The following is a 461,373-nucleotide window of genomic DNA, read 5'->3' on the forward strand; positions in this document are numbered from 1 at the left end:
CAGGTCGTCCAGGAGCGGGATACCAGCATTGATCAACACCTCTGGGCCGAGGTTCGGGTAACGACCCGACACCGACGGCTTGGCGTTCAGCACCGCGGCCACCCCGACGGCGACCAACGAATCCGCCGCGACCCGGTCCAGATCGACATGGTCGATCACGGCGATGTCACCCGGGCGAAGCCGACCAACAAGGCGTTTGGTACGGCGGTCGAGGCGCGCGGTACCGACGAGAGTGCCGGGCGTAGCGCTGCGGTTCCGACGCAGGGCCGGTAGGCGACGCAAGGTGGGTAGACGCATCGTAACCATCCTGGCATGTGAGGCAGGGTTTTCTGTCGCGACATGCCTTGAGCAGGGCCGCCACCCCACGGAAGCACGTTCACCCTACCCGGACACGGCAACGGTTACATCATCCGGTTCACGAGCGTCGCTCCCGGGCCGCCACGGCCAGGAGTTCTTCCGCATGGGCGATACCCAGATCCGAGTCCGGCAAACCCGCCAGCATCCGGGCCAACTCCCGCGCCCGCTCGGTGTCCTCCACCACCCGTACCCCGCTCGTGGTCACCGCACCACCGGTGTCCTTCGCCACCACGAGATGCCGGTCGGCGAACGCCGCGACCTGCGGCAGATGGGTCACCACCAGCACCTGGTGGGTACGCGCCAACCGGGCCAGTCGGCGTCCGATCTCCACCGCCGCCTGCCCGCCGACACCCGAGTCGACCTCGTCGAACACCAGCGTGGGCGGCCCACCGGAACCGGCGAACACCACCTCGATGGCGAGCATCACCCGGGACAGCTCACCGCCGGACGCCCCGCGCTGCAACGGCAGTGCCGGCGCACCCGGGTGTGCCAGTAGCCGCAACTCCACTTCGTCGGCACCGTCCGGCCCCACCCCGCACTCGGCACCGTTGACCCGGAGCGTCGGCTCGGATCGTCCGGCCGTCCGGGGCAGCACCGTCACCTCGATGCGGGCATGCGGCATGGCCAACCCGGCCAACTCCACACTGACCTGCTCGGCGAACCGGCCCGCCGCCTCCCGCCGCGCCGCAGACAACGACTCGGCCAACTCGGCCACCTCGCCGGCCAGTCGCTCCCGTTCCCGCTCCAGTTCGTCCAGCAACTCGTCAGAGGTGTCCAACTCGGACAGCCGTAGCCGGGCCCGGTCCGCCCAGGCGATCACGCCGTCGACGTCGTCGGCGTACTTGCGGGTCAGTGCCCGCAGCGCGGCCCGCCGCTCGTACACCGTCTCCAGCCGGGCCGGATCGGCGTCGAGCGCGGCGAGGTAGGCCGACAGTTCCGCACCGACATCCCCGACCAGGGTCGCCACCTCCTCCAGCCGGGCCGCCAGGTCACCGAGCATCCGGTCCACCCCGGCCTGCGCCTCCAGCGCCCGGCGGGCCGCACCCAGCAGCATCGTCACGTCCGGGGTGTCGTCGGTCGGCTCCCCCGCACCAGCAACGCACTGCTGGGCGGTCTGCGCCGCGGTACGCAACCCCTCGGCATGCTCCAACCGCTGCGCCTCGGCCTTGAGCTCGTCATCCTCGCCCGGCTGCGGATCGACCCGGGTGATCTCATCCAGCCCCAGCCGCAACAGGTCGGCCTCCTGATGGCGTTCTCGGGCATTACGCCGTCGGTCCGCCAGGTCGTCGGCGACCTGCCGCCACTGTCCGTACGTCTCCCGAAGCGCCGCCAGAAGTTTCTCGTGCTCGGGACCAGCGAAGCGGTCCAGCGCGGCACGCTGCTCGGCGGGACGTAGCAACCGCAACTGGTCGGACTGCCCGTGCACCGCCACCACCTGCTCGCCGACCTCACCCAACATCGACACCGGCATGCCCCGGCCGCCGACGTGCGCCCGCGACCGGCCCTCCAGGGTGACCGTACGACTGAGCAGCACCGCACCGTCGTCGTCGGTCTCCCCACCCGCGTCGGCGATGCGGGTGTGCACCGTGGTGGCCGTGGCTCCGGTCAGCCGCAGCCGGCCCTCGACCAGCGCACGCCCCGGCTGAGCCCGCACTCGGCCGGCGTCGGCCCGACCGCCGAAGAGCAGCCCGAGACCAGTCACCACCATCGTCTTACCGGCCCCGGTCTCGCCGGTGATGACATTCATTCCGCTGGTCAGCGGCAGTGTCGTGTCCTCGATGACGCCCAGACCGGTGATGCGCAGCTCTTCAAGCACAGCCAACGACAGTAGTAGCGAGGCCTGACACTTGACCACCCGACGGGTGAGGAAGGCCCCCTTATTATCGCTTTCTGCCATGGCAGGGGGCCTCCTAACACCTCAGAAGCACGGTGCCTCAGCGGCGGCTACCCCGCCAGCCGTGCACCGGCAGCCCGAACTTGGCCACCAACCGGTCGGTGAACGGCCGAGGCCGCAGCCGGACCACACGGACTGGCAGGTCTCCCCGTCGGACGCTGACCCGCGCCCCCGGTGGCAGGTCGTAGACCCGCCGACCGTCACAGCACAGCACCGCCAACGTGGTAAACGGGTCCACCGTGATCGAGAAGGTGGAGGTGGGGGCGGTCACCAACGGCCGGCTGAACAGCGCGTGCGCGCTGATCGGCACCAGCAGCAACGCCTCCACCTCCGGCCAGACGACCGGACCGCCAGCCGAGAAGGCATAGGCGGTCGAGCCGGTCGGGGTGGCGCAGACCACACCATCACAGCCGTACCGGGACAGCGGCCGCCCGTCCACGTCGACGAGCAGTTCCAGCATCTGGGCGCGCTCGCCCTTCTCGACGCTGACCTCGTTCAGCGCCCACGACTCGATCGCCGGCCCGCCGTCGAAGTCGGCCGTCACGTCAAGGGTGAGCCGCTCATCCACTGTGTAGTTACGGCTCACCACGTCCCGGACCGCCAGGTCCAGGTCGTCGATCTCCGCTTCAGCGAGAAACCCGACCTTGCCGAGATTGATCCCCAGCAGCGGCGCCTTGGCCGGCCGAGCCAGGTCGGCCGCGCGCAGGAACGTACCGTCACCGCCGAGGGCGATCACGATCTCCGCACCCTCGGCGGCGGTCGGCCCGCTCACCGGGAGCACCCCGGGCAGATGCAGATCGTCGGCCTCCTCAGCCACGACCCGCACCTCGAAACCAGCCGTGATCAGATCCGCCGCCACGGTCCGGGCATGCTCGGTGCTACGCCGCCGTCCGGTGTGCGTCACCAACAGCGCGGTACGGCTCATCGGCTCGCCTCCCCCACCGGCGGTGCGCCGGTCACCGACCCCCCGGCATGTGGCTGCTCCGACAGCAGATGGACCGGACCGGCCTCGACAACATCCCGTACCCGCTGCTCGTCGACGGCTGGGGCACCGCGCCGCAACCACACGAAGAACTCCACATTGCCGCTCGGTCCGGGTAACGGGCTGGCCGCCACCCCGGCCAGACCAAGCCCGAGGTCGAAGGCCGCAGCCGCGACGTCGAGCACTGCCTCCGCCCGCAGCCCCGGGTCGCGTACCACCCCACCCGCACCGACCCGCTCCTTGCCGACCTCGAACTGCGGCTTGACCATGAGCACCAGGTCGCCATCCGGCTCGGTACAGCCGGCCAGCGCCGGCAGCACCAGGCGTAGCGAGATGAACGACAGGTCGGCCACGGTAAGCGCGACCGGGCCGCCGACGGCCTCCGGCGTCAGGGTACGTACGTTGGTGCGCTCGAAGACCCGTACCCGCTCGTCACTGCGCAGCGACCAGGCGAGCTGGCCGTACCCCACATCGACCGCCACCACTTCGCACACCCCGGACCGGAGCAGCACGTCGGTGAACCCCCCGGTCGAGGCGCCTGCATCGAGGCAGCGCCGCTGGGCAACCCGCAACCCGTCAGGTACGAAGACGGCCAGCGCGCCGGCGAGCTTGTGCCCGCCTCGGGAGACGTACTCCTGGGTCGGATCCTCCCCGACCACCCGGACCGCGTCGGCGGGATCCACCATGGCCGCCACCTTGCGGGCCGTCACCCCGCGCACTTGGACCCGGCCGGCCTCCACCAGCGCGGCGGCCTGCTCACGTGATCGGGCCAGGCCGCGACGGACTAGTTCGGCATCAAGCCGGGTACGACGTGCCATGGGGCGGTTCTCCGAAGATCGGTGCTGGTCAGTTCTGGTCGATGGTGGCGAGGGTTTCCCGCAACGTCTGGTGCGCGGCCTCGTACTGGGCGATTTGATCCGCCGGGGAGAGGTTGGCGGCGTTGACAAGGGCCTGGATCGCCGCGTCGACGGCCGGATGCCCGGATCCTGAACCATCCACCGGCGCCACAGATGGCGGAGGCACCGAGGATGGGCCTGGTCGGGCCCCGCCGGGCGGGGCCGGTACACCCCGGAACGGGCCGGGTACGGGCGCGCTCATGCGGAACCCCCACGATGACGAATCACGCCGCACCAGTCCCCGGCGGCAGCTTGCGGGGCGAGTTCGACTCGATGGCCGGCGGTGGTCCGGCCTTCTTGGCGGTTACCTGCGTCGCCACAGTCTTCTTCGCGACCGTCTTCTTGGCAACGGCCTTCTTCGCCACCTGCTTGGCCGCCACCTTCTTGACAGCAGCCTTCTTCGCAACCGCCGACTTGGCTGCCGTCTTCTTCGCGGCCGTCTGCTTGGCCGGTGAAAACCCGGAAGCTGCCCCCGCTGCACCTGCCGCGAGCCTTCCGGTAGGCGCGGCGGGGGCGCTGGTCGCGGCCGAGACCGCGGTCTTGGCCTCCTGCAACTCGCTCTCCAGCTGGCGGACCCGATTCGTGAGCTCGGCCACCTCGTCGGCCGTAGCCAGGCCCACGACGCCCAACGCCCGGTCGACCTCGAAACGGATGATCTTCGTCAACGCCTCCCGGTTGGCCAGCCCGGTGGAGACCAGCTCCTCAGCCAGCGCCTGCAGCTGGGCAGCGGTAGCGCCACTGGAGCCCACCAGCTTCCGAGCGACCGTCTGCGCCCGCTTCCTCGACGCCTCCGTCAACCCCAGGGCCAGCTCCAGATAGGCCCGCCATGCATCCTGCATGCCCATATCCTTCCGCACTGCCGACTGTTCGCTGTCACGCTACCGGTCATCCCTTCGTGACCGGTGCGGTACGGTGCCGGGGAACAGGCGCGTCATGCGCAACGAGGCGTCGTGTGTGACGAGGAGGCGACGGTGGCCAGCGTGGACGAGTGCCGGCAGGCGTTACAGGAGCTGGCGAGCCGGCTGGAAGCCAACGCCGAGCGCAACGGAATGGTCAACCTCGACCGCACACTGGCCTGTCGACTCACCGACCTCGGCACCGCGTTCCACGGCCGGATCAGCGGTGGACGACTGATCGGTCTGGAGGACGGCGACGACCCGAAGGCGAAGATCGCTCTCAGTACGACGAGCGATGATCTGATCACCCTGGTCCAGGGACGGCTCGACCTGCCGAAGGCGCTCGCCGCACGACGGGTGTCGATCAGCGCAAGCCCGTTCGACCTGCTCAAGCTGCGCAAGCTGATCTGACTCCGCCAACCACCAGTAGGCCGGACGCACCCGACCCAGGGCAACCGTCCAGGCAATGCATGGACGGCCACCACCGACTCCCCGCCCCGTACTGACCGGCTCCGTAGGAAACCCGATCAGTACGGGAGCCCGAACTCCCGGAGAACCTCGCGAGCGGCCTCGCCGCCCCCACGCACCGGCTCGCCTCCGCCCCACGCCTCCGCACACAACAATGCAAGGGCGTCGAGAGCTGATCCTTCCCCGGTCAGTTGCCGCGCCCCATCCCCACCGGCAATCCGCCACCCGTTCGTATACCTCTCGGCGGAGTACTCCGGTGAGCTGGGCAGTCGCACCACGCCCGCCAGGTCGAACAGCCCGCCCAGATCATGCGCCACATAGGTGGGTCGGGTCGTCGACGCGGCGGCGAGCAGATCCGCCGCCGTACTCACCCCGGTCAGCACCAGCAGGCTGTCCATTCCAGCCTGGACCGCCCCCTCGATGTCGGTATCGAGTCGATCACCGACCACCAGTGGGCGACTGGCCCCGACCCGATGCGCGGCCGTGTGGAACAGCGTCGGCTCGGGCTTACCCACCACCAGGTCCGGATCCCGGTCCAGGGCGGTACGCAGCACCGCCAGCAGCGAGCCGTTGCCGGGGAGCGGACCGCGAGGGCTGGGCAGAGTACGGTCGGCGTTGGTAGCGATCCAGAGGGCCCCGGCGCGTACCGCCACCGAGGCTTCGGCCAACTCGGTCCAACCGACCTGAGGCCCGTACCCCTGCACGACCGCTTCTGGGGCATCATCGGCCCGGCCGACCGGCACCAGACCGGCGGCAGTCACCTCGGCACGCAGGGCCTCCGCGCCCACCACCAACACCGGTGTGCCGGGAGCCAGCCGCTCGGCCAACACCTCCGCCGTCGCCGCGGCCGAGGTGAGCACCTCTTCGGTACGGGCTACGATCCCCATCCCGGTGAGAAGCGCGGCCACCTCCGACGATCGACGCGAGGCGTTGTTCGTCGCGTAGGCCAACTTTCGCCCCTCGGCGTGCAGTTGAGAGATCGCCTCGACCGCACCGGGAATCGGCCGGTCGATCAGGTAGACCACGCCATCCAGATCGAAGATGAGAAGGTCGTACCCGTCGACCAGCCGCTCCCGGGAAACGCTACTCACGACAGATCCGACCCCGGGCGCTCTGGGGACTGCTCTGGCTGAGCTGCCGCAACGTCGGCATCGGTGCCGCTGGGGTCGACGGCCGTGACCGACCGCTCCTGATCAGCTACGGCAGCCGGCGCCGGAGCCGCAGCCACGTCGGCGTCCTTGTCCTCCACCGAGAGCTGGTCGGACTCCGCCTCTGCTTCCGCGGTCAGCTCGTCCTCGGCCTCGTCCTCGTCCTCGTCGTCACCTTCCAGGACCACACCGTCGAGCTCCAGCAGCCGCTCTGCCGCGTCAGTGGCGGCGTCCTGGTCCGCGTCCGCCGCCCGAGCAAACCACTCCCGGGCCTCCTCCCGACGGCCGACGGACAGCAGCGAGTCGGCGTATGCGTAACGCAAGCGGGCCGTCCACGGCTCGGCCGGCTCACTGGTCAGCTCACGTACCTGGAGCATCGCCACCGCCGCGTCGCCCTGGCCCATGTCGGAGCGGGCCCCGGCAGCGACGATCAGCAGTTCGATCGCGCCTGCCTGGTCGAGTGCCTCCCGGTCAGCCCCTCGGTAGAGGTCGACCGCTCGTTCCGGACGCCCCAACGCGCGCTCACAGTCAGCTAGGACGGCAAGGTGGCTCTGTCGACCGCTCATCCTGTGGTACGTCCGCAACTCGGAGATCGCCGTCTGCCACTCGCCCGCGTGGTACGCGGCCAGCCCGACCGCCTCCCGTACCACAGCGATACGCGAGGCAAGTCGACGCGCGGCCAGCGCATGGGCCAGTGCTTCCTGCGGCACCTCGTCGATCAACTGTCCGGTTGCCACCAGGTGCCGCGCCACCGTCTCCGCGACCGGCTTGCTCAGCGACAGCAGTTCGGCCCGTACGGTGCTGTCCAGGTCGGTCGCAACGATCTCGTCGGGCAGTACGGGGGCCGCTCCGGCCTCCCGACCACCTTCACGCGCCGGCTGCTCAGTCCGGTCACGCCGGTCTCGGGAACCCCGATCATCGCCGTCCCGACCTCGATAACCGCCCTCGCGCCGCCGATCCTCGAAGCCGTGCCGGTCGTCGCGCCGCGGCCGCTCGTCCCGGTCCCCGGTCGACCTCGACCTGTCCTGGTCACGCCGGAAGTCCCCGCCACGCGAGCCGCGGTCGCCGGTGGACCGGAAGCCGCCCTCACGGCGATCGCCACCCCGGAAACCACCCTCGCCACGATCGTCCCGACGGAAACCACCCTCACGACGATCATCCCGACGGAAATCACCACGCGATTCACTGTCACCGCGATAGCCACCACCAGCACGAGAGGCACCACGAGAATCGCCATCGCGACGGAAACCACCCTCACGGCGGTCCCCACCCCGGAAACCACCCTCGCCACGATCATCGCGACGGAAACCACCCGCAGACCGGTCCCCACCCTCACGACGATCGTCCCGACGGAAACCACCCTCACGGCGATCCCCACCCCGGAAACCACCCTCGGACCGATCCCCACCCCGGAAACCACCACGCGATTCACCGTCACCGCGATAGCCACCACCAGCACGAGAGGCACCACGAGAATCGCCATCGCGACGGAAACCACCCGCAGACCGGTCCCCACCCTCACGACGATCGTCCCGACGGAAACCACCCTCACGGCGATCCCCACCCCGGAAACCACCCTCGGACCGATCCCCACCCCGGAAACCACCACGCGATTCACCGTCACCGCGATAGCCACCACCAGCACGAGAGGCACCACGAGAATCGCCATCGCGACGGAAACCACCCGCAGACCGGTCCCCACCCTCACGACGATCATCGCGACGGAAACCACCCTCACGGCGATCCCCACCCCGGAAACCACCCTCGGACCGATCCCCACCCCGGAAACCACCACGCGATTCACCGTCACCGCGATAGCCACCACCAGCACGAGAGGCACCACGAGAATCGCCATCGCGACGGAAACCACCCGCAGACCGGTCCCCACCCTCACGACGATCATCGCGACGGAAACCACCCTCACGGCGATCCCCACCCCGGAAACCACCCTCGGACCGATCCCCACCCCGGAAACCACCACGCGATTCACCGTCACCGCGATAGCCACCACCAGCACGAGAGGCACCACGAGAATCGCCATCGCGACGGAAACCACCCGCAGACCGGTCCCCACCCTCACGACGATCGTCCCGACGGAAACCACCCTCACGGCGATCCCCACCCCGGAAACCACCCTCGGACCGATCCCCACCCCGGAAACCACCGCCATCCCGACGGGGTCCGCGGAAGCCGCCGTCTGAGCGGTCGTCGCGGCGGAAGCTGCCGCCATCGCGACCCGGCTGACGGTCACGGTCACCAGTAGGGCGTGGGCCTCCGCTGCGGTAGGAGCCTCGATCTGCCGATCCACCGCGGGGGTCACGGTCACCCCGCTCCGACTGGCCACGATCCTGACGTGGAGCCCAGCTCCGGCCGTCGTCACGGCGGGGCCGATCGTCGTAACGACGCGGACGATCTCCGTCCTGCGGTCCTGAACTCACGGGTACATCCTTCCTGATAGCGCCACTATCGGCGCAACGCAGTGGCGCAACGCAGTTGAGGGCCACCCTATACGGGTGGCCCTCAACTAGAAGAAGTCCGGCGGTGTCCTACTCTCCCACACCCTCCCGAGTGCAGTACCATCGGCGCTGGAGGGCTTAGCTTCCGGGTTCGGAATGTAACCGGGCGTTTCCCCTCCGCCATGACCGCCGTAACACTATCAACATATCAAAACACCACACACAAGGGTGTTTCGTTTGCTGTGAATCACACAGTGGACGCGTAGCAACTTAGTAGTCAAGCCCTCGGCCTATTAGTACCGGTCAACTGAACCCGTTACCGGGCTTACATTTCCGGCCTATCAACCCAGTCGTCTAGCTGGGGGCCTTACCCCATCAAGTGGGTGGGACACCTAATCTTGAAGCGAGCTTCCCGCTTAGATGCTTTCAGCGGTTATCCCTTCCGAACGTAGCCAACCAGCCGTGCCCCTGGCGGGACAACTGGCACACCAGAGGTTCGTCCGTCCCGGTCCTCTCGTACTAGGGACAGCCCTTCTCAAGTATCCAACGCGCACGGCGGATAGGGACCGAACTGTCTCACGACGTTCTAAACCCAGCTCGCGTACCGCTTTAATGGGCGAACAGCCCAACCCTTGGGACCTGCTACAGCCCCAGGATGCGACGAGCCGACATCGAGGTGCCAAACCATCCCGTCGATATGGACTCTTGGGGAAGATCAGCCTGTTATCCCCGGGGTACCTTTTATCCGTTGAGCGACACCGCTTCCACTCGCAAGTGCCGGATCACTAGTCCCGACTTTCGTCCCTGCTCGACCTGTCAGTCTCACAGTCAAGCTCCCTTGTGCACTTACACTCAACACCTGATTGCCAACCAGGCTGAGGGAACCTTTGGGCGCCTCCGTTACCCTTTAGGAGGCAACCGCCCCAGTTAAACTACCCACCAGACACTGTCCCTGAACCGGATCACGGTCCGAAGTTAGATACCCAAATCAACCAGAGTGGTATTTCAAGCTTGCCTCCACCCATACTGGCGTATGGACTTCACCGGCTCCCACCTATCCTACACAAGCTAATTCGAGTACCAATGTCAAGCTATAGTAAAGGTCCCGGGGTCTTTCCGTCCTGCCGCGCGTAACGAGCATCTTTACTCGTAATGCAATTTCGCCGGGCCTGTGGTTGAGACAGTAGGGAAGTCGTTACGCCATTCGTGCAGGTCGGAACTTACCCGACAAGGAATTTCGCTACCTTAGGATGGTTATAGTTACCACCGCCGTTTACTGGCGCTTAAGTTCTCAGCTTCGCCCCGAAAGACTAACCGGTCCCCTTAACGTTCCAGCACCGGGCAGGCGTCAGTCCATATACATCGAATTACTTCTTCGCATGGACCTGTGTTTTTAGTAAACAGTCGCTTCCCCCTGGTCTCTGCGGCCATACAACGCTCCACCCGCAAGGGGCTTCACGTCTCCGGCCCCCCTTCTCCCTAAGTTACGGGGGTAATTTGCCGAGTTCCTTAACCACAGTTCACCCGATCGCCTCGGTATTCTCTACCTGACCACCTGTGTCGGTTTGGGGTACGGGCCGCTCGGAACTCGCTAGAGGCTTTTCTCGGCAGCATAGGATCACTGACTTCACCTGAATCGGCTCGGCATCACGTCTCACCCACATGCACCACGGATTTGCCTATGGTGCGGGCTACACGCTTACCCCGGCACAACCACCGGCCGGGATCAGCTACCTTCCTGCGTCACCCCATCGCTTGACTACTACCCGCCAGGTTCCCACGCTCCCCGAGCTTGGTCCGAAGACCTCCCACGGTTCGGGTGGTTAGCACAACGAGGTTCATCATGGGCGTTCCTTCGCGGGTACGGGAATATCAACCCGTTGTCCATCGACTACGCCTCTCGGCCTCGCCTTAGGTCCCGACTCACCCAGGGCGGATTAACCTGGCCCTGGAACCCTTGGTCATCCGGCGGAAGGGTTTCTCACCCTTCTTTCGCTACTCATGCCTGCATTCTCACTCGTGCCGCGTCCACAGCTGGGTCACCCCGCTGCTTCACCCCCGGCACGACGCTCCCCTACCCATCCACACACCTGGACACCCACCCAAAGGAAGATGCCGAGTAAAAATGTGAATGCCACAGCTTCGGCGGTGTACTTGAGCCCCGCTACATTGTCGGCGCGGAACCACTTGACCAGTGAGCTATTACGCACTCTTTAAAGGGTGGCTGCTTCTAAGCCAACCTCCTGGTTGTCTATGCGACCCCACATCCTTTTCCACTTAGCACACGCTTAGGGGCCTTAGCTGGTGATCTGGGCTGTTTCCCTCTCGACTACGAAGCTTATCCCCCGCAGTCTCACTGCCGCGCTCTCACTTACCGGCATTCGGAGTTTAGCTGATTTCGGTAAGCTTGTAGGCCCCCTAGACCATCCAGTGCTCTACCTCCGGCAAGAAACACGCGACGCTGCACCTAAATGCATTTCGGGGAGAACCAGCTATCACGGAGTTTGATTGGCCTTTCACCCCTAACCACAGGTCATCCCCCAACTTTTCAACGTTGGTGGGTTCGGCCCTCCACGCGGTCTTACCCGCGCTTCAGCCTGCCCATGGCTAGATCACTCCGCTTCGGGTCTAGGACACGCGACTGAACGCCCTGTTCAGACTCGCTTTCGCTACGGCTCCCCCACACGGGTTAACCTCGCCACATGCCACTAACTCGCAGGCTCATTCTTCAAAAGGCACGCCGTCACCCCTAAAGGCTCCGACGGATTGTAGGCGAACGGTTTCAGGTACTATTTCACTCCCCTCCCGGGGTACTTTTCACCATTCCCTCACGGTACTCGTCCGCTATCGGTCACCAGGAAGTATTCAGGCTTACCAGGTGGTCCTGGCAGATTCACGGCAGATTTCAGGGGTCCGCCGCTACTCGGGAACATCCACAGAAGACCAGCCACTTTCGCCTACCGGACTATCACCGACTACGGTTGGCTTTTCCACACCATTCGGCTAGCAACTGGCTTTGTAACTTCTCGGACAGGTGTCAGCCCATCCAGCAGAGTCCCACAACCCCGACCACGCAACCCCTGACAGGTATCACACGCAGCCGGTTTAGCCTAAATCCGCTTTCGCTCGCCACTACTCACGGAATCACTATTGTTTTCTCTTCCTGCGGGTACTGAGATGTTTCACTTCCCCGCGTTCCCTCCACACACCCTATGTGTTCAGGTGTGGGTGACACCACATGACTGGTGCCAGGTTTCCCCATTCGGACACCCTGGGATCACAGCTTGGTTGACAGCTCCCCCAGGCCTATCGCGGCCTCCCACGTCCTTCATCGGCTCCTGGTGCCAAGGCATCCACCGTTCGCCCTTGACAACTTGACCACAAAGATGCTCGCGTCCACTGTGTAATTCTCAACAAACGACCAACCCACAACCCCACACCACCACACCTAAACCCCAACAGATCCGGTTTGCGGCAGCAGGCCATGCCTGGCAGAAAAAACAAACACCCAACAGAATGCTTGTTCCCTCAGGACCCAACAGGATGCTCTACACCCACCACCAGCCGCACCAACCCACATCGTTCCCACCACCACAGTGGCTGTACTAAACGAGGCCGGCCGTTGCCAGCAGCAGACTCACCAGTGTCTCCGCCAATTGAGCACCCCAACCCGACACTCGCGGGCTGCGGGCTCCATACCGTCCTTCGACGGATGGTGCTCCTTAGAAAGGAGGTGATCCAGCCGCACCTTCCGGTACGGCTACCTTGTTACGACTTCGTCCCAATCGCCAGCCCCACCTTCGACGGCTCCCTCCCACAAGGGGTTGGGCCACCGGCTTCGGGTGTTGCCGACTTTCGTGACGTGACGGGCGGTGTGTACAAGGCCCGGGAACGTATTCACCGCAGCGTTGCTGATCTGCGATTACTAGCGACTCCGACTTCACGGGGTCGAGTTGCAGACCCCGATCCGAACTGAGACCGGCTTTTTGGGATTCGCTCCACCTCACGGTATCGCAGCCCATTGTACCGGCCATTGTAGCATGCGTGAAGCCCTGGACATAAGGGGCATGATGACTTGACGTCATCCCCACCTTCCTCCGAGTTGACCCCGGCAGTCTTCGATGAGTCCCCGCCATAACGCGCTGGCAACATCGAACGAGGGTTGCGCTCGTTGCGGGACTTAACCCAACATCTCACGACACGAGCTGACGACAGCCATGCACCACCTGTGAACGGCCCCGAAGGACCCGACATCTCTGCCGGATTTCCGCCCATGTCAAACCCAGGTAAGGTTCTTCGCGTTGCATCGAATTAATCCGCATGCTCCGCCGCTTGTGCGGGCCCCCGTCAATTCCTTTGAGTTTTAGCCTTGCGGCCGTACTCCCCAGGCGGGGCGCTTAATGCGTTAGCTGCGGCACAGAGAACCGGAGAGGTCCCCCACACCTAGCGCCCAACGTTTACAGCGTGGACTACCAGGGTATCTAATCCTGTTCGCTCCCCACGCTTTCGCTCCTCAGCGTCAGTATCGGCCCAGAGACCCGCCTTCGCCACCGGTGTTCCTCCTGATATCTGCGCATTCCACCGCTACACCAGGAATTCCAGTCTCCCCTACCGAACTCTAGCCTGCCCGTATCGACTGCAGGCCCGCAGTTGAGCTGCGGGTTTTCACAGTCGACGCGACAAGCCGCCTACGAGCTCTTTACGCCCAATAAATCCGGACAACGCTCGCGCCCTACGTCTTACCGCGGCTGCTGGCACGTAGTTGGCCGGCGCTTCTTCTGCAGGTACCGTCACTTACGCTTCGTCCCTGCTGAAAGAGGTTTACAACCCGAAGGCCGTCATCCCTCACGCGGCGTCGCTGCATCAGGCTTTCGCCCATTGTGCAATATTCCCCACTGCTGCCTCCCGTAGGAGTCTGGGCCGTGTCTCAGTCCCAGTGTGGCCGGTCGCCCTCTCAGGCCGGCTACCCGTCGTCGCCTTGGTAGGCCATTACCCCACCAACAAGCTGATAGGCCGCGAGTCCATCCCAAGCCGAAAAACTTTCCACCCCCCGCCATGCGGCAGGAAGTCATATCCGGTATTAGCCCCCGTTTCCGAGGGTTATCCCAAAGCCTAGGGCAGGTTACTCACGTGTTACTCACCCGTTCGCCGCTCGAGTACCCCGAAGGGCCTTTCCGCTCGACTTGCATGTGTTAAGCACGCCGCCAGCGTTCGTCCTGAGCCAGGATCAAACTCTCCAACAAAAATCTTTGGAAAATCATCCCGGCAACATAGTTGCCAAAGGAATCACCAACCAACCAATCACAAAGGATCAGCCGGCCGGGGTTCAAACATAACTTGGCACTGGCTTATCAAGCACCCTGTTGAGTTCTCAAAGAACAAACACACACCAGAACACCGACCCGAATCTCAAGCCTGCCCTCTGGGGCTTCAGTTGTTTTCCGCTCCCGCCGTTTCCGCCGGGCGCTTTCAGTACTTTACCTTACCGCTTTCGTCTGTCAAATCCGGTCTCACCGGATCCTTCTCGCTAGAGCGGTTCGGTCATTCCGCAGATCAGCACGGCGGATTCTCGCCGTTGCTGATTCCTTGGAATTCGCAGGCCGTTCTCTCGGCGGTCCAACTGAACCGCTCGCTCGCCCGGTGCCCTGCCGACCGTCAACCATACATGGTCGGTCTCGCAACTCCAAATCGACCCGCAATCCAGATCGATTGGCGTTGCCCCGCCCACCCAGCCCTGCCTGCGGTCACCCGCTCAGGTCTGAAGGTCGTCCCTCAGGCCGGCCTTCTCAGCGTCTTCGCGCTGTTTCGTCCGTATCCCTGCGGGCAGAGAGAAAGTTACGCGGCGGACGGAATGATCGTCAAATCCGTCCGCCGCGTTCCGCGTCACATCAGCGACTTCCGACTATCCCACCAGCTCGACGCCTGCGAAGGTGCGCTTTCCGCGCCGGAGAACGAGGAACCGACCATGCAGGAGCGCCGCCGGCGTCACCACCGCGTCGACGTCCGACACCCGCTCGTTGTTGACGTAGGCGCCACCCTCGGTGATCGCCCGCCGGGCCTCGTTCTGGCTGGCCACCAGCCCCGCCTCCTTGAGCAGGGTCGCCACCGGAGCCAGCTCGGTCAACTGCACCAACCCGGCCTCGGACAACGCTGCCCGCAGCGTCTCCGGGGCCAGCTCGTCCAACGAGCCCCGCCCGAACAGGGCCTGACTCGCCGCCACCGCCTGCAGGGTCTCCGCCTCGCCATGCACCAGCGTGGTCAGCTCCTCGGCCAACGCCCGCTGGGCGATCCGAGCCGCCGGTCGATCCGCCGTCGCCTTCTCCAACTCCTCGATCTCTTCTCGCGACCGGAAGCTGAAGTAGCGCAGGTACCGGGCCACATCCCGGTCGTCGGCGTTGATCCAGAACTGGTAGAAGGCGTACGGGCTGGTCATCTCCGGATCCAGCCACACCGCCCCACCCTCGGTCTTGCCGAACTTGGTGCCGTCGGCCTTGGTCACCAACGGAGTCACGAAGGCCTGGACCGGGCCGGCCCCACGCCGCCGGACGTAGTCGACCCCAGCGGTGATGTTGCCCCACTGGTCGGAACCGCCGAACTGCACGGTGCACCCGTGCCGACGATGCAGCTCGAAGAAGTCGTTGGCCTGGAGCAGTTGGTAGCTGAACTCGGTGAAGCTGATGCCGGCGTCCAGCCGGGCCTTGACCACCTCGCGGGCGAGCATCCGGTTGACCGGAAAGTGTTTGCCGACGTCGCGGAGGAATTCCACCACCGACATCTCGCCCGTCCAGTCCAGGTTGTTGACCAGCGTGGCAGCGTTCGCCCCGGTGTACGACATGAACGGCGACAGCTGCTCGCGAATCCGATCCACCCAGCCGGCGACCACCTCGGGCGGGTTGAGCACCCGCTCGCCCGCCTCCTTGGGGTCACCGATCTGTCCAGTCGCGCCACCGACCAGCAGCAGCGGTCGGTGGCCGGCGCGCTGCAGTCGACGGGCGGTCAGCACCTGCATCAGGTGGCCGACGTGCAGGCTGGGCGCGGTCGGGTCGAAGCCGACATAGAACGTCACCGCGCCCCTGGCGAACTGCTCGCGCAGCTCGTCGAGGTCGGTGGAGTCCTGGATCAGGCCCCGCCACCGGAGGTCTTCGATCAGTTGATCCCCACCGGCAGGCCCGGCAGGAGTAAGGCTGCTATCGGTCACGCTGAGGATTCTCCCCCATCCGGCCGGTCCGGCCGTACCCGGTTTGGCAGGTCAGGCCGGTGCGCCACCTGGCACGCCCGGCTAACCCCGGAGGCCGGCCCGGTTGGCCAGTAGCGCCACCTGGACCCGGTCGGCCACGCCGAGCTTGGCGATGATGATCGAGATCTGGTTACGTACCGTCTTCTCGCTGAGCACCAGGGCCGCAGCGATCTCCCGGTTGCTCCGACCATCGGCCAGCATCGTCACCAGCCGGAGTTCGCGCGGGGTGAGCCCGGCGAAGGGTGCCGGCACCCGACGCGGCTCAGGGCCGGCGAGTCCGCTGTCATCGACCTTCGGACCCAGCACGCGGCCGCCGACAGCCGCTGTCTGGACGGCGGCGACCAGCATCTCCGGCGCGGTGTCCTTGAGCAGGTAGCCACGAGCCCCCGCCCGCAGCGCGGCGAGGACGGTCTGCGGGTCGTTGGCCATGGTCACCACCACGACGGTGCAGGCCGGCGCAATGGTCAGCAGATCACGGATGAGGTCCAGCCCGGTCTCCGCGCCGTCGCCGAGGATCAGATCGACGATGGCGATGTCGGGCCGGTCCAGCGTTGCCAGCCGCCGAGCGTCGTCCGCCGTACCGGCCTCGATCAGGGTCGTGGTCTCCGGTTCGACGGCGAACATCGCCAGCATGCCCCGCCGGACCACGGGATGATCGTCGACGACGAGGATGGTGCGATTCGTATCGCCACCCTGTAACACAGTCGTGAATCGTACTGTGTCATTGCCGTGAACAGAACGGCTCCGCATGATGCGCGTATGCAGTCAACTGACCTGGTCCGTGTCGTGTCCATAGTGGACGCTCCTGACGACGTACAACAGTGGGTGGACGCCCTGGTGGAGGCCGCCCGCGTGGGTGAGGGGGACTTCCCGCACCCGCACCCGGACCCGCCGTCGCGAGTGCTCACCCTGGCCGATCTGCTGCACGCGATCGAGCGGGCGTACTCGGTCGGCGGCGTGCCCTGGTCGATCGTCGAGCGAGGCTTCCCGCCGATCGACGGAATGGCGGCGACCGACGTTACGGTAGTGATCGAGAGGACGGCGGCCCCGGCGACAATCAAGCACGACGACGATCCCGTACGGCCCAACTCAGGCACCTCCGCACACAACCTGCTGCACAGCATGCTCGGCGACTTCCACTAGTCGGCCACTCGTACCGTGACCGACCCGTCGCTCCGGGACAACCCGCCGTGGTGGCCCCGACCAGCCTGGCCGACCCAGCTGGCCTGGGCCATCGCGGCGTTGTCCATGCTCACGCTGGCCGTCGGGATGATCACGGAGCTCACCGACAGCCGGGCCGGGATACCGGCGGACACCCGGGACTGGTTACTCGCCGGACTCTGTGCCCCGATCGGTGCCCGGATCGCCGCGCACACCGCGCGCAACGCCTGCGGCTGGCTGATCCTCGCCGTCGGCCTGTTGTCGGCCATCACCATCCTCAGCTCGCTGCCGGCCGGCGATCCGGCAGCGTGGCTACGGCAGTGGTCCTTGTGGCCGGGATACGGGTTGTTGTTCCTGGTCGTGCTGCTCTTTCCGAACGGGCGCCCGCTGACCCGTCGATGGCGCTGGGTCGCCATCGTCCTTGCCATCACCACCGGCCTGAGCACCGTGGCCCTGGCCAGCCTGACCGCGCGCGAGTCGGGCAACCTGGTCAGCGGGGACCGGATCGCCGCCGCCGGCTGGGAAGTGCCCCTCTTCCTCGCCACGGCCGCACTGACCCTGGCCGGTGGGGGCCTGGCGGTGCTCGCCCTCGTACTGCGGATCCGGCGTACGCCACGACCGAGGCGCGGACCGTTGCTCTGGGCCGGGGCCAACGCCGTACTACTGCTGGTGGCGGTGGTCCTCGAAGTCTTCGAGGGTGTGCCCGTCGTCTGGCTCGCCGCCACCCTCGCCATCCCCATCACCGCAGCCATCGGGGTGCTGCGCTACGGGCTGTACGACATCGGCCTGCTCGTCCACCGGTCGCTGCTGAACGGCCTGGTCACCGCAGCCATCATCGTCGTCTACGCGGGCGCGGTCGCCCTGGCCACCCGGACCGTGCCGCAGGCGGCCGGGCCGGTGGCCGCCGCCGTGACGGTCCTGGCGCTCTTCCCCCTACGACAGGCGGTACAGGCGGCGTTGGGTCGTGGCCTACACGGCCTGGGTGCCCGGCCGTACGAGATGCTCACCCACCTCAGCCGGCGCATCGGGGTGGCGCAGACCCCCGAGGAGGTGCTCGTCACCGCGATGGCCGCGATCGGCGACGGCCTGAAGATCCCTTTCGCCGCCGTACACCTCGGCGACCGGATGAAGGCGGAGGCGGTACACGGTCGTCAACGGCCCTGGCCGGTCGTCTCGCTGCGCCTGTCCTACCGGGGACGGACGATCGGGCGACTGGTCGTACAACAACGCAGCCCCGACGAGCCGTGGTCGCGGCGGGAGCGGACCCTGTTGAACAACCTCGCCGAGCAGCTCGGACCCCCCGCCGCGTCGGTAGCCCTGACCCGGGACCTGCAAACCGCCCGGGAACGGCTGGTGCAGGCCCGGGAGGAGGAGTTGCGCCGCCTGCAACGCGAGCTACACGACGGCATCGGACCCGCGCTGGTCGGAACCCGAATGCTCGCCCAGGTCGCCCGTACCCACCCCGGAACCCCGGTCGGCCAGGACGCGCTGGCCAGCCTGGAAAGTGACCTCGCCGGGGCAACCGTCGAACTACGTCGGATCATCGACAATCTGCGGCCCCCGGCCCTTGACGGCGGGCTGGCGGCGGCCCTCGACACGGCGGCCCGGCGACACCGTGGTCCGGAGCTGGACGTGACCGTGACCGTGACCGAGGCGCTGGACGATCTTCCGGCCGCGGTGGAGGTCGCGTCGTACCGCATCGTCGACGAGGCGCTGACCAATGTCGCCAAGCATGCCCGGGCCAGCCGGGCCACGGTGGCCCTCGTCCGGCAGCCCGCCGAGGTCACGATCACTGTCGAGGATGACGGCGTCGGGTTGCGGGGCCAGCAGACCGACGGGGTGGGCCTGTCCTCGATGGCGGAACGGTGCCAGGAACTCGGCGGCACACTGCGGGTCGTACCGCTGGCTGAGGGCACCCGGATCATCGCGGCCATCCCCCTCGGGTGACAGCCGGACGTGGGTGCTGGCCCCGGAACGAGGTTCCGGGGCCAGCACCTCAGTGGGTCCGGCGTACCAGCGGGAATCGATTGCGGTGGAACGCCCAGGCGAGCAGTACAGCAAGCACCGGGGGGAGCACGACTACCGCGAAGAGGGCCCGCCACGGGGTATGCCAGTCGATCTCGGTGCTGTAGGCGACGTAACCGGCGGCCGGACCGATCCCGGCCAACAACCCGAGCGGGGCCCCGAAGCCGACCACCACAGCGGCCTGCGCGGCGGCGATGCGCCGGCGTATCCGGGGTGTGGCACCGACCGCGGTCATGGTGGACAGGTCGCCGCGTAGCTCCGAGGCGGCCAGACCGACCGCGACGATGCTCGCCGTCACCGTGATCACCATGCTGATCGCGGCGAGCACATAGAACATCGCGTTCGTCTCGTCGGTCCGGACCCGCCCGGCGGCCAACTTGACCTCGACCGGTGCGCCCGGAACCGGGGTGGCGTCGAGCTGTGCCCGCAGCAGCACGGTGGTCGCCCTGGCGAGTTCGTCCGGGCGGGCCACTCGCGTGGTCTCCACCACCAGGTTGCCCGGTGTCACGGTGTATCCGAGCCGGCCGGCTGTGGTCTCGGAGATGAGCGCACCGGGCAGGCTGGTGAAGTACTCGCCCCGGGAGGCCACCATCGCTGGTAGCCGGTCCTGGCGACCGTTTGTGGCCAGGCTGACCTGGCTGTCCTGGGACATAAGGGTGTCGTTGAAGAGCACCAAACCGCCCTGGCGCAGCAGGCCCAGCTCCGCACCGGTGGCCTCCCGTCCGGTGACCATCCGAATGGTTTCGGCGTCACCGACCGCGATCCCACGTTGCTCCATGGCGTTCATCGCAGCAGGGGTCTCGGCCGTTTCCGGATCGTCGAACAGGTCGTGGAGCATCGGGATGAAGACCTCCCCGTCCGGGGAGCCGGCGACCAGTCGAAGTTGGGTTGTCGCCCGGGTCGGCAGGGCTTGCGCCAGCCGTCGTACCCCGTCCGGACCGAGCAGATCGCTGGCTTGCGCGGGTAGCAGGATCTGTCCCGGGCGGGCCTCGGAGCGTACCGGCGGGGTTTCGCCCTGAGCAGCGCCGACCAGGGTCAGCGCCACACTGCCGGCGACCGCGGCGGTGACGGCCGCCACGGCCGCTCCGGTCCGCAACTGGTTCCGGGCCGCGTGGCGCAGGGCGAGCCGGCCAGCCAGGGGTAGGTTCGCCGCGAACCGACCGCAGCCTCGGATCAGGGTGGGTCCACAGCCGACGACGCCGAGCAGTTGGGCGACCGTACCCGCCGCGATCAGCTCGACTCGCCCGTTCGGGGTGGCCGCGACGACCAGCGCCACCGTGCCGACAGCGACAAGGACGAGTCCCACGACCAGCCCTTGCAGGCCGCTGCGGGACCCGCCGCGGGGCCCGCCCAGTTCGGCACGGACCGGTCGGCGGCCGACGCTGCGGGCCGGCAGCAGAGCGGCGAGCAGGCCGATCGCCACGGTCAGCGCTGCCACAACCGTCACCTGCCACCACGGGATCGCGACGTCAACCAGCGGATGGTCGGCGACCCGTTCGATCGTCGGCCCGGCCAGTTCGAAGGTGAGCAGACCCACGATCGCACCGGCAATGGCGGCACCTGCGCCGAGCACCAGTCCACCGGCCAGCACGATCCGACCCACCTGCCGGCCGGTCGCACCCACCGAGGCGACCGTTGCCAACTCCCGGCGCTGCCGTCGGGCACCGACCATGAACGCCGCACCGGCGAGCAGCACCACCTGGGCCCCGGCGAAGGCGGTCACCAGCGTGGCGGCGGCGACCTCCAGCGCCCGCTGCTCCACGCTCGGCCCCGCCCCGGCCCGGCTCATGGAACCCACCATGAGGGAGTCAGGGCCGGTGGGTTCGGGCGGTGTCCAGGTCGAGGCGCTGTCGGGAAGGTCGACCATCAGGTGCCGCCGGGCGCCGGTGGACAACGGGGCGTCGGCGGGCACGACCAACGCGGGCAAACTCAGTGACCGGCTCACGTCGATGATCCCGGCCACGGTCATCCGACGCTGGGGCATCCCGGCGTTCACGTGGTCACCGAGCCCGATTCCGAGGTCGTCGGCCAGCGCCCGGCTCACCGCGACCTCGCCTGTTCCGTGGGGCGCGGTTCCGGCCCTCGTCACGTACTTTCTCGTGGTCAGCGGGTCCGTGACATCGACCGCCTCGTACTCGTAGCTGGCCAGGCCGTCGACGGTGTCGACCACGGTCCGGCCGGTGGCCAACGGCAGTGTGCGGCTGCCCGACGGCAGGCTGGCGAGCACCCCGTCGACGTCGTCGACGATCAGGTCGGCGCGGCCCATGTTGAAGTCCGCCTCCTGTGCGGAGGTGCCGCTCAGGTTGGCCCAAGACGCGACCAGGATGGTGGCCGCGCAGGCGGGCAGGAAGAGCATCAGCAGGATCAACGTGCTGCGTCCCTTGTTACGCCACGCCGATCGGCGGGCGATCCGGATCGCCGTACGCCAGGAGCCGGCGTATTCCGCCGCCCGACCGGTCACGCGTCACTTCCCAACAGGTGCTCCGGCACGGTCCGGGGACCGGTGGAGTCGACCAGTCGACCGTCGCGCAGGAAGATCGTCCGGTCGGCCCAACTGGCGTACCGGGGTTCGTGGGTGACCATCACGCCGGCCGCGCCAGCCGCCACCCGGTCGCGCAGCACCTCCAGCACCGCCTCGCTGGTGTGGGAGTCCAGGGCACCGGTGGGCTCGTCGGCGAGTACCAGTCGCCGTTGGCCGATGAGGGCACGGGCGATGGCGACGCGTTGCTGCTGCCCGCCGGAGAGCTGGTCCGGGAAGCGGTGGGCCAGATCGTCCATGCCGACCTCGGCCAACGCGGCCTGTGCTTCCCGCCGGGCCGCCCGGCTGCCCACGCCAGCCAACTCCCGGGGCAGCGCGACGTTCTCGGCGACGGTCAGGTCGGTGACCAGGTTGTAGTCCTGGAAGACGTAGCCGATCTGGTCCCGACGCAGCCGGGCCAGCGCAGTCGGGTTGAGTCCACCCAACTCGATCGCCTCAACCGAGACCGAGCCGGAGGTGGGTGAGTCGAGGCCGCCGGCGAGGGCGAGCAGGGTGGACTTGCCGGAGCCGGACGGTCCCATCACCGCGACCATTTCCCCTGCTGCCACCTCGAAACTCACCGCGTCGAGTGCCCGCACCACGCCGTCACCGGACCGGTATTCGCGGCTGACCCTGGCGAACCGTAGGACGATGTCGCTCACCTGGCTGCCCCCGCCGACCGTTGCGTTTCTTGTGCCTCGGGGAGGTCCGGGGCGGCAGCCACCTCGGGTCGGTCTGATGTGGTGGCACCCTCGGGCCGGGTCTGCCGGGCATGGCGCAGCACCGTGGCCTCCACATGGTCAAGCCACCGAATCTCACCTTCGAGGGTGAACACCAGGTGGTCGAGGAGCAGTAACCAGGTCAGATCGCCAGCATCCCGGTTGGCCTGCCGGCGCAGGTCGGTGTAGTCGCGCATCTGCCGCATGGACTCGGTGCGCTGGGCCTGGACGACCGCCGCCACGTCCACGTCGGGGACGGTCGCGGCCATCGCCAGTTTGATCGCCAACTCGCTGCGGGGTCGGTCGGTCTCGGTCATCGGGGTGGCGAACCAATTGGTCAGGGCGGCTCGGCCCGCGACCGTGATGGCGTACATCGTGCGGCCCTCGTCGTTGGTGCCCGTGGCGGTGACCAGGCCGTCTCGGTCGAGTCGTTCCAGTGTCGTGTAGATCTGTCCGACGTTGATCGACCAGGTTCCCCCGGTACGGGTGTCCAGGTCGGTTCGGAGTTGATAGCCGTACTTCGGCCCGTCGGCGAAGAGCGCCAACAGCCCCCAGCGCACCGCGTTTCGTTGCATGATCGGGAACTTACTTGGTAAGTACTTACTGAGCAAGTAGCGACAACCGGATCTGGCAAGACCGGGGCCGATGTGTGGCGACAGCGGGGACACCGCTGTGCGACGGAGCCGGTGCCGATCGACGCCGGCCGGGCGCTACCCGGCGCTGGATAGCCCGGCGTGGAGCAGCGCGAACGCCTGGTCGGCGTCGCGGACCGCCTGCGGGTGGACGTCGGCGGCGCTGCGCCCGTCGGCGAGCCAGTGCCAGTTGCGTCGGGCGAGGATGCGTTGCCCGGACACCACCTGGCCGGCCATCAGGCGCGCCACGAGGTCGGTCAGGCCCGCCTCGACGAGTGCCTCAGCCAGGACAAACTCGTCCTGCTCGGCATGCTGCCCGATCCTGGTCACCAGGCCGGGGGTGGCGAAGACCATCCGATGGAAGGCCAGCACTTCGGGATCGTCGTTGAGGCCGGTCACCGGATCCCGACGATCGAGCCCGTCACGGAAGTGCCGGTGCAGCGCGACCAGCGGGGTCACGCCGGCCTCCCGGCCTCGCACCACTCGGGCGGCCTCTCCCCGGTGATCAGCGATCCGATGTAGGACCAGGTCCTCCTTCGTCTCGAAGTACTTGAAGAGCGTGGGCTTGGACACCTCCGCGGCAGCCGCCACCTCCGCTACCGAGACCCGGTCGAAACCCCGCGTCAGGAACAGCGAGATCGCCGCCGCCGAGATCGCCTGATGGGTGCGCTCCCGCTTGCGCTCACGAAGCCCGGCCGGTGTCTGCACGCCAGAAACCGTAACACCTGGTAGACGGGGTTAATAACTTTGCGCGGTAAGTTTCTTAACCGAGTAAAGTTTCTGCGGCCGAGTCCGCCCACCGAAAGGCCCGCCATGACTCCTCCCGACACCCGCCACCGGCACCGCACGCCTGATCCGGCCGCCCCAGACCACGACCATCAACTCGACCACCAACTCGCCGACGAACGGCGGTATCTGTCCGCCGCACGGGCGGCGCTGGACCTGCTACTGGACACCACCCGGATGCGGGTCGCCACCGGGGCGGACATCGCTGGCGACGGCTACACGGCCGAAACCCTCGGCCGGATGTTGCGTGGTCAGGCGAAGGCACTGGCCGAGGAGCCAGACAGCCCGCTCTATTTCGGCCGACTCGACTTCGGCAGTACCCGGGAAGCTGGCGAGCACGACGGACAGCGCTACTACATCGGTCGACGACACCTGGCCGACCCGACCGGCACGCCGCTGGTGCTCGACTGGCGGGCCCCCGTCTCTCGGGCGTTCTACCAGGCCAGCACGACCGATCCGCAGGGCGTACGGACCCGCCGCCGATTCGGCTGGACCACCCGGAGGAACCTCCCGGCGGAGCTGACCGGATTCGAGGACGAGCACCTGGACCGACCGGCGGAGCATCTCCCCGCAGAGGACGAACTCAGCGGGCTGGTAGCGGCCGAGATCGAGCGTCCCCGGATCGGTCCGATGCGGGACATCGTGGCGACCATCCAACCGGAGCAGGACCGGTTGGTGCGTAGCGGGCTGGAGGAGTCACTGTGCGTGCAGGGTGCACCGGGCACCGGCAAGACGGCGGTGGGGCTGCACCGAGCGGCGTACCTGCTCTACACCTATCCGCGCCGACTGAACCGCACGGGGGTGCTCGTCCTCGGGCCGAACACCGCCTTCATCCGCTACGTCTCGGGCGTGCTGCCGGCCCTCGGTGAGGTCGACATCAGGCAGTCCACCCTGGACGAGCTGCTGGCCCGGCAGCCGGCCCGGCAGCCGGCCCGAGCGATCGACAACGCGTCGGCGGCGGAGGTCAAACACGACGTACGGATGGCAACCGTCATGCACCGCGCGCTCTACGCCCACCTGACCGAACCGACCGGACCACTGACCGTGCCGGACGGGTCGTACCGCTGGCGGGTCTCCACGGAGGCGCTGCGCCGGCTGACCGCCGAGGTACGCCGGGAAGGGCTCCCCTACAGCCTGGGACGGGAACGGCTACGCGCCCGTACGGTGGCCCTGCTGCAACGACACGCCGAAACCCGGGAAACCCCCGGTGCCGCCTGGGTACGCCGGATGAGTCGCTGCCGTCCGGTCACCGCGTTCCTCGACGCGGTGTGGCCCGCCGTACGCCCCGAGGAACTGGTCGCGTCGCTCCTCGGTGAGCCGGCGGTGCTCACCCGGGCCGCCGACGGCGTGTTGACCGCCGACGAGCAGGCCACGATCTGCCGGCGGCGACCGGTCAAGGCGCGCAGCGCGGTGTGGACCAGTGCGGACCTGGTGCTGATCGACGAGGCCGCCGGACTGATCGAGCACCCGGAGGGGTTCGGGCATATCGTCGTCGACGAGGCGCAGGACCTCTCCCCGATGCAGTGCCGGGCGATCGCCCGACGTAGCGAACACGGTTCGCTCACCGTGCTCGGGGACCTGGCCCAGGCGACCACCCCGTGGGCGGCCCGGACCTGGCCGGACCAACTCGTCCACCTCGGCAAGCCGAAGGCGCCGGTGCTGCCGCTGACCACCGGTTTCCGGGTTCCCGCCGTCGTGGTCGGGTTGGCGAACCGGCTCCTCGCCGTACTCGACGTGGACGTGCCACCGTCCCGCTCGCTACGTACCGACGGACAGTTGCGCATCGAGCGGGTCGCCGACCTGCCGGCGGCCACGGTGGCGGCCGTACGCGTCGCGCTGGAGCAGCCGGGTTCGGTCGCCGTGATCGCTACCGACCGGGAGCTGCCGGCGCTGACCGAAGCACTGCACACGGCCGGGGTCGACACCACGACCGCCGACCAGGCGGACGGTTCCGCCCGGGTGACCGTGTTGCCGGCGGCCCTGGCCAAGGGCCTGGAGTACGACCATGTCGTCGTCGTGGAGCCCGCCGCCATCGTGGCGGCCGAACCACGCGGGGCACACCGGCTCTACGTGGTGTTGACCCGGGCCGTCTCCCGGCTCGACATCCTGCACGCCCGACCGCTGCCCGCTCCGTTGGAAGGCTGACCGAGCGACGACCCGGATTCGGTTCGGCGCGGTGGACATGAAGAAAACTGGCACCCCTTGTAGAGATCGCGGCAGTTAACTACATTGCTGCCACGGTCCGGCGTCGCCGGGTCACCGCCGGTACGGCGGATGGTTCGCAGGTGGTAGAGGGAGACGGTATGGCAGTACGCACACGCATCGTCGCTGGGGCAGTCGCGGCCCTGGCCGCCGGGGCATTCGCCGCCCTGGTCCCCGGACCGGCCTCGGCAGCCTCGCTGGTCGAATGCGAGAGCGAGACGGGCTACTGGGACTGCTACCTCCCCAGCGGACTCAGCAGCCAGCGCTGGTACTACGACGGCGTACTGCTGCCCGGCGCCAACGACCACTCCTCCGCTGGCGGCACCTGCACCCCGGGGACGAGCCACAGCGTACGGGTGACCTTCTCCGGCGGCCGGTCGTCAACGAACTTCACCTGTCAGTGACGCACTCCGTCGCCGGTCGTCCCACCGGCACTGACAACCGGCGCGGCCGACCGGCGACGGGTGTGAGATCGGGCCGCCATCGCCGGAGTCGTCAGTCCAGGACCGTCTCGCCCCCGGGGTATGCGAACGACGACCGAGGCGAGTAGAAGCCCCAGGTGATCTCCAACGGATTTGCCGGCCGGAGCGCGTAGACCGGGTGGTCAGGGGCCAGGAACTCCACCGACTCGATCTCGAAGGGATCCACCGGCTCAGCCACGAACGGGTAGTTGCCGCTGATCTTCTGCCCGTCGAGTTCCGTCAGGTAGCGCAACTGGCCGCGATTGACCGCATGACCAGTCCGTCCCACCCGGGCCACCGTACGGATCAACGGCGTCCCCGCCACCTCGGTCACGGCAACCAACCGGTCGCCCTTGGCCTTGATCCTGGTCGTCCCCACGCTCACCGGCACGCCCCTGGCGGCGGCGTAGTCGCGCACCACCGGGCTGGAATTGAAGTAGTGGGTCCACCACCGCCCCGGCGTCACACCGTCGGGAGCATCGACACCGGCGAGATCCGGTCCCAGGTACGTCAGCGAATAGGCACCGAATCCCGAAGTCTGTCCAGCGTCGTCGACCACGTACTGGTTCATGAAGACCTGATGGTTGGCCATCGGCACGAGCCCGGCGGGCACCAGCGCGGCGACCGCGGCCGGATCGGCCGGCAACCAGCCGAAATAGAGCATTCGACTGTTGACGACGAGTTGCGGGGCGACGAGACGATCCACGATGCCTCCGTACAGTGGACGCGACGTAGCCGAGACGCTACGTCCCGTTCACGTTGGTGACAACGACGGAAAGCTGACACCTCGCTGCGGCCACCCCGGCGCCGCAGCTCCTCCGCCAGCAAACTCCCCGACTACTTCGACACTCGGCCACCTCTCTGTGTAACGCGAGATCATCTCGCCCGAATGTCGGACTTGTTCAATAAAGTGAACTATCCGCATCGTACTTTCGGCTAGACTTTGGCGGGACGATCAGGTTATGGTTTGCCCCTGAACGGCTTAGCGAGCGATGCGTACGCATTCCTTTTCCGTGGACGGGGTGCAGGGAGGACCAACATGACCACACCAACGACGACCGAGCGGGCCACCACCACCCGGACCAGCGATGCGAACGTCGACCTCGACCCGAACGCACTTACCGACAGCGCCAGTGACCTGCTGCACGCCATGGCCGCACTTCCGGCACAGCATCCGTCCCGCGCCGGCCTGCGAGACCGGGCGATCCAGGCATGGCTGCCGCTGGCCCAGCATCTGGCCAACCGCTACAGCGGACGGGGCGAGCCCACCGACGACCTCATTCAGACCGCCGCGATCGGTCTGATCAAGGCCATCGACAAGTTCGACCCCAGCCGGGGCGTCGACTTCGCCGGCTACGCGATTCCCACGATCATCGGTGAACTCAAACGCCACTTTCGGGACCGTACCTGGGACATCCGGGTACCACGCCGCCTCCAGGAGTTGCGGCTTAGCATCTCCGAGGCCAACAGCTCCCTGCTCCAGACGCTCGGTCGCTCGCCGACGGTCGCCGACATCGCCGCCCACCTCAACCTCACCGAGGAAGAGGTACTGGAAGGGCTGGAAGGAGCCCGCGCCTACAACGCGGTCTCCCTCTCCACCCCCACCGGCGACGGGGAACGCGCAACCGAACTCGGCGACATGCTGGGCGGCGAGGACAGCGAGTTCGAACTGGCCGAGCTGCGGGTGGCACTCGGGCCGGCGCTGGCCACCCTGGACGAGCGTGAGCAGCGCATCCTCACCCTGCGCTTCTACGGCAACCTGACCCAGTCGCAGATCGCCGAGCAGATCGGCGTGTCCCAGATGCACGTCTCCCGACTGCTCGCCCGAGCCCTGACCAAGCTGCGGGGGCAGCTCAGCGAGGCGTACTGATCCACCCCACACCTCGCGGCCGGTCAACCGGCCCCTGATCCACCCACATCGTGACCGGGTGGCCGGCTCTGGGGGGAGCCGGCCACCCGGTCCTTTCGTGTCCTGATGCCGCCCGGTGCGACACTGGCCGGATGCTCGCCGATGCCTCGACCGACCTGCCTGTCCGTCAGGTACTACCGGCAGTGACCTCGGCGCTGCGGGACAGCGGGGCCGCCGTACTGATCGCACCGCCCGGCACGGGCAAGACGACGCTGGTACCGCCGGCCCTCGCCGAACGGTTCGCGGGGCGCATCGTGGTCGCCCAGCCCCGGCGGGTCGCCGCCCGGGCCGCCGCGCGGCGGATGGCCGCACTCCTCGGCGAGCCGGTCGGCGCCACCGTCGGGTACGCGGTACGTGGAGACCGGCGTACCGGACCGGACACCCGGATCGAGGTGGTCACCACCGGTCTGCTCGTCCAGCGGCTGCAACACGACCCCGACCTGGGTGACACCGACGTCATCCTGCTCGACGAGTGTCATGAGCGGCACCTCGACTCCGACCTCGCGCTCGCCTTCATCACCGACGTACGCGCCGCCCTCCGGCCGGACCTGCGCCTGCTCGCGGCATCAGCGACCGTCGAGGCCGACCGGCTCGCCATGATCCTCGGCACCCCGCAACAGCCGGTACCGGTAATCCGCGCCGAGTCAGTCGGGCATCCGGTCGCGATCGTCTGGGCCCCACCCGGTCCGGTCGACCCGCCGTACGGCCTGCGGGTGGACCCTCGGCTGCTCGACCACGTGGCCGCGACCGTACGCCGCGCGCTGCGGGAAGCCGACGGCGATCTGCTCGTCTTCCTGCCCGGCGGCGGTGAGATCGATTCGGTGTGCCGACGCCTGGCCGACCTGCGCGACCGCCTCGACCTGTTGCCTCTGCACGGACGGCAGTCGAGTCGGGACCAGGACGCCGCGCTGCGTCCCGGGGCCCGCCGCCGAGTGGTGCTCGCCACCGCAGTGGCGGAGAGCAGCCTGACCGTCCCCGGTGTACGGGTGGTGGTCGACGCGGGACTGAGCCGGACCGCCCGCACCGATCTGGGGCGTGGTCTCGGTGCCCTGGTGACCGTGCCGGCGTCCCAGGCATCGGCCACCCAACGGGCCGGCCGAGCCGGCCGGGAGGGACCGGGGGTGGTCTACCGGTGCTGGTCCGCACCCGCACATGACCGACTTGCGCCGTACCCGGAGCCGGAGATCGCAGTCGCCGACCTGACCTCGTTCGCGCTGCAGCTCGCCTGCTGGGGTCATCCCGACGCGACCGGACTGGCCCTGCCGGACCCACCACCGGCGGCGGCGCTGCGGGTGGCCCGGACGACCCTCCTGGCGCTCGGCGCGGTCGACCAGGACGGTCGGGTCACCCCGCGCGGCCGGGCCATCGCCGCAGTCGGGGCGCACCCACGGCTGGCCCGCGCGTTACTGGATGGCGCCGAGCGGGTGGGCACACACCGGGCTGCCGAGGTCGTCGCCCTGCTCTCCGACGAGGTCGGGATCGGTGGCGGTGACGACCTGGTGGCGAACTGGCGACGGCTACGGTCCGGCGTCGATGTCGCCGCCACCGACCGGTGGCGGGCCGAGGCCCGTCGCCTCCGGAGTGCGGCCGAGGCGGCAGCGCAGGTCGTCGACCGGTCGCCCCGGCAGGGCCCGTCGGCCCGGCAGATTGGCCCCGCCGAGGCGGCGCTACCCGACGACCTCGCCGCTGGACTACTGGTCGGCCTCGCCTATCCGGAGCGGCTCGCTCTGGTCCGTCAGCCGGGCGGTACGTCCTACCTGATGGCCGGCGGAACGGCGGCGGAGCTACGGCCCGGCTCAGCACTCATCGGGGCGAGGTGGCTCGCGATCGCCGTTGCCGACCGCGCCCCCGGTCGCAGTGGTGCCCAGATCCGCCTGGCCACGGTGATCGACGAGGACACCGCCCGGACCGCGGGTGCCGCCCTGCTCCACTCCGAGCAGGAGGTCGCCTGGTCCGGCGACGACGTGGTGGCCCGTGACCTGGAACGGCTCGGCGCGCTGATCCTGGCAGACCGGCCACCAGCGCGACCCGAGCGGGAGCGGATCGTCGACGCGCTGCTCGACGGACTGAACCGGGTCGGACTCTCCCTGCTGTCCTGGTCGACATCAGCGCATTCGCTGCGCGCCCGGCTGGCCTTCTGCCGACAGGCGTACGACGATCCGTGGCCCGAGGTGACCGACGAGGCGCTGTTGGCCGCCGCCCGGCGGTGGCTGGCCCCGGAACTGGCCACCGCCCGGCGGCGGGCCGACCTGAGCCGTGTCGACGTGGCGGCGGCATTACGCCGGCTACTGCCCTGGCCACAGGCCGCCCGGCTCGATGAACTCGCGCCCGAGCGGATCGGTGTGCCGAGCGGATCGCAGCTACGGGTGGACTACAGCGACCCCGAGGCACCGGTCCTGGCGGTGAAACTCCAGGAAACCTTCGGCTGGCGCACCGCACCCCGGCTCGCCGAGGGCCGGGTACCGGTGGTGCTGCACCTGCTGTCGCCGGCCGGGCGGCCAGTGGCGGTCACCAGCGACCTCGAATCGTTCTGGCGTACCGGCTATGCGCAGGTCCGGGCGGAGCTACGGGGTCGGTACCCGCGCCACCCGTGGCCGGCGGATCCGACTACCGCCGTACCGACCCGCCGGGTCCAGCCGCGCCGCCGGTGACCTTCCGAGGAGTCGACAACGATCGCTCGGCCCGGGACGGAATCAACCAGCTGGTCGAGGGACCGGTCCGGCGGCGTCGGCGGTGACGTCACCCACCACGACGGTGATGTTGTCCGGCCCGCCAGCCCGCAAGGCAAGATCCACGAGCCGCTGGGCACATGCCTGACGGTCCGGGTAGGAGATGAGGGCCTCGGCGAGAGTGTCCGCCCGCACCACGTTGGACAGGCCATCGCTGCACAGCAGCCACCGGTCCCCCACACTGGGCACCATCGTCGAGTAGGTGGGAGCGACGTCCTCACCCTGCAGTGCCTGGGTGACCACCGCGCGACGGGGATGGCTGCTCGCCTCCTCGATGCTGATCAGCCCCTCGTCGACCAGCATCTGGACGAAGGTGTCGTCCCGGGTGATCTGTTTCAGCACACCGTCGCGCAACAGGTAGGCCCGGGAGTCGCCGATGTGCGCCAGGGCCAGGCAACTCCCGGTACGGGCGAACAGCAGTGCGGTCAGGGTGGTCCCCATCCCCTGGCGCTCCGCGTCCTCTGCCACGGCTGCCCGGATTCGGGCGCTCGCGGTCTGGACCGCCTGCTGCAACCGCGCCACCAGAGCGTCCTCGGGTGTCTCCACGTCCAGTGGTGAAACCGCCTCGATCGCGATCGTACTGGCCAGATCTCCAGCGGCCATGCCGCCCATCCCGTCGGCGACAGCGAGGAGCCACGGTCCGGCGTGCACCGAATCTTGGTTTCCGCTTCGGATCAGGCCACGGTGGCTCACCGCCGCGGAACGCAGCTTCAGGGTCATGGCACGCAGCCTGCCAAACGGAACGCGAGATGTCTCTAGCAGATCACCGTGGCGTGACATTGACCAAACAAAAATCACGATGAGCTACTAGATGATTACATGTCACGATTCGCCCCCTAGCTCGACCGTCGTTGCGGATACTCAGGCTTACAGCGGGGGCGACGAGAGAAGCGATCATGAATCGGGCAGGGAACATCGCGCTGGCGATGGGCGTCGGGTACCTACTCGGACGCCGACGCAAACTGAGGACGGCGCTCGTCCTGGGGGTGGCGGCGGCCACCGGACGACTCGGCAAAGGTCCGGTCGCGCGCCTCCTGGACGGCGGCAAGGCCGAGAACACGCCGACCGAGAAGACGACGGACGCGGGCGGCCCGCTGAACCGGCTGGGTAACGCGGGCAAGGCCGCCGCCCGTACCGCCATCGGCAAACCCGTGGACCTGCTCACCGAGCGGCTCAACGCCAGCGCCGAGGCGCTGCGCGAAGGCGGAAAGCCGAAGCGGGAAGAACGGCAGCCACAGGGTGACGAGCAGGCTGGCAGGACGGGGGAATCCGGATGAACCAGCGGTCCGACCCACCGACCGGGGATTCGCCCACCGAGAAGCTCCTCGACGGGCTGCACAACCTGATCAGCGCGGCGGGCGAACGCACCGCCTCGATACTCAACGACCGAATCGGCACGGTCGCCAATCGGTTGACCGACTACGCCGGGGCTGGTGACGGTGCGGGTAAGACCGCAGCCGCAACCGGAGCACAGAAGCTGAAGGAAGGCGGATCACCGGTCAACGCGGCACTGAACGCCGGGCTGGCGGGCGGACGGGAACAACTCCACCGGACGTTCGGCCGCGACCACCAGGATCACCAGAAGAAGCACCGGACCACCAGGGTCACCGACATCATCGAGTCGATCGACGTGGGAGTTCCGGTCCGGGTCGCCTACGACCAGTGGACGCAGTTCGAGGACTTCCCCAGCTTCATGAAGAAGGTCGAAGGCGTCGAGCAGGAGTCCGACGAGCGGCTCACCTGGCAGGCGAAGGTGTTCTGGTCCCGCCGCAAGTGGGACTCCACCATCCTCGAACAGGTGCCGGACGAACGCATCGTGTGGCGCTCCCACGGAGACAAGGGTTCCGTCGACGGCACCGTGAGCTTTCACGAGGTCACCCCGGACCTGACCCGCATCCTGGTCGTTCTGGAATACCATCCGCGCGGACTCCTCGAACGCACCGGCAACCTGTGGCGGGCGCAGGGCCGACGGGTCCGCCTCGAACTCAAACGCTTCGTCCGACATGTGATGACAGAGACCCTGCTCCGGCCCGACCAGGTGCAGGGCTGGCGCGGTGAGATCCGCAACAGTCAGGTCGTCCAGGACGACGACGCCGCGCGACGCCAGGAGCGTGCCGAGGCCGAATGCGCCGACGCTTCGGCACCGGACCAGTCGGCGGACAACCCGTCTCAGTAGTCTGGCGATCATGGCCGACTGGGAGATCCGACAAGCCTCGGTGGCAGATGTCGAGGAGATGGCCGAGTTGCGGGCCGTCGTGCTGCGGGCGGATCTGGAACGGCTCGGGCGGTACGACGAGCGCCGGGTACGGCAGCGCCTGCGGGACCGCTTCGTGCCGGCGCACACCTGGGTGATCGAAGTGGGCGGCGCGTTCGCCGGCTGCGTGTCGCTGCGGCCGGCCGAGGACGCTCATTGGTTGGAGAACCTTTACCTAGCCCCCCATCTGCAGGGCAGAGGCATCGGTACGGCCGTGCTGCGCGGGCTGCTGGAGCAGTGCGACCGCGATGACACCTCGGTCCGGCTGCAGGTGCTGCAGGGCAGCCCGGCCCGGCGGCTGTACGAGCGACACGGGTTCACCCTCGAGTCCGAGGACCCGGTGGACGTGTTCATGGTGCGCAAGCCGACGTTGGCCCGATACAACGGTTGATCAGATAGAGGCCGGGAGACCGCGTCTGCCCGCCCTACCGTCGTCACCAGCGCCGACGGGCCCTCCGGGGCAGTCCCTGATACCGCCAGCGCTCCCCGGCCTGGTCCCGTATGGAGGTCGGTCCCTCCTGCCGCTGCGCCGCGTCGTCCCGTCGTCGGCTCTCTAAGTCGACCGTCGCACACGCCTCGATCGACCGCCTGCCGCCATCTTGCCCCTCGTGGCGTTCTTCCTGCTGCGATTCCTGGCCTTCCGGCGCTTGCTCCTGCTGTCGACCGCCTTGCTGCTGCCCCTGACCACCCTGGCCACCCTGGCCCTGGCCTTGCTGTGGCTGGCCCTGACCGCCCTGGCCCTGCTGTGGCTGGCCCTGGCCTTGCTGCTGGCCTTGCTGCTGGCCTTGCTGCCCCTGACCGTCCTGGCCCTGGCCCCCCTGGCCCTGCGGTGGCTGGCCCTGGCCTCCCTGGCCTTGCTGCTGGTCTTGCTGCCCCTGACCGCCCTGGCCCTGGCCCCCCTGGCCGCCCTGGCCGCCCTGGCCGCCCTGGCCACCGCTCCGGGTCAACGGCTCGACGATCTCGGGATGCGATTCGATGGTCGTCAACACCCGATTGAGAATCTCCGCAATGTGGTCCAGCCGGACCTTCAGTAGGGCCTGAGCCTGCACCCCGCGTACGTCCAACCGGACCTGACCGAGCGACGCGTCGACGCCAACGTTGAGCCGGACCAGGTTGAGCACCTCGGCATGGAGCGAAACCCGCAACCGGATGTCGCTTCCCTCCAGGTCGAGCGCGTCGACGTTGAGGGACGGTACGTCGAGCAGCACGTCCTCCCCTCCCGTCGACTGGTCGCCGGAGGTCTGCCAGGCGTGCTCACGCTGTGGCGCGGTATCGGTTCCCACGGCCTCAGGATCCCAGCTCCGCATCCCCGGCGTGGCCGGTTCCGATTGTTCGGCTGACCAGCTCGACCGGTCCGTCCGTTCGAGGGCTGACCGCAGCCGGTTCTTGCCACAATCGACCGATGACGGACTCGTCCGGTGCGCGCCAGCGATGCGGCACCATGCCGGTGCACCGCCGACTGCTCGACACCCTCCCCGGGTACGCGACGAGCCGTGCTGAGGTCGAGGACTTCACCTTCCGGGAGTGCCGCCACCGACCCGAAGGCCGGATCGAGGTGGTGCATATCCCCACCGTGGTACACGTCGTCTGGTCCGACCCGGCGCAGAACATCACTGACGAACAGGTACAGAGCCAACTCGCCGTACTCAATGCGGACTTCCGGCGGACAAATCCCGACGTGACGGCCGTACCCCCGGTGTGGCAGTCGGCACCCGCGGACGCCCGCATCGAGTTCGCGCTCGCCACCACCGACCCGGCGGGAAGCCCCACCACCGGCATCACCCGGACCAGGACGGCGACCGCCGGCTTCGACACCGACGACGCGGTGAAGTCCAGTACAACCGGCGGTGCCGACCCATGGCCGACCAGCAGCTACCTGAACATCTGGGTCTGCCAGCTCAACGGTGGCGTACTCGGCTACGCCCAGTTTCCCGGCGGGCCGGAACCGACCGACGGGGTGGTCGTCCTGCACTCCTGCTTCGGCACCACCGGCACCGCCACCGCTCCCTTCGACGGAGGCCGGACCGCCACCCACGAGGTGGGTCACTGGCTCAACCTGCGTCACATCTGGGGCGACGACGGCGAGGGCTGTAATGGCGACGACTTCGTGGCGGACACCCCCAACCAGGGCGGCCCGAACTACGGTAAGCCCAACTGGCCCACGGTGAGCTGTGACAACGGCCCCGACGGCGACATGTTCATGAACTTCATGGACTACGTCGACGACAACGCGATGGTGATGTTCACCAGTGGGCAGACGGCTCGGATGGCCGCCTGCCTGGCCGGTCCCCGGGCCAGCCTGGTCGCCGATGTGGCACCCTCGCCGGCATGACCCCGCCCGACCTGCCGATACGCCCCCTGCCGGAGGCGCTGTTCCGGCGCTGGGTGCACGTACGTGAGGAGGACACCCCGGAGATGCGCGTCTACCGGCCCGCCGACCGGCCGCTGCCGCCCGCCCGGGGCCGCGACGGTATCGAATTCCGCCCAGACGGCACCTTCGTGGACCACCGCCCCGGCCCAGCCGACGCCACGACCCGCTCCCCCGGCCAATGGCGAGCAGACGAAGCCGGGCACTGCCTCGAACTGACCTATCCGAACGGGAACAGTGGAGGCCGGTTCGCGATCGTCGCCGTGGACACCGACGTACTGTGCCTACGCCCCCAGGGTTGACGAAAGGAAGGGGCCGTTAGCCGATCTCCTCGTCCACGTAGCACCACCGCCACGACTCGCCCGGCTGGACCGATCGCATCACCGGATGACCGGTGCGGTGGAAGTGGCCGGTGGCGTGCCGATACGCCGACGAGTCACAGCAGCCCACCTGGCCACAGGTCAGACACTCGCGCAGATGCACCCACTCCCGGGAGCCGATCTCCAGGCACTCCTGGCAGCCCTCGGCGGTGCGCGACAGAGGCGAACTTGCCTCGACGAGATGTACGCAACTCATCCGGCGCTCCCCCGGCGGAGCAGCGACTCCTCCAAGTCCAGGTCGCGGTAGGCCCGCACGAGCACCTCCTCGGGTATGCGCCCCTCGTCGCGGGCGCTACGGAACACCTGACGTTCCACGTCGATCATCTCCTGCCGGAGCCGGCCGTACGCCTCGGACGGGGTTTCCTGTTCGTCACCCCCGAGCCGCTCCCAGGCCGAGTTGTTGCGCTGGTCGATCAGCTCCCGGAGACGCTCGACCACCGCCGGTGGGGCGGTGTCGGCAAGCCTGTCCAGGTGTTCCCGGGCGGCGCGGCCGGCCTGCTGCTGCACCCCGGCGGCGGAGAGCGCGTCCTGCACCGGGTCGTCCGGGGGAAGCCTCAGCCGCCGGGCCAGCCACGGCAGGGTGGCCCCCTGGAGCACCAGACTCGCCACGATCACCGCGAACGCAAGCCAGACGAAGAGCTCCCTCGGGTAGGACATTCCGTCGGCCAGGGTCATCGGTAGGGCGAGCACAGCGGCGAGGGTCACCACGCCCCGCATACCCGCCCAGGAGATCACGATCGGAAACCCGGATGGCGGCAACGGGTCCCGTCGCCGGGCGGAGGGCACCAGTCGAGCGAGATAGGTGGCTGGAAAGACCCAGAGGAAACGGGTGAAGAAGACGGTGGCCAGCACCACGGCGGTGACTCCGACGAGGATCGGACCCGGGGTGTCCAAGCCGGTGACGACCTCCCGCAGTTGCAGCCCGACGAGCAGGAAGACCAGCCCTTCCAGCAGGAACTTGGCCAACCGCCAGAACGCGTTCATCTGTAGCCGGGAGGCGGCGGACATCAGCACCGGCATGCGGTGACCCAGCGCGAGCCCGGTCACCACGACCGCGACGATGCCGGAGGTGTGTAGCGCCTCGGCCAGCAGCACCACCGCGAACGGAGTGATCAGCGACAGGGCGTTGTCCAGGATCGGATCCCGGACGCGCCGGTGCAGGCACCCGAAGACGGCGATCCCGACCACACCGACGACGATGCCACCGCCGGCCGACACCAGGATTTCGGTGCCGACGTCGCCGATTCCGACGGCGGAGCCGACGGCCGCCGCGGTGGCCACCCGGAGCAGGACCAGCGCGGTGGCGTCGTTGATCAGGCTCTCCCCCTCCAGGATGGTCACCACCCGCCGGGGCAGGCCGATTCGCCGGGCCACCGCGGTGGCGGCCACCGCGTCCGGTGGGGCGACGACCGCGCCGAGGGCCAGGCACACCGCCAGCGGTACGCCGGGCAGCAGCGCGTACACCACCAGCCCCACCACCATCGCTGTGAAGATCACCAGGCCGACGGCGAGCAGCAGGATGGACCGCAGGTTGTAGCGGAACGCCGGCACCGAGGTCTCCAGCGCGGCGACGTACAGCAACGGCGGCAGGATGCCGGTCAACACCAGTTCCGGGTCGAGTCTCACCTGCGGGAAGCCTGGCACGAACGAGAGCACCAGGCCGATGACCACGAGCAGGATCGGCGAGAGCACACCGAGCCGACGGGCCAGGGCAGCGCCCAGTATCGCGATGGCCAGGAAGAGGACGACCTCGAACAGTGCATCCACGTGGTGAGCCTAAGCTTCCTCGGGGCCGGATCTGGTCAGGTGACCTGCAAGGCAGGCAGCACGGTCAGCCGCCTTGCAGCACGGGCAGCACGGTCAGGTGACCTTCAGCGCGGGCAGGACGTCGGCGCCGAACGCGTCGAGGAACTCTCGTTGCCGCTGGCCGACATGGTGCAGGTAGATCTCGTCGAAGCCCAGTTCGGCGTACTCGTGCAGCCAGGCGGTGTGCCGGCCCAGGTCGGCGGAGACGTTGACCACCTCGGCCACCCGTTGCGCCGGTACGTCCGCGGAGACGACGTCGAAGTGGTCGGTCATCTCCAGGTCCCAGCAGACCGGCGGCGCGAAGACGTTGCTGCGCCACTGCTCGTACGCCAACCGGGCCGCCTCGGCCTCGTCGGGTGCCCAGCTCAGGTGCACCTGGAGGAAGATCCGCCCCTGCCCACCGGCGTCCCGATAGGCGTCGACCAGCCGGCGCAGCCGATCCACCGGGGCGTTGACGGTGATCAGACCGTCGGCCCATTCGGCGCACCAGCGGGCGGTCGCCTCGCTGACCGCCGCACCGACCAGGGCGGGCGGCTGCTCCGGGCGGGTCCACAACCGGGCCCGGTCGACCGTGACCAGTCCGTCGTGGCTGACCTCCTCGCCGTCCAGCAGGGCCCGGATCACCGTCACGCACTCGCGCAGTCGGGCGGTGCGTACGTCCTTGCGGGGCCAACCGGTCCCGGTGATGTGCTCGTTGCTGGCCTCACCGGTGCCCAACGCCGCCCAGAACCGTCCCGGGTACATCGCCGCCAGCGTGCCGATGGCTTGGGCCACGATGGCCGGGTGGTACCGCTGCCCCGGGGCGTTGACCACCCCGAACGGCAGCGAGGTGGCCTGGAGCGCCGCCCCCAGCCAGGACCAGGCGAAGCCGGACTGCCCCTGGCGGGCGCTCCACGGCGAGAAGTGGTCGGAGGACATGGCGGCGGCGAACCCGACCTGCTCGGCATGCTGCACGGCGGTCAGCAGCTCGGCGGGGTGGATCTGTTCGTGGGAGGCGTGGAAGCCGTACGTCGTCATGCCGGGGATCCCTACCCGGCGCAGCCGCCCGTTACGCCGGCCCGACCGCGATCGACCGTCAGCGGCCGCGCGGTCCGGCTATTCGCTGTGCGCGCCTGCGCCGGCCGAGGCCGTACCCGAGCCCACCCAGACCGTCTTGATGTTGCAGAACTCCCGGATACCCAGCGCCGACAGCTCCCGACCGTGCCCGGAGTTCTTCACCCCGCCGAATGGCAGCTCAGGAAAGGAGGTGGTCATTCCGTTGACGAAGACGCTGCCCGCGTCCAGGTCGGTGGCGAACCGCTCCTGTTCCTCGGGGTCCCGGGTCCAGGCGTTGGAGCCCAGGCCGAAGCTGGTGCCGTTGGCCACCTCGATCGCCTCCTCGTACGACGACACCCGGTAGAGGCCGGCGACCGGACCGAACACCTCCTCCGACCACATCCGCATCTGCGGGGTGAGTTCGGTGACCACGGTCGGCGGATACCACCAACCGGCCTCGTCAGGCTGCTGCCCACCGCAAGGCACCCACGCCCCCTGGGCGACCGCGTCGGCCACCAACTCCTCGACGTCGGCCCGCCCCTGTTCGGTGGCGAGCGGCCCGACGTCGGTGTCGGCGGCCATCGGGTCCCCCACGCGTAACGCCGACATCCGGGCCACGAACGCCTCGGCGAACGCGTCGTAGACGTCGGTGTGCACGATGAACCGCTTCGCCGCGATACAGGACTGGCCGTTGTTCTGGCAGCGGGCGGTGGTCGCCGTCTCGGCGGCCCGGTCCAGGTCCGCCGAGGGCATCACCACGAACGGGTCGCTGCCGCCCAGTTCCAGTACGACCTTCTTCAGCTCCTGTCCGGCGGTACGCCCCACCGCCCGACCCGCTCCCTCGCTGCCGGTCAACGTGGCGGCGCGTACCCGGGGGTCGGTCAGGATCCGGTCGACGGTCTTCGAGCCGATCAGCAGGGTCTGGAACGAGCCGGCCGGGAAGCCCGCCCGGCGGAACAGTTCGTCGAGGTAGAGCGCGGTCTGTGGCACGTTCGACGCGTGTTTGAGCAGCCCGACGTTGCCGGCCATCAGGGCCGGGGCGGCGAACCGCAGCACCTGCCACAGCGGGAAGTTCCACGGCATCACCGCCAGGACCGGCCCGAGCGGCTGGTAGCGGACGTACGCCTTGGTGGCGCCCACCGCCGCCGCGTCGGCCGGCTCGTCGGCGAGGAAGCGTTCGGCGTTGGCCGCGTAGAACCGGCAGGCGGCGGCGCACTTGGCCGCCTCCGCCTTCGCCGAGGCGTACGTCTTGCCCATCTCGGTGGTCATCAGCCGGCCGATGTCGTCGCGCTCGGCGTCGAGCAGGTCGGCAGCTCGCGTCAGCCACCCGGCCCGCTGCGCGAAGGTGGTCCGCCGCAGCGCCGCGAAGCCGTCCACCGCGCGGGCGATGGCGGCGTCGACCTGGTTGTCGGGCAGCGGGTCGAAGGACTTGAGCAGTTGCCCGGTGGCAGGGTTGATGGTGGCGATCGACATGTGTCGTACTCCTGTCACTCGAAGAGCGAGTGCCGCGTTCCCGGCGGCTCCTCCCGCCGGCGGGCACGCCGGCGGAGTTGCACCACCACCAGGTCCACGGCGGCCACCGCGGCGAGCACGAACAGGATCACGCCCAGCACCGTGTAGTCGGCCCGCACCGCGAGCACACCGAGCACCACGCAGACCACCAGACCGAACGACGCCAGCACCAGACGCAGATTCAGTGCGCTGTACGGGTGTCCTACCGTCCCTTTCGCCCCTCGGGGCTGCTGCTTCGCGGCCATCTGGCCGAACTACCCAGCCTGGGGTCCGGTTAACCTGGGCTGCTGGCCTGGTCGAAATGAGCACGGCTACTCATCCCCGGCCGCCCCTCCCCTCGGAAAGCTGAAGGCATGATCCCTCCGTCCCCGCCCCACCCTGCCGAGTCCTCGGTGGGTATCACCTCGGTCGGGGTGAGTCTGCCCGAACGGGTCATCGACAGTGCCGAGCTCCAGGCCCGGGTGGCGCGGGCCAGCGGTTTCGAGCTGCCCGCCAATCTGCTCACCCGAATGACCGGAATCGACCACCGGCGGATGGCCGGCGACGACGAGTACGCCTCGACCCTGGCCGTTCGCGCCGCCCGGCAGGCCCTGGCCGCCGCCGACCTGACCCCCACCGATGTCGACCTGCTGTTGTTCGCGTCCGCCACCCGGGACATGGTCGAGCCGGCCACCGCGCACATCGTGCAGGCCGAACTGGGCGGTCGGGCACACGCACTGGACGTCACCAACGCCTGCAACAGCTTCCTCAACGGCATCGACGTCGCCCGGTCGTCGATCCTGGCCGGCCGGGCCCGCCGGGCACTGGTGGTGACCGGGGAGACGCCGACCCGGGCGATGCGCTGGCAGTTGAGCGACCCGGCTCAGGCACGCACGGCCTTCGCTGGCTACACCTTCGGCGACGCCGGTGCGGCCGTGGTAATCGAGCCGGTGGCGAGCGGCGGCATCCTGGACGTGGACACCGAGACCTGGTCGGAGCACTGGACGGTGGGCGGCATCCCGGGCGGCGGTTCCCGCCACCCACGCGGTGACGAGCACACCTACTTCCACGGTGACGGGCACGTCCTGCGGGGCGTCTTCGAGCAGATCGGTGCCGACATCCTGGACCGGGTACGGCAGCGCACCGGCCTGGGCTGGGCCGACTACGCCAAGGTGCTGGTGCACCAGGTGACCCTGCCCTACCTGGAGCGCTTCGTCGAGGTGACCGGGGTGCCCAAGGAGAAGCTGGAGATCACCGTCACCGACCTGGGCAACATGGCCAGCGCCACGCTCGGCGTCCAACTGGCCCGCATCGAGCCGGCGTTACGCCCCGGCGACCGGGTGCTCTTCGTCGGGCTCGGCGGTGGGGTCAGCCTGATGACCATGGTCTGGGAGAAGTCGTGACTGAGCTGTGGTTCGTTCCGGGCGGGAAGACATCATGACCGAACTGTGGCTCGTCCTGCGTGGGGAGACGTCGTGACCGACCTGTGGGTGATCGTGCCCGCCTTCGACGAGGCCGACCGGCTCGACAGCACGCTGGCCGCCCTGGCCGCCCAGACCGACCTCGACTTCACCCTCCTGGTGGTGGACAACGGCTCCACCGACGACACCGCCGAGGTGGCACGCCGATTCGCGGCGCAGGCGCCGATGCCGGTCCAGGTCATCCGGGAACCGGAGAAGGGGGTCGGTTGCGCGGTGGACACCGGATTCCGGCACGCCATCACGCACGGAGCCCGGCTGCTCGCCCGTACCGACGCCGACTGTCTGCCCCGACCCGGGTGGGTGGCCGCCGCGCGTCGGGCGTTCACCGGGGGCGCGGGCATGGTCTGTGGCCGGTTGACCGCCCGGCGGGACGAGCACGGTCCGCTGGGCCGGCTCGGGTTCCGGTTGGTGGTGGGGATCGCATCGGTCTTCGGCCGGCTGCGCCCCGCCCACCGGGACCCGGCCTACCGGGTGCCCTACCGGATGCACGCCGGCAACAACATGGCCATCACCGCCACCCTCTACCTGGCCAGCGGCGGGATGCCGCGTCGCCCCTCCCCCACCGACCGGACCTTCCTCAACCGGGTCCGCCGGGTGACGACGGCGATCAGGCACGAGCGGACGATGGTGGTGGAGAACTCGACCCGCCGGCTGCGGGCGTACGGGCTGCGCCGCACCGCCGGCTGGTATCTCGACCGGGGCTGCGGCCCCCTCACCCCGGACCCACGCTGATGCTGGACGAACTGGACGCCACGCTGCGTCGTCATCCCGACCGGCCGGCGCTGCTGACCGCGAGCCGGTCCGGCCGTACCCGGGTCGTCGCCACCCGAGGCGAACTCGTCGACCTCGCCGACGGCTACGCCGCCGCACTGCACCACCACGGGCTGACCGCCGGGGACACCCTCGGGCTGGCGGTACGCCCCGGTGCCCGGTCACTGTCACTCATGCTGGCCGCGTACCGGCTCGGCCTGCGGGTGGCCGTACTCGATCCGTCCGCCGGACCGGACGTGCTGCACGCGCGGCTGGCGCTGGCCCGCCCGGCGCTGGTGGTCGCCGACGCCGCGGCACAGGCCGTTGCCGGCTGGGCCCGACCGTTGGCCCGCCGGGCCCACCTGGAGCTACCGGACCTGGCCAGCCTCGGCCCGGTGCGGACCGCCGGCCGGCGACTGCCCGGCTGCGCTCCCGCCCTGCGACCACACCCTACCGGTGGACCACTGCCGGGCCGCCGCACCGACGACGGCGACGCGGTGGTCATCTTCACCTCGGGCACCACCAGCCGGCCCCGGGCGGTGGTGCACCGCCGGTCCGGGCTGGCCGCCGCGATGCGGGCCGTCACCGAACTGGTCCACCCGAATCCCGACCAACCGGTGCTCGGTGGCACCTTCTTCGTCCTCGTTCCGTCCCTGGCCAGCGGCGCACCGGTCGCCCTGCCGGCCCGGTCGGCCCGGGTGCTGGCCCGCCAGATCCGCCGGCTCCAACCCCAGGCCAGCTACCTCACGCCGCCGCAGCTACGCGCACTGCTGGCCGAGTCGCCCCGACTCTGCGGCGCCTTCTACAGCGGGTCCGCGCCGGTCAGCGCCAACCTGCTGGCCCGGACCCGGCGGGCCGGAGCCAGTCAGGCCTGGGGCGTGTACGCGCTCACCGAGATGTTCCCGGCCGCCGCCGTCGAGGCCACCGAGAAGGCTGCTTTCACCGGAGACGGTGACCTCGTCGGCACCCCGCTACCCGGGGTACGCACCCGACTCGACGACGACGATCAACTGCTGCTCACCGGACCGGGCAGTTCCGACCGTTACCTCGGCGAGGAACCGCACGAGTGGGTGGCCACCGGGGACGTCGCCCGGATGGACGGTGACCGGGTCGTACTGGCCGGCCGGTGCAAGGACATGATCCTGCGCGAGGCGGAGAACATCTATCCCGGCCTGTACGAGCCGGCGCTGCACGTACCCGGGGTGAACCTGGCCGTGCTGGTGGGCGTACCGGCCGGCGACGGGGACGAGCGGCTCGTCGCGGTCGTGGAACCCGAACCGGGCGCCGATCCGGGGCAACTCCGCCTGGCCCTGGCACCCGTACTGGCCCGGATGGGGGCGGCCCGGCCCGACGCGGTGCACTTCTGCGTCGTACCGACCTCGGGACGGTCCCGGAAGCCGGACCGTACCGCCACCGCGGCACTGGCGGCGGCGATGGAGGCAGGTTGGCGGCCGCCCCGTGGCTAAGGTGTTGGCTTCGGTGTCAGGAAGGTCCCGTTCCGCTACGGAAAACACCAAGAAGAGGCCCTTCCTTACCGCGCGGCGGCGGGATCGGCGGGTCTACCTGCGTAGCCATCCGGTGCTGTTCGCGCTGCTGTCGGTCACCCGACGATGGCCGGTGCTGCGGTGGGGGCGCACCGTTCTGGTGCACGACCGGCAGGCGTACCTTGACGGGCTGACCCGGGTGCCGTTGGACCGGGTGGCGGCCGGCACCACCGGGGGCACCGCCCGGCGACTGGAGGCCGAGGGCCTGCTCTTCGACCAGGAGGGTACGGCGCACCGGGGCACCCGCCGGAGCGTCCACGAGGGACTCGGCGCGGCCGGGGTGGATCGGCTGCGTCCGGTCTGGCTGGAGGTGCTGGACCGACGGCTCGCTCCACTGGCGCAGGGCGGGCACGTCGACCTCGTGCCGCTGGCGATGGAGCTGGCCGGGGCAACCACAGCAGCCCTGCTCGACCTCGACGTCGATCCGCTGGTGCTGGCGCAGGCGGCCCGGGTCGCCGCAGCGGCCACCGCCCACGAGCAGCTTCCCGGGCTTCGCTGGCCAGGGCGGGACCGGGCGGCCCGGCTCGCCGCCGCCCGCCTGACCGACCTGATCGCGACCGCCACCACAGCCACCGATTCCGCCGACGGATCCGGGCTGGCCGGCATGCTGGCCGTGGCAGCCATCAACACGACCGTGGCCGCACTGCCCCGGGCGGTTGCCTGGTGTGCCGACGACAGGTTGTGGGACTGGGCCGCCGATCCGGCCACCCGTGGGGTGCTGGTCGCCGAACTGCTCCGGGTCACCGCGCCGAGCCCACTGCTGCCCCGGGTGGCGGCCAGCTCCGGGACCGTCGGTGGCTGCCCGGTCCGGGCCGGTGACCGGCTCGTCCTGGTGGCGAGGCACGCCGTCGACGCGCACCGGTCCGGACCGGACTGTGCCGACCCGGCCCCCGCCCGGGTCGCCCAACTGGTCTTCGGGGCCGGGTCCCACGCCTGCCCCGGTGCCCGACTGGCGCGGGCGCAACTGTCCGACACGCTGGCCGCGCTGGCCGCGTACCGGCCGGTGGTGGTCCGGGCCCGCGCCGACCGACGGGCTGCCCTGCCCAGCTGGGCGAGTCTGGTGATCCAGGCGGGCCGCCGATGAACCTGACCGGGGTACGGGTGGCGGTCACCGGCGCCAGCGGCTTCTGCGGGGCGGCGGTGGCCCGAGCCGCTGCTGCGGCCGGTGCCGAGGTGCTCTGCCTGGGCCGGCGTCCCGGGCCGGTGGGCCGGCACGTGTTCTGGGACGCCACGCAGGCCGCGCCTGACCTCGCCGGTGCCGATCTGGTGGTGCACCTGGCCGCCGCCGTCGGCGATCCGGCCCCCGGTCGGGCCGCCGAACGGGCGTTTCGGGCCGTCAACGTGGACGGGACGGCCCGGTTGCTGACCGCCGCCGGGGACCGCCCGGTGGTCTGGGTGAGCAGCGCGAGCGTCTACCACCCCGGGGTACGAGGTGACCGGATCACCGAGGACCATCCGGTCGACGCCCAGTTGACCGCGTACGGACGCACCAAGGCGGCCGGCGAGCGGTTGGCGCTGGCGGCGGGGGCGGTGGTGTTGCGCCCCCGGGCGGTGTACGGGCCGGGTGACCCCCACCTGTTACCCCGGCTGTTGGGGGCGGTCCGTGGTCGGTACCTGCTCCTGCCCGGGCCCGACGTTTCGCTGTCGCTGACCGCGGTGGAGAACCTGGCCGACGCGTGTCTGGCCGCGTCGCGCTGGCCGGCCGGGGCGTACAACATCACCGACGGACGGGCGTACTCTCGGGACGCCGTGGCGGTGGCGGCGCTGGCCGCGCTCGGCCGGCCGGCGCGGGTGGTGCACGTGCCGGTCTGGTTGGCCGGCGTGGCGGCGGCGCTGGCGACGGCGCGGGCCCGACTGCCCTGGTCGGGTCCTCCGGCACTGACCCGGTACGCGGTGGCACAGCTCGCCCACGGCGTGGTCCTGGACATCTCCCGGGCCCGGGCCCAGGGTTGGCGACCGCGCCGCTGTTTCGACGACTTCCTCGGCGCGACTCGTTGACGAGGACGCGGCGGTTTGACGCTTCTCGATGATGCCGGTTGCCGCTACGCCGCCGACTGCGGAGGTGTCTCGGTCAGCGGGTTCGTGCTCCCCGCCTTGCTGATCGGGGCGACCAGCATCCCGGCGATGGCGTCGGCCAGGAAGTCGCCCACCGAGTGCCAACGCGGGTCCTTCCCGTCCCGCTCGGCGCGTGCCTCGACCTCGGCGAAGGCTGTCGCGGCGATCCGGGTGATCAGGCTCGCCCGGCCGGCCACCACACCGGGGTCCAGATGGGCGAGCCGGGCCGCCAGTGAACGGGCGATGAGCCTCGCGGCCGGGGTGGACTCCGCTGCCTGGCGCATCAGCCCCGTCGTGGCTGGGTCGGCCAGGGCCTGGGCGATGAATCGGGCCCGCCAGCTCGGGCGCGGCAACTGGGCCAGCGCTTCCGTGGCCGGTACCACGAGGCTGCGCACGTCGCCGAGGACCGAGTCGGAATGCTCGAACATCGCCCGGCGGGGCTCCTCTTGCGGAACCGTCTGCCGCTCGATCAGTGCCCGCAACAGGCCCTCGCGGCCGCCGAAGTAGTAGTGCACGGCGGAGTGGTTGGTGTTACCTGCCGCTTCGGCCACCTTCCGGTCGGAAACCTGCGCGATGCCCGATTCGGCGAACAGGCGTTCCGCCGCGTCGAGCAGTGCGATCCGAGCCGCCTCTGACCGGGCCATCCGCAGCTTCCTCCTCGTGGATCGGCGCGCTTGTGATCGAGGTCAAGGTACCCGATTGCAATTTCGTAAGCCACGTGACTTACACTTGGGCCAACCAGATCCCGCTACCGACCGTCGGTCCGCATGGCGTAGCCGGATGAGGTTCATCGCGCACTTCGGCGCCCGTCGACAACATGCAGGAGTATGCCTATGCCGTCCTCGACCGCTCCCCCGTCCACCAGCACCCCCGGAGGTGGTCCACCGGAAGAGGATCGGAAGATCCGGATCGCCCGGTACGTCGCCCTCTTCGTGATGCCGTTCGTCATCGTCTCGATGATGTTCGCCACCTACGTAAGCACCATGCACTCGCCGCACCCGCGCGAGATGCCGGTCGCCGTCGTGGGAACGGGCTCCGGGGCGCAGGCGATCGTCGACGCCTTGAACACCGCGCCGGGCAACGCCATGGACGCGCGGCTGGTCGAGTCCAAGGACGACGCGGTGGAACTGCTGAAGGACCGCGAGATCGCGGGTGCGCTGGCGATACCCACCGAAAGGTCGGCCCCGGCGACGATCTACACCACGATGGCAGCCGGCGCATCGCAGGCGACGACGGCCCAGCAACTTCTCGCCCCGGTCGCCATCGGGCAGAACTGGACGACGGCGATCGAGGATGTCGCTCCGCTTCCCGACGGTGACATGGCGGGCATCGCGGTCCTGTTCGCCGCCATGGGCATGATGCTCGCCGGGTACGTGCCACTGAGCCTGCTGCTGATGGCCTGCCCCCATCTGCTGTCGCTGCGGCGCTTCCTGCCGATCGTGGCCGGTTGGTCGGCGGCCACCAGCACCATCATCTGGTTGATCCTCGGGCCAATCGTGGGTGCCGTCGACGGCCACTACCTGACGTTCCTCGGCGTCGGAATGCTGGCGACCGGAGCTGTCGCCCTCACCCAGTTGCTGCTCACCAAGTTGATGGGTCCGCTCGCGGTCGTGCTCGGCATGCTGCTCTGGGTCGTGTTCGGTATGCCGTCGTCGAACCTGGCGCTGTCGGTCGACATGATGCCCGGCTTCTTCAACTTCCTGCACGGCGTGCTCCCACTGCCGGCCGCCGGCGAGGCACTACGCTCGATCCTCTACTTCGACGGGCGCGGAGCCGGTGGGCACCTGCTGGTGCTGGCCGCCTGGGCGGTGGCCGCCCTGCTGTTGTCCTGGCTCAAGGAACGCACCAGCGGGCTCGCGATCCCCGGAGCACCGCAGGTCGACCACCCTGACACGCCACTGCCGGCATTCTCCGGCGGCCCGCTGAGGTCCAAGCGGTTCCGTTACCTGGCGGTGCCGGCCTTCCCGCTCGCCATCCTGGTGATGGTGGTGGGCCTGATGGGCTTCTCCATGCACAAGCCAGCCGTCCACGATCTCCCGGTCGCGGTGGTCGGTGCGACGCCTGAACAGGCCCAACAGATGGCCGCCGGCCTGGAGTCGAAGCTCGGCGACATGCTCGACGTCAAGGTGCTCGCCTCGGCGGACGAGGGCATCGACCGCATCCTCGACCAGGACATCGTCGCCACGTACGTCCTGCCGACCGCCCAGGGTGCCGAGGCGACGCTCTACACCTCCTCGGGTGCCGGGGTCAGCCAGCAGAGTGCGGCGAAGGCGATGTTCCAGGGGATCTCCGCCCAGCAGCAGATCCCGTTGGCGATGACCGACGTGGCGCCGCTAAGCGACACGGACACCATGGGTAGCAACAGCCTGTACGTCGGCATGTCGTGGATCATGTCCGGGTTCCTGATGCTCGCCGTGTTGCGTGGTGGGGCACCGGAGCTGAAGCGGCTGCGCCAGTTCCTTCCCCTGCTCGGCGGCTGGGCGATCGGGATGGCCGTATGGCTGTGGCTGCTCTTCGACGTCATCATCGGCGCGGTCAACGGGCACGCCTGGGAGATGATCGGCTTCGGTGCCGTCACCATCTTCGCGGTGTCGCTGGTGACCGGGGTGTTCACCCGTACCATCGGTCTGCCCGCGATCGTCCCGGTGATGGTCGTGATGATGCTCGCGGGTGTCCCCGCCTCCGGCGGTGGGCTCTCGATCTACATGGTGCCCGAGTTCTTCCGGAGCCTTCAGGGCATCCTGCCGCTGCCGGCCGCGGTCGACACGGCCCGCTCACTGGTCTACTTCAACAGCCAGGGGGTCGGCAGAAACCTTCTGGTCATCGGAGTCTGGGCTGTCATCGGCCTCGCGCTGCACCTCCTCGTCGACCAGTGGCAGAAGCGCCGGGACGCTCGGGCCCGGACCACCGTCCCGGGCGGACTTCCACCGGCCCCCGACCTCGACGACGACGTCATCTCCATCGACGACATCGGTGAGCTGGAAGTGGCCGCAGCACGCTGAGGCCACACAACGACCGGGCCGGCATCGAGCCTCCATTCGTCGAGGCATCGGGTCGGCCCGGTTCGTCGTTCCGAAGGTGACCTGATCGGCTGCTGCCACCCCCCACCCAGGCAGCGTAGAGTCTCGATACGACGACTCTCCGCAGCCACAGGGGGACGCATGAGCCACCGCTGGGCAGTTGCCGTCACCGCGGCCCTCGCCGTGTTCGCCCTGGCCTGCGAGGGATCCGGCGAACCCGGCAAACCCACTCCACCCCCCGACTCGCCCCGGCCCGGCCTTCCGTCGTCGATGACGGCGCTCGGTGACTCGATCACCGCCGGCTTCGGCTCCTGCGTGGTGCTGGCCACCTGCCAACGCAACTCCTGGTCCACAGGAGACGGGCAACGGGTGGACAGCCACTACCGGCGGCTGCGGGAGGCCAACCCGGCGATTCGCGGCAAGGCCCTGAACAAGGCGACCCCGGGGGCTCGCGCGGCGGCCCTGCCCGGTCAGGCAGGCGCTGCCGTAAGCGCCAAGGCGGACTACATGACCGTCCTGATCGGAGCCAACGATGCCTGCCGCAGCCGGATCGACGCGATGACCGGCGTCGCCGAGTTCCGTGCCGACGTGGATCAGGCGCTGGCCGTACTGAAGAAGGGCCGCCCGCAGGCTCGGATACTGGTGGTGAGCATCCCCGACCTGTACCGACTCTGGGAGATCGGGCATACCGAGCAGCGGGTGACCCGGGCCTGGGGACGGGGAATCTGCTCCGCCCTCCTGGCCAACCCCACCTCGACCGCCGAGGCCGACGTCCGGCGTCGGGCGGCCTTCCGGAAACGGATCGCCGCCTACAACGACCAACTCGCCGCCGCCTGCCGGGCGTACGGATCCCGGTGCCGCTACGACGGCGGCGCGGTGCATCGGATCCGGTTCACCCTGGACATGCTCAACACGCTCGACTACTTCCATCCGAACGCGGCCGGGCAGCAGAAGCTCGCCGAGGTCACCTGGACCGCGTCCGGCTACGCGGGTCGGGCCCGTTGAACCGGCTACGCGGGTGGTCCCCGCCGAACCGGCTACGCGGGTGGTCCCCGCCGAACGGCCGACACGGAAGCACGACCGGTGAACTGCCGCCTCGAGCTAGGACCGAGGTGCTTCCACCGGACCAGCGGTGATCGCCTGGGGCCGGTAGAGGGCATGCGCCCGATCGGCCAGCTCCTTGGTAGCCGACGAGTTCGCCCAGGTGCCCAGGATGATCGCGGCCCCTGGCACAACCTTGGCGAAGGCACGCTTGGCGGCCCGTACCCCCGCCATCCGGGCGAGCCGCACACCCAGCCGGAGCATCGCCTGTTGCAGCGGCGTGCTGGACCGGCGGAACAACTCCGCCGCCCGGGTCCGCCCCGCCGCCACCCCGAGCGCCAGGCGGGCGCTCTCGGCGACCTTGTGCACCTTCTGCAGCACCAGCAGATCGGTCGCTCGGTCAGGGTGCGCCGGGTCGTGTCCATAGGCGGCGGCGACGTGGAGCACCATCCGGGCCTGGGTCCAGGCCAGGACACCGACGTCGACGACCGCGCCCGGCAGGCCGGCAGCACCGGACACCGCGCCGGAGAGACGGGCGCGAGTGACGAACCTGCGCACCGCGATCTGCGCCAGCACCTCCGGGTGGATCCCCGGATACCGGGCCCGGGTGCGCTCGACCCAGGTAGCGGCCTCCGGCCCGAGGCGCCGGACCGCCTCCAGGGCAAGGTACTCCGGCGCGTACTGCGGGTCCTCCCGCATCTGATCCCAGAGCCGGACCGGTGGGGCGGCTGCGGGATCGTCGTCCGGCCGTTCCGGACCGTCATCCACGGCCGCCCCTGCCGCCACGGACGGGGTTTCCGGGATGGTTGCGGCAACATCGCCGCCGGGAGAAACCGGTACGGCATCGCCGCCGGACGGGACGGGGTCGCTCATGGGATGCTCCGATGGGTGACGTTGCCAGGGGTACGCGCGGCGGTTGACGTCTTGACGTCGGCCGCGCCCGTCCATTCTGGCCGGAGAGATCAACCCTCGGTCAGCGTGGCATCCCGGTCACTGCCAACCCGGCACGATGGCGTCGACGACGATGGTCGCCCGCCCCTCGTGCTTGGCGTAGTGCTCCGGGAACGCCGAGACCTGCACCGCCTGCGCCGCTTCGGTCAACCGCATCCACTGCCAGCCCGGTACCCGCATGAGGGCCTCGAGAAACCGTGCGGTCGCGTACGCCGGATCCATCAGCTTGCCCACCGGCCCCCAGCCGGTGCTGCTGCGCTGCTGGAACAGGCCGACCGAGTCGTGGTCCCAGCCGACACCCTGGTTCGAGTAGTTCATCGACTCCGGCAGTACGCCGCTGGCCAGGTTGAGCAGATTGCTCTCCTGCATCGCGGTGGCCACCGCGATGATCAGGGCACGGCGGGGCATCTGCATGTCGCGTCCGGTCCGGACGATCGCCTTGGCGTTGTTCATCTGTGCGTGGGTCAGGCCGGCGACCGGATCCGGGTCGACCGGTGGGGCGGGCTGCTCCGTCGGTGGAGTCGTTTCGGCGGGTGGAGTGGACTGCTCCGGCGCCGGTTGCTCCTGGACGTCCGGGTCAGCGGTTTCGGTCGGAGCGGGTTCGCTCCGGGTGGCCCGGGAGGCTGCCTGGTCGGCCAGCGCCCGGTCAGCCAGGACGGCTACCCGGTCGATCTGGACGGCGGGCTCGGCGGCACCGGTGGGCACCTCCGCGAACATGGCCAGGCTCAGGCAGGAGACGACGCTGGCGGCCACGGTCAGTCGGGCGGTGGCACCCCGTCGCCCGAGCAACTCTCCGATCCGGGACCGGACCTGCCGAACGCGATCCCGTGTCTCGGCTGAGGCGACATCATCCGTTCGGACAGGGGGGATAGGGGCGGCGTACTCGTCGTCAAAACCGTCGTCGTTACGCATTCGACGAGGCTAAACAGCAGGAGCGCCAATTACATAGAGTCATTTAGTGGCCCTCGCCACAATTGCTGACTGATCAATCGGTCAGCAGGTCACAGGCGCAAAGCCCGGCACCCAACCCCCGCAAGCCTGACAAGTCGGCAATAGGGGATAGCGCGGATTATGCAGGCATTTACTTTCGAACTCGTCGGGATTTTGATCACCAAGCGTGACCTCATCCGTTCGACCCATACCACTTGCCCCGCTCGGCCGCACCCTCCGGCCGAGCGGCCCAACCTCGCGATGATCTTCACCCCCCGGGGACGACAGACGCTGCCGGTGGAATGCGGAAGGATGGTGGGTGCGTTTGCCACATCAAGGCGTGGTCCGTCCCGGCCCCGCCTCGGTGTACCCATTGAGGAGGTCCTGACCGGTGCTCGATCCGCACGAGCTCTACCAGCTCACCGACGACCTGCCCGAGCTCGGACAGCCGGTGTTGATCCAGGCGCTGACCGGCTTCGTCGATGCCGGAAGCGCCACCCGGCTGGCCCGGGAGCACCTGCTCGCCACACTCGAAGGACGGACGATCGCGACCTTCGACGTCGACCAGCTACTCGACTACCGGTCCCGGCGTCCGATCATGACCTTCGTCGAGGACCACTGGGAACGGTACGACGAGCCCCGGCTGGAGCTGCATCTCCTGCACGACGACGCCGGGACGCCGTTCCTGCTGCTGGCCGGACCGGAACCAGACCTACAGTGGGAACGCTTCACCGCCGCGCTCATCGCCCTGGTGGACCGCCTCGACGTACGTGTCACCGCCGGACTGAACGCCATCCCGATGGCCGTTCCACACACCCGGCCGACCGGGGCCACCGCCCACGCCACCCGGCCCGAACTGATCACCGGTAACGAGCCGTGGCTGCACCACGTCCAAGTACCGGGCAGCGCCGGACACCTGCTGGAATACCGGCTCGGCGAACGGGGACACGACGCACTGGGCTTCGCCGTACACGTGCCGCACTACGTCGCGCAGAGCGAGTACCCGGCGGCGGCAGAGGTGCTACTCACCTCGATCTCCCGCAGTACCGGCCTGCTCCTACCCACCGAGGAACTGCGCACCTCGGCGGAACGGGTCCGTAGCGACATCGACCGTCAAGTGGCCCAGACCGACGAGGCCACCGCCCTCGTCCGCGCCCTTGAGGAGCAGTACGACGCCTTCACCCGGGGTCGGGGCGAGCCGAACCTACTCGCCGGCCAGACCGGACCGCTGCCCACCGCGGACGAACTCGGCGCCGAACTGGAGCGCTTCCTCGCCGAACAGGGCCGTCCCGGAGAACCACCGATCCGGTGACGGGGGTGCTCGCAGCGGCAGGTCGGGCACAACCCGTTCCGGTACGGCAGGCTGTGCTCATGCGCCTTGCCACCTGGAACGTCAACTCGGTGAAGGCCCGGCTGCCCCGGCTGCTGGACTGGCTCGCCGAGGTCCGACCCGACGTGCTCTGCCTGCAGGAGACGAAGTGCCCGGATGGCTCCTTCCCGGTCACCGAGGTGGGCGAACTGGGATATTCGGTTGCCAGCCACAGCGACGGCCGATGGAACGGGGTCGCGATCCTGTCCCGGATCGGGCTCACCGACGTCGTGGTGGGTTTCCCGGGCGAACCGGGCTTTCCAGCTCCCGAGGCCCGAGCCATCACCGCCACCTGCGGCGGGCTGCGCGTCTGGTCGGTGTACGTGCCCAACGGCCGGTCCCTGGACTCCCCCCACTACGAGTACAAGCTCGCCTGGCTGGCGGCGCTGCGCGAGGCGGTCCGGGACGACCTACGGTCGGGAGCGCCGCTGGTGGTGTGCGGTGACTTCAACGTCGCCCCCACCGACGCCGACGTGTGGGACCCGACCCTGTTCATCGGTTCGACGCACGTCACCGACGCCGAACGGCGGGCACTGGCCGCGCTGCGGGAACTCGGGCTGCACGACGTGGTGCCAACCCCGATGAAGGGGCCGCATCCGTTTACCTACTGGGACTATCGGGCCGGGATGTTCCACCAGAACAAGGGGATGCGGATCGACCTGGTCTACGCCACCGACGCGTTCACCGCCGGAGTCCGCTCGGCGTACGTCGACCGGGAGGCACGCAAGGGCAAGGGACCCTCCGACCACGCCCCGATCGTGGTCGACAGCGACCTGCCCGATGCCAGCGACTCGTTCACGCACACGGACACTCCCCTGGACACCGACACTCCCCTGGACATCGATGACGACTGAGGAGTCCTGGCAGTCCGTTTCGCCATCCCGGCTCACCTGGCCCGAGGTCGATCCCGCGCGACATCCGTTCGACGCGACAGCCGCGTACGACGTGGTGCGTGCTGTCGCCGCGCCGGCGCCGGCCAGTCCAAGATGGGTCGATGCCCGGCTCGTCGGCGAGGATGAGGCGGAGCGGTGGCGTGCGGCGGTGAGCCACGCCCTCGTGGACCGGTACGGGCGCTGGGCCGGTGGCTGGTGTTGGTCGGTTGGCGAGGGGGACTACGACGGTGGGCCGGTCGACGGGTGGTGCTGTGCCGCCCATTCCATTACCACCGAGCAGGAGACCCTTACTCTCATCGCCGACTCGCTGATCGAATGGCGGCACTGGTTGGAGAACCTGGCCGAGCGTTTCGATCGTCTCCGGCCCCTGCCGGATGCCCGGGAATCGCCAGGTGACCTCGCCATCGCCTGGGAGGTCGCCGTCGCCCAACTCGTGAACATGACGGTGGATCGCACCCGCAGCGACAGCGGCTGGTACGGCCATTGCCGTCAGGTCCTCGCCTGGTTCCTCACCGCTGCCGGGGTTCCCGAGTCACGCCACCGCACGCTGATCGGCGACGCGATCGGCGGACGGTTTCGGAGTTGGGTGGAGCCGACCGTCGCAGAGGTCACCGAGGTAGCGGAGCGGCTGGCGCATCGGATCGTCGGGCTGCCGGCATCCGAGGACGCAGCCCAGTCGGCTCGTGGGACTGCCGGTTGGCCCGACACCTGGCCGCAGGGGTGGCCGCCGCGTGACAGAACAGTCCCGTCGGTCTCGGCTCGTCCACGCGACCGAACTCAGAACAGGCGACCTGACGATCTTGAAGCGTGGCAGGCGGCCAGGGCGCGAGTCGACTGGAGCACCGCCGCCAGGGACGTGCCCGGTCCCGCCCGTACGAGCCGGGACGCGATCGTCGACCACGTCGCCCAGCGCCCGGAAGGCAGCCAGCAACTGTCTGCCGCGCTCGCCCAGGTACGTCGGGCCGCCGCCGAAGGCGGTCCGCTCACCTTCGCGCAGCTTGCGCAGTGGCAGCGCACCGTACTCGGGGTGCCCGACGTAGGGTTCCGCGCCGGCCCTGCCTGGGCCAAAGGCGGGCGCGAGCGCTACCACTGGCACCCGGATCTGTCCGCGCTGTTCGAGAAATGTCTGACCGAGGCGATCGACGACGACCTGCCGCTACCGTCCAGAGCGGCCCGGGTCTACCTCGACGTGGCGTTCTTCCATCCGTTTGACGACGGCAACGCCCGGTCGGCCATGCTGGCGCTCTACTACGTGCTCGCCCGAGAAGATGTGGTCCTCGACCGCGCCGCGCCACTACTCGTGACCGTCCGACAGGCACACGACAAGTTCGGCGCCGCTGGCCTCGCGAAGCTGATAGAACTGCTGATCGACGCTACGCGAGCACGCATGCGATCCTGACCCGGTGGTGACCGAGCGGGAGTCACGCACTCGACCTCTCCGCCCGGTGCCATCTCGACGGGCCGACACTGCGAGAATCCGGCAAATGTCGATACAGCTTCGACCGGTCGATCGGCCGGATGTCACGCGACTTGCCGTACTCCTGGATCAGCTCGGCTACCCCACCGATCCGGCCGCCGCCGACGAACGCCTCGACTACTGGTTGGGCGATCCGGCGAGCTTCCTGCTCGGTGCCGCTGTCGAAGACGAACTGGTCGGCGTCGCAGCGCTACACGTCTGCCCGATCCTAGAGGTAACCGGCAGGTTCGGACGGTTGGTGGCCTTGGTGGTGGACGACCGTCATCGGGGCCGGGGCGTCGGGCGGGCACTGGTGGGCGCGGTCGAACAGCGGGCCCGGGAGGCTGGCTGCCTCTTCATGGAGGTCACCAGCAGTCGTCGGCGAGACCGGGCCCACCGGTTCTACCGGGACCTGGGATACGCGGACACCTGCGGCCAGAAGGCCCGGTTCACCAAACCGCTGGTAGCGGCGGCACCAAGTGCGGTCGACCGGGTCGATGGGGCCTCGCAGGGGCAGTCGGACAGCGGCGACAGCCGGGCCGGCTAGGGTGGGAGACATGGCAGTCGTGAAGATCAACGCGATCGACGTCCCACCCGGTGCCGGCGAGGAACTGGAGCGCCGGTTCGCCGCCCGGCAGGGCGCGGTCGAGGGCCAACCCGGGTTCCTCGGGTTCGAGTTGCTGCGTCCGGTCGCCGGCGAGAGCCGCTACTTCATCTACACGAGGTGGGAGAGCGACGAGGCGTACCGGGCATGGGCGCAGGGGCCGGCCCGCGGAATGCACGGCGGTGACGGGCCGCACGGCGGTGGCGAGCGACCGAAGCCGGTCGCCACCGGCGCGAACCTGCTGGAGTTCGAGGTCGTCCCACTCCCCGACCCCGCCACGCGGTAGTCCGTCGAACCACCCCCCGCCACGCCGTCAGCCCGCCCAGCACCGAGGCGGTGGCAGCCCGTACGGCCCACGCGGTGGCTCGGTGACTCGCCGAGCCGCCGAGCCGGCTGGTCACGTGTTACGGGAACCGATCAGCGACGCGAACGCGATGACGTTGTCCTGGTAGCCGATGCTGCCACCGACCCACTGACCACCACAGGTGATCAACCGGAGGCCGGGGCGCTCGAAGTCGCCGTAGACCCGCTCGACGGGCAGCCCCGACTTGTCGAACCGTTCCACCGAGTTGACCTCGAAGATCGCCACCGACCGGTCGGCCCGGGTCACCTCGACCCGGGCACCGGGCCGGAGCTTGCCGAGGTCGTGGAAGACCGACGGGCCGGTACGGGTGTCCGCGTGGCCGACGATGATCGCCGGACCGAACTGTCCCGGGGTGGGGCCGCGGTCGTACCAGCCGGTCTCGTTGTGCTGGTCCAGGGCGGGCACCGCGATGGTCCCGTCGGAGGCGAGCCCCACCTGGTGCACCGGGGCGGTGACCCCGATCGACTTGATCACGAGCCGGACCGGCCGGCTCGGCTCCAGCACCGGAAACTCCTTGGGTGGTGGCCGGTTACCCGCCATCAGCCAGTTCAGCGGCGAATGCCCGGCCTGTCCTAGCCCGGCGCCCGTGGCGAACACCCCTGCCAGCACCAGCATGACCGCGAGCACGCCACGCCACCGATGCGGTGACGGTGGGCGGATACCGCGTCTCGGCGTACGCGGTGGGGCGGTCCGTGTGGGTCGGCCCACGGGCACCGGCTGCTGCCGGCTGACCCACCGCGCGTGGGCGGCGGGCGTCAGACGCTGCGGCGCCGGACGGTGTCCGGCCGACGGGCGGGCCATCGCCGTACGGTCAGCCGCCGGCCCGGCCGCGCACCGGTCGGGTACGGACGCTGCGGCGGCGCAGGGCGAACAGCCCGACCGCGACCCCGAGTACGGTGCTGCCGAGCCCCCCGGCGAGCAGCAGGTTACCGGCGTCCAGCCCGGCGGTACCCCCGAAGCCGGTGGCCGGGCCCCGCTTCGGATGGTCGGCGGCGACCACGATCAACTGGGTGCTGGCACTACGGCCGTCCGGGCAGCTCAGTCGCACCCGGTAGCCGTCGGCGGCGGTGTTACCGGGCACCCGGGCGGTGGCCTCCAGGAACCCGGCGTTCGGGTGCACGGTGATCGAACCGAACGCCGGTGACTCGACAGTCGCCGGCGCGTTGTTCTCCCGGCAGCTGGCCCGGATGTCCACGGTCCGACCGGCCTGCACCGTGCTCGGAATGAGATCGACGAAGACGTCGGCCGCCGCAGCGGGCGCGGCACCGAGCAGCACACTCGCGATCGCAGCCGCGACGGTGAGGAGTCCCGCCGTACGACGATGTCCGGACATCACGAGCCCCCTCCTGGCATTGCCGACCGGTGCCGGCTGCCGACGCTTTCGGCTTCGCCGGTCGTACCCGCTCCGGCCGAGTGCCGGGTGGCCGGTCCGGCCGACCGTCGGGTGGGCGGCCCAGCCGAGTGCCGGATCACAGGTGGCCTTCCTCGGCCGTCGCGTAGGCTCACGTTCCTGTGACCTCCAGCCACCAGGACCAGGACCTCGCCGTGCCATCCCGGCACGCCGCCCGGGTCCGCACCTTCCACCCGCGTCGGGGTCGGCTCAGCGGGCGGCATCACGACGCGCTCGAACGCATCTGGCCCGCCTACGGCCTTCTCGTCCCGGACGCGCCCACCGTGCCGGTAGATCTGGCTACCCTGTTCGGACGCCGAGCACCGGTGGTGCTGGAGATCGGCTCCGGGATGGGCGACGCCACCGCCGCGATGGCATCCGCCGACCCTGGCCGAGACTATCTCGCGGTTGAGGTGCATACGCCCGGAATCGCCAACCTCCTCGCCCTCGTCGAGCGACTCGGCCTGACCAACGTCCGGGTCGCCCAGGGAGACGCGGTCACCCTGGTCCAGCACATGCTCCCGGCGGACTGCCTGGACGCCGTACACGCGTTCTTTCCCGATCCGTGGCCGAAGGTGCGGCACCACAAGCGGCGGCTGATCCAGCCCGCGCACGTCGCGCTGCTGCGGTCCCGACTGGTCCCCGGCGGTAGGTTGCACTGCGCCACGGACTGGGCGGAGTACGCCGAGGCGATGCGGGACACCCTCACCGGTGACCCGGAGTTGGTCGACGTCTTCGAGGGGTACGCCCCTCGACCGGAGCACCGGCCGATGACCAAGTTCGAGCGGCGCGGGATCGCCGCCGGCCGGCGGATCTTCGACCTGATCTTCGAGCGTCGTCGGCCCACTCTCGGATAGCTGTCGCCAGCCCTCCCGCGAACGGCTGTCGCCAGCCCTCCCTCGGCAGATCTTGATTCGGGCTGGCGCTGACGCGATCATCCAGGCACCATGGACCAGCCATGACGCTCACTGACCAGCTGCCGCGCAGCGCCGACCCCGACACCCTCTACGACGCGTTCACCAGTTGGGCGACCGAGCAGGGAACCACCCTCTATCCCCACCAGGACGAGGCGCTGATCGAGATCGTCTCCGGCGCCAATGTGATCATGAATACGCCCACCGGCTCCGGTAAGAGCCTGGTGGCCGTCGCGGCACACTTCGCCGCCCTCGCCGACGAACGCACCACCTTCTACACCGCGCCGATCAAGGCCCTGGTCTCGGAAAAGTTCTTCGCCCTCTGCAAGATCTTCGGCCCGGCCAACGTCGGCATGCTCACCGGCGACGCCAGCGTCAACGAGGACGCCCCGATCATCTGCTGCACCGCCGAGATCCTGGCCAACATCGCGCTGCGTGAGGGGTCGCGCGCCGACGTCGGCCAGGTCGTCATGGACGAGTTCCACTTCTACGCCGAGCCGGACCGGGGCTGGGCCTGGCAGGTGCCGCTGATCGAGCTGCCCCAGGCGCAGTTCGTCCTGATGTCGGCCACGCTGGGGGACGTCACCCGGTTCGTCGACGACCTGACCCGCCGCACCGACCGGGCCACCGCTGTCGTACGGTCCGCCGAGCGGCCGGTGCCGCTGATGTTCTCGTACGTCACCACGCCGCTGCACGAAACCCTGGAGGAGCTGCTCACCACCCACCAGGCCCCGGTCTACGTGGTGCACTTCACCCAGGCCGCCGCCCTGGAACGTGCCCAGGCCCTGATGAGCGTCAACGTGTGCAGTCGAGCCGAGAAGGACGCCATCGCCAAGGCGATCGGCAACTTCCGGTTCACCTCCGGCTTCGGGCGTACCCTGTCCCGGCTGGTCCGGCACGGCATCGGCGTACACCACGCCGGCATGCTGCCGAAATACCGCCGGCTGGTGGAGACCCTGGCTCAGGCCGGCCTGTTGAAGGTCATCTGCGGCACCGACACCCTCGGCGTCGGCATCAACGTGCCGATCCGGACCGTGCTGTTCACCGCGCTGTCGAAGTACGACGGGGTGAAGACCCGGCTACTCAAGGCCCGCGAGTTCCACCAGATCGCCGGACGGGCGGGCCGGGCCGGGTTCGACACCATCGGCCGGGTGGTGGTGCAGGCCCCCGACCACGTCATCGAGAACGAGAAGGCGCTGGCCAAGGCGGGTGACGACCCGAAGAAGCGACGCAAGGTGGTGCGCAAGAAGCCACCCGAGGGGTCGATCGGCTGGGGCAAGCCGACCTTCGAGCGCCTGATCGAGGCCGAGCCGGAACCACTCACCTCCAGCTTCCAGGTCAGCCACTCGATGCTGCTCAACGTGATCGGCCGGCCCGGCGACGCGTTCGCCGCCATGCGGCACCTGCTCACCGACAACCACGAGGACCGGCCGGCGCAGCGCCGGCACATCCGCCGGGCCATCGCCATCTACCGGGCCCTGCTCGCCGGAGGCGTGGTGGAGCAACTGCCCGAGCCGGACGAGACCGGTCGCCGGGTACGCCTCACCGTCGACCTCCAGCTCGACTTCGCGCTCAACCAGCCGCTGTCGCCGTTCGCGCTGGCCGCCATCGAACTGCTCGACCGGGAGTCGCCGACCTATCCGTTGGACGCGCTGTCGGTCATCGAGTCCACCCTGGACGACCCGCGCCAGGTGCTCTCCGCGCAGCAGTTCAAGGCGCGCGGCGAGGCGGTGGCGCAGATGAAGGCCGACGGCATCGAGTACGAGGCCCGCCTCGAACTGCTCGACAACGTCACCCACCCCAAGCCGCTGGCCGAACTGCTGGACGCCGCCTACGAGATGTACCGGCAGGGACACCCGTGGGTCGCCGACCACCAGCTCTCGCCGAAGTCCGTGGTCCGCGACATGTACGAGCGGGCGATGACCTTCACCGAGTACGTCAACTTCTACGGCCTGTCCCGCTCGGAAGGACTGGTCCTGCGCTACCTGGCCGACGCGTACAAGGCGGTTCGGCAGACCGTCCCGGAGGACGCCAAGACCGAGGACCTGGTCGACCTGATCGAGTGGCTGGGGGAACTGGTCCGGCAGGTCGACTCCAGCCTGATCGACGAGTGGGAGCGGCTGCGTAACCCGGTCGACTCCGACGAGGTCGTGATCGACGATCGGCCACCGGCGGTGACCAGGAACGTCCGCGCCTTCCGGGTGCTGGTCCGCAACGCGCTGTTCCGCCGGGTAGAGCTTGCCGCGCTACGCCGCTGGGACGAGCTGGGCACGCTGGACGCCGAGTCCGGTTGGGACGCCGACGCCTGGGCGGACGCGCTGGAGCCCTACTTCGAGGCGTACGACGAGATCGGCACCGGGCCGGCGGCACGTGGACCGGCGCTGTTGATGATCGACCAGCAACGGGACCGGTGGACGGTCCGGCAGATCTTCGACGATCCGGACGAGGACCACGACTGGGGCATCAGCGCCGAGGTGGACCTGGCCGCCTCCGACGAGGCCGGCGCGGCGGTGCTGCGGATCACCGACGTGGGGCAGCTCTAGCGACCGGAACCTGCCCCTCCTGCGCGGCTGCGACGCGGTGTGTCCCGGTGGGTGACGATGGTGCCGCCGGTTGCATTGCCCCCGTACCGTCGTGGGAGCCAAAGTTGCCCCAGGCGCGCGTGCAGCCAACCGCCGGGGCCAGCGGCGAATCCGGGCCATCCTCCCCAGAAAGCCAGGAGGAATTATGATCATCTACCGGGACATCGAGACCGCTCGGCGGTTTCTCGCCGAGGCCTTCGACTTTCGCGAGACGACGGTCCACACCGATACGACCGGCAGTGTCCAACGTATCGATCTGACCCGCGGCACCAACCGCATCACCATCGGCCAGGCAGGTGTTGACGCCGACGGCCCCGTACCATCCGGCGACGCGCACCTCAAGTTCACGATCGGCAACAACCACTGGGAGATCGGCACGCTCCTGGAACGGGCGACTGCGGCTGGTGCCCGGATCCTGAGGGTCGAGGATGACGACATCTTTGGCGACTGCATGTTCACAGCGGAAGACCCGGAAGGAAACCGCTGGACCTTCACCGGCATCGTCGCGCTCACCGGGTGACGCCAGTGCCGGTTCACAGGGGCAGGAATCGACTACCGATGCTGGGCTGAGGCAGGGGCCTGGAAACCCGCCGGCCGGTCGGGTGGGAGGCTAGCGGCTGGCTGCTCGGACACAGCCCGCGTTCGGTGGCGCGGCAACGTCTGCTGAACGTCACTGGACGACGACCCAGATCGGGTCGTCGCCCAGTTCTCGCCCTCCAACGACACGTTCCGGCGGGGGCGCAGAATCCCGGTCGGTCGGACCAGGGATCTGGGCAGCAGTCGAAAACGGTGACCTCAGACGAGCACGGTTACCGAGGAGTGCGCACCGGCGGTGCCGTACACGCCGCCCTGGTAGGGGGTTGGCCGGTTGGGGTCACCGACCAGTCGGGCCGCCACGTAGTCCACCCCGGAAGCCAGATACAGCGACCACATCATGCCCTTCGCCGGAATCCACGAACCGCCCCCACCGGCACGCTGATACGACGCGCCCTCGATGTTGACGGCGGAACTGGCGACGTAGAAGCCGGCGGAGTACCGGTCGGTTCCGGGGTCGCCGATGCCCGTCGAGTCGGCGGTACAGCCGGAGAGCGTGCTGCCCCGGCCGTGCACCTCGAAGCCACACCCCCGGGTGTCCTGCGCCTCACAGCCCACCACGGTCGCCCGGGCGCTGCCGATCCGGAACCCAGGGCCGGGGGTATCACCCGAGCCCGAGCCGTAGACCTTGCTTCCCCAGATCTTGATGTTGCCACCGGCCAGGTTGTAGCCGCCCAGCGCACCGCCCTGGGCTGAGCAGCCACTGACGAAGCCATCCGAGGAGTCGAAGCGGTACGCCCATCCGCCCGCGTTCTCCACCCGGCAGTCGGTCACCTTGAACTCCCGCTGACCGCCCGAGTAGGCACCGCCGAGATAGATCCCGTCGCCGGTGGTCTGCGCCACGAAGACCCGCGACAGCCAGGGGGCCGGGTCCGGGCCGTACGCGGTGGGTTTGGCGCTGATCTGCAGGTTGATGCCATTGGCGACCCGCTTCGCACCGTCGAGCCCGATGTCCCGAATGGACATGCGGGAGCCGGTGAAGGTTCCGGCCGGTGTCTGGACCATGGCGGTGCCGGTGAATCCGGTGGCGGCCTTCAACAGGGTGGAGAGCGGTCCGGCACCGACCAGGCTCTGTTGGTCACCGAGCACGATCGGGGCCTTCACCGGGTAGGTGCCGCCCGCGACGAACACGGCACCCTGCCCGACAGCGGCAAGCGCGGCGTTGATCGCCTGTTGGGCACCGACAGCCGGATCGACCTCGAACGGTGCGCCGGAGCCGGCCGGCCCCACCCAGGGAATGCCCTGCACCACCGCCGCGTACGCCGGAGACGCCGCCCCCGCCACGATCGGCACCGCGGTCGCCGCACCGAGCGCGGTCGCCGCGACCCGCAACAGTGAACGTCGACTGTTTCCGGCGGCATTCTGATCAGTCGGGGACTCTGTCATACCGTTTCCTCCGCGATCGGCCGGGTGTCGTCTTAGGACATCCAGGGTGGAGAGAATCATTCCAGCCGATACTCATCGTTTCAATAGAACTAGGCCACTCTCCACGGCATGCCTGGCTCTACCCGGTAGTCGACTTCGACCGCCCGCTCGGCTGCCGCGAAGCGAGATCGGCGTTGAAGTTCCTGGTCCGGCACCAGGTACGCGGTCTCCCAGAACCCAGCTCACGAGAACGTAATCGGTCGACATGCGGCACGGTCCCCGCCTGCCGCAGGCGGGGACCGTGCCGCGGACCGCGAATCGCGACTGCCGCGCCGGGTCGGGCCGTTTCATCGCTCTGCGGTCAGTCGATGACCGCGGTGGCCTCGACCTCCACCAGGAGATCTGGGCCGGCGAGCGCGCTGACGCCCAGCCCCGTCAGCGGCGGGACCGGGGTGACTCCCAGCTTGGCGGCTGCCCGGTTGATCCCCTCGACCAGCAGGGACATCTTGTCAGGAGTCCAGTCGACGACGTAGGCGGTCAGTTTCGCCACGTCGTCGAAGGATCCGCCCACCGCGGCCAGGGCGGTGGCGATATTGAGGTAGCACTGTTCGACCTGAGCGGGGAGGTCGCCCACGCCGACCGTGGTTCCATCAGCGTCGACGGCGACCTGACCTGCGAGGAAGACCAATTTCGATCCGGTGGCGACCGACACCTGCCGGTAGATGTCGACCTTCGGCAGACCTTCGGGGTTCACCAGGGTGATGGCCATGCTGACTCCTTGTCATTTGGGGCCGGACGCAGGTCCAGACCCGGAAACTATAGCAAAGCTATGCTATGTAATGTAGCAGCATGGCGAGGACGAAGGATCCGGCGGTCCGCACCCTGCTCATCGAACGCGCCGCACACATGCTCCGCACCCGGGAACCGGTGACTCTGCGTTCGCTGGTGGCTGGTACTGGCGTGTCGACGATGGCCGTATACACCTACTTCGGCGGCATGGACGGCATGTGGAAGGCCCTCCGCCAGGAGGGCTTCACCCGCCTGGCGACCAGGTTTGCGACGACCCCCACGTCCCAGGACCCAGTCCAGGACCTGGCCGCCCTGATCGCCGCCTACCTCGGCAACGCCCTGGACCATCCCGATCTCTACCGGGTCATGTTCGACGCCAACTTCGACCTCGAAGACCTCAAGGCAGCGGATGCCACCCTGGAGCATCTGGTCCAGGCCGCCCAACGGGGCAGGGAGGTCGGCCGCTTCCGCGCCGAGATCGACCCCCTGGAACTGGCGATCCAGAGTTGGGCCATCGGCCACGGGCTGGTCTCCCTGGTCGCCAACGGTCCCCTGCCCCGCCAGACGCTCGACCACGGTGCTCCCATGCTCACCGCACTGTTCGTCAGCATGGGAGATGACCCCGGCAGGTGTCGCCAATCGGTGATGAGCGGCTGGAAGCAGCCGCACCTACCTGGCAAATAGCGGCGGCGCAACGCCGCGAGATGTTGGTCGGCACCCCGCCAACTCCTCATCGATTGTCTATTTCGACGGCCTCGCTTACGGTCCCGGCCATGCTCCGTCGGGAAGAACGTGCGGATGACCGCCAGACGGTGCGCTCGATCCACCGGCGCGCCTTCGGCGACAGACACGGCGGCATCGTGCGTCGAGGTTGCCTCTCTGAGCCCGCTCGCCGTTGTCCCGCAGTGGCAGCGTCGTGGTATCGGCACCGCGCTGGTTCGCCGTGGCCTGCGGGAACTCGACAATCGGAGGGTGCCGCTGGTGTTCCTTGAGGGGGGACCCTGGGTGCTACTCCCGTGTTGGCTCGGTCCTGCGGGCGAACACGGCTTCCGTAAGCCGTCGCTGCGTATTCCCGACGGGGCCTTCCAGGTAGTCCGGCTGCCCGCATACGAGCCTTGGACGACCGGCACGTTCGTCTACTCCGACGCGTTCTGGAAACACGACTGCGTCGGCCTTCGCGACACGCGCTTCTGAACCTCGCGGAGTCGACCGCCCACCCACCCACAGGCGGGTGGCCCGCGAGGTTGCTGCTCGCACTAGTTCAAGAGGTTGGGTCAGGGTTGGTTCCCATGCCCGGGCCAGCGGCGGCTGGATATCTGTTGGCACCTGCGATCGGACTGGCCAACCATCAGCGGATTGACGTTCAGTGTCCGGTCCGCAGGTAGCTGGCCAGCAGTCGTGGTGTCGACCAGGACTGCAACAACTCGGCCCGGACGGCTCCCGTTCGTCCGTCCGGTTTTAGTTGGCCGTTTCCTCGCTGGGTTTGCCCAACGGGGGCCGCTTCCAGAACTGCCGTGCTGCGAACCCTTCGCGCCGAAGCCAGTGCTCGGTGTAGACGATCCGGTCCGGCTCGATCACCACGAGGGTGTCGCTTGGCGGTTCGCCGAGTGAACGGCCCCGTTCGGCGTGCTCGTTCTCCCAGCGGAATGCGTCCCAGTAGTGGTCCCGTTCGGGATGCTCGGGAGGCAGCACTCGAGCTTCGCCCAACAGCTGTGCTCCGCGGCTGCTGGCCAGCCCGACCAGCGGGGCGAAGATGCCCACGGAGACCCGCGGATCAGCGGCGATGTTGCGCAACTTCGGGGACCGCGGCGCGGCAGTGAACATGACCGCGAAGTCGAGCGAGTAGTAGCGCACCGGTGTGGCCAGCGGGCCTTCTGGCCCGGCGGTGGCGAGCACACACATGTTCTGCGAGGACAACAGGTTGAGGATGCGTTCATCAAGTCGTTGCTGCGGCAATCGGTGAGCTGGTGTGGGTTCGGCGAGCCACGGATTCGTCAACGGCATTCGAGCTTCATCCTCACGTCTTGATCCTACTCAGCGTTCGCAGATGACAACCGGTCGGAGTCCGGCCGCGACAGGCCGAGAAGCGCGGCCAGGGCCGGCTCGGAGGCTTGCGCGAGTGGCTGCGGGATGTCGGGTGTCCGGATCTCGCGAACGTTGAGGGGTGGGAGGTTCCAAGCGGCAACGAGCAGCCGCCAATCGCGATCACCGGCGGTCTCAAGGCGGCCGTGGCACGCCAAGGGGCTAGGTGTCGAAGGATGTGCCGCCCCGGTCCGGGTCCTCTGCTGCGGACTTTTCGCCCGCCGGATCTCGCGTCAGGAGAACGACCCAATCCCGTAGTCGTTTCTTGAAGTCAAATTTTGGCGCCAGGAAGGCGATGCCGAGGCCGACGACCCCTCCCCCGATGCCGATGATTGCTGTGCCGAGTAGGAGTGGTAGTGACTCGTCGTCGACCAGGAGCGCGATGCCGAAGCCGACGACCCCTCCCCCGATGCCGATGATTGCTGTGCCGCGTAGGAGTCTGCTGTCGACCAGGACCGAGATGCCGAAGCCGACTACCCCTCCCCCGATGCCGATGATTGCTGTGCTGTTTAGGAGTGGCTCGCGGCCCAGGAGCGCGATGCCGAAGCCGACGACCCCTCCCCCGATGCCGATGATTGCTGTGCCGCGTAGGAGTCTGCTGTCGGCCAGGACCGAGATGCCGAAGCCGATGCTCGCTACGCCGATGCCGATGGTTGCTGTGCCGCGTAGGAGTCTGTTGTCGGCTAGGGCCGCGATGCCGAAGCCGATGCTCGCTACGCCGATGCCGATGGTTGCTGTGCCGCGTAGGAGTCTGTTGTCGGCCAGGACCGCGATGCCGAGGCCGATGACCGCTACCCCGAGGCCGATGTTTGCTACTTCGCCGACGATGGTTGCTGTGTCGCGCACGCTTCTGCTGTCGGCCAGGTACTCGATGCTGTTGCCGATGTTCGCTACGCCGATGCCGATGGTTGCTGTGCCGCGTAGGAGTCTGTTGTCGGCCAGGACCGCGATGCCGAGGCCGATGACCGCTACCCAGAAGCCGATGTTTGCTACTTCGCCGACGATGGTTGCTGTGTCGCGCACGGTTCTGCTGTCGGCCAGGTACTCGATGCTGGTGCCGATGATCGCTATGCCGATGCCGATGATCGCTGCTCCCGCCATCAGGATGCTGGCGGCGTGGGTATCGTTGGAGGTGAGAACAGCGGTGGTCACCAAGGCCGCTGCCGCCAGGATGGCGTACGCGCCCCATGACACCGGGCCGAGAGCGGCCACGGCAGCCCCGGCCAGGGCCAGGGTGAGCAGGATCCGGGTCGCATAGCGGACCAGGGGAGCCCGGGGCGGCAGCCGACGTAGCCAGGAGGCCACCAAGGGAACCACGCCGGCCGCCGTCGCGGCGGCCACACCCCGGTATCCGACGTCGTTGCTCAGAAGGTTGATGCCCATGCCGCTGGCCGCGCCAAGGAACACCCCTGAGAGCCGTCCGGGCCAGTCCAACCGAGTGCGCTGCCCGTTCGCCTTATCGCTGGTGGTCACTCCAACAGCATGACGTAAACAATCGAGCCCTATCACACCTGTCCGATCCACCTGGAGGTGGCACCGGCTGTCGTCTGCGACCTGCGTTGGTGTCAGGTAGCCCGGACGGTCAGGCGCCGTCTTGTCCGGGCCTACCTGGCACTTTCTGTAGCCCTCGAACTCGCGGCGCCATCGAATGTCGGTGCCAACTTCGTCCGGACGGGACAACACCCGCGTTTGTCCGGTCCGCTCAAAGTTGGCCACTGCTTATGGCGTCGACCTTGGGGTGGCCAAGTCGGCCCGGACCCGCAGTCCGAGAGTGGTCCGGGCCAACCTGGCCTATTCCGTTGGGCCGTCGTCTTCGCGGTCGGTGTTGTGACGCGTGGACCTGCTTGCTGGCCAGCTTCGCGCGGACGCTGGCCACGTAGTGGCCAACTTCAGCCGGACGCGGCCACCTTCATCCGGACGGCACATCCAGAACGTCCCTTTTGGGCTGGGCGAAGCGGCGCCAGTCGATTAGAATGTGTGTACTAATCTAGCTCCTGAACTGGGAGGACAGCCGTGACCGCGCCCGTCTCCGCCGCCCCAACCTCCCCCACCCCGCTGCCCTACGCCACCCTGCTCGGCTTCACCCGTTACGTCGACCGCACCGGCCCCGCCAAGGCCAACTTCGTCGGAGGGCTGCGCAAACAGCGAGCGAGCCGCTCCGGCTTCAACCCGCACGGCCAGTTCGTCAAGGCACTGAAGACCGACATCGCCTTCCATACCGGTGGCACCCACCTCTCCGACGTGGTCAACATCGTCAAGCCGCGCTGGCGTCCGCTCTACGCATCGCTGGTGCCCGGCGCGCTGCGCTATCTGGAGTCACTCGGCGATCCGGCAGCGATCCAGCTCACCCAGACCCGAGACACGCTCGGCCTGCTCGGCGGCCTACCGGTGAAGGTCAACCCACACTTCGGGGTGCGCTACGAGGACGGCCACGCCGAGGCCGTACGACTGCACTTCGACGAGTCCACCCCGAGTGACGAGACAGTGCTGGCCACCCTGCACCTGATGGGCCGGCACATGGACCAGGTACTCCCGCACGCCGAGCCGGTCCTGGTCGACCTGCGGCGGGGCGTGACCCACCGTCGCGATCCCGGCGTCAAGCCCGAGCAGGTGGAGAGTTGGCTGGCCGGTGAGGCCGCCGCCTTCTCCGCCATCTGGTCCACCGCCGCCTGACCCAGCCGGCTTCGCCGAAGCACCCGCCTACGGAGGATGGGTGACTGTCCACCGATGGGCAGCCGCCCGTCCTCCGCGTTTGTGCAGGTGTGACCGCACGCACCACCCCATGTACTCCAGCGAGAAGGCGTGGAGACCGGTAGTAAATTTGCTAGATTCTGAAAATGATAAATCTGGGTCGGGCCCTCGAACGCGCCGGGAGCAAGCTTCACTACGAGGACTCCGGCGGTGAGCGCTGGCCGATCGTGTTCACCCACGGGGCCGGCATGGATCATCGAATGTTCGACGCGCAGGCCACCGCGCTGCATGCGGCCGGGTATCGGGTGGTGCGCTGGGATCTGCGCGGACACGGCGTCTCCACGCTCGCCCCAGGGGTACGGTTCGACGCGACGGCGGCCATGGACGACCTCGCGGCGCTCCTCGACCACCTCGCGCTCGACCGTCCGGTCCTCGTCGGTCACTCCCTCGGCGGGAACATCTCGCAGGCGCTGGTCCGCCGACTGCCCGGTCGCGTGGGCGCGCTCATCGTCGTCGGCTCGACCTGGAACGCCGGCCCGCTCACCAGGCTGGAACGGTTTCTCCTCGGTCTCGCGGCCCCGTCGCTCGCCCTCATCCCGGCATCCCGGCTACCGGGGCTGATGGCACGCGCATCCGCCGTCACCCCGGTCGGCATCGCCGAGGCGGAGGCAACGTTCGGCCGGATGCCCAAGGCGCTCTTCCTCGACGTCTGGCGGGCGACCGCGTCGCTCGTCGCGCCCGAGCCTGGCTATCGCACCCCCGTACCGCTCGGGCTCATCCGGGGTGGGCGCGACCGCACCGGTAACATCGCGACGGCGATGCCACGCTGGGCCGTCGCCGAGGGAACGACCGAGCGGGTCATCCCCGACGCCGGACACCTGGTCACCCTGGACGCGCCGGACACGACGACGCACACCATCCGCGCTCTTCTCGACGGCTGGGAGCGGGACACTGGGGGGATTGGGGGCGGGTCGACCAGATGACCACCGACGACGACCGGACAGCCTTCATCACGGCCATGGGCGACCTACTCGCGTCCTGGAACCTCTCGCGGACCACCGGGCGGATCTACGGCCACCTGCTGCTGCACTCCGCGCCGACCTCGCTGGACACTCTCGGCTCAGCACTCGGACTGAGCAAGGGCACCGTGAGCACCTCCGTCCGCGAACTGACCGCGTGGGGGCTGGCGCGCACCATCCCCCAGCCGGGCAGTCGGCGCCTGCTCGTCGAGGCCACCGGCGGCTTCGAGCAACTGCTCGCCGCCAGTCACGAACGGTCCAGAGCCCTCATCCGGATCCTCCGCGAGGGTGGTGACCTCGCCGAGGACGAGCGGGCCCGCGACCGGCTGACCGACGTCACCGAACTCTTCGAATCCTACGTATCCGCTGGTGACGAGATGCTGCGTCGGGCCCGGGGCGGGACCGGTGGACGACGCATCTGACGGCGTACGAGACACGGGTGTGCGAAGCGTCGGTGGCCCGCCCTGGAACCCCACCAGCCCGCCCAACTCGGAATGGGTGGCCGTTCCGTGAGGAACAACCACCCATTCCGGGAGAACACGGGCTCTTGCGAAGCGGTCACGCCGCGGTCAGGTACTTCTCCAGATCGTCGAGGATCTTGCCGGCGGCGGTGACACCGATACCCGTCATCCAGATCTCGTCCGGCACCACGTGCGACTTGCCGGCCTTCACCGCGGACAGGTTCTTCCACAGGGTGCCGCCGGTGACCTTCGCCTGCTCGGCAGCGGCCTTCTCGCCGTACGCGGCGACGAAGATGATGTCGCCGTCGACCTCGGCGATCCGCTCCGGGCTGACCTTGTCCATCCGCTTGTCCTCCTTGTCGGCCAGCAGCTGACGCTCCGGACGACCGAGGCCGACGTCACCCACGACGATGCCGGAGAACGAGTCCGGCCCGTACACCCGGATCTCGGCCGGCATGAAGCGGACGATGGAGATCTTCCGCGCCGTCGGGTCGCCGAGCTTCGCGCCCAGGTCCTTGGCCCGCTTCTCGTACGCGGCCAGCAGGTCACGAGCCTGCTGGTCCTTGCCCAGCGCCTTACCGTCGAGGAGGAAGTTCTCCTTCCAGGTGATGCCCACCTTCTCGGTGAAGACGGTCGGGGCGATCTTGGACAGCTCGTCGTAGAACTTCTCCTGGCGGAACTTGCTGCCCAGGATCAGGTCCGGCTTGAGTGCGGTGATCGCCTCCAGGTCGGGCTCGGTGAGGACACCGACCTCCTTGATCGGGGTGAGCTGGTCTCCGAAGTAGGTCGGCCAGCCCTTGGCCTCACCGGCCCGGGCCGCGCCCACCGGCACGACGCCCAGCGACAGCGCAGTATCGATCTTGTCGGTGTCGAGCACCACGACCCGCTTGGGGTTGACCGGCACCGACGTGGCGCCCATGGCGTGCGTGATCGAATGGGTTTCCGCCGTGTCGGACCCGGCGACCGGATCGCTCTCGGCGCATCCGGTCAGGCCGACACCGACCGCGACGACCGCGGCGATGGCGGTGGCGAGACGGCGCATGATGTTCCTAATGAGTTCTGGGAGTGAGCCATCCGGCAAACTCCTGGTGGGTAGGTAGCCGCCAGTTGGTGAGCACTCGTCGTTCCTGGACATCGAGTCCTGATGAAAGATCGTGCCCTGGCTGGTCGGTGTGGAGAGTTGATCGCTGATGGGATGTCGTGCCCGTCCGGTTGCGGCGTGAGCACTGCTTCATTAGGTCGCTGATGGTTCTCCTCCTGGCTACCGGAGGTGATCGATTCGACAGGTGGGAGACGTGTTGCTGTTCGTGGGAGATGACTGGGCGGAGGACCACCACGACGTCGAGCTGATGGATGCTTCCGGCCGCCGGTTGGCCAAGGCTCGGCTGCCCGAGGGCGTCACGGGGATCACCCGGCTGCACGCGATGATCGGCCAATGGTTCGGCGACGACCCCGCCGACACCGCCGACATTGCCGCGCGGGTGAAGATCGGTATCGAGACCGACCGGGGGCCGTGGGTCCAGGCGCTGGTCGCCGCCGGATACACGGTGTACGCGGTCAATCCGTTGCAGGCGGCCCGCTATCGGGAACGGCTCGGCGTGTCCGGTGCCAAGAGCGACACGGCCGACGCGCACATGCTGGCCGACATGGTGCGCACCGACTCGCACCAACTGCGCCCGGTCGCCGGGGACAGCGCCGAGGCCGAGGCGGTCAAGGTCGTTACCCGGACACACAAGACGCTGATCTGGGAACGCACCCGGGCCGGGCAGCGGCTGCGGCACGCGTTGCGGGAGTACTTCCCCGCCGCCCTCGCAGCGTTCGAGGACCTCGACGCCGCCGACACCCTGGAACTGCTTGCGAAGGCACCCGACCCGGCGAGCGCCGCGAGGCTGAGTATCAGCCAGATCAGCGCGGCCCTCAAACGCGCCCGCCGCCGTGACATCCCGACGAAGGCTGCCGCGATCCAGGCCGTCCTGCGCGCCGAGCACCTCGGCCAGCCGGCCCTGGTCACCGCCGCGTACGCCGTGTCGGTGCGTGCCCTGGTCGCGCTGCTGGCCACCCTCAACGAGCAGGTCAAGACCCTGCAAGGGCAGGTCGAGGCCCATTTTGGCCAGCACCCGGATGCTGAGATCATCCTGTCCCAGCCCGGACTCGGTGTCGTCCTCGGCGCCCGGGTGCTCGCTGAGTTCGGTGACGACCACGACCGGTACGCCTCGGCCAAGGCCCGCAAGAACTACGCCGCGACCAGCCCGATCACCCGTGCGTCCGGCAAGAAGAAGACCGTCGCTGCCCGGTTTGTCCACAACGACCGGCTCATCGACGCGCTGATGACCCAGGCGTTCACCGCACTGACGACCTCGCCGGGTGCCCGCGCCTACTACGACCGGCAACGCGCCCGCGGCACTAGCTACAACGCCGCGCTGCGGCAACTCGCCAACCGGCTCGTCGGCATCCTGCACGGATGCCTCAAAACCGGCAGCCTCTACGACGAGGCGACCGCCTGGTCGCATCACCTCACCAAGGCCGCTGCTTGACATTCAAGCTCCTGGGATGTCTTTCATCAGGGATGGTGTGGTGAGCGTGGGGACGACCATCGGCGCCCCGGTCACCGGGCAGGGCACGACCACACAGTCGAGCCCGAAGACGTCACGGACCAGGTCCGCGGTAAGGATCTCGCGGGGCGCACCGGCCGCGACCACCACACCGCCGCGCATGGCGATCAGGTGGTCGGCGTAGCGGGCCGCCTGGTTGAGGTCGTGCAGGACGGCCACCACGGTACGGCCGCGGTCGACCCGCAACTGGTGCAGCAGATCCAGGATCTCCACCTGGTGGGCCAGGTCGAGGAAGGTGGTCGGCTCGTCGAGCAGCAACGCCTCGGTCTCCTGGGCCAGGGTCATCGCGATCCAGACCCGTTGCCGCTGTCCGCCGGAGAGGGTGTCCACCGGCCGGTCGGCGAGGCCGTCGACGTTGGCCAGGGCCATCGCCTCGGCCACCGCCGCCCCGTCCTGGGCCGACCACTGCCGCCACCACCGCTGGTAGGGCTGCCGGCCGCGGCCGACCAGGTCGGCAACGGTGACTCCCTCCGGCACGAGCGGACTCTGCGGCAGGACGCCCAGCCGCCGGGCCACCTCCCTGGTCGGCAGTTCCCGGATCGCCGTACCGTCCAACAGCACGGTGCCCTGACTCGGGGTGAGTAGCCGGGCCATGGTGCGGAGCAGGGTGGACTTGCCGCAGGCGTTGGGACCGACGATGACGGTGAAGGCGCCCGACGGCAGTTCGACGTCGAGTCCGTCGATGACGATCCGATCGTCGTAACCGACGACGAGGTCGCGCGTGGAGAGCTTCACGGGTTCCTCCGGACGGTGACGGGACTCATCAGGTGACCTTCCAGCAGCGCCATCAGGCGACCTTCCGTCGCCCACATCAGGCAGCCCTCCGTCGGCCACGGACCAGCAGGAAGATCAGGTATGGGCCCCCGATGGCTGCGGTGAGCACCCCGGCCGGCAGTTGGGTCGGGGCGAACAGCCGCCGACCGGCGAGGTCGGCCAGCACGACCAGCACCGCGCCGACCAGTGCGGCGCAGACCAGTGGGGGGCGTTCCGCCCGGACCAGCCGCCGAGCGACCTGGGGGGCCACCAGGGCCACGAAATCCACCGCGCCGACCTGGGCGGTGACCGACGCGGCGGCAAGGACACCGGTGGTGGCCAGGCCGACCCGCCGGGCGGTGGGCCGCAGGCCGAGGCCGCGGGCCGTGTCGTCGTCGAGCGCGCTGCTGTTCAACGCCCAGCCGGCCCAGAGCAGCACCGGCAGCAGCACCACGAGGGTGATCGCGATGTACGTCGCCTCGGTCCACCCTTTGCCGGCGAGGGTGCCGACAAGCCAGATCTGCGCCCGCATCCCGTCGATCGGGTCGGCGGAGAGGAGCACCACCTCGGTCAGTGCGCGCAGCGCCATCGCGACGGCGACCCCGGCCAGGACGAACCGCTGGGCGGCCAGACCGTGTTTGGAGCCCAGCGCCAGCAGTGCGGCGGCGGCGAACAGGCCACCGGCCAGGGCGGCGGGTGCGACCAGGGCGGCGGCGACTCCGGTGGTCAGCGCGATGGTGGCGGCCAGGCCGGCGCCCTGGGTGATGCCGATGATGTCCGGGCTGGCCAGCGCGTTGCGGGAAACGCTCTGGATCAGGGTGCCGGCAATGCCGAAGGCGGCCCCGGCCACGACCGCGAGGACGATGCGGGGCAGCCGCAGGTCGAGCACGACCAGGTCGTACGGGGTGCCGGCACCGGAGAGCGAGCGTAGTACGTCGACCGGAGCGACGTACGGGGTGCCCAGGGACAGACTCAGCACCATGGCGGCGAAGAGTACGACCAGCAGTCCGACCGCCACGAACACGGATCGGCGGCGAACGAGCAGGCTGGCCCGGCCGAGCCGGAGCAGGGTTCGGTTTCCGGGCCGCGTGGTCGATGCCGTCGTGACGGCCAAAGCCCGGTCGGCGGTACGTTCGCGAAGTGTGGTCATGAGGTCACCACGCGGGCTCGACGGACCATGATCACCAACAGGGGCGCTCCGATCAGGGCGGTGACGATGCCGGCCGGGATCTCGCCGGGCGGGGCGATCAGCCGCCCGATGATGTCGGCGGCGAGCAGCAGCACCGGCCCGAGCAGGCCGGAGACGAGCAGGGTCCATCGGTGGTCGGTGCCGACCAGGGCACGGGCGAGGTGCGGCACGGCGAGCCCGACGAAGGCGATCGGACCGGCCGCCGCGACCCCCGCCCCGATGAGCAGCACGGCGGCGGCACCGCCGCTGAGGCGTACCAGCCCGACCCGGTGTCCCAGTCCCCGGGCGACGTCGTCGCCGAGGGCCAGGGCGTCCAGGCCCCGGGCGGCCACGGCGGCAAGCATCAGCCCGACCAAAGCGAAGGGGACGACCTGAGCGGCGACGGTGGCGTCCCGGCCGGCGATTCCACCGACCACCCAGAACCGGTATTCCTCGAAGGTGCGGGCATCGATGCTGAGCAGGGCGACCACGATCGCGCCGAAGCTCGCGTCCATGGCGACGCCGACCAGGGCGAGGGTCACCGGATTGGCACCGTCGCGGGTCCGGTTGGCGATACCGAAGACGAGCAGGCCGGCAACGAGGGCACCGGCGATACCGAACCAGACGTACCCGGCGAGAGTTCCGACGCCGAAGACCGCGATGGCGACGACCACGCCGAGTGAGGCACCGGCGCTGATGCCCATGATCCGGGGTTCCGCGAGTGGGTTACGGGTCAGGGCCTGCAACAGCACACCGGAGACCGCCAGCGCCGCCCCGACGACGAGCCCGATGGCCGTACGGGGCATGCGTAGTTCCCAGATGATGATGCTGGCCTCGCTGCCGTCCGCCGCGACGAGGGCGTGCCAGACCTGCGCCGGGGAGAGCGGCTTGCTGCCGATGGCGAAGCTCGCCAGTACCGCCAGCCCGAGCAACGCCAGCGCCCCGACCGCGACGGCCAGTCGGCGGCGGTCACGCCGGGGCGGACTTGTCTCCAGCCCGGCCGACTGGACCGCAACGGTGGTCACTTGATCTCGCCCTCTCGCATTAGGTTCGGCTAACCTTATGACCTGGTCAGCCCGCTGGTTAGCCGGGGATGGCCGAAGTCACGATGGTCGACGTGCCAGCCAACCGGGAAGGGACCGGATGTGATCGCGGCCCTGCAATGCGTGGTACTGGACTGTTCCGACGTCGCCAAACTGGCGCACTTCTACCGGTCCCTGCTCGGCGGTACGGTCAACCAGCCCGACCGGCGGTGGAGCCTGGACGACGACTGGGCCACGCTGCACACCGGCGCCGGCCTGGTGCTGGCGTTCCAACGGGTGGCGGAACACCGGCCGCCCCGGTGGCCCGACCCCACCCGTCCCCAACAGTTCCACCTCGACCTGGGCGTACCCGACCTGGACGCGGCCGAGCGGGAGGTGCTCGCGGCCGGGGCCACCTTGCTCGATGCGGGGGACCCCGCCCGGGGATGGCGGGTCTACGCCGACCCGGCCGGGCACCCGTTCTGTTTCGTCCGCGAATGATGTTCGGCCTGCTCCGGCTCACCGGCGGTACGCCGGGCGGGTAGGCCGGATGTCGGGCAAGCTGTCGGGGTGGCGGTCGACATCGTCTTCGAGCCTCCCGCACCGACCACCGACGAGGAGGCCGGTCGGATCAGCGGCTGGCGTTCGGGGGTGCTCTCCGCGTACGGCCGTAGTCGTGCCCGGCAACTCGGTGAGCGGCACCGGGCCGACGGCATCACCGGGGTGTTCTGTTCCGACCTGGACAGCGTGGTGCAGACCGTGGAGATCGCCTTTCCGCACCGGGGCATCCCGGTCCACCGGGACACCCGGTTGCGCGAGTGTGACTACGGAGACTTCGACGGTATGCCGGTGGCCGAGTTCGCCCCCCTCCGGTCACGCCACCTCGACCAGCCATTCCCGCGTGGGCAGAGCTACCGTCAGGTGGTCGACCAGACCCGGGGGTTCCTGCGCGATCTGGCGGCGGCGTGGGATGGGCGACGGGTGCTGGTGGTCGCCCACACCGCCAACCGGTGGGCATTCGACCACCTGCTCACCGGTGTGCCGCTGGAGAATCTGCTCGACGCGCCGCTGCACTGGCCGGAACGCGGGCAGTACCGCCTGCCAACGGGTGGCATAGAACACCGGCATTGACCGGCTATGCCGCCCTCGCCTCGGAGCCTTCGGTGTCAGGTGGAACGCCCGGCGGGCAGGCGGGGGTGGTCACGTCGATCCACTCGCCGCGACCACCACCGCAGCCGGGGTGGAGAAGTCGGTTCAGCAGGTGCCGATACCGGACCGGTAGGTGCAGGTGCAGGTGTACTTGTTGCCGCTGGAGTCGCACACGCACCGGGTGTAGTAGGGCCGCTCACCCGAGCAGTAACAGTAGGAGCCCCACCACCACGAGTTGGGGGTGCAGGTGGCCGCCGACGCGGTCACCCTCGGGACGATCAGGCCCAGAATCCGGTCGCTGATGGCTCCGACGAGTCGAACCATGTCTTCCTCCGCTCTCAGGACATCGTCAAGGGATCCATTTACGCTAGACGATCTATCCGACCTCTACGACTCGACCTTAATCGATAGTTATCGAATCTTGATGGTCGACTCGGCCCGGGTCGGACGCCGGATCCGAATCGAGCTGATAGCCGGCGGCCTGGAGACGGAACAGGCGGGCGTAGGCCCCCTCCGCCGCCAGCAGTACCTCGTGCCCGCCCTGTTCGACGACGGTCCCGTCGGCGACCACCACTATCCGGTCCGCCGCCCGGATCGCACCGAGCCGATGCGAGACGAGCACGCTGGTACGGCCTTCCCGGTGCTGGCGCAGCCGGGTGTGCAGTTCGTGCTCGGCCTCCGCGTCCAGTCCCGCGCTCGGCTCGTCGAGGATCATCAGGTCACCTCGGTCGCGCAGAAAGGCCCGGGCCAGCGCCACCCGCTGCCACTGACCGCCGGAGAGACGAATCCCGGTTTCCGGGTCGCCCTGGTCGGACTCGCCGAAGAACAGTCGGGTCAACAGGGTGTCGTAACCGCGCGGCAGCGAACTGAGCAGATCGTGGACTCCGGCCCGGCGGGCGGCGGTGTGCAGACGTTCCGGGTCGTCGAGCACCGACAGGTCCCCCAGGGCGACGTTCTCCCGGGCGGTGAGGTCGTACTCCATGAAGTCCTGGAAGACCGCACCGATACGCTGACGCAGCTGGGCGGCATCGACCGTACGAAGATCGACACCGTCCCAGGTGATCGCCCCCCGCGTGGGGTCGTAGAAGCGGCAGAGCAGTTTCACGATGGTGCTCTTACCCGCCCCGTTGAGCCCGACCATGCCGGTCGCCATCCCCGCTGGAATGCGCAGGTTGAGGCCGCGCAGCACCCAGGGATGCTCGTCGCCGTAGCGGAACCACACATCGTGGAACTCGATGCCGTCGCGCAGCAGCGGCAACTCGACCGGTCGGGCCGGCACCGGAAGATCCGGTTCGGCGTCGACCACCGAGACGTAGTGGTCGAACAACAGCAACTGCTCGTGCGCCTGCGCCACCGCGTTGACCAGGGCATTTATCCCGCTCTGCACCCCGGCGACGGCGGCGATCACCATCGACACGTCACCCACGCTGAGTTGGTTCGACCGCGCCGCCTGGATGGCCCAGATCAGGGCGGCACCCGACACCACTGCCCCGAGCCCCGCCAACCCGCCCTGAACCACCAGCACCCGCTGATCGACCCGGCGCCGGGCCCGATTGGCGGTACGCCGTTCGGAGAGCATCCGCCCCCGAAGGAAACCCCCCACCCCGAACAGCCTGATCTCCTTGGCCGCGTGGACGCTGTCCAACAGGCCCCGGTAGAACATCTCCCGGCGTTCGGTCGGACCGATCTGCCACAGCACCCCGGCCCGCCGCCGAGCCAGCGCCAGCTCGGCGGCCAGCACGGGTACGGCGGTCAACAGCACCAACAACGTGATCATCGGACTCAACAGGCTCAACGAGCCGACGAAACCGACGAGCGTGACCGCGCCCCGCAGCAGACCAAAGCCGGCCTCCACCACCTGGGCAGGGGTCGCCGCCCCCTGTTGGGCCAGCCGCAGCCGGTCCAGGAAGACCGGATCCTCGAACTTGACCAGCCCGACGAACCGCTCCACCGCCCCGTACAACCGGTCCTCGGCGACCAGCGCGACGGCCCGATCGATCTCCGCGCGCAGATAGTCGCCGAGCCGGGGCAGCATCGCCATCGTCACTCCGGCCAACGCCAGCAGCACCGCCAGACCGGACAGTCCGGCGCCCCCGGCGGTTAGCCGGTCGATGACCAGCTTCAACAGCCAGGCGGTCGCGACCGGGACACCGGCCGCCGCCAGCGCGACCAGCCCGTACGCGAGGGTGGCCAGGGGCGCGGCCTGCCAGGTGAGACGGGCGGCTGTGGTCGCCGCGACCAGCGACTTCCGACCTCCGAGACGGGTCGTGACCGGTGCGCTGCCGTCCATGATCACCAGTTCAGGCGACAACGGTCGACGGCAGCTCGTCCAGGGTGGATCCGCTGGCCAGCACCGTGCCCCGCTCGTCGACCAGGCAGAGGGCGGGGAAACCGTTGATCGCGAACGCCCGGGAGACCGCTCCGCCATCGGGCTCCACCACGACCTGGGCCACCGGGGTGAGCGCGGTGACCGCTTCGACGGCATCCGCCGGCGTACCGACCACGACCGCCAGCACCTGTGACCGACCGCCGGGCGCGGTGCCCGCGTACTCGATGAACTCCGGCATCCGCTCCCGGCAGGGGGCGCAGTGCGGAGAGAAGAACGAGACCACCGTACGACCGGCCAACCCGTCGCGGGAGACCCGTATACCGTCGATGGTGTCGGCCGTGAACTCGCCGACCGTGGCTCCGGCCGGCAGGATGATGTCAGAGCCGTGGCGCAACTCGGAAAGCTGCTCGGTGTGCTCCCGCAGCCGGCGGATCACCCCGAAGGTCAGCAACAGGTTGAGCAGGCCAATGAGTCCGACGACGACCATTCCCACCCACACGTACGACATGAAACCGCTCCTCACGTGAACTCGGCTTGCTCTTGGTTGCCGACGGACCGGTCCGGCCGGACAGACCCGAAGCGGTGCCGGACGGACCGAAGTTGTAGCGGTCGTGGCTGCCGGCGAAGCCGACCGACAACCATGGACATCACTGGATCAGGCTAAAGAAGATCTATATGTTCGCGCTACCCACGATCCACTTCGTCAGCCACCCGGCTCACGGAACCTCACGAAACCTCACCTGGGCGGCTTGGTCGAGGGGATAACTCGAAGGCAGTCGGAGATCGGTTGTGCCTATCCTTGGCGACGACATGCAGACGCCGCCAGACTCCCGTGCCCGTGCCGACCTCGCCGAACTTCGCTCCCGGCTGACCGAGCTGACCATCCGGGACCAGCGCCGTACCCAGCGCCGGCTCGACGGGGTCCGCAAGATCCGCGACCCCCAGCGACGCGAGTCGGCCCTGGCCGAGATCGAGGCGGAGGTGACCGCTGCCGAGGAGCGGCTGGCCAGTCGCCGGGCCGGCGTGCCGGTAGTCACCTATCCGGCCGGGTTACCGGTCAGCGAGAAGAAGGACGAGATCCTCGCCGCGATCCGCGACCACCAGGTGGTGATCGTCGCTGGCGAGACGGGCTCAGGAAAGACGACCCAGCTGCCGAAGATCTGCCTGGAGCTGGGACGGGGCGTACGCGGCATGATCGGGCACACCCAGCCGCGCCGGCTGGCCGCCCGTACGGTGGCGAACCGGATCGCCGAGGAGTTGGGCACCGAGCTGGGTCAGACGGTCGGCTACAAGGTGCGCTTCACCGACCAGGTCAGCGACGGCACCATGGTCAAGCTGATGACCGACGGCATCCTGCTCGCCGAGTTGCAACAGGACCGGATGCTGAGCCGGTACGACACGTTGATCATCGACGAGGCCCACGAGCGCAGCCTCAACATCGACTTCATCCTCGGTTACCTGAAGCAGCTACTCCCCCGCCGACCCGACCTCAAGGTGATCATCACCTCGGCCACCATCGACCCGCAGCGCTTCTCCCGGCACTTCGGTGGGACACCGAACGACCAGCCCAGCCGTGGTATACCGAACGACCAGCCCAGCGGTGGGACACCAAACGACCAGCCCAGCGGGGATGCACCGATCATCGAGGTGTCCGGACGGACGTACCCGGTGGAGGTGCGCTACCGGCCCCTCGTGCTCGACCTCGACGAGGACGGCGAGGAGGACGGCGAGAACGTCCGGGACCAGGTGCAGGCGATCAGCGACGCGGTCGAGGAGCTGGTCGCCGAGGGGCCCGGTGACATCCTGGTCTTCCTCAGCGGGGAACGAGAAATCCGGGACACCGCCGACGCGCTCGGCAAACTGGTCCAGTCCCGCCCCGCGCTACGCGGCACCGAGATCCTGCCGCTGTACGCCCGGCTCTCCAGCGCCGAACAGCACCGGATCTTCCAGGCGCACAGCACGCGACGGGTGGTGCTGGCCACCAACGTCGCCGAGACCTCGCTGACCGTCCCCGGCATCAAGTACGTCGTCGACCCCGGCACCGCCCGGATCTCCCGGTACAGCCACCGGTTGAAGGTGCAGCGGCTGCCGATCGAGGCGATCTCCCAGGCCTCGGCCAACCAGCGCAAGGGCCGGTGCGGTCGCACCTCGGACGGCATCTGCATCCGCCTCTACGACGAGCGGGACTTCCTGTCCCGGCCGGAGTTCACCGACCCGGAGATCCTGCGTACCAATCTCGCCTCGGTCATCCTCCAGATGACCGCGATCGGGCTGGGCGACATCGCTGCCTTCCCGTTCATCGACCCGCCGGACCGCCGCAACATCGCCGACGGGGTGAACCTGCTGCACGAGCTGGGTGCGTTGGAGCCGGTGGCCGGCGAGAGCGCCCAGCGGCTGACCCAACTGGGGCACCGGTTGGCCCAACTGCCGGTCGATCCCCGTCTGGCCCGAATGGTGCTGGAGGGCGAGCGCAACGGCTGCGCCACCGAGGTGGCGGTGATCGCCGCCGCGCTTTCGATCCAGGATCCACGGGAACGTCCGGCGGACAAGCAGGCCCAGGCCGACCAGGCACACGCCCGATTCGCCGACAAGGAGTCGGACTTCGCCGCGCTGCTCAACCTGTGGCGCTATCTACGGGAACAGCAGAAGGCGCTCTCCTCCAGCGCGTTCCGTCGCATGTGCAAAGCGGAGTACCTCAACTACCTGCGGGTACGCGAGTGGCAGGACATCTTCAGTCAGCTGCGCCAGGTGCTGCGTACCCTCGACAACGGACCGCGGCGGGGTTCGGAGGGCCGAGCAGAGCGGGGTTCCGACGGTGGAACGCCCCGGGGTGACAGCAGGGCCAAGCGGCTGGACGCGGACCAGGCCGGTGACGATGGCGAGATCGACACGCAGCGGATCCACCAGTCGCTGCTGGCCGGGCTCCTCTCCCATGTCGGGCTCAAGGACGCGCAGAAGCACGAGTACCTCGGTGCCCGGGGAGCCCGGTTCGCGCTCTTCCCCGGCTCGGCGCTGTTCAAGAAGCCACCGCGCTGGGTGATGGCCGCCGAGCTGGTGGAGACCTCCCGACTCTGGGGACGGGTCGCCGCCCGGGTGGAGCCGGAGTGGGTCGAGGCGCTCGCCGGTCACCTGGTCAAACGCAGCTACAGCGAGCCGCACTGGGAGAAGAAACAGGCCGCCGTGATGGCGTACGAGCGGGTCACCCTGTACGGCATCCCGCTGGCCACCGGCCGGAAGGTGAACTTCGGTCGGATCGACCCGGCGCTCTCCCGGGAGTTGTTCCTGCGGCACGCGCTGGTCGAGGGCGACTGGCAGACCCATCACCAGTTCTTCCAGGCCAACCGAGCACTGCTGGACGAGGTGGGCGAGTTGGAGAACCGGGCCCGCCGGCGCGACATCCTGGTCGACGACGAAACCCTGTTCGAGTTCTACGACCAGCGGGTGCCGGCCGATGTGGTCTCCGGGCGGCACTTCGACAGTTGGTGGAAGAAGACCCGCCGCGAGCAGCCCGACCTGCTCACCTTCGACCGGGAGATGCTGGTCAACCAGGGCAAGGGCGGGGTGGCTGCGACCGACTACCCGAACACCTGGCACTCCGAGGGGATGGCGCTTCCGCTGACCTACCGGTTCGAGCCGGGGGCCGACACCGACGGGATCACCGTCGACATCCCGCTGCCGATGCTCAACCAGGTACCGGCGGAGAGCTTCGACTGGCAGGTACCGGGGCTACGCGAGGAGCTGGTCGTCGCACTGATCCGGTCGCTACCCAAGGCCGTACGTCGGAACTTCGTCCCGGTGCCGGACTATGCGCGAGCGGTGCTGGCCCGGCTGCGGCCGGGCGCGGAACCGCTGCTCGACGCGCTGGCGCGGGAGCTGCGCCGGATGACCGGGGTGACCATTCCCCACGGTGCCTGGGATCTCGACCGGTTGCCGGCCCACCTGCGGCTCAACTTCCGGGTGGTCGACGAGGAGCAGAAGCCGGTCGCCGAGGGCCGTGATCTCACCGCCCTCCAGCAGCAGCTCAAGACGGAGGTACGCCGGGTCGTGGCCGCTGCCGCACCGGACGTCCAGCGCACCGGCCTGCGGGAGTGGAGCATCGGCACGCTGCCCCGCTCGGTGGAGCAGAACCGGGCCGGTTATCTGGTCACCGCCTATCCGGCGCTGGTGGACGAGGGCGACAGTGTCGGGGTCCGTGCCTTCGAGACCGAGGCCGAGCAGCAGGCGGCGATGTGGGCGGGCATCCGTCGACTGCTCCGGCTGACCATCCCCTCCCCGGCGAAGTTCCTCCAGGGTCGGCTCTCCAACGAGGCGAAGCTGGCGTTGAGTCGTAACCCGCACCGCAACGTGGTCGACCTGCTTGACGACGCGGCCGGCGCGGCCATCGACAAGCTGGTCTCGGACGCGGGTGGGCCAGCCTGGGACGCGGAGGGCTTCGCCGCCCTGCGCGACCGGGTCCGGGCCGATCTGGTGGACACTGTGGTCGAGGTGGTCGACCGGGTACGCCGGGTGCTGACCACGGCGTACGCGGTCGAGCAGCGGTTGGGGCGGACCAACAGCCTGACCATGGTGGCGGCGCTGGCGGACATCCGGGCGCAGCTCACCGGTCTGGTGCACCGGGGGTTCGTCACCGAGACCGGCTGGGCCCGGCTGGCCGATGTTCCCCGCTATCTGGCAGGCATCGAGCGCCGACTGGACAAGTTGCCGCAGAACCCGCAACGGGACCGGGAGCAGCAGTCCCGGATCGAGCAGGTGCAGAAGGAGTACCAGGAGATGTTGGCCGCCCTGCCGCCGAGCCGGCGCGACGACGACGCGGTACGGCAGATCCGCTGGATGATCGAGGAGTTGCGGGTGAACGTCTTCGCCCAGGCGCTCGGTACGCCGTACCCGGTCTCCGAGCAGCGAATCTACCGGGCGATGGACCTGGCCGAGGGGCGCTGACCGGTTTCCGGCGGTCCCGTCTTGCTCGCTTTCGAGCAGTGCGAGTGGTCAGACCGTGCCGGCCGGGATGTGTCGGACCCGGGCAAGCTGCCCAAAGCTGTGGCTTCCGCCGTACCACGTGCCGAACCCAGTGCCGGCGACGGTGCCGTAGGCACTGGTCGTCAGGTACCGCGTACCGGCCTCGTCCGTCCATTCCGAATGCTCTGGGTTCCCGACGGAGGTCCAGGTCACCCGAAGGGTGGTCGTCCTGCTGTCCTCCTGCTCGGTGCAGGTCTCGCTCTCGTCCTCGCCAAGGTGATAGGTGCAGGTGCGTCGCAGTTCCTGATAGGGCAGCTCAGCCGTGACCGCAGCGGCCTCCAGGGTGAAGTGGAAGTGGGTCACGGGAACGTCGTACGCGTTACGGAAGATCCAGTTGCAGACGCGGATGGTGTCAGTGGTCTCACACGAGTCATCGGCCCATTCGGCGTTGATCTTTACGATGCCGTTGATCCGGGAGACGTCCACATCCAGCGAGACGCTGCTGTCGTTGCTACGGAAGCCGGCGTGCGCGTGCTCGCTGGTCGAGTCTGCGGCGGCTGGCATCGCCGGTACAAGGGTGGCAGCTACGGCAAGGCCAGCAACGGTCAAGGCATGACGGAACTTCACGGAACCACTCCTCAGAGGACGCTCATGACGGCCTTGATATTAGATCAGGTTCGATGCCATCGTCCCAGCACGATCCGACGCTGACGCTCTTGCGTACGTCACCGTCGCCCGGCTCTCGTCACGCGTCACGGTGCCAGCCAGCACCGGCCTAGCATGGCCGCCATGCAGCATGGAACTGGCCCTGGAACTGGAACTGGCCCTGGTAAACGCTCATCCTGGCGACGCCACCTCATTCCCGTCGTTCTCCTGACCGCGCTGCTCGGGGTCTTCTGTGCCATTCCCATGGGCAACGCGGTGGGGCTGGTCACCGGAGAAGCGGTGACGGCGCAGGTCGAGGGCTGCGCCAAGGAGGGCAAGTACAACGTCTGCCGGGGCTCCTGGGTGTTCAGCGACGGAAGCAGCGGCACCGGACCCATCAATGGCGTCGGCGGTGACGACGTCGGCCGTGCGGTCGACGTCTGGGCGGTCCACGACCAGGCCACCACCAGCCGGCTCGCCTGGGCGACGACCCCCGCACTCTTCGGTGCGATCCTGATGGCCCTGGTCATCGCCGTTGGCGTCTCCCGGCGGGCGCGGACGCGCTTTTGACGGCACACGCAGTACGAGTCCGGTTGGTACGGCTGCTACATGACCGTGTCGACAAGTAGCCTCTGACAACGGACGGCCTCGACGATCCGGCCAGCGGGGCGGGCCAGGCGCTGCCCGGGGGCGGGTGGGGGCACTATCGTTCTGGCGTGCACATCCGTTTTGACATCCCAGCCGATCCCGCCTACCCAGGCCGTGTGGCTGCTGCGCTCAGCACTGTTCGGCTGCGCAAGTACGGTTATGTCGGCGCGGTGCTGGCGGTGGTCGGGGCGATCGGTTTCGCCGTCTCGCGGGGGTTCGCGTGGGGCGACTGGATCGCACCGCTGTGCACAGCGCTGGTCATGGGTGGCCTGCTGTCGATGCTGTACCCGCCGTGGGTGCGGTTACGTGCCCGGCGCCGCTCCAGTCGCTACGCTGTCGAGGGCGCCTACGACATCACCGACGACAACATCATGATGCGCAGCGGCTCGGAGTCCGGCGGCATCGCCTGGGACGGGGTCGCCCAGGTAAGGGACACCCCCGAGTTCTGGATCGTGTACGTCGGCCGGATGCCGGCGACCGTGATCCCACGCCGCTTGATGTCCGCCGAGGATGCCGAGACGCTGCGAGTCTTCATGGCCAGCCGTGGGCTGCTCCAGCTTCGGTGATCCCGTTTGCCGCGATGCGCGCGGCGGCTCGGACACCAATACCGTCACTCCCACGTTCGGGCGTACCCGGTTGGGCACCAAGAGGTCCGGGGACGCCACAAAACAGGCGACGATGCCAGGTCGTACTCTTCGGTCGCAGGTTGTCGGCGACCTCGACGCAGTCACCCGTGTTACCGCTACTCTTGCTGGACTTCCGCCAGACCGCGCCGGTACCCACGCATCCCGCGCTGATCTACGGACGGTTCGTCGGATGGGTACCGGGGAGATCTTGGCCGCTGTGTCCTGAGCGGCTGCCCCGCCGCGCCCGGCCGTAGGGGCGGGCGGAGCAGCCGTCAGTTCTCCGGGTAGGGGGTGACCCGGAGACCGGTGGCGATCTCCGGCCGGATGCGCAACACGCAGTCGGCCGGGTCGTCCGCACCGCAATCCAGCAGCGCTTCGTAGCGTGCCCGGTCCAGCGGGTCCCGTACCGGCTGGGCGACACCGGTGACGACCACGCTCCATCCGGTACGGGTGTCCGCGTCGATCTCGTCGGCCTCGTAGGCGACCACCGGGTCGGACTGCTCCGTCGTGCCGACGATCGGGGTGGTAAGGCTGGTCCGGATGATGACGTCACCTTCGTCGAGGATGTGGGGCACCGGGGGGATCGCCGGCAACGTCCGCTGGGTGAAGACCACCCGGCCCATGGTGACGCTGGCCAGTAGCCGTAGGGCCTCCTGTCGAGGCAGCTCCTCCAGCATCCGTCGGTTGTCCATCGTCCTCCTCCACCACCCGCCGCCACCACCGCACGCCGTCCATAGAGGACCTAACGGGAAAGCCATCGAGTCGGTCCCAGCCTGCCCGCACGCAGCGGCCTCGAACAAGGCCGGACGGCCCGAGCGGAAGGACCAAAGGTCCCGTGGGTGTACATGGGTCGTATCTCAGGACCTTGGGCCCGGCAATGATGCCCCCGGTTCCTCTTTCGGGTGGCGATCCGACCGCCCAGGGTGGAGATGTGGCGCTGACACCAAACCGGGGCACCCACGCCCGTGATGTCCGGATACCGAAGCAGGACGCCGCCGACCGGCCGTTCATCGTGATCTGGGAGGCGACGCAGGCGTGCCCGCTGGCCTGCCTACACTGCCGGGCCTCGGCACGTCCCAATCGTGACCCCCTCGAGCTGTCCACCGAAGAGGCGATCGACCTCATGGCGCAGGTGGCCGAGTTCGGCCGCCCGTCGCCCCTGTTCGTCATCACCGGGGGCGATCCCTTCCAACGTCCCGACCTGACCACGCTGGTCCGCCGAGGCACCGAACTCGGGCTGGCCATGTCGGTCTCCCCGTCCGGTACGCCCACCCTCACCCGGCAGGCGCTCGCCGACCTGCACGAGGCCGGTGCCCGGGCCATCTCGCTGAGCCTGGACGCGGCCGGCGCACAGGCACACGACGGCTTCCGCGGTGTCGAAGGCGTGTACGGACTGACCGTCCGGGCCTGGGAGGATGCCGTCGACCTGGGGCTGAGGGTCCAGATCAACACGACGGTGACCCGTAACAACGTCGGGGACCTGCCGGAAATCGCCGCCCAGGTGCGCGACCGGGGTGCCCTGCTGTGGAGTGTGTTCTTCCTGGTTCCCACCGGGCGGGGACGCGCGCTGCTGGGTCTCGACGCGGCCGAGACCGAGGACGTGCTCAACGTCCTGTACGACCTGGGCGAGACGGTGCCGGTCAAGACCACCGAGGCACACCACTTCCGGCGGGTCTGTCTGCAACGTGGTGTGCTGGCCCGCCATGACGTACCCGCGGCTGAGGCCCTCGGCCTGGGCCCGCTGTACCACCAACTGCGGAATCGACTCGAGGAGCTGGGGCTCACCGAGCAACATCGTCGTACCCGACGTCCGCCGCTGCGGGTCAGCGCCGGCAACGGCTTCGTCTTCATCTCCCACCACGGTGACGTCCACCCCAGCGGGTTCCTCCCGGTGCCCGGCGGCAACGTACGGCAGCAGCGTCTGCCCGACATCTATCGCACCTCGGAGCTCTTCACCGGACTGCGGGACGTCACCCGGCTACAGGGTCGGTGCGGAGACTGCGAGTTCCGGTCCGTGTGCGGCGGCTCCCGGGCCCGCGCCTACGCGGTCACCGGCGACCTGTACGCCGAGGAGCCGGTCTGCGGATACCAGCCCGGCTCGTTCCCGTACGCCGCGGACCTGGCGGAGTTGCTGTCGTGACCGTCGACGATCTACCGACCGAAGGCACGGGTCCTGCCCCCCGGAAGGAAACCGGCCGGGGCACCCGGCCGGGCGGTGACAAGCCACTGGTCTATTCCTGCTCGGGGTGTTCCAGCGCCGCGCAACTGGCCAACACCCTGGCGATCCGGCTGGATCGGCTGGGGGTGGCGGAGATGTCCTGCATCGCCGGCCTGGGCGGGGACGTGCCGTCCCTCGTACGCCTCGCCCGGTCCGGTCGACCGATCCTGGCCCTGGACGGCTGTCCGCTCGTCTGTGTCCAGGCGACCCTGCGCCGGCACGACATCACACCCGACGGCCATGTCGTCCTCAGCCGCTACGGCGTCCGTAAGCGTCGGCACGCCGACTTTGACGAAGAGGATGCGCAGCGGCTGTTGCCGGTGGCGACGACCGCCGTCGCCGCCCTTACCGCGGCGACGGCCGCCGCCCCTAACGCGTCGACGGATGACGAGGGGGCAGGGACGGAGCCGGCGAGCGGGGCGCAGAAGTCGTCACGACAGGACCTGTGACCATGCCGATCCCGGGACGTCGGGCTCTGCCCCGGGCACCCGGGCTAGTTGGACCCTCGACGATATGGATTTGATTCTTCTCGGTGTCACCGGCGTGCTGTTCTTCGTGGCCGGTCCCGTCATGGCGGTTCGTGGTCTCATCGGCCGTAAGGCCATCACCCAGGAGTTGGTTCAGCAGAGGATCGCCTTCCCGGCCGGCGGGAACCTCCCCGCCGGGTTGTCCCGGTACGCCGGCGTGCAGGTGCGCACCGGCGAGCAGGCGAAGGCCTACTCGGACCTTATCGGCAGTCACGTGGCCAAGGCGACCGGGGGGCGCACCTACGCGGAGATCTCCACTGAGTTGCAGGCGGGCGGGCGGACCGACGAGAAACTCGTGCGGTTGCGGGAGATGGCGTTCATGGGGCAGACCCTGCGCGGCGCGCTGCTCGGCGCCTACCAGGCCTCGCAGGTCACCCTCCTGGTGATCGGACTGGGCGCGCTCTTCACCGCTCTGGGGTTGACGTTCCTGGCGCTGGCCCTGATCGGGTCGTGACAGCACCGGACCCGCTCACCGTCGGCAGCGCACGGAGTGGCGTCACCGGGCGCGGTGACGGGTGAGGGTCGGGCCGACCCGAAGGACATCCGACGACGGGACCTATGACTCTGCCGCACAGAGCGGGCGGGCCAGCAGGCTGCACCTGACGGGTGTGCGGCCCTGCGGGGAGCGCAGCGCGGACATGGTGGTCGCGTCCTGCGACGCGGCGGCGGGAGGGGACGAGGATGGCGGATGGCGCGGCAGTTGTGGCGATGCCCGGCCGTACCGGAGGAGTGCTGGCGGATGTGTGGGGCCGATCTGTCACACGCGACGCGGTCCTCGTCGTCGGCGCTGCCGCCCTGGTGGGCGGCGCAGCGCAGATCGCACTCCCGGTGCCCGGCTCGCCGGTACCGGTAACCGGGCAGACCTTCGCCGTGCTGGTCACCGCAGCAGCGCTGGGCCCGGCCCGCGGGGCGGCCGGCATGCTGCTGTACGTCGTGGTCGGTGGTCTCGGGATACCGTGGTTCGCCAACGGCACCTCGGGACTGAGTGGTGCCACCGTTGGCTACCTGCTGGGCTTCGTGCTCGCCGCCGCGCTGGTCGGACGGCTGGCGGCAGCCGGTGCCGACCGGCGGCCGTGGCGCACCCTCGGGCTGATGGCAGCGGGCAACGCGGTGATCTACCTGGTCGGCGTGTCCTGGCTGGCCGTGGTGACCGGTACGGATCTAGCCGGGGCGATGGCGGCGGGCCTCGTCCCGTTCCTGATCGGCGACGTGCTCAAGGCGCTGCTGGCCGCCGGCCTGCTGCCCTCGGCGTGGCGGCTGCGGCACCGGCTCTCCACGCGCGCCACCGATGATCGGGGGAACCGCTGATGTCCGCGGTCGAGATGGGGACGACAGTCGCACCACCGGCCGTCATCCAGGGCGGCATGGGTGTCGGCGTCTCGGGCTGGCGGCTCGCCCGGGCGGTGGCCGCTACCGGGCAACTCGGTGTCGTCTCCGGCGTCGCCCTCGACGTGCTGCTCGTACGCCGCCTACAGAGCGGTGACGAGGATGGCCACCTGCGGCGAGCCCTGGCTCACTTCCCGGTTCCCGCCCTGGCGCAGCACATCCTCGACCGGTACTTCGTACCCGGCGGGGTGCCGGACGACCAGCCCTTCCCGCCGGTGCCGAAGCTCGGACTGCGTCCCCGACGCCGCCAGGAGGAGTTGGCGGTGGTCGCCAACTTCGTCGAGGTCTTCCTGGCCAAGGAGGGCCATGGTGGGCCGGTCGGGGTGAACTACCTGGAGAAGATCCAGCTGGCCACCCCGGCCGCGCTGTACGGCGCCATGCTGGCCGGGGTGGACTACGTTCTCATGGGCGCGGGCCTGCCCACCGAGATTCCGCAACTGTTGGACGCCCTGGCCGAGCACCGTCCGGCCCGGCTCTCCGTGGCGGTGCACGCGGCCGAGCCCGACGAGCGACACCACGTCTCCATCGACCCGCCGGATCTGCTCGGCGAGGTGCCCGCCGTCCTGCGGCGGCCACGGCTGCTGGCCATCGTCTCCTCCGCTGTGCTCGCCACCTATCTGGCCCGCGACACGACCACCCGTCCGGACGGTTTCGTCCTGGAAGGTCCGGTTGCCGGCGGGCACAGCGCCCGCCCTCGGGGACCGTTGACCCTCGACGCCGACGGGGAGCCGGTGTACGGGCCCAAGGACCGTCTCGACCTGGCGAAGGTGGCCAAGCTGGGGCTGCCGTTCTGGCTGGCCGGTGGGCAGACCGGTCCGGAGCGGCTGGCCGAGGCCCGGGCCGCGGGGGCCGCCGGGGTGCAGGTGGGTACGGCGTTCGCGCTGTGCCGGGAGTCGGGGCTGGCTCCGGTCCTACGCCAGCGGATGCTGCACGACGCGGCCCAGGGCTCGTTGATCGTGCGCAACGATGTCCAGGCCTCCCCGACCGGCTTCCCGTTCAAGGTGGCCCAGCTCAGCGGCACCACCGCCGAACCAGCCGTCTACGCCGAACGGCCACGCAACTGCGACCTGGGCTACCTGCGTACGCCGTTCCGCCGCGCCAACGGCCGGGTCGGCTTCCGCTGCCCGGCGGAGCCGGTGGACGACTACGTGCGAAAGGGCGGATCGGTGGCGGACACGGTGGGTAGCCAGTGCCTGTGTAACGGCCTCGTCGCCACGGTCGGGTTCGGCCAGCGGCGAGCCGATGGCTATGTCGAACCTCCCCTGGTGACCCTCGGTCAGGATCTCGCCTTCCTACCCCATCTGACCCACGAGGGCGACGACTACACGGCCGCCGACGTCGTCGCGTACCTGCTCGGCGAGGTCCAGCCATGACCCCGGCCGCGGTGACCCGACCGGCCGGGGTGCCGGTGCCCTGGCGACTGCCCGTGCTGGCCGCCGCTGGCGTCGCGCTGCTGACCGGGCTGTACGCGGCACTGTTGCTGCTCAGCGTGCCGGTGCCGACGGTTCCCCGGCCGGTGGAGCAGGTGCACGGCCCGCTCATGGTCCTGGGCTTCGTCGGCACCCTGATCGCCCTGGAACGGGCGGTCGCCCTCGGTGCCCGCTGGGCGCTGCTGGCGCCGGCCTGCTCGGGCCTCGGGGGTCTCGTCCTGGTGGTGACCGGGGCCAGCCTGGCCGGCAAGATCCTGCTGATGGTCGCCTCGGTGGTCCTGCTCGGCATCTACCGGGCCCTGTGGCACCGTCAGCAGAGTGTGGCGTTGCTGGCCCAGGCCACCGGTGCGCTCGCCTGGTACGTGGCGACAATGCTGTGGTCGGCAGGCTTCTCCATCGCCGAACTCGTGCCGTGGCTGGCCACGTTCGTGGTGGCGACGATCGCGGGAGAGCGGCTCGAACTGGCCCACGTCGCGCTGCGGAGCCGGCATGCCCAGCCCCTCTTCCTGGCTGCCCTGGGCACGCTGGTGACCGGTGCGACGGCCGCCACCGTGTGGCCCTCGGCCGGGGTCCAGGTCTTCGGCGCGGGGCTACTGGCCGTGGTGGCGTGGCTCGCTGTCTTCGACGTCGCCCGGCACACCGTACGGGCCACCGGCCTGCCCCGCTACGTGGCCGTCGGCCTGTTGGCCGGGTACGCCTGGCTGGCGCTGGCCGGCCTGCTCTGGGCCGGTGCGGGTGCCGCCGTCGACGGGCACCGCTACGACGCCACCCTGCACGCGGTCTTCCTCGGCTTCACCATGTCGATGATCTTCGTACACGCGCCGGTCATCCTGCCGGCGGTGCTCCGCCGTCCCCTGCCCTACCACCGACTGCTCTACGGTCCGCTGGTCCTGTTGCACGTCTCGCTGCTGGCCCGCGTCGGGATCGGCGACGCGCTCGGCCTGGAACCTGTCTGGCGGTGGGCGGGGGTGGTGAACGTGGCCTCGGTGCTGACCTTCGTCGGGTGCGCCGTCGCGCTCTCCGTGGTGCACCGACGGGGAGCGCGACGTTCCCCCGGCGTCGTGGCTCCCACCACCGCCCGCTGAACGTCGGTGGTTCACGACCGTACGCCGGCGGCCCGTCTCACCGCCGCCGGCCACGGGCTGGATCAACTCGGTGACAGGGTCTCCACTCCTGCCGGCAGGTTGCCCCGTTCCGCCGGGGTACGGACGTAGTCGAGCAGAATCCGGCGCAGCGCTCGGGCCGCGTTGGTGGGCTCGGCCTCCCGCCGTCGGGCCACCGCGATGGTGCGCTGCACCCCCGGCGGTGCGAGGCGGGTCACCTGGATGGCCGGCCGGCGGGCGACCACGATGCCGGGTACCAGGGCCACCCCGAGTCCGGCCTCGACGAAGCTGAGCACGGCGTCCATCTCGCCGCCCTCGACCGCCAGGGTCGGCTCGAACCCGGCCCGGCGGCACGCCTGAAGGGTGACGTCACGCAGGTCGTATCCGGCCCGGAACATGACCAGTGGCTGGTCCCGTAGATCCGCCAGGCGTACGGTGCCGGTGGGACCGACCGTCGGCAGTTGGTGGACCGAGGCGACCACCAGGCTCTCCCGCAGGATCGGCTCGACCCGTAGGGCGGGGTCCAGACCGTGTGCGGGCAGGATGATCAGCGCCAGGTCGAGTTCGCCGCGGAGTAGGTCACGAACGAGATCCTGGGAGCCACTCTCCTCCACCCGGAGGTCCACGTTGGGATGGCTGTCCCGGAACCGGCGCAGCACCGCCGGTGCCAGGGAGGTACACAGGCTGGGCGTCGCGCCGAGGCGTACCCGCCCTCGCCGCAGGCCGACGAGTTCCTGTACCTCCCGGCGGGCGGTTTCCACGTCGGCCAGGATCCGTTTGGCGAGCGGCAGGAGTACCTCGCCGGCGGCGGTGAGGGTGATGTTGCCGCGTACCCGTTCGAAGAGCGGGGCGCCGAGGTCCGCTTCGAGGGCGTGAATTTGCTTACTCAATGAGGGCTGGGTGATGCCCACAACATCGGCGGCATGGGTGAAATGTCGTACTTCTGCGACGGCTACGAAGTATTTCAGTTGATGGAGCTGCACCTCGATAGCTTACAGCTATCGGAACTGCGCTGATGATGCATTGGACGACTGATGCCTGCGCTTCTAGCGTCACATGAGTGGTAATCATGTCCCGTTCGCCGCTCCGCTCCTCGATCGGTCTCAAGATCGTCATGGCGGTAACCGGCATCCTTCTGGTGTTCTTCCTCATCGCGCACATGCTGGGCAACCTGAAGGTCTTCGCCGGTCAGGCCTCCTTCGAGCACTATGCCCACTGGCTGCGTGAGTTCGGCGCACCCATCCTGCCCGGCACCTGGTTCCTGTGGATCCAACGGGTGCTACTGCTGGTCGCGGTGATCGGTCACATCGCGTCGGCCGCCGTACTCGCGAAGCGCGCCCGGGCGGCCCAGCCAGTTCGTTACGCCCACCGCCGGCCGGTCCGTACCGGCTACGCGGCCCGGACCATGCGCTGGGGCGGCGTGATCATCCTGCTCTTCGTGATCTACCACATTCTCGACCTGACCACCGGGACGCTGAACCCGGTTGGCGACCCGCATTCGCCGTTCGCCAACGTCGTCGCCGACTTCGCCCCGAGCCGTTGGTACGTGACCCTCTTCTACACGCTGGCGGTCGTCGCCCTCGGCTTCCACCTGCGGCACGGCGTCTACAGCGCACTGCGCACCCTGGGTCAGCAGACCCCCCGCGGGCAGCGCAACGTCAAGGCGATCGCGCTGGTCTTCTCCGTCCTGCTCTGCGCCGGGTTCCTGGCGGTTCCGTTCGCCGTTCTCTTCGGATTGGTGCGCTGATCATGAGTCTCTACACCGAGGGCGACCCGATCGCCGACACCAAGGCACCGGATGGGCCAATCGAGAACCGGTGGGGCAACCGTCGGTTCGGCGTCAAGCTGGTCAACCCGGCCAACCGCCGCAAGCTGACCGTCATCGTGGTCGGCACCGGCCTGGCCGGCGGCTCGGCCGCCGCGACCCTGGGCGAGCTGGGCTACCACGTGAAGTCCTACTGCTACCAGGACAGCCCACGCCGGGCCCACTCGATCGCCGCCCAGGGTGGCATCAACGCCGCCAAGAACTACCGCAACGACGGCGACTCCATCCACCGCCTCTTCTACGACACCGTCAAGGGCGGCGACTTCCGGGCCCGGGAGTCGAACGTGCACCGGCTGGCCGAGATCTCGGTGGAGATCATCGACCAGTGCGTGGCGCAGGGGGTGCCGTTCGCCCGCGAGTACGGCGGCCTGCTGGACACCCGCTCCTTCGGTGGCGCGCAGGTACAGCGGACCTTCTACGCCCGGGGGCAAACCGGACAGCAGCTGCTGCTCGGGGCGTACCAGGCGCTGGAGCGGCAGATCGCCCGGGGCACCGTGGAGATGAACTCCCGCCACGAGATGCTGGAGCTGATCGTGGTCGACGGCCGGGCCCGGGGCATCGTCGTCCGGGACATGGTCACCGGCGAGATCACCACCGACTTCGCCGACGCGGTCGTGCTCGCCTCCGGCGGCTACGGCAACGTCTTCTACCTCTCCACCAACGCCAAGGGCTGCAACGTCACCGCCACCTGGCGGGCACACCGCAAGGGCGCGCTCTTCGCCAACCCCTGCTACACCCAGATCCACCCGACCTGCATCCCGGTCTCCGGCGACCACCAGTCGAAGCTGACCCTGATGAGCGAGTCGCTGCGCAACGACGGCCGGGTATGGGTGCCGAAGCAGGCCGGGGACAAGCGCTCCCCGAAGGACATCCCGGAGAGCGAGCGCGACTACTACCTGGAGCGGATCTACCCCGCCTTTGGCAACCTGGTCCCCCGGGACATCGCCTCCCGGGCCGCCAAGAAGGTCTGCGACGACGGGCGCGGCGTCGGACAGACCGGCCTCGGCGTCTACCTCGACTTCGCCGACGCGATCAACCGGCTCGGCCGGTCGGTCGTGGCCGAGCGGTACGGCAACCTGTTCGACATGTACCAGCGGATCACCGGTGAGAACCCGTACGAGGTGCCGATGCGGATCTACCCCGCGGTGCACTACACGATGGGTGGCCTCTGGGTCGACTACGACCTCCAATCGACCATTCCGGGGCTGTACGTGGTCGGTGAGGCCAACTTCTCCGACCACGGTGCCAACCGGCTCGGTGCCTCCGCGCTGATGCAGGGCCTGGCCGACGGCTACTTCGTGCTGCCGAACACCATCGCCGACTACCTCTCCGCCGGGCCGCTCCCGGCGATCGACGAGAACACCCCCGAGGTGGCACAGGCCCGGGCCGACGTGGAGGACCGGGTCGCCCGGCTGCTCGCCGTCGACGGCGACCGCACGGTCGACTCGTTCCACCGCGAGCTGGGCCGCATCATGTGGGAACACTGCGGCATGGAGCGTACCGACGCCGGGCTGCGCAAGGCGCTGGACGAGATCCGCGCGCTGCGGGAGCAGTTCTGGCAGCGGGTCAAGGTGCCCGGCACCGGCGAGGGCCTCAACCAGGCGCTGGAGAAGGCTGGCCGGGTGGCCGACTTCTTCGAGCTGGCCGAGCTGATGTGCATCGACGCGCTACACCGTACCGAGTCCTGCGGTGGTCACTTCCGGGGAGAGAGCCAGACCCCCGAGGGCGAGGCGCAGCGCGACGACGCCCACTTCAGCTATGTCGCCGCCTGGGAGTTCACCGGTGCGGACCAGCCTCCCGTGCTGCACAAGGAAGACCTGGTCTTCGAATACGTCCACCCCACCCAGCGGAGCTACAAGTGAACCTGACCCTTCGTATCTGGCGACAGGCCGGCCCCGAGGACCGGGGTCAGATGGTCACCTACCAGCTCGCGGACGTCTCCCCGGACATGTCGTTCCTGGAGATGCTCGACGTCCTCAACGAGCGCCTGACCCTGGACGGCGATGAGCCGGTCGCCTTCGACCACGACTGCCGCGAGGGCATCTGTGGTGCCTGCAGCCTGGTCATCAACGGTGAGGCGCACGGCCCGGAACGGGCCACCACCGCCTGCCAACTGCACATGCGGCACTTCCGCGACGGCGAGACGATCGACATCGAGCCGTGGCGGGCCAAGGCGTTTCCCGTGATCAAGGACCTGGTCGTCGACCGGGAGGCGCTCGACCGGATCATCGCGGCCGGTGGCTATATCACCGCCCCGACCGGCAGCGCGCCGGAGGCACACGCGCAGCCGGTGGCGAAGGCCAACGCAGACGCGGCGTTCGAGAACGCCGCCTGCATCGGCTGTGGTGCCTGTGTCGCCGCCTGCCCGAACGGCTCCGGCATGCTGTTCACCGCCGCCAAGGTCAGCCAGTTGGGTCTGCTGCCGCAGGGCCAGCCGGAGCGGTACACCCGGGTCATCGGCATGATGGCCGAACACGACGCCTCCGGCTTCGGCGGCTGCACCAACATCGGCGAGTGCGCGGTCGCCTGCCCGAAGGAGATCCCGCTGACCAGCATCGGCCGGCTCAACCGGGACTTCATGAAGGCGACGGCCATCCGCAACGACACGCCGGGAACGTAGCCCGGCCCGATACCGTCCACATAGCTCCAAACTGGCCGTACCGGCCAGCCGATGGCCGATGGCCGCCCTTTCCAGGCGGACATCGGCCATCATTTCGCCTAGCGTCATCCACGCAGCATGTTCACGGGGCACACCACCCCTTCCCGGAACGGGAGTGGCGCCTTGGCAACCAGCATCAACCGCAGGGCAGCGTTGGGCGTCGGAACGGCAGCGACTGCGGGCGTCGTGTTCGGCAGCACCTCGGCGGCCTCGGCGTCACCAGACTCCCCACCCGAGCAGGAGGTCACCGAGACACCCGCACAGCGGGTACGGGCCGCCTACCGACAGGCAGCGAACCGGGCCGGCGGACGGTGGCGAACCTACATCAGCGTCGCCGGTACGGCCGGTGGCGTTACGCCGGTGGTGGCGAAGGACCCGGACGAGCCGGTCCAGGCGTATAGCGTGAACAAGATCGCGGTCGCCGCCGCGGTGCTGGACAAGGTCGACCGGGGACTGATCACGCTCGACCAGCGGATCGACGTGACCTCGACGCTGGTCATCCCGGGTGGCGACGGCATATTCAGTCTCGACGGGGCCTACCCCAGCTCGGTAACGCTCGGCCACGGGCTCGCCGCGCTGCTGACCGTCTCGGACGACACCGCCGTCCGGATCTGTGGCCTGGTCTGCCCGACCCTGGAGATCAACCAGATCCTGACGGACAAGGGCTTCCCCCAAACCCAGGTCCAGCCCGGCTCCAGCCCCAACCGGTTCTTCCTCGGCACCACCACACCCCGGGAGACCCACGACCTGTTGCAGGCGCTGGTCAACGGCACCCTGGTGTCGCCGGCGTCGACCCACTTCCTACTGACCGCGCTGCGCTCCCCCATCGCGTTCACCGACGGCATCCGCCACAACATGTCGTCCGACGAACGGCTGCGGGTCGCCACCAAGGCCGGCTGGTACGCCGACGGCCGTAACGAGGCGGGCCTCATCTTCAACCCTGCCGGCGCGGCGGTGCTGACCTACGCGATGTTCGCCGACGGGCAGGCCGAGCCGGACAACTACGGTGCCACCCACCCGGTCCGGCAGGCCACTGCCGCGATGGGACGCCGGTTCGTCGACGCCGTCACGGATCCTCCCGCATCGGTCAGCGTGCCGCGTCAGACACCGGCGTACCGGCCCAGCAACGGCGGCTGACCGGACGGTTGGCCGGTGTCGTACGCCGACGACGGCACCGGCCAGCCACCCGGTTGACTACCGTGGTCAGGACAGAAAGGTGGCGGGACATGCGCAGCGGCAGCGGCAGGGCAGGAAGGCGGCACCGCCGCACCCGCCGGCTGCTGGCCCTGGCCGTACTCGCCGCAGCCGCCTGGGCGGTGCGCGACGTCCCGGCCGCGCTCGGTGGCAAACCCCGCGGTCCCCGCGCAGCCCGGGTCCACCGCTCCCCGCAGTTCCGGGGCGGGACCTTCCAGAACCCGATCACCACCCGGATCGTCCTGGCCGACACCGGGCGCAACACCCTGCGCGAACTCCTCTTCGCCGACCACCGCCGGCGTCCCGCCAGCACCGTGCCGATCCGTACCCCGACCACCACCGCCCCCACGTCGGCCAGTGCCAGCGAACTGAACATCCTCTGGTACGGCCACGCGAGCACCCTGATCGAGATCGAGGGGCGGCGGGTGCTGGTCGACCCGGTCTGGAGTGAGCGCTGCTCCCCGTCCCGGCTGGTTGGCCCGCGCCGCCTGCACCCACCGCCGGTACCTGTCGAGCAACTCCCCGGGGTCGACGCGATCCTGATCTCCCACGACCACTACGACCACCTCGACATGGCCACGGTGAAGACGTTGTGCCGTACCCAGTCCGCACCGTTCCTGGTGCCACTCGGCGTGGGCGCACACCTCGACCGGTGGGGCGTACCGGAACGGCGGATCATCGAGCTGGACTGGGAGGAGAGCGTCACCCTGGCCGGGCTGAGGTTGACCGCCACGGCGGCCCGACACTTCTCCGGCCGGGGCCTGGCCCGGGACCGTACGCTGTGGGGCTCCTGGGTGGTCGCCGGCCCGACCCGGCGGGTCTTCTACACCGGGGACTCCGGCTACTTCGAGGGTTACACCGCCATCGGTACGACCCACGGCCCGTTCGACGCGACGCTGATGCAGGTTGGTGCCTACGACCCGGCCTGGCCCAACGTCCACATGTTTCCCGAGGATGCCGTCTCCGCCCACCTCGACCTGCGGGGCGGCCTGCTCATCCCGGTGCACTGGGCCACCTTCGACCTCGCCGCGCACTCCTGGGCCGACCCGGTCGAGCGGCTGTGGCAGGAGGCGACGGCCCGCGACGTGCGGCTGGCCGTACCCCGACCGGGTGAACGGGTCGCGGTCGACGACCCGCCACCGGTCGACGGCTGGTGGCAGGCCGTCGCCTGACTGTCTCAGCGGTCCCGCAGACCGGCTACCCGGTCGATCCGGTTGGTCCAGACGACGCCGGAGTAGCCCTCCGGAAGCCGGGACCACGCCTCGGCATCATCGAACCCTTCCGAGAAGTCGCCCGAGCCGGCCACGATCACGACCCGGGTGTCCGCCTCCCGCATCCGGTCGAGAAACCGGTGGGGCCAGCCCCAGAGATAGGGGACGTACGACTCCGGAATATGCAGCTGCCGATGCGCGCAGGACTCCGGCACGTACCCGGTCCAGCCGAGGCCGACGTAGCTGAACAGGCAGTCCTTGATGATCGCCTTCGACATCACCCGAAGCTGGGGCAGCCGCGCCGACACGGCCGCGACCAGCTCGTCACCGCCGTACACGGTGAGCGTGGCCAGCCGCTGCGGTGGCAACGTGGCCAGGTACGCAGCCAGACGTTCCCCTTCGGCCGGATTCGCGTTCTTGGGGTGGATCAACAGTTCTCGGCCGGGGAAGGCAGCGATCACCTCTTCGATGGTGGGCATCAGGCCGCGCCCCTTGCCCCGCAGCGGAAAACTGGCACCCCCGTCGGCGGTGTACCGGTGACCCACGTCGAGGCGACGTAGCTCGGCCATGGTGTGGTCGCGTACCAGCCCGGTGCCGTTGGTGCGGCACTCCAGGGTGGCGTCGTGGAAGACCGCGAGCTGGTCATCCTTCGTCACCTGTACGTCGAACTCCACGATGTCCGCTCCCGCGTCGAAGGCGGCGCGCATCGAGTCGAGGGTGTTCTCCAGGTACGGGTGTTCCGGCGGGTGGATCCGCTCCGCCGTACAGGTGTCGTTGGTCATCCCCTCGAAGCCGAAGGTCTGCGCCAGCCCTCGGTGCGCCAGGAGCAACGGCCGCCGACCGTCCGTACCGGCCAGCCAGGAGCTGTTGTTGACGTAGACGAAGCCGGCCAGGACCAAGACGCTGACGAGCAGGATGTACCAGAAGCGCCTCCATCGGGAGATCGGCCGACGACGGACGGGGGTGGGTGGAACCACGTAACGGCGCTCCTCGCTGAGGATCGGATCGGGCGGGACCATCAGCATCACCGGCGGAGCGTGGACGGCGGAACCGGCGAAGGACGTAGCCGCTCTACGTCTTTCGGGCAACCTGCCGCAGCAATCGAAGGCCATGGAATTTACCAAGTAGCGCGGATAGGATTTCGGCGCATGGACGCCCTTGCATTGATCTCCACGTTGGCGACTGTGCTCGGCGTCGCGATCGCTGTTGCGGCTTGGCATTGGCCGCGACCGCCGATGCCGTGGAAAGATCCACAAACCGGTGCTCCGACAATCGTCGGCGACCAGCCGGTCGAGGTCCCCGGCATGAGTACGGTCCTCACCGCCGATCGCCGCCGCCTACACGTCTTCGCCTGGTGTTTCCTCCTGGTCTTCCCCGGCCCCATCCTGGCGCTCGGCTACGTAGCCGGTTTCCTCCTCCGCGAAGCGTCCTTCGACATCGGCATGTGGGTTCTGGCGATCACCGTGGGACTCACCTCCTACGTGGTCGTCAGACAGGCGATCCTGTTGACCCAGCCACTCGACCTGATGCTGGATCAGCACGGAATCGTCCTACGGATGGCCGGGCGTACGTGGGCGGTTCCGTGGCATCTCACCTGGCACGCAGCGGTCCGGTCACATTGGTTCATGCCCACACTGTTCCTATGGGTCAACGCACCACGCGCCTCGGGTCTCTTCCCAGACGAGGCGAGGGTGCGACGATTTCCGGGCTATCCGGGATACGTGAAGCGGCACAAGGCGATCGCGCTGGCACCCGCCGTGCTGTTCGTCGGGGGCAGCATGGCCGTCCTCGATGCCATTCGCAGACATGCCAGGTTCACCAGTCCGACTCTTCCCTCCGACGCGGACGAGCAACTCAAACGCGCGTTGACGGCACTCGCATGGGTAGCCGCCGTGGGGATCATCATCTTCCTCATTCTCTACAAGCAGGACCAGGACCGGACATTTTTCGACGAGTTGTTCGACAGCTACTGAGCTATATGGTCGTGAGACCTTCCAAACCTCGAATCCGCCGGTTCACTGCCGCCAACGGCAAGCACCACTCATCCTCGGCGTCTGACTGCGCACCACGCTGAACGCACGGCGGACGGGACTCAGCCCACGCCGGACAGGTCCCGGGCGAGCAGAGCTGCCTGTGTCCGGCTGGTCACCCCGAGTTTGGCCAGCACGCTGCTGACGTGGGTCTTCACCGTGCGCTCGGCGAGGTGGAGATCTCGGGCGATCTCCTGGTTGGCCAGTCCTCGGGCGAGGCGGTCGAGGATCTCGCGTTCCCGGGGGGTCAGCGAGGCGACCCGACCAGCCGGCGAGTCGAGCGGGTCGGTCTCCGACCCGGGCCGGTTTCCGGCCGCCCCGTTTCGTCGCCCCGGCCACAGCGCCTCCGCCGCTGAAGTGCTCAACGTGGTGACCCCACCGTGGACCCCCCGGACCGCCGAGGCCAACTCGTCACCGGTGGCGTCCTTGAGCACGAATCCGTCGGCCCCGGCGGCAAGTGCGCGCTGGATCTCTGCGGCTCGGCCGATCGTGGTCAGCATCAGCACCCGGGCCCGGACCTGTGGGAACTGGCGACGAAGCCGCTCCAGGGTCTGTACCCCGTCGGCTCCAGGCAGATAGAGGTCCAGCAGGACGACCTCGACGGCATCCGGCTGCCGGTCCACGAAATCGAGCAGGGCCGGGCCGTCCGGTAGGGCCGCGACCACGTCGATGTCCGACTGTGCGGCAAGGATGAGGGACAGCCCTTCCCGGACCAGTGCCTGGTCGTCCACGATGACGAGTCGAATCACGGCCCGATGCTATGCCGGTGCGCCGGCGGGTCTTCGACATGCTGACGCGACAGCCGACCGGGGAGCGAAGAATTGGCGACGAGACAGCAGGTGACCGGCTGGTTACGGACCCGCTGGCAACTGGTGGCAGACCTCGCTATGCAGGGCCTGCTGGTCGGTCTGTTCCTGGTCAGCGGGGCGGTACCGGAAACCGGTGGACTTCTCGGGGTGCTACTGGCCGCGGCCCAGATCCTCCCGCTGCTGGTCCGCCGCCAGGCCCCCGGTGCCGTGCTCGCCGTGGTGGCACTGGCCACCTCGGCACAGATGCTGCTCGGCATGTCCCGCACCGTCGGCTATCTGCCCGCGCTGCTGGCCATCTACTCGGCGGCGGGCAGCCGATCGTCATCGGTGCGCTGGGGGGTGTGCACCGGAGCAACGGTGTCGGTGGCGGGGGCCAGCCTGCCCGGCCGGGGCCCGGTCGAGGGCTTCCTGCTGGCCGTGGTCGCGTTCACCCTGGCCTGGTTGGCCGGTGCCGAACGGGGGCAGCAGCTACGCCGACGTACCGCGCTGGTCGCCGAACGCACCCGACTGCGCCTGGAACAGCGGATCGCCGAGGAGAGCCGCGTCGCGGCCGAGGATCGGGAGCTGCTGGCCCGGCGGCTGCACGACACGCTCGCCCACACCCTCACCGTCATGGTGGTGCAGACCGAGGCGCTGCGGTGCACCGGCGAGTTGTCGCCCGCGCAACGGGACCGCGTCGACCGGGTGCTCGGCGCGGGACGGGCGGCTCTCACGGAGATCCGGCACGCCATCGCCGAACTGGACCGCCGGGCGACGTCAACCGTCGGTGACAACCTGCCGGAACGACTCGACGAACTCCGGGCCGCCGGTCTCGACCTGCCGGTCGACGTACCGATGCTGCTGGCCGATCTGCCCGGTCGACTCCGGCCGGTGCTGCACCGGCTCATCGGCGAGGTGGCCACCAACGCGCTGCGGCACGACGGGCCGGGCAGCCGGCTGGAGATCACGGTACGCCCGGAGCCGGACCAGATCCGGGTGGCCACGGTGAGCCACCCCGCCACCCCGCCACGAAGCCCCACGCCGTCCGGAACCCAGGGGTACGGCCTGCGCAGTCTCGGCGCGGACGTCGCGCTCGCCGGCGGCGTGCTCAGTTACGGCCCGGTCCCCCGGAATGGCTGGCGGGTGGTCGCCACCTTCCCGGATGACGGTCACCGTTCCAGCACCACCAGCCCGACTCCCGCCGCCTGATGCGACAAACGGGTCCGGCCCCCGGCAGAATGCAGGGCGGAACCAACCGAGAAGGCGGATCAGGATCGTGACGACCTCTGTTCACCAGCGGATTGCCGACGAACTCGGCGTGGCCGAGCGACAGGTGCGCGCTGCTGTCGACCTGCTCGACGGCGGGGCCACCGTGCCCTTCATCGCCCGCTACCGCAAGGAAGCCACCGGCATGCTCGACGACGCACAGTTGCGCGCCCTGGAGGAGCGGCTGCGTTACCTGCGCGAGTTGGACGAACGGCGGGCCGCCGTACTGGAGTCGATCAGGAGCCAGGGCAAGCTGGACGAGGCGCTGGAAGCACAGATCATGGCGGCCGACTCGAAGGCTCGGCTGGAGGACATCTACCTGCCGTACAAGCCCAAGCGCCGGACCCGGGCCCAGATCGCGCGGGAGGCCGGGCTGGAGCCGTTGGCCGACCAGTTGCTGGCCGACCCGACGCTCGATCCGCGAGCCACGGCCGCCGGGTTCGTGGCCGAGGACCGGGGCGTGGCCGACCCGACAGCGGCCCTGGACGGGGCGCGGGCGATCCTGGTCGAGCGGTTCGCCGAGGACGCCGACCTGATCGGCTCGCTGCGCGAGCAGATGTGGACCCGGGGCCGGCTGGTGGCCCGGGTACGCGACGGTCAGGAGCAGGCCGGGGCGAAGTTCGCCGACTACTTCGACTTCTCCGAGCCGTACACGAAGCTCCCCTCGCACCGGATCCTGGCGATGTTCCGGGGCGAGAAGGAGGGCATGCTCGACCTCACCCTCGACCCGGAGGAGGCACCCGTCGAGGAGGGCGGTCCGGTCGGACCGACCCGGTACGAGACGGAGATCGCCGCCCGGTTCGACGTCGCCGACCAGGGGCGGCCGGCCGACCGTTGGCTGAGCGACACGGTGCGCTGGGCCTGGCGTACCCGGATTCTGATCCATCTCGCCGCCGACCTGCGGATGCGGTTGTGGCAGGCGGCCGAGGAGGAGGCGGTACGGGTCTTCGCCGCCAACCTGCGCGACCTGCTGCTCGCCGCCCCGGCCGGCACCCGCCCGACCATGGGCTTGGACCCGGGGCTGCGGACCGGGGTGAAGGTGGCCGTGGTCGACGCCACCGGCAAGGTGGTGGCGACCGAGACGATCTATCCACACGAGCCCCGCCGACAGTGGGACCAGTCCGTCGACACCCTTGCCCGGCTGGCCCGCGTCCACGGCGTCGAACTGGTCGCGATCGGCAACGGCACCGCCTCCCGGGAGACCGACAAGCTCGCGGTGGACCTGATCCGGCTGCACCCGGACCTGAACCTGACCAAGGTGATGGTCTCCGAGGCCGGGGCCTCGGTCTACTCCGCGTCGGCCTACGCCTCCCAGGAGCTGCCCGGCCTGGACGTGTCGCTGCGGGGTGCGGTCTCCATCGCCCGACGGCTCCAGGATCCACTCGCCGAGCTGGTCAAGATCGACCCGAGGTCGATCGGGGTCGGCCAGTACCAGCACGACCTAGCCGAGAACAAGCTGTCCCGCTCGCTGGACGCGGTGGTCGAGGACTGCGTCAACGCGGTCGGGGTCGACGTCAACACCGCCTCGGCCCCGCTGCTGACCCGGGTCTCCGGCATCAGCGCCGGCCTGGCCGAGAACATCGTCCTGCACCGGGACGCCAACGGCCCGTTCCGCTCCCGGCGGGCGCTCAAGGACGTCCCCCGGCTGGGGCCGAAGGCGTTCGAGCAGTGCGCCGGCTTCCTGCGGATTCCCGGCGGGGACGACCCGCTGGACGCCTCCAGCGTGCACCCCGAGGCGTACCCGGTGGTGCGGCGGATCCTCGCCTCGACCGGGGGCGAGCTGTCCGGGCTGATCGGCAAGAGCACGCTGCTGAAGGCGCTGCGGCCGACCGACTTCGTCGACGACACGTTCGGGCTGCCGACCGTCACCGACATCATCGGTGAGCTGGAGAAGCCGGGGCGGGACCCGCGACCGGCGTTCCGGACCGCGGCCTTCGCCGACGGGGTAGAGAAGATCAGCGACCTGACGCCGGGCATGCTGCTGGAGGGCGTCGTCACCAACGTCGCCGCGTTCGGCGCGTTCGTCGACGTCGGCGTGCACCAGGACGGCCTGGTACACGTGTCGGCGATGTCGAAGACGTTTGTCAAGGACCCCCGCGACGTGGTCAAGCCCGGTGACGTCGTACGCGTCAAGGTGCTGGACGTGGACGTCCCGCGCAAGCGGATCTCGCTGACCCTACGGCTGGACGACGAGGCCGACGCCCGACCGCAGCGGGGCGACGGCGGCGCGGGCCGGGCCGCCGGTGGCGGTAGTGGTGGCGGCGGACGTGGTGACCGTGGCGACGCGGATCGGCGCACCTCCCGGGGCGGTCAGCCCAGGCAGGGCCGGGGTGGCTCGGGTACGGCGGCCCCGACCGGGGCGATGGCCGACGCACTACGCCGGGCCGGCCTCGACAAGGGGCTCGGTGGGCGGTAGGCCATCGGGACGGACTACGGTCAGCGCATGAGTGTCGACGAGCGGACGGCCTGGCGAACAGCTCACCGCCAGGCCGTCGAGCTTCGCACGGCGGCTGAGGAGCGGCGCAGGTCGGAGGAGACCGAGCGGGCTCGGAAACTCGTCGCCTGGTTCACCCGCGAGGCACAGCAGTGCGGTATTCGCCCCACCGTCCTGACCGCCGTCGGCTACAACGGGCGCACCCGATACCGCACCGCTCTGACCGGCTGGTACGTGGATGTAGCCCACTCCCGGGCGGTCAGTGTGGCCGGGGACTACTACCTGCTCACCGTGGCCGGCGGGCTACGGGCCCGGCTACTCGGGGCGAGTATCCAGCCGCAGGATCCGCGACTGGTCGTCGGCGAGGGTGGCCGTGACGGGCAGTCGGTGCCCCTGCGTGACCTGCTTCAGCGGCGGCTGGCGGCAGGTGACGACTGGCCCTGACCCGGCATGGGTTGGCCCTGACCCGGTGCTGACTGACCCTGACCCGGCATAGGCTGGCCGGGTGGACGACCGGCCAGTGCATACCGGCCGATCCACCAGCCCGCGGCGTCGGGTCGGGTCGGGGACCGCCGTCGGGGTGGCGCGACACGTCGCCACCAGAAGCGCTGCACGAGCAGGGTCAGTACCCCGGCCATCACGATCGCGCAGACGTTGACCAGCAACTGGATGGCCGAGCCGAACGCCTCGTCGTACACCGCGTAGGCGAGCGCGACCGCCACGTTCGCCGCAGCCGGCACCGTCGTGACGGAGATCAGGACCCCGACCAGCGGACCGGCGTTGTTCGACGTCAGCGACAGCATGCCGGCCACTCCGGCGAGCAACCCCACCACCCAGGACAGCGCGTCGGGTCGCCAGATGAAATCGGTCAGTGGCCGCTCGGCCAGCAGCATCGACCGGTCGACCAGCCCGAAGGCGGTCAGCAACCAGGTGCTGAGCATGGTCACGGCCATCGCTACGAGGAAGCCGACCGTCAGCGTCGCCGCCGATCTGGCGACCACCGCCGAACGTCGGCGGACCACCGCCACGCAGAGCGCGGCCAGCGGCCCGAACTCGGGGCCGACCACCATCGCGCCGACGATCAGGATGGGCTGGTCGAGCAGGACCCCGATGCCCGCGAGAATGGTGGCCACCGTGATCAACAACAGGTACGTCACGGACAGGCGGGTCTGTTCCCCGGTCTTGTGCGCTATCTCGTCCCAGACCACCGCGTCCGCGCCGAGTCCCGGCGTGTCCGCCGTGGCCCGGTCCGCCTCCCGGGACAGGGTGATGTCCACCCCGTCGACCGAGACGGCTCCGGTCTCGTCGATGTCGAGCGCCTGGAGCGACCGCAGCACCTCGTCCGCGCCCTCCCGGGCGACGTCGCACAGGACCACGTCACCGGCGGGTTTCCGGGCAGCACCGGGCAGTACGGCGAGGTGGGTGACCGCCGGATCGGCGGTGAGCAGGTCGATCACCGCCGCAGCACGCTCGGTCGGCACGATGATCCGCAGGTGCAGCATCCGTTCCCGTTCCTCTCCTACTCCACCGAGCCTCCCCGGACCCCGGTCACTGTGGACCTGTGATCTGTGACCGGCGACCGGCGACCGGCGACCGGCGACCGGCGTGAACTCTACTGTGGCGCGACCGCCGACGGGTGCTCCCGTCCCTGCCCCGGGTCGGCCTCCGCCAGAAGTTCGGAGACCGTCACGAACTCGAATCCCTGGGCCCGCAGGCCATGGATCATCTGAGCCAGGCCATCGATGGCAACCGGTCACCCGGGTACGGGACGGAAAACGGCGTTGGCTTCGCCAGTGCCGGACGTTTTTCCCGAGCACATTTCATAGATATTCCGCCCAATCAAGCAGGTTAACCACCTGAATACCGCTGTGTCCCGAGTATGACCAACACGACCTAAAAACACTGTTGTCCCATCCTCAATCTGATACAACCCTTTTGGTCGTTTAGTTGGCTCTAGCTCGGAGGCCCCACACCCGATGACCAGCCGGATCTACCTTTCGCCTCCCGACGTCGGCCCCCTGGAAGACGCATACGTCCGCGCCGCCCTCCGCTCCGGCTGGGTCGCCCCGGTCGGCCCGGAACTCGACGCGTTCGAGCGCGAGATCGCCGACCGGGTGGGCACCGGGTACGCCGTCGGGGTGAGTTCGGGCACCGCCGCCCTGCACCTGGCCCTACTGAGCCTGGGCGTCGGGCCCGGTCAGGTGGTGGTCGTACCGACCCTGACCTTCGTGGCCACCGCCAACGCGGTCGGCTATGCCGGTGCCCGGCCGGTGCTCGTCGACGTCGACCCGGCGACCGGCAACATCGACGTCGGACTGCTGGCCGAGTTGTTGGGTCGGCTCCGCCGCGCCGGGGAGCACATCGGTGCGGTCATGCCGGTGGACATGTTCGGCACCTGCGCGGACTACGCCGCCCTCCTGCCCATCTGCGAGGCCGCCGGCATTCCGGTGGTGGAGGACGCGGCCCAGGCGCTCGGGGCCACCTACCAGGGGCGGCCGGCCGCCTCGTTCGGCCGGATCGCGGCACTGTCCTTCAACGGAAACAAGATCATCACCACTTCCGGCGGCGGCATGCTGGTCTCCGACGACGCGGGGCTCATCGACCGCTGCCGGCACCTGGCGACGCAGGCCCGCGAGCCGGTGGCGCACTACGAACACACCGAGGTCGGCTACAACTACCGGCTCAGCAACGTACTCGCCGCCCTCGGCCGGGCGCAGTTGCGCCGGCTGGAGGAAATGCTCGCGCGTCGCCGGTTCCTGCGCGAGCACTACGCGAAACTCTTCGCCGCCCTACCGGGCGTGCGCCTGCTCGCCGACGGTGACCCCGGCTCGAACTGCTGGCTCACCTCGATCATCGTCGACCCGGAGCAGGCCGGCTGGCGGGCCGACGAACTCGGCGACCACCTCGGCCGGCACGACATCGAGACCCGGCCGATGTGGAAACCCATGCACCAGCAGCCGGTCTTCGCCGGCACCGAGTCCGTCCTCACCGGGGCGGCGGATCTGCTGTTCGCCAACGGGCTCCAACTGCCCAGCGGTTCGGCGTTGACCGAGACGCAGATCCAGCGGGTGCTCGACACCATCGACGAGTTCCTGGCGGCCTACCGGTGAGGCCCGCACCCCGCCGGTACGACCGGACCAAACGCGCCCTGGACATCGCCGTCGCCGCCGTACTCCTGGTGCTGACCTCCCCCCTGATGGCTGCCGTGGCGGTGGCGATCGCGGCGACCGACGGTCGGCCCGTGCTCTTCCGCCAACACCGCCCCGGGCGGCACGGCCGACTCTTCGAACTGGTCAAGTTCCGCAGCATGCGACCGGTGGACGCGGCGACCGGGCGGGCCGACGACGGCGATCGACTCACCCGGCTGGGCACCTGGCTGCGCGCCACCAGCCTGGACGAACTACCGACGCTGTGGAACGTGCTGCGCGGCGACATGAGCCTGGTCGGGCCCCGCCCGCTGCTGGTGCGTTACCTGGACCGCTACACCCCGACCCAGGCCCGGCGGCACGAGGTCCGCCCCGGCATCACCGGACTGGCGCAGGTACGCGGCCGCAACGCGCTGAACTGGGAGGACAAGTTCAATCACGACGTGTGGTACGTCGACCACCGCAGTCTCCGGCTGGACCTGCGGATCCTCGTCGCGACCGCCGGCATCGTGCTGCGCCGCGACGGCATCTCAGCACACGGCAGCCCGACCGCGCACGAGTTTCTCGGCAGCCCCGAACTGACCGTCCGGATCGACGCCGGCACCGGCCGCGCGGCGGCCCGGATGACCAGGGGCGTCGGCGGCACGACACAACAGACAGGCAGGTCGATGACATGAGTCTGGACATCGCGATCGTGGGCTGCGGCGGACACGGCCGGGAACTGTTCGAAATCATCCGGGCGATCAACGAGGCGACGCCGACCGGACCACGGTGGCGGGTGATGGGTTTCGTCGACGACCGCCCCTCCGAGGTCAATCTCAAGCGGGTGCAACGGCTGGACGCGTCGTACCTCGGGCCGATCGACTGGCTGCGTGAAGCCTGGCCCAGCACGCACGTCGTGATCGGCCTGGGCGACCCACGGATACGCCGTACCGTCGCGCAGCGGGTAGAGGCGTACGGGCTGCCGGTGCCGAGCCTGGTGCACCCGGCCGCGACCCTGGCACCCGACCTCGTCTCCGGTGAGGGGCTGGTGGCCTTCGCGGGCGCCCGGGTGACCACCAACGTGGCCTTCGGCCGGCACGTCCACCTGAACCAGAACGCCACCGTCGCGCACGACTGTGTGCTGGCCGACCACATCTCGGTCAACCCGCTGGCCGCCGTCTCCGGTGACTGCCGGGTGGAGAGCGGGGTACTGATCGGCACCACCGCCGCGGTGTTGCAGGGGCTGCACATCGGCGCGGACGCGACGGTGGGTGCCGGTGCCTGCGTCGTCCGGGACGTGCCCGCCGCGACCGTGGTGAAGGGGGTGCCGGCCAAGTGACCGGTGACCGTACCGCCGGAGGTCACCGGAAACTCCGGGTAGCCGTACTGTTGAAGACCAACGACGGGGGTCGCTGGATCCTCCCCCAGGTCGCCGAGCTGCGGCGACGTGGCCACGAGGTCGTCGTGGTCCTCCCCTCCGGGACGGGTCGGCTGACCGCCGAACTCACCGCCCGGGGTGTGCCGGTGCGTAACTCCCCCTTCGACTTCCGGCTCCGACCGACCCTCGGCACGCTGCGCGGGCTGTGGCGGCTACGCAGGCTCATCCGTGCGCTTCGGCCGGATGTCCTGAACTACCACCTGTACGCCTCGGCGCTCGCCGCCCGACTCAGCACGGTGGGCCTCGCGGTACGCCGCGCGCACATGGTCGCCGGGCCGCTCTACCTCGAATCCCCGGTGATCCGTCCGGTCGAGCGTCGACTGTGGCGGCTGGACCATGTGACCATCTGCGGCACCGACTACACGGCCCGGCTCTACGGCGAACTCGGCTGTCCGCCGGACCGCCGGCCGGTGGCCACCTGCGGGGTCGACACCGACCACTTCGATCCGGTCCCGCCGAGCGGTACCGCCACCAGGCCGGTCCCGCCGAACGGTCCGCTCCCGCCCAGCGTTCCCCGACCTCGCGCGACCGACCTACGGGCCAAGGCACGCGCCGAACTCGGCATCGCGCAGGACGCCTTCGTGGCCATCATGGTGGCGTACGTCTATCCACCGAAACGCCTGGCCTACCAGGGCCGGGGCATCAAGGGCCACGACGTGCTGTTGACCGCCTGGCGCTCCTTCCAGGCCCGCACCCCCCGGGCGCACCTGCTCCTGGTCGGCGGCGGCTGGACCGAGAACGGGGAGACCCACCGGCAGGAACTGATCGACCGGTTCGGCGTACGCGACGACCCGAGTGTCACCTGGGTCGAGTCGGTACCCGACGTCCGGCCCTGCTACCAGGCCGCCGACGTGAGCATCAGCCCGTCCCTGTCGGAGGGGCACGGCGCCTCCGTCGAGGCGGGCTCGATGGGCGTCCCGAGCATCGTCAGCGACGCCGGTGGGCTGCCCGAGACCGTCGACGGCGCCTGCGGCTGGGTGGTTCCCCGGGGCGACGCGACCGCGCTGGCGGAAGCCCTGACCTCGGCCTACCGGGAGTTCGAGGGCGGGAAGCTGGCGAACCGGGGTGACCTCGCGCGGCAGCGCGTCGTCCGGCTCTTCGACAACCGGGTGGCCGCCCAGCGGGTCGCCGACGTCATCGAGCAGATCGCGGACGGGGTACGCCGGCAATGAGGGTGGTAGTGACGGCCGAGACCCGGTTCGTCCAGACCCCCGATGGCACCGTGTGGACCTCGACCGCACCGAGTTACCGGTTCTGGACCCGCTACCTGTCGGTCTTCGACACCGTCCGGGTGGTCGCCCGGGTACAGGCGGTCGCCGCCGTACCGGAGGGGGCCCACCAGGTCGACGGACCGGGGGTCGAGGTGTGGCCGGTGCCGTACTACCTGGGGCCCCGGCAGTACCTGTTGCGCCGGGCCGCCGTCGGCCGAGCCGTGACCGCCTCGGCCGACCCCGGGGACGCCGTCATCCTGCGGGTGCCCTCGGCCATCGGTTCACTGCTGGCCCAGACCCGGGACCGGCTGCACCTGCCGTACGCCCTGGAGGTGGTCGGCGACCCGTACGACGTGTTCGCCCCCGGCGTCGTACAGCACCCGCTGCGCCCCATGCTGCGGCACTGGTTCGCGACGAAGCTGCGCCGGCAGTGCCGCTCCGCGAGCGCCGTCGCCTACGTGACAGAGCGGTCGTTACAGGCCCGCTACCCGGCTACCCGAGTGGCACCGACCACCGCCTGCTCCAGCGTCGACCTGCCAGCGGAGGCGTTCCTGCCGCAGGCACGGTCCCCCGAACGGTGCACCCAGACCAACACCGTGATCTCGGTCGGTTCGCTGGACCAGCTCTACAAGGGCGTCGACACGCTGATCGAAGCGCTCGCCTGGCTGATCGCGGCCGGGCTGCCGGTGCGGCTGGTGCACGTCGGCGACGGGCGGTTTCGCCACCAACTCGAACAGCTCGCCGTCCGGCTGGGCATGGCCGACCGAGTCGAGTTCACCGGCGCGCTGCCCGCCGGAGAGGCGATACGCCGGCAACTGGACGCCGCCGACCTGTTCGTCATGCCATCACGTACCGAAGGGCTGCCCCGCGCCCTCATCGAGGCCATGGCCCGCGCCCTGCCCGCCATCGGCACCACCGCCGGCGGCATCCCCGAACTCCTCCCCGCCACCGACCTCGTCCCCCCCGACGATCCCGCCACCCTCGCCGTCGCCATCTACAACATGCTCACCAACCCCCACCGCATGGCCAGCGCCTCCATCCGGAACCTCTACCGCGCCCACGACTTCTCCGCCGACACCCTCACCCCTCGCCGAAACGCCTACTACCACGCCGTACGCGACGCCACGGAACGTCGGATGTCAGTGAGGAGTCAGGTTTGTTGAGTTCGGTTCAGCGCAGGAGCACCATCGCGGCACCCCCGTCCCCACCGGCCCACCCACATCCCGTCCGGGTCGCCCACGTCATCGGCAGCCTGGACCGGGGCGGAGCCGAGACCGTCTCCCTGGACATCTGTCGGGCGGTGCCGGCGACCGAGGTGGAGCAGACCTTCATCACGCTGGCCGGTCGGGAAGGGAGCCTGGCCGGGGAGTTCCGCGCCACCGGGGCGCTGATCCAGCAGTGTCCGCTGCGCCCGGTCAGTTCGTTCCCCGTCCGGCTGCTACGCCTGTTCCAGTCGCTACGGCCCGATGTCGTGGTCTCCCACATCAGCCTGGCCAGCGCGGTGGTGCTGCTGGCCGCTCGGATCGCCAAGATCCCGGTCCGGGTGGCCCGGCTGCAGAGCGCGGAAGATGGGCGGCGGACCACCCCGGCCCGGCGAGCCCGCCGTTGGCTGCTGCGTCACCTGCTCCGCCACACCGCGACCGACGTACTGGGGGTAACCGGGGCGGCACTCAACTTCGCCAGACCGCCGGCCGGGGACACCCGATACCGGGTGCTCTACAACAGTGTGGCCACCGCCCGGGTGGCGGGCTGGGACCGACCGACCGCGCGCCGACACTGGAAGATCCCGGAGGACGCCCACGTCATAGTGCACATCGGGCGGGCCGCGCCGGAAAAGAACCGGCCGTTCCTGATCGACGTGCACGCCGCGGTGCGGGAACTCTGGCCGGACACCGTGCTGCTCTCCGTCGGCCCCGGCGGGACCGACGACCTCACCTCGGCCCGGCCGGAGATCGTGGACGATCCGCTGGTGCTGCTCGCCGGCGAGGCCGAGGAGATCGCCTCGGTGCTGGCCGCCGCCGACGTGCTGCTGCTGCCCTCCCGATGGGAGGGGCTACCCGGGGTGATCCTGGAGGCCCTCGCCGCCGGGGTTCCGGTCGTCGCCACGGATCTGCCCTGTCTGCGGGAACTCTCCACCCAGGTACGCGGAATCACCCTGCTGCCGTTGGCCGAGGGCCCGCTGCGCTGGGCCGACGCCACGATGTGCCAGGCCCAGACGAGTTCCCTCCGGCGGCAGGAGATCCGGCAGAGCCTGCGCTCCTCCCCGTTCCTCCTCGACCACGCGGTACGGCAGTGGCGGACCCTGTGGCAGGCTGGTCAGCGGTGACCTCGGGCCGGCGCTCCGCCCTGGCCTTCCTGACTGGAAACAGCCTCGCCCAGGCCGCCAGCTACGCGTCGAGCGCAATGCTGTCCACCACACTGCTCGGCCCACACGGCCGGGGACTGATGGTGCTGGGGGTCTCCATCGCCAGCGTCACCCCGCTACTGGCCGGCATGGGCACCGGCTCCGAACTGCGCGCACGACTACCCAACGTGGGGAACGGGGCGGCTCGGCAACGGCTGCTCTCGTCGTACACCTGGTGGTCGGTGCTGGCGGTGGGCGGGGCCGGCGGCCTGGCGGTGCTGGTCACCGCCGGTTCGGCACCCCTGATCGACCCGGGGCTCGCCGACCCTGCCTTCCTGCTCGCCGTGCTGGTGGTGGCGGCGGGCTACACCGCCCTGACGCAGTTCCCCGACGCCTGGTACGCCGCCGGACTCTTCCGGACCGGTAGCGCGTGGGCGGCGGCGGTCGCGTCCGGGGGGCTGCTCGGCATGCTCGTCGGGGCGCTGCTGGAGCGCACCGCCTGGATGCTGCTGCTGGCTCAGGGCACCGGGATGGTGGCGGTCGCCGTCCTCCAGGCGACCCGGCTGCGCGCCGCCGGTCTCCTGCCGGTACGTGGCCCCGGCCGGTGGGAGTTGTCCCAGCTGCTCCGGGCCGGCATTCGGGCACTCGGCCTCACCGTGGGGCTGGCCCTGACCCTGCGGGCCGACCGCTACCTGCTCGGTGCGGTGGCCGGTGCAGCGGCCGTCGGCGTCTACTCACTGGCCGCCACGCTGAGCGAGGCGCCCCGCGTGATCCCCACCGCACTGGGCCAACTCGTCAACCGGGACGTCGCCCTGGGCGCGGATCTCGCCCGGGTCCAACACTCCCGGCGGTTGGCGCTCCTGGCGTCGACCGCGATGAGTCTGTTGGTGGCGGCAGGCGGTTGGTGGCTGATCGTGCCCGTCTTCGGTGCCGAGTTCGCCGAGGCGCGGCCGCTGCTGCTGGTACTGCTGGTGGCCGAGATCGTCTTCGCGCCGTACGCGGTGGCGAGCCGAGGTCTGCTGGGTGGGGGCTGGATGGGCACGGCCGGCACGCTCGGCCTGCTGGGTAGCGTCGCCGCCACCACGATCTACGGGCTGGCCATCCCGGTCTGGGGCACGTACGGGGCGGCCCTGGCCTCGGTGACGGTCTACGGCGGACTGTCCTGGGCCTCGTGGGCGTTGCTCCGACACCGTCTGGATCGTTCCCCCATCCGGACCCCGAACACGGCGGGTGTGCTGGTAGCCCCTACCGGGACCGACGGCCGCCAGCCCGGAGGACGGCACCGATGGAGCACCTGACCAGCCCCGGTAGCAGTGCTCCGGCGGCCCGGGAGAAGGCGGTCACCCGGGAGAAGGCGGTCGCCCGGGAGAAGGCGGTCGCCCGAGAGGAAGCGGTCGCTCGGGCCCAAAGGAAACCGGTGACTCCGATCCGGGGGGAATCAGGCACTCGCCCCCGGAAGAAACGTCGCCATCGACTCGCTGGCCTCGACGGGTCGGTGGGGTGGACCGGCAGGATCCGGGCGGTGGGGCTGGCCGTCGCCGTCGTGCTCTTCACCGTGGTCGCGGTGAAGGCCGATGCGCTCGGCTCCTCCCCCCGGCTAGCTGCCGGTGTCGCCACCACCGTCGCTTGTCTCGGCATCGCCGTCCTGACGCTGTCCCTTCCGGGTCGGCGGATCACCCTCGGCTCGGTCTACTTTCTGGTCTTCGCCCTGTTCCACACCGGACTGTGCCCGTACATCGCCTTCGGTCAGGTGCCGAGGCTGCTGGTCGAGGCATCCCCGGTGAACTCCGCCTGGTATCACAGCCCGATGCTCGCGCCCGCGTTGACCGCGGTCATCCTCGGGATGCTCGCCCTCCTGATCGGCTACCTCGGGATCGTCTCCCTCGTGGGATGGCGGCACACCATCGTCGCGCGGTCCGGCGTCACGGACCGCGCCGGCCAGCCCGGCCTGGAAATCGTCGGATTCAGCATGATCACGACCGGGGTGCTGCTCTGGTTCGTGTTCGCCGCCACCCAGGACTCGACCTTCTTCCTGACACAGAGCTACGAGTCCTTCCGTACGGCGACCGTCGGCCAGCCGATCCCCTACCTCTACCTGCTCATCGGACTGGGCATGGGCCTACTGGGACTCAGCCAGTGGACCCGCCTGCACCGGTGGGGTCTCGTGATCTTCGCCAGCTTCGCCCTCTCCGCCGGCATCATCGGCATCCGCAACATGGTGTTCATCCCGCTGGCCGCCTGGCTGGTGGCGGCCGGTAGTCGGCGGACGATCCGACTCCGGCCATGGCTGGTGCCGGCGCTGCTGGTGGGACTCACGGTGGGATCACTCGCCCGTCAGGTCCGACAGACCGGGCTCTCCGCGACTCAGAGAGACAGTGTCACCATCAATCCGCTGGACGGTGTTGCGGAGCTCGGCACGACCCTGCGCACCATGGTCGTCACCCACCAGTGGCACGCCGAGTGGAACGAACCCTTCGTCGGCTGGGGCACCTACTGGGCACCGCTGGAGCGGATCGTGGTCGGCCGGCTGTTCGGGGAGACTGTCACCACCACCTCGGCGGACATCCGGGTCTTCTCAGCGACGATCCTGGACCGGGTCGGTGCGATCGGCGGCTCGCCCGCCGCAGAGGCGTACCGAGCCGCCGGGCTCGTCGGCGTGGTAACCGTGATGTTGCTGATCGGGGCACTGATCGCATGGATCGACCTCCGTCCGGCCGACTCGATCCTGGGCTCGGCAACCGGGATGATCGGCTACATCCTGCTGGTCTGGATCCGCAACGACTTCACCCCCGTCGTCGTACAGACGCTTGCCTGTTTCACCACGGTCGCCCTGGTGGCGTTGGTCAACCGGTACCGGGCGGCCTCGTCCGCGCGGGCATCCTCGCCTCCGCCAGCGACTCTCGCGGCCCGGCATCAGGTGCCGGCAGCGGCACCGTTCTCCGTCGAACGCAAGGAGATCCGCCCGCTCACCTGACGGGAGGTCCGCGCGGTCGGGGAGTGGTTGGCAGATCTCGCCGCCGGATGGACCGAGCGGTGTCCTCTCCCAGGAGTGCTGCCCAGGTGCCGCCTACCGGCCCGGGCGAGAGGCGTAGACGTAGTAACGGACCCAGGGCCGGCTGTCGTGTGGCCGGGTACGGACAGTGAAGCCAGCATCGCGCAGCAACGCGGTGACCGAGCCGAAGGTACGACGCCAGTCCCGCTCGGAGCCACGCCAGTCCGCTGACTCGTCATCGGAGTGCGTCGGCCTCGCCGACGCTCGCGCCAGCATCGCCCGTTCGGCGAGGAAGTCGTGACAGGAGACCGCCAGGTGGTCCACCGACTTGAGCGCGTCGAAGGACCCCTCTAGTACGGCCAACTCGGCACCTTCGATGTTCATCTTCAGCAGATCGACGTGGTCGATGCCGAGCGATTCCATGATCTCGTCCAGGCGCCGGCCGGCGACCGCGACGCCGTTGGTCGAGTCGTTGGTCAGGCCGTTGCCGATGTGCCGGACCGGGTCGTCCTCCAGATAGACCGGTCCGGCGGTACCGACGACGGCGCACTCCACCGGCGTCACGTTGCGCAGACGGTTCAGCTCTACCGTGCGACGCAGGCACTCGAACGTCGTCGGGTGGGCCTCGATGCTCACCACCCGGCCGTGCTCCCCCACCAGCCGGGAGAAGAGCCGGACCTCGCCGCCCACCCCGGCCCCCACGTCGACGACGGTGTCCCCGGGGTGCGGCTGGTAGTCGTAGAGGAAGACGTCCTGGGCCGCCTGGTCCTGCACTTCGGGCGAGAGACCACCGAGCCTGGTGTTGACCAGCACGCCCTGCGGATACCGGTGGATCCACTGACCATCGTCGTAGCGGACCGAACACCGGGACCGGGATCGGGCCGAAAGGTACACCGAACCCAGGTGTGCCACGGCGTGCGGGGACAACCGGCCGTCCAGCGCGTGCAGCAGTCGGTTCTTGAGCGTCGTCGTCATGGTCGTCCCCTCACACGGCCCGGTCGGCGCGGTATCGGCTCAGGTTGCCCGGATCGAGGAACCACTCGACCGTCGTCTTGAGCCCGTCGTCCAGCGACGAGAGTGGCTGCCAGCCGGTGTGTCGGCGCAACCGGGTGCTGTCGCCGAGGAGCCGTTCGACCTCGGAGTTGCTCGGACGCAACCGCTGCTCGGTCACCACGATCTCCGGCGTGACGCCGAAGATTCCGGCGATCCGCCGGACCAGCTCACCCACCGAGGTCTCCTGGCCGGTGGCGGCCTGGAACACCTGGCCGAGGACGGCCTCGGCCGGGGCGGTGCCAGCGGCGATGAAGGCCGCCGCCGTATCCGCCACGAAGAGCAGGTCCCGGGTGGGTTTGGTGGCCCCCAACTCGATCCGGCCGGTGCCAGCGGCGAGCTGACTGATGATCGTGGGGATCACCGCCCGGGTCGACTGCCGGGGTCCGTAGGTGTTGAACGGGCGCAGGGTGACCACCGGCAGCCCGAAGCTCAGGTGGTAGCTCTCGGCGAGCTTGTCCGCGCCGATCTTGGAAGCCGAGTACGGCGACTGTCCGCGCAGCCGGTGCGCCTCCGTCATCGGTACGGTGACGGCGGTGCCATAGACCTCGCTGGTGGAGGTGACCACGACGCGCGGTGTGCCCACCGTCCGGGCGCTCTCCAGCACGTTGAGGGTGCCGACGACGTTGGTCTCCACGTACGACTGTGGCGCCAGGTACGAGTACGGAATGCCGACCAGCGCGGCCAGGTGATAGACCACGGAGGCGTCCTCGACGAGTCGCTGGACCGTCCCCCGGTCCCGGATGTCACCGGAGTGCACGTCGATGGCGGCGAGCTGGTCGGCGGAGAAGGTGTCCAGCCAACCGTGTGTGCCGCGTCCGGTGTAGTGGACCAGTGCCTTGACCCGGTGCCCCCGGGCGAGGAGCGCCTCGACCAGGTGGGATCCGATGAAGCCCCCGGCCCCGGTCACCGCCACCACGTCCGGCTTCACCGGTGCGTCTCCACCGACCATCGCCGCGCCGATCCGCAGCTCACTCCTCGCGCCGTTGTTCATCTCGTCCTCTCTCATCGGTCACGTGCGGGTGTCTCGCGGTGCCCGGGACGATCCGTCGGGCTGTCCCGGCTGGGGCGGTCTCCGTCCCGGACCGGGAGTCGGGCGCGGGCTCGGTGCGCCAGGCCGGTCGGTCCGGATGTCGCCCCCGGACCAGAGCGCCTTCACCGAGTCCGCGAGGTCGTGGGCGGGGACCCAGCCGAGCGCCGAGGCGGCCCGCCGGATGTCGCCGCACATCCAGTCCACCGCCGCCGAACGCTCCGGCGCACGACCGTCCTCCCGGATCTCGCCGGTGAATCCGGCCGTCTCGGCGAGCAGTCGTACCGCCGTCCGGGCGGGGACGGCCCGACCACTGGCGATGTTGTAGATCCGGTCGGGCACCGTGGGAACGGCGAGCACGGCGGCCACCGCGCTCGCCACGTCCCGGGCGTCGACGAAGTCCCGGTACGCGCCGAGCGCTCCCATCGAGATGTACGCCGTCTGCTGGCTCGTTGCCCGGCGCAGTAGGTTCACCGCCCGGCCGAGCACGTTCGCCTCGGGCAGCCCCGGGCCGATCGGGTTGAACACCCGCAGCACCACGCCGTCGACGCGACCGGCGCCGGTGGCGAGTTCGAGCAGCCGGGTGGCGGCGAGCTGGCTCACGCCGTACTCCCCGACCGGTATCGCCGGGTCGTGTTCGTTGACGGCGTGGCCGGGCGGCACCGGGCCGTACTCGGCCGCCGAGCCGAGCCGGACGAGCCGGGCGGCCGGCGCGTGTGCCGCGACCGCGTCGACGAGCCGGGCGGTCACGAGGGTGTTGGCCCGGATCAGGTCCGCGCCGCCGCCGGTCACGCCGCCGGCGCAGTTGACCACCGCGTCCGGGCGTACGGTGCACAGCAGGCTGGCCAGTTCGTCGTCCGTACAGTGGGTCAGGTCGCACTCGGCGCGGGTCGGGCAGGTGAGTTCGACCTCCGGGGCAAGGGCCCGGCGTACGTGTCCGCCGAGGAAGCCGTACGCCCCGAACAAGAGCACCCTGGTCATACCGGCTCCGGGATCGGCGTGGGCAGCAGGATCGGCTTGAGCGACTCGAACCGGCGGTTCGCCTCGTCGTAGTCCTCGGGACGGCCGATGTCCAGCCAGTAGCCGTCGAAGTCGTAGCTGGCCGGCGGGTTTCCCTGGTCGAGTAGGTCGAGCACCAGGTGGTCGAAGCCGAACACCAACCCCTCCGGGTAGGCGGCGACGGTCTTCGCGGAGAGCCCGTAGACCCCCATGCTGACCCGGTAGTCGAGCGTGGGCTTCTCCTGGAACTCGACGATCCGCTCGTTCTCGACCGCCAACACCCCAAAATCGATCTTCACGTTGCGCTGAAAGGTGGCCACTGTCATCGGGGCACCGGATTCGGCGTGGGTGTGGAGCAGGTCGGCGTAGTTCAGGTCGGTGAGAATGTCGCCGTTCATCACGAGGAAGTGCTCGGGCAACCGGTCCCGCATTCCGAAGAGCGGGCCGATGGTCGACAGCGGTACGTGCTCCTCCAGGTAGTCGACGCGCAGTCCGAACCGCGCGCCGTCACCGACGAAGGCCCGGATCAGCGAGCCCAGGTGGTTGATGGCCAGCGTGACGTGGGTGAACCCATGGGCTGCCAACTGGTGCAGGACGATCTCCAGGATCGCGTAGCTGTCCCCGATGGGCACCAACGGTTTCGGCAGCGTGCTGGTGTACGGACGCAGCCGTACCCCCTTGCCGCCGGCCATGATGACCACGTGCATCTCGTCCTCCTGTCTGCTGCCGGAGCGGGATCGGATGGCACTGCCCGACCCGTGGTCGGGTCTGCTGTCCGAGCGGGTTCGGGCGGGTCACCGGGCCGGTGTGCTCTCCTGCGCCGCGAGGTGGGCTTCCAGCCACCGCACGGTGGCCCGCAGCCCGTCGGTCAGGGACGCGGCCTTCACCCCGGGGAAGAGTTCGGACAGCAGTTGGTTGTCGGCTGCGGAGTGCCGGATGTCGCCGGCGCGGGGCGGGGTGTTCCGCCGGTCGATGGGGCGCTCCAGGATCTGCTCCAGCTCTGCCACCACGGTGTGCAGGGTGGTGCGGGTGCCGAAGGCCAGGTTCACCGGTTGCGGGTGCTGCACCCGGCGACGTAGACCGTCCAGCAGCACCTCGCACACCGTCTCCACGTAGGTGAAGTCGCGGGTCTGCCGCCCGTCGCCGTGGAAGGCGACCGGTTCTCCCCGGAGCGCCGCGTACACGAACTTCGGGATGACCGCGGCGTACGGGTGGTCGTGCCGCTGCCCCGGGCCGTACACGTTGAAGAACCGGAACGCGAGGGTGGGCAGCCCGTACGACGACTGGTAGGCCAGGGCGTACGCCTCGGTGGCCAGCTTACTGGCGGCGTACGGGCTCATCGGCCGGGTCCAGGCCAGCTCGTCCTTGGGCAGGGCGGGGTTGGCGCCGTACACCGAGGACGACGACGCGACCACGACGTGGTCGAGCCGGTGGCGACGGGCGGCCTCCAGCACGCAGAGCGTGCCGGTGGCATTGGCCTGGTGGAACGCGACCGGCTCCCGGATGGACCGGGGCACGCTGGGCAGCGCGGCGAGGTGCACCACGGCGTCCCGCCCGGCCATTGCCCGGTCCAGCGCGTCGTCGTCGAGGATGGAGCCGGTCACGACGTCGACGTCGAGGCCGGTCAGGTTGGCAATGCTGCCGGTGGACAGGTCGTCGATGACCCGTACGTCGGTGATCGACGGGTCTTCCAGGGCGGCCCGGGTCAGATTGGCACCGATGAACCCGGCGCCGCCGGTGACCAACAGTCGCATGTGTTCGATACCCCTTACTCCGGCATGGTTGCGGACGACCGCTCGGGCGGTCGCGCGCAGGGCTTGGCGTCGTGTCCGGTTGCGACACTTCGGTCAACGACAGGATAACCGTCAAGTCACGCAAAGAAGATGAGTCGGACTAAAAAGCACCAAAACACGTGCCGGACGTCAGGAAAGGACCGCTGCTACACCGAAAAGCGATCGGAAGGGCCCTCCCCTCCCCCATACGTAACGGGCGACGAGAACCGGACGACCCGCTCATTGACGGATCCGATCTGGCACAGGAAGCTCGGGCACAGACGTTCATCAATCAAGGGGGCGCGATGAGGAGAACCGGGCTGGCCATCGCCAGCGTGTTCACTCTGGTCGGCGCGATGGCGCTGACCGCACCGGCCGGCGCGCGACCACCGTCCGAACCGGGCGGCCGCGACGGCCTGGAGGTGTACGTCGGCTCGCTGAACCCGAAACAACTCGACGAGTTGCGCGGTGTCGGCGTCGACCTGACCGGGGCGACCGGTGCCCGGGACGCCGCCGGGAACACCGAGGTCGAGGCGGTGCTCAGCGGGTCGCAGGCTGCCAAGCTGGCCGAGCGGGGCGTCAAACTGACCGTCAAGAAGGTACGCGGCAAGGACGCCTCACGGACGTTACGGGAGCAGTCGGCCACCGGCTGGTCGGCGTTCCGGTCGTACAGCGAGCCGGGCGGCATCCGCGACGAGCTGACGGCGACGGCGGCCCGGTTCCCGAAGCTGGCCAAGCTGCAGAGCATCGGCACCACCACCCAGGGCAAGCCGATCCTCGCGGTCAAGGTCACCAAGAACGCCACCCGGGTCAGGGACGGCCAGCGCCCCGCGGTGCTCTACGCCAGCAGCCAGCACGCCCGGGAGTGGATCACGCCGGAGATGACCCGCCGGCTGCTGGACCACGTGCTGGACAGCTACGGCACCGACCCGGCGATCACCCGGCTGGTCGACACCACCGAGCTGTGGTTCGTCCCGGTGCTCAACCCCGACGGCTACGACTTCACCTTCACCGACGGCAACCGGTTGTGGCGCAAGAACCTGCGGGACAACAACGGTGACGGGCGGATCACCAACGGCGACGGCGTCGACCTGAACCGCAACTTCGACTACCAGTGGGGTTACGACAACGAGGGTTCCTCACCGGACCCGGCCAGCGAGACCTACCGGGGACCGGGTCCGAACTCGGAACCGGAGACGAAGGCGCTGGACAAGCTGCTGCGCCGAGTCGGCTTCGAGTTCTTCATCAACTACCACTCGGCCGCCGAACTCCTGCTCTACGGTGTCGGCTGGCAGGTCAGCACCCCGACCCCGGACGACGCGATCTACCAGGCGATGGTCGGTGACGACGCCAACCCGGCCATCCCCGGCTACGACCCGGATCTCTCCGCCGAGCTGTACACCACCAACGGTGACACCGACTCGTACGCCACCGTCCGGTACGGCACGCTCGGCTTCACCCCGGAGATGTCCACCTGCGAGTCGGCCTCGGCCTCGGACCCCAACGACCAGTGGCACCCGGAGGACTGCGTCAGCGGTTTCATCTTCCCCGACGACGAGAAGCTGATCTCCGCCGAGGTGGCCAAGAACATCCCGTTCGCGCTGTCGGTGGCGAAGTCGGCGGCCGACCCGGCGAACCCGGTGTCGGTGGTCGGCCGTAGCACCCCCGACTTCGTGGTGGACGCCTTCGACGTCTCCTACGGCTCGACCCAGCAGGTCGCCACGATCGCGCGTAAGTCGTTGAAGAACGTACGGATGCACTACACGATCAACGGCGGCCGTCCGAAGGCCGTCTCGGTCAAGCAGTGGCGCGGTGGCGAACGGTACGGCGACACGCACAGCGACTACTACGCCGAGTTGCGCGGCAAGGTCACCGGTGCCCGACCGGGTGACCGGGTCGAGGTGTGGTTCACCGGCACCAAGGCACGGTCGGGGGTGGTGGCAAGCGACCACTTCACCTACCGGGTGCACGACGACATCGGCGGTGAGGTGCTGGTGCTCGCCGTCGAGGACGTCACCGGGTTGAGCCCGGCGCAGACCGGCACCACCGCGAAGTACGCCGACGAGATCACCGCCGCCCTGACCGCCGCCCGGCGGACCAGCGACGTCTACGACTTCGACGCGATGGGCCGAAAGGCACCGCACCCGCTCGGCGTGCTGTCGCACTACCGGGCGGTGGTCTGGGAGACCGGCGACGACACCATCCTGCGCGCCCCCGGTCAGGTGCCCGGCACCACGGCCAAGGCGGCACTGGATGTCGAACTGGCCGTCCGGGACTACCTCAACGAGGGCGGCAAACTCCTGGTCAGCGGCAAGAACGCGCTCCTCGCGCAGGCATCGGACGGCAGTTACACCTACCATCCGGACGCGCCGCCGGAATGCACCTCCGCCGACGACCCGGCCTGTCTGCCGATCCTCAACGACTTCCAGCAGTACTACCTGGGCGCGTACACCTATGTCAGCGGCGGCGGCACCGGGCCGGACGGTACGGCGTACCCGGTGCGCGGCGAGACCGGAAGATTCGACGGCTTCACCGGCACGCTGAACGCCCCCGGGTCGGCTGGCAACCAGGACCACACCGCGTCGTTCCTGACCACCTCCGGGTTCCTGCCAACGGACCAGTTCCCGCAGTTCACCAGCACCCCGGCACTGGGCTGGGTACGCCCAGGCGCGGCACCGTTCGACCCGCGCACCGGTGACTGGTACCTGTTCAGCGGGCAGTCCGACCAGTCGTACAAGCGGTTGTCCCGGACCGTGGATCTGACCGGGGCGACCAGCGGCCAGTTGCAGTTCGCGGCGTCGTACGACATCGAACGCAACTGGGACTTCATGATCGTCGAGGCGCGCGAGGCGGGCACCGACAACTGGACGACGTTGCCGGACGCCAATGGCCACACCGGCACCGTGACCGGGGAGAGCTGCCGTTCGGGTTGGGTCGACCGGCTACACCCGTTCCTCGCCCACTACCAGGGCCCGGACTGCTCCCCCACCGGCACCACGGGTTCGTGGCACGCGGCCACCGGCCCGTCGAACGGCTGGCAGGACTGGTCGGTGGACCTGTCGACGTACGCCGGCAAGCAGGTCGAGGTCTCCGTCACGTACGTGACGGACTGGAGCACCCAGGGCCTGGGGCTCTTCCTCGACGACGTACGGGTGGTCGTGGGCGGCACGACGGTGGCGGAGACCTCGTTCGAGACCGATCTGGGTGGCTGGACGGTGGCCGGACCGCCGGCCGGCTCCCCGACCGGTGCCAACGACTGGTCGCGCAGCCAGCAGGCGTTCGAGGAGGGGGCGGCGGTGCTCACCCCGGACACCGTCTATCTGGGTTTCGGTCTGGAGGGTCTGGCCCCGGCGGCCCGCGACGACCTGGTCGCCCGGTCGATGCGGCACCTGCTGGGCACCGGCCGGAATCGGCCCTAACGAGAGAGCAAGCGGGACCGGGCCTGGCGGGAAAGCCAGCGAGCGGCCCTAGTGGGGAGAAACGAACGGCGGGGCGGTCGGCACACCACAGCCGACCGCCCCGCACCAGAAAAACAGGAGTCGCCCCCCAGTAGCATCGCCGGAGACCCTGGGGAGGATCCATGACCGTCGTGCTGCGCCCGATGACCGAGCAGGAATTCGCCGAACGGAACACCGTACTGGTCGACCGGTATGCCGACAACCTACGGGAATCGGGCCGGGTGTCGGCCGCGGAGGCCCACGACGAGTCGGTACGGCAGAACAGTGGCTTCCTGCCGCAGGGCCTCGACACCCCAGGGATGCTGCTCTTCATGGCCGAGGCCGATGACCAGCCCGTCGGCTGGCTCTGGGTCGGCCCCACCATCAAAGCGGACCTTCCCGAGCAGGCCTGGATCTACAACATCGAGGTCGACGAGGAACACCGAGGCAAGGGGTACGGCCGGGCCATGCTCAAGGCGGTCGAGCGCGAACTCGGCAACCATGGCTACACCAAGCTCGGCCTGAACGTCTTCGGTAGCAACACCGTGGCGATCCGCCTCTACGAGAGCCTTGGCTTCGAAGTCACCGCACAGCAGATGGCCAAGCCACTCACCCCGACCAGCGCAGCCTGAGGCCGGGCACGATTCCGAGGAGACGCGAGACCTCGTCACGTGCCCTGGAGCACCACGGTCACCAGATCACGGGCCTCCTGCTGGATCCGGGCCAGGTGCTCCGGCCCCCGGAACGACTCAGCGTAGATCTTGTAGACGTCCTCGGTACCCGACGGCCGGGCGGCGAACCAGCCCGAGTCGGTGCACACCTTCAGGCCACCGACCGACGCACCGTTACCGGGTGCCGAGGTCAGCTTGGCGGTGATCGGCTCGCCCGCCAGACTCGTGGCGGTGACCTGGTCCGGGGACAACTTGCCCAGCGCCGCCTTCTCCTCCCGGCTGGCCGGGGCGTCCACCCGGGCGTACACCGGCTCGCCGAACCGCGCGACGAGGTCGGCGTAGTGCTCGCTCGGCGACCGGCCGGTGGTGGCGATGATCTCGGCGGCGAGCAGGCAGAGCAGCAGCCCGTCCTTGTCGGTGGTCCAGGTGGTGCCGTCCTGCCGCAGGAAGGATGCCCCAGCGCTCTCCTCGCCGCCGAAGCCGATCGTCCCGTCCAGCAGGCCGGGGACGAACCACTTGAAGCCCACCGGCACCTCGACCAGGGTGCGACCGAGGTCGGCGGCCACCCGGTCGATCATCGACGACGACACGAGCGTCTTGCCCACCGCTGCCTCAGGTGACCAGGTCGGCCGGTTGCGGTAGAGGTAGGAGATCGCCACCGCCAGGTAGTGGTTGGGGTTCATCAGGCCGGTGTCCGGGGTGACGATGCCGTGCCGGTCGGCGTCCGCGTCGTTGCCGGTCGCCACCTGGTAGTCGGAGCGGGCGGCAATCAGCGACGCCATCGCGTTCGGCGACGAGCAGTCCATCCGGATCTTCCCGTCCGAGTCCAGGGTCATGAACCGCCAGGTCGGGTCGACCGTCGGGTTGACCACGGTCAGGTCCAGCCCGTGCCGCTGGGCGATCTCCCCCCAGTAGGCCACGCTCGCGCCGCCCAACGGGTCGGCACCGATGCGCACTCCCGCCGACCGGATCGCCCCGAGGTCCACCACGGAGGGCAGGTCGTCGACATAGCCGGCGAGGAAGTCGTACCGGCCGGTGGTGTCGGCGGTCCGGGCCCGGGTGTACGGGATCCGGCGTACCCCGGTCAGGCCGGCGGTCAGCAGCTCGTTGGCCCGGTCCTGGATCCACCGGGTCACGTCGGTGTCGGCTGGTCCACCGTTGGTGGGGTTGTACTTGAACCCGCCGTCGGCGGGCGGGTTGTGCGACGGGGTGATCACCACCCCGTCGGCGAGTCCGTCGCCGCGGCCCCGGTTGTGGGTCAGGATCGCGTGGGACACCGCCGGGGTCGGGGTGTAGCCGTCCCGGCTGTCGACCAGCACGGTCACCCCGTTGGCCGCCAGCACCTCCAGCGTGGTGACCATCGCCGGCTCCGACAACGCGTGGGTGTCCCGGGCCAGGAACAGTGGTCCGTCAACCCCATTGGCCTGGCGATAGTCGCAGAGGGCCTGGGTGACGGCGAGGATGTGGTGCTCGTTGAAGGCACCACGCAGGCTCGACCCGCGATGCCCGGAGGTGCCGAAGGAGACCTGCTGTGCCGGGTCCGTCGGATCGGGATGCTCGGTGTAGTAGGCGGTGACGAGGTGTGGCACGTCGACCAGGTCCTGCGGCTCGGCGGGTTGACCGGCACGGGCGTGGATCGACATCGACAGCCTCCTACAGCGGGTTGGTCGCCCTCGTTCGTGGTGCGGGGCTCGTTGATCGATAATGCCCCAGCTCGCCGTTGCCCGAACCTGGATCGACGGACACACCGGTCGGCCGGGTGGCTACCCGGTGCGTAGAATTCGCGGGCGTGCAGCTGGAACCGCGTGACGATGACGACCGAATCCGGGTGTCCGACCGGGAACGAGAGCACATCATCGAGTTGCTCGGGACTGCTACCGGCGAGGGCCGGCTGACCCTGGACGAGTACGAGGATCGGGTCACCCTGGCGCATGCGGCGCGTACCCGGGGTGAACTGGCCCGGCTCACCCACGACCTGCCGGTCACCGCCACCGGCCCCGCCGTCGTCCAGCCCACCAGCCTCAGCCCGGTGGAGCCCGTGGAGAAGTTGACGGCCGTCTTCGGGGAGGAGACCCGCAAGGGCCGCTGGCGGGTGCCGGGGCTGTTGCGGACCCTGTCGGTCTTCGGCTCCTGCCGGGTCGACCTGCACGAGGCGGAACTCCAGCAGCCGGTGACGGTGATCGAGGCGACCACGGTCTTCGGTGATCTGACCGTGGTCGTACCGGAGGGAACCGACGTCCGGCTCACCGGCAGCGCGATCTTCGGTTCGAAGACGTCCAAGATGCGGGAGCCGGTCCGGCCGGGCGCACCCGTGGTCGAGGTACGCACCCGGGTGGTCTTCGGTGAGGTGACCGTCCGTCCGCCGCGAAAGCCCTGGCTGAAACAGCTCCTCAACGACATCAGCTAGACGAGGTCCGCCTCCCGGAGCAGATGCCAGAGGCCGGCACCGTCGGGCGCGGAGAGGACCTTCTGCCCCTCCGGCCCGGTGGAGCGGGCACCGCCTCCCGGCGCCGGCAGATGCCCCGCCAGCACGGCCTGGGTGGGTGAGAGCCGCCGGATCGCCACGGCGGCGACGTTCTCCGGGTGGGCGGCGGCGAACTCCGCGTAGATCTCCGGGTCGTGCTGGCCATCGTCACCGACCAGCAGCCACCGGACGTCCGGAAACTCCTCGGCCAGCCGGAGCAGCATGGCACGCTTGTGCGCCCGGCCGCTGCGGAACCACCGGTCGGCGGTCGGCCCCCAGTCGGTGAGCAGTAGCGGTCCCGCCGGGTAGAGGTGCCGGGACAGGAACCTGGTCAACGCGGGGGCGACGTTGAAGGCCCCGGTGGAGAGGTAGAGGACCGGCGCACCCGGGTACGCGTTGACCAGCCGCTCGTAGAGCACCGCCATTCCCGGTACGGCCGCCCGGGCGTGCTCGTCGAGCACGAAGGTGTTCCACGCGGCGAGCAGTGGTCGGGGCAGCGTGGTGACCATGACCGTGTCGTCGATGTCCGACAGGATGCCGAAGCGTACCGCCGGGTCGACGATCCGCACCGGGGCCTCGACCGGCTCCGCGTCCGGGCTGGTCAATCGGACTGTTCCCCAGCCGGGTGGCAGGTCGGCGGGCACCACGACGTCGACGAAGCCGCTGCGGTCGGCGTGCGTCTCGTGTCGGCCGTCACCGGCCTCGATGATCACCGTCGCCCCCTTGGCGGGGATGGTGGCGAAGCTACGCCAGCCGCGTAGTTTGGCGGGCCGATGGCGGGGGCGCTCCAGCCTGCCGAGCAGCACCCGGCCCATCACCCGTACCCAACCGGGCGCACCGTACCCGGGATAGGCGATCATCGTCACGTCCCAGCCCCGCCGCCGCAGTCTGCGGGCAAGGAAGTGATGGATCGCGTCCTCGATCCGCGCCGCCCGGTGGAGTTGGGGTATGGCCACCTCATTGGGGGAAGTTGGGGACACGGCTGCAACCCTGCCATACGCCGCCGACACGCCTTACTCCGCCAGCCCATCCCCACAGCGCGGACATCAACCCAGAACACGGACATTCTGCCCGCGTATCGTGCGAGACTCCCGACAGGACGACGACGGGGGCGTTGGTCGTGTCGGTGACGGCGCAACACGGCAGGCGGCGGGCCCGGCTCCGGCTCGACCGACCGGCCCGGGTGGCGCTCGCCCTCGGCCTGGCCGGTCTCGGTTACCGACTGGCCCTGCTACTGCTCACCGTCCCCGGCTCGAACAGCGACGAAGCCACCTTCGGCCTGGTCGCCATGCACATCGCCGCTGGCCGGGGCTGGCCGGTCTTCCTGTACGGCCAGCACTACATGGGGACGTTCGAGTCCTACCTCGCCGCGCCGCTGTTCCTGTTCTTCGAGCCGAGTTGGCCGCTGCTCCGGGTCCCGCTGCTCTTCCTCTACGCGGCCTTCGTCCTGCTGATGTACCTGCTCACCCGACGGCTCTACTCCCCCTGGCTGGCCACCTTCACGGTCGGCCTGCTCGCCCTCGGTTCCGAGCGGGTGGTCCGGGACCAACTCACCACCGTCGGCGGACGACCAGAGGTCAAGCCCGCCGTCGTACTGCTCCTGCTGCTCGCGGTGGCCCTCGGGCAGCACCGGTCACGCCACCGCCGGCTGACCTGCGCCGTCTTCGGACTCGTCGCCGGGCTCGCCCTGTGGAACGACTGGCTGGTGCTGCCGTACCTCGCCGTGGTCGGGGTGGTGCTGCTGGTCGGGTGTTGGCGGGACCTGCTCGGCTGGTCCGGTCTGCTGCTGCTCGGCGGCTTCCTGATCGGCCTGCTTCCGTTGATCGTGGACAACCTGACCGCCCCGCCAGGACAGGACTCGCTCTCCGTACTCCGGCAGCTCAGCGACGGTGAGAGCGAACCGGCGACACCATCGGAGCGGCTGCGGGGCGCGATCCTGACCGGCCTGCCCCTGGCCACCGGGCTGTGCCCGTCGACCGGGTGCGCCCCGTGGCAGGCCTGGTGGGGGCCGCTCTACCTGGCGTTGCTGCTCGGCGCGGCCGTACTGGCGGTGGTCGGCCTGCGGCGCGCGGGCGGCGACCGGATCCGCTACCTGGCACAGCTCGCCCTGCTGCTCGGTGCGGCCCTGACCGTGCTCAGCTATGCCCGCAACACCCTGGCCGCCACCGCACCGCTGGCGACCGCCCGCTACCTGTCGGTGCTCCAGATCTCGCTGCCGGCGGTGCTGTGGCCACTCTGGCTACTCGCCCGTCGGACCTGGCGGCGCGGACTTGCGCAACCGGTCGGGGCGATGGCCACCCTGGTCCTGGCCTGGGTCACCGCACTGATGATCTACGCCACGGCGGTGTTCATCGGCGACTTGGACACGATCCGGGGCGAGGAACGGGATGCGCGGGAGTTGGCCACTGTCATGCGGCGTGCCGGTATCCGCCACACCTACGGCGAATACTGGACCTGCAACCGGCTCATCTTCAACACCCGGGAGCAGATCGTCTGCTCGGTGCTCGGCGAGGACCTGCGCCCCGGCCAGAACCGTCATCCCCCGTACCCGGAGCAGGTCGACGCGGCCCCCGCGCCGGCGTACGTCTTCGAGTCCGGCGGCCCCGCCGACACCGCGTTCCGGGCGTACCTGGAGCGGATCGCCGTCCCGGCACGGGTGACCGAGGTGGCCGACTACCGGATCTACCAGCCCGCGGCGACCGTACGCCCGCCCGGCTGACGACTATCGGTGCCGCTGTTGGGTCAGGATGGTGGCACCGAGCGGGTGCAGGCTGTGCAGCACGGAGCCCCCGAGTCGGCGCGTGGTGATCAGACCGGCCTCCCGGAGCACGGTGGCGTGTTCGCTGGCGGTGGCCGGGGACACCCCGACCCGGCGGGCCAGCTCGGTCGTGGTGCACCCGGCGTCGATCGCCTCCAGTACCGCCGCCCGGGTCCGCCCCAACAGCGCGACCAACGCCTTGCGGTCCGACGGGGCGGCCGGGCCAGCCACGCCGAGCCCGACGGCGTCGCGTTCGATCGGATAGACCAGGACCGGCGGAAGGTCCGGATCCCGCAGCAAGGTGGGCTGCTGCCAGCAGAAGTACGACGGCAGCAGGTGCAACCCTCGCCCGTCGAGGTGGATGTCCCGGTTGGCGGTGAAGCCGTGCAGTTCCAGCACGGGGGGTCGCCATCGGATGTCGGGGTGGATCACGCCCATCAGCCCTTCGAAGCCCGTGGCCGCGAGCAGGCGGGCATGGGCGGTCCGCTCGGCGTCGACGCCGGCCCGGATCCGGGTCCAGTACGGGGCGATGGCTACCTGGTGGTAGCGGCGGGTGGCATCGGTAAGCACACCGAGACTGGCCGCCCGGCCGTCAGCGAGTTCCCGCATCCAACTCGTCACCTGCTGGTATCCGGCAAGCTGCCCCAGGTCGGCGCGGAGCCGGGCGCGCGGTGTGGCGGCCAACGCGTCCAGCCCGGCTTCCAGGTTGCTGTCGCCGATCGATGGGGTCAGGAAGTCCGGCGAATAGCCGTACGCCGGGGCCAACTCGAACAATGGTCGCATCGACCGGGACAGCCGTTGCCGGGTCTGGTCCCGCCAGTAGCGGAAGATCGGCGAGCGCGTCCGGATCTGCAACACGTGCAGGCTGAGCAGGATCTCCCACATCGGGCTTGGTTCAGCCGCTATCCGAAACCGAGCAAGATCAAGGTCGGTGAAGAATATTCGTATCATGCTGACTCCCCGTGTTCGCCAACATCCCCACAAACACTGCTGGGCCGCGCGCAACCCCGGCAACCAATTAACCTGACACATTTCCGTCACTCAATTAATTGATCACGTTGTCTAGTCGGGGTTTCGAGCACCGCCGAAACCCGTGGCGACGGTCTTTTCCCGGAGGCGATTCTGTTTGGTGTACGGCACGACAACCAGGTCGGCCGACGATCCAAGGGGGAAAGACATGCGCTCCCTGACCAAGGCAGCCACGATGCTGCTCGGAGCCGCGGCAACGCTGGCAGTGCTCCCAGTGAGCCCGGCCAGCGCCGACAACGGGAACAACCAGCCCGGGTGCAGCCGGGGGGAGATCTGCTTCTGGTGGGACACCGGGACCCGCTTCCAGAAGCAGTTCTGGTACACCGGCAACCACGGCGGCAACAACTTCATGGACGGCACCTCGGTCTCCCGCCTCCCCGTCCAGGACAACGCCCGTGACGTGACCAACCGCGACACGGACTGCCAGGTCCGGGTGGGCAACCTCGGCAACGGGCTCTGGACCTGGGTGTACATCCCGAACGACGGGAAGCGGTACTTCCTGAGCTTGGTCAACAACCGCAACGACCGACACGAGCGCGTGGGTGCCCCCGGCTGCGTCTGATCACGCTCATCACACCGGGTGGGGCAACGGCTCGGGGCGTCGCCCCACCCGGGAGCGGAAAGGAGAACCGTTCCATGACCCGGATTCCGGTCCGTTTGCCGGGCGTCCTCGGCACTGTCGGCGCGGTCGTGCTGAGCCTCGTCGGCGCGGTGGCGCTCACCGCCGGCTGCGCCCCGGACCGCCGCCCCACCACTGGCCGTTACCTCGACGTTCCCGCCGATCGCATCGCCGTGGAGGTGTTCCGGACCGACAAACTCGTCATGCTGGAACGCACCCAGGGCCGGCTACGTGCCGGCTGCCTGGCGAAGCGTGGGTTCCACCAGTTGAGCAAGCTCGACAATCCGGAGCAGCCCGACCCGTTCGCCGACCTTAACGTCACCGCCCCTGATTTCGCCGCCCGCAGCGAGGACGACGCTCGACGATTCGGGTTCGGCTGGAACGAACCGGCGCAGTCGGCGCACATCATCAGCTCCGACCCCGCCTTCGACCACGCCTTCGACCAGTGCGGGAACAGGGCTGCGCAGACGATCGACCCGGAGTTCCCCCGGTTACGCAGCCGGGCGTACGACCTGATCAACAAGATCAACGTCGAGACGGCCCGGGCCAGCCTGGACGGACCGGCGGCGGCGGACTTCGACCGGATGACGGCCCCGCTGCTCGACTGTCTCGACCGGCACGGCTTCCACGGTGCCAGCGGCCAGCGGCGCAGCCTCGACTCGTACGGCGTCGGCCGGCCAACCGGTCGACTCACCGGCCCGGAGCCGGCCCCACCCCGCAAGATCCCGGGCACCGTGGAGGTCCTCCCGCCGGTTCCCGAACGCACCTATCTGCCGACGCCGCAGGAGAGCGCGCTCGCGGTCGTCACCGTCCGGTGCGCCCGTGAGATCGGGTACGGCGACAGCTATGTGGCCCACCGCCTCGGTGTGCTACGCACCCTGCTCACCACGTACGAGTCCGAGATCCACGAGGTGACCTCACGGATCGAGGAGATGTTCGCCCGTCTCCGCTGACCTCCGCTGCTGTGCAAGGAAGGGCCCCTTCTTATCGCTTTCTGCCTCGGAAGGGGCCCTTCCTGACCGCAGGGCGGGGTGGGGGCGGTCGATCACCTGGACGGTGAGCATCGCGGCGAAGGCCACCAGCACCAGCACGGTTCGTACGTAGTGCAGCCGCCACCACCGGTCCCACAGTTCCGTCCAGTCGAGGGGCGGGGCGTCGGGCGACCAGGTGTTCACGACATGGTTGATCGGCTCCATCTGGGCGACGATGAGCACGACGGTGGCCGCCACCAGCAGCGCGGCACCCCCGGTCAGCCCGAACACCCACCACCCCCGGCGGTACGACAGCACACCGGCCACCAGGAGCAGCGCCAGACAGGTGAGCAACAGCGGAGGCATCGTGCGGGGGTAGTCGGTGTTGAGGGCCTGCCAGTAGCGGATGTAGGCGGGGGCGGGCAGCTCGCGCAGCGAGGGTGCGAGCAGGAAGCAGAACATCCCGCCGGTGAAGAGGCCGAGCAGCAGCGTCCCACCCGCCCGTACGATCTGCAACAGATTCCTGGGCATTTGTCCACCTCCGCCGCGGAAGGCACCACACCATCACCGGCAATCGTGGCATTTGAATATTTTTCAGGCAATAGCGGTTTGCAGTCGAAATTCCAGGAACAGCAGTGGACAGCGGCCACGGTAGGGCTGGCACTACCTACCTTTCGGGGGCTTTCAGGATTACTCACCGCAACGAAAACCCGAAAACTTGGGTACGACAGCGCGCCGTCCGGCGTCGCGCGAGCCCAAGCATCTGGGGGAAGAATGGCGGTCGCCCTGGCAGCCAAGCCCGAGGTACGACAAGCGAGCGACTACTCGCAGCTACTGCGTCGGATCAATGCCGCGCGCCTGCTGGATCGCCGTCCGGGTTACTACACCGCGCGGCTCAGCCTGGTCGGCGGCCTGTTCGTCGGCGGCTGGGTGGCCTTCTTCCTGGTCGGCGACTCCTGGTGGCAACTGCTGGTGGCGGTGGCGCTCGCGGTGCTCTTCGCCCAGATCGCGCTCGTCGCGCACGACCTGGCACACCGGCAGGTGTTCCGGGGTCGCGGGGCCAGCGGCGTCGCCGGACGCATCGCCGGCAACCTGGCGATCGGGATGAGCTACGGCTGGTGGATGGACAAGCACACCCGCCACCACGCCAACCCCAACCACGAGGAACTGGACCCGGACGTCGCACCGGACATCCTGGTGTGGTCGACGGATCAGGCCCGAGCCAGTAGGGGACTCCCCCGGTTCATCGGGCGGTGGCAGGCGTACCTGTTCTTCCCGCTGTTGACACTGGAGGGGTTCAACCTGCACGTCTCCAGCGTCCGGGCGCTGCTCCGCCCGGGGATGAAGGGGCGCGGACTGGAGACGGCGCTACTGTTCGCCCACTTCGTCGGCTACCTGGCCGCCCTGTTCCTGGTGCTCTCGCCGGGCAAGGCGCTGGCATTCCTCTTCGTACACCAGGCGCTCTTCGGGGTCTACCTCGGCTGCACGTTCGCACCGAACCACAAGGGCATGCCCACCATGAAGGAGGGGGACAACCTGGACTACCTGCGCCGTCAGGTGTTGACCTCCCGCAACGTGCGCGGCGGCTGGCTGGTGGACGCGGCGCTGGGTGGGCTCAACTACCAGATCGAACACCACCTCTTCCCGAACATGCCGACCCCGCACCTGCGGCGGGCGCAGCCGATCGTCCGTAAGTTCTGCGCCGAGCGCGGCATCCCGTACGAGGAGACCGGGCTGGTCTCCTCGTACCGTCGGGCGTTGTCCCACCTGCACGCTGTCGGCGCACCGTTGCGGCGCGGGTGAGCGAGGCAGGGCTGAGTTAGGAGACGGTCACCTCCTGGTTCGGTCGCGGCTTGGCCCGGCGCACCGCCTGGGCCAGCCCGGCCACGACGAACGCCAGCGCGACCAGCAGGGCACTGACCCAGAGCGGGGACCGGTAGCCAAGTCCTGCGCTGATGGTGGCCCCACCCACCAGGGGGCCGATGGCCGCGCCCACGTTGAGGGCGGCGGTCGCGAACGAGCCGCCCAGTGCTGGCGCATCGGTGGCCGCATACAGCACCTGCGTGATCAGCGTGGCCCCGACGGCGAACGACAGCGCCCCCTGGACGAAGACGAGCACGAGGGCCGCGTACGCATTGTCCGCGGCCAACGTGAACCCGAGCCAGCCGGCGAGTAGCGCGGCACCGCCGAAGAGTAGGACCCGCGTTGGCCGAGTGTCCGACGTCCGACCAGCCACGGTGACCCCCACGAACGACCCCAGGCCGAAGAGCGCCAGCAGCACCGGCACCCACGCCTGGTCATAGCCGCTGACCTCGGTGACCACCGGGGCCAGGTAGGTGAAGGTGCAGAAGGTTGCCCCGTTCACCAGCGCGGCCAGAAGCAGGGTCACGAGCAGCCGGGGACGCCGCAGTGTGCGCAGCTCCTGTCGGGCCCCGGGTGCCGCCACATCCGGCGCGACGGCCGGGACCGACCGCAGGATCGCGAGGACGGTCGGTAGCGAGACGACCGCCACCGCCCAGAAGGCGGTACGCCAAGTCCACAGTTGACCGAGCACGGCACCGGCGGGCACCCCGACGATGCAGGCGAGGGTGGTACCACCGAGCAGCACGGCGGCGGCCCGGCCCTTGGCGTTCGGCCCGACCATGCTGGTCGCCGTCGCCGTCGCCAACGCCACGGCCAGGAACCCGGCGGTGGCCAGTGCTCCGACAACCCGGGTGACCAGCAGAACGCCGAAGCTGGTGGTAAGCGCCCCGACGACGTGCACCACGATGAAGGCAATCAGGAAGACGAGCAACGCTCGTCGTCTCGGCCAGCGCAGACTGAGGATGGCCATCAGCGGCGCGCCGATGACCATTCCTACGGCGAAGGCCGACGTCAGCGTTCCCGCAGCCGGCACGCTGACCCGGAGGTCGCCGGCGATGTCCGGGGTCAGGCCGGAGAGCATGAACTCGGAGGTTCCCTGGGCGAAGACCGCCAGTCCGAGCAGGTAGATGGCAAAAGGCACGACAAACTCCACGCGTCGTGAGTGGATGGACAGGACGCGCGGGGACACCGCTGGTCGCCGCCGGGTTGTTTCCGGCTACGGCCAGACGCGGCCGAAGCACTCCGCCGGCCGGGCGTACGGGAGATCACCGCGCGAGGGATACCGGGAGATGCCACGTCGTGGTGGTGCCAGGCGGCACCGGTGGGTCATCCCCGGGAAGATCAACCGGTACGACAGCGATTCGATGGCGGGTACGCGAAGCAGCGCGCGGTCAGCCGCGAGAGTGCGTCAGCGCGAGGTCACAGCACGGCCAGCCACCGAAGAACCGGTGGCTGGCGTCTGGACGCTTCCGGGCTGGACACGAGGCGAACCCTAGTTGCCGCCCGAACGCGCCGTCAACCATGCCGTCAACCGTCTCGGTCACCGTGGTCGAGCAGACGAGTGCCGAAGTCCCGGAGCGCGGCACGGAAGGCGAGCGGTTCCTCGATGGCGAAGTCGACGTCCAGGAAGGCCAGCGGTAACAGCAGCCACTGCCAGGTGTCGAGCTTCAGAACGACCCTGGTCCGCTGGTCGCTGCGGGCCTCGAACTCGGCCTCCTGGTACCTGAAGGCGTCGACGACGGTGGGCAGGGCCGCGGCCACGGTAATGACCACCCGGGTGCGCTCCCGGTCGAGCCCCTGTCGGAGGTAGTCGAGCGCGGTGTCGGCGGGCAGGGGTCGGGACGGGTAGCTGCTCGTGGTGACCTGGAGGCCGGTGATCCGGTCGATCCGGAAGACCCGCCAGTCGTCCCGGCCGGCGTCCCAGGCGAGCAGATACCAACGCAGCTGGTGGTGGACGTGCCGGTAGGGCTCGACCCGGCGGGCGGTGACCGAGCCGTCCTTCCCGAGGTAGTCGAAGGTGATGACGTGACGCTGCTGGATTGCCTCCGCCAGGGTGTCCAGGAGGTCGGCGTCGACGCTCGGGGCCGGGGCGGTACCGGTCTCCAGGCTTGCCCGTAGTTGGGCGGCCCGGTGCCGCAGTCGCTTCGGAAGAAACTGGTCCACCTTGCCGTACGCCCGGGTGGCCGCCTCGTCCACGCTGCCCTCGGTGGCGCTACCGGTGGCGGCGAGGGTGGCCAGCCCGAGCAGGGTGGCGATCGCCTCGCCGTCGTCGAGCGCGAGCGGCGGCATGGCGGTGCCCGCGGTGAGGCGGTAGTGCCCGCCGGGGCCAGGCTGGGTCCGTACCGGGTAGCCGTAGGCACGGAGCCGGTCGACGTCGCGACGCAGGGTCCGGGGGCTGACGCCGAGCCGGGCGACGAGTTCGTCGCCGCTGAACGCCCGCCCGGTCTGGAGCGTGGCCAGCAGGGCGAGGATGCGCTGGGTGACGTCCGCCATGGCCCTAGTCTCGCCGTAGTCGTGGTCAGGATCTGGCCACATCTACGCATAACGTCGACGGATGTCCGAACACACGATTCGCGTCCGGGGTGCCCGGACCAACAACCTGAAGTGCCTGGACCTGGAGATCCCGCGCGGCCAACTGGTCGTCTTCGTCGGGGTGTCCGGGTCGGGTAAGTCGTCGCTGGTGTTCGACACCATCGCGGCCGAGGCCGGACATCAGCTCAACGAGACCTTCCCGCCGTTCGTCCGCAACCGGCTACCGAAGTGGACCCGCCCCGACACGGAGGAGATCACCGGGCTGTCGCCGGTGGTGGTGATCGACCAACGCCGGATCGGTGGTAACGCCCGCTCCACCGTCGGCACGATCACCGACACCTGGACCTACCTGCGGCTGCTCTTCTCACGCCTCAGCTCACCGCACGTGGGCGAGTCGAACCACTTCTCCTTCAACGACCCCGCCGGCATGTGCCCCACCTGCTCCGGCCTCGGCGAGGTCGTGGTGAGCGCGGTCGACCGGTTTCTGGACCTGGACCGGTCGCTCGCCCAGGGCGCGGTCCTGCTGCCCGGGTTCGGCAACGGTGGCTACTGGTACTCCCAGTACGCCGACATCGGCAGCTTCGACGTGGACACCCCGCTGCGGGACTGGACGGAAGCGGAGCGCGCGGCACTGCTGCACGGCGGCGAGCAGGCGGCGCGGCTCGGCATCAAGCCCCCGAAGGACTACGAGGGCATCGTCGAACGGTTCGAACGGATCTACCTGCACACGACCGACAATCTCTCCGATCGCAAGCGGGAGGTGATCGCCCGGTTCACCCGCTCCGACGTCTGCCCGGACTGTCACGGCGACCGGCTCAACAAGGCCAGCCGTACCGCCACCGTCGCGGGCCACACCATCGGCGAGCTGGCCCGGATGGAGATCACCGAACTCGTCGAGATGGTGGAGCGGGTGAGCGACCGCTCGGTCGCGCCGGTCGTGGCCGCCCTCACCGACCGGCTGCGGGCCATGGTCACCATCGGGTTGGGCTACCTCCATCTGGGCCGGGCCACCACCAGCCTCTCCGGCGGGGAGTCGCAGCGCATCAAGACCGTCAAGCATCTCGGGAGCAGTCTCATCGAGATGCTCTACGTCTTCGACGAACCCACCGTCGGTCTCCATCCACACGACGTCGTCGCCATGACCACCCTGCTGCGGCAACTGCGCGACAAGGGCAACACCGTCCTGGTCGTCGAGCACGACCCGGCCGTCATGGCGATCGCCGACCAGATCGTCGAGGTCGGCCCGGACGCGGGTACGGGCGGCGGAGAACTGGTCTTCCAGGGCACCTTCGACGAGCTTCAGCAAACGCGTACGGCGACCGCCACCGCCCTCGGCCGACGCACGCCGATCAACACCAGCCCTCGTACGCCCACCGGCGCGATCACCGTGGCCGACGCCACCCGCAACAACCTGCGGGATCTGACCGTCGACATCCCCACCGGAGTCCTCACCGTCCTCACTGGGGTGGCCGGGTCGGGCAAGTCCAGCCTCGCGGCGGAGCTGGTCGCCCAACACGACGCGGTCGTGATCGACCAGCGTCCGGTCAGCACCAACCGCCGGTCGACGCCGGTCACCTACACCGGGATCGCCGCACCCATCCGTAGGCTCTTCGCCCGGCACAGCGGCCTGCCGGCCAGTCGGTTCAGCGCCAACTCGGAGGGGGCGTGCCCGGACTGTAGGGGGTTGGGTGTCGTCTACACGGACCTCGCCTTCATGGACGGCCAGGAGACCGCCTGCGAGACCTGTCGGGGGCGGCGGTTCATCAATGACATACTCCGGCACAAGGTCAACGGACTGTCCATCGCCGACATCGACGATCTGACCATCACCGACGCCACCTCACAGCTGCCCGACCGGCAGATCCGCGAGGGCCTGCGGGATCTGGAGCGGGCCGGACTCGGCTATCTACGCCTCGGCCAGCCACTCACCACGCTCTCCGGCGGCGAGTGCCAGCGCGTCAAGATCGCAAAGGAACTGCACGACGCCGCCGAACCTACCCGGTACGTCCTCGACGAGCCCACCACCGGCCTGCACCTGCGTGACATCACCGGTCTGCTCGACATCCTCGACCAGCTCCTCGACAAGCGGCACACCGTCGTCGTGATCGAACACAATCTCGACGTCATCCGGCACGCGGACTGGCTCATCGACCTCGGACCGGGCCCCGGTCGGCACGGCGGTCAGCTCCTCTACCAGGGGCCGGTCGGCCAGATCCACGGCACGCCCACCGCCGCCGCCCTGCACGGCGAGTAGGCGGTCGGATCAATCACCATCCCCGGCCCGGCCAGTCCCCGGTCCTCACGGCTGGCGCTCGTCGGGTCGTACGGGATAGCCGATCTGGGCGAGGTCCTCGGCGAGATCGGCTATCGACAGCTCGGGATTGAGCCGACGGACAACATCGTTCGTCAGCGGACGTAGGGCGTGGATGTCAGCGGTGGCCGCGCCATCGAGACGCTGTTCGTAGTAGTCCTCGGCGAACCTCCGATACGCCAGCGGTGTCGCATCCGTGAGGACCGCGAAAAGCCGATGCGCGCCGTCCGGGTCCGGACCCGCCGGAAACTCGATCTCCCCGGTGTGCCAGCGATCGTCGGTGCGCTGCCGCCACAGGCACACCGTCGCCGCCAACCCACCCTCGAAGCTGAATGCCGGCTCGCTCATGCAGTCGGCGAACACCTCAGGCACCGAGTCGGCGACGCCGGGCCACACCTCGCCGAACTCCGAGAACGCCGGGCTCATCGGCGACTCGTGATCGAAGCCCCGGATGAACGCACCGGCTGCCAAGAACACGATCGAGTATTCGTCGCCGGAGCCGTTGCGCATCGACGCCATCTCCTCGCCGTGGGCCCAACGGGAGTCGAAGGAGTAGTACCGAGACTCCCACTGCGGACTCAGGATCGCGTCGAGTACGGCCAGCGCCCGGCACCGGTCCCGAAGCACGGCGATGTCCGGCAGGGCTCGCGCCACCTCGTGCACAGTCACCGCCACATCCAACCCGATCCGGATCGGCCGACGCGTGCGGGCGGCGAGACGACCAGCCCCCACTCTGTGCTGCAACGCACCCCAAAAATCCCTATCGCGTTCCCGATAGGGAAGATTAAGGTACAGACATGAGTAACCTGTCGATCTACAAGTCCGAGGCCGGTGAGCGCGAGATCCAGCGGGCCTACCGGGAGGCGTTGGACAGCTGGCCGGTCCCGGCCGCACACGTGCGGGTGCCGACCCGCGAGGGCGAGACATTCGTCGTCGTCTCCGGGCCGGCGGGCGCACCACCGCTCCTGCTGCTCCACGGCTCAGGCGCGAACACGGCGATGTGGCAGGGCGACGTCGCCGCCTGGTCGCGGCACTTCCGCGTCCACGCCCTCGACCTCATCGGCGAGCCGGGCCTGAGCGCACCGTCCCGCCCACCACTGGGCTCCGAGGCGTACGCACGGTGGCTGGACGACGTGCTGGCCGGCCTGGGAATCACGGAGATCACCATCGTCGGTACCTCGCTCGGCGGCTGGATGGCACTGGACTACGCCACCCGCCGGCCGGAGCGGATCACCCGCCTGGCCCTGCTCTGCCCGGGTGGCGTGGGTCGGCAGAAGATGGGCTGGCTGGCCAAGGCCCTGCTCCTGCGCCCGTTCGGCGCTTGGGGGATGCGCCGGTCGGCCGGAGCCGTGGCCGGCCTGTCCGCACCGCAGTTCCGAGCCGCCCTCGACGCCGTGACGCTGACCTTCACCCACTTCACACCCCGCACCGAGCGGCTGCCGATCTTCTCCGACGAGGCACTGGGCCGGTTGAGGATGCCCGTACTGGTGATGGTCGGGGACCGGGACGCCATGTTCGACTCGGCGGAGACCGCCCGACGCGTACGCCGCTGCGTCCCACACGCGACCGTGGAACTCCTGCCCGGGGTCGGGCACGCCATCCTCGACCAGACCGAATCCGTCCTGAGGTTCCTGCGCTGAGCCGTCGACACAGCTCCGACCACCCGCGCCGCCTCAGATCGGGCCCCGCCGTTGGGGTGGCTTCGGCAGCCGCACAAATTCGGTGGCCGAACAACCCTTCTGACTCATCTTTCCGATGCAGCCCCATCCCGTACCCGGAACGCGCTCGAAATACTGGACGGGCTGCAGCGGGATGGCCTCGGTGGTGAACACGCCGGTACCGCTCGGGATACGTTGCTCGTGGGAGCCGGTCGTGTCGGTGTACGAGGCGACGATGTGCCACTCGCAAGTGTGGGTGGACACCTCGGGTTGAATACGGAACGCCATGTTCGATTGACCGTTGCCCAACTCGACGACGTTGCGGCGGAAGTACAGCTCGCCCTGCGACTCGCCCTCATCAAGAATGTACGGGCCGTACGGCTTGTCGGTCGGCCCACCGGTCAGGTCCCACAGCAGGCCCTGCCGGGGCCCGGAACCGGCCGGGGGGATGTTGACGACGGTCTGCGCGGTGGGTGCGCGGCACGAATCCTTGACCGCAGTCATGTTGTTGATCGTGAGTCCGGCAACGCGATCGCTGTTCAGGTTCAGGTCGAATGTCTGGGCCTCACCGCGGTTTTCGGGGCCATGCTCGTCTGACCCCACAGGGCCAGTCGGATGCTCGACGACTCGGCCGCCGAGCGGCTTCAAGAACTCCCACACCTGTGGGGCATTGCCGTTCATGGCGGTGAGGGTGGCCTGCTCGTCTTCGGTCAGCGGGCGGTCAAGCAGGATGGCGACGGCCTCCGGGATGTACTGATCGTGGTCGAGGGGGGTGACGGTGGACACGAACGCAGGGCGCTCGCGATCGACTGTCTCCTCAGCCTGCCTGTTCGAGCGCGCTCGGTCGGTGGCCGTCAACCAGTCCAGGAGAAGGTTGGCTTGGTAAGCGAGCAGCACGCTGACGACGACGGCGGCAACGGCGACGGTCGCGTACGCCGCACGTTGCTTCGGCGAGAGCCCGCGAAACCCCGGCAGGCGTTCATCGGCCAGGACAGCCCAGACCCTCGGCCGGGGCGACTGCTCAGGCGGCAGTGCGGCAGGGGACGCTGACGACTGCTCGGGCATCCGCTCAGGCGACTGCTCAGGCGGGGGCGCGGAGGACGGAGTAGTCATTCTCGGATTGTCACTCATGGATACCACGCCCTTGGGGTACGGCCGGGCCCAGCGGCACCCCGCGAGGGAAAGGTAGCGTCCCCGACCGTGTCCCGCAGCGCGTCGACGATCGTCTGCAGACCATCGGCGACATAGCCCAATGCTGACATCCGGGTGTGGAACATGACGATGTCGCCCTCGGCCAAGCCCAACCCGACCAGATCGTGGATGAGTCTGTCCCGGGTGACCGGACCGGCAGAGCGCTTGAGAAGTTCCAGCTCATCCATGATCGGAGGGTATGTACCGCGCGATGGCTGGCCTGACGCATTTGAAACAGCTCCACAGGGGGCATCGGGCATCGGGCATCGGGCATCGGATCGTTGACACCTGCGTCGCAGAGCCTCAAGCAGCAGAATCCCCCTGCCCAATCCAGCTACGGACCGCCGAGAAGTCCGCTTCGGTCAGTCCCAAGTACGGGTCGACACGGTGCAACAACGCCCGCCCCGGATGGTGCGCTGCGACCCACCGCCGATCGACGTCCGCCAGTTCGTCGTCCAACCAGACGAATGGACGTCCCGCCGCCCACTCAACGAGGACGAGGGTCTTCCAGTGCAGACCGTGTTTCGGCTCCTCATCGTCGCCCGGCCAATCGACGACGGGCAGGCGTGGAAGCCCGAGCCGGGGCGAGATGACTTCGTTCGCCTCCGCCATCCAGGTCGTCGCCCAGACCAGTTGGCCGCCCAACGCCAGCAGCCTGCGTCCGACATCCGGGTCGAGCCGGTCGAGCAGAGGATTGCCGGTGTCGTTCAGTGGCTGCAGGACGGCACCGCCCAAATCAGGGTCCCGGCCACCTGGCCGGGCTTTGAACGGGATCAGCGGCCCGTCCACATCCACGTAGATCAAGGGGTGGTTGGCAAGCCCGGGGGTCACGGTTGAACGGTACGGTGGGCAGGGGATGGCCTGCTCGATGCGCCTGAACGCACGCGTAGCAGTCGGGTCGGCGCAGCCTCACATCCGGGATCTCAGCACGTCGACCTCACAGCCCGGCGCGAAGGGGTCGAAGCCGTGCTCGATCAGCCAGCGAACTGCCAGCAGGCTCCGGAGCGACCACCACGCGTGGATCACGTCGAGGTCGATGTCGGTGCCATAGCCGGCGATGACGTCGTCGAGGCGCTCCTCGTGTCCGAGAGTGAAGGTGGCGAGGTCGTACAGGGCATCACCCTGGCCCGCCTCGGACCAGTCGATGATGCCGGTGACATCGTCGCCGTCGACGAAGACGTGCGCGATCTGCAGGTCGCCGTGTGTGAACGCCGGAGTCCACGGCCGGAGCGCGGCCTCGGCGACCTCGCGGTTGCGGGTGACCAGGTCAGCGGGCAGGACACCGTTCGCCACAAGCAACTCGCACTCGTCGTCGAGTTCCGCCGCCACCGCGACGATGCTCCGCCCGGCCCGGCCTGGTAGGGGCGGCAGCGGCGCTTCGTGCAGCTTCCGGATGGTGGCACCCGCCGCGGCCCACGCCGCCGGCGACCCGGTCGACGGCCCGCCGAGGCGCCCAAGCGTCGTCCCCGGGAGTGCGGCGATCGCGAGTACGGGCGGCTTGCGCCACAGGATCTCCGGGGTCGGGACCGGCGCAAGGGACATCGCCTCGACCTCGACGTCGATGCGCGCCTGATCGGCGTCCACCTTCAAGAACACGTCACCGATACGCAGAGTCGCGCGCTCGGAATGGGCGACGACGACTCTGACCTCATCCACGGGCGACCAGTATTCCGGGGATGATCGCCGACGTCGCCAGTTTTATGACGACCTCCGGCCGGCTACAGCGAACTTCGGCCCTTCACTCGTAGACGCAGGCTGCCCGGAGGGTGTCCGCCACCAGGGACCATGGTGGGCTGCTCAGGCAGCTCTCGGCCTTGGTTGCGTGCCCAGCCGTCCATCCTGCCGATCCAGGAGGACATGCTTCGAGGTGGCGGGGCAGATCGACGTTCTCCCAGCAATCCGGAGGTGCAGCCGATTCTTCGGCAGGGGCAGCCCTCCCATCCGCTTTGGCGGGCGGAGTTGGGTGCGCCCCCACGCGATGGCGTGAGGGCGCATCGAAGGCCGGGCTCAGTCGCGGGTGGCCAGGTCCGTGACGAAGGCCCGCCAGGCGACCGGACCGAAGACCAGCACCGGGCCCGACCGGTCCTTGCTGTCCCGTACGCCGACCAGGCCCGGCAGGTTGTCGGCCACCTCCACGCAGGCCCCACCACTGCCGTTGCTCCGCGTGCTCTTGCGCCACCGTGCGCCGATCAGGTCCATGTCTCCGCCACCTCTGTCATCAACTCAAGGGACTGCTGGTGTGACAGGGCCAGGCTCCGGATGGTCTCCCACAGTTGGAGCGCCAGTTGCACATCGTCCCGGCGGTCGAAGGTCTGACCGTGGAGCTGACCCTCCACATAGACGGTATCCTCCCCGACCGGCGAGGTGGCGATCACGAACGGCCCGTTGAGCCCGGGATAGACCCCGGCCGACAACGGCGCGACGTGGATGCGCACCCGGGGCAGCGACTCGCCGAGCTTGACCAGGTGACGCAACTGCTCGCGCATCACCTCTGCCCCGCCGACGCGACGTCGCAGCACGAACTCGTCGACGACCACGGTGAGCACCGGTGGCTTCGCCCGGGTGAGGATCTCCTGCCGTTCCATCCGCGTCGCCACCTGCTGCTCGACCTCCTCGTCGGAGAGCAGCCCGACCCCGGAGAGGATGGTGCGCATGTAGGCCTCGGTCTGCAACAGCCCCGGCACGAACAGCGACTCGAACCAGCGGAGCGCCAGGGCCTCCTGCTCGATGCCGACCCACTCCCGGAACCAGGGCACCACGCTGTCCCGGCTGAGCCGCCGCTGGATCCGGGCGAAGACACCGTTGGTGCCGAGCACCAGGTCACAACGGCGCGCGAAGTCGGGACTGGGGCGGCGGTCCCCCGTCTCCACCTTCGCCACCATGCCGCTCGAATAGTTGATGGCCTCGGCGAGTTGGATCTGCGACATTCCGGCAGCCCCACGGGCAACCTTCAATTCTTCACCGAACAGTTCGAGCATGGGCGACTTGTTCACGGACAACCTCCGGACAACTGGGAGACCGACGCTAGGGATCCACAAACGCGCTGGTGGCGACGTCTACACATCGGACAGTAGTACCGCGGACACCGAAATGCACCCAGCAGTCACCCGGGCTGCCAATATTGGCGGGCGGTCCGTAAAGGTGATCTCTAATTGCGGTTTGGAACCGGCATCGGCCCACTACGCACGCTTAACCAATTATGGAATCGGGAGCGGAGATACGGGCCCGCACGATCGGGTCCGACACCTCTGACGAATCCCGTCCGAAGTCCTCGTCGCCCTGATCGACCACGGCAGCAGAAGTGACGGCTGGCTACCCCGACCGGGTGAACCTCGTCTCGTCGGGAACTTCCCCGCCGCTCGGGCCGACCAACAGGCAGCACGTCCCTGAGGAACGGAGAGCATCGTGTCGCACCTGGTCACCCGCCGGGCAGCCGCCCGTACGACCCTGGCGATGGTCGCCGCCCTGGCGGTCACCGGCGTCGCCGGGTGCGCCGCGACCGACCCGCCGCCGAACGCTCAGCCCAGCGCAAGCGGCTCTACGGGCACGCCGACCGGTGGCGTCACCGTCCGGGACCCGTGGGCGAAGGCCGCCGACACCGGCATGACCGCCGTCTTCGGCACCCTGGTCAACGACGGTCCGACGGACATCACGATCACCGGTGCCACCTCCCCGCTCTCCCCGATCGAACTACACGAGATGGCCATGGAGGCCGGAAAGATGGTCATGCGGCAGAAGACCGGCGGGCTCACCATCAAGGCGAAGAGCAGCCACCCGCTGGAGCCCGGCGGCGACCACCTCATGCTGATGAAGCTCGCCAAGCCGATCAAGGCCGGTGACGAGGTGAGCCTCACCCTCACCCTGGCCGACGGCAGCAGCATCCCGGTCACGGCCGTCGCCAAGCCGTTCGCCGGCGCGCAGGAGAGCTACGCCCCCGACACGCACGGCGGCCACCCGGCATGACCGACCAGCGGGAAACCGGCACGACCGACCAGCGGGAAACCGCCACGACCGACCAGCGGGAAACCCGCCGGCTGAGCCGCCGCCACCTGCTCACCAGCGGAACCGTCGCCGGTGGGGCCGTCCTCGGCGGCGCGATCGGCGCGACGCTCACCCGGGACCCGGGGCAGCCGGCACCGACCCCGGTCGCCGCAGACACCACCATCGGTACGGCGATCGAGCCGTTCCACGGTCCTCGACAGGCCGGAATCGCCACCCCGCCCCAGGCGCACGCCTCGTTCGTCGCGTTCACCCTGCACCAGGCGACGGACCGGGCGGCCCTGGTCCGGCTGATGCGGCTGCTCACCGACGACGCCGCCCGACTGACCCAGGGGCAACCCGCCCTGGCCGACACCGAACGGGAACTGGCCCTGCTGCCGGCCCGACTCACCGTCACCTTCGGCTTCGGTCCCGGGTTCTACCGTGCCGCCGGGCTCGACGACCGCCGGCCGGCATCGGTTGCCGACCTACCGCCGTTCAGCATCGACCGACTGCAACCCCGCTGGTCCGGCGGAGACCTGCTGATCCAGATCTGTGCCGACGACGCGGTCACCGTGGCCCACGCCCAACGGATGCTGGTCAAGGACGCCCGCCCGTTCGGCACCGTCCGCTGGACCCAGCTCGGTTTCCGGCGCAGCCGGGGCGTACAGGGGGAGACAGCCACCCAGCACAACCTGCTCGGACAGTTGGACGGCACCACCAACCCGAAGCCCGGAACCACCGCGTTCGAGCAGGCGGTCTGGGTGCCCGACGGTCCGGCCTGGCAACGGGATGGCACCACCCTGGTCATCCGGCGGATCACCACCGAACTGGAGACCTGGGACCTGCTGGGTCGTACCGACAAGGAACAGGCGCTCGGCCGACGGCTCGACACCGGTGCCCCGCTCACCGGTCAGGCCGAGCACGATCCGCCGGACTTCACCGCGACCGACGAGCACGGATTCACCGTGATCCCCGACTTCTCCCACGTCGCACGGGCCCACGTCACCAACGACCGGCTACGGATCCTGCGCCGGACGTACAACTACGACGGGGTGCCGGACGCCGATGGTCGGCCGGACAGTGGCCTGATCTTCGCGTCGTACCAGGCCGACGTCGACCGGCAGTTCCTGCCGATCCAACGCCGGTTGGCGGAACGGGACCTGCTCAACGAGTGGACAACCCCGATCGGCTCGGCCGTCTTCGCCATCCCACCCGGGTGCGCCCCGGGCGGCTGGGTGGGTGAACAACTCCTCGCCTGAGCCGCCGCGGGCCGCCACCGGACCAGCCCGCATCCGGATCAGGATGCCATCCGGACCAGCCCACCACCGACCTGCCCGCCATCTGATTCGGAGTCACCGCAGATGCAAACCCCATCGCCACTGCCCGTACGGCTGCGTCGAACGGCCGGTGCCGTGCTGGTCGCCGTACTTGTCGCGCTGGTTCCCGCCGGTCCGGCCGCCGCGCACAACCGGCTGCGCTCGGCGACCCCGGAGCGGGACGCCACGCTCACCGCCCCGCCCACCGAGGTGGTGCTCGAATTCGCGGAACCGCTGAACCCGACCTACACCACGATCGTGGTCACCGACGCCGCCCGGCAACGGGTGGCCACCAGCGAACCGGTGGTCGCCGGCACCCGGGGGACGGTGACCTTCACCGAGCCACTGACCGACGGCGGCTACACCGTCGCCTACCGGGTGGTCTCCGCCGACGGGCATCCGGTGCAGGGCTCCTACCCGTTCACCGTCGGCTCGGGACCGGCAAGCGTGACGACACCGTCGGCTGCCTCCCCGGCCGCGTCGACCGGTGACGCCACCAGTACCGCCGGTTCCGACCGCGCTGCCAGCGCCGACCGCACTGCCAGCTCCGGCGGCGGGGTCAGCGGCGGCGGGGTCAGCGCTTGGACGATCGCGGCCGGCACAGCCGCCCTGGCCGCCCTGCTCGCCCTGCTCGCCGGCACCGGTCTCCTGCTGTGGCGTCGACGCGCCGTGCGCCGATGACCCGGCCCGCTCCCCCGCCGAACCGGGTCGCGCGCCCCTGGGCGTCCGCCGTCGGAGGTCTGGCCGGTGCCGTCGTGGCCGCGACCGCACTGCTCTGGTACGGCGGCGGGGTACGCCGGGACGCCCTCCCCGGCCTGCCCGACCCCGGGATCGTCACCACCTGGGCGTTGCCGGCGGCCCGGCTCGGCACCCAGGTCTGCGCGGTGGCGACCGTCGGGCTGCTACTCGCGGCGGTCCTGCTTTCCCCCCGGGAGGCGGGCGGCCTGTCGGCGATCGGCTACCGGCGACTCCGGGCCGCCGGCTGGACCGCGCTGGCCTGGTGCCTGTCGGCCCTGCTCACCCTCGGCTACACCCTCTCCGACCTGATCGGCCAGCCGATCAGCGAGGCGGTCACCCTGCGTGCGCTGACCAACTTCGCGCTCTCGGTCAACCTCGGCCAGGCGCTCGCCCTCTCCGCCGTCTTCGCCGCCGCGGTCTTCGTGACCTGCCGGGTCAGCCTGCGCCCGACCGGGGCCACCGTCGCACTGGGCCTGGCGGTCCTCGCCGTCGTACCGCCGATCTTCACCGGTCACACCACCGGGGCCGGTAACCACCAACTCGCCGTCTCCAGCCTGCTGCTGCACGTCGTACCGGTGACCCTCTGGGCGGGTGGGCTGCTGGCCCTCGCGATGACCGGCTGGCGGGGCACCGGCAGCGGCAGCGGCACGACGCACCTGGCCACCGCCGTACGCCGCTTCTCGGTACTGGCGACGGTGTGCCTGGTCGCGGTCGCCGGCTCCGGTCTGCTCTCCGCCCTGGCCCGGCTGCCCGGGGGCCTCGCCGACCTGACCACCAGCCGGTACGGCCAGCTCGTCCTGGTCAAGACCGGACTGCTCGCCGTGCTGGCGATCGTCGGCGGATGGCAACGGTTCCGGGCGCTGCCGGCCCTGCGCGACGGCGATCGTCGCCGCTTCGCCCGGGTCACCGCCGTGGAGATCGGGCTCTTCGGCCTCGCCATCGGCGCGGCGGTCGCCCTGGCCCGCACCCCCACCCCGGAGGGCGAACTCGTCGAGGAGGACCTGGCCACCACGTTGCTCGGCTTCCCGATGCCGGGGCCGATGAGCGTCGGTACGCTGCTCGGCGACTGGCTGCCCGACCCGCTGTTCATCGTCGCGACGCTGGGAGCCGCTGGCCTCTACCTCGCCGGGGTGTGGCGACTGCACCGGCGCGGAGACCGCTGGCCGGCGGCCTGCACCTTCGCCTTCCTCGGCGGCTGCGCGATCATACTGGTGGCGACCTCCAGCGGACTGGCCCGCTACGGGCCGGTGCTCTTCTCCGTACACATGGTGCAGCACCTCCTGGTCGCGATGCTGGCACCGATCCTGCTGGCCCTCTCCGGACCGGTCACCCTCGCCCTACGCACGTTCCACAAGGCCGAGGACCCGGCCTGGCCGGGGCCGCGCGAATGGGTGCAGGGTGCGCTACGGCTGCGGATCGGGAAGGTGCTGGCGCATCCGGCGGTCGCCCTGGCCCAGTACGTCGCCGCCATGTACCTGATGTACTTCACCGGGCTGTACGAGTTCGCCCTGCGTTCGCACGCCGCCCACCTGGCGATGATGCTGCACTTCCTCGGGGCCGGCTATCTGTTCTTCTGGGTCGTCATCGGCGTCGACCCCGCTCCTCGACCACGACCCGCGCCACCGCTGCGGATGGTGCTGGTGCTGTTGGCGATGGTCCTGCACGCCTTCCTCGGCGTCGCCATCATGCAGGCCACCACCCTGCTGGCCGCCGACTGGTTCACCGCGCTGCCCCGGGACTGGGGCCCCAGTCCGCTGGACGACCAGCGGACCGCGGGCGGCATCGCCTGGTCGTTCGGGGAGATCCCCACCCTGTTCGTGGTCGGCGCGCTCCTGGTGCAGTGGATGCGTGCGGACGAGCGGGAACAGCGGCGACTGGACCGGGCGGCCGACCGGGCCGACGCCGAAGGGCGGGAGGAGGAGGCGCTGGCCGCGTACAACGCCATGCTCGCCCGGCTGGCCGAACGCGACTCCGCTGCCGGCGAGGTGAAACGGTCGGCTCGGTAGCTCGGCGTACGGTCGGCTCGGTAGAGCGCTGGTGGGCCGTCGTCGTGACCGCTTCCGTCTACCCCAGTCGCTCCAGCGCTTCCCTGAGCTTGACCAACTCTTTCGAGGCGGTGACGTCCCTGGTCTCGAGAACGTCGGTCACGAGGGCGAGATTCTCCCGGTGGCACGGCTTCTCATCCTCGTAGGGCGGGCTGATGATCCATTCGCCGGTGTCGTCCGGGTAGATGTGCTGGTTGTCACCGGTGTCCACCACGGCCACCGGGCCGAACCTGAGCCGTTGGTCACCGTCGTGCACCAGTTCGATCTCCACCAGACCGATCCAGGGATTGATGGCGACCCGAGGGCCGACGGTGAGGGCGATCCGCTCGTGCTTGTTGGCGGGGACCTCGTAACGGACCTCCTTCTCCAAGGTGTAGGGGGTGGGAGGCGGCTCGTCGGGCACGACGAAGTCGTAGTACGCACCGATGCTCAATGGCCCGCCTCCCGCCCGGCACCCTTGCAGCTGCTGCGACTCGCGGAAGGTCACGATCACCTTGGTCACCAGCGACGCGCCGCTGGCGAGGTTGCCGATCGTCACGTCGATCTTGGGTCCGTGGAAGTCCTGCTCCGGGACGGTGGGCGGCTCCTCATCCGGCCCGGTGACCTCGCTGGCGTCCTGCGACCAGCCGTCGAGATCGTCGGTGATGTAGGCGGAGAGCCCGACGAGCTGTAGACCGGGCCGCAACGTCGGCCCCTCCTTGGCCACCCTGTTGGCCTGGTGCTGTAGCGACAGGCCGATGATCGCGAGCGGCAGCCCGCAGACTGCCACCACCAGCCCGATGAGCGTGAGCCATTCGGCTGCGGCGAACCTGCGGGTGTGGCCGGTGACGAACCTGACCAGCGGGATGCGACTTGTCCATGCTCGCGATGTGGGACGGGAAGCCACCGTACGGGGAGCCTCCCGCCACGGTGATCGCTGGTTACGCATCCACCCCTCCGATAGATCTCATTCATTGACCTTCCATCCTGGAACCTAGCTTCCGGATGCCAGTTGGAAAGTCGACAGACGAGAATCCAATCCGGTGCCGCGTCTCCCGGACGTGGCGGCTTACCGGGTCGCCATCGGGCCACCGGGCCACCGGGCCACGCTTGTCTCGCGTTTGATTCGCGACAGTTTGTCTGGATTGCGCACGATGTACAGTCCGTTGATCCGTCCCTCGTGGACTCGCACCGCCACCACGTTGTCGATCTCGTCGTCGAGCCTGATGATCAGAGCTGGACCACCGTTGATCTGCGCCGGCTCGACCGACATCCGGCCTGCGACCTTGGGCAGTCCCCCAGCCAGCAGGCGGGCCACCCGGTCGGGCCCGACGATCGGTCGCACCACGGCCTGCACGACGCCACCACCATCCGCGAGGAGAACGACGTCCGGCGCGAGGGTGTCGAGCAGATCCTGCAGGTCGCCCGTCTCGACCGCCCGCTGGAACGCCTCAAGCGCACGGTGGGCTTCGGCTGTGGAGACGACGCCACGCGGCCGGCGGGTGGCGACATGTGCCCGTGCCCGGTGCAGAATCTGCCGGACCGCCGCCGGGCTCTTGTCGACGGCTTCGGCGATCTCGTCGTACTCCAGCTCGAACACCTCGCGCAGCACGAAGACCGCCCGTTCGGTCGGGGTCAGGGTCTCCAGCACCAGCAGCATCGCCATCGAGACGCTGTCGGCCAACTCGACGTCCTCGGCCACATCGGGCGCGGTGAGTAGCGGCTCGGGTAGCCAGGGGCCGACGTAGGACTCCTTGCGCCGGCCGAGCGTACGCAGCCGGCTCAGTGCCTGGCGAGCGGTGATCCGGACCAGGTAGGCACGCCGGTCCCGGACCACACCGAGATCGACTTTCGCCCATCGCAGCCAGGTCTCCTGGAGGACGTCCTCGGCGTCGGTGGCCGAGCCGAGCATCTCGTAGGCGACGGTGAACAGCAGGTTGCGATGGGCGATGAACACCTCGGTGGCGAGGTCCATGTGGCCACCATGGGCGAGTGGCTTGGCGGTGTCCACTGATCTCTCGTCCATGGTCGGCTCCCGCTCGTTCGCTCTCGGCTGTGCTCCCCCACGAGACGCCGGTTTCCGTTTCCCTGTGACATCCGGAGAGGGTGGCTTGGGCCACATCGCCGCCCTGTCACAAGGCTCGGGTCGTCGACATCTTGTGTTCGTCCAGTGCAAGAGCACGCCGCGCCACGAGTGAGGACGCAGCCATGGAAGCCCGCTTCAACCTGTTCGACAGTCCGACGGCCGCAAAGGTCACCAAGCGGTTCTACAGCATTTCCCAGGTTATGGAGCAGTCGACGCTACCGAAGTCCACCCAGGAACTGGTGAGCCTGCGGGCCAGCCAGATCAACGGCTGCGGTTGGTGCGTCGACATCCACGTCAAGGACGCCACGGCCGCCGGCGAGACCGCGCTCCGGCTCAACCTGGTCGCCGTCTGGCGCGAGACCACCGTGTTCACCGAGGCCGAGCGGGCTGCACTGGCATTCACCGAGGAAGGCACCCGGCTCGCCGACGCCTACCACGGTGTGTCCGACGAGACCTGGACCGAGGTGCGCAAGCACTACGACGACGACCAGACCGGTGCGCTCATCTGTCTGGTCGCCCTGATCAACGCGGCCAACCGACTCGCCGTGATCACCCAGCAGAAGGGCGGATCCTACGAGCCGGGCATGTTCGCCAAGGTGGTGAGCTGATCGGCGGCTGGTTCAGGCCCGGATCCCTGCGGATCCGGGCCTGAACCGGAATCGGCGCGTGTCCTGTCGGGGTCCGCCGGTCAGCCGAGCGCCTGGGCCAGGTCGGCCCGCAGGTCGTCGGGGTCCTCCAGACCGATGGAGAGCCGGACGATGTCGGCTCCCGGTCGGGCCGACTCGGCGACCGGGCGGTGGGTCAACGCCGCCGGATGCTGGATCAGGGAGTCGACCCCGCCGAGGGAGACCGCGTGGGTGAACAGTTCGACCCGGTTGGTGACCTGCACGGCGTGCGGGTAACCATCGGTGAGCTGGATGGCCAGCATTGCCCCGCAGCCCCGCATCTGCCGACCGACCAGACCGGTCGGATCGCAGTCGGGAGCACCCGGGTAGAAGACCCGGCGTACGGCGGGATGGGTCTGCAACCAGGCCACCAGCTTCTCGGCGGAACTCTGCTGGGCGCGTACCCGGACGGGCAGCGTGGTCAGGCCCCGGTGCAGCAGATAGCCGGCGAGCGGGTGCATGAGCGCCCCGGTCACCGCCCGGACCTGACGCAGGGCGGCGGCCCATGCGGCGCTACCCGCGACGACACCACCGACCACGTCACCGTGCCCGCCGAGATACTTCGTGGCGCTGTGCAGCACCAGGCTCGCCCCGTGCGCGGCGGGATTCTGTAGGACCGGGGTGGCGAAGGTGTTGTCCACCAGGACCGGTCGGCCGGCGGCGGCCTCGACGACCGCGCCGATGTCCACCAGCTCCAGGGTGGGATTCGCCGGGGTCTCCACCAGCACCAGGCAGGTGTCGGGTCGGACCTCCGTCGCCACCCGCGCCGCAGTGCAGTACGTGACCTCGGCACCGAGCAGCCCGGAGGCGAGCAGGTGGTCGGTGCCGCCGTAGAGCGGACGGACCGCCACGACGTGGTTCCCGCCAGTCTCCGTCTTGGCGGCGAGTAGGGTCGCGGTCATCGCGGCCATGCCGGAGGAGAACGCCACTGCCTCCTCGGTGCCCTCCAGTTGGGCCAGGGCCGCCTCGAACCGGGCCACCGTCGGATTCCACAGTCGGGCGTAGACGTGTCCGCCGCCGTCGACCGGGTGCCCACCGCCGGCCATCGACTCGTACGACGCGCCGCCCAACTCGATGTCCGGCAGTGGACTGGTCGAGGAGAGGTCCAGGGGCGGCACATGCACCCCCAGGTCGGACAGGTCCGCTCGACCGGCGTGCACTGCCAACGAGTCGAATGAAAGATTCGCGCTGCTCACGGCACGATGGTGCAAGACGCTGCAATACAGAGCAATGATCGGGAAAGATTCCTCGGCACAACCAACTAGATTGGCAGAATCATGGAGGTGATGTCGGTGCCACGAATGGCCAGACCGAGGAATCCACAACCCGCCCGGGCCGGGGATCCACCGTCCTCTCGGGCCGGGAACCCGCAGCCCACCCGAACCGCCGGGCTGGACGACCTGGACCTCGCCATCCTCACCGAACTGGCAGACGACGGGCGTCTCACCAACGCCGCGTTGGCCGCCCGGGTGGGAATCGCCGAGTCAACCTGCATCCACCGGGTCCGGGCGTTACGCGACAGCGGTGTCATCGCCGGCTTCCACGCCCAGCTCAGCCTGCCCGCCCTCGGCTATCCACTCCAGGCCGTCATCCGGGTACGCCTGGGCAGCCACAACCGGGAGCACGTCCGCAGCTTCCACGCCACCCTCACCGACATCCCCGGTGTCCTCACCGCGTTCCACGTCGCTGGCGCGGACGACTATCTGGTGCACGTGGCGGTCGAGTCCCCGGAGGCGCTACGCGACCTCGTCCTGGAGCACATCACCGTCCATCCGGCCGTACGCCAGGCAGAGACCCACCTCGTCTTCGAGGTGCTGGCCGGTCGGGGTGTCCTGCCCCCGCCCGCCCCCGGGACTCGTCGGCCGCCGCCCGCGTCCCGGCCCGGGCCCCCGCCCGCTGCGGTACCAGCGGACCGGACGAAGGGGCCGACCAAGTGAGCGTCGCGCTGTTCACCCTCGGTGGCACGATCGCGATGACCGGCAGCAGCGGTGGGGTGGTCAGCCGGCTGACCGGTGCCGAACTCACCACGGCCGTACCCGGGCTCGCCGACTTGGGCGTGCCGCTCGACGTACGGGACACGCAGGCCGTACCCAGTGCGAACCTGACCTTCCGGCAGGTGCTCGACGTGGTCGGCGCCGCCTCGCGGGCGGTAACCCACGGCGCTGTCGGCGTCATCGTCACCCAGGGCACCGACACGTTGGAGGAGACCGCGTTCCTCGCCGACCTCGTCTGGCCACATGAGGCACCGCTGGTCTTCACCGGGGCGATGCGCAACCCGACGCTCGCCGGGCCGGACGGGCCGGCGAACCTGCTGGCGGCGGTACGGGTCGCCACGTCGTCGGCGGCTCGGGACCTGGGAACGCTGGTCGTCTTCAACGACGAGGTCCATGCCGCGCGGTGGGTACGCAAGACCCACAGCACCAGTACGGCGGCCTTCGCCTCGCCGAACGCCGGACCGATCGGCCACGTCATCGAAGGACAGGTACGCATTCTGGCCCGGCCCGTCCGGCGGGGGCCGCTGCCGATCCCAGCCGATCCCGCACGACTCGACGCCGCCCGGGTGGCTCTCTACTGCGCCACGCTCGACGACGACGGCCTACTGCTCGACGGGCTCGCGGAGACACACCGTGGCGTCGTCTACGCCGGATACGGAGTCGGCCATGCGCCGTCCACCCTCGCCCCGGTGCTCGGTGCCCTCGCCGAACGCATTCCGGTGGTGTTGACGTCCCGTACCGGCAGCGGATCCGTACTACGGCACACCTACGGAGCAGTTGGTTCGGAGACGGACCTGCTGCGGCGTGGACTGATCAACGGCGGGCTGCTCGATCCGTACAAGGCACGCGCACTCCTTCGGCTACTGGTCACGGCCGGCGCCCGGCGCGACGACATCGTCGAGGAGTTCGCCAACCACGGTTGACCGCAGCATTGGACACGCCGGGCCCTGCACCTCGGCGTACGCCGGGGATTTCCTGGTCGAAGTCTCCGGCTTGAGCCGATCTTAAACATCTTGTTCACAACATTCAGTTGACAACGGAGAGTAGAGAGGATTGACTAGCGCAATGACGGATGCCTCGCAGACAGACAACTTGTTCGCTCCGCCGGACGCCAGCCGCGCCCGCGCGCACCGCGACTTCGCCGCACTGCACCGCATCACCGAGCGACACGCCGCAACGGAGAGTCAGCGGCGCAGGTGGAGTCACGAAAGCGTCCTCGACCCGTACGAGGCGGTCTGCCTGGTGACCTCGCTCGCGGCCGGAGCCGCCCTGCCCGAGCGGGACGAGGCACCACTGGACGAAACCGATCTGGTCGCTGCGCTGACCCTGATCCCACGGGTGCGGGCCGACCTCGACACGCTAGAAGCCGGACTGCTCGACCTGTCCCGCAGTCGCGGACTCACCTGGCAGAACATCGCCTTCGGCCTCGGCCTAGGCACCGCCCAGGCGGCGCGGCAGCGCCACGAGCGCCTGACCGAGCGCACCCGGTCCGGCGCTACGGACAACTAGCGGCCGACTGCTCCTCACCGAGCACGCGGCGGGCGAGGCGAGGCGCTGACTAACGGAATGTGTGGCTATTCAGCAAGGAATAGCCACACAACCGGGACAGGTCTACTGCCAACGGAAGAACCGGCTGGCTGCCGCGCCGGCGACCACGGTGACCCCAGCCAGCGCCACGACCTGCCCAGCGCTGGGCGTACCACCGGACCAGGATGCGCTGAGGGCGTCCAGTGCGGCACCGAAGGGCAGGTGTCCGCCGATCTCAGCCAGCCATCCTGGCAGGTTCTGTCGTGGGCCGAAGCCGCCACCCAGCGCCATGACCGCGAAGAACGACGTCAGCCCGATGGCGACGGCCGCGTTGACACTGGGCGCGAGCGCGGAGATCAGCAAGCCGATCGCGTACATCGCGGCGGCGGTGAGAGCGAGCGCGCCGAGCGCACCGGCAGGGTTGCGCGGCGGCACGACACCGAACATGAGCCGGGCCACCACCAGGGCGAAGACGATGCCGACCAAGGCCTGAGCGAGGCTGACCACCACCTGGGCGGCGAGGACCATCCACGGTCGGGCCGGCGTCACCGCGAGCCGCCGCAGCACCCCGTAGGTCCGGTACGCCGCCAGGAACGACGGCATGTTGACTATGCCCAGCATCGCCACGACCAGCACCAGGACCATTGGTACGACGTACGCGTCCAGCGCCGGCAGTCCACCGAACTGGGGCACCCCCTCGCGGTCCGACCCGAGGCCGTTCATCAACATGATCAGCACGGGCAGCCCGAACGGCACGACCAGTCCGGCGGTGTCCCGCCAGGTCAGCCGGGCCTCGGTGAGCACCATCTGTGCCCAGGCGTGCCGCCCGAGCCGACGCGGAACGGGCCGCGCCGAGACGGCAGCGGAGACCTCGCTCATCGCTTGTCCTCCGGAGTGGAGTCGTCAGCCGGGCTCAACGCCCGGCCGGTCAGGGCAAGGAAAGCATCGTCGAGTTGCGCCTGGCGCAGCCGGGTCTCGGTGACGACCACACCTACGTCGATCAACGCGGAGGTGACCGCGTACAGCAGGTTTCCGGTGCCGGAGACCATGACCTCGGCACCGTCGACGACCACTCCGGTCACCTCGGGCAGCGCGGCCAGTACGGCGTGGTCGAACGGCTGGGCCACCCGGAACGTGAGCTGCTGGTCGACCGAGGCGTGGGTGATCAGACCGGCCGGTGTGTCCAGGGCGACGATCCGACCGCGATCGATGACCGCGATCCGGTCGCAGAGCCGTTCCGCCTCCTCCATCAGGTGCGTGACGAGCAGTACGGTAACCCCGGACTCGCGGATCTCCTCGATCAACTGCCAGGTGTCACGTCGTGCCCTCGGGTCCAGGCCGGTGGTGAGTTCGTCCAGGACCGCGATGAGGGGCTTACCGACCAGGGCCAGTGCGATCGCCAGTCGCTGCTGTTGGCCCCCGGAAAGGTCACCGAACGCACTGCGCCGCTTGCCGTCGAGGCCCAGGTCGGCCAGCAGCCGGTCCGGGTCGGCACCCTCGCTGTAGAACGAGCGGTAGAGCTTCACCGCCTCCCCCACCCGAAGCTTCTCGGGCAGCATCCCCTGCTGCAACTGCACCCCCACGAGTTGCCGAAGGCGGTTGCGGTCCCGGCGCGGATCCAGCCCGAGAACGCTGATCCGGCCGGCATCCGGGGTACGAAGCCCGATCAGACACTCGATCGTGGTGGTCTTACCCGCGCCGTTGGGACCGAGGATGCCGAAGATCTCGCCCCGCTCGACGGTGAGGCTGACATTGTCGACAGCCACTGTCGATCCGTATCGCTTACGCAGCCCTTCGACCTCGATGACGGCCACGACCCACTCCCTGCCTCAGCTACCGCTGACGCGTTGTCACCGGCACAGTGGACGTTAGGGAGATCGGCTCCGCCTGTCGCGTGCCATCGGTCATCACCGGCAACCATGACTTCCGGCACGGGCCGGCCGTCCGGCACGGAACGTAGAGTCATCTCGGGGATCTTGATGAGCGATCAGAGTCTGGAACGGTGGACGGGCGTCGGTGTCGTAGCCGCATGCCTGATGATCGGGCTGCCCATGCTGATCGACCAGATCTTCGGAGCGGGGGAAGCCATCGCCGGCACGGCCTGGCTCTGGTGGTGCTGCTACCTCGGTTTCGTCACCGCATTCATCGGCGCCTGGTTCATTCCGCCGGGCGCAAGGTGGCTGACCAGCCAGCGGGTCCTGGTCGGGCAGGCCGTACTCGGAAACGCCACCGTCCTGCTCTCGGGGTCCGCCGGATGGACCCCCATCCTGCTGGTCTTCAACGCCGCCGCAGCCACCTACCTCCTCTCCGGGCGGGGCATCGCGATCCTGATCGGCGTGCAGAGCACCGTCGTGGCGACGACCGGCTGGCTCAGCGGCAGCGAACTGGCCGAGATCCTCCTGCTCTTCATCATCTACACGGTGTTGCAGACCTGCGGTGCCTTGTCCGTCATGGGTCTGCGCCGGGAGACAGCCGCCCGCACGGAACTGGCCGCGGCGAACGTCCAGCTCCGCGCCGCCACCGCCCTGCTCGCCGAGTCGAGCCGGTCCGGGGAGCGGCTACGGATCGCCCGAGAGCTGCACGACCTCGTCGGCCACCAGCTCACCGCCCTGGTACTGGAGTTGGAGGTCGCCACCCACCGCGAGGGCACCCAGGCCCGCGAGCACGTGGTTCGAGCCCGTGGCCTGGCCAAGGACCTGCTGGCCGACGTCCGGGTCGCGGTCGGCGAACTGCGTAACCGGCCCCCGGAACTCCGCGCCGCGATCACCGCGATCACCGCCGACCTGCCCCGTCCCCAGGTGCACCTCCAGATCGACGAGACCGTCGAAGCAGACGAGGAACGTACCCGTACGCTGATCCGCTGCGTACAGGAGATCGTCACCAACACCATCCGGCACGCCGACGCCACGAACCTCTGGATCGAGATCGCCCGTACCGACGAGGGGCGGATCGTCCTGCGTACCCGGGACGATGGGCGCGGCACGCCGGTGCTGCGGCTCGGGCACGGGTTGACCGGGCTGCGGGAACGGGTGCAGCAGCTGGGTGGCTCGGTCTCCTTCACTGCGCACAGTGGTTTCCACGTTATCGCCGAAATGCCGGCGCCATGACCATCGACAGCATGGACGAGAAGGTGGCCCTCATCGCCGGCAGCGGGGACGGAAACGCGGATCCGGTCACCAGCACCGCGATCCGGGTCTGCATCGTGGACGACCAGACCCTGGTCCGGCAGGGCATCCGGCACCTGTTGGAGCTGTCACCGGACGTGGTGGTGGTCGGTGAGGCGGCCGACGGCGACCAGGCTCTTGAGGTCATCCCCGGGGTACAGCCTGATGTCGTCCTGCTCGACCTACGAATGCCCCGACGGGACGGCATCGCCACCCTGACCGCCCTACGAGAGCGGCACATCGAAGTTCCGACCCTGGTTCTGACCACGTTCGACGACGACGAGCTGGTACTGCGCGCACTCCGGGCGGGAGCCCGTGGTTACCTGCTCAAAGACGTCACTCTCGAACAACTCGTCGGGGCGGTACGGACCCTGGCCGCCGGTGGCAGCCTGGTGCAGCCGGCGTTGACCGAGCGTCTGCTTCGGGCCGTACCCGAGCTGCCCCAGCCGAACGTCATCGACGACCTACCACCACCGCAGTCGATCACCGCCCGCGAGCGGGAGATCCTGCGGCTACTCGCGGGCGGCTACAGCAATCGGGAAATCGCCGCCGCGCTGCACCTGGCCGAGGGCACCGTGAAGAACCACGTCTCCCACCTGCTGATGAAGCTCGGGGTACGGGACCGCACCCGTGCCGTACTCCGCGCGCTGCACCTGGGTCTGCTCGATCCATCGCGACGCGGGACGGACAGCCCCCCGCGCTGAGGTGTCAGGAAGGGCCCCTTCCTATGCAGGAAGCGATAAGAAGGGGCCTTTCCTTTCACTTCAGGCGGGCACCTTCGATGTCCAGGTCGGGCAGGAGCCGGTCCAGCCAGCGGGGCAGCCACCAGGACGACCTGCCGAGCAGGGCGAGTACAGCCGGCACCAGGGTCATCCGGACGACGAACGCGTCCAGCAGCACGCCGGTGGCGAGGCCGAAGGCGATCGCCTTGACGATGACGTCCTCGACGGTGACGAAGCTGGCGAAGACCGAGAACATGATCAGCGCGGCGGCGACGACCACCCGGGAGGCGTGCTGTGCCCCGACGACCACTGATTCGCGAGGGCGGCCGGTATGCACGTACTCCTCCCGCATCCGGGAGACCAGGAAGACCTCGTAGTCCATGGCCAGGCCGAAGAGCACCGCCATCAGGATGATCGGCATGAAGCTGATCACCGGCCCGGTGGTCGAGACGCCGAACAGGTCCTTGAGCCAGCCCCACTGGAAGACCGCGACGACGGCCCCGAACGATGCGGCCACCGACAGCAGGAACCCGATCGCGGCCTTGATCGGCACCAGGATCGACCGGAAGACCAGCAGAAGCAGTAGCAGCGCGAGCCCGACGACGATCAGCGCGAACGGCAGCAGCGCCCCGGCCAGCCGGTCGGAGACGTCGATCGCCACGGCGGTGTGCCCGGTGACCGCGAGCTGGCTACCGGTCTGCCGCCCCAACTCGTCGGCCCGGTCCCGGAGGTCGGTGACGAGCGCACTGGTCTGCTCGTCCTCGGGTCCGGTTTCCGGCACCACCTGGACGACCGCTGCGGTGCCGCCGGGCAGCGGCTTCGGTACGGCGTACGCGACGTTGTCGAGGCCGCCGGTGAACTGGCCCGGGGTGGCGGTCGGGGTGCCGCCGATGGCGACGGCCAACTGCTCGGCGCTCTGTTCGACGGTGGCCGGTTCCAGGTTGGTGGCCAGGACCAGCAGCGGGCCGTTGAATCCGGGGCCGAAGTGTTCGCTGACCAGGTTGTACGCCTGGCGCTGGGTGGTCTCCGGTGCGGCGGTGCCGTTGTCGGGCAGGGCCAGGCGCAGTTGCAGCGCCGGTACGGCCAGGGCCAGCAGCCCCAGCACGGTCACCGCGATGGTGATCAGCGGACGCCGGGTGACGAACGCCGTCCAGCGGGCACCACCGGTGCGGGTCGAGGCGTCGGTGTGTTCGGCCATCGCCTGTTCCCGCCGGTAGGCCCGGGAGCCGGGCTTGGGGGCCAGCCGGGCACCGGCGAAGCCCATCAGGGCCGGCAGCAGGGTCAACGCGACCAGCACCGCCACCAGCACGGTGCCGGCGGCACCTATCCCCATCACCGTCAGGAACGGGATCTGCACCACCGAGAGTCCGACCAGCGCGATGATCACCGTCAGGCCGGCGAAGACGACGGCGGAACCGGCGGTGCCGGCGGCCCGCCCGGCCGACTCCTCGGGGCTGGTGCCACTGACAAGTTGGGAGCGGTACCGGGACAGGATGAACAGCGCGTAGTCGATGCCGACGGCCAGGCCGATCATCAGCGCCAGGGTGGGTGCGGTGGAGGAGAGCGTGATGGTGCCGGAGAAGGCGAGCAGGCCACCGAGTCCGACGCCGATGCCGACGATCGCGGTCAGCAGGTTCATCCCGGCAGCGAGCAGCGACCCGAAGGTGATCATCAGTACGACCACCGCGACGGCGACTCCGATGAACTCGGTGGGGCCGATCCGTACCCCGGTGGTGGTGAACGCGTCACCGCCCACCTGCACGTCGAGCCCGGCGGCCCGGGCTGGCGCGACGGTGTCCTCGAGCGCGTCGAGGGTGCCCTCCGCCAGGTCGGCGGTGGGTACGTCGTACTGCACGGCGGCGAGCGCGGCCCGACCGTCCGGGCTGACGACCTTCGCGTCGAACGGGTCGACGACGAGCCCGACCTGGGGTGCCTGCTCGGCCCCGATCAGCGTCTGCTTGATCGCCGAGACGTACCGGGGGTCGGTGATCGTCGCCCCGTCCGGTGCGACGAAGACGAGTTGCGCGTTCGCGCCAGCGGCAGCCGGGGAGATCTCCCGGAGTTGGTCGAGTGCCTGCTGGGACTCGGAGCCCGGGATGGTGAACTGGTCGTCGAACTCCCCACCGAAGGTGACGAAGAGTCCGATCACGGCGGCCAGGATCAACGTCCAGGCACCGACCACGACGCCGCGCCGGCGGAAACAGGCGCGAGCGAGTCGGTAGAGCAGGGAAGCCATCAAGAAAGCCCTTCGGCGTTCGGTGGTGCGGGTGGTGCCAGTGGTGCTGGCGGCGCGGATGGTGCCAGTGGCGCTGGCGGTGCCGGTGGTGCCGAGGTGACGGCCCGGAGCATGAGCAGTAGTGCGGGACGGTGCAGGCCGGCCACCTCACCGTTGCCCTCGGTGGAGATCTCCTGCAACGCGAGGCCGTCCATCATCCCGATCACGATGCGGGCGAGCTGGGCTGCCGGGATGGTCAGGGTTACCCCGGTCCGCCGCACTACGTTCTCGATCAGGCTGGTGAGGCGGTCGAGTACCCGACGCATATGGCGACGTAACGCGGCGACGGCCTCCGGATGCCGGCTCGCGTACAGGGCGTACTCCAGGTAGACGATCGCCCAGGCCCGGTCCTGCCGGTAGGTGGCGAGGCCGCGTTCGACGGCTGCCGCAACCGGATCGTCCTCCTCCTCCACCCCGGTGAGTTGTTCCTCCAACTGCGCCATCCGGGCGGTCATCTCCCGCTCGAAGAGCGCGGCGAGGAGTTCGTCCTTGGTGCGGAAGCTGGAGTAGAAGGCTCCGCGGGTGAACCCGCCCCGGCTACAGATGTCCTCCACCCGGGCCGCTTGGAAGCCCAGCTCGGCGAAGGTGCTCAGGGCGGCGTCCAGCAGGCGTTCGACCGTCACCTCGCGGCGACGTTTGTACGGCTCGGGGCCGTCGATCGGGGACATGTCTCGACTCACGATGCACGAGTGTACTCAGTGCATTCGTGTATCGAACCGGTTTCCCAATGAGCGCCCGGTCACAGGAGCAGGCTCGCGATGGCGCGGGCGTCGGGGTGGGTTCCTTGGCTTACCCTGTCCCCGCCGCCGGACTGCGCAGGCCGGCGGCGGGCAATCGACAAGACTCAACCTGCGGTCGACCCGCTTCGCAGGACGAACTCCCAGTCGACCGTCCTGGCCCAATCGGCATAGCTGTGCCAGGCCACCCCCGGGTACCTGGCATGCAGCCCCTCGACATCGACAAAGTCGGTGTTCTCCTCGAACCGCTGGAACATGTCCGCGATCTCGTCACCGGCCCACTGGCGGACCTGGTCCAACGGCAACTGCCGATACGGAATCTCCCGGCCGAGCACCTCACCGAGGATGCGGGCCGCCTGTTCGCCGGTCACCCGGTCGGAAACGACGTCGATCCGCTCACCGACGAACTGTTCCGGGTTCTCGATGGCGTGCACGGCAAGGCCGGCGATGTCCCGGACGGTCACCTGGTCCAACGGCTTACCGGCCGAGAGCGGGTTTGCCAGGACACCGTCAGCGAGTCGACTGAACCCTACGTTGAGGACGTTCTCCATGAAGTACACCGGCCCCAGGACGGTTGCCCGTACCTCCTGATCCCGGAGGTACGCCTCCACGAGTTGCTTGCTGTCGGCGTGGTCTATGTCGGTTGCTACCAACCGGTCGCCGCCACGTACCGAGGAATAGACGAGGTGTATGCCGTTCTGCGCTGCGACATCGACCAGGAGGCGACCCTGGGCAACCTCCTCGTCCTTGCCACCCGATCCGAATGGCACCGACAGGCCGAATACCGCGTCGACGTCCTTGGCGGCGCCAGCGAGCGCTTCCGGATCGGCCAAGTCACCCACGACGAGCCGTACACCGGCATCGGACAGCGCCCGGGCGGGTGCCGACTCGGACGACCGCACGTAGGCGATGACGTCGTGGCCGCGGTCGAGCAGCAGGTCGGCAACGGCACCTCCTTGCTTCCCCGTCACACCAATGACAAGAACGGTGGTCATAGCTGACTCCTTGATCACGCTCTGCGGACGGCATCGAGTCTGTGGGCTCAACCTTGGTTAAGGTCAAGTGCTAGGTTGTCGACTCATGCCAAGACCCCGTACCGCGTTCCACGAACTCACCGTCGGGCAGGTCGCCGATCGCAGCGGCGTCGCGATATCCGCGCTGCACTACTACGAGCGCCAGAACCTCATCCGCAGCACCCGGACGGCGAGCAACCAACGCCGCTACAGCCGTGACACCCTGCGCCGAGTTGCCTTCATCAGGGCATCCCAACACGTCGGTATCTCGCTCGCGACAATCAAGGAAGCCCTGGACCAACTGCCCAGCGAACGCACCCCGACCCCGCACGACTGGGCTCGCCTGTCGGCAGCATGGCGAACCGACCTCGACGCCCGCATCGCGCAGCTACAGGCACTCCGGGACGACCTCACCGAGTGCATCGGATGCGGCTGCCTGTCACTGCGGGTCTGCCACCTGACCAACCCGCGCGACGTCCTGCGTCACGAAGGCCCAGGCGCGCGACGCCTGCCACCCGATCCACCGTCCCATGCCTCCGGACCGGTCCAGAACGGCCGGCAGGACGATCACACGTCCTGACGCACGGGATCAGTGCCCGACGCCTACCAGGGCACGCTCCTGTCGCGCTGTGGCAACGACGGTCTCCCAGGTGACCGTACCGGCGGCCCACCGATCGAGCAGGACCTGATCATGGCTGATCGCGAGCACGCCGGCACCGCTCTCCCGCCGATACTCCTCGACGGTGTGCACGAGGTGCGCCTGGGTGCTGGCGTCGAGCATGGTGGTCATCTCGTCGCAGATGAGATAACTGGGTCGCAGGGCCAGGGCCCGCGCCAGGCAGGCCCGCTGGAGCTGCCCGTCGGAGACCTCGTGCGGCCGGCGGCCGAGCAGTTCCGGGGTGAGGCCGACCGCGTCGGCCAGGGCCGACAACGCGCCATCGGCGTTCCCGCCCCGTCCGGTGGCCCGCAGGGGTTCGAGAACGACGTCCCGCAGTCGAAGCCGGGGGTCGACGGCCAGCCGGGGCTGCTGGAAGACGATCGCCACCCGGGTACGCACCGCCCTGGGAGCCCGGTGCCGCCAGCCGGGCACCGGCACATCGTCGATGGTCAAGGTTCCGGCAGCGGGGCGGCGCAGCATCGCCAGAACCAGGCCCAGGGTGGACTTGCCGCACCCACTGGGCCCGGCCAGGCCGGTGGTGACCCCGGCGGGCAGGCTGAAGTCGACGCCGTCGAGAACGGTGTTCCGGCCGTACCGGACGGTGACCTGGCGCGCGGTCAGGGCGGTCATCTCAGCCTCCTCGCGGGTGGTGGCAGGCGACCTCGCCGTCGGCGACGGTCACCAGCTCGGGCCGGTCGTCGCAGCGCCGGTCCGCCCGGGAGCAGCGGGCAGCGAAGGCGCAACCGGTGGGCAGCCGGGTCAGCTCGGGCGGAAACCCGGGCAACGGCCGGAACGCCCGCTCGGGCAGGGCGTCCAGCAACGCGGCGGTGTACGGGTGCCGGGGCTGGTCGAACAACTCCGTGGTGGGCGCGGTCTCCACGATGCGGCTGGCATACATGACCGCCACCCGGTCGGCGACCCGGCGGGCGGCGGTGAGGTCATGGGTGATCAGCAGGATGGCGTGACCGGCGTCGCGTAGCCGGGCCAACTCGTCCATGGTTGCCTCCACCAGCGGACGGTCCAGTCCGGTGGTGGGCTCGTCGGCCAACAACAGCCACGGTTCGCCGGCCAGCGCCAGCGCGGTGGCCGCCCGCTGCGCCAGCCCACCGGAAAGCTGGTGCGGATAGCGGTCGAGGTGCTGCTCACCGAGCCTGGCCCGGCCGGCGTAACGGCGGGCGGCGGCCCGGGCATCCCGCCCGGCGGTGCCCAGCACGGAGATCGTCTCCCGCAGTTGCGATCCGACGGTACGCACCGGGGTGAGGTGCGCGGCCGGGCTCTGCGGCACCAGACCGATCCGGCGGCCCCGGATCCGGCTGGCGAGCACCCGCTCGCCACAACTGAGCAGGTCGAGATCGTCCAGCAGGGCGCGACCCCGGATCTCCGCGTTGCCGGGCAGCAGGCCGAGCAGCGCCGAGACGAGCACCGACTTGCCGCAGCCGCTCTCCCCGACCAGGGCCAGGCACTCCCCCGCGGCCAGGGTGAACGTGGCATCGGTGACCGCGCTGACGGTGGCATCGGGCAGCCGGAACCGCACCGACAACCGGTCGACCCGCAGGCTGTGCTCGACATTCGATTCCGACGGACGGCTACGTTTCTCGGTGGCGGCGCTCACAGTTGCAACTCCGTACGACGGCGGGGGTTGAGCCGGTCCCGCCACCAGCCGGAGAAGACGGCGATGGCCAGGGTCGGCACGATGATGAACAGGCCGGGCACCAGACTGGGCCACCATGCTCCGGCGAACAGTTCCCCCCGCCCGTCGTTGATCATGTTGCCGAGCGAGGCAAGGTGCGGCGGCAACCCGAGGCCGAGGAAACTCAACGCGGACTCGTGCCACACCGCGTGCGGCACCATCAGCACGGCGGCCAACCCCAACTGCGGGACCACCGCCGGCAGCAGGTGCCGTACCAGGATCCGCCACCGGGTCGCGCCGTCGGAGATGGCCGCGTCGACGAAGGTCCGCGAACGCAGGGACAGCACCTCGGCACGGACGATCCGGGCGGTGGTCAGCCAATGGGTCACCCCGATGGAGACGATCACCGCGCCGACCCCGGGGGCGAACATGGCGACGATGAAGATGCCGAGCAGCAGGTGCGGCAGCGACCCGAAGCCGTCCACCAGCCGCATCAGCAGCCAGTCGACCCAGCCGCCGGCCACCCCCGCGACCAGTCCGACCAGCCCGCCGATGACGGTGGCGACCGCCGCGGCGACCACCCCGACGGTGAGCGAGACGCGTAGCCCGTACAGCGATCGGACGAGCAGGTCCCGCCCCAGTTTGTCGGTGCCCAACGGGTGCTCGACGGAGGGCGCCTGGCTGGCCGCGCCGAGGTCGACCAGCCGCTGGTCGCCGGGGAAGAGCAGCGGGGCCAGCAGCGCCGCACCGACCAGCAGGGTCAGCACCGCCAGCGCGGTCCAGACCCCGATCCGGCGGCGTCGGCCGGTGGTGGGGGTGCCGATCCGGGTACGCCCCGCCGGGCGCCAGACGAGTTCGCTCATCGCAGCCGTACCCGGGGGTCGGCCAGCGTGTAACCCACGTCGGCGGCCAGGTTGCCGAGCAGCACGGTGACCGTGGCCAGCAGGGTCAGCGCGGCCAGCAGCGGGAAGTCCACGGCCAGCGCGGCCTGTACGGTGGCCCCGGCCACGCCGGGCCAGGAGAAGACGGCTTCCACCAGGGTCACTCCGGTGATGAGTTCCGGGATGCGCGCCCCGGCGAGGGTGATCAACGGCAGCAGTCCGGAGCGCAGCGCGTGCCGCACCAGCACCATCCGTTCGGGCAGTCCCCGGGCCCGCGCCCCGGTCACGAAGTCCTCCGCCAGGGTGTGGGTGACGGTCTCCCGGACGTAGAGGATGAACCACGGCGACTGGGAGACCGCCAGCACCGACGCGGGCAGCACCAGGTGCCGGGCCACGTCTGCGGCCTGGACCGTGCCGGCACCGGCGTCGGTCAGCCCACCGCTGGGCAGCGCCCCCAGGGTCAGGGCGAAGACCGCGATCGCGGCCAACGCCAGCCAGAAGGTGGGAATCGCCTCCAGGACGTACCCGGTCCAGGTGACCGCCCGGTCGACCAGACCACCCGGCCGGCGGGCGGCCAGCGTACCGAGCGGGATGCTGATCAGCAGCGCACCGGCGAGACCGACGGTGGTGAGCAGCACCGTCCAACCGAGCCGCTCGCCGATGAGTTCGCCCACCGGGCGACCACCCATGCTGCGGGCATTACCGAGGTCGCCGGAGAACAGGTTGGTCGCCCACTCCCAGTACTGCACCAGCAACGGCTGGTCCAGCCCCCAGTTGGCCCGCATCCGGGCCAGGTCCTCGGTGCTGACCCGGGCGGCACCGGCGTCCCCCACGTACTGCAACACCGGGTCGAACGGGGATGCCTTACCGAGCAGGAACAGCCCGAACGACACCAACACCAACAGCGGTACGGCGGCGGCCAGACGCAACCCGACCGTACGGGCAATCGCCGCCGTCACCGGGTCGTCCAGTCCTCAAGGTTCCACCAGATGCCGTTGAAGCCGTGGTCGTGCGGCTCGGTGCGGGGCAGTTGCCCGGTCCAGGCGTCCCGTACGACGAACGTGTGGTGCAGGAAGACCAGCCCGACGTTGGGTACGTCGGTGGCGACCTTGCGCTGGACCTCGTGGTAGAGGCGTACCCGCTCGGCGGTGTCCGCGGTGGCCCGGGCCCGGTCGAGCAGGTCGTCCACGGCCGGGTTGGCGTACCGGCCGGGGTTGGCGTAGCCCTTGCCGGCCAGCGAGGAGTGCAGCGAGTCGTACAGGTCGAAGTCCGGGTCGTACGGCGAACCGCTGCCGAAGAGTACGGCGTCCTTACCGAGTCGGGGGTTGATGGCGGTCCAGTCCAACCCGACCAGTTCCACGTCGATGCCGATTCTGCGTACGTCGGAGGCGGCGGCGGTGGCCAGGTCCTTGCGCAGGCTGTCGCTGGCCGGGTACATCAGCGTGAAGGCGGCCCGCTGTCCCCCCTTGGCACGGATGCCGTCCCCGCCGGGCAGCCAGCCGGCCTCGTCCAGCGCCCGGGTGGCCGCTGCTACGTCCGCCGTACCGGGTCGCGCCTGGGCCGGTTCGAACCACCGTCCGGCGTCGGGTGAGATCAGGCCGAAGGCCGGCTTGCCCTGCCCGTTGAGCAGCGTGCGCAGCATGGCGTCCCGGTCGACGGCGAGGTCGACGGCGCGTCGGATGGCCACGTCACCGGTGACCGGGTGGTTCAGCGGCAGGGAGACGATCCGGTAGTCGGCGCTGGGGTTGTCCCACCGCCGGTGGCCGGGGAGTTGTCCGAGCCCGTCGGCGATCTTCGGTGGCAGCACCGCACCGTCCAGCTCGCCGCTGCGCAGCCGGGCGGCGCGTACGTTGTCGTCGGCGACGAAGGCCATGGTCACCCGCTTGATCGCCGGCGCACCACCCCAGTACGACTCGTTGGCGACGAGCACCAGCCTCTCCCCCGCCGTCCAGGACTCGACCTTGTAGGGGCCGGTACCGATCGGGCGCTGGTTGAAGGGGGCGGTGTTGACGTCGTGGCCGGCCAGTGCCTTCGCCGGGACGATGCCCAGCGTGGTCCGCTTCACGAACGGCGCGTACGGGTACTTGAGCCGGAACACCACGGTCCGCTGGTCCGGTGCGGTCACCTCAGCGATCGAGGCGAACGCGGGACGCAGCGTCGAGTCGGTCTTCTCGTCGAGGACGGCACGGTAGGTGAAGACCACGTCGTCGGCGGTGAGCGGTGTGCCGTCGTGGAAGGTCACCCCGGGACGCAGCGTGAACGTGACGGTCTGGCCGTCCGGACTGACCTCCGGCAGCTTCTCGGCCAGCGCGGGCACCGGCTCCAGCTTGTCGTCGTACGCGACCAGCCCGTCATAGATCTTGCTGGCCCCCTCGACGGCGTAACCGAGGACGGGGTTGAGCGTGTCCGGCTCGGACTGCACCCCGAGGACGATCGAATCCGTCGATCTCGTGTCACCCTCGGGATTGCTGCCACACCCGGCCAGCAACGCACCCACCAGCGCCGCAGCACCGATCCCCACCAGCACCCGCCGCATACCGCAGCTCCTCTGCTATTGCGAATAACTAGCAACAAGCTACGCGACCACGGTCCGGCGGCAAAATTTCCAGCGAAATCAATCAATGTCAAGGTTCGCCGGGCGCTGAACCTGCCCCCTAGGCATGGATATTCTTCGATAAATCGGGTGCGTCGATGTAGCTGTCGACCGACGAAAGGGGGAAGCACTTGAGGACACGCGCCATACTGTCGGCGGTCGCCCTGGCGGGCGCGCTGATCGCCCTGGCAGCAAACCCGGCTTCAGCAGCAGAGACGGCCTACCTGGAGAAGACCCAATACCTCACCAGCAATCCCACGGATGGAATGGCCACCTCCTGCACCAGTAGGCGGATCGGCCTGGCGGCGGGCAACTACACCTGGGGGAACTACTACCCAGGCTCGGTCCGAGACCAGTACCTCGGCACCACCACCTACACCTGGACCACCTGCCTGGATCCGAAGAACGGCTACTACCAGCAAACGACAACCCTGGACCCAGACCAATCGGGGTGGGACACCGCCACTATCAGCGACAACCTGATCATTTCGCCATCCGGCACGTGGACCTGGGGCTCCTACATCGATCCTCATTTCTGATCGTCAGCGCCCTACGGAGGCCCCAACTCCTACGGGGCCTCCACCTACCTACATCAGCGCGGCCGGTTCGTGCTGCGATAGACCGTCCCGCGATGGGGCACGTCCGGCGATAGCTCACGCGGGTCGACCGCGTCCGGTGCGATGCTCCCGTTCTCGACGGCGACACCTACCCCGCCTCGGCCTCGCCGGGCCCGGAGCAGACGCACGGTCACGAACCAACCAGCGGCCACGCCACACACCACGATGACCATCTTCTGGAGCACTCCGGCGTAGCCCTCCACCAGATGCCAGCTCTCCCCGAGCAGATAGCCAGCGAGCACGAACACCGTGTTCCAGATCAGGCTGCCCAGCGTCGTAAAGAGCAGAAACGTGGTCACCCGCATCCGCTCGACACCGGCCGGAATCGAGATAAGGCTGCGGAAAATCGGGATCATCCGCCCGAAGAAAACGGCTTTCACCCCGTGCCGGGCGAACCACGCCTCGGTGCGGTCGATATCCGCGACCTTGATCAGGGGAAGCCACGCGGCGACGGCCCGTACCCGATCCCGGCCCCACAGCACACCGAGGTAGTACAGCGCCAACGCGCCCAGCACCGAGCCGAGCGTCGTCCAGCCGATCGCCCCGGCCAGGCTCATGTCACCCTGACTGGCGGTGAACCCGGCCAGCGGCAGGATCACCTCGCTGGGGATCGGCGGGAAGAGGTTCTCCAGCGCGACGGCCAACCCGGCACCCGGCCCGCCGAGGCGTTCCATCAGGTCCGTGACCCAGCCGGCCACTCCCCCCGAGGGCTCCGAAGGATCCGACGCAGCGATCACACTCGCAAATTCCATGGCTACGACGCTAGAAACTGGCACCCTGCGTCACCATGTGGCGCAGCACCCAGTTGACGTGACCCGACCACAGCCAACAACTGTGGAAAACCGCAACCTGCCGGAATCAGCCCGGCAGAATATGGTCTCGCCACCGCCCACCGCCACGCCAACTCGACACACCGTTACCTTCCTGCGTGCTCTGGACGATCCACGACCCGCTGCGCCTACTCGGCTTTGCCGTAGAACTGGTGGCCAGCGCGTAACTGCTGTAGCAACTTGGCCCGGGTCCCGGGCCGCTTGGCCTGACTGAAGCGGTGTATGTAGGCGTACCGGTTTCGGCTGTCCATCGCCTGTAGCTGTTTGGTGGCCACCTCGTCCGCAGTGATCTCATCGGGGATCGCGGCGGAGGCTGGCCCGTGATAAGCCGCATCCCAGCGTCCATCAGCCTTTGCGCGTTCCACCTCGGCCAGGCCGGCAGGGCGCATCCTTTTTGCTGTGATCAGCGCCTCGGCCCTGTCCGTGTTTATCTTTGACCACATACTGCGTTTGCGTCTGGGCGTAAACCGTTGCAGGTAGTAGGTGTCGTCGAGGCGGTCGGCCCGGCCATCGATCCAGCCGAAACAGAGCGCCACCTCGAGTGCTTCGGAATAGTTGATGCTGGGCACGGCTGTGCCTTTCTTGGCGAACTTCAGCAGGATGCCATCGGTACGCTGGTGGTGCTCCTCCATCCAACGCTCGAAATCGGCCTGTGCTCCGAAGCTCAGAATGGGCAGCTCGCTCATGCCACGTTACCTCGCCATAATCCATGTCACCGCGATCAACGAATGGTACACGCACTTCGAGACACTGCCTGGTGCTCGCTCGCCGGGTTCCGGTCACACGGTCTCGGGCAACTTTCCCCAAACGCCACCTGGCAACGTGGCGGCGCACTCCCGACGTGGAGTGCGCCGCCACGGGTGTTGGTGTTACCGCAGGGACCTGACGAAGGTGCGAATGTCACCGACGAGCAGTTCAGGCTGTTCCAAGGCGGCAAAATGGCCGCCACGGTCGAATTCGGTCCAGTGCACGATCATGTTGCCGTATTCGGCGAGTTTACGGATCGGCAGGACGAGATCCTTGGGGAAAACCGCCACCCCCATCGGCGTGGTCGACTCCTGCGGCTGCGACCACGAGTGGGAGAACTCGTAGTAGATCTGCGCCGAGGAACTGGCCGTGTTGGTCAGCCAGTAGATCATCGCGGTGGTGAGCAGATAGTCGCGGTCGACCGGCTCGTCGCTCCATTCTTTGAACTTTTCGGCGATCCAGGCGAGTTGGCCTACGGGAGAATCGGCCAGGCCATAGGCGAGAGTCTGTGGCCGCGACGACTGGATAGCCATGTAGCCGCCCAGATCTCCCTGAAAGGCCTCGAGCCGGTCCAACCGCGCCTTGTCCTGCTCGTCGAAGTCGTGCTCGCCGAACGGGAAGGTCATCAGGTAGTTCACGTGAACCCCGATGACGTGCTCGGCATCAACGACACCGAGTTCACGTGAAATCCCCGAGCCCCAGTCGGTTCCCTGCGCGACGTAGCGCGGGTAGCCCAATTGCGCCATCAGCGCCGCCCACGCCCGGGCGATGCGGTTGAGGTCCCAGCCTGGCTGCAGTTCCGGCCCTGAGAACGCGAACCCGGGCAGCGACGGGATAACCAGGTGGAACGCGTCGGCTGGATCGCCGCCGTGGGCGCGCGGGTCAGACAGTGGGCCGACAACCTCCAGGAACTCGGCCACCGAGCTCGGCCAGCCATGGGTGAGGATCATCGGGGTGGCATCCGGCTCTGGGGAGCGCACATGCAGGAAGTGAATCTGCTGGCCGTCGATCTCGGTGACAAATTGCGGGTACGCGTTGAGCCGCGCTTCGTATTCGCGCCAGTCGTAGGTGCTGACCCAATAGTCGGCCAGCTCCCGGAGGTAGGCGACCGGCACGCCACGTGACCACTCGGCTCCGGGAACTTCGGACGGGTATCGGGTGCGGGTGATGCGTTCGTGCAGGTCGTCGATCTGCGACTGGGCGATGTCAATCTTGAAGGGCTTCATGAGAACTACGCTATGAAGTATTGCGGCAAGCTTCTTGCCGCAATGCCCACTAATGTCAAGAACATGTTGGAGACCTCTGCCAGGCTGCTGCGCCTACTGACGTTGTTGCAGGCCAAACCGGACTGGACCGGCGCCGAACTGGCCGCCCGCCTCGACGTCAGCCCCCGCACAATCAGGTACGATGTGGACAAGTTACGCAACCTGGGCTATCCCGTGCACGCGGCTCCCGGAATTGCCGGCGGGTATCGTCTCGGCGCAGGTGCAAAGCTTCCGCCCCTGCTGCTCGACGACGACGAAGCGGTCGCCGTGGCGGTGGGCCTGCGCACCGCCGCCATCGGGTCTGTCACCGGGATCGAAGAAAGCGCCGTGAACGCGCTGGCAAAGTTGGAGCAAGTCCTCCCCCCTCGCCTGCGCCAGCGGGTAACCGACCTGCACACCTACACCACCCCGCTCATCAAGCAGGGTGATGCTGTTTCTGCCGAAACCTTGACCCGGCTGGCCGCGGCGTGCCGGGATCACCATCGCGTGCGCTTCACCTACACCACACACGAGGGCTCGACCGACGAACGTGACACCGAGCCACACCGCCTCGTGCACACCGGACGACGCTGGTATCTGATCGCCTGGGACACCGCCCGGCGCGACTGGCGCACGTACCGCGTCGACCGGATCACACCCCTCGAACCCACCGGCATGCGCTTTGTCCCCCGGCCGCATCCCCCGGACCCCGCGGGCGTGATCCGAGGCGTCGACACCGCCCTGTCAACGCACCGCGCCAAAGTCACCGTGCTCGCACCAGCCTCGGCCATCACCAGCTATCTGCCCGACTCCGTGGCGGTGCAGCCAATCGACGACACGAGCTGCGTCGTGCACGCCGGAGCGGACACCCCGTACCAGCTTGCCCTGCACATCCTCATGCTGGACAAGGACTTTCACGTCCACGGCCCACCAGACCTGCTAGACGCTTTCGCTGTCATCCGGGACCGGTTGAATGCCATCACCTACTGAAAGCAGCCACCGACACGCGGCATCAACCCGAACTTCGTCGCCGGATCTCGACCCGCCCGCATCGACCTCCGGGACAGCGGGTGGAGACTGGCCGCATGTTGTTCCTCTGCTACCACCGCGACCGGCCCGGCTCGCTGCCGCTGCGCCACGAACTACTCGAAGAACACTGGTCCTACATGGACCGGTACGCGGCAGAGATGATCGCCCGCGGCCCGACCTTCGGCGACGACGGGGAGACGCCCACCGGCAGCCTGCACATCGTCGACCTGCCCGACCCTGCCGCCGCTCGGGCGTTCGCCTTCGACGAGCCCGGCTACCAGGCCGGCGCGTACCGGGACGTGCTGCTCCGCAGGTGGCGCAATTTGTTGGGGCGCACCATGTGGGACTTTCCTGGCGGCCGGACGGGCGGCAACCGGTACCTGGTGCTCGGCCTCGGCACGGGGCAGGCGGCTGACCTCACCGTGCCGGCTGACCAGGACGAGCTGATCGCGTACGGGCCGCTGCTCTCCGACGACGGCAGCACCTGGCTGGGCACCGCACTGCTGGTCCAAGCGTCGGACCCGGACGCGGCACGCGCCATCCTGACCGCCGATCGGTACGCCGACATCGAGGTCCACCCGTGGGAGTTCGGCGGGCGGCGCTGACAGCCCGCTCGCAAAGTGTTCGGACGCCCAGGGCATAACCCGAGAACGACTCGGACACAACCACTGCCAGGGCGGATCCACTGCCGGATCGGGCCAGGTCACCTACCGGATGGATCTTGTAATGTCGCGCGGGTGACAACGACCCGCGTGGGCAGCGGACTGAGCCCCCGAATCTGGACGGCGCTGGTCGTCCTAGGGTTCGTGGGCCAACTGGCCTGGACCGTGGAGAACCTGTATCTCAACGTGTTCGTATACGACACGATCAGCGACGACCCGAACGTCATCGCCACCATGGTCGCGGCCAGCGCGGTGACCGCCACACTGTCGACGTTGCTGATCGGCGCGCTGTCGGACCGGATCGGCCGCCGCCGGATCTTCATCTCCGGCGGCTACCTACTCTGGGGCCTGGCCACCGCCACCTTCGGCCTCCTCACCGTGGACACGGTCGAGAACATCGCCCCGGTGGCCAACGTCGTACTGGTCACCGCGATCTCCGTCATCGCCCTCGACTGCCTGATGTCGCTGCTCGGCGCGGGTGCCAACGACGCCGCCTTCCAGGCCTGGGTCACCGACGTGACCGAGCCCCGCAACCGGGGACGGGTCGAATCCGTACTGGCCATCATGCCGCTGGTGTCGATGCTCGCCATCTTCGCCGGCTTCGACGGCATGACCCGCGCCGGGCACTGGCAACAGTTCTTCGTCATCATCGGGCTGATCATCGCGGTGGTCGGGGTCGCCGCCTGGTTCCTGGTGGACGACCAGCCGACCCTGGCCAAGCCGAGTGGCAGCTATCTTCGCGCCGCCCTGCACGGGCTCCACCCCCGCGCGGTACGGGAGAACCCCGGGCTCTACCTGGCGCTGTCCGCCTGGGCGATCTGGGGCATCTCCACCCAGGTGTTCCTGCCGTACCTGATCATCTATCTCCAGCGGTACCTGGAGATCGAGGGGTACGCCATCGTCCTCGGCGTCGTACTCACCGGGGCCTCGATCGTCAGTGTCCTCGGCGGGCGGCTCATCGACCGGATCGGCAAGGTGCGGTTCCTGCTCCCGGCCGCCGCCATCTACGGCACTGGGCTGCTCCTGATGACCGTCGTCCGGGACATGGTGCCGGTGATCCTCGCCGGGCTGGTCATGATGTCCGGCTTCATGCTCGTCCTCGCCCCCATCGGCGCACTGGTCCGCGACCACACCCCACGGGAGCGGGCCGGTCACGTGCAGGGACTACGGATGGTCTTCGCCATCCTCGTCCCGATGCTCGTCGGCCCCTACCTGGGTGCCGCCGTGATCAAGGGCGCCAACGAACACTACGAGGAACTCGGCGTGGTCAAGCAGGTCCCGACCCCCGCCATCTTCCTCACCGCGGCAGCCGTACTGCTGCTGATCGTCGTACCGGCGCTGGTGCTGCGCAGGAGGGAAGCGAAGTGACCCAGGACCTGCTCACCCCGTGGGGCGAGGCCCTCGATCCGGCCAACGTCCTGCCGGAATACCCGCGTCCGCAACTGGTCCGGGACAGCTACCTCAACCTCAACGGCCGGTGGTCGTACGCCATCACCCCGGCCGGAGCGGCACCAGGCGACACCGGCCCGTCGGCGGCCGGGTCGCGAGTGCCCGGCATCGATGCGGAACCGGCCGCGTACGACGGGGAGATCCTGGTGCCGTTCTCCCCGGAGTCGGTGCTCTCCGGCGTCGGGCGGCAGCTACAGCCCGATCAGACCCTCTGGTACCGCCGTACCGTCACGCTGCCCGCCGACTTCGTGCCCGCCGGGACACCGTCGCGGGTGCTGCTGCACTTCGGTGCGGTGGACCAGACCTGTCGGGTGTTCCTCAACGGCATCGAGGTCGGCGGGCACACCGGCGGCTACCTGCCGTTCCACTGCGACCTCACCGACGCCCTCCAGGACGGCGAGAACACCCTGGTCGTCGCGGTCCGCGATGTCAGCGACACCAGCCACCACTCCCGGGGCAAGCAGAAACTGCACCGGGGCGGCATCTGGTACACCGCCCAGTCGGGCATCTGGCAGACCGTCTGGGTCGAGTGCGTTCCCGCCGCACACGTCGAACGACTCACCCTGACCCCGGAGTTGGCCGATGGCTGCGTCGAGGTGACCGTCCACGCGGCGCAGTCGGCGGAGACCGGCGCTGGCGCTAACACGACCGACCCACCGCACGCCCGGATCGAGGTCCTCGCCGACGGCGTCCTGGTCGGCGAGACCACCGCGCCCGCCGGGCAGCCGGTACGCATCCCGATCCCCGACGTACGGCCGTGGAGCCCCGAAGATCCCTACCTGTACGACGTCAGCGTCACCCTCGGCACCGACCGGGTACGCAGCTATGTCGGGATGCGGTCGTTCGGCGTCGGCCCGGACGCGGCCGGGGTGCCCCGACTACTGCTCAACGGCCAGCCCTACTTCCACGCCGGAATCCTGGATCAGGGCTACTGGTCCGACGGCATGTACACCGCCCCGTCGGACGCGGCGATGGTCCACGACATCGAGACCATGAAGCGGCTCGGCTTCACCATGCTGCGCAAACACATCAAGATCGAGCCGCTGCGCTGGTACCACCACTGCGACCGGCTGGGCATCCTGGTCTGGCAGGACCTGGTCAACGGCGGCAGCAGCTACCGACCGCTGGTCATCACCGCCCCGGCGGTGACCCCGCTGCGGCTGAGCGACCGGCGACACCGGTGGTTCGGCCGGGGTGACGCCGAGGGCCGGGCCCAGTTCCGCACCGAGGTGTGCGACACCATCGAGCACCTGCGCAACGTGGTCAGCCTGGCGGTCTGGGTTCCGTTCAACGAGGGCTGGGGCCAGTTCGACGCGGCCCGGACCGCCACGGAGGTCGCCGCGCTCGACCCGACGCGTACGGTGGACCACGCCAGCGGCTGGCACGACCAGGGCGGCGGCGACCTGCACAGCCTGCACATCTACTTCCGCCCGTTCCGGGTGCCCCGGCGACGGCGCGACGACAGCCGGGTCCTCGTCCTCTCCGAATACGGCGGCTACAGCCTGCGCCTCGCCGGGCACGCCTTCACCGACCGGGAGTTCGGCTACAAACGCTTCACCAGCGCGGAGGCGCTCGGGGACGCCTTCACCCGGCTGCACACCGAGCAGATCGTCCCGGCCATCGCACGCGGCTTGAGCGCGACCGTCTACACCCAACTCTCCGACGTCGAGGACGAGCTGAACGGCCTGCTCAGCTACGACCGGAAGATCGTCAAACTCCCCGAGGAACTGGTCCGCGCGGTCAACACCCAGCTCCGCATGTAAGGAGGCCCCCTCCTATCACTTTCCGCCTGGAAGGGGCCCCTCCTTACAGCATGGCGGTCACCAGCGGTTGTGGGCCTCCTCGGCCCACCCGACCAGCCCGTCCAGGTCGACCCGTTGACCGTCGTCGGTCTGTGCCCAACCGGAGAAGTGCCCGAAGCACTGGTGCGTCTCGCCGGCCACCACGCCGAGGCTGGTCCGGGCGACCTTCTCGTGGAACGGGTGGAACCGCACGTCCGCCTGCTCGCCGCTGATCCGCCACGGCCGCAACCAGTCGCTGCGGTCGTAGCTCCACCGCAGTTCCTCACCGATCTTGTGCAGCCGGCCGTCGACGAAGACGGCGTTCTCCGTCGTACCGGTGCCGTCGGTCCACTTGCCGCCGAGCTGGATCGACCTGCCACCAGGGCCACTGCCCGCGGCCCAGTTCCACGTGATCGAGTACGGCCACTTTCCCCGACCGTGGTCCAGCACCGCGAACGAGTCCTCGGCGCTGATGGCATATTCGCCGGTGGCCAGGCGTAGCCGGCCGCTGCACGGGCGACCCACGTCCTTGACCGTGTACTGGAACCGGTTCGGCCCCCACGGCACCACCACACCCAGCGACTCGTGCCCTTCGGGCAGCGGCACGACGAGGTCCAGTTCGAGGCCCGGGGCGACCGCCCGCAGCGTGGAGCCGTCGGGGCGCTGGTCGATGTCGATGCTTACCCCACCACCGCGTACGGCCACCGGACCGACCCCACTGCGTTCGGGCAGTACGGCACCCCGCCCGAACGGAACCACCACATCCTTCTTGATCTCCGTACCGGAGTTGCGGTCCAGCACGTACACGCCGTGCAGCCCGGCGTAGTCCAGCGACGAGGCCACCAGCCCGATGATGTGGGTGGGGGTGACGATTCCCCAGTACTCCCAACGCTTGGCCCGGCCCCAGCCGCGCAGGTTCGCCCGGTGCATTGGCTGCCGGGTCCAGCCGACCGCCGTGGGGTTGAGCCGCCCGTCGGGCAGACAGAGGTCGACAGGCTCGGTGATCTCACGCTCGTGTGTCGGCATGGCGAGAGGTTAGCCGCCCCGCTGACCCCCTGGTCAGCAGGGACGCACCCCGGCGCGGCAAAGGTCGTACCTCCCCCGCGCCCGGACGCGCCTCAGCTCCGCAGCGCGTCGTCCACCCCCGGCTCACGAGGGCCGAGGTGCACCGGGTCGCGGCGGCTCAACACGTCGAAGACGGCCTTGACGGCAGCGCCGTACTCCCGGAGGCTCCCCCACCGCCAGGCCCGGTCGAACCGGCTCACCGAGTCGTCGCCGACCCCGACGGCGGCCAGCCCCAACTGCCGGCACACCGCCACCGCCCGGCGGACGTGGAAGCTCTGCGTCACCACGATCAGCTCCCGGACCCCGAAGATCTGGTGGGCACGGACGCACGAGTCGTAGGTGTCGAACCCGGCATGGTCCATCACCACCTTCGACTCCGGCACACCGTGCTCGACCAGCCAGCGCCGCATCGCCCCGGGCTCGTCGTACTCCCAGCTGCCGTGGTCACCGGAGACCAGCAGGGCACGCACCTTGCCCTCGTCGTAGAGGCGCTTGGCCAGCTCGAGCCGGGCCTCCAGGAACGACGACGGCGTACCGTCGTCGTACACCCGCGCGCCGAGCACCAACGCGACCGGGGCCGATGGCACCGACTCGGCCGAGTAGATTCGGCCCTCGGCCTCGGACCGGATCCACAGCACGCTGGCGACGACCGCCCCGGACGCTGCCAGCAGACCGGGAACGAGAAGGAACACCAGGCGACGACCCCACCGCCGAAGCCCGGACGGACGAGCTGGGGTGGCCGGGGTGGCCGGGCGGCTGCCGGGTTCAGAGTCCATCCGCCAATTCTTCCAGTACGGCCAACGTCCGGAGCCCGGATGTGGCGGGCCGGTCAGGTGTCGTATTCCCCGTCCCACGGCGGATAGAACCCGAGCTGGTTCGGATAGAGCTCCACGTGCTCGCCGTACTCGTCGTCGGACTCGTCCACCAGGCCGAACACGATGCCGTCGACCTCGACCGAGAAGAGCCGCACCGCGATGTCACCGAGAGTCGGCTGAGGCAGCTCGGACAGCCAACCGGTCAACACCCGATCCGCCCGGTCGATGACGTCCTGTTCGCCCTGGGCGGTGGTGCCCGCGTACCACACCTCCGACCCCTGATGGTGACCGTCGCGGTCGAACCGGTGCAGCACCGCGTACCAGCGCTTGTGCTCCGGCCAGTCGTCACCGACCTGGAGGCCCTCGGGAAAGGCGGCGGTGACGCAGGCGAAGAACTGACCGTCGGCGTACCGACCGATCTGGCCGGTGTGGTAGTCGGGCTCGTGCATGATCGGGATCAGGTCAGGTATCGGCACGCTGCGGATCGTATGTACCTCCCCTGACATCCTCTCGATCTCGCGCGCCGCCATCCTCCCCGACGACGAGGGGACGCCCACGACCGTTCCTGGCTGATCGCGGCGCTGGTCGGCATAGGCACCTAGTCGCGCAGGGTGGCCCGCACGACTTCCCCGGGCTCTGGCCCGGCGTGCGCGAGCATCCCGCCGTCGGGGGCCCACACCGCCGAACCACCCGCCGCTCGGTCGAAGCCACCGCCGGTGGACCCGGCGAAGCTCGCCACGGCGACCCACACCCCACGGTCTGCGACGACGCGCTGCGCCCGCTCGGCTGGCACGTGAGCGTCGCGGAGGTGGTCGAGGACAGAAGCGACGTAGACGTCCATGCCGAGCGCTGCGGTGGCCGCGTCGTGCTCGGCGAAGCGGGTGTCGCGGCAGATCGCCAGGCCCAGTCGCCAGCCGTCTACTTCGAGTACCGATGGTCCGGTGCCCGGGCTGAACCGCGCCTCGGACTCGTGCACATGCACCTTTCGGTAGGCCACGCGCGCCCCGGTCCCGTCGACGGCCAGCGTCGCGATGTACTCCCGACCCGCCTCATCCTGGACCGGGGCACCCACCAGCGCCGTCGCCCCCGTCTCGGCGCACGCCTCGATGATCGGCGTCAACCTCGGCTCTTCGGTGGTGATCGCGGGCGCGTCCAGTTCGTACCCTGTCAGCGACAGCTCGGGAAAGACGACCACCCTCGCGTACGCGGCCCGGACCATGTCGGCGTGCTCGGCCACGTTCGCCACCACGTCGTACGCCTCGGTCGTTGGTTGGGCGACGGCGATGACGAGCGGCTGACGTTGCATGAGCGCTCCCGCGTCCATCGTGGAACCTTTCCGGGGTACACCGCAGGCACCTGCCGCGCGACCACGACACGGAACTCGTCTACGGAGCGCCTAGACGATACTCAGGGCCGCTCGGACCTCGTTGGCGACCTGGCTGGCGAGATCGGCGGGCGGCGCGGCCATCCGATTGTGCACGAAGGCGAATGCGAAGCCGTTCTTCGGGTCGGCAAGGGCGATGCTGCCGCCACTGCCCTTGCAACCGAAGGCGGAGCCGCCACCACCCATCTCGGGAAGCCCGAGGAAGTAGCCGAGCCCTTTGGGGACGGGCGCACCGAGGACGCGGTCGACCTCGGCGGTGGTGATCGTGGAGATCCGGCCGGTGCGGTGCGGTGAGATCAGGCGTACGCCGTCGACGTCACCCACGAGGGCGGCATACATGCGGGCGGCGGCATGGGCGGTCATCGTGCCCGCGCAGGGAAGGTCGACGGCAAGGTAGTCGGAGCGGTTACCCAGTTCGGCGCTGGGCTGGATCGAGTGCGGAGCCGCCTTGAAGAACAGCGAGTCCGCCGGCCGGCGGGCCATGGTCTTCACCCAGTTGCCGTCTTCCAGCCGCGCCACCCGGTCGTGCTGCGCGGCGGGGACTCCGAAGAAGAGGTCGTCGGCGATGCCGAGCGGGCCGGTGACGTGCTCGCACAGCACCCGGGCGACAGATCGTCCGGTCACTCGCCGGACGACCTCGCCGAGGATGTAGCCGTACGTGAGCGCGTGGTATCCGGTGGCGGTGCCGGGTTCCCACAGCAGCGGCAGGTCGGCGATCCGGGTGCACATGCCGTCCCAGTCGCCGAGGTCGCCGACCGTGGTCTCCTGCGGTGCCTGTGGCACGCCGGCCGTGTGTGTGAGTACGTGTCCCACCGTGATCCGGTGTTTGCCGCGCGCGCCGAACTGCGGCCAGTACTCGGCGACCGGGGTCTCGTAGTGCAGCAGCCCTCGTTCGGCCAGGACGTGCACCAGCGTGGACGTCGATCCCTTCCCCGTCGACCAACTGTTGAACAACGTGCGGTGGTCGACCAACCGCCCGGTGACGGGATCGGCCAGACCAGCCTGGGCGTCCACCACCGGTTCGCCCCGTAGGTAGACGGCGACCTGCACCCCGGTCTCCTGGCCGGTCTCGACCAGATGGTCGAGCATCTTCTGCACCCTCGCCTGCGCGTCCATTGCCATGGTCTCCGTCCCCGGGGAGCGGCACCGTGACGAGTACCGCCGGTCGTTACGATCGCTAGCAAAAATGTTAACACCGGTAACTCTAAAGTGTACGATGTTCACGTGGCAACGCGAAAGCTCGATCCTCCGACGGTGGTCGGCACCGCCCTGAAGCTGCTCAACGACGTCGGCCTGGATGGCCTGTCCCTGCGGCGGCTGGCGCAGGAACTGGGCGTCCAGGGACCGGCCCTCTACCGGCACTTCGCCAGCAAGCAGGACCTGCTCCGCGCCATGGCCGATGCGATGTTCGCCTCGGAGATGGCCATCCTTGAGCGGCCCCCACCCAGGGCGGACTGGGCCGACTGGCTCATCGCCCGCTCACACGCGGTACGGCGGGTCATGCTCTCCTACCGTGACGGCGGACGCCTCAAGGAGCACCTGCACAACCCGTCCGACCAGTGGCCAGGCCTGGAACTGCTACTACAGATGATGGAAGAGGCCGGCTTCTCCGTCGAGTCGGCGCTGTACGGCATCTACACCGTCGGCAACCACATCCTCGGCACTGTCATCGCCGAGCAGGAGTTGCAGGCACGGCAGGACCTACTCGTCGACCAACCGCAGGTGGATCTTACCCGCTTTCCCCGGATCGCCTACGGCACCGCACTACGCAGTCAGGGCCGTGACTTCGATCGGGAGTTCGAGTACGGCCTGCACCTCATCATCTCCGGGCTTCGCGCCAGCCTCGACGAGGCCAGCATCGAGACCTGACAGCAGAGAGGCCCGGCAACAGAGAGGCCCGGCAACAGAAGGGCCCGGCACGCCCTGGCCTCGACCCGAGAAGCCCTCCCCGGCCAGCCGTACTCGTTCACTTCCGGCACAGCGGTACGTCCGGGACGACCTCGTTGCGGTTGAGGACGTTGGTCGTCCCGCCGATCCCGCCCTCCGCCTCGATGGGCTTCGCCTCGAACACGCGGAGAAAAATGTTGATCACCTTGACCACGACAGTCGGAAGTCGGTATCCCACGCCGTAGTCGGTGAAGAGAGTCAGCGTCGCGCCCCGACACACCGTGATCGGCGCGCCCAGCGCGGAGCCGATCGTCACCCCGACCGAGGCGGTCAACCCGACGTACAGGCCGGTGCTGAAACCGAACGCGCCGATCCCGACGTGCAACCGCGCCTGATAGGCGAAGAGCAGGCCGTTGACGCCCACCGAGATGCCGGTGATCGAGTTGGTGAGGCTGTTCTTCACCTGGAAGCCCGTTGGTTTCCAGGCGTCGAACGACCCGTCCTGGTAGCCGAAGCCGAGCTTCCCGCCGAAGGCGTACCGGGCCTTCGCCTGGATGTTGCCGTTCTTGGCGGAGAACGCCGTCTGGATGGTCAACGACTGGTTCACCGTCGCCGAGAACGGCACCCCGAGGAACGTGCCCAGTGGGACGGAGAAGTCGACCGGGACCGTGATCCGGCGGTTGATGTTGTGGCCCGCGCCGAGGGCGCTGCCGCCCTCGACGTCGAGCCGTAGCCCGGTGCCTCCGGTCACCTCGAACTTCGCCGTCCTGATCGAGCCGTTGTCGATGACCAGGTCGAAGGTGCCCGATGGTTTCTCGAACATCAATTCGAGCGTGCCAACCAGCCGTATGCCGCCACTGTCGTAGGTGAAGTGCAGACCGATGCCGGTCGCACAGCAGGTCGGCGTCACGTTGAACTGCCCAGCCGGAATCCGGGCCGACTTCGACCGGCCCGGCAACCGACCACCACCACTGCCCCCGGTCCCCGGCCCACTCTCCTCGGTTTCCGCCCAGAACGGCTCGCCGGCCGGGTTGGCGACCATCCGGTCGAAGGCGATGGGCCGGTCGCTGGTGAACCGGCCGTCCCGGATCACCTCCGTGATGGCCACCGGCCCGATGGTCACCGCCAGGTCGTCGCCGTCGGGGCGTACGTCCAACACCCGCCCCACGCCGCGCCCGGTGATGAACATGACCTTGCCCCGGGCGAGGGTGTCGGCCCCTTCGGCGCGCGGATCGATGCGCCAGGTCAGCCCGTCGGCGGTCACCGACCGCACCGACCGGCTACCGCCACCGACGAGCACCACGTCCGGTTGGTACGTCACGTCCCGGTGCGGTCGCGGGGCCGGGCCATACCGGGTGTCGGCCTCCTCGGCCACGTCGTGGGACCGCCCATCGGCGGAGCGCCCGCCGACGCAGGCCGTCGCACCACCCAGGACGGCGGCGGCGGTCACCACCGCCAGGAGCCCACGGCAGATCGGGTTTCGGGGTCGCATCAGCACACCTCGTGGACCGGAGCGGGAATGGTCAGTACGTGCTCAGAACCGGGTGGCGACCGTGCGGGCCAGATCCTCCAGGGGTTTGCGGTTCTCCGCCGGATCGTTGAGCCGGACGAGGCGGATCGACACCCACTGGCCGGACTTGTTCACCCACACCGCTTCGAAACTGACGTACGCCTCGTCGCCGACCCCGGCCAGCGGACGCAGTTCGTGCCCGAGTTCCCGTTCGATGTCGAGAAACTTCTTGGCCCCGTCACCGACGAACACCTCCACCTGCGCGGTCGGCCCGGTGACCGGCCCGGTGTAGGTGCACGTCTCCCGAACCGGCACCGTGTCCTCCAGCCGGGTGCCCGCCAGCCGCTCCGCCTCCGACCTGGACACCAGCGAGCACGGGTCGATCGTGGGCCGCGACGGCGGTGCGCTGGGCTCACCGTCCGTAGCCGCCGCAGCGGTGGTGACCGCCGGCTCCGGTAGGGCACCGGACGATGGCGGTGCACTGTCAGGTCGGCCACAGCCCAGTAGCCCGACGACCACCAGCGCGGTCAGGCCGATCAACGGCACCGCCGGGCGGATGTGGATCCGTCTCATCACAGAGGTCCTTTCCGAAAGACGCGGGGCGATCAGACCCGGCTGCGGATCAGGCCGATCAGCCGGATCGCGGTGGGACGGTCGGATTCGCTGGTAACGCTGGTGACCACCTGGATCTGGCAGGCCCGGTCGCCCACCACGAACTCCGCGACGTTGCCCGAACCGAACCGGATTCCGTCCGGGCCCGGCTCGGTCGGGCCGAAGTCGGACTGGGCCGGCAGGTTACCGCCGACGGCGGTCCCGGTCCGCCCGATACTCACGGTGATCGAGTGATAGGTCTCCGGGTTCTCCCAGGTGCAGACGCTCTCCCCGACCCCGTCACCGGGCCCACCCCCGCCGTTGGGCCCGATGACCGGACCGACCTCGGCTGTGGTGAGCAGGGTGCACGCGTCCACCTTCGGCCCGCTCGTCGACGCGGCCGGACCGGTCGCGCCCGCCGGGCCCGGTGCGCCGGCACCGTCCGACGTCGGCGCACCGCCCGACGTCGGCGTACAGGCTGCTGCAGCGGCCAGCAGCAGGGCCGCCGTCACCATCGTCTTCATCAGGTACGAACTGTCAGCCATCTCCCGCCTCCGATGCCGCTACACGGTCCGCGTCGTATGGGGCAACCCACGCCGCCGGGCTGAGCCGATCGACTCGCCAGCCCACCGCGACCGCCACCGCCGCCACGGTCTCCTGATCAGGGCCCTCCACCAGCGCCAGCACGACGTCGTCGGCGGGCAGGCGCACCGCACAGACCAGTCGGGTTTCCGCCGTGGTCAGCAACGACACCGGTACGGGCGGGCTCTCACCACCCGCGCCGTCGTAACGCTCCACCGCGAACAATCGACGGGTCATGTCCCGAAACTAGGGTCGGCCGCCCGTCGAGGAATCGGGTGTTTCCCTATCCGTCGTCCTCGGGCAGGTTCGCCATCGCCGCCCCCAGCTCCGCACGGCTGGAAATGCCCAGCTTGCGATAGATCCGGGCCAGGTTGGCCTCGACGGTCTTCGGGCTGACGAACAGCGTGTCGGCGATGACCCGGTTGGTACGCCCCTGTGCCGCGAGCCGGGCGACCCGGGCCTCGGTGGCGGTCAGCTCCAGCGGCGCCGAGGGTCGCCCACCGAGCCGGGCCAGTTCGGACCGGGCCCGGTTCTCAAACGCCGCCGCACCGAGAGCGGCGAACTCGGCGATGGCGTCGTCGAGCACCTGGCGGGCCTGCCTCCTGCGCCGGGCCCGCCGGTGGGCCATCCCGGCCACCAACAGGCAACGGGCCCGATCCAGGGGCAGCACGTCCGCTGGCACCCCGGCCCGCGCCGTCGCCAGGTCGTCGAGCGCCTCGGTCGGGTCGGCCCCGGTCGCGCTGGCCAGCAGCACCCGGCTGCGGGCAAGACCGAGCATGGTCCATGGCCTGGGCAGCCGGGCATGACGTTCGGCGAGTCGGTCCAGTACCGCTCCGGCCGTGTCCAGGGCACCGGCAGCAATACACGCCTCCACCCAGTCCGGCTCGAACCGCTGTGTCAGTGCCTCCACCAGACCGAGCGTGTCCATCGTGGCCGCCAGGTCGCCGTAGATCCGGGCGGCGTCAGCCGTCCGCCCCGCCGACAGCGCGACGAACCCGGCCAACTGCTGGTGGATCCGTCGACACCAGGCGTCACCGAGCCGGTCCGCGCGGCGCAGCCCCGCTTCGGCGACCGACGCCGCTTCGACCAGTCGCCCCCGATGGGCGTCGAGAAGCCCCGCCAGCCACATCTCGCCGATCAGGCCGGTGCCCAACTGCTCGCCGAGTTCGTGTGCCGCGCTGATGTGTCTCCCGGCGGCATCCCACCGACCCGCCAGCAACTCGGTCTCGCCGAGGTGTAGCAGCAGCTCATGCTGAGATGGCTCGTCGCCCCGTACGGTCGCACCGGCCAGCATCCGATGCAGCCGGTCGCGGGCCCGGGTGTGCTCGTCGATCCCCTTCCACCAGATCGCCGGCACCGTGCCAGCCAGCCAGGAGGGCTCCTCCCCCTCCAGTTCCAGCGCCCGATCCAGCAGCGAGGTACGGGCCGGTCGACCGGCGCGTACCTCGTTGAACAGCAGCAACAGCAGCGCGTCGGCGAGCAGCGCACGATGGTCGTCCCGATCCGAGAGCAGTGCCACGGCCACCTCGGCGTGCCGTCGGGCCGGTTCCGGGACGTCCCAGAAGAGACTCAGGTGGGCATGGATCCGGCCGGCCAACGCCGTGCCTTCCCGGGCTGATGCCAACCCGCGTCGAGCCGCCGAAACCGCTGTCCGCGCGTCGTCCGTGCACCACGCCACCGCCGCGCGTAGCAGCAGCGCCTCGGCCCTCAGATCACCGGTCGTGTCACTGGCCACCGCCTCGGCCGCGGTTCCGGCCGCGAGGTAGTCGCCGCTGTCGAACCGGCACCGAACCGCCGCCAACCTTCGCCATCCCCGGTCCCCGGCCGCTTCCGTCGGGGTCAGTTCGGCCGCTCGTTCGTACAACTCGGCGGCGAGTTCCGGGGCACCGCGGGTCCGTTGCCGGCCAGCCGCCTCCGCCAACTCCCGAGCGACACCCGCCTCCGGCTCCATCGTGCACCGGGCCAGGTGTCGGGCGCGCTCGTCCGGGTCGGTGACGACATCGGCCAGCCCACGGTGCAGTCGACGGCGTATTCCGGGCGGGATCCCGGCCCGGACCGCCGCCGGGTAGACGGGATGGGTGAACTCCACCACCGTGGGCGTCACCACCAGCAGGCCAGCCTCCTCGGCCGAGTCGAACGCGGCGAGGTCCACTCCGGCCGCACCCAGGTCCCGAACGCTCGGTACGGCCAGCAACGCCGCCAGCCGGACGGCGTCCCGGCTCGCCGTGGGCAGCGCCGCCAAGGCGTCGGCGAGCAACTGCTGCATCGACGACGCGACCGGCAGGTCCTCCCCCGGCGACGGCAGTTTCGGCAGTCGGAGCATGGCCCGTCCCAACTCGATCGCCAGCAGCGGATTGCCGCCGGAGTGCTGGGCGATCCGGGCCAACAGTGGTCGGCTCAACGTCGTACCGAGTCGGGCTCGCAGCACATGGTGCAACGCGCCGACGCCCAGCGGCGACAGGTTGATCCGGGCCAGTCGACCGCCGGCCGGCGCCTGGTCGAGGCCGAGTGGCACCGCCGGTGGTTCGCCTCCGGTCGTACGACAGATCACCAGCGTCGCGATCTGCGGCACCACCCGGCGCAACGCGAACCGGAGCGCACGTTCGCTCGCCGGATCCAGCCAGGGCGCGTCGTCCACCGCGACCAGGACCCGGGGGTACGTCGTGTCGGCCACCGCCGCGTCCAGCAGTGCGCGGACGGCCGCCCCGATCGCCCGGTCATCGACCACCTCGGCGGCGTCCGAGTCGAGCAACGCCACCTCGGCCGCCAGCCGCTGTGGCCGGGGCAGTTCGCTGATCCGGCCGGTCAGTGGCCGCAGCAGGTCGGCGAGCGCCACGAACGGCAGCGCGGTCTCGGACTCGGTGGGCGCGCAGGCGAGCACAAGCCAACCCGCCCGGACGGCGTCGGCCACCAACGCCCGCCACACCGCTGTCTTGCCGATCCCTGGTGGACCGTCGACGAGCACCGGTACGGGCTCGGAGAGTGCCTGCCACACCTGGGCGACCACGGAATCACGGCCGGCAATCGCGCCGTCCACGTGGGTAATCGTGGCATGACGCTGGGGTAGCGTCGAGTCGGGCATTCGGGCAGGCAACCGGCCCCGACCGGGCCGTCGAGCACCAGCCGGCGGGGGCGGATCGGCGTGGCTGGCCGTCGCGTTCGGCCCCGGGGTCACCGTGTCGCCGGGCCGGACCCGGCCGACCGGGCCGCGCCGTTCGGGCTCACCCCGTCGACATCGCTCGCGCCCCCGACACCGTTCGGGCTCACCCCGTCGACGTCCCTCGCGCCGCTCGACTGATGACGGCGGCCCATACTGGTCCAGATGCGAGCGGTGGCTGCTGCCCGCCGATAGCTGATGTACCAGAGGTGGGCCAGCATCACGAGGGACAGCACGACGACCCCGCTGGTCGCCGCGAGCCAGGTCGCCGCCCCCACGTGTCGTGCCGCGATGCCGGCCCCCAACCCGACCAGGGCGCTGTCGACCAGGCTGACCGTGCCGGCCAGACCGATCACGTCCCGGGTCCACCGCCCACCGGGCGGCCGACCCTGGTAGACACCGGGATCGTCGAGGGTCGGCAGGATCAGGTACGGCCCGACCGACGGTGCCCGCCGGACCAGATAGGTACGGACCGAATCGACCGCCACGCCGTAGAGGTTGGCCCGGTTGGTGAACTCCACCTGCCGTACGAAGACGGTCAGTCCCAGGAGCAACACGAGTGCGCCGAGGCCGATCACCGCGCTGGTGTTGGCCGTGCCCGAACCGCCACCGGTGAGGAGGCCGCCGGAGACGGCGGTCGCCGCCGAGGCCACCACCAGGAAGAAGTTGAACCGGGCGGTCGCCTGTTCGGTGTTGGCCCGAAGCGCGTCGCGTAGGTGCTCGTACTCGGCCAGCGCCACGGTCAGTGCGACATCCGACTCTGCCGCCACGGTCAGTGCGACATCCGGCTCAGCCGCCACGGCCCCTCCCCGCTCTCGCCAGTCGCCGCGAGCGTAGTGACCTCGTGCCACCGTGCCGTCGCCTGTCGGGAACGACGGGCGAGGGCGGTCTCTCGCCGCTGCCCCGCCTCGTCTGCCTGCCACTCGGGAAAGCATCCACCCGGGCGGAACGGGGCAAGAATCATAAACCCGACAAAAGCGTCAAATATTGTTATTCCACCCATGGTCGATCGCGATAGCCGCCGTAGGGGCCCCGACGGCGCGCACCATCCACCACCGGCTCGGCTCCGGATGGTTCCGGAGCGAGATCGCAACGCATTTCAATGCTCCGCGCGGGCCACCTGGGAATCCGGCACGTACGGGCACCGTTGAACAGACAGGTGTCGACCAGGACCAGCGGCAACGTCACCGAGCAGACCGCCGGGTCCAGCAAGCGGTTTCGGCAGCATGATCGGAACACGCCGATGAATTGCGAGGTCGATGACGTGGTGTCCGACCCGCCGACTACGCTCGCCGAAGCGTCCCGTCGGTCGTTTCATGACAGATCCGCCGGAGTCGCACCGTACCGGCCAAGACGTGGGAGTACGACCAGGTGACTGCACAGCCCGAGACCCTGTACGGGGCCGACGACCTCACCCATCTGGAGGGTCTCGACGCCGTCCGGAAACGACCCGGCATGTACATCGGGTCCACCGACAGTCGGGGCATCAACCACCTCGTCAACGAGATCCTGGACAACGCCACCGACGAGGGGGTGGCCGGGCACGCCTCCCGGGTCGAGGTCACCCTGCACGCCGACGGTTCGGTGCAGGTGGACGACGACGGACGGGGTATCCCCACCGACGTCAACGCCAAGTCCGGGCTTTCAGGGGTCGAGCTGGTCCTGACCCGGCTGCACGCCGGCGGCAAGTTCGGCGGCTCCGGCTACAAGACCTCCGGTGGCCTGCACGGCGTGGGTGCCTCCGCCGTCAACGCCCTCTCCCGGCGGTTCGACGTCACCGTCCGGCGAGACGGAAAGATCTACCAGATGTCCTTCCGGCACGGCGTGCCGGGCGTGTTCGACGGACCTGAGCCGGACGCCGCCTTCACGCCCGAGTCCGGACTCCGGGTCGTCGGGAAGACCGGGCGGGGTCAGGCGACCGGCACCTCGATCCGCTACTGGTACGACGCCCGCTACTTCGAGACCGGTGCCGCGCTGGACGTCGAGTCGGTCCGCGCGAAGCTACGCAACACCGCGTTCCTGGTCCCCGGGGTCAGCTACCGGCTCACCGACGGCAGCTCGGGCGAGCCGGCCGAGCCGGAGGTATTCCACTTCCCCAACGGGCTGACCGACATGGTGGACTTCCTGGCCCCGTCCGGGGAGAAGTCCGTCAGTGGCACCCTGCTGGTCACCGGTGAGGGCACCTACAAGGAGAACGCCGCCGACGCCAACGGCGTCATGCAGGCCAACGTGGTCCGCCGCGCCGAGGTGGAGATCGCCTTCCGGTGGGGCACCGGCTACGAGCGCACCGTCGAGTGCTTCACCAACACCGTCCGCAACGCACACGGCGGCACCCATCGGCGCGGGTTCGAGCGGGCCGCCGTACGGGCCCTGACCGAGGCGATCAAGAACACCCGTGGGCTGCTCAAGCCCAAGGACGAGCCGCCGACGCTGGAGGACGTCCTGGAGGGGATGAGCGTGGTGATCCACGTACGGATCCCGGAGCCGCAGTTCACCTCGCAGACCAAGGACGAGCTTTCCACCGCCGGCATCACCAAGGTCGTGCAGAACCTGGTCGAGCAGCACCTCAAGGCGTGGCTGGACGACCGGCGCACCAAAGCCGAGGCCCGTACCGTCCTTCAGAAGATCGTTGACGCCGCCAAGGTGCGGCTGACCCAGAAGCAGCAGAAGGACGCCGCCCGGCGCAAGACCGCCCTGGAGGGCGCGTCGATGCCGGCGAAACTGGTGGACTGCCGCGCCACGGGCATCGATCGCAGCGAATTATTTATCGTCGAGGGCGACAGCGCCCTGGGCTCGGCCCGCATGGCGCGGGTCTCGGAATACCAGGCGTTGCTGCCGATCCGGGGCAAGATCCTCAACGTGCAGAAGGCCAGCATCCAGCAGGTCCTGGACAACGCCGAGTGCGCGGCGATCGTGCAGGTGATCGGTGCGGGGTCGGGGCGTACCTTCGACCTGTCGGCGATGCGGTACGGCCGCATCCTGATCATGGCGGACGCCGACGTGGACGGGGCGCACATCCGTACCCTGCTGATCACCCTGTTCGCCAAGTACCTGCGTCCGGTGATCGAGTCGGGCCGGCTGTACGCGGCCATGCCCCCGCTCCACAAGATCACGACCAGGGGACGCAACGCGCAGACCATCTACACCTACACCCAGGCCGAGATGGTCAGCACGGTCGCCCGCCTGGAGCGCTCCGGCAAGCAGATCGTGACGCCGATCCCCCGGTTCAAGGGCCTCGGTGAGATGAACGCCGACGAGTTGTGGGAGACCACGATGAACCCGGCCACCCGGGCCGTGCGGCGGATCACCATGGCCGACGTCGAGGCGGCGGAGCAGGTCCTCGAACTACTCATGGGCGAGAAGGTCGAACCCCGCAAGAACTGGCTGATCGAGTCGGCCGGCCGGGTCGACCAGGAAGCCCTCGACGCCTGATGAGCATTCCTCCCGCATCTCCCGCTCCCGTCGCAGAAAGCGTTGATTGATGGCACGTCGTAAAGGCACGCAGCCCCGGGGCGACCTGTCCGCCTTCGACAAGGCAGGTGCCCAGGTCTTCGACAATCCGCTGACCACCGAGGTCGAGGACTCCTACCTGGAGTACGCCTTCTCGGTCATCCATTCACGGGCCCTGCCTGACGCCCGGGACGGGCTCAAGCCAGTGCACCGCCGCATCCTCTACTCGATGAACGAGCAGGGCCACCGGCCCGACCGGGGCTACGTGAAGTCGGCCCGGGTCGTCGGTGACGTCATGGGTAAGTACCACCCGCACGGAGACACGGCGATCTACGACGCCATGGTCCGCCTCGCCCAGGACTTCTCCCTGAACGTGCCACTCATCGACGGGCACGGAAATTTTGGCTCACCGGACGACGGTCCGGCCGCGGCACGTTACTGCGTAACTGGAGATACCCGCGTACGCCTCGCGGATGGAACGAGCCCACGCATTGCCGATCTAGTTAACTTGCCTCCCAACACAGAGGCCGAGGCGGAGTTCGACGTCTTGGACAAGGACGGCAAACCCGTCCGAGTTACGAAGGTATTCAACTCAGGCATACATCCCACGCTCCGCATATCCAGCAAGTCGGGCTTCTCTCTTCGCGGTAGCGAAAATCACCTAGTTCTCTGCCTCGAAGCGCCGGCCGGCGTTCCACTCTTTCAATGGCGTCGGCTGGATGAGATTCGCCCAGGCACGGTCGTCTGCATTGCCCGAAACGCCTGGTCCCAAATAATCCCTACCGCCCAGGAGTACATGCTCGGAATTCTAGGTGGGGCATGGGCGTCGGAGGGATGGGCCAACGAGACGCGAGCGGGTTTCAACAACACGGATGAGCACTTCTTTAGCGAGGTGCTGCATGCGTACGACCATGTTGTCAACGGCCAGCGATACGTCGCAAATCGCACCACACGACGCGACCGCAAGCAGATCCAGGAACTCGATATACAGGAATTTAACCGGGGGATGGATGCGTTTCGGTCCAGCCCTCTATCCGAATTCATTGGAGTGAAGGCTCGCGATAAAGTCGTCCCGGAATTTGTCTGGCAAGGCGGCTGGGGCGTTAAACGCGCCTTCCTGATGGCAGCCTTCGAGGGCGATGGCGGCGTGCGAGAAGCACGGGATAGCTTCACCGTGCAATACACCTCCTACAGTAAGCAACTCACGCAGGGCATTCAAGAACTGTTGGCCGAGTTCGGTGTCATAGCCTGCCATCGCAGCTACACCCGACCAAGCGGCTCCGTCGAGCATCGACTAATCATCTCCGGCCTCCGAAACGTCAAGGCCTACGCCACGAGGGTGGGTTTCCTCCGAACCAAGCAAGCGCATCTGATGAAATTGCTGCGCCACTCACCATTGCGTCCACATCGCCTAAGCCAAGACCATGTGCCATTCGTTGCCGACTACGTTCGCGAAACGCTGGATTTCGACCGACGAGGCAGCGGACGAAAGTGGCTCACACAGCACAACTTCGATCGGACGGAAAGGTGGGAAACCGAACGACTGCGCATCATCGACAGAATCAAGGATCCTGAGATCATCGCCTCGATTTTGCCGATCATGGACTCCGGCTACCGGTTCGAAGATGTCACCGAGGTCAAGCCTTGCGAGCCGGCAGAAGTCTACTCCGTGAAAGTAGACTCTGAAGATCACTCGTTCCTCGCTGGCGCATTCGTGAATCACAACACCGAGGCGCGGATGTCGAAGGAGGCGATGCTGCTCGTCGGCGAGCTGGGCGAGGGCACCGTCGACTTCCGCCCCAACTACGACGGGTCGCTGACCGAACCCGCCGTACTGCCCGCCGCCTTCCCGAACCTGCTGGTCAACGGCACCTCCGGGATCGCGGTCGGGATGGCCACCAACATGATTCCGCACAACCTCGGCGAGGTGGTCGCGGCGGCCCGGTGGCTGATCAACCATCCGGACGCGACCCTGGACAAGCTCATGGAGTTCGTCCCCGGTCCGGATCTGCCCACCGGCGGGATGCTGCTCGGCCTCGACGAGGTACGCAAGGCGTACGAGACCGGCCGGGGCGTGGTACGAATGCGGGCCCGGGTCGAGACCGGACCGCTCGAAGGCGGCCGGGGTCGGCAGGCCATCACCGTCACCGAACTGCCCTACGGGATCGGTGCGGAGAAGGTGATCGAGGCGATCACCGACGAGGTACGCGGCAAGCTGATCACCTCCGGCCCGCGCAAGGGTCAGCGCCAGCCGGCCCGGTTGCAGGGCATCGCCGACGTCAAGGACCTCACCGACCGGGAGAACGGCACCCGGTTGGTCATCGAGTGCAAGGTCGGGGTCAACCCGCAGGCACTGCTCGCCGACCTCTACCGGCTCAGCCCGTTGGAGCAGTCGTTCGGGGTCAACAACCTGGTATTGGTGGACGGGCAGCCACGGACCCTCGGCCTCAAGGCGCTGCTGGAGGTCTTCCTCCGGCACCGCTACGAGGTGGTGACCCGCCGTACGGAGTTCCGCCGCAGCAAGCGCCAGGAGCGCCTGCACCTGGTGGACGGTCTGCTGATCGCCCTGCTCGACATCGACCGGGTGGTCCGGCTGATCCGGGAGAGCGAGAACGTGCAGGCCGCCAAGGACGGCCTGATGAACCGGTTCAAGCTCTCCGACATCCAGGCCACCTACATCCTGGACACTCCGCTGCGTCGGTTGACCAAGTTCGACCGGCTGGAGTTGGAGACCGAGCAGGAGCGGCTACGCAACGAGATCGCCGAGCTGACGACGATCCTGGACGACGAGCGCGTCCTGCGGAAGGTCGTCTCCACCGAGCTGGCGGCGGTCGGCAAGCAGTTCGCGGCGGAACGCCGTACCACGCTGATCGACGGTGACCTGAAGGAGGTGCTGGCCGCCTCCGCGCCGGCCGGGCCGCTGGAGGTCGCCGACGACCCGTGTCAGGTGATCCTCTCGGCGACCGGGCTGGTCGCCCGGACCGCGGCCGAGTCCGAGGAGTCGACCGAGGGGCGGCGACGCAACGGCCGGGTCAAACACGACACCGTACGGGCAATCGTGCACGCCACCGCCCGGGGCCAGGTGCTGCTGGTGACCAACCTGGGCCGGGCGTTCAAGACCGACGTGCTGCCGCTGCCGGTCCTGCCCGAGCAGGCCGGGACCGTATCGTTGCGGGGCGGAATGTCCACGGCCGAACTGCTGCCGCTGCAACCGGGCGAGCACGTCGTCGGTGTGGCCCCGCTGGGCGGTACGGATACGCCCTCGCCCGGCCTGGCCCTGGGCACCCGGGGTGGCACGGTGAAGGTCTGTGCGCCGGAGTGGCCGGTACGCGCCGACGAGTTCGAGGTGATCGGCCTGAAGGAGGGTGACGAGGTGGTCGGGGCGACCTGGCTCACCGACGGCACCGAAACCCTCGCCTTCGTCAGCTCCGACGCCTCGCTGCTGCGGTTCGCCACCTCGATAGTCCGGCCGCAGGGTCTCAAGGGCGGCGGGATGGCGGGGATCAACCTCGGCTCCGACGCGGAGGTGGTGTTCTTCGGCGCGATCCGCACCGACGATCCGCAGCACGGTGAGCCGATGTTGGTGACCTCCAGCGGGCGCAGCGTCAAGGTGACACCCTTCTCCGCCTATCCGGCCAAGGGCCGGGCGACCGGCGGCGTACGGGCGCAGCGGTTCCTCAAGGGTGAGGACCGGCTCGAGGTGGCCTGGATCGGGCCACGTCCGGTGGCGGCGACGCGCACGGGCGAGCCGATCGACCTGCCGGAGGAGGACCCACGCCGGGACGGTTCCGGCGTCGCGACAGTCGTGCCGGACATCGTCGGTCACCTGGTCGAACGGGACTGACCCGGCCGGTCGGTTCGAGGTCACCGCTGGGCTTCGGAGACGACTGAAGGGTGTCGAGAGTGGTTCGTGACGAACCATTCTCGACACCCTTCCCATGCTTTTGGCGGTCGTCCGCCGACGGTCGCCTTTACCTGGTCAGACGCGGGTGATGCGTACGGCGTCCGCGACGACGTAGCCGGTGCCGCTGGTCCAGCGGCTGACCCCCACCTTGTCGCCGTCTCCGGCGGCCAGGGTGAACACACCGAGCGACACCCATTGGCCACCGTTGACCCGCTGGTTGACGCGTACGGTCTGGTTGCCGCTGGTGGTGGCGACGACGTACGGGGTCGAGTCGTTGTAGCCCGGATCGGCGGGATACCAGACCGAGACCTCGTAGGAGCCCGTCGCAGGGAGGTCCGCCCTGTACCAGGCGGCGTCGCTGGCGGAGACCGGCGTGGCGAAGCGATAGTCGGGGCCCATCCGCTGACTTGAGTAGGCCGAGGTGCCCCAGTTCGCGCTCGCGGTGAACCGACCGCTGGTGGTGTTGTCGACGGTGACGGTGAAATCCTGCGGCGGGGTGGTCGTGGTCGAGACGTCGAGGTAGTCGCGGTCGATGTAGATCCGCACCCCGCCCCAGGTCTCGTAGCTGTCCCCGGTGTACTGGTGGATGCGTTGCCGGTTGGCGTAGTACTCGCTCGGGCAGTAGCTGCCCGCGTTGGTGTCGGCCACTCCGTTCCACCAGCCGAAGAAAAGGTGGTCGACGCGGGTGTACCGAGTGTCGTTGTAGGCGTTGCACAGGTCCTGCACGCCGGAGGATCCGCTGGAGTACATGCCGGAGAGGTAGCCGAGGGCGTGCAGCCGCTCGGTCCAGCCGGAGAGGTACGACAGCACGGCCGCTCTACACGACTCGGTCGAGGGGTAGTGCTCGATGTCGTTGTAGATCACGCTTCCGGCGATGATGCCCAGCGCCTTCGCGGAGTTCACCGCGGCGGTCGCCCGGGTCGCACCCTGGGAGCGGGCGGTGGCTGGGTCGTACGACATCTTCGGGGTACGGGTGCCGCACGGTGCCTGGTTGTCCAGCTCGATGGGGATCAGGTGCCAACCGTTGTTGATCTGGTTGGTCACCCAGGTCGAGGTGAGGTTGGCCTGGGTGCAGGATCGACTGGCACCACTGATGTAGATGCCGACCGCCCGGTACGGCGAGCTGTTGCGCCAGGTGTTCATCGTCGACTGCGTGGGCGCGGTGCAGGTGTCGAAGCCCTTACCGGTGTAGGTGCCCGGTTGCGGGCTGGCCGCCGCCGCTGCGGCTGATGCGACGGGCTTCGCGGCCGTACGGAGGGTGTCCAGGGAGACCGGCGTGGCTGCCCGGCCGAGGCTGGCGGTCGCCAGGATCCGGCGCACCGTCTTCTCCGTACTCGGGGTGTGTTCGGCGGTGACGAGCACCCCGGCGTCGGGTACCGCGACCCGGATGGTTCCGTCGCGGGAGAGCGGCGCCTCGGCGGTGGCTCCGGTGGCTACCGTGGTGTCCGCCGTCAGCCGATCGGCGGTGATCCCGTCGAGCGGCTCGATGACCAGTCCCGCCGTCCGTCCGACGAGGTTCGTCGGGCACCAGGGCTCGTCACCGGGGTGTCCCAGATAGACCGTGGGCCGATCGAACCGGACACACGCGTGCGGATCGTCGGCCAGGTCGACGACCCGCCAATCGGCGGGTACCGCCAGGCGGTACCCGTGGTAGTTGACGGTCTGCTGGTCGGACGGCGCTGCCCAAGCCGGGGTCGCCACTCCCGCCACGCCGACGATGGCCACCGCCAGGCTGGCCATGAGCCTTCTTGTTCTCACTCGCTACCTCACTTGGGAAAAAGTTTGCTACGGGAATGCCACCCTGCAAGTTTTTTACCACTGATGAGCAGCCGATAGCCAGAGAGAGTTTTCGATACAGACAACCCGCTCACCAGGCGTCATACGATGATCACTGTCGCGACATCTGTCCCGGAGACGGTCGGACAACTACGATCCTCGTCTATGAACAGCAGAACGGCCGCCTGGTTCGGCCCCCGACGACTGGCGACAGCCCTCATCGTCGCCCTCGGGCTGACCCTGCTGATGGTGGCGGTGGCGGCATCGGCAACGACCACCCTGACCGTGGCCCAGGCGATCAGCACCCAGAACGGCAGCTCGGCAACGGTGACCGGCTATGTGGTCGGGCAGCCGACAGCCACGAACACCGTCGTCAGATCCGGGTTCACCGCGGACACGGCCATCGCGATCGCCGACCTCACGGCCGAAACCAGCACCTCCCGGATGTTGTACGTCCAGGTCACGGCCGCATACCGCAGCAGCTTCGGACTGCTGTCCAATCCGGGCCTGATGGGCAAGTCGGTCACCGTGACTGGCACCCTCACGGCGTACTTCTCCCACGCCGGCCTGAAGAGCCCGACCGCGATGACCCTGGCCTCCCCCACCCCGACGCCCAGCACGTCGGCGCCGACACCCACCCCCGGTCCGACGTCGACCACTCCCCCGGACGGTGGGTACGACTCGACCTACTACCGCAACGCGATCGGCAAGACCGGACCGGCGCTGCGCGGCGCGCTGCACGACATCGTCAAGGTGCAGACAAAGCTGTCCTACGCCCAGGTCTGGGAGGCGTTGAAGAGCACAGACGAAGATCCGAACAACGCGAACAACGTCATCCTGCTCTACACCGGACGCTCGCAGAGCAAGACGAGCAACGGCGGCAACGTCAACGACTGGAACCGGGAACACGTCTGGGCCAAGTCGCACGGCGACTTCGGCACCGCGACCGGACCCGGCACCGACGTCCACCACCTGCGGCCCACCGACGTCTCAGTCAACTCCGAGCGCGGCAACAAGGACTTCGACAACGGCGGCTCGCCGGTCTCCGAAGCCCCGGGTAACTACACCGACAGCGACTCGTGGGAACCACGCGACGCGGTCAAGGGCGACGTGGCCCGCATGATCATGTATATGACGATTCGGTACGAGGGCAACGACGGTTGGCCGAACCTGGAGATGAACCAGCTCGTCAACAACGGCAGCGCGCCATACCACGGGCGGCAGTCGGTGCTGTTGCAGTGGCACCAGTTGGACCCGCCGGACGCCTTCGAGAAGCGCCGCAACCAGGTCATCTACGACCAGTGGCAGCACAACCGCAACCCGTTCGTCGACCATCCCGAATGGGCGAGCGCCATCTGGGGCAGCTGAGGCGTACCGGTTCTCGGCGGGCTGGCGCCGCCCTCGTGGTGCACCTGCCCGCCGTACCCGATCTGAGTCGAGCGGGCAGTGCGGCTCGGTGTCCACCACCTGGCCCGGGTCACGTTTCACCAGCAGGGCACGGCCGGCCATCCGGGTGAGGGAGTCCTTGTCCACCAGGCCCTCGGTCTCCGGAGTGAGCGGGGTGGTCAGGATAACCACGTTCGCCTGCGGCAGATAGTCAAATGACCTCCCCACCCATGATCGAAATAATCCCGACGAGAGCGCAAGCTAGAGAAAAGACATCTGGTCCGACCGGCTAGACCTGGGAGAGTCATGACAAGTAGGTTCACTGAGTTGGCCGTTGACTGCCACGATCCGGAGAGGCTCGCGGCCTTCTGGTGCGAGGTCCTCGACTTCAGGGTGATCGACCGGAGCGAGGGCAAGGTCGAGATCGGCTCCTGGGTGCCGACCGTTGAGGATGTGCGGGCCCTCCAGATGCCACCCACACTGCTGTTCATCCAGGTGCCCGAGGGGAAACATGGCGAACCAAGAACCGGTTTCGCTGGTGCCACCAGAATGTTGTAATCGTGGCTTGACAATGACTACGCAACGACCACGGTCGGCGAGGAGCGGATCATCGACAACGCCGACATACGCACTCTATGGCGGCCTACCGGGCAGGCCGAGCTCGACCTCGTGGCGGCGTCAGGGTGGCGCGTTTGGCCACCACGTTCGGACGACCAGCCGATCTTCTACCCGGTGCTTAACCGCTGGTACGCCACGAAGATCGCCCGCGAGTGGAACGTCCCCGCTGAGGGTGTCGGTTACGTAACCCGGTTTGACGTCCAGCGTTCGTACCTGGACCGTTATGAGGTTCAGCAGGCTGGCGGCCGTGACGTGCTGGAGTATTGGATCCCCGCCGAGGAGCTTGACGACTTCAATGCTCATATCGTCGGCGCGATCGTGGAGGAGGCCGACTTCCGCGGTCCGGTGGGCGACCAGGAGTTCGCCGACGCGTACGAAGCCCTGGGCAGAGCCCTGCCTGCCGCGTGGCGTACCTATCTGCAAGGTGAGTCGTGGTTCCGGCGAGGTTGGCTGGCGAGCGGGGCCTATGTCTGGCTCAACACGCCGCGCGAGCTGCTTGAGCTGCAGGATGCATGGGGCGAGGGCACCGACGCGCATCCTGGCATCGCGATCATCGGCGGTGACGGCTCCCGTGAGCAGCTTGTGCTCGACCTGCGCTGCGATCCTGCACCAGTGATGCTGGTGGACGTCTCAAGCGGTGGATGGGACAGCGCGATTCGGCAAGCCGACGACGTCAGCCAGCTCATCAGCCGCATCGAGGCCGGCACCTTCGAGTTCGACTTCGGGGACTAGCTGGGCCGAAGAGACGCGACCATCCAGAGAGGCGTGTTCGTACAGGTCTTCGTTGCATATCTCGGGTGCCCTGGTCCTGTCGGTGGGGGCATACTGCGGCGGTGGAGAGCTTCCGGTGCGCGAGTTGTGGAAACGCGCTGAGCATCCCGGTACAGCTGGTGGAGTTGCCGGTGGGACCGCATTGGTCGCTACTGGACTGCCACCATGTGAACCCTCCGCTGCTCGACCCCGGAACCTATGCGATCGATGAGGCCGCGTTCGGCAGCGACAAGATTGTCGGCACATTTGTGCTCTCACCCGGCGATGTACGCGGGACTCGATTCGTCCATGACCTCGTACTCACCGGCTGCTGGTCGCTGGTGGGGTGGAGTCCTTGCGTCGCCTGCGAGCAGTGCGGCGCCTTGGTCGCTTCCCGGACTGACGACTGCGACGTTGCGCAGGAGACGCGCTTCTACCCCGCCATGGTGGTCCGGGAGCCCTGCGCCGTCGGGGCCGAGCCCGCCGAGGATCCGTTCGTGTTGATCGCCGACTGGGACGACGCTGCGCCGGACACCAGGCGTTACGGCTGGGTGCCCAAACCCACCCGCCCACGGCCGGAACTCACGGCGACGCGCTGGGGCGGCCGAGGCGTGAAGTCGGATCTGTATCGAGACGATCCACCAGCCTGACCGCATTGAACGTGAACGCTCGGTTATGAAGCCTGCGCTCACGGCGTGCGAGGGCGGCGCGCTGCCGAGCGCGCTTCGCCGTTACCCGGCTCTCTCGCTCCTCTTTCCGACGTGGTGGAGAAGCCTCCCAGCCCTACGACGTGGCTGTCGACCATGCTTGCACGCTTCGCTGCCGCTCGGAATCCGAAACGGGCGCCACCACGCCATCCGCGAAAGCGGTGTGGCCGTCTGCGAGCGTGGCGAGCGGGCCGAGCATCGGGTGGCATTTGACCAGGTCCCCCAGGTACGCAAGGCAAAGATCGTCGGCACCGTAACCTCGCTCGTCCAGCACGTCGTAGCAGCCTTCGTCGTAGACGAGACGGGCGATGGGTAGACGGCTGTCGAGGATGCTCCGAGTAGTCAGGGCATCGGCGTCTGGGCCGCATCGGAACGGGAAGTCGGGCATCTCGCCGACGAGTGGCCAGCCGCCTGCCGGATGGTCGTCGACAGGCAGCCACGCGAACGCCTGCCGCGTCTTACTGCTCTCAGTAGCCTGAGGTTCCCAAGGCCAAAGCCCGCTGCGGTCGGGCCAGACCAACTGCCGCACCGGGACCGGCCAGCCGCGATAGAAGCGGTGCGCCGAGCCGAACAGCGCCTCGCGCCACGACTCGTCCACCTGGCGCAACTGCGTGACATGTCCGTCGATCACACCCTCGAACGGCTCGCCTTCGGCCGGCCAATCGCCACTGGCGTGCAGGTCCACGCAGGCGTTGAGCCACAGCTGCATCCCCTCGCCCGGCAAACCGAACATCACGATCTCTGATCGACGGAAGCTGTGCCAGAGACCGACGGTATAGGCAAACTCCGCGCTGCCGCCGCCGACGCGCAACGCGCACCAGCCGTGCTCGCGGACAGTCGCGACGATGCCCTCATCACGGCCGGGAGCAGTGTCAGTGCAGATGTAGCAGGGGCACGCCGCGGTTTGCATCAGCGCACGATACAAGCCAACTCGGAGGTACCCCATCCTGAGACCACGCTTGTACGATCGCGCTGAGCACCTGACGGGTAATCGGTTCTTGGTTCCCGCAGGTTGCCCTTGACGGTCGAGACAAGAATGTCCGATTCTTCCCCTATGGGGCCGAGGGGAAAATCGGTGAACCCAGAACCGGTCGCCGCATCCATCTCGACGTCATGCCCACCAACGGCAGCCGCGACGACGAGGTCGAGCGGTTGAAGGGTCTCGACGCGACCGAGTACGAGGATCATCGCAAGCCGGACGGCACGGGCTGGGTGACGATGGCCGACCCGGAGGGCAACCTGTTCTGCGTCGAACGCAGTGCCACGGAGCGCGTGTAGCGTAGCGGCTCTTATGACCAGTTTCCCGGCGGCTGCGCTCCGCGTCCGCGACGAGTCGCTGCCGGAGTTTGAACGGCTCCTGCACCTCCGTGAGTGCACGCTGCGCTGCGCGCCCTACGGGTTCCGTGCCACCTGGCACCATTTGATCGTGAACGCACGGATTCCGCAGCGGCTCGATGATGACCCTGCGGCGTTGAATCGGGCGGTGGACGAGCTCTCCGCAGCACGAGCCATTTGGTTGCGACACGCCACGGGGTTCGCGGCCGAGCGTCGGGCGGCCAAGGCACGGGGGCAACGTGCCGTCCCGGTACGTGATCGGTGGCAGCAGTATGGGCTCTTCGGGATCGCTTTCTGTCCTGATCCCTCGCATCATCCCGTCGATCCGTTACCGGTCATCGTCAGGCGTCTCATCAAGGTATACATCGCGGGAACGTTGATCGAGGATGAGTGTCCGCTGTGTGGCGGACTGTTGCGCGAGAGGGTCTGCCTCAGCTGCGGTATCCAACCACGTAGGCGTGACGGCGGCGTGCGCCTGGCGGAGGCTTCGCGCACCCGCTATCTGTGGCGTGAGATCTGGCGGCGAACACCCATGACCGGGTTCTCGCCGCCGATGCTGGCTGCGCTGCACTACGGACGCCGGTTGGCGACCGAGGTTGCGGCGGGTGGGCCGGGACGCCGGGCCTTCGTCGATATCGTTCCGCGTCGAACCGACGCGGACCGTACGGCCGAACAAGAAGGCTGGGTTCGGAACGACACGTCCCGCGCGTACGAGGTACGGCACTGGGAGTACGACGAGCGGCTGCTCGACACGTTCGACTACGACGTCGGCGCTGTTTGTGTCGCAACTGCCTCAGCGCGGGGCCACTCCGACCTCCTGTCCCTGCTGGCCGATTGGGGTTTGACCCCGATGCAGTTCGACTACCCATGGAATACGGCCGACCCACGTTGATCTAGAGACGGCTTGAGGTAGGGGCAAGCCTGCGAGGGCGATTGGGCACGATGAGGAGCGGCTGTGGGCATCTGGGACGTCACGGGTGAGGATGAGCGCGATCGGTGGGATCTCGTTCCGCTAGAAGGCGTTGGCCCGCTGCGCTTCGGGGCGACGCACGCCGAAGTGGTGGCGGCGCTCGACGGCGCGGTGGCCAGTCCCACCATTGGGATCGCGCCGGACTGCAGCGAGGCGTCGTTCGGCAGTATCGGTCTGACGGTGTACTACTCGGACGGGTCCCTGTACTGCATTGCGATCGACGCCCTCCGAGGCCCGCAGGTGCAGCTCAACGGAGTGCCCCTGGTCGCGCGAATGCCGTCCGAGGTCGAGAAGTGGATGCTCGATCAAGCCGAGGTACATGGACGAGAGTTGCGCTACACGCACGCTGGGGACCCAGAGCTACCCGAACTTGGGCTGATCTCTCGCGCGCAGCGCGCCGGTGACGTCGTACTCAGCCGGCCTGTCTTCCTGGATCAGCGAGCCGAAGTGACCTGGGACTACGTACCGCCTCGGGAGTGGCGCGTCTTCTGACAATGTTCAGGACGCAGCCTTGGACAGTCCTCGGTTCTTGGTTCACCAAGGTTGCCCTCTGCACTTCAATAAAGATGTCCAAATTCTTACCATCTGCCCCCGAGGGCAGGATGGCGAAGAACCGACTTCACCTCGACGTCAGCCCGATCGACGGCAGCACCGCCGACGAGGTAACCAGATTACTCGCTCTCGGCGCCAGCAAGGCGGATGTGGGCCAAGGCGCAGACCGAAACTGGGTAGTCATGGCAGACCCCGAGGGCAACGAGTTCTGCGTCCTACGCACCCTGGCACCGCAGAACTAGGCCACGAGCGAGCACCCGCAACTCGTCACAAACTGCAACTGCCATGTTGCCGAGAAGATCGCCATGCTCAAGCAGCGCGAGCGAGGCGTTGTCAGTCGCCGGCCACCCGCCGGGACCGGCGCGCCTCGATCTCGTCAACCGCTGATCCCTGATACCGGCGTCGACCCGCCGGCAGAACTGATGGTTCCTCAGCAACGAAGAGCGCTTCGAGCAGCGCCCCATGCTCCTGGCAAAGATCGGTATCGGTGCTCCGTCCGTCCGACATGAGGCGATAGCTCCGCACCGGCTGCCCCGGGCCCTGACAGACATCACAAACAGTAATTGTGATCTTCACTCACAGACCCTTCGTGCGCCAGCTTGCCGTGTCCGGTATGCACCCTACCTGGTAATCCTGAACAGACGAAGGCTGCCTCCACCTGGCCTGCTGACCCCGGACGGCACATAAGTACTGGGCACACCCCCGATCAGGACATCAATGCGCGGATAGCTGGCATGCGCAACGCGTATAACGATCTTCAACGTTGCGTGTTGAATGGATAGGCTCGAACGCAGACCACAACGGACGGAGCCGCCCACCATGGCGAGGACGCCGGCACGACACCACACCTGCCCACGCTGCGGAGCCCGACTGGCCCGCGACAACGACAGCGGACGCTGCACCCCCTGCCACACCGCCGAACGCGACCGACTCACCACACCACCCGCACTACCGGCCACCTTCTGGGACCACGAACCCGTCCGCCAAGCCCTACACGAGCGTCACCTCGGCAAAGTCGTCCGCGCCTACCGCTACCACCCCTACCACGGCCGACTCGCCCTACCCCAAGAACTCGTCGCCCGCTGGCTCGGCATCACCCAAGCCCAACTCAGCCGAGCCGAAAACAGCCCACCCATGATCCACCTCGACCGCCTCATCCACTGGGCCCAACTCCTCCACATCCCCGCCCACCTCCTCTGGTTCAAGCTCCCCGAGGATCAACCCGCGGAGTCAGCCAGTCCCCCCCTCACAGACGTGACTCGGCGGACTTTCGTAATGACCGACCCAACGCTCGCCGGCAACTGCTCAGCCAACGGGGACAGCACCGTCTCGCTCTCTGGTCAGGCACCCGACACTCTTGCCCAGCTCGAGTTGATCCGACAAGCCCTCGTCGACTCAATCTCGGGTGGCTCCGCATCGACGACGTGCTTGGACTACTGGGAACAATTGGTTCTCCAGCACGGCGAGGGAACTAAACAACGTGCGGCTTCAGAGCAACTTCCGGAGCTAGCCACAGACTTCGACGAGATCCGCCGATTACTCGATCGCCGAATGCCGTCATCGTCATTTCGCCGCCTCACCCGCATAGCAGCACAGATGGCCGGGCTCGTATTCCTGACGTTGATCAAAATGGGCGAGCCAGGCCATGCTCGATCCTGGATCCGCACCGCCCGAATCGCCGCTGATGAGACAGGAGATCCGACCACCCGCTCCTGGGTACGAGGCCAGGAAGCCTATGTGCACTACTACAGCGGCGACTGTGCGATGGCCATCGCCGTGGCATCCGAGGCGCAAACAATCGCCCGGAACATACCGTGTGCTGGCGTGCCGTTGGCAGCTGCGCTTCAAGCCAGGGCCGAAGCAAGACTCGGCCACCTCCGAGAGGCGCAGTCCGCCCTGAACCGGGCTGAAAATCATCTTGGAAGGCTCAGTACAGATACAGGCGCTATCGCCTCTGCCTTCGGCTATGACGAGGCCCAACTCCGGTTCCACGAAAGTAACACCTACACTCACCTGAGGTTCTCCACAGCCGCACGCTCAGCTCAGGACCGAGCGCTGACCTTATATCCCCAGACCGATTTTCTCGACCGGACACTGGTGCGCTTCGACCAAGCCATCTGCCTAGCGACGGAAGGCGATGCGGATGCTGCGACCGCTATCGCACTCGGAGAGTTGTGCAGCCTGAATAAAATTCAACGTTCGGGCCTGATATTCGCACGCGCGTGGGACGTATACAAATCCCTGCCAAATGGATATCTAGCAAACAGTCCATCTGTTGAACTTCACGATCTCCTCATGCTCACAATCTCCAAAGAGAGGGGATGGTAATATGCCATCCGTCTCGCCCGCCAAATCAGCCGACATCCCGGCCATCGCCGCACTGCTCGAAGAAATGGATCGCTATTACGGCGTATCCAAATTCGCACCAATCGAGGATAGGCAGGCCGAGATAAAGGATCATGTTTTCGGCAGCATCCCCGCCATAAATCTACTATTAGCGAAGGACAACAATAAAACGATCGGCCTCGCGTCATACTCATTTCTATGGCCAGCCGTCAGACTCACCCGATCTCTCTATCTGAAAGAGCTATATGTCAGCAAGCTTCACCGACGGCGTGGCATCGGAAGACTGCTCATGAGCAGCGTGGCGGCGATCGCAACCGAAACCGGGTGTAGCCGAGTGGAATGGACAACGGACCAAGACAATGAAGCCGCCCAGAGATTCTACTCTCACCTTGAAGCCAGCCACCTATCCACAAAGATTTTCTACAGGTCGGATCTTCACCAATCAACTTGACCCTCACCTGCCTGCACACCATGCCAAGAATCCCGACATCCACTCGTTCAACCGGCATCGCCAAGTTGAAAGAATGACAGGCGACTGATGGCCACACTTCTCACGTGCACCTATATAAGCCTCGCCATAACCACCGCCGAGAGGCAAGAGGAAAGCGCGGTCCCAGTGCTGCACCTGATGGAAGCCGAGCGCATCGCCCCAGAGATCCTGACGTTCAACATTCGTAGCCGCGCCCTACTTGCCGACCTCCTCAGCCGGGAACGTCAAAGCGTCACCCTGGTCTCCGGCCAATGGCCCAGCGCGCCGGTCTCCTCGGCTGACCATGAGCACTAGCCCCGTACAACCGGTCCTCTACCTCGTGGTTTGCGCCGCTCCTCCAGCACGCCAGATCGACGAGTTCATCAAACTGATGATGGACGATGGCTGGATCGTCTGCGTGATAGCCACACCAACAGCAGCAACGTGGATCGACCGCAAGATTATTGCGGAGCAGACCGGATACCCCGTTCGGTGCGAATTCAGACGCCCCGACGACGTCGATCCTCTGCCGAAGGCAGATGCTGTCGTCGTCGCACCGGCTACCTTCAACACAATCAACAAATGGGCTACCGGCATCAGCGACAACTTGGCTTTAGGAATCCTCAACGAAGCACTCGGCCTCGGGCTACCGATCCTGGCCTCCCCCTACGCCAAGTCGACGCTCACCCAGCACCCCGCCTACGCTCGGCATGTCGAGCTGCTTACCGGTGCTGGCGTGACCTTCACCCACTCTGAAGCTATCCGGCCACATACCAATGACCAACCGTTCCTGTGGCATCTCATTCAAAGAGCACTTGAAGAGATCCTTCGACCACCAGTACCTGGATAAGGTGTCCGTCATGCTCGGTATGCAACAGCACGTCCTCGGCCGCTGAGCGGTCTGCGATGCAATCGATTCATTCGGCCCGCGAAACGCTCGGAGCACAGTCTTGAACGAGGTCGGCTTGTGCAGCGCGCCGTTTCTCGCCGATGATCCGCGGTAAGCCTTTCGGTCGGCAGCCGCGCAGGGCCCGGCAAGTCGGGCGGTTCTCCGAACTGGGATGGTTACCGTAGCGAAGACGCCCCTTGCTGCTGAGAGCGACGCAGGCAAACCCGGGCCACGGCTGACCGTATGGGAGATCTTGGAGCCAGATGGCCCCTGGAGGGGCCGTCACTCTCCAAGGTCTCCAGTCATCCCAACAGACGGGACGTAAGTCCTGCACTATGGGCGACTGCGGGCAGGTTCGGTGGAGGCTGGTGGGAGCGGGTGACAGTGGCCGCGTTTCGTCCTAGTTAGACACATCTAGGCCCTCACTCCTCTTAGGAGGGATGGCCGAGACGGTGGACGGACTGGTCAGCTGGCCCAACCAGGGGACCCGGGCCGCCGCCGGACATGGGCAACTAGACATTTATATATAGAGGTTCAACCGAGGGACGCGGGTAGTTACACGGCTAGCATCAACCCGCCGCCAGCGACAGCGGTTTCTGCATCATGGGGAGGAAACGTGGCGTCTGGGTCCGGCGAGCACACATTCCCGGCATCCTCCGCCCAGGAGTGGATCTGGCTGGCCAGCCAGATGGGCACCGAAGCCGCCGCCTACAACCTGCGCGGATATGTCCAGCTCCCCGCCGACCTCGACCCTGAGATCGTCCGCTCGGCCCTAGCCGAACTCGTCCGCCGGCACGAGCCGTTCCGCACCACCATCCGGGTCCAGGACGGGACACTGACCCAGGTCGTGCACGCCGACGTACCGGTCGAGCTACCAGTGCTGGACCTGTCCGCCCTGTCGGAGGCGGATCTGGACCGCGAGATCGACCTAGCGGAGGTCGCCGCGCTGGCCGAGCCGTTCACCCTCGATCAGGCCCCACTGTGGCGGGCCCGACTGATCCGCCGCCCGGACTGCCAGACACTGCTGATCGTCACCCATCATGCGATCTACGACGGCAACTCGCAGCCCATCTTCGCGGAAGAGATCGAGGAGTTGTGCCGCGCCGCCGTAGAGAAGCGCGCCGCCCGGCTGCCCACCCTGGAGATCCAGTACGCCGACTACGCCGCCTGGCAACACCAGCAGATCCAGAGCGGGGCACTCGACGCACACCTCGCCTACTGGCGCAGTCGCCTCGCCGGGGCACCACCGGTGCACGGCGTACCCACCGATCGTCCGCGCACTGCGGACCCGCACCGACCCGGTGCGGAGCTGGTCTTTCCCATGCCCGACGGGTTACGTGGCGCGCTCGCCCCGTTCGGGGCGCGGTACCGGGCGAGTCCGGCGATGGTGCTGCTCGCCGGTTACGCGGCGCTGCTACACCGGCTCTCCGGTGATCCGACGATCATGGTGGGGCTCCCGGTCGGCGGGCGGGACCGCCCCGAACTCGCCCCGTTGATCGGGATGTTCGTCAACACCGTCGTACTCCGGATCGACCTGGCCGGAGATCCCACCTTCGGTCAGCTGGTCGAACGGGTCCGGGACACGATGCTGGCCGCCCTGGAACACCAGGCACTGCCCCTCCCCCGCCTGGTGGAGGCGTTGGCCCCACCCCGGACCGCCGGGGTGCAGCCGCTCTACCAACTCGGCTTCAACTACCTGGGCGATGTGGGGCTGAGTACCAGCAACGGGGTGGCCCACGAGGAGTTCCTGCTGGAGCTGGCCGAGGTCAAGGGACGGTTGGAATACCGGTCTGACCTGTTCGACGCCCGTACCGCGGAACTCGTCGTCCAGCGCTACCTGCACCTGCTCGACAGCGCGCTGGCCAGCCCGGCGACCGTGTTGTCCGCGTTGCCGGTGCTGACCGAAGCGGAACGACAACTGGTGGCGGTGAACTGGGCCACCGGCCCGACCGGATCCCCCGGCCCCGACATCGTCGACCTGTTCCGCAGCCAGGCCGCGCGACGTCCGGAGGCGATCGCCATCCGCGACGGCGAAGCCTCGATCACGTACGCCGAACTGGATCGGCGCACCGACGAGCTGGCGCAACGGCTCCGTACGCTCGGGGCCGGGCCGGAACAGCTCATCGGCATCGCCCTGCCCCGCTCCGCCGAGGTGGTGGTCGCGATGCTCGCGGTGCTCAAGACCGGTGCGGCGTACGTGCCGCTGGACCCCGCCCAGCCAGCGCAGCGGCTGACCTACCTGATGGACGATGCCGCCACGTCCGTGGTCATCACCACGGAACAACTCCGGCAGAACCTGCCCGTCGGTACACACACCATCGTCTGCACCGACCACCTCGAACCGTACGCCGACGGCGGAGCCGACGAGGCGATCGCGCCGCTCACCCCCCATCCGCTCGGGCTCGCCTACGTCATCCACACCTCCGGCTCGACCGGCCAGCCCAAGGGTGCGATGGTCGCGCACCGCGCACTCGCCGCACACGCCACCTGGTTCGTCGAGCAGGTGGGGGTCACCGCCGAGGACCGCCTACTCGTCCTGACCTCCCCCAACTTCGACGTCTTCGGGCAGGAGGTCTATCCGGGGCTGGTCGCCGGGGCGACCCTGGTGATCGCGCCACCGGAGGGGGCACTCAACCCGACCCGGCTGTTCGAGACCGCCCGTCGGGAAGAAGTCACCCTACTCTCCTGCGTACCCACCGTGCTCCGCCACCTGGTGGCCCACCCCGGCCTGGCCAGCTGCCGGCACATCCGGAACGCGACCTGCATCGGCGAGCAGCTCACCGGCGATCTGGCCGCCGCGCTGCACGCCGTACTGCCGGTGCCGCTGCACAACCTGTACGGGCCGACCGAGGCCACCATCGCCGTGTCGGCGTACACCGTTGCGCCCGAGACCCGGGTAACCGGGCCGGTGCCGCTCGGTGGCCCGATGGTCGACGCCACGTTCCACGTCCTCGACGACGACGGCGAGCACACCCCGGTCGGGGTGCCCGGACATCTGCACATCGGTGGCATCCCGCTCGGCCGGGGCTACCTGCGGCGGCCGGCGCACACGGCAGCCGCCTTCGTCCCCAACCCGTTCGGCCCGCCCGGCTCCCGGCTCTACCGCACCGGGGACCGCTGCCGCTGGCGACCGGACGGCACGTTGGAATTCCTCGAACGCGTCGACCGGCAGGTGAAGGTCAACGGTGTCCGGGTGGAACTGGGCGAGATCGAGGCAGCCCTGCACGCCCAACCGGGCGTACGCGAGGCGGCCGTCGTAGCCCAGCCGGACCGTAACGGCGACAAGCGCCTGGTGGCGTACATCGTGGGTGGCGCCGAGCCGACCGAACTGCGCTCGGCCCTACGCGCGGTCCTGCCGGCAGCCATCGTGCCGGCCGCCATCGTCGGGCTGGCCGCTCTGCCGATGCTGCCCAGCGGCAAGCTGGACACCGCCGCGCTGCCCACCCCGACCGAGGCGAACGGGCCGGCAGCCGCCCCCACCACCGCCCGGACCACCGCCGAGGAACTGGTCGCCGACGCCTGGGCGGCGGTGCTCGGCGTCGACACCGTCGACGTGCACGCCAGCTTCTTCGACTTGGGCGGACACTCCCTGCTGGCCGGTCGGGTGATGGCCCGGCTGGCCGACACCCTCGACCTCGACCTGCCGATCCACCTGCTCTTCGCCCGCCCGACGGTGGCCGAGCTGGCCGCCGAGGTCGAGCAGCTACTCATCGCCCAGCTCGACCAGCTTTCCGAGGACGAGGCTGCCGCGCTACTCGCCGCCCAGGAGAGGTAACCACGAATGTCCGTAGCCCCGGATTCGGGCACCCGGGACGTCCGGCTGTCCGCGACCAAGCAGGCGCTCCTCGACCGGTTGCTACGGCCCCGGGCCGAATCCGCGGCCCGGATCGGCCCCCGGCCGGCGGACGCCCCCCGGGTGCTGTCGTACGCCCAGGAGCGCCTCTGGTTCGTGGAGCAGCTCGGCACCGGAGGGGCCGCCTACCACGTGTCGGTCGCGGTCTGGCTCGACGGTCCGGTCGACGCCACCCTGCTCCGGGGAGCCCTCGACGACCTGGCGGCCCGACACGAGAGCCTGCGGATGAGCTTCCCGCCGGTCGAGGACGGCCAGCCGTCGGTGGCCGTGGCCGAGACGCTCTCGGTACCGCTGCGGCTGGACACCGTCACCGCCGACGATCCGGCCGACGGCCGGCAGCAGGCGCTGGACCTGGCCCGGATCGAGGCGGCCAGTCCGTTCGAGATCGCTGCCGGGCCGCTGGTCCGGGCCCAGCTGATCCGGTACGGCGAACAGGCCCACCTGCTGTCGCTGGAGACCCATCACATCGTCAGTGACGGTTGGTCCATCGACGTGTTGGTCGGTGACCTGCTGACGGCCTACCGGGCCCGGCAGGCGGGAGCCGAACCGACCTGGGCACCACTGCCGGTGCAGTACGGCGACTACGCCCACTGGCAGCGTGACCAGCCGAGTGTCGAGCGAGGACTGAAGTACTGGACCGACCAGCTCGCCGGGGTGCCCGCCCTGGAACTGCCCACCGACCGACCCCGGCCGCCGACCCAGCGTTTCGACGGCGCGACCCATCAGTTCGAGATCGACGCCCCGCTCGCCGGGGCCGTGACCGAGCTGGCCCGGCGGCACGACGCGACGCTCTACATGACCCTGCTGGCGGCATACCAGTTGCTGATGGCCCGCTACAGCGACCAGACCGACTTCGCGGTCGGTTCGCCGGTTGCCGGCCGGGACCATTCGGAACTGGAGGGCCTGGTCGGCATGTTCGTCAACATGCTGCCGATGCGGGCCCAACTGGGCGACGAGGAGTCGTTCGGGCAGCTCTTGGGCCGGACCCGACGAACGGTCCTGGACGGCCTCAGCCACCAGCGGGTGCAGTTCGAGCAACTGGTGGCGGAGCTGGGCGTGGCCCGGGACGTGAGCCGGTCGCCGCTGTTCCAGGCCACCTTCGCCCTACAGAACTACCAGATACGCGACCACAGCACCGGTGCCGGGGCGGACGGCGACGGGCTGGCCGCTCGCTGGGAGATCCTCGACCTGTCGGCCACCCGGTTCGACCTGGAACTGCTCGTCGTCGAGACCCGCTCCGGCCAGTTGTACTGCGAGTTCACCTACAACACCGGCCTCTTCGACGCCGCGACGGTCGAGCGGATGAGCCGACACCTCACGCACCTGCTGCGGACCGTGACCGCCCGCCCCGACGCACCGCTGCGGGACCTCGGCCTGCTCACCGACTCCGACCGCAGCGTGGTGCTGGAGCAGTGGGCGGGCGGCGCGGCACGGTTCCCGGTGGAGCAGACCCTGCCCGAGTTGTTCGAGGCACAGGCGCGCCGCCGGCCGGACGCCGTCGCGCTGGTCTTCGGTGACACCGAGGTCAGCTACGCCGCACTCGACCGACGCGCCGACCGGTTGGCCCACCGGCTGCGCCGGCTCGGGGTGGGGCCGGACACGCTGGTCGCCCTGCACCTGCAGCCGAGCGTGGCCACCGTCGAGGCGATCCTCGGTGTGCTCAAGGCCGGTGGGGCGTACGTCCCGCTGAACCTGGCCTATCCCCGGGAGCGGCTGGAGTTCATCCTCGCCGACACCGGCGCACCGGTCCTGATCACCGACCGGGAACTGCGGGACCGGCTGCCGACCTACGCCGGGCAGGTAATCTGCCTGGACGACGAGGAGCCGACCGCGCCGACCGAGCCGAACGCCGCCGAGCCGGCCGTCGACGGGGGGCTGGACGCGCCCAGGTCGACGGTCGCGCCGGAGAACCTGGCCTACGTCATCTACACGTCGGGCTCCACCGGCACCCCGAAGGGGGTCCTGGTCGAACACCGCCAGGTGGTACGGCTACTCACCGCCACCGAGGCACACTTCGACTTCGACGAGAACGACGTCTGGGCGATGCTGCACTCGTACGCCTTCGACTTCTCCGTCTGGGAGATCTGGGGCGCCCTGGCGTACGGCGGTCGGCTCGTCGTCGTACCCACCGACGCCATCCGGGACCAGGAGCGGTTGTTGGACGTGCTGCGTGAGCAGCGGGTGACCGTGCTCAACCAGACTCCGGCGGCGTTCCGGGGACTACGGGCCACCCTCACCGAGACCGATCGCTCCTTCGCCGACCTCGACGTGCGGACCGTCGTCTTCGGCGGCGACGCGCTACACCTGCGCGACCTGCGGCACTGGATGAGCCAGTACGGCGACCAGAAGCCGGCCCTGGTCAACATGTACGGCATCACCGAGACGACGGTGCACGTCACCGCCGGACGGATCCGCCGTCGCGACGTACGCCGGAACGTCTCCTCGCCGATCGGTCGTCCCCTGGACGACCTACGGGCCTACGTGCTGGACCGGCACCTCAACCCGGTGCCGGCAGGGGTGCCAGGCGAGTTGTACGTTGCGGGGTCGGGCCTCGCCCGGGGCTACCTCAACCGGTCGGCGCTGACCGCCGAACGGTTCCTGCCGGAGCCGTTCAGCGGGATCCCCGGGGCCCGGATGTACCGCACCGGCGACCGGGTGCGCTGGTCAACCGACGGGACCCTGGAATACCTGGGCCGGGTGGACCGGCAGGTGAAGATCCGTGGCTACCGGATCGAGCTCGGCGAGATCGAGGCGGCCCTGCACCGCAGCCCCGAGGTGCGGTCCGCGGCGGTGCTGGTCAACGAGGACGCCGGCGGCGACCGGCGGCTGGTCGCCTATGTCGTCCCGGCCGACCCCGCTGCCCGACCGACTCCGGCCCGACTGCGGGAGCAGGTCGGGCAGAGCCTGGCCGACTACATGGTGCCGGCCGCGTTCGTGGTGCTCGACGCGTTCCCACTCACCCCGAACGGCAAGCTGGACCATCGGGCCCTGCCGGACCCGGACGTGACCCAGCAGACGGAACAGGAGTTCATCGAGCCGCGTACCGAGCACGAACGGTTGATCGCCGGTATCTGGGCTGAGCTGCTCAACCTCGACCGGGTCGGCATCGACGACGACTTCTTCGACATCGGTGGCCATTCGCTGCTCGCCACCCGGGTCGTCACCCGGATCCGGGCCGGTCTGGAGGCCAGGGGCGGAGGTGGATCGATCGCCCTGATGGACCTGTTCCGCTGCCGGACGGTCCGGGAACTCGCCCGGCTACTCGACGAACCAGCCGACGCGGACCGACCGGCCCGACTGCTACACGAGCTGACCAGGCCGGTCCGGGACGACCAGCACGTGCTGTCCCTGGTCTGCGTTCCGTACGGGGGCGGCAGCGCAGCGGTCTACCAGGCGCTGGCCGAGGCGATGCCGGGCGGGCACCGGCTCTACTCGGTGGCCATCCACAACGAGGAGGCCGGCGGCTCGCAGGACACGCTGGAGTTCGACGATCTGGTCGCCGGAATCGTCACCGAGATCCTGCGGGACGTGTCGGGGCCGCTGGCCCTCTACGGCCACTGCGGCATCGGCAGCGCCACGGTGGTGGAGGTGGCCCGGCGACTGGAGCAGGCTGGACGGGACCTGACTGCCGTCTACATCGGTGGCATCTTTCCGTTCGCCCGGCCCAAGGGCATCCTCAGCGGACTGTCGCGCTTCGCCGAGATGGAGTCGCTACGCAGCAACCGCACCTTCATCAACCGGCTGATCGGCCGGGGCGTCGACATCGAGGACCTGGGCCTCGACGAGGTCAACCGGATCATCCGCAACATGCGGCACGACACCCGCAGCGCCGAGGACTACTACGGCGGTCTGCTCGATCGGCGGATCGCGAAGATCAGTGCCCCGGTCATCTCGGTCATCGGGGAACAGGACCCGGCCACCGACCACTACGAGGAGCGCTACCGGGAGTGGGACTTCCTCTCCGACACCTGTGCCCTGGTGGTGTTGGACGAGGGCGGCCACTACTTCAACCGGTACCGCGCCACCGAGGTGGCCGAGATCGTCACGAGGACCCACCGCGCGCTGACGGAGGACGACGCCGCGGCGTTGACCCGGGCCGCCCGGGGACCGGACAGCCCGTGGTGGCTGCACGGCATACACCGAAGTGACCGGGACGATCCCACGGACCCGCCGCCGGGCACCCGACGGCGACGCGCCGCCGTGCCGAGCATGCGTCGCTTCCTCGGGGTCGCCAGCGGCCAACTCGTCTCCCTGATCGGCTCCACGTTCACGTCGTGGGCGATTCCGATCTGGATCTACCTGACCTACGGCTCGGTGGCGCAGCTCGCTCTCTTCGTCACCCTGGGACTGCTGCCGGGACTGGTGGTGGCCCCGCTGGCCGGTGCCGTGGTGGACCGGTCCCACCGGAAGCTGGTGCTGCTCGGGGCCAGCAGCGCCGCGTTCACCATCCAACTCGGGCTAGGTGCCCTGCTGTGGACCGACACCCTGCAACTCTGGCATCTCTACGGTCTGATGGTCGCGCTGTCGGTGGCGGCGGCCTTCCAACGCCTGGCGTACGTGGCCTCCGTGCCACAACTGGTGCCGAAGCACTACCTGCGGCACGCCATCGGCGTGGTCGAGCTGGTGAACAGCTTCGGTACGCTGCTCGTCCCGCTGGTCGCCGCGAGCCTGCTGAACAGCATCGGCCTGGACGGAATCCTGATCCTGGACATCGTCAGCTACACCGTCGCCATCGGCGTCACCGCCGTCGTCCGCTGGCCGGCGATGATGGGTTGGCACCGGCGGGAGACGATGCTCGCCGAGATCGCCAACGGCTTCCGGTTCTCCTGGGGCCACCGCAACTTCCGGGCGATGCTGATCTTCTTCCTGGTGCTGAACATCTTCCTTGCCCCGGCCCTGATCCTGACCAACCCGCTGGTGCTGTCGTTCGGGGGTCTGGACGAGGCGGCCACCGTCTCGGTGCTCAGCGGCGTGGGTGCCACCGTCGCCGGGATGCTGGTGGCGATCTGGGGTGGGCCGGCCCGCCGGCCGATGCGAGGCGTCCTGCTGGCCGTCCTCATGATCGCCCTCTCCGCCATCCTGGTCGGGCTCCGACCGGATCTGGTGACGGTGGCGATCGGAGCCTGCGGCATCGCCGCCGGCCTGACCCTGACCACCGGCATCTACCGCGCCATCGTGCAGGTGAAGATCCCTCAGCGCTACCACGGCCGGGCGGCGGCCCTCAACCAGATGATCTCGTGGTCCACCCTGCCGCTGGGCTTCGCCGTAATCGCCCCGAGCGCGAGCGCGTTCTTCGAACCCATGCTGATGCCCGGCGGGGCGCTCGCCGGCACCGTCGGCACGCTGATCGGGGTCGGCGAAGGTCGGGGGATCGCGTTCGTCTACGTGCTCGCCGGGCTGGCCATCGTCGTGCTCGTCCTCGTCGCCTCGCGGATCCCCGCCGTGGCGCGGTTCGACACGGCCACCCCGGATGCCCTGCCCGACGACCTCGTCGGCGTACAGGCCCTCCAGGACCGGCACCGAGACACCACCCCGTCCGCCGAGTCGCGGACGTTGGTGGGCAGCGGCACCACCGCCGGGCGGCAGCCGTGACCACGCCGCTCGGCACCACAGTGGACGACCTGGTGGAACTCGAAGTGATCGTCACGGCCGCCGGCCGGGTCCTCGGCCGGCCGTACGGTTCGGGTGCGGCCCTGCCCCACATCCGGCTGTCCAACAGTTGGCCCCCGCCGAGCAGCCAGTTACCGGCTCGGGTCACCACCGAGACCGGCCTCGTGGTGGCCCTACTCGAACCACTCGACGCGACGGTGTTCGTGGCGGAGCCGGTCGACGGCGAACCGACCGGCGGATACGGCTGGTACGACCCGGCCGCCTTCGCTGGCACGACGGTCCGCGACTGGGTGGCCCGTTCCGCGCCCACCACCCGACCACCGTGGTATCGGTCAGGCTGGTTCAGCCGGGCCGTCGACTGGATCGACGCGACGCTGGCCAGCCGGGGCGGACGCCGGACGGGACCGGTCGCCCAGATCCGGCACTGGACGACCTCCGCCGTACTCTGTGCCCCGACCTCCGAGGGCCGGGTGTTCCTGAAGGCGGTGCTGCCGCACCTGGCCCACGAGCCACAGCTCATCAGGCACCTCGCGGGTTCGTGGCCAAGGGCGGTGCCCGAGCTGCTCGCCCACTCCCCTGACGACGGCTGGTGGCTCACCGCCGACTTCGACGCCCAGCCACCGGTACGCGATGCGATCGGCGCCCTGCGAATGCTGGCCCGGATCCAGGTCGGTGCGGTCGACCAGGTACGACGGTTGCGGGAGATCGGCTGCCCGCAGATCGGTCTCGACGACCTCGCCGATCAGGTGCCGGCACTGATGCGCCGGGCCGACCTGTGGCAACGCGCCGGCACACCGGACCGGGCGCAGTTGACCCGGATCGGAATGTGGTTGCAGGACCGGTGCGCCGAACTGGAGGACTTCGACCTCCCGCTCACCCTCGTGCACGGTGACTTCCACCAGCACAACGCCGCCGACCGGACGGACGGTCCGCTGCTGTTCGACTGGAGTTTCGCCGCCGTCTCGCACCCGCTGTTCGACCTCGCCGGCTGGCTGCACTCGGTCGGCGAGCAGGACGCCCGACGGCAGCTCACCGCCTATCTGGACGGCTGGCGGAAGTTCGCCACACCGGGCACACTGCTGGACGCATGGCGGACCGCCCGGCCGGTCGCCGCCCTGGTGGAGTTGGCCAAGTTCGCCGATCTGGCCGACCGGATGGGCCCGGCGTACGCGTTCGACTACCTGCCGATGGCGTACGTCTGGGCCCGCCGGATCCGCGACGCGTTCGATGGCCGGGACGGGCAGCTCACCGGCTGGCGCGATCCGCAGTGACCGCCACCGCAGCTGGCGCACGATCCGCAGTGACCTGCCGAACCACACCGTCAGATCGGCTGTTCGTCGACTCGGCTCATGACGATCCGGATCGCACCGGAGGGACACAACTGTACGGCGTCCTGCACCGCCTCCCAGTGTTCGACGTCCGGCGGTGAGGCCAACACCAGCACCGTTCCGGCCTCCTCATCCTGGCCGAAGACTTCGGGTGCGGCGAGGGCACACATCCCCGCACCGCAACATCGCTCGGGGTTCGCCTCGACGAACATCTGCGCCTACCAGGTGACCGGAAGTCGATGCACGCCATAGATGGCCATGTCGGTCCGCAGGGGAACCTCCCGGGCCGGTACGGCCAGCCCCAGCGTGGGAAACTCGCGCAGTAGTGCCGGGTAGGCGATCCGCATCTCCACCCGGGCCAGCTGCTGCCCGAGGCACTGGTGCACACCGTGGCCGAAGGAGAGATGGCCGGTGGCGCGCCGGGTGATGTCGAGCTGCTCCGGCTCGGGAAAGCGCGCCGAATCCCAGTTGGCTCCGGGTACTGACACGGTGACCGACTCTCCGGCCCGGATCAGCTCGCCCTCGATTTCGACGTCCTCGGTCGCGGCACGCATCGGCCCGATGTGGATGATGCTCAGATAGCGCAGCAGTTCCTCGACCGCGTTGACGGCCAGTTCCGGCTCCGACCGCAACGCCGCCATCTGTTCCGGGTGCTGTAGCAGCGCGAACGTCCCGAGCGCGAGCATGTTGGCGGTGGTCTCGTGGCCGGCGATGAGCAGCAGCAGCCCGATGTTGGTCAGTTCCTCGTCGGTCAGGTCGCTGCCGGTGACCAGACCGCCGAGCAGGTCGTCTCCCGGCTCCGCCCGCTTGTGTTCCACCAGATCCTGGAGAAACCGCTCCAGCTTGGTGGCTGCGGCCTGGCGCTGCTCGGCCTTGATATGCAGATCGAACAGTACGGCGGATTCGCGCTGGAATTCGTCCCGGGTCTCGTACGGCACACCGAGCAGTTCGCAGATCACCAGGGACGGGATGGGCAACGCGAAGGATCGCACCAGGTCCGCCGGTGGCCCTTCCTTGCGCATCGCGGCCAGGTGGTCGTCGGTGATCTGCTGGATGCGTGGGGTGAGCTGGTTCATTCGTCGGACGGTGAACTGCCCCATGAGCAGCCGACGGTAGCGGGTGTGTTCGGGCGGATCAGTGACGATCATGGCTCCCGGCGGTGCCGGTTCCAGGCGCTGCGGCGGCACATCCAGCGAAATAGGTGACCGGATCAGTTCTCGACGTGAGCTGAACCGGACGTCCGCCAGCACCGCCCGGGCCGCGTCGTAGCCAGTCACCAGCCAGCCCTCGTGCCCGTCGGGATAGATCATGCGGCTGACCGGCCGTTCGTCACGCAACGCGGTGAGATCGGTTGGCGGATCGAACGGCTGGACACGTTGGAGGGGTATTCCCTGGGGGATCGGTACCGTCGAGGTCATCGGGGTGTCCTTCTCGGTAGAGCCAGCCCTGAGTCAGAGCAAAGTGGATGGAGCTTTGTCCGAGGCTGCGATGCCAGAGCAACGAGTCCACCGTTACCTCGATCGTCCTGCGGCACGCAACACGCCCAAAAACTACCGCCTGCTACTGCAACGACACCATCTGTCATGGTGGTCTTTTGCGCCAAATGCACGTACGCGGTTCAGCGCTCGTCGGGGGTGACCGCTCGCCACTCTCGCCAGCAAGCCAGGTGTTCGTAGACGTCACTCAACTCCTGCGCCACGTCAGGGCTTCCGGTTGCCACGACCGCGGCAGCAAGTATGTCCGTAGGCATTGGCCCCGCGAGCCACTGGTCGACCTCGCGCCAGAAGTCACTCGCTCGCCGCGCGGAACCCAGGAGATCCTGGACCAGGGCGGCGAGCTGGCGCGCTGCGGGTTCCCCGGCCACTGCCGGCCATCCGAACAAATAGGGCGCGACGCTTTGGCCGCAGTCGGCAATGGTGTCGAGCACCTCGCTCGGCTCACATGGGCCGGGATAGGTCGATGTGGTCTGCTTCCACCACGCTGCTGCGAAGTCTCCGATCGCACGCCGCTCGTCGTCGGCACCCGACCGCCATGGGCCACCAATCCGGTGCGGCAGAAACGACGGGTAGCTCCATTGGTTCATCTCACCACTCGCGACCAGTTCCAGGAGCCGGGGCAGGAAGTGGTTCAGGTAGCGCTGGTCGCCCCAGGTCGTCATGGACTTGGACAGCAGCGGGCCGAGTTGTTCGTCGGTAAGGTGACGCAGCGGTGTGCGGTGGAGGTCCACCACCTGCTCCGGGCCGACACAGTGGTCGCAGTAGGCCACGGACTCGATCAGCGGGTAGCGCGCGAAGACCTCGTAGAGAGCCTCGACCGCTGCCTCCACGCCGCTACGCATCAGAGCAGGCTAGTCACGTGTCGATCCGGCTACCACAGGATTTCATGGGAACGACCGACTGCCGACGGTGCCGCTGAGCCACGCATGCGGATGGGGCACCCGTACTCGGATTCCCCACCCGCATTCGCCGGACGCGCGATCAGATCAGCCGATGGTGCAAGGGTTGCCGTTCAGGGCGTACGACGTGGGCGACGGGTTGGTGCCGCTGTGCGTCCCCTGGAAGCCGAAGCTCTGCGAACCGTTCGGGGGTATCGTGCCGTTCCAGCTCATGTTTTGGGCGGTGACCTGCCCACCGGACTGTGTCACGGTGGCGTTCCAGCCCGAGGTGACCTGCTGGCCGGCGGTGAAGCCGAAGGTCAGGATCCAGCCGTTGACGGTCGTCGTGCCGAGGTTGGCGACGGTGACGTTGGCGGTGAAGCCGGTGTTCCACGTGTTGGGTGTGTAGCTGACCCGGCAGCCACCGACTGGCGGCGGAGTGGTGGGCGAGGTGACCGTCGGCGTCGGCGTGGGCGTCACGATTCCGCCGAGCGCCTCGGTCACCGCGTCGTACGCCGGCTTCCGCTGGTAGTTGTCGTCCCAGATCAACGCCGCCCCCTGGCCGGGGAAGGTGCCGGGGACCCAGGAGTACCGGTCGGTGATGCCCCAGACCGTGACACCGGCACACCGGGCCACCGCCAGGCACACCTGGAAGACCCGCCGGTAGTCGGCGGCCTGGTTGGCCAACTTGGTGGCGTCGGCCGGAGTCTGCATGCGGATGTCCAGCTCGGTGATGCGTACGTCGACTCCGAGGTCAGCGAAGCGCTGGAGGTTCTGCTGCATATTGGCCGGCACTTGCCCGACGATCAGATGCGCCTGGAAGCCGACACAGTCGATCGGTACGCCCCGCGCCTTGAAGTCCTGGACCAGGCTGTAGATCGCGGTGCTCTTGTTGTTGATCCCGTCGGTGCTGTAGTCGTTGATGCACAGTTTGGCGGTCGGGTCGGCAGCTCGGGCGGCCCGGAACGCCTCCTCGATGTAGCCGTTGCCGAGCCGCTGCTGGAACACCGAACTCCGGCGGGATCCGTCGTCGTTGAACGCCTCGTTGACCACGTCCCAGGCGGTCACCCGACCGCGATAACGCCCGGCCACCGCGCTGATGTGGTCGACCATTGCGGTACGCAGTTCGGCCGGTGACGACAGGTTGCTGACCCAGCCGGGCAGTTGCGAGTGCCAGACCAGCGTGTGGCCGTACAGCTTCTTGCCGCCGCTGGTGGCGTAGTTCGCCACCTGGTCGGCGCCGTTCCAGTTGAACGAGCCCCGCGCGGGCTCGGTGGCGTCCCACTTCATCGCGTTCTCGGCGACGACCAGGTTGAACTCGGTGTCGGCGATGTTGCGATAGGCGGACTCCGACAGGCGGTTCGGGTCGAGGGCGAAGCCGATCTCCTTCCCCTTCGCCTCCGCCAGGTCCTTGAGCGTAGTGGCGGAACTGGCAAGGGCCGGCACCACGGCCCCGGCGATCATCGCCAGGGCCGTGGCCGTGAGAAGCCCGACGAGGGTACGGCGACGGCCTCTCCCCGGATGGGTCCTTCTGTCGATCATGAGGTCTCCTCCACAGACGGATGGGTGACCTCGGCCGGGTACGCCGATGGCACGACGGACACGTCGAATGCCGCGTGCCCCGTCACTGGAAACCGTGCAGACGACAACAACGGGGCGGGTGATCCGGCCGAGCGTGACACGCACGACGGCCACCGTCGATGGGAGCGCTTCCAAGTATCAGCACGCGGCGAAGCTCGCGTCAATGGGGTGATTCGCCTGCTCGCGTTTGCCACGCGCGTAGGGGGTCCACCACGCCAACTTGGCTTACGCTCGCTGGAACACCAGGTACGTCATTTTCGCCCGGATGAGGTACGTGCTGTCCCAGTCGATCACAAGGGGGTGCGACCAGGACTTTCGCGAAACTCAGCGGTCTCGGGCCCCCTCCGCCACCCGCTGTAGACGGCGGTAGTGCTCCTGCCGCTCGGACTGGTCTCCGAACCCCAGGTTCCCGTTTCCCTTCCGCGCCCCTGCGGCACCGTCGATGAGTTCCCGGACGATGTCCGCATGCCCGGCATGCCGGTGCGTTTCAGCGATCACATGCAGCAAGATGCGGTGCAACGTGACCTCGTTGCGGTCGGCCGGCCACCACGGGACGCGACCGACCACGTCGAGTGCGAGTTCCTCGATCGTCGCGTCGGAGTGGGCCCAGACTCGACGATAGAAGTCGACGATCAGCTCCCGCGACTCATCGCGCGTCGCCCACATGTCCGCGTTGGGCTCCGCATCGTCTTCATGCCCGGGCAGCGGCGACTCGAACGGACGGCCGAATGTCTCACCGAAGTACCCCGCCTCCACCAGGGCAACGTGCTTCACCAGTCCCAGCAGATTCGTGCCCGTTGGCGTCAACGGGCGGCGAAGGTCGTACTCCGAAAGCCCCTCCAGCTTCCACAACAGCGCATCACGAGCATCCTGTAGGTACAGGCGAAAGCCAGCCTTCATCTCGGATCCGGTCATGCCGGACAGCATGTCACCAACCAGCCGTTACCAGCGCACCGCACCGCACCGGACGAGGGCGGGATCCGCACCTAGATGTCCGGAATAAGGCGGGGTCATCCCTGAAATCCCCGTGATCGACACTGGTCGGTGTCCGGATCCGCGGAATGGGCCCCCACCCCCAGGCGTTGAACCCACCGACGCCCGGAGCAGCACCCCCCACCTCCGGCCTCCCCGGACAGGCCCCCGGCGACCAACAGGTCCGCCCCCGGCACCCGGGCCCCGGCGGAAATAGCCGCCGGCCCACAGTCGTTACACCCCCGGGACACCCAAGGAAGACGCACAGCGAACCAGGGTTTCCCCCTTCCTACTTACTCCATTCCCTTTGTTCGCGGCACCCCACACCCCCACGTGACGCGCGTGCCGCACACCCCCGGAACGAAAGGAACCACCCATCATGAACACCACCACCCTGCGCAAGACCGCCCTCGGCATCGCCGGCCTCGCCTTCACCGGCGGCCTCGCCGCCGCCCCCTTCACCACCACCCCCGCCCACGCCGACAGCGGCAAGCCGGCCACCAAGATCCAACACGACAAGCGCGACAGCGGTAAGGCCAAGGAACTCAACCTCAAGTACGAAGCCCAAACCAACTTCTACTACTGCGGCCCCGCCGCCACCCGAAACGCGTTGAGCGCCTCCGGCCACCACATCAACCAAGACGAAGCCGCCAAGCAACTCGGCACCACCGAAGACGGCACCAACTCCGCCGAAGACACCACCCGCGTCCTCAACAAGGTCGTCGGCGGCGACAAGTACAAGACCATCGCCATCCCCGACCGCAACGCCGACGACAAGCAGACCAACAAACTCGCCGACGACATCCGCAAGGCAGTCGACAACGGCCGCGCCGTCGTCGCCAACATCGCCGGCACCGCCACCGACACAGAAGGCGGCACCCACTCCTTCCAAGGCGGCCACTACATCTCCGTCACCGGCTACACCGACAACGGCAACAAGGTGAAAATCGCAGACTCCGCCAACCCCAACACCGCCAGCTACTGGATGACCACCGACAACCTCGCCGACTGGATCGCCACCCGCGGCTACTCCGCCTGATCCAGACACACAAACAACACAACGAAGGGCCAGCCCACACCGGGCTGGCCCTTCGTCATGTCCTGCGGCGGCATCCGAGCCGACCCGCCATCCCAAGCCGTCATGTCTGAAGAGCCACGCCCCGAAAGACCTCGCTCTGGTGCCAGGCCACATGCTGGGCAGCCGGCACCGCAGTCCCTGGCCGAGGCCGCAACGGTCGACCGTGCAGCCGGTACAGGATCCGGCCGGCCTCCGTACGCGTGGTGAAGCTCGCCGAAACCTGTATCCGCAGGTCCTTTGTGAGCCCCAAGGCACCTCGGTCGAACAGCTTGTGGTGCAGTACGCACAGCGCCAAGCCGTTGTCGAGGTCATCCGGACCACCATGCTTGAACCAGCGCACGTGGGCGGCCTCGATCCCGACCGGCCAGTTGCCGAGCTGGCCGTCGAACCCGCAGAAGGCACACTGACAGTCCCAGGCCCGCAGCACCGCCGACGGCCATTTCGGATCACGCCTCCGGGCGTCCCCGTCCGGCTCCGGGATCACCTCGCCCGAGTGGCGGACCTCGTCGGGATCGAGTCCTACCGCAACCAGCACATCCGCTGCCACCGTATCGGGGAAGTGACTCTCGACAAGGGTACGGGCAACCGATTTGACCAGGCCCGGGTCGTCGCGAAACGCTCGCTCCAACGCCGGGACGAGGCTGCCCACCACCCGCTCCTCCACCAGTGGACGAACCAGATCCATCGGCACGTCACGGTCCAACACCCAGATGCCGTCACTACGCAGCCGGGTGAACGGGTAGGCGGCCCCCTGCCTCCGACTCGTCCGGCTGGCCGGACCATACTCGGCAAGCAGGTCACCGAGTAGGCTCTCCGCTTCGGACCAGGGCAGGGCGCTGGTTCCGTACCGGGCGAACCGGCCCAGGGCCAACAGCAGAAGCAGCGGCTTGTGCGGGGCACGACGTCCGTCCTTCTGGTGCTGACGTAGTCGCTCCAGCCGCCGCAGCATCACAGAAGCTTCCGGCATCGCCGTTCCATCATCCTCGGGTGCACGGGGAAGGACAGGGCCCGTAGCGAGGGGGCCGGGTTTGCCGAAGCGAAGATACCTGGCAACCCGGCCCCGAGTGGCATTCCGCTACAGGGTGCGGGCCAGCCGATCGGCCAGCAGCCGGGTGAACCGGGACGGGTCCTTCAGTTCCCCGCCCTCGGCCAGCAGGGCCATGGCGTACAGCAGCTCCGCGGTCTCGGACAGCACCTCTTCGTCCGTACCCTGCTCCTGGGCCTTGCGCATGCCGGTCACCAGCGGATGCGTGGGGTTGATCTCCAGGATGCGCTTGACGTGCGGCACCTCCTGACCCATCGCGCGGTACAGCTTCTCCAGGGTCGGGGTCATGTCCTGGGCGTCCCCGACCAGGCAGGCCGGCGAGGTGGTCAGCCGGGAAGAAAGCCGCACCTCCTTGACCTCGGCTGACAGCTTCCCGGTGAGCCAGGAGAGCAGTTCGGCGAAGTCCTTCTTGGCCTGCTCTCGCTCCGGCTCGGTGTCCGCCTTCTCGTCCTCACTGTCGAGGTCGATCTGCCCCTTGGCGATGGATTGCAGCGGCTTGCCGTCGAACGCGCCGACCTGCTCCACCCACACCTCGTCGACCGGGTCCGTGAGGATCAGCACCTCGTAGCCCTTGGCCCGGAACGCCTCCATGTGCGGCGAGTTCTCGATCATGCCCCGGGACTCGCCGGTCATGTAGTAGATGTCCTTCTGGCCATCCTTCATGCGCTCGACGTACTGGCGCAGGGTGCTGGGCTGGTCCGCGTCGTGGGTCGAGTCGACCGAGACGATGTCGAGGATCAGTTCCTGGTTGTCACGGTCCTCGACCAGCCCCTCCTTGACTGCCCGGCCGAACTCGTTCCAGAACGTCCGGTACCGCTCGGGCTGATCGGCGAGCATCTCCTTCACCGTGCCGAGCACCTTCTTCACCAGGCGCCGACGTACGGCCTGGATCTGTCGGTCCTGCTGGAGGATCTCGCGGGAGATGTTGAGTGACAGGTCGTGCGCGTCGACGACGCCCTTGACGAAGCGCAGGTAGTTCGGCATGAGCGCTTCGCAGTCGTCCATGATGAAGACGCGCTTGACGTAGAGCTGCACCCCGCGCTTGCCCTCACGCATGAAGAGGTCGAACGGCGCGTGGTTCGGAATGAACAGCAGCGCCTCGTACTCGAAGGTCCCCTCCGCCTTCATGTGGATGGTCTCGAGGGGGTCGCTCCAGTCGTGGCTGACGTGCTTGTAGAACTCGTTGTACTCAGCCGGCTCGACCTCGCTGCGGGGCCGCGCCCACAGCGCCTTCATCGAGTTCAGCGTCTGCACGTCGTACGTCGTCGCCCCGGCCTCGTCGGTGCGCTCCGTCGTCATCCGGATCGGCCACGCGATGAAGTCGGAGTATCGCTTGACGATCTCCTTGATCTTCCACTCGGCCGCGTAGTCGAAGAGCTGGTCCTCGGTGTCCTCCGGCTTCAGGTACAGCGTGACCGAGGTGCCCTGCGGGACGTCGTCCACGGTCTCGACGACGTAGGTGCCCTCACCGGTCGACTCCCAGCGGGTCCCCTCCTCCTGCCCGGCGCGGCGGGTCAGCAGCGTCACCCGGTCGGCCACCATGAAGGTCGAGTAGAAGCCCACCCCGAACTGCCCGATGAGTTCCTGCGACGCCGCCGCGTCCTTGGACTCCTTCATCTTCTGGAGCAGTTCCGCCGTACCCGACTTGGCGATCGTGCCGATCAGCGCGACGACGTCCTCGCGGGACATGCCGATGCCGTTGTCGCGCACGGTGAGAGTGCGCTGTTCCTTGTCGGCCTCGATGGTGACGTGCAGGTCGGAGGTGTCGGCCTGCAATTCCTTGTCGATGAGCGACTCGAGACGCAGCTTGTCCAGGGCGTCCGAGGCGTTGGAGATGAGTTCCCGCAGGAAGATGTCTTTGTTGGAGTAGATCGAATGCACCATCAACTGCAGCAGTTGACGCGTCTCGGCCTGGAACTCCAACGTTTCGATCCGATTACTCAATCCGACTCCCTCTGAGGACAGATTCCTGTCGACAGGATACGAGTTGCGCTGGCCACCGCCGAAGCGGTCGGCGGTGGCCAGCGCGATCACGGCCGAGCGGGCCCGCAGATCGGACCGGCCGTCGGGTCAGAGCAGGCCGTCGGAGAGGTTGCTGGGGTTTCCGAACCGGTGTGCGGTGATGCTCACCGCCTGCTCATGGACGAACGGCAGGAGTTCCACCCGGCCCGCCTCGGTCACCGGCCCGGACCAGACGGCGAGGTCCGGCCGTCCATCGGTAGCCGTGGCCAACCGCGATGCCGACTCCCCGATCAACCGGATCCGCCCGGCGTCGTACGTCGCCACCCGGGCGAGCCAGGCCGCCTCGTCCTCGACAGTGACCTGGTCGCTGACCGCCGACACCGCCGCCTGGAGCGGACCGGCCAGCGGTACGCCGGTCGAGACGCGCATCGGTGCCCCGGCGAGCGCGCCGGCGGCCAACACCCGGATCAGGGTGGCGATCGGCTCGTCCGTACCCAGTCGTACCGTCACCGGGTGTGGCCGATAGCGCAGTACGTTGCGCTCGGCCGCGAGCCCCGAGACGTCGACAGCCGGTTCGAAGATCCGCGCCCAGGCTGCCGCGTCGCTGCGGGCGGCCCGCTCGACGAAGGCGAAGTCCTCGGCGGGCAGGGCGGACCGCGCGGCGGCCAGCAGCGACGCCACGACCGAGCTGCCGATCTCCGCATCGGCGGTCGAGCGCGCGGGACTCCACCCGCCCAGCCCGACCAGGTAGTGCGGGCCGCCAGCCTTCGTGCCGGGGCCGACGGCGGACTTCTTCCACCCGCCGAACGGCTGCCGACGAACGATGGCACCGGTGATGCCCCGGTTCACGTACAGGTTGCCGGCCTGGATCCGGTCCAGCCACCGGCCGAGTTCGGCGGATTCCAGCGAATGCAGCCCGGAGGTCAGCCCGTAGTCGACCTCGTTGACGATGTCGATGGCCTCGTCGAGGGTCGTGGCGGTCATGATGCCGAGGATCGGCCCGAAGAACTCGGTGCGGTGGTAGACCGAGCCACGGCGTACCCCTTCCCGGACGCCGGGGCTCCACAGCCGTCCCGACTCGTCGAGTTGCTTCGGCTGCAACAGCCACCGCTCCCCCTCGCCGAGTTCGGTGAGTCCGGCCAGGAGCTTGCCGGTCGCCGGTTCGATGACCGGCCCCATCTGGGTACGGGGATCGGTGGGGTAGCCGACGGTCAGCGAGGAGACCGCGTCGAGGAGCTGGGTACGGAACCGCTCGGAGCGGGCGACCTCACCGACCAACACGACCAGCGAGGCTGCGGAGCACTTCTGCCCGGCGTGCCCGAAGGCGGACGAGACCACGTCCTTGACCGCGAGGTCCAGGTCGGCGCTGGGCGTCACGATGATGGCGTTCTTGCCACTGGTCTCGGCGAGCAGCGGCAGGTCCGCCCGGAAGGACCGGAACAACTGTGCGGTCTCGTAGGCCCCGGTGAGGATCACCCGATCCACGAGCGGGTGCTTGATCAGCGTCGCGCCGAGTTCGGTCTCGTCCACCTGGATCAGCGTCAGCAGTTCCCGGGGCGCGCCGGCCTCCGCCAGCGCCGACCGGATGGCGTCGGCGATGACCGCGCCGCACCGTTCCGCCGGTCCGGCGGGCTTGACCACGACTGACGAGCCGGCGGCCAGCGCCGCGAGCATCGAACCGGCCGGGATCGCCACCGGGAAGTTCCACGGTGGCGTTACGACCGTGAGCCGGGCCGGCGTGAAGGTCGCCCCGTCGACGTCGTCGAGTTCGCGGGCGAGTTCGGCGTAGTAGTGGGCGAAGTCGACGGCCTCGGAGACCTCGGGGTCGGCCTGGTCCATGGTCTTGCCCGCCTCGGCGGCCATCACCTCGATCAGCTCGGCCCGGCGCGCCTCGATGACCTGGCCGACTCGGTGCAGGACAGCACCCCGTTCGGCACCGGTACGGGCGGCCCAACCGGGGGCGGCGGCCGAGGCCCGGCGCAGCACGCCGTCCAGGGCCGAGGCGTCGGTCACCCGGGCCGCCTCGATCTCGTCGACCCCCAGCCGGGAGGTGGGTACCCGGGCCAGCAGTGCCCGGACCCATTCACGGTTCTCCGGTACGGCGGGGTCGGTGTCCGGGGTGTTCTCGAAGTGACCCTCCCGCGGCTCCTCGACGGCGGCGTACCGGTCGGCGGTCCGGTGCGGCTCGGGCACCTCGTCGTCCAGCGCGGCCAACGAGGCCAGGAAGCGGTCCTTCTCGCGGGCGAACAGCCCGGGGTTGGAGTCCAGTTCGAAGACGGCCGACATGAAGTTCTCGCTGCTGGCCCCCTCTTCGAGGCGGCGGATGAGGTAGGCGATGGCCACGTCGAACTGCTTCGGCCGGACCACCGGGGTGTAGAGCAGTAGCCCGCCGACCTCCCGGCGTACCGCTTCGGCCTGCCCCTGGGCCATGCCGAGCAGCATCTCGAACTCGATACCGTCACGGACCTGCCGCCGACCGGCGAGCAGCCAGGCGTACGCCACGTCGAAGAGGTTGTGCCCGGCCACCCCGATGCGGACGTTGCGGATCCGCTCGGGGTGCAACGCGTAGTGCAGGACCCGCTTGTAGTTCGTGTCCGAGTCCTGTTTGCTGCGACAGGTCGCCAGCGGCCAGCCGTGCAGCGTGGCCTCCACCTGCTCCATCGGCAGGTTCGCACCCTTGACGAGGCGTACCTTGATGCCGGCGCCGCCGCGCTCCCGGCGTCGCGCCGACCACTCCTGCAACCGGATCATGGCGCTCAACGCGTCCGGCAGGTACGCCTGCAGGACGATGCCCGCCTCCAGGTGCAGGAACTCCGGCCGGTCCAGCAGTTCGGTGAAGACCGCGATGGTCAGGTCGAGGTCCTTGTACTCCTCCATGTCCAGGTTGATGAACTTGGGAATGGCGGCGGAGGCGGCCGTGGTGAACAGCGGCGTCAGTTCCTCGATGATGTCCGCGACCGCCTCCTCGAAGGCCCACGGGTTGTGTGGGGCGACGGTCGAGGAGACCTTGATCGAGACGTAGTCGACGTCGTCCCGGGTGAGCAGGCGTTGGGTCTCCTGCACCCGGCGGCGGGCCTCACCCCGCCCAAGCACCGCCTCGCCGAGCAGGTTGACGTTGAGCCGTACGCCCCTGGCGCGGATCCGTCGGATGGCCTTGCCGAGCCGGGCGTCGGTCGCGTCGACGATCAGGTGGCCGACCATCCGGCGCAGCACCTTGCGGGCGATCGGCACCACGATCCCCGGCAGCACCGGGGCGAGCACGCCACCCAGGCGTACGGCGGCCCGCAGTGGGGCGGACAGGAACGACGGTACGCCGGGAGCGAGCGCGGCCAGGGCCTGCGCGCTGACGCGTACGTCCTCGGGGCGGACGACACCATCCACGAAGCCCACCGCGAAGGCGAGGCCGTTCGGGTCGCGCAACAGGCCGGCCAACTGAGCTGCCGAGGCGTCGACGGGGAAGGCCGACGCTTCGGTGAGCCAGCGGCGCACCAGCGCGATCGTCTCCTGCGCGAGGTCGTCGCCGGGATGGCCGTCGGGTGTCTCGAACGGGCCGGGACGGGTGGTGAGGTCGGTCATGCGCGCTGGCTCCTGCCGTGAGTCACAGCCCCAGTGTCACGCCTGCCGAGGATTAGGATAAGCGACGCTTTTTGAGGTCTATCCTTAAGTTCTGCTTACGGAACCCTGGAGGTCGCGGTGCTCGACGTGAGACGTCTGGTGCTGCTGCGCGAGTTGGCCGTACGCGGCACCGTGGCCGCCGTCGCGGAGGCGTTGAACTTCACCCCGTCCGCCGTCTCCCAGCAGCTGAGCCAGTTGGAGAAGGAGACCGGCATGACGCTGCTACGCCGAGCCGGCCGTCGACTCCAGTTGACGCCGCAGGCGGAGATGCTGGTGGTGTCGGCGGGCGAGGTGCTCAACACCCTCGAACGGGCCGAGGCCGAACTTCAGGCGTCGCTGACGAAGGTGAGCGGCAACGTCCGGGTGGCGGTCTTCCAGTCGGCGGCGCTGGCGTTGATGCCCAGCACCCTGCGGAGCATGGCCCTGCGCTATCCGGACGTCCGGGTCGAAATGGTGCAAAGGGAGCCGGAACAGGCACTGCGGGAGACGTGGGCCCGCGACTTCGACATGGTGATCGCCGAGCAATACCCGGCGCACGCCGCACCGCATCATCCCGGTCTGGACCGCCGCGACCTGACCACCGACGCCATCCGGCTCGCCCTGCCCGCCGAGGAGGCGGCACTCTGGCCGGTCGAATCGCTACACGACGCCCGCCGCGTGCCGTGGGTCATGGAACCGCGCGGCACCGCCTCCCGGCACTTCGCCGAACAGTTGTGTCGCAGCGCCGGCTTCGAGCCTGACGTACGTTACGAGACGGCCGACCTGCAGGCACAGATCCGACTCGTCGAGTCGGGCAACGCGGTCGCGCTCATCCCGGACCTCGTCTGGGCGGGTCGGAGCACCACCTGCCGGCTCGTGGAACTACCCGACGCACCTCGGCGCACCATCTTCACCGCCCAGCGGCTCGCCGGGGCCAAGTCGCCCGCTGCCCGCGCGTTCCGGCAGACCCTGGAACACGAGGCCGCCGCCCGAGCGGCCGGTGAGGACATCCGTCACCGGTGACCTGTGGCCTCTTGCCTTATCGGGCTAGCCTGACGAAATGTTGGAAGCCAGGAAGGCCAGCATCTGGCGCAGCCGTTACGACATCGCCATCGACGGCCGACCGGTCGCGACCTGGGACAGTTCCTCCTGGCGAAGCGGTGGCGCGTTCGAGCTGGACGGGCAGCGCTACGAGGTACGCGGCAACGCCTGGGGCAACCGGTTTGGCATGGTCGATGTGACGGGGACACTCGTCGCCTCCGCAGACCGAGTCGGCCGCAAACAGTGGACCGTGACCGCTGCTGGGCGGACCTACCAGTTCCAGCGCGCGTCGATGTGGAACGACGAACAGGAACTGAGGGTCGGCGACACCCGGGTGGGATCGGTGCGGCGGACCAGCGTCTGGCGGGGCGACATCGCCGCCGACCTGCCGGGCATGCCGCTGCCGGTACAGGTCTTCGTCCTTGGCGTCATCATCACGATGTGGAACGCACAGGCGGCTGCGGCCAGCTGAACCGGGGCACCGGCCGGAATAGGTATCCCGCCCGAAGCTCCGGTCGCAGCCGGGGTGCACGAAGCCGTACGTATCGAGGAGGGGCGAAGTGAACGGTCGGCCATCAGGATCGGTACGGCGGGGCGACTCCCCAGCCCCATCTGGGTACCGGTGCCTCATGCGCCGGGTCGGCGCCGGGCTGTGAGTTGGCCAGGGCTAGCCGGGTGCCCCACTCCAGGTAGCCCGAAAAGGCCGCACGGAACTCCGGGTCGTCGGGGAGGTGCACCTCGTCGGCTGCGTCCAGCATCAGGTTCACCCAGCGTCGGCGCTGCGCCTCGGTGATGCCCCGACCAAGGTGGCGGCGCAGCATGTGCGGGTAGCCGCCGCGCTCGATGCTGTAGGTCTCCGGGCCGCCGAACACCTCGGCCAGCCACACCGCCACGTACCGGACGTGCTCGGAATCCATCCGGGCAAACAGCGGTGCCAGTAGCTCGTCGGCGAGAACCCGACGATAGAACGCTTCGCACAGCTTCCGAAACGCATCCAGGCCGCCGGCCCACTCGTACAACGTGGGTGGAGCACCGCCGCCGGAACCGACGACCGGAGTCTCCGCGTAGTGGGTCATCTCCTCGATGTCCGTTACGTACGGGCGAATCTCGGCGAAGAATCCGGCGAAGTTCGGACCGCCCCGGAAACCGCGGAGGTGGTCGTCGGCAGAGGTCCAGACGATGCGCAGCACATACCGGGACGGGTCTTCCACGCTACGCGTCAGCTCGTACTGGAGACACTGGGGTGCGGCACGCAACGCTGTCGCGGCCCGCGCGTACGCGTCCTCGAAGCCGCCCAGTCGCTCCTGCGGCACGCGGTACCTGATGTACTCGATGACCATGGGTACAGCGCACCATCCCCATTGAGAACGATCAAGTACGCACTTTCTGGTGCGTACGACGGCAGGAGACGACGATGCCCAAGCGATACCACTGCCCGGTCGAGCTGACCATCGATCTGGTCGGGGGTAAGTGGGGGGTGGTGATCCTCGCTCACCTCAAGGAGGGGGCTCGACGCTACGGGGAGTTGCGCCGCCGGATGCCCGACGTAAGCGAGAAGATGCTGACCCAGCGGCTACGGGAGTTGGAGGCCAGCGGCCTGGTGGTGCGGGACGATCACGGGACCGTCCCGCCCCACGTGGAGTACCGCCTCAGCGACGAGGGCTGGAGTCTGACGCCGGTGTTGCAGGCGCTCTATGACTGGGGGCGGTCCCGGGCGGCACGGACCGGCACGCTGATCGCGATGCCGACGGCGGACTCGACCGACGCGGTCGCGGCGGGGTCAGCGGGGGCACCGCAGCGATTGGTCAGCCCTTGACGGAACCGGCCATGAGCCCGCCGATGAACCAGCGACCGAGCAGGATGTAGACGACCAGGGTGGGCAGTGAGGTGATGAGGGCACCGGCCATGGAGGCGGCGTAGTCCGGAGACTGTGCGCCGGCGAGGGCGTTCAGCGCGATGGTGATGGGACCGTTGCGGGTGTTGGACAGGAAGATCGCGAACAGGTAGTCGTTCCACGCCGAGGTGAACTGCCAGATGATCGTGACGACGAATCCGGGGATCGAAAGCGGCAGGATGACGGAACGAAACGTGCGGACGAGGCCGGCCCCGTCGATACTGCTCGCCTCGATGAGTTCGAGTGGCACTGTGGTGGCGTAGTAGTTGCGGAAGATCAGGGTGCAGATCGGTATTCCGTAGATGATGTGAACCAGGATCAGGGTCCAGATTCCCTTCGGCACACCGAGCCAGGAGACGACCTCCCCGAGGGGAATCATCACGGCCTGGTACGGAATGAACATGCCGAACAGGATGAGGGTGAAGAACACGTCGGCAGCCGGCAGCCGCCAGCGGGACAGGACGAAGCCGTTGGCCGCGCCGATGAAGGAAGAGACGACCGCGACCGGGATCGCCAGGGAGAAGGTACGAAAGAACGACTCGCCCAGCCGGTCCCAGGCCTTGGTCCACGAGGCGAGGGTCCAGTGCTCCGGAAGGTTCCACTGCCCGGTGACGCCGATCTCGCTACCCGACTTGAAGCTCGTCACCACCAGCACGTACATCGGCATCAGCACCACCACGACGAAGCCGACGAGCACCGCGTAGCGCAGGGTACGAGCGGCGGCGGCACCGACACGGGCGGCGCTCCGGTGGTCTCGTCGCGTCGGTCGGGTCGCCGGGGTGGTGTCGGGGCGGGACGCGGCGGCGGTCAGCTCCGTACTCATGAACGCTTCTCCACCCGGTTGACGTGGATGAGGTAGGGCACGATCACCAGCGCCACCGCGATCAGCAGCAGGATCGAGATCGCCGCTGCCTTGGCCTGGTCGTTGGTGAGCAGCGTCTGCCAGACGTATACGGCGGGGACCTCCGTGAGGTACTGCGGCCCGGACACGGACATGATCAGGTCGAACATCTTCATCGACATGTGCCCCGTGATGATCAGCGCCGACAGCGCAACCGGGGTGAGCTGCGGGAACAGCACGTGTCGGTAGAGCTGGAAGGTCGAGCAGCCATCCATGAGAGCCGCCTCGCGCAGCTCGGTCGGGATGCCGCGGAATCCAGCCAGGAAGAGCGCCATGACGTATCCGGCCAGCTGCCAGATCGCCGGCACGGCCATCGCCGCCATGCCCCAGTCCGGATCGGTCCACCAGCGGTTCTCGAGGAACCCCAGCCCGAGCCCGTTGAAGACGGCGTTGAGGCCACCGGCGTTGTCGCCGGTGCCGGCGTTCATCAGCCACCGCCACACCACCCCGGAGGCCACGAAGGAGACGGCCATCGGAAACAGGTAGACGGCCCGGAAGAAGCCTTCGCCCCGTACGCCGCGCTCCAGCAGGACCGCCCACAGCACTCCGAGCAGCATCGCCCCGCCGATGAACACGACGGTGAAGATGCCGAGGTTCTTCAGCGAGTGCACGAACCGGTCGTTGATGTCGTCCGTGAACAGGTTCGTGTAGTTGTCCGGGCCCACGTATCCCGCTGCCGGGCGCGCGTTGTGCTTGTCCTGTAGCGACAGGTTCACCGTCCAGCCGATCAGGCCGTAGACGAACACCGCCAACAGGAGCAGGGACGGTGAGAGCACGATCAGCGCCGGTGCCCAGCGCCGCATCCGGTGACGCAACCTCACGCCTCCTCTGGTTGACATCGACGGAGACCGGAATCGGCCGGGTCTGCGGCATCCGTCGCACCGCACGGACCCGGCCGCTCCTGATCTACTTGCCGACGAACTGCTTGGCCGCCGCGACGAGCGCCGTCCGCAGCGCTGCCTTGTCACCGTCGCTGGAGAACTTGCCCATGGCCGAGCCGAGGGCACCCTGCCACCCCTGCGAGCAGGCCGCGCCGTGGGCGCACGACGGTACCTGCGTCTGGGTCTTCCAGTCCGCCATGGCCGCCTGCTGGTAGCTCGGGTAGTCGGCCGAATCGGCATCGGTACGGGCCGGGATCGAACCCTTCTTCGTGTTGAACGCCTTCTGCCCGGCAGCACTGCCGACCGTCTTCAGCCAACACTTCGTACCCTCGGTGTTCTTGGCGTCCTTCGGCAGCACGAACGAGTCGGCCAGCCACTGGAAGGTGGTGCCGTTGCCCGGGAAGGTGGAGAAGGCGTAGCCGGTGAACTGCTTCGCGTCGAGGTCGGCCGCTTCCCAGTCACCCATCAACTGGTAGCCGGCCTTCCCGTCGATGAGCAGCTTCTCGGCATCGGTCCAGTCGAAGGTGTCCCGGGTGTCCTTGTTGGTATAGGTCAGCAGCCTGGCGTAGTCATCGATCGCCTTGGCCACCTCCGGGCTGTCCCACGGCGTCTGGCCATTCCACAACCCGGTGAACTGCGCCGGCCCCAGGTCGCTGATCAGCACGACCTCGAAGAGCATCAGCTGGGTCCAGTCCTTGCCCAGCGCCAGCGGCGTGACGCCCTTGGCCTTCAGCTTCTCCAGGTCGGCGAAGAAGCCGTCGAGGGTCGTGGCGTCCTTGCTTATGCCAGCCGCCGTCAGGACCGACTTGTTGCTCCACAGCACGTTCGCCCGGTGGATGTTCGCCGGCACCGAGTAGATCTTCCCGTCGACGGTCAGGTTGTCGATCAGCCCCTTGGGGAAGGCGTTGGTCAAGCCCCACTGCTGGTACTCGTCGCTGAGGTCCTCGATCTGGCCGGCGTTGATGTAGTCGATCAGCTCGGCACCGGCGTGCGCCTGGAACGTGTCCGGTGGGTCGGCCTGGCTCAACCGGGACGCCAGCACCTGCTTGGCGTTGGAGCCGGCACCACCCGCGATTGCCCCGTTGACGAACTTGTACTCGGCGCAGTCAGTGCCGAAGGCGGCGACGAGTCCGTCCAGTCCCGCCTTCTCGCCACCATCGGCCCACCAGGTGAACACCTCGACGTCCTTGCTGTCGCCGCCGGCGTCGTCGGTGCCGCACGCTGCACCCGCCAGCAACGCACACACGGTGGCCAAGGCACCAGCCATTCTGGTCGAAGTTCGCATACACCCCTCCAGGCGGATATGACATTGTTGTCCGGTTCATGTGTCGGCCAGGCTTCACCACCGCACAGATCTTTGTCAATGATGGGCGATGACTCTCTTCAATCCCGGATGTAGTCCGGCTCGGTCGACCGGGAACGACCTTCAGACGGCTACCTCATCCGAACCACATTCCAGCAGGTCACGACCCTGCGGCGGCCGCCTCGCCCGTTCGACGTCGCACTGGTGAGCACCCTTGAGACTCGTCCAGTAGGACGTTTCGCGTCGTCTCCGTCCGGAGGGCTGCCTCGTCAACTGCACCCCTCCGTGTCAAGGCGCTGCTAGCAGAGAGGCCTCCGTTAGACCCGCACTCCCTCAGCGACAGCCGGAGAGACGCTCCAGGGCGGTAGCCTGCTGTCAGGCCGGTCACAGCGTGACGACCGCGTCCTAACATCTCGTAGACCGAAAGGACGAACTCCACCTGATGGCGCCGTCATGTGGACGAGCGGAAGCTGGCTCGGTTCAGGCGCGGTCGGAGGACTTCGCGGCGGGGGCACAGATTGCCGACCGTGGTGGCCGAGGTCGAAGTAGATGCTCCTTTGCCTAACGCACTGCAGCCAACCACGATCAAGATGCCCTTCAAACGGCGCACCACAGCCATCTAACAAAGCAGTGCCGAGCAGCACGGCTGAAGGCTGCACGACGCCCGCTATTTCACCAGCTCTCGCATCTTCTTGGCGATCAGGGGAATCGCTCGCGCGGGCATGAGACGAGAGAGACGGTCGAGCATCCGAGCGTCCTTGCCGATCGTGACCCGTGGTGCTCCCGTAGCGACAGCATCGACGATCTGGCGCGCAGCATCCTCAGGAGACGTGAGCTTGCTCGCCGCTTCCGCCTGATCGGCAGTGACGCCGCGAGCATCGATCCCGGAGTTGCCCAGAATGTTGGTGGCGATGCCGCCCGGGAACACGATCGTCACCTTGAGCGGACCGCTCTGGTGCTCGGCGATGAGCCCTTCGGTGAAGAGCTTCACCGCCGCCTTGCTCGCACCGTAGGCGCCCTGGCCCGGGAACGGCACGAGCGAACCCATCGACGCGACGTTGACCAAAGAGGCCGCCGGCCGTGCTTCGAGCAACGAGAGGAATGCCTTCGTGGTGTTGACGGTGCCCCAGAAGTTGACCGCCATGACCTGCTCGATGTCCTCGAAGCCCAGTGCGGAGATCGGCTTGAAGCCATGCACGATGCCGGCGACGTTGATCAGGCCGTCGACCTGCCCGTGGGCGGCAACGACCGCCGAGGGCAGTGCCAGCACCGCCGAGCGGTCGGTGATGTCGACGGGCATGGTGATCAGCCGATCGCCCACACCAGCCAGATCGGCTGTCTTCTTGAGGCCGGCTTCGCTCAGGTCTATCGCGGCGACCCGGGCACCACGGGCAAGCAGGGCCAGGACGACCTCCCGACCGATCCCGTTGCCACCACCGGTGACGGCGAAAACGCTTTCCCTGATTTCCACGACGACCTCCTTATTCGCCGTCCGCCATGTGACGGGCGGCGCGGAGCCCGAACACCACGGCCGGACCGATCGTCGAACCGGGGCCCGGGTAGGTCCTACCCATCACCGAGGCCGAGTTGTTTCCGGCCGAGTAGAGCCCCTCGATCACCGATCCGTCCTCGCGCAGCGCCCGGCCCTCGGCGTCGGTGACCACGCCACCCTTGGTGCCGAGGTCCCCGATGACGACCTTAACCGCGGTGAACGGTCCGCGCTCCAATGGGCCGAGATTGGGGTTGGGGTGAACCAGTGGGTCGCTGTAGTAGCGGTCGTACGCCGAGTTCCCGCGGCCGAAGTCGCCGTCGACACCGGCGCGGGCAAAGCCGTTGAACCGCTCGACCGTGGCGGTCAGGCGGGCCGGTTCGACACCGATCAGCTTCGCCAGATCGTCCAGCGTGTCGGCTTTGAACAGCACTCCCTCACGCTGCATCGCCCGCTTCGCCCGGGGATCCAGCAGATAGTTGCGAAGGTAGCGGCGGGCGTGGCGGCGATCGGCGATCATCCAGTAGGGCCCGACCTTGTCGTGGTCGAGCATGTGGTGGCCGAGGTCGACGTACGACTCCGACTCGTTGGCGAACCGATCGCCCCGCGCGTCGACGATGATCGAGAACGGGAACGACCGTTCGCCGACGATGAATGACGGCTCGGAGACGCTTGTCGCCGCGACGGACGCTCCCCACCACGCGTCATCGAGCAGTTCGGTGGCCGCACCGTGAGACATCGCGATGTCGATCGGCTGGCCGAGGTTGCCCGGCGCGCCAGACGGGGACCCGTCGATGCCGTGGTACTTCCGCCGCCACTCGCGGTTGTAGTCGAATCCGCCGGCCGCGAGCATCACGCCACGGCGCGCGCCGATCGTGAGTTGCCTGCCCTCATGTGTGACGCGCACGCCGACGACCCGGCCGTCCGCGACGACAAGATCTTCCAGCGGGGACTCCAGCCACAGGTCGGCCTTGTGTTTGACCACCACGATGTGGAGGAACGATGCCATCAGACCTGCACCGATGCCCGCGAGCTTCGCCCCACGCACCAGGCCGCCAGCTGTCCGGAGGGCGAGCTGCGCTCCGCGCCGGAAGCCGCTGGCCGTCGACCAGGCCCGACCCAGCAGCCACACGTCGTCGGTGAGGATCGGCATCGCCGCGGGTGCTTGCGTCGACTGCCACCACTTGCCGATCTTGCGTACGTCGAACGGCTTGTGCTCGATGCCGCGGCCGATCTTGCCACCCGGCCGCTCCGGGTAGTAGTCGGAGTACTCGGTGGCGCGTACGAACTCCATACCGTATTTCTGCGCGGTCTCGACGAAGTCGGCGACGCCGTCGACGAACGCCTCCTTGCGCTCCCGGCTGGTCGACCGGCCCTCGTCACCGATGGTGGCCTCAAGGTAGGTCAGCGCCTCCGCGCGAGAGTCGCCCACGCTGTCGCGTCGCATGAGCGGGTTGTTGGGCAGCCACATGCCACCGCCGGACTTCGCGCTGTTGCCCCCCCACTTTGGCGTGCTCTCCAGCATCAGCACCGAGAGGCGCTCGTCGATCGCACCCAATGCGGTGGCGAAGCCGGCAGCTCCGGTGCCGACAACGACCACGTCATAGGCCCTGTCGAAGGTCATCGAAAAACCTCCTTCAACCGGACAATGTTGTCCGGTTAGACTGTCAGTGTGCTCCGTGACACACGTAAGGTCAACCGCGGGCCGGCTGCTTCGGCCGACAATCGCCGGGCGATCCTGGCCGCCGCACGCAAGGTCTTCACCGAGCGTGGTTACCACGCACCGCTCTCGGCCGTGGTGAAGGAGGCAGGGGTGAGCCAGGGAGTTCTCTACCGACACTTCCCGACCCGGCTCGAACTCGCCTTCGCGGTCTTCGACGAGGACTGGGCGGAGTACGAGGCGATCTCCGCCAGCCCGGATTCCAGTTCCTTCGTACGTCTCTGGACACTCATCATCGACAAGACCATCGACGAGGCGGCATTCGTGGAGATGGTTGTCGACGCCCGACGCCAGGCCGTCGGTTACGACGGAGCCGAACGAATGCGGGGGCTGCTCGACCCGCCGCTGACCCGGGCACAGGAGGCCGGCCTGGTGGATCCTGGCCTTACTGTCGACGACGTGATGCTCGCCCAGCGCATGGTGTTCGGAATCGTCGTCACCGCGATCGACACGACCGACCTACGGGGCCAGGTGTCACGGGCGCTCGCCACCGTAGGGCTCCTGCCCCCGCCCTGAAACCCTGCTGGCGGTTGACCGGACGGCCGCCGGGGTGGCGGCTGCTTAGCATCGGGGGTCATGCGCGGGAGGTGAACCGAGCGCGAATCGCCTCGACCACTCGTGGCGACTGGCCCTCAAGGAAGAAGTGCTTCGCTCCCGGCAGTTCAACGACCTGAATATCGTCGAACGTGGCGCGGAATCGAGGCAACGTGGTCTTCGCTGGAAACGCACGGTCCGCCATCGGGTAGGTAACCAGTACCCGCCGATCTGCCAACGAACGCTGCACCCGACCCTCCAGTTCGGCCAGCCACGGGGCCGCGGCCACGATCTGCCGTGGGGCCTGCGCCACGGCGACCCTCAGTCCGGTCGTGGCCTGCACCCCGCGATAGTGCTCTTTCTCTGCTTCGTGCAAGGTCCCTACCACGTTGGAGAACAGGAATCGCTCGACGAAGAAGTTCTCTTGCAAGATGCGCCGTTGCAGAAAGCCCGTCGACATCACCCGGCCAACCAGTCGGGCTTTGCGATCCGGCGGCCAGAACGCGGTGTTCCCCAGGATCAAGCCGGAAACCCTGTCAGCGTTGTCTGCGGCGGCCGAGAGGCCGGTAGGCCCACCCCAGTCGTGCCCCATCACGATCAAGTCCCGCAGGTCCAACTGGCGGATGACCTCACCCACGACCGCAGCATGCTCGGCCGGGGTGTAGGCGAAACCGGATGGCCGCTCCGAAAGGCCGAATCCCAGGTAGTCGATGGCCAGACAACGGAATCGATCCTTCAACGCAAGAATGAGCTTGCGATACAAAAAGCTCCACGTGGGGTTGCCGTGCAGCAGCAGAAGCGGTTGCCCGGCACCCTCGTCGACATAGTGCAGGCGGCCATGAGAGGTATCCAGCCACCGCGAGGTGAAGGGATACAACTCGGGGGACGGAACGAAACCGGCACTCGCATCCTGGTCGCCCTTCTTCTCGTCACTCACGGCGGCCCATGGCGACCACCGGACTCCCACCCGCCGACAAGTTTAGAAATTAAACCACGCCGTTTAGTTTGGCAACCTGCCTGATAGGCTGGGCGTATGCGCTCGTATCACCAGTACTGCTCGATGGCTCGCGCCCTGGATGCGATTGGCGACCGGTGGACCCTGCTGATCGTCCGCGAGCTTCTCACTCAAGGCCCCTGCCGCTTTTCCGACCTGCGACGCGGGCTGCCGGGCATCGCCAGCAACCTGCTGGCCGAGCGCCTACGCGAGATGGAGACCGCAGCGCTGATCGCCCGGCATGACGAGCCGCCGCCGGTCGCCGCGACGCTGATCAGCCTTACCGATCGCGGCCAGGATCTCAGCGGCGTCGTTCGCGAACTCATCCGCTGGGGTGCCCCCCTGATGGCAGCCCCACCAAACGACGACGAGTTCCGCGTGCACTGGTTCTCACTACCGCTGCGTCACCTGTGTCAGGACGGTTCACCCGACGAGCCGGCCAACACCGTACGCCTTGGCGACGTGCACGACGGCTGCGACATCATCGTCCAACACGGGCAGGTCGACGTGCGCCCCTGCTCGACGCAGCGTCACCCCGACGCCACGGTCACAGCGCCGCCCCAGGTGCTCGTCGCACTCTTCACCGGACAGATGCCCCTGTCGGCGGCCCAAACCAGAGGGCTGGTCGTTCACGGCTCCACAGCGGCCCTCGAACGAGTCCTACCCGGTGCGGGACGCGGACAAGGCGGTTGACGATGACCAGCCGACGACAGGCAGCCAACCACGATCTCCTCGACCAGATCGCCCGGGACTTCGGGCACGAACCAGACGTCGCCATGGGCACGATGTTTCGCAGCCCAGGGCTGCGAGTCGGCAGCAGGATATTTGCCTTCCTCGGACATCGCGGGCAATTAATCGTGAAGCTCCCAAGCGATCGAGCCAGTGAGTTCGTTGCAGCGGGAACCGCCGAACAAGTCGTCATGGGAAACCGCGCAATGCGCGAGTGGATCGCATTCCCGATCCGAGAGGACCGTGCCACGACGCTCACACTGTGGCGAGCCGTCGCGCAGGAAGCCCACGGGTACGTCCACTCCCTACAACACGCGAGCTGATCCGACCGACTGGTCGACGAGCAGGACGACGCTCCCCGCTTGTTCGGCACCACCTCAGCCGATGCCCCGTCCGGCACTGGCTCTGGACGCCATGCCGTCGCCCACCGACCATCCTGCCATCGTGGTGCGGCCCGCCCATTCCACTCCGCTCGCCCCGCGTTCCAGGAACGACGAGCGGCCAGCGGCCGGTGGTTGCGTTGCGACCGCCGTCACTCTGCTGGACACCCGGGAATAGACAGAAGGCATGCCCATCGATTGGGCATGCCTTCTGAACTGCGTGGGCGATACTGGGATCGAACCAGTGACCTCTTCGGTGTGAACGAAGCGCTCTCCCGCTGAGCTAATCGCCCTCAGCGCGGATGACTGTACCTGATCAGGTAGCCACCGCGCATCTTCGGGGTCAGTGCGTCGCCAGGTACGCCAGCACCTGGGCGACCACATCGATCCCTAGACCGAACTTCAGTGAGAGCCAGAACACAACGCCGACAAACAACAGCCCGACCGTGCCGATCACGAGTCGCACCGGCAACGACTGGCGGGTGACCCATCTGGTCCAGGCCCGAACGTTCTCCCGGGTGAAGGCGAGTAGCCGTTTGGCCCAGTGAAACTCCACCGCCCAGACGCCAAGCCCGGCGATGACGATCAACCAGCCCGGCCCGGGTAGCGGGATGAGGGCGACGCCGACGGCGACCACGAGCGCCCCCACGATCGCCACGAGCGCCTTGAGCGTGATCCGCCCGGTCGGGTTGGCTCGGATGATCTCAAGTGTGGTCCGCAGCCGCTGCCGTCGGTTTCGCTGTTGGGCCTCGGCCACCGCCGTACCGCTGGCCGCCCCTTCCCCCAGGGGCGAACGCCGCCGGCCCTGCGCTGCGTAGTCGTCCTCTGGCACGCCACTACCCCGCTCCCCGCTCATGTTTCCCAGCTCCGCCGCAACCTCCTGAGCCGCTTCGGACGTCGAGACCCGAACGACTTGTTCCATTGAGGATGGATTCGGAACCATTTCGCCCCCCAGTGTCACCCTGGCCCGTCACTCGATGGGACGACTGGACGTTACCGGAGTGAGTCGACGACTGAACCACCCGAGCCCGGGCGGGATCACGCACTTGGGCGAAACCGGATACTCTACTCGAATTTTTGCATTCAAGCGGTGTTTCCGAATTCCTTCCCACCACCGGGTGAAGTCAGCGTATGGCGGAGCGTAGCCGGGAGTATCACCTGAGTATGGGAAAAGCGGAACACGCGCGTTCCGCAGCGGTGCCGGGGGGAGAACGTCCATGAGTGTCATCCGACCCACGACCGTCGAGGTCGAGACGTCGTTAAGGCTCGTCGCACCTGATGCCACCGCTCTGCCGGTGCGCGCCAGTCTGCGCTACGACCCTGCTGACCCGTATGCGGTCCATGTCCTATTTCACGCAGAATCAGCCGGCGGCGAGGCGGTGAGTTGGTCGTTCGCCCGCGAATTGCTCGTCACCGGGCTCGACGAGCCCGCCGGAATCGGCGACGTTCGGGTCTGGCCCTGGGCCACACCCCGCGGCGACTTCGTGGCACTTGCCCTCTCCTCACCGGATGGCAATGCGCTCTTCGAGGTGCCCCGTAGCGTCCTGGTCCGTTTCCTGCGACGCACCTACGTGGTGGTGCCTCGGGGCCGGGAAGCTGAGCACCTGGATGTCGACACCGCGGTCAACCGGCTGCTCGCCGGTCGCTGACCGCCAACAAGAACAACAACCGGCGCCGCGCGGACCTGCCGAGTCCGCGCGGCGCCGACCCGCCCACATCCCCCTGGTACGCCCCGAGCGCCGTTGGCTGACCCGATCCGGTCGGCCAACGGCCGCTCTGGTTCGGGGCTGCCACGCGTCTGGTTCCGGGCGGACCATGCGATCCAGCGCCCGACGAAGCTGCTCAACCGTGTGTGGTGATGCCGCCATCAACCGGGATGACGGTGCCAGTGAGGTAGGCACCGGCCCGGGACGCCAGGTAGATCGCCGTGCCGGCCATGTCGGCAGGACGACCGATTCGTCCCAGCGGCACCTGCTGAGCGATTGCAGCCCGGGTGGCCGGATCGTCCAGCGCGAAGGCCATCATCTTGCTGTCGAACGGGCCGGGCGCGATCGCGTTCACCGTGATGTGCTCTGGTGCGAGTTGATGGGCCAGCGTGCGGGTGAGCATATGGACCGCTGCTTTGGTAGCCGAATAGGCATAAACCTCCATCGCGGGAACCCGAATTCCGTCGACGGAACCAATATTGATCACGCGGGCTGGATCCTCGGCGTCCGCCGCGACCCGCAGCGCGGGCAACAGTGCCGTGGTCAGCCGAAAGACCGCTTTGACATTGACCGCCCAGAGCTTGTCGAACGCGACCTCCGGATACGCCTCCAGCGGCGCACCCCAGGTGGCCCCGGCATTGTTCACCAGCACGTCGAGTGCGGGCCCGTTCTCCCGTACCGCGTCGGTGAGACGATCCACTCCCTCCGTCGTCGACAGGTCCGCCGCAACCGAGATGCAGTTACCCACCGCCGACAGCTCCTCGGCTACGGCGGCACAGACATCCGCCTTCCGAGACGAGACGATCACGTCCGCGCCGGCTTCGACGAACCCTCGCGCGATCATCAGGCCGATGCCGCGCGAGCCCCCCGTGACCAGTACCTTCTTGCCCTCCACCGCGAACAGCCCCGGCATGGCCAACCTCTCCAGGAATCGTCTCCCTCGGCCCGACCGCACCGGCCGGTGCCAGCTCATGGTGGGCTGAACGTAGCCGCGACGATGACCGTCGACAAGCCGGAGCCTGTCCCGACCCTCGGGAGCCTTCCGGGCCGGACAGTTCTCGACACGGTGGGCACGGGGCGGGGCAGCCGCCCTGGCTGCGTACCGGGGGAGTTTGGTGGGGCATCGATCCGGGCACTTCTCCGAGCACCCCCGGTTGACAGTCATGAAGGGAGCACAGCCATGGGTCTGATGTTCCGCAAGCGCAAGAAGATCGGTCCACTGATCCTGAACTTCACCGAGAACGGCTTCTCCTCGTGGAGTGTGAAGTTGGGCCGCTGGTCCTGGAATTCCCGGGCTCGGGCTCATCGGGTCGACCTGCCCGGGCCGCTCTCCTGGAAGCAGGACAAGTCACGGGCCCGGTGACTCCGGGACCTTCACGACCGGGCCGGCTGCTCCGGTGACCTCGATGCGATGATCACGTCACCGGCCAGCCGGCCCGATTGCGGCTCGCGAGTGATCAGTCCGGCGTCGAGCAGCCCGGTCAACGCGGTGAGCGCATCAGTCGCCCGGTAGATCGTCTCCGCTGCGGTGAACTGCCGTAGTTCGGTCACCGAACCCGCGCCGACCTCGGTGAGCCGGTCCAGTAGCGTCCGGCGCAGTGGTTCGAGGGGTGGCTCCGGAGAGATCGCCGCCGGCTCCCCCGCCGGATCGCGCGGATCGCGGTACCGCACCCCGGTAGTACCGTCCATGGCCCACATGGCCTCCTTGAACGCGTCGAGGCTGCGGCCCAGTGAGGTGGCGAAGACAAGCAGTCGCGTGGCCCCGACGTCGACCAGTTCGACCGCGGTCACCAGGGGAAAGCCGGCGTCGGCCAGGATCCGGCGGTAATCCAGCTCTGCCCGGGCCTGCGCGCCGAGCACCAGCAGCACCTCACCGGGACGTCCGGCGGCGGCCACGGCCGCGAGCGTGTCAGCGCTGGGTGCCGCGCCGACCGTGGCGTCCAGATAGGCCAGTACGGGTGCACCGGCCGCACCAGCCGCTCGGAGGGTCACCGGCATTCGTTCGAGGTCACCGGCGACGAGGTGCACGCCCACCTCGGCTGGCAGCTCGGCTTGGGCCGCGCCGACGCGTACGGTGAGATCTTCGTCCGGCGCGGCGAGCGCGACCACGGTGAGCTGGCGGCCCCGCAGCGCCCCGGCGAACCGGGCGAAGACCCGGATCGTGGCTTCGGCGGTGCCCCGGTCGGATCCACCGTACGCCTGGGCGAACGTCGCCCGTCGGGATCGCCGCAGCGCCGTCGGAGTCCAGTGTTCGAGATGGCGGACGAGCAGGTCGCGCGGGACGGTGTTGATCGCTTCGACGGGCATGCTGTGGTTCTACCCTGGGTCGACGCCGTGTGTCACATCAGCTGACGAATCACAGCGGGTCGCACCAGCCGGGAACGGCTCCGGGTCACACCAGTTACCAACGGCACACCAGTTGCCAACGACGCCGGGTCAGACCGGCCGGGAGATGCCGACACCGCCCCGGGTCTGGCCGCCGTAGCGCTGCTTCTCCCGGGCCAGATCGAGCCGACCGATCCGTTTGCGGGCGGCCAGCGCCTGCTCGTCGAGTTCGTCGGCCGGGACCAGCCAGACGATCTCGAACTCCAGACCGTCCGGGTCGTGACCGTAGAGGCTCTTGGTGGTGCCATGGTCCGAGCTGCCGGAAAGGGCACCGGCCTCGGCCAGGCGATCGGCCAGCGCCGCCAGATCGTCCAGGGTGTCGACCTCCCAGGCGAGGTGGTAGAGGCCAACGCTGGTCCGGCCGGCTCCGGACGGGCCGGCGGCGGCACCGAGCTCGAACAGACCAAGGTCGTGATCGTTGGTCGAATCGGGTGCCTGGAGGAAGGCGGCACCGGTGAAGTTGTCCGGTGTCATCGGGATCAGCCGGAAGCCCAGGACGTCCCGATAGAACGCGATGCTCCGGGCAAGGTCGCGGACGAAGAGCACAGCGTGGTTGAGGCGGTGGATACCCATGCCGACTACGGTAGCGCAGATAATTGAGCGTTCAACTACCTGGTTATGATGGCAGACATGACGCGCTGGCTCGATGCCGACGAACAACGCACCTGGCGGGCGTTCCTGGCCGCGTCCCGGGCCCTGATGGACAGCCTCGACCGAGAGCTGCAACGGGACGCGGGGATGCCACACGCCTACTACGAGATTCTGGTCCGCCTCTCCGAGAGCACCGACCGGCAGCTCCGGATGAGCGACCTCGCCGAGTCGACCAACTCCTCCCGCAGCCGGCTCTCGCACGCCATCGCTCGGCTGGAGGAGGCGGGCTGGGTCCGGCGTGAGAGTTGCCCCAGCGACCGCCGGGGCGCGTTCGCCGTACTCACCGATCAGGGCTTCGAGGTGCTCGCCGCCGCCGCGCCCGGCCACGTCGAAGGAGTCCGTCGACACCTGTTCGACCAGCTCAGCCCCGCTCAGGTCGACCAACTCCGGCAGATCAGTGAGACATTGATGGACCATCTCGCCGCTGATCGACCGACATCATGACCAAATCGCGACTCAACGTCCCCTTGTACTGACCGTCGCCGGGCACGCACGATGAGGCGTGTCTTCCGGCCTCGACGACCTTCTCGCCCAGGCGCACGACCTCGTAGCCGCCGGCGATCTGGCCGGTGCCCAGGAGCTGCTCGGTGACGCGCTGAGCAATGCCGATCCTCGGCCCGGTCATGCCTCCCCCGACCTGGCCGAGGCGGCCAGCCTCCAGGCCAGGGTGTTGGTGACCCTTGGCGAACCGCACTCCGCCCGGGGATGGGCGGCATTCGCGTACGCGGCAGCCACCCGGCTGTACGGGCCTTCCGACCAACGAACGGTTGCCGCGGCGGCGACCCTGGCCGCCGTACTCCACCGGGTCGGCAACTACGCGCGGGCCGCCCGCCTCTACCAGGACGTGATCATCGAGCTGACCGCGACCGACGGTCCCGAATCACTCCGGGTCCTCGCCGCGCACGCCGACCTGGCCACCGTCGAGTACGCCCAGGGCGAGTGCGAAGTGGCCCGGGAGCGAATGGCCGACGCGTGGGAGATGCACCGCGAGGTGTACGGCGACGCCCACCTCAGCGGCATCAAGATGCTGGCCCGGCTCGGTGCCATGCAGCGGGACTGCGGACACTTCACCGAGGCCCACGAGCACCTCGCCCTGGCTCGGGAACTGTGCCGTACCGGTCTGCCGGCCGACCATCCGCTCGCGATCCAGGTGGCCGCGCTGGCCAGAGCCGCCGCCAACCCGGACCATGTCTGTGCCGAACCCACCCCCGCAGCAACGGTCCCGACGCCCCGGGTCTCCCCTGACGACTCGACCGACTGGTCGACGGACGAGCCGAGGCACTACGACGGCGCGGGACATGACAGCCCGGACCGCGACACCTTCGCTGAGCCGGCCGTCACCACCTCGACGATGCGACCCGGCCTGGCGGCCGAGGCCGGGTCTGTCGCTGGGTCCCGGGCGGTCCCTGAGGCCGAGCCGCCGGTCGAGCCGACCCTGCCGCCGGGCGTACCGCCGCTGGTTGGCGGCGATCCCGCCGGCGTACCGCCGCTGGTCGGCGACCCGACGGGCGACTATCCGCCATCGACGCGATCCAACGACGGTCAGCGCGGTTCCGACGGGGTGTATCGGGTGCGTAACCTGCCCGAGGTTCGCCGGACAACCCTGCCCGTGACGATCCCGCGCCCCCCGCAGCCGCCATCGCGCCGGAGACTGTCGATCGTCCTCGCCGGCCTGACGGTCGTAGTGCTCGGCGCGGCGGCCGTCATCGCGGGCTTCACCCTGGTCGACGACGCGGAGTCGGAGCCAACCGGTCCGGCGGCCAGCACCCCGCCCCCGGGGCCGGGGCCCACCGACCGAGCCGCCGCCCCACCCAGCGGCGTGGCGCTCCGAGACAACCGAGACAACGTGCTGCTGACCTGGATCTATCCGCCGGGTAGCGAGGGACCGGTGATCGTGTCCGGTAGCCGGGCCGGCCAGGAAACCCGGGCGTTCAAGGAGTTACCGGCCGGCAGCACCAGCTACACCGTCCCCAACCTGAGCCGAAGCAACAACTACTGCTTCACCATCACCATCGTCTACTCGGTGGATGTGGTGGCCCGGTCCGAATCGGTCTGCACCAGCCGGGCGGCTGGCTCGCCCACGGACTGACCGGCCTCGCCCAGGAGCTGACCGGGTTCACCCGTGCCCGGAGCCGGCCCGGTTACCGTCGAACGGCTCGTCCCACTCGCCGTCGAACGGCCCAGATCGCTCGATACCGAACGGCCCAGATCGCTCGCCGTCGAACGGCCCAGATCGCTCGATACCGAACGGCCCAGATCGCTCGGTGCCGGATGGGCCGGCAACCGTACCTGGACGCGCAGGCCGGGGTGGGCGTCCGACAGCTCCACCGTGCCGCCCTGGCGGCGGACCAGGTCCCGCACGATGGCCAGGCCCAGGCCGGAGCCGCCGGCGTCCCGCGCCCGCGCATCGTCCAGGCGGGTGAACCGGTCGAACACCCGCTCCCGGTCCTCGGCCGGGATGCCCGGCCCGTCGTCGGTCACGGTCACCACGTGGTACGTCGAATCACCCCGCACCGCATCGGTGGCGTGCAACGTCACCTCGCCACGGGCATGACGTACCGCGTTGTCCAGCAGGTTCGCCACCACCCGGGCCAGCGCGTCCCGCTCCCCCACCGTCCACAACGGATGACTGGGGGGCACCACCCCGACCGGGGGCGAGGGGTAACGGTCGGCGACCGCGACCAGCAACTCGCCCAACTCAACCAGCCCACTCGCCGCCCGGTGCCCCGAACCGGCGTCGTCCGCGCGGGCGAGCAGGAGCAGATCGTCGACGAGACGGCTCAGCCGTACGGTGTCGACAAGCAGGTCCTCGGCTACCGCCGACCAGTCGGTACGCGTACCGAGCCGCTGGGCGACCTCCAGCTGGGTCCGCATGTTCGCCAGCGGGCTGCGTAGCTCGTGGGCGGCGTCGGCGACGAAGGCCCGCTGCCGGGTACGGGCCGACTCCAGCCGGTCCAGCATGCCGTTGAGGGTCACCGCCAGCCGATGGATCTCGTCCCGGGAGTCCGGCACCGGCAGCCGGCCGCCCCGGGCACTGCCGGTGATCTCCTCCGCCCCGGTCCGCAGCGCCTCGACCGGCCGCAGGGTCGCCCCGACCACCCGCCAGGCCACCGTGGCGAGCGCCGCCACCAGCAGTGGAAAACTGATCAGCAGGATGGTCCGGACCATGTGCACGCTGTGCTTGACGTCCGCCATCGACTTGGCCACCAGCACGGTCTGCGGGTCATCCGCCGGACCGGCGGGCACGGCCACCACCCGTACGGGGCCGTTCATCCCGACTCGCTGACCGGAGAGGAACAGCCCGCCCCGGTCGCGGACCCGGGACAGCTCCGTCGGATTGAGCATCGGCACCAGCCGGTCGGCATCGATCGAGGCGGCCCTAATCCGGTTCCGATCGTCGACCACCTGGACCCGTACGTCACCGCCGGCCACCGGTAACGGATCGGGCAGGGCTTGGGCACCGGCCAGTCGTGCCACCGCGTCGGCGGTCTTGAACGCTTCGGTGTCCACGGTGCGTTGCAGCGCGTAACCCAGCGCGCCGATCAGCACCGCCCCGCCGACCGCCAGCCCGACAGTCAGCCCCACCACGGTGAGGATCATGAGCCGCGCGCGCAGGCCCTTCGTCAGGAAGAGCCTCTTCCTGACGCTTCTTGCAGTTGACGGGGCCCTTCCCCACCTCCGGGTCATGTCGCGAGCCGATAGCCGGCACCCCGCACGGTCTCCAACCGGTGCCGGCCGATCTTGCGGCGTAGGTAACCGATGTAGACCTCGACCGCGTTCGGCGCGGTATCCATGCTGGCGTCCCAGACGTGGTCGAGTAGTTCGGTCTTGGAGACCACCGCCCCGGCCCGACGGATCAGGTATTCCAGCAGCGCGTACTCCCGGGCGGTGAGATTGACCTCGGTGCCGTCGGAGACCACCCGCCGCTCGGCGGGATCGAGGCTGAGCTCGCCGACGGTGAGTACCGCCGGACGCTGCGGTGCCCCCCGCCGGAGCAGCGCGCGCAACCGGGCCAGCAGCACCACGTACGAGAAGGGTTTGGTGAGGTAGTCGTCAGCTCCGCAGTCCAGGCCGTCGGCCTGGTCGTACTCGCCGTCCTTGGCGGAGAGCATGAGTACGGGCAGCCAGTGTTCCTCGGCACGCAGTTGGCGTATCACCCGGTAACCGGAGAGGCCGGGCAGCATCACGTCGAGGATCATCGCGTCGTACCCGCCATGTCGGGCCAGGTCAAGCCCGGTGGGGCCGTCCCCGGCGACGTCGACCGCGAACCCCTCCGCCTGGAGACCGCGTTGCAGCGCGCGGGCCAGACGTACCTCGTCCTCCACCACCAGCAGTCGCACGAGCCAAGCGTGCCATCCGCCGTCGGGTCGCCCCAAGGGTTCTCAGCCCGATCACAGCCCACTACCGGCAGGATGGAGCAAGGAGGTGCACCATGTCAGTTTTCAGCTCCCGGCGGCTGTCCCGCTGGGTGATCCCGGCGACCGCGGCGGTGACGGTGATCGGTGGGGGTGCCGCGATCGGCACGTTCGCGGCGTCCGCCGATCCGAGTCTGCCGCCCCGCAGCGCGGCCCAACTGCTGGTCGATCTACAGACCGCACGGTTGGACGGATTGTCCGGCACTGTGGTGCAGCGCACCGACCTGGGTCTGCCGGGCCTACCCACCTCGGCTGGGCGGGGCAGCAGCGACCTGACCGCACTGGTCTCCGGCACGCACACGCTCCGCGTCTGGTACGCCGGACCGGATCAGGCCCGGGTCGCCCTGCTCGGCACCCTGGGCGAGAGTGACGTGATCCGCAACGGCGACGACCTGTGGTTCTGGAACAGTCGGACCGGTTCGGCGACGCATCGCAGCCTGTCCCTCGGCAGACCGTCGGGCGAACCAACCGACCGGCCGCTGCGCCCGGACGGACTGCCGGCAACCCCGCAGGAAGCCGCCGACCGGGCGCTGGCAGCGGTCGACCCGAGCACCGAGGTAACCGTGGGACGGTCGGCGAAGATCGCCGGGCGGGACGCCTACGAACTGGTGCTCGCTCCCCGGGACGGCGCGTCGCTGGTCGGCCAGGTCCGGATCGCGATCGACGCCCGGGAGTACGTACCGTTGCGGTTCGAGGTCTTCGCCAAGGGCACCGACCAGCCGGCGTTCGAGATGGCTTTCACCCAGGTCAGCTTCGACCGGCCCGACCCGGCGCAGTTCGCCTTCAACCCGCCGCCCGGCACCCGGGTGACCGAGCAGTCCGGGATACCGGAACGCGACCCCAAGGGGTCAGCCGCGCCGGGGCGCGGGCCGCAGCACCCCGACGGCTCGGATGCGCAGTGGCAGACCGACGGTACGGGGTGGACCACGGTCCTCGTCGCTCGTACCGCGCAGTCGGCTGACGGGGCACCGGCGGATCGGTTCGCGGGGCTGCTCGACCGGCTGCCCAAGGTCGACGGCGCCTGGGGCAGTGGCCGACTGCTGGCCGGCAACCTGTTCAGCGCGCTACTCACCGACGACGGTCGAATCCTGGTCGGTGCGGTTCGTCCCGAGCGGCTGTACGAGGTCGCTGCCGTCCGGAGGTGAAGCTCCGACCAGCCCGCGCGGTGGGGTCGAGGCTGCCTCAGGACGATAGCGGGCTGCTCAGGACGGTAGCCGCCACCCGATGGCGGCCAGGAGCGCCTGCGCGATGACCGCGTGGCCGGGCAGGTTGGGGTGGATCCGATCGTGCGCCCACTGCCCGGCCGACGTGGTGGCCAGTACCCGGTCGAAGGCACCCTGGGTGGGCACGTGGACGGCGTCGAACTCGGCGGCCAGGGCGTGGACGACCCGAAGGTAGTCGTCGGTCTGGGCACGCTGGGGCTCACCGTGATCAGGCTCGATCAGGTACGGGTCGACGAGGATCAACCGGCAGCCGGTGTTCTTGACGGCTCGGCTCAACAGGTCCCGCAGTGTCGACTCGTACTCCTCGATCGGCACCCCCTGGTCGGGCTGGTCGCCGAAGAACCGCCAGACGTCGTTGATGCCGATCTTCACCACCAGCCAGTCCGGCCGCTCGGCGAGCACGTCCCGTTCCCAACGGGTCGTCAGGTCGCGCACGGTGTCCCCGCTGACGCCCCGGTTGACCCAGGTCAGCCCCAATTCCGGGTAGGTCGCGGTCATCATCGCCCGGGTGAGGTTGACGTAGCCGTCGCCGTACGGGGCGGCCCGGTCGCGGCGACCACAGTCGGTGATGCTGTCGCCGACGAAGACGATGCGCTGCCCAGCCGAAAAGATCATGCCGCCGCTCCCCCTGCCTCATCGCCATCGCACACGCCCGCCACCGCTCGAATGGCCAGCGCACACGCTGCGCGCAGTCTTGGCCGGGCGGTGCGGAACGCGCTATTCTTCGTCGTTGCTAAACACAAAAAGAACGGCAAAGAATGCCGTTCTCGCGGGAATCCTATTTGATAGGGAGAAAGCTTGTCAAGCTACTCCGGCCACTCGACCGGGCCGCGCCTCGATGAGCAGATCGACGAAGTCGGTGTCGAGCAGGAACACGTCTCGCTGCTCTACCGTCGCCTCGACGACCTGCGCGAACAGGCGGCAAACCGGCTGTCCGAGGCGCTGCGCAACAGCGGCGGCACACAGCAGGAGCGGTCCCAGCGGGAAAGCACCGTGGCCATGTACACCAAGCAGGTCGAACAGTTCGGTGCCGTGGAGAGTGGCCTCTGCTTCGGTCGGCTCGACCTCGACAATGACGAGCGGCACTACATCGGCCGGATCGGGATCTTCGACGATGGCGACGACTACGCGCCGCTGTTGATGGACTGGCGGGCACCGGCCGCCCGCCCCTTCTACCTCGCCACCGCCGCCGCACCGCAGGGGGTACGACGCCGTCGGCACATCCGCACCCAGCAACGGAAGGTGACCGGCCTCAACGACGAAGTGCTGGACCTGACGTTGGCCCGGCACTCCGGACGGGACGACCTGACCGGTGAGGCGGCGCTCTTCGCCGCGCTGAACGCCGACCGCACCGGCCGGATGAGCGACATCGTGGAGACCATCCAGGCCGAGCAGGACCGGGTGATCCGGGCCGACCTGGCTGGCGCGCTGGTCGTACAGGGCGGACCGGGCACCGGCAAGACGGCGGTCGCGCTGCACCGCGCCGCGTACCTGCTCTACACCCACCGCCAACTGCTCTCCACCCGGGGCGTGCTGCTGGTCGGGCCGAACGACACCTTCCTGCGCTACATCTCCCAGGTGCTGCCCGCGCTCGCTGAGACCGGTGTGCTGCTGTCCACCCTCGGCGATCTCTATCCCGGAGTGACCGCGCGGCGCGCCGAATCGGCCGAGACCGCCGAGATCAAGGGCCGACCGGAGATGGTCGAGGTGCTGGCCGCCGCGGTACGGGACCGCCAGCGGCTGCCCGACGAACCGGTGGAGGTCGTGGTCGAACAGGACACCCTGTTGCTCGACCCACGGACCTGCGCCGAGGCACGGGACCGGGCCCGCCGGTCGGGTAAGCCGCACAACCTGGCTCGGGCGCTGTTCGAGGTCGAGATCATCCACGAGTTGGCTCGGCAGGTCGCCGAGCGGATCGGCGCTGATCCGCTCGGCGGGGAGAACCTGCTCGAGGAGGCCGACATCGCGGAGATCCGCCGGGAGCTACGGCAGGAACCGGAGGTGCTGGCCACCCTGGACTGGCTGTGGCCGGTGCTCACCCCGCAGCAGCTACTTGCCGGCCTCTATGCCTCGGACGATCGGCTGGCGAACGCCGCGCCCGAGCTGACCGAGGCGGAACGGCGGCTGCTGCGCCGCGAACCGAGGGGTGGATGGACACCGGCCGACGTACCGCTGCTCGACGAGGCAGCCGAACTGCTCGGCGCGGCCGACCGGGACATTCGGCCGCGGGCCGCACGGAGCCGCCAACAGCAGATCGAGTACGCCGAGGGCGTGCTCGACATCGCGCTGGGTTCCCGCTCGATCGACCTGGAAGACGAGGACGAGGGCGAGATCCTCTCGGTCACCGACCTGCTCGGGGCCGACACCCTGGCCGACCGGCAGGAGGACGGGGAGCGGCTGACCACGGCCCAGCGGGCGGCGGCCGACCGGAAATGGGCGTTCGGGCACGTCATCGTGGACGAGGCACAGGAGCTGTCGCCGATGGCCTGGCGGCTGCTGATGCGCCGCTGTCCCAGCCGGTCGATGACCCTGGTCGGCGACGTCGCGCAGACCGGGGCGTTGGCCGGCACCTCGTCGTGGCAGCGGACGCTGGAGCCGTACGTGGCGGATCGCTGGCGGCTGGAGGAGTTGACGGTCAGCTACCGTACGCCGGCCGAGATCATGTCGGTGGCGGCTGAGGTGCTGGCCGAGATCGACCCGACGCTGACCCCGCCCCACCCGGTACGGGAGACCGGCATCCCGCCCTGGGACGTATCGGTGCCCGTGGCCGAACTGGCCGACCGGCTCGTCGAGGCGGTCCACCGCGCGGCTGTCGAGGTGGGCGAGGGCCGGGTCGGGGTGATCGTGCCCGACAGCCGGGTCGACGAGCTGGGTCGGGCCGTCACCGCCGCCCGGCCCGAGGTGGTGGTGGGCGAACAGCCGGAGCTGGTCAACCCGGTGGTGCTGCTGACCGTGGCACAGGCCAAGGGGCTGGAGTTCGACACGGTTCTGGTGGTCGAGCCGGAGCGGATCGTCGCGGAGTCCCCTCGGGGTCGCAACGACCTGTACGTGGCGCTGACCCGGGCGACCCAGCGGCTGGGCGTACTACGGACGGCCTGAGGTTCTTTCCATCGGTGACAGCACCACGAGGTCCGGTAGAACCAGGAGGTGCCTACCCGCATCTCGCGGGTAGGCACTTCCTGGACCTGCGCTCCTCGGGGACCCGGACCCTGGCCCTGATCAGCCCTTGATCCGATACGGAACCAGTGAGGAAAGTCAGCCGTCCTTGCTCGCCACGGTCAGGGAGTGGCAGTTGTACGGCGTGCCGGCGTTGCCCTTGACGGAACAGACCTTCAGTCCGACCCGCTGGCCAGCCTTGACGTTGCCGAACGGATCCCAGGTCACCTTGGAGTTCGCGCCGTTTCCGTTGTACTTGCCGCCGAGGTACTCGCCATCCAGCCAGGCCCAGGCCTTCACCCCGGCAGAGTCGCCACAGTTGTCCTTGATTTCAAGGTAGTCGTCGTTGTTGCCGCCTCCCGGCGCACCGGGACCGTAGTCGACGAAGCGAACCGTGCCGGCGGCCAGGTTGGAGTTGGAGCAGCCGCTCGGCCAGGTCGTGTGGATCCACCACGTATCGTCCACGGCCGCGCTGGCCGGGGCGGCGGCGGCGAGTAGGCCACCAAGTACCACCGCAGCCACGACGGTCGACTTCGCAAGCAGGCGTGACGCCCGAATCTTCACATACACCTCATCTTCTGCCACCTTGCGCGATGGCTGCCGTACTTCTTCCATGTCGGAAACACTCAGGTCACGCGACCAAATGACGATCCAGCGAAGACTGATACCGCTGCGATCCGACGACACGATGCTATGAGCGCGCGGTCGACGAAACGTCAAACCAGGGTTTGATCTTCGGTACAACCGCAGTTGCAGCCGGGTTTCGTGGCGACCCGCCCGTGGAACATGACCGCCACGCCGTCGGCGACTACCTTAAGTGGTCGGACGAGCGCGGTGAGCTAGTGGAGTTTCCTCCTGGGCATCGTCGCTCCATGAACGCGCCGAGATCGATGACCGCTCCCACCCACCGGAGGCACGTTGATGACCGACACCGCCACCGAAACCACATCTGGTGCCGCCCCCGGCCAGCGCGGCCCGGATCGGGGGGATTCGGTACTGCCGGAGCTACGGGCAACGTGGTGGGAGACGGGGGTGCGGGCGCGGGCGGAGGCGGGCGTGTTCACTGTGTTCGCCGAACTGCCCCGGCTGGTCGCCCAGGCCGTCACGACCAGCTGGCGGGCGGACCGGGTGCGCACCTGCGTGGTCGCGGGCGCCACGATCGGTGCCGGGGCAATGGCGGCGTTCGGGCTGTTGGCGACGCAGCGGGTCCTGATGGAGCTGTTCGCGGGCGGACCGACCGCGGACAAGATGGTCGCGGCACTGCCCGCGCTCGCCGCGCTGGCCGGGGCCACCGCCCTCCGTGCGGGGATGGGGATCGCCACCGGATACGCCTTGAACGGCCTGACCCCTCGGGTGAGTCGGGTGGTGGAGCGAAGGCTGTTCGAGATGACGACGGAGGTACGGCTGGGGGCGTTCGACGCCGACGCGTTCGCCGACGACATGGAACGGGCCACCCGGGGCACGGACTCGGCCATCTCCCTGGTGCCGGCGTCGACGAACCTGCTCGCCAGTCTGGTTGGCCTGGTCGCGGTCGGGATCGCGGTCGTGGTGATCCACCCGCTGCTACTGGTGGCGTTACTGGTCGCGACGCTGCCGAACGCGTGGGCATCCCTGCGGGCAGGTCACCTCCGGCACCAGACCTACACCGCCGGTTCGGTGCGGCGACGCCGCTTGTGGCTGTTGCAGCGGCTGATGGCCGAACGGACATCTGCCCCCGAACTACGCTCGTACGGGCTGCGCCGGTTCCTGCTGAACCAGTACGACCGCGTGATGGACGTGGAGACCGACATCGAACTGGACCTCGCCCGCCGGGTCACCACGACCACCACCGTCGGGTCGATGATCGGGGGTGTCGCGACCGGTGCGGTGTACGTCCTGCTCGGACTGCTGCTGATCGACGGGCAGATCCCGCTCGCCGCTGCGGCAACCTGCGTGGTCGCGGTCCAGGCCGCACAGCGCGCCCTGGCCACCCTCACCTTCCAGATCGACCGGGTCTACACCGAAGGGCAGCACTTCGGCGACTACACCGGCTTCATGACCCGCGCCGCCGCCTACCTGCCCGAGCCCGCTGCCGCTCGCGGCAGCGGCAGCGGCGGCGCGAGCGGACCTGCCGCGCCCAGCCCGCTTCACGAGCTGACGGTCCGTGACGTCAGCCTGAACTACCCTGACCGGGACACCCCCGCTATCGACGGCGTGACCCTGACCATCAGGGCAGGACAGACGGTCGCGTTCGTCGGAGAGAACGGCTCAGGCAAGTCCACCCTCGCGGCGATGATCGCCACCCTTCGCACCCCTACCGCAGGCACCATCTGCTGGAACGGCCGGTCCTTGGCGCACTGGGAGATCGACGAACTACGGTCGCGCATCGCCGTGATCACTCAGGAGTACCACAAATGGCCGTTCACGGCGGCGACGAACATCGCCCTCGGTGACGTGGACAGCGAGGCCCGCCAGGACCGGATCGAGGCGGCTGCCGGCCGCGCCGTCGCCCACGACATGATCCAGGACCTACCGTACGGGTACGAGACGCTGCTCGACCGCACCTTCGCCAACGGGCAGGACCTCTCCGGGGGACAGTGGCAACGCATCACCGCCGCCCGTGGTTTCCTCCGCGACGCGGAACTGTTGATCATGGATGAGCCGTCCTCGGCACTCGATCCTCGCGCCGAGGACGCCCTGTTCCAGGCCATCCGCGACCGACAGGGGCAGGCGACGACCATCCTCATCACACACCGACTGGCCAACGTTCGCCATGCCGACCGGATCTTCGTACTGCATCACGGCAGGTTGGTCGAAGCCGGCAGCCACGACGAACTCATCGCCGCGGGTGGCCGCTACGCCGAACTTTTCGCCCTCCAGGCCGCCGGATACGACGTCGCCCCGTCCACCAGCGTCCCGCCCCCGCAACAGCGCTAGTTGGTGTGGGTGGACTGGTCGCTGGTGGCCCCACCCGTCGGGGTGCCCAGGCCGCCGGTGGTCGCGTCCCCGGTGGTGGTGGGTGCGACATCGCCGCCGGGGGCTCGGGGACGTCGCCGGACGCTGGCTGGCCCGGCGGTGCCGCCGGTGGTGGTGACCACGCCGCGATTCCGGGTCGGCCCGCCGTCGCGGAGGACCTCCGGCCCGACCGCCGCGTCCGCGATGTCCTCCTCCTCGTGGTCCTGCACCTCCTGCCACTCATCGGTGGCCGGCAGGGTCACCTCCGCCGCCGCACCCGGGGCGTAGTCGCTGTCGCCGCCGCCGAGCCGTTCTGCGGCTCGACGCCTCGATTCGCGCTTCTCGTCGTCCTCGCGCACGTCCACCACCTCGCCGGATCGTCGTTCCCGCTGCCTCCCCGCGAACGGATCGACTAAACGCGGTGGCGATGTCCGGTTCTGCGGTGATCATCCTGGTCGCCCCCGGGGCGGCACGCTCTCGCCGGCCCGCTGATCCGACTACTCGTCGAAACCCTCGTCGCCGCCGTCGTCGTCGAACATGCCGTCCATCATCTCCCCGGCGATCATGCCGCCGGCAAAGCCGAGCGCGGCACCGCCGACAACGGCACCCATGCCGGGCCCCCGGCCGCGCCCACCGTGGTGTCCCTGGTGGCCGTGGAAGGACGGAGCGCCGTGGTGGAACTGGTTGCCGGGATGGAACTGGTTGCCGTAGTGGGTGACCATCTGGCTGATCCAACCGTCGACCAGCCGGGTCCAGTCGACCTGGTCGACGTTGGCGTGCTCGACGACGTACCGGCCGAAGGTGTCGTGGCTGCCGCCGAACATCCCGCCCCGCCGGTCGCACTCGATGACCACGTCGACGGTGTGCGGGTTGGTGACGAAGGTGACCTCGACCTCCTTGATCGCGTGCGCGTACTGCGGCGCGGCGAAGAACTCGATCTCCTGGTAGAAGGGCAGCGTCTGCCGTACGCCCCGGATGTGCCCACGCTCCACGTCGGCCTTCTTGAACTGGAAGCCGAGCCGGGAGAACGCCTCCAGGATCTTCTCGTGCACCGGCAGCGGGTGCACGGAGACCAGATCGAGGTCGCTCTTGTCCACCGCGCGGGCCACCGCCAACTCGGTACGCAGACCCATGGTCATGCCGCGCAGGCGCTGGCCGTAGACGTCGGTGATCGGCGTCTCCCACGGAACCGGCAACTGGAACGGGATGGACATCTGCTGGCCCGGGGCCAGCTGCATCGCACCAGCCACCGGCATCCGGTGGAATTCCATCACCCCGGTGTACTCGCTGCCACCACCCTCGACCTCGACCTGGGTCACCAACGCCAGGCTGATCTGTTCGATCCGGGCCTCGGTCTCGCCGCCACGCAGGTTGACGTGTCCATCGAGGAAAAGCCCCGGCCGGGTGTTCGGGTTGGACAGCACGGTGTCCACGGTCGGGCCACCAACCCCGAACGCACTCAACATCTTCTTGAAGACCATCGGGTTACTCCCTGTAGCGGGCGCTGGTTGCGCGACGAACTCCGGGCGGTAGCGTCCATGACAGAGCGACACACCTCGGGCGAACCCTACCGATCGGAGCTGAGAGGTCGCTGAAGGCACCGACACCGCCGTCGACCAGCGTACGAGCAACCGGAAGGGCGGGTCGGGGTGCCCGACCCGCCCTTCGATCACCTGATTCAGGCCGCAGCCTTCCAGGCCTGCAGGTTGTTGAACCGCGCCTCGGTGATCCGAGTGGCGTGGTTGTAGGTGTTGTGCGGATATGCGTCGTGCGGGAAACCGTAGGCGTGAATCGCCATCGAGCAGTAGCCGACACAGAAGGAACTACCGGCTGCACGGTTCTGGTAGACCGCACTTCCGCTCATTCCGCCAATGGTGTCGTTGGTGTAGAAGATCTGATTAGTCTGGCTGACCGCGACCGTGCGGGAAACCGAATCCCCCCGCCATTGCTGACCAAAGGGCTTGTCGCCCGGGTAGCCATTGATCAGGGTGCTGGTGCCGGCCAGGCTCGCCGACTGCCACCAGTATCCGAACCAGCCCGTGGTGTTGCCGATGGTGCAGTTCAGCTTGAGCGCACCGTAGTCGAACTCCTCGTTACCATCGGTCGTCCAGCCGGTCACCGAGTGCATCCGGCGAACGGTGCACGAGCCGTACGGGGTGGACGAGCCGTCCCGGCCCGGCCAGACCGCCAGACCGCTGTACCAGGAACCGCTGCTACCGCCACTGTGCACGCAGTGACCTGCCGTGGCGACGATGTCCGGCCCGTAGAGCCAGCCGGTGCAGTGAGCCGCGCCGTTGCGGGTGATCTGCACGACCGCCCGAGCCGGGAACGACGTCGCCGGACTGATCCGGATCCGGTTGTCCGGACCGTAGATCGACTCGATGCCGATCGCCGTGTTGGACGCGCCACTCGGCGCGGTCGCGTTCGGGTCGAGCACCTTGCCGTTACCAGCGAAGCTGGACTCCCCCCGGACCGAGGCGCGCGCCGCCACCGAGACGTTGACGCCGTCGCTGGCCGTCGGCGCCTCCGGACGGGCCGACGGCTTCGCCGCGCTGGCCGGAGCCGTCGCACCGGCCAGCGCCGCCGTCGACAGCAACAGGGCCGCCGCCAGGCTACGCAGCCCGACCCGCCCTATTCCTCTTCGTACGTACATCGGGTATTCCCCTCCCCTTCTCCGCGCGTGTCCACAGCGGCACGGCGGAATTCCGGCCACAGCCGCCCCGGCGTGACCGGATAATCGTGGTGATGTGATCTCCCCCGGCAGTCCGACGACGTCCGACTGCTCACGTCGACCACTTTAGAGGCCGAGACTCCAATCCGGAACAACCGTCGATGACAACCGCCAGACAATTGCCTGTCCGATGCGCGACATTGTCCCCGCGTTTTGATTAGGAGACAGATTCACCTAAATGCGATTGCGCATTTGTTTGATATTCGCCGGCCGGGCGTCGCTCACCGCGCTGCCCGGTGGCCGAGTGGCCCAGCCACCGGGCAGCCTTGCTGTCCGCGTCGTCAACTGGCGACACAGCGGAGGACCGGCACGGTGTTGGCTCCCTGCCAGACCCCGAGGAAGCCGAAGGTCGTACTCGCCCCGGCAGCCAGACCTCCGTTGTAGGCGAGGTTCCGCGCGGTGACGCTCGGCCCGGCACCGGTCGCCGTCGCGTTCCACACCTGGCTGATCGTCTGTCCGTCGGCGTACGTCCAGCTGACCGTCCAGCCGCTGATCGGCGTACCGCCCGCGGTCACCCGCACCTCCCCCTGGAAACCACCGGGCCACTGGTTGCCGATCGAGTAGGTGGCGACGCAGCTTCCCGGGCCCGGGGGCGGGGTGGTCGGCCCGACGGTCGGCGAAACGGTCGGCGACGCGGTGGGGATGGGACTGCCGTAGACCGTCGCCTCCCGAGCGGTCTGACGAATACCGTCGACACCGTCGATGATCCGCTGCCCCCAACCGGTCAACCGGGTGACGTCGAAGTCGGCGACCATGTCGAGGTATTCGACCCCGCCCCCGTTGCCGCTCCACGACCAGCCGAGATAGCCGATGCCGTTGGCCTGGCTGTACGCCATGATGGTGGCCTCGTCCGGGTCGCCGTCGGAGTGGTTGTGGCCGAACTCCCCGACCACGATCGGCAGCCGGGCGGCCCGGAACCGGCCGAGATAGTCGGTGATCTCGGCGGCGGTGTCGAAGACGCCGTACATGTGGATGGCGAAGAGGGTGTTGCGGTCGGGGTCACTGGCGAACACCGACGTCGCGTTGTCGCGCATGGTGAACGACCAGTCCTGCCCCCAGTTGGGTGCGTCCACCATGAGGGTGTGCGCGAACCCGGCAGCACGTAACCGCTGGATCGCGCGCGAGGTGTCGGCGGCCCAGCCGCCGTAGTTCTGGTTTCCGTACGGTTCGTTGCCGATGTTGACGATGACGTACGGCTCCTGACCGGTGAGTGCGCTGGCGACGCTGAGCCAGTAGTCGACCGCCCGGTCCAGGGCGATCGCACCGCCCTGTTCGCCGTACCCGGTGGTGTCGTGCACCTCCAGGACGCAGATGAGCCGGTTCTGTCGACACAGCGCGACAACGTTCGCCACGTCGGCGGCATCATTCCTGGTCCACCGGTCACCGCTGCTCAACACCACCCGGACGGTGTTCGCACCCACCGACTTGATGTCGGCGAAGGCACCGGTCCGGCCGGGGTACCAGGTATGCGCGTGGGAGACGCCGCGCATGACGAACTCGACGCCGTTGGCGTCGTACAGCCGTCCCTCGGCGACGTGGAAGCCGGTCGCCGCCTGCGCGGACCGTGGCGTGACGACGAGCACGGCGAGGACGAGGGCGGCCAGCGCCGCCGCGATGGTGGGAAGTCTGGTTTTCATGACCTACCTCAGGGTGGGGACCCCATGACGGGGTCGACCGTGTGTGGAGATCGGCGGCTGTAGCCCGACAGCCACCACCCGGCTCCCTGTGGTACGCGACGACCAGAGTATTGACGTATACGAATTCCGACAAGACCGTCCCGCCACTCGCTGTGGTCGGGGCGCACGCGTGGTGCGGCCGGACGCGGATGCCACCCGGCCGCACCCGGTGCGATCAGGCAGTGGTGCGCGCCGACGGGACCTGGCCGGCGTTCGCGATCACGTGATCGATCATCCCGTACGCCTTCGCCTGCTCTGCCGTGAACCACCGGTCCCGGTCGGAGTCCCGCTCGATCTCCTCGACGGTGCGGCCGGTGTGCTGGGCCAACAGCTCGTACGACGTGCGCTTCACGTACTGCATGTTCTCCACCTGGATGGCGATGTCCGCAGCCGTCCCCCCGAATCCACCGGCGAGTTGGTGCATCATGATCTGCGCATGCGGCAACGCGTAGCGCTTGCCGGGGGTCCCGGTGCAGAGCAGGAACTGCCCCATGGATCCGGCGAGCCCGATGGCGATGGTCGCGACGTCGTTGGGGATGAACCGCATGGTGTCGTAGATGGCCATGCCGGCGCTGATCGAGCCACCCGGCGAGTTGATGTAGAGCTGGATGTCCCGCTCGCTGTCCGCCGCCGACAGCAGCAGCATCTGGGCGCAGATCATGTTGGCGGAGGCGTCGTCGACCTCGGTGCCGAGAAAGATGATGCGTTCCCGGAGTAACCGATCGAACACCTGGGCGCCGAGTGATGCCTGATCCGACGGTTGTGTCTGACTTCCACGATTGTTCACTGGCACGTCCTCCTGTAGCGCTTACGCCGGGGCCCGGCCGTTCTGTCGGTATGCCTGCCCCGCCGGTACCGGTCCGCATCCGGCTGCCACAGTCGATCTTCGCGCCCGCCGACAGCGGAGCTGCCGGCTTCTGCTGTCGGCGGATACGCCGACAGCAGAAGCGCCGCGCCACCGGTCGGCGCCATCGCGACGCCGGAACAGGCCCGTGGCTGCCGCACACCCACCTGGCGATCACGCGCCTACCTGGCTGATTGGGCCGCCTCGGCCACCGAGTAGGTTCTGGGGAATGATGTCGCTGTCGCCCTCCGCCCGCCTGGAACTCGTAGCAAGTCCTAAAGGGACTGCCACCTCCTTCGCCTAGGGGTCGACCATCATGATCAAGTATGGCGAGGTAGCGCCGTCACCACCGCTCGCGGAAGCCGTCGTCGACCTCGACGCGATCGCCCACAACACCCGACTGTTGGCCGGTCACACCGACAGCCCCATGCTGGCGGTGGTGAAGGCCGACGCGTTCGGGCACGGCTTCGAGGCGGTGACGCGTACCGTCCTGGCCGCCGGCGCGACCTGGTTGGGGGTGACCTCCCGGGCCGAGGCGCTCGCGACGCGGGCTGCCGGATTCACCGCCCCCATCCTGAGCTGGCTACACGCCCCGGACGAGGACTTCGCACCTGTCGTGGCCGCCGACATCGACCTCTCCGCCGCCTCCACCGAACACCTGACGGGTATCGCCGCTGGTGCGCGCCGCGCCGGCAGTCCAGCCAAGGTGCACCTCAAGGTGGATACCGGGCTCTCCCGCAGTGGCGCGACCGACCGACACTGGCCGGAACTGGTCGAACTGGCCCGGTCACTCGAGGTGGCCGGTCTGCTGACCGTTCGCGGAGTCTGGTCCCACCTGGCCAACGGTGAACACCCCGAACACCCGAGCATCGCCGCCCAACTCCACGCCTTTCACCGGGCCCTGCGGCTCGCCCGCGACGCCGGCCTGACCCCGACCCTGGTGCACCTGGCGAACTCCGCCGCACTGGTCGGCATACCGGAGGCGCACTTCGACCTGGTTCGACCCGGTATCGCCCTGTACGGGCCGGAACCGGTACCGGAGCGCACCATCGGCCTGCGGGCGGCGATGACCCTCCGTACCCGGGTCATCCTGGTCAAGCGGGTGGCCGCCGGCACCGGAGTCTCCTACGGCCACGACTACACCACCACGGACGAGACCACGCTGGCACTGGTGCCGATCGGTTTCGCCGACGGAGTGCCGCGCTGCGCCGGTAGTCAGGCCGAGGTCTGGATCCGTGGCCGGCGGTGCCCGATCGCCGGCCGGGTGGCCATGGACCAGTTCGTCGTCGACGTGGGCGACCTGCCGGTCCGAACCGGCGACGAGGTGCTGGTGTTCGGCGACGGTGGCCGAGGTGAACCCACCGTCGACGACTGGGCCCGGTGGGCCGGGACGAACCCGCACGAGATCTTCACTGGAATCGGCGCCCGGGTGTCCCGGCGATACCTGCCGGTGCGCTCCAGGCACACCACCGAACGGGAGCACGTCAATGCCTGAAACCACCATCCGGATCGCGGTAGTCCACGGCGGGCGCAGTGGCGAGCACGAGGTCTCCCGAAAGTCGGCGACCAGCATTCTGTCCCATCTGGACAAGGAGCGGTACGACGCGCTTCCGGTGCTGATCACGGAATCCGGTGGCTGGCAGTTCGACACCGACGAACCGGTCGACGTCCTGAACGCCGTCGACCGGCTACGGGACTTCGACGTCATCTTCCCCGCCCTGCACGGCCCGTACGGCGAGGACGGCACGTTGCAGGCGGTGCTGGAGATGACCGGTGTGCCGTACGTCGGAAACGGGGTGCTGGCCAGTGCGGTCGGCATGGACAAGGAGTTCACCAAGAAGCTGCTGGCCGCCGAGGACCTGCCCGTCTCCGACGCGGTGGTACTCCGCCCCGAGGTGGACCTACCGGCGGAGGCGGACGTACAGCGGCTCGGTCTGCCGGTCTTCGTCAAGCCCGCCCGAGCCGGATCCAGCCTGGGAGTGTCCCGGGTCGACCGGTGGGAGGACCTGCCCGCGGCGATCGCCCTGGCTCGGGAGAGCGATCCCAAGGTGCTCATCGAGGAGGCGGTAATCGGTCGCGAGATCGACCTGGCGGTACTGGAGCACCCGGACGGCCGGCTCACCGTCGGTCCGCCACTGGAGATCCGGGTGGCCAGCGGACGGCCGTTCTTCGACTACAACGCCAAGTACGGCGAGAACGGCGCGATCTTCGACATCCCCGCAGCGCTGGACCCGACGATCGACGCGCAGCTGGCCGACCTGGCGCTGCGCGTGTTCCAGGCCCTGGGCTGCGCCGGCCTGGCCCGCATCGACTTCTTCCTGAGGGATGGGAAGACGCCCGTGGTCAACGAGATCAACACGTTCCCCGGGTTCACCTCGTTGTCGCAGTACCCGCAGATCTGGCAGACCGCCGGGCTCGGCTATCCGCAACTGCTGGACATCCTGATAGAAACCGCGATCACCAGCTACGCCCACCGGCGACACCAGGCCGACGATCCGGCCCCGATCAGTTGACGGTCCTCGTACGGGACCGACCAATCCCGTACCGGCGTCGGACCGACCGGCCCACGCTCCGGGGTCGGACCGACCGGCCTACGCTCCGGGGTCGGACCGACCGGCCTACGCTTCAGGGTCGGACCGACCGGCCCTCGCACCGGAACCGGGCCAGCCGACCTCCTCCATGAAGCGGAACCGAGCGAGCACGTCCCATGGTCGGTCCGTCCCGCGGGCGGGCTGGGGCACACAGAGCCACAGGGCGAGCGGCTGCACCTTCACCCGCAGGGTGCGGCCCGGTTCGATCACGTCCCCGTCCAACTCGCGCGGTTGGGCCCGGTTGCTGGTCACCTCCACCCGCCGGCCCCGGAACACCTCCATCCGGGGCACCCGGGTCCGCCGGAACAGCACCGCCCAACCGAGCGACAGCCAGTGCCCGATGGTGCGCGGGGTCAGCACCGCCACATCCAGGAAACCGTCGTCCGGTTCGGCTGCGGTCAGCAGTCGTACGCCGCCCTGGAGCCGTCCGACGTTGGCCACCAGCACGGTGCGCGCCCGACGACGTACCGGGGGTTGGCCGTCGATCCGGATCGACACCCGCATGGGTCGGTCCCGCAGGTGGCGGACACCCCCGACCAGGTAGGCCGGCCAACCGATCCGCGCCTTGGTCGACTCCGAGGTGGATTTGAGCAGCTGTGCGTCGAAGCCCATCCCGGCCATGACGGTGAAGAACCGGCCCTCGATCACTCCCACGTCGATCTGCCGCCGGACTCCGGCCATCGCCGCTTCGATGTTGGCGCTGAGGTCGCTGGGAAGGCCGAGGTTGGCGGCGAGCAGATTGCCCGTCCCGCAGGGCAGGATGGCCATGGCGACGTCGGTGCCGACCAGGGCGCTGACGCACGACATGATCGTGCCATCGCCACCGCAGACGAAGACGACCTCGGCACCCGCCTCGATCGCCTGGCGGGTCTGGCCCTCTCCGGGGTCCTCCACCGTCGTCTCCAGCCAGAGCGGCGGCGGCCAGCCGGCTGCCGCGAGCATCCGGTTGATCTTTCGCCGCAGGGCGTCGAAGTCGACCGGTTTCACCGGATTGACCACGACAGCGGAGCGTGGTCCGCCTCGTCTGCTCGTATCGCCTAGCCCGTCCACGGGCGCTAGTGTGCCGTACGCCGCCGCTGGCTGCGGTGTTAGGAAGGACCCCTTCCACGGTGGAAAGCGATAAGAAGGGCCTTCCTCACATCAGAGCGGTGTGGAAGGCGGTGGCGCGCTCGCGGAGGTGGGTCAGGTCACCGCCGCGCGTCGCGTCCCCAAGCAGGGCGCTGCCGACCCCCACCGCCACCGCTCCGGCCGCCAGGTACGCGCGGGCCGACTCGACGTCGACGCCGCCGAACGGCACGAACGGCACATCGGGAAAGGGCTCCCGCAGCGTACGGAGGTAGTCGACACCACCGGGCGCGGCGGGGAAGAGCTTCACGGCCGAGGCCCCGGCCACACTGGCGGAGATCACCTCGGTCGGGGTCAGTGCCCCGACCAGTGCCGGCAGGCCCAGCCGGACCGATTCGGCCAGGGCCGGTGCCAGACCGGGCATCACGACGAAGGCAGCCCCGGCCTGTTCCGCCTGCACCACGTCCGCCTCGGTGAGGACCGTACCCGCCCCCAACGGCACCTCGGGCCCCAGCGCCGCCCGGGCCCGGACCAGCACCCCGATCGCGTCCTTCGAGGTCAGCGACACCTCGATCAGGGTGATCCCGGCCTCGGCGAGGACGAGGACGCTGTCCAGGGCCGCGTCTGGGTCGTCGGCGCGTACGACGGCCAGCAGTCGGTGCGCACGTAACACCTCTCGCAGGTTCACCACCCCATCCTCCCAGGCCAGCCCGGAAGGCAGGCGGCCATGCGCGCGGAGCGTCCAGACCTGCTGCCACGCGGTGGCGGCCGTACCGCCCCGGGCGGGGTACGGCCGGAGAGCACCGGTTACGAGCACCGCGACCGGCCGGACACGCCTCCACGGAATGCCCTCGATGTCCTGCTAACGTGCCGGCCATGCTGACCGAGAGCGACATCGTCCGCTACTTCGAGTGCGGCACACACCGGCTGACCGTTGCCGGCGGCAGCCGGGTCGGCAACCGCTACCCGGCCAACTTCGATGTGCTGCACGTCGACCCTGCGCTGCCGTTCGTCGCGGTGGCCGACGGCATGGGTGCCGGGCAGGGCAGCACGGTGGCCGGTACGACAGCGATGGAGACCTTCGTCGCCGCCGTACGGGCGGCCGGACCGAGCGCCGGAGCGGCCCACCTCCGGGCCGCGGTCGCCACGGCGCAGACCCGGGTCCGTGCTGCCGGCGCCCAACTGGACGAGTTGACCGGCTGCACGTTGACCGCGCTGCTCGTCGGCCCGACCGGTACCGACGCGTGGATCACCCAGATCGGCGACTCGCGCGCCTACCGGCTCCGCAACGGCCTGCTGGAGCTGCTCACCGTCGACCACACGGCAGCCTGGCTCGGAGCCGTCTACGGCTGGTATCCGGCCGACTCACCCCAGGCGGCGGCCGCCCGTTACCAACTGGCCCGCTATCTGGGGCATCCGGACGAACCCGAAGCCGACCTGCTCAACGTCTCGCTGCGTCCCGGGGACGTCTACTGCCTCTGCACGGATGGCGTGAGCGAACCGATCGGCTACGACCGCCTGCGGCAGTTGCTCGACGGCGAGCCGGCCAACGCGGTACGGGTCCTGCTGGCCGACACCCTGGCCACCGGGGGCCGGGACAACGCGACGATCACCGTGCTCAAGGTGGGTGCCGGCGGGTAGTAGGGTCGACCGACCTCCGCCAGCACCCCTACCGAGCAGCGCGATCCCGCCGGTCCCACACCGGCGCGGTCACACGCCACTGCACCGCTACCGAGCAGCGCGATCCCGCCCGGGAGGGCCACGAGCAGGACTACGCTCAGCCTTGGGGACGGCTACGGCACGTCGGAAATCGGCCGGCGGGCACTTGGGTTCACCCGCGGCGGAGGTGACGACGATGACCTGTCCGGCCACCGGCCCGGTCGTTGTCGGGGTAGACGACTCGCCGGTGAGCCGCAGCGCCGTACGGTTGGCCGCCCGTGAGGCCGCGACACACCAGTTGCCCCTGCGGGTCGTACACGTCTTCGACTGGGGGCCCGACCCGACGTCACCCCAGGCCGAACTGCGGGACTCCGCCGAGCAGATGCTCGCCGACGCGATGGCCATCGCCGTCGCGGACGAGCCGGAGATCGAGGTGACGACCGCGATCATCGAGGGACACCCCATCGTCACCCTGCTACGGGAGGCCGCCGCCGCCACACTGATCGTCGTGGGCGACGGGAACCTGGCGACCCGTAGCAACATCTCCGTCGATGCCACTGCCGTGCAGATCGCCGCCCGGGCCGGCTGCGGCGCGCTGATCGCCCGCGAGGAATCGCCGCCCCTCGGGCCGATCCTGGTCGGTTTCGACGGTTCGGCGAGCTCGCGTAGCGCCCTCGACTTCGCCTTCGACTCGGCGCAGCGTCGCGGCCGGGAGTTGTCCGTGGTCCGGGTGGTGGAGGCGATGAAGGCGATCGGTGACGTCGAAGCGGCGCCGGTGGTCACCGACGGGGTCGGCGACGAACTCGCCGAGGCGCTCGCCCCGTGGCAGAGCCGCTACCCGTCGGTCACCGTCACCCAACGCGTACTCGCCGGCGACCCGGACGAGATCCTGGTCGAGGAGTCGCGTTCGGCCGAGCTCGTCGCGGTGGGTGCCCGAGGTGAGCAGCCCTGGCGCGGTGCTCTCGGCGCGGTCAGCCAGGCCCTGCTCTACCACTCGCCGAGGCCGGTACTGATCGTCCGGCATCCGGCGGAGCAGTGATGCCGGAGCCCGGCCGAGCAGTGCTGCCAGAGCAGCCGGCTTCGTTGAGCGGTCCGGAACTACATCGGCTGGACGCCTACTGGCGAGCCGCCAACTATCTGACCGTCGGGCAGATCTACCTGCTGGACAATCCGCTGCTGCACCGGCCGCTGACTCCGGCGGACATCAAGCCCCGGCTGCTGGGGCACTGGGGTACCGGGCCGGGGCTCAACTTGCTCTACGCACACCTCAACCGGGCGATCATCCGCCGCGACCTGAGCATGATCTTCGTGACCGGGCCGGGGCACGGCGGGCCGGCGATCGTGGCGAACACCTGGCTGGAGGGCACCTACAGCCAGTGCTATCCGGACGTCGGCCGAGACGCCACCGGCATGGCCCGGCTGTTTCGGCAGTTCTCCTTCCCCGGTGGCATCCCGAGCCACGTCGCCGCCGAGGTGCCGGGCTCGATCCACGAGGGCGGCGAACTCGGCTACTCACTGATGCACGCGTACGGGGCCGCGTTCGACGATCCCGAACTGGTGGTGGCCTGCGTGATCGGCGACGGCGAGGCCGAAACGGGACCGTTGGCCGGCAGTTGGCTGTCCAACGTCTTCCTCAATCCGGCGCGGGACGGCGCGGTGCTACCGATCCTGCACCTCAACGGTTACAAGATCGCCAACCCGACGGTGCTCGACCGGATCCCCCGCGAGGATCTGCTGGCGATGCTGCACGGCTTCGGCTACCAGCCGTACGTCGTCGACGCCGGGGCCGGACAGGACAGCCACCGGGTCCACCAGGAACTGGCCGCCGCCCTGGACCGGGCGCTCGACGAGATCGCCACCATCCAACGTCAGGCCCGCACCACGGGTCAACCGGTACGACGACCCCGGTGGCCGATGCTGGTGCTGCGTACGCCGAAGGGCTGGACCGGCCCGCAACAGGTCGGTGGCCACCAGGTCGAGGGCACCTTCCACGCCCACCAGGTGCCGCTGGCCGGGGTACGGGACGACCCCGACCACCTCGCCGTCCTGGAGCGGTGGCTGCGCGGCTACCGGCCGGAGGAGTTGTTCGACGCCGATGGCGTGCCGGTGGCGGTGGTGACCGAGTCGTGCCCGAGCGGAGCTCACCGGATGAGCGCGAATCCGGTCGCCAACGGCGGTCTGCTTTTGCGCGAGCTGGATCTGCCCGACTTCCGCGAGTACGCCGTACCGGTGCCGGAGCCGGGCGCGACGGTGGCCGGCGCAACCGGTGTGCTCGGCGGCTGGGTACGCGACGTGATCGCGGCCAACCCCGACCGGTTCCGCCTCTTCGCCCCCGACGAGGTGGCCTCCAACCGGCTGGACGCCGCCTTCGAGGTCACCGATCGACGTTTCCTGGGAGCCATCGAGCCCGGCGACGACCATCTCTCCCCCGACGGGCGGGTGCTGGAGGTGCTCTCCGAGCATCTGTGCCAGGGCTGGTTGGAGGGCTACCTGCTGACCGGCCGGCACGGCCTCTTCACCAGTTACGAGGCGTTCATCCACATCGTGGATTCGATGGTCAACCAGCACGCCAAGTGGCTCAAGGTGAGCCGCGAGATCGCCTGGCGTCGGCCCATCGCATCGCTGAACTACCTGCTGTCCAGTCACGTCTGGCAGCAGGACCACAACGGTTTCTCCCACCAGGATCCCGGTTTCATCGACCACGTCATGAACAAGAAGGCGCAGGTGGTCCGGGTCTACCTGCCGCCGGACGCCAACACGTTGCTGGTCACCATGGACCACTGTCTGCGCAGCCGGCAGTACGTGAACGTGGTGGTGGCCGGTAAACACCCGGCTCCCTGTTGGCTGTCGATGGACGATGCGGTCCGGCACTGCCGGCACGGGCTGGACGTCTGGGCCTGGGCCGGCACCGCCGGAGCGGCCGAGCCGGACGTGGTGCTGGCCTGCGCCGGGGACGTACCGACGTTGGAGACGCTCGCCGCCGCGGACCTGTTGCGCCAACACCTGCCCTGGTTGAAGGTGCGGGTGGTCAATGTGGTGGATCTCATGCGGCTGCAACCGGAGACCATGCACCCGCACGGTCTCTCCGACGAGGTCTTCGACCGGGTCTTCACCCGGGACAAGCCGGTCATCTTCGCCTACCACGGTTATCCCTGGTTGATCCACCGGCTCACCTACCGGCGGACCAACCACCAGAACCTGCACGTACGCGGTTACCAGGAGGAGGGCACCACGACGACGCCGTTCGACATGCTGATGCTCAACGACCTCGACCGCTTCCACCTGGTGCTCGACGTGATCGACCGGGTACCCGGGCTCGCCGACCGGGCAACGGAGCTACGCCGGCTCATGGTGGAGGCCCGCCGGGAATGCCGTGATCACACCCGGCGGTATGGTGAGGATGCCCCCCGGGTTACCGAATGGCGCTGGATGGGTACGCGACCCGGCTGACGCCCGGTGATCCCGGGACCGCATCGCTGAGGAGGCCATCATGTCCACCGGCCAGGTACCGTCCGCCACACCGACGCCCACCCCCGCTCATCCGACCCGGCCGATCCTGGTCGGGTACGACGGCTCCGACTACTCCCGTGCCGCCGTCGCCTGGGCGCTCGACGAGGGTGCCCGCAGTGGCAATCCGGTCCTGCTCGCCTACGCCTTCGAGTGGATGACGACCGGCGGTTGGATCGGACCTGGCATCGGGGTCGGGACGTGGCCGGACGACGTGGCCCGCCGGGAGATCGAAGCGGTGCTGCGGGAGGCCGTCGCCGAGGCCGCCACCACCCACCCCGGTATGGACGTACGGGGTGAGGTCTTCGACGGGCCACCCGCGCTGATCCTCCAGGAGCGGTCTGCCAACGCGGCACTGGTGGTGCTGGGCAGCCGGGGACACGGCGGCTTCACCGGCCTGCTGGCCGGGTCGACCACCGTCTCGGTGGCCGCGCACGCGCACTGCCCGGTCGTCGTCGTACGTAATACCGAACCGGGTAACCCGTCGCCGGTCGGGCCGGTAGTCGTCGGGCTGGACGGTTCGGAGCAGTCCCTGCTGGCCCTGGACTTCGCCGCCGAGCGGGCCCGGAGTTGGGGCGTACCCCTGCGGGTCGCCCGGGCCTGGGCTCCGCCGGCCTCGAAGTGGCACCCGCCGGAGGCGGACCTCGCACAGATCACGGTCACCGAACAACGCGCCGTGGAGAAGCTGCTGGCCGGCCGGTTGGACCGGTTGCAGGGTGTCTCCACGACCGTCGATGTGATCACCGAGCCGCCGACCGCTGCCCTGGTCGAGGCCTCCCGGGGCGCGCGCCTGGTTGTGGTCGGCTCTCGGGGACGCGGCGGATTCCGCGGGCTGGTGCTCGGTTCGGTCAGTCAGCAGCTCATGCAGCACAGCCACTGCCCGGTCGCGGTCGTCCGGGAGCTACCGCCGGCCGGCGACGGGGCGGGCAAGAGCCGCAGCTGACCGGGGCGGGCAAGAGCCCACCCTTCGAGCCGCTAGGCCGCCCGTCCAGGGGGACGGGCGGCCTACGTACTGGGGTACCAACTCGTGCGGGATGGCGTTTTCCGGGTGATCCGGACAGGGAAGTAACCTCGGACCAGCACCCGGTCGGGCACGATGGATCAGACGGGAAAGGGTCGTGGGAATGACCGACGAGACACCGGAGACCAGCCGGTCGGTGACCGCCGCGCTCACGGAGGCCGCCCGGGCGGCCGGCTACGCACCCTCGGTACACAACACCCAGCCGTGGCGGTGGCGGGTCCTGCCCGAGCAGCTGGAGTTGCATGCCGTACGGGGCCGGCAACTCGCCACCACCGACCCCGACGGACGGTTGCTCGCGATCAGCTGCGGAACCGCCCTGCACCATGCCCGGGTGGCACTCGCCGCGCTGGGTTGGGCCGTCACCGTCGACCGGCTACCCGATCCGGCCGACCCGGACCTGCTGGCCCGGCTGACCGCCACCGAACCGACGGCCCGCCCGACCGACTCGGCCGAGTCGCTGGCATGTCTGCGGGCTCGGCGGACCGACCGCCGGCCTGTCAGCGACGAGGCAGCACCGACCGACGCGTTGCGGACGATCGCGAAGGCGGCATCGGCCGAGGGTACGCAGGCGCAGCTGCTCAATTCCGATCAGGTGCTGGAGTTGGCTGCGGCGGCGGCCCGAGCGGCCAGTGTGGAGGCCAAGGATCCGCTGGTCCGTGCCGAGTTGGACTACTGGACCGGCCGCGCCGGGCCCACCGGCACCGGCCTACCAGCGGATGTGCTGCCAGAACACGCGCCGCAGACCACTGTGCCGGCACGGGACTTCGGTCGGGAGGGCACGCTGCCGATCGGTCCGGGCCACGACCGGGCGGCCAGCTACGCGCTGCTCTATGGTGACGAGGACGAACCGGTGAACTGGCTTCGGGCCGGGGAGGCACTCTCCGCCGCCTGGCTGACCGCCACCCGGTTGGGCGTGTCGCTCACCCCGCTGAGCGCGGCGATCGAGGTGACCAACACCCGGCAAGCGCTGCGGCGGCTCCTCGCCGACCTCGGCTACCCGTACCTCGTGTTGCGGTTGGGCCTGCCCGACCGGACCGGGGCCGAACCGGCTCGTACTCCACGGTTGCCGGTGGAGCAGGTGGTGGACACCTCGGCGATCGAAGGTTCTTCCTGACGCGGACCGCCCGCCACCGAATTGTCGATCACCCGATCCGGGCCGCGATGGTTCGCGCGCACGCGAGGGACTCGGCACGGGTGGTGTCCACCTCCAGGTCGTAGACCACGCCTTGATGGACCATTTCCGCCTGTGCCGCGGCCATTCCCTGGACGCGGTCGCCCCGGGCGATCTCACGACCGGCGGCGACCGCGCCTGCACATCGGACGCCGACCCACAGGACGGTCAACCCGCCGAGCGCCTCCCGCCAGCGTTGCTGTGATGCCCCACCACCGAGGAAGACGTCGTCGACGATGATCCGGGCGCTGGCGCGAACCATCGCCGCGACCCCCGCCATCCACGCGGCGTCCAACCGCCGGAAGTCCGCCCCGACACTCACTCCACCATCTGGGGCGAACTCGATCCCCGCCGCTGACGCCTGCATGGACGCGGGCATCGCTTCGATCAGCGTGTCGACTCCGATAACCAACCACGGGTCCGGCAGGACCGCCTGTAGACACCGCGCGATCCCCGACTTTCCCGAACTGGAACCGCCGTTCAGCACGATCACCTGAGTTGTCACCGCCCGACAGTAAGATCGACTACCGATCACCGCAAGGCGGTTACGGCGGGATGACACCCGGTCACGACCCGAGGAGCGTCCCGGTCACCGCGCCCGCTCGCAGGGAGTGGTCAGCTCGGTCAGGGGCGTACGGACAGGTTGGCGGGGCCGCGTACCGAGGCGCGCGGCCCGACGGCGGTGCCGTAGGCGGGTACGTCGTCGAGGACCGTCGCGCCCGCGCCGATCTTCGCCCGGTAGCCGATCGTGACCGGTCCCAGCACGACCGCACCCGCTCCGAAGGTCACCTCGGATTCGATCACGGGCTCGCCGGTGAAGTCCTTCCGACCGATGGTCACATGGTGATACATGTTGATATTTTCGCCGAGGCGGGCATCCCGGTGCAGCACAAGCCCGTAGGGGTGGAACAGCTTGAGTCCCGGCCCGCAGCGCAGTTCCCGGGGCAGGTCGCTGTTGGTGCCGAGCCGCACCACCAGAAGGTTGAGCAGCTTGTACGGGATGGTCGACAGCCGGCGCGTCAGCGTACGGCGGGCCACCGTCCACTGGCCGAACCGGAACACGGTCAGCACGATCCTGGCGAGTGGATCTCGATTTCGCCGAAAATCCCTACGCAACGTGTCGAACATGCGACGAAGCGTAGAATATCGATGAATCGGAGTTGGCCGACCGCCCCGATGCGGCCACCGTCAGATAGCCGACAGTAACCACGTCGATCAGCCCGCTGTCGTCTCGGCGACGATCATCCGAGGGTCCGGGCAGGAGCGGCCACCGCTCAGGCTGACACCGAGCCGCCCCGTCCCATCGACTACCGAAACTATGCTGCGGTCATGACATGGATATGGGCGATCATCGCTGCTGCCGCGGTAATCAGCCTCATCACGGGCTACCTTCTCTAGCGCGACCGGTCCCGCCAGGTCGCCACCGAGGACAGGTCCGCGGTTCACGAGGGCCAGGCCGCCGCGCACCGGGACACCGCCAGCCGCGTTGCCACCACGACCCCAGCCCAGAACCACCCAACGAACAGTCACTACTCCGGTTAGGTCCCAAGCGGACGGGCGTGTCCAAACCAGTCGACGACTCATGGCCGAGTCGGCAGAAGGGTGTTGAGGTCGGTCGTCAGCATCCGACTTCAACACCCTTCGCCCTGATCCGACAGGGTCGCACGACTGCGGATCTGGTCGCCTAGCGGCGGATGACGTTGCGTGTCTCCACGGCTTCGCCGGCGACCAGCACGCTCTCATGCCGACTGATGTCGAGGTTGGACCCGTCGATCATGTCGCCGGCGAGACGACCCGGATACACCAGGGTGTCCGCCTTGGCGATCCGACAGTTGACGGCCATCCGTCGCCGGTCGGAGTTGTTCGCCGGTGACCCGTGCATCGTGCGCTCGCTGAAGATGACGAAACTGCCGCGCGGCATCTCCATGGTCGCCACCGTGTCCGGGTCCGGCTCGAACTCGGTGAACTTGGCGGAGAGCTGGTCGAACCGGCGGCGGAGGTGGTCCGTCAGTTCGGGCAGACTCGCCGTGTCCACGTCGAACCCGTCAAGCCAGTCCGCCGTGTCGATGTCCAGGACGAGTTCACTGTTGCGGGTACGCGCGACGATCTGTTCCTTGGTCAGCCCCTCGAACGGCTCCTCATAGAACGCTGACTGGGTCATCGGCACCTTGCTCCACGGCACCTTGGTCCGGTTGGTCCCCGCGGCGAACTGCAACGGGCCGTTCTCGGGGGTGACATCGTCGAGTGCCACCCAGATGGTGAGGTCCCAGATGTCCTCGCCGAAGACCGGTGGCTGCAACGAGGGCGTCGAGTTGCCGATCTCCTCCCCGTCGAACTTGCCCCACTCCTGGTGCCAACCGATGGCGTCGGCGCCCGGCGGCTTGTAGAAGATCTTCGACCGCCAGAGCAGCAGGTCGGGGCCGAGCAGTTGGACGACCCGGTTGACGATCGCGTCCTGGGTGAAGAGCCGCTCCAGGTCCTTGTCGATGAGGTGCCAGTCGCGCAGGGCGTACCGGTCGTAGAGGGGATGCGACTGTCGTTCGACGACGATGCGCTCACACTGGTTACCCAGCTCGGCCAGTTCGTCGGCGGGTATGTCGAGAGGGAAGGGCCCGGCGAACCCGTTACGCCAGAATGCCTCCACCTCCGCTGCGGTCATCACGTCGTTGGCCTGCCCGGCAGGCACAGAAAGCTGTTCCACCTTGGCGCACTCCTGATCGTGCTGGATCGAACACGCGGAATGGGTGTGGACCGCCCGGTCGGCGATCTCTGGTGTAGCTAATCGCATGAGCTTCCCGTAGCCACACAGCGAACGCAACCCCCAAATGATCGAGAGATGTTGCTGGGAGCCGGGTCAGGTGGCGCTGCTCGATCCGGGCTGTGGGACACCCGCATCCGTGAAGGCCGCCCGCTCGCGTCGCCGCAGTTCCTCCTCCTCGGTGTGCTCCACACGACGCATCGTTGCCTTCAACACCGGTGCTGCCATCAGCGAGGTGACGATGGCCACCAGGATGATGATCGTGTAGGTCGCCGTGTTCAGGACACCGAGCCGCAGCCCCACCGTCGCGACGACGATCTGGATCACGCCGCGCGCGTTCAGCCCGGCCCCCACCGCGAGACTCTCCCAGCGATCGAGTCCCCCGAGCCTTGCGCCGATGAACACCCCGGCGAACTTGCCGACGACCGCGATGACCAACGCGACGACAGCCATCAGCAGAATCACCGGATCCCACAACGTCGTGAGGTCCAGTCGCAGCCCGGCGGTGGCGAAGAACAGCGGTGCCAGGACCGCCATGACCACGGTACGCAGCGGCGCCAGTCGGGCGAGGTCGACTGCTCCGGAGGACCCCACCAGGATGCCGCCGACGAAGGCACCGAAGACCGCCTCCAGCCCAAGGGCGTGTGCGCCGGCGGCCGAGAGCAACACGATGACCGTGACCGAGGTGATGGTCGGCCCGGACTCGGTGAACCGACTCGCACGACGCAGCACTGCCCGGACGACCGGCCGACCGACCCACCACGCGAGCACGACCAGCATCCCAAGGTAGAACAGCGCGAGAAGGACGTTTCCGGCCCGCACTCCGCTGGCGGCCATCGCCGAGACGATCGAGAGCATGAACCACCCGAAGACGTCGTCGATGGTGGCCGCGGCCAACGTCAGCTGGCCCACGTTGCGATGCAACAGGTTCAGGTCCATCAGGGTCCGGGCGATGACCGGGATCGCGCTGACGCACATGGCCACGCCGAGGAACAGCGCGAACACGACCGGACTGGTCCCGTCGGGAATCAGCCAGCCAGGCACCAGGAATCCCACCCCCACTCCAAGCAACAGGGGAATCACCAGGCCGCCCAGGCCGACCGACAGAGCGGTGCCACGGCGGCGGCGGACCAGCCCGAGGTCGACCTCGATACCGGTGATGCCGACCAACAGCAGCACGCCCAGCTGACCAATGGAATCCAGGAGGTGGAACTGGTGGGCGTCCTGCGGCATCAGCCACCCCGAGAGGTCCGGCGCGATCTGCCCCAGCAGGGTCGGACCGAGGAACACTCCGACACACAACTCTCCGGCGACCGCCGGCAACCCCAGACGTACGGCAAGCCGGCCAAGCAGAAGCGCGAGCAGGAGAAGCAATCCGAGTTGCAGCAGTAGCACGAGCAGTTCTTCGGCCGTCAAGGCAGCCGGCGGTAGTGGCATGTCGAATCCTTCAGGCGGTTCCGGGTGGTGGCTGCCAGCGAGCTAGGCGGACGGCGCGGGGGTGACCGAATCCGTGTCGTCGGACGCTGGCGTGGTGTCGTGGAAATTCCGCAGGGTGCGCGTCCCGGCCAGCACGGCCGCGATCGCGACCACCGACAACACACCGCAGATCCAGAAGACATGCCCGCCGAGCCCCGCCCAGACCGCGGTGCCGACCACCGGGCCGATCGAGTAACCAGCCTGGTTGGCCACGGTGGCGGCGGCGATGTAACGACCACGCATGGCCGGCGGCGCGGCCAGGCCCGGATAGGCCATCATGGACGGGCTTGCGGTCACCTCACCCATCGTCCAGACGATGGTGGCCAGGACCAGCCCGACAAGCCCGAGCGGCAGGCTGTAGAAGCTGAGCCCGATCCCGGTCAGCGCCATGCCGATCGCGATGGCGGTTCGTGCCTGGAATCGCTGCATCGCCTTGGTGACCGGTATCTCCAGAATGATCACCATGAGGGCGTTGAGGGACGCGACCGCGCCGAAGACCTCGGTGGGATGGCCGATATCGTGCAGGTGCAGCGCCAGCACCGCCGGTGCCTGCACGTAGACGATGGCGTTGACCAGCAGCGCCACCAGGAAGAGCACGAAGGTGCCGTCGGCGAGGACCCGGAGGTAGCCGGTGCCCTTCCCAGCAGGTTCGGAGGTCCCGGTCGACGTGGTGACGACAGGCGGCGTCGGATGCGGGTCACGGGGGATCCCGATCAGGATGAACAAGCCGAATATCGCGGACGAGCCAGCCTCCACCCAGAAGAGCAGGTCCCACGAGTAGCGGGACAGGAGCGCACCGAGCACCGGAGCGGCGAACATCCCGGCGTTGAACGAGAGCCGCCATACCGCCGTCACCATGACCAGCCGCTCCGGTGGGGTCAGCTCGGTGAGCATCGCCTGGGCCGGCGGACGCCAGATGCCGCCAACCGACGCGGCCACCAGCGAGGTCACCACGACCAGCCACGGATTGCGCTGGTTGGCGGCGGCGACCAGCCCCACGATGAACACCGCGGTGGCCATCATCGACACCACCATCGTGATCCGATAGCCGAGCCGGTCGGCGATGGAGCCACCGACGAACGCCCCGACGATCCGCCCCACTCCCCACGCACCGAGGGCGAGCCCGGCGTAGTACGGCGAGAGTCCCTTCTGGGTGAGGTACAACGTCAGATACAGCATCAGGAAACTACCGAGAGTATTGACGAATGTGCCGACCAAAAGGACCCATACCGGAGCGGTGATGCTCCGGACTGTACTGATGACCGTCGGTGGCGCAGCCGGTTTCATGGATTCCCCTCCACTGTCGACAGCGGCCTCCGTCGGAGCCCCGTTGCCCGCGATGTTCATACCGACAGATTCGATCTCGTTCTGTATTGTGGGTGCGCCCCGACTCCGTGGCTACCCCGCACATTCCCCGATCAGAAACGTTGGGGGCCGCACCACATGAATCACGTGACCAAGGCATATCTGAACGCGTGTGCCGACCCGGAGAGTCCACTGCGGACGGCCGGCTCGGAGCTCGACTTGGAGCCCACCTTCGCCCGGGTGTACGGCCAGCGACAGCTGTCCCGTCCGCTGTTCGTCGCGGAGGGCGAGCTGCGACAGGTCGCCGCTGACGTACAGGCCCTGCACGAACTGCTGTTCTCGCTCCCTGACCGGCTCTACGGTGGCGACGTGGCCCGGCTCTGCGTGGATCTCGGCATGAGCCAACGGGCGACTGCCCTGGCCTGTGCCGCGGCAGCGCAGGGCCGAACTCCGCTCTACGGCCGTCCGGACCTCTACCACGACGGTGAGTCGTTCAAGCTGCTGGAGCTGAACACCGGCAGCGAACTGGGCGGCGTCGACTGGGCTGCGGTGAACCAGGGTTACCTGAAGCTGTCGGAATTCCGCGCCTTCGCCCGGGAGCAGGATCTAAGCTACGTCGACACCGGCGAGGAGATCGCCCGATATCTGCGCAGGTTGGCGGCTCCGGTGACCGGCGGTGCCGACCCGGTCGTCGCCCTGGTCGACATTTCCACCAACATGGCGACCTACCTCGACAACTACGTGTCGTTCGTCGAGCACATGGCCCCGCACGGCATCGACATCAGGATCTGCCACATCAGTGAGCTCGGTTCCCAGGACGGCAAACTGACCGTGGACGGCACTCCGGTCGATGTCGCGATGCGCTACTTCACGCTGGAGGAGATCTGCGCCGACCCACGGGCCGAGGAGTGGCTGGCTCCGGTGCTGCGGGCGCACCAGGCCGGGCGGACGATCTTCTTCGCCTCGCTGGACTACGGCATCTACGCCAACAAGGGCATCCTGGCGCTGGTGTCCGAACTGCGGCAACAGGGCGGGCTCTCCCCCGACGAGGCGGCGATGGTCGACCGGATCCTGCCCTGGACCCGCCGGGTCACGCCGGCGATCTGGGAGCACTGCCGGGACAACCGGGAGCGGCTGGTGCTCAAGCCCGCAGTCGGGGCCAGCGGCGCCGGGGTGACGATCGGCTGGGATGTCACCCCGGACGAGTGGGCCGCCGCCTTCGAGAAGGCGTCGACGACTCCGTACATCGTCCAGGAGCGGGTGGCACCAGCGCCGGAACCCGTGCCGGACGGCGATACGCTCGTCGACTGGCTGCCCGCCTGGGGTGTGTTCGTCTTCGAGCAGGGCTACGCGGGCAATTTCATCAGAGCCCTTCCCGCCGATGCCGGCACCGTGATCAACGAAGCCACCGGCTCGGCCTTCACCTGCGTCTTCTCATATCCAGGAGAGTAAGGAACCCATGACGAAACGGATCGTCGCCCTGGCCGAACCCTTCTCCTCCGCGAGCCTGATCCCACCGATGTTGCGGGAGGCCGGCTTCGCCCCGGTGGCCCTGCTCGACTCGACCCTGCCCGGTATCGGGGTGCTCACCGCCTTCGACTCCGACCGGTACGACGCCGTCATCGACCACCGGGGCGATGTCGACGTGGCCATCGAGCGGCTCCGGACGTTGGGCGAGACGGTGGCGGTCATCCCGGGAACGGACCGGGTGGAGGGGCTGTGTGGTCGGATCGCCCAGGTGCTGACCCCGCACCAGGTCAACGTGCCGGAACTCGCAGCGGCCCGGCGCAACAAGTACCTGTCACACCAGGCGGTGGCCGCGGCTGGCCTGCCCGTCCTGCGACAGATCTGCACGGCGGATGCCGACGAGGTCGAGCAGTGGATCGAGCGGGAGGGTCTGACCGGGCGTGACCTGGTGGTCAAGCCGGCCACCAGCGCCGGTACAGACGGTGTCGGCTTCGCCCAGGGCGGCAAGGGCTGGCGGGAACTCCACGCCGAACTGCTGGGCACGACCAACCGGTACGGCGCGATCAACGAGCAGGTACTGGTCCAGGAGTACGTCACCGGCACGGAGTTCGCCATCGACACGGTGAGCTTCGACGGGCACCACTCGGTGACCGACCTGGGGTGCTATCTCAAGGTGCACAACGAGCGGGGAATGGCCATCTACGACAACGTGGAGTGGCTGCCGTACGACACGGACGCGTATGGCGAGGTGCTGGACTACACCCTCGGTGCGCTCGACGCGGTTGGCTTCCGCTATTGGGCCGCGCACACGGAGGTCATGCTCACCGAGGACGGCCCCCGACTGATCGAGATCAACCCACGGCCGGCGGGTGCGATGAAGCCACTGGTCTCCGAGATCGCTGCGGGCAGCAGCCAGTTGAGCCGGATCATCGATATCTGCACCGGTCGAGGTGCCAGCCTCCCGGACGGCTTCGATTTGCGGCAGCCGGTCATGGCGCTCTTCCTGATCGCCAACGCGTCGGGTGTGGTCAAGAACGCCGAGATCTTCGACAAGGCCCGTTCACTGCCGAGCTATCACTCCCCCGTCTTCCTGGTGAAGACCGGCGACCGGGTCGAGGCCACCACCGACCTGGTCTCCAGCATGTCGATGGGCTACATCATCCTCGCCCACGAGAGCCGGGAGCAGGTGTACGCCGACCGCGAGGCGATCCGCGAACTCGAACGGGAACTGGTCATCGAGCCGGAGTAACGGCTGTTTCGGCGGTGGTGGTCCACGAAGGCAACGCACTTCGTGGACCACCACCGCCGGAGCGGCTGGCCTCAGTCGGCCGGGCCGTTCCGGCTCACCTCGCGCACCGTGTAGTTGACCTGGCCGGACGCCGCCTTCAGCCCGTGTAACCGACCTCTGGGCACCAGCAGCACGTCACCGGGGCCGAGCCGGTGCGGGCGTTCGGTGGCCCAGGCGTAGACGTCGACCTCGCCGTCGGCCACCGCGATCAGTCGGTCGGTGTCGTACACCCGGGTGGTGAACGGGTCGTCCGGGGCCCGGCTGACCGCCGTGCCCTCGTCGACGGCGCTGGTCGCCAGCACCGCCCCCAGCCGGGTGTGCTCGTCCAGCGAGTCGGCCCAACGGATCTGGGCGAGGAAGTCCTCGTCGCCCAGCCGCATCAGCACCTTGGTCTCCTCGACACCCCGGACCAGTTCCGGGATCACCACCTCACCGTGGGTCCGGGCCAGGCCCAGCAGCAGATTCTCGTACGCCATCCGGCCGTGATGGATGTCGATGTGGGCATGCTCGTCGCAGTACTTCGTGTCGACCCGGTCGCCGAAGACCACGCGCAGCATGGTGCCGGTGTCGGCGAAGCCCTGGGCGAACAGCCACTCCAGATAGGTGACCGCGGACATGTAGCGGAACACGCCCCGGCGGTCCTCGGCCAGGTAGTTGAAGTAGTTGTTCCCGACCAGCGACCCGCTCAGATAGAAGTGCCAGTAGGCGTGCACGTCGGTGTGCATGCCGACGCTGGCCAGCATCTTCTTGAAGATCGTGCTGTGTTTGGCCTCGTAGACGCCGTAACCGAACTCGTCCAGGAAGATCTTGAAGAGTTCGGACTGCGCGACGCCGTACGAGCCGGGCAGGTTGCGGGCCATCGCGGACGCCTCGATCAGCGCATCCGGGGCAAGCTGGATGAGGTGCAGCGCGGCGGCCTCCTCGGCGTGCCGACACTCGGTGATGGCCCGCATCGTGCCGCGCACCGGAGCGGTGGTGTTCACCGCCGGGTTGTTGCCGGTCTGGTCGGCCGGTGACCCGACCGCGTTCACCTCGGCCAGGAAGTACGCCTCAAGCTCGTCGAGGGTGCGCACCGCAGGCTTCGGGGTAGAGGTTTCCAGGAACGAGAACACGAACCGTTCGAGCCGTGGTCGTACGACGTCGCGCTGCCGGCGTACCTCGTCGTCGTAGAACAGCTCGAAGTCGGGCAGGACCGGACCGACCCCCTCGGGCGGCAGGAACACCATGCCGCTCTCGTACGCGTTGGTCAGCATCCGACCCGCGACCAGTTGCCGGTGGTCGAGGAACTGGTCCTCGGTGAGTGGAACGGTGAAGTCGACGTTGTCGAGATCGCCGAATCCGACCGGCCGCTGGTACGGGTTTCCCCGCAGGTAGATCTCGGGCCCCGCCTGGAAGATCCGGTGTGCGCAGTACGCGGACACCGCGTCGGTCAGCTCAGTGCTGGGCATGGTCATCCCCGTCCCCGTCTCGGTCCTGTCTGTTTCCGGCGATGTCGAAGTGGATGTGCAGGCCGTCGTGTCGGATGCCGAGGGTCAGCGGCATCCCCGCACGCAGCGGGATCGGCTCGCCCAGTCCCTGTATCGCCTGCTTCCAGTGCGTCGTCGGATGTTCCGGCGAGTTCGTCACGGTGATCCCCGGCACGAGCTCCAACTCGAACCAGAAGACGATGGCGTGGCAGACACCGGTCGCGCTGGGCGTAACCGTGAGCTCGACGCGTCGACCGGTCGGGCCATCCCGGTAGAAGTCGAAGTCGAACACCTCGAACGGCGCTGACAGGTTCCGGTGCTCGTGCCGGCTCAACCGCGAGTCGAAGTACTCCAGGGAGGAGAGCCGGTTGAACTCGGACAGGTCGAATCCGTACAGCTCGCCGACATGGTTCTTGCGGTGCAGCGCGGTGCTCTCCACCAGTTGCGCGAACACCTTCGCCCGGCCTGGCACGATCACCGCGTCGTCGGTGAGCAGGTATTCCCGGGCGTGCGCGATCGTGGCGAGGATCCCTTCGCCCAGCAGGCCACAGTCGAACGTCTCGGTGACCAGGACGTCCGCGCGTCGGGGCAGGTCGATCGGCACCTGGATGTCGGTGGACATCTTGGGCACCACCCTGACCGTCCTGCCGTAGCCGGCCTGCTCGACGATCCGCTCGGCCACCTCGGCCACCAGCGGCTGTGCCTCACAGGCGACCACCTGACCGGCACCTGCCCGGGCGGACATGAGGGCCAACACACCAGACCCGGTGCCAACGTCCAGCACCAGCGTGTCCGGGGAGACGACCTCGGTGATCGCCTTCTCGTAACGCTCGGCCCGCTCCTGGTCGTGCATCATCTCGAAGTGCCACCGCGGCACGTACCGTCGGATCGACCGGTTGTATCCGGTGATCGCATGCCAGTTGTGCTGATCCGAGGCGAGCGCCGCCTGGTAGGCGCGCGCCGCCTGTGCGTACTGCGCCGTCTGGTAAAGAGCGTCGCCCTCGGTCAGGTGGATTGTCACCTGGTCTCCGTCGGGCAGGTCGCGACCGACCGGCTCGACATCGGTCAGCCGGGCTCCGTTTACACCGCTGTTCATCGTCCCCGCATCGTCGAAGGGTCACCGGTCAATGTGGCTGTGCTGAACCTGTGGAGCTGTTGCAGTCGGTTGGGTCGGTTTCCGCGTCGGCGTCCGGTGGGAGGTTCGCCAGAATGCGGCGCCGGATGACGGACACCGGGGCGTCCTGGCTCGTGCCCGGCAGGACCACGGTGGCCTCGTCGCCACTGCGCACCATCGGCAGTGCCGTACGGCAGAGCGCCGCAACCCCGATCTTCGTGCCGTGCCACGGACAGCTCAGCCGCCGGCCGTCGGGGGTCCGTCGAGCCAGGCTCAGTGGACCACCCCGATGCGGGCAGCGGTCGTGCACCATCCGCCATCGCGTCTCGGTCTGGAACAGAAAGTAGCGCTCGTGACCGACCAGCACGGTGTTGTGCCGTCGAAGATCGATCACCACGATGTTGCTGATCGTTCCACCTCCTACGAAAAGGACCTGCCCCGGCCGGCTGGGCATGGCTGAGGGCCGATATCGACCCTGGCGGACGCCTTACTGGTCGGCTATCGGGCGAACCTCGTAGGTGCAGGTCGGTGAGACGGCCTGGAGGCCGTACAGCCGACCGGACGGAATGAGCACGGCATCGCCCCGGGTCATCCGGTCCGGCTCGCCGGTGGCGGTGGTGACCAGGTCAAGCTCGCCGTCCGCGACCACGAGAGCGGTTGTCCGGTCATGGCTGCGGGTGCCGAACGGGCTGCCCGCCGCGAGATCGATCCGGCGGCCCTCGTCGCTTTCCGCCGCTGCTTTCAGCCCCAGTTCCCGGTGGTACCCGATGGTGTCGGCCCACCCGATCTGCGCGGCGGTGTCCTCGTCGAACCAGCTGCCCAGCAGCCTGGCCTCGGCGATGCCCCGGGCCAGCTCGGGGATGACGCCCGGGCCGTGCCGCTTCGCCAGTGCCAACAGCACCTCGTCCCGGGTGATCCGTCCGTGGTGCTGGTCGATGTGCGCGTGCTCGTCGGCGTAGTGCAGGTCGACGTCGTCGCCGAAGACCTCACGGTAGGTCGCGATCATTTTGACGAAACTCGGTGCGAAGACCCGCTCGGCGTAGGTGACCGCCCCGACGTACCGGAAGAACTTCGCATGGTCGCGGGACACGTAGTAGTAGTAGTTGTTGGTCGCCAGCGGCGCAGCCAGGTAGAAGTTCCAGTACGCGTGCACGTGGCTGGCCATGGACCGGCTCCGCAGCAGCTTCGCGAAGATCGTCGTGTGCTTGGCGTCATGGACACCGTAGCCGAACTCGTCGATGAAGATCTTGAACAGCGCCGACTGTTCGGGCCCGTAGGCACCGCCGAGGTTCTTCGACATCGCGGAGGCCTCGGTCAGCCCGTCGAGCGCGAGTTGGACGAGATAGGTGTCGGCGGCCACGGTGGGGCGGCGGGCGGCGGTGATAGCCGTCAGGGCTGGCGACTCCCCCGCGTCCGCCTCGGCCACCGCGTGCTGGAAGTAGGCGTCGAGCGCTTCGACGGTCCAGGCCCCGGTCACGTCCACCTCGTCGTCGAGGAACCCGAAGGCGAAGTCCTCCAGATCCGACAGGGAAGACTCCCGGAGGCGACGCAGATCTGTGCCGTAGAACAGGTCGAAATCGGTACGCAGGTCCTGTAGCCCCTGCTCCGGTAGGAGGATCGTCTCCGCCTCGTAGAACGTGCCCAGCACCCGGTGCGCGGCCAACGACCGGTGACTGGTCAGCTCAGTCGCCCCCAGCGACGCCGAGAAGTCCACTTCGGACATCGCGTCGGGCATCAGCATCCGGCGGTACGGGTTCGCGCCGTGCAGGATGTGCGGCTCACCCGTGGACAACCGGCTCCGAGCGTACGAGAGAATGCGCTCCGATAAGCCTAACTGCACTCCGTCCTCCCCCGACTACAGTGAGTTTGCCTTGAACAAAAAAGCACGATTTGGTCGACCACCCCGAGACGACGACACGCAGACAAAGGAACGGAGCGGCAGCGCGACCACAGTGGAGTCTATCTGTCTTTGGCCACCGAATCCCATGCCATCACGCCCCAGATCCCCACCGCCGAACCAAAACCTCAGACAACCGCGAGTAACGAGACCCAGCCACCCACATCACTGGCAATCGGAGCTTTTCCGAGAAATCTACCCACCAAGCAAAATACGTTCCGAACCAATTTGCTCACCCATTGTGATTCACTTGCGTCGAAGTGGCGATTGACGTCGAGGACTCCCACCCACCTCAGGTGGGCGACATCGCCCACGTCAGCCCTCCACTGATGTCGTATCCCCCACCTCAGCGGACAGACCGATCAGACCCGCGCAGCAGCAGATCGGCCACCAGATCGGGATCGTCGTAGGTCGGGATGTGCCCCACGCCCGGCAACGACACCAGTCGGGCGGCCGGAATCTCCCGCATCGCACGACGTCCCTGCCAGGGCGGCAACAGCCGGTCCCGCCGCCCCCAGCCAACCGTCACCGGCACCCGGATATCCGCGCCGCCCGCGAACCGGTTGCCGGTGATGGCGGCGAGGTCCGCCTCGAAGTACGGCGATTCGGCGAAGGCCTGGGTTATCGCCGCCGCCTCGTCCGTCGACAGCCGCCACGGGCGTCCCATGCACTGGGCGAACAACACCGACCGGCACAGGACGCTGGCGAAGACCCGCGCCGCCCGGGGGGCCAGCAGCCGCGCCATCCGCACCGAGACCTGTAGGGAGATCCGCGTGAACACCGCTTCGACGGCGTTGTAGAAACCGGCCGGGGAGAGCACCGTGACCGTACGGGCCCGGCCCCGGCTGGCGAGTTCGAGCGCGATCCAGCCGCCCATCGAGTTCCCGGCTACGTGCACCGTCTCCAGTCGCAAACTGTCGAGAAGGCCCTCAAGCCCGTCCGCCAACGCCGGCGCGCCAGCGCCTTGCACGGTACGCGCCGAGGCCCCGTAACCCGGCAGGTCGACCAGGATCACGTCGCGGCACGTCACAAGCCGGCGGAGGACCGGCGCCCAGATCTGCCAACTGCCGCCGATCCCGTGGATCAGCACAAGGGGCTCGCCGGCACCCTGACGATGATAGTTGAGGATTTCGGGTCCTCCCGTCCACCAGTAAGGCCTTTATCCGACTAGCTACGACATGAAGCATTTCCCACCTCGCGACAACTGATCATCCAACCGAATGGACCGACCGATTGTTCCGGCCCGAGTCAGTTGTTCCGGACCGAGTCAGTTGTTCCGGAGTCAGATACTGCCGGCCGTCCACAATGTCCGACCATCCGTACGTCCATGCTAACGATAGCGATCCATTGACAGTCTCCGCGCCGCCGTGCTCGAATTCGTTCGCGACCCCAGTGTGTCGGCAAACGACGAACGTCACCGATCAGAAACCGTCGTCGCAACCGAGATAAGACGCGGGAAACAAATACCGAGCAGTAGCAAAGTGGCCCTGTCGATGTCCGCTGTCGCAGGTGACCACGCGAGCAACGACAAGGAGGGACGGTGCGACGCCGGCCTTCGCTCTTGACCATCGTCGGGATACCAGCCTCGTTGCTGGGTCTGGTCGGCAATCTCGCCACCGGTGACATCGAGCTCCCGGCCCGATGGAAGCCGTGGATCTGGCTCGCCGTCGGCACGTTGCTGATCGCGGTGACGGCCATCGAGGGGCGAAAGGCCCTCGCCGGTGAGGAAAGCCGGGCGGTGGGCCGTGGGATGGCCGTGGCGGACGCGGCCGAACAGTTGGCCGAGGCGGTCGGGGTGCTGTGGCGCCGCGAGGAGGAGCAACGCCGGATCCACGATCCCTTTCCCCTCGCGGTCCGGTGGCGGCTCGCCGACGAGGGGCTGATGGACCACTGGGCCAACATCCGCCGCGCCCCGGCCGGCACCGAGTCCGGCCCGATCCCGCTGGCCGGCCGACTGGGCCAGATCGTGGCGGAATTCCACCGGATCCCCTCCCGCCGGCTGGTCGTCCTGGGTGCCGCCGGCTCCGGCAAGACCATCCTGACCCTCCGCTTCGTCCTCGACCTGCTCGCCAGCCGGCAGACGACCGATCCGGTACCGGTGGTCTTCACGTTGGGCTCCTGGGACCCCGGCAGCATGACGTTCACCAGCTGGCTGACCCACCAGCTCATCCGGGACCACCCCGGGCTCGCGGCACCGGCCGACGCGGACGGGATACCGGGCAATCGAGCATCGAGTCTGGCCGCCGCGCTGGTGGCGGCGAACCGGATCCTGCCCGTTCTGGACGGCTTCGACGAGATCTCCGATGGGCTACACCAACCAGCACTCGCCGCACTCAACGCCACGACCAGCCCACTGCTGATGACCAGCCGACCCGAGGAGTACGCGGCGGCGACCACCGCCAGCGGCGCGCTCCGATCCGCCGCCGCCGTCGTACTGGACGAGTTGACCGTGACCGACCTGGCCGACTACCTACCTCGGACCACCCGCCGAACCTCCGGCGGCACCGGGCACACCACCGCCTGGGAGCCGGTCTTCCAGTGGCTCGACCGCCACCCCACCGACCCGCACACCGACGCGCTCGCCTCGGCGCTGTCCACCCCGTTGATGGTTGCGCTGGCCCGCACGATCTACAGCGACACGCCCGGCCACGACCCGGTCGTACTACTCGACAGCTCCCGGTTTCCGACCGCCGAGTCGCTCCGGACCCATCTCTTCATCGCCTTCGTACCCGCTGTCTACCAGCGTCGGGAAGCGGAGCGGAACTCCTCGGCACACCGCTACCAGGACTGGGACCTCGACCAGGTCCGGCGCTGGTTGACCTACCTCGCCCATCACCTCGACCGCCTCGACACCCGCGATCTGGCCTGGTGGCACCTTGGCAGCACGCTCAGCCGGTCAGCCCGGATCCTCGCCTACGGGCTGCTCGGCGGTGCCGTCTTCGCCACCGTCGCCGGCATCGTCGCCGGGACGGCGTTCGCAGTCCTCTTCGGGCTGATCGGTGGGCCCGCCTTCGGCCTGGCGGTCGAAGGTCCGAGACCAGCACGTACACGGGCACGTAGCCTGCTCCGCGACGGGTTGCGCGGACTCGCGTACGGGCTGGTCACCGCGATCGGCTTCGGCGTTGCCGGCGGGCTCGTGATCAGCCCCACCTATGGTTTCGCCGCGGGGCCGGTGTTCCTGGTGGTGTTCGGGCTGGCCTACGGGCTCGTGACCGGCGCACCGGCTCCCTCCGCCAACCAGGTCCGGGTACGCAGCTCCGAACGTAACGTGCTGCGTGGTGTCCTGTTCGGCCTCGCCCACGGCCTGGCGGTCGGGGTTCTCGGCGGGCTCACCGTCGGGCTCACCCTGGGGCTTGCCACTGGCCTTTCGGTCGGCCTCGCGGTGGGCCTCGCTCTCGGCCTGTCGGGCGAGCATGCCGAGCCGTCCCGCACCCAGCTACGTCTCCGTGGTCGACTACGCGAGGTCTTCCGCGGACTCGTATTGTGGCTGGCCATCGGACTTGCCGTCGGAATCGTGGTGCGGTTCGTGCTCGGTCTGCTGTTCGCGCTCGCCTTCGGCCGAGCGGCGGGTCTGTCGGCAGGGCTCCTCGTCGGTATCGCGGTCGGGCTCGCGATCGTGCTCGTCTTCGGATTCGGCGAATTCACCGCACCCATCGACGTCCGGACGATGGTCAACCCGATCAAGCTACTCGCCTCGGATCGACGGAACACCATTTTGCAGCTGCTGTTGTTCGGCTCGGTCTTCGCCCTCACGATCGGATATCTGGGTGGCCTGACGGTCGGTTTGCTGGGCGGTCTGTTGGGTGGCCTCCTCGGGGCACTACTCGGAAACGCCTGGGGCCGTTGGCTGATCCTCGCCCGGTTCTGGCTTCCCCTGACCGGACGACTGCCGTGGCGCACCATCACCTTTCTCAACGACGCCTACCACCGGGGCGTGCTACGCCAGTCCGGTGCCGTCTACCAGTTCCGGCACGGGCAGATCCAACACCACCTAACTATTGACGCAGACCAATTGAACATTCCTGGTCAACTTCGATCCGGGCACACTCAGGCGGCCCGAGCGGCCCGAGCGGCCCGAGCGGTACGCAGCCGAGCAGTCCGGTCGGACTGAGGCGCCATACCGGCCGCCAATCTGGCCCACCGGCTGGTCGCGGTCAACCGGTGCCGCGTCTGACCGGCACGCTGCGCCGCGGCGTACGCCTCATCTCGCAGGCTGCGCGCGGACGCCGCAGCGATGTCAGCCGCCCGCCACACGGCCCGTTCCCGCTCCGCCGCCGTCTGCTGCCGGAGAAGCAGCCTGGCGCGTACCGCCCGATGCAGCATCACCTCCTGCTCCACCGGGTGCCGCCGCGGATCCCAGCCGTGCCGGTGGGCCAGCACGTCACCGAGTTCCACCACCGACAGCTCCTCTCGCCAGAAGGCGGCGGTGGCGGCCCGGTGCAGATACCGCTCCCGATCGGCGTACTCGGCCGGGGTTCGCGGGGTACGCGGCACGGGCAGCGCCGCAGCGGCCCCCACCCGTCGCAGCGCGACGTCCGCCGCATCGAAGGCCCGCCAGGCCGCCTCGGCCTCCTCCTGAGCGGTCAGCCACTCCGCCCGACGACGCTTGGCCGTGGCTGTCGCCCGTTCCGCCGCCACCGCCACCTCCTCCGCATAGCGGCTCGCCTCCTGCGTCTCGGCCACCAACTGGGCATGCCGGCCGGCCGCCGCACGGACCCGCATCCGGTCGCCGGCCCGGTCCCGACTCGGCCGGGCGACCAGACCGGCCGTCGCGAGCATCGCGAGCAGCATCAGGGCCAGCCAGATCAGCGCTGCCCGGGGCACCTCAAGCAGGAAGTTGTACAGAACGGTTTGCATCTCCATGACCTCGCAGGTGAACGATGTGACTGGAATCCGGTCGAGCCGCACGGCGTGCCGCCAACCCGACCACGTCCGGCGCTTCCTCGACCGGCCCATACAGGGCCGGGGCGCGCACGGTTTCAGGAAGTTGGAGCGAACTGACTACTGCCGAAGATCACGCGCAGCTCATGCCATCGGGTGGCGAGGTAGCGCGGACGGACTACCGGCGAGGAGGCCCTCGCGGCCCAGCCGGCCGGGGGTACGGGTCGGCGTCCGGCTCCCAGATCGGCGTCCACGCAGGCCGCTCGATCAGCCGCAGCGGAGCCGCGAGCCGGTCGGCCCGTTCGTCGCCGGGGAGTCGATCTCCCGTTTGCTCGGTGCCGGAGCCCTGGTCGATCCCGAGCCGCTGGCCGATCCCGAGCCGCTGGTCGACCTCGATCGGGTCGGAGACCAGAACGACGTCGGTGACCTGCACCACCGGCATGGTTGCCAAATCCGGGCTGGCCGACGTCAGCCCGCCACTCGCCGTGGCCTGCCAAACACCGGCAGTCAGGGCAAGCACGATCGTGGCCATCGCCAGGCCGGTCAGCATCCGCAGGGACCGGCGCACCACCCCCCACAATGGGCGGGCGAGTGCGATGGGAACCACGACACCAACCTACCCCGTACGACGCCGTTACGCATCGGCGGTTACGAAAGTCTCCCAGCCGACGGACAAGGGCGTCGGCCACCGCGCATCAGGATCCCGGTTCGCCGAGGCCATGCAGTTCGAGCCGGTCCTCCCGGACCCGGTCGGCCAGGTCGAGTTTGGTGTGGGCGGGTCGCCCCGCCTCGGCGTACTTGCGTTTGACCCGTTCCAGGTACTCCCGGGCGGTGCCGTACGCCACCCCTGCCCGTCGCGCCGCCGCAGCCAGTGTGGCACCCGAGGCGTACGCGGTGAGCACCGCTCGTTCCTGCGCGGACAACCGCGGCCGGTGGGGGCGCGAGTCCCGGCTCAACACGAACGCCAACTCGGGACTGACCACCAACCCACCCGCGACCACATCCCGGATCGCCTGCACCAGGACCTCCAGGTCCTGGTCCTTGGTGACGTATCCCGAGGCCCCCGCCTCGATGGTGGCCAGCACCCCGTCGGCATCCGGAATGGTGGAGACCACCAACACCTGCGCACCGGTGGCCAGCACCCGGGCCACGTTCTCCGCAGGCACCGAGTTGTCCCGCAGGTTGAGGTCGAGCAGCACCACCTGTGGCACCGCTGCCGGATCGACCTCGGTCAGGTAACCGGCCACCGTGGTGCTGACCAGCACCAGGTCGACGTCCGTGATCGGGGCCAGCCAGGACCGCAGCCCGCCCAGCAACATCCGGTCGTCGTCGATGGCACCGATCCGGATCACGCTCATGCCGGCCACCTCATCTCCACCGTGGTTCCCTGTCCCGGCTCACTGTCGATCAGCACCGCGCCGCCGCTCTCGGTGATCCGGGCCGTGATCGACTCGCGTAGCCCGATCCCCCGCCGGACGGCGGCGACGTCGAATCCCGTACCCCGGTCGGCGACCGTGACCTGAAGCCGTGCCGGCGGTTCACCGGCCACGGCGACCGGCGACGGGCCGGTGATGGTGACCCGGGCCGACTGCGTCCCACTGTGCTTGGCCACGTTGTTGAGCGCCTCCCGCACCGCCTCCGCCGCTGCGTCGGTCACCGTCGGGGGCAGGTCGTCCGGCACGTCCGCGATGTGTGTGTGCACCCGCAACCGGGACGTCGCCGGCTCCCGGCCGATGGCGGCGAGCGCCCCGACGAGACGCATCCCGGCGGTGGAGGCGGTGGTGGCGATCAGACCCCGCAGATAGTCCGCGTCGGCCGCCAGCCGCTGCCGTACCTGCGGATCCCCGGCGTCGAGGCTGCCTCGGGACAGCGCGCTCAACGTCGACAGCACCGTGTCGTGCAGGATCCGGTACTGCCGGGACCGTTCCACCTCCCGGACCGCATCCGCCTGGACCCGGGTCTGCGCCTCGGCGAGGGCTCGCTCGGCGGCGGCCGAACGGGCCGCAGCGTCCAACAGGGTGCGGGCGACGATCGCGCCGACCACCGGCACCCCGACCAGCATGGCCAGGTTGCCCAGGACGCTGGAGAGGACGATCGGCCCAAGCGCCAGGGTGGCGTGGACGCCGCCGAGGTAGGCGACACAGAGGACGAGGTGGCCTACCAGCGCCCGCGTCAGGGGCCAGGCCAACGCGATGCCGAGCGCCGCGCCGATGCCGACCGGGAGGGTCGGGTGGCTGAACCCCGTGCCGGCCCCGGGCGTGGTCACCCACCCGCCGACCAGCAGCGCCAGCACCGACACGCCCGCGTCTACCACGGCCAGCGTCGGGGTCAGGCCACGTTGGGCCCAGGCCAGGACGAGCACCACCACGACCACCACCGCCGGTACGGCGTACGCCGCCCAGGCCGCTGCGACGGACCGGAGGCCAGCCGTTCCGCCGGTGGCGACGGCGATCGGCCAGGCGGCGAGTTGGGCGATCCGGACGCCGGTCAGGATCGCCAGCAGTGTCACTGTCAACCGCTGTGGGGCATCGGAACCCCCGTTCAGTGGGGTCCTCCGGACGTCCTGGCGGCCGGTCGACGGTACGGCGGTGACGGTGGCCATGGGATCAGCATGCCGAACCCGGTCACCGGGCCGGGTGTCGGCCACTCTGCCGACAGCAGTTCTTCCGACGTGCCGGACACTGTCGGCACCGGTCAGGATCCTCGCAGGACTTCACGTCGCCCCGCATCCGGGAGGATTGCCCCATGAGTTCGATCCGCACCGCGTCCAGCCGATCCCGTCGACGTCTCCTGACGGCGTCCCTGGTCGCGGTCGCGCTCCTGAATGCCATTGCGGGCTGCGGAAACTCGACGGTTCCCGTACCCGGACCGGCAGCGTCGAGTCCCGCCTCGCCCGGCTCCACCGGTGGGGCTGCGCCGTCCCCGGCCGGGTCTGGCCAGCGGGTCGAGGTCGATGGCCGGACCGTCACCGCCGTGGCCCCGCGACTGACCTTTCCAGCCGGCAGCAAGGTCGATATGGCCTTCGGCGACGACACCTCCGCGACGGTGATCCTGGACCAGCCCGCACCGGATCGGGTGCTGGCCCACTATCGCGCCGAGGCGCCCGCCCAGGGCTACACCATGGTCACCGACACCGGATCGACCCTGCACTTCCGGGGGTACGGCTGGGTGGTGCAGGTGATCACCACATCCGCCGATTCCACCATCACCTTCGGGCTCGACGAGCCGGATCCGGAGCCGGCGACCCCCGGTCAGCCGCCGGCGGACGTGGCGATGACCGGCCGGGAGTTGGGTGTCACCAACCTGCCGTTCAACTTCCGGTTTCCGCCCGGCACGCGACTTGCCAACGTCTCCGACCCGGTCGCCGGTGCCTCCTTCACCCTGGTCGCGCCCGACCCGCAGACGACGCTGGCCTTCTACCGGCAGTACCTGCCGACCGGGTTCTTCGACATCGTCGGTGACGAGACGGCCAACGGCACGACGGTCGTCAGGTTCCAGAAGGACGAGGGCGAGTGGACCGGCACCATCACGGTGACCGCCGACCAGGTCCGGATCACCACCCGGAAGCACCGCTGAGGAGGCGTCGGCCACGTCCGTATCCTTACGCCTCTACCGTGAGGGGGACTACATGCGACGGTCAGCGGCCGCATCGATAGTGATGTTCCTGGTGGCGGCGTCGCTGACGGTTGGCTGTGGACCGGAGTCGCCCAAATCGGCGTCGGCGTCGGCATCGTTCATCCCGACCGCTGGGGTCTGCCACAAGATAGCCAGGCAGGTCGAGCCATACGCGCCCATCAACTGCGCGGAGAGCCATGAGGTGGAAACGTTCCACGTCGGCGCGTTCGCTGGCGAAGATGCCTCACCCACGCGTCCGCCCACAGACGGCTCCCCCGTACGGCTACGCGCCTACGCCGCCTGCGACGTCCAGGCATCGTCCTTCGTCGGCGGCAACTGGCGGGAGGCCCGACTGCTGCTCCGGGTTGTCCTTCCGTCGACGGCTGCCTGGACCGCGGGGCAGCGTTGGTTTCGCTGTGACCTCAGCGAGGTCGGCGCGGCCTTTGATCCCCACCCGGTGCCACGGGCCGGCACCCTGGTTTCGGCACTGAGCACGCCTTCCTCACTGCGCCACAACTGCTATGTGGCAGGGCTGGAGGCAGGCCAACTGAGCCGCATGTTTCCGATGAGCTGCACCGAACCGCACAACACGGAGTTCGCCGGGGTCTGGACCGCCCCGGCCGGGCCGTACGCGGAGTTGCCCGATGACGCCATGCTGGACGGTTGCCTGAGCAAGATCGCCGATTTCGCGGATCTGCCGAACGACGATGACATGGCTGCCCGCTCCGGTGCGCTCTACTTCCCTCCCGAGGAGATATCCTGGACGGCGGGCGATCGAGGTGTCCGCTGCTTCCTCTGGCTCGAAGAGCGCACGGTGAGCAAGTCCCTGAAGTCGGTCGGCGTGAAGGACTTCCCCATCCCTCGAGACTGATGTCGATCATGTGCTGCCCGGAAAACGATACGGGGATTCGGCGACGGTGATCGTCCAGCCCTTCAGTCGCCGCCGTCATTGGAACGCCAGGTACGTCATCTGCGCCGGATGACGTACCTGGCGTTCCAATGAGCTGAGTGGGGCGGCACCACGGCACGTCTTCCTGGTCCGCCGACCATTCTCGACGAACGTCAACCGAGCTCGACGTACGCCGATCATGCTCGACCGTGGTCGGCATACCTGCCGACTGACCACACCTCACTCCCAGCTGCCCCTACTTTCAGCAGCCGAACCATCACCGAATGAATCGATGATGAACAATTGTTTACATGGCGTGTGATGTGTGCCATGGTACACGCCACACCCCACAGCCATCGGGGCAATTCGATCGCCCACGGCTTCGGGAAACCACCTCCATTAAGGAACGGCCATGCCCCCGTGCAGCCTCCCCGACCCTGCTCCCACCTATCGGCCGCACCCCCACGCGACCGTCATCTCGCCCGGAGGCGACAGATGAAGCACACACTCTCCGGCCGACTGGCCAGACTCGCGACCGTGACCCTCGTCCTGACGATGGGTCTGGCCCTACCGGGCCAGCCCGGCACGGCAGCCCCGATCGCCACGGCGGCACCGGCCGCCGGACCGGCACCGGTAGACGGGCCACCGCCGGTCGGCACCGAAGACACCACCGGACACACCCAGAAGACGCCGCTGGCCGTACCGGACCGGGCGCCGCTCCCGTCGACCAAGGACCAACTGAGGCGGGACTACGACGACCCCACCACCGCCCAGCGGCCGGCGCGACCCTCGACCACCGGACGGGCCACCACCGCGGCTGCCGCCTGCAACACCAGCGACTTCACCAGCCGGACCGGCACCGCCCTCGTACAGCAGATCGAGGCATCGACCACCGACTGCGTCAACACCCTGTTCAGCCTGACCGGCAGCGACGCGTACTACGCCTTCCGCGAGTCGCAGATGGCCAGCGTCGCGTACGGGCTAAGGGACAACGCCAGCAGCTACCCCGGCAACAACAGCACCAGCACCGCCCAGCTCGTGCTCTACCTGCGGGCCGGCTACTACGTGCACTGGTACTACCCGGAGACGGTCGGCACGTACGGCGGCACCCTGCAAACCGCCATCCGTTCCGGCCTGGACACCTTCTTCGCCAACAGCCGCTCCGGTGACGTGTCCGACGCCAACGGGGAAACCCTGGCCGAGGCGGTGACGCTCATCGACAGCGCCGAGGAGAACGCCCGCTACCTCTACGTCGTCAAGCGCCTGCTCAACGGCTACAACAGCTCGTACGACAACTCGTGGTGGATGCTCAACGCGGTCAACAACGTCTACATCGTGTTGTTCCGTGGCCACCAGGTCCCGACCTTCGTCACCACCGTCAAGGCCGATCCGAGCGTCATCGACACGCTCCACAACTTCGCCTCCGGTCACCGCGCCCTGCTCGGCACCGAACAGGGTTACCTGACCTCGAACGCCGGGCGGGAACTCGGCCGGTTCCTCCAGCACACCGACCTGCGGACGAAGGTCCGGCCGCAGGCCCGGGGCCTGCTGAACCTCAGCTCGATCACCGGTCCGACCGCACCTCTCTGGGTGGGCGTCGCCGAGATGACCGACTACTACGACAAAACCAACTGCGCCTACTACGACACCTGCGACCTCCAGGCCCGGCTGGCCGCCACGGTCCTGCCGATCACCTACACGTGCAGCGCCAGCATCCGGATCCGGGCCCAGCAGATGACGTCGTCCGAGCTGAGCTGGGCGTGCAACAGCATGCGCAACCAGGACGCCTACTTCCACTCGCTGGTGGCCGACAACGGTCCGGTCGCCAACGACCGGAACACGCTCTTGGAGGTCGTGGTCTTCGACTCCAGCACCGACTACCAGACGTACGCGGGTCCGATGTTCGGCATCGACACCAACAACGGCGGCATGTACCTCGAAGGTGACCCGGCGGCGGCCGGCAACCAGCCCCGGTTCATCGCGTACGAGGCGGAATGGGTGCGCCCGACGTTCGAGATCTGGAACCTGAACCACGAGTACACGCACTACCTCGACGGTCGGTTCAACATGTACGGCAACTTCACCGCCAACATCTCCACCCCCACCATCTGGTGGATCGAGGGCTTCGCCGAGTACGTCTCCTACTCGTACCGGAACCTCACCTACACGGCGGCCATCACCGAGGCCGGCAAGCGCACCTACACCCTGCGGAGCCTCTTCGACACGACCTACAGCCACGACAGCACCCGGATCTACCGGTGGGGCTACCTCGCCGTGCGATACATGATGCAGTCGCACCGGTCCGACCTGACCACCCTGCTGGGGTACTACCGGACCGGTAACTGGAACGCGGCACGGACCTTCCTGACCAGTACCATCGGCAGCCGCTACGACAGCGACTGGAACGCCTGGCTCACCGCCTGCGCCACCGGCAACTGCGGCGGCGGCACCAACCCGCCCACCAACCAGGCCCCGGTGGCCGCGTTCACCGTCACGGCCAGCAACCTGACCGCCTCCTTCACCGACCGGTCCACCGACAGCGACGGCAGCGTCGTCGCCCGCTCCTGGAACTTCGGCGACGGCAGCAGCTCGACGGCGACCAACCCCGCGAAGACGTACGCCAACGTGGGGACGTACACCGTGACGTTGACCGTCACCGACGACAAGGGCGCCACCGGTACGACCACCCAGAGCGTCACCGTGGGTGGTAACACTCCGGTGGCCGAGTGCACCGGCAGCGACGTGCGGATGCTGGGCCGCAACTGCCAGCGCAGTGGGCTCGCGGCGACCAGCGGCAACTACTACTACCTCTACCTCGACGTCCCGGCCGGCACCACCACCCTGCGGATCACCGCCTCGGGTGGTACCGGTGACGCGGATCTGTACTACAACCGCAGCACCTGGGCCACCACCTCGGCCTACGACAACCGGTCGGTCAACACCGGCAACGGCGAGACCCTGACCATCACCAACCCACCGGCCGGCTACCACTTCATCAGCCTGTACGCCACGCAGGGCTTCACCGGCGTGACGGTGAAGACCGAATACTGATCCCCCACCCTCCCGGGCGGGTGTCGACGACGTAGTGGTCACGTCGATGCCCGCCCGGGCCTACCTACGGCGGACCACCTGCCCGCCTCTCCCGCACACACGCTGCGAGAACCGTGCCGGCCGGTGCGGCGTACGGCAGGATCGGCAACATGGACCCCGCGCCCGCCGGCCGACCACGAAGGTCGACGGATCCACCCGCCGGCCGACCACCAAGGTCGACGGATCCACCCGCCGGCCGACCACGAAGGTCGACGGATCCACCCGCCGGCTACCCGCCCCGCCCGAGCCGGGCGGAGTTGGCGGCAGCGGTGGACCTGGTCCTGCCGGACGTCATCGCCTCCGGACTGGCAGTCCTCTTCTGTGGCATCAACCCGGGGCTCTACTCGGCCGCCACGGGCTGCCACTTCGCCCGGCCGGGTAACCGGTTCTGGCCCGCCCTGCACCGCGGCGGGTTCACGCCACGCCAGTTGGGGCCGGTCGAGCAGTACGAACTGCTTGGCCACCGGCTGGGCATCACCAACCTGGCACCCCGGGCGACCGCCCGAGCCGAGGAGCTGACCCGACCGGAGCTGCTCGCCGGGGCGACCATGCTGGCGGCGAAGGCCCGCCGGTACCAACCGGAGTGGGTGGCGGTACTCGGAATCACCGCCTACCGGATCGGCTTCGCACAACCGCACGCCGGATTCGGTCCGCAGCCGGAGTCGCTCGGCCCGGCGAGGATCTGGGTACTGCCGAACCCCAGCGGCCTGAACGCGCACTACACAGCCGAGAGTCTCGGTGCCGCCTTCGCGGAACTGCGGGCAACCGCGCTCAGGTGACCAACCGGCTTCGGCCGAGCCGATCGACGCGCTGTGGCCGGACCCGGGTTGGCGGGCCGGTGTCCGATAGGCTGAGCGGGCTGACGAGAGCCGGGGTGGTGTGGGCGTGACGGCCGAATGGCGGACGGGTGATGCCACCACGGGCAGCACCGGAGGGAACCTGGGACTGGCGACCCTCGGCGGGCGGCAGAGCCTCCGGGAAGAGGTGGCGCAGGCGCTGCGTGCGGCCATCGTCGCCGGGCAACTACGACCCGGGACCATCTACTCGGCACCCACCCTGGCCGGACAGTTCGGGGTCTCCCCCACCCCGGTCCGGGAGGCGATCCTCGATCTGGCCAAGGAAGGGCTGGTCACGATCGCCAAGAACAAGGGGTTCCGGATCAGCTCACTTTCCGACGAGGAGCTGGACGAGATAACCGAGATCCGGGAGCTGCTGGAGATCCCGGTGGTCGCCAAGCAGGTCGGCCGGCTCTCCGCCGAACAGTTGAAGCGGCTCCGGGCGCTGGCGGACTCGGTGGTGGCCGCTGCGAGCCGCGGTGACATGGTCGGCTACATCGAGGCGGACACCGCGTTCCATCTGACTCTGCTCAGCTCGGCCGGCAACCGGCGGCTGGTGGACATGATCGCCCACCTGCGCAACCGCACCCGGCTGTACGGGCTGGACGCGCTGGTCAAGAGCGGCCAGCTGGTCGCCTCCGCCGATGAGCACGTGCAACTCGTCGAGCTGCTGGAGACGGGCAACCGCGAGGCGGTCACCGACCTGATGCGTCGCCACCTGCGACACGTACGCGGCATCTGGGCCAACCGCCCGGAGTCGGAACACGGCGAGACGCGGGGCTGACGTCCATACCGCCGCAGCTGTGACGGCGGATCCACTCCGGCCGGCACCACATCGAGCGGGCACAGTTCGAACAAGTCAGCCGACCGCTCGTACGGATGTCCGCTGGTTGTTCCCAGGCGACGGTCTGGAATGCTTCGCCCATGCCTTCCTACCCGCCTAACTTCGCCGACCAGGTCGTCGCACCGCCAGCCCGTGCCCAGTTCGAGGCGTTCCTCGATGACGACGACACGATCGCCACCATCCAGCACGCACACCGCGAAGCCTGCGAAGCATCACGCCATGCGACGTCATCCCCGGGTTTGGATGACATCCTGTCCGGCTGACGAGCGAGTGGGCATCTCTCGCCCGCTTTTCCCTGGTCGACGAGTTCTACTACGGAAGTCCTGTGATCCGCCACGACGCCCTGGCCGCCGGTGGGCTGGACAAGGCGTTCTCCGTAACCGAGTTCAGCAAGTAGGCCACCGGCGGCGCCGAATGCGGCCGCGTGCGTCACGCGATACATCGAGTGGCTACTGGCGCGAGCCGTCGCTCGGTCACCCGCCCGTGGTAACACCCCGTTCGGCAGGACTGGCGTGTGCCGCGATCAGGCGCCATCCCCTGTCCCCGTCCAGGATCCACGTACGCGTGTAACGCACCCGGGCGAGGAACGGCTCGCCGGCCAGGGTTCCTTCCAGCGTGCCGAGGAACCAGGTCACCCCGGTGCCGCCGACCACGAGCACCGACAGGTCCTCCTCTTCCACCCGGGTCATCGACTGCTGGCCGGATCGGTGCACATGTAGGTCGTCCTGTTTGGAGTACAAACCGCCGTCAGGGCCCGTGAACACGAGCCGGTCGTCAATCAACCGATCCAACGCCTCGACATCAGAGCCCAGCTGAGCCCGTTGTAAACGCCGCTCGGCAGCGCGCAGCGCCTCCACTTCGGCGAGACCTGTGCCGCCAGTTCCGGAGCCGAGAGCATCGTCCGACGGCTGACCCACGCGAGACATCGACCGACCCCTTACCCTGCTGTTTGAGGAATGCTCAACCATCCTGTCACACGCCGATCATGCGTGATGCCGGCCGCCAGGAGTGCTTGATCAGATGCGCACTCATGCCACCGAGCACACCGAGACAGGTCACCCTACAAGCTACGCGGCGTAACGACTCCGGCGACGACTGCGACGGGCGCGATCGGACCGCACCTGACACCCCCGCCCACGCGGTCATCCACGAGTGTTGATCGGTTTTATCAGACCATGATACGGTGCCATGTAACATTTTACTGGAGGCCAGATGGAATCCATCCCCTGGCAGGGCGTCCTGGTCGCGACCACCCTGCCGTTCCGCTCGTCCGACCTAAGCGTCAACCTCGACGCCTACACCGAGCATGTCCGTTGGCTCGCCGACAACGGCTGCCATGGCGTGGTGCCCAACGGCTCGCTCGGGGAATACCAGGTGCTCACCGTCGCCGAGCGGATCGCGGTGGTACGCGCGGCGGTCGCCGCCGCACCCGAGGGCTGCTCCGTCATCCCCGGCGTCGCCGCCTACGGCGCTGACGAGGCACGGCACTGGGCCGACAAGGCGGCCGAGGCCGGGTGTGCCGCCGTCATGCTGCTGCCACCCACCGCCTACCGCGCCGACGAGACCGCGGTACTGGCCCACTATCGGGAGGTCGCCAAGGTCGGCCTCCCGATAGTGGCCTACAACAACCCGTACGACACCCGGGTCGACCTCACCCCCACCCTGCTTCGCCGGCTCTACGACGAGGGGCTGATCGTCGCCGTCAAGGAGTTCAGCGGCGACCCACGGCGGGCCTACGAACTCGCCGAACAGGCCCCCGGGCTCGACCTACTGGCCGGTGCCGACGACGTCGCGCTCGAACTGCTCAACGCGGGGGCGGTCGGCTGGATCGCCGGCTATCCCAACGCCATCCCCCGCTCGTGCGTCCGGCTCTACCGGGCTGCCCGGGCTGGCGACCTGGCCACCGCCGCCCCGCTCTACCGGCGGTTGCACCCCCTGCTGCGCTGGGACTCCCGGTCCGAGTTCGTCCAGGCCATCAAACTCTCCATGGACCTGGCCGGGCGCAACGGTGGCCCCTGCCGGCAGCCCCGCCAGCCCCTGACCTCCGCCGCCACCACCGAGATCCGGAAGGCGACCGAGCAGGCCCTGGCCGTGGAGCAGCAGGACATCGTCGACGGTGCACCCGTCCCGGACGGCGGTCGCTGATGCGTAGTCGTCGGGTCATCCACGTCGTCGACTCCCACACGGAGGGGATGCCGACCCGGGTGGTGACCGGAGGGATCGGCACCATCCCGGGCGACACGATGGCGGAGCGCCGCGAGCACTTCGCCACCCACCTCGACCAGCTACGCGGCCTGCTGATGTTCGAACCTCGGGGCCACTCCGCGATGTCCGGCGCCATCCTGCAACCGCCCACCCGACCGGACGCGGACTACGGCGTGCTCTTCATCGAGGTCTCGGGTTACCTGCCGATGTGTGGGCACGGCACGATCGGGGTGGCGACCGTGCTCGTCGAGACGGGCATGGTCGAGGTCACCGAGCCGGTCACTGTCGTACGGCTGGACACCCCCGCCGGGTTGGTGGTGGCCTCCGTCGCGGTGCAGGACGGCGTGGCCCGATCGGTGACCCTGCACAACGTGCCGTCCTTCGCGGTCACCCTCGACGCCCAGGTCACCGTCCCCGGGTTCGGCCCGGTCCGATACGACATGGCCTACGGCGGTAACTTCTACGCCATCGTGGAGTTGGCCGAACTAGGGCTGCGCCTCGACCGGTCTGACAAGCAGCGGCTGCTCGACGCCGGCCTGGCGATCATGGGCGCGATCAACGAAGCTGCCCCACCGAAGCATCCGGAGCAGCCGCACATCTCCGGCTGCCGCCACGTCTACCTCGCCGAGGAGGGCTCCGACGCCAGGCTGTCCCGACACGCGATGGTGATCCATCCGGGCTGGTTCGACCGGTCCCCGTGCGGCACCGGCACCTCTGCCCGGATGGCCCAGTTGCATGCCCGAGGGCTCCTGCCCCTTGGCGACGACTTCGTCAACGAGTCGTTCCTCGGCACCCACTTCATCGGACGGCTCGTCGGCGGCACCACCGTCGGTGGGCGGGCCGCGGTGCTGCCCACCATCACCGGGCGGGCCTGGCTGACCGGTACGGCGCAGCACTTCCTCGACCCAAATGACCCGTTCCCGGCTGGGTTCCTGCTGTGACCGCGCCGTTGTCCGGCTCGACCCAGCCGATGCTCGCCAGCCGGTCGCCGCAGTGCCCGGACGACCTGGTCGCCGAGGCGGCGGCCGTATCCCCCGCGACGGTCGAGGTACTGGCCCGGCAGGCACGCTCGGCCCAGGCAAGCTGGTGGCATCAGGGTGCCGCCGCCCGGTCCGCCGTGCTACGGGCGGTCGCCGACCGGCTCCGCGCCACCACCGACGAACTGGTCGACCTGGTCGTACGCGAGGTCGGCAAGCCGGTCATCGAGGCGCGCGGCGAACTGGCGCGCAGCGCCGCGATCCTGGACTACTACGCCCAGTCCTGCTTCGCCGCCGTGGGCGAGATGTTCCCGCCCTCCCTGCCGGCGACCCAACCCGGGCTGCTCTTCACCGAACGTCGGCCGTACGGGGTCGCCGGACTGATCACACCGTGGAACTTCCCGCTGGCCATTCCACTGTGGAAGGCGGCACCGGCGCTGGCTGCCGGCAACGCCGTACTGCTCAAACCGTCGCCAGACGCGCTCGCCTGCGGGCAGGCCATCGCCCGCCTCTTCGCCGGGCTGGTGCCCGACGGACTACTGGCCGTCGTGCCCGGGGGTGCCGAGACCGGGCGGGCCATCGTCGAGGCGAGCGACGTGCTCTCCTTCACCGGCAGTGTCACCGTTGGCCGACAGGTCGTGGCCACCGCTGCCCGCCGGGGACGGCCGGTGCAGGCCGAGATGGGCGGACAAAACGCCGCCATCGTGCTGCCCGACGCCGATCTCGCCGAGACCGCCGCGATGCTGGCCGGCGCAACCATGGGCTATGCCGGGCAGAAGTGCACGGCCACCCGACGGATCATCGTCGTCGGCGACTCCGAACCGTTCACCGAGGCGCTGGTCGCCGCCGTCGTGGCGTTGACGGTCGGCGACCCGGCCGACCCGGCGGTCACCGTCGGGCCGGTCATCACCGCCGCCGCCCGGGCCCGGGTACGCGACGCCGTGGCCAGCGCACGGGCCGCCGGTGCCCGGGTCCTCACCGGGGAACGGACGCTGCCCGAGGGGTACTACGTCGCGCCGGTGCTGGTGGACCGGCTCGACCCGGCGCACGCCCTCGCTCAGGAGGAGACCTTCGGGCCACTGGCGGCGATCCTCTCCGCCCCCGACGTCACCACCGCCGTCGCCCTGGCCAACAACGTGCCGTACGGGCTGGTCACCTCGGTGCACGGCCGGGACGTCGGAGCGCTGCTACAGGCTGCCCGGGGAGCCGACACCGGCCTGGTCCGGGTCAACGCTCCCACCACCGGGGTGGACTTCTACGCACCGTTCGGCGGCGAGAAGGCGTCCAGCATCGGGCCCCGCGAGCAGGGGCTGGCCGCCCTGGACTTCTATGCCTCAACCCGGACCATCACCCTCGCCGCACCGCCGGCAGCTACACCGTCCGCAGCCGCACCGTCCATAGTCGCACCGTCCGCAGCCGCACCGTCCATAGTCGCACCGCCCGTAGCCGCACCGGCTGCGGCTGCGTCACCCGTACCGGCCGCAGAGAGGAAGCTCCAGTGAACCGTCCCCCCTTCCACACCGGGAGCCACGACCTGCCGGTCAGCGCCGCGCTGGCAGAGTTCATGCGGACCGGCTGGGTGGACACCGAACAGCATGACCTGCCGGTCGCCGAGGTCGCCGGCTGGGCCGTACCCCGGCGTCGCCGACTGCACGAGGCGTTCCCGGGGCAGCGGCTGGTCGTACCGGCGGGGAACTTTCAGCGCCGTACCAACGACCAGGACTACCGCTTCCGGCCGCACTCGGCGTACACCTGGCTCACCGGTGACCAGACCGCCGACGGGGTACTCGTCATCGAGCCGGACGGCGAGCCCACGCTCTACCTGCGACCCCGCTCCGGACGTGCCGACGGGGAGTTCTTCCGCGACCGCAGGTACGGCGAACTCTGGGCCGGGCGACGGCCCACCCTCGGCGAGAGCGCCCGCCGACTCGACCTGCCCACGCGACACGTCGCCGAACTACCCAAGACGCTCGACGACACCACCCCGACCCGGGTGCTGCGCGGGGTCGATCCGCACGTCGACGCGCTGCTGCCCGGGCCCGCCGATGATCTCGCCGATGCCGAGTTCACCGCGGTGCTGGCCGAACTCCGACTGGTCAAGGACGAGTGGGAGATCACCCAGCTGGCGGAGGCGGTCGCCATCACCACCCGGGGCTTCGAGGACGTCGTACGGGCATTGCCGATGGCGATGCGCACCTCCGAACGCTACCTGGAGGGGGTGTTCTGGCAGCGAGCCCGGCTGGAGGGCAACGACGTCGGCTACCACTCGATCGTCGCGGCCGGGGCACACGCGGCGACCCTGCACTGGATCGACAACGACGGCCCGATCCGCGAGGGTGACCTCCTGCTGCTGGACGCCGGGGTGGAGACCCGCAGCCTCTACACCGCCGACATCACCCGGGTGCTGCCGATCTCGGGACACTTCACCCCCCTCCAGCGGGACCTGTACGAGTTGTGCCGGCACGCCAACGACGCCGCCCTGGCCTGTCTGCGCCCCGGCGCGCAGTACCGGGAGTTTCACCGGGCGGCGATGACCGTACTGGCGCACGGGCTGGCCGACCTGGGGGTGCTGCCCTGCTCCGCTGAGGAGGCACTAACCGAGGAGTCGGGCCTGTACCGCCGGTGGACGCTGTGCGGCTCGGGGCACATGCTCGGTCTCGACGTGCACGACTGCGCGGCGGCCCGGTCCGGCCAGTACCTCGACGGACGGCTGGCCGCCGAGCACGTGTTGACCGTGGAGCCGGGACTCTACTTCCAACCCGACGACGAACTCATTCCGGCCGAGCTGCGCGGGATGGGGTTCCGGATCGAGGAGGACATCGTCGTCACCGACGACGGCTACCGAATGTTGTCCGACGCGCTCCCCCGAACGGCGGCCGACGTCGAGGCGTGGATGCACCGGATCGGTTCGTGAACGGTCTCCGCGCGGACCTGGTCGTCGTCGGGGCCGGGATGGTCGGTGCCGCCTGCGCCTACTACGCGACGCGGGCCGGGCTCTCCGTCGTGGTCGTCGACCGGGGCGGGATGGCCGGCGGCACCACCGGGGCCGGCGAGGGCAACATCCTGGTCTCCGACAAGCCGCCCGGCCCGGAACTGGCGTTGGCACAGTGGTCCGGCCGGCTGTGGCGGGCGCTCGGCGACGAGTTGGGGACGCATGGGATCGAGCTGGAGCCCAAGGGCGGCCTGGTGGTGACCGCCTCGCCGGAGGAACAGGCTGGGTTGGTGACACTGGCCGCCCGGCAACGCGCGGCCGGCGTCGACGTGGTCGACCTGGCCGCCGACGACCTGGCCGGCTACGAGCCGCACCTGGCCCGGGACCTGTGCGGCGGGGCGTTCTATCCGCAGGACATGCAGGTGCAGCCGATGCTGGCCGCTGCTCAGCTACTACAAGCCGCCGGTGCCCGGGTGCTGACCCGGACCACAGTCACCGGCATCCGCCGTGACCCCATGGGTCGGGTACGGACCGTGGTCACCGACCGGGGGGACGTCCACACTCCGGCGGTGGTCAACGCCGCCGGAGTGTGGGCGGGGCAGTTCGCCGAGCTGGCCGGGGTCCGGCTGCCGATCCTGCCCCGACGCGGGTTCGTGCTGGTCACCCAGGCGCTACCGCCCCTGGTCCGGCACAAGGTCTACGCGGCCGGTTACGTCGCCAACGTCGGCCGGGACAGCGCCGACCTGGAGACCTCCCCGGTGGTCGAGGGCACTCCAGCGGGGACGATCCTGATCGGCTCCAGCCGCGAGCGGGTCGGCTTCGACGCCACGATCTCCCTGCCCGTCCTGCGGCGGCTCGCCGCCGGGGCGGTCCGCCTGTTCCCCGTACTCACCTCGGTGGCGGCGATCCGCGCCTACCGGGGGTTCCGCCCGTACAGCCCCGACCATCTGCCGGTCATCGGCGCGGACCAGCGCGTGCCCGGCCTCTACCACGCCACCGGGCACGAGGGGGCCGGCATCGGCCTCGCCCCGGCCACCGGGCACGCCATCGCCGACCTGCTGACCGGGCGGTCCCCCGAGGTCGACCTAGAACACTTCGCCCCGGAGCGCTTCGATGTCCACTTCTGACGGTCGGTACTTCAGCTTCGACGGCCACCCGATCGCCACCGACGGCGAGCGGTCCATCGCCGCCGCCCTGCTCGACGCGGGTATCCGGTCCTGGCGTACCACCCGGGTCAACGGCCGCCCCCGGGGCGTCTTCTGCGGTATCGGGGTCTGCTTCGACTGCCTGGTCCGGATCAACGGGACGCCGGACCAGCGGGCCTGCCTGGTCACCGCACGACCCGGCGACGTCGTGGAGAGCGAGGACGTCGTGAAGACCCGCGACGTCGTGGAGACCCGCGACCTCGTGAAGACCCGCGACCTCGTGGAGACCGAGGACGGAGGGACGAGCGCGTGACGACGTACGACGTGATCGTGGTCGGGGCTGGACCGGCCGGGCTGGCGGCGGCGGTCACCTCGGCCCGGGCCGGCTGCCGGGTGGCGCTGCTGGATGCCGCGCCACGCCCAGGTGGGCAGTACTGGCGGCACCGGTCCGACGCCGACGGCCGGGAGCACCACGACTGGTCGACCTTCCGACGGTTGCACGCCGGACTGGACGGCGTAGACCACCACGCCGAGGCGGCGGTCTGGTTCGTCGAGCCCGGTCTCACCGTGCACACCCGCACCGGCCAGGTACGCGGCCGGCGTCTCGTCATCGCCACCGGGGCGTACGACCGGGTGGTGCCGTTCCCCGGCTGGGACCTGCCGGGGGTGCTCACCGCCGGTGGCGCGCAGGCCCTGCTCAAGGGCCAGGGGGTACGGTTCGGCCAGCGGATCGTGGTGGCCGGCACCGGCCCGTTCCTGCTGCCCGTCGCGACCGGCCTCGCCACCGCCGGGGCTACCGTCCTCGGTGTCCACGAGGCCAACCAACCCACCCGCTACCTGCGACAACTGCCGGCGCTGGCGGGAGCGCTCGGCAAACTCACCGAGGCGGGCGGGTACGGTGCGACACTGCTGCGGCACCGGGTGCCCTACCGGACTGGCTCGGCGGTGGTGGCCGCGCACGGCACCGACCGGCTGACCGCGGTGACGGTCGCCTCGACCCAGAGCGGTCGGGTGATGCCCGGCAGTGAGCGCGAGGTGGCTTGTGACGGGCTGGCGGTCGGTTACGGTTTCACCCCACAGCTGGAGTTGCCGCTGGCGCTCGGCTGCGCGACCCGGCTGGACACCGACGGCAGCCTCGTGGTGACGGTCGACGCGGCACAGCGGACCTCGGTGCCCGGGGTATACGCGGCCGGCGAGGTCACCGGGGTGGGCGGAGCCGCGCTCGCCCTGGTCGAGGGTGAACTGGCCGGGGCCGCCGCCGCGACCACGCTGGGCGGTGACCCGCCGTGGTCCGCCGGGCGGCACGCCCGCCTGCTGCTGCAGCGGCGCACCCTACGCCGGTTCGCGGCAGCCCTGCACGCGGCGCATCCCGTACCGGCCGGTTGGCCGGGTTGGTGCGACGACGACACGGTGCTCTGCCGGTGCGAGGAGGTACCGGTCGGTCGGGTACGGCAGGCGGTACGGGACGGGTCCGTCGTCGACGCTCGGGGCGCGAAGCTGATGAACCGTACCGGGATGGGCTGGTGCCAGGGTCGGATGTGCGGCTACGCCACGGCCTGCCTCACCGCCCGGACGACCGGACGGCGGCTCGCCGCAGCCGACCTGATCGCCTATGGTGCTCGCCCCATCGCGCAGCCGATCACCCTCGGCGAGCTGGCCGACGACGACTGAACGGCACCTCGCCCTTGTGCGGGCGACACCTGGTCGACTTCGCCGGGAACAAGCCCGAACGGATCCGAACAGCGAAGAGCTTGATCGGCAACCGCCCCGGCTCGACGCTGGAACGAACCTGGAAACCGGGCCGGTGGTGACGAAGACGGGGAGTAGGAACGTCATGGGTGGTGTTTCCCGCGCGAAGCTGGGTGTGGCGTCGACGTACGTGGCACCGACGACCCGGACCGAGCAGCGGCTGGCGGAGCTGTGGAGCGCCAAGCTCGGGGTGACCCCGGTGGGCGTCCAGGACGACTTCTTCGAACTGGGCGGGGACTCCCTGCTCGCCGCCGACCTGCTGATGGACATCTACCGTGACCTTGGCATCGAGGTCGACGCCGCCGTGCTCTTCCTATCCCCGACCATCGCCGACCTGGTCGCGGCGATGCCGGTGAACGTCCCGGAGGCACGGGTGCGATGAGGCTGGACCGGCCGGCGGGCAGCGCTGCCGTCGATCTCGACCGGGTGGACCTGGCCGATGCCCGGCTGTACGGCGAGGGCGAACCGCACGCGGTCTGGGGGGTGCTGCGGGAGCGGCAACCGGTCCGGTGGCAGCCGGTGGCCGGCAAACCGGGATTCTGGGCGGTGACCAACTATGCCGCCGCCGAGCGGGTCCTCACCGACCACCGTGTCTTCACCTCCGAGCACGTCCGGTCGACCTGGCTCGCCGGGATCAAACGGCTGCCGATGGTCGCGGTCCCCCGCCGTGGTTGACCTGCTACGGAATCAGCCTCGCGTGGTGGCGTGCCGTGTCAGCATCTAGGGCGTGGGCCGTACCGTGAGCCGATGCACCAGGCCCGGGATGAATGCGACCCGCTTACACCTTGTCCGGGTCGCCCTGCCGGGTGACGCCGGTGATGCTCAGAAATACGCCCCATGCGGCCAGCAGCACCGCGACGAGTGTGTTCCACCAACTCGGTGTGAGCCAGGGGAACGAACCCACGATGAATACCGCTGCGGCGGCGATGCCCACGACCCTCCCCCAGAGTCCGCTGCGCGTCGACCACGTGAGTGTCACCGCGGCGACGGCGAAGCCCAGTAACGCCAGGTGCAGGGTGCCGAACGTCGAGCTGATGAGCAGAGCCAGCGCATCGGGGGACAGGTCAATCCCATATACCGGGTAGACCAATCGGCCAACAACGAGCAGAAGTACCAGGAGAGAGACGAGAGCGACGGCAAGGGCGGAAAATCCGACGTTGATCCGCGCCAATCGTTCCGCTTTCCGCGTGCCGAAGAGTCCGCGTGCGCCGGCTCCCCAGCTCACGATCGCGAAGAACAGCAACTCGTCGCTCCACGACAGCAGCGCCTTGCCGTTGTCGACCCACGCCCTCATGTCGGCTACCTCGGACGGCGCGCTCGGGAGCAGCGAGAGGAGTAGAAGAGCAACGCCGGTGAGTAGCGCGCCCACGGCCGCCAAAAACCCATGTACTCGTTCGGCAGAGGGCCTCGTGGTTGGTCCCATCATCGCTCACCTATCCGACTCGACATTCCACAGTGTCCGGCGGTCCGGCCCCGGTCACTTCCCGCGACGTCATTCTCCGCATGACTCGCAAGCGCTGCGCCCCGTCAGATACGACCAGGACGTGCGTTGCAGCGAAGTCGAAGCCAGCTACGGGTCGCCCGGTTACGCACCGTCGAGGCGAGTGACCCGCCCTAGTCACTACGTACGCACAGGGCCCCGAATAGCGAGCTGACCGAGCGTCAACTGTGCCGATGTGTTCACTGGGCCTCCGTCGAAGAACCGCCCGCCGGCCGGAGTACGAAATCGGCACGCCGACGACCTCGACGCCCCGCCACCCCCGTAAGCGGATATGCCAGTCTCGTAACCAGTCGCACTCGGCAGAAAGAGGAGCGAACGGATTCGAACAGATCCGAACGCCCGAAGCCGCTGGTAGCCCCCTCCGGACCGGCACCCGCACCGATACCGTCGGAGCAGTGACGGATCGAGGAGAGTAGCTGTGGCCGAACGTGCCGCCACGTACGCCGAGGTGTTCGCCGTACGTGAGTACCGCTACCTGCTCGCGGCGTACGTGCTGTCCCTGGTGGGAGACCAGCTCACGGCCGTCACGGTGGCGTTTCTCGTCTACACGACCACCGGTTCGGCCGCACTGGCCGCAGCAGCCTTCGCCAGTTCCTATCTGGCCTGGCTGACCGGCGGGCCGTTGCTGTCCGGCTTCGCCGACCGGCTCCCCCGTCGGCGCGTGCTCATCGGCTGCGACCTGGCCCGCGCGGCGCTCATCCCCCTGGCGGCCCTGCCCGGCCTGCCCGCTCCGGCCCTGGTGGCGCTGCTCTTCGGGGTCAACCTGCTGCGTCCGCCGTTCGTGGCGGCCCGTGCCGCCCTACTGCCGGACGTGCTCGACGGTGACCGGTACCCGGTGGCCAACGGACTCGACAACACCATCGCGCAGGTCGTCCAGGTGGTCGGCTTCGGAGTGGGTGGCAGCCTGGTGGCGCTACTCTCCATGACCGGCGCATTGCTCATCGACGCAGGTACGTTCCTGGTGTCCGCGCTACTCATCCTGATCGGCGTACGCCCGCGCCCGGCATCGGGGCGAGCGGGTGGGGCGGTCCCGGGTGGCATCGCCATCGGCCTACGCGTCATCTTCACCGATCGCCGACTTCGCGCCTATGTCGTCGTGCTCTGGGTGGCCAGTGCCTTCACCTATGCCGCCGAGGGGCTGATGTCTCCGCTGGCCGTCCAGTACGGCGGCGGCCCCGGCCTGGTCGGACTGCTGCTGGCGGCGGCACCGCTGGGGATGGCGGTCGGTGGGGTGGCCATCACCCGGCTGTGCCCACCGCCGGTACGGCCACGTCTGGTCCTCCCGTTGGCCGCCCTGTCCGGCGCGGTCCTGGTGGCGGTCTGGAGCGCACCTCCGCTGTGGGCGGTGCTGGGCCTGCTACTGCTGGCTGGTGCCAGCAGCTCGTTCGCCGTACCACTGAACGCGCTCTTCGGGCGGGCGGTGCCGGCCGAGTACCGGGCTCGTGCCTTCGGGATCGCCATCACCGGCCTGAGCGGATTCCAGGGACTGGCCATGCTGCTGGCTGGTCTCGCCGCCGAGCGGTGGAGGGCTACCACCGTGATCGGGACCGCCGGGCTGCTGGGCGCGATCGCGGTGCTCGCCTCGGTTCCGCTCTGGCCCCGACGGACCCGCCCGGCCGTGGTGTTCGAGCCCGCTCCCGAACAACCTCGTACGACCTCGACCAGCCCAGAGCCTTCCGTTACCGAATCCTCGCGGGCCAGGCTTGGCTGACGGGTCGTCACGGGGGTGACCCGCAAGAGAAGGGAGTGGCTCATGCGTGGCGTATGCGCGGGGCGTGGCGTTAGCTGGACCTGATAGCCCCTGGGTGGGCGCGCTGGAGTGGCATGCGGCTGATGCCTCGCGATGCTGCTCCGGCGCGTCCTTCGGAACCCGACCTTCCACCGGGCCGGTCCTGACACCGATATCCGGTATCCACTGTGGGCTATGTTGGTCGCAGTGAGAAGCAAGGGTGTCCGAGAAGAAGCGCCATGACCGGGCCTGAGCCGTGCCTCGACCCGAACACGACGTCGAGCGCGGGACAGTACGTCGCCCTGTTACGGCAGGTCCGGGACCGGTCCGGGCTCACCTTCCGGGCCATCGCGCGACGCGCTGCGGCCAACGGCGACGTGCTACCGGCGAGCACCCTGGCCACGATGTTCGGCCGGGTCACCCTGCCCCGCCGGGAACTCGTCGTCGCCCTGCTCCGCGCCTGCGACATTCCCGAGGATCAGATAGCCCGTTGGTTGACGTCCTGGCACCGGTTGGCGGCAGGCCGGAGTCAACGTCCCGCCGTACTCCGCCTGCTGCCGAGCACCGCCGAGCGTCACGAGCCGGCCCGGTCGGCTGACCACGAACTCGCCCCCCGGCTGGCGCCCGTCACCGCTGGTAAACCGATTCCGTTCCAGCTTCCGCCAGCGCCGGCGCTGCTCGTCGGCCGAGAGGCCGCGACGGCCCGGCTCGCCGAAGCGATGACGAGCGCCGGTGCGGTATGCCTCGTCCAGGGGGCCGGCGGCATTGGCAAGTCGGCCCTCGCGCTGCACTTCGCGCACCAGGTCACCGACCGGTATCCCGGTGGCTGCCTCTACGCCGACCTGCATGGTGCCAGCGCGGGCATCGCACCGATCGAATCCGCGGAGGTCCTGGCCCGCTTCCTACGTGCCCTGGGCGCGCCCACCATCCCACTGTCGGTGGAGGAAGCCAGCACCTTGTTCCGAACCATGACGGCGGCGTCTGGCGGTGTCCTGGTGGTCCTGGACAACGCGGCGTCGGCGGAGCAGGTGCGCCCCCTGCTGCCGAGCGGACCGGACTGCACCTCGATCGTCACGAGCCGGTGGAGTCTGGCCGACCTGGACACCACCGTCCGGATTCCGCTGGAACCGCTGTCGGACCAGGCGGCGCTCACTCTGCTCGGCGGGCTCGGGGTCGCGGAGCGGGTCGCCACCGAACCGGCGGCGGCAGCGATGATCGTACGGCGGTGTGAGGGCCTGCCGTTGGCGATCCGGATCGTGGGCGCGCGGGCGGCAGCCCGCCCCGACGCCACGCTCGGTGGGCTCGCCGAGCGGATCAGCGACGAACGCCGACGACTCGACCTGCTGGAGGTCGGCAACCTCTCGGTCCGCGCCAGCCTGAACCTCGGCTACCAGGCGTTCAGCGAGTCGCCGCACGAGGAGCAGCGGGCGGCGATCCGCCTGTTCCGGCTCGCCGGCCTGCCCGACTGGACCGATGCCGGCCCACCGGCCTGCGCGGCATTGGCGGACGTGCCGGTCCCGCTGGCAGAACGGCTGCTCGAACAGTTGGTGGACGCGCACCTGCTGGAGCCGGTCGGCGACACCCGCTACCGGTTCCACGACATGGTCCGACTCTTCGCCCGGGAATGTGCCCACACGGTGGAGGGGCCAACTGCCCGGCAGGAGGCGCTGCATCGCCTCACCGCTCACCTGTTCGCCACCACCGCCGCCGCGGCCCGACTGCTCTATCCCCACGACCACTTCCCGTTCCACAACCTCACCCATCCTGCCGGCCATCCCCATCAGCTGAGGAGCACCGCACAGGCGTGGAGCTGGTTCGAACACGAGCACACCAACCTGCTGGGCATTGCCCGCCAGCGGCTCATGGCCGGTCAGGCGCTGGCCGAGGTACGTGACCTCGGGCAGGTCATCATCAAGTTCCTCGACTACGCCGGCTACGTGACGGAGCAACTGCAGTTCGGGGAGTTGGGGATCGAGGCGGCGCAACGCCTCGGCGACCAGTCGGCGACCGCGCTGGCGCTGAACGCCATGGCAGTGGGGATGCTGCGGGAGGGCCGGCTGAGCAAGGGCATCTCCCTGCTGGAACGCAGCCTGTCCATCCACCGCGACCTGGGTGACCGGGCCGGAGAAGCCGCCTGCCTGAACAACCTGGGCAACGCGCTACGGGACAGTGGTGACCTCGACGGGGCGTTGGCGCACCTCCAGGCGAGCCTCGCCCTCCGGCGGGAGTTGGGTGACCAGTACAAGGAAGGCTCGGTGTTGGACAACCTCGGTCTGGTGTTGCAGCGGCGAGGCGAGTACGCCCAGGCGGTGGCCCATCACCAGGCAAGCCTGGCGATCACCCGACAGTGTGGTGACCGGCTGCGGGAGGCGTTGAGTCTGGTCAACTTCGCCGAGACGCTGCGGGTCTCCGGCGACCACGTGGAGGCGATCCGGCAGGCACACCAGGCGCTGACGATCTGCCAGGAGTTCGACCACCGCCGGGGCATCGGCCTGGCACAGCAGGTGCTGGGCGACGCCCACGCCGCACTGGGTCGGATGGCCGAGGCGCGCCAGCACTGGACCGAGGCCCTGAGCCTGCTCGACGGCCTCGATCGGCAGGCCCAGGCGAAGCTACGAGCCGCGCTCGACGGTGACCCGGACACCGGATCGGCGAACTGACCACGGTCAAGGGGGTGAGGAGCACGGTCAGGAGGTGAGGAGCACGGTCAGGGGGTGAGGATCACCTTCACGCAGCCGTCCTGCTTCTTCTGGAACATCTCGTACGCCCGGGGCGCCTCGGCCAGCGGCAGCCGGTGGGTACGCAGGTCAGCCAGTCCGAGCGGGTCGTTGTCGTCGGCGAGCACCGGCAGGATCTCGTCCGTCCAGCGGCGTACGTGGCACTGCCCCATCCGCAGTTGGATGCCCCGGTCGAACATCTCCATCAGCGGCATCGGGTCGACCTCACCGCCGTACACCCCGGAGATGGAGACCGTGCCGCCCCGGCGGACCGACTTGATCGCGGTGTGCAGCACGGCGAGCCGGTCCACGGCGAACCGGTCCGTCATCGGCTGGGACACCTTGTCCGGCAGGAGACCGGCGGCGGCCTGGGCAAGCTTCGCCACCCGGGATCCGTGTGCCTCCATGCCGACCGCGTCGATGACGGCATCCGGCCCCCGCCCGTCCACCATGTCGATCAACGCCCCCGGTACGTCGTCCAGGTCGCTCACGTCGACCACCTCGATGCCGTGCCGCCGGGCCATCGCCAGCCGCTCGGGTACCAGGTCCAGTCCGATGACCCGGTCGGCACCGAGGTAGCGCCCGACCCGGGCGCAGAGCTGCCCGACCGGCCCGAGGCCGAAGACGGCGAGGGTACCGCCGCGCGGGGTGTCGGCGTACCGCACCGCCTGCCAGGCGGTGGGCAGGATGTCGGAGAGGTAGAGGTAGCGCTCGTCCGGGCCGCCCTCGGGGACCTTGATCGGACCGAACTGGGCCTGCGGCACGCGAAGGTATTCGGCCTGGCCACCCGGGATCGAGCCGTAGAGGCAGGTGTAGCCGAACAGTGCCGCTCCCTTGCCCTCGGCGCGGACCTGGGTGGTCTCGCACTGGGCGTAGAGCTGGCGGTCGCACATCCAGCACGATCCGCAGGCGATGTTGAACGGCACCACCACCCGGTCGCCGGGACGTAGCCCGCTGACGGCGGGCCCCACCTCCTCGACGACGCCCATCGGTTCGTGGCCGAGTACGTCCCCCGGTTTCAGGTATGCCCCGAGCACCTCGTACAGGTGCAGGTCGGAACCGCAGATGGCGGTGGAGGTGACCCGGACGATGGCATCGGTCGGCGCCTCGATCCGGGGATCGGGGACATCGGTCACCCGAACGTCACGCTTGCCCTGCCAGGTCACTGCCTTCATCTGGTCCCTCCACGGCGCTCGCGGCGAACGGTTCCTCCCGGTAACAGGGCCTCTTACCCCTACAAGCGGGGATGAATCGCCAGGCGCCTCGGAAACGCGTCCGACTGGCGTTCATCTTCTGGCGTCGGCGAAGGCGACGATCTGGTCGAGGCCGGGTCGGTAGCCGTCGCTGGTATCCACTTCGAGCTCGGGTACGTCCAGCCGGACGCGGTCGAAGCTGTCGTGGCCAGCCGCATGCACGTGCTGCTCGATGAGGTACGCGTCGGCATGTGCGCGCCGCGTCGGGCTCTCGTTGCGCCGCTGCTGGATCCGACCCCATGCCGTCCGGGCCGGGAGCTGGCAGTGGACGACCCGAATGTCGGCGAGTTCGCCCAAGGGTTGCAGGTAGGGACGCCAGAGTCGGTCCTGGAAGGCTGCCTCGGCCACCGTGGTGACGCCTGCCGCCAGGAGCAGTTCCAGCACCTGGAAGAACGCCGGCAAGGCCCGGAGGTTCAGTTCGTCGCCCGGCGCGGCAACGAAGTCACCTACCGCGTGCACCATGCCCTCCTTGATCTCGTCCCGGCAGATCGCCGGACAGCCGATTCTTCGGGCGAGTCGATGGGCGAGCGTGGTCTTGCCCGCGCCGGGTGGTCCGCTGACGACGACAAGATTCGGTCTCCTCCGCACCACATCGTTCATAGCCGACGGTTGTTCATTTCGGCACCAATTCACCCCTACCTCTTCATCAAGAGGAGTCGCTGTCGACTGGTCGCTGTCGGGCTACCGCCCTACGCTGGCAGAATGCCGAAAGCCATCTGGAACGATCTGGTCATCGCCGAGAGTGACGACACCGTGGTGGTGGAGGGCAACCACTACTTCCCGCGCTCGGCGCTGCGCACCGACGTGCTGCGCGACTCCCCCACCCACACGGTCTGCCCGTGGAAGGGCACCGCGTCCTACCACTCGCTCGAACATGCCGGACGGATCAGCTCGGACGCCGTCTGGTACTACCCGGACCCGAAGCCGGAGGCCGCGCAGATCCGGCAACGGGTGGCCTTCTGGAAGGACGTCCAGGTCACCGAGTGAGCGCAGCAGCCGTTCCCTCGGCCTTCTGGCAGGGACGAGACGTCAGACCGTGCCCGACAGGTATTCCCCACGTCGCTGCGGGTCGAACTTCTCGATCGCGTACCGCAGCATGACCCGTGGCATGCCCCGGTAGGTGCGGGCCAGGAACTCCTCCGCTGCCGCCCGGTCCCGGTTGCCCACCTCGCGCAGCATCCAGCCCACCGCCTTGTGGACGAGGTCGTGCGGGTCGGACAGCAGCCGTTCACCGAGCCGGAAGGTCCACTGGAAGTCTCCGGCTTTGATGAAGGCGAAGGTCGCCATGATGGCGATCCGCCGATCCCACACCAGGCCCGACTCGGCCAACCGATCCAGTACGCTCCGGTCCTTGTCGATCAACCACGGACCGACGATGTACGGTGCGGACGAGTCCACCAGGTCCCAGTTGTTGATGCGGTCGGTATTGGCCAGGACGAGGTGGAAGACCCGTCCCCGGTCCTCCTCGTCGCCCTTGGTGAACTTCCGCACCAGGATGAAGAGCGAGGTCAGCCGCTCCTCGTGCACGCTGCTCGTCAGCAGTTCTGCCGTTTCGGCCAGAGAAAGGTCGCGCCAGTATCGGCCGGCCACCCGGCGCTGTTCCGGCACGGAGACGCCGATGGCCTGGTCGCCCTCGCCGTACCCGCCGGGGACCATCTGCAGAAACCGGCTCACCTGCTGCGACCGGCCGGGGTCGGCGAGGCTGGCGAGTTCCCGGCGGACGTCCGCAGTCGTGGCCATGACCAGGCAACCTACCGCAACCACCGGTCCCCGCTGTGCCGCGGCTACGGCACGCGCAGTCGCCGCCCGGCTGGTGCCCCGATCCGGCCCTGAGCCTGCCCAACCGGCCTACCCACATCAAGATCTTGACATGGTCGATGTCCCCAGTGGAGGGTCTGGAGGCCGACCACCGAAGGAGACGAGGATGGACAGAGCTGAGGGTGCAACAGGCGGGAACGAGCCGGACGGTTCGCGGCGGGCGCTGATGCGGGGCGGGGCGTTCGCCACGGCGGGCCTGGTGGGTGCCGCCGGAGCATCGATGCTGGGCGCGCCGGCCGCCGCCGTCGTCGTCGGCCCGTGGGAGTACATCGCGCCCGGTTCGTCGATCCAGGCGGCGATCAACGCGGGGGCCAAGGCCATCCAACTCGGTGCCGGTACCTATCCGCTCACCGCGCCGATCGTGCCGACGCCGGGCTGCACCATCCGTGGCGTCGGCCAGCACACCCGGCTACAGGCCAGCACCACCATGACCTCGATGATCGCCATCGGCAACGGCGGCCCGGTCGACGCGGTCTACGTCGGTGACCTGGTCCTCGACTGCGGTTACGGCAAGGCGAACGTGGGCATCGACCTCAACATCGTCGGCACCAACGGTTTCTACATGTGGGAACCCGACTCGGTGTGCCGGCTGGACAACCTCTGGATCTACGAGCCCATCACCACCGGCATCCACTACCGCGGCACGGACACCCAGGCCTGCGTGACCAGCCGGGTGCGGGTGCGCGACGCCGGCCGGTACGGGTTCCTGATCGAGGCCCCGGACAACTGGTGGACGGCGTGCGAGGCGACCACGACCACCCCCACCCCGATTGGTGCCGCCTTCCACGTGGCCGGGGCCAACAACTTCTTCCAGGGATGCAAGGCCTGGTACTCGCGGGGCTACGGCTTTCACGTCACGGGCGTCCGGAACAAGTTCGTCGGCTGCGAGGCACAGGACGTCCGCCTGCACGGCTGGTACATCGAAGAGGACATGAACGTTTTCATCGGTTGCACCTGTGACACCGCCGCGATGTGGGACACGGGTGGTACCGCCAACTCCGCCGACGGCTTCTACGTGACGTACGGGGACAGGACGTCACTGGTCGGCTGCCAGGCATTCGACCGCCAACCCGAGTACGACAACGGCAGCAAACCGCCCATCCAGCTACGACACGGATTCAACGTGCCGGCCAGCATGGTCAGCGACGGCCGGCTGGTGGCCCCCACGGGTTGGAGCCTCACCGGCGCGCTGGTCAACCAGCGCTGAGGTCCGTCCTGCTTCTGGCATACGTCCGCTCCGGGCGGGAAGGAGTCGTCGTCGGCCCTGCCAGGCCGCGGTACCACTCCACCCGCTCGCCGGACGAACATGTCAGGAGAGAGATCATGACCAGTACGCCCGCTCCGGACACCATCGTCCTGATCCACGGTCTTTGTCTGACTCCCCGGAGCTGGGAGCACTGGATCGACCGGTACACCCGGGCCGGTTTCCGGGTGCTCGCTCCGGCCTGGCCCGGCCTGGAGGCCGAGGTGGAGCAGCTACGCGCCGACCCGGCACCGATCGCCCGGCTGGACATCACCACCGTCGTCGACCACTACGAGCAGATCGTCCACGACCTGGACCGACCCCCGATCATCATGGGGCACTCGTACGGCGGGATGTTCATGCAGATCCTGCTGGACCGGGGACTCGGTGCGGTCGGGGTGGGCATCGACTCGGCCCCGGTCAAGGGGGTCCTCCGGATGCCCCTGTCCACCATCCGGTCGACCTTCCCGATGCTGCTCAACCCGCTCAACCGCCGTCGGGCCGTCCCGCTCAGCCACGAGCAGTTCCACTACGCCTTCACCAACACGTTGGACCCGCAGCAGTCCGGTGAGGTGTACGACCGGTACTACGTACCCGCCGCCGGGCACATCCTCTTCGAGGGGGCGTTGGCCAACGTCACGCCCGACACCCCCGACCACGTGGCCTTCGGCAACGAGGATCGGGCTCCGCTGCTGCTCATCGCCGGCGGCGACGACCACCTCGTTCCGCCGAATGTGACCAAGGAGAATGCCGGGCACTACCAGAAGTCGCGGGCGATCACCGACTACGTCGAGTTTCCCGGCCGGTCCGCGTACACGCTCGGGCAGCCCGGTTGGGAGGAGGTCGCCGACTACGCGCTCAACTGGGCGCTCACCCCGGCCGCCGTGCACTCACTGCCGGACCGGCGAGTCCCCAGCTGACCGGGGAGCGGGAAGTCCGGCGGCCGGCAGGTCGACCGGCCGCTGTGCGCGGGCTCGTCGGGCGGCGACCATCCGGGGATCCCCGGTCAGGAACTCCGGCGGATCGTGCATGAGGAAGTCGTGGTGACTGATGTTCCAGGCGTACGCGCCGGCCATGGCGAAGACGAGGACATCCCCCACCGCGATCCGTCCCGGCCGATCCGCCCGGGACAGCACGTCCTTGGGGGTGCAGAGCTGCCCGACCACAGTGACCGGCCCACCGTCGGTGGCCGGCAGAGACCCACCGTCAGTAGCCGACAAAGACACACCGTCGGTGGCCGACAAAGACACACCGTCGGTGGCCGGCAGCGCCGGGTCGGCCCGCCCCCGGGGATGCACGGTGAACGGTTGGGCGTGCCCCTTGGCGGCCGGGGTCCGCAGGTGGTGGGTACCACCGGCCACCACCACGAACCACTCCCCGTGGGACCGTTTGACGTCGATCACCTCGGTCACGTACGACCCGCAGTAGGCGGTCAGCGCCCGGCCCGGCTCGACCCGCAACACCACCTCCGGGTACGCGTCGAGGACGCCGCCCAGCGCCGCTCCGTACCCGGCCCAGTCGAAGCGCGCGTCGGGATCGGCGTAGTCCACCGTCATACCGCCACCGACGTTGACCTCGGCCGCCCCGAGTTCGGTCACCGCCCAGTCGACGATCTGCCGGGCCACCTCGGCGGCGACGGGCGCGGCCAGGCCGCTGGCCAGGTGGGCGTGCACACCGTGGATGCGTACCCCGGGCAGGGTCTGTCGGGCGCAGGCCACCGCATCGGCCGGGCTCATCCCGAACGGGCTCGGCCCACCACCCATCACCAGACTCGCCCCGGCCACCGCCACCGGCAGGTTCACCCGCAGCAGCACCTCGGCCGCGGTGCCGGCCGAGCGGGCCAGCCGGTCGAGGCGACGCAGCTCGGTGGGCGACTCGACGTGGAACCGGCCGACCCGGGCGGCCAACCCGGCGGACAGGTCGGCCTCGGTCTTGCCCGGCCCACCGAACGCGGCCGGTGGGCGACCGGGCAGCACGGCGGCGAGGTGCCGCAGTTCCCCGGCGCTGGCCGCCTCGAACCCGTCGACCAGCGGGGCCAGGGTACGCAGCAGGTCCGGGTCCGGGTTGGCCTTCACCGCGTACAGCAGCTCGATCCGGTCCGGTAACGCGGAGCGGATCGCCTGCACGTGCGCGGCCAGCGCCGCCAGGTCGTAGACGTAGGCGGGACGGGTCACCGCAGACTCCCCTGCGCTTCGGTTACCAGCGGATTGGGCATCGGCACGTACCGCGCGTACCGGTCGGCGGCCCGGTGCCAGCGGACCAACAGGTTGGCCTTGGCCACCAGCGGCTCACCGGCCAGCAGGTCACGTAGCGGCGGCGGGTCCCCGAGCCGGGCCGAGGTCTCGGCGACCAGGTCCCGCAGCGCCGCCCAGAGCACCGGCTCGATCCCGGGCCGGGCGTCGGCGAGTGCTCCGGCGATCCCGGCCAGGTGGTTGACCAGCAGACAGTAGGAGATCCGCCGCTGGGCGCGGTCCGGGTCGTAGGCGATCGACCTGGGGAGTCCGGCTGGCCAGTCGCGCCACCGGTCGGTGTCCAGCTTGACCCCCTCCAGGTCTCGCAGCAGCATCCGGACCGGCTGCCGCTGGTCGTCGAGGACCACCACCACGTTCTGCAGGTGCGCCTCGTGCACCACGCCGTACTCGATCCACAGTCCGAGCACCGCCGGGACGAGCAGGCCGATGTAGCCCCGCCACCAGTCCAGCGGATCGGGTACGGTCAGCGGCCCGGCGGCCAGCGCCGCCGCCAGCAGCGGGGTCTCACCCGAGCGCAGGTGCGGTCGCAGACCGGTCCGCAGGATCGTGCCGTACGCCTCGTCGGGACCGGGTAGGTCGACGGTGCGGTAGGCCGGTTCGTCGAGCAGTGCCACGCCCGACGGCAGGGGCAGCGGGGCCAACAGCCGGGTCAACGCCACCGCCCCGGTCAGCTCGTACCGGGCGTTCTTCCGCAGGCAGTTGGTGATCCGTACGTGCAGGCTGGCCTTGACGAACAGGTCGGCGGCGGGCGCGTACAGGGTGCGGACGCTGGCGGTCGGGCGCAGCGGGGCGCCGGCCGGGCCGAGATCGCGCAGCCGCGCGTCGAGCGGCCCGGTCAGGGTCAACTGCCACGGGTGCACCGGCAGCGCCACATACCCGGCGGGCGGGGTCGGCGGGTCCAGTGCGGCGATCAGCTCGTCGAACGGACCGTCCTCGGCGACCAGTTCGTCGGGTACGCCGATCCAGTGCGCCCGCAGCGCGACCCGCAGCTCCGGGGCGTACGCCCGCCACGCGGCCGGATCACCGCTGCGCCACTTCGGTGCCGGGTGGTGCGGGTGCCCGTAGAGCAGCGACTGCTCGGAGTCGACGTACGCGTCAATCGCCGGTTCCCCGGTCGGGGTGGGGTCCCGGGCGGGTCGGCCCGTGATCAGTTGACGCATCGTGTTCCGGCTCGCGACGACCTGGGCGACGAACTCGTCGTTGCCGACGCCGGTGCGCCGGTCGAGTTCGGCGGCGACGAGTCGGGCCAGTTCGGCGACCTCGATCTCGGCCCATCCGCCCCCGACCAGCCGCCGCACCGGTCCGGTGTAGCGGTGCAGTCCGACCGGCGACGGCCGACGCACGGCACAGCTCAGCAGCACGTCGGTACGGGGTAGCCAGACCAGTGCCTGGTCACCGTGGAGGCGGGCGGCACCGTCCGGAGCGGCGACCTCCCGGACCAGGCAGCCGAAGAGGGCGTGGGCGGCGGCGAGGTCGGCGCGGAGGTGGGAGGCGGTCACCATTGCCCCGCCCGCAGATAGTTGGGGCCGGTACGCCGGTAGTACTTGTTGACGTCGGTGCAGCCGAGCCGCTGCTTCGGTAGCAGCGTGCCGGCGGTGAGCATCGCCTTCACCGGCAGCCGCTCGGCGGTCAGCAACCGCTCGGTGAGCAGCCGGGCGGCAGCGGCGACCTCGGTCGAGCCGTCGTCCCAGCGGTCCCGGGCCGCGACCAGCCGAGGGCGCAGCGCCGCCGCCGGAGTCGGTACGGCCACCCCGCGCTCGGCGAGGGCGAGCAAGGGTGCCGCCGCCGCCAGGTGCAGGGTGATGGTGGTGAAGACGTCGGCGAGTTCGCCTGGATCTTCGACCACCATCCGGCGGTCGCGCAGTGGCAGCCGCGCGTGCCGGGAATCGAGTCGCGCCCCGTCGTCGTCCTTGTAGAGCAGCCCGACCCGACCATCGGGGTCGCTGATCAGGTAGAGGTTCTGCGGATGCGCCTCCAGGGCGATGCCGTGCCGCAGCCAGAGGTACACATGCCAGTCGAGCAGCAGGTCGAGGTAGGACTCCAACAGCGGCACCGGATCCCCACCGCTCACCCGCTGGGCCACCGTCCACCCGGGTCGGCCACCGCCTTCCGCTCCCGGCGGGCTCGGGTCGACGGCCGCCCCCGGCCGGCTCTGGTCGACGGGCGACCCCAGCCGGCTCGGGTCGACGGGCGACCCCAGCGGACTCGGGTCGCTGGCGGCAAGGGCCGCCACCGGGACCACCACCGAGTCGGCCAGGTCCCGGGGAAAGCGCCGGATCAGGAACGACCGGAGTTCGTCGGCGTCGCCGCTGTGGCCGTACCGGCTCTCGTCGGCGTGCCGGACCCGGCCGGCGAACGCCGGCTCGGCAGCGGCGATCCGGTCCAGCAGCCGGGCCATCTCCGCCCCGTCGACGAGGCTGCCGGGGGCGAGGGTCCGCCGGTTGCGGGCGCCCAGGGTCGCGGTCGGCACCGGCAGCTTCAGATGCGTGTACGGGTCGTCGACCAGCGCCACCGTCCGCATGGACAGGGTGGGGCGGACTTCGATCATCGGTTTCTCGACCACGGGCAACCCGGTCCGCTCGGCGGTGAGCGGATGGACCGGCAGCAGCACCTGTTCCGGGCGGTCCGCAACCGGCCACCAGGGCGGCAGCGGGCCGGTCGTCCACAGTTCCGACCGGGCCACCGGCAGCCAGCGCAGCGGAAAACGGGGGGCATGCTCCGGGGCGTACCGGCGGAGTTCGGCGGCGTCGAGACCGTGCCGGCACCGATCGGTGGGATAGACCGGGTGTCCGGTGTGGGCGGCGAGTACCTCGTCCAGCAGTGCCCCGGGCAGGCCGGTCAGCCCGGCCGGTCCGATGCTCCGGCGGGCGGCGATCGCGGCGTACACCTGCGGTCGGGACCGCGCGGCCAGTCGGCGGGCGAGCAGGTCGCCCTGGCACTCGGCGACGAAGGCTGCCCAGCCGGCCTCGACCTCGGGGTCGGGCTCGGAATCAGGGTCGCCCTGCGGGGCGAGCAGGTCGAGCAGCCCGTCGAGCCGCTCCACCCGGTACGGCGCACCGGTCTCCGGTCGGACCTCGACCGTCGGCCGGGCGGTACGGATGGCGTGCTGGAAACCGTCGGCGCGGACCGGCACCCGCAGCATCCCGGCCGGGATGCGCACCTGCCACCGGTCGGGGCCGTCCGGGTTGCCTCGGCTGGTGAGCCCGAGGTGGTCCTCGCGCAGCAGCGCGTCGAGCACCCGGGCGAAGACCTGCCGCTCGGCGGTGTCGGTCACGGTCTGATCTCCCAGTGCAGGCCGGAGCGGAACTCGCGCAGCACCTCGCGGACCTGTTCGGGATCGGTGCCGATGGCGTGCAGCGCGGCCAGGTAGTCCCGGTTTGTGCCGGTCCAGTCGGCGTGGATGCCGGGTTGCCGCAGTGGGCGGCAACCAAGTCGGACCCCGGCACGGTTCTCGTCGACGGCACCGGGCGCGACGGCCAGGGTGCCGGACCGGTCGGCGCAGACGTAGTCGACCCGGGCGTGCCGGGCCAGCATGGTCGGGTCGGGTACGGCGAGGGCGGCCAGTGGCTCGCCGAGGTGCAGCCGGATGACGTACTCGAAGATCGGAACGTCCAGCAGTTCGGCCAGGATGAGGTCCATCCGGTCGCCGATCAGCCGGTAGTTCACCTCGATCAGCCGGGCCCGGCCGGCGGAGAGAACGTACTCGGTGTGGCAGGCACCGAACGAGACGCCGAGCGCGTCGAGTTGGGTCCGAAGCTGGCCGGCAATCGGCCCGACGGGCAGTGGGGCCCAGTCGAGGCTCTGTTCGGTGAAGGTGGGCGGTGGCCCGAGGGTGGTCCGCCAGCCGCCGATCGTGTGCAGTTGCGTGCCGTCGCCGAGGGTGTCGTGGGTGCGCACCTCGCCGGCCAGGTACTCCTCGACGACCAGCGCCACCTCCGGCCGGCGGCGACGGATTTCGGCGACCCGGCCGGCGAGTTCCGCGTGGTCGCCGACCAGGTAGGCGTCCTCACTGGCCACTCCGTCGCGCGGTTTGACCACGGCTGGACAGGGCAGTCCGGCAGCGACCTCGGGATCCTGACCCGGGTCGATGGTCACGCTGGCCACGGCGTCCAGCCCGGCGGCGGCCACGGCCCGCCGGGTGAGTGCCTTGTCCTTGCACCGCCGGGTGGCCGCCGGGTCCTTGCCGGGCAGGCCGAGCTGGCGGGCGGCGAGCGCGGTCGCGGTCTGCAGGTGGTCGCTGTTGGACAGCAGGGCAGCCGGTGGCTCGCCGCTGGTCACCGTCGCGACGACGGCTGCCGGATCACGGACCGGGCATCGTTGGACCGGCAGGTCAGGTGGCCAGCGTTCCGGCTGATCGGTCAGTACGGTGACCGGTAGTCCGAGCCGGGCGGCGGCGGGGAGAAACCCGTCGAGTACGGCGTCGGTGGGGTTGAGCGCGGTCAGGTACAGCCGCACAGTGGACCCTCCGATCACGACACGCCCATCGCTTAGGTCAGGCTAGCCTAAGCAGATCGAAAATCTCCGGCGACCCGCCCGAGCGGTACGACACCTCCACCAGATCCGGCGCACTCACCGGAAGTAGATCACCTACTCGCGGACGTCGCGATCGATGTCGCGGTCCCGACGCGGCAGCGGATCGACCGGATCCGACATGGACCGGCCGTAGTTCGAGAAGGCGTCCCCGGCCAACTCGTCCTCGTCCTGCGTCTCCTCAGCCGCGGCGGTCCCCGGGACGCCGTACCGGGCCAGCACCCGTTCCCGTTCGGCGGTCGTGTGTTCACGGTTGGCGGCCTGCGCGTCGGCCACCATCGTGGTCCGGCCGGCGAGGATCCGGCGCACCTCGCGGCGCTGGTGCCACGGCCTGCCCACCGCCATCAGTAACAGCCCCAACACCACGTAGCCCGCCATCAGCAGGAGTGCCCGAGAGTAGGGCTCACCCACGCCGTAGAGCGTTCGCTTGATCATCTCGGTCATGCCGTAGCCCACCACGAAGGGCTGCAACGCCTGGAAGAACCCGGGCAGCATCCAGGTCGGGTACGCCGCGCCCGAGGCCGGCACGGACAGGAACACGAAGATCAGAATCGCCGGCAGTGCGATGAACCGGCCGGCGAAGTAACTCAGGCCGTTGACTGTCAGCCCGATCGCGACGACCCATCCCGCCGCGATCAGCACCAACTGCCAGAAGTGCCCCTCGATCGCACCGATCACCGGCCCGGCGAGGACATTCGCCAGCAGCGACACGACCACCGCACCCCCGACGATGATCGCGACCCGGGTACGTTGCCGCAGCGGCGCACCCATCAGCCCGATGAACATGGCGACCATGTAGCCGCCGATGCACCAGGCGAGCATCAGGTACATCGTGGTCATGCCGAACGAGTCGCGGGATGGCAGCGGGGCCAAATCGGTGACGGTCAGGTGCTGGCCACGCGCCGAGTAGACCGGCGTCATGATGGTGGCGGCAAGGTTCGCCGCCTGGAACTGGTGGGCGCTGGCGACGTACAGACTCGGATCCGGAGCGGCCGGATCGACCAGGGCGGCGATCAGGGTTCCGTCCCGGACGGCGGCCTGAGCAGCGCCGGCGTCCGAGTACGACCGATAGTCGACCGTCTCCCCGGTCGCCTGCCGCAGGGCGGACAGGATCGGGGCGTCCGCCGCCGCCACCACCCCGATCGGCGCATGCCGGGGCGTCGGCGAGTGGAACGCCGCGATGTAGCAGAGGCAGAACAGCGCGATGAACACGGCCGGCAGCCACATCTGCAGGCCCACGAGTTGCATCGCGGGCGGCAACCGGCCGTACCACCGTCGATAGGCGCCGGTCAGCCGCCGCAATCCGGTGGAGTCCGACGCTCGCCGCTGATCAGTCATGACCCAATAAGGTCCGTTCCTCCACCGGGACTGCACCGAGAAGTCTTCGCTCATGGTGCGGCAACCGCGTGCCGGCTGTCCCGGGTTGCGGCGGATTCCGCACCGATCGGGTACCACCGTCCCGTGACACGTGGCCTGGACAGGTCAGGTAGGCGACAGAGTGATAGTTCAATCACCTAGCGTAGCTAGCCTGGGGTTGCCCCAACCCCCCGGCCTGAGTAGGTGACCATGCGCCACGCCCCGCGTCGGATGTTCGGAATCTCGATCCTGACCGTTGTCGCCCTAGCGGGGTCGACCACCGCACCGCTGGCCGCGCACGCGGCGACTACGCCGCAATGCGGCGACATCATCACCACCAGCGTGACCCTGACCGGCGACCTCCAGTGTGTCGGTAACGGCCTGACCGTCGGGGCGCACGGCGTCACCCTGGACCTGAACGGCCACACCATCTCCGGTTCGCGCACTGGAATCGGCATCATCGCCGCGGACCACAACGACCTGACCATCCGGGGTGGCACGGTCACCGGCTTCCACCGGGAGATCCTGCTGGGCTACGCGCGGAACCTGACCGTGCGCGACCTCCGGGTGATCCACGACGCCGATGGCGAGAACGACGAAGGAATATATGTCGACCAGGTCGAAGGGTTGGCGGTACAGGACACCACCTTCGTGGTCACCTCCGCCTCCTCGGCGATGTACATCGATGCCTCGGTGGACGTCAGGATCGATGACGTCGAGGTGACCGGCGGAGGGATCGGCCTGGGCATGTACACGGACCGGTCCTCGATCACCAACAGCACCTTCCAGGACGGCAACCTCAGCCTGTACGACGTGACCAAGGTGACGATCAGCCGGAACACATTCACCCGGTCGCACCTCTCGTCGTTCGAGGTCAGCGGCCTACTCGTCACCGGTAACAGATTCCGCGGCGGCGGCATCCACGTCGAGATCTCCGCCACCGTCCTCATCCGCGGCAACACGATCCAGGACGCCGAGGCCGGCGTGTCCGTACGGAGCGTGGCCCCCGACCTCCAGGTCGTCGACAACGCTCTCCTCCGCAACCGGTACGGAATCCGGATGACCGTCGATGTCCTCGCGGAGCTGTCCGGCCTGACCGTGGCGGGCAACACCGCCATCGGCAACGGCGCGGCGGGAATCTTCATCGAGGCCCTGGGCAGGCGGCTCGCCGAAGATCCGATCACGGTATCCGGCAACCGCCTGGTGGGCAACGGCTTCAGCGGCACGGACACCGACGCCGCCGGCCGGCGGATCGACGACGGCCTGCACCTCAACATGCCGGTCGGTGGCCCGGTAACCGTCACCCGCAATCACACCGTCGCGAACGCGGACTTCGGCATCGAAGCACTGCCCGAGGGCAGCGTGCGGGATGGTGGCGGCAACACCTCGTTCGGCAACCGAAACGGATGCGCCGGAGTACGCTGCCGCTGACCGAGGACGGGCTCCGCCGTACGTCAGCTCACCAGGACCTGGGCGGAGGTCTCCTTGAGCTTGGCATTGGCCCAGCGGGCCTGCCGCAGCGTCTGGGGATGGCAGCGCTGCGCCAATCCGAGCAACTGCCGGTCCCGGATCGCCTGGGCCCCCTGGGCCAGAACCTCCCAGTCGAGCGAGACACCGCTGGCGTTCCGATACAGGTGCCGCAGGTCGGCGATGAGAAGCAACCCCGGCTGACGGCGCCGACCGAGCAGTTCGGCGGTCCGCTGCTCGACGCTGCCCAGCAGCCCCGACTCGTCTCGGACCTGCTCGTCCATCCGCAGGCCGTAGTCGCGGCCGACCCGGGCCAAGTCGGTGACGTGCTGCTGCGACCAGCGGGCCAAGTCGCGGGCAAGGTGGTAGACCTCGTGGTCGGTGCGGTGCCGGTCGGACATCCGCAGCAGGTCGCCGGCGAGCTGGTTCTCGGAGCGGTGCAGCTCGCGGATGGCCATTCCGATCTTGTGCATCAGGTGCTCCGTCCCGATTCGACGGCCCGCTGTTCCTGCACCACCGCGGCGGCGTCGCCGACCGTGGCCGGGACGCCCGGCGTCACCGGCCGGGAGCCGGTGGTGGTCGGCGCGGCCGCCGGCGTCCCGTCACCGGGACGGACCCGGCTCACCTGGGCCACCGCCGTCTTGAACAGGGGCTGCTTGGACACCGGGTCCCAGTCGGTGACGGTCAGCTCGTTGGCCGCCCGGGGTTGTCCCCGCTTCGGCCCCGAGCCACCGGGCATGTCCCAGTAGCCGTAGTGGAAGGGCAGGAAGAGCACACCCGGCCGGATTCCGCTGATCCGCAACCGGGCCCGTACCTGTCCCCGGGGCGTGTCGACATCCAGCAGATCACCCTCGACGAGGTGCCGGTCGGCGGCATCGCCGGCCGACATCTCCACCCACACCTCGGGGGCGGCTGCCTGCAACTGCGGTGCCCGCGCCGTCTTGGTACGCGTGTGGAAGTGGTAGAGCGTCCGACCGGTGATCAGCTGGAACGGGTACTCCTCGCTGGGCAGTTCGTGCGGCGGCAGGTACTCCGCCGCCTTGATGATCGCCTTACCGGCTGGATTGAGTGCCAGGTACTCGACCTTCTCCAGCGGCGCGCCCGTGATCAGGTCTCGTCCATAGCTCTCGCAGTAGTCCGGGGCGCTCCAGAACCGCCCATCGACGTAGATCCGCTCGGTGCCATCCGGGTGATCCCGATCGCACGGCCACTGGATGCCGCTGCCACCGCGTAGCTTGGCGTAGCTCAATCCGCTGTAGTCACAGGGTCGGCCCGCGCTGCACTGCTTCCATCCCTCGAAGGCACCCTCCGGGTCGGACCATTTGACCAGGGGCCGCCCATCGGAGTCACGCAGGCCGAGCCGCCGCGCGTAGTCGATCAGAATGTCCAGGTCCGGGCGGGCCTCCCCGGGCGGATCGACCGCCTTCTCCGACAGGTGCACCGTCCGATCCGCGTTGGTGAACGTCCCCGTCTTCTCCGCCCAGGTGGCGGCCGGCAACACCACGTCCGCCAACCGCGCGGTCTCGGACAGGAAGATGTCCTGGACCACGAGGAACAACCGCCGCTGTGTAAGGATCTTGCGAATCCGGGCCAGCTCCGGCAGGGACACCGCCGGGTTGGTGCAGGTGACCCAGAGGAAACGGATCGACCCCTCCTCGGCGTACCGCATCATCTGCATGAGGTGGGTCGGCGGCGAGTAGTGCGGGATGCGCATCGGATCGACGTTCCAGATCCGGCCCAGGTCGGCCAGGTGCCGCTCGTTCGACCAGTTCCGGAATCCCGGCAGGTCACCGTCAGCACCACACTCCCGGGTGTTCTGCGCGGTCGGTTGCCCGTTCATCTGCAGTACGCCACAACCGGGTCTGCCCAACATGCCCCGGACGATGTGGATGTTGTTGACCTGCACGGCGGCGGCGGTGGCCTGATGCGACTGGTAGAAGCCCTGTAGCACCGTGGACATCAACCGGCGGGCGGTGCCGATCAACTCGGCGGCTCGCCGGATCGTCGCCTCCGGCACGTCGCAGACCTCGGCAGCTCGACGGGGCGGATACTGCGCCACCTGCTGTTCCAACTCCTCGAAACCGACCGCGTACGCCGTGACGTAGTCCCGGTCCGTCCAGCCCTGGGCGATGATCTCGTGCAACAGGGCGTTCATCAGCATCACGTTGGTGCCAGGCCGGGGTGCCAGGTGCACGGTGGCGACCCGGGCGACCGGTGTCTCGCGCGGGTCCACACAGACGATGGCCGGGGGGTTGGGTCCGGCAAGCCGGTCCAGCACCCGGCTCCAGAGCACCGTCTGCGTCTCGGCCATGTTGTGGCCGTACAACGCGATGACGTCGGCGTGGTCGATGTCGGTGTACGAGCCGGGCTGACCGTCACAGCCGAAGGACTCCTTCAACGCCTCGGCGGCGGTGGCCGTACACAGCCGGGTGTTGCCGTCGATGTGGTTGGTGCCGATCCCGGCATGGGCGATGAGCGCGAGGGTGTAGTACTCCTCCAGGAACAGCTGGCCGCTGGTATAGAAGCCGATCGCGCTTGGCCCCTGCTGGTCGAGAAGCTCCCGGGTCCGGCCCACCACCAGGTCCATGGCGGTGTCCCAGTCGGTCTCCACCAGCCGCCCCCGCCGGCGTACCAGTGGCCGGGTCAACCGGTCCCGCGCGTTGTTGGCCTGCCACCCGTAAAGGTCCTTGGGGTCGACTCGGCCGTGGTTGACCCGGTCCTCCGCCCGCCCCCGGACGCCCACTATCCGACCGTTCTTGACCGCGATGTCCAGGCCGTCACCGTTGGAGTGCAGGATCGACGCGGACTGGATCCACCTGTCGACCGCTGCGGGGCTCACGCCGTCGGTCAGGTACGTGTCGACGCGTACCGGCCACGGATCCCCCGGACCGTACGGAGTCCGGCTGCCCCACGGCTGCCCGATCCGGTCCACCGCCCTGGCTTCTCCGTCACCGCCCATCCGATGAACCCCTGTCCCCTGGCAACTCGTCCCTCCCGCCACCCTGGCAGCAGGTTCGACCCGACATCCGGCAAACAGCCAGATCGGCGGGGGCCGTCACGAACGACGACGGAGTAGGCGGGCGGCCACGGCTCCCAGTCCCACCGCCCCGGCCGACGCGGTCAGCAGACGGCGATGCTCGACGGCCCACAGCTGTGGGCTGCGCCGATGGGAGCAGCCGTCGAAGGAGCCGTGTGCCCCATGGTCGTCGCCGGCGGCGTCGTCCCTCGGCTGCCACAGGTTGCTGGGCCGGTGGGGATCCGTCGCTTCCGGGGTCTGCTGGCTGTCGTAGCCGGTGCGCGCCAGGTAGCGGTCGAGCAGGCCGGGGGCCATCCGGTTGGCGAGGATGGTGGCCACCGTGGAACCGCCTATCCAGTGCTCCCGGCGCCGCCCGGGTCGCTTCGCCACGTGGACGATGGCCCGAGCCGCCACCTCCGGCTGGTAGATCGGTGGCACCGGCTGCGGCCGACGGCTCAGCCGGGACAGCACCCAGTCGAACTGCGGAGTGTTGAGCGCCGGCAGTTGGACGACGGTCACCCGTACCCGACTGCGCTGGTGTGCCAGCTCGCAGCGCAGGGCGTGGGTGAAGCCCACGATCGCGTGCTTGGCTCCGCAGTACGCCGACTGTAGTGGGATCGACCGGTACGCCAGCGCGGAGCCGACCTGCACGATCGTTCCCTCGTCACGCGGCAGCATGCGGTCGAGCGCGACCCGGGTGCCGTGCACGAATCCGAGGTAGGTCACCTCGGTCACCCGCCGGAACTCCGCCGGCTCGATCTCTTCGAAGGGGGCGAAGACCGAGGTGAAGGCGTTGTTGACCCAGAGGTCGATCGGCCCGAGTTCGGCGGTCACCCGGGCGGCGGCCGCTTCGACCTGCTGGTAGTCGGCCATGTCGGTCTCGATCGCCAGGGCCTCCGCACCGGTCGCCCGGACCTCGGCGGCTGCGGCGTCGAGCCCGGCCCGGCCGCGGGCAAGCAGGGCGATCCTCGACGTGCCCGCCCGGGCCAGTTCCCGTACGGTGGCCCGCCCGACGCCAGCACTTGCCCCGGTCACGACCGCCACCGCTGGCGGACGGTTTCGGTGCATGCCTGTTGTCCCTAACCCGAACATGAACCCATTAAGCAGCAATTATCATTGAATTACGTATGTTTCGTGTTTCCTGCATCGGCGGGGTGCGTAGCCGGAACTGTCACCCGCTCAGGGGAGGGCTGACGCGGTGGCTTCCGGAGATCACCACCCGATCGGTGACCGGAGGCCGATCTCCACCGGCGGGAACGGCTGCGTGCCCCGTCCCCCGGCACCGCACGTGCTCCGGGAATACGCGCTGCTGGCCGACGGCTACCGGGGAGCACTGGTCAACCCGGCCGGAACCATCGACTGGCTCTGCGCACCGGTCTGGGAGAGTCCCACGGTCTTCGGTGGTCTCCTCGGGGCCAGGGGCCAGTACACCGTCACGCCGACCGCCCGAGCGGTCTGGGGCGGCTACTACCAGCCCGGCACCCTGATCTGGACCAGTCGCTGGGTGACCACCGACGGCATCGTCGAATCACGGGAGGCCCTGGCCTACCCGGGCCAGGAACGCCGGTTGGTCCTACTGCGTCGCATCCACGCCCTGACCGGTGACGCCGAACTGGCCGTACGGCTCGCGGCAGCCGCCGACTTCGGCCACGCGGGCGTACGCGACCTGCGCCGCAACGACGACGCCTGGCTGGCCCGCAGCGGGAACCTGTACCTGCGCATCTCCAGCGGCGCGGGCCTTGCTCCCGAGCCGGACGGTGCCCTGACCGGGTTGCTGACGGTGCCCGCCGGGCAGCGACACGATCTGGTGCTGGAGATATCGGTCGATCCGATCGAGGAACCGGTACCCGATCCGAACACCATCTGGCGCAGCACGGAGAACGCCTGGCGGGCCCGCAACCTGCCGCTGACCGGATACGTCGGTCGACGCGACGCCGAGTTCGCCCACGCCGTGCTGTGTGGCCTGACCCGCTCCGGAGGCGGCATGGTCGCTGCCGCCACCACCTCGTTACCCGAACGTGCCCGGGCCGGCCGCAACTACGACTACCGCTACGCCTGGATCCGCGACCAGTGTTACGCCGGCCTCGCCGCTGCCGCCGCCGGCGCGGACGACCTGCTCGACGCCGCCGTGAACTTCGTCCACGCCCGACTGCTCGCCGACGGGCCGACCATGGCCCCGGCCTACACCGCCAGCGGCGGTCCGGTTCCCGACCAGTCGGCCCTGCCCCACCTGGTCGGCTACCCCGGTGCCGAGGTGCGGGTCGGCAACTGGGTGGGAAGGCAGTTCCAGCTCGACATCTTCGGGGAGAGCCTGCTGTTGTTGGCCGCAGCCCATCAACGACAACGGCTGGACGTGGCGGCGTGGCACGCCGTCGAGGTCGCCGTGGCCGCCGTCGAGCAGCGCTGGCGGGAGCCGGATGCCGGGATCTGGGAGCTGGCCGCCCAGCAGTGGACCCATTCGAAACTCACCTGCGTCGCCGGACTGCGCGCCGCAGCCGCCGCCGCTCCGGCCCGGCAGGCGGCCCGCTGGGCAGGTCTCGCCGATGCGATCCTGGCCGAGGTCGGCCGGTCCGGCGTACACCCTTCCGGTCGATGGCAGCGTAGCTACAGCGATCCCCGGGTGGACGCCGCGTTGCTGCTGCCCACCGTCCGCGGCGCGCTACCGCCCGACGACCCTCGGAGCCGGGCGACCCGCCGCGCGGTGCTGGCGGAACTCACCGACGACGGCTACCTGTACCGGTTCCGCCCGGACGAACGCCCCCTCGGCGACGCGGAGGGGGCGTTCCTGCTGTGCGGTTTCATCGCGTCCCTGGCGGCCCATCAGGCCGGCGACGAGACCGACGCCCATCGCTGGTTCGAACGCAACCGGGCGGCGTGTGGTCCGCCGAGCCTCTACACCGAGGAGTACGACGTACTACAGCGGCAGCTACGCGGCAACCTGCCACAGGCGTTCGTGCACGCCGCACTGCTGGAGACAGCGGCAACCCTGCACGGCCCGGACCACTGACTCGTCCTCGCGCTGGCCCGGGGCTGAACCCACCCTACCCAGCGGTCACTGGCAGGTCACCCGCAACTGGGCGACCGCGACATGCTCGTAGGTCCGGCCGTCGTCGTTCCAGTCCTCGCCCCGGTTGACCCCCCGGATGACGATCCGTCCACCGCTGACGGCATACGTGCCGGCGGAAACCCAACGGCCCCGGTTCACCCGTTGGTCGACCGTGAACGTCGCCCGAACCGCACCACCCTCGGTATCGCGCACCTGGTAGGTGGCGGGCTTTCCGGCCACGTGACGATGCACGGTGGTGGTCGGCACGTACGTCGACACGGCGCACGACCGGGTGCCCGTCCCGACAGCGAACCACCACTCGGCGTAGAAGGAGCTGTCGTCCTTGGTCTTGGAGCCCGACATCGGCATCGTGTCGAAGCTGCCGTCGCAACCGTCAGCGGTCCAGGCACCGCTACCGACCCGGACCCAACCCTGCTTGTCCTCGCTGTACCGCCCGATGATGCGGAACCCGCGGGTCGAGGTGTGTGTGCAGTTGTAACCCCCCACCGCGGCGAAGGTCACCTTCGGTGCGGTCGAGCCGGGAGTCTGCTGCGGGGTACGGGTGGGGCTGCCGCTGGGCGGGGGCGAGGATGCGGTCGGCGACGCGGACGTACCTGCGCTCGGCGATCCGGTGGGGCTGGTGGACGCGGACGGGGTCGGGGTGACCTCGCCTTCCTCACCGACCGGGACGAAGTCGATGGGGGGCGGTTCGACGGTCGGGTCGGCCCCGGCGGCATTCGACGGTGACCCGGTGTCGTCCCGGGTCTGGGTGCCGACGACGACCCCGATCAGCACCACCAGGACACCGACGCAGACCGCGGCAAGCAGCGGCGTGGCGGGACGACGCAGCCCGGCACGCTTCAGCCGGCTCCACCTGCTTTGCGGCTCGTCGGGCTCGGCCCAGTCCTCAGCGAACTCGTCCAGGTCGGCATCCTGCTTGTCCGACCCTCGCTCGATGTCACTCATGCGATGCCTTCCTCCGCTGTCTCCCGGCTCACTACGCGGCGGCGTACCAACGGGTTCATCCAATCTCTGTGGAATGGTGAACCGGTTTCCCGGTTGGTCCGTAGTGGCCGGGAACGCCGTCGCCGGCGGGCGGCGACGGAATCCGGTGAGACAGACAAAGGGGCGATGGCCGACGTGGCGAAGCCTGACGATTCTTCGCGCCGCTCCACGGGTGAAGGTCTCTATCCGGTACGCGCCGTCTGGCTGCGTGCGCCCCGTGAACCGGACGTCGGTGACGACCCGCCGAAGGACCCGACCAAAGCCGGCCATGACACGGTCCGGCTGCCGCTGACTCCTCGCGTCCCCGAGGTGCCCGAGCCGGCCACCACAAGATCCGTGGTCGCCGACGTACCGTCCGAGCCGACGTCTCCGATCGTGCCTCCAGTCGCGCCTCCGATCGCGCCTCCAGCCGCGCCTCCGATCGCGCCTCCGATCGCGCCTCCACCGGCGGCCATGACGGCAGTGACACCAACCCCGGCACCGACTGCAGCGACGAAACCGCCGTCAGCGGCGCCTGCGGTGACCCCGACACCGGCACCCGTGGCCAAAGAGGAAACGGCGGCCGAGCCGACCTCCCCGGCCGTTGATCCGGTGGCAAAGCCCGAACCGCGCCAACGTACCGGAGAACCGGCCGTCCGCTCCGACGTCCGCCGCGTCTCCGGGCCGCCCGCTCCACGGTGGACCGCGTGGCTGCCGTCGATCGCGATGGTGGCCGTGACGGCGGTCGCCGGTTGGGTCATCGTGGTCAAGTTGCCCGGCTGGCTGGAACCAGAGCCACAGGCACTGCCGTCGATCACCCAGAGCGCCGAGCCGACGCCGCCCGCCGGCCCGGACGCCTCCGACGCCCCGCAGGACATCCAGCGAATCGACTACCGCAGCTTCACCAACCCGACCGGCCTCACCTTCACCGGCGGCGCTGCCCATGCCGGTGCCGCCGTCCGGCTCGCCGAGGGATCGGGACAACATGGCGCCATGTGGTCGGCGATGACGCTGAACCCGGCCCGGTCGTTCAGCACAGCCTTCCGGTTCACCAGCACCGGCCGATCCGGGACCCTCTCATTCGTGCTACGAACCCAGGAGGTCGCCAGCGCAGAGCCACTCGATCAACTGGTCCCCCGGATGAGCGTCGACTTCATGGTCGACGGACCGACCGGATCGGCCGACGCGGTCACCGTCATCTCGGCACGCAACAGTCGGCCAACCATGCTGGGCTCCGCGAATCCCGGCGTCGACCTGGACGGTGGTCCGGTGACCGTCTGGATCGACTACCTGGCCGAGCGACAGAGCCTCCGGGTCTACGCGTCGACCGGTACCGGCAAACCGACCGCACCGGTGCTCACGGCCACGGTGAAGCTGGGGACGACCCTCGGCAAGGGCCCAGCCTATGCGGGGTTCATCGCCTCCACCGCCGACGCTGCCGGCGCACACGAGATGCTCGCCTGGCACCTGTCCCCACCGGCCGCACGGTCGTAGGTCATCGTGCGCCGTACGGTACGCAACGCGTGATGCGCCCGCGACTTGACGGTTCCCTTCGGGATGCCCATCAGGGCCGCCGTCTCCTCGGTCGTCCGTTCCCGCAGGTAGAGGTAGACCAGCACGTCACGATGGTGGACCGGCAGGCTCGCCAACGCGGAGTACACCTCGATCGCGTCCAGCGTCCGTTCGATCGCGTCGTCGGCGACCGGCCAGAACTCCAGCACGTCGGAGTGGACCTCGGTCGGGCGGGCCGCCCGGGCCCGCAGTTGGTCGATCACTATGCGCCGGGCAACCGTGAACAACCATGGCCGGGCCGTCTCGTGTGTCAGCCCGAGTTCGTCCATGTGCTGCCAGGCGCGCAGCATCGTGTCCTGAACGATGTCCTCCGCCTTCGCCGCGTCCCCGAGGGTCAGCTTCACGACGTACGCGAACAGTGGCGCGAAGTTGCTCCGGTAGAGCCGCTCCAGCTCCTGCTCCCGCTCTTCGTCAGGACTGTTGCCCACCATGGCAAGCCACCTCCTCCGCCCCGAAAAGCTAGGGGCGGAGGAGATGATGTGAACCCTGGAAAACCCTTGCTTACTGTTCGGATCGTTACCGGTTTCGCCCGCTGAAGATCAGTCGTCCGACTCGGCCTCATCACCGTGGTAGCGCCAGACCGGCTCGCTCTCCTCCGGTTCCTGCAGCTTGGCCAGCGTCCGGAAGACGGCGACACCATCCAGTGTGGGCATCCGGTAGCCGATGCTCTCGGCGTACTCGACCAGCCGGGGGTCCGGCTGCAACTGGTGCTCCCGCAGGTAGTAGGTGATCGCGTCGTTCCAGATCCACCTGCCGTCGGTACGGAAGTTGAGCGGCACGACCATTCCCCGAGACCGGTCCACCACATCGTCGAGCAGTGCGGTAGTGAACATCAGGACCGTGCCCGCGTCGAGATAGCGCAGCATCGCTTCCCGCGCCACCGGATCGGTGACCCGGGCATGGTCCGGTGCGAAGGTGGCCCCCACCTCCGGGTCCACCACGTCGAAGGCGGAGGCGTGCTCGATCGCCGGAGCCGGCTCGTACGACCACAGCAGCGCACCAGACCCGCACGCCGACCGCTGGTAGAACGGCGGCACCTCCCCCGTTGGATAGGTCTCCACCTGAGGTGCCGACTCGCCATCCGCCGCGAGCGCGTGCTGCAGCCTCACCGCCAGCGCGGAACAGTCGGCCGGGTCGGTCACCTCGGCGACGTAGACCCGCCGGGGCGGCGGCCACGGCGAGCCGTCCACCGGCAGTCGCCAGGCCCGCCACAGGCCGCGCACCCCGGGGTGGTCGCCGACGACCGAGACAGCCGCCTGGTCAAGCGGGTCGATCGGCTCCGCCGGGTCGACTGTCAGGTCGAGCGACGTCGGCACCGTGCCGCCCCGCTGGTGGATCTTCGCAGCCACCTCGGGAGAGACCGCCTGGAACACGTACGGTGTCAGGCCATCGTGGTCGACCTGGGTGATCCCGGCCAACTGGGCGGTACCCACGCCCGCATCGGTCAGTAGCTCCCCGAGCAGGACGAAGTCATCGACGTGCAGGTCGAGGTGCTGCTTCGTGACGGCGAACGTGACCGCCCGGGCCAGTTCGGCGAGGGCGCCCTCGGCCAACCAGTGCCGCGCCTGCGTGAGCAGTTCGTCCGGCACCCGCCCGGCGAGCCGCAACAACATGGTGTGACATCCGATCAGCCGATCTGGCTTCGTGGTGCTTTCCGGACCGCCCACTACCACTCCCATCCTCCGAAACCCATCGGCTTCGTGCTCGACGACACCGTGCGGAACCACGCAGGCCCCATCGCACGTCACACCGCTCCTACGACTACGCAACCCGCACCCGAACCGTTCAGGCGGGAGTGTCGCGCCAACGGCAGACCTTGGCTGTTCAGGTGGTCGTTCGTTGGCCGGCCCGCCCTGCCCATCCCGGCGACTCCGCGGCGCTGACCACAGCGAAGGCCGGAAGGCCCCCCGCGTCCAACGGCTGCAGAACCGCCGTTGACCCGTACAGGTTGGCCAACCCCACTGCCCCTCGCAGGTGGGGTGGCGCCATCCGCGTCACGTCCTTGATCAGGCTGCTACTGATCGCCAGCCAGAATTCGCCGTCGCCCCGGCCCGGCTGGCTCTGTGTGATCACCGGCCCCGACAGACCAGCCCACCACTGCTCGATCTGCTCTCGTACGGGCCGGCCCGGCACCAGATCCAACCGGACATATCCCCAGTCCTGCGGCACCTGTTTCGTCAGTCGGTCCACCGCCGCCACCGTCATCCGCACCAGCGACCGGTTCAGGCTTGCTTCGTACGCCTCCTGGACCGACGCCGAGTCAGCGATGGAGGTCGAAAGCCGAGTCTCCTGAGCGACTCGCAGGTAGCGCCACACCGCCAGCGCCATGTCGCCGTCGACGAGCACGCCCAACGGCCCGACGCCTGACGCGGCCCGCAGGTCCGCGTGATACCGCCCCGGCGGTGTCATCATCCGAACCGCCATCCGGTCCGCAGCCGCTGCCCGCCAGCCCGCCCGGACCGGGAAGTCCAGTTGACCCGGCGTCAACCATTTCTCCTCCAGCGAGGTATTCACGGTGAGGTAGCTGGAGGGTGGGCTCTTCGGGAACTGCGCGGACAACGGCTTCGGCTCGAACCACAGATTCGTCGGATCCCCGGGCAGCCGTCCGGTCACGGAGAAGAACCCGGCCGCTGAATGGGAACGGCTCTCCCCCGCGCTCTCCGGGCTGTACGTCGCCACCGTCATCACCTGGTAGTGATCTAGGTAGACCGTGCCGCCGGCCGCCACGACGGTCGTCCGCACTCCGGTCCGGTGCGACAGCTCGTCCGCGAGAATCTGTGCCACGGGCAGGAACGGAGTCGCCCCCTCGGTCTGGGCGTACGGATTGCACGAGCTGAACAGGATCGTTCGGCCAGGCGAGTAATAGGGATCTCGCGCAATGACCTCCGCCACATCGGCTGGCGAGAAGCCGTCGTCATGGACCTCGACGCCGGATACCGTCCCGTGTACGGCGATGAGGTACATGTCCTCCCCGAGAGAGAGCCGGAAACCGTTGAGGTACAGGCGCACCACCGGATCGGCCGGGTTGCCGGCGAAGACCCGCCCATCCGGCACGGCGAAACTGTTGTTGAACAGCCTGACCGCCGCCTCGCTGAGACCACCCGGAGGTCGAGCCGTCAGCACGACCTCGTTCTCGACCGTCGGTAGTTCCTGCACGAACTGCTCCACGGGCACAAGGTCGTTCTGCTGGTAGCCCGGGCCACCAATGAGCAGCGGCCCAAAGGGCTTGACCATGCCCTGATCCGCCCCGGGCCGGAATTCCGCCCACCCCGTACCGGCCTCGGCCGCGACCTTCAGCAGGAGGCCCCCGTCAGAATTCGCGTAGACCCCGAGTCGGCCAGCCGCGATCCCGTCTGACATCAGCGTCAGTTGCCCCGTCGCCGCCACGATCGGGGTCTGAAGGAGATCGGCCATCCGTTTGGCCGCCGGGTTCGCCCCGTACGACGGCGAATCCATGACGATCAGCGGCGACAATCCGCGCCATTTCTGCTGATGCACCCGCAGCACCGCGGCTATCTCACCGTGCTCCTCCTGGAGCGACCTACCGACGAAGACGGGATAGACCCCGGCCAAGGGCTGCACGTAATGCGACAGCAGCCGCTGGATGTGCCCCTGATCGGAGCCTTCCTTTCCGAGATAGGCCACCTTCTTGACGTCATCGAAGCTGTAGATCCAGCCATCGGTCTCCGCCAGCACCACCCGAGCGGTGGCGAATGTGCCGCTCGGGTCCGTCGTCAGGTCCCAGGCCTGGGTCGGCCTGGCCAGATTTGCCAGGGCGACCGGCCCCCACACATGACCGTGTCCGAACCCAGGCGCGAACCGCAACAGGGCATTGTCGATCTCCACCTCGACCGTACCCTCCGGTACGTCCTCCTGCCTCGCCCCCGCCAACACCGGCAGGCCCATCGGATTGTTCAACCAGTACATGATCGACGGCAGTGGATCATCGTCATTCGAGTACGGCGCCTCGGGCAGATAGGCGTAGCTGACCCCGGCCGGCATCGGCGGCAGCTTCTCGACCGCCGCCACAGCCACCTCCACCTGCCGCCACCGGCCCGGATCCTGCTGCCTCAGACGCTCCGCCTGGGTATGCAGGTCCGGTATCTGGCCAGGCTGACCCGCACCCGCCACGATCCGATCCAGGATGCTCGGCCACGCCTCCGTAACCTGCCATAACGCCAGCACCTCTTCGGTACCGAGCTGCATCACCAGATCCAGCGGCACGTGCTCGACCACTGCGGCCAGGTCCTGGTATCCGCCGTCTACCGCGCGATCTTGGTATCCGCCGTCTACCGCGCGATCCGACAACGACTCCGCCACGGCCGTGGTCCAGCGGACCGGCTGCGCCAGGCCGACGGCCAACTCCGGTACGGACACCACCATCGCCAGTGACCGCATCACCTCGACCAGGTCGCCGGCGAGAATCCGGCTGGCGGCCCCCCGGTCCGGCGGGAACCAGGTCCAGGGCAGACGCTGGTCGGGACCGAGCCGCAGCCTGCCGTCCGGCTCGGCCGCCCCGGTGACGTTGGTGGCGACCACCTGACCGCTGCTCAACGTGTACACCACCCCATCGGTGGCCAGGACGCCGACGCCCAACCGGTCGCGCAACTGCTCCGCAAACGACCGGGTGGCGTTCGGTGGGACCCGTCCCGCCTCGCAGGCGACCAGCAGGATGTCCGGGCTGCCCGGGGCCCAGCCATGTGTCGTACGCAGATGGTCGGCGAACTCGGCCGCCGTCATCCGCCGGTCCCCCACCTGGATCAGCTGGGTCGCCGCGTCGAAATGGGTCACCACGGTCAGCGTGTTCGCCGTTCGAGGCGCGACCGCCGCAGCGGCCCGTTCCGCCTCGGCGAGCGGCGAGTTCGGATCACCGAGCAGCAGCACGTGCCCCGAGGGGGATGCCGCCTGGCTCCGTACGTCATCCGCGCTCGACATACCGGTCGGCCGGGAAACGGTCACCTCCCTGAGGGCCTGGACCAGATCCCCGACCAGCGCCCGGGAAGCACCACCGGACGCGGCGTACCACTTCCAGCCGAGCCCGGTTGCGGATCCCGGCCAGGCGACGCGCAGCACGGCCCGGCTGCCCGGACGCTGGTGGAGTTCGGGTCGCCCACTGACCGTTCGCGTACCGGTGGTGAGCACGGTGCCCCGGGCCGCCAACACCCCCACCCCGAGTTCCTCGTGAAGCTGACGGGCGAACGAGGGGCCCGACCGACCGAACATCGACCGGGGCGAGCGGCCGGCGTTGCTCGCGACCAACACGATGTCCGGCCCGCCACGGTCCGGCCAGCCCTGCTCGGTACGTAGGTAGGTCGCGAAGTCCTTGGCCGTCAGATGCCGGTCGCCCACCCGGATACGCTGCTGGACCGGGTCGAACTCGGTGACGACGGTGAGCATCCCGGCTGCCGTCGGGACCGTCTGGGCCGCTGCCGCCCCGGCCGTCGACGATCCTGCCGCCCCGTCCGTTGGGAATCCTGCCGCCCCGTCCGTCGAGGATGCCCCGAGCCACAACGTCGTACCGGCGGTGGCCGCCAACGCCCGGGTGGTCGGGGTCGCGGCCGGATCCCCGATCCGGTCCGCCAACTCTCGTACGGTCGTGTCGAGGGCGAGCTTCGCCGCGTACCAGGTGTCCTGTGCCGTGAGCCAACGCTGGGCAAGATCGGCATGTTCGGTCTGGCGCAATCCGTCCCAGTCCAGCGGCGTCACCGCGCCTGTGCCGATCTCGTCGGCGATCCGCTGCTGTTCGAGTTCCAGATCGACGGCCTGCCACTCCTGGAACCGGGTGGTCACGGTCATGGCCTGCGCGTTCGCCGTGGCGAGCAGCATCATCGCGGTGGGATCACCGGCGAAGCCCAGGTGCTGGGCGGCGTCGCCAAGGTCCATCCAGACCGGAGTGGAGTCCGGTACGAGCAGCACCGACTGCGCGGTGCTCGTACCGACGGCACGATGGACCTCGACGGCGACGACGATCTCCTCGGTCCACTCGACCTGGGCACTGGGCTGGAGCTTGTTCACCAGGCCGACGTCGGTGGTGATGTTCTGCCCGGCGCTGCCGCTCGTCCCCTCCCGGGTGTCGCCGTATCCGGTGACAGCTCCCCCTGCGGAGGTGGCGTTCGGGTCGATGTCCTTGATCGCGCCCCAGCTGCCACCAATCTGCCCGCTCGGCGGACCGGCGTCGTTGGTGTCGTCGGGCTGGTAGGCGCCGCTGATGGTCCCGATCGGCAACCCGATCCGGGCCACGCTGGCATTCCCGGTGCTACCGATGGCCCGGCCGGCCCGTACGTCGCGCAGTTGCGGGGGTGAGACGACGGAAAGCCGAGCCTTGGCCAGCCGACTGTACAGGGTGACCGTGACCCGGGTGCCGATCGCCGTCGGCTCGACCAGATCGACGCTGTACGGCCTGGCCAGCCGCATCATGGCGCTGCCCCACATCGCGGTCTGACTGAACGCGGCCATGATCTGGTGGGTGAGCGGCGCGCCCAGCCGGGCGACTTCGGCCTCCCCAAGGTCGTGCAGTGTCCGCACGATTGCCGCCTGCACGAGCGCGGCCCCCCGGAAGTCCGACGGCTGGTACTTGACCGGCATCGGCACGGGTGAGGCGGCCTGCCAGCTTCGCAGTTCGATGTCGGTCCGGACGGACCTCTTCGCCAACGACACGAGGGTCGGGTCGGGGTTCCCGGCTCCGCCCGGGGTGACGAGGTGGTTGGCGACCCGGTCCAGGATCACCTCCTGCGTACGCCTCAGCGGTGCGCCGAGCACCTTTCCCTGGTGGTAGGCGGTGATCTGGAAGGTGACGGTCTGCGCTATCCGGGCCCACGCCCCACCGGCGTCGACAACCAGGTAGGTCCGGTCGCTGACGGTGTTGGTGGCGGAGATCGTGCTGGCATGGCCGGCCCGGTCGGTGACCTCACCGCCGCCCCCGCCGTTACCCGCCTGGCCGAGCAGTTGAGCGGTACCCGCCAGATCCGCCCGATGGGTCCCGCTGCGGGACCGGGCTGTCGTCGCCGCCCCCGTTACGTTCATCTCCAGGGTCTTCGGTGCCGGCAGCAGCCGGTCCAGCCGGGGGGTGGTCGGCTTGCCGCCCGCGTCGACCGCGAGGACCTGCATGACGATCTGGACCGACTCCCGACCGACCACGCCGGAGTATTCGAGCAGGAACGACGATCCACCGTCGACCAGTTCGCCCCAGTGCGACGCGAGGTACTCGACGGTGGTGTGCCCCAGTACGGTATCGATGTTGACCAGGCTCGCCAGGTTCGACCCGAGCAGTGGCGTACCACGGCCGACCGTCGCCGGAAGGCTGATCCCACCCAGCCAACGCAGCACCGCGCTGCCCAACGCCGGAGGGTTCAGCGGGCGACCGGTGCCGAGGTTGGCCGGCGGTGCCGCCAGTGACGTTGAAAAGGCCATCGGGGCACGTGGTGCGGTGTGGAACATCTGCGGCAGGTCCAGCATCGGCAGGCTGCTCGGTGCCGCCATGGGCGGACGGAGTACGCCCATGCGCCGCGCCAGGTCCGAGGTCATCAAGCCGTACAACTTGGCACCGTCGACCACCCGGGAGGCCCGATAGGTCCGGTCGGCGCGGAGATCCTGCTGTTCGATCAGGACCACGTGCACCACGAACTTCACCGTGGCGTTCACCGTCAGCTGGATGCCCCGTTCCCCGCTGAAGGTCTCGTTGCGCTCGATCTCGCCACTGATGGCCGACTGCGTCCCGTGCTCACGCTCGACGCCCAGCCGTCCGGCCACCTGTCCCTTCAGGGACGCCGAGGCGGCGGGGACGGAGATCCGACCCCCGATCGACAGATCGACGTGGAGGGCCCGGCTGTGTGAGTTCAGCAGCCCCTGTGATCCTGAGGTGCCGTGCTCGATGTCGTGCCGCACCATCCCTTCCGGGCCGGGCGTCGCATTCGTCACGACGGCCCGGATGTACACCGCCGCCTTTACCGAGCTGTCCCCGAGCACTTCACCGAGGTTGGCCAAGAGCACCGCCTGGCGGGACATCGAGGGCAGCATCGCGGCGAGTCGGTCCGCGTTGACCTGCTGGAGCAGTTGCAGGTGTCCGAAGGAGCCAGGCACCTCGACCCCGAGCGCCGTGCCCCGGCCGACCGGTAGCTTGGCGAACCGACGCCACGGGTCGTCCGTGGTCATCGCGTCCCGTGCCTGACGCAGCGCCGAGATAATGGCACCGCGCAGCGTCGCCGCCCCATCGACGTAGAAGACGTGGTCCCAGTGGGTCACCTCGCCGGTCTCCGGTGCGGCCAGGCTGAGGTTGTCGACCAGGTTGGCATCGAGGTCGACCGTTGTCGTGGTCAACTCGTCCAGGGTCAGCGCCGCCGCCTCCTGCCCAGGCTGGAAGGTCCGGTCATGCGACACCGAGAAGGCCAGCCGTTGTTCGAACGTGTCCAGGGCGAGGAGCTGGCCGTTGCCCTCCGGCTGCCGGGTGGTGGCGAGTCGCACCGGCTGCGGCACCTGGTCCAGAATCCGGTTGCCCGTGCTCCGTAGCCAGTCGGTGGGTTCCTTGAGGGCGTACAACTCCATGGTGAACCGGAGGTGGTCGGAGAAGACGGCGGTCTGCTTGTCCCCGGCGTCGAGGTACGTCTCGTTCGCCATGTTGGTCGCGGACGCGCCACGTCTGCGGGTGTAGCGCAGTCGACCGACGGTGGACAGGTTGCCCGCCACCAGCGCCTCGGCCCGCAGTTCGTACCCCCTGCTCCTGGTCGCCCTGCGCTGGTGCGTCTTGGCGATGCTCCGCAGGTTGCGCAGCGGGGTACGCCGCAGCCGTTGCGCGTCCGTCGATTGCCTCGACCCCCGGTACGACCCCAGGTAGGTGGGCCCTTGTTCCCGGTCGACCCGCTCCGCCGTCAAGAGGACGACGAGGCTGCGACGACTCGCCGCCCCCAGGTACGGCAGGTGGATCACCAGGGTGTCCGAGGTGAGCGTGAGCAGGTCGGCGGCGAGTCGGGTCGGCCCGGTCTGGGTGGCGAGGCTGCCTGCGTTCTCCAGCGCCTGGACCACGTTACGCATGATCCTTTTCTGGGTGTACGCCACCCGCGCGTCGTTCCAGGTCGGTAGGAAGCGACTGGTGTCCCGGTTCTCCGGCAGCGCCAGGATCTGTTGAATCCGCTCCGCGATGGCCTCGGCCAGCAGATACACGCCGTACGCCGTGGTCTGCCCCGGACGCAGCCGGCCGTCCTGCCACATGTAGCGCGGCAGGATCCGATTCCCTCCGGAGTTGTCGGTCAGCTGCGTGAGACGCGTGATCAGCAGTTGGTCGGCGGACTGGCTCGGTCGGGTGACGACGACCGCCGGGGTGGCCGGCTCGACCGCCGCCAGGGTGGCCGGCTCGACCGCCGCCAGGGTGGCCGGCTCGACCGCCGCCAGGGTGGCCGGCTCGACCGCCGCCAGGGTGGCCGGCTCGACCGCCGGTGTGACCAGCGGATTCGGGGTCGTGGCCGACTCGGCGACCGACGAGGTGGGCGGCGGCAACGGACGTTCCGGCGACAGGTCCACGGTGGCCGCCACCAGGTTCGCGGTAGTGGTCGTCAGGTTCGCGGTGGCCGCCGCCACCAGGTCGAGCGCAGCCCGCTCGATGACGACGATCCGGACCGTCCCGGAGGTGTTGACCTGCGGTCCCCGACGGGTCAGGATCCGCGACCGGTACGACGCCTGGCGTAGTTCCACCTCGTAGGTGGTCCGGTACAGGCCGGTCGCCACCCGGTTCAGTTCCTGGGTGGGACGGCTGGTCGTCGCCAGCACGGCGGAGCTGGTCGACGAGGCGGCCAGTTTGACCCGCGGTCCAACGAGCAGCTTGAGTAGACCGAGGTTCATCCCGCTGTACGCCGCGAACCGGCTACCGGTGCTGCTCAGCGCCTCGATGCCCGCCTCGAACGAGGCGGTCGGTTGGAAGCGTAACCAGGATTCCTCGCCCACCTCCCCCAACTGCTGCACCGACACCAACCGCATCCGGGCCTGAACGCCGGTGGCGTAGCGGGGCAGGCCAAACCGCCGCTTGGACATCACCAGTTGGGGCGGCTGGTCGCTCTTGAGCTGGCCGGACAGGTCCGGGCCGGCGAGGTTCCGGCGTACCTGCTTCCGACCGGCGCTGCCCGGAACCGCCACGGACTGTCCCGCCAGCAGGTTGAGCAGGTGCCCGGCGAGCCCGCCGTCGTCGACGACCTGAACCGGGTAGAGGCCGGGCTGTAGCAGCGCCACCGCCGCCCGGTCGAGCTGGCGCACCGGCTGGCTGTCTGTCGGGGTCAGCAGACCGAGTCCTGCGGTCAGCCGGAAGAAGTGCTTACCGGCCAGCCGGTTGATCGCCGCGTCCGGGTCGGTCGGCGGGACGTTCGCCCCCGCCTCTCCCACCACGATCCGGACCACCACGGTGGACTCGACCAGGAACGAATCGTTCTCGCCGAAGAGCATGTAGTTGTCAGTGACACTGGTCGAGCTGGTCGCACCGTACGCCGGACGGGCGAGCTGCGCACCGCCGGCGATGGAGACCGGGACCCCGGCGAACTCCATCGGCACGACCAGCATCGCCGACCCCGTCTGCTGATCGCTCCGGCCGACCGAGGCGTTCTGCGCCGCCCGCTGGAAGTGGCTGAGTCGGTGCCCCGGCTCGTGGTGGACCCGGTCGTCGGCTGCGGGACGGGGCAGCAACTGTACCCACACCGTCCGCCTCCGCGATCCGCTCAGCACCGAGCCGGAGCTCGACTCGACCTCGTACGCCTGCGCGGTGTGCAGGAACGTCTGCGGTGCCGTGGACAGGTCGGCCAGCAGCTCGGCGGCGCTGGTCACCGACAGGCCGAAATGGCGTAGGACGCTGGTCGCCTCGTGCACCAGCCGCCCCGACCAGTCGGTCAGCTCCAGCAGGTCGGCGGGGTTGTTCAGTAACTGGGGCACCGCCATGACGGCGGCGCGTACCTTCGCCGCGTCCTCGGCGCTGGCCGCGACCACCCCGGCCCAGACCGGGTCGGTCAGGGGCCCGACGGTGCTCGTCGATGCCTCGGCCGGTCCCGATGTGTCCGGTGGCCGGGTGGGTACGGGCGGCGAGAGCAGGGACCGGCCGGTGGCGGGCACCTTCCGGTCGAACACCGCCGCCGCCAGGTGCGCCGGTTTGCCCCAGTGGACCGGCCGCAACGGCCGATCCAGCGTCGGCACCTGGACGGCATCGCCCCGGATCTGCTGCAGGACCGCCGTCAGGTGGGGCCCCATGGTCTGCACCGGCGCGGCCGGGTTCGGCGGATACCACTTCCAGCCGGCGGCCGGGCCGAGACGTCCCAGGGTGAACACCAGTCGGCCCTCGGCCCGGCGCAAGCCGATGTCGTCCGCCACCACCTCGCCGTCGGCCCGGGTGAACGCCGAGGCGCGGGGGGCCAGGACACCGACCCCGAGTTCCACACGTAGCTGCCGGGCGAACGATTCACCCGAGCGGAGGCCCAGCAAGGATCTCGGCGACCGACCCGCCGCACAGGAGATCAACATCAGGTCCGGGCCACCGGAGGGCGGCCAGCCATAGCTCGTACGCAGGTGGTCGGCGAACTCGCGGGCGGTCAGATAGCGATCTCCCACCTGGATCCGCTGACCGGCCTCGTCGAAGTGACTCATCACCGTCAGCAGACCAGCCGACCGGGGTGCAGCCGCCACCGCCGCCCGCTCCGCCACCACATCCTGCGGCCCCCGGCTCCCCAACCACAGGACATGTCCGAACGACTCTGCCCGGGACCGGACGTCCGGCACCACCTCGACCCGAGGCCCCAACCCGTCCCCCGGATCGGCCACCGGCCGCACGAACACGCCCGTACCGAACAGGTTCGCCAACCCCACCGAACCAACCGGCTGCCCGGCCAACAGCGACACGTCCCTGACCAACTCCGGACTGATCGCCACCAGCGCCTCACCCGGACCCGGCGTCGCCGCACCCGTGGTACGCACCGGGCCGGGCCCCGGGCTGGCCGCCCACCGGCTCACCAGCTGTCGTACGTCGGCCTCCGTCGTCGCCGACCCCAGCGGTAGCGTCAGATAGCCCCACCCACCGGAATCCGCTGGCTGGCGGTCCTGCCGGGGCATCGCGTCCACCGTCGCGACCGCCGCGCGGACCAGACCCCGCCACAGGTTGGCCAGGTACGCCGCGAAGCCCGTCCTGGCCCGGCCGGTCGTTCCGTCGGTCAGCGACGTGTGCGAACCGATGTCGACGTACTCGCCCAGGTACCGGTACACCGCCCGCAGCCCCTGGTCGGGCAGATGGAGCCAGTCTGTCGACACGTACCGGCTGGCGGCGAGGTCGGCTTCGTACTGCCCACCGGGACCGACCAGTTCCGCCGACATCAGGTCACTCGGGTGTGTCTGCCAGCCGGTGGCCACCGGGAAGCCCAGTGCACCGGGCACCTGGGCGATCTCGCCCGGCACCTCCGGCAGCTGTGCCCGCACCGGTGGGGCGTTGTCCGGGATACGCGTCTGCGCCGCCTCCGGCTCCCGCAACGCAACGCCCGTGCGGCGCCCGTGCACCCGGTAGAACCGAGCAGCGGGGTGGTTCGAGTCCGCGATCACCGTGGGAGTGCCAGGCCCAACGGGCTGGCGCACCGCGACGAACCACTGGTCGGTCACCCCTTCGTGCGCCACGAGACCACCGGCCGCCAGCACGGTGATCTCCCGGTCGAGGCGCTGGGCCAGGGCATCCGCGACTCGCTGCGCCACCGGCAGGAACGGCACCTCGCCCGCAAGCTGGGAATACTCGTTGCAGCTCGCCAGCAACAGCTCCGGGCGTCGTCCATCGGCAGACTCCTGCCAGTACGGATCGTTGATGACCATGTCGGCCATCGAACCGGCGTCGAAGTTGCCAGCACCGGTGATGTCCGCACCCCGCGCACCGCCATGCATGACTATCGCGTACACCCCCGGTATGGGGTGGGCACGGACCGCGTCCATGAGCAGCACCAGGTCGCTCGGGGCCGGCGGGTTGCCCATGACGACCCGGGCGCCGGGCACCACGACACTCGACGCGAAGAGCATCCTGGTGTCGAGATCCAGCCGTCGGGGCAGGTTCAGGCCCTGTTCGGCGGTTGCGGCGGTGTCGAAGGTCGGCAGCCACTGCACCAGATCGGAACGCGCACCGTTCACGGCGCTACCGAAGCGGAGCTGGGGACCGAAGTTCCCGCCGTTGATGGCCAGCCGGCTGGTGCCGATGAACGGATAGACGCGGCGCCAACCCTTGTTCTTCTCCAGTACGGGTGCGATCTCCAGACCCCCGGCGGTGGTCCGGTAGACGGCAGCGCGGCCCGCGACGATCCGACCCTGGACGACACCGACCGAACCGACCGGGGCTACCACCATGTGGCCGATCCGGTCACTCAGTCGTTGCGCCAGCGGGTTGCTGTTGCCGTACAGGGAGTCGGCGAGGAGGAGAATCCTCTTCCCCGCCCACATCCAGTGGTTGATCCGTAGGTACGCGGCGATTTGTCCGGCGGCGTCCAGGAAGCCGTCACCGTCTCCGAGGTCGAGAAACACCGGCGAGTTGTGGATGAAGACCGGGTAGTAGTTCGAGGCTGGATTCGCGTGCCATGCCGCTTTCAGCGCCGCCACACTCGGCAGTTCGACACCGCTGGCGGCGAACGTCAGACCGCTCGGGTCCATCGAGACGTCCGACGAGTCGTACACGTACTCGAGGACGAATTCCCCCGTGCCGTCCGCGGACAGCTGCCATGGCTGACTCGCGAGGTCCGCCAGACCTACCTGTTCCCCCCGCGAGTCCTGGCCCAGACCAGCACCCCACCGGATGAGCTCGTTGCTGATCCGCACCTCGATGGCACCGGTCGGTGGACCGGTACGCCGGGCACCGGTCAGCACCGGCCCGTACTCGCTCCGGTTGAACCGGTAGAGGAGCGAGTCCTCCGGGGATCGGTTCGGCAACGGCTCCAGATAGGCGTAGCTGTAGCCGCCCGGGTCGCTCATCGCGGGAAGCGCGGCCAACGCGGTCGAGACCGGCTCGACCAGCCTCTCCCACAGATCCCGGTCCGGGCTGGAAAGCTCGACCTCCTCCGGGTCGATCTGCATGGTCTGTTCCCAGTCCCGCACGTACCGCCACAACGCCAGCAGATCCGCGTCGCTCGCCAGTAGGTGTGGCGCCTCCGCCCGTGCCGCAATCAGGTCCGGGTCGCTCACCGGGCTCTCGGTGCCGATACTCAGGGCAGAAGACGAAGCCAGCAACGGGACGCTCGGCGCGCTCCAGCCGACCGGTTGCAAGGACCGAGCCGGCGTGGGCACCGAGATCGCGGTACGGCGCAGATCCCGCAGGCTGGCCAGCAGATCCGGGCCCAGTTCCCGAGCCGGGACGGACTGGTCCGGCGGATACCACCGCCAGGCTGTCCCCGGCTGTTGCGCCGCAACCGGACGTAGTTGCATGCCGCCGCCAGGGGCGGGAACGACCTCGACGCCGGTCGCCACCACCCGGCCGTTGGGCAACGTGTACGCCGGCCCGCCGGGCGCGAGCACCCCGACCCCCAGTTCGGCCCGCAGTCGCTCGGCAAACGACCCCATCGGGGGCACCGACCGGCCGGCTCCACAGGCGACCAGCAACACGTCCGGGCCACCCGAGGGCGGCCAGCCATAGTTCGTACGCAAATGGTCGGCGAACTCCGTCGCCGTCAGGAACCGGTCCCCCACCTGGATCCGCTGACCGGCCTCGTCGAAGTGGCTCACCACGGTCAGCAGGCTGCCCGCCCGGGGTGCCACCGCCGCAGCCGCCCGCTCCGCCGCGAACTCCCGTGGTCCCCGGCTGCCCAACCACAACACGTGTCCGCCCGACACAGCCTGGGACCGGACATCCGGCACCACCTCGACCCGAGGCCCCAACCCGTCCCCCGGATCGGCCACCGGCCGCACGAACACGTCCGCACCGAACAGATTCGCCAACCCCACCGAACCGGCCTGCGCCTGGGCCAGCACCGACACGTCCCTGACCAAGTCCGGACTGACCGCCACCAGCACCGTATTCGGGGTAGGGGTCGCCGCAGTTGTGGTGCGCACCGGGCCCACGACCGAGTTGGCCAGCCAGTCGACCACCGCCTGACGCGAATCGACAGTCGACGACACCGGGACGGTCACGTACCCCCATCGACCCGAGTCCGCCGGTTGGGGCGGGGTGGCCGGCCACGCGCTCACCGCCGCCACCGCCGTACGCACCAGGCCACGCCACAGACCGGCCTCGAACGACGCCAGTCCGGTCCTAGCCGTCCCGTGCTCGTCGACCATCGAGGTGAGCGATCCGATGGCGTCGTACGCCCGCAGGTAGCGCCACAGCGCCGGGGTTCGGTGCTCGTGGTAGACCTCGTCGGGCAGGTTCAGCGAGTCGACCGCCCGTACGTCCGCCGTGTACTGGCCGCCGGGTCCGACGAGTTCTGTCGCCATCAGGTCGGCGGACTCCGTCTGCCAGTCGCCGGCCACCGGGAACGGCAGGTCCACGGGCACGGGATAGATCGGCGACGTGTCGTCCGAGGGGGTGTGCACCGGGGTGCTCCCCACCGGATACCAGCGCTCCACCGGCTCCGGTGCCACCAGGGGCTCGCCGTGTCTGCGCCCGAACACCCGGAAGAACCGCGCGGCCGGATGACTGCCACTCGGCACCGCCACCGAACCGTCGGGGCGAGGTACGTAGACCTCGACCATCCGGACGCCCTCGGGATCGGAGGTGACCACCGTGCCACCGGCGGCCAGCACCGTCACCGGCCGACCGAGCTGCTGCGCCAGAGCGTCGGCGACCAGTTGGGCCACCGGAAGGAACGGCACCCCTTCGGGACGTTGGGCGTACGAGTTGCAGAACGTCAGCAGCAGCTCGGGCCGGTTACCGGATTCGTCCGCGACCCAGTACGGGTCCACGGCCAGCATCTCGGCCAACACCTCGGCGCTCAGCAGATCTTCGCCGACCGCGATCCCGGTCGGTTTGGCGTGCAGATCGACCTCGTACATCCCCGGCACGCCGTCGCTGCGGACCCGTTGCAACACCAGGGCAAGGTCCTCCGCGAGAGGTGGGTTGCCGTAGATGAGCCGCCCGCCGGGAACCAGGACGCTGCTTTCGAAGAGCAGCTCGGCGTCGTCGCTCAGCACGTCGTCGTCCGCCAGGTCGGGTGCCTCGTCACGGGGTAGTGCCTGCGGCCGGTCCAGCGTTGGCAACCACTGGCGGCGTTCACCGGTTTCCGGGACCGTGAGGCTCGTTTCCGGGAGGGTGAGGCTCGTTTCCGGGAGGGCGAGGCTCGTTTCCGGGAGGGTGACGGCGGCCGACCCGCCGAGGGCTGAGCCGAGGGCTGGGCCGAAGGCTGGACCGAGGGCCGCTGTCGGAGCCGAGTTCGGATTCGGCCAGAAGTTGGCCCAGCCGGACCCGTTCGCGGTCACGAGCCGCATCGAGAGCGTCCCGTCCGGAGATTCGAAGATTCCGAGTCGACCGGAGACGATCCGTCCGCTGATCGCCATGACCGCACCGGTGGCGGCCACCACCTGATGCTGGAGCAGTTCGGCGACCCGCTGAGCGAACGGGTTCCCCTCGGTGGACAGGGAGTCGGCGATGAGGACCGGGATCCGACCCTGCCAGACCGCGCGATTCACCCGCAGATAGGCGGCCAGTGTCGTCGCCCTGTCCCGGGTGGCGCCACGCCGATAGTCCAGCATGACGTCTTCGGGCGCGTTGTAGAGGAAGACCGGATAGAGACCGGGGTTCTGCCCCGGATCCCACGCCTGGTGGAGTCGCATCACGCCCGGGTGCGGCGCTTCCCAGTGGACGACCATGCCCGTGGAGTCGATCTGCTGCTGCGACGCACCGCCCACGGGGGGTCGCAGCGCAAAGAAGAAGCCCTCCCCCCGCCGTTCGATCCTGAATTCCCATTCCTGGTGGGCCGGCATCGTCAGGCCCGCAGGTTCTGCGGCCTCGGTCCCCGAGATGCCCCGGACCGACTTGACGAGGGCGTTGCTGAACTCGACCTCCACGGTGCCGGCGGGCACGGGGCGGCGTGGTCCGGTCAGGATCGGACCGAGGGCGCGGTTGTTCAGCAGTTCGAGGAGCGAAACGGCTGCGGGACGTCCTGACGGCAGTTGCAGATAGGCATAGCTGACCCCGTTCCGGTTGGCGACCCAGGGCAGTGCCTCCCACGCGGCCAGGGTGGGCTGGACCAAGCGAGTCCACAGGTTCCGGTCCGGCCCCGGGATGCTGATGCCGGCCTCGGTGAGGTGGCTGGTCAGGCTCCGGTCCCGCGCGTACCGCCACAGCGCCACCAACTGGTCGGCGTCGAGTCGCATACCCAGGGCCGGCGACAGGCGTTGCACCGCAGTCCCCAGGTCCGCCACGTACGCGTCATCGGGCGGATCGGCCAGCATGGTGCTGGCCCCGGCCGATGCGAGCACGACGGCACCGACATCGTCGGTGGACTGGGCCGCAGAGCGGTCCGCCCACTCCACCGGCTGCAGGGCCAGCCCTTCCGACTCGGACGACGTGACGTCGCCCCGGTGCAGGCGATGCAACACCTGGGTGAGTGAGGCGGGCAGGTCGACCACCGGCGACGTCTCACCGGCCGAATACCACGTCCAGCCGGCGGCTGGACCGGCCGGTGGGGGCAGCATCCGGAGTCCGCCCGACGCATTCGGTGTCACGGCGACACCACCGGTCACCACGGCACCGGTGGCCAGGGTGGTCACCTGCGTCTGCGACGCGAGCACACCGACGCCGAGGGCGGTACGCAGCTGCTCGGCGAACGACGTACCGGTGGGTGGCCCGGCCGTCCCGCGTGGTGGGCGGCCCGCCCCGCAGGCCACCAGCAGCACGTCCGGCCCACCCTGTGCTGGCCAGCCATGTTCCGTCCGGAGGTGGTCGGCGAACTCCAGCGCGGTCAGGCGTCGCTCGCCCACCTGGAGACGCTGGCTCGTCTCGTCGAAGTGCGTCACCACGGTCAGCAGGTTCGCCGCCCGGGGTGCTACCGCCGCAGCTGCCTGCTCCGCCACGGCGACCGCCGGGTTCGGGTTACCAAGCCAGAGCACGCCACCGGAGCGGGACACCGTCGTGGCGGTGACCAGGGTGGGCAACCGCTGGAGGCTGGGTTCCGTGTGGCTCGGATTGGCGTTCTCCGGAGCGCCCAGGAAGGCGTTGCGGAAGTCGTCCACCGTGTTGGACGTCGGCTGGGCGGGAGTCGTCATCAGGCTGGTCGAGGGGGGGCCGACCTGGTCCGGTGCCTGGTCGAGCGCGGCGAGCACCGCCTCGTGCTGCGGATCGATCTCCTCGGCGATCGGCGGGAGCGGGGCAGTCGGGGTCGTCCTGGCCAGCGGCTGGACCGGGGTCGCCAGGTCGGCACCGAACTCCTTCGTCCGCTGCTTGGCTGGCACGACGGACTTGAGGACGTCGAGGTCGATACCCAGTTGGAGTGCACCCGCCTGGTCGACGACCAATTCGACACCACCGGTGGTGTAGACGGTCTGGCCGGCAGCCTCGATCTCGTATTCCAGCGTGCTGTAGACGAAGTAGACGGAAGTGTCGTTACGCAGCCACGCCCGGTGCTCGATCCAGTTGGCCTGGTCGATGCCGATGGTCCTGCCGCTCTCCTTGCTGGCCGCGAGCCGCGGGCCGACCTTGTTCTGCGGCGCCACCTCGAACCCGAGGGTGAGCGACCCGCTCACGCTCTCCTGGACGTTGCGATTGCGGTTGTGGGTGGCCGAGTCGGTGCCGTGGTCGTAGTTCTCCAGCTCGGCCTTCTCCATGAAGTAGAGGTGCCGCAGTTCACCGAAGCGCGCCCGCACCGTGACGTACCCGTTCCGGGCCTGGAGCACGCCACCGGCGGTGACCAGCCAGCGGAGCGGGGCACCACCGGTGAGCATCAGCGGCAGGATGTTGCGCATGCTCTCGAAGGTGAGCGGCTGGATGGTGCCGTGTGCCCCCTGCTCCGACAGGGGCGTGACGGTGGCCGGGTCGTGGTATCGCACCAGCGGGGTGTCGGCGAGCGCGGCGTAGATGTCCTGAAGACCACGGATCCCGAGGATGCGATACGTGTCCGGCAGCGGGCCGCCGGCAAGCTCGAAACCGAAGGCGAGGGCCGGAGTGCCTCGTGGCACGGTCCCCTCGGTCGGCACGCTGACCACGTGCTCGGAGGTCACGTCGATCCGCTGGGGCACCGGTCTCGCATGCCCCAGCAGGGTCTTGACCAGGGACCTGCTCTTGATCTCGCGGAGTACGCCGTGATACCGGACGACCTGGGTGAAGTCGGTGAGCTTGTTGGCGCGTAGCCCCTCCATGAACAGCAGGTTCGACCCGCGACTGTCCGACTGGTCGGTCCGCGTGGTCGAGGACAGCGCCGTGCCTACCGCAACCGGTCCACCGACGCCCAGCAGGTTCCCGGCTATTCCGAACGACGAGACGTTACGGCGGCTGGCGTCCTGGGACCTGTTACCCCGCTCGTAGAGCTTTCCACCGGTGGCACCGGGACGGCTGTCCCGCGCCGCGCCGACCAGCTCGGCGGTCAGGGCCAGTTCGAACCGGCGCTCACCCACCGAGTACGTCCACGACCCGCCGCCGTCGAGCAACCGCGCCATGTACGCGCCTAAGCCGCTGGGCAACGACATGACCTGCACGACCAGCTCCGGCCCGCCGACCTCCCGCGCCGCCCGGACAAGCTCCGTCAGCAGCGCGCCGAAGCCGAACCGGGTGTTGCCGCCGTTGAACAGAATCGGCCACACGGCGGACCAGGAGTTGCCATCCCGGAGGGCGACCGGTGGGTCGAGTTCCGTCGTCAGGGCGCGGGTCAACGCCGGTGCGGGCAGTGGGGCCGGAACGGGAGCGGTCATGTGCTCGTCGAGCAGGCGGTTGTTGTCGAACTCGTGCCGGTTGGCGATCACCTCGCTCAACAGCACGTTGAGCAGGATCTCGCCCGGACTGGAGATCATGGTGCCGTCCGCCGTGGCGACCCAGTTGATGACCGCCGTACGGACGATCACCATCTTGGTGTCCTGGTAGATGGCCCGGTAGCTGCCGACGGTGAAGAGCGAGGAGGCACCCTCACCCGTACCCCTGTTGCTGGTGATCGAGAGGTCGCCACTGATGTGTTCGGACCGGCCACCGAGCTGCCCCTGCCAGCCCCGTTGCCGCAGTTTGTCGCTGCCCTGTTCGTGGCCGACCTGACTCTCGACGATCTGCTGGGTGTACGGGAACCAGACCTTGACGATCTGCGGCCGGCCCACCGGTTGTGCGACCAGCGCGACCCGCTGCTCACCGAGGGGAATCATCGCGGCCCCGGAGAGGCCACGCATCAGCGCGCTCTTGTATGCGACGGTGCTGAGTCCCTGCCAGACAGCCTCCTTCGACACTCCTGGTAGGGCCTTCTGGATGAGCGCCTTCTGCAACACCCCCACGCCCTTGACACCCATCGTCGTGTAGATGGCTGCCGCCATCCGCTCGAGCACCGAGGACGCCACGCTCACCGGCTTGAGCGGCGGCAGCGGGGCATCGTCCTTGGTGCCGTGCAACGCGTCCGGCTGGAGCAGGGTCATCGTCCCCGGCACCATGTCGTCGGCCAGCCGGATGCCACCACGCTCGGCGAACCATCGCCAGCGGATCGGCAGGTGGTAACGGGAGCTGGGCATCTTCTGCCCGTCGGTGTCGGAGGTCAGGGCGGTCGACTGGGTACGTCCGAGCTTGTCGGTCGACGAGGCGCTCCCCTGGCGGCCGTACTGGCCGAGGACGTTGGCGTCGACCGGCAGCAGGTCCACGGCCGCATATCCGGAGACGTCCCGGGAACTGCCGGAGACCTGCTTGACCGTCATGGTGTCGACACTGGTGTGGCCGTACTGGATCTGGTATTTGGTCACGCCCTGGTGCGTGCCGTCGCCGGCGAACTCGGCCCACAGTCCGACGACGAGGCGCTGCTGCGGGGCCTCAGGGCGGTCCGGATGCGGAAAGACCAGGGTGACCCCCGGCTGTCCCGCCTCCGCTCCCAGTACGTCATCGGAGAGGGTCCGCAACGCATCCTCGGAGAGCTGACTCAGGAGCATCCGCCAGTTGGTGTACGCCTGCCCGGACAGGTTGGTGTCCGCCCCGGTCCGGGAGAGGCTCTTCAGGTGCTGCCACGGTGTCGTGCGCGCCGTGTCCGCCATCGCCGCCGCCGGCAGGTAACCGGCGGTGACCAGGGTCGGGACGATGCTGTCGTACAGCTGCGGCACCCCGTCGAGGCGCTCGACGAAGTCCATGGTGATGCCGAAACCGTCGAGCGCCCACCAGGTCTTCGTGTCGTCCGGCGCGGCGTCCTTGGCCAGTTGGGCGTCCTCCTTGGCGTCGGCTTCCTGGTGTGCCGGCACCATCGGCTCGGACCATTGCAGCGGCGTCGCGTTCCGCTCGTTGGGGTGTGCCAGCTCGCGCAGATCGGCCGAGTGCATCATCAGATGGGCGTAGCCGGTGATCGCCACCGGATCGTGGTCGACCTGCCCGTCCCCGCCCCGGTGGTCGACGTCCAACTGGACCGTGAAGTCGGCCAGGACGAACTGGAGCGTCCCGCCGACCCGGCGGGCCCGGGTCAACCAGGCGCGGTGGTGCCTGATCTCCTGCAACGCCCGGCGCCAGGTGTACCGCCCGGTGCCACCGAGTCTGAGTACCCGCTTCAGGGCCCGCAACCCGGCGCTGCCGGTGATCCGCTTCCCGTCTGCCTGGTTGACGTTGCGCAAGATCTTGCGGACGACCGCGTTGACCCAGTCGAAGCGGGTCTCGCCGCTCCGGCTCACCTCGCTGATCTTCATGATCTTGTTGATCGGCTGTTCCTGAACGCCGCTGGTCAGGCTGAAGCTGAGGAACCTCCCGTCCCGTTCCAGCGTCTGCCGGAACACCTGCTGGTAGTTCTGCTCGTTGCGGGGCCGCAGGATGTTCTTCAGCCCCATCGTCAGCTGGTCGTTGGTCAGGTACGCCTCGACCACCGGTTTCCAGAAGGCGTAGTCCGCCGGGGAGAGCTTGGACCGCAGCCCGGCCAGCACCTTGTCCGCCAGCTGCACCCGGGAAGCGGCGAAGTCCATCCGCCACAGCGGGAACTGCTCCGCGCTGGTGACCTGGATCTCCCGCAGATAGTCCGGGTCGGTGCCCGGCTGGCTCCGCGCCTCCGTCGCCGTGTACGGCAGTTGGAACTGCGCCACCGCGTACGTGACCGTGTCCCGCCGCAGGCCACCGGCCGGCTCCTCGAAGAAGAACTCCTGCCACCGGAGGGTCTGCCGGTCCTCCACCCGGGCCACCCAGGTGACCGGCAGCAGCACGTCGCCGACCGGCTCCTTGATCCGCAACTGCTGGTAGTCGGCGATGGCGGTCGCATCGAGGCGACGCTGGTCCGTAGCGGCCGACTGGCCGTACGAGGCGGTAGCATCCAGCCGCGTCGAGCTGATCGTCTCCGGCACCCCGAGTTCCGCCCGGTAGGCCAGCCCCAGGTCCCAGCTGAATCCGCTCGTCGAGGTCTGGGAGATCGCCAGGTCGCGGTATCGGTACACCCGGTTCTCCAACTTGGCCGGACGTCGGGTGCTTCCCTCCTGTTTGGCGTCCAGCAGGCTGCCCGCCGCGACCTTGGGCGGGGCCGTCGGCACCGGCCACAGGCGAATGTCGTACCGCTTGCCGTCGACCTCGACCGGAATGCTGAGACCGTCGTCGAGGCCCTGCCCGAAGAGGGAGACCAACTTCTGACGCACCTCGGTCGCGCCGATCGGGTGGTCGGCCTCCGGGATGATCCCGTTGAGCCAGTCGGTCAACTCCGGCACGAACGGCAACTCGCCGATGGCGTGGAACGAGCTGACCAACCTACTGTGATCGACGGTGGGGGTCATGCCCCGTGGTGAGGGTCGGGTCGATGGGTTGCCCGCGTGCCACTGCGTGACGACCGATGCGGCGAGTACCTCTCGCAGGCTACGCCGGTCGGTCAGGCTCTTGGCCAGCTCCGTCTGGGCGTCCCGGACCAGTACGGCCATCCTGATCAGCTCGTCGGCACCCACCGTGCGGCTACTACCGAGCAGTTCGAGCGCCATCGGCCGGTAGTCGGACAGATTGGTGAACCGACGGTCGCCCCGCTCGGTGAAGAACTTGCGCCGGACCCGGGCCAGCCGTTCGAAGTCCGCGAGGGTCAGCGGTGCCGGGTTCGACTCCGGAGCCGACCCCGCAATCGCCGACGTCTCATTGGTCTCGGCGACCGCCGACGTCTCGTTGGTTTCCGTCTCCGCGATCGCCGACCCGTCGTTGGTCTCCGACTCCGCAATCGCCGACGTCTCGTTGGTTTCCGGCATCGCATCGGGGTACGCCGTCCGCCACAGCAGATCCGCTTCCGCCCGGCGCGCGGCCGGCGAGTCGGGCTGACCCGGCTGCTTGAGGTCGCGACGGCGTTGCCGCTCCAGCACCGACTGGAAGTGCGTGGAACTCCGCACTCCCGGAATCCGCACGACATGCGTACGGACCTGCCGGCGTGCCCAGGTCGCCACCCGGTTGCGGTCCCGCCACCGCTGCCGGGCCTGTGCCTCGGTCACCACGGTGACCAGCCGCTGCCAGGTGAGCGGTGTGCCGTCCCCGAGCAACTGCTCCAGGTCACCCCAGCGCAGGGGGCGGTCGGGCGTGACACCGTTGTGCTGCTTCGCATACCGGCGGTAGGCCAACTCGATGGCGTGGTCGAGCACGGCCACATTGGCTGAGGTCGGGGCGAACGTCATCCCGGTTGGCAGCTCCCGGACCAGGCCACGGATCTCCAGCTTCCGGTCCGTGGAGAGAACGTCCTGGTCCCGGTCCAGCAACTGTAGGAGAGTGCGCTCCGCCTCGCTGGTCGGCCGGTCGGCAGCCACACTGTCCGAGCTGGGATGACTCTCCGGGCTTCCGTCGAGTTCCTGGCGGAGCACGGCAAACTGCTCACGTCGTACCAACGCGGCGCGGGTGACCTCCACGCCGTTGTCGAGCAGGGCGTTGACGTGCTCCCGCAGCACCGTCAGATGCTGGTCGGTGACGGCCGCGACCGTCGGACCAAAGACCGCGCGCACCAACGGCAGGAAGTCCTCGGGCCGCAATGCATCCGGGGTACGCCCCAACGCGCCGGCCCAGAGCGGAGACTCGAGGTACAGCACCTGCTGAAGCCACTGCTCGGCGCGGTCCGTGCCGTGGGTGAACGCCCGATCGGCCTGCTCCTTCGACCATTGTTGCCAGTTGCGATTCTGTTCGGGACGGGCTTTGAGCATGCGTACGGCGACTGACTGCTCCGGAAGCAAACCCTCGGTGTGCGCCTTCCCGACCGCGCTCCGGTAGCCGCGCAGCGCCTCGGTCGACTCCCGCAGCTCGGGGCTGGTGGGCGTGAGGCCCTTCGCGGCCGGCTGCGCCAAAGCTTCGAGTGCGGGCAGCATCAGCGCGGCGAAGACGCCATCCCGCTGCCGGGCATCGGCCGAGATCGTCGGCCCCGCCCCGGAACCGGAGCCCGACTCCGGGTTCGGGGCGGGGTTCGTGCTGGTCGGGACGGGGATCGTGCTGGTCGAGGCGGGGTTCGTGCTGGTCGGACTGGCGGCGAGCTGTGTCTCCGGCGAGGTGGGAGGGGGCTGGGGCGGTTGCCAGGTCGTCGCGTCGTAGTGGTTGGTCCCGTTGTAGTAGACCCAGACCTGCGGATTCTCCCCCCGGCCGAAGGCGCGGCTGTAGGAAGCCGGTGCCTGGTCGGCGGAGGGGATTGGGCTGGCCTGAATGAACAGGTCCAACGCGCCGGCCAGCAACGGGCCGAACGCCTCCCCCTCGACCTGGTACCACGACTCCTGCCAGCTCGCCACCCCGGCGACGATCAGCGCCATCTCCTCGGGGCGCACCGGGATCGCGAGGTCGGCACCGCCGATCCCGACCGCCGACAGTTCGGTCCCGTACGCCCGCATCTGGAAGGCACCCTGGCGAAGCGCCTCGGTCAGTTCACCGTTGCCCAGCCGGGTACGCACGAGCGCGACCACGTGCTCGGCTACGGTCCGCGCCGCAACGGGAAACTCGCGTGGTAGGCCGGATCGCGTCCACTCGTCCAACTGGCGCAGGCTCTGGTCGAGCTGCGCCGGCCGGTCGGCCACACCGTCCGGGAAGGTACGCCGCAACGCCGCGGCCACCAGGCCGGGTGCGGACATGATCATGGCGTACACCAGGCAGAGTCCGTCCCCCGGCACCGGATAGCGCGCGGTCGGTCCGGCCTCCGGCGGAGTCGTCTCCTGCGCCCATCTGGCCCAGTTCGGTGGGCTGTCCATGGTGGACACCGATGGGGCGGGCGAGGTTGTCGCCTCCGGGGCGCTCGTCGCCTCCGGGGCGCTCGTCGCCTCCGGGGCGCTCGTCGCCTCCGGGGCGAGGACGACCGACTGTGCCCAGTGCATCGACGTGTCGAGGTTGCCGTGCAAGGTGGTCGGCGGCGCGGCGGGCTCCCCGGGGAACAGTTGCCAGGCCGCCTGACCGTCGGTGGTGATGACCGGTCGGCCGGTCGCGGAGACCGCGAACGTACCGGTGAAGGCGGCACCGCTCGGCGAGGTCCAGACGTCACCCGTCGCCGCCACGACCGGCACACCCAACTCGTCACGCAACCGCTGGGCGAAGGACGCCCCATCCGGGCCGGGCCGCGCGGCACCGCAGGCCACCAGCAGGATCGGGCGGCCGAACGCCCCCTCCGGCTGGTCCCGTACCCAGGCGGCGAACTGTCGCGCGTCGAACACCCGGTCGCCGACCTGGACACCCCCCGGTACGCCGTGCGCGACGATCGTGAACCAGGCGGCCCCGTCGGTGGTGCGGTACAGCGGCAACGCTCGCGCGTTCGTGGCCAGGTGCGCGCTGTCGCCGGATCCCGGGACGTACCGTCCGGCGGGAATCGCCACGCTGGTTTCTCCGCCGTCCGGCACCGGGGCCGGCGATGGAGCCGGTGTCGTAGCTGCCGACCCGGCCGTTGGCGGTGTCGAAGCTGCCGGCCTGGACGTTGGCGGCGTCGAAGCTGCCGACCCGGACGCCTGCGCGCTTTCCGCGATCGTCTGCTCGATCAGCGTGAGCTGTGTCCGTACCGTGCGCAGCAGGCCTGCCGCCGCCTCGTTCCCGCTGTCCTGTTCCACCTGACGCAGACTCGTACGGGCAGCGGCAAGCCAGGACCGGACCAGGCCCCGATGTGTCTCCGGCAGGGCCTCGACGTCCCTGGCCTCAAGGTCGGTGAGTTGCTGACGGAGTTCCATGACGGGGTTGCCGAGCGGGGGAATGATCGTGCCCGGTTTCCGCAGGTCGCCCTGGTCCAGCCGGGCCGGGGCGGACACGGCCGCAACCGGCACCGCACCCGGTACGACCATCTGCTGCGGTGCCGCCGACTCGGCGGAGGCCGCCTTCTTCGCCGTCGCGGCGGTGACGGTGGCGGCGATGGCGGTCGACACCGCTGCCAGTTCCACCGTCGCCGGCGTCTCGACCTCGACAATGACCGGATCGACCTCGACCAGAACCGGGTCGGCATCGACGGCAACCAGAACCGGCTCGACCTTCACCTCGACCGGATCGACCGCCACCGGCACCGCTGCCGCGAGCTGCGCCAACCGGGCCTCGACCTCGGTCTTGAACCCGTCGCTCTGCTTGATCTCCTGGACCGTCTCGACGACCCGGCGCAACGAGGCCGGCCCGGAGGCTGCGGTCAGCCGGGCGAGCAACTCGTCGCGGACGTTCACGACGATGGTGTCCCGCAGCGCGATCCGGTCCATCGCCGAGACGACGACCGTGGGATTTGCCGCCAGCCACTGATCGGCGACCGCCTCCACCTCGCTGCCGGTGAACGCGTGGGCGTACAGCAGTCCGGCCCACGCCCCGGTGCCCAGCCCGGCGACCTGGTGGACGTCGTCGACGAACTCCTGCCACCGCTGCTCCATCGCCCGCACCTCCTCCGGTGAGGTGGGGGTGATGGAGTCGCCGGTTACCGGGTCGTTGGCAAAGACCAGCGGGCCGAACACGTCATCGAAGTGCTTCTCCGCCTGCCGGAGCCACTCGGCGCGTAGCTCCGCCGGCAGCTCCGTACCCGTCTCCACGGTCGTCCCAGGCACGTCGATGCTGGTGTGCAGCGACTCGTCCAGCAGTGTCGTCAGTCCGCCCATCTCCTCGGCCCGCCGCTGCTCGAAGAAGTCGGTCCGCGCCTGCTCACCCCCGGTCTCGGCGAACAGCGCGGCGTGGTCCGAAATCCCCGTCGACAGGCCGGCACCGAATCCGATGCCGGTCGGAGCGCTGCCCGGGGCGGTCGCGGCGCTGGTGGACCTCCCCGCACCACCGGAACCGGCGGCCGGGCTGGTCGCCGAGCTGGTCGTCTTCTCCGGTGTCGGCTGGGCCGTAGCCGGGCTACCACCGGCGACGTACGGCGGCGGCGCCTCCCGGTCGTCCAGGACGAACTCATCCGACTGGGGCAGCCGGCTGTAGGTGGGAACCGGATCGTAGTCGGCCGGGTCGGCTTCCGGTTTGCCGCTGGTCTTCTCGTCGGTCTTGTCGTCGGCCTTCGGATCCTGCTTCGGGTCGGCCGGCAGGTCCTTGAGGATGTCCGGTGGCGGACCGAGCGTGATGTTGGCACCGAAGAGTTTGCCCAGGACGAACTGGAGAGTGCTGCTGGTGAAGATCGGCCGCCGGCTGCGGTTCTTCATCGGGTGTTCGATCGCGCCCTCGACGGCCCCGGAGGAGAGGCCGCCCACGAAGCCGCTGCGTGCCCCGATGTCGTCCCCGCCGTTGTCCGCGATCTTGTCGGCGATCAACTCGGGTAGCCCCTCGGCCAGCGAGTTCTTGACCACGGTGCCAATGAAGCTCTTGCCCAACGGCAGGCGGCGCATCCAGCCCAGACCCCAGCCGATCGCCCCACCCAGGGCACCGATGCCGGCCATGAAGCCGGTCTTCTTCAGGTCCCAGTCCTTGATGTCGCGGGTCTTGAGGACGACCACCTGGAAGGTCTGCACCGCGACGTCGAGCGCCACCATGAAGAGGACGCCCTGCAGCACACTCATCGCCAGCCGCTTCAGCAGGCGGATCGCCAGTTGTCGGAACGTCTCGATCAGGGGCGCCGTCGCCGTGGTCGTCGCCCCGAAGGTCACGATGGCCAGGTACAGCAGCTTCATGAGCATGTACAGGAGCATCGCCGCGAGACCGATGATCATCAGTTTCGCGTACTCGATCTCCAGGGCGACCTTGCGGGCGCCCGCTGCCACCTCTTCGATCGCCTTGAACAGTTTCGGCAGTACCGATTCGGTGCCGCCGCTGATCCGGGACAGGAACTCCCGGGCCGCCTCCAGGGCCGGTCCCTCCCCGGCCGCCTCCAACTGGGCGACCACCGCTCGAAGTTGGTTCTCCAGCGGTGCGAGATCCTGACCGAGCCGCTCCCACGCGTCGGCCAACGCCCGCATGCCGTCCTCGTCACCCTTGGGCCAGTTCTCACCCACCAGCACAAAGGTGACCCACTCAAGCTCCTCGGGGGGACCAGGAATGCTCATCGCGGCTACGTCCTCATCGGCGGCGTTCGGCAGGGGTGGTTGTCGCGTGTCAGGTCAGGTCAGGTCAGGTCGCGTCCCGGTGAGGACAAGCGACCCCGAACCACGCCTACTGGGCGTTTACCTCTTCGACCTGCTTGTAGCGGACCGCCATCTGCTCGAAGTCCGACGACAACCGGAGCAGGCCATCGATGATCGCCTTGAATCCACCCTGTACGCTCTCCAGCCCCGGAACGTAGACGCCCGCCCACTGCTTGCCGATCTCGTCGCCGCTACCGCCCCAGGGCTCGCCGAGGGAAAGGGCGTTGTTGTTGAATGCCTGCACCGCCGCCCGCAGTGTGCCCGCGGGGACCTGCAACTCCTTGGCGATGACTTCCAGCGCGTCCGCGTCGATGGTGATCGTGTAGGCCATACCGTGGCTACGTACGCCGGCCCGCACCGGTTCAGCCCGGTCGCTATCGGGCGCACCCCACCTGCACCTGGGCGGCGGCGTGCCGGGCACCGGGCGCACCGGTGCCCTGGTTGAGTAACCGGACGGCGATCTGCCCCCGCTCCAGCCGGTACGACCCGGCCCGGACCCAGCTACCCCGGTTGGCGGTCTGGTCGATGGTGAACGTACCGACCACGGTGGCGTCGGCTCGGCCCCGGAGCACCTGGTAGGCGGTCGGCTTTCCGGCCGCATCCACCTCCCGTTGGGCCTTGGGCACGTACACCCAGACCTCGCAGCTGCCCGTGGCCGACGTGCCGGTGCTGAACCACCACAGCACCTGGATGTCGGTGTCGGACCGGTCACCGGCACCGGACATCGGGACCGACCAGAACAGACTCCGGGAGCAGCCCGGGCCGGTCCAGCCCCCGGCCATGACAACCAGCGGCGAGCTGGCCGGGTACCTGGCAACCGAACCGGCGGTGGCAGTCTCGGCGCAGCCAGCACCCGCGACCGCCGTGAACCCGTAGGACCGGGAAGCCGTCGTACGCGGGGTCGGTGCCCCGGTGTGGCCCGGCGTGGCCGGCTCGTCGGGCGGCAGAGTGGCCTCCGGGGCCTGTGTCACCTCCACCCCCGGGGTCAGTGTCAGCCAGTCCGGCGGGATCGTCGGCGGCTCGGCCCCGGTGTCGACTGCCGGGGTCTGGCCCGGTGCCGCCCGCCCCGCCTCGACCGGCGGCGGCGACGTGCCCTGCCCCATGACGACCAGCAGCACGACGACCAGCACGATCGTCATGGTCAGTACGAGGATCGCCCCACCCGCGAAACCGTTGCGGGGCCGTGACTGCGGCTCCACTGTCATGCCTCCTCGTTGGGCTGCCCGACCGGGTCGGCCCCTGCTGGCTGCGGGGCCGAGCCCCGGGCGGGACGGGCAGTGGGTTCCGGTCCGGCGTCAGCCTCCGTCGAGGTCACCACGACCGGAACGGGCACCACCACGGGCACCTCCACCGGGACCGGCGGTATTGGTGCCGACTCGGGCCGACGGGCGGACCCCTCGACCGGCCTCGGCACGGAATCTGTCCGCCCGGGCACGGGTTCGGCCCCCCGCTGCGCGAACTCGGCCGCCCCCTGGGCGGCTCCAGCTCCCTGCACGGATCCAGCTCCCTGCACGGATCCAGCCCCCTGCGCGGATCCAGCCCCCTGCGCGGCTCCAGCCCCCTCCACGGATGCAGCCCCCTGCGCGGCTCCAGCCGGCGGCTGCGCGGACTCAGCCCCCTGCGCGGACTCGGCCGGCGGCTGGGCGGCCGGTTGGGATGTCGAGACGGGCGGCGGCGAAGGTAGCGCCGACCCGGATGGCGTCGCGCCGGACGGGATTGCCGCCCCGCCCGCCCCCGGTGACTGCGCGGGCAACTCGTCCCAGGCCGGTGCCCGCCGGATCTGGTCGACGTAGTGCAGCAACCGGCCCACCTCGTCCACAGCCGCCCGGCCGCGTCGGCCGCTGGCCGACGACCGGGTGTCGGTCGGCGACGTGTGCTCGGCCGGGTCGACCGCGGTCTGCACGGAATGGTCGACCGCCTGTGCCGCTCCCGGGCCCACCAGTCGGCCACCACCGGTCAGCACCAGCGGGGGCACCCCATGCAGGATCCGTCGGAGCCCCTTGACCAGCGCCTCGACCAACCACTCGCCGGCTGCGGCGGGCACAGCCAGCCGCAGCCGGGACTGTGCCTCCGGTGGGAGGCGACGCAACAGGCGGTCGATGGCGCGCCACGGTGGCTGTGCCTGGTCCTCGTCACCGACCCCGATCACGACCGTGCAGTGCTCTGCCAGCAGCGGAAGTTGGCGCACCGTACTCGCCCCCTCGGTCCGGTTCATCTCCCGGATCCACAGCCCGGCCTCGATGATCTCCACCAGCCAACGCTCGTTCAGCATCAACTGGGCGGAGCCGGCGGGCAGCAACTGCTCGGCGGGTGCGGTCCAGGCCAGCACGCGCCCGCCCCCGTGCGGCCGCCACGCCATCTCCCGGGCGAACGGTGTCCAGGTGGGGTTCCCGTCCGCCCCGATCGCCGCCACCTGCTGGCCCCGGCCGGAGAGCCGGATCGGCAGACCGGTGCGGACCCGGAGGGTGCGGTTGGCCGCAGCGGACGCCACCGCACCGAGTTCACCGTCGGCCACCGGGGCGTCGCCGTACGGCGTGACGACGACCCGCTCCAACAGCGACACCGGCATCGCCTCGATCAGCCGACGCAGGTCGGTGGCGCGAAGCGGTGGGTCACCGGGGCGGGAGACCAGCATCGTGACGCTGTCCGACTGGACGGGGATGGCGTACGCCAGGTCACCCGGCTCCACCGGCTCGGACCGGCGGCGGGACCGGCGGACCCACAGCCCAGCCGGGATCTGCTCGACGGTGACCTCGGGGATGCCCGGTTCGGGGAGGTCGATCAGGTCCCGCTCCCACTCCGGGGTGGGGAACCGTCGACCGGCGACCAGTGGAGCACGCCCGGGCCGATACCGCCACCACTGGCCACCCGATCGTCCGTCGCCGTTGGACAGGACGTACAGCGCCCCGCCGGGTACGGCAACCAGTTCCCCGTCCGGGGCGACCACATCGGCTTCGAGCAGTTCACAGAGGGCCTGCGCGGGAATCCGGCCGGACCGGTCGGCACTCGCCGCACACGGGGCCACCAGCCGGACCGACTCGTAGCGCACCGGCACCCACCGGCACAGCCGGGGAACAAGGTCCGGGTGGTACGCCAGGTCCGCATCCGGCATGACGACGCTGATCCGGCCCGGCTCGGCTGGCAACGACCGGGCCACCGCAGCCGTTGCCGGGTGGACCCCACCCACGGAGACCAGCAGCACGTCACCGACCTCGTCCACCCGCAGTCGCTGCGGTTCAGCGGAACGCTGGTGCTGCACCGTCGTCACGGTCGCCCTCCGATCCCCGCTCGATCCGGCCGTCACGACAGGTCCCCGACCACCGTCACTGCAGGTCCTCCGGCAGCAGCAGGGTCAGTTCCGCCGTGGTCGGCGCGGACATGCCCATGGTGCGCCCCGCCTGTCTGGTGACCATACGATCGAGCACCTGTCGGGCGTACCGGCCGTTGCCGAAGTCACGACCACGCTCGACGCTGCCGAAGTGCCGGGCCAGGGTGGCCAGGGTGGTGGGTGGGCAGGTGTAGCCGGCCGCCTCCGCGTGCTGGTTGAAGATCACTACCAGTTCGTCCGGGGTGTAGTTCTCGAACTCCAGTGGACGAGCGAACCGGGAGGCGAGGCCCGGGTTCGCGGCGAGGAAACCGGTCATCTCCGACCGGTAACCAGCGGCGATGACCACCACCTCCTCCCGGTGGTCCTCCATCAGCTTCACCAGGGTGTCGATCGCCTCCGCACCGAAGTCGTTGGCCCCGGTCCCCCGGCTCAGGCTGTACGCCTCGTCGATAAAGAGCACACCGCCCCGGGCCCGGTCGAAGGCGTCCTTCGTCTTACGGGCGGTCTGTCCGATGTACTCAGCCACCAGGTCACCTCGGGACACCTCGACGAGCTGCCCCGACGACAACACCCCGAGCGCGGCCAACACCTGCCCGAAGAGGCGGGCGACCGTGGTCTTCCCGGTCCCCGGCGGGCCCGAGAAGATCAGGTGACGGGACAGGGTCGGCACCGGCAGCCCCGCCTGGCGCCGGCGTTCCGCAGTGCCGATGAGGTTGATCAGGTCGGTGACCTCCCGCTTCACTGAGGCGAGGCCAACCATGCCGGTGAGCTGTTCGAGCAGCGCCGGCAGCTCCTCGCGGGCGGCGCCCGCCCCCGTGCCGATGCCGGGTCCGGCGACCGGACCAAGATCCTCGGGTACGAGCCGGCTGAGTTCCTGCGGCGACATGGTCCCCTCGGCCGCCAGCCGTTGGGCCTGCCGGTCCACCATCTCCTCGAAGACCTTCCGGGCGGTCCGCGCGTTACCGAAGGTCTCGTCGCGGTGGATCCGACCGAAGTAGCCCTCCAGGGCGGCTCGGGTGCCGTACTCCAGGGTGTACTGGTGCACCCGGCAGAAGTTCTCCACGATGGTGACCAGCTCGTCCGGGGTGTAGCTGGCGAAGTCGACGGTGCGGGTGAACCGGGAGGCGAGGCCGGGGTTGGTCTGGAGGAACTGACGCATCTCGTGGGAGTAGCCGGCCGCGATCACCACCACGTCGTCCCGGTGGTCCTCCATCAGCTTGACCAGGGTGTCGATCGCCTCCCGGCCAAAGTCCGCCCCCGAGCCACCACTGTCGGCGGCGAGCGTGTACGCCTCGTCGACGAAGAGCACGCCGCCGAGGGCCTCGGTGAACTTCTCGGTGGTCTTGATGGCGGTGGCACCGACGTACTGGGCCACCAGGTCCTGGCGGGCCACCTCCACCACGTGCCCCTTGGGCAGGGTGCCGAGCGAGGCGAGGATCTTGCCGTACAGCCGGGCGATGCTGGTCTTTCCCGTACCGGGCGGCCCGGCGAAGATCAGGTGGCGGCTCATCGGCGGACTGGGTAGCCCGACGGCGGCCCGTTTGCGCGCCAACTGTTGCAGGTTGACCAGGGTGGCCACCTCCTGCTTGACCGAGGCCAGGCCGACGAACTCCTGCAACTCGGCCAGCAACTCCTCGGTGGAGGGCAGGTCAACGGGCGCCGCCGCGCGGGACCGGGCCCGCCCCGGGCTGCCGGGCCGGCCGCCCACGGTGGCCTGTACGCCGTACGAGTCGGCCTCGCCGTTGTCCGCGCTGGTCACCTTCTCGACGGTGAGCCGGGGACCCGGGGTGTTCTGCCGGAGCCCGGCCCCCTCGTTACCGGAGAGGGTGCAGTCGCGTACGACGATCGGCTGGTCGCTGTCGACGCAGATGCCGTCCCCCTCGTTGCCGGTGACCTCGCAGTCGGTGATCTCACCGCGTGCCCCGGCCGCGAGCCGCACGCCGTCACCGCCGCAATCCCGCACGGTCGACTCGGTCAGCGTCGCCTCGCCGCCCTCCTCGACCGCCACCCCGCCGGTACGCGCCTGGAAGATCTCGCAGCCTCGGAGTACGCACCGGCCCTGGGCACCGACGAGCACCCCGACGTCGTCGCTGCCGCTGAAGCGGGACTCGGTGATCTCCGGGCTACCGCCGTCGAGGCTGCGTACCGAGGCGAACCGGGTGTCGGTGACCTCCGCGCCCAGGATCCGGCCCCGACCGTTCTCTGCCACCACGATCCCGTGACCTTGGCAGCCGGCGACGACGAGCTTGCGCAGCAGCGGATTGGCACCGGTGGCGATCCGCACCCCGTGCTGGCGGGAGCGCCGGATCTCGACACCGTCGAACGTGCCCGCTGCCGAGTCGCTGATCAGCAGCGCCGCGTCGGCGCAGTCCCGCAGTCGCAGCCCGGTGAAGGTGGGGTCGCTGTGCCCCCCGACCCAGGTGCCGGAGGCGGAGACGTCGCTGACCTCGCACTCCTCGAACGTCCCCCGGGACCGGCCGACGATGCGAATGGCGTGGCCCCGGGTACGGCCTATCCGAACCCGTACCACCGACGGATCGGCACCGTCGGCGACGAGCAGACCGACGCCGGCGGTCTCGGTGATCTCGCAGTCCTCTACCACCGCCCGGCCGTTGCCGGTGAGGTAGATACCGACATCCGAGGTGTCCCGCACCGTGACCCCGCTGACCCGGGTGGTGGCCCCCTTCTCCAGCACCAGGGCGGGACCGCCGATGCGGAAGATCTCGCACCGCTGTACGAGCCCCTTCGCGCCTTCGGTGCTGCAGATCCCGTTCCCCTGGGCTTCGTTGATGACGCAGTCCCGCAGCGCCAGGTCCGCGCCGTTGCGCAGCACCACGCCGGAGGTGCCGATCCGCTCGATCCGGCACCGCTCCACCGAGCCGGCGGCGTCGTCGGTCGCCACGATTCCGGCCCCGACCGAGTTGGTGATCCCGCAGTCGGTCATCACGATCGCCGCCCCGGAGCGGACGAACACCGCGGCCGGGGCCTCGGCCTGTACGTCACAGCCGTCGAGCCGGAGCCGCCCCACGCCGACGTCGATCGAGGCCCGCTTGTCGTCCCGATGCTTCAGCACCAGCCCGGCCAGGGTCGCGGTCTCGGTGTGCATGAACACCGCGTGCCCGCCGGCCGGGGCGACGAGGACGCTGCCCCGACCGTCCCGCGCGGTGATGGTGACCGGGGTGGACAGGTGCAACGTCTCGGCGTACTCCCCGGGCAGGACATCGATGATGGCGCCACTCTCCGCCTTCGCCAACGCGTCGGAGATCCTGCGGTAGCAGCCTGGCTCCGTGGCGGAGACGGTGTACACCCGACGCGAGGTCATCGGTCCGCTCCCGGCTCCGGACGCCGTGCGGAGGCATCCTCGTGGCTGTCCGGTCGCTCGGTGCGGTCGAGGTCGACGCGGTCGAGGTCGACGCGGTCGAGGTCGACGCCGTCGAGCAGGTCGGTCGGTGGTCGTTGCAGCATGTCCAGGAACGGCTGCGGTACGGTCAGCGCGTCGGAGAAGGCCCGTCCCCAGTCGACCTGCCCGTCGACGAGGTCGTGCAGGTCGGCGCCATCGACGCCGACGCCGCCCACCTGCTCGGCCAGTCGGACGCGGGCGTCCCGGCGGGCCTCCTGGATGGTGGTCACGATGAGGTTCGCCAACTCGGTCGCCGACATCGACCGGTAGCTCTGGTTGAGGAACTTGAGTTCGGTGATCTCACCGTGCGCGTCGACGACGACGGAGAGCTGTCGCTTCGGCGCGGTCGCCGATCCGGTGACGGCGGCCAGGCCCTGCTGCATCCGGGTCATGCTCTCCCGTTGCCGCTCCAACTCGGCCAGCATCTCGTTGATGGCCGCCTCGAATCCCGACGCCATGCCGATCAGTCCTCCCACTCGTCGTCATAGGCGGGGCGCCCCAGCGCCGAGTTCGCGCCGCGATCATCGCGCCAGGCGTCGTCGTCCTCAGCCACCGACGTCCAGCGCTGCGCCCGACTGCTCCCGGTGGGCGCGCCGACGCCGGCACCGTACGGCATCGCCTGGGTACCGGACCACGCCGGGTTGCCGCCGTGCGGGGCACCGTCCACTGCCACCACACGGGTCGAGCTCGCTACCGCGGCACCGAGACTGGTGAGTACGGTCGGCGGGTCGTCGTAGTTCGGAGCGTAGGTGACGGTCTGGCCACCGAGACCAGCGGAGGTGAGGCTGGTGACCGGCGACTGGCCCTGCGTCTGCGGGGTGACCGGGAGGTTCGGGCTGCCGAGGGCCTGGATTCCCCGCTCCACCGGCACGCTGATCCCGCCGAGCACCGCGATGTCGGGCTTGCCGTCGCCGTTGACGTCGACCCCGGTCAGTCCGTCCGGGGTGGAGACCATGGGGGCGAAGTCGAGGATCTCGCCCTGCATTCCGATGTCGGGCTTGCCGTCCCCGTCGACGTCCACCCCCTTGACGCCGTCGACCTCGACGATCTTCGCATCTGGCAGCGGCTTCCGGTCCATTCCGAGGTCCGGCACGCCGTCGCCGTCGACATCGACGCCGCGGATCCCGTCGCGGGTCACGATCGGAGCGTCCGGCAGGATCTGTCCGCTGATTCCCACATCCGGTTCGCCGTCGCCGTCCACGTCGATACCGATCGTGCCGTCCGGTCCCTGGACGATCGGGGCGTGGGCCAGGATCTCGCCATCCACGCCGATGTCCGGGCGCCCGTCCCCGTCGACGTCGACCCCCTTGACGCCGCCGAGTTCGACGAGGGTGGCGTCGGGCAACGGCTTGCCGTCGAGTCCGAGGTCCGGTACGCCGTCACCGTCCACGTCGATGCCGGTCACGTTGCCGTTGCGGTCCTTGGTGCGGGGTGCGTTCGGCAGGGCCCGGTTGGTGTCGCTGAGTCGACCTGGGACGCCGGTGCCGGGGCCAGGTCCGCTACCGCTACCGCCGCTGCCCTCACTGCCTTCGCCGGCGCTGCCCTCGCCTGGATCGCCGCCCTCGCCGCCGCCGGGATCGCCCTCCGTGCCGCCACCCGACGGGCTGCCCCCGCCGCCGTCGCCGGATCCGCCCCCCTCACCCTTCTTCTCTTCCTCTTCTCCAGCCCCCTTGCCCTCTTCGTCCTCCTTGTCCTCCTCGTCTTCGGTTCCGTTGCCCTCTTCGTCGTCCTCGTTCCCGTTCTTGTCGCCGTCCCCGTCCCCGTCCGACCCTCCGCTGCCCCCGTTGCTGCTGGTGCCGGTCGACTGCACCTTGTCAGGACTTGTCGGGATGAGCTTCAGGCTTGCGATGGCGGTCTCGTACCTGCCGCCCAGGGTCTCCAGTATCTGCTGCGCCGACCGGTCGAAATTCGCGGTGTTCGGGGTCCGATTGGCCAGGATCTCCGCTTCCACATACCTGTCGCGGTTCAGCTTCAACTGGTCTATGTCGCGCTTGGCGTCTTGCCATGCCTTTTTCGCGTCGTCAAGGGCATCCGGGTAGCCCTTCATCGGCTCGCGTACGGCCACGATGAAGGCGGCAACCTCCCGCAGGACGGGAGCGAAGGCTTCCGCTGCCGGCCCGGTCCAATAGGTCGGAACCTTCTTCAGTTCGTCGACGAAACCGGCGCTGGCCTTCTCGAGAGCGGAGTACAGCTTCGCGAAGTGGTCTCCCCCCTCGGTGAACGGCGCCTCAGCTCCCTGATCTATCGCCGCTTGGACCCGGTTCAGTGTCCAGTCGCCGTACTTCCCCGCCATCGGGCGTCTCCCCTTCAGATCGACCATGGATCGCCACCATCGGCGGCATCGCTACAGCTCGACGCCCGGAAGCTCCGCCTTGACCTTCGTGATCAAGGCATTCAACTCGGCCGCCGTGATCGTGTTGTCGTCCTCGGTCGCTGCGTACTTCTCGCTCACCGACGTCAACTCGGCGTAGATGTCCATGGCCGTCCGAATGATTCCCACCAGCGCCTGCTGCGCCTCCTCCTTCCGCTTGTCGAAGGCGAGTTCGAGAGCGTCGCCATCCGGGAAGTCGCCGGGCGCGAGACTCTTCACCTGGTAGAGCTTCATGTACTCGTTGAACGCATCGTCTAGGTAGCCGGTGATGTTGTCGGCGAGAGTCTTGATCGCCGCGTGGTCCACCTGGATCGCCACAACGTATTCCTTTCAGAGGTCCTGATCTGCCGACTAACGTCGGGAAACACCCGGTGGCCAGTTGCCCGGTGTCGGCCGCTGGGGCCGAGACGCACCACGGGGACGCCGGGGCGGAGCCGCCCACTCGTCGACGAACTCCTCGTCCTCCTCGTCGTACCCGGGGCGGCCAAGCGCGGTCACCGGGACCACGTCGTCGGTCCACACCGCGTCGTCCTCCTGTAGCCAGGTCTGCCGCTCGCGCTCGTCGTTGTTACCACCGCCGGCACCCGCGCCCACCGCCGGAGGGATCGGCGGCGGATAGCCGAACCCACCCTGTCCGCCCCCACCGAACACACCGGCGGACTCCTTGCCGCCCTTGTCGTCGGCCACCAGCCGGACCTGGTCGCCCGGCACCCGCCCACTCGGGTCGGGCGAACTCTCCAGATCGGGCGCGATCGGCCGACCATCGACCCCCCGGTCCGGGATCCCGTCACCGTCCAGGTCGAAACCGGTCTGCCCGTCGGGGCCGGTGACCAGGCGACCGCCCGTCGGCGCGTTGCCCCCGGGCAGGGCCCGGCCGTCCAGTCCCACATCGGCGACACCGTCGCCGTCGAGGTCGATCCCCCGGGTTCCGGCCGGGGTGGTGACCAGGCTGCTCCCATCGGGCAGGTCTCCGCCGGGCAACGGGCGCAGATCCAGACCGAGGTCGGGTACGTCATTGCCGGTGATGTCGTAACCCGTGGTCCCGTCCGGGCCGGTGACCAACCGGCTGCCCTCCGGTGCGTCGCCTCCGGGTAGCGCCCGCCCCTTCATGTCGACGTCGGCGACGCCGTCGCCGTTGAGGTCGATCCCGGTCGAGCCGTCGGGCCGACGCACTACCCGACTGCCGGCGGGCAGGTCCCCGGTGGGCAGCCGGAGCCCGCCTGGTCCGACGTCCGGGATCCCGTTACCGGTCACGTCGTATCCGCCGAGGCCGCCCAGGCCATCCTGGCCGGTCCCGCCGTCGAGACCACCGCCCAGGCCGTCGAGACCACCGCCGCCCAGGCCGTCAAGACCGCCGCCACCCAGACCACCGCGGTCCAGGCCACCGCCCGAGGCATCCAGGCCACCGCCCAGACCGCTCAGACCATCACCCAGTCCGCCGCCGGGGCCGTCACCGCCACCGAGCAGGTCCGACAGGCCGTCGCCGCCACCGCCCAGCAGCGAACTCAGGTCGAACGGATCGTCCTTGTCGTCCTTGGTGGGATCGCTCTCGTCGTCCGAGTCCTTCTTGACGGTGACGGTGGAGAAGTCCGGCCCGGGCGGCATCGGCCGGTACTTCGGGGTGGCCTTCTCGTAACTGTCGGACAGTTTCTTGACGATGCCGTCCCAGCTCGTTTTCGCATCATGGAGCAGCTCGCCGACCGCCTTCTGGTACCTCGGCAGCGCCGCGTTGAACCTCCGCTCCTCGTCGGAGCTGTTGGTGCTGTTCTTGTCCCGCCAGTAGGCCGGGTGGTACATCTCGGTCCAGAGGCTGGAGAACTCGTTGGTCCCCCTCCCATCCTTGTTTATTGCGCTCCACCGCTTGTAGACGATATTGTCCAGGTCTTTTTCGAAACCCGTTTGAGCCGTCTGGTGCTCGTCGGCCACTATCGTGCGAGTGGTGGCTTCGTACTCTCCGAGCAGCTTTCCGAGATCGTCCATGAGTGACAGGTAGGCGGCGACCGTGTCGCCGAAGAGGGTCGCTGCCGGGCCGGTCCAGTAGCTATCGCGGTCGATCTCCTCCAGATAGATCTCGCTGCGCAGCTCGCCGAGCCGAGTTTTGATCTTGGCAAGTCGGTCGGCAGCCGCCGTCGTCAGCGCTGGGCTGGACTGCTTGGCGCTCTCCCCGGCGCTTTCCTGAAACAGGAGGGCACGGTAACGAGTGGTCTGCTGCTCGACGAGGTCGCCGAGACGCTTCCGCTCATTCCACGCCTTATCCGTCCAGTCGCCCATGCTGCTTTCCTCCGCTCAACTCGGCCCTCGGCGACCTTCGCGTGGGCTGCGCGCTGACCGGTGGAATCGACCGTGGTACGGGTGCCCGATCCAGCGGGGACGCCACCCAGGCCGCCGCCAGCCGGACATCCGTCACGGTGGCTGCCGTCGAGGCCGTGCGCTGGAAGTCGGTGGCCGCACGCCGATAGGCGGTGCTCAGCGCGTGCAGGATCTTTCCCGCCTCGCGGTCGATCGAGAAGTGGTCACACGCCACGCCGATGGCCCGCATGTGCACCTCGTAGCTACGCACGTCGCGCCGGAACTCGGCAAGGTCGTGCTGTGCCGTCGACAGCGCGTCCGCCGCCCGGTGCAGCGCCCGGCCCTGTCCGCGCAGCGGCACCGCCAACCGGTCCACCGCGTCCGCCAGACCGCTGATCAGCAGCGAAAGCTGTACGGCGGCCGGTCCGGACCGGCGCAGTGCCGGCATGGCGACGCGGGTGGCCTCCCGGATCCGTGCGGCCACGCCACCCAACATCGAATCCACGCCGAGCAGGGTTTCACCCGCGTGGCGCAACGTGGCCGGATCGCCGCTACCGATCACCCGCTCCACGGCACGGCGATCGGCGACCACCTCCGGGCTCCACATGGTTCCTCCCTCTCCGCTGGCCACGTTTCGATCACAGTGCCGGCGGCGTCGGCGGATCTGCGGTCAACGGGCTGTAGTCCGGGTAGGTCTTGCTGATCGCCTTGATCATGCGGTTCAGCCGGTCGACGTCCTCGTGGCTGAGGTCCTCCGTCGTGGCATAGACCTTCGACACCCGGATCAGCTCCAGACCGATGTCGTAGAACGACTTCTGCACGTCCCCCAGCAGCTTCACCAGGTCGGTGCCGACGCGCGCGCCATACCGCTTCTTCAGCAGCTCGGCGCCCGGCTCCACATGGCCGGGTCGGATCTCGGCCGCCTCGGCCTGCAGCACCAGCTCGTCGAACTCCTCGGACCAGGTCTGGTACTTGATTCCGAGCAGCCGGATCCGTTCGGCATTGGCGGTCACCATCTCGTCGGGCATCCTGTCCTCCTTCCCGGCAACAGGCCAGCCGGGCCAGCCCGACGGCTGACCCGGCCGGAGATCAGCCCTGCTGCCAGCCGGACGCGTTGATCCGCTCGGTGTGGTCGTAGTTGTCCAGGATCCGCTGCAGGGACGGGATGGCGCCGTTGACCATGATGTCCTTCATGTTGTTGACCGACTGGTCCCAGCGCAGCTTGTACTCGTTGTACTTCTGCCGGGTGTCGCCGTCCCAGGACTGCAACTGGGTGTCGGCGTACCGCTCCAACGCGTCCAGCGCATCGTCGATCCGGTTGTGGGCGGCCTTGATCGCCGCCATGCCCAGGACGATGGATTCCGGGTCGTACCGGTAGGTGGGCTGACTCATGGAAAACTCCTCAACCGAGTTCGGATGCCGATGTCACGGCCTACTTGAAGAAAGAGCCCTGCTGGATGGCGAAGTCCTCGGCGGCCTCGACGTGACCGGCGCCGCCGATCAACCGGTCGGCCATCGAGTCGAGATCGCGGAGAATGCTGTCGAACTGGACACCCCACTGGGTCATGGTGTCCTCGAAGACCCGCGCGGCGCTGCCGTCCCAGCGGGACCGCAGGACCTGCAACTCGCCCCGCAGGCTGTGCATATGGCCGGTGATCTCGTCGTACGTCGCGTCGAACTGGTCGCCAGCGGCCTTCATGCCGGTACTGGTGTTTGACGTGGGAGACGTCATCAATTCGCCCCTTTCCTTTGCGTGCCGATTGGCTGGCTGACGGTTGTTGTCGGAGAAGACGCCGGTGCCTCGACCCCGGATCGGCTAATCGGTGGCACCACTCCCCCCGGCCGGACGGGCTCCGTCCGTACTCGACGGACCGGGGGCTTCAAAGGGTGCCGTGGCCCGGGCCGCCGCCGGTTCCAGCGCCCGGCCCACCGGCAGCAACGCCAGGATCGAAGCGGGCACCGGCAGCGCGGGGACAGCGCCGTAGCCGAGGGTCTTGACCACCTCGACGCTCGGGATCGGATACCGCACCCCACTGTCCACCACCAGATAGCGAGTACCGCCCGGGACACCGGGACCGGGCAGGTCCTGCACCAGCAGGCCGGCCCCCGGGGCCACCACGATCTGGTCGGCACCACCGCCGAACGGGTCCTTCGCGACATCGGGTGGCTCACCCACTCCCAGCCGCACCTCGGGCCCGTCGCCGGTCAACGAGATCGACAGACACGGCACCTGGCCCGGGTTTACCTGCATCAGCCGAGGTGGCTCGGCCGGCAACGCCTGGTTGACCGACGAGAACGCCGACAGCCGCGACTGCGCCAGCGTCGCCGGGTTCAGCTCCAGCACGGTGACGCGGGTGCCCGGGTACGCCGCCCGGGTAGCAGTATCGGCCAGCATCAGCGCTGCCCCGACCGTTGTCATCGGCGACAGACCATCGTCGAGCATGACGAAGAACTGGTCGGGTTCACCCGTACCGACACCGGACACCTTGAACATCTGACCGACCACCGAGGCTCGACCGTCGAGTCGCGGACCCGCCGAGCCTCGGGCGGTCACGTCCCCGGCGACCAGGTCCGGTCCGGCCGGTACCGCGTTGATCCAGGACCAGCCGACCTGCCGTACGGTCGCCGCGGAGTAGCCGAGGGCACCGAGCATCGCCAGGTTGGGCACCCGTAGCCGCTGGTTGTTCCACACCAGGAAGATCTGGCTCGCCGGGGTCCGTACGACCACCGCCGCATCGTCGGCCGCACTCCCCGCCGTACGGGTGGTCCCGACCTCCAGCGTGACGTGCGGCTGCTCCTTGCCGGTGGCGTCCGGTCGGACCGTCGAACAGACCCGCCACCGGTCGGCGTTCATCCGACTCACGTCCGGCAGGTGGTCCGGTGCGGCGAGAATGCCGACCGGCAGCCCGTGCGGGGCGTCGCGCAGCGAGTTGCGGGAAACGGTCACCACCTTCGGCGCCCCCCCGAGGATCAGCCGGGCCGAGGTGTGGTTGAGCACCGGACGCAGCACTCCGTCGACGACGACGTACCGGGTGCCGGTCTCCTTCTCCACCACCAGCACACCCGGCTTGCGCCAGGCCGTACTGCCGCCCGGCGAGAAGAAGCCGTAGACCCCGAAGCCGACCAGGGCCAGCCCGCCGAGCAGCACCCCGCAGATCGTGCCGACCAGAAAGCGACGTAGCGGCGTCATCGGCGCGTCCGGCTCGGCGCGCAGCAACGCGGAGACGAGGCGGCCCATCACGAAGGCGTGTGCCTGCGCCTGATCTCGGCGGTTCTGCACGGGCGGGTTCTCCTTCTCCTTCGATACGATGCGGGCGACGCGGGCTGGCTACCCGGCGATGGATCGGGCCCACTGGTAGGCGTCGAAGATGGCGAGCAGGGTGAGCACCATCGCGATGGCGAAGACGTACTCGGTGAAGTCGGCGACCCGCCCCCAGTAGGGCAGCAACCGTCGCCCGGGCAGGCTCCGGGACATGGCCAGCAGGGCCGCCGCGAGGACGAGCAGCAGGATGACGAAGAGTCCGGAGATCATCGCGTCCCCCTGGCCAGCCAGCCGGATGGTCAGCAGCGACCCGCCGGTGAGCACCGGCAGCAGGGTGGCCGCCCGTTGCCAACCCGAGCTGAGGCTGCGGGACCGGATGGCCAGGACGCCCAGCACCGCGACGACGAACAGTGTCGGCGCCCAGCCCCGGGTGGGTGCCAGCACCCAGAGGCCGGCGGTGCAGATCAGGCCGGCAGCGACCAGCAGCCACGTGAGGTAGGTGTCGGCGACCACCGCCCCGGAGATCAGTTTGGTGCCCGGGTACGGGTCGATGTCCTCGGCGAGATCGGTCGCGCTGGTCGGTAGTTGCGGCAGCCGCAGCAGCGCCAGCCGGAATGCCAGGGAAGGGGCGGCGGCGGCACCGAGCAGGGCCACCGCGACGGTGGCCGCCGCAGCCTGGGCGGTGCTCAACCCGAGCACCACCAGCAGGGCCTGGCCGGCACCGGCCAGGCTGGTCAGCCAGCCGGCGAGGAAGAAGGCTCGGTAATGGCCGACCGCGAAGGTGACCAGCAGGGCGGTGACGCTCGCGGCGACGGCCGCGCAGAGCAGTTGCGCAGCGGCGCTCGCGCCGACGGCGGGTGCCGGTATCAGGCTGTAGCCGGCGAGTCCCGCGAAGGGCACGGCGGCCACCCCCAGCGTGATGGCGGCCCACCCGTCGGCGAGGGCGCGCGAGCACATCATCGCCCCGAACGCGAGCGCCACCGCGCAACCGGTGGCCAACGCACCCCGGCGCGGCACCGCACCGTCGAGCAGGATCACGAAGCAGGTCGACAAGGTGACGGCGCAGACGACGAGGAACAGCACCCGGGTCAGGCTGTCCCGCCACCGGTCGGGGCGGTTACGTACGCCGGTGGCGAGTCCGTCGATGAGATCGTCGAAGTGCACCGGCGGCAGTTGCGCGTCCCGGGGCCGCAGATAGAGGGTCTCGCCGTCGCGGATCTGCAACGACGCCGGGGTGAGCTCCTCGTCGAGCGGCCCACTGCCGAGACGTTGCAGCACCCAGTCGCCCTCACCGGTGAACGCGCGGTGCTGGCCCGGCTGCTCCAGGGCACCGGACATCGTCGCGCGCTGCACGAGCACCGGCATCAGGTCCGCCAGCGGCACCATGGACGGCAGGGCGACCTCGACGGTCCGTTGGGGGGTGACCAGGACGACGCGGCTCAGGTCGGTCATCGGGTGGCCTCTCGTGGATCGTCGCCGGTGGGGTCGGCGACCAGCGGCGTCTGGAACTGGATCGGGTCGGCGCGGCGCCGGACCAACTGCGCCCGCCCGGCGGGCAACGTCAACGGCTTGACCTGGCCGAGGAAGCCGCTCTCATCGCGGGGGCAGGAGAAGAGGACCGCGCTGCTGCCCAGATCCCAGAGGCGACGCAGCAGTGGATCGGTCATCCCCCGGGCCGCCCCGGCCGTGCTCCGGGCGACGATGACGTGCAGGCCGATCTCCGCGCCGTGTGCCAGCAGGTCGACCAGGGTCTCGGCCGGATAGTCCATCATCCCGGAGACCATGTCGTAGTCGTCCATCAGCACGAACAACCGAGGCCCCGACCACCAGTCCCGGGTGGAGAGCCGGTCCGGGGCGATATCCGGGCCGGGGACGCGGCTCTTGAGCAGCGGCACCCCTCGGGCCAGCACCTCGCGCAGCGCCTTGCCGTTCAACGCGTACCCGACCGTCTGGTTCGCGGCGAAGGCGGTGGCGAGGTTCCGCCGCGGGTCGGCGACCAGGACCTGCGCCTCCTGGGCCGGGAACCGCTCGACGATGGCCTGCGCGAGGTGCCGCAGCAGGTTCGTCTTGCCGGTCTCGGTGTCGCCGAAGACCATGAGATGCGGGTTGGTGCCGAAGTCGTGCCAGACCGGTTGCAGACGCTGGTCGTCCAGACCCAACGCCACCCGCAGCTCGCCGTCTGCGGGGGTCGACGGCAGCGCCTGCCGGTCGAGCACCTTGGGCAACAGGCGAACGGCCGGGGCCGGCGGCTCGGACCAGCCGGACCGTACCGCCTCCACCAGTGCGGCCAACGCCGCCGCCGCCTCGCCAGCCGGCTCCGCCTCGGCACCGTCGTCGTCCCCGGCCGACATCGCCCCGATGGCGGGTACCGCCGACAGGAAGTGGAACTTGTCCACGGTGAGGCCCCGTCCCGGCGCCTCCGGCACGGTCTTGGCCTTCCGGAAGTCGATCTCGGACTCCATCGAGTCGCCGAGGCGAAGCTCGAAGCGGGTCTGCAGCACGTCACGCAGCCACGGTCGGATCTCCGACCAGCGCCCGGCGCTGATCACCAGGTGTACGCCGTAGCTGAGGCCCCGGGTGGCGATCTCCTGGATCGTCGGCTCCAGTCCTTCGAACTCCTGGTGCAGGGTGAACCAGCCGTCGATGACGAGGAAGACGTCGCCGAACGGGTCGTCGGCGTACTGCCCCGCCGCCCGGGCCCGCCGATAGGCCGCCATCGACTCCACGTCGTGTCGGCCGAAGAACTCCTCGCGCTGGTCGAGGATGTCGTACACCTCGGCGACGGTGCGGGTGACCCGTTCCCGGTCCCGCCGGTTGGCCACGCCACCGACGTGTGGCAGCCCGGCCAGCGCCGCCATCGCGCCACCGCCGAAGTCGAGGATGTAGCACTGGACCTCCCGGGGCGTGTGGCTCAACGCGAGCCCGGCGACCAGGGTGCGCAGCAGGGTGCTCTTGCCGCTGCGTGGCGCGCCGACCACGGCCGCGTGTCCCTTGGCCCCTTCGAGGTCGGCGAGCAGCGGGTCCCGGCGCTGTTCGAAGGGGCGGTCCACCAGACCGACCGGGACCCGCAGTCCGCCGTACGGCGCGCCGTAGCCGCGCTGCGGATCGAGGGCGAGCGGCGGCAACATCTCGTCCAATCGGGCCGGCTCGGCCAGCGGCGGCAGCCACACCCGGTGCGCCGGTGGGCCGGCGTCGCGTAGCCGGTCGACGATCACCGCCAGCGTGGTCTCCGTGCTCGGGGTCTCCTCGGTCATGGCAGGATCCCGGGGCGGGGGCTCGATCGGGCGCGTCGGCACCACGAATCCCGACTCGAAGTTGACCACCTGTGAGTTGCTGACCGGTTGGGCGACCCGCTTGCCGCGGACCGGGCATGGTCCGGAGACGTACGCCCCCCGGAACTTCACCAGCGTGGTGGTGTCGGTCCGCAGATAACCCGAGCCGGGCATGAGTGGCTTGTCGTACGCGTCACTGACGCCGATGACGCTGCGCGACTCCATCGCCGAGAACATCTTCAGCCCCATCCGGTAGGACAGGTGCGTCTCCAGGGTGTGTACCCGCCCCTCCTCGAACCGCTGCGAGGCCAGCAACAGGTGCACCCCGAGCGAGCGGCCGAGGCGACCGATCATCATGAACAGGTCGGTGAACTCGGACTTTACGCTGAGCAGTTCCCCGAACTCGTCGACGATCACCACCAGCGTGGGCAACGGGTCCAGTTCGGCACCGGCGGCGCGCGCCCGCTCGTACTCCAGCACCGACGTGTGGCTGTGCTTGCGCAGCAGCTCCTGCCGGCGGACCAGCTCACCCTGCAGGGCATCCTGCATCCGGTCGACCAGCGGCAGTTCGTCGACCAGGTTGGTGATCAGCGCCGACACGTGCGGCAGACCGTCCAGACCGAGGAAGGTCGCCCCGCCCTTGAAGTCGACCAGCACCATGTTGAGCTTCTCCGACGAGTGCGCCAGCGCCAGCGACAGCACCAGCGTGCGGATCAGCTCGGACTTGCCGGATCCGGTGGCCCCGATCAGGATGCCGTGTGGCCCCATGCCGCCCTGCGCCGACTCCTTCAGGTCGAGCTCGACGGTCTGCCCGCGGTCGGTGATGCCGATCGGTACCCGCAGGTGGTCCCAGGCCGTCCGGGCCTGCCACAGCACCTGCGGGTCCATCGCGCGCAGGTCCGCTATCCCGAGCAGGGCGGGCAGGTCGGCGGTGACGGCCGCGGCGTCGGTCACCGCGCCGCTTCCCCCCACCCGGTACGGCGCGACCTGCCGGGCCAACGCCCGGACCCGCACCAGGCTCATCGCGTCGGCGCGCCCGATCGGGGTGATCTTCTCGTCGCCCGACCGGGTCATGTCGACCTTGTCGATGTGGCCCTCGCCGATCCGCAGCCGCAGAGTGGTGGCGGCACCGTCCCAGGGCAGGGTGGCATCGGTGTCGATCGCGACCAGGTTGCGGTAGCCGGCTCCGCCGAGGCGATGGTTGCCCGAGATGGGCGGGTCGTCGAGGATCACCACGACGAACGGCTCGTCCGGGGTCGGCGTCGCGCCCGGCTCGTACCGGCCCCGGTCGTCCAGGGCCTTCCCGCCGAGCAGTTTCTCCAGGTCCACCCAGGAGTCGCAGACCAGTCGTACCGCCCCGGCCGCGTCGGTCTGCTCGGCATGTTGGGCGTGCGGTAGCCATTTGACCCAGTCCCAGTACCGCAGCCGGTCGGTGCTGGCCAACACGGCGATGTGCAGTTCCTCCGGGGTGTGGAAGGTGACGAGCTGCGCCACCATCGCCCGGACCAACGCCCGGTTGACCATGTCGTCGCCGTCCAGGCTGACCCGGGCGAAGCCGCGCAGGTACACCGCCACCGGCATGTCCTCGATCACCGTGTACGCGCGGAGGAACCGACGCAACGCGCTGGCGCAGAGCGGTTCGAGGTCCTCCACCGGCTTGGTCTGTGGTGCCTGCAACGTCAGCGCCAGCCGTTGCTGGCCGAGACCGATGCGTACCTCGGCGAAGTCGGCATGGTTGGTACGCCGCTCCCACAGCCGGTCGGTGGGGACCAACGCCCAGAGCCGGGCCGGATCGGGATGGGTGAACAGCACCGAACGCCGCTGCCGGTCGACGCTGCGTCGTACCTGTTTGCGGGCCTGCCCGAGGTAGCGCAGATAGTCCCGCCGCTCGCCCTTGAGCTTGGCCTTGCGTTCCGAGCCGGCCCGCATCAGCAGGGCGAACGCCATGATGATGGCCGACAGGCCCATCAGCCCCGAGGTCAGGTAGAGCATCACCCGGCTCTCGCCGGACTGCAGGTAGAACAGCGCCAACGCGCCGGTGCCCATCATCATGGGCAGGTAGGTCAGCAGGTTGGTCAGCTGACTGCCGCCGGGCTCCGGCAGTCCCGGCGGCTCCTGCAGGGCGAACTCTCCCTTGTCGATCGCCGGGGCGGAGCGGCGGGGCGACCGGGTTACGGGAATCGTGCTCATCCGGTGCTCCCTCGTCCGTTCCGGTCCGGGTCGGAGGTGCCCGGGTACCGGTTCTCCCGGTGCGGAACCCGCCCCGAACCGGGGTCCGGTGCCGCCTCGGCACCGGGCTCGCCGACGCTGCGCCAGCTCCGACGGATGCCGTGCGGCACCAGGTAGGCCACCAACCCGAGCAGGGCGGCTACGACCACAGCGGCCAGGGTGAACTCGATCGCGGTGTCGCGGTCGCTGGTCGGCTCCGCCGCAGTCCGCGCGACCGGCCCCAGCGTGGGCTGGTCGACCGGGGTGGAGTGGTGGCCGTGTTCCTCCGGCAGGATCGCGGTGACCGCCTGGTACGGGTTCACCACCCCCCAGCCGAGCTGCGGATTCGGCAGCGTCGTGCCCGGGTGGTCGGCCGTCAGCTCCAGCCTCCGCTTCACCTGCGCCGCGGTGAGCTTCGGATGGTAGGCCCGGACCAACGCGGCGGTGGCGGTCACGAACGGCGTCGCGTAGCTGGTGCCGCTGTCGACCAGGTGCCCGGCACCGGCCCGGCTCAGACTCACCACGTCCACCCCCGGGGCCACCAGGTCCAGGTAGGTGCCCACCTCGGAGAATTCGCTACGCCGACCATCCGGGCCGACCGACCCGACCGCAACGACCTGCGGGTACGCCGCCGGATAGGCGACCGGGTTGCCCTGCTGGGCCTCGTTCGCCACCGCCGCGACCAGCAGCACGTCCCGCTGCGCGGCGTACTCCACGGCCCGTCGTAACTCCTCGTTGGGAAAGAAGGAACTGGCCGAGACGTTGATGACGGAGGCGTTCGCGTCGACGGCCGCCCGGATCGACCGGGCCAGGGTCGACGCGGTGCCGTCGCTGGGGCCGTTGGCCTGCCGGACGGGCAGGATCGTCACGCCCGGTGCCAGCCCCACCATGCCGGTACCGGCGGCCGGCTGGGCGGCGATGATGCCGGCGACGAAAGTGCCGTGACCGTAGCAGTCGTCGTCGGCGCGACCCATCCGGTTGACGACGTCACTGCCCTTGCGCACCCGCCCCGCGAGCTGCGGCACCGCCCCGTCCACCCCGGTGTCGATGACCGCCACCAGCACGCCCTCGCCCCGGGTCAGCGGCCACACCCGCTGCGGTGTCAACCGCTGGTGCGTCCAGGGCACCTCCGGCAGCAGCTTCTCCGACGGCGATGTGCAGCGCATCGTCGGAGCGGCGCTCGCTGGCGCGGCGGCGACCGGCACCGACGTGGTCAGCAGCGTCACCCCGGCGAGCAGATGCGCGAGCATCCGAACCCGCTGCCGCATCCGTGCCTCCCACCGGCGTCACCGCCACGACCTCTCGTCGCGGTGACTACGGCCCGGTCGACCGGATGGTTCATCACGATCGGTGGAGATTCTCGATGCCGGTCGAGGGGGCGATCCGCGCGAGGGGCGGGTGATCCTCACGACGTGGTCAACGCGCGGACCAGTTCGACCCGGGACCGGATGCGGAACCGGCGGTAGATCTGGGTGAGGGAACCCTCCACCGTGGTCACTCCGATGGCCAGGCTCTGCGCGATCTCCCGGTTGGTGGCCCCCTGTACGACCAGCGCCGCGATCCGCTCCTCCATCGGGGTGAGCTGGTTACCGACCCGCCCTCCGGGGGCGAGCCGGGCGAGTTCGGCCTCGATCCGGTCCCGCCAGACCGTCGCGCCGGCCGCCGCGCACCGCCGGACCGCCTCGTCGAGCAGGGTACGCGCCGCCGCCCGCCGCCGCTGCCGGCGCGCGACGTTGGCCCAGACGGTCAGCGTACGGGCGAGTTCGATCGGGGTGTCCAACGCCCGGTACGCCTCGGCCGCCCGGCTGAGCAGGTCGATGGCGTCGTCAGCGCGCCCTTCGGCGAAGGCGAACACCGCCTCGGCCCGCTGACTGGCGGCGACGGCGAAGGTGGACGTTCCCGCGCAGCCGTCGCCGCGGGTCCCGGCGACCCGGTCGGGTGTCCCGGTGAGGTCGCGTAGCTCGGTGAGCAGGTGGCGTGCCCGCTCCCGATCGCCCGTGCCGACCAGCACCTCCACGAGATCGGCCAGCAACACCGTGGTCTGGTTGCCGGGCGCGAAGTTGGCGGCGTACTCCCGGGCCTGGTCGAGCATGGCCAGGGCACCGGCGTCGTCCCCGGTGAGATGTCGCCAGACTCCGAGGAAGTGGCAGAACTGGACGAGCTTCTCGGGGTCGCCGATCCGTTCCGTCTCCGCTACCACCCGCTCGGCCAACTCGATGGCCCGAGCCAGGCTGCCGGTGACCGCCTCCGCCTCGGCCGAAGCCCACCGCACCAGATTGCCGTACGCCGGCTCGACGTCGATCGCCAACTGCTGGAACCGGGACACCGTGGTCAGCGCCGACGCGCACCGCCCCCGTCGCCAGTCGACCCGGGCCAGCAGATGCAGTACCCACTCCAGCCCGCCGAAGACACCCGCCTCCTCGGCCCGGCGTACGGCTGAGCGCAGCAGCTCGTGCGCCTCGTCGTACCGGTCGTCGTCGAAGTGCGTCCGAGCCAGGTCGTAGCAGATCAGGTGGGCTGCCTCCCCCAGGTCATGCCGCTGCGCCAGCAGCCGGGTCACCCGGGCCAACTCCGCGTCGCAGGGCTGGCCCAGCCGCGTCTTGACGATCAGCAGCACGTGCAGCGCCCACGCCTCGGTCGGGCCGTCCCCCACCACGGCCGCCGCCTCGGCCGCCCACCGCGCATCGGCCAGGGCCGGCTCGGCACGTAGGGCGGCGGCATGATGGATCGCGCAGTAGAGGCGTACCCGGGGTTCCAGGTCCGCCTCGCCCTCGGCGGCGGCGCGGGCCGCCGTCACCTGCTGGCCCATCCCCCCGATCGCGTTCCCGCTGGCCTCGAAGACGGCCAGCCAGGCACGTGCCCGCAGCCGGCGCGGCACCTCGGCGGCGAGTACCTGCTCGGCCACCTCGCGCGCCTCGCTGAGCAGCCCCGCCTGGTGGGCGTAGCGAGCCTCGGCGAGCTTGCGCTCGGCCCACCCGACCTGGTCGGCGGTGGGCGTACGAAGGGCGGCCAGGCCGATCAACTCCCGGGCGGCGCCGGTGGCCCCGCGCCGGCTGGCCAGGTCCGCGGCGGTGGTCAACGCGGCCGCCACGGTCTCGTCCTCCAGGCCGGTCGCCAGGGCCAGGTGTCGGGCCCGCTCGATCGGGTCGGTGGTGACCTCTACGAGTCGGGCGTGTAGCGACATCCGGACGATGATCGGGGCCTCGGCGTACACTGCGGCCCGCAGCAACGGATGTCCGAACGAGACGGTGCCACTGGCGTCCAGGTCGCAGATGCCCGCCTCGGAGGCGTCGGTCAGATCGGTCACCGCCGAGTCGCAGCCGGCCCGGGTGAGCAGCGCCAGAGTGGGACGGTACGCGGTGGCGGCTAGCCGGACGGTGTCGCGGGCGCGGGGCGAGAGCGTGGCCAGGCGTTGCCGCATCAGGGTGTCGAGGTGTACGGGCACCGGCAGCGGCGCGCCCGGAACGGGTCGCACTCCGCCGCGTCGTACCGCATCGGCGATCTCCAGCGCGAAGAGCGGGTTTCCGGCGGAGAGTGCCCAGATCTGCTGGGCGATCGGGCGGCTGACGAGCCCGCCGGCCCGGGCGGCGATCACCGGAACGAGTACCTCCGCGGGCAGCGGCCCGACCGCCAGCGTGGCCGCGCCGGAGGGGACTACCTGAGCGGCCGGGGGTCGCCGGTCCGATGTGTCGGACCGCTGCGCGGCAAGGACCGTCATCCGGCCGGGTGGCAGTCGTCGGGCGGCGAAGCTGAGCACCTCCGCGCTGGCCGGGTCGACCCACTGGAGATCGTCCAGCACCAGGGTGATCGGCACCGCCGACGTGATCGTCCGCAGTAGGTCGAGGATGCCGAGGCAGACGGCCAGCGGGTCCACCTCGCCGCCGCCGGGGTCGCGGCGACGGAGGGCAAGTTCGACGATCCGTAGGGTCGCCGGGGGCAGTCGGTCGAAGTGTTCGCCGGGTACGGCACCGAAGAGGTCGATCAGGGTCACGAAGGGCATCCGGGCGTCCGCCTCGGCCGGACTGGCCACCAGCACCAAGCCCGGCCGCTGCGTGACCGTACCGGCCAACACGGCGAGCACGGTGGACTTGCCCACGCCGGCACCACCGACGAGGACGACGCTTCGGCCGTCCGCCCAGTGTTGCAGCGCCTGGTCAACCAGATCCTGGCGGCCGGCCAAGAAGCCCGGAGTCACGACGTCAACATTCTCAAAGTGATCAACTCGGATCGGTCAACGTATGCACCGGAACATAGGCGCCAGCGATGAGGAGCCGGTGAACGATGGGCGACCCGCCGGGGTACGGGGACGAAACCCACGGCGGGTCGCCGTGGCGGTCACTCCCGGGTGAGCAGGTAGGCCCGCTCCGGGTCGAAGGCCAGGTCGACGTTGGTCCCCTCGGACAACGCGTCCTGCGGGTCCCGACCGGCCTCGGTCACCGTGATGGTGCCGCCGGTCGTCTCCACCTCGTAGTCGATGGACGGCCCGTGGAACGTCGAGCGCAAGACGACACCGATACCGTTGCCACCATCGGTGACCGGGGTCAACGCGGCGGTCTCCGGCCGCACCATCAGGTAGGCACCGACCGAGCCGGCCGCCACCTTCGGGTGGGTGGGTACGGTCATCTGCCGACCGAGCACGCTCACCGTGGCCCGGCCATCGGTGATGTTCTCCGGCACCGCCTCGATGAAGTTGGCCCGACCGATGAAGTCGGCGACGAAGACACTGGCTGGCCGGGCGTAGATCTCTCCCGGGGTGGCCACCTGCTCGACCTTGCCCTTGTTCATCACCACGATCCGGTCGGACATGCTCATCGCCTCGTCCTGGTCGTGGGTGACGTAGATGCTGGTGATGCCGAACATCTTCTGGATGCGGCGGATCTCGGCCCGCATCGCGTCACGCAGCTTCGCGTCGAGGTTGGACAGCGGCTCGTCGAAGAGCAGCACCTTCGGCTGCACCACCAGGGCACGGGCCAGCGCGACCCGCTGCTGCTGGCCGCCGGAGAGTTCGTGTGGGCTGCGCTCTTCGAGGCCGACCAGGTTCATGCTGGTCAGCGCCATGCGCATGCTGGTGGCGATCTCCTCCTTCGTACGCTTCTGGAGGCGCAGCCCGTACGAGATGTTCTCCGCCACGGTCATGTGCGGGAACAACGCGTAGCTCTGGAACACCATCGCCATCGGTCGCCGCTGCGGCGGGATGTCGTCGATGACCTTGTCATCGAGCAGGATCCGGCCGCCGGTGGCGTCCTCGAACCCGGCCACCATCCGCAGGGTCGTGGTCTTGCCACAACCGGAGGGGCCGAGCAGGGTGATGAACTCCCCCGGTTTGACGTCGAGCGTGACGGCGTCGACCGCGGTCACCGTACCGGAACGGCTGGTGAACTGCTTGGTGAGCGCGTCGAGCTGCAGGTGCCCGGTGCTGGCCTCGGCCGACACGGCGGGAAGGGGCACGGCAGGCGCGGCGGTCATCGTTTCTGCCTTTCAGACTTGGCGGTGCGTTGCAGGGTGGCGCCCCCGCCGACGATCAGGTGGATCAGCCCGAAGGCAGCCAACACGAGTGCGGTCAGCACGGTGCAGTAGGCGAACGCCACCCCGTACCGGCCGGTGCTGGCGGCGCTGAGCACCTGCGATGTGATGATCTTCGTTTCGGGGGTGACCAGCAGGACGATGGTCGACACCGACGTCATACTTCGGGCGAAGCTGTAGCTGAGACCGGCGAGCAGGGCCGGCCGGATCAGCGGCAGGGTCACCCAGCGGAACGTCTGCATCGGGCTGGCCCCGAGGTCCGTCGACGCCTGCTCGATGTACGGGTGCATCTGGGAAAGCGCCCCGACCGCGATGCGTTGGCCGGCCGGTACGCTCCGAACGACGTACGCCAGGATGATGGCCACCGCGCCGCCGGCGATCGCACTGCCGCCGACCAGGCTGGGGAAGGCCACGAAGTCACCGACCCAGCGGTCCGGCCGGTAGGCCAGCACGAACCCGATACCCAGCACCGTACCGGGCACCGCGACGCCGAGGGTGCCGCCGAGGTCGAGCAGCCAGGCGGTGTAGCGCAGGTGGCGCACCACCAGCCAGGCGATGACCAGGCCGACGATGGCCGCGATCGGAGTGGCGATGATGGCGAAGGTCAGCGTGTCGAGCACCGCCTCGAGCCCCACCCCGAGGATGACCTCTTCGAGGTACTGCAGGGTGAACGTGTTGTCGACGCCGAAGACCTTGGTCACCGAGCCGATGATCACCGTGCCGTAGAGGCTGACGATGATCAGGGCGGCGAAGACCGCCAGGCCGTAGATCGGCCACCGGCTCCAGCCGGTGATCAGGTGGACGCTGCCGGACGGACGGCCGGTGATGGTGGTACGCACCTTGCGGTTGAGCCACCACCGCTGGGCGAAGTACATCGCCAGCGACGGCACCAGCAGGATCACACAGTAGACCGCGGCGCTGGTGGTGTCGTACTCGCCGGTCACCGCCAGGTAGGCGCGGCTGGCCAGCACCGTGTAGTCGCCACCGAGCACCAGCGGGTTGGCCAGGTCGGCGATCGCCTCGACGAAGAGCAGCAGGAACGGGGCGACCAGGCCCGGTGCCAGCAGCGGCAGGATCACCCTGCGCATGATCTGCCAGCGGCTGGCACCCATGTTCATCGCCGCTTCTTCCAGCGCCGGGTCCAACGCCCGCATCATGCCGAGCAGACCCTGGTAGGCGACCGGGAACAGCGACAGCGACAGCACGAACACCAGGCCGTCGAGGCCGTAGATGTCGTACTCGAGGCCGAAGAGACCGTTGCTGATGACGCCGCGCCGGCCGTACAGCACGACGGTGGCGGTGGCCACCGCGAACGGCGGGCTGACGATCGGCATCATGGCGATGATGTGCAGGATCTTCTTTCCCGGTACGTCCAGACGGGCCTGGACGAACGCGAAGAGGAAGCCCAGCGCGGTGCCGAAGAGGCCGACGAGCAGGCCGAGCACCAGCGTGTTACGCAGAATGCCAAGGTCGACGGAGGAGGTGAAGAACTCCGCGTAGCGGGGCAGCGCGTCCGGCCCGAAGGCCGTTGCGAGCACCGCGACCAGCGGGACGATCGCGCCGATCGCCACCAGCACGACGCTGATGGCGATCAGGACACGGATGCCCACGTCGCGGTGCCGACGCCGCCGCCGCCGCGGAGGGGTCACCTCAGGTACGGTGACCACCTCGCGGTCGGACAGCAGAGTGGTCATGACTTCGGCGCCTGCGCAACTTCAGCGTCGAACCGCTTGTTCAGCGCCGACTTGGCCGTGCCGGCCGCGACGGCGTCGTACTGCACCATCGTCAGCTCGGAGAGCTTGACGACCTTGTCGGACACCTTGGCGTTCGGGTTGGTCGGGAACTGGTACGACTTCACCGTGGGGCCGATCTCCTGCGCCTCGGTGGTGAGTGCCCAGTCGATGAACTTCTTGGCGCTGGTCGGGTTCTTGGCCCCCTTGACCAGGGCGACACCACCGGTCTCGTAGCCGGTGCCCTCGGACGGGAAGCTCACCTTCAGGTCGGGGAAGCCCTCCTCCATGGTGGCGACGCAGTCGTGGGAGAAGATGATGCCGACGGTCACCTCACCACGGGCGGTCATCTGCCCGGGTGCGGAACCCGACTTGGTGTACTGCAGCACGTTCGGGTGCAGCTTGCGCATGTACTCCAGCGCCTTGCCCTGGTCACCGCCGGCCAACTGCACCTGGGTCCAGAGCGCCGTGTACGCGGTACCCGAGGTGGACGGGTGGGCGATGCCGATCTCCCGGTTGAGCTTGGGGTTGAGCAGGTCCGCCCAGGACTTCGGGACCTCCAGCCCCTTCTCGGCCAGCAGCTTGCCGTTGCTACAGAAGCCGAGCGCCCCGACGTAGACGCCGGTCCAGGAACCGGCCGGGTCCTTGTACTTGTCCGGGATCACGGCCGCGTTCGGCGAGACGTAGGCGTCGAGCATGCCGTCCGTGTTCGCGGCGGCGTAGCCGTCGGCCGGGCCGCCGTACCAGACGTCGAACTCGGCGTTGCCCTTACCGGCCTTGATCCGGGCGAGCGCCTCACCGCTGGACAGCCGGACGAAGTCCGCCTTGACGCCGGTCGACTCGGTGAACTTCTTGGTGGTCGCGGCGCACCAGTCCTCGGTCGCGCCACACACCACGTGCACGATGCCGCTGTCCTTCGCGGGGTCTACCCCAGCGTTCTCACGGGCACACCCGGCGGCAGTCACGACGACAGCGGCGGCGAGCGCCATCGCGGCTGTCGCGCGTCGGCGCGACCGACCCTTCACCAACACGTCTACCTCCGAATATTTGATCTGATGCGACTGCTGAATGAGATTTCGGTCAGGTTAGAGGCGTGTGAACGATGGTTCGGTAACGGTGACGTGAGTCCCGGTGACACCGCCGTCACCTACGATCGGACGACGGCGGCACCGGTCCCCGGGTGGGTGCGCCCGGTCGGCGGGTGCCGTGGATCGGCCGGTGGCAGGGTGCACCCGGTCGGCAGGGGCGTGCGGGCCGCTCGGGCCGGCAGCCCGGAAGAATCTGCCGGTGGCTGGGCATTCGGGCCGCTAGGCCGGCAGCCCGGGGGCCACGTCGGGCATCAGGTAGCCCACACCGCGCAGGGTCCGAATGTATGCGGTCCCCCCGGGCACGGCGGCGAGCCGGGAACGCAGTCGGTAGACGGTGGACTTCACCACGTCCCGGCCGCCGATCAGGTCGGTGGTGCCCCACACCTCGCGCAGCAGATCCTGCCAGGACTGCGGTATGCCGCGCCGGGTCGCGAGGTGGGTCAGCAGCTTGAACTCGGTGAACGGCAGGTCGAGCCGATGCTGGGCCAGGGTGGCGGTCTGCGCCGCCGGGTCGATGACCAGTTGGCCCACCCGGAGGGCGGTGCTGCTGTCCCGCCGACGGCGGACCAGCGCCTGTGCCCGCAGCGCCACCTCGCGCGGGTGGAACGGTTTGGTGACGTAGTCGTCGGCGCCGTGCTCCAGGCCGGTGATCACGTCGTCGTGTTGCGCCAACGCGGTGAGCAGCATGATCGGCACCTCGGACCGGGCTCGGATCCGTTGGCACAGGGTCAGACCATCCATCGTCGGCATCATCACGTCCAGTACGACCAGGTCTACGGCGTGCGACCGGAGCAGGTGCAGCGCGGTGGCACCGTCGTGCGCGGTCAGCACCGTGAAGCCCTGGGTCTGTAGGGCGAACTCGACGATGATCGTCATCTGCGGCTCGTCATCGACCACCAGGGCGGTCGGACCACCCGTCCTCGCCTCGACCGGCCCGGTCATGTGCCACTCGGCAGGGTAAGGAGGAACGTGGTCCCCCGGGCGGACGCGGTGTGCACCATGATCTCACCTCCGTGCAGCTCGATGATGGTCTTCGTGATGACAAGCCCCAGGCCGGTACCGTCCGCCAGCGGCCGACCGGTCGCGAACCGGTGGAACAGCCGGTACCGCTCGGCGCGGGTCATCCCGGCGCCGTCGTCGGTGACGTAGATGGCGACACCGGTGTCGATCAGCATGACCCTGATGTCGATGTTGCCGCCCGTGGTGGTGAACCGGCTCGCGTTCGACAGCAGGTTTGTCATCGCCTGGGTCAGCAGCATCGGATCGGCGGCGATACGCGGCATCACCTGCGGCATGTCGAGGCTGATCCGCTGGTGCCGTTGGCCGGCCAACGGCCGCATGGCGGTGACCACGTCGCGTACCACCACCGACACGTCCACCTTCTCCAACTGCGGAGTGAACAACCCGGCCTCGATCTTCGCCTGGATCAGCAGGCTTTCACACAATCCGATGACCTGTGTGGACTGGTGGTCGACGACCTGCAGGAATCGTTTCTGGGCCGAGGTGAGGGGGCCGGGGGTCCCCTCCCGGAGCAGATCGACCGCACCCTTGATCATGCTCAGTGGGGTACGCAGTTCGTGGCTGAGGGCGTTCACCTGGTCCGCCCGCCGCTGCACCGACTGCTCCAGTTGGGCCAGCTCGGCTATCCGGGCGGCAGCCGCCCGGCGCATCCGCCAGGCCACCAGCGCGGCCCCGACGAGTCCGCCGCCGAACGCCGCCACCAGCAACCACCAGGCGGCCCCCATTGCCCGTCCTCCTCAGACGCTGCCGCCCACCGGCGGACCGACGCTGGCTGCCGCTGTTGTCGCACCTCATCGCCAATGTCGCGGCTTCGGCGAGGTGATGGTCTGCATTGTGCCGGTCGGAGGGCCGGGGCCACAACGGTCGAACGGCCCCTGATGATCTTTCGTGACCGTCCCGCACCCAGCTGGTGACCGGGCGAACTCTCGTCCTCAACGGTTCCGTCGCTCGGAACGAATTTATAGGATGCGATCTCTCCGGCAAGACCTGAGACCTCTCCTCGGGCGGGGCGGACCCGCTCGTCACGCCACCGGAAGCAGGCACCCGATGACAGTCGAGAAGCAGCTGCGGGACTATCCGTTCGAGGAATTCCGGGGCGACCTCCCGGCTGAGCTGCTGAAGATGGTCCGCGACGAGCCGATCAGCCGGGTCCGGCTGCCCGACGGCCGACCGGTGTGGCTGGTGGTGGGCTACGAAGAGGTGTGTGCCGCGCTCGCCGCGCCGGGCCTGACCCGCCACCCCGGGATGGAGCCGACCGAGGCAGTGCTGCCGACCGAGACAGTGGAGCCGACCGACGGACCGGAACCGGCCGGCACAGCGGGACCGGCCGGCACAGCGGGACCGGCCGAGGGTCGGTGTCCCGTCGCACCCCTGGTCCGGGAACTGGGCATGAACGGTGCGGCGCACGCCTCCCTACGCCGCCTCGCGGCCCGCGCGTTCACCGCCCGGCGGATCGAGGCGTACCGGCCCCGGGTACAGCAGATCACCGACGAGCTGGTCGACGCCATGGAGGCCGGCGGTAAGCCAGCCGACCTGATCAGCGGTCTGGTGGCCCCCCTGCCCGCCCTGGTGGTCTGCGAGGTGCTCGGGGTGCCGGCCACCGACCGGGACCGGTTCAACGCCTGGGTCGCGGACATCAACTCGCTGACCGCGTACGGCTCACCGGAGGCCGCCCGCTCCTCGGCGGAGTTGCGGGCCTACCTGTTCGCCCAGTTGACGGTCAAACGAGCCACCCCCGGCGACGACCTGCTCTCCGCCTGGCTGGCTGCCCAGGCCGACGACGAACTCAGCGACGAGGAGATCGTGGGGCTGGCGGTCGGCGTACTGATCGGCGGACGGGAGATCAACTCGACCAGCGCGGGAATCCGCGCCCTGTTCCTGCATCCCGAGCAGTTGGCCCGACTGCGCGACGATCCCGCTCTGTTGCCCCGTGCGGTCGACGAGATCCTGCGGTACACCTCGGTCAGTCCCATGTTCCTGGTGCAGACCGCCACCCGGGACGTGTCGCTGCGCGGCACGCTGATCCGGGCGGGCGAGGCGGTGATGGCCGTACCCTGGGCCGCCAACCGCCATCCCGACTTCTTCCCCGAACCGGACGTCTTCGACGTCGGGCGGACCCCGAACCCGCACCTGACCTTCGGGTACGGACCGCACTTCTGCCTCGGGGCCGCCCTGGGCCGGTTGCAGATCGAGGTCGCGATCGGCACCCTGCTGCGCCGGCTACCGGCCCTGGCCCCGGCGGTCCCGATCGACGAGTTGCCCTGGCGACATGACCGGATCAACTGCGGCATCGCCGAGTTCCCCATCACCTGGAGGTGAGGAAGGGCTCCTTCTTGTCGCGTTCTGCCGTGGAAGGGGCCCTTCCGCACGCCACAGCGCCGATTCGACGACATCGGCCACGCGCTCGACCCCGCCCGGGGACGGCCGGGCGGATGGCGCTGTGGATGCGCGGGCGGCGAGCACAGTTCGGATCATCCTGGCGACCTCGTCCGGCGTCCAGCGCTCCTCGGGAAGCCACCCGGTCGCTGGGCACCGGGCCGCCCGCTGGGCGTTGTCCGGCCGGTCCAGTCCACTGGCGAGGATCACCTGCGGAACGCCACTGACCAGGGCCCGTCCCAGCGTTCCGATACCGCCGTGGTGCACCATCGCCGCGACCCGGGGGGCCACCGTACGAAAGGGCAGCCGGGGGAACCAGCACACGCCCGAAGGTAGCGGCTCGGGCACCAGGTCCCGATGGCGTACGACGAGCAGCCCCGGCCGGTCCACGATCCGGATCGCCTCGACCGCCACCCGGTAGAAGTCCCGGTGCAGCAGCCGTCCCGTCCCGCCGGTGACCAGCAGTGGGGCCACCGGCCCGGCGAGCAGTTCGGCGATGTCCGGTGGTAGCACGTCGGGCCGCCCGGAGTAGGACCCGGTATCAGCGCCGGTATCGGCGTCGGCGTCGGCGAGCACGAACCCGGTCAGTTCGGTGCCGGCCGGGGCGGACGGTCCAGCCTGGTCGAACCAGGGCGGCCACAGACCGACGTACCGGTCGGCGGAGCGCATCCAGGCCGACCAGTCGGTCACCGGCCCCAGCCCCACCTCGGCCCGCGCGTCGTCGATCCGGTCGGCCAGCACCTCGCCGTACAGCCAGGCAACCCGGGGCAGGGCGGCAAGTTGGAACGGAGTCTGGGCCAGGCAGACCAGCGGTGCGCCGGTCGCCTCGGCGGCGATGAGCGCCGAGTGCGCCGACAGCGGCGCACCGACCAGCACGGTACGCCCCGGACGGTGTCGGCGCAGCAGCTCCTGACACTCGAACCGGAGCTGGGTGAGGAGCCCGGTGCGGTGGTAGTGCTCGCGGAACGCCCCGATCTCGGTGGCGTCGGCCTGGTCGGCGGCGTCGGCGAGGTGGTACTCGTACTCGCTGATGGTGTCGATCGGCACGAACCCGATTCCGGCGGCGGCAACCACGGAACGGTAGTACTCGTGGCTGAGCAGGGTCACGTCGTGTCCTCGGGCCCGCAACGCCCGGCCGATCCGGACGAACGGCAGGACATCGCCGTCCGTACCGTGGATCACCATCAGGACGAGCGCGGCGGAGGAGTCAGTACGGTTCAACGGCGTTGACCCGGCTCGGCCAGTACCGCTGACCCGGCGCGGCCTGGTAGTGCTCCCACCGGGGCGGGTCGCCGGTCGGCTGGTCCCCCAGGATGGTGACCCGCTGCCCCCGGCGGCGGCCGAGATAGTCGTTGACCGCGTAGTGCTGGGTGACCCGGTTGTCCCAGACCGCCACGTCACCGACCTGCCAGCGGTAGCGGCACATGAACTGGGGTTGCTCGGAGAAGTCGAACAGATGCTCCAGCAACGCGTCGCTCTCGTTGCGGCTCAACTGGGGGATGTGCGAGGTGAAGAGCCGGTTGACATAGAGCGAGCGACGGCCGGTCTCCGGATGCACCCGGACCACGGGATGCTCGGCGCGGCTGGTGAACTGGTCGCCGATGCGGATCACGTGGATCGCGGTAAGCCCGTCGAGCAGGTACCGCAGCGGCGCGGAGAGCTGCTCGTAGACCTGGTATTGATTCGTCCACATGGTGTCACCGCCCACGCTCGGACACTCGACGATCTGCAGGATCGACGCCAGCGGTGGGCCGGTGTGGAACGTCATGTCGGTGTGCCACACGTCGACCTTGCCGCCCTCGGCCGAGTCGATGACGACGATCTCCGGGTGCCCGTCCAGCCGGGGCAGGTACGGATGCAACTCCACCTCGCCGAACCGCCGGCCGAACGCGACGTGTGCCTCGGGTGGCAGGCCCTGCTGCCCGACGATGAAGATGACCAGGTGTTCCAGGAGTAGCCGGTGCAGCTCCGCGAAGCCCTCGTCGGTCAGATGCGCCAGATTGACACCGTGGATCTCGGCACCGAGCGCCCCGGCCACCGGCTTGACGTCGTACAGGGTGCTGGCGGGTGCCGACATCTTCTCTCCCCGGCCTCGTATTGATCGGGAAGTATTCCAGAGGCGGCCGGCTCCGAACAGCGGCCGGAGCGAGGATTTTCGATGCACTCGGGCGTGTTGACGGGACTGGAAGCCACTGGCAACATCGATCGCGCTCGGTCGCCTGCCAGACCAAGCACAGTAGAAACGCCTGGTCGACGAGCGGGGCTGCCGTGATCACAGTCTTCCTCTACTACGACGATGTCCCGCGCGGGTTGGCGTGGTTGACACACACCCTCGGCGCTCGGGAACTCACCCGTCGAGCCACGTCCGGACTGATGACGTACGCCGAGGTGGAGCTGGCTGGCCTGCCGCTGGTCCTGACCGACCGGACCGATCCCGCCGCCGGCGGCACCCCGGCCCGCTTCCAGTTCACCCTCGACGGGGTGGAGCCGCTCTACCAGCGGGCGTTGGCCGCCGGTGCGCAGGTGGTGGCGACACTCGCCGTCGACCCGACGGGCCGGCCCGCCTTCACCGTCGCCGATCCGGGCGGATACCACTGGACCTTCGTCGGATCGGCCAGCACCGACGACGAGTCCAGCCCTGCCGCCGACGACGAGATCGGCTCACTCACCGCCGACGGGACCAGCCCGATCGACCGGCTCGGCCGGCTCACCGACCTGGCCACACCGTTCGCCGTACGGGTGCTGGCCACGCTCCGGGTGCCCGACCTGATCGAACAGGGCGTCACCGACCTGGTCGACCTCGCCACCGCCTGTGCGGCGAACCGGGACGCGCTCGGCCGACTGCTGCGCTACCTGGCTCACCGCGGGGTGCTGACCGAGGCCAACCCGGACGTGTTCGCCCTGACCGAGGTCGGCCGGCTGCTCTGCGAGCGGGGAGCGGCCGGGCAGCGGGGCTGGCTGGACCTCGACGGTCTGGGGGCCCGGATGGACCTGGCCTACCCGGGCCTGCTGCACTCGGTACGCACCGGCGAGCCGGCCTACGCGACGGTGCACGGGCGTACCTTCTGGGCCGAGCTGGACGCCCACCCGGGCCACCGGCGCTACTTCGACGAACTCATGATGAGCCAGCAGCACCTGACTGCCCCACAGGTGGCCGAGCTGTACGACTGGTGCGACGTCGCCCATGTGTACGACGTCGGCGGTGGAAGCGGTGCCCTGCTGACCCAGCTGCTGTCCAGTCACCCGCACCTGCGCGGCACCCTGGTCGACCGGCCGGGCGCGGCGCGGGCCGCCGGGGAGCGGATCGCCGCCAGCGGGCTGGCCGACCGGGCCGACACGGTCGCCGGGGACTTCTTCGGAGCCTTGCCCACGGGTGGGGACGTCTACGTGGTGTCCCGCGCGCTCACCGACTGGAACGACCGGGACGCGACCACGATCCTGCGGCGCTGCGCCGAGGCGGCCGGGGATCGGGGCCGGGTGCTGATCGTCGAGGTGCTGCCGACCGAGCCCTTCATGCCGCACCTGTCCCCGTTCGACCTGCAGATGCTGGTCGTGGTAGGTGGGCGGGAGCGCGGGCTGACCGACTTCGAGTCGATCGCCGGCCGGGCCGGGCTCGCCGTCGCGCAGGTGCTGCGGGGTCGGGACGGCCTCACCCTCATCGAATGTGTCCGGGCCGACCGCTCACCCGTCGCGGTGGACGCGGCGGTGGAGGCCGACTCGTGCGTCTCCTCCTGACCACCCAGCCGATCTACTCCCATCTCGTACCGGCGCTGGTCCCCCTGGCGCACGTTGCCCGGGCGGCCGGGCACGAGGTGGCGGTGGCCACCGCGGCCTCAATGGCCGACGAGTTGGCCAGGCACGGGGTGGCGCACCTGCCCCTGCCGAATGTGCCGGGCCAGGTCGAGCTGCGTAGCGATCCACGCCTGGCGGAGCGGTTCGGCCTGCCCCAGCAGCTGATGGCACCGGGCCGACGAAGCGTCGACCCGGCGGTGTGGCGGCAGATCGCCCGGGCGTACGCGGGTCCGATCGCCGGCCATTTCGCCGCCGACCTGCTGGATGTGGCCGGGCGGTGGAGACCGGACGTGATCGTGCGGGAGCCAGCCGAGTACGGCGGCTACCTGACCGCCGAACGGCTGGACATTCCACACGCCACCCTGGACATATCCCCGTTCGCTGCCTTGGACCTGCCGGTCGTCGTGGACGCACTCGACGAGCAGCGGGTGGCACTGGGGCTACCTTCGACGGCCGATCCCTGGCATCCGCACCGACACCTGCGCGCCGGTCTCATCCCCGAGGCGTTCTATCCGCCGTCGCTGCGGCCGGTTGGCGGTCGCTACTACCGGCCCCCCACCCCGACCGACGACGCGCCGATGGATCCCTGGTACGCCGACCTGCCCGCCGATCGGCCACTGGTGCTGGCCAGCCTCGGTTCCCTGGTGCTCTCCCTCCCCGGGATCCCGGACGTGCTGCCGCTGGTCGTGGCCGCCCTGGGCGAGCTGCCGTGCACCGCGGTCGTCTCCCTCGGCGGGTACGCCGAGCTGACCGAGCGGATCGGGACCGTGCCGGAGAACGTACGACTGACGCCGTTCGTCCCGCAGCGCACGCTCCTACCGGCGTGCGACCTGTTCCTCACCCACGCCGGCTTCAACTCGACCGGCGAGGCGGTGGCCGCCGGGGTGCCGATGGTGGCGGTGCCGGCGGTCGCCGACCAGCCGCCCAACGCCCGGCGGATCGCGGAGCTGGGCCTCGGTCTGCGGCTGGACATCGACGACCTCTCGGTGGCCCGCATCGCCGACGCGTGCCGGCAGGTGCTCACCGAGCCCGCCTACCGCTGGCGGGTCCGCGCCCTACAGCGCCAGTTGCTGGCCAACCCCGGGTTCGAGCGGCTCGTGGCGGACCTGGCCGAGCTGGCTGTGCTGGCCCGACCGGTCGAGCCGGCTCGACGGGTTTCGCCACTGCGGTAGGCCCGTGTGGTAGGCCCGTGCGGTGCGCGCTGGCGCGTGGACCGGGTGACGCGTTCGCCGGGGTCATCTCTCCAGGGCGGTACGCCGCCCGCGACGCCACCTGTCGACGTACGGCAACACGAACAGGTACAGACCGGTGAACAGGAGCAAGGCGAGCGGGAGCAGCGGCACGTAGGACAGCCAGATGACGGGCTTCTCCTGTGCCAGGGCGACGAAGGTGACGATGACGGTCACCGTGAAGGCGATGGCCAGCCAGCGGTGGATCTGCCGAATCCACTTGTTCGACTTCATCGGGGCCTCCTCGAAAGGCGAGCACACCATCCCGGCTGGGGGCGTCCATGACGGCCACGTTAGCCACGGCGCGGTGGCCGACGCTTCTCGATTCCTGATCGGTCGGTCACCCGTTCCGCCGGGCCATCCGTACCCCGCACGCGACCGCGCCCACGACGAGCGCGACGCCCAGGAGCTGGAGGCCCGGCGAGTCGTCGGCCTCTCCGTACACGAAGCCGGCAGCTCCGATCGCGATGGCGACGATGACGAGGAAGTACCTCATGGGGCCTCCTCCTTCGGCCCTACGGCGTCCACAACCGATCCGCCGCTCATTCCTCGACCCATTCGAGCAGGTCACCGGGCTGGCAGTCGAGCACCCGGCACATGGCTTCCAGGGTGCTGAACCGGACCGCCTTGGCGCGACCGTTCTTCAGGACCGCGATGTTCGCTGGCGTGAGGCCGACCCGCTCGGCGAACTCACCGACGCTCATCTTGCGTTTGGCCAACTCGACGTCGATGCGGACGACGATGGGCATCAGATCACCGCTTCCATGTCGGTCCGCAGCGTAGTGGCCTGCCGCAGCAGCGCCCGCATCACCACCATCAGGAGTCCCAGCGCGGCGATCCCGACCAGCATCAGGAACAGCAGCAGCGGCAGTCCGGGGTCGTCCGCGTTGAAGCCGACGTAGAGGAACACGCCCAGGAGCACCAGCCACGCGGCAGCGATGGCCCACACGATCGCATCCACCCAGGCCAAGGAGGCCGGGCTGAAGATGCGGTCCTTCTTGACCAGCGTGAGCAGCCGCCAGGTGGCCACGATGACCACTTGGACGCAGAGCACCCAGAACACCGACACCGCCGTCATCGGCCACCTCAGGTAGGCCATGTCCGGCGACTGCTCAGCCATGTACGCGAATTGCCCGGGCAGCGAGAGGGTCTGGAACACGACCAGGATCCCGAACAGCACCACGAGGAAGACTCTGAGAGGGGCTACCGCCCGATGCTCCACCATCATGCATCGACTGTCGCTCGCTATCTATCGAATGTCAACAGGTCAGGCATCCGCCATGGAAGCGTCACCCGATCGTGGCCGCAGCGGGACCGAACCGGTGCCGATATTGCGACGGGGTGAGCCCCGTCTCGCGGCGTAACAACGTACGCAGGTTGGCCGCGGTACCGATCCCACTGTCCCGCGCGATCACCTCGACGCGCACCTCACCACGCTCGATCAGCCGACACGCCAGGTTGAGGCGCTCCCGGGTGAGCCAGGCCAGCGGTGTCGTGCCCAACTGCGCCCGGAAGCGGCGGTGCAGCGTCGCCGGGCTGACCGCGGCGTGCCGCGCCAGATCGGCCACCACCAGCGGCGCGTCGAGTCGTTCCTGGGCCCAGGTCAGGGTGGGCGCAAGGGACTCGTCGGGGCTGTCGGGTACGGGACGCTCGATGAACTGCCGCTGCCCACCATCCCGGTGCGCCGCGAAGACCAACCGTCGACTGACCGCGTTGGCGATCCGTACGCCATGGTCTCGGCGGACGATGTGCAGCCCGAGGTCGAGGGCGGCGGCGCTACCGGCTGCGGTGAGGATCTCCCCGTCGTCCACGAACAGCACATTCTCTTCGAGCCGGACAGCGGGGAACCGGATCCGAAAGGAGTCCGCCCACTGCCAGTGCGCGGTGGCTCGGCGTCCATCGAGCACCCCAGCCTCGGCGAGGGTGAAGGCACCGCTACAGAAACCGACCAACCTCGTACAGCGGGTGTGTGCCCGCCGGATGGCGTCAAGCACAGCCGGCCGCCGGGGGGCGTCGGTGTCGGGCCGGTTAGGGACGATCAGGGTGTCCGCCGTGTCGGCCACCTCCAGACCGGCGACCCCGGTCAGGGTGAAGAAGCCGTCCCGCATCAGCGTGCGCGGCTCAGGCGAGCAGAGGCGGAAGTCGTACAGATCGCGGCCGATTTCGGGTCGACGCAGCCCGAAGACCTCGGTGGCGCAGCCGAGCTCGAAGGGTTCGAGTTCTCGTCCACGATCACCACGACCCGGTGGAGACGCGCCGACGAGACTGGCTGCGAGGAATCTTGCGGCACGTGCGATTTCTAGCACTCACCCACACCAGGGGCAACGGGCCAGGATTGCCACATGCACCGTGAACCCATCACTCTCAGTAGGGCCCTCGCCTCCTTCGAGGCACTGTGGAGTCCCCGCATCGTCACACGGGTCAACGACTACGACGTACGCGTCGCCAAGGTCGCCGGAGAGCACGTCTGGCACGTCCACGACGACACCGACGAGTTCTTCCTGGTGCTCGACGGGGAGTTGTTCATCTCCCTACGCGAGCCAACCGGGGAGCGTACGGTACGGCTCCCACAGGGTACGGTCTTCACCGTTCCGCAGGGCACGCAGCACAAGCCGTACGCCCCCACCGGTGCGGCCATCCTGTTGTTCGAGCCCACGGGGACACTGTCCGTCGGCGACCGCCACGATGAGATCCCCGGCCACGTCGACGCGACGACAGGGCACGCGCTCGGCTCCTGACGTCTTCCACCTCTTCAGAGGTCGTTCGCCACTGGCATGGCCCGAGAATCGTCAGCATATTGGCCACGGGCTCGCTGATCCGAACAACTTCCAGACGATTCCTCCGCAGCAGACTGATGATCCAGATAATCCCGGCGACCTTTGCGACGGCGGCGCGTGCGTAGGTCGTGCCGGCTCTCGGCGAAGCACCCTGGCGGATCGGGCGGACCAGGCACGACGGTGGTTAGCCATGCCAGCGCAGGTCTGCGACCACGGCCCGATGATCTGATGGATGGACGCCTGACACCGGCTCACCGGCCAGCTGCACCCCCTCCACCAGCACCTGCTGGTCCTCGCGTCCGGGGCGAAAGAAGATGTGATCGATACGCTGATCGACCATCTGCGGTCCCGCCGCCAGGGGCGCGGACGGGTGCGTGGACGGCAAGGTGATCGCGTCGGGCGGTCCGCCACCGGCGCTCCAGGCGTCGGTCAACACGTCCCGTACCGGCCGCAGAACCGGGGAGTCGACTGCCGCGTTCAGGTCGCCCATGAGCAGCACCGGACAGGGGCCGTCAAAGCGGGGATCCGTGGCAAGGCCGGCGATGAAGGCTCCTTGCGCGATCCGATCATCGGTGTAAGGAACGCCGTAGTCGAGACAGGCCGCCACAATGGGCAGCGGCCCGGCCGGGTGATCGACACGAACGCTGAGCGCGACCGGATTCCAGGTGCGGTGCCGGGCCGGCATCACCGCTGCCTCCTCATCGAGAATCGGCCACCGACTCAGCACCGCGATCCCAAGATCGATGCCAACCCAGTCGGCTTCCTCCGGATTCCTCGGCACGGGCGGGTAGGAGGGCGAGACGAACGCGGCGTGCATCCCCAGCACGGCCGCCAGCTCGTGTGCCTGTGTCGTCCCGTCACCGGCCCAGACCTCCTGAAGCGCCACGACGTCCGGGCGAAACCGCTCCAGCGTGGTGCGGATGCCCGGCTGCCGGTCACGCCAGCGTGGGCCGAACCTCCACCAGATGTTCCAGGTCATCGCGCGGACCATGCTGTCGACCATCAGCGCACCTCCGATGCCGGGGCGGGACTCGTGGTCTGTATTGCCCGGACACATCGACCACCATGCCCCACGCGACCTGACGGCCGAACGCGATCTCGACCGAATCGACGCCGACGCCTACGTCGACATGCTCGTGGCCACCCTGATCGGTGCCGCGCACCCGCTGCCCACCGAGGGAAAGGTCTACGTGCCAGCATCTTGGCTGTCGTCCACAATGTTGTGACCACCGTCCAGGTCGGGGTCACGCGTTAGCCGTGTCTCTCCGCAGCCCGGTCCGGCGGTCGACAGACCCACCCATCGGCACCTCCCATCGGCATCCTCACCGCACACCGTGGACTGCACCGCCGATTTCCTGCCGCAACAGCACCGCCTCCCCGTCACTGTCGCAGAGCAGCAGCACCTTGAACGGAATTCCCATACCGCATGGCTGGCCGAGCAGGCACGCCCAGTGGCGAACAGCCCGCGACAGGACGTGGAACAACATATGCCGATCATCGATACTGCTCGGCAGCAACCGCGGCGCGTTCTCGACCACGATCAGATACCCGTCGGCGGGCAACCAGCGCAGGTCACGAAGGCATTCGTCCAACGCGGCCCAGGTCCAGCCGAAGTAGCCGGGAAAGAGCAGCGCATCGGAGAACTCGTAGAAGGCGTGGTCGGCATCCGGGATTCTCGTCCCGTCCAGCCGGGCCACGACGAACCTGCCCGTCGCCGGCAACACCCCCGCCAACTCGACCAGGGCACCACGTGAACAGACCGCCAGCTGATCGTTGGAGACGGCCCACCAGTTGTTCACCATGCACTCCTCGCCACATCGACCAGAGAAAGCCCACCACGAGATCCCGCTCGCCAGCCGCCAGCTTGACGCACGCATTCAGACAGCGTTTGCCGCACTACACTGCTGTGCCGTGCAGAAGACGCGCCTTGACACTGCTCGCATCTGGACAAATCGCCAAATGATCGACCCGATCTTCCTCGACACTCCGCTGTATCGCTGCGAAGCACTGGAGCCCGACCTCGGGTGCACGGTAAGCATCAAACTCGAAACGGCGAACCCGGTCCGCAGCTTCAAGGCCCGCGGCACCGAGGTAGTCGCGACTCAGCTCGCCAACAGCGACTCGCGGGCCGTGGTGTGCGCCAGCGCGGGCAACCTCGGCCAAGCCCTCGCCTGGTCCGGTCGTCACCGAGGGCTCGACGTCACCGTCGTGGCATCCCGCTTTGCACCTGCGGTCAAGCTTGATCGCATCCGCGCACTGGACGCCAGATTGGAGCTGGTGGACGGTGACTTCGACATGGCTCGCGAGCGGGCGGTGGCCATCGCGCGACATGACGGCATCCGGCTGGTCGAGGACAGCCTGGACATCGAGACCTGCGAGGGCGCGGCGACCATCGGCCTCGAACTGGTGGATACCGTACCGTCGTTCGACGCCGTCCTGATTGCACTTGGCGGCGGGGCGCTGGCCACCGGTGTGGGTCATGCGGTGAAGACGATCGCGCCCGAGGTCGAGGTGATCTGCATCCAGCCACTGGGCGCGCCGGCGATGACACACTCGTTCCACCAACGGCGCGTCGTCACCACCGACTCGACCAACACCATCGCCGACGGCGTCGCCGGCCGGTGTCCCATCCCGACTGTCCTGGACGACCTCCTCCTAGTCGCTGACGACGCCGTCCTGGTCCAGGAGGCATCGATCATCACCGGCATGCGGATGCTCCTCGACCACGCTGGCCTCGTCGTCGAACCGTCAGCCGCGCTCGGCATCGCGGCGATCCTCGAAGACCGTGACCGCTTCGCCGGCCGACACGTGGTCACCATCGTGTGCGGCAGTAACGTCGACATGAACGCCTATCAGCGCTGGGTCGGTACGGCTGCCCACACCGGTGGCCACCACTGACCGGAACACCGCTGCCCTAATCGGCAGCACAGCGAAGCAACCGAGGGCACCGGGCGCGCCACGGGTGGACCCCCACTGCAACCATCTGTGGCATGGCCACCTTCCGGCTACTGCGACAGACGAATGCCTCCGCACGATTCGCCCAGGTCACCGTTGAGGTGGCGGCGGCGAGCCAGCACGAGGTGGAGGTGGCCGCCACAGCCAGCGACGAACATCGGTGGGAAGCCGAACTGGGCGTCCGATGGGCTCTACCTGACTCTCTCAGCCCGACGAGAGTGACCGTGACCGAGGTTGTCGTAACTGACGTCGACACCGGCGTGGGAGACGTCTACGAGGCCGCTGCCCACGCCGTACGGCAGGCGCTGCACGTCGAACACCAGGTGCCGTACGTGGGTTTCAGCGATCCGCGGATGGTCGCCTCGTGGTTGACGAGCATGTGCGGCCGACGACTCGACGCCGTGACGGAGGCCCGGCACTGGTACGAGGGACAGCGCGAGCCGGACTCGGCGAGCCTGCTGAACGCCTGGCTGTTCTTCGAGTACGCCGTACCGGTGGGTCTACACGGCCACGGCGATCAGCTCTATCTCGCCAAAGAAGATCCATACCGCTCCTACGACATGGACGAGCACGGGGAGACCAGGGTCGGCCAGGCCCAGACTCCGGACGTACTGTCCGGATTCATCGGGGCTCACCTCGTCGACGGTGCCGTGATCTTCGGCCATGACGGCGACGCGGTCTGCACCGGTCTCGTACTGCGGTTCGACATCGGCGACCTCGTCATCGGCACGCTCGACGACGAATGGGTCCTCGCCGTTGGTCCGGTGCCTGCCGACACCGCTGTCCACTGGTCTGTGCAACCCTTCGTGCGCAGCAGCTTGTGCTAGCCACCACTAGCTGTCCCTCTCTCGTTGGAGGCTGCGCCAGCAGCGACGATCCGAGCGGCAGTTTCCGCGTGACCACCGCGGATGGCCCAGTCGAGCGGCGACAGGCCGCAGCCGTGATCTTCGCGGAGATTCGGGTCCGCACCGTGTGCGAGAAGCTCGCGTACGACGTCCGTATGCCCCCATGCCGCAGCCCCTGTCAGGGGCGTGCCCTCCTCGCCGTGCCCGCTCTCGACGTTCGGGTCCGCGCCGGCGTCCAGGAGGATCCGCACGGCCAGGGGCCTGTTCTGCACCGAGGCCAGGTAGAGGGGTGTTGTGCCGTCACGGTCTGCCGCATTCGGGTCCGCCCCGGCACACAGGACTGTGCGCAGGGCTGGGAGATCGTCACCTAACAACCGGGCCATCAGACGAGAGGTGAGCCTCTTGCGCTGTCGGATGTTCACCTTCGGCAGGGTAGGGGGTTCACCGCCCCTACCGAAGGGCCTGGGCAGGAAGCTACACCGACCACGCCCGGCGTTCACGCGAAGTTCTCAAGGCGGAGATCGTCGAGGTGGTCCGGCGCGGTGCCCGTACGACCGGCCAGGTCGCCAGCGGCGTCGACCCGCACAAGACCTCAGCGCGGCAGGTCGATCGGGTGGCGCCTGGTCAGTGGCAGGCCCGCGCTCAGCGACCGGAGACCTGGTCACCACCAGGGCAAACTATAATGATCATAAACGGGGAGGTTCGACGTGATCCACCACGTACAACTCGCATGCCCACCAGACAGCGAAGACACCCTGCGCGCCTTCTACGGTGGTGTGCTGGGGTTGGCGGAGATTCCGAAGCCTCCCGTGCTGGCAGCCCGTGGCGGATGCTGGTTTCGCGGTCACGGCATCGAACTGCACCTCGGCGTAGAGCAGGACTTCCGCCCGGCACGTAAGGCTCATCCCGGCCTGCTGGTCGACGACCTCGAATCCTGGGCCACCCGGCTACGGACGGCTGGGTACGACGTCGAGTTCGATGACGACTTTCCCGGCATGCGGCGCTTCTACAGCAGTGACTGTCATGGCAACCGGCTGGAGTTTCTCCAGCCGGTTGCTTGACGGCCTCCATCGGGGTGCGTTGCCCTTCCGGTCTCGGCACTGACCAGCATTGTCCGGGGCACGAAAATCCGGATCGCCAGCGACCGTCGGAAGGCTCTTGCGCGGGTGGGGAGCCCTGGCCCCTTGACGAGCGGGCTTAGACGAAGTCGGCCGCGTGGTCGGCGGCCCATTGGGCGAACGTACGCGCGGGGCGCCCCAATACCGCCGGCACGTCGCCGGTCACCTGCTCCGGCGTCTCCACCAGGGCAGCCCAGGCGGCCAACGCCGCATCCGCGAACACGGGGCTGCCCATCGCCACGGCCAGCATCGGGCGAATCGCCTCGGCGGGCACGTCCTGCCAGTGCAGGTTCCGGCCGATCACTTCGCCAACGATGCGCACTTGCTCACGTTGGGTAACCGTTTCCGGGCCGCTGAGCACGTAGGTCTGCTTGTCGTGCCGGTCGTTGGTCAGCGCCTCGACGGCCACTGCCGCGATGTCGTCCTCGTGGATCATCGAGCGGGCCGCCGCACCGTACGGCCAGCGCACCACGCCCTCAGTGCGGATCGGCGCGGCCCAACTCAGCACGTTTGTGGCAATTCCGGTGGGGCGCAGCATCGTCCAAGGTAGTCCGGAAGCGGTGATGGCGCGCTCCACCACAGCCCAGAACGAGTTCGGGTCAGCCTCGGCGGAGGCGGCCGACACGTACACGACCCGGGGCGACCCGGCACTGGCGAGCACGTCGGCGACACGCGGAGCGAGCTGCGTCGCCGCAGTGGGGTCAACGAACGGCCAGATCAGGAACACGGCCTCGACCCCGTCCAGGTGCGGGCGCAGGGTCTCCGGTTCGGCCAGGTCAGCGGCCACCACCTCCACACCGTCCGGCAGATTCGCGCCGCTGGGGTCACGGGTGATGGCCCGTACGCCGTGACCCGCGACAACCAGCCGATCCACCACATGCCGCCCGACGTTGCCCGTCGCGCCGGTTACCAAGATCATGGTCTCCTCCAGAGAATGTCGTGCACTCAATGAAGCCGACCGTAGAACCTCAACATTTGTTGAAGTCAACCTCGGCTGGGCATACTCGGGCATGCAGCCCGACAGGTCTTTCGACTGGCATGAGCCCGGCCTGACCATCGGCCAGGTGGCGCATCGCAGCGGAATCGCCGCGTCAGCGATCCGGTTCTACGAGGCGCAGGGCCTGATCAGCAGCGACCGCACGGCCGGTAACCAGCGCCGTTACCACAGCGATGTCATGTGCCGTCTGGCGATGATCGAGGCATGCCAGCGGGTCGGCCTCACCTTGGCCGAGGTGGGCCGGGCACTCGCCGCGCTGCCGCCCGGACATGCGCCGACCCGGCAGGACTGGGACACGCTCGCCGAGCGGTTGCGCACCGAGGCCCAATCTCGCATCGATCAGCTCAGCCAGGTGCTGCACGAACTCGCTCCCGCCCCCTGACCTGAGTCCGGCCCGCACAGCTTCGGGGCGCTGCCGCCGAGCAATGCACGCTGAGCGCGAAGGTCTTCGGGGGCTCGCCCCGAGCCCTGCCGGTTCAACCTCTGTCGTTGTCCTGCCGGATGACCCTCTCGACCAGGCTCACCACCTGCTTGGGGTACTCGTCCGGTGCCAGGTGCCCCGCGCCTGCCAGCACCTCCAGGTCGACGGCAAGGGACCGGGACACCGCCTGCCGTAGCCGTGACGGTGGGAGGAAGACATCGTGCTCACCCGTCGCGACCGCCATCGGGGTCCCCACCGCCGACCGTAGTGTGGCGGCCGGCAGTGGGGAGGGCGCGAGGCTGGACCGGCACTCGCGGGCCACCAGGGTCATCCACTCCGCCAGGACGGGCGACGGCTGGTGCCCCGGTCCGTGCATCACCCGCAGCAGACGGGCACTGCGACGGTCGGTCGGCCGGGCCAGCCATGGCAGCGTCGCAGACAACACCCTGGCCGTGACGCGCAACCCGACGACACCAGCCGGCGCGACGAGGACCCGGCCCGCCACCCGCGGCGAATCACAGGCCAGGGCGATGCCGCCGCCGAGGGAATGACCAACGAGCACCACCGGTCCGGTCGCCGTCTGGTCGAGAAACTCGCCAAGCCATCGGCCGTACCACGCGAGCCCTCCCCGGTCCGGGCGCTCGGCCGCGCTGAGGCCAGGTTGGCCGGGTACGTCGAGGACCCAGACCGACCATCGCTGCGCCAACGCCTGCGCCAGCGGCAGGCACGTCGCCGCGTTGAAGTTCGTGCCCGCCAGCACCACCACGGACGGCGCATCCCCGTCAACGGACACCACATGCGTATCGCCCCGGCTGGTCGGTACCGAGAACCGCCGGTGCGGTACCGACCAGCGGTCAAGCTGATCGAAGCACCAACCTTGAACCCGGCGCTGCCCGTGGGCACTGCGGTAGATCGAAGCCACCGGACCACTATCCCGGACCGTCCACCCGGCACCAGTCCGGCCTCTACCCTCAGATAACCAGGCCGAATGGGCGAAAACAAGACTTGATCTTCACGCGGTGCGATCACAGACTCACGGTCATGGTTTGGGATCCGTTCGGCACACTGCGACGCGCACTGTGGATCGGAGGCGGTCAGTGGGCGGGTAAGTCGACCGTTGCCCAACTCCTCGCGACTCGTCACGGAGTAACCGCGTACCACTACGACTACCACGACGCCCGCGGCCACGACGACCGGCGCGTGGCGCGTCGGGTCCGGCTCGGCGAGCCGGTCACGTCGCCCGATCCAGAGACAGTCTGGGTGCACACGACACCGGAGCAGATGGCCGCCGAGACCCTGGCCGGCTTCCCGATCCGCTTCGAATGGGTCCTCGACGATCTGCGGGCGCTGGTGTCCGGCCGACCCGTCATCACCGAAGGCTGGGGGCTTCGGCCCGAACTGGTTACCCCGTTGGTCGACTCACCCCGGCAGATGGTGGTCATGGTGCCCAGCGAGGCGTTCCGGCAGCATCAACTGCGGACCGTGGCCAGGGCGGCCACCTTCGGGCAGTCGGTCAGTGATCCCGGCCGGGCACAACGCAACCGGATCGCCCGCGACCGCCTCGTGGCCGAGGACGCGGTCCACGCCGCCCGCGCACACGGCGTCCGGGTGATCGAGGTGGACGGCTCCCGCACCGCCGATCAGATCTGCGACCTCGTGGCCGAGCACTTCGCCCCGTACCTGAAGCCGCAGCCGCAGCCGCATCACGAGCCAAGCTCCACCGAATCCGCCCACCAAATCTGAACAAAGCCCACCCCAGCCGTTCAGACATAGCTGACGAGCCCAGCTCAACGCGGGCAACCTCCGCCATCGTCGATCGGAGAGAACAACCTTGGCTGGTCCGGTCTGCTCTGCAGCCCCAGGGCCCGTATAGTCGCGCGGTGAACCTGGATCAGGTCCGGCAGGCGTACACGTCCGTCTCGGAGCTCTACATCGAGCTGTTCGGCACAAGTCAGCAGGTACACGCTGACGACCTCGCCTTCATCGGGCGACATCTGGCGGGCCGACCTGGCACGGTGCTCGACCTGGGGTGTGGGCCTGGCCATATCACCGACTACCTCCGCTCACTGGGCGTCGACGCAACGGGAATCGACATGGTCCCCGAGTTCATCGCCCATGCGCAGGCGGCCCACCCGAGCGGTAGCTACCAACTCGGATCAATGGAAGATCTCGCCGTTGCCGACCACTCCATCGCCGGCATCCTGGCCTGGGGCTCGTTGATCCATCTGCCGCCGCCGGATCTGGACGGCGTGCTCGCCGAGTTCCGGCGAGCCATGGCACCGGCCGGAACGTTGGTGGTTGCCATCTTCGTAGGCGACGAAGCCGAGGCCTTCGACCACAAGGTCGTCACCGCCTATCGCTGGCCCGTCGACGAGTTCTCCGAGCGACTGGCGCGAGCCGGCTTCACGGAAGTCGAGCGCCTACAGCGGCCCGGTGACGGCACTCATCGGCCACACGCCGCCATCGCGGCAGTCGCAGCCGAGCGGTGAGCTGAGCCGGCGTGCCGGCCTAGCTCCTCGGTCGCGACGTGGCCAGCCGGTCAGTCATCGACGGGGCGACGCCACCCGAGCAAGAAGGGCCGGGTGCCCTCGCCGGTCGACCGGCAGCCGATCCCGGCGGCGGCTCGCCAGAGCTGGTCCGACCTGGGCAGCGACCTCCGGCCGCATCATGTGCTCGTGCCGGCAGGCGATCTCGTGGTTCTCGATGTCTCCCCGGACGAACGGCCGCCAGGTGTCCACGGTCTGCAGATTGATCGGTTGGCTCACCGTGGCCGCGAAGAAGAGCAGGTCCCCGTCGAACGCCTCGGGTCGGTACCGCCGCCCAGCGGCGAGGTTCTTGCCAGTGACCTTCAGTAGGGCGGCGATGCGCTCCGCACTCCAGTCGGTCAGTGCCCCGCCCGCTCGACGGATGATCTGCACCACCCGCTCGTCGTCGAGCGACTCGCCGTCGAGCAGGCTCGGGTCGTATCCGAAGTCGGAGAGCACCACGTCGAGCAGCACCCGACGATGCTCCTCGCTGTGCAGTTCGGGATCGCTCGGGTACGCGTCGAGCAGGGCGAGCAGCCCGACCTCCGCGCCCCGGCGGGCCAGTTCGGTGGCGGTGGCGTAGGCGATGACGCCCCCCAACGACCAGCCGAGCAGGTGGTACGGCCCGTCCGGGTACACGGCACGAATCTCGTCGGCATATCCGGCGGCCATCTCCTCGACAGTGGCCGCTGGCGGCTCCGGTCGCGCCAGGCCGGGCGACTGTAGTCCGTAGACCGGATGGTCGGCGTCGATGTGCCGCAGCAGCACGGAGTAGCACCAGCTCAGGCCGGTGACCGGCGGTAGGCAGAAGAGTGGGACGCCAGCACCGCTGGCGCGCAGTGGCAGCACCTTGGCCAGCGCCCCCGGGCTGTCCACTCCCCCGCCGCCGGTGGCACCGGACTCCCGCCTCCCCACCCCGGCCGGGGCGATAGGGGCGTCGGCCAGATGGGTGGCGAGACCGGCGACGGTGGGCTGTTCGAAGACGGTCCGCAAATCCAGCTCGACCCCGAACACGGTACGGATCCGGCTGGCCAGGCGCGCCGCCTGCAGCGAGTGGCCGCCCAGCTCGAAGAAGCTGTCGTCCACGCCTACCAGGGGCAGTTCCAGTGCCTCGGCGAAGAGCCCGCAGAGCACTACCTCGTGGCGGGTACGGGGTGCCCGACCGGTGACCGTGGTGGTCAGCGCGGCAGCCGGCAGGGCAGCCCGGTCGACCTTGCCGTTCGGGGTTGACGGCAGTACGGGCAGCATCAGCAGCACCGCCGGCACCATGGGTGGGGGCAGGTGGGCGGCCAGGTAACCGCGCAGTGCGTTCGGGTCGGGTGCGGACCGGCCGGGTGCGGCCGTGAGATAGCCGACGAGCCGCGACTCGCCGTTGGAATCCGCGCGGACGACCACGACGGCCTGGGCGATGTCCGGGTGCCGAGCCAGCACCGACTCGATCTCACCCAACTCGATGCGGTTGCCCCGGATCTTCACCTGGTCGTCGGTACGCCCGACGAACACCAGTTCACCATCGGGCAGCTGCCGCATCCGGTCGCCGGTACGGTACATCCGCTCGCCTGGTGGACCGAACGGATCGGGCACGAACCGCTCGGCGGTCAGGTCGGGCCGGCGGAGGTATCCGTGGGCGAGCTGTGCACCCGCGAGGTGCAACTCGCCGACCGCCCCCACCGGGACCGGCTGCAACATCGGGTCCAGCAGGTAGGCCCGGGTGTTCCAGCCCGGCCGACCGACCGGCACACCGCCTCCTGTCCCGGCAGGCGCATCGCCATCTGTTCCGGCAGGCACACCGTCGGCTGCCAAGGAAGCTGCACCGTCGGCCGCCCAGGCGGTCACTGCCACCGTCGCCTCGGTCGGGCCGTACATGTTGTGCAGGCCAGGACCGACGACCTCGACATAGCGGGCGGCCAGGTCAGCGGTGAGCGGCTCGCCCACGCAGAGCGTACGGCGCAGGCTGGGACAGTGCGCGGCGCCCGGCTCGGCCAGAAACTCACGCAGCATCGACGGTACGAAGCCGGCGGTGGTGATCTCCTGTCGCTGGATCAGTTCGGCGAGGTAGTGCGGATCATGATGCCCATCCGGTCGGGCCAGTACGGCGGTCGCGCCCACCAGCAGTGGCCAGAAGAACTCCCACACCGAGACGTCGAAGCTCGCCGGGGTCTTGACCAGCACCCGGTCTGTGGCAGTGAGCCGGAACCGGTCCTGGAGCCAGAGCAGGTGGTTGACCACCGCCTGATGGCCCACCACCACCCCCTTGGGTCGGCCGGTGGAGCCGGACGTGTAGAGCACGTAGATCGGGTGGTCCGGGTGCAGCGGGTTGCGGCGTCGCGCGTCGGCCGGATTGTTGGCCGGGTGGCGGGCCACCGCCGCCCGCACGGCTGGCTGATCCAGTAGCAGCGGTCGGGGGCCGGTCCCCGGCAGGTCCACCATGCTCCGGCGGTCGGCCACGACCAGTGCCGGTCGGGCATCGTCGAGCAGGAAGGCGATCCGGTCCAGCGGGTACGCCGAGTCCAGGGGCAGGTACGCGGCACCGGCCTTGAGCACCGCGAGCAGGGTGACCACCAAGTCGACCGACCGGGGCAGCGCGACCGCCACCACCGCCCCCGGGCCAGCGCCTTGGTCGATCAGTTCCCGCGCCAGCCGGTTGGCCCGCTCGTTCAGCTCGGTATAGGACAGCCTGGCGCGGATCGGCTCGGCACAGAACGGCTCGGCGCGGGTCGGCCCGCTCTCCTCGGCGACCAGGGCGATCGCATCCGGGGTGCGCGCTACCTGCGCCTCGATAAGTTCGGTCAGCACCGTCCGCCGCACCGGATGGGTCGTTTCGTTCCAGTCGAACAGCACCGTGCGCCGCTCGGCCTGATCGAGCAGTTCGGCCGTACCCACCGGGATGTCTGGCCGAGTACAGAGCGTCTCCAGCAGCCGGATGAACCGATCCTGGTGCGCGGTTATCTCGGCCAGGTGGTAGCTCGCCGGATTGGCGGTGAAGTCGATGCGTACCTGTCCGCTCGCCAGGTCGCCGTACACGTCGATCGAAAGGTCGTCCGCCGGCCCGGATTCGAGGACGTGGGCCACGGTGGACAGCCCGGCCATCGGCTGTTGGTAGTCGAACGGCATGAGGTTCACCGATGGCCCGTACAGGCGATGTCCGTCGCCGAGGGTGTGGAGATCGACGCGCAGGTCCTCCAGCCGGTACCGCTGGTGTCGCAGTAGTTGGCGTAGCGCCCTCGAAGCCTCTTCGGTGACCTCTTCGAAGGTGAGTTCGGGTCGTACCGACAGGCGTAACGGTAGGACGGTCATCATCATGCCGGGAGTGCGTTTGGCCAGTCGCCCCCACCGTCCGGTGACCGGGAAGCCGAGGACCACGTCCCGGGCCGAGGTCAGGCGGTGCAGGTAGACCGCCACCGCGGCCACCACGACGGTGGACCAGGTACCCCGGGCCACGCTGGCGCGCAGCCGGGCGACGGCCGCCGGGGACAGGTCCACCCGGCGGCGCAGCACCCGATGCGATGCTGGGGCCGGCCGGTCCGTCAGGCTCACCGGCTGTGGCCGGTCGGCGAACCGGGCCAGCCAGAACTCGCGGTCGGCGACGAAGCGTGCCGAGGCGCGGTAGGCCGCCTCCTCGGCCCAGACCTCGGGCAACGAGCCGAGGACGGTCGGCGGAGAGTCGGTCCCGGCGAGCGCGGCGGCGTATATCTCGGCGGTGCGCGCGGTGAAGAGCGAGAAGGCGTACGCGTCCATGATCGAATGATGGAACCGCAGATAGTAGAGGTGCACCTGCGGATCGACCTGAATCAGCGCAACGTTGAGCAGCGGCCCGACGACGAGATCGACCGGTTGGCCGAGATCGGCAGCCATCCAGCGCCGCGCGGCCGACTCCGGATCACCCTCTCCACCCATGTCGACAATGCCGACGTCGAATTCAATCGAGTCGGCTATCGACTGCCAGGGTTCACCATCCGCGACCCCGAAACGCAAGCGACTGGCCTCTGCCTCCAGAATCGCCCGGCGCGCCGCAGTCCGCAGCAGCGGCAGATCGACAGGGCCACGGATTTCGGTAAATCCGCCGATATTGAAGGCCGGGGTCGCCGGGTCCAGGAGTTGACCGAACCAGATACTGGACTGGGCCGTCGACAGGGGCAGCCGAGAGTCAGACACGATGTCCCACCTCTCATTCACGGACACCCCGTTTTCCGAATGCCCGAACGGTATCACCGGATATTGGCCAGTCGGATCATCCACGTCAACCCCGCCACCGCCCCACATCTCACCCTCTTTCGCGAGACGTGCCATGCTTTGTCCAAATTGAGCAGCAGCGATGCACCTGGCGGCTTTTCGTCAGCCTGATGCAGTTCGACAGGACTCGACGCCACTGCACACCAGATGCCCCAACCGGTCCACAATGGGGGCGACCGGACCGAATAGCAACACATCAACGCATCCAAATGGCATCTTTACCCCGACTGATCACACTGGTAGCATGCAAACATTCGAAAATCTGATCAACCTATTTACAATTCTTCGAACAAGGGTCGTAACATATGACCGTGGTTGCCGGAACGGATCCCCGGGACTTCATGAAAGACCTGCCGCAAAGCCGTTCCGGTCGACTCCTGCACAACGAACTGGGCCGGCGCTGGCCAGCCGATCCGGACCATCTGGCGACAATTGTTCGCTATGCACTGCTGCCCGCCGGAAAGCTGCTCCGGCCGATAATGACACTGGAATCCGCCGAGGCCGTCGGTGGTCACCCCGATTCCGTCCTACCGGCGGCGCTCAGCATGGAGTACATACACGTCGCGACGCTGGTGCACGACGACATCATCGACGCCGACGAACTGCGCCGAGGCCGCCCCGCCGTACCGGTCGCCTTCGGCACACCGGCCGCCATTGTCGCCGGCGACCAGCTCATCTTCACCGCCTTCGCCTCGCTCACCGAATGCCACGCGGCCGGAGTGCCGGCCGACCGGGTGGTCGCCGCCACCGATGCGCTGGCCACCGCCGGAGCCGACCTGTGCCGGGGCCAGCTCCTCGAATCCCAACTCGTCGACGACCCCGATTCGGGGGTGGCTGCCTACCTGGAAGTGGCCCGGCTCAAGACCGGCGCGTTGTTCCGGGCGGTCTGCCAGGTCGGGGCGCTCCTCGGTGGTGCCGACGCGACCCGGGCCGGGCAGCTGGCCAACTACGGCGAGCAACTCGGGATCGCCTTCCAGATCCGCGACGACCTGCTGGCCTACGAGGCCTCGACCGCCACGATCGGCAAGCCGACCACCAGCGACCTGGCCAACGGTCGACCCACCCTGCCGGTGCTGCTGGCCTACGAGACGAGCCCACCGGCCACCCGGGCCGAGCTGACCTCCGCGCTGCACCGCCACTCGACCGATCCCGCCACGCACCGGCGAGTTCACGACATCCTGCGCGCCACCCGCGCCCTCGAACGCGCCCGGGAACAGGCCGGTGACCACGCCCGGCAGGCGCGTGACCAGCTGCATACGCTGCCGGACTCGGCCAGCCGCGACGTGCTCACCGCGATCGCGCGGTGGGCCACCGCGCAGAGCCGCTGACCATGGCCAGCCACCGTGCGGGCGCCCTGCGCGCGCACGTACGGACCTGGCGGCCCTACACACTGTGGTACATCGGACTGGTCGGCCTGGCCGGAGCCGGTCTCGCCGGCGGTCACCCCGCCTGGTGGCGGCTCGTCGCCGCCTGGGCCACGCCCACCCTCGGCTGGATCGGCGGCCACTACCTCAGTGACTACTTCGACCGGGACCTGGACGCCGCCAGCAAACCGCACCGACCGATCCCCTCCGGAGCGCTCCGCCCGGCCGCCGCCCTGGGCTGCGGAATCGGCTGCCTGGTCGGGGTCGGCACGCTGGCCGTCGCCGGTGGCTGGCCCACCCTCACCGTCGCCGCCCTCGCCACTGTCGCGATCGTCGCCTACGGTCGGGCGCTGAAGGCCCGTGGGCTGGCCGGCAACGCCGCCCGGGGCGCGCTGGGCGCACTCACCCTGCTGTACGGGGCAGCCCTGGTCGATTCCCCCGCACAGTGGACGCTACTTTCCTTCGTGCTGGCGTTCTGGGCGCACGACACCTCGTCCAACCTGGTCGGCACCCTGCGCGACGTGCCCGGTGACCGGGCCGGCGGCTACACGACGATGCCGGTACGGCACGGCGACCGGATCGCCATCGCCACCGCGCTCGCACTGTACGGGCTGGCGCTCGCCTCGGCCACGGTGGGCGGCTGGGTCGGTGGCCACCGGACGGTGCCGCTGGTGTACCTCGTCTCGCTGACACCGGCGGCGCTCCTCGGCGCGGCGGCCTTCCGATCCCTGCTGGCACACCGGACCCGGCTCTCCGCCAACGTCGCCCTACGTGGGCACGAACTCCTCGTCCTGGAACGGGTCTGCCTGGCCGCCGCGGTGGTCGGGCTGGGCCTCGGGTTGACCACCGCCGGAGTGCTGGCGGTTCCGGCGCTCGTCGTCACCGGGTGGACGCAGGCGCGCCTGCGGTCCGGTCACGAGTTCGGTCCGTCCCTGTCCCACCTCGGCTGAAAGGGCATCATCATGCCGTCCCCACTCATCGACCGGGTGAGCCGGGCCATCGAAGCCGGCGCCGAAGAGCTACTGGGTGGGCAACGGCCGGACGGGGCCTTCGTGGACTCACCGCCCAGTTCGGTGCTGGGTACGGCCGGCGCGGTCACCGCACTGCATCGCGCCGACCGGGAAGGCTCCCGGGACCTGGTCGCCCGGGGCGTGGCCTGGCTCTGTGCCCACCAGCACGGCGACGGCGGCTGGGGCGGTGTGGTCGGCGCCGACAGCGAACCGATCGCCACCTCGGTCGCTACCGCCACCCTGCAGATCGTCGCCCCCACCGACAGCGCCGAGGCGGTACGCCGGGGCCGCCAGCGGCTCGCGGCGCTGGGCGGTGTCGAGGCGGTCACCGACCCGGCGGTCAACCACCTGTGCCGGCAGTTCCTGGCCCTGACCAACCTACCGGAGGCGGGGCAGCTGCGCCGACTTCCGCTGGAACTCGTCCACTTCGACGGCCTCCGCCGGCAACGGATCTCCTTCCGTACCGCGCCGTTCGTCGCGCTGGCCCTGTTACAGACCCGGACCATGCCCGCCGGCCCGCTACGCCGGGCCACCCTGCGCCGGGCCGAGCCGGTAGCCCTGCGCCTGCTGGCCGCGATCGACGCGCACGAGGGGCACACTGGGGCGTTCAGCGAGGATCCCTGGCCGGCGGCCCTGGTCTGTCTCGGCCTGGCCCACGCAGACCTGGCTCCGCACCTGGTGTCGGCGATCGCCGGCTTCCTCCGCCGCGCGGTCCGGCCCGACGGGTCCTGGGACGCGGTCACCAACCTGGACCTCACCCGCTCCGGGTTCGCCGCCACCGGCCTCATCGCGGCCGGCTACGCCGACGACCCCCGGCTCGGGCGCACCCGGGACCTGTTCCACCGCTGCCAGCAACGCCAACCGTTCCCGGTCTTCGGCGTGCCGCCCGGCGGGTGGAGCTTCAGCGGGCCGCGCGGCTGGCCGGTCACCCTCGAATCGGCCGAGATCGTGACGGCGCTGGCCGGTCTGCCCGACCACCACGACGATCCGGTCCTACGCCGAGGCGTCGACTGGCTGATCAACCGACAGGACCGGCGGGGCTCGTGGAGCCTATGGGTCCGCGACACCCGCCTGGCCAACGACGGCCCCTGCTGCGGCATCACCAGTCAGGGCATCGTCGCCCTGCGGCACACCGGGCACGCCCCGGACAGCCCACCGGTCGTCGCCGCCGTCCGGTGGCTGCTCACCCAACAACGTCCGGACGGGACCTTCGAGAACCTGTGGTACCGGGATCACACCTCGGGCACCGCCATGGTCCTGGACGCGCTGGCCGAGGCCGGGCAGACCACCCATCTGGTCAGTGTCCGGGCCCGGGACTGGTTGCTGCGTACCCAGCTTCCCGACGGTTCCTGGGGTTCCGGCAGCACCCCGGAAGGCACGGTGGAGGAGACCGCCTGGACGGTGCACGCCCTGCTCTCCGCCGGGGCCGCCGCCACCGACGAGCCGGTGACCCGGGCCGTGGGCTGGCTGCTGGACACCCAGCTATCCAGCGGAGCCTGGCCCGCCAGCCGGGTCTGCGCCTACATCCGGCACCACATGCACTATCCCAACGGGGCGATCACCCGGGGCCTGGCGCTGCGCGCGTTGGGTGCCTACCGGAGCCACACCGGAGGTGCCGCGTGACCGACTTCGACGTGGTGGTGTGCGGGGCCGGCGCAGGCGGACTGGCCGCCGCCCACGCGCTGGGTCGACTCGGTCTGAGCGTGCTGGTGCTCGACCGGCGGGCCAGCCCGGCGAAGGTGGCCAAGGGGGAGCTGCTCCAACCCGAGTCGGTGCGCATCCTCGACAACTGGGACAGCCTGCCGATGCTACGGGCCGGTGGCACCGTCGCCGTGGACCGGCTGGCCATCCGCGACCCGGCCGGTGCGATGCTGCTCCCACTGGACTACACCGCCCTTCCCGGTGCCTACCGGCAGATCCTCTGCACCGAATACCCGAACCTGCTTCGCGCCCTGGTCGACGGGCTCGGGCCGACCGTCCGGGTCCGCCGACCGGTGCTCGTCGAAGGCGCGCTCCGCGACCGGCAGGGCCGGGTCACCGGCGTACGGGTCACCGAGGCGGGACGGCAGCGGGACATCCGGGCCCGGCTGGTGGTCGCCGCCGACGGAATGTCCTCCCGGCTGCGCAAGGCGGCCGGACTCGTGATGCGTCGCCGGCCGTACGACCACCGACTGCTCGCCTTCGAGATAGGCGGGGTACGCGTCGCCAACGAGGTGTGCGCCTATCTCACCGACCGGGGACTGCGCCTGGTCTACCCCCTGCCCGGGAACCGGTGCCGCCTCTACGTCCAGGTCCGGCCAGACGAGTTACGCGAGGGCGGGCTGGCCGACCTGCCCGGCTGGGCCGAACGGCTGCTCGCCGCGATGCCGGCCCTCGCCCCCCTGGCCGACCCGCTACGGGCCAGCCTGGGCCGCCGGCAGGCGTTGACCATCTGCCGGCTGCACACCCCCCGGTTGACCGTCCCCGGGCTGGCACTGGTCGGCGAGGCGGCGCACGCCGTACACCCGATGGCCGCCCAGGGCATCAACAGCTCGCTGGCCGACGCGCAGACCCTGGCCGACCGGATCGCCGCCGCCGGCGACACCGGGGCGGACGCGCTCGACCGGGCCCTGCGGGAATACCAGCGACTCCGACTGCAACGGCTCGACCACACCGCGACGGTCAGCCACAACGCGGCCCGGATGCTGACCAGCACGGGTGGGCCAGCCCGGCTGCTCGGCCGGCGGATGATGCGGCACACCGCCGCCAACCCGCGATTGCTGCGGCTCACCGCCGGCAACCTGGCCGGGGTCGACCTGCGACCGCTGACCACCATGGACCGGCTCTACCAGCTCGGCATCCTGACCGATCGGCACGCCGACCCGGTCCCTGCCCATCCGGCGAAGAACGGCGGTGAACCGAATTGACCCTCCCATCCCCCGGCGGTCACCGCCACGGCGGCGACCCGACGAACGAGCCCAACATCGATCTCTCCATGAACGAGACCCCCTATCCGCCGTTGCCCAGTGTCCGACGACTCGTCATGGGCGGGGCGAGCCGACTGCACCGCTACCCCGACCACGCCGCCGCCGAACTGTTGGCGACGCTGGCCGCCCGGCTGGGCGTACCGGCTGCGCAACTCGTGGTCGGCCCCGGGTCGGCGGGGCTGTGCCAGCACCTCATCCAGGCGATCGCGCCCCAGGGAGGGACGGTGGTGCACGCCGCCCTGTCGTTCGAGGCGTACCCGCTGATCATCGCCAACGCCGGGGCGCGGCCGGTGCCGGTGCCCCTGGCCGACCACCGGCACGACCTGACCGCCATGGCCGACGCGGTCACCGCCGACACCCGCTGCGTGCTGGTGTGCAACCCCAACAACCCGACCGGCACAGTGCTGCATCGGGCCGAGATCGAACGATTCCTGGACCGGATACCCCCGGAGGTGGTGGTCATCGTCGACGAGGCGTACCGGGAGTTCGTCACCGATCCCGACGTACCGGATCTGGTGGCGGTGGCCGGGGACCGCGGCAACCTCTGCGTACTGCGGACCTTCTCCAAGGCGTACGGCCTGGCCGCGCTGCGGGTCGGCTACGCCGTGGCCCCACCGGGCATCGCCGCCGCCGCCCGCCTCCGGGGAGCGGTCTTCTTCCCCAGCGGTCCCGGCCAGGCCGCCGCCGTCGCGTCGCTCGACCCGGTGGCCGAGGCGGAGCTGCTGACCCGCTGCGCCGAACTGGCCCGACACCGGCGACAGTTGAGCGACCAGTTGGCCGCGCTCGGCCTGCCGGTCGTGCCCAGTCAGGCCAACTTCGTCTGGCTGACCCTCGGTACGGACGCGGAGGCGTTCACCGCGCACTGTCGACGGGCCGGGATCCTCGTCCGAAGTCATCCCGGCCAGGGAGTACGGATCACCGTCGGCGACGCCGCAGCGAACCGTCGGCTGGTCGAGGTGGCTGCCGAATTCGTCGTCACCGACCGGACGGCGGTGGCATCGTGAACCGCCCGCTCGGTAGCGAAGTCACGACCGGGTCGGTCGACGGTGGTGCCGCGCACCGGCCTCGGCTGAGCGTCACCGTCCCGGTGTTCAACAACGGGCACCTGCTCACCCTGGCGCTCCAGGCCCTGACCCGGCAGACGATGCCCCGGGACGAGTTCGAGGTGATCGTCGTCGACGACGGCTCCGAACCCACACTCGAACCGGTGGTCGCACCGTTCGCTGACGCCCTGCCCCTGACCTACCTGCGACACAGCCCGAACCGGGGGCGCTCCGTCGCCCGGAACCGGGCCATCGCCGAGGCCCGGGGCGACGTGATCCTGCTCCTCGACGCGGACCACTGCGCCCACCCCGAGCTGCTCCGCCGGCACTGGGAGTTCCACGCCGGCCGGGGGCTGCGTCCCGGCGTCCAACTCGGTCGCAGCATCCTGGTCGACTGGGCGGCGATCGAGGCCCTCAGGCAGGGGGAGACCCCGACCCCGGCCATGGTCGGCGACTACCGGGAGGACGTACGCGACTACCTGTTCGCCTCGCCCCACCGCCGCCGCGACTTCACCCGCGCCCCCTGGGTGTACGGCCACACCAACAACGCCTCGGTCGACCGGGCCTCGTTGCTGGCCGTCGGCGGCTTCGACGAGGAACTGGTCACCTGGGGTGGTGAGGACAACGAGCTGTTCTACCGACTGTTCCACCATCACGGCCGGGACCCGGACCTGTTCGCGATCGGCGACGACGCGATCACCTACGACCTGCCGCACTTCCGGTCCTGGCGGGTACTGATGGCCCAACTCGCCGAGAACTTCATCCACATCGCCCGCAAACATCCCCGGTACGACATCGAGTTCTTCGGCTTTCCCGGACTCTGGTCCAACGCCGTACGCCGGATCGCCTGGTTCGAGGACGCGCTGGATGCCTCGCGGGCCCACGGGTTGGGTCAGGTCGACCGGCTGCCCGCCGACTACCAGCGGCTTCTCGCCGGAGAGAACTGCCTGCTGGTCGGGCACGGGGCCAGCAAGCTCGCCCTCGGGCCGGGATCGGTCACCTTCGACCACGACGCACCGGCCAGCGCGGACAACCTGCACCTGGCCGGGCTGCTGACCCCGTTCGAGGGTGACCGCTTCGACCGGGTGGTCAGCGTCGACCTGTGGCGCTTCCTCAATCCGGAAGACCTCGGTGCCTTCCTGGAGGAGGGGCGGCGGCTGGCCGGCCGGGTGGACTTCGTCTGCACCGACCTGAGCATCCCGCCGGCGGCGATGCTGCCGCTGCCGTTCGCCCGTGACCTCGACTTCCTGCGCACCACGGTCGAGCCGCACCTGCCGGTGCGGCTGACCACCACCGACGACGGGTGCGCGACCATCTCCGTCGGTGGTACGCCCTGATGCGGGTGCTGATGGTGACCTGGGGCTGGCGCTCGCACTTCTATCCGCTCGCCCCGCTGGGCTGGGCCCTGCAGGCCGCCGGCCACCAGGTACGGGTGGCCGGTCAACCGGCCCAGGGGGCCGCGATCGTCGCCGCCGGCCTGCCCGCCGTACCGGTCGGTCCCGACCTCGACTTCGCCGAGGTGTTCGCCGGTCAGGTCGGCCGGGTGGCCGGTCCAGCGGGCAGTCCGGCGGCCGGTGCGGCCGTCGCGACGGCGGTGCCGCCCAACATCGACGCGGTGAGACCGGCTGTCGCAGCGGCGGTGACGCCGGACGGTGGGGTGGTGCGGTTCGCCGACGCCATGCTCGACGAACTGCTCGCCTTCGGCCGGCACTACCGGCCGGACCTGGTCGTCTACGAGCCGCTCAACCTGGCCGGCTCGCTCGTCGCCGCCGCCCTCGGGGTGCCCGACGTCCGGCTGCTGTGGGGCCCGGACGCCGGCAGCCAACTCACGCTCGACGAGGACCTGGTGCTCGGTCCGCGCGCGGCCCGGCTCGGTGTCGACGGGGTACGCGTCACCGGGGCGGTGAGCCTCGACCCGTGCCCCGCCCCGATGCAGGTGCCGCTGGCCAGGCCGAGCCTGCCGATGCGGTTCGTTCCGTACAACGGGCCGGCAGTGGTGCCGGACTGGCTCCGGAAGCCGGCCGCCCGCCCCCGGGTCTGTGTCACCTGGGGCACCATGATGGCCGGTCTCGGGCTGACCGACCTGGTCGACGCGTCCCGGGTGGTGCACGCCCTGGCCGGGCTCGACATCGAGGTCGTCGTGGCGTTGGAGGCCAGCCAGCACGCCACCCTGGGCGAACTGCCGGCCAACGTACGACTGGCCCGCTCCCCACTCGCCCTGCACCTGGTGCTGCCCACCTGCCAGGCCCTGGTCCACCAGGGCGGGGCCGGTACGACGATGACCGGGCTGGCGTGTGGCGTGCCGCAGCTGGTGTTACCGCAGGTCAGCGACCAGCACTTCAACGCCGACCGGCTGACCGTCACCGGGGCGGGCACCCAACTGGCCGGCGACGACGCCGACCCGGACACGATCCGCGACCAGGTGACGCAACTGTTGGACGACGACCGGTGGCGGGCGGCGGCGCAGGAGATGCGTCGCCGCAGCGAGGAGCGACCGACCCCCGCCGACCTGGTGCCGGCGCTGTGCCGCCTGGCCCGGACGGGTGCGCCGACGGCGCTCGGCGACCCGGACCCGACGCAAGGCCACCCGGACCCGACGCAAGGCCACCCGGACCCGACGCAAGGCCACCCGGACCCGATTCAAGGCCACCCGGACCCGACGCGCCCGCTCCAAGGCCATCCGGGCCCAGCCCAAGGCGACCCGGGCCCGACGCAGCCGGTAGCCGTCAGCCCGACCGGAGGAACCCGATGACCGAGCAGCACACTCCCCTGCCGTACCCGTTCGCTTCCTCGCCCTCGATCCACCATCCGTCGCCGGAACTGACCGAGCTGCGGGAGAACCGACCGGTGGTCCCGGTGGTCATGTCCGACGGTTCACCGGCCTGGCTGGTGACCCGCCACGCCGACGTGCGCCGGGTGCTCACCGACTCGCGGTTCAGCCGGGCCGCCGCCCGGGGTGACGACGCACCACCGAAGGAACTTGGCGCACTGGAGACCGAGTCGCTGATCGGCATGGACCCGCCGGAGCACACCCGGCTGCGCCGGCTGGTGGCCAGTGCCTTCACCCCCCGTCGGGTGGAACAGTTACGCCCCTGGGTGGCCGGGATGGTCGACGAGCTGATCGACCGGATGTCCGCCCTGCCTCGACCGGTCGACCTCGTCACGCACTTCTCGACCCCGTTCCCGGTCGAGGTGATCAGCGAGTTGCTCGGGGTGCCGCCCGCCGAGCGACACAACTGCAAGGCCTGGTCGGACACGATGATGGGCGACTGGCAGCAGGACCCGGAGGGCACCCGGGCGGCGTTGGACGGCTTCGCCCGGATGATCGCCGCCAAGCGCGCCGAACCGGCCGACGACCTGATCACCGCCCTCATCCAGGCCCGCGACGAGCGCGACAAACTGTCCGAACACGAGCTGGTGTCGGTCTGCGTGGGGGTGCTCATCGGCGGTCACGAGACCACCACCAACCAGATCAACATGTCGCTGCTCACCCTGCTGAACCATCCCGACCAGCTCGACCGGCTCCGCGCCGACCCGAACGCGATCGGGCCGGCGGTGGAGGAACTGACCCGGTTCATCCAGCTCGGTGAGACGGGCGTGATGCTGCCCCGGATCACCACCGAGGAGGTGACGCTGAGCGGGGTAACCCTCCCCGCTGGTACGGCGGTGCTGCCGGCGTTCGTGGCCGCCAACCGCGACCCGGCCACGTTCGCCGACCCGGACCGGCTGGATCTGTCCCGCAGTCCCAATCCCCACCTGGGCTTCGGTGCTGGCGTACACCACTGTCTCGGGGCGCAACTGGCCCGGATGGAGTTGCAGGAGGCGCTGCGTGGCCTGCTCACCCGGCTGCCGGGGCTACGGGTCGCGGTGCCCGAGGACGAGCTGCGGTTCAAGCCCGGCCTGGCCGTACGGTGCCTGGCGGCGCTGCCGGTGACCTGGTAGCACCGTACGCCGCTGGTTCGCCGTACTCCCACCATCGGTCGACGAGCTACCGGGCAGGCCTGGTGTCGTAGTCGTGCCGGGCCTGCTCGACCTTGCTGAGATTGGTGGCGGCCCATTCAGTGAGATGGGCGAAGAACGGGGCGAGGCTGCGGCCAACCTCGCTGATCTCGTATTCGACCCGGGCCTCAGCGATCGCCGGCGCGCTCGGGGAACCCGTCCGGTTCGTCGAGCAGACCCGCGACGAGGCCCGCACACAGATGCTGCGGTTCATGCCTGAGCCGGTGGCTGATGGCACCCTCGCCATCCTCGGTGACCCCACCGACGACGAGCAACGGATCAGCCCCGATGTCGAGCGGGTCCTCGGCCGGGCACCGCGCACCTTTGCTGACTGGGTCCAGCGCCACATCGCCGCCTTCCGGTAGTAGAGCAGCAAGTACCCCTACAACCACGAGCAAGGCGTCAGCCGGCCGTCGGTACACCCCCTCTGTTCGGGTAGCACCGACAGCCGGCGCGTGGAAGGTCCGACCTGGCCTGGCCCGCCACCTGCGGCTGGACCCCGCGCCATAGACTCTCGCTGGACCCGCCTTGGCGTACCACGATGCGCTGGTGCGTTACTGGTCCTCGGGGAGGCTGATGGAGTTCCGACTGCTCGGTCGGATGGAAGCGCTGCACGACGGACGACCGGTGGCGCTGGGGCGAAGACGCGAGCGCATGCTGCTCGCGCTGCTGCTGTTGGAGACCGGTTCGGCGGTGTCCCCCGACCGACTGGCCAACCTGCTCTGGGACGACGCCCCGCCGGCAACCTCTCGGGCCAGTCTGCACACCCACGTCTCCCGGCTGCGGGCGGTGCTCACACCGTTCGACGTGCCGCTGTCGAGTACGGCCACCGGCTACCGGGTGGAGGTCGACGCCGAGCAGGTCGACGCCCACGTCTTCCGTACGTTGGTCGACCGCGCCCGGAAACTGCCCGCCCCGGACCGGCGGGTCGGCCCGCTTCGGGACGCGCTGGCCCTCTGGCGTGGTCCGCTCCTGGCCGACCTGGCCACCGACCGGCTCCGGGAGCGGATCGGCATCGAGCTGACCGAGCTTCGCCTGGCCGCGACCGAACTACTCATGGCCAGCGAACTGGACCGGGGGCGACACCGGGAAATCGTCGGTGAGCTGACCGCGCTGGTTGCCGAGAATCCGCTACACGAGTCGTACACCGCGCAGCTCATGCTCGCCCTCTACCGGTGTGGACGGCGTACCGATGCGCTGGACGCCTACGAGCGCATCCGGGGCCGGATCGCCGATGACCTCGGTCTCGACCCGGGCCTCGAGTTGCAGGAGCTACGGACGGCGATGCTGCGCGACGATCCCGCGCTGACGCCCGCCGCCGCACCGGCACCATCGGCCATCCTGGTGACCCCGGCACCGGTCCCGGCTGCGCCAGCCTCCCCGGTCCCGGCGCAGCTTCCCCTTCCAGTCGCCCACTTCACCGGTCGCACCGAGGCGCTACAGACCCTCGACGACCACCTGCGGGACCTGACGGCGGCCCCCACGGTGGCCGTCGCGGCGATCACCGGTACGGGTGGAGCCGGCAAGACCGCCCTGGCGGTGACCTGGGCACACCGGGTCGCCGGGCAGTTCCCCGACGGCCAGCTCTACGTCGACCTACGTGGCTACGATCCGGGCGAACCGAAGCCGGCCGCCGCCGCGCTCGACGGGTTCCTCCGCGCGCTGGGCGTCGACCGTACCCCGATCGACCTCGACGAGCGGGCGGCGTTGTACCGGTCGCTGCTGGCCGGCCGGCGGATGCTCGTCGTCCTGGACAATGCCCGCTCGGTCGAGCAGGTCCGGCCGCTCCTGCCGGGCTCCCCCGGCTCGCTGGTGTTGGTGACCAGCCGGGACGACCTGGCCGCCCTGGTGGCTCGGGACGGCGCGCGTCGGCTGGCGCTGGACCGCCTCACCGACACCGAGGCGACGGATCTGCTGCGCCGTATCCTCGGCGACGCGCGGGTGGACGCCGAGCCGGGGGCACGGGTGGAGTTGGTCCGGCTCTGCGCCGGCCTGCCACTCGCCCTGCGGATCGCCGCGGAACGGACCGGCCGGGTCGACGCGGCCGAACCGGGCAGCCGGGTCCACGCGGGTCGCACCGGGGCACCGTCCCCCGGCCGTCCCCTGGCCGACCTGGTGGCCGAACTCGCCGACCGGAGCCGGCGGCTGGACGTACTCTCCTTCCCCGGCGACCCGCTCACCGCCCTGCGGGTCGTCTTCTCCTGGTCATACCAGGCCCTGCCGCCGGCAGCCGCCCGACTCTTCCGGCTGCTCGGCCTGTACCCCGGGCCGGACTGGGACCTGCTCGCCGCCGCCAACCTCGCCGGTCTCGACCTCGACCAGACCGGCCGGCTGATCGATCTGCTCGTGGGGGCCCATCTGGTCGAACCCGGTTGCCGCGGCCGGTTCCAGATGCACGACCTGCTACGCGAGTACGCGGCCGAACTCGCCCGGGTGGAGTCGGGTGACGCGCTGGACCGGCTCTACGACTGGTACCTGCACCGGGTCAACGCCGCCATGGACCTGGTCGACCCGCACCGGAGCCGGGCACCGCTACCCGAACTCTCTCCGATCGTCTCGGGTCCTGCGCCGACCACCTACGAGCAGGCGATCGAGTGGTTGGAGGCGGAACGGCCCAGCCTGGTCGCGGCCATCCTGCGCGCCGGTGACCGACTCGTGCACACCTGGCAACTCACGCAGGCGCTGTGGAAGTTCTTCTTCATCCGGGGCTACAGCGACGACTGGCACGCCACGAACCTGCCCGCGCTGGCGGCAGCCCGGCGGCTGACCGACCCGTACGCCCAGGGGGAGATCCTCAACAGTCTCGGGGCGTCCCGTTACGCCACCGGCCGGTACGACGACGCGGTCGACCACTACCGGCAGGCGCTGCCGCTACGCCGCCAGGCCGGCGATCGGGCCGGCGAGGCCACCACCCTGGGTAACCTCGGGGTGGTCTACGACCTACTCGGCCGGTACGACGACGCGGTCGACCACTACCTGCGCGCGCTGCCGATCCAACGGGCCGTCGGCGACCAGCGGGGCGAGGCGATGATGCTGGGCAATCTCGGCATCTCGCTGAAGAACCTCGGCCGGTACGGCAACGCGGCCAAGCACTACCGGCAAGCGATGGCGCTCTACCGACGGACCGGTGACCAACGTGGCGAGGCCATCGCGTTGGACAACGCCGCCTTCCTGGAGCACCGGTTGGGCAACCACACCGAGGCCCTTTCCCTCCTGCACCAGGCCCGGGTGATCGCCGAGCGGCACAACGACCGACGGATCCTCTCCTACGTGCTCAACCATCTCGGCGCGGTCCAGCTGAGCCTCGGCGAGATCGAGTCGGCCCGGGAGGCACACGAGCGCGCACTCCTGCTGGCCCGGGAGATCGGCAACCGGGAGGCCGAGGGCACGGCGTTGAAGGGACTCGGCGAGGTCCACTCTCGACTCGGCGCGCACGCCACGGCGATCACACTCCAGCACGCCGCCCTGGACCTCGTCCGACGACTGAACACCCCGAGCCGGGAGGCTGAGATCCACAACGATCTTGGCGAGGCCCATCGGACGGCAGCGGACGACACAACGGCGCTGGAGCACTTTCAGGCGGCGTTGGCCATCGCCGTGCGCTGCCGCGACCGCTTCCAACGGGGCCGCGCCGAATTCGGCACCGCCCAGGTGTTGCGCACCCTCGGTAACCACGAGGAAGCCCACCGGCACGCAACCCAGGCGATGGAGATCTTCAGCAGCCTCGGGGTGCCCGAAACTGCCGCAGTGGCCGCTTTCCTCCGCTGACCGCCGGCCATCTTCACCCCGTACTGGGCAGGGACGAGGAGTCCTGCCTGACGTCCACCTACCTCCAGTGACCGTCGGTCTGGCCGACGGTCACTGGAGCGAGCCAGGTGCTGGCCGCGCGCCAGTGGCGTCTCCGCCCACCCCCGTTTTTCCAGACGGCACCACCACACGCGCAGCCAGACCGAACCGTCGAGCCGACGGCCGTCACCCCGGTCGGCCTTCCTAGTCTCACCGGTACGCCTTGCCATAGCCCTTGCCATCGCCAGACGGGGCAGGAACTCCATCGAGACGGGGGCAGGAACTCCATCGGGCGCAGGGCAGAAACGCATCGGGGGCAGGACGGAACGTCCGCTTCCGCTCACGTCGGAAGGTGCTCCGCCCTGCCCCCTCGGCCGTACCGGCCGCCACCCGCGACCACGCGCCGGCGGCTCCCGGTCAGCCAGCCGCTACCGGGTCCAGCAACCCCGCGACCGCTTCGACGGTGGCCGGATGATCGGTCAGCAACCCGCTCACCTCGCGGTACTCGGCCCCGGCGGGAGCACCGCCCACCGGCCGCCACTCGCCCTCGCAGCCGAGTAGCTCGGCCACCGCGTCGCAGGTGGCAGGATGGCCAACCAGCAGCTCGGTCACCGGCCCCGCCGTCACGGCGACGGCCGTGCCCGGTGTCGCCGACACCGCCCGCCCCGTCCACGGCGGCACCCAGGCGTCGACCGCCGGCAGCGTGCCCGGGAACGTACGCCCCGCCTCCCGTACCAACACCGGCACCAGCTCACCGGCCTGGTTGCGCAACGTCGTGATCAGGGTCGGCAGCCACGGCAGCAGCACCCGATCCGGCAACCGCGCGAACGCCTTGGACATCGTCTCCACGACGAACGGCGCCAGGGTCGGCACCGACTCCAGGGCCTGGACGAACCCGCTCAGGTACTGCGGGAACGCCGGTACCACCAGCGGATTGCCCAACATCTCGTCGCAGCGCGTCCGCAGGTCGGCCAGGGTCAGCAGACCGAGCTGGGAGCGGGCGACCCAGAGCAGCGCCACCTTGGCGGGCGCCTCCGGGTGCGACTGCTGGACGGCCAGCTCCAGCTGGGCGTGGTCGCAGCCCAACGCCAGGGCGAGACTTTCCAGGGTGAACAGGAAGCCGAGCATCGCCCCGACCTGTCGTACCCCGATGTGCTCGTCCACGAAGGCCATGGGCAGCAGGGTGCAGTAGTGCGCATAGCCTGTCTTGACGAACGCCTCACACCAACCGGGCAGCTCCGGCTGCGTGGCCCGGTAGTGGGCCAGCAGCCGACGAATCCGCCGCAGCACCTCCGGGGCGTCGTCCACCGTACGCTCGGCGGCCAGCAGCTCGACGGCCCGGACGCCGAGTTCGTCGGTGAAGCGTGGGTTACGTAGGTAGAGCAGCGAGTCCTCCACCGCGGCGAGGGCCATCGACGCGGTGGCGTTCGGTGCCCACACCTTGCGGCGCAGCCGCTGCTCCAACACCTGCTCGACCGTGATGCCCTCGTAGCCCAGCTCGATGATCGCCCGCTGGTTCTGCCCGAGAGCCAGGTCCCAGCTTTCCTGGGCGGAACGCTCGCCGAGCCGGCGAGCCCCCATGATCGGCCGGAACGCACCGTCCGGCAGCAGGTGCCGGAGCACCCACAGCAGGTCCGAGCAGGGCACCAGCTCGGGGTTGGCGGTCAGGTCCAGCAGTGCCCGTTGCAGCGTACGTTTCTCCAGGTCGAGCCCGAGCGGGGCCAGCCGGTCGTACACGTCGCGGGCCAGGGGTGGCAGTGCTTCGTAACCGACCTGCCCGATCCGGTCACCACCCATGAGGATCTCGCACAGGCGACGTACGTCCCGGCGGCCCGGCACCTTGTCCTTCTCGATGCAGGTGACCGCGGCGTCCTGGAAGTCGTACGGGGTGGGGCGGGCCCGGTTACGCATGCCGGCGAGCAGGATGGACGTCTCGAAGACCGCGATGGCGTCCGCCGTGCTGGACAGGTAGCCGTTACGGCGGGCCAGCCGCACGATGTCCACGCACCACCCGAGCAGTTCCTCCTCGTCGAGGCCGTCCAGCACGGGCGGCTTCGACAGGAACCCGGTGAGCCGGTCGGCGACCGGTGCCGCCGCAGGTGCCGCCGGCAGTGCCTTCGTACGCTTCGACCGCTTGCGGCTCCCCTTCTGCCCTTCGAGCTGGTACGGGGTGAGCCCCGAACGGGTCAACGCCTTCGTCCAGGTGGCCCCGGCGATCGACACCGAGCCACCGGCCAACCCGAACTGCCGTTCGATCGCCGAATGGCTGGACGGGATCAGGCCGTAGAGCCATTCGGTGCCGGTACGCGGATCGATCTCGTAGTCGGTGCTGCCCGAGAGGCCGAACTCCGCGACCCGGCTGGCGGCGTGGAACGCGCCGCAGACGTACAGGCAATCTGAGGCGTCCACCCCCGAGCTGCCCAGGTGCTCCCGCATCCGGGTCCACATGTAGCGCTCGCGGTCCTCGTCCCGATCCAGCCGCGCGGTGTCCGACGGGCTCAGCCGTCGGAACAGGCTGCCGATCAGCACCATCGCCTGCCGGTAGGTGTCATAGTCGGCACCGGCCAGCGGCTGCTCCACGTACTGGTCCCACCACTCGGACCAGTGTCGGACCTTGCCGTGGTGCAGCAGGTGCTCCTCCAGTTCGGCGAACCGGGGCCGCAGGTCACCGATCTCGATGCCCACCGCGTCGCCGTGCAACGCCGTGTCTTCGTTTGCCGCGTCTTCGCTCGGCGGGGCCGCGTCACCGTCGGCCGGGTCACCGTCGGTGCCGTCGGGCTTGGGCTCCGGATCCCGGGGCAGCCACTGGAAGACGTGATCCGCCGACCGGTCGACCAGCACCAACTCGACACCCGGGGTCTCCAGGGCGTACGAGATGGCCTGGTATTCGGCCGACGCCTCGGTGATCGGTGCCACGACGCTGAGCGGCCCCCACTGCGGCGGAAAGCCGTCCAGGTTGGAGGCGTACGCCTGCAGCGCCACCGGGAGCCGACAGTTGCGCAGCTCGTCCAGGAGCGGGCGCAGGTCCTCGCACAGCTCCAGGTAGATCACCTTGGGCTGCTTCTCCCGGAGGCGGCGTACCATCGCCAACCCGGAAGCCGGCGAGTGGTGGCACACGGGAAAGATCTCCAGCTCCTCCCGCAACGCCCGGTCGACGTCGTCGACCATGCCCGTCATGATGTCGGCCAACGCATTGGGCCCGTCGGCGAACTCGGTGGCAGCGTCGAGCAACTGTCGACGTAATGGCCCGAACAGGTCCACGGCGGTGCCGGTCGGCGGGCCCGCCACGTCGGTGCTCATGAGAGCGTGGCGATCGCCTGCCGACCGCCCTCAAGGAACTCGGGCCACTCGCCACCGTCGGACTTGCTCCGGGGCTCGACCACACCGTGCAGGTACTTGTTCATGATCGCCAGGTCCTCCGGGCTTCGGCGCACCAGCGAGCCGACCAGCGAGTTGGCAAGCGTCTCGGCCCGCAGGGTCCGGTCGCCGAAGAACTGGCTGTGCAGGATCGCGTCTTCGAGGACACCGATCTGTTCGGCCGTGGAGAGGGCCGACTCCAGCTTCTCGTCGTCGCTCTTGGCCGCAGCGGCGGCGACCCGTAGGTCGGCGAAGCTCTGCAGCAGGATGTCCAGCAGCGTCGGCGGCACGTCCAGCTCGATCTGGTGCCGGCGCAGCAGTTCGACGGTACGGAACCGGACGATTTCCGCCTCGCTGCGCTTGTTGGTCACGACCGGAATCTTGACGAAGTTGAACCGGCGCTTCAGCGCCGACGAGAGGTCGTTGACGCCCCGGTCCCGGCTGTTGGCCGTGGCGATGATCGAGAAGCCGGGCTTGGCGAAGACGGTGTTGTCGTTGTCCAACTCCGGGATGGAGATGTACTTTTCGGAGAGGATCGAGATCAGCGCATCCTGCACGTCGCTGGTCGACCGGGTCAGTTCCTCGAAACGGCCGATCACGCCCTGCTCCATCGCCGTCATGATCGGCGACGGGATCATCGACTCGCGGGACTGCCCCTTGCCGATCACCATCGAGATGTTCCACGAGTACTTGATGTGGTCCTCGGTGGTGCCGGCCGTGCCCTGGACGACCAGGGTCGAGTTGCGGCTGATCGCCGCGGCCAGCAACTCGGCCAGCCAGCTCTTGCCCGTGCCGGGGTCACCGATCAGCAGCAGCCCCCGGTCCGAGGCGAGGGTGACGATGGCGCGCTCGACGAAACTGCGGTCACCGAACCACTTCTGCGGGATCTCCCGGTCGAGCCCGTCGGCACGCTCGGAACCGAGAATGAACAGTCGCACCATACGAGGGCTGAGCCGCCACGAGAACGGCTTCGGGCCGTCGTCGACGGACTCCAGCCAGTCCAGCTCCTCGGCGTACTTGACCTCGGCCGGGGCACGCAGCATTTCGTTGGTCATCTTTCGCGGGTCTCCTAGATGAGGAAGTTCTTGAGGTCGGACTAGTTGAGAAAGTTCTTCAGCTCGGACTAGTTGAGGAAGTTCTTCAGCTCGGACACGAGCTTGCGGATGTGACCGGAGAGCACCGGGGTGCCCTGGTCCTTGAACCGCTCGCGGAACCACGGGTTCACGCTCTGGTAGCCACCGCTGTTGACGGAACCGACGGGAATGAAGCGCGCCCCGGACCGGTGCACCGCCGCCATTCCGTCGAAGACCTGCTGCTCCCGCCACTCGTAGAAGTCGGAGATCCACACCATGACGGTGTTACGCGGATCGACGATCTTCGGCTGGGCGAGCTCCATCGCGACCGTGCCGTCGGTGCCGCCACCAAGCTTCGTACGCAGCAGCACCTCGAACGGGTCGTGCACCCAGGGGGTCAGGTCCAACGCGCGGGTGTCGTACGCGATCAGGTGCACGTCCACCTTGGGCAGGCCAGCGAAGATCGACGCCAGGATGGTGCAGTTCACCATCGCGTCGACCATCGACCCCGACTGGTCGACGACCACGATCAGCCGGGCCGGTGTGGTCCGCCGGGCGGTATGCCGGTAGAACAGCCGGTCCACGTAGAGCCGCTGGTCCTCGGGGTTCCAGTTGGGCAGGTTCTTCCAGATCGTTCGCTCGACGTCGAGGTTGCGGAACACCCGCTTCGGGGGGATCGACCGGTCGATGGTGCCCACGCTGGTCTTCTCGACCTGCGTACGCAGCACCTCGGCGACCTCGTCGACGAACTTGCGGATCAGCGCCTTGGCGTTGGCCAACGCGATCCCCGACAGGTTGTCCTTGTCCCGCAGCAGTTGCTCGATGAGCGACATGCTCGGGGTCAGCTGGCGGGCCAGCTTTGGGTCGGCCAGCACCTCGCGCAGCCGCATCCGCCGCACCAGGTCGCCTTCCAGCCCGGCCAGGACCCCACCCAGCTCGCTGTCGGCGGGTCGGCCCCGCAGCTGCCCCGGATCGACACCGCAGGCCCGCTCGAACCAGCCGACGTCAGCCTGCCAACCGGCCAACTGCTGGGCGGTGACGTTGCCGGTACCGGTCGCGAAGACGTTGAGCAGCAGCTTGGACACCAGCGCCGCCCGGCGTACCTCGTCGGCTCCCGGCTGCTCCGCCACCGAACCGGTGATGTCCGCGATGTCCTCGGACCTGTCGGCCTCACCCTGTGCATCATCGACTACGGTCGGAGCGTCCTCGCCCACCGCTGGAGCCTCATCGCCCATTGCCGGGGCGTCGTCGTCCAGCGCTGAGGCGTCGTCGTCCAGCGCTGAGGCGTCGTCGTCCAGCGCTGAGGCGGTCGGCAAGGGCTCACCCTCGGCCGGGTCGGCCGTCTCCGCCAGCAGCCCCTGCAGGTCCTCGGCCAGCTCGGGGAAGCGCTGCACGATGTTGTCGATCGACACCGACGGGTCGAGCAACGCCGTCGGCAGCCCAATGTCGTCGATGATGGCGGCGCTCGCCGACTCCAGAGTGGGCTGTTCGTCGGTGCCGAACACCCGGGCCAGCAGCCGCCAGTAGAGCACCTGACGCCGGTTCTCGTGGAGGTTGACCTCTGTTTCGCTCATTTTCTCAACAACCGTCCCGCCCGCTCCCGCAGTACGGCGACAGCGTCACCGGCCTTCGCCTCCGCCTTAGCCACCTTCGGATCGGTGGGCCCCATCGCCCAGTCCCCGGTGTACGAGACGACTGGCTTACGCTTCACCGTCGCCTGGACCACGAGCGGCTGTAGCGACCAGCTCCCACCGTCCCAGCGGAGCAGCCCGACACACGCCGAGGAGGCGGCCACCAGTTGCGGCGTGAGCGGCCCGCACGACGGGAGGCGGTCGACGGCGACCGGGATCGTGACGTTTCCGAACGCGAAGGTAACGGTCGAATGCTCATCGGAGGAGGTGGCGGTATAGCCCTCCACCAGCACAGGTTCGGCGATGCCCACCGGGTGCCGATTCAGCGGTGGCACCGCCGGGGCGACCGCATCGGCGAGCTGGACCCGGGCGGTGACGAACGGGTCGGCCGGATCGCCGGCCTTCGCTCGGTCGTCCTGCCACACCAGGTCACCGCTGTCCAGTAGGGGCAGGTCGGTGATCTCCAGGCTGCGTCGCTCGGCGAGCGCCCCCAGCAGCACCGGATAGTTGGCGAGCAGCCGCCACAGCGCCGGGCCGACGATGGTGTCCACCTTCGCGGCGGCGACACTCGTCCGCACCAGCCGGGATGGGGAATCCCCTGCCGACTCCAACACCCCGTGCACCTGGATCTGCACCGCCGTGCTGTGCTCGTGCACGTCGACGCCGAGAATCAGCAGCCGCCCGGAGACCCGCTCGGCCGCTTGGGCGTCGTCGGTCCCGGCACCGGCCTGCGACAACAGCAGCGCCCGCGTCCAGAGGTCGGCCCACCGTCGTACCGGCAGACGTTCCATGGTCCCGATCGGACTGCCCGCGTGTAGTTCCGTCGCCAGACCATCGGTCAGCACCGCCAGTCGACGCAACGCCGGATCGGCCAGCAGCGCCTGGAGCACCTGGTCGGAGCTGGAGATGAGGTCGTGGTCGACGCCCCGCCAACCGGCGATGGCCAGTTCGGTGAGCCACGACCGGCACCCGCTGAACAGGTTGCCCGCAGAGGTAGTCCGGTTCGGGGTCGGGGGCTGCGGCCAGGTCGCCCGAGTGCGCCGTAGCGCGGTGTCGAGCCGAGCGAGCAGCGCGTCGTGCACCGCACCGAGCAACGCGATCCGCGCGCCGGCCAGCACGCTCAGGTGTTCCTCGGTGACCGAGCCACCTGCGATCTTCTCGGCGGCCGCTGCGACCCGGTCGGCGAGCGGAGTGGCCGCCATCGCCCCCGCAAGGGCGGTCAACGCGGCGGCCCGTTCCTCACCGAGCCGGGCGAAGCCGGACACCAGTCCCTCGTCGAATCCGGAGACCAGATCGAGTGTCTCCACGACGCCGGAGGGCGCGTCGTCGAGCAGTGTGGAAAGTTGTGTCTCGAGCATCAGCGGGCCGCTCCCATGGCCGGAAACCAGTGCAGCTCAGGAACCGGTTCGGTGACGACCGGCAACTCCAGGTAGGACAAATGCCGCAGGAAGCGGCTGAAGACGATGGCGGCGGGCATCCGCTCGTTCGTGCCGTTCATGTGTCTCAGCAGATCCCGGGCGGATGTCACCTCGCCGTCGACCTCGACGCGCAGATAGCGAGCGACCCGGTCGGCACCGTATTGCACAATGGCCTCGTCGAGAAGCAGATCCAGATGCTTGCACGTATAGCCGTGCGCCCCACCACAGGGACGATTGTTGTTGGTGCTGCAATTGAAGTTGTGCGTCCCCGCGGCGAACGACGAGACGTAGACCCGCTCGATGTCCGAACCGCTTGAAACGACTCCCTGCAACCGCCCGTCGGCCATTTCGACGAAGGGAACCTTCGCCAGTTTTCGGGGCCGGACGGGGGGCACCACACGTGTCGTGCTGCGCTGCTCCCACGCGGCGCTGTCCGCGTCCACGACCTTCAACCTCCAGCACAAATGGCTCGCGGGCAGCATGCGACAGCACGGGACCCGCGTGAACGGACGGTTTGTGACGGCATTTCTACCGCATCAGCACGTCAAGCCGTGAATCAGTCTCACGCTCGACGTCTGACGGGAAAGTTAGCCGCGAGGTACGACAAGTTATGCGTGGCCCTGGTCAGCCCCACCGTCGCGCCTTCCCGGCCGGGGAAACTACGCTCACCGTGTGGTCACCACCTGGGAACCCATGACGACAGGTCTGCTACAACTGCCCTCGGGGCGACTTGTCCGAGGTCGTGGGCTGCGCCATCCGCTCCCGCCCGGTCAACAGCCCACCTTCGCCCTCTACCTGCTCGGCCGTCAGCCGGAGCCGGTCGCCTGGGACAGTCGCTGGGTCCGCTGGCCCGACTTCCGGCTACCGTCCGATCGGGCAGCGGCCGGCGAGGCGCTACGCGAGGCATGGCGCCGCGCGGAGACCGAACGGGTCGAGGTGGCCTGCGGTGGTGGGCGCGGACGTACCGGCACGGCACTGGCCTGCCTCGCCGTACTCGACGGGGTCCCCGGTCACGAGGCGGTCGCCTACGTTCGCGAGCACTACTCCCGGCACGCGGTAGAGACGCCCTGGCAACGCCGCTTCGTCGCCCGTTTCCAGTAGGAACCTCGTCAGGTGGGGTGGCTGGCGTCCGGCAGGGACTTCGCCAGGTAGGAGCTTCGTCAGGCCACCGGCCGGGCCGGTTGCCAGAGCCGGGCGATCGGCAGGGGCGGCATTCCCGTGTACGCCCACTGCTCCAGCATCGACCGATCCACCAGCAGGATGCCCAACTCCCGGGCCAACCGCTGGCCATCTCCGACCGTGAACGAACCATTGGTCACGATCATGCAGATGTCGCCCCGGTGGATGGTGCGACAGGTGCCGGCGAACCGTTGGATCACCGCGCTGCCGACCCGGTTGCTCGCGCTGTGCCGTTTGCACTGCACCACCACTCGACGACCATCCGGGGCACGGGCGATGACGTCCGCTCCCCGATCGGCCGCGCCACCCGGGACGGTAACCCCGTAGCATCCGGACGTATCGAGCAGTCGGGCGAACCACTGCTCGAACTCGGGGCCGGTCATCGAATCGGTCGTTCCGATGATCCGATCAAGTGCGGCCCGCTCTGCCGCCTGTCGCGCCCGTCCCCTCTGTAGGAGAAGGAGTACGGCGACGGTCCCGGCGACGACGAGAAACCCGATGAACGCGGACCAGTACGGGTATCGGCCGATGAACCTCACGATCAGCGCGAGGAGCAACAGCGCACCGAGGCCGGCACCGAGTAGGAGCCAACCGTTGTCCCGACCGGAGCGGCCGCCAGACGTACGGCGGGGGCTCTTCCGCGTGTGGCTCCTGACCCGCGTGCCGTCCCTGCGCCGATACGACCGGACCCGATGCATCGCAGCTCCCTGGGGTGAGAGGAGGATGCCTCAGTCTGCCCGCGACCAGAGGCAATAATCCAGCCACGGGCAGGTCAGGGCTCGCGCATCCAGAGTTCAGGATCGTTCACGAAGGCGCCCTTGCCCTGGTGCCGCCAGATGACCCGTAGCACCTCCAACCGCACGTATACCTGCTTCACGGTCGACGGGCTCACGTTGTGCTTCGCGGCGAGCTGCGTAATCGAGGGCAGTTTGTCTCCTGGCTTGAGCTTCCCGGCCCTGACCTCGGCCGTGATCTCGTCAGCGATCCGAGTGTAATCAGCGGTGATCGGCATGACTCCCCCTGCGTGGCACGCCAATTCGATCACGCAAGGACATCTTCCAACAACTCTGTGTTTGACTGAGATGACTCCCGAGCCACCCCGCTGCCGTGCCGCTGATCCTGGGCTGCGACGGCGGCGCGGGTGGGCCGCCCTCCCCTCGGCAAGGTGGGCGGCCCACCTTCCAAGAGCAGTCGAGAACCCCTGCCCCGAAGAGTTCCGGAAAGGACCGAGGTGGCTCAGGTGTATCGCAGCGGCCAGCCCTACGGGTCTGGCCAGCCGGACCGGCTGACCCCGCACGAGGTGCGCTCCCAGGAGTTCGCGCCCCGACGACGTGGTGTGGACGCGGAACAGGTACGCGCCTTCCAGTGCCGCCTCGCCGACGAGCTGGATTGCCTGCATCGGGAGCTGGCGTTGGCTCTGCGAGACAACAACCGGCTCAAGCGAGCGTTGCACGACTGGCAGGCAATGCATGACCGGCACTGTCAGCCAGCCCCGGACCGTCGCCCCAACGACGGTCACTGGTAATCGTGGCGGCCCGCCCAGTCGAGCACCGCTGCTCTACTTCGCCCGGCTGGCCAGAATGGCAAGGACCTCACGGCGTACCTCATCCGGCTCGTGCACCAGTCGGCGGTGCGTGAACCGCAACGCCAGCATGCCGAGGGTGGCCAGCAGCGCGTCCCGCCGTAGATCGATCTCGCGCTGGCGCGGATCCTCGTGGGTGGTGGCTCCGTCGAGTTCGAAGTTGACCCGTTCCGCTTCGGCGTACACGTCCAGATACATGGTGCGCCGATCCACCTGGACACGTACCTGCCGTTGGAACGTTGGCATCCCCGACCCGTTGAACACGTGGTCGTGTCCCCAGATCTCCAGCGGGCTACGCCAGCCAGCGGCGAGCCGGTCCAGTAGCACCCGTAGCTCACCCCGTCCGCTCAGCTTCGGCACGATCGCCATGGTCGTACCGATCCGCGCCGGCGTGGTCATCCGATCGTTGACCGCTCGGATGATCGGCGCACGCTGGTCCTCGGCCACGAGCAGCGGCCAACCGTCGACCAGGGTACGTTCCAGCCGCGTGATCGGCGTACCGTCGCGCACCATCACGTGTGGTGGTTCCAACCCGAAGCCACGCAGTCGGTGCACCACGACCTGTGGCCTGCTCCGGACTCCGACCTCCGCTTCCGCACACACGTGCACCGGCTCGCCCGCGCCCTGTCGGAGCAGTCCCCAGACGTCGAGCGCGGTGAGGTGACTCAGGGCGGTACTCGGAACAGTTCGCCAGCCCGACAAGAGTTGGACAGTGTCCAGGAGGGCACCACCTGACTGGCGAGTAGCCGGGTCCCCAGCCCTTCATTGCGTTCGATCAGCAACCGGAGTGCAGGATTCACGCCGCGACCGTGTCGAAGATGCGCTGCTCTCCGCAAGCCCTGCTCCGCGGACTGCGGATAACGATGACTGCTGTGGATACGCCCGATCGAATGCGCGTGAGCTGCAACTCCGTCGGCGTGTCGTACTGCTCAGCCGTCAGCGATCATGGCACAACCGAACCCCTGGTGGTGAGGTGGTCGATCATCGGTACGGTATAGCCATGGTCTTGCCTGTCAGCCGTACGAACATGGAAGCCCACCTCTACATGGACCTGCACCCCTGCACCTGCGGGGAGTTCCGGTTCGCCCGGAAGAACGCGGTGATCGCACTCGAGGACGGCGACCTGGCCAGCCGCTACACCGGCGAGTGCGCCCGGTGCGGCCAGCCCCGGGAGTTCGTCTTCCGCCTACCGACTGAGATCAGCATGCCACTCGGCGGTGACGCGGTCAGCTACGGCGGGGACGAGCCGTCACAGCTCATCGACCCGGGCCAGTGGCTCGGGGTAGCCGACGCCTACGCCTCCCAGGTGCCCGGGGACTTCGCCCGGCTCGACGGCGAGGAGCGCAGGCGGGCAAGGGCGGTCCTGAACCGGGCCACCGCCGCAGTCGACGAGGTACTCAAGTTCATCCCCGGCGACGCCGACGAGGTACCGGCCGCCACCTTCACCAGCGAGCGGGGCCGCCAGGCGTACGCGAAGGAGCCGGGCCGGTTCCGGCGGAGCCGGCTGGCCGTGGTGCGGGACGCGTACGCCGGGATGGCCGGTCAGCTCGCCTGACCTACGCATCGCACCGACAGTCGCGCACCCGACAGGCGCGCGCCCGGTCAAAAGCTCGGTCAGGCGCGCGGTGCCTCGTCCAGGCAGGCCGCGTTGACGCCGATCAGCAGCGGCAGCGCGGTCAGGAAGATCCCGAGGACGTACTCCGGGTCGTGCTCGCGCTGGTCCTCGACCCCCGCCTGCGCACCCGCGTCGGCGAGCGCCACGCAGACGTCCCACAGGCTGCCTCCGGCGCTGCTCCACAGCCACACCTCGTGTACCAGCGTGGGCACTCGGAGCACCGGTTGCACCCCGAACAGCCCGATGCCGTAGTGCAGCGGATCCTCCGGGGTGTTGCCGAGCGAGAGCATCAGCGGCAGCACCCGATGGACGCGGGCGAAGTCGACGGCGTCCGGCGTACCCGGGGTGACCTCGGCCAACAGACCGTCCTCGAAGAACTCCGCCATGACGGGGGCCGGGTCTGCCACGGCGAGGTTACGCGCCGCGTCCGCCACCGCCGTACGGGTCCAGGCCCGGTCCGGTTCGTCCGGTGGTTGGTGCGCCGCCGCCCAGACCGCGAACGCCTGCTCCTCGTCCAGGGTCACCGAGAGTCGACCGATGCTCAGCGAGTGGTACTTCGCCGGAGCGCCCACGGACGGATGGAAGACGCCGGTGTAGCGGCCCACGGGATAGACGAGCGGCTCGGTGGAGATGGTGTCCATCGCGGTCGTCCTCGTCGTCTCGGTCATGGCAGGGGCTCCAGGTAGACCACGCTGGTGGCCAGCAGGTGGTGCAGGGTGGTCAGGAGCCCGGCGAGCATTCGCTCCGGGTCGACCAGGTCCAGGTCATCGCCGCCGGCCCGGCGCTCCTCCTCGGCGAGCGATTCGCACATCGTCCACAGGCTCTCCCCCGACGGTGACCGCTCCCACAGGTCGTAGACGCTGCGGGTCACGCTGATCAGTGGACGATCGTAAAAGCCAATCGAGTACAGCCACGGTTGCTCGCTGCTGTTGCCCAGGCCGAGCATCCGGGCCCCCATCCGGTGCCGGCGGGCGAACTCCGCCGCTCCCGCCGTGCCCGGGGTGACCTCGGCGGCGAGCCCTTCGGCGAACAACTCCCGCAGCAGCAGGTCGACATCGTCGCCGGGCAGATGCGTGGCTGCCGCCTCGCGCAGCGCCGCCATCGTCCAGGGCTGCTCGGCGAGCTGGTCGGCCTGGCCGTGCGCCAACGCCCACACGGTGAACCTTGCGTCGTCGAGCTCCCACACCTCGGTGCCGAGGCGCACCCGGTGGTAGCGGTCGACCGACCCGGCCGTCGGATGGAACGTTCCGAAGAACTGCCCAACCGGCAGCAACAGCGTCGGCGGCGCGGACTGGGTCGTCGTCATCAGGGCTGTTCCCATCGGTGGGGGTCGTCCGGATCAGGGTAGTTGATCTCAGCCGGGGGCAGTTCTGGCACGGGCTGCAGACGGCCGATGAAATAGGTGATGTCCTCGGCCAGGTAGACCAGCCGTCGCTCCCGGTCTGCGGCGCCCGCCGCGCCGAGCGGGCCGCGCATCGCATCCTCCGGCAGGATCCACACCGAATCCCCGTCCGGGTGCTCCGTCTTGACGACCAGCAACCCGCCCGACGGTACGGCGATCACCAGGTACGTCTGGGACAGCCAGGTGTCCCGGTGCTGTCGCTGCGCGGCCACCAGATCGAAGGTCGGATACTGCGGGTGTACGCCGAGCAGCGGGCGTTCGGGCATCAGCGTGAACGGCAGACCGGCGACGTGATGGTCTCCCGCCGGGGCAGCCCCGTTGTTCTCCGCCAGCCACCTCCGGTAGCTCGGCGGAAGTGGCTGTCCCAGTTCGGCCTCGACCATCCGCAACCGCTGTTCGTCGACGTTGCCGTACGGGCTCAGCCGGGCCGGCGCCCAGAGGTGGCCGCGCGGCTCGTCCTGGGGCTCGTCCTCGTCCACCCGGCGGACGGTGACCTCCCACCGGTCGGCACTGGCGAAGTCGACGTCGGCGAACCGCCAGGTCTCGCCGCCGACCGGGAAGGTCTCGCCGAGCACGACCCGGAAGCTGTGGCTGTCCTGGCTGCCGGTCGGCATGACGATGATCTCGGCGGTCACCGGCCGCTCGGAGGTCACCCAACCAACGCCCAACCGGGCCGGGCCGAGGTCCATGGGGACGTTGTTGGGGATCACCACGAGATTCGTGAACGATCGCACGGTTCTTCCTCCACCCTTCACGGGATCATCACCCACCCAACATCTCGTGCAGCGTCGGCTCGTCCGGCAACTCGAAGCCGAGCACCTCTCGGGCGATGCGTTCCGCTTCCACCCGCCCAACCGGCCATGGGCCAGTCGGGATGCCAGCATCCGGGCTCTCGTTGCCTGTCTGCTGGTTGGTGGTCCACTGGGCTGACCGCTGTCCCTGTGGCCCCCATTCGACCACGATCAGGCCATCAACCGTACCGTCCGCCGTCAGTCGGGCGTAGTAGACGAAGTTGTACGCGTGTTCCTCGATGTCGACCCGGCCCAGGCCATGCGGTGCCGACCGTACGTCTGGGCCAGGCGGCGGCGCAGGCGGTGCCGGCGGGGTCGGCGGCACCACCGGCGGGGTCGGCAGGGTCGGCGGCGGTGCGGGGGGCGCCACCGGCGGTGCGGGGGGCATCGACGGGACTACCGGTGCTACCGGCGGGCTGCTCGCCGTCGTTGGCGGGGCCGGTGGGGCAGGCTGCCGATCGAGGTGGGTGTAGCCCGATGACATCAGGTCGAGGAATTCGCGTACCGACATTGGGGTCGGGTGCCGCGAGTTCCACGGGTTGCGCAGTTGCACTTGCCCGTTGCTGACGCCGACCACCTCGTAGGCGTGGCCCGCGACCAAGTCGTGCGGCAGGTTGTTGCGCAGATGGGCCGGGTACGCATCGGTTCCTCGGCTACCAACGAGCACCGGGCTGCCGAGCGCAAGCAGCTGGGTCAGCAGCGCCTCGGTGACGTGCTCCTGGCCCGGAGCCGGGTCGAAGTCTCCAATCCGAGCGGGTTCTCCGGTCAACTGGGTGAGCAGTTCGGCCCGCATCGTCGGGGTGCTGCCGACGTCGAGCCGGGCGTAGCCGAGCGGGGCAGCCCGATCCGTGTCGTTGGGGTTCCAGCCACGCCACCTGGCCTGCCAGGCGTCGCGCTGCGCGTCGGACCAGGTTCGGTCGACAGCGGCCAGCGCCTTCTCCAGCAGCGACGCCCAGGCCGCACTGACAGCCGCCTGATTGGCGTAGGCCGAGTTGCCCGGCGCGTTTGAAGGCACCGGCACGTCCGGCGTCACGGTGATGCGTAGACGGCGGCCGGTCGGAACCGTGTTGCTGCTGGGTGCGGTGCTCTCGTGCAGGAACACGTCGACGGTGCCGTCGGCGTTCGGCTGGAAGAGTCGACCGATCACCGATGGGTCGTGACCAGCGAGCGACGCGAAGGTGGCGAGGATGCCGCAGTTTCCCAGCCCGCCCTGCTGCACCTGCTCGCGGGTCGGTTGGCCGTTCCAGAGCGGGAACGGCTGGCCGGTCTGCGAGTCGACCGGACGGCCGTAGGTGATCCGCGACCGGTTCGGCTTCGCCTTGGGTAGGGTCACCCGGTCGGCGACCGCAGTGGTCTCGCCCGGATACACCCCGGTCGGGCCGCCCTCCTGCAACACCGCGCCATCGGCGTACGGAGACATGTTGCGCAGCGCCGCCGTCAACACGTCCGGCACCATCATCATCACCCGGGAATCACCCACGTAGTGGAAATCGTGGGTGGACAACAACGCCAACTTCGCCGGATCGCCCGCCGTCTCGACCCGCACCGCCGAACGAGCCCGCGCCCGGTCCTCCCAAAGCAACGCCTGCCGACCCGCCTCCGTCGACAGATCGAACGCCACCTCCCCGCCGTCGACCTTGATCTCCGGCGAACCAACCGGCGCGTACGGCCGCAGGTCGAACCGGCCCTTCAGATCAACGTACACACCCTCCCGAGCAAGCCGATCCGCCAACACCGGATCCACCACCCGCACCTGATCCAACAAATGCGCCGGCAACCCAACAATCTGCCCAGCAGACGAAGGCAACCTCGGCAAACCACCCTGCGAAGCCTCCGCAGAAACCGCCAACTCATGCAACCGAGTAGCCAACTCGACATCGGACAGCACCGTGCCCGAACTCGACGCCCTATGCCAATAATCATAGAACTGACAACGCTGCGACTCAGTCAGATCCGGCACACCCTTAAGCACCTCAGCAACTCGCGCAGACGTCACATCAGACACCGTCAACTGCATCAAACTGACAAACACATCCGCCGGCAACAACGACCAACGCGACGCCGCATTCGGCACCTCTGGACGCAACCCCAGATGGTCCACCAGCGCGGCAATCTCCGAACGAATCGCCAACCGCTGCCCTGAATCAGCCCCAGCATACTGCTGCGCGAGAATCCGAATCTCCGCCATCCGACCATGATCATGCGCACTCAACCCAGCCGGATCAATCAAACCAGTGACATTACCCGGATCAAGCGGAACAGAATCCAAAGTCCCCATCGTCTGGAGGGCAGACAACTCCGCAACCTCATGCGCCAACGCACGAGCCACCACACCATCAACAGCCCGATCCGAAACCGTGACAGTAAAACTACCGTCCACATTCCGAACGGTCTGCGCCACCACGCCACCATCCAACGGACCAACCGTCAACCACACCCGCAACGGCGGCCCAGACACCAGCCGAACCTCATACTGACCATGCCCGACCTGAACAATCCCAGCAACACCAGCCGCAGACGCCACCGACGACACCGCCGCCTGAGCCGCAGCCCACACCCCAGCCGGATCCGCCACACCACGACCCAACCCATGGAACGACGAACCCGGCACCGCAGCAGCCGTAATCCGACCACCATCCAGACCAGTTGAGTCGTCCGGCGAAGTGTCGTTGTCCGTTACCCGGTCCACTGTCGCCGAGTTGTCCTGCTCGGCGACGACCGGTGTGGACGGCGCGACGGGTTGACGGTCGAGGTGGGTGTACTCCGGCTTCATCAGGTCGAGGAAGTCCCGGATCGACATCTGTGCCGGATGCTTGTCGTTCCACGGGTTGCGCAGCTGCACCTGCCCGTTGGCGACGCTGACCACGTCGTACGCGTGGTGCGCGATCAGTCCGTGCGGCAGGGCCGCGTTCCCGGTCGGACCTCGGCTGCCCAGCACCACCGGACTACCAGCGGCGAGCAGCCCGGCCAACTGGGCCTCGACGACGTGTTCCTGGCCGGGGGTCGGGTCCAGCGTCGACGTCCGGGCCGGTTCGCCGGTCAACTGGGTAAGCAGTTCGGCCCGCAGCGTGGCATCGCTCCCGGTGTTGAGCCGGGCGTAGCCGAGCGGAGCGGCGAAACTGGCATTGGGATCCGTGACCCGCCACCTCGCCTGCCAGGCTTCGTGTCGTTGTGCGGTCCAGGTCCGGTCGACGGCCGCCAGGGCCTTCTCCAGCAGCGACGCCCAGGCGGCACCGACGTTGGACTGGTCCGCGAACGCCGCGTATCCCGGCATCTTGGCGTACACCGGCACGTCCGGAGTCACGGTGATGCGCAGCCGGCGGCCGGTCGGGACCGTGTTGCTGCTGGGTGCGGTGCTCTCGTGCAGGAACACGTCCACGGTGCCGTCCGGGTTCGGCTGGAACATCTGGTTGATGATGGCCGGATTGTGTCCGACCACCGCACCGAACGTAGCCACATGACCGCAGTCGCCGAGGCCGCCCTGCTGCACCTGCTCCCGGACCGGTGTTCCGTTCCACAACGGCACCGGCTGGCTGCTCTTGACGTCGACCGGGTTGCCGTACTGCACCGCCGTCGCGTTCGGCTTCGCCTCGGGCAGCGTCACCCGGTCGGCTACGGCGGTGATCCCACCCGGTTGCACCCCGGTCGCGCCGCCCTCGTGCAACACGGCGGCCTCGGTGTACGGAGACATGTTGCGCAGCGCCGCGGTCAGCGCGTCCGGGACCATCATCATCACCCGCGAGTCACCCACGTAGTGGAAATCGTGGGTGGACAACAACGCCAACTTCGCCGGATCGCCCGCCGCCTCGACCCGCACCGCCGAACGAGCCCGGACCCGATCCTCCCAAAGCAACGCCTGCCGCCCAGCCGCGGTATTCAGGTCGAACTCCGGCCGACTGCCGTCCACGTTCACTTCGGGTGAGCCGGCTGGCGCGTACGGCCGCAGGTCGAACCGGCCCTTCAGATCAACGTACACACCCTCCCGAGCAAGCCGATCCGCCAACACCGGATCCACCACCCGCACCTGATCCAACAAATGCGCCGGCAACCCAACAATCTGCCCAGCAGACGAAGGCAACCTCGGCAAACCACCCTGGGAAGTCTCCGCAGAAACCGCCAACTCATGCAACCGAGTAGCCAACTCGACATCGGACAGCACCGTGCCCGAATCCGACGCCCTATGCCAATAATCATAGAACTGACAACGCTGCGACTCAGTCAGATCCGGCGCACCCTTAAGCACCTCAGCAACTCGCGCAGACGTCACATCAGACACCGTCAACTGCATCAAACTGACAAACACATCCGCCGGCAACAACGACCAACGCGACGCCGCATTCGGCACCTCTGGACGCAACCCCAGATGGTCCACCAGCGCGGCAATCTCCGAACGAATCGCCAACCGCTGCGCTGAATCAGCCCCAGCATACTGCTGCGCGAGAATCCGAATCTCCGCCATCCGACCATGATCATGCGCACTCAACCCAGCCGGATCAATCAAACCAGTGACATTACCCGGATCAAGCGGAACAGAATCCAAAGTCCCCATCGTCTGGAGGGCAGACAACTCCGCAACCTCATGCGCCAACGCACGAGCCACCACACCATCAACAGCCCGATCCGAAACCGTGACAGTAAAACTACCGTCCACATTCCGAACGGTCTGCGCCACCACGCCACCATCCAACGGACCAACCGTCAACCACACCCGCAACGGCGGCCCAGACACCAGCCGAACCTCATACTGACCATGCCCGACCTGAACAATCCCAGCAACACCAGCCGCAGACGCCACCGACGACACCGCCGCCTGAGCCGCAGCCCACACCCCAGCCGGATCCGCCACACCACGACCCAACCCATGGAACGACGAACCCGGCACCGCAGCAGCCGTAATCCGACCACCTCCACCGCCCGGATCTGGGTTGTTCGGACCTGGGTTGTTCGGACCTGGGCTCGTCGGATTGCCGGGGTCACCCGGCGAGGGTTGGTTGTTGGAGGGCGATTGGTTGTTCTGCGTACCGAACAACCGGGACAACAGGCCGGTCCGGCGGTGGCTTTCGGCAAGCCGGTCGCCCAACGCCGTGGTGGCCTGCTCTGCCGAGGTGAGTTCGGTGTTGAGCCGGTCTACCGCCTGTTCGAGTTCCGCCACCGGCTGGGTCAACCGGTCGACGACCTGGTCCACCCGGTTGGCGGCATCTCGGGCGTCACTACGAGTGTCGAAGCGCGACCGCCGGTCGTCCACGGCGAGGCTCATCCGCTTCGCATGCCACTTGGCGATGCCGATGACCGGTGCCGCCGCCAGGGCGGCAATCGGGATCACCGGAGCCAGTGGGCTGGACAGCAGGGCAGCCACTGCGGTCGTGGCCGCCGCCGCCGACATTGTTGTCGCGAAGCTGGAGACCAGGTACGTCCGTAGTGGCGGAAGGCCGGTCGGGCGTGGGTCGGTGGCAGCCCGCCGGTCCGCCTGCACCGTCTTGAGCTGCTGTGGACGGCCGGAGCGGTCCCCGCCGAACTCGGCGACCACCTGCTGTGCCTCGGGCGATAGCTGGGTCACCCGGTCAGCTGCGCCGAGCATGCCGTCGCGCAGGCCCAGCCGGTCGATGATCGTCCAGAGTTCACGCAGGGCCGGCTTGGCTGCCCACTTGTTGGCCGTACGCACATGGTGGGCGGCGGTCTGCAACTCCCAGGAGTCGGCCCGGGTCAGCGGTGTCGGTGCGTTGGGGTCAGCATTCGGACCGCTCGGCGTAGCCGGACCGCTCGGTGTCGTCTGCCCATTCGGGCCGCCGGCCTGGTCGGTCATGGCGTCCACGGTTGCCGTGATGTCCGCCAGTTGCCCAGCCACCTGGTCGACCCGGCTCGTAGCTTCGGTGACGGCGGTGACCGCCGGTCCGGCCAACCGGTCCACCCGGGCCGTGCTCTCCGGTGATGGCCGGGCAAGGTCCCACTCCCGGCGGGCGTCCTTGACCCTCGCCTCGACCCGCTTGAGCAACATGTCGCGCAGTGGCGAGACGAGCCCTCCGGCGAGCATGTTGACCGGACCGGCGATCGCCGAGGCCAGCGCCTGGAGGGAGGCCGCCATACCGACGGTCACACCGGCCTGCGCGACCGGTCCGGCGGTCTGCTCGACCGCGAACACCCCCCAGTGCGGCACGTTGCTCGGCCGGGTGGTGCCATCGGCGGCACCGACCGGCGGTCGGGGCCCGAAGCGGGTACGGACGTCGAAGAGACCTGGTTTGCCGAACCGATCCACCACCGGGGCAAGTTCGGCGGGGAGCAACGCGCGACGCTGCTCGTAGCCCGGCGTGTCGGTACGCATACCCAACTGGTCCACCAGCGCCCGGATCTGCCGGGTGATCGCCGGGCGGGCCAGCGGTCGCGCGGCCGAGTGCTGCGCGGCGAGTGCCGCGAGTTGGTCCAGGGCTGCCGTCTCCGTCGTGTTGACCGATGGAGCGGTACCCGGCTGGACCGGGGTCACGTTTCCGCTGGATACGGTCGGGGCGACATTGGAACTCGGCTGCCCGCTCCCGGTGTTGGCAGTCGGACCGGTGTTGGCGGTCGGACCGGTGTTGGCGGTCGGGCCCGTGTTGGCGGTCGGACCGGTGTTGGCGGTCGGGCCCGTGTTGGCGGTCGTTGCGCCGGGGGTGGCGGGGTCACCGAACAGCAGCCGCCGGGCCCCCTCCATCAGGCCCTGCCGACGTTGCGCGTCCGCCAGCCGCTGCTCCAGGTCACCGACCCGCTGTTCCAGCTCCGACGCGCGGTCGACCGCATTCTCGGCCCGCGCCGTCACCTCGGCGATCGGTGCCGCGATGGCATCCGCCGCCTGACCGAGAAGGGCGTCGGCCGGCATGGCTGGATGGTCGTTGTCCCACGCCTCCCGGGTGTCCTTGGCGGCAGCTTCCTGCCGGGCGATGATCGGGTCGTTGACCGTGGACGCGGCAGCGGCGGCGAGGGCACCCGCGATACCGGCGAGCCCGAGTTTCATGTCGCCGACGATCACACCGGCAACCGTGGCGATCGTACCGGCGGTCGCCATGCTGGGCAGGTTCTCCACTATCGACATCCACCAGGGCGCGACCTTCGCCGGGCGCTGCCCCTCGGCCGGAAGCCGGTCGGTGACCACGCGCAACCGTTCCCGGATCGTGTGGCTGACCGACTCGCCGAACCGCTGGATGAGCGGCGCGACATCGTCGGGCAGCAACGCACGGCGTTGCTCTGCGCCAGGATTCCTCTGGCGCAACCCGAGGCTGTCCAACAACGCCTTGATCTCGCGCCCCACGGCGGGACGAGACCAGCGGGAGGCCGCGTCGTACTGGGCGGCGAGGCTGCGCAGCTCGGCGATCCGGCCCCGCTCGTGCGGGGTCAACCCGGTAGCGGGAGCGGGCTGGGTACCCGGGGTTCCGGTACCACCCGACGTCGGGTTGGTTCCGCCACCGGACACCGGACCGGAACCGGTCGAGGTCGGACCGGTGTTGGTGGACGGGAACCGGCGAGGCCGTCCCATCAGGCGTTGCCGCTGCTCGTTGCTGCTCAACCGCTGCTGCAGCGCCGACACCTGCTGGTCGAGCCCGGAAACCGTCTGGTCGAGCTGTCCGGCCACGTCGGTGACCCCGGCGGTGCCGTCGGCGAGCGTCGTACCGGTGGTGACGTCGGTTTCGGCAGCGGCGCGGGCGCTCTGGCGGGCGTCGTACCTGGCTCGGCGATCCTCGGCCGCGAGTCCGGCACGCTTGGCCGCCCACTTGATCGGCCCGGTTGCCAGGGCGGCTGCCGCCGCACCCGCTCCACTGATGAGTGCGGCCATCGGGTTGTTCGTGGCGTACAGGGCAGCCGTCGCGGCAGCTGCGCCGGTGAGGGCCGTCGCCAGCAGGTGCGCGGCGGTGTACGTGCGCAGTCGGGGCAGCCCGGTCGGTCGGGGATCCGTGGAGTTGGACGCCGGGTCGGCGTTCCGCCGGTCGGCACGGAGCTGGGAGCGGTCGGCGGCGTTGGCCGCCCGGCCACCGTACTGCTCGGTGACGATCGCCCGCGCCTGGGGCGGCAGGGCGGCGATGCGCTGATCCGCACCGAGCATCCCTTCGCGCAGCCCCAGCCGGTCGATCACCACTGCCAGCTCCCGTCGAGCCGCCGCAGCCGACCACCGGTCGGCGGTCGCCACCTGGTGCCCCATGGTCACCAACTCGGCGACGTCGGCGGGGTTCAGCGGCTCGACGACCGTCGCGGTGGGGTCAGCCGCCTGGTCCAGGCTGGCCAGCTCGGCGACCTCGTGGGCCAGGCCGCGCTCGATCACCGAATCGGCCGCCCGGTCGGAGACGGTGACCACCGCCGTACCATCCGGTCGGAA

At 69.2% G+C, this 461,373-nt stretch carries 373 protein-coding genes, 1 tRNA gene, 3 rRNA genes and 8 pseudogenes (2 of these 385 only partly in view); 176 read left to right on the plus strand and 209 right to left on the minus strand.

Annotated features, from left to right (window positions below; all coding sequences use genetic code 11):
* The 6 genes from steA to FHR38_RS01770 all read right to left on the minus strand — a co-directional run.
* Positions 1-306, minus strand: the start of a protein-coding gene (gene steA, locus FHR38_RS01745) for a putative cytokinetic ring protein SteA (protein ID WP_184532180.1). The gene continues 900 nt to the left of window position 1, outside the view; only the first 306 of its 1,206 coding nucleotides appear in the window; its start codon is at positions 304-306; its stop codon lies beyond the left edge, outside the window.
* A gap of 109 nt (positions 307-415) precedes the next feature.
* Positions 416-2,173, minus strand: coding sequence for a DNA repair protein RecN (gene recN, locus FHR38_RS01750; RefSeq protein ID WP_184539107.1), 1,758 nt, complete (start codon positions 2,171-2,173; stop codon positions 416-418).
* 118 nt (positions 2,174-2,291) lie between these two features.
* Positions 2,292-3,176 carry an NAD kinase gene (locus tag FHR38_RS01755; protein WP_184532182.1) on the minus strand — a complete coding sequence of 295 codons (885 nt, stop codon included), beginning with the start codon at positions 3,174-3,176 and terminating at the stop codon, positions 2,292-2,294.
* On the minus strand, positions 3,173-4,051 hold the full coding sequence (locus FHR38_RS01760; RefSeq protein ID WP_184532184.1) for a TlyA family RNA methyltransferase: 879 nt from the start codon (positions 4,049-4,051) through the stop codon (positions 3,173-3,175). The genes FHR38_RS01755 and FHR38_RS01760 overlap by 4 nt, the downstream gene beginning before the upstream one ends.
* A gap of 28 nt (positions 4,052-4,079) precedes the next feature.
* Positions 4,080-4,331: a hypothetical protein gene (locus FHR38_RS01765; protein ID WP_184532187.1), complete on the minus strand. Its 252-nt coding sequence runs from the start codon at positions 4,329-4,331 to the stop codon at positions 4,080-4,082.
* Between the two features lie 22 nt (positions 4,332-4,353).
* Positions 4,354-4,968 carry a phasin family protein gene (locus FHR38_RS01770; RefSeq protein WP_184532189.1) on the minus strand — a complete coding sequence of 205 codons (615 nt, stop codon included), beginning with the start codon at positions 4,966-4,968 and terminating at the stop codon, positions 4,354-4,356.
* 132 nt (positions 4,969-5,100) lie between these two features.
* Between FHR38_RS01770 and FHR38_RS01775 the strand changes: the two genes are divergently transcribed.
* Positions 5,101-5,436 carry an SCP2 sterol-binding domain-containing protein gene (locus FHR38_RS01775; RefSeq protein WP_184539109.1) on the plus strand — a complete coding sequence of 112 codons (336 nt, stop codon included), beginning with the start codon at positions 5,101-5,103 and terminating at the stop codon, positions 5,434-5,436.
* 116 nt (positions 5,437-5,552) lie between these two features.
* Here the strand turns inward: FHR38_RS01775 and FHR38_RS01780 are convergent, their stop codons facing one another.
* The 8 genes from FHR38_RS01780 to FHR38_RS01815 all read right to left on the minus strand — a co-directional run bounded on the left by FHR38_RS01780 (position 5,553) and on the right by FHR38_RS01815 (position 17,036).
* On the minus strand, positions 5,553-6,584 hold the full coding sequence (locus tag FHR38_RS01780; RefSeq protein ID WP_184532191.1) for an HAD-IIA family hydrolase: 1,032 nt from the start codon (positions 6,582-6,584) through the stop codon (positions 5,553-5,555).
* Complete coding sequence (locus tag FHR38_RS01785; protein WP_184532193.1) at positions 6,581-7,393, minus strand: Replicase polyprotein 1ab; 813 nt, start codon at positions 7,391-7,393, stop codon at positions 6,581-6,583. The genes FHR38_RS01780 and FHR38_RS01785 overlap by 4 nt, the downstream gene beginning before the upstream one ends.
* A gap of 20 nt (positions 7,394-7,413) precedes the next feature.
* Entirely contained in the window at positions 7,414-9,021 is a 1,608-nt protein-coding gene (locus tag FHR38_RS01790) for a hypothetical protein (protein ID WP_184532195.1), read from the minus strand.
* A gap of 153 nt (positions 9,022-9,174) precedes the next feature.
* A 5S ribosomal RNA gene (gene rrf / locus FHR38_RS01795) occupies positions 9,175-9,291 on the minus strand.
* Positions 9,292-9,370: 79 nt separating this feature from the next.
* Positions 9,371-12,477: ribosomal RNA gene (locus FHR38_RS01800) — 23S ribosomal RNA — on the minus strand.
* 346 nt (positions 12,478-12,823) lie between these two features.
* A 16S ribosomal RNA gene (locus tag FHR38_RS01805) occupies positions 12,824-14,340 on the minus strand.
* Together the 16S, 23S and 5S rRNA genes form the textbook arrangement of a ribosomal RNA operon.
* A gap of 659 nt (positions 14,341-14,999) precedes the next feature.
* Positions 15,000-16,295, minus strand: coding sequence for a tyrosine--tRNA ligase (tyrS, locus tag FHR38_RS01810; protein WP_184532197.1), 1,296 nt, complete (start codon positions 16,293-16,295; stop codon positions 15,000-15,002).
* Between the two features lie 81 nt (positions 16,296-16,376).
* On the minus strand, positions 16,377-17,036 hold the full coding sequence (locus FHR38_RS01815; protein ID WP_184532198.1) for a response regulator: 660 nt from the start codon (positions 17,034-17,036) through the stop codon (positions 16,377-16,379).
* A 57-nt stretch (positions 17,037-17,093) separates the two neighbouring features.
* On the opposite strand from FHR38_RS01815, the gene FHR38_RS01820 reads away from it, so the two are divergent.
* Both FHR38_RS01820 and FHR38_RS33055 read left to right on the plus strand, forming a co-directional pair.
* Positions 17,094-17,477: a hypothetical protein gene (locus tag FHR38_RS01820; RefSeq protein WP_184532201.1), complete on the plus strand. Its 384-nt coding sequence runs from the start codon at positions 17,094-17,096 to the stop codon at positions 17,475-17,477.
* A 15-nt stretch (positions 17,478-17,492) separates the two neighbouring features.
* Positions 17,493-19,442: a sensor histidine kinase gene (locus FHR38_RS33055; RefSeq protein WP_184532203.1), complete on the plus strand. Its 1,950-nt coding sequence runs from the start codon at positions 17,493-17,495 to the stop codon at positions 19,440-19,442.
* Positions 19,443-19,491: 49 nt separating this feature from the next.
* On the opposite strand, the gene FHR38_RS01830 is transcribed toward FHR38_RS33055, so the two are convergent.
* The 4 genes from FHR38_RS01830 to FHR38_RS01845 form a co-directional block, all read right to left on the minus strand.
* Complete coding sequence (locus tag FHR38_RS01830) at positions 19,492-21,981, minus strand: FtsX-like permease family protein (protein WP_184532205.1); 2,490 nt, start codon at positions 21,979-21,981, stop codon at positions 19,492-19,494.
* Positions 21,978-22,700, minus strand: a complete 723-nt coding sequence (locus tag FHR38_RS01835; protein WP_184532207.1) for an ABC transporter ATP-binding protein — start codon at positions 22,698-22,700, stop codon at positions 21,978-21,980. Before FHR38_RS01835 ends, FHR38_RS01830 begins: the two co-directional genes overlap by 4 nt.
* Positions 22,697-23,332 carry a PadR family transcriptional regulator gene (locus FHR38_RS01840; protein ID WP_184532209.1) on the minus strand — a complete coding sequence of 212 codons (636 nt, stop codon included), beginning with the start codon at positions 23,330-23,332 and terminating at the stop codon, positions 22,697-22,699. The genes FHR38_RS01835 and FHR38_RS01840 overlap by 4 nt, the downstream gene beginning before the upstream one ends.
* A gap of 135 nt (positions 23,333-23,467) precedes the next feature.
* Positions 23,468-24,097, minus strand: coding sequence for a TetR/AcrR family transcriptional regulator (locus FHR38_RS01845; protein ID WP_184532212.1), 630 nt, complete (start codon positions 24,095-24,097; stop codon positions 23,468-23,470).
* A 105-nt stretch (positions 24,098-24,202) separates the two neighbouring features.
* On the opposite strand from FHR38_RS01845, the gene FHR38_RS01850 reads away from it, so the two are divergent.
* Both FHR38_RS01850 and FHR38_RS01855 read left to right on the plus strand, forming a co-directional pair.
* Positions 24,203-26,320, plus strand: a complete 2,118-nt coding sequence (locus FHR38_RS01850; RefSeq protein ID WP_184532214.1) for a HelD family protein — start codon at positions 24,203-24,205, stop codon at positions 26,318-26,320.
* Between the two features lie 158 nt (positions 26,321-26,478).
* On the plus strand, positions 26,479-26,781 hold the full coding sequence (locus FHR38_RS01855) for a hypothetical protein (protein WP_184532215.1): 303 nt from the start codon (positions 26,479-26,481) through the stop codon (positions 26,779-26,781).
* A 91-nt stretch (positions 26,782-26,872) separates the two neighbouring features.
* Here FHR38_RS01855 and FHR38_RS01860 read toward each other — a convergent pair whose 3' ends face one another.
* The gene (locus tag FHR38_RS01860; RefSeq protein WP_312881723.1) at positions 26,873-27,544 is read right to left on the minus strand and encodes a hypothetical protein; all 672 of its coding nucleotides are present in this window, start codon (positions 27,542-27,544) and stop codon (positions 26,873-26,875) included.
* Between the two features lie 333 nt (positions 27,545-27,877).
* Here FHR38_RS01860 and FHR38_RS01865 point away from each other — a divergent pair, with 333 nt between their 5' ends.
* Entirely contained in the window at positions 27,878-28,708 is an 831-nt protein-coding gene (locus FHR38_RS01865) for a SigB/SigF/SigG family RNA polymerase sigma factor (protein WP_184532216.1), read from the plus strand.
* A gap of 131 nt (positions 28,709-28,839) precedes the next feature.
* Positions 28,840-31,398: an ATP-dependent helicase HrpB gene (hrpB, locus tag FHR38_RS01870; RefSeq protein ID WP_184532217.1), complete on the plus strand. Its 2,559-nt coding sequence runs from the start codon at positions 28,840-28,842 to the stop codon at positions 31,396-31,398.
* A gap of 42 nt (positions 31,399-31,440) precedes the next feature.
* Here the strand turns inward: hrpB and FHR38_RS01875 are convergent, their stop codons facing one another.
* Positions 31,441-32,196, minus strand: a complete 756-nt coding sequence (locus FHR38_RS01875) for a PP2C family protein-serine/threonine phosphatase (RefSeq protein WP_184532218.1) — start codon at positions 32,194-32,196, stop codon at positions 31,441-31,443.
* Positions 32,197-32,372: 176 nt separating this feature from the next.
* Here FHR38_RS01875 and FHR38_RS01880 point away from each other — a divergent pair, with 176 nt between their 5' ends.
* The 6 genes from FHR38_RS01880 (at position 32,373) to FHR38_RS01905 (ending at position 36,400) form a co-directional block, all read left to right on the plus strand.
* Positions 32,373-32,753, plus strand: coding sequence for a hypothetical protein (locus FHR38_RS01880; RefSeq protein WP_184532219.1), 381 nt, complete (start codon positions 32,373-32,375; stop codon positions 32,751-32,753).
* The gene (locus tag FHR38_RS01885; RefSeq protein WP_184532221.1) at positions 32,750-33,652 is read left to right on the plus strand and encodes an SRPBCC family protein; all 903 of its coding nucleotides are present in this window, start codon (positions 32,750-32,752) and stop codon (positions 33,650-33,652) included. Before FHR38_RS01880 ends, FHR38_RS01885 begins: the two co-directional genes overlap by 4 nt.
* Before the next feature lie 10 nt (positions 33,653-33,662).
* Entirely contained in the window at positions 33,663-34,121 is a 459-nt protein-coding gene (locus FHR38_RS01890) for a GNAT family N-acetyltransferase (RefSeq protein ID WP_184532222.1), read from the plus strand.
* Positions 34,122-34,338: 217 nt separating this feature from the next.
* On the plus strand, positions 34,339-34,764 hold the full coding sequence (locus FHR38_RS01895) for a hypothetical protein (protein WP_184532223.1): 426 nt from the start codon (positions 34,339-34,341) through the stop codon (positions 34,762-34,764).
* 368 nt (positions 34,765-35,132) lie between these two features.
* Positions 35,133-36,062, plus strand: coding sequence for a zinc metalloprotease (locus tag FHR38_RS01900; RefSeq protein WP_221448883.1), 930 nt, complete (start codon positions 35,133-35,135; stop codon positions 36,060-36,062).
* Positions 36,059-36,400 carry an NADH-ubiquinone oxidoreductase chain 4L gene (locus tag FHR38_RS01905; protein WP_184532224.1) on the plus strand — a complete coding sequence of 114 codons (342 nt, stop codon included), beginning with the start codon at positions 36,059-36,061 and terminating at the stop codon, positions 36,398-36,400. The genes FHR38_RS01900 and FHR38_RS01905 overlap by 4 nt, the downstream gene beginning before the upstream one ends.
* 16 nt (positions 36,401-36,416) lie before the next feature.
* Here the strand turns inward: FHR38_RS01905 and FHR38_RS01910 are convergent, their stop codons facing one another.
* The 5 genes from FHR38_RS01910 to FHR38_RS01930 form a co-directional block, all read right to left on the minus strand.
* A complete protein-coding gene (locus FHR38_RS01910; RefSeq protein ID WP_184532225.1) occupies positions 36,417-36,674 on the minus strand; it encodes a UBP-type zinc finger domain-containing protein in 258 nt (85 codons plus the stop codon).
* The gene (locus tag FHR38_RS01915; RefSeq protein ID WP_184532226.1) at positions 36,671-38,245 is read right to left on the minus strand and encodes a Na+/H+ antiporter; all 1,575 of its coding nucleotides are present in this window, start codon (positions 38,243-38,245) and stop codon (positions 36,671-36,673) included. The genes FHR38_RS01910 and FHR38_RS01915 overlap by 4 nt, the downstream gene beginning before the upstream one ends.
* A gap of 93 nt (positions 38,246-38,338) precedes the next feature.
* The gene (locus tag FHR38_RS01920; RefSeq protein ID WP_184532228.1) at positions 38,339-39,301 is read right to left on the minus strand and encodes a TIGR03885 family FMN-dependent LLM class oxidoreductase; all 963 of its coding nucleotides are present in this window, start codon (positions 39,299-39,301) and stop codon (positions 38,339-38,341) included.
* Positions 39,302-39,379: 78 nt separating this feature from the next.
* Entirely contained in the window at positions 39,380-40,792 is a 1,413-nt protein-coding gene (locus FHR38_RS01925; RefSeq protein WP_184532230.1) for an NADP-dependent succinic semialdehyde dehydrogenase, read from the minus strand.
* Between the two features lie 14 nt (positions 40,793-40,806).
* Entirely contained in the window at positions 40,807-41,076 is a 270-nt protein-coding gene (locus FHR38_RS01930; RefSeq protein ID WP_184532232.1) for a hypothetical protein, read from the minus strand.
* A gap of 108 nt (positions 41,077-41,184) precedes the next feature.
* On the opposite strand from FHR38_RS01930, the gene FHR38_RS01935 reads away from it, so the two are divergent.
* The 5 genes from FHR38_RS01935 (at position 41,185) to FHR38_RS01955 (ending at position 46,583) form a co-directional block, all read left to right on the plus strand.
* A complete protein-coding gene (locus tag FHR38_RS01935) occupies positions 41,185-42,213 on the plus strand; it encodes a 3-oxoacyl-ACP synthase III family protein (RefSeq protein ID WP_184532234.1) in 1,029 nt (342 codons plus the stop codon).
* Between the two features lie 72 nt (positions 42,214-42,285).
* Positions 42,286-43,023 (plus strand): glycosyltransferase family 2 protein, encoded by a 738-nt coding sequence (locus FHR38_RS01940; RefSeq protein ID WP_312881725.1) that lies wholly within the window; start codon positions 42,286-42,288, stop codon positions 43,021-43,023.
* Complete coding sequence (locus FHR38_RS01945; protein WP_184532236.1) at positions 43,023-44,507, plus strand: class I adenylate-forming enzyme family protein; 1,485 nt, start codon at positions 43,023-43,025, stop codon at positions 44,505-44,507. The genes FHR38_RS01940 and FHR38_RS01945 overlap by 1 nt, the downstream gene beginning before the upstream one ends.
* A gap of 13 nt (positions 44,508-44,520) precedes the next feature.
* On the plus strand, positions 44,521-45,669 hold the full coding sequence (locus tag FHR38_RS01950) for a cytochrome P450 family protein (RefSeq protein WP_312881726.1): 1,149 nt from the start codon (positions 44,521-44,523) through the stop codon (positions 45,667-45,669).
* Entirely contained in the window at positions 45,666-46,583 is a 918-nt protein-coding gene (locus FHR38_RS01955) for an NAD-dependent epimerase/dehydratase family protein (RefSeq protein WP_184532238.1), read from the plus strand. The genes FHR38_RS01950 and FHR38_RS01955 overlap by 4 nt, the downstream gene beginning before the upstream one ends.
* A gap of 44 nt (positions 46,584-46,627) precedes the next feature.
* Here FHR38_RS01955 and FHR38_RS01960 read toward each other — a convergent pair whose 3' ends face one another.
* Positions 46,628-47,284: a TetR family transcriptional regulator gene (locus FHR38_RS01960; protein ID WP_184532240.1), complete on the minus strand. Its 657-nt coding sequence runs from the start codon at positions 47,282-47,284 to the stop codon at positions 46,628-46,630.
* Between the two features lie 189 nt (positions 47,285-47,473).
* On the opposite strand from FHR38_RS01960, the gene FHR38_RS01965 reads away from it, so the two are divergent.
* Positions 47,474-49,642, plus strand: coding sequence for an ABC transporter permease (locus FHR38_RS01965; protein WP_246446248.1), 2,169 nt, complete (start codon positions 47,474-47,476; stop codon positions 49,640-49,642).
* A 159-nt stretch (positions 49,643-49,801) separates the two neighbouring features.
* Positions 49,802-50,665, plus strand: coding sequence for a GDSL-type esterase/lipase family protein (locus tag FHR38_RS01970; RefSeq protein ID WP_184532244.1), 864 nt, complete (start codon positions 49,802-49,804; stop codon positions 50,663-50,665).
* Between the two features lie 96 nt (positions 50,666-50,761).
* Here the strand turns inward: FHR38_RS01970 and FHR38_RS01975 are convergent, their stop codons facing one another.
* Both FHR38_RS01975 and FHR38_RS01980 read right to left on the minus strand, forming a co-directional pair.
* Positions 50,762-51,574, minus strand: coding sequence for an EcsC family protein (locus FHR38_RS01975; RefSeq protein ID WP_184532246.1), 813 nt, complete (start codon positions 51,572-51,574; stop codon positions 50,762-50,764).
* A 117-nt stretch (positions 51,575-51,691) separates the two neighbouring features.
* Positions 51,692-52,564 carry a peptidase M23 gene (locus FHR38_RS01980; protein WP_184532248.1) on the minus strand — a complete coding sequence of 291 codons (873 nt, stop codon included), beginning with the start codon at positions 52,562-52,564 and terminating at the stop codon, positions 51,692-51,694.
* A gap of 409 nt (positions 52,565-52,973) precedes the next feature.
* Between FHR38_RS01980 and FHR38_RS01985 the strand changes: the two genes are divergently transcribed.
* The 5 genes from FHR38_RS01985 (at position 52,974) to FHR38_RS02005 (ending at position 57,190) form a co-directional block, all read left to right on the plus strand.
* Positions 52,974-53,894, plus strand: coding sequence for a proteasome assembly chaperone family protein (locus FHR38_RS01985; RefSeq protein WP_184532250.1), 921 nt, complete (start codon positions 52,974-52,976; stop codon positions 53,892-53,894).
* A gap of 59 nt (positions 53,895-53,953) precedes the next feature.
* Positions 53,954-54,805, plus strand: coding sequence for an exodeoxyribonuclease III (locus FHR38_RS01990; protein ID WP_184532252.1), 852 nt, complete (start codon positions 53,954-53,956; stop codon positions 54,803-54,805).
* The gene (locus FHR38_RS01995) at positions 54,795-56,243 is read left to right on the plus strand and encodes a Fic family protein (protein WP_221448884.1); all 1,449 of its coding nucleotides are present in this window, start codon (positions 54,795-54,797) and stop codon (positions 56,241-56,243) included. The genes FHR38_RS01990 and FHR38_RS01995 overlap by 11 nt, the downstream gene beginning before the upstream one ends.
* Positions 56,244-56,328: 85 nt before the next feature.
* Positions 56,329-56,847, plus strand: a complete 519-nt coding sequence (locus FHR38_RS02000) for a GNAT family N-acetyltransferase (protein ID WP_184532254.1) — start codon at positions 56,329-56,331, stop codon at positions 56,845-56,847.
* Between the two features lie 10 nt (positions 56,848-56,857).
* On the plus strand, positions 56,858-57,190 hold the full coding sequence (locus tag FHR38_RS02005) for an antibiotic biosynthesis monooxygenase family protein (RefSeq protein WP_184532256.1): 333 nt from the start codon (positions 56,858-56,860) through the stop codon (positions 57,188-57,190).
* 111 nt (positions 57,191-57,301) lie between these two features.
* Here FHR38_RS02005 and FHR38_RS02010 read toward each other — a convergent pair whose 3' ends face one another.
* Entirely contained in the window at positions 57,302-58,069 is a 768-nt protein-coding gene (locus FHR38_RS02010; protein ID WP_184532258.1) for a class F sortase, read from the minus strand.
* Positions 58,070-58,079: 10 nt separating this feature from the next.
* Positions 58,080-58,601 carry a hypothetical protein gene (locus FHR38_RS02015; protein ID WP_246446250.1) on the minus strand — a complete coding sequence of 174 codons (522 nt, stop codon included), beginning with the start codon at positions 58,599-58,601 and terminating at the stop codon, positions 58,080-58,082.
* Positions 58,602-58,780: 179 nt separating this feature from the next.
* Between FHR38_RS02015 and trmB the strand changes: the two genes are divergently transcribed.
* From trmB to FHR38_RS02030, 3 genes are all read left to right on the plus strand, one after another.
* Positions 58,781-59,515: a tRNA (guanosine(46)-N7)-methyltransferase TrmB gene (gene trmB / locus FHR38_RS02020; protein WP_184532260.1), complete on the plus strand. Its 735-nt coding sequence runs from the start codon at positions 58,781-58,783 to the stop codon at positions 59,513-59,515.
* 101 nt (positions 59,516-59,616) lie between these two features.
* A complete protein-coding gene (locus FHR38_RS02025; protein WP_184532262.1) occupies positions 59,617-62,115 on the plus strand; it encodes a DEAD/DEAH box helicase in 2,499 nt (832 codons plus the stop codon).
* Positions 62,116-62,206: 91 nt separating this feature from the next.
* Complete coding sequence (locus FHR38_RS02030) at positions 62,207-62,674, plus strand: VOC family protein (RefSeq protein WP_184532264.1); 468 nt, start codon at positions 62,207-62,209, stop codon at positions 62,672-62,674.
* 275 nt (positions 62,675-62,949) lie between these two features.
* Here the strand turns inward: FHR38_RS02030 and FHR38_RS02035 are convergent, their stop codons facing one another.
* Entirely contained in the window at positions 62,950-64,134 is a 1,185-nt protein-coding gene (locus tag FHR38_RS02035; protein ID WP_184532266.1) for a right-handed parallel beta-helix repeat-containing protein, read from the minus strand.
* 340 nt (positions 64,135-64,474) lie between these two features.
* Positions 64,475-64,882 carry a RidA family protein gene (locus FHR38_RS02040; protein WP_184532268.1) on the minus strand — a complete coding sequence of 136 codons (408 nt, stop codon included), beginning with the start codon at positions 64,880-64,882 and terminating at the stop codon, positions 64,475-64,477.
* Between the two features lie 80 nt (positions 64,883-64,962).
* Between FHR38_RS02040 and FHR38_RS02045 the strand changes: the two genes are divergently transcribed.
* Together FHR38_RS02045 and FHR38_RS33465 are read left to right on the plus strand one after the other, a co-directional pair.
* Positions 64,963-65,586 carry a TetR/AcrR family transcriptional regulator gene (locus FHR38_RS02045; RefSeq protein ID WP_184532270.1) on the plus strand — a complete coding sequence of 208 codons (624 nt, stop codon included), beginning with the start codon at positions 64,963-64,965 and terminating at the stop codon, positions 65,584-65,586.
* A 114-nt stretch (positions 65,587-65,700) separates the two neighbouring features.
* The gene (locus FHR38_RS33465; protein WP_376771375.1) at positions 65,701-66,096 is read left to right on the plus strand and encodes a GNAT family N-acetyltransferase; all 396 of its coding nucleotides are present in this window, start codon (positions 65,701-65,703) and stop codon (positions 66,094-66,096) included.
* Positions 66,097-66,360: 264 nt separating this feature from the next.
* On the opposite strand, the gene FHR38_RS02055 is transcribed toward FHR38_RS33465, so the two are convergent.
* Together FHR38_RS02055 and FHR38_RS02060 are read right to left on the minus strand one after the other, a co-directional pair.
* Complete coding sequence (locus FHR38_RS02055; RefSeq protein WP_184532272.1) at positions 66,361-66,906, minus strand: pyridoxamine 5'-phosphate oxidase family protein; 546 nt, start codon at positions 66,904-66,906, stop codon at positions 66,361-66,363.
* A gap of 240 nt (positions 66,907-67,146) precedes the next feature.
* Entirely contained in the window at positions 67,147-68,700 is a 1,554-nt protein-coding gene (locus FHR38_RS02060; RefSeq protein WP_184532274.1) for a hypothetical protein, read from the minus strand.
* 297 nt (positions 68,701-68,997) lie between these two features.
* On the opposite strand from FHR38_RS02060, the gene FHR38_RS02065 reads away from it, so the two are divergent.
* The 3 genes from FHR38_RS02065 (at position 68,998) to FHR38_RS02075 (ending at position 71,116) form a co-directional block, all read left to right on the plus strand.
* The gene (locus tag FHR38_RS02065) at positions 68,998-69,657 is read left to right on the plus strand and encodes a hypothetical protein (protein WP_184532276.1); all 660 of its coding nucleotides are present in this window, start codon (positions 68,998-69,000) and stop codon (positions 69,655-69,657) included.
* 164 nt (positions 69,658-69,821) lie between these two features.
* Positions 69,822-70,658 carry an alpha/beta fold hydrolase gene (locus tag FHR38_RS02070; RefSeq protein WP_184532278.1) on the plus strand — a complete coding sequence of 279 codons (837 nt, stop codon included), beginning with the start codon at positions 69,822-69,824 and terminating at the stop codon, positions 70,656-70,658.
* On the plus strand, positions 70,655-71,116 hold the full coding sequence (locus FHR38_RS02075; RefSeq protein ID WP_184532280.1) for a GbsR/MarR family transcriptional regulator: 462 nt from the start codon (positions 70,655-70,657) through the stop codon (positions 71,114-71,116). The genes FHR38_RS02070 and FHR38_RS02075 overlap by 4 nt, the downstream gene beginning before the upstream one ends.
* A 136-nt stretch (positions 71,117-71,252) precedes the next feature.
* Here the strand turns inward: FHR38_RS02075 and FHR38_RS02080 are convergent, their stop codons facing one another.
* The gene (locus FHR38_RS02080) at positions 71,253-72,197 is read right to left on the minus strand and encodes an ABC transporter substrate-binding protein (RefSeq protein WP_184532282.1); all 945 of its coding nucleotides are present in this window, start codon (positions 72,195-72,197) and stop codon (positions 71,253-71,255) included.
* Between the two features lie 256 nt (positions 72,198-72,453).
* Here FHR38_RS02080 and FHR38_RS02085 point away from each other — a divergent pair, with 256 nt between their 5' ends.
* On the plus strand, positions 72,454-73,689 hold the full coding sequence (locus FHR38_RS02085) for an IS110 family RNA-guided transposase (protein WP_184539125.1): 1,236 nt from the start codon (positions 72,454-72,456) through the stop codon (positions 73,687-73,689).
* A gap of 3 nt (positions 73,690-73,692) precedes the next feature.
* On the opposite strand, the gene FHR38_RS02090 is transcribed toward FHR38_RS02085, so the two are convergent.
* The 3 genes from FHR38_RS02090 to FHR38_RS02100 all read right to left on the minus strand — a co-directional run bounded on the left by FHR38_RS02090 (position 73,693) and on the right by FHR38_RS02100 (position 76,713).
* Positions 73,693-74,502 carry an ABC transporter ATP-binding protein gene (locus tag FHR38_RS02090; protein WP_184532284.1) on the minus strand — a complete coding sequence of 270 codons (810 nt, stop codon included), beginning with the start codon at positions 74,500-74,502 and terminating at the stop codon, positions 73,693-73,695.
* Between the two features lie 76 nt (positions 74,503-74,578).
* A complete protein-coding gene (locus tag FHR38_RS02095; RefSeq protein WP_246446252.1) occupies positions 74,579-75,670 on the minus strand; it encodes a FecCD family ABC transporter permease in 1,092 nt (363 codons plus the stop codon).
* Positions 75,667-76,713, minus strand: a complete 1,047-nt coding sequence (locus FHR38_RS02100) for a FecCD family ABC transporter permease (RefSeq protein ID WP_184532286.1) — start codon at positions 76,711-76,713, stop codon at positions 75,667-75,669. The genes FHR38_RS02095 and FHR38_RS02100 overlap by 4 nt, the downstream gene beginning before the upstream one ends.
* Positions 76,714-76,833: 120 nt before the next feature.
* On the opposite strand from FHR38_RS02100, the gene FHR38_RS02105 reads away from it, so the two are divergent.
* Both FHR38_RS02105 and FHR38_RS02110 read left to right on the plus strand, forming a co-directional pair.
* Positions 76,834-77,211, plus strand: coding sequence for a VOC family protein (locus FHR38_RS02105; RefSeq protein ID WP_184532289.1), 378 nt, complete (start codon positions 76,834-76,836; stop codon positions 77,209-77,211).
* Positions 77,212-77,280: 69 nt separating this feature from the next.
* Positions 77,281-77,841 (plus strand): histidine phosphatase family protein, encoded by a 561-nt coding sequence (locus FHR38_RS02110; RefSeq protein WP_184532291.1) that lies wholly within the window; start codon positions 77,281-77,283, stop codon positions 77,839-77,841.
* A gap of 123 nt (positions 77,842-77,964) precedes the next feature.
* Here FHR38_RS02110 and FHR38_RS02115 read toward each other — a convergent pair whose 3' ends face one another.
* The 3 genes from FHR38_RS02115 to FHR38_RS02125 form a co-directional block, all read right to left on the minus strand.
* Positions 77,965-78,183 (minus strand): hypothetical protein, encoded by a 219-nt coding sequence (locus FHR38_RS02115; protein ID WP_184532293.1) that lies wholly within the window; start codon positions 78,181-78,183, stop codon positions 77,965-77,967.
* Between the two features lie 76 nt (positions 78,184-78,259).
* Positions 78,260-80,170 (minus strand): ABC transporter ATP-binding protein, encoded by a 1,911-nt coding sequence (locus tag FHR38_RS32730; RefSeq protein WP_281384781.1) that lies wholly within the window; start codon positions 80,168-80,170, stop codon positions 78,260-78,262.
* Positions 80,160-80,696: a TlpA family protein disulfide reductase gene (locus FHR38_RS02125; protein ID WP_184532295.1), complete on the minus strand. Its 537-nt coding sequence runs from the start codon at positions 80,694-80,696 to the stop codon at positions 80,160-80,162. The genes FHR38_RS32730 and FHR38_RS02125 overlap by 11 nt, the downstream gene beginning before the upstream one ends.
* Positions 80,697-80,998: 302 nt before the next feature.
* Here FHR38_RS02125 and hrpA point away from each other — a divergent pair, with 302 nt between their 5' ends.
* Complete coding sequence (gene hrpA, locus FHR38_RS02130) at positions 80,999-85,126, plus strand: ATP-dependent RNA helicase HrpA (protein ID WP_184532297.1); 4,128 nt, start codon at positions 80,999-81,001, stop codon at positions 85,124-85,126.
* Between the two features lie 48 nt (positions 85,127-85,174).
* On the opposite strand, the gene FHR38_RS02135 is transcribed toward hrpA, so the two are convergent.
* Positions 85,175-85,771 (minus strand): hypothetical protein, encoded by a 597-nt coding sequence (locus tag FHR38_RS02135; protein WP_184532299.1) that lies wholly within the window; start codon positions 85,769-85,771, stop codon positions 85,175-85,177.
* Between the two features lie 162 nt (positions 85,772-85,933).
* On the opposite strand from FHR38_RS02135, the gene FHR38_RS02140 reads away from it, so the two are divergent.
* Complete coding sequence (locus FHR38_RS02140; protein WP_221448886.1) at positions 85,934-86,359, plus strand: hypothetical protein; 426 nt, start codon at positions 85,934-85,936, stop codon at positions 86,357-86,359.
* Positions 86,360-86,505: 146 nt separating this feature from the next.
* Positions 86,506-87,003, plus strand: coding sequence for a YcxB family protein (locus FHR38_RS02145; RefSeq protein ID WP_184532303.1), 498 nt, complete (start codon positions 86,506-86,508; stop codon positions 87,001-87,003).
* Here the strand turns inward: FHR38_RS02145 and FHR38_RS33470 are convergent.
* Entirely contained in the window at positions 86,969-87,220 is a 252-nt protein-coding gene (locus FHR38_RS33470; protein ID WP_184532305.1) for a DUF397 domain-containing protein, read from the minus strand. The genes FHR38_RS02145 and FHR38_RS33470 overlap by 35 nt on opposite strands.
* Before the next feature lie 115 nt (positions 87,221-87,335).
* Entirely contained in the window at positions 87,336-87,755 is a 420-nt protein-coding gene (locus FHR38_RS02155) for a pyridoxamine 5'-phosphate oxidase family protein (protein WP_184532307.1), read from the minus strand.
* A gap of 239 nt (positions 87,756-87,994) precedes the next feature.
* On the opposite strand from FHR38_RS02155, the gene FHR38_RS02160 reads away from it, so the two are divergent.
* The 6 genes from FHR38_RS02160 to FHR38_RS02185 all read left to right on the plus strand — a co-directional run bounded on the left by FHR38_RS02160 (position 87,995) and on the right by FHR38_RS02185 (position 93,709).
* Positions 87,995-89,203, plus strand: a complete 1,209-nt coding sequence (locus FHR38_RS02160) for a TIGR04053 family radical SAM/SPASM domain-containing protein (RefSeq protein ID WP_312881731.1) — start codon at positions 87,995-87,997, stop codon at positions 89,201-89,203.
* The gene (locus FHR38_RS02165) at positions 89,200-89,730 is read left to right on the plus strand and encodes a putative zinc-binding protein (protein ID WP_184532311.1); all 531 of its coding nucleotides are present in this window, start codon (positions 89,200-89,202) and stop codon (positions 89,728-89,730) included. Before FHR38_RS02160 ends, FHR38_RS02165 begins: the two co-directional genes overlap by 4 nt.
* 64 nt (positions 89,731-89,794) lie before the next feature.
* Positions 89,795-90,262: a hypothetical protein gene (locus FHR38_RS02170; protein ID WP_184532312.1), complete on the plus strand. Its 468-nt coding sequence runs from the start codon at positions 89,795-89,797 to the stop codon at positions 90,260-90,262.
* Positions 90,263-90,489: 227 nt separating this feature from the next.
* On the plus strand, positions 90,490-91,116 hold the full coding sequence (locus tag FHR38_RS02175; RefSeq protein ID WP_184532313.1) for a biotin transporter BioY: 627 nt from the start codon (positions 90,490-90,492) through the stop codon (positions 91,114-91,116).
* Positions 91,116-92,567 (plus strand): nitronate monooxygenase, encoded by a 1,452-nt coding sequence (locus FHR38_RS02180; protein ID WP_246446254.1) that lies wholly within the window; start codon positions 91,116-91,118, stop codon positions 92,565-92,567. Before FHR38_RS02175 ends, FHR38_RS02180 begins: the two co-directional genes overlap by 1 nt.
* Entirely contained in the window at positions 92,564-93,709 is a 1,146-nt protein-coding gene (locus FHR38_RS02185; RefSeq protein ID WP_184532314.1) for a DUF8744 domain-containing protein, read from the plus strand. Before FHR38_RS02180 ends, FHR38_RS02185 begins: the two co-directional genes overlap by 4 nt.
* Positions 93,710-93,771: 62 nt before the next feature.
* Here FHR38_RS02185 and FHR38_RS02190 read toward each other — a convergent pair whose 3' ends face one another.
* The gene (locus FHR38_RS02190) at positions 93,772-94,716 is read right to left on the minus strand and encodes a LysR family transcriptional regulator (RefSeq protein WP_184539133.1); all 945 of its coding nucleotides are present in this window, start codon (positions 94,714-94,716) and stop codon (positions 93,772-93,774) included.
* An 80-nt stretch (positions 94,717-94,796) separates the two neighbouring features.
* Between FHR38_RS02190 and FHR38_RS02195 the strand changes: the two genes are divergently transcribed.
* From FHR38_RS02195 to FHR38_RS02215, 5 genes are all read left to right on the plus strand, one after another.
* Positions 94,797-95,474, plus strand: coding sequence for a succinate dehydrogenase cytochrome b subunit (locus tag FHR38_RS02195; RefSeq protein WP_184532315.1), 678 nt, complete (start codon positions 94,797-94,799; stop codon positions 95,472-95,474).
* Positions 95,475-95,476: 2 nt separating this feature from the next.
* Positions 95,477-97,414: a fumarate reductase/succinate dehydrogenase flavoprotein subunit gene (locus tag FHR38_RS02200; RefSeq protein ID WP_184532316.1), complete on the plus strand. Its 1,938-nt coding sequence runs from the start codon at positions 95,477-95,479 to the stop codon at positions 97,412-97,414.
* A complete protein-coding gene (locus FHR38_RS02205; protein ID WP_184532318.1) occupies positions 97,411-98,172 on the plus strand; it encodes a succinate dehydrogenase/fumarate reductase iron-sulfur subunit in 762 nt (253 codons plus the stop codon). The genes FHR38_RS02200 and FHR38_RS02205 overlap by 4 nt, the downstream gene beginning before the upstream one ends.
* A gap of 162 nt (positions 98,173-98,334) precedes the next feature.
* Entirely contained in the window at positions 98,335-99,348 is a 1,014-nt protein-coding gene (locus FHR38_RS02210; protein WP_221448887.1) for a serine hydrolase, read from the plus strand.
* Between the two features lie 89 nt (positions 99,349-99,437).
* Positions 99,438-100,577, plus strand: coding sequence for an MBL fold metallo-hydrolase (locus FHR38_RS02215; protein WP_184532322.1), 1,140 nt, complete (start codon positions 99,438-99,440; stop codon positions 100,575-100,577).
* A gap of 5 nt (positions 100,578-100,582) precedes the next feature.
* Here the strand turns inward: FHR38_RS02215 and FHR38_RS02220 are convergent, their stop codons facing one another.
* Positions 100,583-101,641: a glycerophosphodiester phosphodiesterase family protein gene (locus tag FHR38_RS02220; protein ID WP_221449327.1), complete on the minus strand. Its 1,059-nt coding sequence runs from the start codon at positions 101,639-101,641 to the stop codon at positions 100,583-100,585.
* 279 nt (positions 101,642-101,920) lie between these two features.
* Here FHR38_RS02220 and FHR38_RS02225 point away from each other — a divergent pair, with 279 nt between their 5' ends.
* Positions 101,921-102,589: a hypothetical protein gene (locus FHR38_RS02225; protein ID WP_184532324.1), complete on the plus strand. Its 669-nt coding sequence runs from the start codon at positions 101,921-101,923 to the stop codon at positions 102,587-102,589.
* Between the two features lie 119 nt (positions 102,590-102,708).
* On the opposite strand, the gene FHR38_RS33060 is transcribed toward FHR38_RS02225, so the two are convergent.
* Positions 102,709-103,395: a LuxR C-terminal-related transcriptional regulator gene (locus FHR38_RS33060; protein WP_184532326.1), complete on the minus strand. Its 687-nt coding sequence runs from the start codon at positions 103,393-103,395 to the stop codon at positions 102,709-102,711.
* Positions 103,396-103,467: 72 nt separating this feature from the next.
* Here FHR38_RS33060 and FHR38_RS02235 point away from each other — a divergent pair, with 72 nt between their 5' ends.
* The 3 genes from FHR38_RS02235 (at position 103,468) to FHR38_RS02245 (ending at position 107,578) form a co-directional block, all read left to right on the plus strand.
* Positions 103,468-104,643, plus strand: coding sequence for a sensor histidine kinase (locus FHR38_RS02235; protein ID WP_184532327.1), 1,176 nt, complete (start codon positions 103,468-103,470; stop codon positions 104,641-104,643).
* Positions 104,644-104,710: 67 nt separating this feature from the next.
* Positions 104,711-107,116: a Tex family protein gene (locus FHR38_RS02240; protein ID WP_312881734.1), complete on the plus strand. Its 2,406-nt coding sequence runs from the start codon at positions 104,711-104,713 to the stop codon at positions 107,114-107,116.
* Positions 107,117-107,143: 27 nt separating this feature from the next.
* Positions 107,144-107,578 (plus strand): hypothetical protein, encoded by a 435-nt coding sequence (locus FHR38_RS02245; protein WP_184532331.1) that lies wholly within the window; start codon positions 107,144-107,146, stop codon positions 107,576-107,578.
* Here the strand turns inward: FHR38_RS02245 and FHR38_RS02250 are convergent.
* Positions 107,542-108,636 (minus strand): DUF389 domain-containing protein, encoded by a 1,095-nt coding sequence (locus FHR38_RS02250; protein ID WP_184532333.1) that lies wholly within the window; start codon positions 108,634-108,636, stop codon positions 107,542-107,544. The two genes, FHR38_RS02245 and FHR38_RS02250, sit on opposite strands and share 37 nt — an antisense overlap.
* A 474-nt stretch (positions 108,637-109,110) precedes the next feature.
* Here FHR38_RS02250 and FHR38_RS02255 point away from each other — a divergent pair, with 474 nt between their 5' ends.
* Genes FHR38_RS02255 through wzy form a run of 8 tightly spaced genes read left to right on the plus strand, consistent with a single transcriptional unit; the run spans position 109,111 to position 118,229 of the window.
* Positions 109,111-110,244: a DegT/DnrJ/EryC1/StrS family aminotransferase gene (locus tag FHR38_RS02255; protein WP_184532335.1), complete on the plus strand. Its 1,134-nt coding sequence runs from the start codon at positions 109,111-109,113 to the stop codon at positions 110,242-110,244.
* The gene (locus tag FHR38_RS02260; RefSeq protein ID WP_184532337.1) at positions 110,241-110,957 is read left to right on the plus strand and encodes a sugar transferase; all 717 of its coding nucleotides are present in this window, start codon (positions 110,241-110,243) and stop codon (positions 110,955-110,957) included. Before FHR38_RS02255 ends, FHR38_RS02260 begins: the two co-directional genes overlap by 4 nt.
* Positions 110,954-111,601, plus strand: coding sequence for an acetyltransferase (locus FHR38_RS02265; protein ID WP_184532339.1), 648 nt, complete (start codon positions 110,954-110,956; stop codon positions 111,599-111,601). Before FHR38_RS02260 ends, FHR38_RS02265 begins: the two co-directional genes overlap by 4 nt.
* Complete coding sequence (locus FHR38_RS02270) at positions 111,598-112,872, plus strand: glycosyltransferase (protein WP_184532340.1); 1,275 nt, start codon at positions 111,598-111,600, stop codon at positions 112,870-112,872. Before FHR38_RS02265 ends, FHR38_RS02270 begins: the two co-directional genes overlap by 4 nt.
* Positions 112,873-112,880: 8 nt before the next feature.
* On the plus strand, positions 112,881-114,074 hold the full coding sequence (locus FHR38_RS02275; RefSeq protein ID WP_312881735.1) for a glycosyltransferase: 1,194 nt from the start codon (positions 112,881-112,883) through the stop codon (positions 114,072-114,074).
* Positions 114,071-115,237: a glycosyltransferase gene (locus FHR38_RS02280; RefSeq protein ID WP_184532344.1), complete on the plus strand. Its 1,167-nt coding sequence runs from the start codon at positions 114,071-114,073 to the stop codon at positions 115,235-115,237. Before FHR38_RS02275 ends, FHR38_RS02280 begins: the two co-directional genes overlap by 4 nt.
* A complete protein-coding gene (locus FHR38_RS02285; RefSeq protein WP_184532346.1) occupies positions 115,234-116,553 on the plus strand; it encodes a lipopolysaccharide biosynthesis protein in 1,320 nt (439 codons plus the stop codon). Before FHR38_RS02280 ends, FHR38_RS02285 begins: the two co-directional genes overlap by 4 nt.
* Positions 116,541-118,229 carry an O-antigen polysaccharide polymerase Wzy gene (gene wzy, locus FHR38_RS02290; protein ID WP_184532348.1) on the plus strand — a complete coding sequence of 563 codons (1,689 nt, stop codon included), beginning with the start codon at positions 116,541-116,543 and terminating at the stop codon, positions 118,227-118,229. The genes FHR38_RS02285 and wzy overlap by 13 nt, the downstream gene beginning before the upstream one ends.
* 93 nt (positions 118,230-118,322) lie before the next feature.
* On the opposite strand, the gene FHR38_RS02295 is transcribed toward wzy, so the two are convergent.
* The 5 genes from FHR38_RS02295 to FHR38_RS02315 form a co-directional block, all read right to left on the minus strand.
* Positions 118,323-119,222, minus strand: coding sequence for an FkbM family methyltransferase (locus FHR38_RS02295; RefSeq protein ID WP_184532349.1), 900 nt, complete (start codon positions 119,220-119,222; stop codon positions 118,323-118,325).
* Positions 119,223-119,232: 10 nt separating this feature from the next.
* A complete protein-coding gene (locus FHR38_RS02300) occupies positions 119,233-120,306 on the minus strand; it encodes an SDR family NAD(P)-dependent oxidoreductase (RefSeq protein ID WP_246446256.1) in 1,074 nt (357 codons plus the stop codon).
* A 3-nt stretch (positions 120,307-120,309) separates the two neighbouring features.
* Positions 120,310-121,308 carry an NAD-dependent epimerase/dehydratase family protein gene (locus FHR38_RS02305; protein WP_184532351.1) on the minus strand — a complete coding sequence of 333 codons (999 nt, stop codon included), beginning with the start codon at positions 121,306-121,308 and terminating at the stop codon, positions 120,310-120,312.
* Positions 121,305-122,033 carry a nucleotidyltransferase family protein gene (locus FHR38_RS02310; protein ID WP_184532353.1) on the minus strand — a complete coding sequence of 243 codons (729 nt, stop codon included), beginning with the start codon at positions 122,031-122,033 and terminating at the stop codon, positions 121,305-121,307. Before FHR38_RS02310 ends, FHR38_RS02305 begins: the two co-directional genes overlap by 4 nt.
* A gap of 87 nt (positions 122,034-122,120) precedes the next feature.
* Positions 122,121-123,080 carry an NAD-dependent epimerase/dehydratase family protein gene (locus FHR38_RS02315; protein WP_184532355.1) on the minus strand — a complete coding sequence of 320 codons (960 nt, stop codon included), beginning with the start codon at positions 123,078-123,080 and terminating at the stop codon, positions 122,121-122,123.
* A 323-nt stretch (positions 123,081-123,403) separates the two neighbouring features.
* On the opposite strand from FHR38_RS02315, the gene FHR38_RS02320 reads away from it, so the two are divergent.
* Both FHR38_RS02320 and FHR38_RS02325 read left to right on the plus strand, forming a co-directional pair.
* Positions 123,404-126,517: a M14 family metallopeptidase gene (locus FHR38_RS02320; protein WP_184532357.1), complete on the plus strand. Its 3,114-nt coding sequence runs from the start codon at positions 123,404-123,406 to the stop codon at positions 126,515-126,517.
* A 161-nt stretch (positions 126,518-126,678) separates the two neighbouring features.
* Positions 126,679-127,167, plus strand: a complete 489-nt coding sequence (locus FHR38_RS02325; RefSeq protein ID WP_184532359.1) for a GNAT family N-acetyltransferase — start codon at positions 126,679-126,681, stop codon at positions 127,165-127,167.
* 35 nt (positions 127,168-127,202) lie between these two features.
* Here the strand turns inward: FHR38_RS02325 and pgm are convergent, their stop codons facing one another.
* Positions 127,203-128,849: a phosphoglucomutase (alpha-D-glucose-1,6-bisphosphate-dependent) gene (gene pgm, locus FHR38_RS02330; protein WP_184532361.1), complete on the minus strand. Its 1,647-nt coding sequence runs from the start codon at positions 128,847-128,849 to the stop codon at positions 127,203-127,205.
* Positions 128,850-128,995: 146 nt separating this feature from the next.
* Between pgm and FHR38_RS02335 the strand changes: the two genes are divergently transcribed.
* A complete protein-coding gene (locus FHR38_RS02335) occupies positions 128,996-129,613 on the plus strand; it encodes a DUF1707 SHOCT-like domain-containing protein (protein ID WP_184532363.1) in 618 nt (205 codons plus the stop codon).
* On the opposite strand, the gene FHR38_RS02340 is transcribed toward FHR38_RS02335, so the two are convergent.
* On the minus strand, positions 129,610-130,650 hold the full coding sequence (locus FHR38_RS02340; protein ID WP_312881738.1) for an App1 family protein phosphatidate phosphatase: 1,041 nt from the start codon (positions 130,648-130,650) through the stop codon (positions 129,610-129,612). The two genes, FHR38_RS02335 and FHR38_RS02340, sit on opposite strands and share 4 nt — an antisense overlap.
* Positions 130,651-130,796: 146 nt before the next feature.
* Between FHR38_RS02340 and FHR38_RS02345 the strand changes: the two genes are divergently transcribed.
* Positions 130,797-132,389, plus strand: a complete 1,593-nt coding sequence (locus FHR38_RS02345; protein ID WP_184532365.1) for a hypothetical protein — start codon at positions 130,797-130,799, stop codon at positions 132,387-132,389.
* A gap of 3 nt (positions 132,390-132,392) precedes the next feature.
* Here FHR38_RS02345 and FHR38_RS02350 read toward each other — a convergent pair whose 3' ends face one another.
* Entirely contained in the window at positions 132,393-133,379 is a 987-nt protein-coding gene (locus FHR38_RS02350; RefSeq protein ID WP_184532367.1) for an ArsR/SmtB family transcription factor, read from the minus strand.
* 226 nt (positions 133,380-133,605) lie between these two features.
* Between FHR38_RS02350 and FHR38_RS02355 the strand changes: the two genes are divergently transcribed.
* Both FHR38_RS02355 and FHR38_RS02360 read left to right on the plus strand, forming a co-directional pair.
* Complete coding sequence (locus FHR38_RS02355) at positions 133,606-134,019, plus strand: hypothetical protein (protein ID WP_184532369.1); 414 nt, start codon at positions 133,606-133,608, stop codon at positions 134,017-134,019.
* A gap of 74 nt (positions 134,020-134,093) precedes the next feature.
* Complete coding sequence (locus FHR38_RS02360; RefSeq protein ID WP_184532371.1) at positions 134,094-135,029, plus strand: hypothetical protein; 936 nt, start codon at positions 134,094-134,096, stop codon at positions 135,027-135,029.
* On the opposite strand, the gene FHR38_RS02365 is transcribed toward FHR38_RS02360, so the two are convergent.
* Entirely contained in the window at positions 134,994-135,578 is a 585-nt protein-coding gene (locus tag FHR38_RS02365) for an anthrone oxygenase family protein (RefSeq protein WP_184532373.1), read from the minus strand. The genes FHR38_RS02360 and FHR38_RS02365 overlap by 36 nt on opposite strands.
* Before the next feature lie 243 nt (positions 135,579-135,821).
* Between FHR38_RS02365 and FHR38_RS02370 the strand changes: the two genes are divergently transcribed.
* Positions 135,822-136,850, plus strand: a complete 1,029-nt coding sequence (locus FHR38_RS02370) for a fatty acid desaturase family protein (RefSeq protein ID WP_184532375.1) — start codon at positions 135,822-135,824, stop codon at positions 136,848-136,850.
* A gap of 16 nt (positions 136,851-136,866) precedes the next feature.
* On the opposite strand, the gene FHR38_RS02375 is transcribed toward FHR38_RS02370, so the two are convergent.
* Together FHR38_RS02375 and FHR38_RS02380 are read right to left on the minus strand one after the other, a co-directional pair.
* Positions 136,867-138,051: a Cmx/CmrA family chloramphenicol efflux MFS transporter gene (locus FHR38_RS02375; protein WP_184532377.1), complete on the minus strand. Its 1,185-nt coding sequence runs from the start codon at positions 138,049-138,051 to the stop codon at positions 136,867-136,869.
* Between the two features lie 386 nt (positions 138,052-138,437).
* Positions 138,438-139,403: a helix-turn-helix transcriptional regulator gene (locus FHR38_RS02380; protein WP_184532379.1), complete on the minus strand. Its 966-nt coding sequence runs from the start codon at positions 139,401-139,403 to the stop codon at positions 138,438-138,440.
* A gap of 61 nt (positions 139,404-139,464) precedes the next feature.
* Here FHR38_RS02380 and FHR38_RS02385 point away from each other — a divergent pair, with 61 nt between their 5' ends.
* Positions 139,465-141,696, plus strand: a complete 2,232-nt coding sequence (locus tag FHR38_RS02385) for an ATP-binding cassette domain-containing protein (RefSeq protein WP_184532382.1) — start codon at positions 139,465-139,467, stop codon at positions 141,694-141,696.
* 45 nt (positions 141,697-141,741) lie between these two features.
* Here FHR38_RS02385 and FHR38_RS02390 read toward each other — a convergent pair whose 3' ends face one another.
* Positions 141,742-142,428, minus strand: coding sequence for a hypothetical protein (locus tag FHR38_RS02390; RefSeq protein ID WP_184539141.1), 687 nt, complete (start codon positions 142,426-142,428; stop codon positions 141,742-141,744).
* A 122-nt stretch (positions 142,429-142,550) separates the two neighbouring features.
* Here FHR38_RS02390 and FHR38_RS02395 point away from each other — a divergent pair, with 122 nt between their 5' ends.
* Positions 142,551-143,393 carry an alpha/beta fold hydrolase gene (locus FHR38_RS02395; RefSeq protein ID WP_184532384.1) on the plus strand — a complete coding sequence of 281 codons (843 nt, stop codon included), beginning with the start codon at positions 142,551-142,553 and terminating at the stop codon, positions 143,391-143,393.
* 33 nt (positions 143,394-143,426) lie between these two features.
* On the opposite strand, the gene FHR38_RS02400 is transcribed toward FHR38_RS02395, so the two are convergent.
* The 7 genes and pseudogenes from FHR38_RS02400 to FHR38_RS02425 form a co-directional block, all read right to left on the minus strand.
* Positions 143,427-144,476 (minus strand): hypothetical protein, encoded by a 1,050-nt coding sequence (locus FHR38_RS02400; protein ID WP_184532386.1) that lies wholly within the window; start codon positions 144,474-144,476, stop codon positions 143,427-143,429.
* 128 nt (positions 144,477-144,604) lie between these two features.
* Positions 144,605-144,790: pseudogene (locus FHR38_RS02405) on the minus strand (aminoglycoside 3-N-acetyltransferase); the annotation flags it as partial.
* A 115-nt stretch (positions 144,791-144,905) separates the two neighbouring features.
* Positions 144,906-145,433, minus strand: a complete 528-nt coding sequence (locus FHR38_RS02410; protein WP_312881741.1) for an HAD domain-containing protein — start codon at positions 145,431-145,433, stop codon at positions 144,906-144,908.
* 78 nt (positions 145,434-145,511) lie between these two features.
* Entirely contained in the window at positions 145,512-146,258 is a 747-nt protein-coding gene (locus FHR38_RS02415; protein WP_184532388.1) for a phosphotransferase family protein, read from the minus strand.
* Positions 146,259-146,340: 82 nt separating this feature from the next.
* Positions 146,341-146,577, minus strand: a complete 237-nt coding sequence (locus tag FHR38_RS33695) for a DUF7660 family protein (RefSeq protein ID WP_446685665.1) — start codon at positions 146,575-146,577, stop codon at positions 146,341-146,343.
* Positions 146,578-146,609: 32 nt separating this feature from the next.
* Entirely contained in the window at positions 146,610-146,801 is a 192-nt protein-coding gene (locus tag FHR38_RS02420) for a DUF397 domain-containing protein (protein WP_184532390.1), read from the minus strand.
* Complete coding sequence (locus tag FHR38_RS02425; protein WP_312881742.1) at positions 146,792-147,595, minus strand: helix-turn-helix domain-containing protein; 804 nt, start codon at positions 147,593-147,595, stop codon at positions 146,792-146,794. The genes FHR38_RS02420 and FHR38_RS02425 overlap by 10 nt, the downstream gene beginning before the upstream one ends.
* Positions 147,596-148,004: 409 nt before the next feature.
* On the opposite strand from FHR38_RS02425, the gene FHR38_RS02430 reads away from it, so the two are divergent.
* From FHR38_RS02430 to FHR38_RS02445, 4 genes are all read left to right on the plus strand, one after another.
* Positions 148,005-148,565 (plus strand): copper chaperone PCu(A)C, encoded by a 561-nt coding sequence (locus FHR38_RS02430; RefSeq protein ID WP_376771459.1) that lies wholly within the window; start codon positions 148,005-148,007, stop codon positions 148,563-148,565.
* A gap of 71 nt (positions 148,566-148,636) precedes the next feature.
* A complete protein-coding gene (locus FHR38_RS02435) occupies positions 148,637-149,842 on the plus strand; it encodes a Dyp-type peroxidase (RefSeq protein ID WP_246446867.1) in 1,206 nt (401 codons plus the stop codon).
* A gap of 102 nt (positions 149,843-149,944) precedes the next feature.
* Positions 149,945-150,580 carry a copper resistance CopC family protein gene (locus FHR38_RS02440; RefSeq protein WP_184532394.1) on the plus strand — a complete coding sequence of 212 codons (636 nt, stop codon included), beginning with the start codon at positions 149,945-149,947 and terminating at the stop codon, positions 150,578-150,580.
* Positions 150,577-152,643, plus strand: coding sequence for a bifunctional copper resistance protein CopD/cytochrome c oxidase assembly protein (locus FHR38_RS02445; RefSeq protein WP_184532396.1), 2,067 nt, complete (start codon positions 150,577-150,579; stop codon positions 152,641-152,643). Before FHR38_RS02440 ends, FHR38_RS02445 begins: the two co-directional genes overlap by 4 nt.
* Positions 152,644-152,701: 58 nt before the next feature.
* On the opposite strand, the gene FHR38_RS02450 is transcribed toward FHR38_RS02445, so the two are convergent.
* Entirely contained in the window at positions 152,702-153,610 is a 909-nt protein-coding gene (locus FHR38_RS02450) for a hypothetical protein (protein WP_184532398.1), read from the minus strand.
* A 120-nt stretch (positions 153,611-153,730) separates the two neighbouring features.
* Positions 153,731-154,687, minus strand: a complete 957-nt coding sequence (locus tag FHR38_RS02455; protein WP_184532400.1) for an RNA polymerase sigma-70 factor — start codon at positions 154,685-154,687, stop codon at positions 153,731-153,733.
* 182 nt (positions 154,688-154,869) lie between these two features.
* Between FHR38_RS02455 and FHR38_RS02460 the strand changes: the two genes are divergently transcribed.
* A complete protein-coding gene (locus FHR38_RS02460; protein WP_184532402.1) occupies positions 154,870-155,355 on the plus strand; it encodes a carboxymuconolactone decarboxylase family protein in 486 nt (161 codons plus the stop codon).
* An 80-nt stretch (positions 155,356-155,435) separates the two neighbouring features.
* Here the strand turns inward: FHR38_RS02460 and FHR38_RS02465 are convergent, their stop codons facing one another.
* On the minus strand, positions 155,436-156,608 hold the full coding sequence (locus tag FHR38_RS02465; protein ID WP_312881744.1) for a trans-sulfuration enzyme family protein: 1,173 nt from the start codon (positions 156,606-156,608) through the stop codon (positions 155,436-155,438).
* Between the two features lie 105 nt (positions 156,609-156,713).
* Between FHR38_RS02465 and FHR38_RS02470 the strand changes: the two are divergent.
* From FHR38_RS02470 to FHR38_RS02480, 3 genes and pseudogenes are all read left to right on the plus strand, one after another.
* Positions 156,714-157,241, plus strand: a pseudogene (locus FHR38_RS02470) (Lrp/AsnC family transcriptional regulator); the annotation flags it as partial.
* A gap of 104 nt (positions 157,242-157,345) precedes the next feature.
* On the plus strand, positions 157,346-158,329 hold the full coding sequence (locus FHR38_RS02475) for an asparaginase (RefSeq protein ID WP_184532406.1): 984 nt from the start codon (positions 157,346-157,348) through the stop codon (positions 158,327-158,329).
* 142 nt (positions 158,330-158,471) lie between these two features.
* Positions 158,472-158,915 (plus strand): DNA-binding protein, encoded by a 444-nt coding sequence (locus FHR38_RS02480; RefSeq protein ID WP_184532408.1) that lies wholly within the window; start codon positions 158,472-158,474, stop codon positions 158,913-158,915.
* Positions 158,916-159,017: 102 nt separating this feature from the next.
* Here the strand turns inward: FHR38_RS02480 and FHR38_RS02485 are convergent, their stop codons facing one another.
* Entirely contained in the window at positions 159,018-159,812 is a 795-nt protein-coding gene (locus FHR38_RS02485; RefSeq protein ID WP_184532410.1) for an ABC transporter permease, read from the minus strand.
* Positions 159,809-160,747, minus strand: a complete 939-nt coding sequence (locus FHR38_RS02490) for an ABC transporter ATP-binding protein (protein ID WP_184532412.1) — start codon at positions 160,745-160,747, stop codon at positions 159,809-159,811. The genes FHR38_RS02485 and FHR38_RS02490 overlap by 4 nt, the downstream gene beginning before the upstream one ends.
* Positions 160,748-160,912: 165 nt before the next feature.
* On the opposite strand from FHR38_RS02490, the gene FHR38_RS02495 reads away from it, so the two are divergent.
* Positions 160,913-162,040 carry a sensor histidine kinase gene (locus FHR38_RS02495; protein ID WP_184532414.1) on the plus strand — a complete coding sequence of 376 codons (1,128 nt, stop codon included), beginning with the start codon at positions 160,913-160,915 and terminating at the stop codon, positions 162,038-162,040.
* A gap of 11 nt (positions 162,041-162,051) precedes the next feature.
* Positions 162,052-162,801 (plus strand): response regulator, encoded by a 750-nt coding sequence (locus FHR38_RS02500; protein ID WP_184532415.1) that lies wholly within the window; start codon positions 162,052-162,054, stop codon positions 162,799-162,801.
* 55 nt (positions 162,802-162,856) lie between these two features.
* Here the strand turns inward: FHR38_RS02500 and FHR38_RS02505 are convergent, their stop codons facing one another.
* From FHR38_RS02505 to FHR38_RS02515, 3 genes are all read right to left on the minus strand, one after another.
* Positions 162,857-165,055, minus strand: coding sequence for an MMPL family transporter (locus FHR38_RS02505; protein WP_184532417.1), 2,199 nt, complete (start codon positions 165,053-165,055; stop codon positions 162,857-162,859).
* Positions 165,055-165,774, minus strand: a complete 720-nt coding sequence (locus FHR38_RS02510) for a TetR/AcrR family transcriptional regulator (protein ID WP_184532419.1) — start codon at positions 165,772-165,774, stop codon at positions 165,055-165,057. The genes FHR38_RS02505 and FHR38_RS02510 overlap by 1 nt, the downstream gene beginning before the upstream one ends.
* Before the next feature lie 164 nt (positions 165,775-165,938).
* Positions 165,939-166,826 (minus strand): NmrA/HSCARG family protein, encoded by an 888-nt coding sequence (locus FHR38_RS02515; protein ID WP_184532421.1) that lies wholly within the window; start codon positions 166,824-166,826, stop codon positions 165,939-165,941.
* Between the two features lie 85 nt (positions 166,827-166,911).
* On the opposite strand from FHR38_RS02515, the gene soxR (FHR38_RS02520) reads away from it, so the two are divergent.
* Complete coding sequence (soxR, locus tag FHR38_RS02520; RefSeq protein WP_184532423.1) at positions 166,912-167,424, plus strand: redox-sensitive transcriptional activator SoxR; 513 nt, start codon at positions 166,912-166,914, stop codon at positions 167,422-167,424.
* Between the two features lie 9 nt (positions 167,425-167,433).
* Here the strand turns inward: soxR (FHR38_RS02520) and FHR38_RS02525 are convergent, their stop codons facing one another.
* The 5 genes from FHR38_RS02525 to FHR38_RS02540 are packed head-to-tail and all read right to left on the minus strand — an operon-like array spanning position 167,434 to position 172,549.
* Positions 167,434-168,132, minus strand: a complete 699-nt coding sequence (locus FHR38_RS02525) for an ABC transporter ATP-binding protein (protein ID WP_184532425.1) — start codon at positions 168,130-168,132, stop codon at positions 167,434-167,436.
* A 1-nt stretch (position 168,133) separates the two neighbouring features.
* Entirely contained in the window at positions 168,134-169,114 is a 981-nt protein-coding gene (locus FHR38_RS02530) for an ABC transporter ATP-binding protein (RefSeq protein WP_221450230.1), read from the minus strand.
* The gene (locus tag FHR38_RS31460; protein ID WP_221448891.1) at positions 169,111-169,995 is read right to left on the minus strand and encodes an ABC transporter permease; all 885 of its coding nucleotides are present in this window, start codon (positions 169,993-169,995) and stop codon (positions 169,111-169,113) included. Before FHR38_RS31460 ends, FHR38_RS02530 begins: the two co-directional genes overlap by 4 nt.
* Positions 169,992-170,972 (minus strand): ABC transporter permease, encoded by a 981-nt coding sequence (locus FHR38_RS02535; RefSeq protein ID WP_312881746.1) that lies wholly within the window; start codon positions 170,970-170,972, stop codon positions 169,992-169,994. The genes FHR38_RS31460 and FHR38_RS02535 overlap by 4 nt, the downstream gene beginning before the upstream one ends.
* Positions 170,969-172,549 (minus strand): ABC transporter substrate-binding protein, encoded by a 1,581-nt coding sequence (locus tag FHR38_RS02540; protein ID WP_184532429.1) that lies wholly within the window; start codon positions 172,547-172,549, stop codon positions 170,969-170,971. The genes FHR38_RS02535 and FHR38_RS02540 overlap by 4 nt, the downstream gene beginning before the upstream one ends.
* 188 nt (positions 172,550-172,737) lie before the next feature.
* Between FHR38_RS02540 and FHR38_RS02545 the strand changes: the two genes are divergently transcribed.
* Positions 172,738-173,145, plus strand: coding sequence for a hypothetical protein (locus FHR38_RS02545; protein WP_184532431.1), 408 nt, complete (start codon positions 172,738-172,740; stop codon positions 173,143-173,145).
* 53 nt (positions 173,146-173,198) lie between these two features.
* Here the strand turns inward: FHR38_RS02545 and FHR38_RS02550 are convergent, their stop codons facing one another.
* The 3 genes from FHR38_RS02550 to FHR38_RS02560 all read right to left on the minus strand — a co-directional run bounded on the left by FHR38_RS02550 (position 173,199) and on the right by FHR38_RS02560 (position 176,026).
* Positions 173,199-173,999 (minus strand): DedA family protein, encoded by an 801-nt coding sequence (locus FHR38_RS02550; RefSeq protein ID WP_376771376.1) that lies wholly within the window; start codon positions 173,997-173,999, stop codon positions 173,199-173,201.
* Between the two features lie 182 nt (positions 174,000-174,181).
* Positions 174,182-174,739 carry a YdeI/OmpD-associated family protein gene (locus tag FHR38_RS02555; RefSeq protein ID WP_184532435.1) on the minus strand — a complete coding sequence of 186 codons (558 nt, stop codon included), beginning with the start codon at positions 174,737-174,739 and terminating at the stop codon, positions 174,182-174,184.
* Positions 174,740-174,922: 183 nt separating this feature from the next.
* Entirely contained in the window at positions 174,923-176,026 is a 1,104-nt protein-coding gene (locus FHR38_RS02560; RefSeq protein ID WP_184532437.1) for an epoxide hydrolase family protein, read from the minus strand.
* 63 nt (positions 176,027-176,089) lie between these two features.
* Between FHR38_RS02560 and FHR38_RS02565 the strand changes: the two genes are divergently transcribed.
* The 4 genes from FHR38_RS02565 to FHR38_RS02580 all read left to right on the plus strand — a co-directional run bounded on the left by FHR38_RS02565 (position 176,090) and on the right by FHR38_RS02580 (position 180,947).
* On the plus strand, positions 176,090-177,034 hold the full coding sequence (locus FHR38_RS02565; protein ID WP_184539154.1) for a helix-turn-helix transcriptional regulator: 945 nt from the start codon (positions 176,090-176,092) through the stop codon (positions 177,032-177,034).
* Between the two features lie 95 nt (positions 177,035-177,129).
* Positions 177,130-177,678 (plus strand): YciI family protein, encoded by a 549-nt coding sequence (locus tag FHR38_RS02570; protein ID WP_184532439.1) that lies wholly within the window; start codon positions 177,130-177,132, stop codon positions 177,676-177,678.
* 132 nt (positions 177,679-177,810) lie between these two features.
* Entirely contained in the window at positions 177,811-179,103 is a 1,293-nt protein-coding gene (locus FHR38_RS02575) for an MFS transporter (RefSeq protein WP_312881748.1), read from the plus strand.
* Positions 179,100-180,947: a glycoside hydrolase family 2 protein gene (locus FHR38_RS02580; RefSeq protein ID WP_312881749.1), complete on the plus strand. Its 1,848-nt coding sequence runs from the start codon at positions 179,100-179,102 to the stop codon at positions 180,945-180,947. The genes FHR38_RS02575 and FHR38_RS02580 overlap by 4 nt, the downstream gene beginning before the upstream one ends.
* Before the next feature lie 57 nt (positions 180,948-181,004).
* Here the strand turns inward: FHR38_RS02580 and FHR38_RS02585 are convergent, their stop codons facing one another.
* The 5 genes from FHR38_RS02585 to FHR38_RS02605 all read right to left on the minus strand — a co-directional run bounded on the left by FHR38_RS02585 (position 181,005) and on the right by FHR38_RS02605 (position 185,351).
* Complete coding sequence (locus tag FHR38_RS02585) at positions 181,005-181,991, minus strand: DUF2804 domain-containing protein (protein ID WP_184532441.1); 987 nt, start codon at positions 181,989-181,991, stop codon at positions 181,005-181,007.
* A gap of 92 nt (positions 181,992-182,083) precedes the next feature.
* A complete protein-coding gene (locus FHR38_RS02590) occupies positions 182,084-182,806 on the minus strand; it encodes a SanA/YdcF family protein (RefSeq protein WP_184532443.1) in 723 nt (240 codons plus the stop codon).
* A 53-nt stretch (positions 182,807-182,859) separates the two neighbouring features.
* On the minus strand, positions 182,860-183,321 hold the full coding sequence (locus FHR38_RS02595) for a hypothetical protein (RefSeq protein WP_184532445.1): 462 nt from the start codon (positions 183,319-183,321) through the stop codon (positions 182,860-182,862).
* A 122-nt stretch (positions 183,322-183,443) separates the two neighbouring features.
* Positions 183,444-184,169, minus strand: coding sequence for a carbon-nitrogen hydrolase family protein (locus FHR38_RS02600; protein ID WP_184532446.1), 726 nt, complete (start codon positions 184,167-184,169; stop codon positions 183,444-183,446).
* 72 nt (positions 184,170-184,241) lie between these two features.
* The gene (locus tag FHR38_RS02605; RefSeq protein WP_184532447.1) at positions 184,242-185,351 is read right to left on the minus strand and encodes a serine hydrolase domain-containing protein; all 1,110 of its coding nucleotides are present in this window, start codon (positions 185,349-185,351) and stop codon (positions 184,242-184,244) included.
* Between the two features lie 102 nt (positions 185,352-185,453).
* Between FHR38_RS02605 and FHR38_RS02610 the strand changes: the two genes are divergently transcribed.
* Positions 185,454-186,098, plus strand: a complete 645-nt coding sequence (locus FHR38_RS02610; RefSeq protein WP_184532448.1) for a TetR/AcrR family transcriptional regulator C-terminal domain-containing protein — start codon at positions 185,454-185,456, stop codon at positions 186,096-186,098.
* Between the two features lie 97 nt (positions 186,099-186,195).
* On the opposite strand, the gene FHR38_RS02615 is transcribed toward FHR38_RS02610, so the two are convergent.
* From FHR38_RS02615 to FHR38_RS02640, 6 genes are all read right to left on the minus strand, one after another.
* The gene (locus FHR38_RS02615; protein ID WP_184532449.1) at positions 186,196-187,608 is read right to left on the minus strand and encodes a hypothetical protein; all 1,413 of its coding nucleotides are present in this window, start codon (positions 187,606-187,608) and stop codon (positions 186,196-186,198) included.
* A gap of 42 nt (positions 187,609-187,650) precedes the next feature.
* Positions 187,651-188,199 carry a hypothetical protein gene (locus FHR38_RS02620; protein ID WP_184532450.1) on the minus strand — a complete coding sequence of 183 codons (549 nt, stop codon included), beginning with the start codon at positions 188,197-188,199 and terminating at the stop codon, positions 187,651-187,653.
* A 32-nt stretch (positions 188,200-188,231) separates the two neighbouring features.
* Positions 188,232-188,762 carry a DUF3558 family protein gene (locus FHR38_RS02625; protein ID WP_184532451.1) on the minus strand — a complete coding sequence of 177 codons (531 nt, stop codon included), beginning with the start codon at positions 188,760-188,762 and terminating at the stop codon, positions 188,232-188,234.
* A complete protein-coding gene (locus tag FHR38_RS02630) occupies positions 188,755-189,036 on the minus strand; it encodes a hypothetical protein (protein WP_184532453.1) in 282 nt (93 codons plus the stop codon). The genes FHR38_RS02625 and FHR38_RS02630 overlap by 8 nt, the downstream gene beginning before the upstream one ends.
* A 46-nt stretch (positions 189,037-189,082) precedes the next feature.
* A complete protein-coding gene (locus tag FHR38_RS02635; RefSeq protein WP_184532454.1) occupies positions 189,083-191,836 on the minus strand; it encodes a helix-turn-helix transcriptional regulator in 2,754 nt (917 codons plus the stop codon).
* A 134-nt stretch (positions 191,837-191,970) separates the two neighbouring features.
* The gene (locus tag FHR38_RS02640; RefSeq protein WP_184532456.1) at positions 191,971-192,756 is read right to left on the minus strand and encodes a hypothetical protein; all 786 of its coding nucleotides are present in this window, start codon (positions 192,754-192,756) and stop codon (positions 191,971-191,973) included.
* Positions 192,757-193,327: 571 nt separating this feature from the next.
* Between FHR38_RS02640 and FHR38_RS02645 the strand changes: the two genes are divergently transcribed.
* The gene (locus tag FHR38_RS02645) at positions 193,328-195,388 is read left to right on the plus strand and encodes a DNA gyrase/topoisomerase IV subunit B (protein WP_376771377.1); all 2,061 of its coding nucleotides are present in this window, start codon (positions 193,328-193,330) and stop codon (positions 195,386-195,388) included.
* Positions 195,389-195,518: 130 nt separating this feature from the next.
* Positions 195,519-199,250, plus strand: a pseudogene (locus FHR38_RS02650) (DNA gyrase subunit A); the annotation flags it as partial.
* Positions 199,251-199,385: 135 nt separating this feature from the next.
* Here FHR38_RS02650 and FHR38_RS02655 read toward each other — a convergent pair.
* The gene (locus FHR38_RS02655) at positions 199,386-201,050 is read right to left on the minus strand and encodes a golvesin C-terminal-like domain-containing protein (RefSeq protein WP_184532460.1); all 1,665 of its coding nucleotides are present in this window, start codon (positions 201,048-201,050) and stop codon (positions 199,386-199,388) included.
* Positions 201,051-201,251: 201 nt separating this feature from the next.
* On the opposite strand from FHR38_RS02655, the gene FHR38_RS02660 reads away from it, so the two are divergent.
* Positions 201,252-202,454, plus strand: a complete 1,203-nt coding sequence (locus FHR38_RS02660) for an endonuclease (protein WP_184532462.1) — start codon at positions 201,252-201,254, stop codon at positions 202,452-202,454.
* Positions 202,455-202,550: 96 nt separating this feature from the next.
* Here the strand turns inward: FHR38_RS02660 and FHR38_RS32745 are convergent.
* Positions 202,551-202,700 (minus strand): annotated as a pseudogene (locus FHR38_RS32745) (NAD(P)-dependent oxidoreductase); the annotation flags it as partial.
* Positions 202,701-202,778: 78 nt separating this feature from the next.
* Between FHR38_RS32745 and FHR38_RS02670 the strand changes: the two are divergent.
* The 3 genes and pseudogenes from FHR38_RS02670 to FHR38_RS02680 all read left to right on the plus strand — a co-directional run bounded on the left by FHR38_RS02670 (position 202,779) and on the right by FHR38_RS02680 (position 204,490).
* A complete protein-coding gene (locus FHR38_RS02670; protein WP_246446261.1) occupies positions 202,779-203,030 on the plus strand; it encodes a VOC family protein in 252 nt (83 codons plus the stop codon).
* Positions 203,031-203,081: 51 nt separating this feature from the next.
* Positions 203,082-203,429 (plus strand): annotated as a pseudogene (locus FHR38_RS02675) (ADP-ribosylation/crystallin J1); the annotation flags it as partial.
* A gap of 494 nt (positions 203,430-203,923) precedes the next feature.
* Complete coding sequence (locus FHR38_RS02680; protein WP_184532464.1) at positions 203,924-204,490, plus strand: hypothetical protein; 567 nt, start codon at positions 203,924-203,926, stop codon at positions 204,488-204,490.
* A 133-nt stretch (positions 204,491-204,623) separates the two neighbouring features.
* On the opposite strand, the gene FHR38_RS02685 is transcribed toward FHR38_RS02680, so the two are convergent.
* Positions 204,624-205,457 (minus strand): DUF4262 domain-containing protein, encoded by an 834-nt coding sequence (locus tag FHR38_RS02685; RefSeq protein ID WP_184532466.1) that lies wholly within the window; start codon positions 205,455-205,457, stop codon positions 204,624-204,626.
* 161 nt (positions 205,458-205,618) lie between these two features.
* Between FHR38_RS02685 and FHR38_RS31465 the strand changes: the two genes are divergently transcribed.
* From FHR38_RS31465 to FHR38_RS33065, 11 genes are all read left to right on the plus strand, one after another.
* On the plus strand, positions 205,619-205,825 hold the full coding sequence (locus tag FHR38_RS31465) for a VOC family protein (RefSeq protein WP_312882520.1): 207 nt from the start codon (positions 205,619-205,621) through the stop codon (positions 205,823-205,825).
* Between the two features lie 589 nt (positions 205,826-206,414).
* Positions 206,415-206,774: a hypothetical protein gene (locus tag FHR38_RS02695; protein WP_184532468.1), complete on the plus strand. Its 360-nt coding sequence runs from the start codon at positions 206,415-206,417 to the stop codon at positions 206,772-206,774.
* A gap of 63 nt (positions 206,775-206,837) precedes the next feature.
* A complete protein-coding gene (locus FHR38_RS02700) occupies positions 206,838-207,344 on the plus strand; it encodes a hypothetical protein (protein WP_184532469.1) in 507 nt (168 codons plus the stop codon).
* 110 nt (positions 207,345-207,454) lie between these two features.
* Positions 207,455-207,646, plus strand: coding sequence for a VOC family protein (locus FHR38_RS02705; protein WP_246446263.1), 192 nt, complete (start codon positions 207,455-207,457; stop codon positions 207,644-207,646).
* Positions 207,647-208,223: 577 nt separating this feature from the next.
* Positions 208,224-209,732, plus strand: coding sequence for a helix-turn-helix domain-containing protein (locus tag FHR38_RS02710; RefSeq protein WP_512698620.1), 1,509 nt, complete (start codon positions 208,224-208,226; stop codon positions 209,730-209,732).
* Position 209,733: 1 nt separating this feature from the next.
* The gene (locus FHR38_RS02715; protein WP_184532474.1) at positions 209,734-210,201 is read left to right on the plus strand and encodes a GNAT family N-acetyltransferase; all 468 of its coding nucleotides are present in this window, start codon (positions 209,734-209,736) and stop codon (positions 210,199-210,201) included.
* A gap of 177 nt (positions 210,202-210,378) precedes the next feature.
* A complete protein-coding gene (locus FHR38_RS02720) occupies positions 210,379-210,534 on the plus strand; it encodes a hypothetical protein (protein ID WP_184532476.1) in 156 nt (51 codons plus the stop codon).
* Positions 210,524-211,069, plus strand: coding sequence for a flavoprotein (locus FHR38_RS02725; protein ID WP_184532478.1), 546 nt, complete (start codon positions 210,524-210,526; stop codon positions 211,067-211,069). The genes FHR38_RS02720 and FHR38_RS02725 overlap by 11 nt, the downstream gene beginning before the upstream one ends.
* Positions 211,070-211,724: 655 nt before the next feature.
* Complete coding sequence (locus tag FHR38_RS02730; protein ID WP_184532480.1) at positions 211,725-214,883, plus strand: non-ribosomal peptide synthetase; 3,159 nt, start codon at positions 211,725-211,727, stop codon at positions 214,881-214,883.
* A 6-nt stretch (positions 214,884-214,889) separates the two neighbouring features.
* The gene (locus FHR38_RS02735) at positions 214,890-220,553 is read left to right on the plus strand and encodes a non-ribosomal peptide synthetase/MFS transporter (RefSeq protein ID WP_184532482.1); all 5,664 of its coding nucleotides are present in this window, start codon (positions 214,890-214,892) and stop codon (positions 220,551-220,553) included.
* Entirely contained in the window at positions 220,550-221,842 is a 1,293-nt protein-coding gene (locus tag FHR38_RS33065) for a phosphotransferase family protein (RefSeq protein WP_184532484.1), read from the plus strand. Before FHR38_RS02735 ends, FHR38_RS33065 begins: the two co-directional genes overlap by 4 nt.
* A gap of 50 nt (positions 221,843-221,892) precedes the next feature.
* Here FHR38_RS33065 and FHR38_RS02745 read toward each other — a convergent pair whose 3' ends face one another.
* The 5 genes from FHR38_RS02745 to FHR38_RS02765 all read right to left on the minus strand — a co-directional run bounded on the left by FHR38_RS02745 (position 221,893) and on the right by FHR38_RS02765 (position 226,769).
* A complete protein-coding gene (locus FHR38_RS02745; protein WP_184532486.1) occupies positions 221,893-222,111 on the minus strand; it encodes a ferredoxin in 219 nt (72 codons plus the stop codon).
* A 6-nt stretch (positions 222,112-222,117) separates the two neighbouring features.
* The gene (locus FHR38_RS02750; RefSeq protein WP_184532488.1) at positions 222,118-223,317 is read right to left on the minus strand and encodes a cytochrome P450; all 1,200 of its coding nucleotides are present in this window, start codon (positions 223,315-223,317) and stop codon (positions 222,118-222,120) included.
* A 200-nt stretch (positions 223,318-223,517) separates the two neighbouring features.
* A complete protein-coding gene (locus FHR38_RS02755; RefSeq protein ID WP_184532490.1) occupies positions 223,518-224,237 on the minus strand; it encodes a hypothetical protein in 720 nt (239 codons plus the stop codon).
* A gap of 144 nt (positions 224,238-224,381) precedes the next feature.
* Positions 224,382-225,815 carry a glycoside hydrolase family 10 protein gene (locus tag FHR38_RS02760; RefSeq protein ID WP_184532492.1) on the minus strand — a complete coding sequence of 478 codons (1,434 nt, stop codon included), beginning with the start codon at positions 225,813-225,815 and terminating at the stop codon, positions 224,382-224,384.
* Positions 225,816-226,178: 363 nt separating this feature from the next.
* Entirely contained in the window at positions 226,179-226,769 is a 591-nt protein-coding gene (locus tag FHR38_RS02765; RefSeq protein WP_184532494.1) for a DinB family protein, read from the minus strand.
* A gap of 436 nt (positions 226,770-227,205) precedes the next feature.
* Between FHR38_RS02765 and FHR38_RS02770 the strand changes: the two genes are divergently transcribed.
* The gene (locus tag FHR38_RS02770) at positions 227,206-227,865 is read left to right on the plus strand and encodes a C39 family peptidase (RefSeq protein WP_184532496.1); all 660 of its coding nucleotides are present in this window, start codon (positions 227,206-227,208) and stop codon (positions 227,863-227,865) included.
* Positions 227,866-227,965: 100 nt separating this feature from the next.
* Here the strand turns inward: FHR38_RS02770 and FHR38_RS02775 are convergent, their stop codons facing one another.
* The 3 genes from FHR38_RS02775 to FHR38_RS02785 form a co-directional block, all read right to left on the minus strand.
* A complete protein-coding gene (locus FHR38_RS02775) occupies positions 227,966-228,871 on the minus strand; it encodes a phosphorothioated DNA-binding restriction endonuclease (RefSeq protein WP_184532498.1) in 906 nt (301 codons plus the stop codon).
* 108 nt (positions 228,872-228,979) lie between these two features.
* On the minus strand, positions 228,980-230,893 hold the full coding sequence (gene htpG / locus FHR38_RS02780; protein ID WP_184532500.1) for a molecular chaperone HtpG: 1,914 nt from the start codon (positions 230,891-230,893) through the stop codon (positions 228,980-228,982).
* A 126-nt stretch (positions 230,894-231,019) separates the two neighbouring features.
* The gene (locus FHR38_RS02785) at positions 231,020-234,487 is read right to left on the minus strand and encodes a proline dehydrogenase family protein (protein ID WP_184532501.1); all 3,468 of its coding nucleotides are present in this window, start codon (positions 234,485-234,487) and stop codon (positions 231,020-231,022) included.
* Between the two features lie 126 nt (positions 234,488-234,613).
* On the opposite strand from FHR38_RS02785, the gene FHR38_RS02790 reads away from it, so the two are divergent.
* Together FHR38_RS02790 and FHR38_RS02795 are read left to right on the plus strand one after the other, a co-directional pair.
* Positions 234,614-235,528: a LysR family transcriptional regulator gene (locus FHR38_RS02790; protein WP_312881753.1), complete on the plus strand. Its 915-nt coding sequence runs from the start codon at positions 234,614-234,616 to the stop codon at positions 235,526-235,528.
* 37 nt (positions 235,529-235,565) lie between these two features.
* Complete coding sequence (locus tag FHR38_RS02795) at positions 235,566-236,018, plus strand: LURP-one-related/scramblase family protein (protein WP_184532505.1); 453 nt, start codon at positions 235,566-235,568, stop codon at positions 236,016-236,018.
* Between the two features lie 103 nt (positions 236,019-236,121).
* On the opposite strand, the gene FHR38_RS02800 is transcribed toward FHR38_RS02795, so the two are convergent.
* Positions 236,122-236,886, minus strand: a complete 765-nt coding sequence (locus FHR38_RS02800; protein WP_184532506.1) for a group II truncated hemoglobin — start codon at positions 236,884-236,886, stop codon at positions 236,122-236,124.
* Positions 236,887-236,960: 74 nt separating this feature from the next.
* Here FHR38_RS02800 and FHR38_RS02805 point away from each other — a divergent pair, with 74 nt between their 5' ends.
* Positions 236,961-237,362, plus strand: coding sequence for a winged helix-turn-helix transcriptional regulator (locus FHR38_RS02805; RefSeq protein ID WP_184532508.1), 402 nt, complete (start codon positions 236,961-236,963; stop codon positions 237,360-237,362).
* On the opposite strand, the gene FHR38_RS02810 is transcribed toward FHR38_RS02805, so the two are convergent.
* From FHR38_RS02810 to FHR38_RS02830, 5 genes are all read right to left on the minus strand, one after another.
* Positions 237,352-238,263 carry a carbohydrate ABC transporter permease gene (locus tag FHR38_RS02810; protein ID WP_184532510.1) on the minus strand — a complete coding sequence of 304 codons (912 nt, stop codon included), beginning with the start codon at positions 238,261-238,263 and terminating at the stop codon, positions 237,352-237,354. The genes FHR38_RS02805 and FHR38_RS02810 overlap by 11 nt on opposite strands.
* Complete coding sequence (locus FHR38_RS02815) at positions 238,260-239,156, minus strand: carbohydrate ABC transporter permease (protein ID WP_221449342.1); 897 nt, start codon at positions 239,154-239,156, stop codon at positions 238,260-238,262. The genes FHR38_RS02810 and FHR38_RS02815 overlap by 4 nt, the downstream gene beginning before the upstream one ends.
* A gap of 91 nt (positions 239,157-239,247) precedes the next feature.
* Positions 239,248-240,507 carry an ABC transporter substrate-binding protein gene (locus FHR38_RS02820; protein WP_246446265.1) on the minus strand — a complete coding sequence of 420 codons (1,260 nt, stop codon included), beginning with the start codon at positions 240,505-240,507 and terminating at the stop codon, positions 239,248-239,250.
* A gap of 685 nt (positions 240,508-241,192) precedes the next feature.
* Entirely contained in the window at positions 241,193-241,996 is an 804-nt protein-coding gene (locus FHR38_RS02825) for an SDR family NAD(P)-dependent oxidoreductase (protein ID WP_184532515.1), read from the minus strand.
* A 10-nt stretch (positions 241,997-242,006) separates the two neighbouring features.
* Positions 242,007-243,638, minus strand: a complete 1,632-nt coding sequence (locus FHR38_RS02830) for an FAD-binding protein (protein ID WP_184532517.1) — start codon at positions 243,636-243,638, stop codon at positions 242,007-242,009.
* 48 nt (positions 243,639-243,686) lie between these two features.
* On the opposite strand from FHR38_RS02830, the gene FHR38_RS02835 reads away from it, so the two are divergent.
* Positions 243,687-244,250, plus strand: a complete 564-nt coding sequence (locus FHR38_RS02835) for a TetR/AcrR family transcriptional regulator (protein WP_184532519.1) — start codon at positions 243,687-243,689, stop codon at positions 244,248-244,250.
* Between the two features lie 58 nt (positions 244,251-244,308).
* On the opposite strand, the gene FHR38_RS02840 is transcribed toward FHR38_RS02835, so the two are convergent.
* On the minus strand, positions 244,309-245,205 hold the full coding sequence (locus tag FHR38_RS02840; protein WP_184532521.1) for an alpha/beta fold hydrolase: 897 nt from the start codon (positions 245,203-245,205) through the stop codon (positions 244,309-244,311).
* A 96-nt stretch (positions 245,206-245,301) separates the two neighbouring features.
* On the opposite strand from FHR38_RS02840, the gene FHR38_RS02845 reads away from it, so the two are divergent.
* Both FHR38_RS02845 and FHR38_RS02850 read left to right on the plus strand, forming a co-directional pair.
* On the plus strand, positions 245,302-245,955 hold the full coding sequence (locus FHR38_RS02845; protein WP_184532523.1) for a winged helix-turn-helix transcriptional regulator: 654 nt from the start codon (positions 245,302-245,304) through the stop codon (positions 245,953-245,955).
* A gap of 2 nt (positions 245,956-245,957) precedes the next feature.
* A complete protein-coding gene (locus FHR38_RS02850; protein WP_184532525.1) occupies positions 245,958-246,314 on the plus strand; it encodes a hypothetical protein in 357 nt (118 codons plus the stop codon).
* 278 nt (positions 246,315-246,592) lie between these two features.
* Here the strand turns inward: FHR38_RS02850 and FHR38_RS02855 are convergent.
* A tRNA-Val gene (locus tag FHR38_RS02855) sits at positions 246,593-246,664 on the minus strand.
* 50 nt (positions 246,665-246,714) lie between these two features.
* The gene (locus tag FHR38_RS02860; protein ID WP_246446268.1) at positions 246,715-247,227 is read right to left on the minus strand and encodes a TIGR02611 family protein; all 513 of its coding nucleotides are present in this window, start codon (positions 247,225-247,227) and stop codon (positions 246,715-246,717) included.
* A 361-nt stretch (positions 247,228-247,588) separates the two neighbouring features.
* Here FHR38_RS02860 and FHR38_RS02865 point away from each other — a divergent pair, with 361 nt between their 5' ends.
* Complete coding sequence (locus FHR38_RS02865; protein WP_007457244.1) at positions 247,589-248,020, plus strand: SsgA family sporulation/cell division regulator; 432 nt, start codon at positions 247,589-247,591, stop codon at positions 248,018-248,020.
* A 193-nt stretch (positions 248,021-248,213) separates the two neighbouring features.
* On the opposite strand, the gene FHR38_RS02870 is transcribed toward FHR38_RS02865, so the two are convergent.
* The gene (locus FHR38_RS02870) at positions 248,214-248,990 is read right to left on the minus strand and encodes an SDR family oxidoreductase (RefSeq protein WP_184532529.1); all 777 of its coding nucleotides are present in this window, start codon (positions 248,988-248,990) and stop codon (positions 248,214-248,216) included.
* Positions 248,991-249,257: 267 nt separating this feature from the next.
* On the opposite strand from FHR38_RS02870, the gene FHR38_RS02875 reads away from it, so the two are divergent.
* A complete protein-coding gene (locus FHR38_RS02875; RefSeq protein WP_184532531.1) occupies positions 249,258-249,440 on the plus strand; it encodes a DUF4236 domain-containing protein in 183 nt (60 codons plus the stop codon).
* Between the two features lie 11 nt (positions 249,441-249,451).
* On the opposite strand, the gene FHR38_RS02880 is transcribed toward FHR38_RS02875, so the two are convergent.
* Together FHR38_RS02880 and FHR38_RS02885 are read right to left on the minus strand one after the other, a co-directional pair.
* Positions 249,452-250,384, minus strand: coding sequence for a hypothetical protein (locus FHR38_RS02880; RefSeq protein ID WP_184532533.1), 933 nt, complete (start codon positions 250,382-250,384; stop codon positions 249,452-249,454).
* Between the two features lie 129 nt (positions 250,385-250,513).
* A complete protein-coding gene (locus FHR38_RS02885; RefSeq protein WP_184532535.1) occupies positions 250,514-251,035 on the minus strand; it encodes a VOC family protein in 522 nt (173 codons plus the stop codon).
* A 48-nt stretch (positions 251,036-251,083) separates the two neighbouring features.
* Here FHR38_RS02885 and FHR38_RS02890 point away from each other — a divergent pair, with 48 nt between their 5' ends.
* Complete coding sequence (locus FHR38_RS02890) at positions 251,084-251,557, plus strand: MarR family winged helix-turn-helix transcriptional regulator (protein WP_184532537.1); 474 nt, start codon at positions 251,084-251,086, stop codon at positions 251,555-251,557.
* Positions 251,558-251,615: 58 nt separating this feature from the next.
* Positions 251,616-253,202, plus strand: a complete 1,587-nt coding sequence (locus tag FHR38_RS02895; RefSeq protein WP_184532538.1) for a tetratricopeptide repeat protein — start codon at positions 251,616-251,618, stop codon at positions 253,200-253,202.
* Between the two features lie 179 nt (positions 253,203-253,381).
* Here FHR38_RS02895 and FHR38_RS02900 read toward each other — a convergent pair.
* Positions 253,382-254,713 (minus strand): annotated as a pseudogene (locus tag FHR38_RS02900) (ATP-binding protein); the annotation flags it as partial.
* 83 nt (positions 254,714-254,796) lie between these two features.
* Positions 254,797-255,453 (minus strand): response regulator transcription factor, encoded by a 657-nt coding sequence (locus tag FHR38_RS02905; RefSeq protein ID WP_184532540.1) that lies wholly within the window; start codon positions 255,451-255,453, stop codon positions 254,797-254,799.
* A gap of 92 nt (positions 255,454-255,545) precedes the next feature.
* Here FHR38_RS02905 and FHR38_RS02910 point away from each other — a divergent pair, with 92 nt between their 5' ends.
* Entirely contained in the window at positions 255,546-256,673 is a 1,128-nt protein-coding gene (locus FHR38_RS02910) for a LolA family protein (protein WP_184532541.1), read from the plus strand.
* A 57-nt stretch (positions 256,674-256,730) separates the two neighbouring features.
* Here FHR38_RS02910 and FHR38_RS02915 read toward each other — a convergent pair whose 3' ends face one another.
* Positions 256,731-257,366, minus strand: coding sequence for an SGNH/GDSL hydrolase family protein (locus FHR38_RS02915; protein ID WP_184532542.1), 636 nt, complete (start codon positions 257,364-257,366; stop codon positions 256,731-256,733).
* Between the two features lie 183 nt (positions 257,367-257,549).
* Here FHR38_RS02915 and FHR38_RS02920 point away from each other — a divergent pair, with 183 nt between their 5' ends.
* Positions 257,550-259,850 carry a HelD family protein gene (locus FHR38_RS02920; protein ID WP_184532543.1) on the plus strand — a complete coding sequence of 767 codons (2,301 nt, stop codon included), beginning with the start codon at positions 257,550-257,552 and terminating at the stop codon, positions 259,848-259,850.
* A gap of 156 nt (positions 259,851-260,006) precedes the next feature.
* Here the strand turns inward: FHR38_RS02920 and FHR38_RS02925 are convergent, their stop codons facing one another.
* Positions 260,007-260,594, minus strand: coding sequence for a hypothetical protein (locus FHR38_RS02925; RefSeq protein ID WP_184532544.1), 588 nt, complete (start codon positions 260,592-260,594; stop codon positions 260,007-260,009).
* Between the two features lie 234 nt (positions 260,595-260,828).
* On the opposite strand from FHR38_RS02925, the gene FHR38_RS02930 reads away from it, so the two are divergent.
* Positions 260,829-262,823 carry an ABC transporter ATP-binding protein gene (locus FHR38_RS02930; protein ID WP_184532546.1) on the plus strand — a complete coding sequence of 665 codons (1,995 nt, stop codon included), beginning with the start codon at positions 260,829-260,831 and terminating at the stop codon, positions 262,821-262,823.
* Here the strand turns inward: FHR38_RS02930 and FHR38_RS02935 are convergent.
* The 5 genes from FHR38_RS02935 to FHR38_RS02955 all read right to left on the minus strand — a co-directional run bounded on the left by FHR38_RS02935 (position 262,820) and on the right by FHR38_RS02955 (position 268,035).
* Positions 262,820-263,200 carry a hypothetical protein gene (locus tag FHR38_RS02935; RefSeq protein ID WP_184532547.1) on the minus strand — a complete coding sequence of 127 codons (381 nt, stop codon included), beginning with the start codon at positions 263,198-263,200 and terminating at the stop codon, positions 262,820-262,822. The two genes, FHR38_RS02930 and FHR38_RS02935, sit on opposite strands and share 4 nt — an antisense overlap.
* A 138-nt stretch (positions 263,201-263,338) precedes the next feature.
* Positions 263,339-264,322 (minus strand): sporulation protein, encoded by a 984-nt coding sequence (locus tag FHR38_RS02940; protein ID WP_184532548.1) that lies wholly within the window; start codon positions 264,320-264,322, stop codon positions 263,339-263,341.
* A 197-nt stretch (positions 264,323-264,519) separates the two neighbouring features.
* Positions 264,520-265,494 carry a trypsin-like serine peptidase gene (locus FHR38_RS02945; RefSeq protein ID WP_184532549.1) on the minus strand — a complete coding sequence of 325 codons (975 nt, stop codon included), beginning with the start codon at positions 265,492-265,494 and terminating at the stop codon, positions 264,520-264,522.
* A gap of 359 nt (positions 265,495-265,853) precedes the next feature.
* On the minus strand, positions 265,854-267,209 hold the full coding sequence (locus tag FHR38_RS02950) for a cellulase family glycosylhydrolase (RefSeq protein WP_184532550.1): 1,356 nt from the start codon (positions 267,207-267,209) through the stop codon (positions 265,854-265,856).
* A gap of 214 nt (positions 267,210-267,423) precedes the next feature.
* Positions 267,424-268,035: an ATP-dependent Clp protease proteolytic subunit gene (locus FHR38_RS02955; protein WP_184532551.1), complete on the minus strand. Its 612-nt coding sequence runs from the start codon at positions 268,033-268,035 to the stop codon at positions 267,424-267,426.
* A 373-nt stretch (positions 268,036-268,408) separates the two neighbouring features.
* Here FHR38_RS02955 and alr point away from each other — a divergent pair, with 373 nt between their 5' ends.
* Together alr and FHR38_RS02965 are read left to right on the plus strand one after the other, a co-directional pair.
* Positions 268,409-269,587, plus strand: a complete 1,179-nt coding sequence (gene alr, locus FHR38_RS02960) for an alanine racemase (protein ID WP_184532552.1) — start codon at positions 268,409-268,411, stop codon at positions 269,585-269,587.
* Positions 269,580-270,605 (plus strand): D-alanine--D-alanine ligase family protein, encoded by a 1,026-nt coding sequence (locus FHR38_RS02965; RefSeq protein WP_184532554.1) that lies wholly within the window; start codon positions 269,580-269,582, stop codon positions 270,603-270,605. Before alr ends, FHR38_RS02965 begins: the two co-directional genes overlap by 8 nt.
* 105 nt (positions 270,606-270,710) lie before the next feature.
* On the opposite strand, the gene FHR38_RS02970 is transcribed toward FHR38_RS02965, so the two are convergent.
* A complete protein-coding gene (locus tag FHR38_RS02970) occupies positions 270,711-271,733 on the minus strand; it encodes a diacylglycerol/lipid kinase family protein (protein ID WP_376771378.1) in 1,023 nt (340 codons plus the stop codon).
* Positions 271,734-271,818: 85 nt separating this feature from the next.
* On the minus strand, positions 271,819-272,436 hold the full coding sequence (locus FHR38_RS02975) for a bifunctional 4-hydroxy-2-oxoglutarate aldolase/2-dehydro-3-deoxy-phosphogluconate aldolase (protein ID WP_184532558.1): 618 nt from the start codon (positions 272,434-272,436) through the stop codon (positions 271,819-271,821).
* Between the two features lie 188 nt (positions 272,437-272,624).
* Here FHR38_RS02975 and FHR38_RS02980 point away from each other — a divergent pair, with 188 nt between their 5' ends.
* From FHR38_RS02980 to FHR38_RS03000, 5 genes are all read left to right on the plus strand, one after another.
* The gene (locus FHR38_RS02980; protein ID WP_184532559.1) at positions 272,625-273,389 is read left to right on the plus strand and encodes a PP2C family protein-serine/threonine phosphatase; all 765 of its coding nucleotides are present in this window, start codon (positions 272,625-272,627) and stop codon (positions 273,387-273,389) included.
* A gap of 214 nt (positions 273,390-273,603) precedes the next feature.
* Positions 273,604-274,446 (plus strand): universal stress protein, encoded by an 843-nt coding sequence (locus FHR38_RS02985; protein WP_184532561.1) that lies wholly within the window; start codon positions 273,604-273,606, stop codon positions 274,444-274,446.
* A complete protein-coding gene (locus FHR38_RS02990; protein WP_184532563.1) occupies positions 274,446-276,857 on the plus strand; it encodes a phosphoketolase family protein in 2,412 nt (803 codons plus the stop codon). The genes FHR38_RS02985 and FHR38_RS02990 overlap by 1 nt, the downstream gene beginning before the upstream one ends.
* A gap of 40 nt (positions 276,858-276,897) precedes the next feature.
* The gene (locus tag FHR38_RS02995) at positions 276,898-277,857 is read left to right on the plus strand and encodes a universal stress protein (RefSeq protein ID WP_184532564.1); all 960 of its coding nucleotides are present in this window, start codon (positions 276,898-276,900) and stop codon (positions 277,855-277,857) included.
* Between the two features lie 181 nt (positions 277,858-278,038).
* The gene (locus FHR38_RS03000) at positions 278,039-279,049 is read left to right on the plus strand and encodes an Acg family FMN-binding oxidoreductase (RefSeq protein WP_184532566.1); all 1,011 of its coding nucleotides are present in this window, start codon (positions 278,039-278,041) and stop codon (positions 279,047-279,049) included.
* 28 nt (positions 279,050-279,077) lie between these two features.
* Here the strand turns inward: FHR38_RS03000 and cpt are convergent, their stop codons facing one another.
* The 5 genes from cpt to FHR38_RS03025 all read right to left on the minus strand — a co-directional run bounded on the left by cpt (position 279,078) and on the right by FHR38_RS03025 (position 284,687).
* Entirely contained in the window at positions 279,078-279,611 is a 534-nt protein-coding gene (gene cpt / locus FHR38_RS03005; protein ID WP_312881757.1) for a chloramphenicol phosphotransferase CPT, read from the minus strand.
* 119 nt (positions 279,612-279,730) lie between these two features.
* Positions 279,731-280,234 (minus strand): serine acetyltransferase, encoded by a 504-nt coding sequence (locus FHR38_RS03010; protein ID WP_184532568.1) that lies wholly within the window; start codon positions 280,232-280,234, stop codon positions 279,731-279,733.
* A 556-nt stretch (positions 280,235-280,790) separates the two neighbouring features.
* Positions 280,791-281,807: a phytanoyl-CoA dioxygenase family protein gene (locus tag FHR38_RS03015; protein ID WP_184532570.1), complete on the minus strand. Its 1,017-nt coding sequence runs from the start codon at positions 281,805-281,807 to the stop codon at positions 280,791-280,793.
* Positions 281,808-281,960: 153 nt separating this feature from the next.
* Positions 281,961-283,301: a cation:proton antiporter gene (locus FHR38_RS03020; protein WP_184532572.1), complete on the minus strand. Its 1,341-nt coding sequence runs from the start codon at positions 283,299-283,301 to the stop codon at positions 281,961-281,963.
* A 42-nt stretch (positions 283,302-283,343) separates the two neighbouring features.
* Positions 283,344-284,687: an MFS transporter gene (locus tag FHR38_RS03025; RefSeq protein ID WP_312881758.1), complete on the minus strand. Its 1,344-nt coding sequence runs from the start codon at positions 284,685-284,687 to the stop codon at positions 283,344-283,346.
* A gap of 105 nt (positions 284,688-284,792) precedes the next feature.
* Between FHR38_RS03025 and FHR38_RS03030 the strand changes: the two genes are divergently transcribed.
* Both FHR38_RS03030 and FHR38_RS03035 read left to right on the plus strand, forming a co-directional pair.
* Positions 284,793-286,097, plus strand: coding sequence for a glutathionylspermidine synthase family protein (locus tag FHR38_RS03030; protein WP_184532576.1), 1,305 nt, complete (start codon positions 284,793-284,795; stop codon positions 286,095-286,097).
* 7 nt (positions 286,098-286,104) lie between these two features.
* Positions 286,105-287,361 (plus strand): ATP-grasp domain-containing protein, encoded by a 1,257-nt coding sequence (locus FHR38_RS03035; protein ID WP_184532578.1) that lies wholly within the window; start codon positions 286,105-286,107, stop codon positions 287,359-287,361.
* A 71-nt stretch (positions 287,362-287,432) separates the two neighbouring features.
* Here the strand turns inward: FHR38_RS03035 and FHR38_RS03040 are convergent, their stop codons facing one another.
* The 5 genes from FHR38_RS03040 to FHR38_RS03060 all read right to left on the minus strand — a co-directional run bounded on the left by FHR38_RS03040 (position 287,433) and on the right by FHR38_RS03060 (position 292,967).
* Positions 287,433-288,848 (minus strand): iron-containing redox enzyme family protein, encoded by a 1,416-nt coding sequence (locus FHR38_RS03040; protein ID WP_184532580.1) that lies wholly within the window; start codon positions 288,846-288,848, stop codon positions 287,433-287,435.
* Positions 288,835-289,962 carry a class I SAM-dependent methyltransferase gene (locus FHR38_RS03045; protein WP_184532581.1) on the minus strand — a complete coding sequence of 376 codons (1,128 nt, stop codon included), beginning with the start codon at positions 289,960-289,962 and terminating at the stop codon, positions 288,835-288,837. Before FHR38_RS03045 ends, FHR38_RS03040 begins: the two co-directional genes overlap by 14 nt.
* Positions 289,963-289,990: 28 nt before the next feature.
* A complete protein-coding gene (locus FHR38_RS03050) occupies positions 289,991-290,374 on the minus strand; it encodes a Rieske (2Fe-2S) protein (RefSeq protein WP_221448895.1) in 384 nt (127 codons plus the stop codon).
* Positions 290,375-290,467: 93 nt separating this feature from the next.
* Positions 290,468-291,772, minus strand: a complete 1,305-nt coding sequence (locus FHR38_RS03055) for an iron-containing redox enzyme family protein (RefSeq protein WP_184532583.1) — start codon at positions 291,770-291,772, stop codon at positions 290,468-290,470.
* A gap of 451 nt (positions 291,773-292,223) precedes the next feature.
* Complete coding sequence (locus FHR38_RS03060) at positions 292,224-292,967, minus strand: alpha/beta fold hydrolase (protein ID WP_184532584.1); 744 nt, start codon at positions 292,965-292,967, stop codon at positions 292,224-292,226.
* Between the two features lie 450 nt (positions 292,968-293,417).
* Between FHR38_RS03060 and FHR38_RS03065 the strand changes: the two genes are divergently transcribed.
* Entirely contained in the window at positions 293,418-295,988 is a 2,571-nt protein-coding gene (locus tag FHR38_RS03065; RefSeq protein WP_184532585.1) for an NACHT domain-containing protein, read from the plus strand.
* On the opposite strand, the gene FHR38_RS03070 is transcribed toward FHR38_RS03065, so the two are convergent.
* The 4 genes from FHR38_RS03070 to FHR38_RS03085 all read right to left on the minus strand — a co-directional run bounded on the left by FHR38_RS03070 (position 295,925) and on the right by FHR38_RS03085 (position 299,360).
* Positions 295,925-296,734: a hypothetical protein gene (locus FHR38_RS03070; protein WP_184532586.1), complete on the minus strand. Its 810-nt coding sequence runs from the start codon at positions 296,732-296,734 to the stop codon at positions 295,925-295,927. The genes FHR38_RS03065 and FHR38_RS03070 overlap by 64 nt on opposite strands.
* A 202-nt stretch (positions 296,735-296,936) precedes the next feature.
* Positions 296,937-297,365: a hypothetical protein gene (locus FHR38_RS03075; protein ID WP_184532587.1), complete on the minus strand. Its 429-nt coding sequence runs from the start codon at positions 297,363-297,365 to the stop codon at positions 296,937-296,939.
* Between the two features lie 88 nt (positions 297,366-297,453).
* Positions 297,454-298,116: a transcriptional regulator gene (locus FHR38_RS03080; protein ID WP_184532588.1), complete on the minus strand. Its 663-nt coding sequence runs from the start codon at positions 298,114-298,116 to the stop codon at positions 297,454-297,456.
* Entirely contained in the window at positions 298,113-299,360 is a 1,248-nt protein-coding gene (locus tag FHR38_RS03085; RefSeq protein WP_184532589.1) for a sensor histidine kinase, read from the minus strand. Before FHR38_RS03085 ends, FHR38_RS03080 begins: the two co-directional genes overlap by 4 nt.
* Before the next feature lie 143 nt (positions 299,361-299,503).
* On the opposite strand from FHR38_RS03085, the gene FHR38_RS03090 reads away from it, so the two are divergent.
* The 6 genes from FHR38_RS03090 to FHR38_RS03115 all read left to right on the plus strand — a co-directional run bounded on the left by FHR38_RS03090 (position 299,504) and on the right by FHR38_RS03115 (position 306,295).
* On the plus strand, positions 299,504-300,334 hold the full coding sequence (locus FHR38_RS03090; RefSeq protein ID WP_184532590.1) for a hypothetical protein: 831 nt from the start codon (positions 299,504-299,506) through the stop codon (positions 300,332-300,334).
* Positions 300,335-300,386: 52 nt separating this feature from the next.
* Positions 300,387-301,244: a septum formation family protein gene (locus tag FHR38_RS03095; protein WP_184532591.1), complete on the plus strand. Its 858-nt coding sequence runs from the start codon at positions 300,387-300,389 to the stop codon at positions 301,242-301,244.
* A 513-nt stretch (positions 301,245-301,757) separates the two neighbouring features.
* On the plus strand, positions 301,758-304,313 hold the full coding sequence (locus tag FHR38_RS03100; protein WP_184532592.1) for a collagenase: 2,556 nt from the start codon (positions 301,758-301,760) through the stop codon (positions 304,311-304,313).
* Positions 304,314-304,462: 149 nt separating this feature from the next.
* A complete protein-coding gene (gene mug / locus FHR38_RS03105; RefSeq protein ID WP_184532593.1) occupies positions 304,463-305,131 on the plus strand; it encodes a G/U mismatch-specific DNA glycosylase in 669 nt (222 codons plus the stop codon).
* A gap of 106 nt (positions 305,132-305,237) precedes the next feature.
* The gene (locus FHR38_RS03110; protein ID WP_312881763.1) at positions 305,238-305,972 is read left to right on the plus strand and encodes a GntR family transcriptional regulator; all 735 of its coding nucleotides are present in this window, start codon (positions 305,238-305,240) and stop codon (positions 305,970-305,972) included.
* 140 nt (positions 305,973-306,112) lie between these two features.
* Positions 306,113-306,295, plus strand: a complete 183-nt coding sequence (locus tag FHR38_RS03115) for a hypothetical protein (RefSeq protein ID WP_221448896.1) — start codon at positions 306,113-306,115, stop codon at positions 306,293-306,295.
* Between the two features lie 210 nt (positions 306,296-306,505).
* Here FHR38_RS03115 and FHR38_RS03120 read toward each other — a convergent pair whose 3' ends face one another.
* Entirely contained in the window at positions 306,506-306,889 is a 384-nt protein-coding gene (locus FHR38_RS03120) for a nuclear transport factor 2 family protein (protein WP_312881764.1), read from the minus strand.
* A gap of 355 nt (positions 306,890-307,244) precedes the next feature.
* Here FHR38_RS03120 and FHR38_RS03125 point away from each other — a divergent pair, with 355 nt between their 5' ends.
* The 9 genes from FHR38_RS03125 to FHR38_RS03165 all read left to right on the plus strand — a co-directional run bounded on the left by FHR38_RS03125 (position 307,245) and on the right by FHR38_RS03165 (position 315,715).
* Complete coding sequence (locus FHR38_RS03125; protein ID WP_184532594.1) at positions 307,245-308,177, plus strand: dihydrodipicolinate synthase family protein; 933 nt, start codon at positions 307,245-307,247, stop codon at positions 308,175-308,177.
* Positions 308,177-309,178, plus strand: a complete 1,002-nt coding sequence (locus tag FHR38_RS03130) for a proline racemase family protein (protein ID WP_184532595.1) — start codon at positions 308,177-308,179, stop codon at positions 309,176-309,178. Before FHR38_RS03125 ends, FHR38_RS03130 begins: the two co-directional genes overlap by 1 nt.
* Complete coding sequence (locus FHR38_RS03135; RefSeq protein WP_312881766.1) at positions 309,175-310,716, plus strand: aldehyde dehydrogenase family protein; 1,542 nt, start codon at positions 309,175-309,177, stop codon at positions 310,714-310,716. Before FHR38_RS03130 ends, FHR38_RS03135 begins: the two co-directional genes overlap by 4 nt.
* A 62-nt stretch (positions 310,717-310,778) precedes the next feature.
* A complete protein-coding gene (locus FHR38_RS03140) occupies positions 310,779-312,128 on the plus strand; it encodes an aminopeptidase P family protein (RefSeq protein WP_184539174.1) in 1,350 nt (449 codons plus the stop codon).
* Positions 312,125-313,273 (plus strand): NAD(P)/FAD-dependent oxidoreductase, encoded by a 1,149-nt coding sequence (locus tag FHR38_RS03145; protein WP_312881767.1) that lies wholly within the window; start codon positions 312,125-312,127, stop codon positions 313,271-313,273. The genes FHR38_RS03140 and FHR38_RS03145 overlap by 4 nt, the downstream gene beginning before the upstream one ends.
* Positions 313,260-313,604, plus strand: coding sequence for a (2Fe-2S)-binding protein (locus tag FHR38_RS03150; protein ID WP_184532597.1), 345 nt, complete (start codon positions 313,260-313,262; stop codon positions 313,602-313,604). Before FHR38_RS03145 ends, FHR38_RS03150 begins: the two co-directional genes overlap by 14 nt.
* The gene (locus tag FHR38_RS33070) at positions 313,601-314,962 is read left to right on the plus strand and encodes an FAD/NAD(P)-dependent oxidoreductase (protein ID WP_184532599.1); all 1,362 of its coding nucleotides are present in this window, start codon (positions 313,601-313,603) and stop codon (positions 314,960-314,962) included. The genes FHR38_RS03150 and FHR38_RS33070 overlap by 4 nt, the downstream gene beginning before the upstream one ends.
* 163 nt (positions 314,963-315,125) lie before the next feature.
* Positions 315,126-315,422, plus strand: coding sequence for a phosphopantetheine-binding protein (locus FHR38_RS31860; protein ID WP_184532601.1), 297 nt, complete (start codon positions 315,126-315,128; stop codon positions 315,420-315,422).
* Complete coding sequence (locus FHR38_RS03165; RefSeq protein ID WP_184532603.1) at positions 315,419-315,715, plus strand: hypothetical protein; 297 nt, start codon at positions 315,419-315,421, stop codon at positions 315,713-315,715. Before FHR38_RS31860 ends, FHR38_RS03165 begins: the two co-directional genes overlap by 4 nt.
* Positions 315,716-315,818: 103 nt before the next feature.
* On the opposite strand, the gene FHR38_RS03170 is transcribed toward FHR38_RS03165, so the two are convergent.
* Positions 315,819-316,334 (minus strand): hypothetical protein, encoded by a 516-nt coding sequence (locus FHR38_RS03170; protein WP_184532604.1) that lies wholly within the window; start codon positions 316,332-316,334, stop codon positions 315,819-315,821.
* 625 nt (positions 316,335-316,959) lie between these two features.
* Here FHR38_RS03170 and FHR38_RS03175 point away from each other — a divergent pair.
* Together FHR38_RS03175 and FHR38_RS03180 are read left to right on the plus strand one after the other, a co-directional pair.
* Complete coding sequence (locus FHR38_RS03175) at positions 316,960-318,252, plus strand: MFS transporter (protein ID WP_221448898.1); 1,293 nt, start codon at positions 316,960-316,962, stop codon at positions 318,250-318,252.
* A 257-nt stretch (positions 318,253-318,509) separates the two neighbouring features.
* The gene (locus tag FHR38_RS03180) at positions 318,510-320,930 is read left to right on the plus strand and encodes a tetratricopeptide repeat protein (protein ID WP_184532606.1); all 2,421 of its coding nucleotides are present in this window, start codon (positions 318,510-318,512) and stop codon (positions 320,928-320,930) included.
* A 47-nt stretch (positions 320,931-320,977) separates the two neighbouring features.
* On the opposite strand, the gene FHR38_RS03185 is transcribed toward FHR38_RS03180, so the two are convergent.
* Positions 320,978-322,162: a zinc-dependent alcohol dehydrogenase gene (locus FHR38_RS03185; RefSeq protein ID WP_184532608.1), complete on the minus strand. Its 1,185-nt coding sequence runs from the start codon at positions 322,160-322,162 to the stop codon at positions 320,978-320,980.
* A gap of 111 nt (positions 322,163-322,273) precedes the next feature.
* Positions 322,274-322,828 (minus strand): P-loop nucleotide/nucleoside kinase family protein, encoded by a 555-nt coding sequence (locus FHR38_RS03190; RefSeq protein ID WP_312881768.1) that lies wholly within the window; start codon positions 322,826-322,828, stop codon positions 322,274-322,276.
* 114 nt (positions 322,829-322,942) lie between these two features.
* On the opposite strand from FHR38_RS03190, the gene FHR38_RS03195 reads away from it, so the two are divergent.
* Entirely contained in the window at positions 322,943-323,227 is a 285-nt protein-coding gene (locus tag FHR38_RS03195) for a DUF427 domain-containing protein (protein ID WP_184532612.1), read from the plus strand.
* A 42-nt stretch (positions 323,228-323,269) separates the two neighbouring features.
* Here FHR38_RS03195 and FHR38_RS03200 read toward each other — a convergent pair whose 3' ends face one another.
* Positions 323,270-323,980, minus strand: a complete 711-nt coding sequence (locus FHR38_RS03200) for a DNA alkylation repair protein (protein ID WP_184532614.1) — start codon at positions 323,978-323,980, stop codon at positions 323,270-323,272.
* Positions 323,981-324,164: 184 nt separating this feature from the next.
* On the opposite strand from FHR38_RS03200, the gene FHR38_RS03205 reads away from it, so the two are divergent.
* Together FHR38_RS03205 and FHR38_RS03210 are read left to right on the plus strand one after the other, a co-directional pair.
* Positions 324,165-325,265, plus strand: a complete 1,101-nt coding sequence (locus FHR38_RS03205) for a right-handed parallel beta-helix repeat-containing protein (RefSeq protein WP_184532616.1) — start codon at positions 324,165-324,167, stop codon at positions 325,263-325,265.
* Between the two features lie 116 nt (positions 325,266-325,381).
* A complete protein-coding gene (locus tag FHR38_RS03210; protein WP_184532618.1) occupies positions 325,382-326,221 on the plus strand; it encodes an alpha/beta hydrolase in 840 nt (279 codons plus the stop codon).
* Here the strand turns inward: FHR38_RS03210 and FHR38_RS03215 are convergent.
* From FHR38_RS03215 to FHR38_RS03235, 5 genes are all read right to left on the minus strand, one after another.
* Positions 326,192-327,475 (minus strand): alanine racemase, encoded by a 1,284-nt coding sequence (locus FHR38_RS03215; RefSeq protein ID WP_184532620.1) that lies wholly within the window; start codon positions 327,473-327,475, stop codon positions 326,192-326,194. The two genes, FHR38_RS03210 and FHR38_RS03215, sit on opposite strands and share 30 nt — an antisense overlap.
* Entirely contained in the window at positions 327,472-329,052 is a 1,581-nt protein-coding gene (locus FHR38_RS03220) for an IucA/IucC family protein (RefSeq protein ID WP_312881770.1), read from the minus strand. Before FHR38_RS03220 ends, FHR38_RS03215 begins: the two co-directional genes overlap by 4 nt.
* Positions 329,049-330,827 (minus strand): IucA/IucC family protein, encoded by a 1,779-nt coding sequence (locus tag FHR38_RS31865; protein ID WP_312881771.1) that lies wholly within the window; start codon positions 330,825-330,827, stop codon positions 329,049-329,051. Before FHR38_RS31865 ends, FHR38_RS03220 begins: the two co-directional genes overlap by 4 nt.
* Positions 330,824-332,008 (minus strand): ATP-grasp domain-containing protein, encoded by a 1,185-nt coding sequence (locus FHR38_RS03230; protein ID WP_184532624.1) that lies wholly within the window; start codon positions 332,006-332,008, stop codon positions 330,824-330,826. Before FHR38_RS03230 ends, FHR38_RS31865 begins: the two co-directional genes overlap by 4 nt.
* A 132-nt stretch (positions 332,009-332,140) precedes the next feature.
* A complete protein-coding gene (locus FHR38_RS03235) occupies positions 332,141-333,421 on the minus strand; it encodes an ABC transporter permease (protein ID WP_184532626.1) in 1,281 nt (426 codons plus the stop codon).
* A 228-nt stretch (positions 333,422-333,649) separates the two neighbouring features.
* Here FHR38_RS03235 and FHR38_RS03240 point away from each other — a divergent pair, with 228 nt between their 5' ends.
* Complete coding sequence (locus FHR38_RS03240) at positions 333,650-334,870, plus strand: right-handed parallel beta-helix repeat-containing protein (protein ID WP_184532628.1); 1,221 nt, start codon at positions 333,650-333,652, stop codon at positions 334,868-334,870.
* 23 nt (positions 334,871-334,893) lie between these two features.
* Here FHR38_RS03240 and FHR38_RS03245 read toward each other — a convergent pair whose 3' ends face one another.
* The 3 genes from FHR38_RS03245 to FHR38_RS03255 form a co-directional block, all read right to left on the minus strand.
* The gene (locus tag FHR38_RS03245; RefSeq protein WP_184532630.1) at positions 334,894-335,379 is read right to left on the minus strand and encodes a hypothetical protein; all 486 of its coding nucleotides are present in this window, start codon (positions 335,377-335,379) and stop codon (positions 334,894-334,896) included.
* The gene (locus FHR38_RS03250) at positions 335,379-337,865 is read right to left on the minus strand and encodes a molybdopterin oxidoreductase family protein (RefSeq protein ID WP_184532632.1); all 2,487 of its coding nucleotides are present in this window, start codon (positions 337,863-337,865) and stop codon (positions 335,379-335,381) included. Before FHR38_RS03250 ends, FHR38_RS03245 begins: the two co-directional genes overlap by 1 nt.
* Positions 337,866-337,961: 96 nt before the next feature.
* Positions 337,962-338,990: an SDR family oxidoreductase gene (locus tag FHR38_RS03255; protein WP_184532633.1), complete on the minus strand. Its 1,029-nt coding sequence runs from the start codon at positions 338,988-338,990 to the stop codon at positions 337,962-337,964.
* 172 nt (positions 338,991-339,162) lie between these two features.
* On the opposite strand from FHR38_RS03255, the gene FHR38_RS03260 reads away from it, so the two are divergent.
* Positions 339,163-340,929 carry a glycoside hydrolase family 15 protein gene (locus FHR38_RS03260; RefSeq protein ID WP_376771460.1) on the plus strand — a complete coding sequence of 589 codons (1,767 nt, stop codon included), beginning with the start codon at positions 339,163-339,165 and terminating at the stop codon, positions 340,927-340,929.
* A gap of 45 nt (positions 340,930-340,974) precedes the next feature.
* On the opposite strand, the gene FHR38_RS03265 is transcribed toward FHR38_RS03260, so the two are convergent.
* Positions 340,975-341,934, minus strand: coding sequence for a hypothetical protein (locus FHR38_RS03265; protein ID WP_184532635.1), 960 nt, complete (start codon positions 341,932-341,934; stop codon positions 340,975-340,977).
* Positions 341,935-342,513: 579 nt separating this feature from the next.
* Here FHR38_RS03265 and FHR38_RS33075 point away from each other — a divergent pair.
* Complete coding sequence (locus FHR38_RS33075; RefSeq protein WP_184532637.1) at positions 342,514-343,446, plus strand: L-type lectin family protein; 933 nt, start codon at positions 342,514-342,516, stop codon at positions 343,444-343,446.
* On the opposite strand, the gene FHR38_RS03275 is transcribed toward FHR38_RS33075, so the two are convergent.
* The 25 genes from FHR38_RS03275 to FHR38_RS03395 all read right to left on the minus strand — a co-directional run bounded on the left by FHR38_RS03275 (position 343,356) and on the right by FHR38_RS03395 (position 402,276).
* Positions 343,356-343,955, minus strand: coding sequence for a sigma-70 family RNA polymerase sigma factor (locus FHR38_RS03275; protein WP_184532639.1), 600 nt, complete (start codon positions 343,953-343,955; stop codon positions 343,356-343,358). The genes FHR38_RS33075 and FHR38_RS03275 overlap by 91 nt on opposite strands.
* Before the next feature lie 108 nt (positions 343,956-344,063).
* The gene (locus tag FHR38_RS03280) at positions 344,064-345,137 is read right to left on the minus strand and encodes a hypothetical protein (protein ID WP_184532641.1); all 1,074 of its coding nucleotides are present in this window, start codon (positions 345,135-345,137) and stop codon (positions 344,064-344,066) included.
* Between the two features lie 211 nt (positions 345,138-345,348).
* Complete coding sequence (locus tag FHR38_RS03285; protein WP_184532643.1) at positions 345,349-371,982, minus strand: DUF8616 domain-containing protein; 26,634 nt, start codon at positions 371,980-371,982, stop codon at positions 345,349-345,351.
* A 106-nt stretch (positions 371,983-372,088) separates the two neighbouring features.
* Positions 372,089-372,391, minus strand: a complete 303-nt coding sequence (locus FHR38_RS03290) for a WXG100 family type VII secretion target (protein WP_184532645.1) — start codon at positions 372,389-372,391, stop codon at positions 372,089-372,091.
* Between the two features lie 43 nt (positions 372,392-372,434).
* Positions 372,435-373,265, minus strand: a complete 831-nt coding sequence (locus tag FHR38_RS03295; protein WP_184532647.1) for a hypothetical protein — start codon at positions 373,263-373,265, stop codon at positions 372,435-372,437.
* Positions 373,262-375,328: a hypothetical protein gene (locus FHR38_RS03300; RefSeq protein WP_184532648.1), complete on the minus strand. Its 2,067-nt coding sequence runs from the start codon at positions 375,326-375,328 to the stop codon at positions 373,262-373,264. The genes FHR38_RS03295 and FHR38_RS03300 overlap by 4 nt, the downstream gene beginning before the upstream one ends.
* A 55-nt stretch (positions 375,329-375,383) precedes the next feature.
* Complete coding sequence (locus FHR38_RS03305) at positions 375,384-378,710, minus strand: right-handed parallel beta-helix repeat-containing protein (protein WP_184532650.1); 3,327 nt, start codon at positions 378,708-378,710, stop codon at positions 375,384-375,386.
* Positions 378,707-379,246, minus strand: coding sequence for a YbaB/EbfC family nucleoid-associated protein (locus tag FHR38_RS03310; RefSeq protein ID WP_184532652.1), 540 nt, complete (start codon positions 379,244-379,246; stop codon positions 378,707-378,709). The genes FHR38_RS03305 and FHR38_RS03310 overlap by 4 nt, the downstream gene beginning before the upstream one ends.
* Positions 379,247-379,251: 5 nt before the next feature.
* Positions 379,252-381,081 (minus strand): hypothetical protein, encoded by a 1,830-nt coding sequence (locus FHR38_RS03315; RefSeq protein ID WP_184532654.1) that lies wholly within the window; start codon positions 381,079-381,081, stop codon positions 379,252-379,254.
* A gap of 51 nt (positions 381,082-381,132) precedes the next feature.
* Positions 381,133-381,477 carry a hypothetical protein gene (locus tag FHR38_RS03320; RefSeq protein WP_184532656.1) on the minus strand — a complete coding sequence of 115 codons (345 nt, stop codon included), beginning with the start codon at positions 381,475-381,477 and terminating at the stop codon, positions 381,133-381,135.
* A gap of 33 nt (positions 381,478-381,510) precedes the next feature.
* A complete protein-coding gene (locus FHR38_RS03325; protein ID WP_184532658.1) occupies positions 381,511-383,430 on the minus strand; it encodes a hypothetical protein in 1,920 nt (639 codons plus the stop codon).
* Complete coding sequence (locus tag FHR38_RS03330; RefSeq protein WP_184532659.1) at positions 383,411-384,055, minus strand: hypothetical protein; 645 nt, start codon at positions 384,053-384,055, stop codon at positions 383,411-383,413. Before FHR38_RS03330 ends, FHR38_RS03325 begins: the two co-directional genes overlap by 20 nt.
* A gap of 31 nt (positions 384,056-384,086) precedes the next feature.
* On the minus strand, positions 384,087-384,476 hold the full coding sequence (locus tag FHR38_RS03335; protein ID WP_184532660.1) for a hypothetical protein: 390 nt from the start codon (positions 384,474-384,476) through the stop codon (positions 384,087-384,089).
* A gap of 61 nt (positions 384,477-384,537) precedes the next feature.
* The gene (locus FHR38_RS03340; RefSeq protein WP_184532661.1) at positions 384,538-384,840 is read right to left on the minus strand and encodes a WXG100 family type VII secretion target; all 303 of its coding nucleotides are present in this window, start codon (positions 384,838-384,840) and stop codon (positions 384,538-384,540) included.
* A gap of 40 nt (positions 384,841-384,880) precedes the next feature.
* Entirely contained in the window at positions 384,881-385,180 is a 300-nt protein-coding gene (locus tag FHR38_RS03345; protein ID WP_184532662.1) for a WXG100 family type VII secretion target, read from the minus strand.
* An 84-nt stretch (positions 385,181-385,264) separates the two neighbouring features.
* Positions 385,265-386,728: a type VII secretion protein EccB gene (eccB, locus tag FHR38_RS03350; protein WP_184532663.1), complete on the minus strand. Its 1,464-nt coding sequence runs from the start codon at positions 386,726-386,728 to the stop codon at positions 385,265-385,267.
* 48 nt (positions 386,729-386,776) lie between these two features.
* Positions 386,777-388,162, minus strand: a complete 1,386-nt coding sequence (eccD, locus tag FHR38_RS03355) for a type VII secretion integral membrane protein EccD (RefSeq protein ID WP_184532664.1) — start codon at positions 388,160-388,162, stop codon at positions 386,777-386,779.
* Positions 388,159-392,172 (minus strand): type VII secretion protein EccCa, encoded by a 4,014-nt coding sequence (gene eccCa / locus FHR38_RS03360; protein WP_184532666.1) that lies wholly within the window; start codon positions 392,170-392,172, stop codon positions 388,159-388,161. The genes eccD and eccCa overlap by 4 nt, the downstream gene beginning before the upstream one ends.
* Positions 392,169-393,458, minus strand: a complete 1,290-nt coding sequence (gene mycP / locus FHR38_RS03365; RefSeq protein WP_184532668.1) for a type VII secretion-associated serine protease mycosin — start codon at positions 393,456-393,458, stop codon at positions 392,169-392,171. Before mycP ends, eccCa begins: the two co-directional genes overlap by 4 nt.
* Positions 393,459-393,595: 137 nt before the next feature.
* Positions 393,596-396,385: a helix-turn-helix transcriptional regulator gene (locus tag FHR38_RS03370; RefSeq protein ID WP_184532670.1), complete on the minus strand. Its 2,790-nt coding sequence runs from the start codon at positions 396,383-396,385 to the stop codon at positions 393,596-393,598.
* A gap of 140 nt (positions 396,386-396,525) precedes the next feature.
* A complete protein-coding gene (locus tag FHR38_RS03375) occupies positions 396,526-397,656 on the minus strand; it encodes an ABC transporter ATP-binding protein (RefSeq protein ID WP_184532672.1) in 1,131 nt (376 codons plus the stop codon).
* The gene (locus FHR38_RS03380) at positions 397,653-399,407 is read right to left on the minus strand and encodes an ABC transporter permease (protein ID WP_184532674.1); all 1,755 of its coding nucleotides are present in this window, start codon (positions 399,405-399,407) and stop codon (positions 397,653-397,655) included. The genes FHR38_RS03375 and FHR38_RS03380 overlap by 4 nt, the downstream gene beginning before the upstream one ends.
* Complete coding sequence (locus FHR38_RS03385; RefSeq protein ID WP_221448899.1) at positions 399,404-400,474, minus strand: ABC transporter substrate-binding protein; 1,071 nt, start codon at positions 400,472-400,474, stop codon at positions 399,404-399,406. The genes FHR38_RS03380 and FHR38_RS03385 overlap by 4 nt, the downstream gene beginning before the upstream one ends.
* 276 nt (positions 400,475-400,750) lie before the next feature.
* Entirely contained in the window at positions 400,751-401,473 is a 723-nt protein-coding gene (locus tag FHR38_RS03390; protein WP_184532676.1) for a response regulator transcription factor, read from the minus strand.
* Positions 401,470-402,276, minus strand: a complete 807-nt coding sequence (locus FHR38_RS03395; protein WP_184532678.1) for a sensor histidine kinase — start codon at positions 402,274-402,276, stop codon at positions 401,470-401,472. Before FHR38_RS03395 ends, FHR38_RS03390 begins: the two co-directional genes overlap by 4 nt.
* Positions 402,277-402,598: 322 nt before the next feature.
* On the opposite strand from FHR38_RS03395, the gene FHR38_RS03400 reads away from it, so the two are divergent.
* Positions 402,599-403,870 carry a cytochrome P450 gene (locus FHR38_RS03400; protein WP_246446274.1) on the plus strand — a complete coding sequence of 424 codons (1,272 nt, stop codon included), beginning with the start codon at positions 402,599-402,601 and terminating at the stop codon, positions 403,868-403,870.
* Here the strand turns inward: FHR38_RS03400 and FHR38_RS03405 are convergent.
* Positions 403,772-405,148 (minus strand): glycosyltransferase, encoded by a 1,377-nt coding sequence (locus FHR38_RS03405; protein ID WP_184532681.1) that lies wholly within the window; start codon positions 405,146-405,148, stop codon positions 403,772-403,774. The two genes, FHR38_RS03400 and FHR38_RS03405, sit on opposite strands and share 99 nt — an antisense overlap.
* Complete coding sequence (locus FHR38_RS03410; RefSeq protein WP_184532682.1) at positions 405,135-406,004, minus strand: TauD/TfdA dioxygenase family protein; 870 nt, start codon at positions 406,002-406,004, stop codon at positions 405,135-405,137. Before FHR38_RS03410 ends, FHR38_RS03405 begins: the two co-directional genes overlap by 14 nt.
* A 191-nt stretch (positions 406,005-406,195) precedes the next feature.
* Between FHR38_RS03410 and FHR38_RS33080 the strand changes: the two genes are divergently transcribed.
* Positions 406,196-407,662, plus strand: a complete 1,467-nt coding sequence (locus FHR38_RS33080) for a methyltransferase (protein ID WP_312881778.1) — start codon at positions 406,196-406,198, stop codon at positions 407,660-407,662.
* Complete coding sequence (locus FHR38_RS33085) at positions 407,647-408,891, plus strand: glycosyltransferase (RefSeq protein ID WP_184532683.1); 1,245 nt, start codon at positions 407,647-407,649, stop codon at positions 408,889-408,891. The genes FHR38_RS33080 and FHR38_RS33085 overlap by 16 nt, the downstream gene beginning before the upstream one ends.
* A 63-nt stretch (positions 408,892-408,954) precedes the next feature.
* On the opposite strand, the gene FHR38_RS03425 is transcribed toward FHR38_RS33085, so the two are convergent.
* From FHR38_RS03425 to FHR38_RS03445, 5 genes are all read right to left on the minus strand, one after another.
* Positions 408,955-409,182 (minus strand): DUF4231 domain-containing protein, encoded by a 228-nt coding sequence (locus FHR38_RS03425; RefSeq protein WP_184532684.1) that lies wholly within the window; start codon positions 409,180-409,182, stop codon positions 408,955-408,957.
* Positions 409,183-409,288: 106 nt separating this feature from the next.
* Entirely contained in the window at positions 409,289-409,444 is a 156-nt protein-coding gene (locus tag FHR38_RS03430; protein ID WP_184532686.1) for a hypothetical protein, read from the minus strand.
* A 46-nt stretch (positions 409,445-409,490) separates the two neighbouring features.
* The gene (locus FHR38_RS03435) at positions 409,491-409,697 is read right to left on the minus strand and encodes a helix-turn-helix domain-containing protein (protein WP_184532688.1); all 207 of its coding nucleotides are present in this window, start codon (positions 409,695-409,697) and stop codon (positions 409,491-409,493) included.
* Entirely contained in the window at positions 409,697-410,131 is a 435-nt protein-coding gene (locus FHR38_RS03440; RefSeq protein WP_312881780.1) for a DUF2975 domain-containing protein, read from the minus strand. Before FHR38_RS03440 ends, FHR38_RS03435 begins: the two co-directional genes overlap by 1 nt.
* Before the next feature lie 106 nt (positions 410,132-410,237).
* The gene (locus FHR38_RS03445) at positions 410,238-411,254 is read right to left on the minus strand and encodes a GlxA family transcriptional regulator (protein WP_312881781.1); all 1,017 of its coding nucleotides are present in this window, start codon (positions 411,252-411,254) and stop codon (positions 410,238-410,240) included.
* A gap of 36 nt (positions 411,255-411,290) precedes the next feature.
* On the opposite strand from FHR38_RS03445, the gene FHR38_RS03450 reads away from it, so the two are divergent.
* On the plus strand, positions 411,291-411,686 hold the full coding sequence (locus FHR38_RS03450; protein ID WP_184532690.1) for a cupin domain-containing protein: 396 nt from the start codon (positions 411,291-411,293) through the stop codon (positions 411,684-411,686).
* Positions 411,687-411,909: 223 nt separating this feature from the next.
* On the opposite strand, the gene FHR38_RS03455 is transcribed toward FHR38_RS03450, so the two are convergent.
* Positions 411,910-412,704, minus strand: a complete 795-nt coding sequence (locus tag FHR38_RS03455) for an endonuclease/exonuclease/phosphatase family protein (protein WP_184532691.1) — start codon at positions 412,702-412,704, stop codon at positions 411,910-411,912.
* Here FHR38_RS03455 and FHR38_RS03460 point away from each other — a divergent pair.
* Positions 412,691-412,951 (plus strand): hypothetical protein, encoded by a 261-nt coding sequence (locus FHR38_RS03460; protein ID WP_184540505.1) that lies wholly within the window; start codon positions 412,691-412,693, stop codon positions 412,949-412,951. The genes FHR38_RS03455 and FHR38_RS03460 overlap by 14 nt on opposite strands.
* Positions 412,952-413,047: 96 nt before the next feature.
* Here the strand turns inward: FHR38_RS03460 and FHR38_RS03465 are convergent, their stop codons facing one another.
* Positions 413,048-413,524 (minus strand): barstar family protein, encoded by a 477-nt coding sequence (locus FHR38_RS03465; protein ID WP_312881783.1) that lies wholly within the window; start codon positions 413,522-413,524, stop codon positions 413,048-413,050.
* A 160-nt stretch (positions 413,525-413,684) separates the two neighbouring features.
* On the opposite strand from FHR38_RS03465, the gene FHR38_RS03470 reads away from it, so the two are divergent.
* Positions 413,685-414,623, plus strand: coding sequence for a threonine ammonia-lyase (locus tag FHR38_RS03470; RefSeq protein WP_246446276.1), 939 nt, complete (start codon positions 413,685-413,687; stop codon positions 414,621-414,623).
* Between the two features lie 92 nt (positions 414,624-414,715).
* Positions 414,716-415,507, plus strand: coding sequence for a hypothetical protein (locus FHR38_RS31885; RefSeq protein ID WP_246446279.1), 792 nt, complete (start codon positions 414,716-414,718; stop codon positions 415,505-415,507).
* Here the strand turns inward: FHR38_RS31885 and FHR38_RS03480 are convergent.
* Positions 415,504-415,908 (minus strand): ankyrin repeat domain-containing protein, encoded by a 405-nt coding sequence (locus tag FHR38_RS03480; protein WP_221449349.1) that lies wholly within the window; start codon positions 415,906-415,908, stop codon positions 415,504-415,506. The two genes, FHR38_RS31885 and FHR38_RS03480, sit on opposite strands and share 4 nt — an antisense overlap.
* A gap of 324 nt (positions 415,909-416,232) precedes the next feature.
* On the opposite strand from FHR38_RS03480, the gene FHR38_RS03485 reads away from it, so the two are divergent.
* A complete protein-coding gene (locus tag FHR38_RS03485) occupies positions 416,233-416,586 on the plus strand; it encodes a VOC family protein (RefSeq protein WP_184532695.1) in 354 nt (117 codons plus the stop codon).
* A gap of 136 nt (positions 416,587-416,722) precedes the next feature.
* Here the strand turns inward: FHR38_RS03485 and FHR38_RS03490 are convergent, their stop codons facing one another.
* Positions 416,723-417,562 carry an SDR family oxidoreductase gene (locus FHR38_RS03490; RefSeq protein WP_184532697.1) on the minus strand — a complete coding sequence of 280 codons (840 nt, stop codon included), beginning with the start codon at positions 417,560-417,562 and terminating at the stop codon, positions 416,723-416,725.
* A 91-nt stretch (positions 417,563-417,653) separates the two neighbouring features.
* Between FHR38_RS03490 and soxR (FHR38_RS03495) the strand changes: the two genes are divergently transcribed.
* Positions 417,654-418,022, plus strand: a complete 369-nt coding sequence (gene soxR / locus FHR38_RS03495) for a redox-sensitive transcriptional activator SoxR (protein WP_184532698.1) — start codon at positions 417,654-417,656, stop codon at positions 418,020-418,022.
* A gap of 94 nt (positions 418,023-418,116) precedes the next feature.
* On the opposite strand, the gene FHR38_RS03500 is transcribed toward soxR (FHR38_RS03495), so the two are convergent.
* On the minus strand, positions 418,117-418,983 hold the full coding sequence (locus tag FHR38_RS03500; protein ID WP_184532699.1) for an alpha/beta fold hydrolase: 867 nt from the start codon (positions 418,981-418,983) through the stop codon (positions 418,117-418,119).
* A gap of 119 nt (positions 418,984-419,102) precedes the next feature.
* On the opposite strand from FHR38_RS03500, the gene FHR38_RS03505 reads away from it, so the two are divergent.
* Positions 419,103-419,804: a hypothetical protein gene (locus tag FHR38_RS03505; protein WP_184532700.1), complete on the plus strand. Its 702-nt coding sequence runs from the start codon at positions 419,103-419,105 to the stop codon at positions 419,802-419,804.
* A gap of 137 nt (positions 419,805-419,941) precedes the next feature.
* Entirely contained in the window at positions 419,942-420,550 is a 609-nt protein-coding gene (locus FHR38_RS03510; protein WP_184532701.1) for a class I SAM-dependent methyltransferase, read from the plus strand.
* Positions 420,551-420,604: 54 nt separating this feature from the next.
* Here the strand turns inward: FHR38_RS03510 and FHR38_RS33700 are convergent, their stop codons facing one another.
* From FHR38_RS33700 to FHR38_RS33710, 3 genes and pseudogenes are all read right to left on the minus strand, one after another.
* Positions 420,605-422,062: a thioesterase domain-containing protein gene (locus FHR38_RS33700; RefSeq protein WP_446685683.1), complete on the minus strand. Its 1,458-nt coding sequence runs from the start codon at positions 422,060-422,062 to the stop codon at positions 420,605-420,607.
* Positions 422,039-423,469 (minus strand): annotated as a pseudogene (locus tag FHR38_RS33705) (amino acid adenylation domain-containing protein); the annotation flags it as partial. The gene FHR38_RS33700 and the pseudogene FHR38_RS33705, both read right to left, overlap by 24 nt.
* An 18-nt stretch (positions 423,470-423,487) precedes the next feature.
* Positions 423,488-424,876: pseudogene (locus FHR38_RS33710) on the minus strand (condensation domain-containing protein); the annotation flags it as partial.
* Between the two features lie 248 nt (positions 424,877-425,124).
* On the opposite strand from FHR38_RS33710, the gene FHR38_RS03520 reads away from it, so the two are divergent.
* Genes FHR38_RS03520 through FHR38_RS03555 form a run of 8 tightly spaced genes read left to right on the plus strand, consistent with a single transcriptional unit; the run spans position 425,125 to position 435,144 of the window.
* A complete protein-coding gene (locus FHR38_RS03520; RefSeq protein WP_184532704.1) occupies positions 425,125-426,147 on the plus strand; it encodes a polyprenyl synthetase family protein in 1,023 nt (340 codons plus the stop codon).
* A gap of 2 nt (positions 426,148-426,149) precedes the next feature.
* Complete coding sequence (locus tag FHR38_RS03525; protein ID WP_184532706.1) at positions 426,150-427,133, plus strand: UbiA family prenyltransferase; 984 nt, start codon at positions 426,150-426,152, stop codon at positions 427,131-427,133.
* 12 nt (positions 427,134-427,145) lie between these two features.
* The gene (locus tag FHR38_RS03530; RefSeq protein WP_184532708.1) at positions 427,146-428,816 is read left to right on the plus strand and encodes a prenyltransferase/squalene oxidase repeat-containing protein; all 1,671 of its coding nucleotides are present in this window, start codon (positions 427,146-427,148) and stop codon (positions 428,814-428,816) included.
* Positions 428,813-430,099, plus strand: a complete 1,287-nt coding sequence (locus tag FHR38_RS03535) for an FAD-dependent oxidoreductase (RefSeq protein ID WP_184532710.1) — start codon at positions 428,813-428,815, stop codon at positions 430,097-430,099. Before FHR38_RS03530 ends, FHR38_RS03535 begins: the two co-directional genes overlap by 4 nt.
* Positions 430,096-431,163, plus strand: a complete 1,068-nt coding sequence (locus tag FHR38_RS03540; RefSeq protein ID WP_281384798.1) for a histidinol-phosphate transaminase — start codon at positions 430,096-430,098, stop codon at positions 431,161-431,163. Before FHR38_RS03535 ends, FHR38_RS03540 begins: the two co-directional genes overlap by 4 nt.
* Positions 431,160-432,539, plus strand: a complete 1,380-nt coding sequence (locus tag FHR38_RS03545) for a glycosyltransferase family 2 protein (RefSeq protein WP_184532714.1) — start codon at positions 431,160-431,162, stop codon at positions 432,537-432,539. Before FHR38_RS03540 ends, FHR38_RS03545 begins: the two co-directional genes overlap by 4 nt.
* The gene (locus tag FHR38_RS31890) at positions 432,506-433,954 is read left to right on the plus strand and encodes a nucleotide disphospho-sugar-binding domain-containing protein (RefSeq protein WP_184532716.1); all 1,449 of its coding nucleotides are present in this window, start codon (positions 432,506-432,508) and stop codon (positions 433,952-433,954) included. Before FHR38_RS03545 ends, FHR38_RS31890 begins: the two co-directional genes overlap by 34 nt.
* Positions 433,951-435,144, plus strand: a complete 1,194-nt coding sequence (locus FHR38_RS03555) for a cytochrome P450 (RefSeq protein ID WP_184532718.1) — start codon at positions 433,951-433,953, stop codon at positions 435,142-435,144. The genes FHR38_RS31890 and FHR38_RS03555 overlap by 4 nt, the downstream gene beginning before the upstream one ends.
* A 46-nt stretch (positions 435,145-435,190) precedes the next feature.
* Here the strand turns inward: FHR38_RS03555 and FHR38_RS31895 are convergent, their stop codons facing one another.
* Entirely contained in the window at positions 435,191-435,415 is a 225-nt protein-coding gene (locus FHR38_RS31895; RefSeq protein ID WP_184539191.1) for a winged helix-turn-helix transcriptional regulator, read from the minus strand.
* On the opposite strand from FHR38_RS31895, the gene FHR38_RS31900 reads away from it, so the two are divergent.
* Both FHR38_RS31900 and FHR38_RS03570 read left to right on the plus strand, forming a co-directional pair.
* Positions 435,414-435,566, plus strand: a complete 153-nt coding sequence (locus FHR38_RS31900; protein ID WP_246446281.1) for a hypothetical protein — start codon at positions 435,414-435,416, stop codon at positions 435,564-435,566. The two genes, FHR38_RS31895 and FHR38_RS31900, sit on opposite strands and share 2 nt — an antisense overlap.
* Before the next feature lie 184 nt (positions 435,567-435,750).
* Complete coding sequence (locus FHR38_RS03570; RefSeq protein ID WP_184532720.1) at positions 435,751-438,969, plus strand: AfsR/SARP family transcriptional regulator; 3,219 nt, start codon at positions 435,751-435,753, stop codon at positions 438,967-438,969.
* A 435-nt stretch (positions 438,970-439,404) separates the two neighbouring features.
* Here FHR38_RS03570 and FHR38_RS03575 read toward each other — a convergent pair whose 3' ends face one another.
* The 5 genes from FHR38_RS03575 to FHR38_RS03595 form a co-directional block, all read right to left on the minus strand.
* Entirely contained in the window at positions 439,405-442,287 is a 2,883-nt protein-coding gene (locus FHR38_RS03575) for a DUF5682 family protein (protein ID WP_184532722.1), read from the minus strand.
* Positions 442,284-443,399 carry an ATP-binding protein gene (locus FHR38_RS03580; protein WP_184532723.1) on the minus strand — a complete coding sequence of 372 codons (1,116 nt, stop codon included), beginning with the start codon at positions 443,397-443,399 and terminating at the stop codon, positions 442,284-442,286. The genes FHR38_RS03575 and FHR38_RS03580 overlap by 4 nt, the downstream gene beginning before the upstream one ends.
* A gap of 68 nt (positions 443,400-443,467) precedes the next feature.
* Positions 443,468-444,991 carry a vWA domain-containing protein gene (locus tag FHR38_RS03585; protein WP_184532725.1) on the minus strand — a complete coding sequence of 508 codons (1,524 nt, stop codon included), beginning with the start codon at positions 444,989-444,991 and terminating at the stop codon, positions 443,468-443,470.
* The gene (locus FHR38_RS03590; protein WP_184532727.1) at positions 444,988-446,406 is read right to left on the minus strand and encodes a hypothetical protein; all 1,419 of its coding nucleotides are present in this window, start codon (positions 446,404-446,406) and stop codon (positions 444,988-444,990) included. Before FHR38_RS03590 ends, FHR38_RS03585 begins: the two co-directional genes overlap by 4 nt.
* A complete protein-coding gene (locus tag FHR38_RS03595) occupies positions 446,406-446,813 on the minus strand; it encodes a hypothetical protein (RefSeq protein WP_221449355.1) in 408 nt (135 codons plus the stop codon). Before FHR38_RS03595 ends, FHR38_RS03590 begins: the two co-directional genes overlap by 1 nt.
* 346 nt (positions 446,814-447,159) lie before the next feature.
* On the opposite strand from FHR38_RS03595, the gene FHR38_RS03600 reads away from it, so the two are divergent.
* Positions 447,160-447,567, plus strand: a complete 408-nt coding sequence (locus FHR38_RS03600; RefSeq protein ID WP_221449356.1) for a protein-tyrosine phosphatase family protein — start codon at positions 447,160-447,162, stop codon at positions 447,565-447,567.
* 59 nt (positions 447,568-447,626) lie between these two features.
* Here FHR38_RS03600 and FHR38_RS03605 read toward each other — a convergent pair whose 3' ends face one another.
* Both FHR38_RS03605 and FHR38_RS03610 read right to left on the minus strand, forming a co-directional pair.
* Positions 447,627-448,343 carry a restriction endonuclease gene (locus FHR38_RS03605; protein ID WP_184532732.1) on the minus strand — a complete coding sequence of 239 codons (717 nt, stop codon included), beginning with the start codon at positions 448,341-448,343 and terminating at the stop codon, positions 447,627-447,629.
* A gap of 74 nt (positions 448,344-448,417) precedes the next feature.
* Positions 448,418-448,657, minus strand: coding sequence for a winged helix-turn-helix domain-containing protein (locus tag FHR38_RS03610; protein ID WP_184532734.1), 240 nt, complete (start codon positions 448,655-448,657; stop codon positions 448,418-448,420).
* Positions 448,658-448,876: 219 nt separating this feature from the next.
* Here FHR38_RS03610 and FHR38_RS03615 point away from each other — a divergent pair, with 219 nt between their 5' ends.
* Positions 448,877-449,170, plus strand: coding sequence for a DivIVA domain-containing protein (locus FHR38_RS03615; protein WP_312881789.1), 294 nt, complete (start codon positions 448,877-448,879; stop codon positions 449,168-449,170).
* Positions 449,171-449,203: 33 nt separating this feature from the next.
* On the opposite strand, the gene FHR38_RS03620 is transcribed toward FHR38_RS03615, so the two are convergent.
* On the minus strand, positions 449,204-449,929 hold the full coding sequence (locus tag FHR38_RS03620; RefSeq protein WP_246446283.1) for a DUF559 domain-containing protein: 726 nt from the start codon (positions 449,927-449,929) through the stop codon (positions 449,204-449,206).
* Positions 449,930-450,227: 298 nt separating this feature from the next.
* Here FHR38_RS03620 and FHR38_RS03625 point away from each other — a divergent pair, with 298 nt between their 5' ends.
* Positions 450,228-450,782 (plus strand): hypothetical protein, encoded by a 555-nt coding sequence (locus FHR38_RS03625; protein WP_184532736.1) that lies wholly within the window; start codon positions 450,228-450,230, stop codon positions 450,780-450,782.
* Positions 450,783-450,841: 59 nt separating this feature from the next.
* Here FHR38_RS03625 and FHR38_RS03630 read toward each other — a convergent pair whose 3' ends face one another.
* The 4 genes in view from FHR38_RS03630 to FHR38_RS33480 are tightly spaced (at most 28 nt apart) and all read right to left on the minus strand, a layout consistent with a single transcriptional unit that may run on beyond the window.
* Complete coding sequence (locus tag FHR38_RS03630; protein ID WP_184532737.1) at positions 450,842-451,510, minus strand: hypothetical protein; 669 nt, start codon at positions 451,508-451,510, stop codon at positions 450,842-450,844.
* Positions 451,507-452,148: a hypothetical protein gene (locus FHR38_RS31480; RefSeq protein ID WP_221450231.1), complete on the minus strand. Its 642-nt coding sequence runs from the start codon at positions 452,146-452,148 to the stop codon at positions 451,507-451,509. The genes FHR38_RS03630 and FHR38_RS31480 overlap by 4 nt, the downstream gene beginning before the upstream one ends.
* Entirely contained in the window at positions 452,148-452,978 is an 831-nt protein-coding gene (locus tag FHR38_RS31485; RefSeq protein WP_221450232.1) for a DUF6406 domain-containing protein, read from the minus strand. Before FHR38_RS31485 ends, FHR38_RS31480 begins: the two co-directional genes overlap by 1 nt.
* 28 nt (positions 452,979-453,006) lie before the next feature.
* Positions 453,007-461,373, minus strand: partial view of a C2 family cysteine protease gene (locus FHR38_RS33480; RefSeq protein WP_376771461.1) — the 3' portion only. It continues 372 nt past the right edge of the window; 8,367 of the gene's 8,739 nt are visible here — the last part of the coding sequence; the start codon falls outside the window, past its right edge; it ends in the stop codon at positions 453,007-453,009.

Source organism: Micromonospora polyrhachis, from assembly GCF_014203835.1.
Lineage (GTDB): Bacteria > Actinomycetota > Actinomycetes > Mycobacteriales > Micromonosporaceae > Micromonospora_H > Micromonospora_H polyrhachis.

Coding starts and splice junctions, on each gene's coding strand:
- FHR38_RS01755 (WP_184532182.1), bottom strand. CDS start 3,176: ATGAGCCGTACCGCGCTGTTGGTGACGCACACCGGACGGCGGCGTAGC.
- FHR38_RS01760 (WP_184532184.1), bottom strand. CDS start 4,051: ATGGCACGTCGTACCCGGCTTGATGCCGAACTAGTCCGTCGCGGCCTG.
- FHR38_RS01765 (WP_184532187.1), bottom strand. CDS start 4,331: ATGAGCGCGCCCGTACCCGGCCCGTTCCGGGGTGTACCGGCCCCGCCC.
- FHR38_RS01770 (WP_184532189.1), bottom strand. CDS start 4,968: ATGCAGGATGCATGGCGGGCCTATCTGGAGCTGGCCCTGGGGTTGACG.
- FHR38_RS01820 (WP_184532201.1), top strand. CDS start 17,094: ATGCAGTCAACTGACCTGGTCCGTGTCGTGTCCATAGTGGACGCTCCT.
- FHR38_RS01840 (WP_184532209.1), bottom strand. CDS start 23,332: ATGCAACGAAACGCGGTGCGCTGGGGGCTGTTGGCGCTCTTCGCCGAC.
- FHR38_RS01850 (WP_184532214.1), top strand. CDS start 24,203: ATGACTCCTCCCGACACCCGCCACCGGCACCGCACGCCTGATCCGGCC.
- FHR38_RS01855 (WP_184532215.1), top strand. CDS start 26,479: ATGGCAGTACGCACACGCATCGTCGCTGGGGCAGTCGCGGCCCTGGCC.
- FHR38_RS01865 (WP_184532216.1), top strand. CDS start 27,878: ATGACCACACCAACGACGACCGAGCGGGCCACCACCACCCGGACCAGC.
- hrpB (WP_184532217.1), top strand. CDS start 28,840: ATGCTCGCCGATGCCTCGACCGACCTGCCTGTCCGTCAGGTACTACCG.
- FHR38_RS01875 (WP_184532218.1), bottom strand. CDS start 32,196: ATGACCCTGAAGCTGCGTTCCGCGGCGGTGAGCCACCGTGGCCTGATC.
- FHR38_RS01880 (WP_184532219.1), top strand. CDS start 32,373: ATGAATCGGGCAGGGAACATCGCGCTGGCGATGGGCGTCGGGTACCTA.
- FHR38_RS01885 (WP_184532221.1), top strand. CDS start 32,750: ATGAACCAGCGGTCCGACCCACCGACCGGGGATTCGCCCACCGAGAAG.
- FHR38_RS01890 (WP_184532222.1), top strand. CDS start 33,663: ATGGCCGACTGGGAGATCCGACAAGCCTCGGTGGCAGATGTCGAGGAG.
- FHR38_RS01900 (WP_221448883.1), top strand. CDS start 35,133: ATGACGGACTCGTCCGGTGCGCGCCAGCGATGCGGCACCATGCCGGTG.
- FHR38_RS01905 (WP_184532224.1), top strand. CDS start 36,059: ATGACCCCGCCCGACCTGCCGATACGCCCCCTGCCGGAGGCGCTGTTC.
- FHR38_RS01910 (WP_184532225.1), bottom strand. CDS start 36,674: ATGAGTTGCGTACATCTCGTCGAGGCAAGTTCGCCTCTGTCGCGCACC.
- FHR38_RS01920 (WP_184532228.1), bottom strand. CDS start 39,301: ATGACGACGTACGGCTTCCACGCCTCCCACGAACAGATCCACCCCGCC.
- FHR38_RS01925 (WP_184532230.1), bottom strand. CDS start 40,792: ATGTCGATCGCCACCATCAACCCTGCCACCGGGCAACTGCTCAAGTCC.
- FHR38_RS01930 (WP_184532232.1), bottom strand. CDS start 41,076: ATGGCCGCGAAGCAGCAGCCCCGAGGGGCGAAAGGGACGGTAGGACAC.
- FHR38_RS01935 (WP_184532234.1), top strand. CDS start 41,185: ATGATCCCTCCGTCCCCGCCCCACCCTGCCGAGTCCTCGGTGGGTATC.
- FHR38_RS01945 (WP_184532236.1), top strand. CDS start 43,023: ATGCTGGACGAACTGGACGCCACGCTGCGTCGTCATCCCGACCGGCCG.
- FHR38_RS01955 (WP_184532238.1), top strand. CDS start 45,666: ATGAACCTGACCGGGGTACGGGTGGCGGTCACCGGCGCCAGCGGCTTC.
- FHR38_RS01960 (WP_184532240.1), bottom strand. CDS start 47,284: ATGGCCCGGTCAGAGGCGGCTCGGATCGCACTGCTCGACGCGGCGGAA.
- FHR38_RS01965 (WP_246446248.1), top strand. CDS start 47,474: ATGCCGTCCTCGACCGCTCCCCCGTCCACCAGCACCCCCGGAGGTGGT.
- FHR38_RS01970 (WP_184532244.1), top strand. CDS start 49,802: ATGAGCCACCGCTGGGCAGTTGCCGTCACCGCGGCCCTCGCCGTGTTC.
- FHR38_RS01975 (WP_184532246.1), bottom strand. CDS start 51,574: ATGAGCGACCCCGTCCCGTCCGGCGGCGATGCCGTACCGGTTTCTCCC.
- FHR38_RS01980 (WP_184532248.1), bottom strand. CDS start 52,564: ATGCGTAACGACGACGGTTTTGACGACGAGTACGCCGCCCCTATCCCC.
- FHR38_RS01990 (WP_184532252.1), top strand. CDS start 53,954: ATGCGCCTTGCCACCTGGAACGTCAACTCGGTGAAGGCCCGGCTGCCC.
- FHR38_RS01995 (WP_221448884.1), top strand. CDS start 54,795: ATGACGACTGAGGAGTCCTGGCAGTCCGTTTCGCCATCCCGGCTCACC.
- FHR38_RS02000 (WP_184532254.1), top strand. CDS start 56,329: ATGTCGATACAGCTTCGACCGGTCGATCGGCCGGATGTCACGCGACTT.
- FHR38_RS02005 (WP_184532256.1), top strand. CDS start 56,858: ATGGCAGTCGTGAAGATCAACGCGATCGACGTCCCACCCGGTGCCGGC.
- FHR38_RS02010 (WP_184532258.1), bottom strand. CDS start 58,069: ATGGCCCGCCCGTCGGCCGGACACCGTCCGGCGCCGCAGCGTCTGACG.
- FHR38_RS02015 (WP_246446250.1), bottom strand. CDS start 58,601: ATGTCCGGACATCGTCGTACGGCGGGACTCCTCACCGTCGCGGCTGCG.
- FHR38_RS02025 (WP_184532262.1), top strand. CDS start 59,617: ATGACGCTCACTGACCAGCTGCCGCGCAGCGCCGACCCCGACACCCTC.
- FHR38_RS02035 (WP_184532266.1), bottom strand. CDS start 64,134: ATGACAGAGTCCCCGACTGATCAGAATGCCGCCGGAAACAGTCGACGT.
- FHR38_RS02040 (WP_184532268.1), bottom strand. CDS start 64,882: ATGGCCATCACCCTGGTGAACCCCGAAGGTCTGCCGAAGGTCGACATC.
- FHR38_RS02045 (WP_184532270.1), top strand. CDS start 64,963: ATGGCGAGGACGAAGGATCCGGCGGTCCGCACCCTGCTCATCGAACGC.
- FHR38_RS33465 (WP_376771375.1), top strand. CDS start 65,701: ATGACCGCCAGACGGTGCGCTCGATCCACCGGCGCGCCTTCGGCGACA.
- FHR38_RS02055 (WP_184532272.1), bottom strand. CDS start 66,906: ATGCCGTTGACGAATCCGTGGCTCGCCGAACCCACACCAGCTCACCGA.
- FHR38_RS02070 (WP_184532278.1), top strand. CDS start 69,822: ATGATAAATCTGGGTCGGGCCCTCGAACGCGCCGGGAGCAAGCTTCAC.
- FHR38_RS02075 (WP_184532280.1), top strand. CDS start 70,655: ATGACCACCGACGACGACCGGACAGCCTTCATCACGGCCATGGGCGAC.
- FHR38_RS02080 (WP_184532282.1), bottom strand. CDS start 72,197: ATGCGCCGTCTCGCCACCGCCATCGCCGCGGTCGTCGCGGTCGGTGTC.
- FHR38_RS02095 (WP_246446252.1), bottom strand. CDS start 75,670: ATGACCACACTTCGCGAACGTACCGCCGACCGGGCTTTGGCCGTCACG.
- FHR38_RS02115 (WP_184532293.1), bottom strand. CDS start 78,183: ATGGTTCGACTCGTCGGAGCCATCAGCGACCGGATTCTGGGCCTGATC.
- FHR38_RS02125 (WP_184532295.1), bottom strand. CDS start 80,696: ATGTCGTACGTGTGGGTGGGAATGGTCGTCGTCGGACTCATTGGCCTG.
- hrpA (WP_184532297.1), top strand. CDS start 80,999: ATGCAGACGCCGCCAGACTCCCGTGCCCGTGCCGACCTCGCCGAACTT.
- FHR38_RS02140 (WP_221448886.1), top strand. CDS start 85,934: ATGCAGCATGGAACTGGCCCTGGAACTGGAACTGGCCCTGGTAAACGC.
- FHR38_RS02155 (WP_184532307.1), bottom strand. CDS start 87,755: ATGGACAACCGACGGATGCTGGAGGAGCTGCCTCGACAGGAGGCCCTA.
- FHR38_RS02170 (WP_184532312.1), top strand. CDS start 89,795: ATGGATTTGATTCTTCTCGGTGTCACCGGCGTGCTGTTCTTCGTGGCC.
- FHR38_RS02175 (WP_184532313.1), top strand. CDS start 90,490: ATGGCGGATGGCGCGGCAGTTGTGGCGATGCCCGGCCGTACCGGAGGA.
- FHR38_RS02180 (WP_246446254.1), top strand. CDS start 91,116: ATGTCCGCGGTCGAGATGGGGACGACAGTCGCACCACCGGCCGTCATC.
- FHR38_RS02185 (WP_184532314.1), top strand. CDS start 92,564: ATGACCCCGGCCGCGGTGACCCGACCGGCCGGGGTGCCGGTGCCCTGG.
- FHR38_RS02195 (WP_184532315.1), top strand. CDS start 94,797: ATGTCCCGTTCGCCGCTCCGCTCCTCGATCGGTCTCAAGATCGTCATG.
- FHR38_RS02200 (WP_184532316.1), top strand. CDS start 95,477: ATGAGTCTCTACACCGAGGGCGACCCGATCGCCGACACCAAGGCACCG.
- FHR38_RS02215 (WP_184532322.1), top strand. CDS start 99,438: ATGCGCAGCGGCAGCGGCAGGGCAGGAAGGCGGCACCGCCGCACCCGC.
- FHR38_RS02220 (WP_221449327.1), bottom strand. CDS start 101,641: ATGCTGATGGTCCCGCCCGATCCGATCCTCAGCGAGGAGCGCCGTTAC.
- FHR38_RS02225 (WP_184532324.1), top strand. CDS start 101,921: ATGAGTACGGTCCTCACCGCCGATCGCCGCCGCCTACACGTCTTCGCC.
- FHR38_RS02245 (WP_184532331.1), top strand. CDS start 107,144: ATGAGTGTCGACGAGCGGACGGCCTGGCGAACAGCTCACCGCCAGGCC.
- FHR38_RS02250 (WP_184532333.1), bottom strand. CDS start 108,636: ATGCTGCACCTGCGGATCATCGTGCCGACCGAGCGTGCTGCGGCGGTG.
- FHR38_RS02255 (WP_184532335.1), top strand. CDS start 109,111: ATGACCAGCCGGATCTACCTTTCGCCTCCCGACGTCGGCCCCCTGGAA.
- FHR38_RS02265 (WP_184532339.1), top strand. CDS start 110,954: ATGAGTCTGGACATCGCGATCGTGGGCTGCGGCGGACACGGCCGGGAA.
- wzy (WP_184532348.1), top strand. CDS start 116,541: ATGGAGCACCTGACCAGCCCCGGTAGCAGTGCTCCGGCGGCCCGGGAG.
- FHR38_RS02295 (WP_184532349.1), bottom strand. CDS start 119,222: ATGACGACGACGCTCAAGAACCGACTGCTGCACGCGCTGGACGGCCGG.
- FHR38_RS02300 (WP_246446256.1), bottom strand. CDS start 120,306: ATGAGAGAGGACGAGATGAACAACGGCGCGAGGAGTGAGCTGCGGATC.
- FHR38_RS02305 (WP_184532351.1), bottom strand. CDS start 121,308: ATGACCAGGGTGCTCTTGTTCGGGGCGTACGGCTTCCTCGGCGGACAC.
- FHR38_RS02310 (WP_184532353.1), bottom strand. CDS start 122,033: ATGCACGTGGTCATCATGGCCGGCGGCAAGGGGGTACGGCTGCGTCCG.
- FHR38_RS02315 (WP_184532355.1), bottom strand. CDS start 123,080: ATGCGACTGTTGGTCACCGGCGGCGCCGGGTTCATCGGTGCCAATCTG.
- FHR38_RS02320 (WP_184532357.1), top strand. CDS start 123,404: ATGAGGAGAACCGGGCTGGCCATCGCCAGCGTGTTCACTCTGGTCGGC.
- FHR38_RS02325 (WP_184532359.1), top strand. CDS start 126,679: ATGACCGTCGTGCTGCGCCCGATGACCGAGCAGGAATTCGCCGAACGG.
- pgm (WP_184532361.1), bottom strand. CDS start 128,849: ATGTCGATCCACGCCCGTGCCGGTCAACCCGCCGAGCCGCAGGACCTG.
- FHR38_RS02350 (WP_184532367.1), bottom strand. CDS start 133,379: ATGATACGAATATTCTTCACCGACCTTGATCTTGCTCGGTTTCGGATA.
- FHR38_RS02355 (WP_184532369.1), top strand. CDS start 133,606: ATGCGCTCCCTGACCAAGGCAGCCACGATGCTGCTCGGAGCCGCGGCA.
- FHR38_RS02360 (WP_184532371.1), top strand. CDS start 134,094: ATGACCCGGATTCCGGTCCGTTTGCCGGGCGTCCTCGGCACTGTCGGC.
- FHR38_RS02365 (WP_184532373.1), bottom strand. CDS start 135,578: ATGCCCAGGAATCTGTTGCAGATCGTACGGGCGGGTGGGACGCTGCTG.
- FHR38_RS02370 (WP_184532375.1), top strand. CDS start 135,822: ATGGCGGTCGCCCTGGCAGCCAAGCCCGAGGTACGACAAGCGAGCGAC.
- FHR38_RS02380 (WP_184532379.1), bottom strand. CDS start 139,403: ATGGCGGACGTCACCCAGCGCATCCTCGCCCTGCTGGCCACGCTCCAG.
- FHR38_RS02385 (WP_184532382.1), top strand. CDS start 139,465: ATGTCCGAACACACGATTCGCGTCCGGGGTGCCCGGACCAACAACCTG.
- FHR38_RS02395 (WP_184532384.1), top strand. CDS start 142,551: ATGAGTAACCTGTCGATCTACAAGTCCGAGGCCGGTGAGCGCGAGATC.
- FHR38_RS02400 (WP_184532386.1), bottom strand. CDS start 144,476: ATGCCCGAGCAGTCGTCAGCGTCCCCTGCCGCACTGCCGCCTGAGCAG.
- FHR38_RS02420 (WP_184532390.1), bottom strand. CDS start 146,801: ATGGACCTGATCGGCGCACGGTGGCGCAAGAGCACGCGGAGCAACGGC.
- FHR38_RS02440 (WP_184532394.1), top strand. CDS start 149,945: ATGCAAACCCCATCGCCACTGCCCGTACGGCTGCGTCGAACGGCCGGT.
- FHR38_RS02445 (WP_184532396.1), top strand. CDS start 150,577: ATGACCCGGCCCGCTCCCCCGCCGAACCGGGTCGCGCGCCCCTGGGCG.
- FHR38_RS02450 (WP_184532398.1), bottom strand. CDS start 153,610: ATGCGTAACCAGCGATCACCGTGGCGGGAGGCTCCCCGTACGGTGGCT.
- FHR38_RS02455 (WP_184532400.1), bottom strand. CDS start 154,687: ATGGACGAGAGATCAGTGGACACCGCCAAGCCACTCGCCCATGGTGGC.
- FHR38_RS02460 (WP_184532402.1), top strand. CDS start 154,870: ATGGAAGCCCGCTTCAACCTGTTCGACAGTCCGACGGCCGCAAAGGTC.
- FHR38_RS02480 (WP_184532408.1), top strand. CDS start 158,472: ATGACGGATGCCTCGCAGACAGACAACTTGTTCGCTCCGCCGGACGCC.
- FHR38_RS02485 (WP_184532410.1), bottom strand. CDS start 159,812: ATGAGCGAGGTCTCCGCTGCCGTCTCGGCGCGGCCCGTTCCGCGTCGG.
- FHR38_RS02495 (WP_184532414.1), top strand. CDS start 160,913: ATGAGCGATCAGAGTCTGGAACGGTGGACGGGCGTCGGTGTCGTAGCC.
- FHR38_RS02500 (WP_184532415.1), top strand. CDS start 162,052: ATGGACGAGAAGGTGGCCCTCATCGCCGGCAGCGGGGACGGAAACGCG.
- FHR38_RS02505 (WP_184532417.1), bottom strand. CDS start 165,055: ATGGCTTCCCTGCTCTACCGACTCGCTCGCGCCTGTTTCCGCCGGCGC.
- FHR38_RS02515 (WP_184532421.1), bottom strand. CDS start 166,826: ATGACCACCGTTCTTGTCATTGGTGTGACGGGGAAGCAAGGAGGTGCC.
- soxR (WP_184532423.1), top strand. CDS start 166,912: ATGCCAAGACCCCGTACCGCGTTCCACGAACTCACCGTCGGGCAGGTC.
- FHR38_RS02525 (WP_184532425.1), bottom strand. CDS start 168,132: ATGACCGCCCTGACCGCGCGCCAGGTCACCGTCCGGTACGGCCGGAAC.
- FHR38_RS31460 (WP_221448891.1), bottom strand. CDS start 169,995: ATGAGCGAACTCGTCTGGCGCCCGGCGGGGCGTACCCGGATCGGCACC.
- FHR38_RS02540 (WP_184532429.1), bottom strand. CDS start 172,549: ATGCGGCGGGTGCTGGTGGGGATCGGTGCTGCGGCGCTGGTGGGTGCG.
- FHR38_RS02555 (WP_184532435.1), bottom strand. CDS start 174,739: ATGAGCGAGCTGCCCATTCTGAGCTTCGGAGCACAGGCCGATTTCGAG.
- FHR38_RS02560 (WP_184532437.1), bottom strand. CDS start 176,026: ATGAAGCCCTTCAAGATTGACATCGCCCAGTCGCAGATCGACGACCTG.
- FHR38_RS02565 (WP_184539154.1), top strand. CDS start 176,090: ATGTTGGAGACCTCTGCCAGGCTGCTGCGCCTACTGACGTTGTTGCAG.
- FHR38_RS02570 (WP_184532439.1), top strand. CDS start 177,130: ATGTTGTTCCTCTGCTACCACCGCGACCGGCCCGGCTCGCTGCCGCTG.
- FHR38_RS02585 (WP_184532441.1), bottom strand. CDS start 181,991: ATGCCGACACACGAGCGTGAGATCACCGAGCCTGTCGACCTCTGTCTG.
- FHR38_RS02590 (WP_184532443.1), bottom strand. CDS start 182,806: ATGGACTCTGAACCCGGCAGCCGCCCGGCCACCCCGGCCACCCCAGCT.
- FHR38_RS02600 (WP_184532446.1), bottom strand. CDS start 184,169: ATGGACGCGGGAGCGCTCATGCAACGTCAGCCGCTCGTCATCGCCGTC.
- FHR38_RS02605 (WP_184532447.1), bottom strand. CDS start 185,351: ATGGCAATGGACGCGCAGGCGAGGGTGCAGAAGATGCTCGACCATCTG.
- FHR38_RS02615 (WP_184532449.1), bottom strand. CDS start 187,608: ATGCGACCCCGAAACCCGATCTGCCGTGGGCTCCTGGCGGTGGTGACC.
- FHR38_RS02620 (WP_184532450.1), bottom strand. CDS start 188,199: ATGAGACGGATCCACATCCGCCCGGCGGTGCCGTTGATCGGCCTGACC.
- FHR38_RS02625 (WP_184532451.1), bottom strand. CDS start 188,762: ATGGCTGACAGTTCGTACCTGATGAAGACGATGGTGACGGCGGCCCTG.
- FHR38_RS02630 (WP_184532453.1), bottom strand. CDS start 189,036: ATGACCCGTCGATTGTTCGCGGTGGAGCGTTACGACGGCGCGGGTGGT.
- FHR38_RS02655 (WP_184532460.1), bottom strand. CDS start 201,050: ATGGCCAGCCTGGCGGTGGCCATCGTCGGCGTGGCGGGAGTGGCGACC.
- FHR38_RS02660 (WP_184532462.1), top strand. CDS start 201,252: ATGAACAGCAGAACGGCCGCCTGGTTCGGCCCCCGACGACTGGCGACA.
- FHR38_RS02670 (WP_246446261.1), top strand. CDS start 202,779: ATGACAAGTAGGTTCACTGAGTTGGCCGTTGACTGCCACGATCCGGAG.
- FHR38_RS02685 (WP_184532466.1), bottom strand. CDS start 205,457: ATGCAAACCGCGGCGTGCCCCTGCTACATCTGCACTGACACTGCTCCC.
- FHR38_RS02695 (WP_184532468.1), top strand. CDS start 206,415: ATGACCGGGTTCTCGCCGCCGATGCTGGCTGCGCTGCACTACGGACGC.
- FHR38_RS02705 (WP_246446263.1), top strand. CDS start 207,455: ATGGCGAAGAACCGACTTCACCTCGACGTCAGCCCGATCGACGGCAGC.
- FHR38_RS02710 (WP_512698620.1), top strand. CDS start 208,224: ATGGCGAGGACGCCGGCACGACACCACACCTGCCCACGCTGCGGAGCC.
- FHR38_RS02715 (WP_184532474.1), top strand. CDS start 209,734: ATGCCATCCGTCTCGCCCGCCAAATCAGCCGACATCCCGGCCATCGCC.
- FHR38_RS02720 (WP_184532476.1), top strand. CDS start 210,379: ATGGAAGCCGAGCGCATCGCCCCAGAGATCCTGACGTTCAACATTCGT.
- FHR38_RS02725 (WP_184532478.1), top strand. CDS start 210,524: ATGAGCACTAGCCCCGTACAACCGGTCCTCTACCTCGTGGTTTGCGCC.
- FHR38_RS02735 (WP_184532482.1), top strand. CDS start 214,890: ATGTCCGTAGCCCCGGATTCGGGCACCCGGGACGTCCGGCTGTCCGCG.
- FHR38_RS02745 (WP_184532486.1), bottom strand. CDS start 222,111: ATGTTCGTCGAGGCGAACCCCGAGCGATGTTGCGGTGCGGGGATGTGT.
- FHR38_RS02750 (WP_184532488.1), bottom strand. CDS start 223,317: ATGACCTCGACGGTACCGATCCCCCAGGGAATACCCCTCCAACGTGTC.
- FHR38_RS02755 (WP_184532490.1), bottom strand. CDS start 224,237: ATGCGTAGCGGCGTGGAGGCAGCGGTCGAGGCTCTCTACGAGGTCTTC.
- FHR38_RS02760 (WP_184532492.1), bottom strand. CDS start 225,815: ATGATCGACAGAAGGACCCATCCGGGGAGAGGCCGTCGCCGTACCCTC.
- FHR38_RS02765 (WP_184532494.1), bottom strand. CDS start 226,769: ATGACCGGATCCGAGATGAAGGCTGGCTTTCGCCTGTACCTACAGGAT.
- FHR38_RS02770 (WP_184532496.1), top strand. CDS start 227,206: ATGAACACCACCACCCTGCGCAAGACCGCCCTCGGCATCGCCGGCCTC.
- FHR38_RS02775 (WP_184532498.1), bottom strand. CDS start 228,871: ATGCCGGAAGCTTCTGTGATGCTGCGGCGGCTGGAGCGACTACGTCAG.
- FHR38_RS02785 (WP_184532501.1), bottom strand. CDS start 234,487: ATGACCGACCTCACCACCCGTCCCGGCCCGTTCGAGACACCCGACGGC.
- FHR38_RS02795 (WP_184532505.1), top strand. CDS start 235,566: ATGTTGGAAGCCAGGAAGGCCAGCATCTGGCGCAGCCGTTACGACATC.
- FHR38_RS02800 (WP_184532506.1), bottom strand. CDS start 236,886: ATGGTCATCGAGTACATCAGGTACCGCGTGCCGCAGGAGCGACTGGGC.
- FHR38_RS02805 (WP_184532508.1), top strand. CDS start 236,961: ATGCCCAAGCGATACCACTGCCCGGTCGAGCTGACCATCGATCTGGTC.
- FHR38_RS02810 (WP_184532510.1), bottom strand. CDS start 238,263: ATGAGTACGGAGCTGACCGCCGCCGCGTCCCGCCCCGACACCACCCCG.
- FHR38_RS02820 (WP_246446265.1), bottom strand. CDS start 240,507: ATGCGAACTTCGACCAGAATGGCTGGTGCCTTGGCCACCGTGTGTGCG.
- FHR38_RS02830 (WP_184532517.1), bottom strand. CDS start 243,638: ATGACCTTCGACAGGGCCTATGACGTGGTCGTTGTCGGCACCGGAGCT.
- FHR38_RS02845 (WP_184532523.1), top strand. CDS start 245,302: ATGCGCTCGTATCACCAGTACTGCTCGATGGCTCGCGCCCTGGATGCG.
- FHR38_RS02850 (WP_184532525.1), top strand. CDS start 245,958: ATGACCAGCCGACGACAGGCAGCCAACCACGATCTCCTCGACCAGATC.
- FHR38_RS02860 (WP_246446268.1), bottom strand. CDS start 247,227: ATGAGCGGGGAGCGGGGTAGTGGCGTGCCAGAGGACGACTACGCAGCG.
- FHR38_RS02865 (WP_007457244.1), top strand. CDS start 247,589: ATGAGTGTCATCCGACCCACGACCGTCGAGGTCGAGACGTCGTTAAGG.
- FHR38_RS02870 (WP_184532529.1), bottom strand. CDS start 248,990: ATGCCGGGGCTGTTCGCGGTGGAGGGCAAGAAGGTACTGGTCACGGGG.
- FHR38_RS02875 (WP_184532531.1), top strand. CDS start 249,258: ATGGGTCTGATGTTCCGCAAGCGCAAGAAGATCGGTCCACTGATCCTG.
- FHR38_RS02880 (WP_184532533.1), bottom strand. CDS start 250,384: ATGCCCGTCGAAGCGATCAACACCGTCCCGCGCGACCTGCTCGTCCGC.
- FHR38_RS02885 (WP_184532535.1), bottom strand. CDS start 251,035: ATGGGTATCCACCGCCTCAACCACGCTGTGCTCTTCGTCCGCGACCTT.
- FHR38_RS02890 (WP_184532537.1), top strand. CDS start 251,084: ATGGCAGACATGACGCGCTGGCTCGATGCCGACGAACAACGCACCTGG.
- FHR38_RS02910 (WP_184532541.1), top strand. CDS start 255,546: ATGTCAGTTTTCAGCTCCCGGCGGCTGTCCCGCTGGGTGATCCCGGCG.
- FHR38_RS02915 (WP_184532542.1), bottom strand. CDS start 257,366: ATGATCTTTTCGGCTGGGCAGCGCATCGTCTTCGTCGGCGACAGCATC.
- FHR38_RS02930 (WP_184532546.1), top strand. CDS start 260,829: ATGACCGACACCGCCACCGAAACCACATCTGGTGCCGCCCCCGGCCAG.
- FHR38_RS02940 (WP_184532548.1), bottom strand. CDS start 264,322: ATGGTCTTCAAGAAGATGTTGAGTGCGTTCGGGGTTGGTGGCCCGACC.
- FHR38_RS02945 (WP_184532549.1), bottom strand. CDS start 265,494: ATGTACGTACGAAGAGGAATAGGGCGGGTCGGGCTGCGTAGCCTGGCG.
- FHR38_RS02950 (WP_184532550.1), bottom strand. CDS start 267,209: ATGAAAACCAGACTTCCCACCATCGCGGCGGCGCTGGCCGCCCTCGTC.
- alr (WP_184532552.1), top strand. CDS start 268,409: ATGATCAAGTATGGCGAGGTAGCGCCGTCACCACCGCTCGCGGAAGCC.
- FHR38_RS02965 (WP_184532554.1), top strand. CDS start 269,580: ATGCCTGAAACCACCATCCGGATCGCGGTAGTCCACGGCGGGCGCAGT.
- FHR38_RS02980 (WP_184532559.1), top strand. CDS start 272,625: ATGCTGACCGAGAGCGACATCGTCCGCTACTTCGAGTGCGGCACACAC.
- FHR38_RS02985 (WP_184532561.1), top strand. CDS start 273,604: ATGACCTGTCCGGCCACCGGCCCGGTCGTTGTCGGGGTAGACGACTCG.
- FHR38_RS02990 (WP_184532563.1), top strand. CDS start 274,446: ATGCCGGAGCCCGGCCGAGCAGTGCTGCCAGAGCAGCCGGCTTCGTTG.
- FHR38_RS02995 (WP_184532564.1), top strand. CDS start 276,898: ATGTCCACCGGCCAGGTACCGTCCGCCACACCGACGCCCACCCCCGCT.
- FHR38_RS03000 (WP_184532566.1), top strand. CDS start 278,039: ATGACCGACGAGACACCGGAGACCAGCCGGTCGGTGACCGCCGCGCTC.
- FHR38_RS03010 (WP_184532568.1), bottom strand. CDS start 280,234: ATGTTCGACACGTTGCGTAGGGATTTTCGGCGAAATCGAGATCCACTC.
- FHR38_RS03020 (WP_184532572.1), bottom strand. CDS start 283,301: ATGCCACTACCGCCGGCTGCCTTGACGGCCGAAGAACTGCTCGTGCTA.
- FHR38_RS03025 (WP_312881758.1), bottom strand. CDS start 284,687: ATGAACATCGCGGGCAACGGGGCTCCGACGGAGGCCGCTGTCGACAGT.
- FHR38_RS03035 (WP_184532578.1), top strand. CDS start 286,105: ATGACGAAACGGATCGTCGCCCTGGCCGAACCCTTCTCCTCCGCGAGC.
- FHR38_RS03040 (WP_184532580.1), bottom strand. CDS start 288,848: ATGCCCAGCACTGAGCTGACCGACGCGGTGTCCGCGTACTGCGCACAC.
- FHR38_RS03045 (WP_184532581.1), bottom strand. CDS start 289,962: ATGAACAGCGGTGTAAACGGAGCCCGGCTGACCGATGTCGAGCCGGTC.
- FHR38_RS03070 (WP_184532586.1), bottom strand. CDS start 296,734: ATGCAAACCGTTCTGTACAACTTCCTGCTTGAGGTGCCCCGGGCAGCG.
- FHR38_RS03080 (WP_184532588.1), bottom strand. CDS start 298,116: ATGAGCGTGATCCGGATCGGTGCCATCGACGACGACCGGATGTTGCTG.
- FHR38_RS03085 (WP_184532589.1), bottom strand. CDS start 299,360: ATGGCCACCGTCACCGCCGTACCGTCGACCGGCCGCCAGGACGTCCGG.
- FHR38_RS03090 (WP_184532590.1), top strand. CDS start 299,504: ATGAGTTCGATCCGCACCGCGTCCAGCCGATCCCGTCGACGTCTCCTG.
- FHR38_RS03095 (WP_184532591.1), top strand. CDS start 300,387: ATGCGACGGTCAGCGGCCGCATCGATAGTGATGTTCCTGGTGGCGGCG.
- FHR38_RS03100 (WP_184532592.1), top strand. CDS start 301,758: ATGAAGCACACACTCTCCGGCCGACTGGCCAGACTCGCGACCGTGACC.
- mug (WP_184532593.1), top strand. CDS start 304,463: ATGGACCCCGCGCCCGCCGGCCGACCACGAAGGTCGACGGATCCACCC.
- FHR38_RS03115 (WP_221448896.1), top strand. CDS start 306,113: ATGCCTTCCTACCCGCCTAACTTCGCCGACCAGGTCGTCGCACCGCCA.
- FHR38_RS03125 (WP_184532594.1), top strand. CDS start 307,245: ATGGAATCCATCCCCTGGCAGGGCGTCCTGGTCGCGACCACCCTGCCG.
- FHR38_RS03130 (WP_184532595.1), top strand. CDS start 308,177: ATGCGTAGTCGTCGGGTCATCCACGTCGTCGACTCCCACACGGAGGGG.
- FHR38_RS03140 (WP_184539174.1), top strand. CDS start 310,779: ATGCGGACCGGCTGGGTGGACACCGAACAGCATGACCTGCCGGTCGCC.
- FHR38_RS03150 (WP_184532597.1), top strand. CDS start 313,260: ATGTCCACTTCTGACGGTCGGTACTTCAGCTTCGACGGCCACCCGATC.
- FHR38_RS31860 (WP_184532601.1), top strand. CDS start 315,126: ATGGGTGGTGTTTCCCGCGCGAAGCTGGGTGTGGCGTCGACGTACGTG.
- FHR38_RS03165 (WP_184532603.1), top strand. CDS start 315,419: ATGAGGCTGGACCGGCCGGCGGGCAGCGCTGCCGTCGATCTCGACCGG.
- FHR38_RS03170 (WP_184532604.1), bottom strand. CDS start 316,334: ATGAGGGCGTGGGTCGACAACGGCAAGGCGCTGCTGTCGTGGAGCGAC.
- FHR38_RS03180 (WP_184532606.1), top strand. CDS start 318,510: ATGACCGGGCCTGAGCCGTGCCTCGACCCGAACACGACGTCGAGCGCG.
- FHR38_RS03185 (WP_184532608.1), bottom strand. CDS start 322,162: ATGAAGGCAGTGACCTGGCAGGGCAAGCGTGACGTTCGGGTGACCGAT.
- FHR38_RS03195 (WP_184532612.1), top strand. CDS start 322,943: ATGCCGAAAGCCATCTGGAACGATCTGGTCATCGCCGAGAGTGACGAC.
- FHR38_RS03200 (WP_184532614.1), bottom strand. CDS start 323,980: ATGGCCACGACTGCGGACGTCCGCCGGGAACTCGCCAGCCTCGCCGAC.
- FHR38_RS03205 (WP_184532616.1), top strand. CDS start 324,165: ATGGACAGAGCTGAGGGTGCAACAGGCGGGAACGAGCCGGACGGTTCG.
- FHR38_RS03210 (WP_184532618.1), top strand. CDS start 325,382: ATGACCAGTACGCCCGCTCCGGACACCATCGTCCTGATCCACGGTCTT.
- FHR38_RS03235 (WP_184532626.1), bottom strand. CDS start 333,421: ATGACTGATCAGCGGCGAGCGTCGGACTCCACCGGATTGCGGCGGCTG.
- FHR38_RS03240 (WP_184532628.1), top strand. CDS start 333,650: ATGCGCCACGCCCCGCGTCGGATGTTCGGAATCTCGATCCTGACCGTT.
- FHR38_RS03245 (WP_184532630.1), bottom strand. CDS start 335,379: ATGCACAAGATCGGAATGGCCATCCGCGAGCTGCACCGCTCCGAGAAC.
- FHR38_RS03250 (WP_184532632.1), bottom strand. CDS start 337,865: ATGGGCGGTGACGGAGAAGCCAGGGCGGTGGACCGGATCGGGCAGCCG.
- FHR38_RS03255 (WP_184532633.1), bottom strand. CDS start 338,990: ATGCACCGAAACCGTCCGCCAGCGGTGGCGGTCGTGACCGGGGCAAGT.
- FHR38_RS03265 (WP_184532635.1), bottom strand. CDS start 341,934: ATGAGTGACATCGAGCGAGGGTCGGACAAGCAGGATGCCGACCTGGAC.
- FHR38_RS03275 (WP_184532639.1), bottom strand. CDS start 343,955: ATGGTGGGCAACAGTCCTGACGAAGAGCGGGAGCAGGAGCTGGAGCGG.
- FHR38_RS03280 (WP_184532641.1), bottom strand. CDS start 345,137: ATGTTGTTGCGGCTCGCCGGGCGGGTGCCGGACGAACTGCTCACGCAG.
- FHR38_RS03285 (WP_184532643.1), bottom strand. CDS start 371,982: ATGAGCATTCCTGGTCCCCCCGAGGAGCTTGAGTGGGTCACCTTTGTG.
- FHR38_RS03290 (WP_184532645.1), bottom strand. CDS start 372,391: ATGGCCTACACGATCACCATCGACGCGGACGCGCTGGAAGTCATCGCC.
- FHR38_RS03295 (WP_184532647.1), bottom strand. CDS start 373,265: ATGACAGTGGAGCCGCAGTCACGGCCCCGCAACGGTTTCGCGGGTGGG.
- FHR38_RS03305 (WP_184532650.1), bottom strand. CDS start 378,710: ATGACCTCGCGTCGGGTGTACACCGTCTCCGCCACGGAGCCAGGCTGC.
- FHR38_RS03310 (WP_184532652.1), bottom strand. CDS start 379,246: ATGGCGTCGGGATTCGAGGCGGCCATCAACGAGATGCTGGCCGAGTTG.
- FHR38_RS03315 (WP_184532654.1), bottom strand. CDS start 381,081: ATGGCGGGGAAGTACGGCGACTGGACACTGAACCGGGTCCAAGCGGCG.
- FHR38_RS03325 (WP_184532658.1), bottom strand. CDS start 383,430: ATGGGCGACTGGACGGATAAGGCGTGGAATGAGCGGAAGCGTCTCGGC.
- FHR38_RS03330 (WP_184532659.1), bottom strand. CDS start 384,055: ATGTGGAGCCCGGAGGTGGTCGCCGATCGCCGTGCCGTGGAGCGGGTG.
- FHR38_RS03335 (WP_184532660.1), bottom strand. CDS start 384,476: ATGCCCGACGAGATGGTGACCGCCAATGCCGAACGGATCCGGCTGCTC.
- FHR38_RS03340 (WP_184532661.1), bottom strand. CDS start 384,840: ATGAGTCAGCCCACCTACCGGTACGACCCGGAATCCATCGTCCTGGGC.
- FHR38_RS03345 (WP_184532662.1), bottom strand. CDS start 385,180: ATGACGTCTCCCACGTCAAACACCAGTACCGGCATGAAGGCCGCTGGC.
- eccD (WP_184532664.1), bottom strand. CDS start 388,162: ATGACCGACCTGAGCCGCGTCGTCCTGGTCACCCCCCAACGGACCGTC.
- eccCa (WP_184532666.1), bottom strand. CDS start 392,172: ATGAGCACGATTCCCGTAACCCGGTCGCCCCGCCGCTCCGCCCCGGCG.
- mycP (WP_184532668.1), bottom strand. CDS start 393,458: ATGCGGCAGCGGGTTCGGATGCTCGCGCATCTGCTCGCCGGGGTGACG.
- FHR38_RS03375 (WP_184532672.1), bottom strand. CDS start 397,656: ATGACCGCCGCGCCTGCCGTGCCCCTTCCCGCCGTGTCGGCCGAGGCC.
- FHR38_RS03380 (WP_184532674.1), bottom strand. CDS start 399,407: ATGACCACTCTGCTGTCCGACCGCGAGGTGGTCACCGTACCTGAGGTG.
- FHR38_RS03390 (WP_184532676.1), bottom strand. CDS start 401,473: ATGACCGGGCCGGTCGAGGCGAGGACGGGTGGTCCGACCGCCCTGGTG.
- FHR38_RS03395 (WP_184532678.1), bottom strand. CDS start 402,276: ATGGGGGCCGCCTGGTGGTTGCTGGTGGCGGCGTTCGGCGGCGGACTC.
- FHR38_RS03400 (WP_246446274.1), top strand. CDS start 402,599: ATGACAGTCGAGAAGCAGCTGCGGGACTATCCGTTCGAGGAATTCCGG.
- FHR38_RS03410 (WP_184532682.1), bottom strand. CDS start 406,004: ATGTCGGCACCCGCCAGCACCCTGTACGACGTCAAGCCGGTGGCCGGG.
- FHR38_RS03425 (WP_184532684.1), bottom strand. CDS start 409,182: ATGAAGTCGAACAAGTGGATTCGGCAGATCCACCGCTGGCTGGCCATC.
- FHR38_RS03430 (WP_184532686.1), bottom strand. CDS start 409,444: ATGAGGTACTTCCTCGTCATCGTCGCCATCGCGATCGGAGCTGCCGGC.
- FHR38_RS03435 (WP_184532688.1), bottom strand. CDS start 409,697: ATGCCCATCGTCGTCCGCATCGACGTCGAGTTGGCCAAACGCAAGATG.
- FHR38_RS03450 (WP_184532690.1), top strand. CDS start 411,291: ATGCACCGTGAACCCATCACTCTCAGTAGGGCCCTCGCCTCCTTCGAG.
- FHR38_RS03460 (WP_184540505.1), top strand. CDS start 412,691: ATGTTCCAGGTCATCGCGCGGACCATGCTGTCGACCATCAGCGCACCT.
- FHR38_RS03455 (WP_184532691.1), bottom strand. CDS start 412,704: ATGACCTGGAACATCTGGTGGAGGTTCGGCCCACGCTGGCGTGACCGG.
- FHR38_RS03470 (WP_246446276.1), top strand. CDS start 413,685: ATGATCGACCCGATCTTCCTCGACACTCCGCTGTATCGCTGCGAAGCA.
- FHR38_RS31885 (WP_246446279.1), top strand. CDS start 414,716: ATGGCCACCTTCCGGCTACTGCGACAGACGAATGCCTCCGCACGATTC.
- FHR38_RS03480 (WP_221449349.1), bottom strand. CDS start 415,908: ATGGCCCGGTTGTTAGGTGACGATCTCCCAGCCCTGCGCACAGTCCTG.
- FHR38_RS03490 (WP_184532697.1), bottom strand. CDS start 417,562: ATGATCTTGGTAACCGGCGCGACGGGCAACGTCGGGCGGCATGTGGTG.
- soxR (WP_184532698.1), top strand. CDS start 417,654: ATGCAGCCCGACAGGTCTTTCGACTGGCATGAGCCCGGCCTGACCATC.
- FHR38_RS03505 (WP_184532700.1), top strand. CDS start 419,103: ATGGTTTGGGATCCGTTCGGCACACTGCGACGCGCACTGTGGATCGGA.
- FHR38_RS03520 (WP_184532704.1), top strand. CDS start 425,125: ATGACCGTGGTTGCCGGAACGGATCCCCGGGACTTCATGAAAGACCTG.
- FHR38_RS03525 (WP_184532706.1), top strand. CDS start 426,150: ATGGCCAGCCACCGTGCGGGCGCCCTGCGCGCGCACGTACGGACCTGG.
- FHR38_RS03530 (WP_184532708.1), top strand. CDS start 427,146: ATGCCGTCCCCACTCATCGACCGGGTGAGCCGGGCCATCGAAGCCGGC.
- FHR38_RS03555 (WP_184532718.1), top strand. CDS start 433,951: ATGACCGAGCAGCACACTCCCCTGCCGTACCCGTTCGCTTCCTCGCCC.
- FHR38_RS31900 (WP_246446281.1), top strand. CDS start 435,414: ATGCCTGAGCCGGTGGCTGATGGCACCCTCGCCATCCTCGGTGACCCC.
- FHR38_RS31895 (WP_184539191.1), bottom strand. CDS start 435,415: ATGAACCGCAGCATCTGTGTGCGGGCCTCGTCGCGGGTCTGCTCGACG.
- FHR38_RS03575 (WP_184532722.1), bottom strand. CDS start 442,287: ATGAGCACCGACGTGGCGGGCCCGCCGACCGGCACCGCCGTGGACCTG.
- FHR38_RS03580 (WP_184532723.1), bottom strand. CDS start 443,399: ATGACCAACGAAATGCTGCGTGCCCCGGCCGAGGTCAAGTACGCCGAG.
- FHR38_RS03585 (WP_184532725.1), bottom strand. CDS start 444,991: ATGAGCGAAACAGAGGTCAACCTCCACGAGAACCGGCGTCAGGTGCTC.
- FHR38_RS03590 (WP_184532727.1), bottom strand. CDS start 446,406: ATGCTCGAGACACAACTTTCCACACTGCTCGACGACGCGCCCTCCGGC.
- FHR38_RS03595 (WP_221449355.1), bottom strand. CDS start 446,813: ATGGCCGACGGGCGGTTGCAGGGAGTCGTTTCAAGCGGTTCGGACATC.
- FHR38_RS03600 (WP_221449356.1), top strand. CDS start 447,160: ATGACGACAGGTCTGCTACAACTGCCCTCGGGGCGACTTGTCCGAGGT.
- FHR38_RS03605 (WP_184532732.1), bottom strand. CDS start 448,343: ATGCATCGGGTCCGGTCGTATCGGCGCAGGGACGGCACGCGGGTCAGG.
- FHR38_RS03610 (WP_184532734.1), bottom strand. CDS start 448,657: ATGCCGATCACCGCTGATTACACTCGGATCGCTGACGAGATCACGGCC.
- FHR38_RS03625 (WP_184532736.1), top strand. CDS start 450,228: ATGGTCTTGCCTGTCAGCCGTACGAACATGGAAGCCCACCTCTACATG.
- FHR38_RS03630 (WP_184532737.1), bottom strand. CDS start 451,510: ATGACCGAGACGACGAGGACGACCGCGATGGACACCATCTCCACCGAG.
- FHR38_RS31480 (WP_221450231.1), bottom strand. CDS start 452,148: ATGACGACGACCCAGTCCGCGCCGCCGACGCTGTTGCTGCCGGTTGGG.